Here is a 391,294-nt window from a genome sequence, read left to right as displayed (position 1 = left end):
CTTTCGCACCTCAGTGTCAGTATCAGTCCAGGTGGTCGCCTTCGCCACTGGTGTTCCTTCCTATATCTACGCATTTCACCGCTACACAGGAAATTCCACCACCCTCTACCATACTCTAGCTCGCCAGTTTTGGATGCAGTTCCCAGGTTGAGCCCGGGGCTTTCACATCCAACTTAACGAACCACCTACGCGCGCTTTACGCCCAGTAATTCCGATTAACGCTTGCACCCTCTGTATTACCGCGGCTGCTGGCACAGAGTTAGCCGGTGCTTATTCTGTCGGTAACGTCAAAACAGCAAGGTATTAACTTACTGCCCTTCCTCCCAACTTAAAGTGCTTTACAATCCGAAGACCTTCTTCACACACGCGGCATGGCTGGATCAGGCTTTCGCCCATTGTCCAATATTCCCCACTGCTGCCTCCCGTAGGAGTCTGGACCGTGTCTCAGTTCCAGTGTGACTGATCATCCTCTCAGACCAGTTACGGATCGTCGCCTTGGTGAGCCATTACCTCACCAACTAGCTAATCCGACCTAGGCTCATCTGATAGCGCAAGGCCCTAAGGTCCCCTGCTTTCTCCCGTAGGACGTATGCGGTATTAGCGTTCCTTTCGAAACGTTGTCCCCCACTACCAGGCAGATTCCTAGGCATTACTCACCCGTCCGCCGCTGAATCAAGGAGCAAGCTCCCGTCATCCGCTCGACTTGCATGTGTTAGGCCTGCCGCCAGCGTTCAATCTGAGCCATGATCAAACTCTTCAGTTCAATACTGCTTGGGTTTTTAAGAAACCCTAAACTTGGCTCAGCAATCTCAAATGACTATGTGATTTCTCGCATGGCCACTTGTGATGCTGATAATCTTGGCGACTATCAGTCCGTACTCACAAGCACCCACACGAATTGCTTGATTCGATTTGTTAAAGAGCGTTTGGTTAAGAGCCTTTCGTCTCAACCGAGGCGCGCATTCTACGCTTTCCTCATTTACTGTCAAGCGTTTATTTTGAAGTTTTTTCCGAGAAACTCGTTTAGCTTCAAACACTTGACTCGCTGCGATCTCTCGTAGCGGGAGGCGAATCATACAGCACTCAAAGATGCTGTCAACTGCCTTTTTCACCGCTGCCGATCAGGTGATCGAAGCCCTTCATGCCTCACCGAACTCGCTTAACTCCTTGATTAGCAAGGAGTTTTGCGTTCCGTTTGCTGCGGAAGTGGGGCGCATTATAAGGGGATCTGAGAGAGCGTCAACCTTTTATTTCAAGAATCTTTCAGATCGCTGAAAACACAGCGGGGAGGCCTGTCGGCCTCCCCGCTTCTATATATAGCTGCACCATCAGGTGATCACTCAGCCTTCAGCGTAACCCGCCCAAACGACTTCTTGCCCGCCTGGCACACATGGGTAGTACCCAGCGCAAACATGAAGCCCTTGTCGATGACTGCACCATCAACCTTGACCGCACCACTGCCTAGCAGATCCCGCGCCTGCGCCGAGTTCTTCACCAGGCCCGCACGATTGAGCACCGCCGCGATCGGCAGGGCCTCAGCCGCAACCACCTCGATCTCCGGAAGATCTTCCGGCAGCTCGCCATCCTTCATGCGGTTGCCGGCAGCGCGGTGAGCGTTCGCCGCAGCCTCTTCACCATGGAAACGCGCCACGATCTCTTCGGCCAGCTTGATCTTGATGTCACGAGGGTTCGCGCCCTTCTCGACATCGGCACGAAACTGATCGATTTCCTCCATCGAGCGGAAGCTCAGCAGCTCGAAGTAACGCCACATCAGCGTATCCGGAATCGACACCAACTTGCTGTACATCACGCCAGGCGCTTCCTGGATACCCACATAATTGCCCAGCGACTTGGACATCTTCTTCACGCCATCGAGCCCTTCCAGCAACGGCATGGTCACGATGTTCTGAGCTTCCTGACCATAGGCGCGCTGCAGCTCACGCCCCATCAACAGGTTGAACTTCTGGTCGGTACCACCCAGCTCGACATCAGCCTTGAGCGCAACCGAGTCGTAACCCTGCACCAGCGGATAGAGGAACTCATGGATGGCGATCGGCTGCTGGCTGGTGTAGCGCTTGTCGAAGTCGTCACGTTCGAGCATGCGCGCGACGGTGTACTGGGACGCCAGGCGAATGAAGTCGGCCGGGGTCAGCGTATCCATCCAGGTGGAGTTGAACGCCACCTCGGTCTTGGCCGGGTCGAGAATCTTGAACACTTGCTGTTTATAGGTTTCGGCGTTGTCCAGAACCTGCTCACGGGTCAGCGGCGGGCGCGTGGCACTTTTGCCGCTCGGGTCACCGATCATGCCGGTGAAGTCACCGATCAGGAAGATCACCTGATGCCCCAGCTCCTGGAACTGCCGCAGCTTGTTGATCAGTACGGTATGGCCCAGATGCAGATCAGGAGCCGTTGGGTCGAAGCCAGCCTTGATACGCAGCGGCTGGCCGCGCTTGAGCTTCTCCACCAGTTCCGACTCGACCAACACCTCTTCCGCACCGCGCTTGATAAGCGCCAGCTGCTCTTCAACCGACTTCATAGACAGACCCGCAAGGCTCAGATTCAAAGGGGACCAACCATACAAGATCGGCCGTCAAATACAAGTTTCGCAAAGGAATGTGACCCGAGAGGCGCCTTGCGGCGTCTACGCGCCCTTGCGCGAAAATGGATTTGGTTATATTTTATACAGTTATTTCATCTTCATCATGTCATTCATCTTTTTCAGCGTATTCAGTCACCTTTTTCATTCACTTTTTCAAAGTCACCTTATCTATGACCAACGACACGCCTAAAGCGCCCCCGCTTTATCCGAAAAGCCATCTGTTGGCCGCCAGCGGCATCGCCGCCCTGCTCAGCCTGGCCTTGCTGGTATTTCCCTCCAGCGACGTAGAAGCGAAGAAGACCACCCTCAGCCTCGAGCTCGAAACCCCGGCCGAGCAACTCAAGGACGAATCCAAGGCCGCACCGCTGGTGCAGTCCACCGAATCCACCGGCTCGCCCTTCGCCCAGATCGAAGGGGATGAACCCGCTACAGAACAGGCCGCCGAGCAACCGCAACCCGTCGCACAGGAAAAGGCGCAAGACAAGGCTCCCGGCCATCGCGAAGTCGTGGTCGCCCGTGGCGACACCCTCTCCACGCTGTTCGCCAAAGTGGGCCTGCCTGCCAACGTCGTGCATGACGTGCTGGCCAGCGACAAGCAAGCCAAACAGTTCAGCCAGCTTAAACACGGCCAGGTGCTGCAGTTCGAGCTGGACAAGGACGGCCAACTGGCCAGCTTGCACAGCCAGGTCAGCAACCTCGAAAGCATCCGCCTGAACAAGACCGACAAGGGTTACGCGTTCGAGCGCGAAATCACCAAGCCCCTGGTGCGAACCGCCTACGCCCATGGCGTCATCAAGAGTTCGCTCTCGGCCTCGGCCCAACGTGCCGGCCTTTCCCACAGCCTGACCATGGATATGGCCCGCGTGCTGGGCTACGACATCGACTTCGCCCAGGACATCCGCCCTGGCGACGAATTCGACGTGGTCTACGAACAGAAGGTCATGGATGGCAAGGTGATCGGCACCGGCAACATCCTCTCGGCGCGTTTCACCAACCGCGGCAAGACCTACACCGCCGTGCGCTACACCAACAAGCAGGGCAATACCAGCTACTACACCGCTGACGGCAACAGCCTGCGCAAGGCGTTCATCCGCACACCGGTAGACTTCGCCCGCATCAGCTCGCGCTTCTCCGCCGGACGCAAGCACCCGATCCTGAACAAGATTCGCGCCCACAAGGGTGTCGACTATGCAGCGCCCCGCGGCACGCCAATCAAGGCAGCCGGGGATGGCCGCATCGAGCTGGCTGGTCGCCGTGGCGGCTACGGCAACACCGTGATCATCGCCCACGGCAACACCTACAAGACCCTGTATGGCCACATGCAAGGCTTCGCCAAAGGCATCAAGACCGGCAGCAACGTCAAACAGGGCCAGATCATCGGCTATATCGGCACCACCGGTCTCTCCACTGGCCCACACCTGCACTACGAGTTCCAGGTCAACGGCGTCCATGTCGACCCGCTGAGCCAGAAGGTGCCGATGGCCGATCCGATCGCCAAGGCCGAGCGCCAGCGCTTCATGCAGCAAAGCCAACCCCTGATCGCTCGCATGGATCAGGAAAAGGCCACGCTGCTCGCCGCCAACAAGCGCTGATTCATGGCGTTCTACCTGGGGGTGATGTCCGGCACCAGCCTTGACGGCCTGGACATTGCCCTGATCGAACAAGGCGAGCAGCCCCGGTTGCTCGCCACCCGCTACCTGCCCATGCCCTCCGACCTTCGCCAGGACCTGCTGAGCCTCTGCGCCAGCGGCCCTGACGAGATCGCACGGGCAGCGCTGGCCGAGAACCGCTGGGCTGGCCTTGCTGCAGAAGGCACCCGGCAATTGCTGGCCGAGCAGAAACTCGAGCCCAGCGCCATCCGCGCCATCGGCAGCCACGGCCAGACCATCCGCCACGAACCGGCCCGAGGCTTCACCGTGCAGATCGGTAATCCGGCCTTGCTCGCCGAATTGACCGGCATCTGCGTGGTAGGTGATTTCCGTCGACGCGACGTGGCTGCAGGTGGCCAGGGCGCACCGCTGGTCCCGGCCTTCCACGAAGCCCTGTTCGGCCATCTGGGACAGCGCCTGGCCGTACTCAACGTCGGCGGCTTCAGCAACCTGAGCCTAATTGCCCAGGACACTCCGGTACATGGCTTCGACTGCGGTCCGGGCAATGTGCTGCTGGATGCATGGATCGAGCGCAAGCGCGGCCAGACCTTCGACGCCGATGGCGCATGGGCGGCGAGTGGCAAGGTGCAGGACCAATTGCTGGCGGCACTGCTGAGCGACCCGTTCTTTGCCGGCAACGGCCCCAAGAGCACCGGGCGCGAGGTATTCAACCTGCCCTGGCTCGATTCCCACCTGGCAACGTTGCCGCACTACCGCGACGAAGACGTTCAGGCCACGCTGCTGGAGCTGACTGCACGCAGCATCACCGATGCCTTGCGCAATGCCCAGCAGGATACCGAGGCCCTGATGGTCTGCGGCGGTGGCGCGCGCAATGGCACCCTGATGAACCGGCTGGCCGCCTTGCTGCCTGCCGCGAAAGTGACCAGCACCAGCGCCCAAGGTGTCGATCCGGACTGGGTCGAGGCAATGGCATTCGCATGGCTGGCTCATTGCTGCCTCGAAGGCATTCCGGCTAACCGCCCAAGTGTCACGGCTGCCAGAGGGCTACGAGTACTGGGTGCGATCTACCCAGCCTGAACGACAGAAACGAAAACGCCGCGCAATTGCGCGGCGTTTTCGTTCAAGCGCGACTCAGATCGAAAACGACGAACCGCACCCGCAGGTGGTAGCGGCGTTCGGGTTCTTGATCACGAAGCGCGAGCCTTCCAGGCCTTCCTGGTAGTCCACTTCGGCGCCCGCCAGATACTGGAAGCTCATCGGGTCAACGACCAGCGAAACGCCTTCGCGCTCGACAATGGTGTCATCCTCGGCAACGTCCTCATCGAAGGTGAAGCCGTACTGGAAACCCGAGCAGCCGCCGCCTGTGACGAACACACGCAGCTTGAGGCGATCATTGCCTTCTTCGGATACCAGGGTCTTCACCTTGTGCGCAGCCCCTTGGGTAAACTCCAAAGCGGTGGGGGTGAAGGTTTCAACGCTCATGTTGGTTCTCCCGGCGTAAGCCGCCATAAAACTCGATGACGCGCATTATCCGCTTCTCCGAGAAAATTGGTCAAGAATTGTGCGGCTTTGGTCGACACAAACGAAAAGGCCCGCACGAGGCGGGCCTATTCACCTGCTCTACGATTAAGGCAGCAGGCCAGCGTGGGACAGGCCCATGCGCTCATCCAGCCCGAACAGGATGTTCAGGTTCTGCACCGCCTGGCCGGACGCGCCCTTGACCAGGTTGTCGATCACCGACAGCACCACCACCAGATCACCACCCTGCGGGCGATGGACGGCGATACGGCAGACGTTGGCGCCACGCACGCTGCGGGTCTCAGGGTGGCTACCGGCCGGCATCACGTCGACGAACGGCTCGTTCGCATAGCGTTTCTCGAACAGCGCCTGCAGGTCGACCGAGGTGTCGACAACATTCGCGTAGAGGGTGGCATGAATACCGCGAATCATCGGAGTCAGGTGAGGCACGAAGGTCAGACCAATATCCTTGCCCGCTGCCAGGCGCAGGCCCTGGCTGATTTCCGGCAGGTGGCGGTGCCCTTTGACTGCATAGGCCTTCATGCTTTCGCCGGCCTCGCAGAACAGCGAGCCCACTGCAGCACCGCGGCCTGCGCCACTGACACCGGACTTGCAGTCGGCAATCAGGCGCGACGGATCGGCCAGACCCGCTTCGAGCAGTGGCAGGAAACCAAGCTGGGTCGCGGTCGGGTAGCAACCCGGCACGGCGATCAGGCGCGCCTGGCGGATCTTCTCGCGGTTCACTTCAGGCAGGCCGTAAACGGCATCCTTGAGCAGTTCCGGCGCGCCATGCGGCTGGCCGTACCACTTGCCCCACTCGACGGCGTCCTGCAGACGGAAGTCGGCAGACAGGTCGATGACTTTGGTCCCGGCAGCCAGCAACTCACCGGCCAGGGCATGGGCAACGCCATGCGGTGTGGCGAAGAACACCACGTCACAGGCGCCGAGCGTCTTGCTGTCCGGGACGCTGAACTGCAAACCGTCATAGTGGCCGCGCAGGTTCGGGTACATGTCGGCCACCGCGACACCCGCCTCGGAGCGCGATGTGATGACCGCTACCTCGGCCTGTGGGTGCTGTGCCAGTAGGCGCAACAGTTCGACACCGGTGTAACCCGTGCCGCCGACGATACCGACCTTGATCATAACGCTTGCCCCTCATCAACGAGACCACTGGAAAGCGCACGATAATAGGGTTACGTGACGCCTGTAACAACTCTTGGGTACCCCTTCGTAGCGCCGGACCACTACTATCTGACCACCGTGAAAACCTGAAGGAACTCCCCCATGCTCTATCTCTGGATCAAGGCGCTGCATATCGTCAGCGTGGTCTGCTGGTTCGCCGGTCTGTTCTACCTGCCGCGCCTGTTCGTCTACCACGCCCAGAGCCAGGACAGCGTCAGCCAGGAACGCTTCGTCATCATGGAGCGCAAGCTGTACCGCGGCATCATGAACCCGGCAATGATCGCCACCTACGTGTTCGGTATCTGGATGCTCTACCTCACGCCCGGCTGGCTGAGCCAGGGCTGGCTGCACGCCAAGCTGACCCTGGTGATCCTGCTGACCGGCTACCATCACGTATGCGGCGCACAGCGCAAACGCTTCGCCGCCGGGCAGAACACCCGCAGCCATGTGTACTACCGCTGGTTCAACGAAGTACCGGTATTGATCCTGCTGGCTGTCGTAATTCTGGTGGTGGTCAAACCGTTCTGAGCATACCCCCTGAGCAAAGGAGCCTTGCCATGTCCCTGCCCGCAACACTTGAACACCGTCTGCGACTGCCCGTGGTTGCCGCGCCGATGTTCCTGATTTCCAACCCGCAGCTGGTCCTGGCTTGCTGCGCCAACGGTGTGGTGGGCAGTTTTCCGGCGTTGAACCAGCGCGACAGTGCCGGCTTCAAGGCCTGGCTGGAGGAGATCGAGGCAGGGCTCGCGCAGTTGCATGCGCCCGCGCCTTATGCCGTCAACCTCATCGTGCACCCAAGCAACCCGCGCCTGCAGGCCGATCTCGCCCTGTGCGTGGAGCACCAGGTTCCCATCGTGATCACCAGCCTGGGCGCGGTGAAGGAGGTAGTGGACGCAGTGCACGGCTATGGCGGTCTGGTGTTCCACGATGTCACCACCCGTCGTCACGCCGAGAAAGCCGCCGAAGCCGGCGTTGATGGCCTGATCGCCGTGGCTGCGGGCGCCGGCGGTCATGCCGGGACCTGGAGCCCGTTCGCCCTGGTCGCGGAGATCCGTCAGTTCTTCGACAAGACCCTGCTGCTGGCCGGTTGCATCAACCACGGTCACGAAATCCTCGCAGCACGTCTTCTAGGCGCCGATCTGGCGTACATGGGCACACGCTTCATCGCCACCCGCGAGAGCCAAGCCCAGGACGCCTACAAAAAAATGCTGCTCGATGCCCATGCTGCCGACATCGTCCACACCCCGGCGGTGTCGGGTGTGCCGGCCAGCTTCCTGCGCCAGAGCCTGGAGCATGCCGGTTACGACATGGCCGCGCTCAAGCACAACCCGGGCGAGGTCAAGCTCAAACCGCTGGATGAAGAAGCCAAGGCTTGGAAAACCGTATGGTCGGCTGGCCAGGGCGCGGGCGGTATCCATGACCTACCCGATACGGCAGCGCTGATCGAGCGCCTGCGTGACGAATACCAGGCCGCGCAACTTCGCAGCGCTGAACTGGCACGCTGAAGCCCCTGCAAAAGACCACAACCGCCCCAGCCAAGCTGTACACTAGGCGCCCTCTTCCGCCCCCAGGAGCCTTGCATGACCCGTTACGCCATGATCACCGGAGCTTCCAGCGGCCTGGGCCTGGCCCTGGCGGAGGCCCTGGCGCGGCGCGGGCGCAACCTGATCCTGGTGGCACGCCACCGTGAAACCCTTGAGCCGATCGCGATCGAGCTGACCCAGCGCTTCGGTGTCGAGGTTCTGCTGCGCGCCTGCGATCTTAGCCAGCCTTTGCGCCTGTCGGGGTTCGTACTTGAGCTGGAGGAGGGCGAGCGACGCATCGACCTGCTGGTCAACTGTGCCGGCCAGCGCACCTATGGGCCCTTCCTGGCCCATGAGTGGGCCGACGAACAAGACCTGCTGGAGGTCAATATCCTCGCCCTGACCCGGCTGTGCCACGCGATCGGCAACCTGATGGCAGTGCACGGTGGCGGCCAGATCCTCAACGTGGCCTCACTGGCCAGCGCCGCGCCAGGCCCGTGGATGGCGTGCTACAGCGCCAGCAAGGCCTATGTATTGAGTTTCTCGGAAGCCCTGCGCGAAGAACTGCGTCGTACCGGGATCAAGGTGTCGGTGTTGTGCCCGGGCCCGATCCGCTCGGCAAAACGACACATCCCGCGACTGCAGGGCAGTTCGCGCTGCCTGAGCGCCGAAGAAGTGGCGCTCTACACAGTGCGTGCGCTGGACAAGAACCGCGCCCTGATCATGCCGGGCCGACGCAATCGCTGGCTGGCCTTCGCCCCGCGCCTTCTGCCGCGCTGGGTGAGCCGCAAGCTGGCGGGCGTGATCCATCGTCGCTACTGCCCGATCGGCGCCGAGTAACCTCTGTCCGAGCAGCGCTTCGCTGAGTACACTGCGCTTCGACCCTCACCAAGGAGCAAGTGACGTGGACGATCTATTCCTCAAGATCATCAACCGGGAAATCCCGGCGGATATCATCTACGAAGATGACCAGATCCTGGCCTTCAAGGATATCGCCCCTGCGGCGCCGGTACATTTTCTGGTCATCCCGAAAAAGCACATCCCGACCCTCAACCACCTGACCGAAGAGGACAAGGCACTGGCTGGCCACATCCTGTTCACCGCCCAGCGCCTGGCCGTCGAACAGGGCTGCGAGGAAGGTTTCCGCGTGGTCATGAATTGCAACCCCAAGGGTGGGCAGACGGTCTATCACATCCACATGCACGTGCTCGGCCAGCGTCAGATGAACTGGCCACCGGGCTGACCCAAGGCAATCCCATCCGGCATGATTGAGTTAAACTGTCGGGCATCACTTTAGTGGAGGTGCCCGATGGCTACCGAACGTCACTATTCACCGCTCGACCGCTTGTTGCTGCAGGCTGACACCGCCATGCGCACCTTGCTGCCCTTCAGCGGCCAACCTTCCCGTCCCTCGCCCGCGATCATCCAGCCGGATGCCGAGCTGGACGAGTCCCAGACCCGCCATATCGCCGGCCTGATGCGCATCAACCATACCGGTGAAGTCTGCGCCCAGGCGCTCTACCAAGGCCAGGCACTGACCGCCAAGCTACCGCAGGTACGCAAGGCCATGGAACATGCCGCCGAGGAAGAAATCGACCACTTGGCCTGGTGCGAGCAGCGTATCCGCCAGCTGGGCAGTCATCCGAGTGTGCTCAACCCGCTGTTCTATGGCATGTCGTTCGGCATCGGTGCCCTCGCCGGCCTGGTCAGCGACAAGGTCAGCCTGGGCTTCGTCGCCGCCACCGAGCATCAGGTCTGCAAGCACTTGGACGAGCACCTCGAACAGATCCCCGAGGAAGACGAAAAATCCCGCGCCATTCTCGAGCAGATGCGCGTCGATGAAGAGCAACACGCCGAATCCGCACTGGAAGCAGGCGGCTACCGCTTCCCTGCCCCGGTGCGTTTCGGCATGAGCCTGCTGGCCAAGGTGATGACCAAGAGCACCTACCGAATCTAGGACGAGCCGATGACCGAGCGCTTCGATGCCAAGGACCTGGCCAGCGCCGTAAGCGCCGGCATTCTCCAGCCAGGACAGGATCGGGCGCTGCTCGAGTTCCTGCGCCAGCAACCGCAACAACAGGGCCGGTTCCAGCTGGCCCATGTCGCTTTCTACTTCGGCGCCCTGCTGATCATGGCCGCCATGGGCTGGTTGCTCACCGAAGCCTGGATGCGCATTGGTGATACAGCACTGCTGACCGTCGCCCTCCTCTATATCGCCGCGCTTACCCTGTTCGCCCTGTCACTCCAGCGCCGTGGACAGGCCATTGCTGCTGGCGTTCTGGCTGCGGTGGCCGTGAGCATCGTGCCATTGGCAGTCTTCGCCATCGAGCGCCTGCTCGGCTGGTGGCCGCTGGATGATCTGCAGTTCGACTACCACCAGTACTACACCTACGTACAGGGCGGTTGGCTGCTGATGGAAGCGGCAACCGTCGTCGCCGGGCTGGCGATGCTGCGCCTGGTGCCTTTCCCCTTCATCGTGATGCCAATTGCCGTGGCCTTGTGGTTCATGTCCATGGACCTCAGCGAATGGTTCTACGGCGAAGTGTTCAGTTGGGAGCAGCGCCAGAAGGTCTCGGTGTGGTTCGGCCTGCTGTTGCTGGCCGTGTTCCTGGCTGTCGATGGTCGCACGCGCCGCGATTACGCCTACTGGGGCTATCTGGCAGGGCTTCTGGCATTCTGGGGCGGGTTGACTTCGATGAACAGCGACAGTGAGCTGGGCAAGGCGCTCTATTGTCTGATCAACCTTGGCCTGATGGGATGTGCAGTGCTGCTGCGCCGACCGATGTTCATGGTATTCGGCGCCATGGGCGTGGCGGCGTACCTGGGCTACCTGTCGTATGACGTGTTCGCCGAGTCGTTGCTGTTCCCGGTAGTGATCACACTGATCGGGCTTGGCGTGATCGGCCTTGGGTTGGCTTACCAGAAACGCCGCGAGCACCTGACCCAGTCGTTGCGGGCAAAGCTGCCGCAATGGTTGCTCGACGCGTTACCGGCCCTGCGCGACTGAAAAGGGGCCGCCAGGCGGCCCCACCACTTCAACCCAGCTCTACGATCTCGTAGCCATGGGTGATCTCCACACCCGCACGATCGAGCATGATCGATGCCGAGCAATACTTCTCGGCCGACAGCTCAACCGCTCGCTTGACCTGCGCCTCTTTGAGGCCACGGCCCTTGACCACGAAGTTCAGGTGGATTTTGGTGAATACCTTCGGATCTTCGCTGGCGCGCTCAGCCTCCAGAAAAGCTTCGCAGCTTTCCACCGCCTGTCGGGATTTCTTCAGGATGCTGACCACATCGAAACTGCTGCAGCCACCCAGGCCGAGCAGCAGCATCTCCATCGGGCGTACGCCCAGGTTACGACCGCCAGCCTCGGGAGGACCGTCCATGACCACGACATGCCCACTCCCCGACTCACCGAGGAACATGGCCTCACCGGCCCACTGGATGCGTGCCTTCATCTATCCGGACTCCTGATTTCGTAAAAGGTCGTCAGCTTAGACCTTGTAGCGCTGTCGGAAAAGCTCAAGACGTTGGGGTTTCATGCCGATAAAGCCGAAGTGTCTGATAAGCTGACGCCAAATCACTGGCGCCCGCCGTCAGAAACCTCCTACAAAAATGCCTCTGCGTCGCTCGAACAGGATTTTCGTGATGGTAGCCTCAGCACTCCCTGCCAAGATCAAGAATATCGACAAGCTGCTGGTGCACTGCCAACGCCGCCGCTATGCCGCCAAGAGCAACATCATCTGCGCCGGCGACCGGGCCGAGACGCTGTCGTTCATCGTCAAGGGATCGGTGACCATCCTGATCGAGGACGACGAAGGTCATGAGATGATCATCGCCTACCTCAACAATGGTGACTTCTTCGGTGAACTGGGGTTGTTCGAACCAGCGGGCCCCGAACAGCAGCGCAGCGCCTGGGTACGGGCCAAGACCGAGTGCGAAGTGGCCGAGATCAGCTACGACAAGTTCCGCGAGCTGGCCCGTCACGATCCGGACATTCTCTACGCCCTTGGCAGCCAGATGGCCCAGCGCCTGCGCAACACTACGCGCAAGGTCGGAGACCTGGCCTTCTTCGACGTCACCGGCCGCGTCGCCCGTTGTCTGCTCGACCTGTGCAAGCAGCCAGATGCCATGACCCACCCCGACGGCATGCAGATCAAGATCACCCGTCAGGAGATCGGGCGGATCGTCGGCTGTTCGCGCGAGATGGTCGGCCGGGTGCTCAAGGATCTTGAAGAACGTAGCCTGGTGCAGGTCAAGGGCAAGACCATGGTGGTCTACGGCACCCGTTAATCCTTGGGCAGCGCCGCGATCACCTCGGCGTAGGCTTGGGACAGCCGTTCGAACCAAGGGGCTGCGGGCACCACTTCATGCAAGGCAATATGGCTGTCGGCGCGGCAACGTTGCTCAAGCCCACAGCAGTCGTTGAAGCGGTTGACCGCCGCCACCATCGACTCGCGCTCGTTGTCCAGCAGCAGCGCGCCATGCACCAGCACCACCGGGCGCTTGCCGCCCAGCCCCTGGCGCCAGCGCTGGGCAGTGCCGACCAGCTTGCGGCCGTTGAGATTGACGTTGTAGCGCCCATCGCAGAACGCACCGTCGATCTCCCCGACCGACGCCACACCACCCCATTCGCGCAAGACATCGCACAGCGGCAGGCACAGGCGCTCGTAAGCGTTCTCGATACGCCCGTGGTCACCTTCGCTGCGCGGTGCGACGTAGACCAGCGCCACGTTCACCGTCGAATGGGACTGCGGCACCGGCTCTCCACCGGTTTCACGCAGCAACACCGGCCAGCCAGCGATCGCCAGCTCGGCACAGGCGGCTTCGAAGTTGTCGAGACGACTCATTCGTCGCGGCATGACCAGAGCATGATCGGTGGGGCGCCAGAACAGCACGCCGGACTCACGCTCGCCACGGCAGACGGCGGCGAGCAGCTCCTGTTCGGCATGCAGGCCCTGTTCGACGGTGAGGGCCAGGGGTTGATCGGTCATTGATCCACCTTGGAAATCTGGTTCACTGGCCCACGAAAGGGCCAGAACAGTCATACAAAAAAGCCGGCATCAAGCCGGCTTCGTTTTTTGATCAGTCCAGAGGCTGAACAGTCTTCTTCACCTGATCCGGGAAGAACAGCCTCTGCAGCTCCAACCCCGGCTGCTCGGCGCGCATGAAGGCTTCGCCCACCAGGAACGAATACACCTCGTTGATTTCCATCAGCTCCACGTCGGCGCGGTTGAGGATACCGCTCTCGGTGACCGCCAGGCGGTCACGCGGAATGCGCGGCAGCAAGTCGAGGGTGGTGTCCAGGCTGACCTCGAAGGTGTGCAGATTGCGGTTGTTGACCCCCACCAGCGGCGTGTCGAGGGTTTTCAGCGCACGCTCGAGCTCATCGCCATCGTGTACCTCCACCAGCACGTCGAGACCGACATCCTTGGCGGTGGCGGCCAGCTCGGCCATCTTCACATCGTCCAGTGCCGAGACGATCAGCAGCACGCAGTCGGCGCCCAGGGCGCGGGCTTCGACGATCTGGTAGGGATCGACCATGAAGTCCTTGCGGATCACCGGCAACGACACGGCAGCACGGGCCTGTTGCAGATACTCGTCAGCGCCCTGGAAGTAATCCACGTCGGTGAGTACCGACAGGCAGGTGGCGCCGCCCTTCTCGTAGCTCACCGCGATTTCGGCAGGCACGAAGTGCTCGCGGATCACGCCCTTGCTCGGCGAGGCCCTCTTGATCTCAGCGATGACCGCAGGCTGCTTGCGCTTGGCCTGTTCGATCAAGGCGTTGGCGAAGCCGCGGGGAGCATCGGCGCCCTTGGCCAGACGCTCCAGTTCGGCGAGGCTCACGCGCGCGCTGCGCTCGGCCACTTCCTGAAACTTGCGGGCGATGATCCTTTCCAGCACCGTCGGTACGCTCATGCTCCGTTCTCCTGCTTGAATACCGCGGTAAAGGCGCCCAGCTCCTGGAGTTTTTCCCAGGCAAGGCCGGTGTGCAGCACATCGTGGGCGAGTTCGACGCCCGACTTCAGGCTCATCGCATGGTCGGCGGCATACAGCGCGGCGCCAGCGTTGAGCACGATCATTTCGGCAGCTTTCTGGCCGTTTTCGGTCTTGCGTCGGCCCAGGGCGTCACGAATCAGCGCCAGCGAAGCCTGTGGGTCCTCGACCGCCAGGCCATGCAGGCTCTGGCTCTTCATGCCAAGGTCTTCCGGTTCGACCCAGTATTCGGTGATCTCACCGTTCTTCAATTCCGCGACGAAGGTCGGCGCGGCCAGGCTGAATTCGTCCAGGCCATCCTTGGAGTGCACCACCAGCACATGCTTGCTGCCCAGCCGCTGTAGCACTTCGGCGAGAGGGCGGCACAGGGCCTGGGTGAATACACCAACCACCTGGTGCTTCACACCGGCCGGATTCGTAAGCGGGCCGAGCATGTTGAAGAGCGTGCGCAAGCCCAGGTCGCGGCGCGGGCCAGCAGCATGCTTCATCGCACTGTGGTGAGTCTGGGCGAACATGAAACCGATCCCCAGGCTATCGATGCAGCGGGCCACCTGCACTGGCGTAAGGTTCAGGTAGATACCGGCCGCCTCCAGCAGGTCGGCGCTGCCGCTCTTGCCGGACACCGCGCGGTTGCCGTGCTTGGCCACCGGGCAACCGGCCGCGGCGAGCACGAAGGCCGAAGCCGTGGAAACGTTGAAGATGTTGGCCCCGTCGCCGCCAGTGCCGACGATGTCGACCACGCCGTCGAGGCTCTTGAGCTCGACCTTGTCGGCCAGCTCACGCATGACCGAAACGGCGCCGACGATCTCGTCGATGCTCTCGCTCTTCATGCGCATGCCCATCAGAAAGGCGCCGATCTGCGCCTCGGTGCATTGTCCGGTCATGATCTGACGCATGACATCGCGCATTTCGTTTGTGGACAGGTCCAGGTGGCCGACGATGCGGCTCAGCGCGCTCTTGATATCCATGATCGATCCTTAGCGGCGGCCGCCGGTCTGCTTGAGGAAGTTGGCGAACAGCTCGTGGCCCTGCTCGGTGAGGATGGACTCGGGGTGGAACTGCACCCCTTCGATGTTCAAGGTCTTGTGGCGCAGGCCCATGATCTCGTCGACCGAACCGTCTGCATGGGCAGTCCAGGCGGTGACTTCGAGGCAGTCCGGCAGGGTTTCGCGCTTGACCACCAGCGAATGGTAGCGGGTCACGGTCAACGGGTTGTTCAGGCCGGCGAACACACCCAGGTCGCGGTGGAACACTGGGCTGGTCTTGCCGTGCATTACCTGGCGGGCACGCACCACGTCACCGCCATACGCCTGGCCGATGGACTGGTGGCCCAGGCACACACCGAGGATCGGCAGCTTGCCGGCAAAGTGCAGGATGGCCTCGATGGAAACGCCTGCCTCGCTGGGCGTGCAAGGGCCGGGCGAGACGACGATGCGCTCCGGGTTGAGGGCTTCGATCTGGGCGATGGTCAGTTCGTCGTTGCGAATGACCTTGACCTCGGCACCCAACTCGCCGAGGTACTGGACGACGTTGTAGGTGAAGGAGTCGTAATTGTCGATCATCAGTAACATCTGGGCTCAACCTCTTGAATCTACTGACTGTGCTTTCGAACCTTCCTGCCTCGACATGGGCGCGGCTCTACCGCGACAGCGAAGATGGAACGACAGGAGGGCAAACGGGGGCGGGCCGGACAGGACCGGCAGAAGAAAGAGTCAGGCGCGCCAACGCCAACGGGCGTGAGCCTTGATAACGCGCATCAGGAGTTTGCTGACGATCAACACGGGGTAGTTCTCGCTCATACGTCCCGGCACAGTAGCCTACCGCGACGACAGGCGCAATACGCCGCAAATACTGGGGAACGAACGGACTGCGTGCTTTTTTGCTAAGGTCTTCGGGCTTGTCTCCATAAAAACAATGAAAAGGAACTTCCACATGCGACAGCCACCTTTCCTGCGCACGGCCCTGTGCCTGCTCACCCTCGCCTGCAGCCAGGCCATGGCGGCGCCCTCGCCGTACTCTTCGCTGATCGTATTCGGCGACAGCCTGAGCGATGCGGGGCAGTTCCCTGACCTCACCGGTGGCACACCGGGCATGCGTTTCACCAATCGCGATGCGAACGGCAACTATGCCCCGGTGTCACCCATGATCCTTGGCGGGAAGCTGGGCTTTTCCGACACGGAACTGGGCCCATCCACCTCGCTGGTCAATCTTGTGCAAGGTCGCCCCGACGGCAACAACTGGGCCGTCGGCGGCTACACGACACAGCAGATCCTCGACTCGATCACCGACACCTCCGAGGCGGTGATTCCACCCGGGCGCCCTGGCGCAGGTCTCGTCCTGCGTGAGCGCCCCGGCTACCTGGCCAACGGCTTGCGAGCCGACCCGAATGCCCTCTACTACATCACCGGTGGCGGTAATGACTTCCTGCAGGGGCAGGTCAACAGCCCCGCCGATGCCGCCGCCGCTGGCGCCCGGCTGGCCGCCAGTGCCCAGGCCCTGCAGCAGGGCGGAGCGCGCTACATCATGGTGTGGCTGCTGCCCGACCTGGGGCAGACCCCGAATTTCAGCGGTACGCCGCAGCAGGGTCCGCTGTCGCAGCTTTCGGGCGTATTCAACCAGTCGCTACTGAACCAATTGCGCCAGATCGACGCTGAAATCATCCCGCTGAACATCCCCACCCTGCTCGGCGAAGCGCTGCGCAGCCCGGCGGAGTTCGGCCTGGCCGCCGACCAGAACCTGGTCGGTACCTGCTACAGCGGCGACAGCTGCGTGCAAAACCCGGTCTATGGCGCCAACGGCACCAACCCCGACCCAACCCGGCTGCTGTTCAACGACTCGGTACACCCAACCATTGCTGGCCAGCAACTGATCGCCGACTACGCCTACTCCATCCTCGCCGCCCCTTGGGAACTGACGCTGCTTCCGGAAATGGCCCACGCCAGCCTGCGCGCCCATCAGGATGAGCTGCGCAACCAGTGGCAGACACCTTGGCAGGCAGTTGGTCAGTGGCAAGCCTTCGTCGCCACTGGCGCCCAGGATCTGGACTTCGGCAGCCAGCGCAGTTCGGCAAGTGGCGATGGCCGCGGTTACAACCTGACCCTCGGCGGCAGCTACCGGCTCGATGATGCGTGGCGCGTCGGCCTGGCAGCCGGCGTCTACAGACAGAAACTGGAGGCAGGCCAACAGGACTCGGACTACAAGCTCGACAGCTACCTGGCCAGTGCCTTCGCCCAGTTCCGCGAGAACCGCTGGTGGGCCGATGCGACGCTGACTGCCGGGCAGCTGGACTACAGCGATCTCAAACGCAGCTTCGCCCTGGGTGCCAGCGAGCGTACCGAAAAAGGCGATACCGATGGCGAGGCCTGGGCCATCAGCGGGCGACTGGGCTACAACCTGGCCGCCGACGCGAGCAGCTGGCAATTGGCGCCGTTCATCAGCGCTGACTATGCGCGAGTCAAGGTCGATGGCTATGACGAGAAGAGCGGACGCTCCACGGCCCTGGCTTTCGACGACCAGGACCGCAAATCCCGCCGCCTGGGTGCAGGACTGCTGGGCAGTGTGCAAGTGCTGCCGAGCACGCGGTTGTTCGCTGAGGTCGCGCGCGAGCACGAGTTCGAGGATGACCGCCAGGACCTGACCATGCACCTGACCACCCTGCCGGGCAACGACTTCACCCTCGCCGGCTACACGCCGCACAGCAACCTGACCCGCGCGAGCCTGGGCCTCAGCCATGAACTGGTGCCGGGGGTGAACCTGCGGGGCAATTACAACTGGCGCAAGAGTGATGAGCTGCGTCAGCAGGGAGTCAGTCTGGCGGTGAGCCTGGACTTTTGAGGGTTAACCCGTCGCGGTGCCAGCCCGCTCCTACAGAAATTGCAGTGAACCTGTAGGAGCGGGCTGGCCCCGCGATGGGCTGCGCAGCAGCCCACTCACACCACCAAAAAAACGGCGCTCATCAGAGCGCCGTTTTTTCATCCATCAGCCGCGCGGCGTCTGCTCGGCCAGCGCCACGGCACGGAACATCGCCCGACGCTTGTTGATGGTCTCTTCCCACTCCAGTGCCGGTACCGAGTCGGCCACGATGCCGCCACCGGCCTGCACGTGCAGTTCGCCGTCCTTGATCACCGCAGTACGGATGGCAATGGCGGTGTCCATGTTGCCGTTCCAGGCAAAGTAACCCACTGCACCACCATAGACACCCCGCTTGACCGGCTCCAGCTCGTCGATGATCTCCATCGCCCGGATCTTCGGCGCGCCCGACAAGGTGCCGGCCGGCAGGATCGCACGCAGTGCGTCCATCGCCGTCAGCCCCTCGGCCAACTCGCCGGTGACGTTCGAGACGATATGCATGACGTTCGAATAACGCTCGATCACCATTTTCTCGGTCAGGCGCACGCTGCCCGTGGACGACACACGCCCCACATCGTTGCGCCCCAGGTCGATCAGCATCAGGTGCTCGGCGATTTCCTTGTCGTCCGACAGCAGGTCATCTTCCAGCGCACGGTCGGCCTCTTCGTTGGCGCCGCGCGGGCGGGTGCCGGCGATCGGACGTACGGTGACCAGATTATCCTCGACCCGCACCAGCACTTCCGGCGAGCTGCCGACCACATGGAAGTCGCCGAAGTTGAAGAAGTACATGTAGGGGGTCGGGTTGAAGCAGCGCAGCGCCCGGTACAGGTCGATGGGCGCAGCCTTGAAGTCGATGGACATGCGCTGCGACGGCACGACCTGCATGCAGTCGCCAGCGAGGATGTATTCCTTGATCCGCCCGACCGCATTCTCGTAGTCGTCCCGGGTGTAGCTGGAGCGGAATTCAGGCTCAGCGGCCATCGGCCCGCTGAGGTCCAGCCCCCGACGCGGGGTGATTGGCTGGCGCAGCTTGTCGAGCAAGCCATCCAGACGCGCCTTGCCTTGCTCGAACGCCTGCTCCTCAGACGGGTCGACCAGCACGATCGCGTGCATCTTGCCGGCCAGGTTGTCGAACACCACCACGGCGTCGGAGACCATCAGCAGGATGTCCGGCACCCCCAGCGGATCCGGGTTCGGGCAGGCGCCCAGGCGCTTCTCGACATAGCGCACGCAGTCATAGCCGAAATAGCCGACCAGGCCACCATTGAAACGCGGCAGTCCAGGAATGTCGGCGACCTTGTAGCGGTCCTTGAACGACTCGACGAATGCCAGTGGATCCTCGACCTCGTGGCTCTCTACCTCGACGCCATCGTGCAGGATGCTCACCCGGTAGCCGTGCACGCGCATCACCGTGCGCGAAGGCAGGCCGATCATCGAATAGCGCCCCCACTTCTCCCCGCCCTGCACGGACTCGAGCAGATAAGAGTTGGCCTGGTCGGCAAGCTTCAGGTAGATCGACAGCGGCGTATCGAAGTCGGCCAGGGTTTCACAGGCCAGGGGAATGCGGTTGTAGCCGGCAGCGGCCAGGCGCAGGAATTCTTCGCGGGTCATGGGTAGCCTCGTGGCAAGCAGCAATGGGTTCGGGCAAGCGGACGGGCCGGCAGGCGCCGGCGAGCGGGGGTCAGGCGCGCCAGCGCCAACGGGCCAGGGCCTTGATGACTTTCATCCAGAATTTGCCGGTAACACCCACAGTGGAGTCTCTGTCTTGGGAGGCTTGAAGGTCCGCCCACGTTATCCCAGTGTCGGTGACTAAGCAACCGGGCAACAGCAGGCGCAGATCGTCGAGTACCAGGCTCGGCGACTCCTCGTCGATCGGCCGACCGTGGTTGTAGCCGTAGGTCAGGCCGACGCTCTTGACCCCCGCCGCCCTGGCCGCCTGCACGTCACTGCGCGAATCGCCGACGAACAGCGACTGCTCGGGCGCGATGCCGGCCATCTTCATGACGAACAGCAACGCCGCCGGGTCGGGTTTCTTCTGTGGCAGGGTGTCGCCACCGATGATCCAGCGGAAATAGCGACCGATCTTCATCTGGTCCAGCAACGGCCCGACAAAGCGTTCGGGCTTGTTGGTGATCAGCGCCATCTCCACGCCCTGCTTGCGCAACCAGCGCAAGGTGTCGCGCACGCCTGGGTAGACCACGGTCAGCTCATGGCTTTCGCCATAAGCTTCCATGAACAGTGCCAGCGCACGCTCAGCCAGTTGCGCATCGACGGCATCGTGCTCGATGCCGCCGGCCAGGGCGCGGCGCACCAGCACCTCGGCACCGTTGCCCACCCACTGGCGCACGGCATCCAGCCCTGCGGCCGGGCGCCCCAGTTCGAGCAGCATGCGGTCCACGGCGGCGGCCAGGTCCGGTACCGAATCGATCAACGTACCGTCCAGATCGAACATCACCAGCCTGGGCAGCGTCCCGGGGAACAGCTGCTCGAAGCCACTCATGGGCGGGCCTGGGCCAGTTCGGCGCGCATCTTGGCGATCACTTCCTGGTAGTCCGGGGCGTTGAAGATCGCCGAGCCGGCAACGAAGGTGTCGGCGCCGGCAGCGGCGATTTCACGGATGTTGCCGACGTTGACGCCGCCATCGATCTCCAGGCGGATATCGCGCCCGCTGGCATCGATCAGCGCGCGGGCCTCGCGCAGCTTGTCGAGGGTGCCTGGGATGAACTTCTGCCCGCCGAAGCCGGGGTTGACGCTCATCAGCAGGACCATGTCGACCTTGTCCATCACGTATTTCAGTGCGTCCAGGCTGGTGGCCGGGTTGAATACCAGGCCGGCCTTGCAGCCGCCGTCCTTGATCAGTTGCAGTGAACGGTCGATGTGTTGCGACGCTTCCGGGTGGAAGGTGATGTAGGTAGCGCCGGCCTCGATGAAGTCGCCGATGATGCGGTCGACCGGGCTGACCATCAGGTGCACATCGATCGGCGCGGTCACGCCGTACTTGCGCAGTGCCGTGCAGACCATCGGACCGATGGTCAGGTTGGGCACGTAGTGGTTGTCCATGACATCGAAGTGGACGATGTCGGCCCCGGCGGCCAGAACCTTGTCGACGTCCTCGCCCAGGCGGGCGAAATCGGCGGAAAGAATGGAGGGGGCAATAGCGTAGGGCTGCATGGCGCACCTATGTGGTGGAAATCACGGTGGCGCGCATTGTAACTCAGGGAAGTGGACGGGGGCTGATTGGTATCAATTGGTGTCGAACGGTGCACGGAACCGGGGTTGTCTGTACCGGCCTCATCGCGGGGCAAGCCCGCCCCTACCAGTACAGCGCTGCCCTCATGAACGGCGGGGCAACTGTGGGAGCGGGCTTGCCCCGCGATGAGGCCGGTGCAGCCGCCGCAGGATCAGGCCGGCTGCTGGGTCCGCAATTTCTCGCTGCGCCCGCGCAACCACTCCAGGGTCAGCAGCAGGATTACCGAAAACGCAATCAGCAACGTGGCCGCCGCCGCAATGGTCGGGCTCAGGTTCTCGCGAATGCCACTGAACATCTGCCGCGGCAAGGTGGCCTGCTCGGGGCCAGCGAGGAACAGCGTCACCACCACCTCATCGAAGGACGTGGCGAAGGCGAACAGCGCTCCGGAAATCACGCCCGGCGCAATCAGCGGCAAGGTCACCCGACGGAAGGTCAGCAAGGGCGAGGCGCCGAGGCTGGCCGCGGCGCGCACCAGGTTGTAGTTGAACCCCTGCAGGGTCGCCGACACGGTGATGATCACGAACGGCACGCCCAGCACCGCGTGCACCAGGATCAACGAAATGAAGCTGTTACCCATCCCCAGCGGCGCGAAGAACAAGTAGCTGGCCACACCGATGATCACCACCGGCACCACCATTGGCGAAATCACCAGCGCCATCACCAGCGACTTGCCGGGGAAGTCGCCGCGGGTCAGGCCGATCGCGGCCAGGGTGCCGAACACCATGGCCAGTACCGTGGCCGCCGGAGCGACGATGATGCTGTTCTTCAGCGCGCGCATCCACTCGGCAGAGGCGAAGAAGTCCTGGTACCACTGCAGCGAAAAGCCCTGCAGCGGGTACACCAGGAAGCTGCCGCTGTTGAACGACAGCGGAATGATCACCAGCACCGGCAAGACCAGGAACAACAGGATCAGGCCGCAGAGAATGCGCAGGCTGTAGAACCAGACCCGCTCCACGGGCGACATGTAAGGGCTCAGCATGACAAGGCTCCTCAGCTCAGGCGCAGGCGGCTGGCACCGACCAGCCAGCTATAGATCAGGTACAGCAGCACGGTTGCCAGCAACAGCAACCCGCCCAGGGCCGTGGCCATGCCCCAGTTGATGCTGGTGTTGGTATAGAAGGCGACGAAGTAACTGACCATCTGGTCGTTCGGGCTGCCCAGCAGGGCCGGGGTGATGTAGTAGCCGATGGCAAGGATGAACACCAATAGGCAGCCGGCGCCGACACCGGCGTAAGTCTGCGGGAAGTACACCCGCCAGAAGCTGGCAAACGGATGACAGCCCAGCGAGATCGCCGCACGCATGTAGCTGGGCGAAATACCCTTCATCACGCTGTACAACGGCAGGATCATGAACGGCAGCAGGATGTGCACCATGGAGATGTAGACCCCGGTGCGGTTGAACACCAGCTCCAACGGCTGATCAATGATGCCAATGGCCATCAGCGCGCTGTTGATCAGGCCGCCAGACTGCAACAGCACGATCCACGCCGCCACCCGCACCAGGATCGAAGTCCAGAACGGCAACAACACCAGGATCATCAACAGGTTGCTCTGCCGGGTCGGCAGGTTGGCCAGCAGGTAGGCGAGCGGATAGGCCAGCACCAGGCAGATCACGGTGATCACCACCCCCATCCACAGGGTGCGGGCAAAAATGTCCAGATAAATGGCCTGGTCAGGGGTGGTCTTGGCCAGTTCGCCCAGATCATCGATGCGGTGATCCAGCGAGGCCAGCAGATAGAAAGGTGTCACCTCGCTGGTGTTACGGCGAATTGCCTGCCAGTAGGCCGGGTCGCCCCAGCGCTCATCAAGGGTTTGCAGGGCGTCTTTATAGGAAGCCGGTTCGGTCTTGAACGGCAGTGCACGTGCTGTCTTGGACAGCAGGCTGCGGTAGCCGGCCAGCTCCATGTTCAGGCGCTTGGAAAGCTCGCCCAGGGTCTGGTTCTTGCGCGATTCGGCCAGGTCCTCGCTGAGGGCCTTGTACACCGCCTCGTCGGGCAGGCTCTTGCCGTCCCACTGCGACACGGCTTCGACGGTGCGCGGCAGGCCTGCGACCACCTCGGGGTTTTCGACGCTCTTGTACAACAGTGCGGCGATCGGCACGAGGAACACCAGCAGCAGGAACAGCGCCAGCGGCGCGATCAACGCCTGGGCCTTCCAGCGGTTGACCCGTTCGGCGCGCTTGAGGCGCTGTTTGAGACTTGGACCTGCGCCTTCATTCAGGGGCACTGCAATGGCCATGGCGAACTCCGAAAAACACAGAAAACGAGGGAGCGCCGGTCAAACCCCGGCGCTCCTTTGAGGCGCGTTACTTCTTCGCAGCCCAGGCGTTGAAGCGTTGCTCCAACTGCTCGCTGTTGTCGGCCCAGAAGGCCACGTCGATCTGCACCTGGTTGGCGATGTTCTCAGGCGTGGTCGGCATGTCCTTCTTCACATCGTCCGACAGCAGTTCGATGGCCTTGGAGTTGGCCGGGCCGTAGGCGATGTTCTCGGAGTAGATCTTCTGCTGTGCCGGTTGCACGGTATAGGCGATGAACTTCTTCGCCTCTTCCACGTTCTTCGCACCCTTCGGAATGGCCCAGGCGTCGAAGTCGTAGATCCCGCCGTTCCACACCACCTTCAGGTTGCTGTCCTTCTGTACCGCAGCGATCCGGCCGTTGTAGGCCGAGCTCATGACCACGTCACCCGAGGCCAGGTACTGCGGCGGCTGGGCGCCGGCTTCCCACCACTGGATGTTCGGCTTGAGCTCGTCGAGCTTCTTGAAGGCTCGGTCTACACCGGCTTTGGTCTGCAGCACCGAGTACACATCCTTGGGCGCTACGCCGTCGGCCATCAGGGCGAATTCCAAGGTGTACTTGGCACCCTTGCGCAGGCCGCGCTTGCCGGGGAATTTCTTGGTGTCCCAGAAATCGGCCCAACTGGTGGGCGCGGTCTGGAGCTTGTCAGCGTTGTAGGCCAGCACCGTGGACCACACGAAGAAGCCTACGCCGCAGCCCTGGATCGCACCGGGTACGTAGTCGGCCGCGTTGCCGAACGGCGCGGGGTCGAGTTCCTCGAACAGGCCTTCCTGGCAACCGCGCTCCAGCTCTGGCGACTCCACCTCGACCAGGTCCCACGACACGCTCTTGGTATCGACCATGGCTTTGACCTTGGCCATCTCGCCGTTGTACTCCCCGGCGACGATCTTGCCCTTGCCGGCCTTTTCCCACGGCTCGTAGAACGCCTTGACCTGGGCCGCCTTGTTGGCACCGCCGAACGACACCACGGTGAGGTCCGCGGCCAGGGCCTGCCCCGCGGTAAACAGCCCCAGGGCCAGGGCGGTCAGTTTCAACTGCTTGCGCATTATTATTCTCTCCACAGTACAGGGTTGGTGAAGCAATCGATCAGTGGGCTTCGGCAATCGGGTCGAGCGCACGGGCGTGCTCCACCTGCCAGCCAAGCGGTACCACATCGCCCACGGCCAGGGCCGGGTCGAGCTCGGCGATTGGCTGCTTCACGAAGAAGTCGGCCTTGCCGCAGACTTCCAGGCGCACCCGCACGTGGTCGCCCAGGTAGATGAACTCGGCCACGCGGCCGGAGAAACGGTTGACGCAGTGCTCGCTGTGGCCGTTGAGCCGCACGCGCTCCGGGCGGATCGACAGGGTCACCGGCTCGCCGGCCTGGCCGACGTTCACTGCCAGCGCCTCGACCTTCTCGCCACGTGCCAGTTGCACCTGGCAGCGCTCGCCGTTGCGCGCCAGCAGAGTGCCGTTGATGCGGTTGTTCTCGCCGATGAAGTTGGCGACGAAAGTGTTGGCGGGCTCTTCGTAGAGGGTGCGCGGGTCGGCGATCTGCTGGATCTCGCCCTGGTGGAACACCGCCACGCGGTCGGACATGGTCAGCGCCTCGCCCTGGTCGTGGGTGACATAGACCACGGTCACGCCCAGGCGCTGGTGGATATGCTTGATCTCCATCTGCATGTGTTCGCGCAACTGCTTGTCGAGCGCCCCGAGCGGCTCGTCCATCAACACCAGTTGCGGCTCGAACACCAGCGCTCGCGCCAGCGCCACACGCTGCTGCTGACCGCCGGAAAGCTGACCGGGGTAGCGCTTGGCGAAGCTGTCGAGCTGGACCATGTTGAGCACACGCTTGACCCGCTCGCTGATGTCGGTCTTGCTCAGGTTGCGCACACTCAGGGGGAAAGCCAGGTTCTCGGCCACGGTCATGTGCGGGAACAGCGCATAGTTCTGGAACACCATGCCGATGTCGCGCTTGTGCGGTGGCACGTTGTTGATCGAGCGCCCGGCCAGCTGGATCTCACCGGCGGTGGGGGTCTCGAAACCGGCCAGCATCATCAGGCTGGTGGTCTTGCCCGAACCGGAAGGGCCGAGCAGGGTGAGGAACTCGCCCTTGCGGATGTCGAGGTTGAGGTCCTTGACGATCAGCGATTCGCCGTCGTAGCTCTTCTGCACACCACGGAAGCTGACCAGCGTCTCGTTCGAATTCGCCTCGCTCATGCCCTGCACCTTCTTGTTGGAATGACTGCGTAGGCAAAAGACTAGAAGAACGGCAAAGCCCCGGAAATCGGGGGTGCTGAGAGAATGCCATCATCCAGATGGAAGATTGCGTGTAGGGATTTCCCTACACGAATGACGGAATTGGAATGCTCTCGCTCGCCCGCTCCCCCAACCTGTGGGAGCGGGTTTACCCGCGAATGCGTCGGCCCAGGCGCCGCGACCAGCAGGCTCGGCCTCTTCGCGGGTAAACCCCCTCCCACAGGTCAGGCTGTGTGTAGCATGCCGCAGCTGTCGCAACCAGAACGGTCACACCAGCTTGTGCTCCATGGCGTACTTCACCAGTTCGGCCAGCGAATTGACCTTGAGCTTCTGCATCAACCGCGCCTTGTGGGTGCTGATGGTCTTGCTCGACAGCGCCAGCTGCTGGGCGATGTCGTTGACGTTGGCACCCTGGGCCAGGCGTTCGAACACCGAGAACTCCCGCTCCGACAGCAGTGTGTGCAGCGGCCGGGTCTCGGTCAGGCCCACCTCGAAGACCATGCGGTCGGCCAGCACCGGGTCGATGTAGCGACCACCACCGGCGACGCGGCGGATCGCGGTCAGCAGCAGCGCCGGGTCGCTATCCTTGGTCGCATAGCCAGCCGCCCCCGCCTTGAGCGCGCGTGCTGCCATCTGTGCTTCATCGTGCATCGACAGCACCAGGATGGCTGGCGGACTGTTCAGCGCGCGGATCCGCGGAATCGCCTCCAGGCCGTTGACGCCCGGCATCGAGATATCCAGCAGCACCACCTCGCAGGGGGTATGGCGCAGCGTTTCGAGCAACTGCTCGCCATTGCCGGCCTCGCCCGCTACCAGCATGTCCTTGGCCAGGCCGATCAATTGCTTGATGCCCTCGCGGACGATGGTGTGGTCTTCAGCCACCAACACTCGAATCAAGGTGTTTCTCCTAATAAAGAGGGATGGCCACGCTCAGGCTGGTGCCCTCGCCCGGCTCGCTTTCCAGGATCACGCTGCCGCCCAGCATCAGCACCCGCTCACGCACGCCGACCAGGCCGAACGAGGTGGGCCGTGACTGAGCGGGGCTGAAGCCGGCACCGTCGTCGATCACCGTCATGCGTAGCCAGTCATTTTCATGCTTGAGCTCGATTTGCACCGTGTGCGCCCTGGCATGGCGCATGACATTGGTCAGCGCCTCCTGCAGGATGCGGAACAGTCCAGTGGCCTTGGCATCGCTCAATGCTGGCAGATTATCCGGCACCTGCACCAGGCAGGGAATCTGCGTGCGCGCCTCGAAGCGCCGGGCCTGCCATTCGATGGCCGAGGCGATCCCGGCATCGAGGATCGGCGGACGCAACGCCGTGGCCACATCGCGCACCAGCTGGAACAACTGGGCGATCAGGCGCTTCATGCTGGTAAGCCGCTCGTTGAGCCCCGGGTCGAGCTCGGCGAAAGCCAGCTCGCACATCGAAACTTCCAACTTGAGCACAGTGAGCATCTGCCCGAGCTCATCGTGCACTTCACGGGCGATCCGCGCCTTCTCCTCCTCACGCACACTCTCCAGGTGCGCCGACAACTCACGCAGTTGCTCCTGGGAGCGCGCCAGTTCCAGCTCGACCCGTTTGCTCTGGGTGATATCCCAGACAATGCCGTCCCACACCACCCGGCCATCGGCCTGACGCCGGGCGCTGGCCTTGATGTCGGCCCAGCGCTGCAGACCTTCGCGGGTGAGAATGCGGCCCTGCCAGGACCAGTCGCGGTCATTGGCCAGCGCCAGGTCCTGGACCCGGTGATAGTCGGCGCGGTCATCGGGGTGGACCAGATTGCGCAGCCCCATGTCCGCCTGCTGGATCTGGGCGGGGGCATAGCCGACCAGCGCCTCGCTGCCCTCACTGACATAGGGAAACTCCGGCTCGCCCTCGGCAGGATCACGCTCCAGGCGAAAGACCAGGCCCGGCACGTTGCCCGCGATACCCTTGAGCCGCGCCTCGCTCTCGCGCAGGGCCGCCAGGGCGCGGCGGCGCTCGGTGACATCGGTGATGAACACCACCAGGTATTCGGCATCACGAAAACGCAGAAAGCTCAGTGACAGCTCCACCGGCAGCAAGCTGCCATCGGCACGACGGCACAGGGTCTCGAACGCTTGTGCCCCACTGTCGCCCGTGCGCGCACGCTTCCACAACTCCAGCCAGCGGTCCATGTGCAGGCTCGGCTCGATATCGATCAGCGGTCGCTCGAGCAGTTCGCCCTCACCATGGCCGAGCATGCGCTCGGCAGCATGATTGGCGTAGCGCACGTGGCTGTCCCAATGCACCCAGAGGATGCCGACGGTGCTCTGGTCGATGGAAAACTGGCTCAGCCGCAGTGCCTCTTCACGTGCCTGGCGTTCGAGCAGGCTCTCGCGCACGCTCAGCAGGCTCCGCTCGAGTCGGCGCTGCTGGCGACGCTGCATCGCCAGGGTGGCCAGCGCGCAGAGCAGCAACAAGCCGAACAACAACGCAAGGTTCTGCCAGAACCCCGCCGAGTCGCTCAGGCGCGGGTACTTCGGTTGCAACCAACGCTGGTGCAACTGCTCCAGTTCCTTGGCAGGCATCGCCTGCAGACCGCGCTCCAGCACGTCGGCCAGCAGCGGCCAATCGCGGCGCGAGCCGATACGCAGCAACTGCGGCAGGCCAATATCGCCCACGACCACCAGGTCGCCGAATTCGCTCTCGCGCGAGAGGCGACTGAGCTGCGCCTCGTCGAGCACGGCGTAGCTGGCTTGCGCACCCAGCACCAACTGCAGCGCCTCGCGCTCATTGGGCACGCCCTGCAGGTTGAGATTGGCGAAGTTGCCACGCAGATAATCGGCCAGGCTGCCAGGCATGCGCACGGCCACCCGGTCGCTGGCGCCAAGCTGCTCCAAGTCGACCGCCAGCGCACCACTGCGCAGGCCGACCAGCAATTGCGGCACACGCATGTAGGGGTCGCTGAACAGCCACAGGCGCAGGCTTGCCGGGGTTTGAGCGAGGCCTGGGGCAAAATCGATCTCGCCAGCCTGCAACGCATGCTCCAAGGCAGTCTGGTCTGGGAAGTTTCGCCAGGTCAGGTCCAGATTCAGAGCCCGCCCCAGCCAGCTCACCAGCTCGACGTTGGCCCCGTACAACTGCTGCAGGCGCCGGTCGAACTGAGCATAGGGTGCTTGCAGCACCAGGCCCACGCGCAGGCTGCGATGGCTGTCGAGCCATTGCTGCTGCGCAGGCTCGAGCACCACCGACGGGGGTGCCGGGGCTTTGGCAAGGGCGATCAAGGGCAGGCACAACCAGCCGATAACCAACAGGCAACGCATTCGCTTCATCGATACGCTCGTCTTGGCAATGACGGCCATCTGCGTGGCCGTCGCGGGCAAATACTATTAGGCTGCCGGTATCATTCTGGCCTTGGGTTGATCCATGTTCATACTTTATCGCACGACGCTGGCCATGTTCTGCCTGGCCTCGGCCCTACCGCTCGCGGCCCATGCCGCCGACCCCGACAAACCTGCCGCGCCGGCCGAAACCACTGCCGTGCGCGCGCCCCTGGCCGAACGCAGCCAGGAAGACGCCCAGGCCCTGGAACGACTGGTGCCCAAGGCCGAGCAGAAGACCCTGCAGGCCGACGGCGAAAACTTTCTGGCGCTGTGGAAACCGGCAAACGACAGCGCCCCGAAAGGCGCCGTGATCATCGTGCCCGGTGCCGGCGAAACCGCCGACTGGCCCAATGCTGTCGGCCCGCTGCGCAACAAGTTCCCCGATGTCGGCTGGCACAGCCTGAGCCTCAGCCTGCCGGATCTGCTGGCCGACAGCCCGCAGGCACGCGCCACCGACACACCCGCCGCCCAGCCCGACAAGGTAGAAGGCAAGGGCACCAGTGCCCCGGCCAAGGATACGCCGGACGACGCCAACGCCAATGTCGCCCAGGCCACGGCGGCCGATGCCGATACCGCGCAGGGCACCGACGCCGTGCAGGCCGACGAGCAGAACGACTCGGCCGACGCCACCCGCATCTTCGCCCGCCTCGACGCTGCCGTGGCCTTCGCCCAGCAGCAGAATGCCCACAGCATCGTCTTGATCGGCCATGGCAGCGGGGCGTACTGGGCGGCGCGCTATGTGAGCGAGAAACAGCCACCACAGGTGCAGAAGCTGGCACTGATCTCGGCGCAGACACCGGCACGGGTCGAGCACGACCTGGAAAGCCTGGTACCGACGCTCAAGGTGCCCACCGCCGACATCTACGTCATGACCCGCACCCGTGACCAGAACGCCGCCAAGCTGCGCCTGCAAGCCAGCAAGCGCGAGAAGGACAGCCAGTATCGGCAGCTGTCGCTGATTGCCATGCCGGGTGCCAAGGCAGCGGAGCAAGAGCAGCTGTTCCGTCGGGTGCGGGGATGGTTGATGCCGCAGGAGGCGCAGTAAGGGGCTGGGTGCGTTGCCCCCTGTGGCAGCAGCGGCTCGCCGCTGCGACCTGCCCGCGACGAATTCACCACCGCACCCTGCCCCTCAAATCCCCCGCCGCTTGCGAATCAGGGCATAAGCCTGATGCAACTCACGCGTGCGCTCGGTCGCTTCACGCACCCGGGCCTCGCTCGCACCACTACCGACCAGCTTGTCCGGGTGATGCCGGCTGACCAGTCGGCGATAGGCCTGCTTGATCCGATCGCTGTCGGTATCGGCCTCGACGCCCAGCAGCCGCAGCGCCGCAGCATAGGTCATCACCCCGCCCTCGACCGCAGAACGGCTCGGCTCGTACTCCTGGGACAAGGCCTGCACCTGGTTACGGCTCATGCCCAATTGCTGGCCCCAGTCCAGCAACAGCTCACGCTCGTGCCGCCCCGCCTTGCCATCGGCCCAGACCATGCGCCAGCACGCCCGCAGCGTACCTTCGGCGCCGTGGGGCTGCTGGCCGATACGGCGCAGGTACTGCCCCAGGCGGTCCTTGCCCGACTTGCCGCGGTTGAATGCCGCGATCGCCCGCAAGCGGGCGGGCTCTGCAAGGTCCAGGCGGGTCATTTCCTGACGTGCCTGATAGATATGCCCCTCTGCGACTCGCCCATCACTCTTGGCCAGACGCCCCAACAGCACGAACAGCAACTCTTCGTCGCGCAAGGCCGGACGCCCACCCAGGCGCTCGCGCACATCATCCCATCCCTGCAAGCGCAGACGCCGGTCCATGGCCTGTCCCAGCAAGGCGCCCAGCAAGGCGCCAGGAATGCTGGCCACGGCAAAACCGGCTCCGGCACCAATCACTGTGCTCGGCCACCACATGTCAGGCACGCTCGCCGATCAGGCGCTCGACCTCGGCCAGGCGCTCGAGAGTGCCGACGTCAATCCACTGCCCAGGATAATGCTCACCTGTCACCTGCCCGGCCGCCATTGCCTGGCGCAGCAGCGGCGCGAGCTTGAAGGCGCCGGGCTGGCAGCCTTCGAACAGCTTCGGGTCGAGCACCGACAGGCCACTGAACGTCAGGGTGCCGGGAGCGTCGTCGCCATCGACGACGTGCGTGCCGTCGAGACGGAAGTCGCCACGCCCGTGATGCCCTGGATTGTCCACCAGCACCAGGTGCGCAAGGCCCTGAAGCGGTTGGCACAGGCGCTTGAAGTCGTAATCGGTCCAGACGTCACCGTTGACCAGCAGGAACGGTGCATCCCCCAGCAGCGGCAGCGCCTTGAAGATACCGCCGCCGGTCTCCAGCGGTTCGCCCTCGGGCGAATAGCTGATGCTCAGACCGAAGCGGCTGCCATCGCCCAGGTGATCCTCGATCTGCTGCCCGAGCCAGGCATGGTTGATCACCACATCGCTCACCCCCGCCCTGGCCAAGGCCTCGAGGTGGTACTCGATCAGCGGCTTGCCCGCCGCAGGCACCAGGGGCTTGGGGGTGTGCAAGGTCAGCGGGCGCATGCGCTCGCCCTTGCCTGCCGCCAGGATCATCGCTTTCATGGGTGCGCCCCGGTCTTGAGTTCGCCGATCAGTTGACCGAGCTCGGCCAGCTCAGGGCGACGGGCGATCACTTCATCTATATAGGCAAAGAAACGCGGCACGTCGGTGAGGTAGCGCGGTTTGCCATCGCGGTGACAGATGCGGGCGAAGATGCCGATCACCTTGAGATGGCGCTGTACGCCCATCAGGTCGCTGGCACGCTGGAACTCCTCGAACTCAGGCTGTACCGGAATCCCTGCGGCCTGCGCCTTGTCCCAGTAGCTACGCAACCAGCCATCGACACGTGCTTGCGGCCAACTGAGGAAGGCATCCTTGAACAGGCAAGTGATGTCGTAGGTCACCGGGCCATAGACGGCGTCCTGGAAGTCCAGCACGCCCGGGTTGGGGGCGCTGTGCATGAGGTTGCGCGGCATGTAGTCGCGGTGCACCAGGACCTTGGGCTGGGCCAGGGCGCTGTCGATCAGTTGCTGGCTGATGCGCTGCCAGCTGGCTTGCTGCGCTTCGGTGAAGGTCAGTTTAAGTTCACGCCCGACATACCACTCGGGAAACAGCTCAAGCTCACGGCGCAGCAAGGCGGCGTCGTAGCTCGGCAGCGGCCCTTGCATCGGCAGTTGTTGCTGGGCCAGCAGCGCGTCGATGGCATCGGCGAACAGCGCATCGGCATTGTCGTCGCCGATGATTTCCAGATATGTCTTGCGCCCCAGGTCGCTCAACAGCAGGAAGCCGCGCTCCAGGTCCTGGGCATGGATCACCGGCACGTTGATACCCGCGCTGGCCAGCAAGTGGTCGATGGCGACGAAAGGTGCGCAATTTTCCTGCGGAGGTGGCGCATCCATGATCACGAAACTGTGTCCGCCGCCCTCCCAGCGGAAGTAGCGGCGAAAGCTCGCGTCGCTGCTGGCGGCGGTCAGGCTGCCCGCAGGCACCTCGCCCCAGGCGTTTTCGCGGAAAAGATTCTGAAGCTGTTGTTCGAGCCACACAGTCAGCTGTTGCAGGCGTACATCATGATCAGGCATTACAAGGGTCTCCGACGGCCCCTAGCCGTCAAGCGGGTCATGCTTTATTATCCAGCATCTTTTTCAGACCATCGAGAGGCGTGCGGCCCCACACGCGGGCAGATGGCACGCAGGAAGCCCGGACTAATAAGATGGCATTGAAATCCCCCGCGTTTCGTAGAAAGTTTCCATTGCTGGTGACTGGCGGTCTGCTGGCCCTGCAACCTCTGGCCACATCGTACGTGGTGGCTGCCGAGCAGTTCGACTGCCAAGTGTCCGCCGCCGGTGGTTGGGACTGCAAGCCCAAGACCGCTGCCAGCACTCTGCCGCCGCGCCCTGTGCACGATGGCGCCGCGCTCAGTGGCGGCACCGAGGCCCAGACCGCCGAGGCGGCTGGCAGTGCCGAGCCCAAGCCGGTGCTGGTCACCGAGAGCAAGGGCCGCGCGCTGAAATCGCGCAGCGAAGACTACAGCCATCTGGACTGGGTGCCCCGCGAGAAGCTCACCGCTGCCCAACTGGCCGAGACCGGCCCGTATTGCGGCGGCGCGTACATCGAGCCGACCCGTCCGGGCATGAACGACTCCACGCCCAAGGACGAGTCGCCGACCTACCTCAACGCCAAGGTCTCCAAGTACCAGCAGGAGCAGCAGATCGCTACCCTGGCCGGTGACGTGGTCATGCGCCAGGGCAGCATGCAGGCCGAAGCCGACGAAGCCAACCTCTACCAGACCGAGAACCGCGGCGAGCTCAAGGGCAACGTCAAGATTCGCGATAACGGTACGCTGGTGGTGGGCGACCAGGCCGAAGTCCAGCTCGACACTGGCGAAGCCAAGGTCGACAACGCAGAATACGTGATGCACAAGTCGCACATCCGCGGCTCGGCCCTGTACGCCAAGCGTGCAGAAAACGCCATCATCCGCCTCAAGGACGGTACCTATACCACCTGTGAGCCGGGCAGCAACGCATGGCAGCTCAAGGGCAACAACATCACCCTGAACCCGGCCACCGGCTTCGGTACCGGCACCAACGTCACCCTTCGGGTCAAGGATATTCCGGTGTTCTACACACCGTACATCTACTTCCCGATCGACGACCGTCGCCAGTCCGGCTTCCTGCCGCCGTCATTCAGCACCAGCAGCGACACCGGCTTCATGCTGGTCACGCCGTACTACTTCAACCTGGCGCCGAACTACGACGCCACCCTGTATCCGCGCTACATGGCCAAGCGCGGCTTGTTGATGGAAGGCGAATTCCGCTACCTGACCAAGTCGAGCGAAGGTCAGTTCGGCGGCGCGTACCTCAACGACGAGGACGATGACCGCAAGCTGCAGACGGACTACAAGAAAGAACGCTGGATGGTCAACTGGCAGCACAAGGGCGGCCTGGACGACCGGATCATGACCGAGGTGGACTACACCGACATCAGCGACCCGTTCTATTTCCAGGACCTCGAGACCGACCAGATCGGCGTGCAGAAGCGCGACTTCATCAACCAGCAAGGCGCGATCAGCTACCGGGGTGACAGCTATACCGCCCGGTTGAACCTGCATGCCTACGAATTGGCGACCATCTCGCAGATTACGCCGTACGACCGTCTGCCGCAGATCACCCTGAACGGCATGCTGCCTTATCACCCGGCCGGCCTGAACTTCGATTACGAGACCGAAGCTGTCCGCTTCGAGCGTGACCTGAAGAATGACTTGGTATTCAACAAGGATGGTCAGCCTGATGGTTCGCTCGGCTACGTAAGGGACCCTGTTACAGATGCCATCCTTGGTGGACGCCGTATTGATGAAAGCGTCAGCGGTATCGCTCGCGCCAACGGTAACCGCCTGAATATTTCCCCGGCAATGAGCCTGCCGATGAAAGCCAGCTATGGCTACATCACACCGAAGCTCAAGTACGCCTATACCAGCTACGACCTTGACCTCGATAGCCAGGGTAAAGGCCAGGCCATTGCACAGGCGGCGGACCCGGCCTTCGGCACTTATCACAGCTCGATCAACCGCAGCATCCCGATCTTCAGCGTCGACAGTGGCCTGTACTTCGACCGCAACACTTCGATGTTCGGCAAGAACTACCGTCAGACGCTCGAACCACGGCTGTTCTACCTCTACGTCCCGAACGAAGATCAGAAGGACATCCCGCTGTTCGACACAGCTGAAACCCTGTTCAGCTACGACTCGCTGTTCCGCGACAACCGCTTCAGCGGTGTCGACCGCATCGGCGACGAGAACAAGCTTTCGCTGGGCGTGACCACTCGCTGGATCGAGGAAAACGGCTTCGAGCGCCAAAGCTTCAGTATTGGCCAGGCCTACTACTTCGAAGACCGCAAGGTGCAACTGCCAGGCATCAACTACCGCGATCGCAACGATGCCAGCTCCAACGTCTCGCCGTATGCGTTGGTATACCGCTACGCCTTCAACCGCGACTGGCGCTTCGATTCGGACTTCAACTGGGATCCGGACAGCCGCAGCACCCGTTCGGGCAGCGCGATGTTCCACTACCAGCCTGAAGACAACCCGAACAAGGTGGTCAACCTCGGTTATCGCTACCGCAACGACACCATTTCGTACGACTCGCTTACCGGCACCTGGAAGGTCGGCGGCGGTGACTACGGCACGCCGGGCGATCCGAACTACATCAAGGATTACTACAAGATCCAGCAGCACGACTTCTCGGTCATCTGGCCGATCGTGCCGCAATGGAGCGTCATTGCCCGCTGGCAGCACGACTACAACCGCAACCGCACCCTCGAAGCGATGGGCGGTTTCGAGTACGACAGCTGCTGCTGGAAGCTGCGCCTGATCAATCGTTACTGGCTCGACACCGACGACTTCAGCCAGGCCCTGCCGGCAAACGAGAAAGGCGACCACGGCGTATTCCTGCAGATCGTCCTCAAAGGCCTCGGCGGCGTCGTGGGCAACAAGGTCGAATCGTTCCTGGACCAAGGCATTCAAGGTTACCGTACCCGTGAAGAGCAAGCTTATTGATCGTCTGCGCCCGCTGATGCTGGGCGCCGTAATGCTGAGCGGTGCGGTGCATGCCGCGCCGCAACCCCTGGACCGTGTGGTGGCCATCGTCGATAACGACGTGGTCATGCAAAGCCAGCTGGACCAGCGCGTACACGAAGTGCAGCAGACCATCGCCAAGCGCGGCGGTGGTGTGCCGCCTGCCGGCGCCCTGGAACAGCAGGTGCTGGAACGCCTGATCGTCGAGAACCTGCAACTGCAGATCGGCGAGCGCTCGGGCATTCGTATCACCGACGAAGAACTCAACCAGGCCATCGGCACCATCGCGCAGCGCAACGGCATGTCGCTGGATCAGTTCCGTGCTGCCCTCGCTCACGATGGTCTGTCGTTCGAGGACGCCCGTGATCAGGTCAAGCGCGAGATGATCATCAGCCGCGTTCGCCAGCGTCGCGTGGCCGAGCGCATCCAGGTGTCCGAGCAGGAAGTGAAGAACTTCCTCAACTCCGACCTGGGCAAGATGCAGATGTCGGAAGAATACCGCCTGGCCAACATCCTGATCCCGACCCCGGAGAGCGCCAATTCGGACGCTATCCAGGCCGCGGCACGCCAGGCTGGCGAGGTCTACCAGCAACTGCGCCAGGGCGCCGACTTCGGTCAACTGGCCATCGCCCGCTCGGCCAGCGAAAACGCCCTGGAAGGCGGCGAAATGGGCTGGCGCAAGGCCGGCCAACTGCCACCTGACTTCGCCAAGATGCTCAGCAGCATGGCCATCGGTGACATCACCCAGCCGATTCGCATCCCCAACGGCTTCATCATCCTCAAGCTCGAGGAGAAGCGCGGCGGCAGCGAAAGCGTACTGCGCGACGAAGTCCACGTGCGTCACATCCTGATCAAGCCCAGCGAGATCCGCAGCGATGCGGCGACCGAGCAACTGGCTGAACGCCTGTACGATCGCATCAAGAATGGCGAAGACTTCGCCCAACTGGCGAAAAGCTTCTCGGAAGATCCAGGTTCCGCACTCAACGGCGGCGACCTGAACTGGGTCGACCCGAACAGCCTGGTACCGGAATTCCGCGAGCAGATGGCCAACGCCGAGCAAGGCGTCGTAACCAAGCCGTTCCGCACCCAGTACGGCTGGCATGTGCTGGAAGTACTCGGTCGTCGCGCTACCGACAGCACCGAACAGGCCCGCGAGCAGCAGGCGCTGAACGTACTGCGCAACCGTAAATACGACGAAGAGCTGCAGACCTGGCTGCGCCAGATCCGCGACGAAGCCTACGTTGAGATCAAGCTGCCTGGCGCCGACCAGGCGACCCAGTGAAGCCCCTGCGCTTCGCCGTCACCCCCGGCGAGCCGGCCGGCATAGGTCCGGACCTGTGCCTGCTGCTCGCCGCAGAACCTCAGCCGCACCCCCTGATCGCCATCACCAGCCGTGACCTGCTCGCCGAGCGGGCCGCGCAGCTGGGGCTGGCGGTTGCGCTGCTGTCGGTGTCGCCGGATGCCTGGCCAGACCAACCGGCACCCGCAGGCAGCCTCTACGTGTGGGACACGCCGCTGGCAACACCTGTAACTGCCGGCCAACTGGACTCACGCAACGCGGCTTTCGTCCTGCAGACCCTGACCCGCGCGGGCCAAGGCTGCCTGGACGGTGACTTCGCGGGGATGATCACCGCCCCGGTGCACAAGGGCGTGATCAACGAGAGCGGTATCGCCTTCTCCGGGCATACCGAGTTCCTCGCCGACCTCACCCAGACGGCCCAGGTGGTGATGATGCTCGCCACCCACGGGCTGCGTGTGGCGCTGGTCACCACGCACCTGCCGCTGCGCGATATCGCCGACGCCATCACCGCCGAACGCCTGGAGCGCGTCACCCGCATCCTGCATGCCGACCTGCGCGACAAGTTCGGCATCACCCAACCACGCATCCTGGTCTGCGGCCTCAATCCGCATGCCGGCGAAGGCGGCCATCTTGGCCGCGAAGAAATCGACATCATCGAGCCCGCGCTCGAGCGCCTGCGCGCCGAGGGCATGGACCTGCGCGGTCCGTTGCCGGCCGATACCCTGTTTACCCCCAAATATCTGGAGCACTGCGACGCAGTGCTGGCGATGTACCACGACCAAGGCCTGCCCGTACTCAAGTACAAGGGCTTCGGCGCCGCAGTCAACGTGACGCTGGGCCTGCCGATCATCCGTACCTCGGTCGATCATGGCACTGCCCTGGACCTGGCCGGTAGCGGCAAGGTCGACACCGGCAGCCTGCGCGTCGCCCTGGAAACCGCCTACCAGATGGCCGAGAACCGACCATGAACGAGCACTACCAACACCGGGCGCGCAAGCGCTTCGGCCAGAACTTCCTGCACGACGCCGGCATCATCGACCGCATCCTGCGGGCGATCAACGCCAAGGCCGGCGAGCACCTGCTGGAAATCGGCCCGGGCCAAGGCGCCCTGACCGAGGGCCTGCTGGGCAGCGGCGCACAACTCGACGTGGTCGAGCTGGACAAGGACCTGGTGCCCATCCTCCAGCACAAGTTCGCCGACCGCGACAATTTCCGCCTGCATCAAGGCGATGCGCTGAAGTTCGATTTCAACACCCTGAGCGTGCCGCCGCGCAGCCTGAAAGTCGTCGGCAACCTGCCCTACAACATCTCCACGCCACTGATCTTCCACCTGCTGGCTCACGCCGGACTGATCCGCGACATGCATTTCATGCTGCAGAAAGAAGTGGTCGAGCGCATGGCCGCAGGCCCAGGCGGCGGGGACTGGGGGCGCCTGTCGATCATGGTGCAATACCACTGCCGCGTGGAACACCTGTTCAACGTCGGCCCTGGTGCGTTCAATCCGCCACCGAAAGTGGATTCGGCCATCGTCCGCCTGGTGCCGCACGAAGTGCTGCCGCACCCGGCCAAAGACCCGGCACTGCTTGAGCGCGTGGTGCGCGAAGCGTTCAACCAGCGCCGCAAGACACTGCGCAACACACTCAAGGGGCTGCTCGACAGCCAGGCCATCGAGGCGGCTGGCGTCGATGGCAGCCTGCGCCCTGAACAGCTGGACCTGGCGGCCTTCGTGCGCCTGGCTGATCAACTGGCACTGCAGCAAGGCTGACTCGGCCCTTCGTGCCCCTTCGCGGGCAACCCGCACCTCTCATGGGGGCGGGTTTACCCGCGAAGTACCCCACACCGATGACAGCGCCCACCGCTGGCCCTTCCCCCTCTCAATGGCCTAGACTGCGACAATCGCGTTAATGCTCCCGTTCGCCCAAGGCCCTTGCATGTCCGACCCCCGCTACCAGATCGACGTCAGCGTCGTGACCCGCTTCCTCAAAGAGCAATCCGACCCCGAGAACAACCGTTTCGCCTTCGCCTACACCATCACGGTGTCGAACAACGGCACGCTCAAGGCCAAGCTGAGGGCGCGCCACTGGCTGATCACAAACGGTGACGGCGCCGTCGAAGAAGTGCGCGGCGATGGCGTCATTGGCCAACAACCGACCATCGACCCCGGGCAGAGCTATACCTACAGCAGTGGCGCAGTCATCAGCACTCGCGTCGGTACCATGCAAGGCAGCTATCAGATGTTCGCCGAAGACGGTACGCGCTTCGACGCCGAGATCGCGCCGTTCCGCCTGGCTGTGCCTGGAGCTCTGCACTGATGGCCACCTACGCCGTCGGCGACCTGCAAGGCTGCCTGCAACCGCTCAAGTGCTTGCTCGAACGCGTCAACTTCGATCCCAAGGTCGATCGCCTGTGGCTGGTGGGCGACCTGGTCAACCGTGGCCCGGAATCGCTCGAAACCCTGCGCTACCTGTATGCGATGCGCGAGTCGCTGGTCTGCGTGCTCGGCAACCATGACCTGCACCTGCTCGCAGCCTGGCATAACATCGAGCGCCTGAAGAAAAGTGACACCCTGCGCGAGATCATCGAGGCACCAGACGCCGATCAGTTGCTCGACTGGCTGCGCCGCCAGAAGCTGCTGCACTATGACGAGGCCCGGGGTATCGCCATGGCTCACGCTGGCATCCCGCCCCAGTGGACACTGGGCAAGGCCCTGGAGCTGGCAGCAGAGGTGGAGGAGGTGCTGCGCGACGACAACCGCCTCAAGCTCTACCTCGACGGCATGTATGGCAATGAACCGAACAAGTGGAGCAAGAACCTCAGCGGCGTCGAGCGCCTGCGTGTCATCACCAACTATTTCACCCGCATGCGTTTCTGCACCACCGACGGCAAGCTCGACCTCAAGAGCAAGGAAGGCCTGGACAGCGCCCCCAAGGGCTACAAGCCCTGGTACGCCCACAAGGACCGTCGCTCGCGCCACGTGAAGATCATTTTCGGCCATTGGGCCGCCCTCGAAGGCAACGTCGAAGAGCCGGGCGTCATCGCCCTGGATACCGGTTGCGTATGGGGCGGCGCCATGACCCTGTACAACCTGGACAGCGGCCAATACCACCGCTGCGACTGCACCGACGAAGGCACCGTACGTACGGCACCGGAACCCACTAGAATCAACGACCGAACCTGAAGGAAAACGTACCCATGAGCGAATTCAAGCGCATCCCTCCGGAACAGGCCCTGGCCTTGCGTGCACAAGGTGCGGTGGTGGTCGACATTCGCGATCCCCAGGCCTTCGCTGCCGGCCATATCACCGGCGCCCGCCATCTGGATAACCATTCGGTGGCCGACTTCATCCACAACGCCGACCTCGACGCGCCGACGCTGGTGGTCTGCTATCACGGTAACTCCAGCCAGAGTGCCGCCGCCTACCTGGTGGGCCAGGGCTTCTCCGAGGTCTACAGCGTCGACGGCGGCTTCGAGCTGTGGCGCGCTACCTATCCGGCCGAAACCGCCCAGGGCGACGCCGAATAATTTTTTTCATTTCCCCTCAAGCCCGCGCCACCTGCGGGCTTGCGCCTTACCTGACGAACGGTCGGAAGCAACTTCTCGACCCCTCGCCCTTGACCTTGCGTATTACCAACTATCCTTAAGCGCAGGCCATCCAAAAAAGGGGAGAGCCGGTACACCGGCGTGCGGGTCATCGGTAGCGTTCCAAGGTGTTCTGGGGGGTAAACAGCAATCGGTGAAAGCCGCTTGCATGCCAGCATCAGCTGACTGATCCGGCGTCGTCTCCACGTATCGAGCGAGGTGACGTCATGAGCATTTTTAGCCACTTCCAACAACGTTTCGAGTCAACGCGCCAGGAAGAACTCTCGCTGCAGGAGTACCTCGAGCTGTGCAAAGAGGATCGCAGTGCCTACGCATCGGCCGCTGAACGGCTATTGCTGGCCATCGGTGAGCCGGAACTGATCGACACCTCGAGCAACTCCAGACTGTCTCGGATCTTCTCCAACAAGGTGATCCGCCGGTATCCGGCCTTTGCCGACTTCCACGGCATGGAAGAGTGCATCGACCAGATCGTTTCATACTTCCGCCACGCCGCCCAAGGTCTGGAAGAGAAGAAGCAAATCCTCTATCTGCTGGGCCCGGTAGGGGGCGGCAAATCGTCCCTGGCCGAGAAACTCAAGCAGCTGATGGAGAAAGTGCCGTTCTACGCCATCAAGGATTCGCCCGTATTCGAGTCGCCACTGGGCCTGTTCAACGCCACCGAGGACGGCGCCATCCTCGAAGAGGAGTACGGTATCTCGCGGCGTTACTTGAACACCATCATGTCGCCCTGGGCGACCAAGCGTCTTCAGGAATATGGCGGCGATATCAGCAAGTTCCGGGTGGTCAAGCTGTACCCTTCGATCCTCAACCAGATCGCTATCGCCAAGACCGAACCCGGCGACGAGAACAACCAGGACATTTCTGCACTGGTCGGCAAGGTGGATATCCGCAAGCTCGAGGAATTCCCGCAGAACGACGCCGACGCCTACAGCTACTCGGGCGCTCTGTGCCGGGCCAACCAGGGCCTGATGGAGTTCGTGGAGATGTTCAAGGCGCCGATCAAGGTCCTGCACCCCTTGCTCACCGCCACCCAGGAAGGCAACTACAACAGCACCGAGGGCCTGGGGGCGATTCCCTATTCGGGCATCCTGCTGGCCCACTCCAACGAATCGGAGTGGCACACCTTCCGCAACAACAAGAACAACGAGGCGTTCATCGACCGGATCTATATCGTCAAGGTGCCCTACTGCTTGCGGGTCAGCGACGAAATCAAGATCTACGACAAGCTGTTGGTCAACAGCTCGCTGTCAAAGGCCCACTGCGCGCCCGACACCCTCAAGATGCTCGCCCAGTTCACCGTGCTCTCACGGCTGAAAGAGCCGGAAAACTCGAACATCTACTCGAAAATGCGGGTATATGACGGCGAAAACCTCAAGGATACCGATCCAAAGGCAAAGTCGATCCAGGAGTATCGTGATGCCGCTGGCGTCGACGAAGGCATGAACGGCCTGTCGACCCGCTTCGCCTTCAAGATCCTCTCCAAAGTGTTCAACTTCGACCCGCACGAAGTCGCGGCCAACCCGGTGCACCTGCTTTATGTGCTCGAGCAGCAGATCGAACAGGAGCAATTCCCGGCCGAGGTGCGCGAACGCTACCTGCGCTACCTCAAGGAATACCTGGCACCGCGCTACATCGAGTTCATCGGCAAGGAAATCCAGACCGCCTACCTGGAGTCCTACAGCGAATACGGCCAGAACATCTTCGACCGTTATGTGCTGTACGCAGACTTCTGGATTCAGGACCAGGAATACCGCGACCCGGAAACCGGCGAAATCCTCAACCGGATCGCCCTCAACGAAGAACTGGAGAAAATCGAGAAACCGGCCGGCATCAGCAATCCGAAGGACTTCCGCAACGAAATCGTCAACTTCGTGCTGCGTGCCCGCGCCAACAACAACGGCAAGAACCCAAGCTGGCTGAGCTACGAGAAGCTGCGGGTGGTGATCGAGAAGAAAATGTTCTCCAACACCGAAGACCTGCTGCCAGTCATCAGTTTCAACGCCAAGGCAAGCAAGGAAGACCAACAGAAACACAACGACTTCGTCACGCGGATGGTGGAACGTGGCTACACCGACAAACAGGTCCGCCTGCTGTCGGAATGGTACCTGCGGGTCAGGAAATCGCAATAAAGCGACAAGCTGTCAGCCACAGGCTGCAAGCTGTACGGCGCGACCGTCAGGTCTGCGCCTCGGCTTGCGGTGCTGGTGGCTGCTTTGTCTCGCAGCTTGACGCTTGCAGCTGCTCTTAGCGGAGGCCCCATGAGCTACGTAATCGACCGACGCCTGAACGGCAAGAACAAGAGCACGGTCAACCGCCAGCGCTTTCTGCGCCGGTACCGTGAGCACATCAAGAAGGCCGTCGAAGAGGCGGTGAGCCGCCGCTCCATCATGGACATGGAGCATGGTGAGCAGATCAGCATTCCCGGGCGCGATATCGACGAACCGGTGCTGCACCACGGCCGTGGCGGCAAGCAGACCATCGTTCATCCGGGCAACAAGGAATTCACCGCAGGCGAACATATCGCCCGTCCGCAAGGCGGTGGTGGCGGTGGCGGACGCGGCAAGGCCGGTAATTCCGGCGAGGGCATGGACGAATTCGTCTTCCAGATCACCCAGGAAGAATTCCTCGAATTCATGTTCGAGGACCTGGAGCTGCCCAACCTGGTCAAGCGTCACCTGACCGGTGCCGACACCTTCAAGACCGTACGCGCAGGTATCGCCAACGAGGGCAATCCGTCGCGCATCAACATCGTGCGTACACTGCGCTCGGCCCATGCCCGGCGCATCGCCCTGACCGGCAGCAGCCGCGGCCTGCTGCGCGCAGCGCAAAAGGAACTGGAGCGGCTGAAAGTCGAGGAACCCGACAACTTCACCGACATCCAGGAAGTCGAAGCCGAAATCGTACGCCTCAAGGCACGTATCAACCGCCTGCCCTTCCTCGACACCTTCGACCTGAAATACAACCTGCTGGTCAAGCAGCCCAACCCCAGTTCCAAGGCGGTGATGTTCTGCCTGATGGACGTCTCCGGCTCCATGACCCAGGCCACCAAGGATATCGCCAAGCGCTTCTTCATCCTGCTGTACCTGTTCCTCAAGCGGAACTACGAACGCATCGAGGTGGTGTTCATCCGCCATCACACCAGCGCCCGCGAAGTGGATGAAGAAGAGTTCTTCTACTCGCGCGAGACCGGCGGCACCATCGTCTCCAGCGCCCTGAAGATGATGCAGGAGATCATGGCCGAGCGTTATCCGGCCAGCGACTGGAACATCTATGCCGCCCAGGCGTCGGATGGCGACAACTGGAACGACGACTCCCCTATCTGCCGCGATATCCTGACCAAGCAGATCATGCCGCACGTGCAGTACTACACTTATGTCGAGATCACCCCCCGCGAGCATCAGGCACTGTGGTACGAGTACGAACGTATCGGCGAGGCGTTTCCCGACACCTTCGCCCAGCAACAGTTGGTCTCGGCCGGTGACATCTACCCGGTCTTCCGTGAACTCTTCCAGCGCAGGTTAGCCACATGACCGCCAGAGCACAGAGACGCCAACCCATTTCCACCGGCTCGGAATGGACCTTCGAGCTGATCCAGACCTACGACCGGGAAATCAGCCGCCTGGCCGCGCGCTATGCGCTGGATACCTACCCCAACCAGATCGAGGTGATCACTGCCGAGCAGATGATGGATGCCTACGCCTCGGTGGGCATGCCGCTGGGCTATCACCATTGGTCCTACGGCAAACAATTCCTCAGCACCGAGAAGTCCTACAGCCGCGGGCAGATGGGCCTGGCCTACGAGATCGTCATCAACTCCGACCCCTGCATCGCCTACCTGATGGAAGAAAACACCATCTGCATGCAGGCGCTGGTGATCGCCCACGCCTGCTACGGGCACAACAGCTTCTTCAAGGGCAACTACCTGTTCCGCACCTGGACCGACGCCAGCTCGATCATCGATTACCTGGTATTCGCCAAGCAGTACATCGCCCAGTGCGAGGAACGCCATGGCATCGACGCGGTGGAGGACCTCATCGACTCCTGCCATGCCCTGATGAACTACGGCGTCGACCGCTACAAGCGGCCCTACCCCATCTCCGCCGAGGAAGAGCGCCGGCGCCAGAAGGAGCGCGAGGAACACCTGCAGCGGCAGATCAACGACCTGTGGCGCACCATCCCGAAGGGCGCCGACAAGGGCAGCGACAAGGACGACGCGCGCTTCCCTGCCGAACCCCAGGAAAACATCCTGTACTTCATCGAAAAACACGCGCCGCTGCTCGAACCCTGGCAGCGTGAGGTGGTAAGGATAGTGCGCAAGATCGCGCAGTACTTCTATCCGCAACGCCAGACCCAGGTGATGAACGAAGGCTGGGCAACCTTCTGGCACTACACCCTGATGAACGACCTGTACGATGAAGGCCTGGTCACCGACGGCTTCATGATGGAGTTCCTGCAATCGCACACCAGCGTGGTGTTCCAGCCCGGCTTCGACAGCCCCTACTACAGCGGCATCAACCCCTATGCCCTGGGCTTCGCCATGTACACGGATATCCGCCGGATGTGCGAGCACCCAACGGAAGAGGATCGCCGCTGGTTCCCGGAAATCGCCGGCAGCGACTGGCTGTCGACCATCAAGTTCGCCATGAGCAGCTTCAAGGACGAGAGCTTCATCCTTCAGTACCTTTCCCCCAAGGTGATCCGCGACCTCAAACTGTTCAGCATCCTCGACGACGACCAACGCGACGACCTGCTGGTACCGGCCATCCACGACGAGGCGGGTTATCGCGTCATCCGCGAACAACTGGCGGCGCAGTACAACCTGGGCAACCGCGAGCCCAACGTACAGATCTGGAGCATCGACCGCCGTGGCGACCGTTCGCTCACCCTGCGCCACCAGCAGCACAACCGCAAACCGCTGGGCGACTCCACCGAGGAAGTGCTCAAGCACCTGCACCGCCTGTGGGGCTTCGACATCCGCCTGGAGACCGTACAGGGTGACCAGGTGGTGAAAACCCACCATATGCCGCCCCGTGGCGAGCATGGGGAACCAGGCGACTACGGCCGCATGGATCTCGCAGTCATCCACCACCTCTGAGACCTCGTGACTGCCGACAAGGTATGCTGTCGGCAGTCACGGAGGTTGTACATGCACATCTATAAAGTTGGCGGCGCGGTTCGCGACCGCCTGCTCGGGCGCCCGGTCAGCGATATCGACTGGTTGGTAGTCGGCGCCACGGTCGAAGAAATGCAGGCCTTGGGCTTTCGCCCGGTAGGCGCGGATTTCCCCGTCTTCATCCACCCGAAAACCGGCGAGGAATACGCCCTGGCGCGCACCGAGCGCAAGAGCGGTCGCGGCTATGGCGGATTCACCTTTCACGCCAGCCCCGAAGTCACTCTCGAGGAAGATCTGATACGCCGCGATCTGACCATCAATGCGATGGCCGAGGATGACCAAGGCAATCTGCATGATCCCTACCGTGGCAAAGTCGATCTGGATAAACGCATTCTTCGCCATGTTTCCCCGGCATTCGCCGAAGATCCTTTGCGTGTGCTGCGGGTTGCCCGCTTTGCCGCGCGCTATGCGCCGCTGGGCTTTCACGTCGCCGATGAAACCCTTGAACTCATGCGCCAGATCAGCACCAGCGGCGAACTGCAGGCACTGACTGCCGAACGGAGCTGGAAAGAGATCGAGCGTGCGCTGATGGAAGCGCAGCCACAGGTGTTCATCGAAGTGCTGCGCGACTGCGGCGCGCTGCAGCAACTGATGCCGGAGCTCGACCCAAGCCCGCAGGCACTCGCCCCGCTGCAACAGGCGGCAGAGCATCGGCAGCCACTGCACGTGCGCTGGGCCTGCCTGCTGCAAGGCGTTAGAGACACCTCACAACTGAAAGCTGTAAACCAGCGCTTCAAGGCGCCGCGTGAATGCCAGGAACTGGCGCTGCTGGTTGGTGAGTGCCTGCCTCTGGCGCATCGCGCAATGGAGCTGGAAGCGGCGGCATTGCTGGAGCTTCTGCAGAAGTTCGACGTGTATCGCAGGCCGCAGCGTTTCGAAGACTTCATCGCCGCCTGCGAGATGGAGGCACTTGCGCGGCATGCAGAGCGTTATCCACAGGCCGCCTACCTGCGCGGCGCGGCGTCGGCGGCACGAGACGTCGATGTGAAACCGTTGGTTGAACAGGGTTTGACCGGACAGGCATTGGGAGAGGCACTGAAGGCTGAGCGCTTGCAGGCGTTGACACGCTACAAAGGCTGACCTTGCGCAGCGAGCCCGATCCTTGTGGAGCAGCGGTGGATGGCACCGGCTTTGCCGGCGATCGCGGCGCAAGTCGCAGCGGCGAACCGCCACCACCTGGTGAGAAAAGGCCGCGACATTGAAACGGCCTCCAGATTCTGGACAACGCAGTCGTGGCTAAAATAGCTGCGTCAGTTGCAACCCACGCCACTCGAACGGCACTGGCGCCAGCTCCTGCTGGATATTCGCCTGCTGCCACAACTCGGCCATGGATTTACCTGCTCCAGGATGCACCAGATCGGGCGCGAGCAACGACAGCGGCCAGAGCACGAACGCGTTTTTCAGGATTTCGGCGCGCGGCAGTACAAGCCCGTCGAAAGTACCGTGCAGCTCATCGAACATCAGCACATCGATATCCAGCGGCAAACCCTTGCGATCCGGGGCATAGCGGCCGTTTTCCGCCTCGATGAACTTGAGCCGGCGATCCAGCTCCAGTAGCGGCAGCGCGGTCTGCCCGCTCACCACCAGGTTGAAGAAAGGCCCGCTCTTGATCCCTACCGCCTGGCTCTCGAACACCGCCGAACAGCGCATGTCCTGAAGGATGCCGGCCAGCGCATCAAGCCCGGCGCACAGGTGGCGCTCGCGGTCGATGTTGCTGCCCAGCCCCAGGTAAACCGTGCTCAGAGACATCCGCGCTCGATCTCCACGCCCACGCCACCCCGGGCCGCAGGAACGGCACCGGGCTTGGTCAGCTTCAACCGCATCCACACGATGCCGAACTCTTCCATCAAGGTCGCCGCCAGACGCTCGGCGAAGGTTTCCACCAGCTCGAAGCGCGACTGCTCGGCAAAGGCCTGGATACGGGCCGAGACACTGGCGTAGTCCAACGCCAGGTTGAGGTCGTCACCGGCCGCCGCCGGGCGGTTGTCCCAGGCGAAACTCAGGTCCAGGCGCAGGCACTGGCGAATATCCCGCTCCCAGTCATAGGCACCGATGACGGTATCGACTTCCAGTCCCTCGATGAACACTCTGTCCAAGCACTTCTCTCCACAGACGACAAGGGCGACTGGCGCCGTTAGAATCAGGGCGTCCCCGCCCGGAATAGTTAGCATGTTTTGGTTATTGGCGCTGCTCGCCTACCTGCTCGGCTCGCTGTCCTTCGCCATTGTCCTGAGCCGCCTCAGTGGCAACCCCGACCCTCGCTCCAGTGGTTCGGGCAACGCCGGCGCGACCAACATGCTGCGCCTGGCAGGCCGCAAGCTGGCCATCCTCACCCTGCTCGGCGACCTGTGCAAGGGTTTGCTGCCAGTGCTGCTGGCCGGACTTGCAGGCCTGAGCCTGCAGGCCCAGGCCTGGATAGGTCTGTGCGCGGTGATCGGCCACCTGTTTCCGCTGTACTTCCGTTTCCAGGGCGGCAAGGGCGTAGCCACTGCGGCGGGCATGCTCATGGGGCTGTACTTTCCCGCCGCGCTGCTGGCGATCGGCGCCTGGTTGCTCACCTTCTACCTCACCCGTACCAGCTCGCTGGCGGCCTTGATAGCCACGCCTCTGACCCTGCCGCTGCTGGCCTGGCGCGAGCCGGCCGCGCTGCTGCCAATGACGGTGCTGACAGTACTGATAGTCTGGCGACACCGCAGCAATCTGCGCGACCTGTTTGCCGGCCGCGAACGACATTTCTGAATCACTCGCGGGGAAAACGCCGCCTCACAGCGGCGGCAATTGCTCCATCGGCCAACGCGCCTGCACGCTGATCGCCAGATCCTGCTGCTGTCCGGCCAACAGGCGCTGGCAGCCGGCGTAGGCGATCATCGCGCCGTTGTCGGTGCAGAACTTCGGACGTGCGTAGTACACATTGCCCTTGATGCTCGCGAGCATGTCCTCGAGCGATGCCCGCAGCGCCTTGTTGGCGCTCACGCCTCCGGCGATGACCAGGCGCTTGAGACCGGTCTGCTTGAGGGCACGCTTGCACTTGATGGTCAGAGTCTCCACCACCGCCTGCTGGAATGCCAGCGACAGGTCGCAACGGGTTTGCTCGCTGTCGTCACCCGCATTGCGGCACTGCTGCCAGGTATTCAGGGCGAAGGTCTTGAGACCGCTGAAGCTGAACTCGAGCCCCGGACGGTCGGTCATCGGCCGCGGGAACACGAAGCGCCCGGGCGTACCCTGTTCGGCCAGACGCGCGATCTCGGGACCGCCGGGATAATTCAGACCAATCAGCTTGGCGGTCTTGTCGAAGGCCTCGCCCGCCGCGTCATCCAGGCTCTCGCCCAGAAGCGCGTACTGGCCGATGCCATCGACCTGCACCAATTGAGTGTGACCACCGGATACCAGCAAGGCGACGAACGGGAACTGCGGCGGCTGCTCCTCGAGCATCGGCGCCAGCAGGTGGCCTTCCATGTGGTGAACGCCGATCGCCGGAATATCCCACGCGAACGCCAGCGCCTGTGCACAGGAAGCGCCAACCAGCAGCGCCCCGACCAGACCAGGGCCGGCGGTATAGGCGATGGCATCGATGTCGGCAGCGACGCAGCCGGCTTCATCCAGCACTTCGCGGATTAACGGCAGCATGCGCTTGACGTGATCGCGCGAGGCGAGCTCGGGCACGACGCCGCCGTAGACGCGGTGCAGGTCGATCTGGCTGAACAGCGCATCGGCCAGCAGGCCGCGCTCACTGTCGTATAATGCGACGCCGGTTTCGTCGCAGGATGTTTCCAATCCCAGTACTAGCATGGGTCCGTGCCTTGTGGAGGCTGAATTCGAAGCCGCGCATTCTAGTCCCCGTACAGAGTGCCGACCAGCGGTTTTCGATCAGAGGCTTTGCATTCCTCCCCGCTAAGGGTTAACATCCGCAACCCTTGAAAACCGACGTTCTCCAGCACACCTTTGTTTTGCCAGGAGCACGTCTACCCCGGTAATGAATTAAGGTAGCCCTGGATGCCAGCCGTCAAAGTTAAAGAGAACGAACCCTTCGACGTAGCTCTGCGTCGTTTCAAGCGCTCCTGCGAAAAAGCCGGTGTACTGGCTGAAGTTCGTAGCCGCGAGTTTTACGAGAAGCCGACCGCTGAGCGTAAGCGCAAAGCTGCTGCCGCTGTTAAGCGTCACGCCAAGAAAGTTCAGCGCGAACAGCGCCGCGCCGTTCGTCTGTACTAATACAGACGTTCTACGCAAAGCTTCTGCCCAGCCCGGCCTCGTGCCGGGCTAATGGCAGTTGTCGCTTCAAACCCTCGGCCATGTGCCTTGGGGGCCCCGGCACTCGCCCATGGGCAGAATTCATACGCCTCACCAGAATGCCCGATGCGGCAGGTGATAGGCCGACACGCATCTCCCTTGTTGCTCTCTCCAGCGATTAGACTTGCCAGTAGCCAGATAACGAGACTGCCATGGCCGGGCTGATTCCCCAGAGTTTCATCGACGACCTCCTCAACCGCACCGACATTGTCGACGTGGTGAGTTCGCGCATCCAACTGAAGAAGACCGGCAAGAACCATTCGGCCTGCTGCCCGTTCCACAAGGAAAAGACGCCGTCCTTCACTGTCAGCCCCGACAAGCAGTTCTACTACTGCTTCGGCTGTGGCGCCGGGGGCAACGCCCTGGGCTTCATCATGGACCACGACAACCTGGATTTCCCCCAAGCAGTCGAGGAACTGGCCCGCGCCGCAGGCATGGAAGTGCCGCGCGAAGAGGGACGACGCGGACAAAAGCCGCGCCAGCCCACCGACTCTCCGCTGTACCCGCTGCTCGAAGCAGCTGCCGAGTTCTATCGCCAGGCGCTGCGCAACCATCCGACACGCAAGGCAGCGGTCGAATACCTGAAGGGCCGCGGCCTGTCCGGCGAAATTGCCCGTGATTTCGGCCTGGGTTTCGCCCCGCCGGGCTGGGACAACCTGTTCAAGCACCTGGGCGCCGACACCCTGCAACAGAAGGTGATGATCGACGCCGGCCTGCTGATCGAGAACGCCGAGACCGGCAAGCGCTACGATCGCTTCCGCGACCGGGTCATGTTCCCGATCCGCGACAGCCGTGGCCGGGTGATCGCCTTCGGCGGGCGCGTGCTGGGCGATGACAAGCCCAAGTACCTGAACTCCCCGGAAACCCCGGTATTCCACAAGGGCCAGGAGCTGTACGGGCTGTTCGAGGCACGCAAGCACAACCGCAACCTCGACGAAATCATCGTGGTCGAGGGCTACATGGATGTGATCGCCCTCGCCCAGCAAGGCCTGCGCAACGCCGTAGCCACACTTGGCACCGCGACCAGCGAAGAGCACCTCAAGCGCCTGTTCCGCGTGGTGCCCCATGTGCTGTTCTGCTTCGACGGCGACCAGGCCGGGCGCAAGGCGGCCTGGCGTGCACTGGAGGCCACGCTGCCGAACCTGCAGGATGGCAGGCGTGCGCGCTTCCTGTTCCTGCCCGAAGGGGAAGATCCGGATACGCTGGTCCGCGCCGAAGGCACCGACGCCTTCCAGGCCCGCATCCATCAGCACGCCCAACCGCTCGCCGACTATTTCTTCGAGCAACTGGGCAGCGAAGCCGACCCACGCTCGCTGGAAGGCAAGGCCCACATGGCGACCTTGGCTGCACCGTTGATCGAAAAGATTCCGGGCGCCAATCTGCGTCAGTTAATGCGCAATCGCTTGAAGGAAATTACTGGTCTTGATGTCCAACAAATGGAGCAGTTGGCACAGAAAGCGCCCGCGCCCAGCGTACCGGACTACGATCCAGGCTATGACTACGATGCCATGGCCAGCTACACGCCGGACTTCAGCGAACAGCACCACGACTACGCTCCCGTCCAGCAGGAGCAACGCCCCTGGACACCCAACAAAGGGGGGGGCAAGAAGCCCTGGGATGGCAATGGCAAGCCCTGGGACAAGAACCGCAAGGGCGGCAAGGGCTGGCAGCGCGACGAAGCGCCTCCACGCACGCCGGCACCGGTCGAACCCCCGGCGCTCGCGGCCTTGCGCACATTGCTGCACCATCCGCTGCTGGCCGGAAAGGTCGAGGACGCGAGCCATTTCGCCGACGAAGAACATCTTTACAGCCAGTTGCTGGTGGCCCTGATCGAAGCCGTGCAGAAGAATCCTGGGCTAAGCTCCATGCAGCTGATCGCACGCTGGCACGGCACCGAACAGGGGCGTCTGTTGCGGGCGCTGGCAGAGAAGGAATGGCTGATCGATGCCGATAACCTTGAACAACAGTTTTTCGACACTATAACTAGCTTGTCAGCCCGCCAGCGCGAGCGAAGCTTGGAACATCTGCTCAGGAAAGCACGTCAAAGTGAGTTGAGCACCGAGGAAAAATCCCAGTTGCTTGCCCTGCTCAGCAGGAATGTTCCCGCACAAACCCCGACCTCATCTGGCGCGTGAGGTCCATGCTCGGGTATAATCCTCGGCTTGTTTTTTGCCCGCCAAGACCTTCAGTGGATAGGGTGTTATGTCCGGAAAAGCGCAACAGCAATCTCGTATCAAAGAGTTGATCACCCGCGGTCGTGAGCAGGGCTACCTGACTTACGCGGAGGTCAACGACCACCTGCCTGAGGATATTTCAGATCCGGAACAGGTGGAAGACATCATCCGCATGATCAACGACATGGGGATCAACGTATTCGAGAGTGCTCCGGATGCGGATGCCCTGTTGTTGGCGGAAGCCGACACCGACGAAGCCGCAGCCGAAGAAGCCGCCGCAGCGTTGGCGGCCGTTGAAACCGATATCGGCCGCACGACCGACCCGGTACGCATGTACATGCGTGAAATGGGTACCGTCGAGCTCCTGACCCGCGAAGGCGAGATCGAAATCGCCAAGCGCATCGAGGAAGGTATCCGCGAAGTCATGGGCGCCATCGCTCACTTCCCGGGCACCGTCGATCACATTCTCGGCGAGTACGACCGTGTAACGACCGAAGGCGGCCGCCTGTCGGATGTCCTCAGCGGTTATATCGACCCTGACGACAACATCGCCGCGCCTACCGAAGAAGTACCGATCCCAGGCGCCAAGACTGCAGCGGCGAAGGAAGAGTCGGAAGACGAAGAAGAAGGTGACGAAAACAGCGACGACAGCGAGGAAGAGGGCGAAAGCGGCCCCGATCCAGAAGTTGCGCGTCAGCGTTTCGGTGCCGTCTCCGACCAGCTCCAGGCCACCAACAAGGTCCTGAAGAAACATGGTCGCAGTGGCAAGGAAAGCGTTGCGGCGCTCCAGGCCCTGGCCGATCTGTTCATGCCGATCAAGCTGGTGCCCAAGCAGTTCGACGTACTCGTCGAGCGTGTGCGCGGTGCCCTTGACCGCCTGCGTCAGCAGGAGCGTGCGATCATGCAACTGTGCGTACGTGATGCCCGCATGCCGCGTGCCGACTTCCTGCGCCTGTTCCCGAGCAACGAGACCGACCAGACCTGGAGCGGTGACCTCGCCAAGCGCAGCACCAAGTGGGCCGCTGCCCTGGGTGAGAAGGACGCCGCGATCGTCGCCTGCCAGCAGAAGCTGATCGACCTCGAGACCGAGACCGGCCTGACCGTCGCAGAAATCAAAGAGATCAACCGTCGCATGTCGATCGGCGAGGCGAAAGCCCGTCGCGCCAAGAAGGAAATGGTCGAGGCGAACTTGCGTCTGGTGATCTCCATCGCCAAGAAGTACACCAACCGCGGCCTGCAGTTCCTCGACCTGATCCAGGAAGGCAACATCGGCCTGATGAAGGCGGTGGACAAGTTCGAATACCGTCGTGGCTACAAGTTCTCGACCTACGCCACCTGGTGGATTCGCCAGGCGATCACCCGTTCGATCGCCGACCAGGCGCGCACCATCCGGATTCCGGTGCACATGATCGAGACGATCAACAAGCTCAACCGTATTTCCCGGCAGATGCTGCAGGAAATGGGCCGCGAACCGACCCCGGAAGAGCTGGGTGAGCGCATGGAAATGCCTGAGGACAAGATCCGCAAGGTATTGAAGATCGCCAAAGAGCCGATCTCCATGGAAACCCCGATCGGCGACGACGAAGATTCGCATCTGGGCGACTTCATCGAGGACTCCACCATGCAGTCCCCGATCGACGTGGCCACGGTCGAAAGCCTCAAGGAAGCCACCCGTGACGTGCTCTCGGGCCTGACCGCACGCGAAGCCAAGGTGCTGCGCATGCGTTTCGGTATCGACATGAACACCGACCACACACTTGAAGAAGTCGGCAAGCAGTTCGACGTGACCCGCGAGCGGATCCGTCAGATCGAAGCCAAGGCGTTGCGCAAGCTGCGCCACCCGACGCGAAGCGAGCATCTGCGCTCCTTCCTCGACGAGTGATGACGAACCCCGGCCCAGGCCGGGGTTTTTCATGGGCGACAAAAAGCTGCAGGCAATCTGCCGCATTCACCGGCACTCTTCACCCGCGTCCGTCTACACTCGAATCAGCCCCCTGATAGAGAGGTCGCCATGCCCCTGATGCCGGCACTTCTGTTGCTGCTCCTGATGATCTGGAACACAACGGCCGGCGCCCTGACCCTGACGGACGAAGAAAAAGCCTGGCTCAGCGCCCATCCGCAGCTGCGTCTGGGCGTGGATGCTTCATGGCCGCCATTCGAGTTCCGCGACCAGGAAGGTCGCTACCAGGGATTGGCCGCCGACTACATTGCCCTGATCCAGCAACGCCTGGGCGTTTCGCTGCAGCCAATCGAGCCGAGCAATTGGTCGCAGGTACTCGAGCAGGCGCGACAGAACCGCATCGACCTGCTTCCAGGCATCATGTCGACGCCCGAACGCCAATCCTACCTGGCCTTCACCCGCCCCTACCTCGATTTCCCCATCGTCATCCTCGCCCACGAGGGCGGCCCTCAGCCACGCACCCTCAAAGACCTGTACGGCCTGAAAATCGCGGTCGTGGAAAACTACGCTCCCCATGAGCTGCTGCGCACCCACCACCCGGATCTCAATCTGGTGGCCTTGCCCAATGTGAGTTCAGCCCTGCAGGCGTTGGCTACCGACGAAGTGGATGCGGTGGTTGGCGACCTTGCTTCGAGCATCTGGAGCCTGCGCCAGCTCAAACTCGATGGCCTGTACGTCAGTGGCGAGACGCCCTACCGCTATCAGCTGGCCATGGCCGCACCACGGGAACAGAAAATCCTCATCGGTATTCTCGACAAAGTCATGGCTGACCTGAGCAGCGCCGAAATCAGCGACATTCAGCAGCGCTGGGTCGGCAACGTCGTCGATCAACGGAGCCTATGGCGCGATCTGCTGGTCTATGGCCTGCCGACACTGGCCGTGGTGTTGCTGATCCTCGCCGCCATGCTGCGCATCAACCGGCGTCTCAGCTCGGAGATTTCGCGGCGGATCGCCCTGGAGCAAGAGCTGCGCAGCAGCGAATACCACTACCGCAGCCTGATCGAAAGCCTTTCGGCCATCGCCTGGGAAGCCGACGCCAACGATTTCACCTACAGCTACGTCTCCCCGCACGCCGAGGGCCTGCTCGGCTATCCGCTGAGGGAATGGCTCAGACCTGGTTTCTGGCGCGGTATCCTGCACCCCGAGGACGCCCTCTGGGCCCAGGCCTACTGCGACGCTGAAACCGCTGCCGGGCGCGACCACAGCCTCGACTATCGCGTAATACGTGCCGACGGGCACATCCTCTGGGTGCGCAATATCGTCAGCATGATCGAGCACGGCCACAAGCCGCTCATGCGCGGCCTGATGATCGACATCAGCGAAACCAAACGCACCGAGGATGCCCTGCGCCTTTCCGAACAGAAGTTCGCCTCAGTGTTCCAGCAATGCCCCGACATCCTGCTCATCGCCCGCCACAGCGATGGCTGCCTGCTGGAGGTCAACGAAGCGTTCGAGGAACAGATCGGCCTGAGCCCGGCCCAGGTCATTGGCCGCACCGCCACCGAACTGGGCCTGTGGGGTGTCGCGGGCACCGGCCCGACGATCCTCGAACGCGTGCAGCGTGGCGGCATCCGCAACCTGGAAATGAGCTTCCGGCGCAGCAACGGCGAGTTGTTCACAGGCCTCACCTCCGCTGAAAGCTTCGACCTGGATGGCACACCGGCGCTGGTGGTTGCCGTGCGCGACATCAGCCAGCTCAAGGAAACCCAGCAACAGTTGCAGACTTCCGAAGAGAAGTTCGCCAAGGCCTTCCACGCATCGCCCGACGGCTTGCTGCTGTCGCGCCAGAGCGATGGCCTGCTGCTGGAAGCCAACGAAGGTTTCTGCCGCCTGACCGGCTACGACATCAACCCAAGCCTTGGCCACAACAGCCTTGATCTGGGCATCTGGGTCGACCTCAACGAACGTGATCGGCTGATCGAACTGCTCAAGCGCGATGGTTTCGCGCGCGATTTCAGTTGCCATATCCGCCGTAGCGACGGCCAGATTCGCCTGTGCGAAATGTCCGCTCGGCCGCTGCCAATCGGCGGCATCGACTGCATGCTGACCATCACCCGTGACATCACCGAGCGCCACCTGATGCAGGAAAAACTGCAACTGGCCGCCACGGTCTTCGAGAACACCGCCGAGGGCGTGCTGATCACCGACACCGAGCAGCGCATCAGTGCGGTCAATCGCGCCTTCAGCGAGATCACCGGCTACAGCGAACTCGAAGCCCTCGGCCAGACCCCGCGCCTGCTCGCCTCCGGCCAACACGACAGCGCCTTCTACGTCGCCATGTGGCATCAGCTCACCGCCGAAGGCCATTGGCAGGGCGAGATCTGCAACCGACGCAAGAACGGCGAGTTCTACCCCAGTTGGCTGACCATCAGCGCCGTACGCAACAGCGAACACGAGACCACCCATTTCGTCGCCGTGTTCGCCGACATCTCCAGCCTCAAGCACGCCCAGGCCAAGCTCGACTACCAGGCCCACCACGACCCGCTCACCGGCCTGCCCAACCGCACCCTGTTCGAGAGCCGCCTGCAGGCTGCCCTCACCTGCGCCCAGGCCTCCAGCCGCCAAGGCGCCGTGCTGTTCCTCGACCTCGACCGCTTCAAGCACATCAACGACAGCCTCGGGCACCCGGTCGGCGATCTCTTGCTGAAAGGCATCGCCCAACGCCTGAAAGAGCAGGTGCGCGATGTCGACACCGTCGCCCGCCTGGGCGGCGACGAATTCATCATCCTCTTGCCTGGCCTGCATCGCCCAAGCGACGCCAGCGCCATCGCCAACAAGCTGCTGGCGTGTTTCCACGCCCCGGTTCAGGCCGGCGAGCACGAGTTCTTCACCAGTGCCAGCATCGGTATCAGCCTGTACCCGCAGGACGGCACCGACGTCGCCACATTGATCCGCAACGCCGACGCCGCGATGTACCGCTCCAAGGCCAAGGGCCGCAACCGCGTCGAAAGCTACACTCTCGACCTCACTGCCCAAGCCAGCGAACGTATTTTCCTCGAGCATGAGCTGCGCCGCGCCATCGAACGCAACGAACTGAGCCTGTACTACCAACCCAAGTTCAGCCTCAAGACCCAGGGGTTGGTCGGTGCGGAGGCGCTGATCCGCTGGAACCACCCGACCTTCGGCGAAGTACCACCGGAGCAGTTCATTCACCTGGCCGAAGAGAACGGCAGCATCCTCCAGCTCGGCGACTGGGTGCTGGAGCAGGCCTGCCGGCAGATGCACACCTGGAAGCGCACCTATCAAGCATTCGGCCCACTGTCGATCAACCTCGCGGGCGCTCAATTACGCCAGCCCAGCCTGACCCGACGTATCGAACACCTGCTCAAGACCTTCCACCTCAAGGCCGGCGACCTGCAGCTGGAAATCACCGAGAACTTCATCATGAGCCAGGCCGAGGAAGCCCTGGCCATATTGCATCAGCTCAAGCACCTGGGTGTGCAACTGGCGATCGACGATTTCGGCACCGGCTACTCCTCGCTGAGCTACCTGAAGCGCCTGCCGCTGGACATCCTCAAGATCGACCAGTCGTTCATCCGCGGCCTGCCCGACGATCCACACGACGCCGCCATCGCCCGCGCCATCATTGCCCTGGGCCGCAGCATGCAGTTGACCATCATCGCCGAAGGCGTGGAGAACCAGGCCCAGCAACGCTTCCTGGCCGCTGAGGGGTGCGAACAGATCCAGGGCTACATCGTCAGCCTGCCCCTGCCCGCCGACGAGTTCGCCGCCACCTTTCTTCGTATAGCACTATCGGATCTTTCAGATGGCACCCTTAGCAAACCCTCGTTATAATCCGGCCGACCTCTGGGGCCTATAGCTCAGTTGGTTAGAGCAGAGGACTCATAATCCTTTGGTCCACGGTTCGAGTCCGTGTGGGCCCACCAGATACGACAAAGCCGCGCATCAGCGCGGCTTTTTTGCGTTTGGTGGGACGGCCACGTCAGGCAAACAACCCTCAGCCGCCAATCCCCTCCAGCGTCACCTCCACCAACGCCTCCACATACGCCGCTTCCAGCGGCTCACCGGAAAACAGAATCCGGTACACCAGCGGTGCCATCAGTCTATCGACCACGCGATCATTGCTCGGAACCGGCTCACCGCGTGCCACTGCGCGTTCGAGAATCGCGCCAAACTGTGCCGTGGCAATCTCCAGGCAGCGTCCGGAGCAGCCGCCGCCTGCCGCCAGCAAGTCGAGCACCGCGGCGCGGCCGGGTACCGATGACGTCTCTTCCATGTACTGGATGCCCCAGGCGAGCAAATCTCCAGCCAGGCTGCCGGTGTCGGTCGGGCCGCTGTCCGGACGGATGCGCTGCAGCGCAACGTCACCCAGCAGTTCGTTGAGGTCGCCCCAGCGTCGATAGATGGTCGAAGGCGTTACTCCGGCGCGGGCAGCGATCAGCGGCACGGTCAGTTCGCCACGCTCGCGCTCCTCCAGCAGCTGATTGACCGCATTGTGGACCGAGGCCTGGACCCTCGCACTACGCCCGCCTGGACGCACGCCCTGATTGATCGCCATATGCACCTTAACGCAAAGAGTTTGCTTTTATCTCGAAACAGGTTCATCGTCTGCAAAAGCTAACTCTTAGCCTTTGCGAGAGCAACCATGAGCGATACCTTACCCAAAAGCATGCGCGACCGCCGCAACGGTCTGTCTCGCGCTGCCTCCCTGTGGTTATTGGGGGCGATACTGATCGCCTTCTCGGCTGCGGCCAGCGCGCCGACACCTCTCTACGCCCTCTACCGCGAAACCTGGGGCTTCTCGCCGGCCTTGCTGAGTGTGGTCTTCAGCATCTACGCGGGCGGTTTGCTGCTGACGTTGCTGGTGTGCGGCTCGCTGTCCGATCACATCGGCCGGCGCCCAGTGATAGCAGCCGCCTTGGCACTGGAGGTGTTGGCCATGGCGGTATTCCTGCGTGCAGAATCGGTCGAGGCGTTGATCGTCGCCCGCTTGCTGCAGGGCTGCGCCACAGGGCTTGCTACCAGCGTGCTGGGCGCGGCGTTGCTGGATTTCGACCGTGAGCGCGGGCCGCTGCTCAACAGCGTGACACCGATGCTGGGCCTGGCCCTTGGCGCTTTGGGCAGTAGTGCGTTGATGCAGTTTTCCGGCGAACCGCTGCACCGGGTGTTCCTGGTTCTGTTGGGGATCTTTGCGTTGTTCGCGTTGGTGCTGGCGCGCCTGCCGGAAAGCATCAGCCGTCAGCCCGGTGCATGGGCCTCGCTGCGGCCACGGGTGCGGATTCCGCCGCAGGCCCGGCGGGCCTTCTGGCGGATCGCACCGCTGAATGCGAGTCTCTGGGCATTGGGGGGCTTCTACCTGTCGCTGGGGCCGACGCTCGCGCGCCAGGTCACAGGGCTGCAGGCACCGTTGGTCGGCGGCACCCTGGTCTTTCTCCTCACCAGTTGCGGCGCGCTGGGCATCTTCGCCCTGCGCAACAGCGAGGCCCAGGTGATCCTGCGCCGCGGCAGCCTGGCATTGGTCACCGGCCTGCTGCTGACCCTGATCGGCGTGGACTGCGGCCTGGCCTGGCTGTTCTTCCTCGGCACCGCAGTCGCCGGCCTGGGCTTTGGTGGCGGATTTCTCGGCGCCTTGCGCTCGGTCGTGCCGCTGGCCCTCGCTCACGAACGCGGCGGGCTGATGGCCGGGTTCTATGTGCTGAGTTACCTGGCCTTCAGCCTGCCGGCAGTTGCCGCCGGCATCGCCACCCAGCATGTCGGGCTGGTCGTTACCACCAATGCCTATGCCTGTGTGTTGCTGCTGGCGGCAGTCATGGTGCTTTTGTCGGGCAGTCGCAGCAATCGTTCGCCTGCAGCTTCGGTCGGCTGAACCTCACGGCAACCGTCAGCGCTGCAGCAGCGTCGCCTGCCTTGGGTTGTAGAACGTCGTGTCGGCGGGAATGTCGCGGGTGACCAGTGACATCGCACCGATCACCACGTTGTCACCGATGCGCAGGCGGTCGGCGATGATGCAACTGTTGGCGCCCAGGCTGACGTTGTCGCCGATCTCCAGCGCGTAGTGCTCCAGCCCCAAGGTCTTGATACCGATCGTGCAGTTCTGGCGAATGAAGAAATTGCGCCCGATCCGTACATGCCGAGTGATGACAACGCCTGGCAGATGGGCGATGCGCAACCCAGGCGCAATCTGCGCGCCGATGTCGATGTCCAGCGCATACTTCAGATTGAGTCGCTGCTGCATGCCGCGGGCATGCCGGCGGGCAAGCCCCCCTTTGCCGTCCAGGTACTGAGCCAGACGGTAGGAAAACAGGAAGCGCAGCTTGTTATCCCTGCGCGACCGACGCAGGACGTTACTTAGCAAACTGACCAACCGTCCCGGCTTCTTTTTGTTGGAGACTTCCAGTCGCCAGCACTCCAGCAGATGTTCGAAGGTCAATGCCGGTTTCCCCTGCGTTATCAAAAGCCCCAGCGTAACAAGGTTTTCCAGAAATACTTCAGCGGCGAGCGCAGGTGGCGCCCCCAGTTCTGCTGCCACTGCGCATCCTCATGCCGGGCGACACGCGCATCCTGGGAGGCGGCAGTGCTGATGCGGCGGAACAGCATCGGGTAGGCGCAGTGCTGCTTGATCCGTCGCTTGAACAGGCTGTCCAGCGTTCTACCGTCGTAGGGCGCGGCAACCAGCACTCGACAGCCTTCCTGGGAAAGAATGTACGCATGCGGTGCACTGACCCGCCCACGGGCGATGAATGGAAACCAGGTCAGCCAGGTGCGGCCCATCGTATAGCCCAGGTGCAGGCTCTCGAACGGCCGGGTGGCGATGAAGCGGTTGATCCAGTTGATCGACGTGGCACGCCAGTCGTAGGGCTTGGCATCGTCCTCGAAAATCAGGATGCGCTGCCAGCCGTGCTCCAGGGCCATCAGCGCCAAGGCGCGATGGGACTCGTAGTGGCCCCGAATCGGGTTGATGTCCTTGTCCCTGAGGTGGAAGACCAGTGGATTGCCAATCCTGCTGCCCACTTCCCGCATGAAGCGCTCGCGGCTGTCCTGCCGATCGCGCAAGGAAACACAGAACGCCGCATCGACGTCGAACTTGAACAGGCTGGACACGTAGCACCTACAGCTAGGCAGAGGGGATTTCTGGCGTCAATTCTTTAGCGAGAATGATTATCAAATACCAAGTGCCGCATCATAATACGCACCCGCTCAAGGACAGAAGTGAAATCGATTTAATCATTTTGCCATCATCGTGCGAACGGCTCATCTTGCCGCCCGAGCCCAGGTCTGGCTAGGCTAGCGCACCCATTGCAGAGATTTGTCATGCCGGACTCCCGCGCCATCGCCCTCGACGAAATCGATCGTCAGCTCATTGCCCTGCTGCAGATCAACGCCCGCGAAAGCGTCGCTACCCTCGCACGCCAGCTGGGCATCGCCCGCACCACCGTCACGTCGCGCCTGGCGCGCCTGGAAAAGCACAAGGTGATCACCGGCTACGGCGTGCGCCTGGGCCAGCGCCTGGTCGGGGGTGGTCTGCAGGCCTATGTCGGCATCACGGTGCAACCACGATCAGGGCGCGAAGTGGTGCGCCGCCTGTCGGCGATGGGGCAGGTACAGCAGCTGTGCGCGGTGAGTGGCGAGTTCGACTACGTTGCCTGGCTGCTCAGTGACTCACCGGAACAGCTGGACCAGTTGCTCGACCAGATTGGCAGCCTGGAAGGGGTGGAAAAGACCACCACCTCGATCATCCTGAGCAGCAAGGTGGATCGCGGGCAGCCTGGATAGGCGTTTGTCATAATGCGAACCCTGATCGTCATATCGACATTTCAGCCTGCATATCGACGCCACTATTGCTCTTAATTACGAACGCCACGCTTCATAAAATGACCGCCACGCATTTCCTATACTCAGGCTCCGCCCTCAGCGCAGCCGCTCTGGCAAGGTCATCAGATGAACAAGAAAAACCGCCACCCCGTCGACGGCAAGCCGCCGGTCACCATCTTCGGCCCTGATTTTCCCTTCGCCTTCGATGACTGGCTCGAGCATCCCGCAGGCCTTGGCAGCATTCCCGCTGAAAGGCATGGCGAAGAAGTGGCGATCGTCGGTGCTGGCATCGCCGGGCTTGTGGCGGCCTACGAGCTGATGAAGCTGGGCCTCAAGCCGGTCGTCTACGAAGCCTCGAAGCTCGGCGGGCGCCTGCGCTCGCAGGCCTTCAACGGCACCGACGGTATCGTCGCCGAGCTGGGCGGCATGCGCTTCCCGGTATCGTCCACCGCGTTCTACCACTATGTCGACAAGCTCGGCCTGGAAACGAAACCCTTCCCCAACCCGCTGACCCCGGCGTCGGGCAGCACGGTGATCGACCTCGAAGGCCAGACCTACTACGCCGAGAAAGCCGCCGACCTGCCGGCCCTGTTCCACGAGGTGGCCGAAGCCTGGGCCGATGCGCTGGAGGACGGCGCACGCTTCGGCGAGATTCAGCAGGCCATCCGCGAGCGCGACGTACCGCGCCTGAAGGCCCTGTGGGATACCCTGGTGCCGCTGTGGGACGACCGCACCTTCTACGATTTCGTCGCCACCTCCAAAGCCTTCGCCAAGCTGAGCTTCCAACACCGGGAAGTGTTCGGCCAGGTCGGTTTCGGCACCGGCGGCTGGGATTCGGACTTCCCCAACTCGATGCTGGAAATCTTCCGCGTGGTCATGACCAACTGCGACGATCACCAGCACCTGGTGGTCGGAGGTGTGGAGCAAGTGCCGCAGGGCATCTGGCGGCATGTGCCGGACAGCACTGCGCACTGGCCGGCCGGCACCAGTCTTCGCTCGCTGCACGGCGGCGCGCCGCGGGCCGGGGTCAAGCGCATCGCCCGTGCCAGCGATGGCCGCCTGGCGGTTACCGACAACTATGGCGACACCCGCCACTACGCCGCCGTGCTCACCACCTGCCAGAGCTGGCTGCTGACCACCCAGATCGACTGCGAAGAGTCGCTGTTCTCGCAGAAGATGTGGATGGCCCTGGACCGCACCCGCTACATGCAGTCGTCGAAGACCTTCGTCATGGTCGATCGCCCGTTCTGGAAGGACAAGGATCCGCAGACCGGCCGCGACCTGCTGAGCATGACGCTCACCGATCGCCTGACCCGCGGCACCTACCTGTTCGACAACGGCGACGACAAGCCGGGAGTGATCTGCCTGTCGTACGCATGGATGAGCGATGCGCTGAAGATGCTGCCGCATCCGACCGAGAAACGCGTGCAGCTTGCCCTGGATGCGCTGAAGAAGATCTACCCGAAAACCGACATCGCGGGGCACATCATCGGCGACCCGATCACCATCTCCTGGGAAGCCGACCCCTACTTCCTCGGCGCCTTCAAAGGTGCGCTGCCAGGTCACTACCGCTACAACCAGCGCATGTACGCGCACTTCATGCAACAGGACCTGCCCCCCGAGCAGCGCGGCATCTTCATCGCTGGCGACGACGTGTCCTGGACCCCGGCCTGGGTCGAAGGCGCGGTGCAAACGTCGCTGAATGCGGTGTGGGGTATCATGAACCACTTCGGCGGCAAGACCCATGCGGACAATCCCGGGCCAGGCGACGTGTTCCACGAGATCGGCCCGATCGCCCTGCCTGACTGAGACGAGGAGGCGCCCATGCGCATCGCCCTGTTCCAGGGTGCGCCCAGGCCACTGGACGTGCCCGGCAATCTAGAACGCCTGCAGCACCAGGCACAACTGGCGGCAGCGCGGGGCGCGCAACTGCTGGTGTGCCCGGAGATGTACCTCAGCGGCTACAACATCGGCGCCGAAGCGGTGCAGCGCCTGGCCGAACCCGAAGACGGACCGTCGGCCATGGCGGTGGTGGAGATTGCCCAGGCGCAGCGCATCGCCATCGTCTATGGCTACCCGGAGCGGGCGGAGGACGGCTCGATTCACAACAGCGTGCAACTGATCGACGCCCACGGCCGCAGCCTGTGCAACTACCGCAAGACCCACCTGTACGGCGAGCTGGACCGCTCGATGTTCAGCCCGGGCGCCAACCACTTTCCGGTGGTCGAGCTCGATGGCTGGAAGCTGGGGCTGCTGATCTGCTACGACATCGAATTTCCCGAGAACGCCCGGCGCCTGGCGCTTGAGGGTGCCGAGCTGATCCTGGTGCCGACCGCGAACATGACGCCCTACGACTTCGTCTGCCAGGTGACCGTGCGCTCGCGGGCGCAGGAGAACCAGTGCTATCTGGTATACGCCAACTACTGCGGGGCTGAGGCTGATATCCAGTATTGCGGGCAGAGCAGCATCATCGGCCCGGACGGCAGCCTGCTGGCCATGGCCGGACGCGAGGAATGCCAATTGCTGGCCGACCTTGAGCACGAGCGGGTGGTGAAGGGGCGTGAGGCGTTTCCGTATCTTGCGGACCTGCGGCGGGATCTTCACCGCGGTCAGGATTGAAGCCGACGGCAAAGAAGCGGGTTCACCGACGAAATCGGCACCGTGGCAGATGGCACCGGCCCGGCCGCCGTAAATGCGCTAGCATCGCTCCATGACCGACGCTATCAACACACTCACCCTGCCCAACGGCCTGCGCCTGACCCTGCGCCACGCCCCGCGCCTCAAGCGCGCCGCCGCCGCCTTGAGGGTCCATGCCGGCAGTCATGACGCTCCGGCGAGGTGGCCGGGCCTAGCGCACTTTCTCGAGCACCTGCTGTTCCTCGGCACCGCGCGCTTCCCGCTGGAAGACGGCCTGATGCGGCATGTGCAGGCGTTCGGCGGCCAGGTCAATGCCAGTACCCGCGAACGCACCACCGATTTTTTCTTCGAAGTGCCCGTCTCGGCCCTGGGCTCAGCGCTGGAGCGCCTGTGCCAGATGCTCGCCGAACCGCACCTGAGCCTGGCACGCCAGCACCGCGAGCGTGAAGTGATCCATGCGGAGTTCATCGCCTGGTCGCGCAATGCCGAGGCGCAACGCCAGTTCAGGCTGTTGCAATGCGTATCGCCACATCATCCCTTGAGCGGGTTCCACGCAGGCAACCGGTACAGCCTGGCGTTGCAGGACCCGGCTTTCCAGCGCGCGCTGGGCGACTTCCATGCTCGCTTCTATCGCGGTGGGCAGATCCATCTGAGCCTGTGCGGGCCGCAATCGCTGATGCAGCTCGAAGCTCTGGGCCGGCAGTTTGCCAGCCTGTTCAGTGCGGGCGAAATGCAAGCGCAAACGCCTCCCGCACCCTTGCTCGATATTCCCTTGATCGAGCTCGAAGCCTCCAGAGGCGGCCTTGATTTGCTGTTCGCCCACGAGCACCTTCCGCCAGGTGCCGAGCAGGCCCTGGACCTGCTGCAGGCCTGCCTGAGCGACAGCCGCCCAGGCGGCTGGCTCGATGCCCTGCGCCAACGCGGCTGGCTCCAGGAGGTTCACAGCGATTCGCTGTATGCCTTTGCCGGCCAGTTGCTTTGGCACATCCGCCTGCAACTGCAGCCGGACGCCCCGCCAGCCGAGGTTCGCGCACTGCTGCACGGCTGGTTCGGCGCGTTGCGGCGCCTGGACGCCGCAGCGCTCAACAACGAGTTCGAGCGCCTTCAACTCAGTCGCAAGCAAGCAGCCAGCGCACTTGAACTCGCCCGTCGGGACAGTGCCCAGCGGCCGTTCGAAGCGCTGGATGCCCAGGCACTGAAAGCCTTCAAGGCATTGCTCGATGATCTGCCGAGCGGTGAGCAGGGCCAATGGCAGCAACCGCACGATGAGCCCCTGCTGATCGCCGACCTCCCGGTTGGATGCGCAGCGCTGCCGGATGATCTGACCGTCAGCGACATCCTGCCGGTCGAGCGAGGCCTCGCAACGCTGTATCTACGCTGGCGTATCGCCTCACCCCTGCGCGAGCGCTTTCACGCAGTGCTGTCACAAGCGCTGCAACCACTGCTCGAACGCGCCCGCCGCGCCTCGCTGCAACTGGACTTCTCTCTCATTGGCGAACACTGGCAACTGCGCTGTGCGGGCACGTCTGGCGCGGTAATCCGCACCCTCGACCTGGCCTTGGAACACCTGCGCCACCCTGCACCCCACTTGCTGAACACACCTGCGCCCGCCGAGCCAGCGCACATCCCGATCAGGGCACTGCTCAAGGCACTGCCAGATCACCTGCGCGAGGCAACCATACAGCCACAGCCAGCCTGCCTGCTGGACCTGACAATGCTTGGGCAGATCTGGGCCAGCGCGCCTCGACACGGCCTCGCCATCGGCTTCGATGGCGCAGCGCAAGCGGCCCTCGGCGCGGTATTGGCACATGCACCGGGGTTGCCGGAGGCGCCACCGCCGGCCTCCCGGTCGTTGCCGGCCCGACGCTGGCTGCATCCCCCCACGGGCGGCAGCGAGCATGCGCTGCTGCTGTTCTGCCCGGTTCCCGCACACGATGAAGGCGCAGGTCGGGTACTGGCGCAAGCGCTGCAAGGGCCGGTTTACCAGCGCCTGCGGGTCGAACTGCAACTGGGCTATGCCGTGTTCAGCGCCTTTCGTCAGATAGAAGGCCAAGGCGGCCTGCTGTTCGGTGTGCAATCGCCACAGGCAACGCCCGGCCAGATTCTCGAACACCTGCTCAGCCTGTTGGCCGACGGCGTCACGTTCGACCCCGCCGCCGTACGGGCCCTGGCCGCGCAGTTCGAGGAGCCGGCGATGGCCAATGCGGAAGTCGCCGAATGGGCCTGGCAGACATATCTGGCTACAGAGCCGACAGACCTTTCCCATCTGCGCAGGTCTATTCTCAGGACAGACCAGCCAATACTGGACGATCTGGTGAAACGCCTTCTGGACGCCGAGCACGGCTGGCTATGCCTGGCCACCAGCGAAGCACCGGATGCGCGCTTTGAGCAAATTCCCTCTGTCTGAGGCGGGGATTGTTACCTGTACTGCAAGGGCGCTTTTCGAAGAATTAACCTTTCGGTACAAATTTTTCTTGTAAGATAGCGCAATCTCAGCCAATGGAACCTCCTGACTCAGGCGGCACCAAAGTAGATAGCTGACATCCACCCACACCATCCGGAAGGAGTTCGACCATGACCACCTGGACCAAACCCGCTTACACCGACCTGCGCATCGGCTTCGAAGTCACCATGTACTTCGCCAGCCGCTAAGCAGCGCTGCAGTGCAACGCCTCGGCCCGCCGGGGCGTTTTCGTTTCATGGACCAGGGGCAAGACAGTAGCCATGTACATCCAGATTCTCGGTTCCGCCGCCGGTGGCGGTTTCCCCCAGTGGAACTGCAACTGCGTCAACTGCAAGGGCTTTCGCGATGGCAGCCTGCGCGCAACGGCACGCACCCAGTCGTCCATTGCCCTGTCCGACGACGGTGAGCACTGGATCCTGTGTAACGCCTCGCCCGACATCCGCGCCCAGCTCCAAGCCTTTGCACCGATGCAGCCGGCACGAGCCCTGCGCGACACCGGTATCGACGCGATCGTCCTGCTCGACAGCCAGATCGACCACACCACTGGCCTGCTCAGCCTGCGCGAAGGCTGCCCGCACCAGGTCTGGTGCACCGACATGGTCCACCAGGACCTGAGCACCGGCTTCCCGCTGTTCACCATGCTCAGCCACTGGAACGGTGGCCTGCAGTGGAATCGCATCGAGCTGCAAGGCAGCTTCGTCATCCCCGCCTGCCCTGATCTGCAATTCACGCCCTTCCCATTGCGCAGCGCGGCGCCACCCTACTCGCCGCACCGTTTCGACCCGCACCCAGGCGACAACCTTGGCCTGCTGGTCGAGGACCTGCGCACTGGCGGCAAGCTGTTCTACGCGCCGGGGCTGGGTCAGGTCGACGACAAGCTGCTGCAGATGATGCACGGCGCCGACTGCCTGCTGGTCGACGGCACCCTGTGGGAAGACGATGAAATGCAGCGCCGCGGCGTCGGCACCCGCACCGGCCGCGAAATGGGCCACCTGGCCCAGAACGGCCCCGGTGGCATGCTGGAGGTGCTCGATGCCTTCCCACGCCAGCGCAAGGTGCTTATCCACATCAACAACACCAACCCGATCCTCGACGAAGACTCCCCGGAGCGCGCCGAAGTCCAGCGCCGGGGCGTGGAAGTCGCCTACGATGGCATGAGCATCGAGTTGTAAGGAGGCCTGATGAGCGACGCACTGCCGATGTCCCCTGCCGAGTTCGAGCAGGCCCTGCGCGCCAAGGGCGCCTACTACCACATCCATCACCCCTACCACGTGGCGATGTACCAGGGCCGCGCCACGCGCGAGCAGATCCAGGGCTGGGTGGCCAACCGCTTCTACTACCAGGTGAACATCCCCATGAAGGATGCCGCGATCCTGGCCAATTGCCCGGACCGCGAAGTACGCCGCGAGTGGATCCAGCGCCTGCTCGACCACGACGGCGCCCCCGGCGAGGACGGCGGCATCGAGGCCTGGCTGCGCCTCGGCCAGGCGGTGGGCCTGGACCCGGAGCAACTGCGTTCGCAGGAGCTGGTGCTGCCCGGCGTGCGCTTCGCCGTCGACGCCTATGTCAACTTCGCCCGCCGCGCCTCCTGGCAAGAAGCGGCCAGCAGCTCGCTGACCGAGCTGTTCGCCCCGCAGATCCACCAGTCGCGCCTGGACAGCTGGCCGCAGCACTATCCCTGGATCGATCCGGCCGGCTACGAGTACTTCCGCACCCGCCTGGGCCAGGCCCGACGCGATGTAGAGCACGGCCTGGCGATCACCCTGCAGCACTACACCACGCGCGAAGGGCAGGAGCGTATGCTGGAAATCCTGCAGTTCAAGCTGGATATCCTCTGGAGCATGCTCGACGCCATGAGCATGGCCTATGAACTGAACCGCCCGCCCTATCACAGCGTCACAAGCGAACGGGTCTGGCACAAGGGGATCGCACTATGAGTCTCGACCGCACACTGGTGCCGAACTGGCGCACCGGCTACCGCTTCCAGTACGAACCCGCGCAAAAGGGCCACGTGCTGCTGTACCCCGAAGGCATGATCAAGCTCAACGACAGTGCTGGCCTGATAGGTGGGCTGGTCGATGGCCAGCGCGATGTCGCGGCGATCATCGCTGAGCTCGAACAGCAATTCCCCGGTATCCCGGAAGTGGCCGAGGACATCGAGCAGTTCATGGAGGTGGCCCGTGCCGAACACTGGATCACCCTCGCCTGAGGTGCCGGTCGGCCTGCCGTTGTGGCTGCTGGCCGAGCTGACCTACCGCTGCCCGCTGCAGTGCCCGTACTGCTCCAACCCGTTGGACTTCGCCGCCCAGGGCAAGGAGCTGAGTACCGAACAGTGGTTCGAGGTGATGGCACAGGCCCGTGAAATGGGTGCGGCGCAGATCGGTTTTTCCGGCGGCGAGCCACTGGTGCGCCAGGACCTCGCCGAGCTGATCGGTGAGGCCCGGCGCCTGGGCTACTACACCAACCTGATCACCTCCGGCATCGGCCTCACCGAGCAGAAGATCGCCGCGTTCAAGCAGGCCGGTCTGGACCATATCCAGATCAGCTTCCAGGCCAGCGACGAACAGGTGAACAACCTGCTGGCCGGCTCGAAGAAAGCCTTCGCGCAGAAGCTGGAAATGGCGCGTGCGGTGAAAGCCCACGGTTATCCGATGGTGCTGAACTTCGTCACCCACCGGCACAACATCGACCGGATCGACCGCATCATCGAGCTGTGCATCGCCCTCGAAGCCGACTTCGTCGAACTTGCCACCTGTCAGTTCTACGGCTGGGCGCACCTCAATCGCCTGGGCTTGCTGCCGACCAAAGAGCAGCTCGAACGCGCCGAGCGCATCACCAACCAGTACCGTGAACGGCTGAAAGCCGACGGCAACCCGTGCAAACTGATCTTCGTCACCCCCGACTACTATGAAGAACGCCCCAAGGCCTGCATGAACGGCTGGGGCAGCCTGTTCCTGACCATCACCCCCGACGGCACCGCCCTGCCCTGTCATGGCGCGCGTCAGTTGCCGGTGCAGTTTCCCAACGTGCGCGACCACGACCTGCGGCATATCTGGTACGACTCGTTCGGCTTCAACCGCTTTCGCGGTTACGACTGGATGCCCGAACCCTGCCGTTCGTGCGACGAAAAGGAAAAGGACTTTGGCGGTTGCCGCTGTCAGGCCTTCATGCTCACTGGCGATGCCAGCAAGGCCGATCCGGTGTGCGCCAAGTCGCCGGATCACGGCATCATTCTCAAGGCCCGCGAGGAGGCGCAGACCGCTCAGATGAACATCGAACAGATGACCTTCCGCAATGAGCGCAACTCCCGTGTCATCGCCCGCGGCTGAGTTCAGCGCCACCCAGGCGGTGGCCGCCGGCACCGACTTCGCCGAGCTCAAGGTCGGCGAGCAGGGGCTGTTCTGGAACGAATTCCGCCCCGCCGATGGCGCCTGCCGCATCTGGCACTGGCGCCAGCAGCAGGCCCACTGCCTGACACCGGACGGTTTCAGCGCGCGCAGCCGGGTCTATGAATACGGCGGCGGCAGTTTCTGCCTGGCCCCAGAAGCGGTGGTCTTCGTCAACGAGAAGGACCAGCAGGTCTACAGCCAGGCGCTGGACGGCTCGCACCCCCAAGCACTGACAGCAGCCTCAGAATGCCGCTATGGCGACCTCCAATGGCATGACGGCCAGGTGCTGGCGGTCGAGGAGCGGCATGGCGAATGCGTCGAGCACCGCCTGGTGACGCTGGCAGCAGGCACGCGCCAGGTACTGGTCGAAGGTGCCGACTTCTACGCCTCCCCTGTTCTGAGCCCCGACGGTCAGCGCCTGGCGTGGATCGAATGGGATCGCCCGGCGCAGCCTTGGACCCTTACCCGCCTGATGAGCTGTGCGCGCCAATCCGACGGACACTGGGGGCCAACGCACTGCGTGGCCGGCGAGGACGAATCCCTGCAACAGCCTCGCTTCGACACTGACGGCAGGCTGTATTGCCTATCCGACCGCAACGGCTTCTGGCAGCCCTGGGGCGAGTTCGACGGCGGCTGGCAGGCTATCCCTGCCGAAGCTGCCGACCACGCTGCTGCGCCTTGGCAACTGGGCGCCTGCACCTGGCTGCCCCTGGGCCCGCAAGGCTATCTCGCGACCTGGTTCGACAACGGCTTCGGCAAGCTGGCGATTCGCAGCGAAGACCAAGTCCTGCAAGTGTTCGCCGAGGACTACACGCGGTTTCGCAGCCTGGCGATGGACGCACAGCACCTCTATGCCATCGCTGCCTCACCCACGCGCCCACCGGCAATCCTCGCCATCGCACGCGACGGCCAGCGCAGCCGGATCCTGGCAGGTGGCGGCGAGGTACTGCCAGCCGAGCGCATCAGTTATCCACAGCCCATCAGCTACCCGAGTGGCGACGCCCTGGCCCATGGATTCTTCTACCCAGCCATGGACAGCCAGCACACCCCCCCGCTGGTGGTGTTCATCCACGGAGGCCCGACCTCGGCCTGCTACCCGGTACTCGACGCACGCATCCAGTACTGGACCCAGCGTGGTTTCGCCGTCGCCGACCTCAACTATCGCGGCAGCAGCGGCTATGGCCGCGCCTATCGCCAGGCATTGCACCTGCGCTGGGGCGAAATCGACGTGCAGGACGCCTGCGCCGCCGTTGCATTCCTCGCCGGGCAAGGCTTGATAGACCCGGACAAGGCGTTCATTCGCGGCGGCAGTGCCGGCGGCTACACCACCCTGTGCGCCCTGGCCTTCCACGACGTATTCCGCGCGGGCGCCAGCCTCTATGGCGTCAGCGACCCCATCGCGCTGGGCAAGGCGACTCACAAGTTCGAAGGCGATTACCTGGACTGGCTGATCGGCGACCCGCAGCAAGATGCCGAGCGCTACCGGGAACGCACACCGCTACTGCATGCTGAGCGGATCAAGGCGCCAGTGATCTTCTTCCAGGGTGAGCTGGATGCGGTGGTAGTGCCGGAACAGACCCGCAGCATGCTGGAGGCGCTGAAAGCCAATGGCATCGAAGCGGTTGGGCACTTCTACCCTGAGGAGCGTCATGGTTTTCGCAAGGCACAGAACCTTGCCCATGCGCTGGAAGAGGAATGGCGGTTTTATTGCCGGGTGCTGGCGGGTTGAGGGGGCCGCGCCCGGCCCCGTCATGCGCTAGCGCTTGGCGATGATGTACACCGCGTGCACGATCCCCGGAATGTAGCCCAACAGGGTCAGCAGGATGTTCAACCAGAACGCGCCGCCGAAGCCAACTTGCAGGAACACGCCCAAAGGCGGCAGAAGAATAGCGATGATGATACGAATGAAGTCCATGTGAAGCTCTCCTGGGATGGTTCTCAACACAGACTAGTGCGCTTCGCTGGAGGTTCCACACTGATATCACGCCTGAAAAAAAACGCCCCGGGCCAAATACAGCTGGCCAAGGGCGATGCGCAGGAACGCGAGACGGTTCGTTGAAATTCGGTGGTCAGGCCGTCGCTTCGCGGCGAACCTGTTGGTGGGAATGCAAGCGGGCGAAGGCACGGGATAACCGCTGCAGCATTTCGTCGATATTGCCCCGGCTAACGGTCAGCGCCGGCGAGAAGCGCACCACATCCGCTTGCGGGGCATTGAGCAGCAGGCCTTCGTGCAGAGCTGCCTCGACCAGTTCCTGGGCCAGCGCTTCACGCAACTGCAACGCCCATAACAACCCCTGGCCCCGCACCTCGCCCTGCCCGTAGCGCCCCGCCAGACGGCTAAGACCCTCGCGCAGGTGCCGGCCGCTGTCCTGCACCTTCTCGAGAAAACCCGGCGCCAGCACGGTATCCAGCACCGCCAGGCCCGCCGCGCTCATCAGGGCGTTGCCGTGGTGGCTGCCCTCCAGCTCGCCCGGCGCGGCGCAGCAGGCCGTACCGCGGGCCAGCAGGGCCGCCAGCGGCACCCCACCGCCCAGGCCCTTGCCCAAGGTGAGGATGTCAGCACGCACGCCATAGATCTGTTCGGCCAGCAGCGCGCCACAACGGCCGATACCGGTCTGTACTTCGTCGAGAATCAACAGGATGCCCAGCTCGCGGCAGAGCTTTTCGACCCCCTGCAGGTATTCACGTGTTGCCGGAATCACGCCGGCTTCGCCCTGGATCGGCTCGAGCATGATCGCCACGGTGCGCGAGTCGACCTCGGCATGCAGCGCGGCCAGGTCGTTGAACGGCACCTTGCTGAAGCCTGGCAATCCCGGTTCACAGCGGTTGCACGGCAGCGGGTCGGACGCCGACAGCGCGCCAAGGCTGCGGCCATGGCAGGCCTGGCTGGCCGTGATGATGTGATAGGCGCCGCCGCGATGCAGCTGGCCCCATTTGCGCGCAAGCTTGATTGCGCCCTCGCAAGCCTCGGCGCCACTATTGAGCAGGTACGCCTGGTCGCTGCCGGTGCTTTGGCACAAGCGCCCGGCCAACGCCAGCAGCGCCGAGCTGTGAAAGCCCGCGCCCGGATTGATCAGGGCCTGGGCCTGGCTGCCGAGGGCCCTGGCCAGCACTTCAGGGCTGTGCCCGAGGCTGTTGACCGCGCAGCCCTGGGTGAAGTCCAGGTACGCATGCCCCTGGTCATCCCACAACCACGAACCCTGGCCCCGCACGAACACCTGAGGTGCGCGCTCGCGGCCAGGCATCAGCCACTCGCGGGACATCTGCGAGGGCTGCGCCTCATGCGTCGGGCTCTGCACGGGCCCGGCAACGGCCGCAGCCGAACGACGCAGCTTGAACAGGTTCATGATGACTCCAGGGCAATCACGGGGACGGCAAGGCGCCCCGGTCTTCGCCTGAGGTCGGATATTTTGCCTTGCCTATCAAAAGTGTTTCTCATCCGGGGCAACAATGAACCGGGCGGATCGCTTCAGCCCTCCGGAATACGGCGATAGACTAGGCGTACCGGCGCTTCGCGGCCATTTCGTTTTTTCAGCTTTTTCGATAAGTATTTCTTATGGATTTTCGCCAACTGCGTTATTTCGTCGCGGTCTATGAAGAAGGCCATGTGGGGCGGGCTGCAGAGCGTCTGTCACTGTCGCAACCGGCACTGTCGCAACAGATCCGCCAGCTTGAGCACAGCCTTGACCTGAACCTGTTCGAGCGCAGCAACAAACGCCTGCTGCCAACCCTCGCCGCGCACACCCTCTACAACCATGCATTGCCCCTGCTCGACGGGCTGCAGCGCGCCCAGGAAGCCATGCAGGGGTTCAAGGGCCAGTCCTTGCGTACCTTGGCCATCGGTGTGCTGCAGACCGTACGCCCGAGCCTGGTGCCGCGGCTGCTGGAGAAACTGCGCAAGGCCCAGCCACACCTGGTCGTGCAGATCTACGAACTGTCAGGGCTGGAAATCGAGCGGCGGCTACTCAATGGCAGCCTGGATATCGGCATCAGCTACCTGCCGCCACGTCAGCCAGGGCTGCACGGGCTGTTGTTGTACGAAGATGAACTGCAGCTTGTCATCCCCAATACGCATCAGTTGAAAGACTTCAAGAAGGTCTCGATCAGACAAGCCGCCGAACTGCCGCTGCTGATGCTGGGGGAGGAATTTCAGATCCGGCAGATCTGGAAGGCCCAACTGGCCAACCTCGGGCGCAGGCCGCAGGTGCAGGCAGAGATGAACAACATGGGGGGGATTCTCGACAGCCTGGCCAATACCGCCCTGGCGACCATCCTTCCGGGGCGGGCCAAGGAAGCGGCCGAAGACGATCAGGCACTGCTGTGGAAACCCCTGAGCGAGCCGCGGGTCCCGCTCAAGGTGGGCCTGGTGTTTCGCGATGCCCAGCGCCAGCAGGCATCGGTGGAGTTGCTGCGCACCCTGCTTGAGGAGGAGAGCGATGCCCGCCAGGCTGGCGTGCAGACACTGGATGGGCGCGGCGCATAAAAACGCCAGACAAAGAAAACCCCGCCGAGGCGGGGCTCTCCAGACTGTTTCCCTGACATCCTTATCGTCCCACCATCCTGGCGGGAAATCCTACGTGTCCCTGTTCTGTCCTTTGCGCTTCCTGCGCTCCGTCCATGTAAGAAAGATTAACCGTGGATCCAATCTTAGGAAAGAGGAGAAAAGTCACCACGTAATGTAGGAAAAAGCTTACAAGGCCGAGGTTTTCAGAACGTCCTGTTTGCACTCGAAAACCCCGGCCCCTCGATCAGAATTGCGCGGCATCCAGCAGGTACAACGACTCGCTGCCCGCCTTCACCGATGCCACCAACGAATCCAGCCTTGGCAGCAGGCGGGCGAAGTAGAAGCGCGCCGTCCCAAGCTTCGCACCATAGAAGGCCTCGTCGCCCTCGCCAACCTGCGCAGCACGAGCCATCAGTGCCCACATGTAGCCATAGGCCACGTAACCGAACGCATGCAGGTACTCGACCGAGGCGGCACCAATTTCGTTGGGGTTGCCTTTCGCCTGCTCCAGCACCCACTCGGTCAAGCCGTCGAGCTGATCCAGCGCAGCGCCCAGCGGCCGCGTGAACTCGTCGTCGGCAGCGCCGAGGAACTGACGGATCTCGTCAGCGAACAGACGGTAGTACGCGCCGCCGCTGGCCACCACCTTGCGCCCCATCAGGTCCAGGGCCTGGATGCCATTGGTTCCCTCGTAGATCTGCGTGATGCGCACATCGCGCACCAACTGCTCCTGGCCCCATTCGCGAATGTAGCCGTGTCCACCGAACACCTGCTGGCCATGTACGGTGCACTCCAGGCCGAGGTCGGTGAGGAACGCCTTTGCCACCGGCGTCAGCAAGGCCACCAGTTCCTCGCTGCGTTTACGGGTAGCGGCGTCTTCGCTGAACTTGGCGCTGTCCAGTTGCATCGCGACATAGGTGGAAAACGCCCGACCGCCTTCGATCAGCGCTTTCATGGTGAGCAGCATGCGGCGCACGTCGGGGTGGACGATGATCGGGTCGGCGACCTTGTCCTTGGCTTGCGGGCCCGTCGGTGCACGGCTCTGCAAGCGGTCGCGGGCGTATTCGACGGCATTCTGGTAGGAGCGCTCGGCCGACGCCAGGCCCTGGATACCGACACCCAGGCGCTCGTAGTTCATCATGGTGAACATCGCCGCCAGGCCTTTGTTCGGCTCCCCGACGATATAGCCGATTGCCTCGTCGAAGTTCATCACGCAGGTGGCCGAAGCCTGGATGCCCATCTTGTGTTCGATCGAGCCACAGGTGGCCGGGTTGCGCGCCCCCAGGCTGCCATCGTCGTTGACCAGGAACTTGGGCACCAGGAACAGCGAGATGCCTTTCGGACCAGCCGGCGCGTCCGGCAGCTTGGCCAGCACCAGGTGGATGATGTTTTCGGTCAGGTCGTGCTCGCCACCGGTGATGAAGATCTTGGTGCCGCTGACCTTGTAGCTGCCGTCGGCCTGCGGCTCGGCCTTGGTGCGGATGATGCCCAGGTCGGTGCCGGCATGGGGCTCGGTCAGGCACATGGAGCCGGCCCAGACGCCGGCGTACATGTTCGGCAGATACTTTTCCTTCAACGCTTCGCTGGCGTGGGCGTTGATCGACAGGCAGGCACCTGCGGTGAGCATCGGATACAGCCCGAACGACAGGCTCGAAGCGTTGACCATTTCCTCGACCTGGGCCGAGATGGCCTTGGGCATGCCCATGCCACCAAACAGCGGATCCCCGCCGACACCGACCCAGCCGCCTTCGGCGTAGGTCTGGTAAGCCTCGATGAACCCGGCCGGGGTGCGGACCGCGCCATTGTCCCAGTGGCAGCCTTCTTCATCAGCGGCGCGGCTCAGGGGCGCAATGCTCTTGCTGGTGACCTTGCCTGCCTCTTCCAGCACGGCCAGGGCAGTTTCGGCGTCGACAACCTCAGCCAGCCCCGGCAACTGGGACCAGAGATCGGCAACCTTGAAGACTTCATTGAGTACGAAGCGCATATCGCGCAGGGGCGCTTTATAGTCGGCCATGACAACCTCTCGCTAGCAGAGTCGGGGGCGGCCGCCATGGGCCGCACACTGGGTTGGAAGCAGTGTAACCGAACAACTTTTACGAGACATAGGGTCATCACGCGACCATATAGTCAACTATAGTCACGCCATGCGAACTGCCCCGCGCCGTGCAGTTTGCCCCTGCTGCATGACGCAGTTACGACCCGCAGCCTTGGCGCTATAGAGCGCCTGGTCAGCGGATTTGAGCACTTCTTCCGGGTTGCGGTGCTCCGGTAGGCGCTCGGCGACGCCGATGCTGATAGTCACCGACACCGTGTTGCCCGCCGAACCTGCACGGCGCTGGCGCCCGGTGGAATCATCCTGTGGGCGGCTGTTCTGATCGCGCAACTGGATGGCATAGTTAGCGATCATCTCGCGCACCGCTTCCAGGTGCGGCAGGCATTCTTCGGCGGTCTGCCCGGCGAATACCAGGGCGAACTCCTCACCGCCATAGCGATAGGCGCGCCCGCCCCCGGTCACCTTCGACAGGCGGCTGGCGACCAGGCGCAACACTTGGTCGCCGACATCGTGGCCATGGGTATCGTTGAATTTCTTGAAGTGATCCACGTCGGTCATGGCGATCACATAACTGCGGCCCAGGCGCTGCATGCGTTCGTTCAGCGCGCGGCGGCCAGGAAGGCCGGTCAGTTCGTCGCGAAACGCCATCTGGTACGCCTCGTGGGAGACGGCTGCGGCGATCATCAGCATCACCTGGCTGCACATGATGTTCAGGGTGAAGGGCAGGATGAACGTCTGCGGCAGCATCCAGAAGATCCCCACCAGGCCGGTGATCTGCGCGGCGTGCAACGGCCGGGGCTCGCGCAGGTACTGCACCACCAGCAGGATGAATACGCCCAGGAACAACGGGTAGGCCAACTGGATCAGGCTCATCCACTGCCCATGCAGCGACGGCCAGCGGATCTCTGCCAGCCACGTCAGCAACGTCTGTGGGTAACTCTGCTCCAGCGCCAGGGTCACGCTGCCAACCGCGAACAGCACGGCGAAGCGGGCAAGCATGTCCTGGGCCAGGTGGGTGCGTTCCTGCCAGGCGCCGAACAGCCCGAACAGTGCTGGCAGCAGCAGGCACACGAGGTGGAACACCACTGCAGCGTCTTCGCGGACCTTGCCGTGATCGCGGTAGTAATCGGTCTGGGTATCGAGCAGGAAGTAGGCGATGTACACCGTGACCATCAGGAACAGTTCACGCTGGCGGCGGTACACCGCACAGTAGGCACCGCCGAGCAGCAGCACCAGGGTAGGTAATACGTTGAACAGGGACGTGAAAAACACGCTCAGGTCCCTGACATACGCCGCCGCAAGCCCCGACACCAGCAGCAGGATCGAAGGCAGAAAGTGGCTGGCGCGAACAGCGGATAGACGAAACAAGGGTAATCTCCGACCCGGCAGATCAATAATGGCATTGTGCCCTTACTTCATCGGCAGCGCACATGAATAGATGAATACAACGAAGGGTTTAACGGCAGGCGGGGGGCGAGTCTTGAGGTTTTCTCGTTACCGGATGCAACGAGAGCAGGCAAAAAAAACGCCTGCCGATAATGGCAGGCGTTTTTCCGTACAGCGTCGGGGGTCAGATCGACAGACCGAAGTCTTCTTCTTTCATCGCCATCAGGTTGTTGGCACCCGACAGGATGGCCGCCACGTGCGTGCGAGTACGCGGCAGGATGCGCTGGAAGTAGAAGCGCGCGGTCTGCAGCTTGGCAGTGTAGAACGCCTCTTCAGCGGTGCCGGCCGCCAGCTTCTCGGCAGCCAGGCGGGCGATGTCAGCCCAGAAGTAGGCCAGGCACGCGTAGCCGGAGTACATCAGGTAGTCCACGGACGCGGCACCGACTTCCTCACGGTCTTTCATGGCGGCCATGCCGATCTTCATGGTCAGCTCGCCCCACTCCTTGTTCAGCGCAGCCAGCGGCTCGACGAATTCCTTGGTGGCTTCGTTGCCTTCCTGACCTTGGCAGAACTTGTGGACGATCTTGGTGAAGCCCTTGAGCGCCTCGCCCTGGGTCATCAGCACCTTGCGGCCCAACAGGTCGAGAGCCTGGATGCCGGTGGTGCCTTCGTACAGCATCGAGATGCGGCTGTCGCGCACGTTCTGCTCCATGCCCCACTCGGCAATGAAACCGTGGCCACCGTAGATCTGCACGCCATGGTTGGCGGCCTCGAAACCGACTTCGGTCATGAATGCCTTGGCGATCGGGGTCAGGAAAGCCAGCAGTGCATCGGCCTTCTTGCGCTCCTCCTCGTCCTGGCTGTACTTGACGATGTCCACCTGCTTGGCAGTGAAGTAGACCATTGCGCGATTGCCTTCGGCGAAGGCTTTCATGGTCAGCAGCATGCGGCGAACGTCCGGGTGGACGATGATCGGGTCAGCGGCCTTGTCCGGTGCTTTCGGGCCGGTCAGGGAGCGCATCTGCAGACGATCGCGGGCATATTTCAGGCCACCCTGGAAGGCCACTTCGGCGTGAGCCAGGCCTTGCAGTGCTGTCCCCAGGCGCGCGGTGTTCATGAAGGTGAACATGCAGTTCAGGCCCTTGTTGGCCGGGCCGATCAGGTAGCCGGTGGCCGCGTCGAAGTTCATCACGCAGGTGGCGTTACCGTGGATGCCCATCTTGTGCTCGAGGGAACCGCAGCTCACGCCGTTGCGCTCGCCTACACCGCCTTCGGCGTTCGGCAGGAACTTGGGCACGATGAACAGCGAGATGCCCTTGGTGCCGGCTGGGGCATCGGGCAGGCGCGCCAGCACGATGTGGACGATGTTATCGGCCATGTCGTGTTCACCGGCCGAGATGAAGATCTTGGTGCCGGATACCTTGTAGCTGCCATCGGCCTGCGGCTCGGCCTTGGTGCGCAGCATGCCCAGGTCGGTGCCGCAGTGCGGCTCGGTCAGGCACATGGTGCCGGTCCATTCGCCGGACACCAGCTTGGTCAGGTAGGTTTCCTGTTGCTCGGGGGTCCCGTGCTCGGAGATGGTGTTCATCGCGCCGTGGGACAGGCCTGGGTACATGCCCCAGGACCAGTTCGACTCGCCGACCATCTCGCTCAGGGTCAGGCCCAGCGACTCTGGCAGGCCTTGGCCGCCGTGCTCGACGTCATGGGCCAGGCTCGGCCAGCCGCCTTCGACGAACTGCTTGTAGGCTTCCTTGAAGCCGGTCGGGGTCTTCACGCCCGACTCGCTCCAGGTGCAGCCTTCCAGGTCGCCGACACGGTTCAGCGGGGCCAGCACCTGCTCACAGAACTTGGCACCTTCCTCGAGGATCGCATCGACCATGTCCGGTGTAGCATCCTGGCAACCCGGCAGGCTCTGATAGTGCGCTTCATAGCCGAGCAGCTCGTCACGGACGAAGCGAATATCACGCAAGGGGGCTTTGTATTCAGGCATGGCGATGAACCTCTGGGCTGAGTTCGTTGGGGAGACCGCGGGTACCGACCAGCTCTTGGCGGCTTTCGGTCAAACAGTTGTTTGAAACTTACGTTTAGCTCAGGGCAATGTCAAGAAGGGACGATAGTGCCAATTCGGTCGCGAACGATGGCGTTTCTGCCAGCGCTCGATTCATCGGCCCCATGCGCCTGTGGGAGCGGGTTTACCCGCGAACAAACCAGGCACACTTGCGTGGCTTGGTTGATTCGCGGGTAAACCCGCTCCCACAGGGACTTGGCCGACGGTTATGCAGTCAGGCGTAGGTATCGATGAACCGACCGAGCATTTCGTCGGAGGCCTTGGCGACTTTCACGCCGAGTTCGACTTCGTGCTTGCCCAGGGCGAGCTGCACGGTACTGGTGGCCAAGTCTTGCTGTTGGCTGCGGTCTACACCACGCAGGCGCTCGGCCTGATAGCTGGTGGACTGGCTGGCGCCTGCGCGCTCGACGCCATTGCTGGCGATCTGGCTGGCGGCCTGGTCGACGCGGTTCTGCCCGTTCTGGATGGCGCCGAGGCCTGCGTAGAAAGCAGAGCTGCCGGTGATTTCCATATCAGGACTCCACAAGACTGGGTGAGGGAAGAGGGCTCAATTAAAACAGCCCGCAAGGAAAATTACCCGTTTAAATCCTTAATAGCCCAGTGCCAGCTAATAGAATCAGGGCATTTTTCGTAACCGGATGTCCACCAATCGGTCAGTCAAGCAAGTCCAGGTCCAGATAACCGGCAACCGCCTCGGCTCCGGCAGACTTCAGCCACGGCACCCGCCCCAGGCATGGTGCCGGCAGGCGCTCGGCGAGGCTTGCCAGGTTTTCTTCAAGCCGCGCAGTGCGTGGATCGACGACATTGGCCACCCAGCCCGCCAGTTGCAGGCCATCGCGGGCGATGGCCTCGGCACTGAGCAGCGCATGGTTGATGCAACCCAGGCGCACCCCCACCACCAGGATCACCGGAAGCTTCAAGGCAACCGCCAGGTCGGACAGGTTGGCATGATCGGACAACGGCACCCGCCAGCCACCCGCCCCCTCGATCAGGGTGAAGTCGGCGCCGTGCGCCAGTACTTGCTGCATGGCGTCACGCAGTGTCGGCACGCTCAGTGCCACGCCGGCTTCGCGCGCGGCCACATGCGGGGCGATGGCCGGTTCGAAGGCGAAGGGATTGACCTGCTCATAGGGCAGCTTGATCGAGCTTTCGTCGATCAGCGCCAGCGCATCACTGTTGCGCAGCCCCTTGGGGCTGACCGTGCATCCGGACGCCACAGGCTTGGCAGCCAGCGTGCTACGCCCAAGGTTATGTGCTGCACGCAACAGCCCGGCGGCGATGGTGGTCTTGCCGACATCGGTGTCGGTACCGGCGATGAAATAGGCCTGGCTCATGTCACTCCTCTTCGCCTCTACGCAACACCCCATAGACCACCTGATAGGTGGCAGGCAGACCTTGGTCGTCACGGAACTGCTCATAGGCCTGCAGCAGCCCCTGCATGCGTGCACGCCCGGTCAGGCCCGACGGGCGCCCGGGATTCAGGTTGTGCGCACCCAGCGCCTTGAGTTCGTGGGTCAGGCTGCGCACATCCGGGTAGTGCAGTACGTGGGGCAGGCGCTCCAGCCCGAGCAGGGTCAGGCCGCTGTCGGCGCACAGGCGCTGGTAATCCTCGAAACCCCGGAAACGATTGACATGCACCAGCCCATCCACTGCCTGCCAGCTGGCACGCAACTCCTCCAGCGTGCCGACACACAGGCTGCTGAACGCCAGCACTCCGCCCGGTCGCAACACGCGCCGGGCCTCGGCCAGCACGCTGGAGAACTGGTCGCACCATTGCACTGCCAGGCTGGAGAACACCAGGTCGAAGGCGCCATCGCGCAGCGGCAGGCGCTCGGCATCACCGGCCACATGATGATGCGCCCCACCCTGCTCGCGGGCATGGCTCAACATGCCTTCGGCGATATCCACCGCCACGCCATGGGCAGCCTCGAAGCGCGCAGCCAGGGCGCGACTGAAATGGCCAGTGCCGCTGCCCAGGTCGAGCCAGCGGGTCGGCGCCATCGACGCCGGCAAGCGCGCGAGCAAAGCGTCACCCACCGCGCGCTGCAGGGCAGCGACGCTGTCATAGCTGGCCGCCGCGCGAGAGAACGAGGCCGCCACCTGGCGCTTGTCCGGCAGGGCGCCGGGCAGGATCGGGCGGGAAAGATCAGTCATCACCACTCTCATGCAAGAAACTCTTGATACCCGCCGCCAGCTCCTGTGGGTACTCCAGCAGGAACGCGTGGGAACTCTCTTCGACCAGGCCGACTTCAACATCCGGCAGCAGCTCGCTGAGCGCCTTGGCCGCATCCGCCGGCACCAGTGCATCGCTGCCGGCGAACAGGTGCAACTGTGGGCCGCCGTACTGCTCGAGCGCCTGGCGGGTATCCAGCTTGGCCAACACTTGCAAGCCGGTGGCCAGGTACAAGGGATCGGTGTCCGGCACGCCCACGCCGAGCTGGCGCAGCAAGGTGCGGGGTTGCTGCGCACCCTCGCTGCACAGCGTGCGAAATCGCTTGAGGGTGACCTGCGTGTGGCTGCGACAACCATCAAGGAAGGTGCCGAAAGTGTGTTCGGCCATGCCGTGGGGCCAGTCGTGGCGGGCCACGAAACTCGGATTGCTGGCCAGCGTCAGCAGGCCACAGCAATGGTCGCCACGCTTGTGCGCCAAGGCGCTGGCAAGCATGCCGCCCAACGACCAGCCACCCAGCCAGACATCCGTCGGCAGCTTGCGGTCGAGGTGATCGACCCAGGCCTGGACGTCAGCATCAGGCAGCTCCGGCAACGCTGCCAGATCGACCTGCAGGCGTGGATCCTGCGCCCGCAGGCTGGCAGCCAGGGGTTCCAGTGAAGCGGTGCCCAGCCCCCAGCCGGGCAAGAGGATCAGTCGGTTACGCATCGGCGGACTCCAGCTGTGCATGACACTCGGCCAATGCATTCAACAATAGCTGGACCTGCGCCTCGCTGTGCGCGGCGCTCAAGGTTACGCGCAGGCGCGCACTGCCGACCGGTACGGTTGGTGGGCGGATCGCGGTGACCAGCAGACCCCGCGCGCGCAGCATCTTCGACAGCGTCAATGCCCGCGCCGCATCGCCGACCAGGATCGGCTGGATCGCGGTCGGGCTGTCCATCAACGCCAGGCCGATCTGCTGCGCGCCCTGGCGGAACTGGCGGATCAACGCGCCAAGGTGCTCGCGCCGCCAGCGTTCGTCACGCAGCAGTTGCAGGCTTTTCAGCGTTGCACAGGCCAGTGCCGGCGGCTGACTGGTGGTGTAGATATAAGGACGGGCGAACTGCACCAGCGCCTCGATCAGGTCATCGCTGCCCGCGACGAACGCGCCGGCAGTACCGCAGGCCTTGCCGAGCGTGCCGATCAGCACCGGCACCTGATCGATGCCCAACCCGAAGTGCTCGACGATACCGCCACCATTGGTGCCCAGCGTGCCGAAACCATGGGCATCGTCGACCATCAGCCAGGCGCCGTGTGGACGCACCACCGTCGCCAGGGCAGGCAGGTCGGCAAGATCACCGTCCATGCTGAACACGCCATCGGTGACTACCAGCGTGTCACCGACCGCTTTATCCAGGCGACTCGCCAGGCTGGCCGGATCGTTGTGCAGGTAGCGGCTGAAGCGGGCGCCGCTGAGCAGCCCGCCGTCGAGCAACGAGGCATGGTTGAGACGATCCTGCAACACCGTATCGCCCTGCCCCACCAGCGCGGTGATGGCGCCGAGGTTGGCCATGTAGCCGGTGGTGAACAGCAGCGCACGCGGGCGTCCGGTCAACTCGGCGATGGCCTCTTCGACCTCGTGGTGCGCAGTACTGTGGCCGACCACCAGGTGCGAGGCACCGCCACCGACACCCCAGCGCTCGGCACCGGCACGCCAGGCGGCGGTCACTTCCGGGTGATTGGCCAGCCCGAGATAATCGTTGCTGCAGAACGCCAGCAGACGCTGCCCATCGACCACCACCTCCGGGCCTTGCGGGCTCTGCAACAGGGGGCGGCGCCGATACAGGTCCGCGGCGCGCCGTTCGGCCAGGCGCGCCGCCAGATCGAAGGCCATGATCAGACCGAAGCGGCGTCGTAGAACATCTCGCTGCTGCGCTGCTCGACCAGCGCCTGCTCGATGGCCGCCTGGTGCACTTCGTCGGCGTGCTCCTCACGCTCTTCGGGCTTGATGCCCAGACGCGCGAACAGCTGCATGTCCTTGTCTGCCTGCGGGTTGGCGGTGGTCAGCAGTTTCTCGCCGTAGAAGATCGAGTTGGCGCCAGCCATGAAGGCCAGGGCCTGCATCTGCTCGTTCATCTGTTCACGACCAGCAGACAGGCGCACGTGCGACTTGGGCATGAGGATCCGCGCGACAGCGAGCATGCGGATGAAATCGAACGGATCGACGTCTTCTGCGTTGGCCAGCGGCGTACCGGCAACCTTCACCAGCATGTTGATCGGCACCGACTCCGGGTGCTCGGGCAGGTTGGCGAGCTGGATCAGCAGGCCTGCGCGGTCGTCCAGCGACTCGCCCATGCCGAGAATGCCGCCGGAGCAGATCTTCATCCCGGCATCACGTACGTAGGCAAGGGTCTGCAGGCGCTCGCTGTAGGTGCGGGTGGTGATGATGCTGGTGTAGAAGTCCGGCGAGGTATCGAGGTTGTGGTTGTAGTAGTCCAGACCCGCCTGGGCGAGTGCCTGGGTCTGGTCCTGATCGAGCTTGCCGAGGGTCATGCAGGTTTCCAGGCCCATGGCCTTGACCCCTTTGACCATCTCCAGCACGTAGGGCATATCCTTGGCGGAGGGATGCTTCCACGCGGCGCCCATGCAGAAGCGAGTCGAGCCGATGGCCTTGGCCCGGGCAGCCTCTTCCAGCACCTTCTGCACTTCCATCAACTTCTGTTTTTCCAGCCCGGTGTTGTAGTGGCCGGACTGCGGACAATATTTGCAATCTTCGGGGCAGGCACCGGTCTTGATCGACAGCAGCGTCGAGACCTGCACGCGGTTCGGGTCGAAGTGCGCGCGATGCACGGTCTGCGCCTGGAACAACAGGTCGTTGAATGGCTGCTCGAACAGCGCCCTGACCTCGGCCAGGGACCAGTCGTGACGTGTTGTTGCATTTGTGCTGGCGCTCATCGGCGTTTCCTTATCTAGGCTCTGACAGGCGCCGGGACAGGAAAGCCCGCAGCGCTTCACGGATAGCTCGCATAGTCAGGGAAGGCCCATGCACTGTCAACCAAACATAAAAACACTGGTTTACAACTGGCTAAATATTGAACAAATCTGTTTGCTTTGCGATGAGCCTGCGCAACAGGCATATCCCTTGTGTCCGGCCTGCGAGCATGAGTTGCCGTGGCTCGACGACCAGTGCACGCGCTGTGCGCTGCCCCTGGCGATGCGGGCGTTGACCTGTGGGCAGTGCAGCCGCAGGCCACCGCCGTTCGAACGGGTCATTGCGCCGTGGCATTACGGGTATCCGCTGGACGCTGTGATCAGCCGCTTCAAGCACCGCAGCCAGTGGCCGCTGGGGCGGTTGCTGGCAGATCTGCTGGCACAAGCCCTGCAGCACCGCTATGACGAAGGCCTGACAAAACCCGACCAACTGTTGCCCGTGCCACTGGCTGCACGTCGACTGCGCCAACGCGGCTTCAACCAGGCCGCCATGCTCGCACGCTGGCTATCGAGCCAGTTGCACATCCCCTGCGACGAGCGCGTGCTGCTGCGCCCACGTGACACCGCGGCGCAGCAGACTCTCGACGCCAAAGCGCGCTGGCGCAACTTGCGCCAGGCCTTCACCGTCGCACCGCACGCCACGCTCGACGGGCGCCATGTGGCCCTGGTCGACGACGTGCTGACCACCGGTGCCACTGCCCGCGCGCTGGCGAGCCTGCTGCGCAAGGCCGGGGCGCGCCGGGTCGATGTGTACTGCCTGGCACGCACGCCCAGGCCTGGGCAGGGTTGACTAGACTCGGTCTCGAAGGCACTTTCGCCGCATCACACCGCCGGTAACCTGCCCAATGTCCTTGCCCGCCCTGCTTGCCCAGCACATCTTCCGTCGTCCGCAGCGCATCGCCCTGCTGCAGCACATCGCTGAACAAGGCTCGATCACCCGCGCCGCCAAGGCGGCCGGGATCAGCTACAAGAGCGCCTGGGATGCCATCGACGAGCTCAACAACCTCGCAGCGCAGCCGTTGGTCGAGCGCAGTGCCGGCGGGCGTGGCGGTGGCGGTGCCAAGCTGTCGACGGAGGGCGCAAGGGTCTTGCGCCTGTATCAGCGCATCCAGGCGTTGCAGAGCGAAATCCTCGAATCCACCGAAGAACACAGCGACCTCGACCTGCTCGGCCGCCTGATGCTGCGCACCAGCGCTCGCAATCAGTTGCGCGGGCAGATCAGCGGGCTGCGCCGCGAGGGGCGTTACGACAGGGTCAGCCTGGCACTGGGCAGCGGGCTGGAAATCGATGCGCTGATCACACCGGACAGTACCGAACGGCTGGAGCTGGCCCTGGGAAGCACGGTGGTGGCCCTGCTCAAGGCCGGATGGGTGAAAGTGCTGGCTGACGGTGATCAGCCGGACGCCGAGAGCAATTGCCTGCACGCCCAGGTGGAAGAAGTACTGGCCAATGAAGGCGGCAGCAGTGAAATGCGGCTGGCGCTGGAGAACGGACAGACGCTGTGCGCCTTTGCCGAACCGCAATGGCTGCAGCACCAGGCAGTCGCGGCAGGCAGCAAGGTGCGAGCGCAGTTTCATCCTTCGTTCGTGCTGCTGGGGGTGCCGGTGTAGCGCGCAATGCGTTGGAGCGGGCTCGCACCGCGATCACCCGAAGCGGCTACCTGGCAGGCGACGTGATGGGCCTGAAGCATTGTAGTGGCTGGTTTACGGCCGCTTCGCGCCCGATCGCGGGACGAGCCCGCTCCCACACGAATGCTGGGAGCGTTGGCACCTGAAGCCGCCATGGAATGCGTTACCATGCCGCGCATGCATTCCCCTGCCGGAGCTCCCATGTCCCACCCCTTCGATACCCTCACCCCCGACCTGGTCCTGGACGCCGTCGAAAGCCTGGGCTTTCTCAGCGATGCCCGGGTGCTGGCGCTCAACAGTTATGAGAACCGCGTCTATCAGGTGGGCATCGAAGGTGAACAACCGCTGATCGCCAAGTTCTACCGCCCCGGGCGCTGGAGCGATACAGCCATCCTCGAGGAACACAGCTTCAGCTTCGAACTCGCCGAGCACGAGGTGCCGGTCGTCGCCCCGCTTCAGCATGAAGGTCGCAGCCTGTTCGAGCACCAGGGCTTTCGCTTCACCTTGTTCCCCCGCCGCGGCGGCCATGCGCCCGAACCTGGCAACCTCGATCAGTTGTATCGCCTCGGGCAATTGCTCGGACGCCTGCATGCCGTCGGCGCCACGCGCCCCTTTGAGCATCGCGAAACGCTGGCTGTGGACAACTTTGGCCATGCCTCGCTCAAGACCCTGCTCGACGGCGATTTCGTCCCGCGCGAGTTGCTGCCGGCGTTCGAATCCGTGGCCCGCGACCTGCTCAAGCGGGTCGAGGATATCTACCAACGCACGCCCTTCGAGGCGATCCGCCTGCATGGCGACTGTCACGCTGGCAACCTGATGCACCGCGACGACGTCTACCACGTCGTCGATCTCGACGACTGCCGCATGGGGCCGGCAGTGCAGGACCTGTGGATGATGCTGGCCGGCAGCCGCGAAGAGCGCCTGACGCAGTTGGCCGAACTGATCGACGGATACAACGAGTTCCACGATTTCGACCCGCGCCAACTGGCGCTGATCGAGCCGCTGCGCGCCCTGCGCCAGTTGCATCACAGCGCCTGGCTGGCACGGCGCTGGGACGACCCCGCGTTCCCGCGCAGCTTCCCCTGGTTCGGCCAGCCACGCTACTGGGGCGACCAGATCCTGGCCCTGCGCGAGCAGATGGCGGCGCTGGATGAAGCACCACTCAAATTGTTCTAGTTGCAAGGCGCCAGCTGTCTACAATAGGCGCCGCGATATCAGCTGCCAAAGCAAGGAATCTGCATGCACGCCGCAAACCCGCAGCGCGGGTACATCCTGGGCCTCAGCGCCTACATCATCTGGGGGCTGTTCCCCCTCTACTTCAAAGCCATCCAGAGCGTCCCGGCGGTGGAGATCATCGTCCACCGGGTACTGTGGTCGGCACTGTTCGGTTCGCTCCTGCTGCTGGTATGGAAACACCCAGGCTGGTGGCGCGAGCTGCGCGACAACCCGCGGCGCCTGGCGATACTGGCGCTGAGCGGCGCACTGATCGCAGGCAACTGGCTGACCTACGTGTGGGCCGTGAACAACGGGCGCATGCTCGAGGCCAGCCTGGGTTACTACATCAACCCATTGGTCAACGTGCTGCTGGGCATGCTCCTGCTGGGCGAACGCCTGCGCCGCCTGCAATGGCTGGCGGTCGGGTTGGCCGCAGCGGGGGTGGCGCAACAGGTGTGGCAGGTCGGTGGCCTGCCCTGGGTGTCGCTGGGGCTGGCGCTGTCGTTCGGTTTCTATGGCCTGATCCGCAAGCAGGCGCCGGTGGCGGCGCTGCCGGGATTGGTGGTGGAGACCTGGATGCTGGTGCCGTTGGCACTGGGCTGGCTGCTGCACCCGCAAGCCGACAGCGCCAACCTAGCATTCTTCAGCAGCAGCGAAGCGTTGTGGTTGATGGCTGCGGGACCGGTCACGCTGGTGCCGCTGGTGTGCTTCAACGCCGCCGCGCGCCACCTGCCCTACACCACCCTGGGCTTCCTGCAATACCTGGCGCCGACCCTGGTGCTGCTGCAGGCGGTGCTGCTGTTCGACGAGCACCTGTCCTCGAGTACCCTGATCGCCTTCATGTTCATCTGGGCGGGCCTGGCGATCTACAGCGTCGACGCCTGGCTGAGCCTGCGCAAACGCGCCTGATCAAAAAACGACCAAATCCATGCAGGCCACGGATCACGTGGCCTGCAGCAAGGTCTCCAGAGGTTATCCACACCCTGATCCCCGCGCTTTGTGCACAAGCCCCTGAAATATGGTCATTTTTTGCACAATCCGCTGCAGCCCGCGATCTATCGGGGCTGGCCTCGAGTACCCTCAGGTTATCCACAGGGGCTTCCCCGTTAAATCGGGATAACCCGCTATTCCTCCGGCCTTAGCTTCAACTCCACCATCAGGTCATCGGCGAGGCTTTCGAGCTTCTGCTGCAGGTCATCCAGCGACAAGGTCAGCGGCAATGCCAGCAAGGCATCGGCGTGGAACAGTGGCTCGCTGCTCATCGGTGCCGGGCGCACTTCGGTGCTCAAGCGCTCGAGGTTGACCCCCTGCTCCGCCAGCAACCGGGTGATATCGCGAACGATCCCGGGGCGGTCATTGCCCACCAGCTCCATCGCGATCGGTTTCCAGGTGCAGGACGGTTCGATGCCGCTCTCGGCAATCAGCACGCGGATCCCATGGTCGCCCAGCTTCTGCAGTGACTCGACCAGCTCGTCATAGTTTTCCGCCGGCACCGCCACCCGCAGGATACCGGCGAACTGCCCGGCCATGCGCGACATGCGGCTTTCCAGCCAGTTACCGCTGTGATCTGAGATGCACTGGGCGATGCGTTCGACCTGTCCGGCCTTGTCAGGGGCGATCACGGTGAGTACAAGATGATCCACGGGCCACTCCTCTACCTGCTCGTACAAGGGCATCGAATCAGTATAGGCAAGGCGCGGCAACCTGCCGCAGGGCAGACCGAGCAACAAATCGTGTACCGTTTAGAGATTTATCTGGAACAATCTACAGGTTTTTTGCGAACATACTGTCTCCCAGCGTGACCCCATGCGACCAATGGGTCGCACAACGACGCTTTTAGTCTGATGTTCACTCGCCTACTGCATCATGTAGTATGCGCCAGCGCGGACTACAAAACGTCGTTTGGATGTCTGCCAAGGCGCCTGTGAAAATACGCGAATCGCCCGCCAGCCTGTCTGGCAGGCCGCACCCAGCCGCGCTCGGGCTGCATGACGAGGGCATGTACTGGCCGCGTGTTTAGAGAAGCGCTACAGGCTTAATACAGAAGAGCGAAATAGCTGAGCAGAGTGAGGCAAGCAATGACTGGATACGTTCAAGTCGGTGGCCTTCAGGTCGCCAAGGTCCTGTACGACTTCGTCAACGACGAAGCCATTGCGGGGACCGGCATCGTCGCCGAGCAGTTCTGGGCCGGTGCAGAGAAGATCATCAACGACCTCGCTCCAAAGAACAAAGCCCTGCTCGCCAAGCGTGACGAGCTGCAAGCCAAGATCGATGCCTGGCACCAGGCACGCCAGGGTCAGGCCCACGACGCCGCGACCTACAAAGCATTCCTCCAGGAAATCGGCTACCTGCTGCCACAAGCCGACGATTTCCAGGCCACCACGCAAAACGTCGACGAAGAAATCGCCCACATGGCCGGCCCGCAGCTGGTGGTGCCGGTGATGAACGCACGCTTCGCCCTGAACGCCGCCAACGCCCGCTGGGGCTCGCTGTATGACGCACTGTATGGCACCGACGCTATCAGCGAAGAAGGCGGCGCCGAAAAAGGCCAGGGCTACAACAAGGTACGCGGCGACAAAGTCATCGCCTTCGCCCGCGCCTTCCTCGATGAGGCCGCGCCCCTCGCTGCCGGCTCCCACGTCGATTCCACCGGCTATCGCATCGACGCCGGCAAGCTGATCGTCGCCCTCAAGGGCGGCAGCAACAGCGGCCTGCGCGACGACGCCCAGCTGATCGGTTTCCATGGCGACGCCGCAGCGCCGACAGCCGTGCTGCTCAAGCACAACGGCCTGCACTTCGAGATCCAGGTCGACGCCAGCACCCCGGTCGGCAGCACCGACGCCGCCGGCGTGAAAGACATCCTGATGGAATCGGCACTGACCACCATCATGGACTGCGAAGACTCTGTCGCCGCCGTCGATGCCGACGACAAGGTCGTCGTCTACCGCAACTGGCTGGGCCTGATGAAGGGCGACCTGGCCGAAAGCGTGACCAAGGGTGGCAAGACCTTCACCCGCACCATGAACCCCGACCGCGAGTACGCAGCGCCCAATGGCGGCAGCGTTACCCTGCACGGTCGTTCGTTGCTGTTCGTGCGTAACGTCGGTCACCTGATGACCAACCCGGCGATCCTCGATGCCCAGAGCAATGAAATTCCCGAAGGTATCCAGGACGCCCTGTTCACCAACCTCATCGCGCTGCACAACCTCAACGGCAACACCAGCCGCAAGAACACCCGTAGCGGCAGCGTGTACATCGTCAAGCCGAAGATGCACGGCCCTGAGGAAGTGGCGTTCGCCGCCGAGATCTTCAGCCGCGTCGAAGACCTGCTGGGCATGCCACGCAACACCGTCAAAGTGGGCATCATGGACGAGGAGCGCCGCACCACGGTCAACCTCAAGGCCTGCATCAAGTCGGCAGCCGAGCGCGTAGTGTTCATCAACACCGGTTTCCTCGACCGCACTGGCGATGAGATTCACACCTCGATGGAAGCCGGCGCCATGGTGCGCAAGGGCGCCATGAAGAGCGAGAAATGGATCGGCGCGTACGAAAACAACAACGTCGACATCGGCCTGGCGACTGGTCTGCAAGGCCGTGCCCAGATCGGCAAGGGCATGTGGGCCATGCCTGACCTGATGGCGGCGATGCTCGAACAGAAGATCGCCCACCCGCTGTCCGGCGCCAACACCGCCTGGGTCCCTTCGCCGACCGCCGCGACCCTGCACGCACTGCACTACCACAAGGTCGACGTCCAGGCGCGCCAGCGCGAGCTGGCCTCGCGTACCCCGGCCTCGGTGGACGACATCCTGACCATTCCGCTGGCGGCCAACACCCACTGGTCTGCCGACGAGATCCGCAACGAGCTGGACAACAACGCCCAAGGCATCCTCGGCTACGTCATACGCTGGATCGACCACGGTGTGGGCTGCTCGAAGGTGCCGGACATCAATAACGTCGGGCTGATGGAAGACCGCGCCACCCTGCGCATTTCCGCCCAGTTGCTGGCCAACTGGCTGCGTCATGGCATCGTCACCCAGGAGCAGGTGCTGGAAAGCCTCAAGCGCATGGCAGCGGTGGTCGACAAGCAGAACGCTGGCGACGCCCAGTACCGCCCGATGGCGCCGAACTTCGATGACAACATCGCGTTCCAGGCCGCGGTCGAGCTGGTCGTCGAGGGTGCGAAGCAGCCGAACGGCTATACCGAGCCGGTACTGCATCGCCGCCGTCGCGAGTTCAAGGCGCGTAACGGGCTGTAAGTTAGATCTACGACGGGGGTCGCTTTGCGGCCCAATCGCGGCACAAGGCCGCTCCCACAGGTACAGTGCACGGTTCGAAGCTTGCGCCGTACCTGTGGGAGCGGCCTTGTGCCGCGATTGGGATGCGAAGCAGCCCTAGTCCTGCATTACTCGATCTTCAATTCTCTTTTCACCAGCCCCAGCAATTTCCCCAGATCCACCGGTTTAAGCAGAAAATCCACCACCCCCAGGTGCATCGCGCCCACCGCCTCCTTCACATCGGTGTCACCCGACACCACGATGATCGACAACGCCGCCCGCTCCGACTTGCGAATCTGCCGTATCAGCTCCAGGCCATCCTCGGGCTCCATGCGCAGATCGGTGATCATCAGCGCGATGCGCGGTTCGTAGTGCAGCTTGAATATCGCCTCCTGCGCACCATCGGCCACCATGCAGTCGATGCCACGGCTTTTCAGGTACAGGCTCAGGGCCTCGCTGTTCACCGGGTTGTCGTCCACCACCAGCACCACCGGCCTGGGCGCCACTGGCGCGCTCACCACGGCCAACGCCTCGCGCTCGGCGTCACTCAGTATTTCGTCATGCTCAGCCATGGTCATCTCGTCAAAAAAATCTCGTGCTAGGTTTAGGACCGCGAAAACCGGCGTAGCCTACCCACCTTTCGTCGGATCCTTGACAGCGACGCTCACCGATAGACTTACGTCCAATGGGCATCCACGGGCAGCCAGCCGACCATGGAGGCCGAAAACAACAAAGCCGATACCTATAGATAGATATATATAGTTCGGCGTAGCGATACGGTCAGCTTCATGAGCAAAAAGGACGCCTACACCCAGGCCGGCAGGACAGCGGTGCTGCAGAACATCCAAGGTACGCTGCAGTTTCTGCAGCGCTTCCCGCCGTTCAATCAGATGGAACAGGGCCACCTCGCCTATCTGGTCGAGCAGTGCCAACTGCGCTTCTATGCCAGCGGCGAAAGCATCATCAAGCCCGCCGACGGGCCCGTGGAACACTTCTACATCGTCAAGCATGGCCGGGTGGTGGGCGAACGCCAACATGTCACCGGCCCCGGTGTGGAAACCACCTTCGAGATCGCCAGCGGCGAATGCTTCCCCCTGGCCGCACTGCTTGGCGAACGGGCCACGCGCACCGAACACCTGGCCGGCGAAGACACCTTCTGCCTGCAACTGAACAAGGCGGCGTTCATCCGCGTGTTCTCGTTGTCCGGCGTATTTCGCGACTTCGCCCTGCGCGGCGTCAGCAGCCTGCTCGACCAGGTCAACCAGCAGGTGCGCCAGCGCGCCGTGGAAACCCTGGGCACGCAGTATTCGCTCAATACACCGCTGGGCGAGCTGGCCATGCGTCATCCGGTGGTGTGCACGCCCGACACGCCGCTGCGCGACGCCGTACGGTCGATGCACGAACAACAGGTGGGGAGCATTGCCATCGTCGATGAGCAGCGCTTCCCCATCGGTATCTTCACCCTGCGCGACCTGCGTCAGGTGGTCGCCGACGCCAGCGCCGAGCTCAGCGCACCGATCGACCGGCACATGACCGTCGCACCGTTCTACCTCAGCCCCCAGGCCAGCGCCTTCGATGCCGCCATGGCGATGACCGAACGGCATATCGCGCACGTCTGCCTGGTGGACAACGGTCGCCTGTGCGGGGTGGTGTCCGAGCGCGACCTGTTCTCCCTGCAGCGGGTCGACCTGGTGCATCTGGCGCGCACCATCCGTCACGCGCCGCGCCTGGAAGTGCTGGTGGCATTGCGCGGCGAGATCGGCCAACTGGTCGAGCGCATGCTCGCCCATGGTGCTTCCTCGACGCAGATCACCCAGATCATCACCCTGCTCAACGACCATACCGTCTGCCGGGTAATCGAGCTGGCGCTGGCCGAACGCGGCGACCCCGGCGTGGCGTTCAGTTGGCTGTGCTTCGGCAGCGAGGGACGCCGCGAGCAGACCCTGCACACCGACCAGGACAATGGCATTCTCTTCGAGGCACGCGACAGCGCCGAAGCCGACGCCATTCGCGCGCGCCTGCTGCCACTGGCGCAATACATCAACCACAACCTCGCCCAGTGTGGCTTCACCCTGTGCAAGGGCAATGTCATGGCCGGCAACCCCGAGCTATGCCTGTCGCGTGCCGAATGGGCGCGGCGCTTTGCCGGTTTCATCCGCGAAGCCAGCCCGGAAAACCTGCTGGGTTCGAGCATCTACTTCGACCTGCGCGTGGTCTGGGGCGATGAGCAAGGCTGCGAAGCGCTTCGCCAGGGCATCCTCGCCCAGGTCGCCGACAACCGCATCTTCCAGCGCATGATGGCTGACAACGCCCTGCGCCAGCGCCCGCCGGTCGGGCGTCTGCGCGAGTTCGTGCTGACCCGTCAGGGCAACGACAAGGCCGCCACCCTCGACCTCAAGGTCCAGGGCCTGACACCCTTCGTCGATGGCGCCCGCCTGCTCGCCCTGGCCAACGGCATCGGTGCCAACAACACACTGGAACGCTTGCGCCAGCTGGTGGCCAAGGGCGTCATCGATGCCCTCGATGGCGCCGCCTTCGAAGAGGCCTATCACTTCATCCAGCAGACCCGCATGCAACAGCACCAGCGCCAGAGTCGCGATAACCTGGCCTACTCCAACCGCGTCGACCCGGACAGCCTCAACCATCTGGACCGCCGCATCCTGCGTGAATCGCTGCGCCAGGCCCAGCGCCTGCAAAGCAGCCTGGCGCAGCGGTACCAGCTATGAAGCTGTTCGCCTGGCTACGCTCCAGCGCACCGGCGCTCGACGAAGAACTGCGCCAGCGCCTGGCCGCGCTGCCAGGGCCAGCAGCGTACGGCGTGCAGCCTCTGCGCGAGCAGCGCTGGGTTGTACTGGACCTCGAAACCAGTGGTCTGAACCTCAACCGTGACCAGGTGCTGTCGATCGGTGCCGTGGCCATCGAGGACGGCGGTATCGACCTGGGCCGCCAGTTCGAACGCACCTTGCACCGTCCCGAACAGAAGACCAACGCCAGCGTGCTTATTCACGGCCTGGGGCCCAGCGCACTGGCGGCAGGCAGCGACCCGGCCGAAGCGCTGGTGGACTTGCTGGAGTTCATCGGCGACAGCCCGGTACTGGCCTTTCACGCGCCGTTCGACCAGGGCATGCTCGGGCGCGCCTTGAAGGAAACCCTCGGCTATCGCCTGCAACATGTCTTCATCGATGTGGCGGAACTGGCACCGATGCTCAACCCCGACACCGTGCTACGTGAGGCAGGCCTGGACGACTGGGTGGCACGCTTCGGCCTTGAGGTACAGGCGCGCCATCATGCCAGTGCCGACGCCCAGGTCACCGCAGAGCTGGCCTTGATCCTGTTCAGCCAGGCACGACGCCAGCAACTGGACAGCCCGCTGCAACTGGAACAGCGGCTGAGGCAGTGGCGGCGGCGCGCCGTGCACAGCCATGGCCTGTAGGCAGGCGCTGGCCTTTTCGCGGATAAACCCGCGCCCACAGGCATTCTGACCAGCGTCAATTGCATCTCCCCGCCCTCCTCTGCCACAATCGCGAATCATTATCGTTATATAACGCATTCTTCCCCGGGGAACGCCCTTGTCCTCTGCGCACAGCCCACATGCCGAGCTGGTCGGCAGCCTGTACCGCGACCACCGCAGCTGGCTGCTGGCCTGGCTGCAGCGCAGCACGGCTTGCCGCCAGCGCGCCGAAGACCTCAGCCAGGACACCTTCGTGCGCCTGCTCGGCCGCGAACAGTTGATCGCGCCTCGCGAACCCCGCGCGTTTCTCGTCGCGGTGGCCAAGGGGCTGCTGTTCGACCATTTCCGCCGCGCCGCCCTGGAGCAGGCGTACCTTGCCGAGCTGTCGCTGCTGCCTGAAGCAGAGCAGCCTTCGCCAGAAACCCAGCACCTGATCCTCGAAGACCTCAAGGCCATCGACCGCCAGCTGGGCAAACTGTCGAGCAAGGCACGCACCGCGTTCCTGTACAACCGTCTGGACGGCATGGGCCATGCCGAGATCGCCGAACGCCTGGGTGTGTCGGTGTCGCGAGTGCGCCAGTACATTGCCCAAGGCATGCGCCAGTGCTACGTGGCGTTGTACGGGGAGCCGACGTGAGCAATACGCCGGTCTCGGCCAAGGTCCTGGAAGCCGCCATTGCGTGGAAACTTTGCCTGGAGGGCGGCGACGGCACCGCCGATGAGCGCAACGAATTCACGCGCTGGCACGCCGCCAGCGAGGAACATGCGCGCGCCTGGTTCCAGCTTGGCATGCTCGACCAACGTGTGGGCGCGGCTGCAGGTCCCGCCCGCCACGCCCTGCTGCAGTCTCGCGCCGGCCTGCGCCAGCGGGTTGGCAAGCTCGGTGGCGGGCTGGCCGGGATGCTCCTGCTCGGTGGCCTGCTGGCCTGGATCGGCGCCCCTTCGCTGGCACCCAGCTACTGGCTGGCTGATCAACGCACCGGGACCGGAGAGCTGCGTACCCTGCGCCTGGAGGACGGCACACTGCTGAGCCTGGCCACCCACACCGCAGTCGATATCGACTACGAGGGCGAACAACGAGTGATCGTGCTGCACCAGGGGGAGATCTCCGTGGAAACCGGCCACGACGACCCTCGCCCGTTGTGGGTGCGCACCGACGATGGGCGGCTGCGTCCGCTGGGCACGCGCTTCCTGGTCAAACGCGAAACTGCCGGCACACGCCTTGAAGTGCTGCAGGCCCAGGTAGCTGCGCAACCGAGCAACACGGGCAACGAAGAAGTGCTGAACGAGGGCCAGCAAGTCTTGATGCACAGCAACGGCCTCGGCCTGATCGGCCCGGTCAGCGCCGGTGCCGACGCCTGGACCCGGGGCATGCTGGTGGTGGACAACGTGCGCCTGGCGGACCTGGTGACCGAGCTCGGTCGTTATCGCAGCGGGCACCTGGGGGTGTCGGATGAAGTCGCCAACCTGCGCGTGACCGGCAGCTTCCCGCTAACGGATACCGACCTGGCGCTGGCTTCGCTGGTGCCGGCCTTGCCGGTGAAGATCGAACGGCGGACGCCCTGGTGGGTGACCGTCGGGCCGCGGTGAATCAGTACCGACCCTATCGTTCTTCACATCGGTGATAACCCCAGACAAAAAAATCTCCACCCCCCTGTCACTTTCCAAATCTCGCTCGGCAAGGAAGCAGTTAGCACTTATCCGTCTAGGAGCCACTGCATGTCCCGTGCTGTCGAGTCTTACCTGCGTCCCAGCCTGATGGCCCTGGCCATCGGCCTTGCCACCCCTCTGGTCAGCCCCATGCTGCTGGCTGCCGAGCAGTCCAGCGTGCGGGCCTACGACCTGCCCAGCGCCGCGTTGTCCACCACGCTGAACCAGATCGCCAGCCAGGGCGGAATCGCCCTGGCCCTGGACCCGGCGTTGGTCAACGGCCGCACTTCGGCCCCGGTCAGCGGCCAGTACGACGCTCTCGGCGCACTGCACGCCGCCCTGCGTGGCACCGGCCTGCAACTGCAGCAGAGCAGCGCCGGCAGCTACAGCCTGGTGGCCGCCCCGGAAGGCAGCGTGTCCCTGCCGGAAACCGCGATCAACGCCAACACTGAATACGAGAGTGCCTGGGGCGCGGTCAGCGGCTACATCGCCACCCGCACCGCCGCCGGCACCAAGACCGATACCCCCGTGGTCGAGACCCCGCGCTCGCTATCGGTGATCACCCGCCAGCAGCTCGACGACCGCCAAGTGCTCAACCTCAACGACGCCTTGCGCTACACCGCCGGTGTGCAGAGCAGCGGCTACGGCTCCGACTCGCGCGCCGACTGGCTGCGCGTGCGCGGCTTCGACCCAACCCAGTTCCTCGATGGCCTGCCGCTGCCCAAGGGATCGTTCGCCAACCCGAAGATCGAGCCCTGGAACTTGGAACGCATCACCGTGCTGCGCGGCCCGGCATCTTCGGTGTACGGCCAGACCCCGCCAGGCGGCATGCTCGACATGGTCAGCCGCCGCCCGCAAGCCGAGAGCGCGCACCAGGTCGAAGCCCAGGTCGGCAGCAACGAGCACAAGCAGATCAACTTCGACAGCACCGGCAAGATCGACAACGCGGGCCAGTTCCTCTACCGCGTCAGTGGCACCGTGCGTGACAGCAATGCCCCGGTCGACCACATTCCGGACAAACGCTATAACATCGCCCCAAGCCTGACCTGGAATATCAACGACGACACCAAGCTGACCTTCCTGTCGCAATACACCCGCGACGATACCGGCATTACCGGGCAGTTTCTGCCACTACAGGGCACCAAGCTGTCCTCGCCAGTAGGCAAGATTTCCCACCACAAGAACCTCGGCGAGCCGGACTGGGACTTCTACGACCGCACCTACTACGCTCTGGGCTACGCGTTCGAACACCGCTTCAACGACACATGGCAGTTCCGCCAGAACCTGCGCTACACCAAGAGCGACCTGTCGTTCCAGGCGGTCAACGTGAACACCTTCAACAGTGTCGACGCTAACGGCAACGTCAACCGCGAGTCGGGCATCGTCAACGAAGACATCAGCCAGTTCGCCGTGGACAACAACTTCCAGGCTAACTTCCAGACCGGTGCCATCGACCACACCCTGCTGCTGGGCCTGGACCACCAACGCTCGAACACCAACTACCAGTGGCTTTACGGCATGGGTGTGCCGCCGATCAACGTGGTGCGCCCGGTGTATGGCGCAGACATGTCGCAGGTCACCTACTTTGCCTTGCAGGACTTCGGTCAAAAGACCCGCCAGACCGGCCTCTACGTGCAGGACCAGATGGCCTTGGACAACTGGCGCCTGACACTCGGCGGGCGTGAGGATTGGGTTCACACCGGCACCGTGTTCCACAACAGCAACGACGCCACCAGCACCGAGCGCGACAAGGCCTTCAGCGGCAACATCGGCCTGAGCTACGTATTCGACAACGGCATCACCCCATACTTCTCCTACACCGAGTCGTTCCAGCCGGCCATCGGTGCCAACGTCAGTTCCACCACCTCGTTCAAGCCTACCGAAGGACGCCAGTACGAGGTCGGGGTGAAGTTCCAGCCGGTCGGGAGTCAAACCCTGCTTACTGCGGCGGTGTACGATCTGCGCCAGAAGAACGTGAACGTCACCGAAGGCAGCATCACCCGTCAGGTCGGTCAGTTGCAGGTGCGTGGCCTGGAGCTGGAGGCGACCAGCCAGCTGACCGAGAACCTCAAGACCATCGCCTCGTACACCTACACCGATACCGAGATTCTCAAAGGTAACGACAAGGGCAACCGCATGGCGCTGATACCCCGCAACCAGGCAACCCTGTGGGCCGACTACACCTGGCACCAGGGGTTGCTGGATGGCTTCGGCATCGGCGGTGGCGTACGTTACGTGGGCGACACCTACGGCAACACCGCCAACACCGACCTGGGGCACGTGGGCTCATACACCGTCTACGATGCGTCGGTGCACTACGACCTGGGGCGCCTGGACAACAGCATGAAAGGGCTGACCGTGGCGGTGGAAGCCAAGAACGTGTTCAACAAGGAATACCTGTCGAACTGTGATGGTTTCTGGTGCTACTACGGCGATGAGCGCAACGTAGTAGTCAGCGCCAACTACAAGTTCTGAGTGACGCATCGCGGGGCAAGCCCGCTCCTACAGGTACACGACGATCCTGTGGGAGCGGGCTTGCCCCGCGATTGCGTCCTGAAAAACAGCACAAGCTGCAAAGGCTGCAACCCTGATGAAAAGCCAAACCATCCGCCGCTGGTCGGCGATCCACACCTGGACCAGCCTGATCTGCACGCTGTTCCTGCTGCTGCTCGCCCTGACCGGCCTGCCGCTGATCTTCCACCACGAACTCGAACACCTGCTCGGTGACGCCCCGGAACTGCGCGAGATGCCTGCCGACACGCCGCATCTGGACCTGCAGCAACTGGTAATCAAGGCCGAGCAACACCGCCCCGGCGAGGTCATGCAGTATTTCGGTTTCGAGGATGACGAGCGCAACGGTGTGGTGGCGATCACCGCAGCCACCGCTGGCACCGAACCCAACGCCTCGCATACCTTCATGCTCGACGCCCGCACCGGCGAGGCGGTGGCCATGCCCGCCGCCAATGGCGGCTTGATGATGACCATCCTGCGCCTGCACGTGGACATGTTCGCCGGCCTTCCCGGCAAGCTCCTGCTGGCCGCCATGGGCGTGCTGTTCGTCGTCGCCATCGTCTCGGGCACGGTGCTCTACGCTCCGTTCATGCGCCGCCTGCAGTTCGCCACGGTCCGCACCGATAAATCGCGGCGCCTGCGCTGGCTCGACCTGCACAACCTGATCGGCGTTGTTACCCTGACCTGGGCGCTGGTGGTCGGTGTCACCGGGGTGATCAGCGCGCTGTCCGACCTGGTCATCGCGGCCTGGCGCAATGACAGCCTGGCGGCGATGGTTGCGCCCTATCGCGATGCCCCGCCACTCACCGAACGCGCGCCTGCCAAGCAGTTGCTGCAGATCGCCGAACAGACCGCACCCGGCATGCGTGCAGACTTCATCGCCTTTCCCGGCACACGCTTTTCCAGCGAACACCACTACGCGGTGTTCATGAAAGGCGCGACACACCTGACCTCCCACTTGCTGACGCCGGTACTGATCGATGCCCGTACCCTGGAAGTCACCGCCATTGGCGATCGCCCCTGGTACATGGACGCCATGGGCCTGTCACAGCCGCTGCACTTCGGCGACTATGGCGGACGGCCAATGCAGATCCTCTGGGCGGTACTGGATGTGCTGACCATCGTCGTCCTGCTCAGTGGCCTGTACCTGTGGTGGGGCAAGCAGCGCAAGCCCCGCGAGGTGCGGACATGAGCCACCGCTCGCAAAGCACTCGCCGGATCTTCGCCTGGCCAATCGCCATCGCCCTCCTGAGCGCTGCAGGGCTGTTCGCGGCTCTGCTCGGTGATGGTGCCTGGGATGTGCTGTCCTGGGCGGGGCTGGGGGTACCGGCGCTATTTGGAGTGCGCGGCCTGTCGAGACGATGAGGTAATCGGCTAACGCGCCCACCGAGGCCTGGCACGCCAAGCTGGCCGCTCCATCACTACGGAGCGCAGCTAATGAGCCTGCAACATTTCCAAGCCTTCGATCAACAGCTGAGCGACCTGCTTTCGTCGCCGCCCCGGCCTGACACCTCGCAGCCCTGGCTCAAGGCACGCCAGCGGTATTTCGCAGACCTCGCCGAGTATTGGCTCGACACCGGCGTCACCGGCGAAAGTCGTAAAGCACGACTGGTCAGCTTGCTACGCGCGCAACTGCTCGCACAGATCACCCTGCGCGTCGATGATCACACCCTCGGTTCGAACCACGCCGAACTGCTCAAAACCAGCATAGAAATGCCGCTGCCCGGGCAACGCCAGCACCTGCCTCCTGCCGAGCGCCCACAAATCTACCGCCCACTGCTGGACATCGGCAGCCCTCACTGGCGCGAGTACCTGCCCGGCGCCTTCGTGATTGTCGAAGGCGGACCCGAGGGCAGCATGCCCGACCCCGCTGAGTCCAGCGACTACGCCTTGCTGTGCAGTCTTTCCCATGGCATCGAGCCGTTCGACGACCTGGCAGAGCTGCACACCGAACTGTGCGAGCGCCTGGACGACCTGCAGCAGAGCAGGCCGCTACTGCGGTTGATGGCCGGTGATGAACAGCGAGAGCGTGCGCGCAACGCCGAGCGCCTGCGCTACGAATGGTTCAACGATGATCCGTTGCAACTGCAGGTACAGGCCCTGATAGATAGCCAACATGCAAGCCTGACGCAGGTCTGGGAAAACGCAGCCCAGACATCGCCAATCGATTGGCCTGCCCTGACCAGCCAACTGGACACAGCTGCCGACCTGCTGCCCCTGGCCGACAGCAGGGCGGCCCTGCAGACACGCTATGCCCTGCTGCTGGAGAGAAACAGCCCCGCCTGGCTCAAGAACGCGTCGGCACAAGGCCTGACCCATATCATGCAAACCATGCAGGAGCTGGTGATTGCCATCGACAAGGCTGCCGCGCCAGGCATTCTCAGTCACGATCAGTTCCTCGACCGTGAGGGTCTGCGCACCTGGACTTGCGAACAACTGCGTACAGCCATGCGCCAGCAGTATCAATTCGATGCCGACCCGCGTGAGATCCATGTCAGCGTGACAATGGCGCGCCAGAGAGGGCCTGTCCTCCATCCCGGACTCACTACCGGCTACATCCCCGCCGCCAGCCGCCCGCAGGTCGGCGACACCGTCGAGTTGGTATCGCAGAGCTATAGCCTCGATCAGTTGGCCATGCTCAACGTCGGCTGGCTTGACGTCGACTATTGGCTGACGGCACGAGTACACCGCGCGGACGACAGCCCTGTGACAGAGATCACCCCGGCGCAGATCAAGCAGATGGTTCGTGCCTTGGACGTTGGCGAAAGCTACAGCCGCTACCTGCGCACGCACCTGCTGGAGTCACCGACGGCCAAGTGGCGACGCGACAGTTACGCTGCAATCAGCAGAGCGCGCATGCGCGCCGAGGCGGCCAAGGCGCGATACGCCGGCCATTACCTGGAAGACCCCTTCGAACGCGGCTATCTGTGGACCAGCACCGTGCTCGACCATCCCGACAGCGAGCAGCGCAAGGCACTGAAGGTTACGCGCCTGAGCGTGCGACAACTGTTGATCGACGGCCACACCGTGCAAGGGGTCATACTCGTCACCCCGGAGAACGCCGGCATGCAGCGCTTTCTGGTCTATACACCGGATGCCCCGGATCGCCGCGCCTGGCGTGAGTATCGCAACGCTCGGCAAATGCTGCGCACGCTACGCGAAAAACCAGCTCTGCGTGACTATGTCAAAGACCGCATGCCGTTGGCCAACCCGGCCAATGTCGAACGCTGGCTGTCCAAGGGAGGATTGGGCTCACGGATAAGCCGTCCGGAAATCACCGGCGACTTTCAGCACGCACGCTATCGGGCCGAGGTCCACGCCGCACTCTCAGCGGTGGACGCGGCCACCAATACGAAACTGGAGCTGCTGGGCGATTTCAGCCTGCATGTGCTGTGGGTCATCCTCGACCTGCTCAGCTTGGTTCTGCCCCTTCGTGCCCTGGCAGTGCTGTCGTTCGCCCGTGCCGCGATCTCGATAATCGATACCCACAAGGCGTACGTCGAAGGTGACCGCATCGGCATGCTGCGCTCGCTGGTCGATGCCTTCAGCTATGCCAGCGACGGCATCAACAGCGTCTCCGGTTCAACGGTGCTTCGCCGGGCAATTCGAGCCATGCCACCGACGCCGCCACTGTCACTCCCCCCGGCCATGGTCAGCGCGGTCAATACCAGCAAGCTTCGCTACCGAGTCGACGGCATTCACAAGGAGGGCATCTATGAACAGCCCTCACCCTATCCAGGATTGACCTTCTACTTCATCAAGGACAGCGCCGGTCAGAGTTATCAGGTCGCGTTCGACGGTTACCGCTGGCGAGTGGTCGATCCGCGCAAGCCGGACGCTTACACCAAGGTCCCGGTCAAGCGTCGCGAGGACGGCGAATGGGTCGTCGACTCCCCCGTGCTGTGGTACGACGGACTGCCAGACCTGAAGGCACTGTTCGACACCTGTCGGCTCGCCGAAGTGCCTGCGGGGGAAAAACACGAAGATGCCGACGGGTTGTACCAAAGCGACCAAGGGCTTTACCTGCTTGCCGGTGGCCATGCCCTGCCGCTGCGCGCGCATCTGCTCAAGAACCACTACCGGCTGCTGCTTGCCGGGCAAAACCGCGAAAGCCCCGCCTCGGCCATCTTGCGTTGGCAAGACAGACAATGGAGCCTTCGCGTGCGCCAGGCCGGTCGCAGCAGCGACTGGCTGACGCTGCCGCAGGCTTATTCGGTGAGCCGAGGCAGCAACTGATCGAGGCGCCTGTGCAAGGCACTGCTGCTTGGCCAGTTGCGCAGCAAGCGCGCACGGTCACGTGCGTAGGCAGGAGCGAAGCTGAGCTGAGTGGCGTGCTGGGTCATGGCATCGAGGTCGATCAGCGACCACTGCCCGTTCTGCCAGAACAGGTTGTGGCCCTTGAAGTCACCATGGCTGATGCGTTCGGCAATCAGCCTCTGCATCAGTTTGACCAACGCCTGAACCTGTTCTTCAGGCACTTCGCCATTCTCGACGTAGGGCGCAAAACATGCCGTGAGATCAGGACCGTCCGCGTATTCGGTCACCAGGTAGGCGGTGCTGCGCAACCCCATCACCCGTTGCTCGAGCATCGCTAGCGGACGCGGCGTGGCGATGTCGAGAAACTCGAGGCGATGGCCTTCGATCCAGGAATGCCAGGCACGACTCGGGCGCCAGAACCGCTTGAACCAGTGGGCGGTGCTCTTGATGTTGTAGCGCTTGAGCACCAGCGTGCGATCACCGGCCTCGATACGTGCCACGCTGGCGGCACCGCCGGTCTTGTACAGGTGGCCCTGCTCGATCAGCGTATCGGCCTGCTCCAGTACCGGCACCAGGGCAGACACCTCCTCGCGCCGGATCGCACGCAGGCCCGAGAGGCTGCGCTCGACGCTGAACAGCGTGCAGTCGCGCCCGGCCTTGTCCAGGTAGTCTTTCAAGCGCCAACTGCGCACCTTGTCGACCTGCTTCTGCAGGGCTTCGAGCGGCAGCGCATGCTCGCCATTGGCCAGCAGGTAATGCACCAGCGCCTCTTCGATGAAGGGTTCCAGGCGCTTGGGCAACTGGGCGAACAATACCCCGAGGTTTTCCAGCACGCGCTGGCGCGACAGTTGCTGGCCCGGCGTTTCAGCCTTGATGCCGGCACCATCGATCAGGTAGAGGTGGCCCTCGTGGCGCAGCAGGTTGTCCAAGTGCAGGTCTTCCTGCCACAGCCCTTTGGCGTGCATCTGCGCCACTGCGGTCAGCGCCTCGCCGAGCACCCCATGCTGCTCGTCCGCCAGCATCGGCAGATGCTCAACCTTGGCCCAGGCGTCGCCCAGGTTTTCAGCGTTTTCAAGAAACTCGAACAGCAGCCAGCCACCCTCGCCATCCTTCAGGCCATCGGCCAGCAGTCGGGGCGTGGTCAACCCCTGCGCAGCCATCAAGCGCGCGCCCTCCAGCTCACGCTGGAAATGGCGGGCGGCGCTGCTGCCGACCAGCAGTTTGGCCAGCACCGGGGTGCCGCGCCAGATACCGGCACCGACATAGCGCTGCCCTGGCAGTACGCGCAGCAGGCTGAGCAACTGCAGCTCGGCACTGCCGGCAGCATCTTCGAGCGTCACGCTCAAGGGCAGGCTCGGGCTGCGCCCGGCATCCTTCAGTTCAGACAAGCGCATCAGCGGGCCTCTTTTTCACGACGGCGTTGCGTCAGGCGTTGCAGCCAGGTGCCGACCCGCGCGCTGTCGGCCGGCTGCGCCAGGTAGGCGGCGAGCAGGCGGCGCACGTCCGCCTCGCTCCAGGCACGGGCACGACGCAGCAAGGGCTCGAGGTCCTTGAGGCGGTCACGCATACCGAACAGCAGTGGCCGGGTCTTTTCCAGGTCGATCAGTTGGGCCTGCCAGCCTTCGCGGCGTTCGCGCAGGAAAATATGCTTGGGATAGAAACAACCATGCACCTGGCCGGCGCCGTGCAGGGTACGCGCGAGCTCGCCACAGGCCGCGAGAATACCCTGGCGTCGAGGCTCGGGCAGTTGCGGCCATTGGCCGAGGAAACTCTCCAGGTCGTTCCACTCGTCGAGCGCGCGGGTCATCAGGATCGCCCGATGCTGGCCGCCCTGCTTGCGCTCGCCATAGAACACTGCCTGCAGTGCTGGGATGTTGAGCTTTTCGTAGCGGCTGATATTGCGGAATTCGCGGGCGAAGGTGGGCTCGCCGAACGGCCGGTGCAGGGTACGCGTGAGGTAGTCGCTCTGGCGCTTGAGGTAGTAGCCCTTGCCCTCGAGTTCCAGGCGGAACACGCTGCTCCAGCCGCCGCGCCCGGTGTTGGGTTCGTCGACGGCATCCAGTTGCAGCGCCCACAGCGCCTCGAAGTCGTTCAGGCCATGGCGTTGCAGCAGCGCATGGTCGGCGCTGGCCAGGTAATCGGTCATTCCCTTCCCTCGAAGAAGCTCACCACCTGGCGAATCCGTCGCTTGTCACGGGCATTGAGCCGCGCGTGCCCGCGATATTGCAGGTAGAAGCGCAGGCGCTGGGTGGCCGAGAGGTGATATTTGGCGACCTTGTCCAGGCACGCCAGATCCTTGATAAGCCGGTGGCGGAGCATGAAGCCACGCCAGAAATCGCCCGTCGGGCAATCGATGAAGAACAGCGTCGCCTGATCATCCACCAGCAGGTTGCGCCACTTCAGGTCGTTGTGGGCGAAGTGATGATCGTGCATGACCCGGGTATGGCGAGCCAGTTGACGACTGACATGCTCGACCCATGTGCGATCAGCCAGGCGCGGATCGTTGCGCTCGGCCAGCGCCGAAAGGTCTTCGGTGCGCGGCAGCTCGCGGGTGATCATCGCCCCGCGGCCGAACGACAGCCCCTTGCGCTCCAGCCCCCAGGCCACCACTTCGGCGGTAGGAATGCCCCACTTGGCGAACTGCTTGAGGTTCTGCCATTCAGCCTTGATCCGTGGCCGTCCGAGGAAGCGACGCATGTGCTTGCCGGCACCGGTGTAGCGTTTGACGTAGTAGTTGACCCCATCGCGCTCGATGCGGATGACCTCGCTGAGCGGGTCACGGGTCAGGCGCTCGCCGTCGAGGGCGAACACCGCGTCGATACTGCCGAAGTCCGCCGCCAGGTGTTCGTAGCCCGGCGCCAGTGTCCAACCCGCCATCAGAGCGCATCCCCATAGCGTTGCTTGCGATCGTAGAGTTTCTGCGCCTTGCGTTCGAGCCAGGCGAGCAGTGCGGCTTCCTCGGCGAGCACCTGGCGCAGCGGGCGCTGGAAATAGCCCTTGAGGAAGCGCAGCTTGTCGCGACGCGTCAGGCCGATGTCCAGGGCCGAGAAATACAAGGCGGCCAGGTCCTTGTCGCGCCAGCGACGGGTGATTTTCGTACGGGTCTGTGCGCGGTGCAGGTCGATCACCGACAGTTTGAAGTCTTCAGGCGTCACGGGCCGGTCGGTGTGCAGCAGGAAATGGCAGATGTAGCAATCACGGTGGTTGACGCCTGCACGGTGCATGCCGCCGACCATCTTCGCCACCTCATCGATCAGCGCACGCTTGAGACGCGGCTCGGGGGGCTGCCTGAGCCAGTCGATGCTGAAGTCTTCCAGGCTGACGGTGGGGGCCAGCTCCTCGGTGACGATGAACGAATGCTGGGTGGCCGGGTTGCTGCCACGTTCGCCATAGGCGACGGCGGTCATGGTCGGCACGCCGACCTCCTGCAGGCGCTGGATCGCCAGCCATTCCTGGCCGGCACCGAGTACCGGCAGCTTGGCGCTGAACAGGTTCTTGAAAATCTCGCCCCAGCCGATGCCGCGGTGGATCTTGACGAAATAGCCCTCGCCCTCGACCTCGGTGCGCAAGGTTCGGCGTCCTTCGAGCTCGCGGTATACCTCGCCCTGCAGGGCTTCGACGGCATCGAAGGGGTCGCGCCCAGCCCAGAGGCGCTTGAAGGGTTCGGCCAGCATCAGCTTCATGCGTGCTCCTGGCCGAGAATCACATCGGCGGCGTGCTGCGGCATGCTGTAGAGATCGGCGCTGTCGGCAAAGGCCAAGCCGTTGCGCGCCCAATCGGCGCGGGCCTGGGGGTCTTCGAGCATGCGCTGCAGGTAGGCGTTGAGCTGCTCTTGCTCGAACGGCTCGTCGAGCACCAGGCCGCTGTCGGCCTCGGCGATGTAATGGGCATAGCCACAGACCTTGGATACCAGCACCGGCAAACCGGCGACCAGCGCTTCGAGCAGCACGGTGCCGGTATTTTCGTTGTAGGCCGGGTGGATCAGCAGGTCGGCGCCGAGCAGGAAGCGCGGGATGTCGCTGCGCCCCTTGAGGAACTGCACCTGGTCACCCAGGCCGAGCGTGGCGCTCTGCAACTGGAACACCTTCGGGTCGTCCTGGCCGATGACCATCAGCCGGGTGCGCTTGCGCAGGCTCGAAGGCAATGCGGCCAGGGCCTTGAGGCTGCGATCGACGCCCTTGGTCTTGAACCCCGAGCCGATCTGCACCAGCAACAGGTCGTCATCGTCCAGCGCGAACTCCTGGCGAAACGCTGCGCGGATCTCGGCCGCATTGGACGGCGCCCGGCGATCCTGGGAGATGCCCGGTGGCAACAGGTGGAAACGCTCCACAGGGGTGCCGTAGTGCTTGATGAACAGCGGCTGTTGCACTTCAGAGATCATCAGGATCTCGGTTGCAGCATCCTTGGCGAACACGGCACGCTCGTATTCGGCGAAATGCCGGTAGCGGCCCCAGCGACGATACAGGCCGCCGCGCAGGGTCTGGGCCTTGTCCTCGAAGCAGCCGTCGGCGGCATAGTAGACGTCCAGCCCCGGCATCTTGTTGAAGCCAATCAGACGGTCGACCGGGCGTTTGGCCAGGTCGGCGGCCATCCAGGCGCTGAGTTTTTCGTTGCGGCGGTGGTTGAACAGCGCCTTGACCGGCGCCACCAGCACTTCGAAGCCCGGGGGGATGTCACCTTCCCAGATGAGTGTATAGACGCGGATCTGATGCCCACGCTTCTGGCACTCCAGGGCGATGCGCATGAAATCGCGCTGCAATCCGCCGAAGGGGAAATATTTGTAAAGCACGAAAGCCAGTTGCATCAACGAACATCCTCAGCCAGCAGCAGCGCGCTCAAGCGGCCCGCCACATGCTCGGGATTCAGGCGAGTGAAGCACAGCGGCCACTCGCGTTTGAGATCGAACCGGCGCAGGTCCTCGGCGCTCGGTTTGTAGGTGCACTTCTTCTGCAGGCAAGGCGCACAGGGGAAGTTGCTGGCCTGGTGGATCTGGGCGCGTCCGTAGGCACCGGTCAGACCAGGATTGGTGGGGCCGAACAGCGAGATGGTCGGCACGTCCAGCGCTGCGGCCAGGTGGCCGAGGCCGGTGTCCACCGCCACGCAGGCCTTGGCCGCCGCGAGTATGCGCGCGACCCCTGCGAGGTTCAATCTGGGGAGTACCTGGCAGTTTTCCAAGCCTTGGGCGATGCGATCGGCACGAGCCTTCTCCGCAGGATTGCCCCAGGGCAGCACGACTTTCATCTTGCGCCGCCCCATGCGCTCGGCCAGCTCACGCCAGTAGGCTTCCGGCCAGTGCTTGGTGGCCCAGGTGGTGCCATGCAGGAACACCACGTAGGGGGCCGTCGGGGGCAGTTGCAGGCGGTTCAGGTCCAGGCCGTACTGGCCGATGCCTTCAGGCAGGTCGTAGGCCAGGGACAAGGCGAACAGCTGGCGTACCCGTTCCACCGCATGCTGGCCGACCGCGACCGACAGGCGTCGGTCGTAGAAGCGGCTGGCCCAGCCTTCGCGCGCCGAATAGCGGTCGAGCCCGGCCACCGGCGCCTTGACGTAACGGGTCAGCCAAGCCGACTTGACCAGCCCTTGGGCATCGATCACCAGGTCGTACTTGCGCTCGCGCAGGCGTTGCTTGAACGCCTTCCACTCGCCGCTCTTGAGCGTTTGCCAGAGATTCTTGCGCCAGCGCCGGATAGCCACCGGGATCACCTGGTCGACTGCCGGGTGCCAGCTCGGGATCTCGGCAAAGCCCTCCTCCACCACCCAGTCGAAACGAATGCCGGGGATGGCGTGGGCGGCATCGGTCAGCGCCGGCAGGGTGTGGATCACATCGCCCAGCGACGAGGTCTTGATGATCAGTACCCGCACTTAGTCGACCTCGGCCACGGTATCGATCAGGTTCGGACCACCCAGGCTGTGCAGGGCAGCAATGACTTTTTCGGGCTCGAGCAGGCGCAGGCAGTTGTAGTGGCCGAAACGGCAGGTGCGCTCGAAGCACGGGCTGCACTCGATACCGGTACGCACCACCTCGACCTGGTCGGCCAGTGGCGGGGTGAAGCCCGGCGAGGTCGAACCATAGACCGCCACCAGCGGGCGGTTGAGCGCCGCCGCCACATGCATCAGGCCGGAATCGTTGGACACCACCGCATCGGCGCAGGACATCAGGTCGATGGCTTCGGCAAGCGAGGTCTCGCCAGCCAGGTTGACGGACTCTTCACGCAAGCCCGGAATCAGGCGGTCGCGGATCTGCTCGCCGACCGGATGATCGTTCTTCGAGCCGAACAGCCACACTTGCCAACCCTGGCGAATCATCGCGTCGGCAACGGCGGCATAATGCTCCGCCGGCCAGCGCTTGGCCTCGCCGAACTCGGCACCTGGGCACAACGCAAGCACCGGGCGATCCAGCTCCAGGCCGAACTTGGCCAGGGCGGCCTCGCGGCTCTGGTCTTCGATGCGCAGGCTCGGGCGGGGATAGGGTTGTGGCAGCGGCGCGCCCGGCTCATAGGCCAGGGCCATGAAACGTTCGATCATCAACGGGTAGCGCGCCTTGTCGAGCTTGCGCACATCGTTGAGCAGCAGGTAGCGCATCTCGCCACGCCAGCCGGTGCGCTGGGGGATGCCGGCGGAATAAGGCACGAGTGCCGACTTGAGCGAGTTGGGTAAGAGGATCGCCTGGTCGTACTGGCCGGCCAGTGACTTGCCGATGCGCCGGCGCGTGGCCAGCTCCAGGGCACCGTGGCCGAGCGGGAAGCTCAAGGCCTGGCGCACCTCGGGCATGCGCTCGAGGATCGGCCGGCTCCACTCGGGGGCCAGCACGTCGATCACGCAGTCGGGGTGACGCTGTTTCAGGCACTGGAAGAGGGTCTGCGCCATCACCATGTCGCCGACCCAGCTGGGTCCAATGATCAGTATTCTCATGCTTTATCCAGAAACATTCGGGGAGGCTGCAGGCTGCTCTACAACCTGGCCTCCCCTCTTTATATTCAGGCTATGTGGCGGACAGTGTACCACTGACATGCCTCATTCGCGGGCAAGCCCGGTCCCACAGGTACCACACAGATCTTGAGTGCTGTGGTGTACCTGTGGGACCGGGCTTGCCCGCGAAGAAGCCAGCGCGGTAATCAGCTCAGACCCAGCCCACCCCAGATCCGCCGCACCTCGCGGCGCTCATCGACAAGCTGCCCGGCATCGATCACCCCGGCCTGTTTCTGCAGTGCCTGGCGGTGGGAGGCGGAGCGGAAGGTCTTGTACACCTCGCGCAACAAAATCGCGTCTTCGGCGGGCATCAACCCGGCCTGCTCCAACTCTTCGAGGATGCGAATGTTATCGGTCCAGCGCAGCAGATCCGGATGGTCGTGAGACCAGGCCAAAGCGGCGTATTGCACCATAAATTCGATATCCACGATACCACCGGCATCCTGCTTGATATCGAACGGCTGGCCGGGCTCGAAGGCGTTGTCGGCGGTACCGGCAACGGTGCTCTTGCTGCCCAGGCTGGCGCGCATCTTGGCGCGCATCTCGCTGACCTCCTGACGCAGCGCGTCGAGATCGCGGGCCTTGCCCAGCACGCCGGCACGTACCGCTTCGAAAGCACTGCCTACCTGCTTGCAGCCCACCAGCACACGCGCCCGCACCAGGGCCTGGTGTTCCCAGGTCCAGGCCTCGTTCTGCTGGTAGCGCTCGAAGGCCCCGAGCGAACTGACCAATAGCCCCGACGCACCGGAGGGGCGCAGGCGCATGTCCACATCATAAAGCTGGCCGGAGTTGGTCTGGGTAGTCAGCAGGTGAATGATGCGCTGGCCCAGGCGGGTGTAGAACTGCGCGCCGTCGATGGGCTTGGCGCCATCGGTCTCGGCGTTCGGGTCGCCGTCGTGGATGAATACGAGGTCCAGGTCCGAGCCATGCCCCAGTTCGATGCCGCCGACCTTGCCGTAGCCGACGATGATGAAACTTGGGTCGCACAGGGTGCCATCACTGCGCTTGGGCTGGCCATGACGGGCCACCGTCTGACGCCAGGCCAAGGCCAGCACCTGGTCGAGGATGGCCTCGGCCAGCCAGGTCAGGTAGTCGCTGACCTTCATCAAGGGCAGGTTGCCACTGATTTCAGATGCCGCCACCCGCAAGCTGTGGGCCAGCTTGAAGTGACGCAGGGCCTCCATCTGCTGCTCCAGGTCGTCCTCGGGAATGCGCGTCAATCTCTCGCGCAACTCCGACGCCAGCTCAGGCGCCAGCGGCGGGCTGAACAGGCGGCCTTCGTTGAGCAGTTCGTCGAGCAGCAGCGGGAAGCGCGTGATCTGCTCGGCGATCCAGGGGCTGGCGGCGCACAAGGTCAACAGACGGCGCAAGGCGCCTGGGTTTTCGGTCAGCAGCACCAGGTAAGCCGAACGCCGCGCCACCGCTTCCACCAAGGGGAGCACTCGCTCGAGCACCAGGTCAGGGTTCTGGTGCTCTACAGTCTGCGCCAGCAGGCGTGGAATGAAGGCGTCCAGACGCTCGCGGCCAATGCGCTGCATCGAACGCAGCGACGGGCTGGCACGCAAGGAGGCCAAACGACGCAGGGCCTCGCCCGACTGCTTGAACCCGGCCTCTTCCAGTTGGCGACCGGCGGCCTCCTCGTCCTGCGCCTGCTCCCACAGCGGCGACCACTCGCCGCCCACTACCAGCTCGCCCTCGGTTTCCTCTTCATCAGGATCGGCGATGACCTGGCGGAAGTGCCAGTCGACCCGGCCGCGCCACTGCATCAGTTGGTCGTGGAACGCCTGCCAGTCGGCAAAGCCAAGGATGTAGGCGACCCGTTCGCGGTCGAGCTCCGAGTCCGGCAGCATCTGGGTCTGGCGGTCGGCGATGGCTTGGATCGCGTGCTCGGTGTAACGCAGGAACTGGTACCCATCACGCAGTTCGCTTACCACTGCCGGTGGCAGGTAACCCTGCCCCTCGAGCGTTGCCAGGACCTTGAGCAGCGGCCGCTGCTGCAGGCTCAGATCGCGCCCGCCGTGGATCAGCTGGAAGGCCTGGGCGATGAACTCGACCTCACGGATGCCACCAGCACCGAGCTTGATGTTCTCTGCCATGCCCTTGCGCCGCACTTCCTGCTGGATCAGCTGCTTCATGGTGCGCAGCGCCTCGATGGCAGAAAAATCCAGGTAGCGCCGATAGACGAACGGTCGCAACATCTCCTGCAACTGCGCCCCGGCCACCTGGTCGCCCGCCACCACGCGGGCCTTGATCATGGCGTAGCGTTCCCAATCGCGCCCCTGATCCTGGTAGTACTGCTCCAGGGCATTGAACGAGAGCACCAACGCGCCGGCCGAGCCATAGGGGCGCAGGCGCATGTCGACGCGGAACACGAAACCGTCGACAGTGACCGGGTCAAGCGCCTTGATCAGGCGTTGCCCGAGGCGGGTGAAAAACTCCTGGTTATCCAGCGAGCGCTTGACCCCTTCGGTCTCGCCGCCTTCAGGGAAGGCGAAGATCAGGTCGATGTCCGACGACAGGTTGAGCTCCACCGCGCCCAGCTTGCCCATGCCCAGCACCACCATGTGCTGCGGCTGGCCAGTGCGGTTGCCGATCGGCGTGCCGAACTGCTGGCAATGACGCGGATACAGCCATTGATAGGCTTCGTCGATCGAGGCGTCGGCAAGCTCGGACAGGTCGCGGCAGGTCTCGCCCAGTTCGGCCTGGCGGGTGATGTCGCGCCAGATGATCCGCACCTGCTGGCGATTGCGCGCACGGCGCAAGTTGCGCGCCAGCTCGTCTTCGCTCTGGGCCGCGTCTGCGGCAGCTTTTATATGGGCACGCAACTGGCCGGGGCCATAGGGGCGATCCATTTCGCCGCTGGCGAGCAGCTCGAACAGCGTTGCCGGTTCGCGCTGCGCCTGCTCGAGGACGAAATCACTGGCTGCAGCCACCTGATCGAACTGCAGGCGATGCGCCGCGCTCCAACTGTCTGGATCAAGATCCGGATGCGCCGCCAGCGCCTCCTGCAGGAATTGTCGGTTACGGGCGACCAGCGGTTGCAGGGCGCCAGGCAGATGGAGCGGCAAAGGCAGGCGCATGGTCTATCCTTGATCGGCGTGAATGAGAGGGGTGAGTGCAGGCGAAAGAGGGACGGACCGCGGTTGGACTGTCATACAAAAGTTGTAAATAGCTGAAAAACTCAAATCATTGGTACGAAACATCAAGAAACCTCTTGTGCCATTGCGATACCAACCAACAGGAACGTTTTTCTCCACAACCCGAAAGGCGGCCACAAGCCGTTTTTCTGTAGTATTACTACTCCCCCGACTGCTCAAAAGCATGAAATGCCGAAGCATTTGTAGTAAAACTACACGGCGCCGGATGACTGTCCGGCAAATCCAAGAATTCACGACGTCTGCCCAAAAGGCCAGTCGCAAACTCAGGCTTCCGATTCTGGTTGCCTTTCCGCCCTGGAGCAAGCCATGCAAGACCTCGATCCTATCGAAACCCAGGAATGGCTGGATGCCCTGGAGTCGGTCCTCGACAAAGAAGGCGAAGACCGCGCTCATTACCTGATGACCCGCATGGGCGAGCTGGCCACCCGCAGTGGTTCCCAGCTGCCTTACGCGATCACCACGCCATACCGCAACACCATCCCTGTCACCCACGAAGCACGCATGCCTGGCGACCTGTTCATGGAACGCCGCATTCGCTCGATGGTGCGTTGGAACGCCTTGGCCATGGTCATGCGCACCAACCTGAAGGACTCGGACCTGGGCGGACACATCTCGAGCTTCGCCTCCAGCGCCACCCTCTACGACATCGGCTTCAACTACTTCTTCCAGGCCCCGACCGAAGAACACGGCGGCGACCTGATCTTCTTCCAGGGCCACGCTTCGCCAGGCGTCTACGCCCGCGCCTTCATGGAAGGCCGCATCAGCGAAGAGCAGATGAACAACTTCCGCCAGGAAGTGGACGGCAACGGCCTGTCTTCGTACCCGCACCCATGGCTGATGCCTGACTTCTGGCAGTTCCCGACCGTTTCGATGGGTCTGGGTCCGATCCAGGCGATCTACCAGGCACGCTTCATGAAGTACCTGGAAGCCCGCGGCTTCATCCCGGCCGGCAAGCAGAAGGTCTGGTGCTTCATGGGCGACGGCGAGTGCGACGAGCCGGAATCCCTGGGCGCGATCGCCCTGGCCGGCCGCGAGAAGCTGGACAACCTGATCTTCGTCATCAACTGCAACCTGCAGCGCCTCGACGGCCCGGTTCGCGGCAACGGCAAGATCATCCAGGAACTCGAAGGCGTCTTCCGTGGCGGTGGCTGGAACGTCAACAAGGTCGTCTGGGGCCGCTTCTGGGACCCACTGCTGGCCAAGGACACCAACGGTGCCCTGCAGCGCCGCATGGACGAAGTCATCGACGGCGAGTACCAGAACTACAAGGCCAAGGACGGCGCGTACGTCCGTGAGAACTTCTTCAACACCCCAGAGCTCAAGGCCATGGTCGAAGACCTGTCCGACGACGAGATCTGGAAGCTCAACCGTGGCGGCCACGACCCGTACAAGGTCTACGCGGCGTACCACCAGGCTGTGAACCACAAAGAGCAGCCGACCGTCATCCTGGCCAAGACCATCAAGGGTTACGGTACCGGTGCTGGCGAAGCCAAGAACACCGCGCACAACACCAAGAAAGTCGACGTCGACAGCCTCCGTCACTTCCGCGACCGCTTCGACATTCCGGTCAAGGACGCCGACCTCGAGAACCTGCCGTTCTTCAAGCCTGAAGAAGGTTCTGCCGAAGCCAAGTACCTGGCCGAGCGTCGCGCCGCACTGGGTGGCTTCGTGCCACAACGCCGCGCCAAGAGCTTCAGCGTTCCGACCCCGCCACTGGAGACGCTCAAAGCGATCCTCGACGGCTCGGGTGACCGCGAAATCTCCACCACCATGGCCTTCGTGCGCATCCTGGCGCAACTGGTCAAGGACAAGGAAATCGGCCAGCGCATCGTCCCGATCATCCCGGACGAAGCCCGTACCTTCGGTATGGAAGGCATGTTCCGCCAGCTGGGCATCTACTCGTCGGTCGGCCAGCTCTACGAGCCAGTCGATAAAGACCAGGTGATGTTCTACCGCGAGGACAAGAAGGGCCAGATCCTCGAAGAAGGCATCAACGAAGCCGGCGCCATGTCGTCCTTCATCGCTGCCGGTACTTCGTACAGCTGCCACAACCAGCCGATGCTGCCGTTCTACATCTTCTACTCGATGTTCGGCTTCCAGCGTATCGGCGACCTCGCCTGGGCCGCTGGCGACAGCCGCACCCGTGGCTTCCTGATCGGCGGTACCGCCGGCCGTACCACGCTGAACGGCGAAGGCCTGCAGCACGAAGACGGTCACAGCCACATGATGGCGGGCACCATCCCGAACTGCCGCACCTACGATCCGACCTACGGCTACGAGCTGGCGGTGATCATCCAGGACGGCATGAAGAAGATGACCGAAGAGCAACAGGACATCTTCTACTACATCACCGTGATGAACGAATCCTACCAGCAGCCTGCCATCCCGGCCGGTGCCGAGGAAGGCATCATCAAGGGCATGTACCTGCTGGAAGAAGACACCCGCGAAGCGGCGCACCACGTTCAGCTGATGGGCTCCGGCACCATCCTGCGTGAAGTCCGCGAAGCGGCGAAGATCCTGCGTGAAGAGTTCAACATCGGTGCCGATGTGTGGAGCGTCACCAGCTTCAACGAACTGCGTCGCGACGGCCTGGCCGTGGAACGCGCCAACCGCCTCAAGCCTGGCCAGAAGCCACAGCAGACCTACGTCGAGCAGTGCCTGAGCGGTCGCAAGGGTCCGGTCATCGCCTCCACCGACTACATGAAGCTGTTCGCCGAGCAGATTCGCCAGTGGGTACCAAGCAAAGAGTTCAAGGTCCTGGGTACCGATGGCTACGGTCGCAGCGACAGCCGCAAGAAGCTGCGTCACTTCTTCGAAGTCGACCGTCACTTCGTGGTGCTGGCTGCCCTGGAAGCCCTGGCTGACCGTGGCGAGATCGAACCGAAGGTTGTCGCTGACGCCATCGTCAAGTTCGGCATCGACCCGGACAAGCGCAACCCACTGGACTGCTGAGGAGTAACTTAAGTGAGCGAACTCATTCGCGTACCTGACATCGGCAGCGGTGAAGGTGAAATCATCGAACTGTTCGTCAAGGTCGGCGACCGCATCGAGGCGGACCAGAGCCTGCTGACCCTGGAGTCGGACAAGGCCTCCATGGAGATCCCGGCCCCCAAGGCCGGCGTCATCAAGGAGCTGAAGGTCAAGCTGGGCGATCGCCTGAAAGAAGGCGACGAACTGCTGGTCCTGGAAGCCGAGGGCGCCGCTGCGGCGCCTGAGGCTCCGGCCGCCGCCCCGGCTGCTGCTGCCCCTGCGGCCGCAGCACCCGCCGCTGAAGCCGCCCCTGCTCCTGCGCCTGCCGCAGCACCGGCCGCCGCCAGCGTGCAGGATATCCACGTGCCGGATATCGGTTCGTCGGGCAAGGCCAAGATCATCGAAGTGCTGGTCAAGGTCGGCGACACCGTCGAAGCCGACCAGTCGCTGATCACCCTGGAATCCGACAAGGCTTCCATGGAAATCCCATCGCCTGCCGCTGGCGTGGTCGAGGAAGTCCTGTGCAAGCTGGAAGATGAAGTCGGCACTGGCGACCTGATCTTCAAGCTGAAAGTCGCGGGCGCAGCTCCGGCTGCCGCGCCGGCACCTGCTGCTGCCCCCGAAGCCGCCAAGGCCGAAGCTGCTCCGGCCGCCGCACCCGCTGCTGCCGCCCCAGCTGCTGCCCCTGCACCGGTTGCCACCGCACCGGCTGCTGGCAGCAACGCCAAGGTTCACGCAGGCCCTGCCGTTCGTCAGCTGGCGCGTGAATTCGGTGTCGACCTGGGCGCTGTTGCCGCCACTGGCCCGCACGGCCGCATCCTGAAAGAAGACGTGCAGGTCTACGTCAAGGCGATGATGCAGAAGGCCAAGGAAGCACCGGCAGCCGCCGGCGCGACCGGTGGTGCCGGCATCCCGCCGATCCCGGCCGTGGACTTCAGCAAGTTCGGTGAAGTCGAGGAAGTCGCCCTGACCCGCCTGATGCAGGTCGGTGCTGCCAACCTGCACCGCAGCTGGCTGAACGTGCCGCACGTGACCCAGTTCGATTCCGCCGACATCACCGAGCTGGAAGCCTTCCGCGTTGCGCAGAAGGCCGTGGCGGAGAAGGCCGGCGTCAAGCTGACCGTTCTGCCGCTGCTGCTCAAGGCCTGTGCCCACCTGCTCAAGGAGCTGCCGGACTTCAACAGTTCGCTGGCGCCGAGCGGCAAGGCCATCATCCGCAAGAAGTACGTCAACGTCGGCTTCGCCGTGGACACCCCGGATGGCCTGCTGGTCCCTGTGATCAAGAACGTCGACCAGAAGAGCCTGCTGCAACTGGCTGGCGAAGCAGCTGCGCTGGCTGAAAAAGCCCGCACCAAGAAGCTGTCGGCCGACGACATGCAGGGTGCCTGCTTCACCATCTCCAGCCTCGGTCACATTGGCGGCACCGGCTTCACGCCGATCGTCAACGCGCCGGAAGTGGCAATCCTCGGTGTTTCCAAGGCGACCATCCAGCCAGTCTGGGACGGCAAGGCCTTCCAGCCGAAGCTGATGCTGCCGCTGTCGCTGTCCTACGATCACCGTGTGATCAACGGCGCTGCCGCTGCGCGCTTCACCAAGCGCCTGGGCGACCTGCTGACGGACATCCGCACGCTGCTGCTGTAATGCTGCACCCCGCCTCCCCCAACCGGGGAGGCGGTACCGATTTCGAGCTGCCACGCTCGTACCTCAACCCCGCCCCTGGCGGGGCTTTTTTTGCCTGGAAACACCCTCCCCATGAAGGGGCCGCGAGGCGCACAAGCTTCAGATTTCCCACGCCCAGCCGACAACCTGTATACGCTGCCCCATATGGCCGCTTGCCAGCCCACGGGACATGATGCACCCTTGCTCAACGCGCCGCCGCTTACCTGCGGCATACCGCGCCAAACGCCTTGTTCAAGCGAGTCTTCGATGAAAAGCCAACCCGATGCCGCCAGCCGTGTGGCGGCCGAGGTCGTGACGCAGTTACCCGTGCCCTCGCGGCTCGGGATGCTGCGTTTCGAGCGGCTGAACGAAGCCAGTTGGGCGATGCTCTACCTCGACCCTGGCTGCGATCGCCAGTTCGGCCTGCCCGCGGCCGAGCTCTGCGCCCTGATCGGCTCGCCCTATGCCAGCCTCATGGAGCCTGAAGCGCGCTACAAGCTGCATGACGAGATCCAACTGCAACTGTCGCGGCGCAACCACTACCGCGTGCGCTATACCCTGCACGCGGGTTCCGGGCCACTGCGCTTGCTGGAAGTCGGCGAGGCCTACAAGCAGCACAATCGCCAGCTGCTGCGCGGCTACCTCACGGTGCTGGACGACCAGGCCGAAGAGACCCCGGGCCAGGACGCAAACGATCTTGAGTCACGCAACAGCCGCCTGCAGCTGGCCCTGCAACTCAACCAGCGCGCCCAGCAAGAGCAACTCGAACACCTGGAGCGGGTGCGTGCCCAGCAGGACCTGATCCTGCGCCTGGCACGCCAGCGCTACAGCGCCAGCAACTCCTTGCTCGAAGCGGCTGAACTGATCACCCGTAGCGCCTGCGAAATCTACAAGCTCGACTGCGCCAGCATCTGGTACCTCAACGAGCAACGCCTGGAGCCGATCACCGCCTGGTTCCAGCATGAGCAGGCCCACCGCCTGCCGCAGCCGATCGACGCCAGCCACTACCCGGATTACCTCGACGCCCTGCACGCCAGCCGCGCCATCGACGCCCATAACGCCAGCCATGACCCACGCACCCGGGACATGGTCCAGGGCCTGCTCAACACCGCTGACAATGCCATGCTCGATGCCAGTATCCGCGTCGACGGCCAGGTAGTCGGCGTGCTCTGTCTGGAGCAGACCGGCCAGCCGCGGGCCTGGCAATCCGACGAAATCGCCTTTGCCGGTGAGCTGGCCGACCAGTTCGCCCAGGTCATCACCAATCACAACCGCCGCACCGCCACCAGCGCCCTGCACCTGTTCCAACGTGCGGTAGAGCAGAGCGCCAGCGCCTTCCTGCTGGTCAACCGCGACGGGGTGGTGGAGTACGTCAACCCAAGCTTCACCGCCATTACCCAGTACAGCACCGAAGAAGTTCAGGGCCACCACCTGGCCGAGCTGCCGGCACTGGAAAACCTCAGCCAGATCCTGTTCGACTCACCGTCGAGCCTGGCCATGGGCAACAGCTGGCAAGGTGAATTCAAGAGCCGGCGCAAGAGCCTGGAGCCCTACTGGGGCCAGTTGTCGATTTCCAAGGTGTATGGCGACAACCGCGAGCTGACCCACTACATCGGCATCTACGAAGACGTCACTCAAAGCAAGCTTGCCCAGCAACGCATCGAGCGCCTGGCCTACACCGACAACCTCACCAGCCTGGGCAACCGCCCGGCGTTCATCCGCAGCCTCGACGAACGCTTCGCTCGCGACGGCGACAGCCCGATCTGCCTGCTGCTGGTCGACATCGATAACTTCAAGCGGATCAACGACAGCCTCGGCCACCAGACCGGCGACAAGCTGCTGATCAGCCTGGCCCGCCGTCTGCGCAATAGCCTCAGCAGCGGTGGCAGCCTGGCGCGCTTTGCCAGCAACGAGTTCGCCGTGCTGCTGGACGACACCAGCCTCGAAGACGGCCAGAACATCGCCCAGCAGTTGCTGCGCACCCTCGACAAACCCATGTTCGTCGACAACCAGTTGATCAACGTCACCGCCTCCGTGGGCCTGGCCTGCGCGCCCCTGCACGGCGCCGACCCGCAGACCCTGATGAAGAACGCAGGCCTGGCCCTGCACAAGGCCAAGGCCAACGGCAAGCATCAGGTCCAGGTGTTCACCGAAGTGCTCAACGCCGAGGCCAGCTACAAGCTGTTCGTCGAGAACAACCTGCGCCGGGCCCTGACCCAGAACGAGCTGGAGGTCTTCTACCAGCCCAAGCTGTGCCTGCGCAGTGGTCGCCTGCTGGGCCTGGAGGCGCTGCTGCGCTGGAACCACCCCGAGCGCGGCATGATCCGCCCCGACCAGTTCATCAGCGTGGCCGAGGAGACCGGCCTGATCATCCCCATAGGCAAATGGGTGGTGCGCCAGTCGTGCCGCATGAGCCAGGAATTGCGCGAGGCCGGCATGGGCAACCTGCACGTGGCGATCAACCTGTCGCCCAAGCAGTTTTCCGACCCAGAGCTGGTCAGCTCGATTGGCGCCATTCTCAAGGAAGAAGCGCTACCCCCGCACCTGCTGGAGCTGGAGCTGACCGAGGGCCTGCTGCTTGAAGCCACCGAAGACACCCGGCGCCAGCTCGACGAGCTCAAGCAGCTGGGTCTGACCCTGGCCATGGATGACTTCGGTACCGGCTATTCATCGCTGAGCTACCTGAAGAAGTTTCCCATCGACATCATCAAGATCGATCGCAGCTTCATCAGTGAGATTCCCGCCAACCAGGACGACATGGAGATCACCTCGGCGGTGGTGGCCATGGCCCACAACCTCAAGCTCAAGGTGGTCGCCGAAGGCATCGAGACCTCCGAACAGCTGGCATTCCTGCGTCGCCACCGCTGCGACGTCGGCCAGGGCTACCTGTTCGACCGGCCAATCCCGGGGCGCGAGCTGGTCGACAAGCTCAGGCGCTACCCGCGCGGGCCGGTGGCCTGACAGGCGCGCAAACCTCGGGCACTATAGGGGCCATGCGGGCCTCTTCGCGGGCAAGCCCGCTCCTACAATGGCAGGCTGCAATGCAACCCTGCAGGAGCGGGCTTGCCCGCGAACAAGCCACAAACGCTCCCACTGTCAGACAGAGGAACAATCATGGTCCTGCGCTCGGAAATCCTCGTGAACAAAAACGTCATGCCCACTGCCGAACAGGCCCTGCCCGGCCGCGAAACTCCCATGCCCCTGCCCGAATTCCACTACGTGTTCGAAGGCACCCCGCTGCTCGGCCCATTCTTCGAGGGCAGCATCGACTTCGCCATCTTCGGCCTGGGCTGCTTCTGGGGCGCCGAACGACGCTTCTGGCAGCGTGAAGGCGTGGTCAGCACCGTGGTCGGCTACGCCGGCGGCTTCACCCCGAACCCGACCTACGAAGAGGTCTGCTCGGGGCTGACCGGCCACACCGAGGTGGTACTGGTGGTGTTCGACAAGGACAAGGTCAGCTACCGCGAACTGCTGGCGATGTTCTGGGAACTGCACAATCCGACCCAGGGCATGCGCCAGGGTAACGACATCGGCACCCAGTACCGCTCGGCCATCTATTGCACCTCGCCCGAGCAATTGGAGCTGGCCAAGGCCAGCCGCGATGCATTCCAGGCCGAGCTGAACAAAGCCGGTTTCGGTGAGATCACCACCGAGATCGACCAGGCGCCGACCGTGTACTTCGCCGAGGCCTACCACCAGCAGTACCTGGCCAAGAACCCCGAAGGCTATTGCGGCATCGGTGGCACTGGCGTGTGCCTGCCGCCCAGCCTGCAGGGTAATTGACATGGGTATGGTGCTGTTCCATGCGCCGCTGTCGCCTTTCGTGCGCAAGGTCTTGCTGGTGCTGCACGAGACCGGTCAGCTCGACCGCGTACGCCTGCAAACCGTCAACATCAGCCCGGTGAGCGGTGACGAGCAGCTCAACCAGGACAATCCGATCGGCAAGATCCCGGCCCTGCGCCTGGAAGACGGTAGCGTGCTGCACGACAGCCGGGTGATCTGCGAGTACCTCGACAGCCAGCACGTCGGCAACCCGCTGATCCCCCACGAGGGCTCAGCGCGCTGGCGGCGCCTGACCCTGGCCTCCCAGGCCGATGCGATCATGGATGCGGCGGTGTCGAGCCGCTATGAAAGCTTCCTGCGTCCTGAGGACAAGCGCTGGGATGGCTGGCTGCAGGCGCAGTCACAGAAAATCCGCCGAGGCCTGGCGGATCTCGAGCAGCATCACCTGGCAGAGATCGCCTCCGGCTTCGATATCGCCGCGATCGGCGTGGCCTGCGCGCTGGGCTACCTGGACCTGCGCCAGCCGGAGTTCGGCTGGCGTGAACAACAGCCTGGGCTGGCTGAATGGTATGCCCAAGTGAGCCAGCGCGCGTCGATGCTGGCTACCGTGCCGGTCGCCTGAAACCCCTTCGCGGGCAAGCCCCTCCCACAGACATATCCCCTCTGTAGGAGCCAGCCTGTCCGCGAATGCTTCACCCCGGCCTGGCAGGAAACAACGCCCCCACCCGAACCGCCAGCCAGCGCCCGATTGCCTTGTCCTCTCTCATGCCGCCCTCCCCACCCGCGACCAGTCCAGCCGCCGGGTCAGCACCATGAACACGCCAAGCAAGCCAAAGCACAGCAGCGAGCCCATCAACAGCGCATAGTCCTCGGCGCTCAGCAGCCCGTACAGCAGCCCATACAGCGCCGCCAACCCCGCAGCAAAACCCGCCCCGCGTACCGGGCTGTGCAGCACATGGCTCAAGTAAAAGCCGATCAGCAGCACGCAGGCCCCTGCCGACAAGCCATACGCCAGGCCAAAACCCAGGTGTTCCGACAGTGACAACAGCAACAGGTAGAACAGCGCCAGCGCCGCCCCCACCAGCACGTATTGCATCGGGTGCACGCTGAGGTTCTTCAACACCTCGAACAGGAAGAAGCCTGCAAAGGTCAGTGCGATGAACAGCAGCGCATACTTGATCGCACGCTCGCTCCTGAGGTACTGGTCCACCGGATCGACGAAGCTCACACCGAAGGTGCGCCCACTGAAATCCGCGCACTTGTCCGCACCGGCGCATTGGCGCAGCGCGTCTTCCAGGTTGGTGGCAAAGAACGAGGTCTGCCAGCGCGCGGTGAAACCCTGGGCATCGATCTCACGGCTGGCCGGCAAGTAGCTGCCGATGAAGCTCGGATGGGGCCAGTTGGCGTGCATCTCGACCCGGCTGCTGCGCCCCACTGGCAGCACATGGAGTTGTCCGGTGCCCTGCAACGCCAGGTCGAAGGCATAGCCGAACTCGCGGGCAGCCTGGCCATCCAGCCCCGGCAGGGTGACGTGCACTCCACCGGCCATCCAGTCCAGGCCGGTGCCTGCTTCGAACGGCAGGCGCTGATCGTCGAGGCTCAGTTCCAGGGCATTCTCGATGCCTCGGATATCGCTGATGCCCACCACCATGAACGGCTTGTCGAACCGGTAGTCTTCGTAGTCCTTGTCGACGCCCCAGCGCTCAGGCAGCTTGAAGCGGCCACTGACACGGTTCCTGGCATGGAACAACCGCGCCTGGTAAATGCCGCGGGCGCGCAGTTCGGTATCGACCTGGCTGTCGACCTCGAAGGTTTCCGGCAGGAAGTACAGGTGGCCGCTGACGGTGCTGGTTTCCTGCACACTCTTGCCGTCCTTGTCGATCCAGCGGCGCTGGTACTTGCGATACGGCACCACCAGCAGCGGTCCGCTGATCTGCTGGTCGAAGCTCGAACTCTGGGCGATGTCCTGCAGCACACCATCGCGCACGGCCTGACGTTCATCGATCAGGCCACTGATCATCAACAGAGGGATCAATAACAGCAGCATCAGCAGGACGATCATGCCGAGCTTGAAACTCAGGGGCTTGTTCATGGGGCTTTGGCTCCAGTTGTGATGGGCGCAGCTTGCGCCGCGCACATGGAGCCGATAGGGAGGGTTTGTGCAGATTGTGTGGAGATGACGAGGCGGACAGCAGGAATCAGCTCATGCGCCGCGCAGGCAGCCACAGCCTGACCCGCACCCCGCCCTCGACGTTATCCACCGCCAGCGCTCCGCCATGCAGTTGCATCACTTCCTCGACAAAGTTGAGCCCAAGCCCGGTGCTCTTGCGTCCGGTGCCTGGCCGCGGCAGGGAATAGAAGCGCTCGCTGACCCGCTCGATGGCGTAATCCGGAATCGCCTCCCCCTGGTTGAACAGGCTCAACGCGACCCGATCGCCGTCGTGCACCAGCTCGAACGACAAGGTGCCGCCTGCCGGCGTGAAGTCGAGTGCGTTGTCCACCAGGTTTGCCAGCGCCTGACGCAGCAGGAAGGGGTCGCACAGCAACAACACCCCGCCCGTCACCTGTTGCCTGATCTGCAATCCGGCACTGTCGATCCGCGCCGCATACCCGTGCAGCAACTCGTCGACCAGCGCAGCGAGCGGCACCTGCTGCTCGTCTTCCAGCGCCTGCATCTGCTCGACCCGCGCCAGGTTGAGCAAGCGCTCGATCATCTGCTGCAAACGCTCGCTCTCGCGCTCGATATTGCCGGCAAAACGCGCCCGCTGCTCATCCGGCATCGGCCCCTGCAACAGCTCGGAAGCCCCACGAATCGCCGCCAGCGGGCTTTTCAGCTCATGGGTGAGGGTATGCACATAGCGCTCGACATACGCCTTGCCCTCCAACTGGGTGCGCATGCGCTCCACCGCCGTGGCCAGTTGCAGCAGTTCACCGCCCTTGTAGTGCGGCAGCGCCGCGCGCTCGCCCTCACTCACCGCCTGGGCGTACCGGGTGAGACGGCGCAACGACCGCGCCAGCCACCAGGACAGCGCAGCGCCCACCAACAGCCCAAGCACGATCAACCCCAGGCCGAGCGTCAGCAAACGTTGCTCGGAGCGGTCGATATAGGGCTGTAGCGAACTGTTGGGCTTGGCCACCGTCACCACACCGATGACCTGGCCGTTGTCCATGATCGGTGCCGCCACATGCATCACCGAGGTGCTTTCGTCGTCCGGGTCGCTGCGGGTCGAACGCGCGCCATATTGGCCGCGCAGGGTCAGGTAGACGTCGTTCCAGCGCGAGTAATCCTTGCCCAGGGCCTGCCCACTGGAGTCGAGCAGGACGATGCCCTTGGCGTCGGTGACATAGATACGGTGGCTGACCTGGTTTTTCGCCAGCCCCCAGATATCCGCACCTGGGCGGCGCTGCCCGTAGGACTCGAGCACTTGAGGCAGACGACTTTGCCCAAGCGTGCCGGCCATGACGTCATCGTGAAGGATTTCTGCCAACAGGTTGGCGGTGTCCACCAGGGTTTCTTCGGAAGACTGGCGGACCACCGGGCGAATCTGTTCGCGCACGGTATTGAGCAGGAAGTAACCCGACAACCCGACGAACAGGAAGTACACCAGAAAGATCCGGATCCCCAGGCGCATCAGGCGTGATCCGGGCTGTAGCTATAGCCCAGGCCGCGATGGGTCTGGATCGGTTCGGCATCGCCAGACACCAGGCGCAACTTGGCGCGCAGGCTCTTGATGTGGCTGTCGATGGTTCGCTCGTAACCGGCATCTGAAGCCACGCCCAGCCCGTCGAGCAATTGCTCGCGGCTGAACACCCGACGTGGTTGCTCGAGCAGGCATTGCAGCAAGCGGAATTCATGGCGAGTAAGCGTCAGCGCCTGGCCACGATAGAGGATGCGCATCCCCAGCGTATCGACCTCGAACAGCTTCGCATCGACTGCCGTCTCGGCTCTGGGCGCCATGCGCTTGAGGATCGCCCGCACCCGCGCAGCCACCTCGCGCGGGCTGAACGGCTTGACCACATAGTCGTCGGCACCGATTTCCAAGCCTACGACCCGGTCGATCTCACCATCGCGGGCACTGAGGAACATCACCGGCACCTCGCTGAAGCGGCGCAGCTGGCGGCAGGTTTCGAAACCACTGATATCTGGCAGGCCGATGTCGAGGATGACCAGGTCGGCCGGGCGCTGGCGCATCTGTTCGAGCGCGGCGCTGCCCAGGGTCACCCAGGCGGTGCTATGGCCGTCGGCCTGGAGGGCATAGACCAGGGTGTCGGCGATGGCGGACTCGTCTTCGACGATGAGGATGTGGGGCATGGGTGAGGCTCTGAGGGGCTGGTCGTCGATTGTCTGACCGAGCCCCTTCGCGGGACAAGCCCACTCGCACAATTGCAGGCTGACGCTGCAGCTGCGGGGATCGGGCTTGCCTGCGAGAGGCCAGGCCGGACGATCAGCAGTCCGGCTTGTCCGCCGTATACCGCCGTGCCGGGTTCACCGCCGCCTTGAACTCACGCAACGCCTTGGCGCCGATCAGCAGCGGGTAGTTGAAGTTGCTGCGGTCGGTCAGGTTGACCTCCACCGTACGCTTGACGTCACCCAGGCACAGCTCCAGGTCCACCACCGGGCGGCGGGCAGCCTCGGCCGGTTCGTCCTCGTCTTCCTCATCGCCTGAGCGGGCCTTGATCTTGCTGATGCGCGCCACCTTGTGTTCATAGACCTTGCCGTCGGCATCCTTGGTCGCCAGGCGGAAACGCACCCAGTCCTCGCCGTCGCGGGTGAAGGTCTCGATATCCTTGGCCGACAGCGATGCGGTCAGCGCGCCAGTATCCATCTTGGCCTTGAGGGTCTGGCCGATCTCGGGGAGCTTGATGTACTCGTAGCGGCCATAGAGTGTCGGCTCGGCGGCCATCACCGGCAACGCCAGCAGCGACAGGAGGGCAAGCAGTGGTTTCACGGGAAGCATTCCTTGAGATGAGACAGTGCTTAGACTACGCGGGGAGGATAGGTTCGTTGTCACAGCCTATCCAACATAATGTGAAACATTTGTACCTTCCATTGGGCACTGGACGTTTGGCGTAGGACGTTACCCTGCTTATCATTGCCAACCGCAAATCTCACACAACACTTTCATACAACAAGAGTCTCCTTATGCGTCGCCTGCTGACCGGCATCCTTACAACTGTCCTGCTGCTGCTCAACACCCTCGTGTTGATCTGCCCGCTGATGGTCTTCGCCCTGCTCAAGCTGGTGCTGCCCGGCCGTGGTCGCGACTATGCCTCCTGGGCGGTGATGTGGATCGCCGAGACCTGGTCGGAAATCGACAAGGCCATCTTCGCCCTGTGCATCCCCACGCAATGGGACATCCGCGGCATCGAGACGCTGAACGCGAACACCTCCTACCTGTGCGTCAGCAACCATCAGAGCTGGGTCGACATTCCCGCACTGATCGAAAGCCTCAACCGCCGTGTGCCGTTCTTCAAGTTCTTCCTCAAGAAGGAGCTGATCTGGGTACCGCTGCTGGGCCTGGCCTGGTGGGCGCTGGACTACCCCTTCATGAAGCGCTACAGCAAGGCCTTCCTCGACAAGCACCCCGAGCTCAAGGGCAAGGACCTGGAAATCACCAAGGCCGCCTGCGAGCTGTTCAAGCGCCAGCCGGTGACGGTGGTCAACTACCTCGAAGGCACGCGCTTCACCGAAGCCAAACGCGAACAGCAGCAATCGCCGTACCGCCACCTGCTCAAGCCCAAGGCCGGCGGCGTCGCCTTCGTGCTCGCCGCACTGGGCGAGCAACTCGACGCCCTGCTCGATGTGACCATCGTCTACCCCGGCAACAAGGCCCCAGGGTTCTGGGACCTGCTCAACGGCAGCATCAGCCGGGTCATCATCGACATCCGCGTGCGCGAGCTGGACCCGGCATTATGCGAAGGCGACTACGAGAGCGATCCGGCGTTTCGCCAGACCGTGCAGGCCTGGGTCAACCAGCTGTGGGAAGACAAGGATCAACGCATCGAGCAACTGCGCGCAGAGTTGCGCTGAGCCTGGCGTTGCGCGAAACCCGCAGCAGCGTCAGACCGACGGCACCGCTGTCGCCGGGCTGCCCCACAGGCTGCCCAGGTTCTGCAGCAACGAGCCGGCAATGCCCTGTTGCCCCAGATATTGCAGGATCAACGGCGCGAACTGGCCAATCATGCCGGTATCCATGCCCAGCGCCTTGAAGGCGTTATCCAGGTCGTTGCGATTCTCGACATTGCCCAGAGCATTGCTCAGCGCCGACGAGTGCTGGCTGTTCTGCCCCAGCAACTCGCCCAGCCCGTTGAGCCCGCCCAAGGCGTTGGCACCGGACAACAAGTCAAGACCGGGCACCGCCTTGGTCAACTGGCCATAGTCGTCATTGCTCAGGTTGTTGCGCGCAAGGCCCAGCATGGCGCCAGCGCCGCCGACAGCCTGTTCGGGGGTGATCTTCAGTTCGCTGCCCAAGGTATTGAGCAGATTGGCCTGGGCGGCCGGCGCCTGGACCTGGCCTTTCGGGGTCTGCATGGCCGAGACGGCGTTGGCGGCATCGTTGAGGTTGAAGGCGAACACCGGGCTTGCGGCCAGGGTCATCAGGGTTGCCAGGGTGAATGCTTTCATCGGAGGACCTCGTAGGCCGGGATGGCCTGGGAAACGAGGCGTTGGACTGGGGGGCTGGAGCTTTGTTCCGGGCCGGATGTCGGTAAGGGACGAACCCGCCCCCACAGGCAGTCACCCCACCTGTGGGAGCGGGCTCGTCCCGCGATTGGCCCGCAAAGCGACGCCAAAGGCCTCAGGCAGCGCTGAAGGTCCTGTGCGGATCGATCACGAATTTCTTCGGCACGCCCGCATCGAACTCGCCGTACCCTTCCGGCGCCTGGTCCAGGCTGATCACCTGAACACCGACCACTTCGGCAATATTGATCCGATCCCACATGATCGCCTGCATCAGCTGGCGGTTGTACTTCATGGTCGGGGTCTGGCCGGTGTGGAAGCTGTGCGACTTGGCCCAGCCCAGGCCGAAGCGGATGCTCAGCGCACCGATCTTCGCCGCCGCGTCCACCGCACCCGGATCTTCGGTCACGTACAGGCCCGGAATACCGATCTTGCCGGCCACACGGGTGACCTGCATCAGCGAGTTGAGCACGGTCGCCGGAGCCTCGTGCTTGGCGCCTTCATGGCCGTGGCCGCGGGCTTCGAAGCCTACTGCATCGACGGCGCAGTCCACTTCAGGCTCGCCGAGGATGTCGATGATCTGCTCGTGCAGCGGCGTGTCCTTGGACAGATCGACCACCTCGAAGCCCTGGGACTTGGCGTGGGCCAGGCGCAGCGGATTGAGGTCACCCACGATCACGCACGCGGCGCCCAGCAGGCGTGCCGAAGCGGCAGCGGCCAGGCCGACCGGGCCGGCGCCAGCCACGTAGACGGTGCTGCCCGGGCCGACGCCCGCGGTGACAGCGCCGTGGTAGCCGGTGGGCAGGATGTCGGACAGGCAGGTCAGGTCACGGATCTTCTCCATGGCCTTGTCGCGGTCGGGCAATTTCAGCAGGTTGAAGTCGGCGTACGGTACCAGCACGTATTCAGCCTGGCCGCCGGTCCAGTCACCCATGTCGACATAGCCGTAGGCACCGCCGGCACGGGCCGGGTTGACGGTCAGGCAGACGCCGGTATGCATCTCCTTGCAGGAACGGCAGCGCCCGCAAGCAACGTTGAACGGCACCGACACCAGGTCGCCGATCTTCAGGCGCTCGACATCACGGCCCAACTCGACGATTTCACCGGTGATTTCATGGCCGAGCACCAGGCCGACCTGAGCGGTGGTGCGGCCACGGACCATGTGCTGGTCGGAGCCGCAGATATTGGTGGAAACCACCTTGAGGATCACGCCGTGCTCGATCTTCTTGCCGCGCGGATCCTGCATCTTGGGGTAGTCGATCTTCTGCACCTCGACCTTGCCTGCGCCGAGATACACCACTCCACGATTACCAGACATGCTCTTACCTCGCTTGATTTGTATTTATGCAGCGGTGGTTGAAGCGCCGCCATCCTTGGGCGGCCTGTGTTACTGGAATGAGGGGAATTGTGGGCTTGATGGGGGATGTCGCAGTGACTGGATGCGACAGGGGGTTGTCTGTTTACGGCAGGTCGAAAGCGGTGATGCCATTCGCGGGCAAGCCCGCTCCTACAGGCACAGTGCCGTTCTCAGACACGCGATCCCCCGTAGGAGCGGGCTTGCCCGCGAAGAGGCCAGGGCAGGCGTCAGAGAACCACAGTCCGGTTGGCATTGAGGAACACCCGCCGCTCGATGTGATACCCCACCGCCCGCGCCAGGGTCAGGCATTCGATATCGCGCCCCTTGGCGATCAGATCTTCAGGATAGTGACTGTGGTCGACCACCTCGACGCCCTGGGCAATGATCGGCCCTTCGTCGAGGTCGTTGTTGATGTAGTGCGCGGTCGCGCCGACCATCTTCACACCCTTGTTGTATGCCTGGTGATAGGGCTTGGCACCCTTGAACCCCGGCAGCAGCGAGTGGTGGATGTTGATCGCCCAGCCATCCAGGCGCCGACACAGCTCTGGCGACAGCACCTGCATGTAGCGGGCGAGAATCACCAGTTCCGCGCCGGTTTCCTCGATCACCTTGAGCACCTTGCGCTCCTGGCCCGGCTTGTCGTTCGGGTCGAGCGCGAAGTGGTAGTAGGGGATTTTGTGCCAGTGCGCCAGCGGCTCCAGGTCGGGGTGGTTGGAGATCACTGCGACCACCTCCATGCCCAGTTGGCCGATGCGCTGGCGATACAGCAGGTCGTTCAGGCAATGGTCGGCCTTGGACACCATGATCACCACCTTGGGGCGGTGATTGGGTGCAGTCAGCTCGAAGGCCATGCCAAACGCTTCGCTGCGCTCGGCGAATCCGGCACGGAAGGCATCTTCATCGAAACCCTCGGGTGCGCGGAATTCGACACGGATGAAGAAGCGCCCCGACAGTCGGTCATCGAAGGAGTGATGCTCGGTGACGTAGCAGCGCTGCTCGAAGAGATGACGCGTGACCACATCGACCGTGCCGAGCATGCTCGGGCAGTCGGCGGTGAGAATCCAGGTGTCCGGTGCCCGACTCATGATCTGCGCTCCTTATGCCTCTATGGCCAGGCCGTACTCGGCCGATGCGTCCTGCAGCCACAGCCACCAGTAGTCGGAGAAGCTGCGGCGGATCACCAGCTCCCAGGTGTCTTCGGCAGTGCGACGGATCACCAGTTGCGACTTGGCGAACACGGTACCCACGGCCTTGCCGACCGGGAAGTTGTTCGGGTGTACATCATAGCTGGTTGATTTCATCAGCACGTCGCGCACGTTCGGGCCGCGCAGCTCGAGCAGGGTCTGCCCGCCACTGACATTGACCACCTGGACGTGCTGGCCTTCGAGGGCATCGCGCAGCTTCTGCTCGACGCTGAACTCCTGGCCGCCCGGGACGATCAGCAGCCATTCGTCGGGGCCCACCCACTGCAACGACATTTCACTGTTGGCGACCACCGTCAGCGCCACCGGCAGCTCCAGGCCCAGGGCCTTGTGCACGGCACCGGCGAACTGCGGGTCATGGCCGTCGCCACGAAGGGTCAGGTGACCGAGGAATTTCTTCTCGCGCAGGGTCACGCCTGCGTTGTTGCGGCCCTTTCCGACCAGGCTGGCCAGGTCTGCATGGTGCAGCGGCGATTGGGCCTTGGCATCACTGCCGGGGTTCTGCTGGAAGACGTTGATAGCGCTCATTTCTTACCTGCCTTGAATTCTTGTGCGACGCGACCCGAGACCCTGTGGGAGCGGGCTTGCCCGCGAAGAGTGCGGTGAATGCACCATCGCATTCGCGGGCGAGCCCGCTCCCACAGGGACCTCATTCCAACCAGGAGTACTGGCTGGGCCTCAAACGTTCTGCCGCTCACCCTTCGGATCGAAGAACACCGAAGACACGATCTCTGCCTCGATCACGCTGCCATCGGCCTGTGGCGAATAGACCCGCTCGCCGAGGCGCTTGAGGCCACCCTTGACCACGCCCATGGCAAACGAATAGCCCAGGGAGTTGGCCTTGTAGCTGGAGGTGACGTGACCGACCATGTCCATCGGGATTGGCTGCTTGGGATCGAATACCAGCTGGGCGCCTTCAGGCAGCCACACGTTCGGGTCGACAGGCTTGAGGCCAACCAGTTGCTTGCGGTTCTCGCGGGTGGTGTCCTCGCGGTTCATGCCGCGCAGGCCAATCCACGAGTACGGCTTGTTGCGGCCCACGCACCAGCTCATGTTGAGGTCGTCCGGGGTCATCGAGCCGTCGGTGTCCTGGCCGACGATGATGAAACCCTTCTCGGCGCGCAGCACGTGCATGGTCTCGGTGCCGTATGGCGTGAGGTTGTACTGCTTGCCCGCCTCGATGATCTTTTCCAGCACGCCCATGGCGTAGTTGGCCTGGACGTTGACCTCGTACGACAGCTCGCCGGTGAACGAGATACGGAACACCCGCGCCGGTACACCACCGACGTTGCCTTCCTTCCAACTCATGAACGGGAAGGCGTCCTTGTCCAGGTCGATGTCGCTGATCTGCTCCAGCAGCTTGCGGCTGTTGGGGCCGGACAGGGTCATGGTCGCCCAGTGGTCGGTCACCGAGGTGAAATACACCTTCAGCTCCGGCCATTCGGTCTGGTGGTACAGCTCCAGCCACTGCAGCACACGGGCGGCACCGCCAGTGGTGGTGGTCATGATGAAGTGGTTGTCGCCGACGCAGGCGGTCACGCCGTCGTCGAAGACCATGCCGTCTTCCTTGCACATCAGGCCGTAACGGGCCTTGCCCACATCGAGCTTGGTCCAGGCGTTGGTGTAAACGCGGTTGAGGAACTCGCGCGCATCCGGGCCCTGGATATCGATCTTGCCGAGCGTGGAGGCATCGAGCAGGCCCACGCTGTCACGCACTGCCTTGCACTCACGAGCCACGGCGGCGTGAATGTCTTCGCCAGGCTTGGGGAAGTACCACGGGCGCTTCCACTGGCCGACATCCTCGAACTCGGCGTTGTTCTTCACGTGCCAGGCGTGCAGCGCGGTGAAGCGCACCGGCTCGAACAGGTGGCCACAATGACGGCCCGCCACCGCGCCGAACGTGACCGGCGTGTAGTTGGGGCGGAACATGGTGGTGCCCATTTCCGGAATGGTGATACCCAGCGAGCGGGCGGCGATGGCCAGGCCGTTGATGTTGCCCAGCTTGCCTTGGTCGGTACCGAAGCCCAGCGCGGTGTAGCGCTTGACGTGCTCGACCGACTCGAAGCCTTCGCGGGTGGCCAACTCGATGGCGGCCGCAGTGACGTCGTTCTGCTGGTCGACGAACTGTTTCGGCGCGCGCGCAGTGCCCTTGTCGTGCGGCACCTGGAACAGCGCCACAGTGGCCTCTTCCTTGCGTTGCAGGGCCTTGGGCAGGCTGCCGACGCTGGCCTTGAAGCCGGCCTCGGTGGCGGCGCGAGCCCCCCCTTCGAAGCCATCGGCGAGGGTGTCGCCCAGCGCATAGACGCCGTTCACGCCACCGACGCACACGCGCTTCTGCGGCGCGTCGCCCGGCACGAAGCCGAGGATATCGTCACGCCAGACCGGGCGTCCGCCCAGGTGCGAAGCCAGGTGCACCACCGGGCTGTAGCCCCCGGACGTGGCCACCAGGTCGCATTCGAGCCATTCGCCAGGGCTGGTGACCTTGTGCGCAGGCACATCGATGGCCGCCACACGGGCACCGGTGACGTGCTTGCCGCCACGGGCTTCGATCACTGCACTGGAGGTGAGGATGCGGATGCCCTTGGCACGCGCCTCCTCGACCAACGAACCGCGTGGGTTGTGGCGCGCATCGGCGATGGCGATCACCTGCAGGCCGGCATCGTGCCAGTCCAGGGCGGTGCGGTAGGCATGGTCGTTGTTGGTCGACAGCACCAGCTTGCGGCCCGGCGCCACGCCATAACGGCGCACATAGGTGGAAACCGCTCCGGCCAGCATGTTGCCCGGCAGGTCGTTGTTGCCGTACACCAGCGGACGCTCGTGGGCGCCGGTGGCCAGCACCACACGCTTGGCCCGCACACGGTGCACGCGCTGGCGTACCTGGCCGATCGGCGCGCGATCGCCGAGGTGGTCGGTGAGGCGCTCGTGGATGGTCAGGAAGTTATGGTCGTGATAACCGTTGACCGTGCTACGCGGCAGCAGGGTGACTTCCGCCAGCCCCTGCAGCTCGGCAAGAGTCGCAGCCACCCAGTCGGCGGCCGGCTTGCCGTCGAGGGTCTCGCGGCTGTCGAGCAGGCTGCCGCCGAACTCTTCCTGTTCGTCGGCCAGGATCACCCGCGCACCGCTACGGCCAGCCGCCAGTGCGGCGGCCAGGCCTGCCGGGCCCGCGCCGACGATCAGCACGTCGCAGTGCTGGTTCATGTAGTCGTAGCTGTCCGGGTCGTTCTGCAGCGGTGCACGGCCCAGGCCCGCCGCCTTGCGGATGTACTTCTCGTAGGTCATCCAGAACGACTTGGGATACATGAAGGTCTTGTAGTAGAACCCCGGCGGCATCATGTTGCCGCCGACCTTGCCAATGATGCCCATGACGTCGTTGTTGACGTTCGGCCAGCCGTTGGTGCTGCTGGCCACCAGGCCCGAATACAACGCCTGCTGGGTGGCACGCACGTTGGGGATCTGGGTGGCTTCGCTGGAGCCGATCTGCAGGATGGCGTTCGGCTCTTCAGTACCGGCGGCGATGATCCCGCGTGGGCGCGAATACTTGAAGCTGCGCCCGACGATCTCGACACCGTTGGCCAGCAGCGCGGCGGCCAGGGTATCGCCGGCATAACCCTGGTAGGTCTTGCCGTTGAAGGTAAAGTTCAGCACCTTGCTGCGGTCGATGCGACCGCCGCTGGCGAGGCGATAGACCTGGCTCATACTTTTTCTCCCTGGCCCTTGGCGGTCGCCGGTGCGGCGCTTTGTCTGGATGCGGCGGTCACCTGAGGTTTCTCACCGATCTTGTAGGTTTCGAGAATCTCGTAGGTCACCGTGTCGCGGGTCACGTTGAAGTACTGGCGGCAACCTGCGACGTGGTCCCACAGCTCATGGTGGATACCGCGCGGGTTGTCGCGGAAGAACATGTAGGTACCCCACTCTTCGTCGGAGCAGGCGTTCGGGTCCAGAGGGCGGGCGATGTGCGCCTGGCCTGAAGCGTGGAATTCTTCTTCGGAGCGCAGCTCGCCGCAGTGGGGACAGAAGATTTGCAACATGACGATTGTCTCCGGGTCAGTGGGCGACGGCAGCAGCGCCGTGTTCGTCGATCAGCGCGCCGTTGTAGAAACGGTCGATGGAGAAAGGCGCGGCCAGCGGGTGCATCTCGCCCTTGGCCAGGCTCGCCGCAAAGACGTTGCCCGAACCTGGCGTGGCCTTGAAGCCGCCCGTGCCCCAACCGCAGTTGAAGAACATGTTCTTGACCGGAGTCTTGGAGATGATCGGGCAGGCATCCGGGGTGGTGTCGACGATGCCGCCCCACTGACGGTTCATGCGCACGCGCGACAGGATCGGGAACATCTCGACGATCGCCTGCAGGGTGTGTTCGATGATCGGGTACGAGCCACGCTGGCCATAACCGACCCAGCCGTCGATGCCGGCACCGATCACCAGGTCGCCTTTGTCGGACTGGCTGATGTAGCCGTGCACGGCGTTGGACATGATCACCGAGTCGATGATCGGCTTGATCGGCTCCGATACCAGTGCCTGCAAGGGGTGCGACTCCAGCGGCAGGCGGAAGCCAGCCAGCTTGGCCATGTGCCCGGAGTTACCGGCGGTGACCACGCCGACGCGCTTGGCACCGATGAAACCCTTGTTGGTTTCCACGCCGATCACTGCACCGTTCTCCTTGCGGAAACCAATGACTTCGGTCTGCTGTATCAGGTCCACACCCAGGGCATCGGCAGCCCGGGCGAAACCCCAGGCGACCGCATCGTGACGGGCTACGCCGCCGCGACGCTGCACGGTGGCGCCCAGAATGGGGTAACGGGTGTTCTTCGAGCAGTCCAGGTACGGGATCTCGGCTGCGACCTGGTCGGTGAGGATCAGCTCGCCATCGACCCCATTGAGACGGTTGGCGTTGACCCGGCGCTCGGAATCACGGATGTCCTGCAGGGTATGGCACAGGTTGTAGACGCCGCGCTGGGAGAACATCACGTTGTAGTTGATGTCCTGCGACAGGCCCTCCCACAGCTTCATGGCATGCTCGTAGAGGTGCGCGGACTCATCCCACAGGTAGTTGGAACGCACGATGGTGGTGTTGCGCGCGGTGTTGCCACCACCCAGGTAACCCTTCTCGACCACCGCGACGTTGGTAATGCCATGTTCCTTGGCCAGGTAGTAGGCCGTGGCCAGGCCATGACCACCGCCGCCAACGATGACCACGTCGTAGACCTTCTTGGGAGTTGGCGTGCGCCACATGCGCTGCCAGTTCTCGTGGTGGCTGAGGGAGTGCTTGAGGAGGCCGAAGCCCGAATAGCGTTGCATGGTGTTCTACTCCACTCAGCGGTAGACCGGGAAGTCGGCGCACAGGGCGGCGACGTTCTTGGCGACATCGGCTTCGACGTCAGCGTCGCCCAGGTTGTCCAGCACATCGCAGATCCAGCCAGCCAGCGCCACGCACTGGGCAACCTTGAAGCCGCGGGTGGTGACGGCCGGGGTGCCGATGCGCAGGCCCGAGGTGACGAACGGCGACTGCGGGTCGTTGGGCACAGCGTTCTTGTTGACGGTGATGTGGGCGCGGCCGAGGGCGGCGTCAGCATCCTTGCCGGTCAGGCCCTGGCGAATCAGGCTGACCAGGAACAGGTGGTTGTCGGTGCCGCCGGAGACCACGTCGTAGCCACGCTCGATGAACACCTGGGCCATGGCCTGGGCATTCTCGATGACCTGCTTCTGGTAGCTCTTGAACTCGGGCTCCAGCGCCTCCTTGAAGCACACCGCCTTGGCGGCGATCACGTGCATCAGCGGGCCGCCCTGGGCGCCGGGGAACACGGCGGCGTTGAGCTTCTTCTCGATCTCTTCGTTGGACTTGGCCAGGATCAGGCCGCCACGCGGGCCGCGCAGGGTCTTGTGGGTGGTGGTGGTAACCACGTCGGCGAAAGGAATCGGATTCGGGTACAGGCCCGCAGCGACCAGGCCGGCAACGTGGGCCATGTCGACGAACAGCAGCGCACCGACTTTATCGGCGATCTGGCGGAAGCGTGGGAAATCGAGGGTTTTCGAGTAGGCCGAGAAACCTGCGACGATCATCTTCGGCTTGTGCTCGACGGCGAGGCGCTCGACTTCGTCGTAGTCGATCAGGCCGGTATTGGTGTCGATTCCGTATTGAACGGCGTTGTAAAGCTTACCCGAGGACGACACCTTGGCGCCGTGGGTGAGGTGGCCGCCGTGGGCCAGGCTCATGCCCAGGATGGTGTCACCGGCCTGCAGCAGGGCGAGGTAGACCGCACTGTTGGCCGAGGAGCCGGAGTGCGGCTGGACGTTGGCGTAATCAGCGCCGAACAGCTGCTTGGCGCGCTCGATGGCCAGTGCCTCGACCTTGTCGACGTGCTCGCAACCACCGTAGTAGCGCTTGCCCGGATAGCCTTCGGCGTACTTGTTGGTCAGGCCGCTGCCCTGGGCCTGCATCACGCGCTTGCTGGTGTAGTTCTCCGAGGCGATCAGCTCGATGTGATCTTCCTGGCGCTGTTCCTCGGCATTCATCGCCGCCAGCAGTGCATCGTCGTAACCCTGGATCTGGTCTTGCTTGCTGAACATCGTGTTTCTCCCGGCAGCGATCGCTTCTTGTCTGATGAGGGTCTTCTCACCCTTTGCAGCGATGGTATGACTGGGCCGGAGGGCACAGATGCCTGCGCGCGCCTTGCAATGGCGCGTTTACGACATTGTGGTGCAGGTGCCGTGGCGCCCCTGCAGGAGCGGGCTTGTCCGCGAAGAGGCCGGCACGGACACCCCACACCCGGCTTGTATAGGCAACTGCTGAATCGATGGTTTAGAGTGCTGCCTTGCGTCGTAAAAAGGACAGGCGTCATGACCGATAACAACCAACAATTCGCCAGCGACAACTATTCCGGCATCTGCCCCGAAGCCTGGGCGGCGATGGAAAAGGCCAACCAGGGCCATGAGCGCGCCTACGGCGACGATCAGTGGACCGAACGCGCCTCGGAATACTTCCGCAAGCTGTTCGAGACCGACTGCGAGGTGTTCTTCGCCTTCAACGGCACGGCCGCCAACTCCCTGGCCCTGGCCTCGCTGTGCCAGAGCTACCACAGCGTGATCTGCTCCGAGACCGCCCACGTCGAAACCGACGAATGCGGCGCGCCTGAGTTCTTTTCCAACGGCTCCAAGCTGCTGACCGCACGCAGCGTCAACGGCAAGCTGACCCCGGACTCGATCCGCGAGGTCGCGCTCAAACGCCAGGACATCCACTATCCGAAGCCGCGCGTGGTCACCATCACCCAGGCCACCGAAGTCGGCAGCGTGTATCGCCCCGACGAGCTCAAGGCGATCAGCGCCACCTGCAAGGAACTGGGCCTGAACCTGCACATGGACGGCGCACGCTTCTCCAACGCCAGTGCGTTCCTCGGCTGTTCGCCGGCGGAGCTGACCTGGAAGGCGGGCGTCGATGTACTGTGCTTCGGGGGCACCAAGAACGGCATGGCGGTGGGCGAGGCGATCCTGTTCTTCAACCGCGAACTGGCCGAAGACTTCGACTATCGCTGCAAGCAGGCCGGGCAACTGGCCTCGAAGATGCGCTTTTTGTCGGCGCCCTGGGTCGGGCTGCTGGAAGACGGCGCCTGGTTGCGTCACGCACAACATGCCAACCATTGCGCGCAATTACTGGCTTCGCTGGTCCGTGATCTGCCGGGTGTCGAACTGATGTTCCCGGTGGAAGCCAACGGGGTGTTCCTGCAACTGCCGGAGTTCGCCATCGAGGCCCTGCGTAACAAGGGCTGGCGCTTCTATACCTTCATTGGCAGCGGCGGCGCACGCTTCATGTGCTCATGGGATACCCAGGAAGCACGCGTGCGAGAGCTGGCGGCGGATATCCGCGCGATCATCGGCGGCTGAGCAAGAGGGCTCGCGGCGGGAGCGGGCTTTTCCGCTCCCACGCAGAACGCGTCAGCTCAAGATCATCAGCAGGACAGTCGTCCTGCCTAGAGCCTGGTTCAGGCCTCGCCAATGGTCCGGGCGATAGCGTCCACCGCAGCATCCACCTTCGCCTGGGTGCGCTCCAGCGTCTGCGCGTGCTCGCGCTGCAGTTCGATCTGCTTGGAGCACAGGTTCAAAGCTGCCAGCACCAGCAACTTGTCGCCGATCAATGTGGGGTAGTTGCGCTTGGTCTCGGCCAGAGCGACGTTGAGCATGCGCACGGCCTGCGAGAGCGTCTCTTCCTGGCCCTCGGGCGCCTTCAGCGAGTAGTCGGTGCCGAGAATGTTCACCACATTGATCGGCTGCGCTTGCAGTCTCATGCGCCTACGACACCTGCACTGGCACGCTCGACCAGCGCCTGGATACGTGCGGCGGTAGCGCCGTGCTTCTCTTCCTGCTCCATCAGCGACAGCTGCAGGGTCTCGTTCTCTTCCTTGGCCTGGGCCAGTTCCTGGTCGAGCTTCTGGTTCTGCTCGGTCAGTTGCGCGTTCTTGTGCATCAGGTCGCCGACCAGTTGCTCCAGTTGATTCAGGGATGCTTCCAACATGCGTCTATCTCGGTTGTTGCAAAGGGCGCACACGATAAAGAAAAGCTCGCGCCCCCGCCATTAAAAATCAGGTAAGGAAGGGTGTGTTCCGGCAGATTGACAGGCTTGCGGGCACCTTGTTCCGGCCTGGGTCAACCGCCTGTCAGGAAGAGCGAGTGTAAATCCTCGTTTAGCCCCCCGTTGCCTAAAGACTCGTGCGTCCCGACCGATAGGCAGGTAGGTCAAATTCCTTCGCATGGACGCGAGCCTTCCCTCCGGATCTCGACGTCATGTCCCTACGCAATCTGAATATCGCCCCACGCGCCCTGCTCGGCTTTTCCCTGATCGGTGTGCTGATGCTTAGCCTGGGTATTTTTTCACTCATCCAGATGGGCAACATCCGGCAGGCGGGCATCATCATCGAGCAGGTCAATGTCCCGAGTATCAAGCTGCTGGACGAAATGACCGCGCTCAACCTGCGTCTGCGCACCCTGTCCTATCGCCTGCTGGTCAACCGGGAATCCCAGGCCGATACCATTCGCCTGATGGACGAACGCAACGCCCAGATCGACAAGGCCCGCAGCGCCTACGCGCCACTGATCGCCGAGCCTGAGGAACAGGCCGCATTCGACCAGTTCGGCCAGTTGCTGACACAGTACCGCCAGCTCGAAGCGCGCATGCGCAGCCTGAGCCAGGCCGGCCAGCTCGACCCTATGCGCGAGATGCTCAACCGCGACCTGCTGGCCAACTCGGACCAGATCAACAAGGCCATGGAACACCTGCTGCAGATCAACACCGCGCAGACGCGCAAGACCAACGAGGAAGCCGCACGCCAGTACGACAGTGCCTTCATGCTGGTGATCGGCTTGCTGGTCGCTGCCACGGTGCTCACACTGCTGTTCGCCCTGATCCTGACTCGCAGTATCGTGCGTCCGATCGACGACGCCCTGCGCGCCGCCGAGCAGATCGCCGAAGGCGACCTCACCCAACACGTCACCACCGACGGCACCGACGAAGCCGCTCGTCTGCTGCAGGCCATGGCCAAGATGCAGACCAAGCTGCGCGACACCCTGCAACTGATCGCAGGCTCTGCCACCCAGCTCGCCTCGGCCGCCGAGGAGCTCAACAGCGTCACCGACGAAAGCGCGCGCGGCCTTGCCCAGCAGAACAACGAGATCCAGCAGGCAGCGACTGCGGTTACCGAGATGACCAGCGCTGTCGAAGAGGTCGCACGCAATGCCGTCAGCACCTCGGAGGCCTCGGGTGAAGCCAGCCGCTCCGCTGGCGATGGCCGCGACCTGGTGATCGAGACGGTCGGCGCCATCGAGCGCATGAGCAGCGACGTGCAGACCACCGCCAGGCTGATCGAGGACCTGGCCGGGCAGTCCCGCGATATCGGCAAGGTGCTGGACGTGATCCGCGGCCTGGCCGACCAGACCAACCTGCTGGCACTCAACGCCGCCATCGAAGCGGCACGTGCCGGTGAAGCTGGACGGGGCTTCGCGGTGGTAGCCGACGAGGTGCGGGCATTGGCCCACCGCACCCAGCAGTCGACCAGCGAGATCGAGCGGATGATCGGCAGCATCCAGGGCGGCACCGAGCATGCGGTGGAATCGATGCGCACCAGTACCGATCGAGCCGAATCGACCCTGAACATCGCTCGCGGCGCTGGCCTTGCATTGGACACCATCACCAGCGCCGTGGCGCAGATCAACGAGCGCAACCTGGTGATCGCCAGCGCCGCCGAGGAGCAGGCCCAGGTGGCCCGCGAGGTGGACCGCAACCTGGTGAACATCAATGACCTGTCGGTGCAGAGCGCGACCGGCGCACATCAGACCAGCATGGCCAGCGCCGAGCTGTCACGTCTGGCGGTGGATCTGAACGGGTTGGTGGCGCGGTTCAGGACCTGAACACGCAAATCCTGCAGCAGCAACTGTCTTGTTCAAAACCTGAAGGCCAGCCCAATCCCCTGTGGGAGCGGCGGTTCGGCGCCCCGACTTGTCCCGCGAACACGGGCGTAGCCCGTGCCAGGCAGCAGCGGTTCGCCGCACCGACAGGTACGGTGCAACGGATCAATACTCGATCCTCACATCACCCTTGGGCACGCTGCAGCATGACAGGATGTACCCTTCGGCTTCGTCTTCCTCGGTGATCCCGCCGTTGTGGTCCATCTCCACCTCACCGCCGAGCTTGAGCACCTTGCAGGTGCCGCAGATGCCCATGCCGCAAGCCTTGGGGATCATCAGCCCGACCTTCGCCGCCGCCGCGTGCACCGTCTCGCCCGGGGCGATGCGGATGCTCTTCTCGCTGCCGACGAACTCCACCAGGTTGAGGTCGGCCACATCCACTTCCGGCGCCTCGGCGGCCGCTTCGGCGTGCTCGACCGCATCGGCCTTGGCCTCGGCCGGCGTCGCACCGAACGATTCCTCGTGGTAGTTCTTCATGTCGAAGCCGACCGCTTCGAGCATGCGCTTGACCGCGTTCATGTAGGGCGTCGGGCCACAGCAGAAGATCACCCGCTCGAGATAGTCCGGCGCGATAAGCTCCATCAGCCGTTGGTTCAGGTAACCGCGATAGCCCGCCCAGGGCTCGCCCAGGCCGTGCTTCTCGCAAATGATGTGCAGGCTGAAGTTGGGAATGCGCGAGGCCATGTGTTCCAGCTCGCGGTGATAGATGATGTCCTTGGGTGAGCGGGCGCTGTGCACGAACACCATGTCGACGTTGGCGTTGGTGTCGTAGAACCAGCGCGCCATGGACATCACCGGGGTGATGCCGACGCCGCCGGAAAGGTACAGCGCCTTCGCGGCCGGGAAGTCGATGGCGTTGAACAAACCGACCGGGCCGTGTACGGGAAGCTCTGCGCCCTCGTGCATGGTGTCGTGGAGGAAGTTCGACACCAGCCCGCCAGGCACGCGCTTGACCGTGATCGAGAAGCTGTAGGGGACTGAAGGCGAGCTGGAGATGGTGTAGGAACGCATCACCGGCTTGCCTTCGATCTCCAGCTCCAGCGTCACGAACTGGCCCGGCTTGAAGAAGAACATGATTGGCTGGTCGGCCATGAAGCAGAAGGTGCGCACGTCCCAGGTCTCCTGGATGACCTTGACGCAGCGCACGATGTGGCGGCCGTTGGCCCAGGTCTGGGTGGTGACCGGATTGAGGAAGGTTTCGGACATGTTCTTCTCCAGCAGCCGACTATCGGCCTTCTTATGGCTGCGATAATGCGCAACGCCGAGACGTCGCACATTCCCATCCGCGACATCGGCGTGCTTATCGCGACCAGCCCCGAGGTACAAGGGCTGGCGCGTCGGAATTCGATTCGGCCATGTCGCCCATGGATATGGTTCGCGAACGGCGCGAACGCACACTCCTCGGCAAATAGAACCGCTGTTCTTTCGCTGACAGCCTTGCGCCAACCACAACAACGATTAGCCACCTTTCGCCGGCCGACAACGGCCTTGAGGATATAACGATGGACGTCACCGCAACCCTGAGCCTGGGCGATCCACTGGAACCTGCACGCAAGGCCACCGCCGAGATGCTGCAGACCCGCGAGCGGACCTACTCGCTGCCGCAGCCGTTCTACTGCGACGAGCGCCTGTTCCAGATCGACATGCAGGAGATCTTCCACAAGGAGTGGCTGATCGCGGGAATGACCTGCGAGATTCCGGCGAAAGGCAACTACCTGACCCTGCAGATCGGCAAGAACCCGGTGATCGTGATTCGCGGCACCGAAGGCAAGGTCCACGCCTTCCACAACGTCTGCCGCCACCGCGGTTCGCGCCTGTGCGTCAGCGACAAGGGCAAGGTGGCCAAGCTGGTCTGCCCATACCACCAGTGGACCTACGAGCTCGACGGCCGCCTGCTGTTCGCCGGCACCGAGATGGGCGCCGACTTCGACATGAATCAGTACGGCCTCAAGCCGATCAACGTGAAGACCGCTGGCGGCTACATCTTCATCAGCCTGGCGGAAAATCCGCCGGCCATCGACGAGTTCCTCGCCACGCTCGACCACTACATGGAACCGTACGACATGGAGAACGCCAAGGTGGCCGTGCAGACCACCTTGATGGAAAAGGCCAACTGGAAGCTGGTCCTGGAAAACAACCGCGAGTGCTACCACTGCAACGGTTCGCACCCCGAATTGCTCAAGACCCTGCTGGAGTGGGACGACACCAACGATCCGCGCGCCGACCAGGCGTTCAAGGACCACGTCGCCGCGTCCGCCGCTGCCTGGGAAGCCGAGAAGATTCCATACCTGCACAAAAGCCATGGCCTGCGTAACCGCATCGTGCGCATGCCGCTGCTCAAGGGCACCGTATCGATGACCATGGACGGCAAGCAGGCGTGCAAGAAGCTCATGGGCCGCATCAAGAACCCCGACCTGGGTTCGATGCGCATCCTGCACCTGCCGCACTCCTGGAACCACTGCATGGGCGACCACATGATCGTCTTCACGGTGTGGCCGATCAGCGCCCAGGAAACCATGGTCACCACCAAGTGGCTGGTGCACAAGGATGCCGTCGAGGGCGTCGATTACGATCCCGAGCAGATGCGCAAGGTGTGGGATGCCACCAACGACCAGGATCGCCGCCTGGCCGAAGAGAACCAGCGCGGGATCAACTCCACCGCCTACCAGCCGGGCCCGTACTCCAAGACCTACGAGTTCGGTGTGGTCAACTTCATCGACTGGTACAGCAACCGCGTCCTGGCCAACCTGGGTGCAGAGCCCGCGCCATACCTGAAGGAAGTCAAGGTTCAGTAAGCCTTCACGGAGGGTGATAAACGCCACGGCCGAGTGATCGGCCGTGGCGTTTTACATTGCAATCCAGAGGAACTGAACATGTTATCCACAGATTTGTTCAGATGTTTTGTGGACAGGTCTCGAGCACCTGCAGAAAGCCGATTGATCATTAATTGATCAAATCTTTACAAGCCTTAGATTCAAAGGCCTGCAGGCAATATCGAACACCTTGTCCACAGATACGCCAACAGATTTTGTGGGCACATGCGGATCTGTTGGAAAAGTGCTGTGGATAATGGCTTAGGAGCCTTATCAATCATGATCTTGAGAGCGATCATCGAGGTTTTGATCAATTATTGATCATTACCTTGCAGGCCAATGAAATCAGGGCATCTAGCGGTTGCCCAACATATTATCCACAGAGCCGCCAACAGTGATTGTGGGAAACATCATGGGAATGACCCGTGATTGCCACGGGCGATTCACGAAGCGCGCTGTATGTTTTTTGATCAACCATCTACAGGCATTGATATCAAAGGGCTGTAGAGAAGCGCGAACACTTTATTCACAGGGTCGCGAACAGATTTGGTGGGCAACTCTCGTCTTGGTGAAGACCGGGCGTTCGGCGGGTGCGGTACCTCTAGGGGCAATGTCTTGTTCAAAGTCTAAAGACCAGCCCAATCCCTGTGGGAGCGGCGGTTCGCCGCTGCGACTTGTCCCGCGAACGGGCGTAGCCCGTGCCAGGCAGTGCGGTGTTCTTTTCGCGGGCAAGCCCGCTCCTACAAGCCCCAACCAGTCAGCGCAACACGCCTTCCTCCACCAACAACTTGAGGATCGCCTCGGCGCCCTCCTGTGGAGAAACATCCTTGAGCACCTTGCCGCCGCCACCGCTGGCCTTGGCCGTGGCCGCCTTCATCCGGTCGGCACCGCTCTTGGCCTTGATCACCTTGAGCCGCTTGGGCCGCGGGCGGGCAGGCTGCAAGGCGTCGCCTTCGAGCAACTGATCCTCCACCACCGCCACGTTACGCGCTGCCAGCACACCCCGCCGTGCAGGGCCAAAGGCGCTCTGGCGCGGCTTGGGCGCCGCGTTATCCACAGTCGCCAGCAACGGCAGGCGCACCTTCAACCGGCGTCGTTGACCGCGCGGCAAGGCTTGCAGGACCTGGGCGGTGCCATTCTCGATCGACTCCACCTCGGCCAGGCCCACCACCAACGGCCAGCCCAGCCGCTCGGCCAGCAGAAATGGCAACATGCCCGAGCCTTCACCCGTCTCGGCCTGGCTGCCGGTGAGCACCAACTGGGCACCGGCATCGCGCAGGTAATCCCCCAGTACCCCCAGCACATCGGCCCCCGCAGGCTGCTCGAGGACATCCAGATGCTCCAGGCCCATACCCAGATAGGCGCGCAGGGCCTCTTCGCGCGGGTCGCCGGCATGCACCACCTGCAAGTTATCCCCAGCCAGTTGCAAGCCCAATTCGACAGCGCGTGCATCCTGCTCGGCGCGGCGGGCGCGGCCAGAGCTGGGGTGGGCACCGATGGAAACCAGGCTGATGACTTTCGTACTCATGCTCGTGCCCTTATGCCGCGTCGCGCTGAGCGCCGCTGCGGTAGTTGTCCACAGCCTCGATCAGCGCCTGGAGAATCGCCGCGCTGTCGCCAATCACCGACAGGTCGGCCCGTTTGATCATGTCGCAGCCGGGGTCCATGTTGATCGCCACCACCTTGTCGCAGGCACCGATCCCCTGCAGGTGCTGGATCGCCCCGGAGATACCCACAGCCACGTAGACCCGCGCCGTGACCCAGGTGCCGGTGGCCCCGACCTGGCGGTTGCGCGGCATGAAGCCGTCGTCCACCGCCACCCGCGAAGCGCCTTCGGTAGCGCCAAGCGCCACGGTCGCCCTGTGGAAAAGCTCCCAGTCCTTCACGCCGTTACCACCGGAGACGATGAATTCCGACTCGGCCATGGCGATCGAGGCAGGATCCACCGCGACTGGCCCCAGGTCTTCGATACGCGACAGGCTGCGCGCCACGCCTGTGGACAACTCCACCGGCAACGCTTCGTGACGGGTTTCGCTGACCGGCTCGGCGCATTCGGCGGCGGCCAGGATCAGGCGCGGCAGACCTCTCTGCAGGTCCTGCTGACCGGCACCGGCGCGGCCGATGCACTGGCCGTCCTTGATCTGCCAGACCCGCGTGGCCGGGCGCTCGCCCAAGGCGGCGCCCAGACGCCGACCCAGTTCGCCGCCACCGGTGCGGCTGTCGGGTAATAGCCAGTGTCGTGGCGCGAACTGGTTATCCACAGCCCGCAAGCCCTGGACAAGCTGCTCGGGCACGTAACCTTCGAACGCTTCGCCTTCAATGACCAGCAGGCGGTCGACGCCGGCTGTGGAAAAGTTGCTTTCCTTGTGTTCACCAAACACCACCGCCAGCACCGCACCGTCACTGCCGGCAAGGCTGCGGGCAAGGCCGAGCAGGTCGCGGTCGTGGCTGCCGAGGCGGCCACCGACCATGTCAGGCACCACGGAGATGTAGAACGCCGGATCCGCCACTTGATGCAAGGGCAATTGCACCTCGGCGGCTGCCGTGCGCCGACCACCGATCGCCGTGCCCTGCTGGGCGCCGCTGCGGTCGATACGCTTGAGGCCACTGGGGCCGATGAAACCAGCGGCGATGGCGTGAGGATTCTTGCGGATGAGCCCATGGGGGCCCATCCAGCGGGTCTGTTGCGTCTGCATCGCCGCGTGCAGCGGATGCAGGCGGTTACGGGCAATCCACTCGGCGCGAGGATCGCGGCGGATGATGTCGCTCATCAGTGCACCTCCGCAGGTTCACGTTTTACCTGGTTCGATTTGCTCGCGGCGGCGGGGGCGTCGTCCTCGATCAGCACATCGGCGACCAACTCGGCCAGGTCCTTGATCTGTGGCCGCGGTTCGACCACACCTTCAAGCATTGCCGTGCACTGTGGACAACCCACCGCCACCAGTTCGGCCTCGGTCTCGCGGATATCATCCATGCGCATGTCGGGAATGCGCTGCTTGCCTGGGATGTCGGTGATCGGCGCACCGCCGCCACCGCCACAGCAACGCGAACGGAAGCCCGAGCGCTGCATCTCGCGCACCTCGATGCCCAAGGCCTTGAGCACGTCGCGCGGGGCTTGGTACTCGCCGTTGTAGCGCCCCAGGTAGCACGGGTCGTGGTAGGTCACGCTACCGCCCTTGTGCTGGCCGAGGTTGAGCTTGTTGGCGGCGATCAATTCGGCGATGTAGGTACTGTGGTGCTGCACCTGGTACTCGCCGCCCAGGGCGCCGTATTCGTTCTTCAGTACATGGAAACTGTGCGGATCGCAGGTGACGATGCGCTGGAAGCGGTATTGACCCAGGGTCTGGATGTTGCGCTTGGCCAGTTGCTGGAAGGTCGCTTCATCACCCAGGCGGCGGGCTACGTCTCCGCTGTCGCGCTCCTCCAGGCCCAGCACGGCGAAGTCCACACCCGAGGCCTTGAGCACCTTGACGAAGGCGCGCAGGGTGCGCTGGTTGCGCATGTCGAAGGCGCCGTCACCGACCCAGAACAACACCTCGGTGGTCTTCACGTCCGACAGCAGTTTCAGGTTCAGGTCGGCGGCCCAGTTCATCCGCCCACCGGGGTTGAAGCCGCCGGGGTTGTCGGTGGCGATCAGATTGTCCAGCACCTCGGCACCTTTGTTCGGCGTCGCGCCCTTTTCCAGCGTGAGGTGACGGCGCATGTCGACGATGGCATCGACGTGCTCGATCATCATCGGGCACTCCTCGACGCAGGCGCGGCAGGTGGTGCACGACCACAGCGTCTCGGCATCGACCAGGCCGCTGACGATCGGCTGGTGTGGATGACCGCCGTGCTCACCCACCGGTTTACCGGGGTACGGGCTACCGGCAAAGGTCGCATCGGTGCCACCGGCCAGGCCGATGACCATGTCCTGGATGAGTTTTTTCGGGTTCAGCGGCTGGCCGGCGGCGAATGCCGGGCACATCGCCTCGCACTTGCCGCACTGCACGCAGGCGTCGAAGCCCAATAGCTGGTTCCAGGTGAAATCGACCGGTTTCTCCACACCCAACGGTGCGTTCGGGTCTTCCAGGTCGAGCGGCTTGAGACCAGTGGAGCGGCCGCCACCGAAACGCTCGGCACGGCGGTGCCAGGCCAGGTGCAGGGCACCGGCGAAGGCGTGCTTCATCGGCCCGCCCCAGGTCATGCCGAAGAACAGCTCCGACACACCCCACAGCACGCCAAGGCCGAGAATGCCGACCATCACCCAGCCGCCGGTATTGGCCGGCAGGATGCCCGCGACCGGCAAGGTGGCGATGAAAAAGCTCGCGGCGAACACCAGCAGGCTTTTCGGCAGGCGCATCCACGGGCCCTTGGACAGGCGCGCGGGCGGATTCAGACGACGCTTGAAGACGAAGATCGCGCCGCTGAACATGATCACCGTGGCCACCAGCAGTGCGTAGCCAAGGATCTTGCTCTGCAGACCGAAGCCGTGCACCAGGATCGCCAGCAGCGCCGACAGCACGAAGCCGCCTGCAGTGGCGACGTGGGTCTTGGACATGTACTTGTCGCGCTCGACCACATGGTGCAGATCGACCAGGTAACGCCGCGGCATGGCCAGCAGGCCACCGAGCAGGTCGACCTTGCTTGGCCGCCCGCGCCGCCACATGCGCACGCGGCGCAGGGCGCCGAGCACCGCCAGGGCGAGCGCGGCGAACAGCAGGATGGGTAGAAGGGTGTTCAACATGGGAGGCTCCCACAACAGCTGGATTCTTGCGCCGCTCTCAAGCGCGGCGCGGACCCTGTGGGAGCGGGTTCACCCGCGAATGCGTCCGTTCAGGCAACGGTGATGTCAGTACTGACGCATTCGCGGGTAAACCCGCTCCCACAGGGGGCCAATCCCGCCCTCGGCGGCGGTGTTCATGCCTGTGCGATCAGAAATCCTTGCACAGCCGCAAGGCGTCATAGATCGCCGCATGCACGTTGCGCTGGGCCACGCAGTCACCGATGCGGTACAGCAGGTAGCCCTCGCCAGGCTGGCTGAGGATCGGCTGCGGCTGGATCGCGAACAGGGCATCGATGTCGATCTGGCCCTTGTTGCGCGAACCCTCCTTGAGCCCGTAATACAGCTCCTCGTCCGGACGCACGCCGTTCTCGATCACCACCTGGTCGACCACACGCTCTTCCTTGGCCCCGGTGTATTCGTTCTCCAGCACCGCCACCAGCTTGTCGCCCTCGCGGTAGACCTTCTCCAGCATCATGTCCCCGGTCATGATCACTTCCTTGGGGTAGATGCTGCGGTAGTAGGTCGGGAAGGTCGTGCCGCCCATGGCTACGCCCGGCTTGATGTCGTCGGTGACGATCTCGACCTGGCTGCCCTTGTCGGCGATGAAGTCGGCGGTGGACATGCCGGTGAATTCGCAGATGGTGTCGTACACCAGCACGTTCTTGCCCGGCGCAACCTTGCCGTCGAGCACGTCCCAGCTACTGACCACCAGCCCTTCGGCGGCACCCCAGTGCTCGTTCTGCTCGATGAACGGATGACCGCCCACTGCCAGCACGATGATGTCCGGGCGCAGGTCCTGGATGGTCGCGATGTCTGCCGCCGTGCCCAGGCGCAGGTCGACCTTCAGGCGCGCGAACTCCAGCTGGTACCAGCGGGTGATGCCGGCGATCTGGTCGCGCTGCGGTGCCTTGGCGGCGATGGTGATCTGCCCGCCGATCTGCTCCTTCTTCTCGAACACGGTGACGTCATGGCCACGCTCGGCGGCCACCCGTGCGGCCTCCATGCCGGCAGGGCCGGCGCCGACCACCACCACCTTGCGTTTCGGCCCGGTGGACTTCTCGATGATGTGCGGCACGCCCATGTATTCACGGGACGTCGCGGCGTTCTGGATGCACAGCACGTCCAGGCCCTGGTACTGACGGTCGATGCAGTAGTTGGCACCGACGCACTGCTTGATCTGGTCGATCTGGCCCATCTTGATCTTGGCGATCAGGTGCGGGTCGGCCATGTGCGCACGGGTCATGCCGACCATGTCGACGTAGCCGCCTTCGAGAATACGCGTGGCCTGGTTCGGGTCCTTGATGTTCTGCGCGTGCAGCACCGGGACCTTGACCACTTCCTTGATGCCGGCCGCCAGGTGCAGGAATGGCTCCGGCGGGTAGCTCATGTTGGGGATGACGTTGGCCAGGGTGTTGTGGGTGTCGCAACCCGAACCGACCACGCCGATGAAGTCGATCATGCCGGTGGCGTCGTAGTACGCGGCGATCTGCTTCATGTCCTCGTGGCTCAGGCCATCGGGGTGGAACTCGTCACCGCAGATACGCATACCCACGCAGAAATCGTCACCGACCTCGGCGCGTACCGCCTTGAGCACTTCCAGGCCGAACTTCATGCGGCCTTCGAAGCTGCCGCCCCACTCGTCGGTACGCTTGTTGACCCGCGGGCTCCAGAACTGGTCGATCATGTGCTGGTGCACCGCCGACAGCTCCACGCCGTCCAGTCCGCCTTCCTTCGCCCGGCGCGCGGCCTGGGCGTAGTTGCCAATCACCCGCCAGATCTCTTCCACCTCGATGGTCTTGCAGGTGGCGCGGTGCACCGGCTCGCGGATGCCGGACGGCGACATCAGCGTGGGCCAGTGGAAACCGTCCCAGCGTGAGCGACGGCCCATGTGGGTAATCTGGATCATGATCTTGGCGCCATGCTTGTGCATGGCGTCGGCGAGGTTCTGGAAGTGCGGAATGATGCGGTCGGTGGAAAGGTTCACCGAGGCCCACCATTGCTGCGGACTGTCGATGGCCACCACCGACGAGCCGCCACAGATGGCCAGGCCGATGCCGCCCTTGGCCTTCTCTTCGTAGTACTTCACGTAGCGCTCGGTGGTCATGCCGCCGTCGGTGGCGTAGACCTCGGCGTGCGCGGTGCTGAGCACCCGGTTGCGGATGGTCAGCTTGCCGATCTGGATCGGCTGGAACATTGCTTCGAATGCCATGACGCTCTCTCCGGCTTACAACGGCTTTGTAACGAACAGGCCATCTTCGTGACCTTCTTCAGAACCGCCATAGACCTGCTCCGCCACAGTGCGGATCGAGCTGCCACGGGCAGCGAGGATCTGGTCCATGGCACCGGCGAACCAGCCGGTGAACATGTAGTCGACCTTGCGGCCGCATTTGCCATACACGTAGACGAACGCCGAGTGCTTGAGCTTGACGCTGCATGTGCCTTTGTCGAGGTCGATGTCCTGGATCTCGAACAGGCCCCAGCCACGCTGGCTCAGGCGCTTCATGTAGTGCTCGAACACCGCCACGCCTTCCAGGCCATGGCACTCGGCCTCTTTTTCGCACCAGTGCCAGGCGGATTTGTAGCCGGCCTTGTAGAGAATCTCGGCATAGGCGTCGGCGCCCAGCACCTCCTCGATACCGATGTGGTTGTTGACGAAGAAATGCCGCGGTACGTACAGCATCGGCAGGGCATCGGACGTCCAGACACCGGTCTCGCTGTCGACTTCGATTGGCAATTGCGGGGCGATCTTGGCCATGGAAACTCAACTCCATAAAATTTTTGGATTCGGTCAAAAGCCGCTTTGGCTTTTGCTTTTATAAACAGCCGCAGTGAGTGCTGTTGGGGCCGTAGCGAGCGCGCCGAGCGCAAGGAAGGGCCGAAGCGAAAAGCGAGACAGTGCCGAGGCACGGCGAGCTTTTCGTGAGGGCCTGACGCAGCGATCGGTGCGCGCAGTAGGCCCCAGCAGTACTCACTCGCCCCAGACGTCTTTTAGTACGTTCACCCAGTTCTCGCCCATGATCTTGCGTACCACGCGCTCGGAATGGCCGCGCTTGAGCAGGGTTTCGGTGAGGTTGGGGAATTCGCCCACAGTGCGGATGCCCAGCGGGTTGATGATCTTGCCGAAGTTGGTCAGGCGACGGGCGTAGCCCTTGTCGTGGGTCAGGTACTCGAAGAAGTCCTGGCCATGGCCCTGGGTGAAGTCGGTGCCGATACCGATGGCGTCTTCACCGACAATGTTCATGGTGTACTCGATGGCCTCGGCGTAGTCGTCGATGGTCGAGTCGATGCCCTTGGCCAGGAACGGCGCAAACATGGTCACGCCGACGAAGCCGCCATGGTCGGCGATGAACTTCAGCTCTTCATCGGACTTGTTGCGCGGGTGCTCTTTAAGGCCCGACGGCAGGCAGTGGGAGTAGCAGACCGGCTTTTTCGATTCGAGGATGACTTCCTCGGAAGTCTTGGAGCCCACATGCGAGAGGTCGCACATGATGCCGACACGGTTCATCTCGGCGACGATCTCGCGGCCGAAGCCCGACAGACCGCCATCACGCTCGTAGCAACCGGTGCCGACCAGGTTCTGGGTGTTGTAGCACATCTGCACGATGCCCACGCCCAGCTGCTTGAACACGTCGACGTAGGCAATCTGGTCTTCGAACGCATGGGCGTTCTGGAAGCCGAAGAGGATGCCGGTCTTGCCCAGCTCCTTGGCCTTGCGGATGTCGGCAGTGGTGCGCACCGGCATCACCAGGTCGCTGTTTTCGCGGATCAGCTTCTGGCTGGCGGCGATCTGGTCGACCGTGGCCTTGAAACCTTCCCAGACCGACACGGTGCAGTTGGCTGCGGTCAGCCCGCCTTTACGCATGTCTTCGAACAGCTCGCGGTTCCACTTGGCGATGATCAGGCCATCGATGACGATGCTGTCGGCGTGTAATTCGGCTGGGCTCATCAGGCTGTCCCCTTTTGTCGAGTTGGGCGACGCCGAATCGTGTGCCGGCGCTTTGGGGCCAGCATATGCCTGCGGCCCTTGTCGCCCCGATGCAAAAACGACAGGGGGTTTGCCGAAAGCGTCAATGAGCGACATGGCATGCTCTGGCACGCCGCTTGGCAATGAGAGCAAGTCTCGACAAGAACCGTTCATGAACATTTTCCTTGCCCTCTACCACCCGGCTCTAGGCTGAGCGAGAATCTCGACGATTCGTCAGCCTGTTCAGGAGAAAACGGATGAAATCAAAGGCATGGCTGGTACTGCTGTTCGTGGCGCTGGGCGCCCAGGCCGCCGAAGAAGAAAGCACGCCCTGCGACAATGTCGAGACCGACCAGCAGACCTATGCGTGCGCGGCGTACAACAAGCAGACCGCCGAACGCGAACTGAAGGCCGCCTACGACGACCTGATCCAGCGCATCCGTGACCAGTATGCGGATGAAAACGACAAGGCCGTTGCGCTCAGCGGACGCATGGAGGCGGCCGAGAAGCTCTGGACCCAGTTGCGCGATGCCGACTGCAAGGTCGAGACCTATGCCGAGAAACCTGGCAGCAAGGCCTTTGAAGCGGCGTGGAATACCTGCGTGGCGCAGCGTAGCGACGAGCGCTCGGAGTATCTGCAGTCGGTGGGGCAACAGTGATTCTCTAATGGCCCTTTCGCGGGCAAACCCGCGAAAGAGCCAGCACTGACCCCATCAAACCGCCCTGGCCAACCTGTCCTCCCGCGGGCAGCGCTCGAACCGCGCCCGATAACAGCGGGTGAAATACGACGCCGACTCGAACCCGCACGCTACCCCCACTTCAAGCACGCTCATATCGGTCTGGCGCAGCAGTTGCCGAGCCTTGTCCAGCCTCAGTCGCAGGTAGAAACCACTGGGCGTGTCGTCCAGGTGCAGGCGAAACAGGCGCTCCAACTGGCGACGGGTCACCTGCACGGCATCGGCCAGTATCTGGGTGTTGAGCGGCTGCTCGGTGTTGCGCTCCATTTCGCCGATCACCTTCACCAGCTTCTTGTTGCGAATGCCGTAGCGGGTGGCGATCTCCATGCGCTGGTGATCCTGGCGCGGCCGGATGCGGCTGACCACGAACTGCTCCGACACCTGGATCGCCAGTTCGCTGCCGTGGGCCTGGGCGATCAGGTCGAGCATCAGGTCGATGGAGGCGGTCCCCCCGGCGCAGGTGATCCGTCGACGGTCGATCTCGAACAGCTCCTGGGTCGCCTGCAGGCGCGGATAACGCTCCTTGAACGCCTCCAACGCCTCCCAGTGCAAGGTTGCGCGATAGCCGTCGAGCAGGCCCGCCTCGGCCAGCACCAGCGCACCGGTATCGATACCGCCGAGCGTGCCGCCATCATGCTCTACCCGCCGCAGCGCCTGTTGCAGCACCGGGCCGTAGCAGGCCAGCGGCTCGAAGCCGGCGACAACCAGCAGCATCCCTCCCCGCTCTCTGTCAGACAGCGCCTGGTCGGCATTGACCGACATGCCGTTGCTGGCCTGCACCGGGCCGCCGTCCAGGCTCAGCACCTGCCAGCGATACAGCGCTCCCCGAAAGCGATTGGCCACCCGCAAGGGCTCCACCGCACTGATGAAGCCCAACGCAGAAAACCCCGGCAAGAGAAGAAACTGGATCGTTTCCGGCATCGCTTACTCCTGGGAAGTGGGTGGTCGCTGCAGTGCAACTCTTGGTCGCCAGCGTGCGATTGCCCACTGTGCCATGGGCGTAACTTTTTTCCCACGGCCCGCAGAGGCCGGATCCCATAACAATACGCACTGCCGATGGAGAGCCACCATGCATCGCTTTATCCGCCGCAGCCTGTTGTCCCTCGCTCTCAGCACCACCGTGGTCACCCCGCTGTTCGCCGCCGAGCCCGCCGCCTGCAAGAACGTGCGCCTCGGTGTGGTCAACTGGACCGACGTCATCGCCACCAGCGCCATGGCCCAGGTCCTGCTCGACGGCCTGGGCTACCAGACCAAACAGACCAGCGCCTCGCAACAGATCATCTTCGCGGGCATCCGCGACAAGCGCCTGGACATGTTCCTCGGGTACTGGAACCCGATCATGACCCAGACCATCACCCCGTTCATCGATGCCAAGCAGGTCAAGGTCCTCGACCAGCCCAGCCTGGAAGACGCCCGCGCCACGCTCGCAGTACCCAAGTACCTGGCCGACAAGGGCCTGAAGAGCTTTGCCGACATCCACAAGTTCGAGAAGGAACTGGGCGGCAAGATCTACGGCATCGAGCCAGGCTCGGGCGCCAACACCCAGATCAAGGCGATGATCGCCAGCAACAAGTTCGACCTGGGCAAGTTCCAGCTGGTCGAGTCGAGCGAAGCCGGCATGCTTGCCGCCGTCGATCGTGCCGTGCGCCGCAATGAAGCCGTGGTGTTCTTTGGCTGGGCGCCGCACCCGATGAACGTGAACATCGACATGGTCTACCTGGGCGACAGCCAGGACGCCCTGGGGCCGGACGAAGGCCGTGCCACGGTGTGGACCGTCACCGCGCCCGACTACGCCGAACGCTGCCCCAACGCCAACCGCCTGCTGGCCAACCTGAAATTCAGCGCCGAGGACGAGAGCCGCATGATGCAGCCGCTGCTCGATCACAAGGACCCGCTGGAGTCGGCACGCCAGTGGCTCAAGGACCACCCGCAAGACAAGGCCCGCTGGCTTGAAGGCGTGACCACCTTCGACGGCAAGCCGGCGGCTGACAACCTCAAGCTCACCGCCAACTGACCCGGCCTCTTCGCGGGCAATCCCGCTCCTGCAGGTTATGCGCATGCCATGAGCATGTAGGAGCGGGCTGCCCGCGAAAAGCCCAACACCGAACTCACAGAACAGACAAGCCTGAAGGATTTACCCCATGAACCACGACGTCATCATCACCTGTGCCCTGACCGGAGCCGGCGACACCGTTGCCAAGAGCCACCTGGTCCCGGTCACCCCCAAGCAGATCGCCGAAGCCGCCGTCGAGGCCGCCAAGGCCGGCGCTACCGTGGTCCACTGCCACGTCCGTGACCCACAGACTGGTCGCTTCAGCCGCGACGTCGCGCTGTACCGCGAAGTGATGGAGCGTATCCGCGAGTCTGACGTGGACGTGATCGTCAACCTGACTGCCGGCATGGGCGGCGACCTGGAGATCGGCCCGGGCGAAGCACCGATGGACTTCGGCGCCGGCACCGACCTGATCGGCCCGCTGGAGCGCCTGGCCCACGTCGAGGCGCTGCTGCCGGAAATCTGCACCCTGGACTGCGGCACGCTCAACTTTGGCGACGGCAACTCGATCTATGTTTCCACCCCGGCGCAACTGCGCGCGGGTGCCAAGCGCATCACCGAGCTTGGCGTGAAGGCGGAGCTGGAAATCTTCGATACCGGCCACCTGTGGTTCGCCAAGCAGATGATCAAGGAAGGCCTGCTCGAAGATCCGCTGTTCCAGCTGTGCCTGGGCATCCCATGGGGTGCGCCTGCCGATACCACCACCATGAAGGCCATGGTCGACAACCTGCCGGCCAACGTCACCTGGGCAGGCTTCGGCATCGGCCGCATGCAGATGCCGATGGCCGCACAGGCGGTGTTGCTGGGCGGCAACGTGCGCGTGGGCCTGGAAGACAACCTCTACCTCGACCGTGGCGTGCTGGCCAGCAACGGTCAACTGGTCGAACGCGCGGTGGAGATCATCTCGCGCCTCGGTGGCCGCGTGCTGACCCCGGCCGAAGGGCGCGAAAAAATGAATCTCAAGCGTCGCGGATAAAACAGCCCCGCCGCAATCCCTGTGGGAGCGGGCTTGCCCGCGAAGCAGGCGACGCGGTGGATGGCACCGGCTGCGCCGGTGTTCGCGGGTGAACCCGCTCCTACAGGGCCCGCGCCAACCTCAAGCACATAGAGAGACCAACATGTCCTTCATCACCGACATCAAAACCTTCGCCGCCCTCGGTAGCGGCGTCATCGGCAGCGGCTGGGTCGCCCGCGCCCTGGCCCATGGCCTGGACGTGATCGCCTGGGACCCTGCACCCGGCGCCGAGCAGGCCCTGCGCAAACGTATCGCCAACGCCTGGCCGGCCCTGGAAAAACAAGGTCTGGCACCGGGCGCCGCACAAGAGCGGCTGAAGTTCGTCGCCACCATCGAGGAATGCGTACGCGACGCCGATTTCATCCAGGAAAGCGCCCCCGAGCGCCTGGATCTCAAGCTCGACCTGCATGCCAAGATCAGCGCCGCGGCCAAGCCCGATGCGATCATCGGCTCCAGCACCTCGGGCCTGTTGCCCAGCGAGTTCTATGAGTCGGCCACCCACCCCGAGCGCTGCGTGGTCGGCCACCCGTTCAACCCGGTGTACCTGTTGCCGCTGGTGGAGATCGTCGGCGGCAAGCACACCGCGCCTGAAGCCATCGAGGCTGCGAAGAGCATCTACACCGCGCTGGGCATGCGCCCGCTGCATGTGCGCAAGGAGGTCCCGGGCTTCATCGCCGACCGTCTGCTCGAAGCGCTGTGGCGCGAGGCTCTGCACCTGGTCAACGACGGGGTGGCCAGCACTGGCGAGATCGACGATGCGATTCGCTTTGGTGCGGGTCTGCGCTGGTCGTTCATGGGCACCTTCCTCACCTACACGCTGGCCGGTGGCGATGCGGGCATGCGCCACTTCATGTCGCAGTTCGGCCCGGCGCTGAAGCTGCCCTGGACCTACCTGCCAGCGCCAGAGCTGACCGACAAGCTGATCGACGACGTGGTCGACGGCACCTCCGAACAACTGGGCGAACGCAGCATCGCGGCGCTGGAGCGCTATCGTGACGATACCCTGCTGGCGGTGCTGGACGCGGTGAAGAACAGCAAGGCCAAGCACGGCATGGCCTTTGGCGACTGAGGAGACTGCGATGCCCGCACTGATCACCTACCGCACCCCGGTTCAGCAAGACTGGGTCGATTACAACGGGCACCTGCGCGATGCCTTCTACCTGCTGATCTTCAGCTACGCCACCGATGCGCTGATGGAGCGCATCGGTCTGGACGCCGACAGCCGCGGTCAGAGCGGCAACTCGCTGTTCACCCTGGAGGCGCACATCAACTATCTGCACGAGGTGAAGCTCGGCACCGAGGTCTGGGTGCAGACGCAGATCATCGGCTTCGACAAGAAGCGCTTGCACCTGTACCACACGCTGCACCGCGCAGGCTTCGACGAAGCCCTGTCGGCCAGCGAGCAGATGCTGCTGCACGTGGACCTGGCGGGGCCGAAGTCGGCGCCGTTCAGCGAGCGTAGTGCCGCGTTGCTGCAAGGGCTGGTGGATGAGCAGCGTGACCAGGCACCTGCCGAGTTCGTGGGCCGGGTGATCGGTTTGCCTGCACGAACCTGAAGCCTCTCCCGAGGCCGCCCGCGCCCCCCGGCCCGGCCGGGGCAAGACAGCGCGCTGTCTTCTTCGCGGGCGAGCCCGCTCCCACAGACAGCCAAAAAAAAGCCCCGGAAGCCGTGAGCGTCCGGGGTCGAGAGCGAGCAACATCCACTGTGCGTGAAGTGAGGGTGACCAAACCCTCGGTGCCGTGAATGACTCCAGTGTGCTCACTTCCCTTCTGCCTGATTTAGCCGGGAACGACCTGTTCTTAGCCAAAGCGGCCATCGCGACGTTATGCCCTTGCGAGGTTGTCGTACTGGTCACAGAATCAGTCGTAAATCACGGCACCAGACAAGGACTACAACCATGATGCATGCGGATTTGATCGACCAGGACGACCTGCTGGGCCACCTGCGCGCACGCGGGTTCGACATTCCGGCCGGTGCCAGCGCCGAGCAGGCGTGCGAAGTGGTGGTGCGCGGGCTGACCGAGCCCAATGCCCGGGCGTTGAAGGGAATGGTGGAGCAGATGTACACCGGCAGCGCGACCATCCTGCCGGCGGTACGTCAGGCGATCGACAAGCAGCTGCTGCCGGCGTTGGCGCAGTTCAACAAGCGGGGCTGAACCTTTAGACCGAGTCGCCTGCTTCGCGGGTAAACCCGCTCCCACAGGGATTGGTCTGGCCTTCAGATTTTGAGCAAGACAGTTGCTACCACAGGGGTCACGCGCTCCCTGTGGGAGCGGGTTTACCCGCGAAGAAAGCGCCGCCGTCTCCCACAGGGATTGGGCTGGCCTTCAGATTTTGAGCAAGACAGTTGCTCGCACAGGGTCACGCAATCCCTGTGGGAGCGGGTTTACCCGCGAAGAAAGCGCCGCCGTCTCCCACAGGGATTGGGCTGGCCTTCAGATTTTGAGCAAGACAGTTGCTACACAGGGTCACGCGCCCCCTGTGGGAGCGGGTTCACCCGCGAAGAAGGCGCCGCCGTCTCCCACAAGGATTGGGCTGGCCTTCAGATTTTGAGCAAGACAGTTGCTACACAGGGTCACGCGCCCCCTGTGGGAGCGGGTTCACCCGCGAAGAAGGCGCCGCCGTCTCCCACAAGGATTGGGCTGGCCTTCAGATTTTGAGCAAGACAGTTGCTACACAGGGTCACGCGCCCCCTGTGGGAGCGGGTTCACCCGCGAAGAAGGCGCCGCCGTCTCCCACAAGGATTGGGCTGGCCTTCAGATTTTGAGCAAGACAGTTGCTCGCACAGGGTCACGCGATCCCTGTGGGAGCGGCGGTTCGGCGCTCCGATTTACCCGCGAAGAAGGCGACCCCGTCTCAGAGCCTCACACTGGCAAAGGTCGACTCGTTACGCGCCTGGCTCAGGGCCGCCATCGGCCCGCTGTGCGGCGACAGCGCCATGGCCTGCGGAATCGGCATCATCGCCACCTGCTGCGCGGTATTGGAACCTACACGCTCGTCACGCGGCGGAATGCCGAAGTATTCGCGGTAGCACTTGGAGAAGTGCGGCGTGGAGACGAACCCGCACACCGACGCCACCTCGATGATCGACATCGGCGTCTGCTTGAGCAACTGCCGTGCACGGATCAGCCGCAGCTTGAGGTAGTAACGCGACGGCGAGCAGTGCAGGTACTTCTGGAACAGGCGCTCGAGCTGACGCCGCGACACGTTGACGTACACCGCCAGCTCGTCCAGGTCGATGGGCTCTTCGAGGTTGGCCTCCATCAGCGCGACGATTTCCTGAAGCTTCGGCTGGTTGGTGCCGAGCATGTGCTTGAGCGGTACGCGCTGGTGGTCCTGCTCGTTGCGGATGCGCTCGTAGACGAACATCTCGGAGATGGCCGCCGACAGCTCACGGCCATGATCACGGCTGATCAGGTGCAGCATCATGTCCAGCGGCGCAGTGCCGCCGGAGCTGGTGAAGCGGTTGCGGTCGAGGGTGAACAGGCGCGTGCTCATGTTGACCCGTGGGAAGGCCTCCTGCATCGCCGCCAGACACTCCCAGTGCACGCTGCAGTCGAAGCCGTCGAGCAGGCCGGCACAAGCCAATGCCCAGCTGCCAGTGCACACCGCGCCAAGCCTGCGCGACTGGCGCGCCTGGGCCTGCAGCCAGGTGACGTGTTCGCGGGTCACGGTGCGCTGGATACCGACGCCACCGCAGACGATCACGGTGTCCACCGGCGGTGCGCTGTGCATCGCGGCGTCCGGAGTGATCTGCAAGCCATCACTGGCCCAGACCTGGCCGCCATCGACGGTCAGCGTATGCCAGCGGTACAGCTCGCGCCCCGACAGCTGGTTGGCCATGCGCAGCGGCTCTACGGCCGAGGCGAGCGAGATCAGGGTGAAGTTGTCCAGCAGGAGAAAGCCGATGGACTGGGGGGCTGTGCGGTTCTGGGTTGGGTTCCCGGAGGTGTACGACGTCATCGCGGTTTCTCCTCACACAATGCAGGGTGTGCCTCAGGCGGGCACCGTTTCTTGTCATGGCCCCGATTCGTATGCAGGGGCTTTGCCAATCTCAACGCAATCGCCGTGCCTGAAATTGAACGGCTATCCAAAAAAACCCAAAAACGACGTTGCCGTGCGAGTTGTAGGGCCTTTCAAGGGGCGTTGGGTGAACACCGCAAACAGGCGTGCCAGCGCCTCTGCGTGTAACGACTGAGCAGTTCGGTAGCACTTGTGGGAAGGCTGCCCAGAAGCGACATTCATAAGTGTCACCGACAATGACACCACTGGTCGCGACAGCCGACAGCCGGTCGGCACCGGCTGTTGCACAATAAAGCAGCACAACCGCCGCAAGAGGGCCAGATCAGCGCATCAGCATTCGATGACGCTGACTGCCAACCCGCCGCGGGAGGTCTCCTTGTACTTGTCGTGCATATCGGCACCGGTGTCGCGCATGGTGCGGATCACCTGGTCGAGGGAGATGAAGTGTTCGCCGTCGCCACGCAGGGCCATCTGCACGGCGTTGATCGCCTTTACGGCAGCGATGGCGTTACGTTCGATGCAAGGCACCTGGACCAGCCCACCGACCGGGTCGCAGGTCAGCCCGAGGTTGTGCTCCAGGGCGATTTCAGCAGCGTTCTCCAGTTGTGCCGGGGTAGCCCCCAGCACTTCGGCCAGACCCGCTGCAGCCATGGCGCAGGCCGAACCGACCTCGCCCTGGCAGCCCACTTCGGCCCCGGAGATCGAAGCGTTCTTCTTGCACAGGATGCCTACCGCCGCTGCACCCAGGAAGAACTCCACCACGTTGGACTCATCCACCGCGTCGGAGAAGCGCATGTAGTAGTGCAACACCGCCGGGATGATGCCGGCCGCGCCGTTGGTAGGCGCAGTGACCATGCGCCCACCCGCGGCGTTTTCTTCGTTGACGGCCAGGGCGAAAAGGTTCACCCACTCCATGGCACTCATGGTCGAGCCGATCACGTTGGGCTTGCCGATCTCCTGCAGGCTGCGGTGCAGCTTGGCTGCGCGGCGCCGCACATTGAGCCCGCCGGGCAAGATGCCTTCGTGCTTGAGACCGTTGTTCACGCATTCCTGCATGGCGCCCCAGAGCTTGAGCAGACCGGCGCGAATCTCGGCTTCGCTGCGCCAGACCTTCTCGTTCTCCATCATCAATTGCGACACGCGCATGTCGTTTTGCTTGCACAGGCGCAGCAGTTCGGCGGCGCTGTTGAAATCGTAGGGCAACACCGTCTGGTCGGCGTCCAGTACTCCGCTCGCGGCCTGCGCCGCATCGACCACGAAGCCGCCACCCACCGAGTAGTAAGTGTCGCGATGCAGCTCGCCCTCGGCACCTTCGGCCACCAGGGTCATGGCATTGGGGTGGTAGGGCAGGTTCTCGTCGAGCAGCAGCATGTCGCGGGCCCAGATGAATTCGATGGGCAGGCGGCTGTCGAGCTGCAAGGTGTTGGTTTCACGCAAGTCGGCGATACGCGGGGTGATCTGCGTGGGGTCGATTGCGTCGGGCCACTCGCCCATCAGCCCCATGATCGTGGCGTTGTCAGTGCCGTGACCGATGCCGGTGGCCGACAACGAGCCGTACAACCGTACCTCGATGCGCCGAACCCGCTCCAGATCGCCGCGTTCGCGCAGGCCCTGGACGAACAGCGCTGCGGCGCGCATGGGGCCGACGGTATGCGAGCTGGAAGGCCCGACGCCGATCTTGAACAGGTCGAACACGCTGATGGCCATTGTCGAATCACCTCTTGATGGGCTTGTCTCTGCGCGCCATGTGGCGGCGCAGCCAGCTGCTAGGCTGATAGCGGCGAGTTGCCGCGAATGCACGCATCATCGGGCTTTTACCCCTCCCCTCGCCGTCTGCAACCGACGTACTTTTGTCCGGCAGCGCCCTGTTGCGAAAGCCATCATTGCGCCGCTTTCAGGCGAACGGGTGACGCAAAGACACGGGCCGGGGCGGGGAAAAATCCGTAAGCGACATTGCCCGTACTGGATGCGACCTGTCCTGCACTGGTTACGACTCCACCAGTAGGCGATTGCCGAACGCTGGGGGATTATCGAAAGCGACTCGTATTGCACGGCCACGCAACCTGCCCTCTGCAGGCCAGATCGATCGACGCCCCAGAAAGCGACGACGATTACGCGAACCCGAAGAAAAAATCACAGGAGTCCACCCATGAAAGGTTCACCCTCGCTGTTGTTGGTTGCGTTGCTCGCAGCACCCGTGTTCGCCCAAGCCGCCGAACCGGAACAGTGTCAGACGGTCCGCTTCTCCGATGTCGGCTGGACCGACATCACCGTGACCACGGCAACCACCAGCGTTGTCCTCGAAGCGCTGGGCTACAAGACCCACACCACCATGATCTCGGTGCCGGTGACCTACAAGTCGCTGGCCACCGGCAAGGACCTCGACGTGTTTCTCGGCAACTGGATGCCGACCATGGAAAACGACATCAAGCAGTACCGCGACGCCGGCACTGTCGAGACGGTCCGCGCCAACCTGGAAAACGCCAAGTACACCCTGGCAGTGCCCCAGGCTCTGTATGACAAGGGTCTGAAGGATTTCAGCGACATTCCCAAGTTCAAGAAGGAACTTGACGGCAAGATCTATGGCATCGAACCGGGCAACGATGGCAACCGCACCATCCAGAGCATGATCGACAAGAACGCCTTCGGCCTGAAGGACGCCGGCTTCAAGATCGTGCAGTCGAGCGAGGCCGGCATGCTGTCGCAGGTCGATCGGGCCCAGAAGCGCGGCGAGGCCGTGGTGTTCCTGGGCTGGGAGCCTCACCCGATGAATACCCGCTTCAAGATGCAGTACCTGACCGGGGGTGATGAGTTCTTCGGTCCCGAATTCGGCAAGGCCACTGTACTGACCAACACCCGCAAGGGTTATGCGCAGGAATGCAGCAACGTCGGCCAGCTGCTGAAGAACCTGGTGTTCGAGCTCAAGGATGAAAGCACCATGATGGGCTATGTCCTGGACGACAAGATGAAGCCCGAGGCGGCCGCCAAGAAGTGGCTCAAGGACAACCCTGGCAAGCTGGATACCTGGCTGGCCGGCGTCACCACCGTGGATGGCAAACCCGGCCTGGAGGCAGCCAAGGCCAAGCTGACGCAGTAGCTGTCGGCTCTGTATGAAAAGTCTTGAGACGAAGGTCAGGCAAGGCGAAAACAGCCGAGGAAGCGGAGTTTACAAGTTGTAAATGAGCATTCCGAGGCTGTTTTCAACGCAGCATCACCGAGTATCAAGGCTTTTCGTACAGAGCCCAGGCACTACCTCGGGGTGGGACCGTGCTCACCCCGGACTGATTCCAATCATTGCAGGTGGAAGCTCGCTATCATGCTTATCGATCAGAAAATACCTCTGGGGCAGTACATCGCCTCATTTGTCGAATGGTTGACCCAGAACGGCGCCAACTACTTCGACGCTATCGCCCAAGGCCTGGAGTTCATGATCCATGGCGTCACCAGCGCCCTGACCTGGTTCAACCCCTTCGTCCTCATCGCCCTGTTCGCCGCCCTCGCGCACCTGATCCAGCGCAAGTGGGCGCTGACCGTCTTCGTCGCCCTGTCGTTCCTGTTGATCCTCAACCTCGGTTACTGGCAGGAAACCATGGAAACCCTGGCGCAAGTGAGCTTCGCCACAGTGGTCTGCGTAGCCATCGGCGTGCCGCTGGGCATCATTGCCGCGCACAAGCCGATGTTCTATACCGCCATGCGTCCGGTACTCGACCTGATGCAGACCGTACCCACCTTCGTCTACCTGATCCCGACCCTCACGCTGTTCGGCCTGGGAGTGGTACCTGGGCTGATTTCCACCGTGGTGTTCGCCATCGCGGCACCTATCCGCCTCACCTACCTGGGCATCTGCGATGTGCCCCAGGAGCTGATGGACGCCGGCAAGGCCTTCGGCTGCTCGCGTCGCCAACTGCTGACCCGTATCGAACTGCCGCACGCCATGCCGAGCATCGCTGCCGGCGTGACCCAGTGCATCATGCTGTCGCTGTCGATGGTGGTGATCGCCGCCCTGGTCGGCGCCGATGGCCTGGGCAAGCCGGTGGTCAACGCTCTCAACACCGCCGACATCTCGCTCGGCTTCGAAGCGGGCCTTGCGATCGTGCTGCTGGCGATCATGCTCGACCGTATCTGCAAGCAACCGGAACTGCCGGCAAGGAGTGAAGCATGAGCATCATTCGCTTCGAAGATGTCGATGTCATCTTCTCCAGCAAGCCGCGCGAAGCGCTGTCGCTGCTCGACGAGGGCAAGACCCGCGAGCAGATCCTCAAGCAGACCGGGCTGGTGGTCGGCGTCGAAAAGGCCAACCTGGATATCGAGAAAGGCGAAATCTGCGTGCTGATGGGCCTCTCGGGCTCGGGCAAATCGAGCCTGCTGCGCTGCATCAACGGCCTGAACACCGTCAGCCGCGGCAAGCTGTTCGTCGAGCACGAAGGCAAGCACATCGACATCGCCCACTGCACCCCGGCGGAGCTGAAGATGATGCGCACCAAGCGCATTGCCATGGTGTTCCAGAAATTCGCCCTGATGCCCTGGCTGACCGTACGCGAGAACATCAGCTTCGGCCTGGAAATGCAGGGTCGCCCCGAGAAAGAGCGGCGCAAGCTGGTCGATGAAAAACTCGAGCTGGTGGGCCTGACCCAGTGGCGCAACAAGAAACCGGACGAACTGTCCGGGGGCATGCAGCAGCGAGTGGGCCTGGCCCGTGCGCTGGCGATGGACGCCGACATCCTGCTGATGGACGAGCCCTTCTCTGCACTCGACCCGCTGATCCGCCAGGGCCTGCAGGACGAGCTGCTGGAACTGCAGCGCAAGCTGAGCAAGACCATCGTCTTCGTCAGCCACGACCTGGACGAGGCGCTGAAGCTGGGTAGCCGCATCGCGATCATGAAGGACGGCCGGATCATCCAGTACAGCAAGCCGGAAGAAATCGTGCTGAATCCGGCCGATGAATACGTGCGTACCTTCGTCGCACACACCAACCCGCTCAATGTCCTGTGCGGGCGCAGCCTGATGCGCAGCCTGGACAACTGCAAGCGGATCAACGGTTCGGTGTGCCTGGACCCGGGTGGTGATTCATGGCTGGACCTGGGCGAGGGCGGCTCGATCAAGCGCGCGCGCCAGGGGCAGAACGGATTGGACCTGCAGAATTGGGTGCCGGGGCAGGATGTGGAAAGCCTGGGTCGCCTGCCAACGCTGGTGCACGCCGACATCGGCATGCGCGAGGCACTGCAGATTCGTTATCAGACGGGCAACAAGCTGGTGCTGCAGGAGAACGACAAGGTGGTCGGGATTCTGGGCGACAGCGAGCTGTATCACGCATTGCTCGGCAAGAATCACGGTTGAAGCAATTGGGGCCGCGTCGCGGCCCTTCGCGGGCAAGCCCGCGAAGGCTGCAAAGCAGCCCCAATCACTGATTCAGCGTACGACGATCCCGCGCGAAGCCATGTAGGCCTTGGCCTCGGGCACCGTGTACTCCCCGAAGTGGAAGATGCTCGCCGCCAGCACCGCGCTGGCATGCCCTTCCAGAATCCCATCGGCCAGATGCTGCAGGTTGCCCACACCACCGGAGGCGATCACCGGAATCCCCAGCGCATCGCTGATGGCACGGGTCACGCCAAGGTCGAAGCCGTTCTTCATGCCGTCCTGGTCCATGCTGGTCAGCAGGATCTCACCGGCGCCCAGCCCTTCCATCTTCTTCGCCCACTCCACCGCATCCAGACCGGTGGGCTTGCGCCCGCCATGGGTGAAGATCTCCCAGCGCGGCGTTTCGCCTGGGCCAGAAACCTTCTTGGCATCGATGGCCACGACAATGCACTGCGAACCGAAACGGTCGGCAGCTTCGCCAACGAACTCAGGGTTGAACACTGCGGCGGTGTTGATCGAAACCTTGTCGGCACCAGCGTTGAGCAGGTTGCGGATGTCCTGCACGGTACGCACGCCACCCCCGACGGTCAGCGGGATGAACACCTGGCTGGCCATGCGCTCGACGGTATGCAAGGTGGTATCACGGCCATCGACACTGGCGGTGATGTCCAGGAAGGTGATCTCGTCGGCGCCCTGCTCGTTGTAGCGACGGGCGATTTCCACCGGATCACCCGCATCACGGATGTTCTCGAACTTGACGCCCTTGACCACCCGGCCGTTGTCCACGTCCAGGCAAGGGATGATGCGCTTGGCCAGTGCCATGGTTCAGTCCTCAGCCTTGGTAGTTGTCGCAGAAGGCCTGGGCCTCGGCGACATCGAGGGTGCCTTCGTAGATGGCACGCCCGGTAATGGCGCCGATGATGCCTGGGGCCTTGGCGTCCAGCAGGGCCTTGATGTCACCCAGGTTGTGAATGCCGCCCGAGGCGATCACCGGGATCGAGGTCGCTTCGGCCAGGGCCTTGGTGAAGGGCACGTTGCAGCCCTGCATCATGCCGTCCTTGGCGATGTCGGTGTAGACGATCGCCGACACGCCATCGGCCTCGAATCGCTTGGCCAGGTCGATGACCTGCACCGAGCTCACTTCCGCCCAGCCGTCGGTGGCGACGAAACCGTCCTTCGCGTCCAGGCCGACGATGACCTTGCCCGGGAACGCCTTGCACGCCTCGGCGACGAACTCAGGCTGCTTGACCGCCTTGGTGCCGATGATCACGTAGCTGACGCCAGCCTTGACGTAGTGCTCGATGGTTTCCAGCGAACGGATGCCGCCGCCGATCTGGATCGGCAGTGTCGGGTAGCGCTTGGCGATGGCAGTGACCACTTCGCCGTTGACCGGCTGGCCCTCGAAGGCGCCGTTGAGGTCGACCAGGTGCAGGCGGCGGCAGCCACCCTCGACCCACTTGGCGGCCATGCTCACCGGGTCGTCGGAGAATACCGTCGAGTCTTCCATGCGGCCCTGGCGCAGGCGCACGCAGGCACCGTCCTTCAGATCGATAGCGGGGATAATCAGCATCTTGGAAACCTGTTCTAATCGGTGGAGTTCAGGGCTTCTCGAGCGCCCACAAGTCGCTTTCGATGCTCTCGAACCGCTCCTTGAGGTGCAGTTGAACATCGGCAATCGCCCTGTTGTAGTAATGGGGTGCAATTTCCTTGCTGAACAATTCGAGGACCTCGGCCACCTCGAACGAGCCGAGGGTCAGCTCGAAGCGGTCTTCAAGGAAGCGCTTGAGCACATCGAGTGCCTCGCGCTCCTGCTCGGGGGCCAGAGTGATGACCGGGGCCTTGGTCTTCGACCTGCTCATTTACCAGCGCCCGTCCCAGGCGACGAAGTTCTGCAGCAGCTGCAGACCGTGCGTGTGGCTCTTTTCCGGGTGGAACTGCACGGCAAAGCGCGAGCCGTCGGCCAGCGCAGCGGCGAAGTCGACGCCATAGTGGCCGCGACCGACCACCTGGCCCGGCTTGCCGGCATTGATGTAGTAGCTGTGCACGAAATAGAAACGCGCGCGGTCCGGGATGTCGTGCCACAGCGGGTGGTCGATGCACTGGCTGACTTCGTTCCAGCCCATGTGCGGCACCTTCAGGTGCTCGCCGTCTTCCTCCAGGCCCTTGCCGAAGAAGCGCACCTGGCCGGGGAACAGGCCGATGCAGTCGACGCCTTCGTTTTCCTCGCTGTGCTCGAGCAGCGCCTGCATGCCGACGCAGATGCCGAGGAAGGGGCGGTCCTGGCTGACTTCACGCACCAGGCTGTCGAAGCCCAGGCGACGGATTTCAGCCATGCAGTCGCGGATCGCGCCGACGCCTGGGAACACCACGCGATCGGCCTCGCGGATCACCGCCGCGTCGCTGGTGACCAGCACCTTGCCGGCGCCCACGTGCTCGAGAGCCTTGGCCACCGAGTGCAGGTTGCCCATGCCATAGTCGATGACGGCGACAGTCTGCATTACAGGCATCCCTTGGTCGACGGCATCTGGCCAGCCATGCGCTCATCGAGCGTCACGGCCATGCGCAGGGCGCGGCCGAAGGCCTTGAACACGGTTTCGATCTGGTGGTGGGTGTTGTGGCCACGAATCGTGTCGATGTGCAGGGTCACCAGGGCGTGGTTGACGAAGCCCTGGAAGAACTCCTGGAACAGGTCGACGTCGAAGCCGCCGACCGAGGCGCGGGTGAACGGCACATGCATCTGCAGGCCGGGACGGCCGGAGAAGTCGATGACCACGCGCGACAGCGCTTCGTCCAACGGCACGTAGGCGTGGCCGTAGCGGAAGATGCCCTTCTTGTCGCCAATGGCCTTGGCGAAAGCCTGGCCGAGGGTGATACCGACGTCTTCGACGGTATGGTGATCGTCGATATGCAGGTCGCCCTTGCATTCGATGTCCAGATCGATCAGCCCGTGCCGGGCGATCTGGTCGAGCATGTGTTCAAGGAAAGGCACACCGATATCGAATCGGGCCTTGCCGGTGCCATCCAGGTTGATCGAGGCCTTGACCTGGGTTTCCAGGGTATTGCGCTCGACGGAAGCCTTACGTTCGACCATCACCAGCTCCGCAAAATCATTGGGCGAAAAGGGCTCCATTATAGGCCCAGAATGCGACGGCTTGAAACGCGGATGACGTGTGGCAGCACAAAGCATTCGCGGGCGAGCCCACTCCCACAAGGGCAACATCGCCTTGCAGGAGCGGGCTCGCCCGCGAAAGGGCCCTTTCAGGCCCGGCAAATCAGTGCATCAGTGGAACAGCACCGCCGTCTTCTGCAGGGTGATCCACACGCCCCAGGCCAGCGGAATCACCACCACGGCCCAGGCCAGCAGCACCAGCGGCAGGCTGCCAGGCGCTGCATGCCACTCCAGCGACTGCGCGCCATCGGCGCCCTTGTCGTGGCTCAGCGCGCGCTCGGCAGCGAGCTCGGCGTCGGTCATGAAGTACTTGTCGGCTACCGGACGCACCAGCAGGTTGCAGATGAAGCCCAGTACCAGCAGGCCGGCGAGGATGTACAGGGTCATGTCGTAGGCTGCCGCGCGCGGTACACCGGCCGCCAGCTGCGACTCGCGCAGGTAGGTGATCAACACCGGCCCCAACACGCCGGCCGCAGCCCAGGCGGTCAGCAGGCGACCATGGATGGCGCCGACCATCTGCGTGCCGAACAGGTCGGCCAGGTAGGCCGGAACGGTGGCGAAACCACCACCGTACATCGACAGGATGATGCAGAACGCCGCCACGAACAGCGCGACGTTGCCGATGTGGCCCATGTTCGGCACCAGGGTGTACAGGCCCACGCCGATGGCGAAGAAGGCGAAGTAGGTGTTCTTGCGCCCGATGTAGTCGGAGAACGACGCCCAGAAGAAGCGCCCGCCGATGTTGAACAGGCTCAGCAGGCCGGTGAAGCCGGCAGCGATGGCAGCGATCTGCGCCAGCTGCGCGGCATTCAGCTCGCTGAAGCTCAGGTCGTTGCCCAGCAGCTTGCCGCCGAACACTTCCTGCAGCAGTGGCGAGGCCATGCCCAGGATGCCGATACCGGCCGAGACGTTCAGGCACAGCACCAGCCACACCAGCGCGAACTGTGGGGTCTTCCAGGCCACGCTGACGTGCACGTGACGGTCGGTGACCATGGCGTTGGCCTTCTTCACCGGCGGCGTCCAGCCTTCAGGCTTCCAGCCGGTCGGCGGCACGCGGTACGCCAGGGCGCCAGCAGTCATGAACACGAAGTAGATCGCCGCCATGGCGATGAAGCTCTGCCATACGCCGACTTCCTGGCCGTTGGCGAAATGCCCCATCAGTGCAGTGGCCAGTGGCGCCCCCACCATCGCGCCGCCGCCAAAGCCCATGATCGCCATGCCGGTCGCCATGCCGCGCTTGTCCGGGAACCACTTGATCAGCGTCGAAACCGGCGAGATATAGCCCAACCCCAGGCCGATACCGCCGATGACGCCCGAGCCCAGCCACATCAGCCAGAGCTGATGGGTCTTGATGCCGATTGCCGAGATGACCAGGCCGCCGCACCAGCACAGCGCCGATACCAGGCCAGCCTTGCGCGGGCCGGCGTGTTCCAGCCAACCGCCCAGCACGGCGGCCGAGCAGCCGAGGAAGACGAAGAACAGGGTGTAGATCCAGCTGAGCATCGAGATCTGCCAGTCGCAGTCGGCGCTGAACAGACGGGCGATGAAGCCCATGTCAGGCGAGCAGGCGACCGGTGCGGTGATGCCGATAGCCTGGGACAGGGGCAGCCAGAACACCGAGAAGCCATAGGCCATGCCGATGCACAGGTGGATGGCCAGGGCGGCTGGTGGAACCAGCCAACGGTTGAACCCTGGCCGGGCGATGATGCGCTCCTTCGACAGGAAGCCCGGCGCGCTCGTCGCCGCTCCTGCCGTAATACTGCTATTCATGGATTCGATCCTTTTATGTATGGTTGCGCTTTCGGATCGTTTCCCTGGCTGTTTCGCGGCACACAAGGCGAAATTGGCACCGTTTTCGGCGTCGTTGCCCCGCGACAATAGGTCGCGGTCACTCCGGAAGCTGCGCAAGGTTACCAGCATAAGATGACGGCGAGATCAATCTGACATCATTATTTTTCATAAAACTGAACCGGTACAGGTCGGACGCGCAACCGTTTGCGATGTGCAGCGACCTCTTCGCGGGCTAGCCCGCTCCCACAACGGCGGTACCACGCGGCTTTCGTGGGAGCAGGCTTGCCCGCGAACGAGACCGACGCCGACTCGAACGTGGAACTGCCCAAGCCAGAACTGTCGAATCCGATTCGCAGGAAACGCCCTGTATCTCTTGTCAGATACTCAGAAGCGATGGTCGCGGCGCTATACTCTGCCGCTCGAATTCACCTATCGGACTACAAGGACTCGCCCATGAAAGCGTTCGGCAAATTCCTGGGGCTGGGACTTCTCGGGTTGTTGCTGATCATCGTGGCGCTGGGCTTCGCCCTGACCCACCTCTTCGATCCCAACGACTACAAAGACGAAATCCGCCAGCTGGCCCGCAACAAGGCCCACGTCGAGCTCACCCTCAACGGTGACATCGGCTGGAGCCTGTTCCCCTGGCTGGGCCTGGAACTGCACGAGGCGAGCATCGCCACGCTGAACAACCCCAAGCAGCCGTTCGCCGACCTGCAGATGCTCGGCCTGTCGGTGCGCGTGCTGCCGCTGCTGCGCCGTGAGGTGCAGATGAGCGACGTGCGCATCGAGGGCTTGAACCTTACGTTGCTGCGCGACGAACACGGCCATGGCAACTGGGAGGATATCGGCAAGCCGCTCCCCGACCCGAATGCCACGGCCAGCAACCAGCCTGCCCCTGCCGAAGGCGCGCCCGCGCAGCCATCGGCGCAGGCGCAGGCCAGCAGCGAACGCGCGGTGAAGCTGGACATCGACAGCCTGACCGTCAACAACGCGCGAGTGCAGTTCACCGATGAGCAGAGCGGCAAAAGCTATGGCGCCGAAAGCATCCAGTTGAGCAGCGGGCCCATTCACGATGGGGTCAACACCCCAATCAAGGCCAGCGCCTTCCTCAGCGCCAGCGAGCCGAACATCAAAGCCCGCACCGAACTGGTCGGCGACCTGCGCTTCGACCGCAAGCTCAAGCGCTACAGCCTCGAAGACATGCGCCTGTCCGGCGAAACCTCGGGCGAGCCGACCGCTGGCAAGACCGTGACCTTCGCCGCCCAGGGCCAGGTGCTGGTCGACCTGGGCGCCAACGTCGCGTCCTGGAGCGGCCTGAAGGTCTCGGCCAACCAGTTGCGCGCCCTCGGCGAGCTGAGCCTGCGCGACCTGGACAAGGCGCCGCAAATCAGCGGCGGGCTGTCCATCGCCCAGTTCGACCTGCGTACCTTCCTCGACGGCATCGGTCATCCGCTGCCAGCAACTGCCGACCCGGCGGCCCTCGCCAAGCTGGAACTGGTCGGTCGCCTGCAAGGCACCCAGAACTCGATCGCCATGGAAGACTTGGCGGTGAAACTCGACCAGAGCACCTTCACTGGCCGTGTCGCCGTCGAAGACTTCGCCAAGCAGGCCCTTCGCGTGCAGCTCAAGGGCGACACCTTCGATGCCGACCGCTACCTGCCTGCCAAGAGCGATGAGGCCAAGGGCGCCAAGGCCGCGCGCCAGGCCGAGGTCAAGCAACAGGAAGCCAGCGCGGTCGCCGGTGCCGGCACCACGCCGCTGCCCAACGCCCCCACTCAAGTAGCCTGGAGCAACGACAAGCTGTTGCCGGTCGATCGCCTGCGCGCCCTCGACCTGCAGGCCGATCTCTCGTTCGGCGCGCTGACCCTCGACAAGCTGCCGATCACCAACGCCCAGCTCAAGGCCAATGGCCAGGGCGGCCTGGTCACCCTGGAGACCCTCCGCGGTGGCCTGTACAACGGCACCTTCGAAGCCAAGGGCACCGTCGACGTACGCCCTGCCGTGCCGCAACTCGGGGTGAATACCAGGATCAACCGGGTACCGGTCGAGCACTTCATCAAGCGCGAAAGCCCGGATCAGGCACCGCCGGTCAAGGGTCTGCTGACCTTGTCGAGCGACCTGACAGCCACCGGCAACAGCCAGAAAGCGCTGATCGATACGCTCAACGGCAACGCCAGCTTCACCATCAACGACGGTGTGCTGGTCAACGCCAACCTCGAGCAGCAGCTGTGCCAGGCCATCGCCACCCTCAACCGCAAGCAGCTCAGCGGCGAGCCTCGGGCCAAGGACACGCCGTTCCAGGAACTGCGCGGCACGCTGGTGGTACGCAATGGCGTGGCCAGCAACCCAGACCTCAAGGTGCGCATCCCGGGCTTGACCGTGAACGGCCAGGGCGACCTGGACCTGCGCGTACTGGGCATGGACTACGGCGTCGGCGTGGTGGTCGAGGGTGACCAGCGCGCCATGCCGGACCCGGCGTGCCAGGTCAATGAGCGCTATGTCGGCGTCGAAGTGCCACTGCGCTGCCGCGGCCCGCTCGAACTGGGGGCCAAGGCCTGCCGCCTGGACCAGGACGGCCTGGGCAAAGTTGCCGCGAAGCTTGCCGGCAACCGCCTGAAAGACAAGATCGACGAAAAACTCGATGAAAAACTCGGCGACAAGGTGAGCCCTGAATTGAAAGATGCGCTCAAGGGGCTGTTCAAACGATGAGCCCCCAGCAGTTCTCCAGCGCCGTGCTGGCGTGGTTCGACCAGCACGGCCGCCACGATCTGCCCTGGCAACAGGGCATCACCCCCTACCGGGTGTGGGTGTCGGAAATCATGTTGCAGCAGACCCAGGTCAGCACCGTGCTCAACTACTTCGACCGCTTCATGCAAGCCCTGCCCACCGTACAGGCCCTGGCCGAGGCGCCGGAGGACGAGGTCCTGCACCTGTGGACGGGCCTGGGCTACTACACCCGCGCGCGCAACCTGCAGAAGGCCGCGAAGATCGTCGTCGCCCAGCATGGCGGCGAATTCCCGCGCAGCGTCGAGGCGCTGACCGAACTGCCCGGTATCGGTCGCTCCACCGCAGGCGCCATCGCCAGTATCAGCATGGGCATTCGCGCACCGATCCTCGACGGCAACGTCAAGCGCGTCCTGGCGCGCTTCACCGCCCAGGCCGGTTACCCCGGCGAGCCGAAGGTGGCCAATGCGCTGTGGGCCGCAGCCGAGCGTTTCACCCCCATGACCCGGGTCAACCACTACACCCAGGCGATGATGGACCTGGGCGCCACGCTGTGTACACGCAGCAAGCCCAGTTGCCTGATCTGCCCGCTGCAGCAGGGTTGCGAGGCGCACCTGCTCGGTGACGAGAAACGCTACCCCGAACCCAAGCCGCGCAAGGCCCTGCCCCAGCGCAAGACGCTGATGCCGCTGCTGACCAACAACGAAGGCGCCATCCTGCTCTACCGCCGCCCCTCCAGCGGCCTGTGGGGCGGCCTGTGGAGCCTGCCAGAGCTCGACAGCCTGGCGCAGCTCGACGACCTCGCCTACCAGCACGGCCTGCGTATGACCGAAAGCCAGGCACTGCAAGGCCTGACCCACACCTTCAGCCACTTTCAGCTGGCGATCGAGCCGTGGCTGGTGCGTGTCGACCCGGTCGGATCGCACGTGGCCGAGCCTGACTGGCTCTGGTATAACCTCGCCACCCCGCCGCGCCTGGGCCTGGCAGCCCCGGTCAAGAAGCTGCTCGCACGCGTGGCCGACGAATTGATTGCAGGAGAAGCCCGATGACCCGCACCGTGAAGTGCCGCAAGTACAACGAAGAACTGCCAGGCCTGCCACGCCCGCCCTACCCTGGCGCCAAGGGCCAGGACATCTACGAGCACATCTCGCAGAAGGCCTGGGACGAGTGGCAGAAGCACCAGACCATGCTGATCAACGAGAAGCGCCTGAACATGATGAATGGCGAGGATCGTAAATTCCTCCAGGCGGAAATGGACAAGTTCTTCGCCGGCGAGGACTACGCCCAGGCCGAAGGCTACGTTCCACCCAGCGAATGACCAGCAAAACCGTAAGCAACGGAATTAATTTAAAAAATTTTCAAAAAGTCGTTGACGCAAACCTGAAAAAGCCTTTTAATGCGCCCCGTTGCCCAGATAGCTCAGTCGGTAGAGCAGAGGATTGAAAATCCTCGTGTCGGCGGTTCGACTCCGTCTCTGGGCACCAAAACACTAAAACCCTGAATCGAAAGATTCAGGGTTTTTTTATGCCTGCCACTTTTTATTCCAGCGACCTCACTAGTCCTGCGGATACAGAGAGCCGAACTCCTCCTCGCTCATGCACCCCAGGTAAGACACCGCCACCAGCTCCAGACCTTCGATAGACTCCAGCATCGGCCGGATAGCCGTACCCGGCAGTTTCTGTTCATCCTGGACAAAGACGTGACCCCGAAAGAACTGTACGCCGTCGTCGCCATAGCCGGTGCAGGTTGCGTAAAAGTAATGCTTCATCTCAACACTCCATATACCCCCGCGTTGTGCGAGGACTGCCACCAAGCTACGCATCAGCCAACCAAAGCATCAGTTGGAAAGCTGACGCTTCGTGTTCACACGATCAGCTCTGCGTTGATCAGCATCAAGGGGCCGACGGGCAAGTATCCATACACTGCTTGATGGATACCCGATCCCCGAAAGGACCTCCATGAGCGACGATTCCCCCCTCCCCCTGCCCAACCCCGTCGAAGCTGCTCCGGCTACGCCACTGCGTACACCGCGCCCTCGCAAGCGCAAACCGCAAGCGTCCATCACCCGGATCAGCCAGCAGCCTACCGCCCTGGAAGTCGCTACCGCCCCTAAAGGCAGTAACGAAGACAGCACCAGCGCGCGCCTGCCGGCCAGCTACCCCTACCGCACGCGCATGCGCCGCCAGGAGTACGAAAAGGCCAAGCACGCGCTGCAGATCGAGCTGCTGAAGGTGCAGAGCTGGGCGAAAGATACCGGCCAGCGCATCGTGGTGCTGTTCGAGGGGCGCGATGCAGCGGGCAAGGGCGGAACCATCAAGCGCTTCATGGAGCACCTGAATCCGCGAGGGGCTCGCATCGTAGCGCTGGAGAAGCCGTCCGAGCAGGAAAAGGGCCAGTGGTACTTCCAGCGCTACATCCAGCACCTGCCTACGGCGGGCGAAATGGTGTTCTTCGACCGCTCCTGGTACAACCGCGCCGGGGTCGAGCGGGTCATGGACTTCTGCTCACCGCTGCAGTACCTGGAGTTCATGCGCCAGGCACCTGACCTTGAGCGGATGCTGTGCAACAGCGGCATCCTGCTGTTCAAGTACTGGTTCTCGGTGAATCGCGAAGAACAGCTGCGCCGCTTCATCTCCCGGCGGGACGACCCACTCAAGCACTGGAAGCTGTCGCCAATCGACATCAAGTCACTGGACAAGTGGGACGACTACACCGCCGCCAAGGAGGCGATGTTTTTCCACACCGACACCGCCGATGCGCCTTGGACAGTGATCAAGTCCGACGACAAGAAGCGCGCCCGGCTCAACTGCATCCGCCACTTCCTCCACTCGCTGGATTACCCGGGCAAGGATCACAGCGTCGCCCACGCGCCAGATCCACTGCTGGTGGGTCGTGCCGCTCGCGGGTTCGAGGAAGAGGACGCTGCCGAGCTGGCCAGCTGAAACAAAAACGCCACCGTCGATACGGTGGCGTTTTCGTTATGCGATGCCTTGCCTTCAGTGCCAGACAGCAACCAGAGCCTCGAGCTCCGCTTCACTGAGCAGGCCTTGAGGATAACGACCATCCAGAAGGCGGCGCGTATCGGTCTTCCTGACCCGGATGTTTCCATGGTGCTTCAACCATTGCGCCAGCACCTTGAGCGATTCGTGATTGATCGCCATTGGAGACAAAGCCGACTCACTTGTTGCATTCATTCGACACGTACTCCCTGGGGCCGTGAGCGGCTAAATTACTGTGGGATTGTTACAGAACAGCGTGGACCGCCGCCCCGAAACACCCCAGGGAAATGCAATACAAGAGCTGTGCCAGCGCGTGGATAAATCGTTTGCGCGAAGCAAAAGGGCCTGTCATTCGACAGGCCCTTTGAGTGTTCGGCGATCAGCGCTTGACCGGTGCCGGTTGCTGCTGGGTGAGGCAGTGGATGTTGCCGCCCCCCAGCAACAGCTCGCGACCCGGGATCATCACCACTTCATGGTCCGGGAAGACCTTGGCCAGAATCGCTCTAGCCTGGGCATCTGCCGGGTCGTCGAAGCTCGGCGCGATGATGCCGCCGTTGACGATCAGGAAGTTCACGTAGGAGCCGGCCAGGCGCACCGACGGGTCACGCTCCTGGCTGCCAGCGACCTGGTCGACGCCGGCGCATTCTTCCTCGGTGGCGAACAGCGGCCCGGGAATGGGCATCTTGTGCACCACGAACTCGCGTCCCTTGGCATCGCGGGTGTTTTTCAGCACCTCGTAGGCAGCGTGGCAGCGCGCATAGTTGGGGTCGTTGGAATCATCGGTCCAGGCCAGTAACACTTCGCCCGGGCTGACGTAACAGCAGAAGTTGTCGACGTGGCCGTCGGTTTCATCGTTGTACAGGCCTTCGGGCAGCCAGACGATGGTCTCGACTGCCAGATGTTCGCGCAGCACGTCTTCGATCTGCTCACGCGTGAGGTGCGGGTTGCGGTTGCGATTGAGCAGGCACTCTTCGGTGGTGATCAGGGTGCCTTCGCCGTCCACGTGGATCGAACCGCCCTCGAGCACGAAGCCTTCAGTGTGGTAGCGCTGGCAGCGCTCCATCTCCATGACCTTGGCGGCCAGTTCCTCGTCACGGTTCCAAGGCGCATACAGGCCGCCATCGAAACCGCCCCAGGCATTGAAGCCCCAGTCCACGCCACGCACTTCGCCATGATCGTTGATCACGAAGGTCGGGCCAGTGTCGCGGACCCAGGCGTCGTCGTTGCTGATCTCGACCACGCGAATATTGGGCAGGTCGAGCTGGCGGCGGGCATTTTCGTACTGGCCCGCAGATACCGCCACGGTGACCGGCTCGAAGCGGGCAATGGCCTTGGCCAGGGTGACGTGCGCCGCCTGCGCGGGCTTGCCGCCCAGACGCCAGTTGTCCGGGCGCTCCGGCCAGACCATCCATACCTGGGTTTGCGGGGCCCACTCGGCGGGCATGTGGAAACCGTCGGCGCGGGGAGTCGAGTTCAGGGTCTTCATGAGTAGCCTCTGGATGGCCCGGCAGGCTGGTGCCAGGGTTGATTGTGCGGGTGTCTGTCAGGGCCTCTTCGCGGGCAAGCCCGCTCCCACAGCGGCAGCATCAATTACCTGTGGGAGCGGGCTTGCCCGCGAAGGGCCAGCGAATACGACCAATCTAACCGATAGATATCGACTTTTAAAGCTTGAAATAAAATCAAAATAGATATTTCAAGAAATTTAATCGATATAAATCGATTTAGATCAACTCAGTTCCGCCAACACACGGTCCACGCAATCGACGAAGTAGTCCACGCTCTGCCGCGTGGTGCACATCGGTGGCTTAATCTTGAGGATGTTCAGGTAGTCTCCCGTGGGCTGCATGAAGATCCCCAGGTCGCGCAGGCGATCGCACAGGACCATGGTCTCCTCGGTGGCCGGTTCCAATGTCTGGCGGTCACGCACCAGTTCCAGCCCCAGGTAGAAGCCCGAGCCGTGGGCAGCACCAGCAAGCGGATGTTTATCGACCAACGCTTGCAAGCGCGCCTTGAAGTGGCGGCCAACATCGCGGGCGTTATCCCACAGCCCTTCGTCGCGCATCACATCCAGCACCGCCATGCCGATGCGGCAGCTCACCGGGCTGCCCCCGGCCGAGGAGAAGAAATAACCCTCGGCCTCGAGCGCTTCGGCGATGTCGCGCCGGGTGATCACCGCCCCCAGCGGCTGGCCATTACCCATGCCCTTGGCCATGGTGATGATGTCCGGCACCACGCCCTGCTCCTCGAAGCCCCAGAAGTACTCGCCCAGGCGGCCGTAACCAACCTGCACCTCATCAGCGATGCACACGCCGCCGCGTGCCCGCACCTTGGCGTAGGCCTCGCGCAGGTAGCCCTGGGGCAGCGAGATACCGCCAGCATTGCCGTACACCGGCTCGCAGATCATCCCTGCCAGCTGGCGGCCACGGGCATCCAGGTCGGCGAGCTTGGCGTCGACATCGCGCAGGTAATCACTGGCACTGTCAGCGCCGCGGTAACGGCCGCGGAACGTATTGGGCGCCTCTACCGGATGCACCCAGTCCGGTCGGGTTTCCAGAGCCTGGGGATTGTCGGCGATCGAGGTGGAGATAGCATCGGTGGCCACCGACCAGCCGTGATAGGCCTCCAGCACGCTGAGCAGGTCACGCCCGCCGCTGTAGGCCCAGGCCAGACGGATCGCCAGATCGTTGGCCTCGGTACCGCTGTTGACCAGGAACACCCGGTCGAAGCCTTCCGGCGCTAATTCGAGCAGACGCTCGGAGAACTCGGCGACGGCCGCGTAGTGGAAGCGCGAGTTGGTATTGACCAGCGACCACTGCCGCGCCGATTCGGCGACCATGCGCGGATGCCCATGCCCGAGCACCGCCACGTTGTTGAGCATGTCCAGGTAGGAACGCCCCTGCATGTCGATCAGGTAGTTGCGCCAGCCGCGCTCGATATGGGGCGGCTGGGCATAGTAGTGCTTCTGCGAGCGGGCGAAGCTGGCATCGCGCCGCGCCAGCAGGGCCTGGGCATCGACCAGCGGCTCGGCATCGCAGTCGAAGCCCAGCAGTGCCGCCGGCGACGGGCAAAGCGCCAGCCAGGCCTGTGCCTGGGACGGTTTGGCAAAGAACGGCGGCGCAATGTTCGGATCCAGGCACAGCTGTACGCTCAGGAAGCCACAGGTCGAACCGAGCATCTGGCCCTTGCGCACCGATTCGCCATCCTCCGGCGCCTGCTCCAGGCCGCTCAGCCACAGCCCCCAACCGGCGGAGCTCAGGCACCCGCGGCCATCCCCCGTGCTCAGCCAGATACCGGTTTGCGGCGCGTGCAACACCGTGCCGCCCGGCAGGTTCAGTTCCACGCCCAAGGCACAGGTGGCAGGCTCGTCAGGGCGGTCAAAATGGGTTTGCGACAGACGGTACTGCCCATGCAGCGTGGTGGCGGGAGCCGGGGTGGCAAGCAACAGGTGCTGGTCGAATCCAGGCTGCTGCCAGTTTCCAGCCTCGCAGTGCGGGCTCAGCACCCCCAGATCGAGCCGACGCACGGTCTGGCCGGCCAGGCTCGGCAGCAGTGCTGCACAGTCGCCGAGGTCCAGGGTGTCCGGGGCAAGGCCCGCGGCCTGCAGGATCGCCGCTTCCATCAGGGCGGCAGGCACCGCAGTGGCGGTATCGAAGATTTCCCACTCATGGGCGATGTTGTCGCGGGTGTACTGGTTGTCCGGATCGACGGTGAGTTGCTGCTCGCTGCTGAGCACCAGCACCGCGGAACGGTTGAGCACCAGCGGCCACAAGGCGCGCAATTCGGCTTCGCTCAGCGGATTGACCGCCTGGTAGGCCGCAACCACCGGCAAGATCCGTAGCGGATCGCCTTCGGCATGATGCAGCAAGGCCGCGCAGGTGACCGAGAGGTCGGCGATACGCCAGGTGTGTGACAGGTCGCCGAAGTCGATAACGCCTTGCGCCTGCCACTGACGATGCTCGTCAAGCGCCCAGACCACGTTGTCATCGGTGATGTCCAGATGCACCGCCTGCGTCGGAAGCTGTCCGACCAGCGGCTGCAGACGCGCCCGCGCCTGACTGGCCACACCCTCGACGCGCTCGCGCCGGGCCTCATCCTTGATGACCGGCAGCAGGTGCTCGATCAACTCCTCGGCATGGCGTGGGTCCCACTGCAGCGTGCGCTCCAGCCCCGGGTGCTCGAAACCGGCCAGGGCCTTGCCAAGTTGCGCACACAGCGCCCCCAGCTCGGCCATCAGCCTATCCGGCATGTGCTTGAGGCGGGTCAGCGGCTGGCCTTCAATGTACTCGAGCAACCGGCCACGCAGGGCCTGCCCGCCGATTTCCAGCGCCAGCAGCCCCTCACCATTGAGCGCCGGGCGCACCGCAGGCACCGGTAAACCCTGCCCGCGCAGGTAGGCCAGTGCAGCATGCTGCGCTTCGAGCTCAACCTGGGCATAGCTGCCATGGCACAGCTTGAAGACGAAGCGCCCCTGCTCGCTGTCCAGCCGGAAGTTCACGTCCTGCTGGCTACCGAGGGGCACCAGCGCGCCGTGCAGGCCGTAATAGGCCTGCAGGGCATGGCTGGCCTGCACCTCGGAAACCTCGGGACGTGGAAGGCTGGAGCGGTGGATCAGGGTGTGCAACGGCATGGTGCGAACCTCGGCCTCTTTTTTGCTTATATCGCCATTACCACTGCCCGGAAGCAAGGGGGTGAAGCGCAGACTGTCGTTGCCAATCTGCAACGATCATTGCCAAAGCCGCGCCCCAGAAGGCCTGGCCTCGCCCGCTGTCCACCAGGAGCTCGATGTCGATGCACGCTGCACCACTGTTGTTGTCGCCTCTCCCGCACCGGCTCCTTGACGCCGTGGCATCGTCGCGCCAACTGCCTGCGTCAGAAGTCCGTCATCCAGACACAGGGGCAGGGTCATGAAGAAAGTCGCCATCCTGCAATCGAACTACATCCCCTGGAAGGGCTACTTCGACCTGATCGCCGCCGTGGACGAGTTCATCCTCTACGACGACATGCAGTACACCAAGAACGACTGGCGCAACCGCAACCAGATCAAGACGCCCAAAGGCGTGGAATGGCTGACCGTCCCTGTCGGCCAGGGCATCGACCGGCGCATCCGCGACGTCGAGCTGCACGACCAGCGCTGGCAGGTCAAACACTGGAAGACCTTGGAAGCCAACTACGCCAAGGCCCCGCATTTCAAGGCTATCGCCGAATGGCTCAAGCCGCTGTACATGGAACAGGCCCACCGCCATCTCAGCACCCTGAACCACAGGCTGTTGCAGGCCATCTGTGGGTATCTGGGCATCGGCACACGCATCAGCCACTCCTGGGACTATCGCCTGGGTGAAGGCAAGAGCGAACGCCTGGTCGACTTGTGCCTGCAAGCCGGTGCCAGCGAATACCTTTCCGGCCCCGCCGCGCGCGACTACCTGGATGAAAGCCTGTTCGCCGCACAGGGCATCACCGTCAGTTGGTTCGACTACAGCGGCTACCCCCAATACCCGCAGCAGTGGGGTGATTTCACCCATGGCGTGACCATCCTCGACCTGCTGTTCAACTGTGGCCCGGACGCACCGCGCTTCATGAAGCATGTGCGACCACCGGCTCCTGAATCCACCGCGCCGACGGGCGCAGCACCCGACATGCGAGTCTCCCCATGAGCAATGCACTAGACAGCTACATCGGCGCCTACAGTGATCGTTTCGGCTTCGCTTTCGACAACGACATCATGCTCAACTGGTATCCCCAGCGGATCATGAAGCTATGCCAGGAACATCACTCGATTCTGGAATTGGGCGTCGGCCACGGTTTCTCGACCAACCGCTTCTCGCGCTTCTTCGCCTCGCATACGGTGATCGACGGCTCACCCTCGGTCATCGCCCAGTTCCGCGAAAACTACCCCGACAGCCCGGTCGAGATCGTCGAAAGCTATTTCGAGCACTTCGACACCGAGCGGACCTTCGACCTGATCGTGATGGGCTTCATCCTCGAACACGTCGACAACCCGCAGCAGGTCCTGGAGCACTTCCGTCGCTTCCTCGCGCCTGGCGGCCGACTGTTCGCCCTGGTGCCCAATGGCGAGTCGCTGCACCGGCGTATCGGCCACGCGGCAGGCAAGCTCGACGACATGATGAAGCTGGGCCAGGGTGACCTGGAACTGGGCCACCAGCGCACCTACTCGGTCAGCCGCCTGACCGATGAGCTGGAGCAGGCCGGCTATCGCATCGTGCGCAAGGAGGGGGTATTCCTCAAGCCGCTGATGACCTCGCAACTGCAGCCGCTGGGGCTGTCCAACGAGATCATCGAAGGGATGTGCACGGTCGGCATCGACTATCCCGAGCTCTGCTGCGCCCTGATGTTCGAGGCCCAGGACGAGCCGACATGAGAAGCCTGTTGATCGGCAGCACCTCGGTCATCGGCCAGGCCATCGCCGCCCGGCTTGCCATGCTGGGTGAAGTCAGGACCGCCGGGCGTCGCGAAGCGGACTTCCCGTTCGACCTGGAGCGGTCAGACAACCCGCCCTTCGATGGCGGGCATTTCGATACCGTGGTGCTGGTGGCCGCCGCCTTCGGCGGAACCTCCAGCGAAGCGCTGATCAAGGCCGAACAGGTCAACGCGGTCGGTACCCTGCGCGCTTGCGAGCTTGCTGCGCAAAGCGGCGCCCGACACCTGATCCTGGTGTCTTCGATGTTCGCAGGCTTTAACGCCGACGACCCTCACTACAACATCTATTCGCTGTCGAAGCGCCATTCCGAGGAGCTTGCACAGCTGTTCTGCAAGCAACGCGAAATCGCCCTGACCATCCTGCGTCCCAGCCAGGTCTACGATGCAGCCGGTGCCTGCCGCAAACACCAGGGACTGCTGTACCTCATCGCCGAAACGGCGCGCGCAGGCAAGACGGTGCAGCTGTATGGCAACAACGACGCGCAGCGCAACTACCTGTTTCTGGACGACCTGGCCGAGATCGTGAAACGCGTGGCGCAGCGCACGGTGGTCGGTCGCTTCGACTGCGTGCACCCGCACAGCCCCAGGCTGTCGGAGATCGCCGAAGCGGCCTTTGCCGCCTGCGCCCGCAGCGCCGACATCCACTTCCTGCGCGACAAGCCGGACATCGCCGACATGCCGGCCATGCAGGCCGATGCGCAACTGCACCAGGCCATCGACTATTGGCCAGCCACCGACATTCGTACCGGCCTGCAACTGATGCAGGCTCATCAGGAGGCCCAGCAATGACCACGGCAATGGTCACCGGCGTCGGCGCGATAATGGGCTACGGCCTGCTGAAATCGCTGCGCGCCGCCGACCCGACGATCAGGCTGCTGGGCACCGACATCTACGACGATGCGGTAGGCCAGGCCTGGTGTGACCACTTCGAACAGGCCCCGTTGACCGCCGACCCCAGGTATCAGGACTGGCTGCTGCGGATGATCGAGCAGTACCGGGTCGATCTGCTGATTCCCGGTATCGAACAGGATGTGCACTGGCTCGACGAACACCGTGACGCACTGGCTGCCACCGGCTGCCGGATTGTGCTCAACGATGCCCGGCTGATCAGCCTGTCGCGCGACAAATACGCCATGGACCAGGCCCTGCTGGCACATGAAGACGACGCCCGTATCCCCAGCCATCTGACCGGCGACTTTGCCTCGCTTTCGCAGCAGCTGGGCCTGCCGTTCCTGCTCAAGCCACGGCGCAGCTACGCTTCCAAGGGCCTGGTGTGGGTCCGCGAAGAGCGTGATTTCACACCCTGGGCACCCCTTCTCGGGGAGGTGCTGATGGCCCAGCCGATCATCGGCAGCGCCAGCCAGGAGTACACCGTGGCGGTGTTCGGTGACGGCCAGGGCGGCATCTGCGCCGCGATCACCTTCCAGCGCAGCCTGGCCTCTGACGGCTCCACAGCCAAGGCCAAAGTGCGCCACGACGCCAGCCTGGATGCTGTGGTGACGCGCCTGTGCCAGCACTTCAAACCGGTCGGGCCCACCAACCTGCAGTTCCGCCGGGCAGACGACGGCACCTGGAAGCTGCTGGAGATCAATCCCCGGATCTCTTCCACCAGTTCCATCCGCACCGCTTTCGGCTACAACGAGGCCGCCATGTGCCTGGCCTGGTATCTCAAGGGCGAAAGGCCCCGGCAACCAGCGCTGCGCGCAGGTTTTGCTGTGCGCTACATCGAGGACTACGTGGTTCATGATCGGGATCATTTCTGACATCCACGGCAATTTCGCCGCACTGTCCACCGTGCTCGCCGAGCTCGATCGGATGGGTGTGGACGAGATCATCTGCCTGGGCGACACCGCCGGTTACTACAGCCAGGTCAACGAGTGCTGCGATACCTTGCGCGCTCGCGGGATCTTCTCGCTGATGGGCAACCACGATGCCTACATCGCGCTCAACCAGCCCTGCCCACGCTCCAACAGCGCCAATGCTTGCCTGGACTATCAGCGCGAGGTACTCAGCGCCGACAACCGCCGCTGGCTCGAAAGCCTGCCGGAGCGTGCCAGCCTGCACGGCCTGGAGTTGATCCACGGTGGCTGGAACGACCCACTCGACGAATATCTCGAGCCCAGCGAAGCCTATTTCGCTGAACACCCGGGGCGCTTCTTCGTCTCCGGCCACAGCCATGTGCAGTTCCTCTGGCAGGGCCGCGACAAGACCTGGTGCAACCCCGGCTCGGTCGGCCAGCCCCGCGACGGCGACCCTCGAGCGGCCTTCGCCACATGGGACGGCCAACGCTTCGCGCTCTACCGCATCGCCTATGACATCGAGGCCGCGCAACGTGCCATGGCACACGCAGGCTTCACCGACTATTTCTATGAGAACCTTGCCAAGGGCACGCAGATCGGCGGGCGCGTCAGCGCGATCCGCAGCGACCTTCCGCCCGCGAACTCTGCAGGAAACCGCCCATGAGCCTGGAAAAGATCCCCTTCAACCGCCCCTACATGACCGGCAAGGAGTTCCACCACATTGCCGAGGCCAACCTGGGCCAGATGCTTGCCGGTGACGGACCGTTCACCAAGCGCTGCCATGCCTGGCTCGAGGAGCGTACCGGCAGCAGCAAGGCGCTGCTGACCCATTCCTGCACCGCAGCGCTGGAGATGTGCGCGCTGCTGCTCGACCTCCAGCCCGGCGATGAAGTGATCATGCCGTCCTACACCTTCGTCTCCACCGCCAATGCTTTCGTCCTGCGCGGCGCGGTGCCGGTGTTCGTCGATATCCGCGAAGACACGCTCAACCTCGACGAACGCCTGATCGAAGCTGCCATCACCCCACGCACCAAGGCCATCGCCGTGGTCCACTACGCTGGCGTCGCCTGCGAGATGGACAGCATCCTGGCCATCGCCCACAGGCACGGCCTGAAGGTGGTGGAGGATGCCGCGCAAGGCGTCATGTCCAGCTACAAGGGGCGTGCGCTGGGCAGCATTGGTGATCTGGGAGCGTTCAGCTTCCATGAAACCAAGAACGTCATCAGCGGCGAGGGCGGAGCCCTGCTGGCCAACGATCCAGAGCTGGTGATGCGCGCGGAAATCATCCGCGAGAAGGGTACCGATCGCAGTCGCTTCTTCCGCGGCCAGGTCGACAAGTACACCTGGCAGGAGGTCGGATCGTCGTTCCTGCCCGGCGAGCTGACCGCCGCCTTCCTCTGGGCACAGTTGCAGGAAGCCGAAGCGATCACCAACAGCCGCCTGGCTACCTGGGCGCGCTATCACCACGCCCTCGTTGGCCTCGAGGCGGACGGGCTGCTGCGCAGGCCGATCATCCCGCAGGACTGCCAGCACAACGCCCATATGTACTATGTGCTGCTCGCCCCGGGCATTGACCGTCAGGCCGTGTTGCAGAGGATGCGAGACGAAGAGGTGTATCCCGTGTTCCACTATGTGCCACTGCATTCCTCGCCCGCCGGCGAGCGCTACGGACGTGCACATGGCTCGATGCAGCTCACCGACGAACTGTCAGACCGCCTGGTACGCCTGCCGCTGTGGTGCGGCCTGGGCGATGAACGTCAGGACAGGGTGATTTCAGCCTTGAGTACCGCGCTCGCGCGCCGTTGAAACAACGGCTGTTGCGCGCCTGCAGCACAATGCCACTACCACCAGCAGGATAGTCACACCCCATGCGTATTCTCATTACCGGCGGTGCCGGCTTCATCGGTTCGGCGCTGATCCGCTACTTGATCGGCCATACCGACAACGAAGTGCTGAACCTCGACAAATTGACCTACGCCGGCAACCTCGAGTCGCTGCGCGGTATCGCCGATAACAGCCGCTATGAGTTCGTACAGGCCGATATCGTGGATCAGGAGACCGTCAGCGCTGTCCTCGAACGTTTTCAGCCTGATGCGATCATGCACCTGGCCGCCGAGTCGCACGTCGATCGCTCCATCGACGGGCCGGCAGCATTCATCCAGACCAACATCATCGGCACCTATACCTTGCTGGAGGCCACTCGCGCGTGGTGGAGTCGCCAGCCGGAAGAGGCACGCGCCGCGTTCCGCTTTCACCACATCTCCACCGACGAGGTGTACGGCGATCTGCACGGTGCGGACGACCTGTTCCGCGAAACCACGCCCTATGCCCCAAGCTCGCCCTACTCGGCCAGCAAGGCGGCATCCGACCATCTTGTCCGCGCCTGGCATCGTACCTACGGCCTGCCGGTGCTGATCACCAACTGCTCGAACAATTACGGCCCATATCACTTCCCCGAGAAACTCATCCCGTTGATGATCCTCAACGCCCTCGCCGGCAAGCCACTACCGGTGTACGGCAACGGCCAGCAAGTGCGTGACTGGCTGTTCGTCGAGGACCATGCCCGCGCGCTGCTCAGGGTGGTGACCGCAGGCAAGGTCGGCGAGACCTACAACATCGGCGGGCACAACGAACAGAAGAACCTCGATGTAGTACACGCGCTCTGCAATCTGCTCGAAGAACTCGCGCCCCAGCGGCCCGCCAACATCGTCCACTTCAGTGACCTCATCACCTTCGTCCAGGACCGCCCCGGCCACGACCTGCGCTACGCCATCGACGCGGGCAAGATCGAGCGCGAGCTGGGCTGGGTGCCGGAGGAGACCTTCGAGTCCGGTCTGCGCAAGACCGTGCAGTGGTACCTCGACAACCTGGAATGGTGCCGCCACGTCCAGGATGGCAGCTATCAGGGTGAGCGCCTGGGCAATTCCGACTTCAAGGACCTGATCGCATGACCAAGGGCATCGTCCTCGCCGGAGGCTCCGGTACACGCCTGCACCCCATCACCCTCGGCGTGTCGAAACAGCTGCTGCCGATCTACGACAAACCGATGATCTACTACCCGATCTCGGTGTTGATGCTTGCCGGCATCCGCGACATCCTGCTCATCTCCACACCTCAGGACTTGCCGCAGTACCGCCAGCTGTTCGGCGACGGCAGCCAGTTCGGCATCAACCTCAGCTACGCCGAGCAGCCCTCGCCTGATGGCCTGGCCCAGGCCTTCCTGATTGGCGAAGACTTCATCGGCGACGATTCGGTGTGCCTGATCCTCGGCGACAACATCTTCCATGGCCAAGGCTTCAGCGAACAGTTGCTGCGTGCGGTCAACCGCCCCTCCGGTGCGACGGTATTCGGCTACCTGGTCAAGGATCCGGAGCGCTTCGGCGTGGTCGAGTTCGACGCGCAGGGCAATGCCCTGTCCATCGAGGAAAAGCCGGTCGCGCCGCGCTCCAGCTACGCGGTGACCGGCCTGTATTTCTACGACAACGATGTGGTCGAGATCGCCAAGGGTGTACGCCCTTCGCCTCGGGGCGAACTGGAAATCACCGACATCACCAACGCCTATCTCAAGCGCGGCGACTTGAGGGTCGAACGCTTCGGTCGCGGATTCGCCTGGCTCGATACCGGCACCCACGACAGCCTGCTGGAGGCTTCCCAGTACGTGCAGACCATCGAGCACCGCCAGGGTTTGAAAGTGGCATGCCTGGAAGAAATCGCCTATCAGAAGGGCTGGATCTGCCGGGAAAGGCTGCTGGCCAAGGCCAACGAACTTAAAAAAACCGGCTACGGCCAATACCTGAGCAAACTGGCTGAAGAAACGCCATGAACGTCATCAATACCGCAATCCCCGAAGTCCTCATCATCGAGCCCAAGGTATTCGGTGACAGTCGTGGTTTCTTCTTCGAAAGCTTCAATGCCCGCACCTTCGCCGAACGCACCGGCGTCCATGCCGAGTTCGTTCAGGACAATCATTCGCGCTCCCAGCAAGGCGTACTGCGCGGTCTGCATTACCAGTTGCAGAACCCGCAAGGCAAGCTGGTCCGCGTGACCCTGGGCGAGGTGCTGGACGTGGCCGTGGACATCCGCCGCGGCTCACCGACCTTCGGGCGCTGGGTCAGCGCACGCCTGTCCGCCGAGAACCACCGCCAGATGTGGATCCCTGCGGGCTTCGCCCACGGTTTCGTGGTACTCAGCGAGTCGGCCGATTTCCTGTACAAGACCACCGACTATTACAACCCCGCTGCCGAACGCTGCATTCGCTGGGACGATCCGCAGTTGGCCATCGACTGGCAACTGACGTCGGCACCGCTGCTGTCAGCCAAGGACCAGGCCGGGGTGCTGCTTCAGGACGCGGAGCTGTTCCCATGAAGATCCTCGTCTGCGGCCGCAACGGCCAGGTCGCCCAGGCCCTTCAGCAGGCACTGGCCGGGCTTGGCGAGCTGCACCTGCTCGGCCGCGACCAGCTCGACCTGGCTCACCCCGAAGCCGTGCGTGAGCCTCTGCGCCAGCTCGCCCCGGACCTGATCATCAACGCCGCGGCGCACACTGCGGTAGACCAGGCCGAAAGCGAAGCGTCGCTGGCTCACGCGATCAATGCCGAAGGTCCGAGGGTGTTGGCCGAGGAAGCCGCACGCCTGGGTGCGCCGCTGATCCACTACTCCACCGACTACGTATTCGACGGCAACAAGACAACGCCTTATGTCGAGGATGACCCGGTGCATCCGCTGGGCGTCTACGGCCAGAGCAAACTCGCAGGCGAGCAGGCGATTGCTGCGGTCGGCGCCGAGCACCTGATTCTGCGTACCAGCTGGGTGTATTCGCTGCATGGGCGCAACTTCCTGCTGACCATGCAACGCCTGCTGCAGGAGCGCCCGCAATTGAAGGTGGTCGACGACCAGATCGGCGCACCGACCTGGGCCGGGACGATCGCCGCGAGTACCCGCGCCTTGATCGAGCGCTGGCAGGCCGGCCAGGCGGGTGCGTGGGGCACTTATCACCTGACGGCCCAGGGCGAAACCTCCTGGTTCGGCTTCGCCCAGGCCATCGCCGAGCAGTTGAAGGCCCGCGACCTGCCCTGCGCCGAACTGCTGCCGATTCCCAGCAGCGAATATCCGACCCCGGCCCGCCGCCCGCTCAACTCTCGCCTGGACTGCTCACGCCTGGCACGTGAATGGCAGGTCAGCCAGCCGCATTGGCAGCAAGCGCTGATCGACTGCCTGAAGTAGCGCATAATTGCGCCAGTTCATTCTGGCGCACTTGGCGATGACCTCGACTTCAATCACTTCGCAACGACCCCGCTGGCGCAGCCTGGCCCTGCTGGCCCTGTGCCTGGCTCCGCTGCTGTGGCCGCTGCATCATCTTGCCGAGCGCTACTACCAGGACCAACTGGCCTCGCAGAACCGCCAGACCCTCGACCTCTATGTCGCCAACCTGCTCGGCACCCTGCACCGCTACGAGACCCTGCCGCAGATCCTCGGTGACCTGCCGGCCCTGCGTGGCGTGCTGGCCGACCCGTTCAGGCTGGAGGCGGTGACCAACGCCAATCGCCTGTTGCGCGAGATCACCCAGCAGACCGGCGCCGAAGTGATGTACCTGATGGACGTCAGCGGCAACACCCTGGCGGCCTCCAACTGGGACAAGCGCGACAGCTTCGTCGGCCGCAACTTCGCCTTCCGCCCGTACTTCATCGAAGCGATGGAAGGGCGCCTGGGCCGCTTCTTCGGCCAGGGCACCACCTCGGCCAAGCGCGGCTACTTCTTCGCAGCCGCGGTGCGTGACGGTGAACGAGTGATCGGCGTGCTGGTGGTCAAGGTCGACCTCGACCACACCGAAACCCTCTGGGGACGCACCCCGGAACAATTGCTGCTGACCGACCAGTACGGCGTGGTGGTGCTCACCTCGCGCCCGGAGTGGCGTTTCCGCGCCACCCGTGTACTGAGCGAAGCAGAACGCAAGGCGATGATCGCAATCCAGCCTTACCCAACCCAGGCCCCGCAACCACTGCGCCTGGAGCCCGAGGCCTGGCTGACCCAGACCCGCGATATCAAGGAGACCGGCTGGCAGGTGAGCATCCTTGCGCCGCGTATCCTGGTCGATCGCTCGGTGCAGACCGTCATGGCCATCGGCGCCGGCGCGTTGCTGGTGACCATGCTCCTGGCCGGGCTGGTGATGCAGCGCCGCCGCCACTACATGGACCGCATCGAACTGGAGGCCCGTGGCCGCCAGGAACTGGAAAACCGCGTGGTGGCGCGCACCGCCGACCTCGAATGGCTGAACAACCGCCTGAAGAACGAAGTGCTGGAGCGCGAGCAGGCACAGCAGGAACTGGTACGCGCCCAGGACGAGCTGGTCCAGGCCGGCAAGCTGTCGGTGCTTGGCACCATGTCGGCGAGCATCAGCCACGAACTCAACCAACCGCTGGCGGCGATCCGCAGCTACGCCGAGAACGCCGAGATCCTGCTCGATCACCAGCGCACCGAGGATGCCCGTGGCAACCTCAAGCTGATCGGCGAACTGACCGGACGCATGGCCTCGATCATCGCCCACCTGCGCGCCTTTGCCCGCCGCGACCGGCATGCCCCGGAAAGCGTGGCCCTGCAACCGGCGCTGGACGATGCCCTGGCCTTGCTGGCCAAGCGTCGTCGGGCGATGGCGGTGGAACTGATCCGCGATCTGCCGGACGCCACCCTGTGGGTCCAGGCCGGTGAAACCCGCCTGCGCCAAGTGCTCGGCAACCTGCTGGCCAACGCCCTTGACGCCCTCACCGAAAAAGCCAACCCACGCCGCCTCTGGCTGAGTGCCGAGACGCGCGACGACTGCGTCTACCTGTACATTCGCGACAACGGCCCGGGCTTTACCCGGCAAGCGCTGGAGCATGCCAAGGAACCCTTCTTCACCACCAAGACCCGTACCCAGGGTCTTGGCCTGGGCCTGGCGATCTGCGAAAGCCTGATGCGTGCGCTCGGTGGCGAGTTGCTGATGGGCAACCACCCGGAAGGGGGCGCCCTGCTCACCCTGCAACTGCGCATCGCAGCCCCCGGCGCCAACCTGAAACCTTCGGAGGATTCCTCGGCATGACCGAGACACTGATCGACAGTCAAACCCAGGTCATCCTGGTCGATGACGATCCGCACCTGCGCCAGGCCCTGAGCCAGACCCTGGACCTGGCAGGCCTCAAGGTTGCCGCCCTGGCCGACGCCCAGGGCCTGGCCGAGCGCATCGAGCCCGACTGGCCTGGCGTGGTGGTCAGCGATATCCGCATGCCCGGTATCGACGGCCTGCAACTGCTGGAGCAATTGCACACACGCGACAGCGAACTGCCTGTGTTGCTGATCACCGGCCACGGCGATGTGCCGCTGGCAGTCCAGGCGATGCGTGCCGGGGCCTATGACTTCCTGGAGAAACCCTTCGCCAGCGATGCCCTGCTCGACAGCGTGCGTCGGGCCTTGGCGCTGCGGCGCCTGGTGCTGGACAACCGCAGCCTGCGCCTGGCCCTGAGCGATCGCCAGCAGTTGTCGACACGGTTGGTCGGCCATTCACCCTTGATGCAGCGCCTGCGCGAACAGATCGGCGCCTTGGCAGGCACCCGTGCCGACGTGCTGATCCTCGGCGAAACCGGCGCTGGCAAGGAGGTGGTCGCGCGTGCCCTGCACGACCTGTCGAGCCGCCGCGACGGCCCGTTCGTGGCCATCAACGCCGGCGCCCTGGCCGAGTCAGTGGTCGAGAGCGAGCTGTTCGGCCACGAACCCGGCGCCTTCACCGGCGCGCAGAAGCGCCGTATCGGCAAGTTCGAGTTCGCCAACGGTGGCACGCTGTTCCTCGACGAAATCGAGAGCATGAGCCTGGACGTGCAGGTCAAGCTGCTGCGCCTGCTGCAGGAGCGCGTGGTCGAGCGCCTGGGCGGCAACCAACTGATACCGCTGGACATCCGCGTGATCGCCGCGACCAAGGAAGACCTGCGTCAGTCGGCCGATCAAGGGCGTTTCCGCGCCGACCTCTACTACCGCCTGAACGTCGCACCGCTGCGCATCCCGGCGCTGCGCGAACGCGGTGACGACATCCTGGTGCTGTTCCAGCACTTCGCCGATGCCGCCAGCCAACGTCACGGCCTGGCACCGCATACCCTGCAACCGGCGCAGCGGGCGATGCTGTTGCGTCACGAATGGCCAGGCAACGTACGCGAACTGCAGAACGCGGCAGAGCGCTTCGCCCTTGGCCTGGAGCTGGCCCTGGACGGCCAGGCGCCCTCTGCCACCGACAGCGCCGAACCGGCACGTGTCGGCAACCTCAGCGAGCAGGTCGAGCAGTTCGAACGTTCGCTGATCGCCGCCGAGCTGAACCAGCCGCACAGCTCCATGCGCAGCCTGGCCGAGGCCCTCGGCATCCCGCGTAAAACGTTGCACGACAAACTGCGCAAGCACGGTCTGAGCTTCGCCGACGGCATCAGCCATGACGATCACGAGGAGCCGCGGCCATGACCACCGACAGCCAGTACCTGCAGGCAGTCCTGCACAGCGATATACCGCTGACACGAGAAATGGGCATGCAAGTCATCGACTGGCACGAGCAGTGCCTGCGTCTGCAATTGCCGCTGGCGCCCAACGTCAACCACAAGAGCACCATGTTCGGCGGCAGCCTCTACTGCGCCGCCGTACTGGTCGGCTGGGGCTGGCTGCACCTGCGTCTGCGCGAGCTGGGGATCGATGACGGGCATATCGTCATTCAGGAGGGGCAGATCAGCTACCCGTTGCCGGTGACCGGTGTAGCGGTAGCACGCTGCCCGGCACCGGACGAAAAGGCCTGGGAGCGCTTCCTGACGATGTACCAGCGCCGCGGCCGGGCGCGCCTGACCCTGGAGACGGTGGTGAGCAATGCGGGGAGTGAAGAGGCTGCAGTGAGATTCAGCGGGCAGTATGTGCTGCACCGCTGATAAGGCGAGGAGCGAGGCGGCTTCGGTAATTACTGCCCGATAGCCGCTGCAATGACTTTTTGCCGCCATGGCGCCTTGGCCGGCAGCGCCAGGAAGAACGGATTGAGCAGCGACTCCCGCGCCGGGTAGCGGAACGCCTGGCCATCCAGCCCGATCACCTCGCCCCCTGCGCCTTCGACTACCCCTTGCGCCGCCGCGGTATCCCACTGCGAGGTCGGCGCCAGGCGCGGGTAGAAATCGGCAGCGCCCTCGGCCAGCAAGCAGAACTTCAGCGAGCTGCCGATATTGGCCAGTTCCAACGCGCCAACCTCGGCACCGAGCCCAGCCAGCAAGGCTTCCTGCTCGGGGCTGGTATGGCGGCGGCTGGCAACCACGGTGAAACGGCCATCGGCAGGTGGCGCGTTGCGCACGTGAATCGGCTGGGGCTCTGCCTGTGGCTCTGCACGCCATGCTCCCAGATCACGACCACCGAAGTAACAGCGACCATTGGTCGGCATCGACACCACGCCAAACACCACCTCGCCGCGCTCGATCAGGGCAATGTTGACGGTGAATTCCTCGCTGCCGGCGATGAACTCCTTGGTGCCATCAAGCGGATCGACCAGCCACCAACGCGACCAACCCTCGCGGGTGGCCAGCGGAATGTTGCAGTCTTCCTCGGACAACACCGGAATCTGCGGTGCCAGCACCTGCAGGCCGTCGGCGATGATCCGGTGGGCGGCCAGGTCGGCGGCGGTCACCGGCGAGTCATCGGCCTTGTTGGTGACTGCGACGCCAGAGCGCCAGAACGGCAGGATCGCCTCGCCCGCCAGTTGCGCCAGCTTCACGACTTCGTGCATCAGTTGCAGGTCGTTCATGCGCTCAGCAGCCCCCGCTGGATCAGCAGGTCACGGGCCAGGTACAACGCTGCCAGCGCTCGCCCTTCGCTGAACTGCGGGTGCATGGCCAGGGCCGAGAGCTCACGCAGGTTGACCTTGTCGACGCGCATCGGCTCGGGCTCGTCGCCTTCCAGGCGCTCTTCGTAAAGGTCAGTGGCCAACACCACCTGGATCTTCTGGCTCATGTAGCCGGGCGACAGTGACAGTTCGGTGAGGTGCTCCAGTTGCCGGGCACCGAAACCGGCTTCTTCCTTGAGCTCACGGTCAGCGGCAGCCAGCACGTCCTCGCCCGGCTCGATCAGGCCCTTGGGCAGCGACAGCTCGTATTCGTCGGTGCCGCCGCAGTACTCCTCGACCAGCACCGCATGCTCGGCGTCGAGCATGGCCACGATCATCACCGCCCCATAACCGTTGCCTCGACCGACCAGGCGCTCGTAGGTGCGCTCGTTGCCATTGGAGAAGCGCAACTGCACCGCTTCGACCCGGAACAGGCGGCTGCTGGCGACGATCTCGCGACTGAGGACAGTGGGTTTCTGGCGCATGGGTGCGGCTCCTTGGCGTGAACGGGTTACTATACCGTGGCTTGCCGACCGATCGAGAATTTCCAATGCCTGTTCTGCCCTGGTCCACCATCGATACCGTCCTGCTGGACATGGACGGCACCCTGCTCGACCTGCACTACGACAACCGCTTCTGGCTCGAACACCTGCCCCAGCGCTACGCCGAGCTGCATGGCGTAAGCCGCGCGATGGCCGAGCTGGAGTTGCGACCGCTGTTCGAGCGCCATGCCGGCACCCTGAACTGGTATTGCCTGGACTTCTGGAGCCGCGAACTGCGCCTGCCGATCCGCGAACTCAAGCGCGAGATCGCCGACCTGATTGCCCTGCGCCCAGACGCCGACACCTTTCTTGCCGCCATCGGCAAGGCTGGCAAGCGCGTGGTGATGATTACCAACGCCCACCGCGACTCACTGTCGCTGAAGCTCGAGAAGGTGCAGCTTGCGCCGTATTTCGAACGGCTGATCAGCTCGCACGACTACGGCTACCCGAAAGAGAGCCCGCAGTTCTGGGATGCCCTGCGCGCCGATATCGGCTTCGAGCCCGCGCGCAGCCTGTTCATCGACGACACCCTGGCGATCCTGCGCAGTGCGCAGCGGTTCGGGGTGAGGCATCTGCTGGCAGTGCGCCAGCCCGATAGCCGGGCGGATGTGCGCGATACGCAGGAATTTGCGGCGGTCGAGGATTACCGGGAGTTGTTGCTGGGGCTTTGAGGGCCTCATCGCGGGACAAGCCCGCGATGAGCGCAACGCAGATCCTCAGTCTGGAATGCGCAGCACCTGCCCCGGATAGATCTTGTCCGGATGTGACAACAACGGCTTGTTGGCCTCGAAGATCTTCTGGTATTTGCTGGCATCGCCATACTCGGCCTTGGCGATCGCACTCAAGGTGTCGCCCTTCTTCACCGTGACGAACCGGGCCGCCTGCGCCACCGGCCCGGTGACGGTGATCTGGTCATCCACCGAAGCCACCCCGGCGATGTTGCCTGCCGCCAGGATGATCTTCTCCTTCTCCTCCTGACTCGCCACCTCGCCCTTGAGGATGACCTTGTCACCCTCTACGGTGGCCGAAATGTTCGGATTGCCCAGGCCCACGCTCTCCACGTGCTTCTTCAACTGTTCCTCGGCATTGGCATTGCCGGGGGTCAGCAGATCGATCAACTTCTCGCCGGCTTCCTTCACGAAACTGAACAGGCTCATGACGCGCTCCTTGTTGATGATTCCTCGGAACCTGAGAGTCTAGGCCAGGAATCCTTACCCCGCTCCACTGCGACCAATCGACGCGGTCTATCAGGGCATCGACCCTAGCGATTAGACGCGGCGCGCCCACAAGCCTAGGCTTGTGCAAGTAAAAAGCCGCCGGTGATCCGCCCCGATGAACAGCAAGCCTCCGGTCTGTGCGGCATCAACGCCTCTGTCACTGCCTGCCGCCAGCAACATCTACGACTACGTGCAACTCTCCGACCAGGCGAGCGACAGTACGCCCCTGGCCGAAGAAGTCGCCCTGGCGATCGTCTACAACGGCCTCAACCAGGCGGTGATGCTGGTCAGCCCGACCGATCTGGAAGATTTCGCCGTTGGCTTCAGCATTGGCAGCGGCATCGTCTCCAGCACTGAAGACATCTACGACCTGAAGCTCTCCGGCAGCGGTTCGGCGCTGTATGCCGACCTCGAGATCTCCAGCCGTGCGTTCTGGAACCTCAAGGACCAGCGCCGCCAGTTGGCCGGTACCAGCGGCTGCGGCCTGTGTGGCGTCGAGGCCCTGGAGCAGGCGTTGCCCGAACTCGAGGCTCTGCCCGGCGCGCCCCTGCCGCCGGTGGAATGGCTCAAGGACCTGCGCCAACGCATCGACGCCTTCCAGCCCCTGGGCCAGCACTGCGGCGCTGTTCATGCGGCGCTGTTCATGGACCGCCACGGCGAACTGCTGCTGGGCCGCGAAGACATCGGCCGGCACAACGCCCTCGACAAGCTGATCGGTGCCCTGCTGCGCCAGCGCATCGACACCCACGGCGGCCTGGCCATCGTCACCAGCCGCTGCAGCCTGGAGCTGATCCAGAAAGTCCTGCGTGCCGGCATCCAGACCCTGGTCAGCCTGTCGGCACCGACCGGCCTTGCCCTGCAATGGGCACGCAAGCACAACCTCAACCTCATCCATCTGCCCAAACACAGCGCACCGCGGGTATTCAGCCCAGCGGCGGAGTCGTAAAAGCCGTGACCTCCTTCGAGAAACTTCCAGACAACGCCCCCGCTTCCACCCCACGCTACAAGCCCTACCACGGCCCAGCCGGCGGCTGGGGCGCACTGCGCAGCGTGGCCAAGGCCTGGGTCGGCAGCGACAACGCGCTGAAGAACCTGCGTGCACTTCTCAAGACCAACCAGAACGGCGGCTTCGACTGCCCTGGCTGCGCCTGGGGCGACTCGCCCGAGAGCGGCATGGTCAAGTTCTGCGAGAACGGCGCCAAGGCCGTCAACTGGGAGGCCACCAAGCGTCGCGTCGACGCCGCCTTCTTCGCCCGCTACAGCGTCAGTGCGTTGCTTGAGCAGAGCGATTACTGGCTCGAGTACCAGGGCCGCCTGACCGAGCCGATGGTCTATGACCCGGCCAGCGACCGTTACCAGCCGATTGCCTGGGATGCAGCCTTCGAGCTGATCGCCAGCCACCTCAAGGCGCTGGAGTCACCAGACCAGGCCGAGTTCTATACCTCCGGGCGGGCCAGCAACGAGGCGGCGTACCTGTACCAACTGTTCGTGCGCGCCTTCGGCACCAACAACTTCCCTGACTGCTCGAACATGTGCCACGAGGCCAGCGGCGTGGCCCTGGGGCAGAGCGTCGGCGTCGGCAAGGGCACCGTCACCTACGACGACTTCGAACATGCCGACGCGATCTTCGTCCTGGGCCAGAACCCCGGCACCAACCATCCACGCATGCTCGACCCGCTGCGCGATGCAGTGAAGCGCGGCGCCCAGGTGGTTTGCGTCAATCCGCTCAAGGAGCGCGGCCTGGAGCGCTTCCAGCACCCACAACATCCACTGGAGATGTTGCTCAACAGCGACCGGCCGACCAATACCGCGTTCTTCCGCCCGGCACTGGGTGGCGACATGGCGCTGCTGCGCGGCATGGCCAAGTTCCTGCTGCAGTGGGAGCGTGAGGCTCAAGCCAATGGCGAACCTGCGATCTTCGATCACGTGTTCATCGCCGAGCACGGCCAGGGCGTGAACGAGTACCTGGCGGTGGTCGATGCCACGCCGTGGGAGCAGATCGTCGAACAGTCAGGCCTGACCCTTGACGATATCGAGTTGTCGGCACGCATGTACTGCAAAGGCAAACGCGTGATCATGTGCTGGGCGATGGGGATCACCCAGCACCGCCACTCGGTGCCGACCATCCAGGAAATCGTCAACCTGATGCTGCTGCGCGGCAATATCGGTGTGCCTGGCGCCGGCCTGTGCCCGGTACGCGGCCACAGCAACGTACAGGGCGACCGCACCATGGGCATCAACGAGCGCCCGCCGGTAGCCCTGCTCGATGCCATCGAGAAGCGCTTCGGCTTCCCGGTGCCACGCAGCAACGGTCACAACACGGTCGAGGCGATCCACGCCATGCTCGAAGGCCGGGCCAAGGTGTTCATCGGGCTGGGCGGCAACTTCGCCCAGGCCACCCCGGATACCGAGCGCACCGCCCAGGCCCTGCGCAACTGTGCGCTGACCGTGCACATCAGCACCAAGCTCAACCGCAGCCACCTGATCCATGGCCAGCAGGCATTGATCCTGCCGTGCCTGGGCCGCACCGATATCGACCTGCAGGCCGAAGGCCCGCAGGCGGTCACGGTGGAAGACTCGTTCAGCATGGTCCACGCCTCCAACGGCCAGTTGCGCGCGCTGTCCAAGCAGATGCGCTCGGAACCTGCGGTAGTCGCAGGCATCGCCGCCGCCACCCTGGGCAACCATCCTGTGGACTGGAACTGGGTAGTGGCCGACTATGATCGGATCCGCGACCTGATCGCCGATACCATCCCCGGTTTTGCCGACTTCAACCAGCGCCTGAACCTGCCGGGTGGTTTCTACCTGGGCAACAGCGCAGGCAGCCGCCAGTGGAAGACCGCGAGCGGCCGCGCCAACTTCAAGCCCAACCTGCTGCCCGACACCCTGCTCGACGAACGCGTGCGCGCCAGCGGCCAGGTGCCTGACCTGATCATGCAGTCGATGCGTTCGCACGATCAGTACAACACCACCATCTATGGCCTGGACGACCGCTACCGCGGCGTGCGCGGCCAGCGCGAAGTGCTGTTCGCCAACGAGGCCGACATCATTCGCCTGGGCTTCCAGCCAGGGCAGAAGGTCGACATCGTGTCGTTGTGGGGCGATGAGCACGTGCGTCGCGTGGAAGGTTTCACCCTGCTGGCTTTCGACATTCCGGCGGGGCAGGCAGCCGCCTACTACCCCGAGGTGAATCCGCTGGTTCCACTGGAGAGCATCGGCGACGGCAGCCACACGCCAACCTCGAAGTTCATCGCTATCAAGCTCGAGGCTGCGCGCGGGAACGGTCGCATCATCTGAAAGGCGCGGGCCGTCCCGCGCTGACGGCCGACCAGAAAACAAAAAGCCCCGGCGTAGTAACCGGGGCTTTTTGTTGTCTCAAGTAACCTGAGACCGACAAAAACGAATAAAGTTTCATAGCCAAATCAGCAAGTTAGGAAATTGTGTACAACTCGTGCTACTCGTCGGATTTCCATTGCCAGCCGCTTCGCCGAGCCTCAAATTTCGCCTCGTCATCCCTCTGAGGCTCTCTTGATGAAGAAGTACTCCTCGATTCTGTTGTTGTCTTTTGGTCTGCTCAGCGGCGTTGCCATGGCAGGCGGCACCACCGAGGCCGGCATTGGCGGCGCATTGGGTGGGGTACTGGGCTCGGTGGTCGGCCAGTCCATCGGCGGCAACACCGGCTCGGCCATTGGCGCGGGCCTGGGTGGTGCGGCGGGCAGTGCCGTCGGTGCCGACAAGCGCCAGCGTGGTGAAGCCGCCATTGGTGGTGCCCTGGGCGCGGCGGGCGGTAACGTCGTCGGCCGCCAGGTTGGCGGCAGCACCGGTAGCCTGATCGGCGCAGCCGCAGGTGGCGGTGCCGGCGGTGCGCTCGGCAACTACATGGGCAACAAGGCCGACGAAGACGACCGCCACGACCGCGATCGTGACCGGCGCTACCGCCGTGGCGACGACCGTCGCCATTGGGACAACGGCCATCACTACGGCCATCGCAAGCACAAGCGCCACTGGCGTGACTGATCGGCGTCCATTCACCTACGCCTGATGCCTAAGGCCCCGCCCTCACCCGGCGGGGCCTTTGCATTCCGGCAGGTCGAGGGCTTAAGGGACACCCCGATATGGAGGCAACTAGCCACTAGCTATCATTTCCCACCGCCATCACAACAGGGGACGCAGGGAATGCGCACGAGCCTCGTCAATCCAATACGCCAGCCCGACGCCGGGGAAGCAGAAGGATGACGGACGATACGCGCCCGCCGCACCTCGACCACGCCTGCTTCCAGCGCATCCGACAGCGGGTTTCCCAGGCCACCGGCCTGCAACTGGCTGACGATCGCCAGAACGTGGTCGCCCATCGGCTGCATGCACGCTTGCGGTTACACCGGCTGGCGAGCTTTGAGGCCTACCTCGACCTGATCGATGCACACCCCAGTGAACAGACGCACCTGCTGCACCTGCTCATCGCCCGGGACACCTACTTCTTTCGCGAGCACCGCCACTTCGAACAGTTGCTGCGCTGGCTTCCCACACTCGCTCATCCTGCGCGCCTGTGGAGTGCGGCCTGTGCCAGTGGCGAAGAGGCCTGGAGCCTGGCCATGGTCGCGCAACAAAGCACATCCGCCGGCTGGCAGGTGCTGGCCAGCGACTACGACAGCGCACTGCTGCGACAGGCTGAGGCCGGTGTCTACGACATCGCCCAGGCCCGCTACTTTCCCCATGGCTGGCTGGACCGCCATTGCCTGTGTGGCGCCGACGAAGCAGCCGGTCGTCTACGTATCGCACCGGGCCTGCGCGAACGGGTACGCTTCGAGACAATCAACCTGATCAAGCCATTGCCGACCGATCTGGGCGAGTTCGATGTGATCCTGCTACGCAACCTGCTCGCGGGCTTCGACGCGCGATGCAAGGCCGATGTCCTGCTGCGCCTGATGCCTCACCTGCGTCCGGGCGGACTGCTGATGATCGGCCACAGCGAAAGCATCCACGGCCTGGATCTGCCCCTGCGGCCACTACTGCCGTCGGTGTTCGAACGCCTATGATGAATAGCACTGCCGCATCGAACGGCAGACAAGGACTGGTCGCGCCCCCGCGCGGCAGTGCGCTTGTGGATCGAGCAGGCCTGCCGCCCCCCATCCCTTGCGAAACAGGCCTTGACCCATGCCCTGCCGAATCCTGCTTGCCGACGACTCGCCACTTTTCCGCGCCGGCCTGCGCGCCCTGCTCGAACAGAAGAAGGAATATGCCGTGGTCGGAGACACCAACGACGGCATGAGCGCCGTGGCGCTGGCGGAGAAGCTGCGGCCGGAGATCGTCGTGCTCGACATGAACAGCGATGCGCTGGATTGTCAGCAGGTGTTGCAGGAGCTGTTCATCCGGGTTCCGGCCACACGCGTGCTGATGCTCTCGACCCGCTCGGAACTGGAGCATGTGATGAGTTGCCTGCAACTCGGCGCCCAGGGCTTCCTGCTCAAGAGCGCCACCGTCGCAGAATTCGAGCAGGCCTTGCAGACCTTGCGCAGCGGCGGACAGTACCTCTCCTCGACAGTGCTGCCAATGGTCATCGGGCAGGCCCTCAAGCACAGTCGCAAACGTCCGCCCAGCCCCGCACAAGCGCCGCTGACCACGCGTCAGCTGGAAGTCCTGCGCCTGATCGCTCGCGGCGAGAGCACCCGCTCCATCGCCGATGGGCTGGGGCTGAGCATCAAGACCATCGAGGCCCATCGCTCGCAGATCATGCACCGCCTGCAGATCCACGATGTGCCAGGGTTGGTGCTGTTTGCCGTGCGCGAGGGGATCATCCGCCTCAACGATTGAGCGACAGCCCCGCCAGGATCAGTTGCAGGGTTTCCGGCAGCACTGCCGGTTGCCCCGTGCTGCGTTCGATGAACACCTGCACCACGGTGCCCGCCGCACAGGGCTCGACCTCGCCCGGCCGGTACAACGCCAGGCGAAACTCCACTGTGCTGCCAGCAAGCCGCGTTACTCCCAGGCCAACCTCCAGCACATCGGGAAACCCGGGCAAGGCATAGAAATCCGCGGCAGAACTGACCACGAACCCGGCCAGCTCACCGTCGCGCAGGTCCAGCTCGGCCTGCTCGACGAGAAATGCCTGGATGGCCGTCTCGAAGAAGGCATGCACCGTGGAACCGCCAAGGTGGCCGTTGTGGTCGTTGTCCTGTGGACGCGTGAGGATGGGGTGGAAATGAGAAAAGGCGCTGCGTTGGATGGTCTCGGTCATGGGGTATCCAAGGCGGGTGGCAGGAAAGGGGAGCTTCCCACATCTGGTCTGGAAAACCATAGCCGCAAACACAGTGCTCGCTCGCCAGACATGAAAAAGCCGCCCCGAAGGGCGGCTTTTCACTGCGGGCAGTACAGCTTACAGCTGCGGGCCAGCGGCCTTGATGGCGTCGGAAACTTCGAACTTCTTGAAGTTTTCGATGAACAGCTTGGCCAGGCCTTTGGCGGCCTCGTCGTAAGCGGCCTTGTCAGCCCAGGTGGCGCGCGGGTTGAGCAGCTCGGTATCGACGCCTGGAACGGACTTCGGTACGTCCAGGTTGATGATGTCCAGGTGCTCGGTTTCAGCACCGACCAGAGCACCGCTCTGGATCGCGGCGATCACGCCACGGGTGGTCGGGATGCTGAAGCGCTTGCCAACACCGTAGCCACCGCCGGTCCAGCCGGTGTTGACCAGGTAAACCTTGGAGTTGAAGCCGTTGATACGCTTGATCAGCAGCTCGGCGTACTCGCCTGCAGGACGGGCGAAGAACGGCGCGCCGAAGCAGGTGGAGAAGGTCGACTTGATGCCGCCGCCCGAACCCATTTCGGTGGAACCGACCAGCGCGGTATAGCCCGACAGGAAGTGGTAGGCCGCCTGCTCGTTGTTCAGGATCGACACCGGAGGCAGAACGCCGGTCAGGTCGCAGGTCAGGAAGATGACCGCGTTAGGCTCGCCACCCAGGTTGGCTTCGGCGCGCTTGGCGACGTGCTCCAGTGGGTAGGCGGCACGGCTGTTCTGGGTCAGGCTGACATTGGTGTAGTCGGCGTGGCAGGCTTCGTCGATGACGACGTTTTCCAGCACCGCGCCATGCTTGATGGCTTTCCAGATGACCGGCTCGTTCTTCTCGGACAGGTCGATGCACTTGGCGTAGCAACCACCTTCCATGTTGAAGACGACGCCCTCGCCCCAACCGTGCTCGTCGTCACCGATCAGGTAACGGCTTTCGTCGGCGGAGAGGGTGGTCTTGCCGGTGCCGGACAGGCCGAAGAACAGGGTCACATCGCCGTCTTCGCCGATGTTGGCCGCGCAGTGCATCGGCAGCACGTCGACTTCCGGCAGCAGGAAGTTCTGTACCGAGAACATGGCCTTCTTCATTTCGCCGGCGTAGCGCATGCCTGCGATCAGCACTTTCTTCTGGGCGAAGTTGAGGATCACGCAACCATCGGAGTTGGTGCCGTCACGCTCTGGAACGCACTCGAAGTTGGCGACGTTGAGGATCTGCCACTGGTCGCGGCCGGCCGGGTTGAACTGGCCTTTTTCCGGATTGATGAACAGGCAACGGCCGAACAGGTTCTGCCAGGCGGTCTGGGTGGTCATCTTGACCGGCAGGTAGTGCTCGGCTGCGGCACCGACATGAACGTAGGAGACGAAGTGTTCCTGGGCGTTGTTGAACGCCTCGACGCGGTCCCACAGGGCATCGAACTTGTCGGCCGGGAACTTGCGGTTGATCGGGCCCCAGGCGATGGCGGCAGAGGTGCTCGGTTCATCGACGATGAAACGGTCAGCGGGCGAACGGCCAGTACGGTGACCGGTTTCCACGACCAGTGCGCCAGTATCGGCCAGCACGCCTTCACCGCGTTGCAGCGCATGTTTTACCAGCTCGTCGACGGTCAGGTCGGTGTACACGGTGTTGTTGGCTTGCGTCATGAGATACCCCATCCGGCCCGAGGCCGAGTGCTCCAAACGTTTTGTAGTGGCCTGTTTCAAACTACTACAGCGAAAAAAGTGGCCGGATTATGCCAGAAACGCCCAAAAAAAGTAGGCCCCTCCTGTCGTAACTGCGCTTTTACGCAATTAGACAGGAGAATCTCCTGTAGTGAAGCGTTTCAGTGGCGAGTTTCTGACGCCTCGTCCGTGCCACCACCCGCAAACAATTGCGCTACATCGCTGGCATCGAAGAAATACCGCTCGTTGCAGAACTGGCAATCGATCTCGACCTGGCCACCGCATTCCTCCACCAGCGCCTTGGCATCCGCCTCGCCGAGGCTGACCAGGGCGTTGCCGGAACGCTCACGCGAGCAGCTGCAGTGAAAGCGCAGTGGCTCGATGTCGAAGAGGCGTACGGCGTCCTCGTGATAGAGGCGGTGCAGGAGGGTTTCGTTGCCTTCGGCCCACTCTTCGGGCTTCAGCGTGCTGGCCATGGCCACGACGTGTTGCCAGCTGTCTTCGCGCTCTTCTTCATCACGCTGGCGGTCGACCGGCAACTGCTGCAGCAGCAGGCCACGGGCCTTGCCCGTCGAGGTGTCGAGCCAGAAGCGCGTGTTGAGCTGCTGGGATTGCACGAAGTAGTTGGTGAAGCATTCGGACAGGTTGGCGCCATCGAGCTCGACGGTGCCTTGGTAGCGCTGGCCCTTGACCGGATCGATGGTCAGCGTGAGGTGGCCACCGGGCATCAGGTCCGCCAGGGTCGCGTCAGTTGCGATCTGCTCGGCCTCGTAACGCGCCATGCCGCGGATGTCGCGCTCGCCCGAGCACTCCACCATCAGCAGCGGGATTGGCCCTTGCGAGCGCGCCTGCAGGATCAGCAGGCCATCGAACTTGAGTGCGCCGACCAGTAGCGAGGTGGCAGCCATCAGCTCACCCAGCAGAGCGGCAACCGGCTGCGGGTAAGGGTGACGGGCAAGCACTTCGCTGTAGCTCTTGTCGAGCTCGACCCATTCGCCGCGCACATCGCGCTCTTCGAACAGGAAGCGTTGGGTGAAATCGGTATCCGGTAAATCGCTCATGGTTTTGGCTATCTGAAAATTCTGAAAAGAGTGACAAAATGATTACAGGAGCCTACAAAGGCCCGTGGTAAAGCGCATCCGACGCGCGGAAATTCAGCTGGTAATTGAGGTATTTTATGGATAATCGACCACTGTTCCAAGAAAAGTGGTCCTGGGGACCTCTGGCAGCCTGCACGTTACTGCCCATCGCTCTACTGTGTTTCTGGTTGTGGCCGTTTGGCCAGATCCTGTTCCTGACTTTCGACGAGTGGCTATTCCGTGCACTCAACGGCCCACTGGCAGACAGCACCACCTGGCGCTACATCTGGACCCTGGGCAGCCTGCGCCCCTTCGACATCGTCGTCGGTCTGATCCTGCTCCTGCTGCTGATCAAGGGCGACTGGGTGTTCAAGGCCGTGCAGGTACGGCAGGCATTCTTCGGCTTTTTCGTCAGCCTGCTCCTCTTAGTGGTGGTTCGCGCGCTGTTTTCCAAGTGGGTGGATGCATCCGGATGGCAGCATGACAGCCCGTCGATCGTATTCGACGACGCCGTGCGCCTGAGCCACTACTACCCGAACCTTGAAGCCCACTGGGAACTGAAGGACCGTTCCAGCAAGAGCTTCCCGGGCGATCACGCCTCGGTACTGCTCCTCTGGGCGCTGTTCATGAGTCTGTTCAGTCGCCGGCTGGTGCAGAGCCTGGTGATCTGGGGGCTGGCCGTGCTGTTCATGCTGCCGCGTCTGGTTGCTGGTGCGCACTGGGGGCAGGATGACTACATCGGTGGTCTGGGGATGGCATTACTGGCTCTGGGCTGGACCGTGCATACACCTCTGGCGGCCAAGGCCAGCGCGGCACTGGTGCGCTGGACCTCACCGCTGTTCAGGGTACTCGGCAAGCTGCCGCTGATCGGGCGCATGAGCGTGATGCGTACAGCCTTCTAAGCGCAACTGACGGCGCAGGTCTACTCGAAACTGCCATGCAGTTGGTGGATCTGCCGCCGTTGCTTCTTGTTGGGCCGGCCGTCGGTGGCCACACCCATCGCCCCGGCCTTGCGCAGTTCGGCGGCCTGCTCGCGGCGCTTCACGCTGTCGGCAGTTTCCTCGTAGAGGGTCTGCGCCTCGGGCGCCCCACGACGCACCACCGACAGCGCCTTGACCATCACGGTCTTCTCGTCGAAACCGGTGCGCAGCACGAACTCGTCACCTACCCGCGGTTCCTTGCCCGGTTTGCAGCGCTCACCACGGCAATGCACCTTGCCACTCTCGATCGCCGCCTTGGCCAGCGCACGCGTCTTGTAGAAGCGCGCCGCCCACAGCCATTTGTCCAGGCGGACCTTGTCGTCGTCTTCCGCTTTCTGTGCCATCCCTCTACCTCGAATTCTGTCTTTAACGGAACTGTACTACCGTAACTGTCGGATGCAAAAAGTCCGCGCCATGCTTACAGTTCACCACCTCATTCGCAGGGTGTGCTTCGTGAAAACATTTGACCATCTGACAGTGATCGGCCTGCGCGAGTGGATCGCCCTGCCCGACCTCGGTCTCGCCGGGCTTCGGGCCAAGATCGACACTGGCGCCAGCACCTCCAGCCTGCACGCCACCGACATCGAACCCTTCGAGCGAGACGGCCAGTCCTGGGTACGTTTCACCGCGCACCTGGGTTCTGTAGTGCAACTGCGTCATCGCCGCTGCGAAGCGCCTCTGGTGACCATGAAGACCATCAAGAGCTCCAACGGCCATGCCCAGACCCGCTATGTGATCCGAACGCCACTGGCATTGGGCGACCGGGTCTGGGAAGTGGAATTCACCCTGGCTTGCCGCAAGAGCATGCGCTATCGGTTGTTACTTGGATCGAAAGCCTTGGTCCACGGTCAACTGGTCGTCAACCCCGGCCTCAAGTACGTTCAGGACAAACCGGCCTTCCCGGCCACTCTCTCCCCTGTCACAGGTGCTGCATGAAGATCGCCGTGCTTTCGCGCAACCCGCGTCTGTATTCCACCCGCCGCCTGGTCGAAGCCGGCACCCAGCGCGGCCATGAAATGGTCGTGATCGACACCCTGCGCGCCTACATGAACATCGCCAGCCACAAGCCGCAGATCCACTATCGCGGCAAACCGCTGGAAGGTTTCGATGCAGTGATCCCACGTATCGGCGCCTCGGTGACCTTCTATGGCTGCGCAGTGCTGCGCCAGTTCGAGATGATGGGCGTCTACCCACTCAATGAATCGGTGGCCATCGCCCGCTCGCGCGACAAGCTGCGCTCTTTGCAATTGCTGTCACGCCGCGGCATCGGTCTGCCGATCACAGGTTTCGCTCACTCGCCGGATGACATTCCCGACCTGATCCAGATGGTCAATGGTGCACCGCTGGTGATCAAGGTGCTCGAAGGCACCCAGGGCATCGGCGTGGTGCTGTGCGAAACGACCAAGGCTGCCGAGTCGGTCATCGAAGCGTTCATGGGCCTGAAGCAGAACATCATGGTCCAGGAATACATCAAGGAGGCTGGCGGCGCCGACATCCGCTGCTTCGTGGTCGGCGACAAGGTCATCGCCTCGATGAAGCGCCAGGCCAAGCCCGGAGAGTTCCGCTCCAACCTGCACCGCGGTGGAGTGGCCAGCCTGATCAAGATCACCCCCGAGGAACGCATGACGGCCATTCGCGCGGCCAAGGTCATGGGCCTCAGCGTGGCCGGCGTGGATATCCTGCGCTCCAATCATGGTCCGCTGGTGATGGAGGTGAATTCGTCGCCGGGGCTGGAGGGCATCGAAGTCACCACCGGCAAGAACGTTGCCGGGATGATCATCGAACACCTGGAGAAGAACGGCGGACCGAACCAGACCCGGACCAAAGGCAAGGGTTGATTCGAAATCGTGGCGGTCTCGTCGCGGCTTTAGCCACAAAGAGACCACAGAACCTCACACGGCATCGCGCGGCAGCAACAGCCCCAAGGGCAAACGTACCCGCGCCTCGATCCCGCCACCGGAGCGGTTGCGCAACTCGACATTGCCGCCATGCTGGGCGGCGATCCGCTTGACGATCGCCAGGCCCAGCCCGGTGCCCTTGCCCCCACGCGCACGGTCGCCGCGAATGAACGGATTGAAGATGGTCTCCAGTTCCGATTCGTCGATCCCCGTACCCCGGTCAAGCACGCTGAGTACCACGTACGGCGCCCCCTGCTCACCTGACACATAAGCCGCCACCTCGACGCCCTTGCCCGCATGGTGCAGGGCATTGCCGATCAGGTTGCCCAGCATGCGCTTGAGCGATACGCGCCGTAGCGGGAAAGGTGGAATAGGCTCCAGGCACAGGCGCACGCGCTCTTCGGGCTGGTTATAGGGCGCCACCACCTCGCGAATCAGATCACCCAGGTCGACTTCTTCCACCGGCTCGTCGCGGCCATCGCGAATGAAGGCCAGGAACTGGTCGAGAATGGCGTCCATGTCTTCGATGTCGCGCACCATGTCGTCGCTGAGCTCACTTTCGTTCCCCATCAGCGACAGCGACAGCCGTAGCCGGGTCAATGGCGTACGCAGGTCGTGGGAGACCCCCGCCAGCATGAGCTCGCGCTCGCGCCCGGCCTGCTCGACATCCTCGGCCATCTGGTTGAACGCACGGTACACCTCGGTCATCTCGCTGGGTGTATCGCTGATGGGCAGGCGCACGCTGCGCCCCTGCCCAAGCTGACGGGCAGCGAACACCAGGCGTTTGAGCGGCTGGTTGAGCTGGCGCACGAAGATCCAGGCCGACGCGGTGGACAGCAGGCCGATGGCCAGGAACCAACCGAGCACGTTCCAGATTTTCTGCCCGCGCAACGGGTGCGGATACAACGGCACCTTCAGCCAACCCGGCCCCAGGCTCGGCGCATTGACCCACAGTGCCGGCGGCGCATGGATGCGCAGGCGTACCTCGGTATCCTCGCCCAGCTCAGCCTGCATCTGGCGCTGGTAGATCTCGCTGTACGGCCAGTGCTGCTCACCCTCCGGCACACCCGAGCCGGTCACGCGGATCAGACCGGCCGCCTCGGCGATCTGGTCCCGGTTCTCTTCATCGGCCGCCCAATAGGCACGCAAGGTCAGCGCCACACCGTGGCTGTACTGGCGGTCGACCAGAACGTCCTCGTTCATCAGCAGGTACACCAGCGTCAGCGCCTTGGAAAACAGGACGACGATCAGTACCAGCCACAGGGTGCGGGCGAAGAAGCTTTGCGGAAACCAGAGAGGCGTTTTCATTGGCGACGATTACTGCACGGCGGGAACAAGCAAGGCGGGGACCACAGACGAAAACAGGGCGACCCTTGCGGGCCGCCCTGCCGTGTCATGGCAGCGGTTCATTTACCGGCATTTCCGTCCGGCACGAAGACATAACCCACACCCCAGACCGTCTGGATGTAGCGAGGCTTCGATGGATCGGGCTCGATCATGCGGCGCAGACGCGAGATCTGCACATCGATGGAGCGCTCCAGGGCATCCCACTCACGGCCGCGGGCCAGGTTCATCAGTTTGTCGCGGGTCAGCGGTTCGCGAGCATGCATGACCAGAGCCTTGAGCACGGCGAATTCACCGGTGGTGAGCATGTGCACTTCATCGCCGCGCTTGAGTTCGCGGGTCGCCAGCGACAGCTCGTAGTCGCCGAACGTGACGGTTTCTTCCTCGCTGCCCGGGGCGCCAGGAACGCTCGGAGCCTGGCGCCGCAGCACGGCCTTGACCCGCGCGACCAGCTCGTCGGGGTTGAACGGCTTGGCGAGATAATCGTCAGCGCCCAGCTCAAGGCCCTTGATCCGGCTAAGCTCGTCGCCCTTGGCGGTGAGCATGATGATCGGGATCTGGTTGTTCGCCGCGCGCAGGCGGCGGCAGGCGGAGAGGCCGTCTTCACCCGGCAGCATGAGATCGAGCACCACCAGGTTGAACACTTCACGGGCCAGCAGGCGGTCCATCTGCTCGACGTTCGGCACGGCGCGGGCACGGAAGCCCTTGCTGGTGAAGAAACGCTCCAGCAGGCTGCTCAGCCCCGGATCGTCGTCAACGATGAGAATCTTTTCGCCTTCAGCAATGTTTGCGGTGCTGGTCATCAATAACTCCTCTGATATCGCCGCGCATTATGGCGTAGCCATTGCGACGCGTGCCGTGTGCATTGTTAGCAGATTTTTCCCCGGGTGCCACTTCTCGCTCGACACACATGGCTCAGCGCCATCACCGCAAGCCGGACTCGATGGGTATAATGCGCGGCTTTCATCCAGTGCCGCCGGGCCTGAACCCCCACTGCGGCCTTAGTATTCACTATTTGTCAGGTGGTTCTCATGGACAGCATCAACAGCCGTATCGCCGAGGAACTGGGCGTGCGCCCACAACAGGTCGAGGCGGCCGTGGGCCTGTTGGACGAAGGCTCGACGGTGCCCTTCATCGCCCGTTACCGCAAGGAAGTGACCGGCAGCCTGGACGATACGCAACTGCGCCACCTGGAAGAGCGCCTGCGTTACCTGCGTGAACTCGACGAGCGCCGCGCCAGCATCCTGGCCAGCATCGAGGAGCAGGGCAAGCTGACCACGGAACTGGCCCGGGAGATCAAGCTCGCCGACACCAAGACCCGCCTCGAAGACCTTTACCTGCCTTACAAGCAAAAGCGCCGCACCAAGGGCCAGATCGCCCTGGAAGCCGGCCTGGGCGAACTGGCTGACGGCCTGTTCGACGACCCGCAGCGCGACCCTGAAAGCGAAGCCGCGCGCTTCGTCGACGCCGACAAAGGCGTCGCCGACGTCAAGGCCGCCCTCGAAGGCGCCAAGTACATCCTCATGGAGCGCTTCGCCGAAGACGCCGCCCTGCTCGACAAACTGCGCGGTTTCCTCAAGCAGGAGGCGGTGCTCACTGCGCGCGTGGTGCCGGGCAAGGAAGAGGAAGGTGCCAAGTTCCGCGACTACTTCGCCCACGACGAACTGCTGCGCAACGCCCCGTCGCACCGCGCCCTGGCGATCTTCCGCGGTCGCAACGAAGGCGTGCTGAGCGCCTCGCTCAAGGTCGGCGAGGAACTACCGGGCACCCTGCACCCGTGCGAGCTGATGATCGCCAGCCACGTTGGTATCGAAAACCGCGGCCGCCCGGCCGACAAATGGCTGGGCGAGGTGGTGCGCTGGACCTGGAAGGTCAAGCTCTACACCCACCTGGAAACCGACCTGTTCGGCGAGCTGCGCGACAACGCCGAAAGCGAGGCGATCAACGTCTTCGCCCATAACCTGCACGACCTGCTGTTGGCCGCCCCCGCCGGCCCGCGTGCGACCCTGGGCTTCGACCCGGGCCTGCGCACTGGCTGCAAGGTCGCGGTAGTCGATGCCACCGGCAAGCTGCTGGACTACACCACCGTCTACCCGCATGCACCGAAGAACGACTGGGACCGCACCCTCGCCGTACTGGCGGCCCTGTGCGCCAAGCATTCGGTGGAGCTGATCGCCATCGGCAACGGCACCGCCAGCCGCGAAAGCGACAAACTGATCGCTGACCTGGTGAAAAAATACCCGGCACTGCAGATCACCAAGATCATGGTCTCCGAGGCGGGCGCCTCGGTGTATTCAGCGTCCGAACTGGCTGCCCGCGAATTCCCCGATCTCGACGTCTCGATCCGCGGCGCGGTGTCGATTGCCCGTCGCCTGCAGGACCCGCTGGCCGAACTGGTGAAGATCGATCCGAAGTCCATCGGGGTAGGCCAGTACCAGCACGATGTGTCGCAGGTGAAATTGGCGCGCGGCCTGGACGCTGTGGTCGAGGACTGCGTGAACGCCGTGGGCGTGGACGTCAACACCGCCTCGGTGGCCTTGCTGACCCGCATCTCCGGCCTCAATGCGACGCTGGCACAGAACATCGTCGCCCACCGCGACGCCAACGGCCCGTTCGCCACCCGGGCGGCACTGAAGAAAGTCAGCCGCCTCGGCGAGAAGACCTTCGAGCAGGCCGCAGGCTTCCTGCGCGTGATGAACGGTGACAACCCGCTGGACGCCTCTGCCGTGCACCCCGAAGCCTATCCGCTGGTACAGCGCATCGCCGCCGACACCGGCCGCGATATCCGCTCGCTGATCGGCGACAGCAGCTTCCTCAAGCGCCTCGACCCGAAGAAATTCACCGACGAATCCTTCGGCCTGCCGACCGTCACCGACATCCTCCAGGAGCTGGACAAGCCCGGCCGCGACCCGCGCCCTGAGTTCAAGACCGCGACCTTCCAGGATGGCGTCGAGGACCTCAAGGACCTGGAGCCCGGCATGATCCTCGAAGGCGTGGTGACCAACGTCACCAACTTCGGCGCCTTCGTCGACATCGGCGTGCACCAGGATGGCCTGGTGCACATCTCGGCGCTGTCGGAGAAGTTCGTCAAGGATCCGCGCGAAGCGGTCAAGGCCGGCGACGTGGTCAAGGTCAAGGTCATGGAAGTGGATATCCCGCGCAAGCGTGTCGGCCTGTCCATGCGCATGAGCGATACCCCAGGCGAGAAGGTCGAAGGCAACCGTGGCGGCCCACGCGGCAACGGCGGCAACCGTTCGCAACAGGCACCACGCCCGCGCGAAACCGCCACCGCCGCGCCGGCCAACAACGCCATGGCCGCGCTGTTCGCCAACGCCAAGCAGTTGAAGAAGAAGTGATGGACGTCCCTAAGGAATACGTCGAAAGCGCCTTCAGCCAGCTCCTGGGCTGCCGCCTGCAGCGCCTGGACACAGGCGTTGCCGAGGTGGCACTGGCGCTGGAACCACACCTGCGCAACCGTGGCCAGAAACTGCACGGCGGGGCGATCTTCAGCCTGGTGGACATCGCCATGGGCCTGGCCTGCTCGGCCAGCCATGGCTTCGACCAGCAAAGCGTGACCATCGAATGCAAGATCAACTACATGCGCGCTGTCAGCGACGGCGAAGTGCTGTGCACCGCCCGGGTGATACACGCAGGGCGGCGCACGCTGGTGGTCGACGCCGACGTGCTCCAGGGCGACAAGCTGGTGGCCAAGGCACAGGGAACCTTCGCGGTTCTCTAGCTGCCCGAGTGATAACTGCGGTATTTTTGCCGGTATTGGTCGGGCGCTGTCACTGACCCTATCGCGGGACAAGCCCGCTCACACAGGTGCCTCGGTGCTTTTGTGGGAGCGGGCTTGTCACGCGATGGGTTCGGCAAGGCCCCGAAGTATCTGCGCTACCAGCACCGGAACCGCGTAAACCAGGCGACAACGCCAGTTCCTTTGTCCCTACCCTTGTAGACCGTCATTTCTACCCCCATATTGGGGCGACTGACGCGTGAAGGAATCCATCTTGAGCGACCTCCTCAATCGCCGCCTGAGCTTGCTCGGCGCCAATCTCTCCCTGCTCAAGCAGTGCCTGCACGGCATTGAGCGCGAATGCCTGCGAGTGACCGACGAAGGTCGGCTGGCCCAGACCCCACACCCCGAAGCCCTGGGTTCGGCACTGACCAACGAGCAGATCACCACCGATTACTCCGAATCGCTGCTGGAGTTCATCACCCCGGCCCTGCCTGATCCGGCCAAGGTGCTCGAGAACCTCGAGGAGATCCACCGCTTCGTCTACACCAAGCTCGGCGACGAATACCTGTGGAGCCCGTCGATGCCGTGCGCGCTGCCCGCCGAGGAAGACATTCCGATCGCCGAGTACGGCAGCTCCAACATCGGCAAGCTCAAGCACGTGTACCGCAAGGGCCTGGCCCTGCGCTACGGCCGCACCATGCAGTGCATCGCCGGCATCCACTACAACTTCTCGTTGCCCGAGGCCCTCTGGCCCCTGCTGCGTGAAGCCGAAGGCAGCGAACAGGACGACCGTGACTATCAGTCGTCGGCCTACATCGCGCTGATCCGCAACTTCCGCCGCTACAGCTGGCTGCTGATGTACCTGTTCGGCGCCTCGCCAGCGCTGGACAAAGGCTTCCTGCGCGGCCGCCCGCACCAGCTCGAAGAGCTGGACGCCGACACCCTCTACCTGCCCTACGCCACCAGCCTGCGCATGAGCGACCTGGGATACCAGAGCAACGCCCAGGCAGGCCTGACGCCGTGCTACAACAATCTGTCCAGCTACACCGACAGCCTGCGCAAGGCCGTTGGCACGCCTTACCCACCCTATGTCGAAGTGGGTACGCACAAGGACGGCGAATGGGTGCAGTTGAACACCAACATCCTGCAGATCGAGAACGAGTACTACTCGAACATTCGCCCCAAGCGCGTGACCTACACCGGCGAACGCCCGATCCAGGCCTTGATCTCGCGCGGCGTGCAGTATGTCGAGGTGCGTTGCCTGGACATCAACCCGTTCCTGCCGGTGGGCATCGACCTCACCGAGGCGCGCTTCCTCGACGCCTTCCTGCTGTTCTGCGCGCTTGATGAGAGCCCGTCGCTGGACAACGGCGAATGCGGCCAGTGCACCAGCAACTTCCTCACCGTGGTCAAGGAGGGGCGCCGCCCAGGCCTGGAGCTGCAGCGCGATGGCCAGCCGGTCACACTGCGCGAATGGGCCAGCGAGCTGATCGCCCGCATCGGCCAGCTGGCCGGACTGCTTGACCAGGCCCAAGGTGGCAACGACCACGCCAAGGCCCTGGAGGCGCAGCAAGCCAAGGTCGACGACCCTGAGCTGACACCTTCTGCACAGGTCCTGGCGCGCATGACCGAGCACGACGAAAGCTTCGTCGCATTCTCGCTGCGCCAGAGCAAGCTGCACGCCGAAACCTTCCGCGAGCAAGCACTGCCTGGCGAGCGCCAGCAAGCCTTCGAAACCCTCGCCCGCGACTCTCTGGCCGAACAGTCGCGCCTGGAGCAGCAGGAAGTCGGCGACTTCGACCTGTTCGTCGGTGCCTACCAGGCCAGCATCCTGGCGATCAGCAACTGATGAGCCGCACCCCCTCGCCGCGCAAGCCCCGCGCCAGTAGCCAGGCCAGGATCGAAGCGATCCTGGCGGCCGCTCGCGAGCTGCTGGCAGGCGAAGGCGTGGCGGGGCTGTCGATCTACAGCGTGGCCGAACGGGCGCAGATCCCTCCGTCCTCGGTCTATCACTTCTTCGCCAGCGTTCCGGCGTTGCTCGAAGCTCTGACTGCAGATGTGCACCGCGCTTTTCGCGAGGCGCTGAGCGCGCCGATCGACGCCCACGCCTTCAGCACCTGGCAGGGCTTGTCACGCCTGGTCGAGCAGCGCACGCTGGAGATCTACCGCCAGGACACCGCCGCCCGGCAGTTGATCCTTGCCCAGCATGGGCTAAGTGAAGTGGCGCAAGCCGACCGCCAGCACGATCTGGAACTCGGCAAGCTGATGCACAGCTTGTTCGACCGGCATTTCCAGTTGCCCAGCATGCCCACCGACGTGGATGTGTTTGCCCTGGCGATGGAACTGAGCGACCGGGTCTATGCCCGGTCGATGCAGTTGCACGAACAGATCACGCCGCGCATGGCGGAGGAAGGGATGCGGGTGTTCGAGGCTTATCTGGGGCTTTACCTGCCACCTTTCCTGGCCAGACGTCCAAGCTGAAACCGCCTTCGCGGGCAAGCCCGCTCCTACGGGGAACCGTGGGAGCGGGCTTGCCCGCGAAGGCCTCCACAAGGGCCTGGGAGTCGAACGCCATCACAGCTTGGCGATAGACACCTCGGTCGATTTCACGAAGGCAATCACTTCACTGCCAACCTGCAGTTCCAGCTCGCGCACGGAACGGGTGGTGATCACCGAAGTGACGATGCCGGAGGCGGTCTGCACGTCGATTTCCGACAATACCGGGCCTTCGAGGATTTCTTTGACGGTGCCTTTGAACTGGTTGCGGACGTTGATCGCTTTGATGGTCATGGCTTGATTCCTTTGGTTGGCTTCGCAGATTCAGTGGGCCCAACGCAGTTGCGTGGGCAAAGGGGCTACAGGCTCCGGCTCGGGCGGGGTGCCAGGGACGGACAGGACACGGTTGAGCACTTCGCTTTCCAGCGCAGCCAGGCGGTGCGAACCACGCGCCCGCGGCCTTGCCAGGTCGACGGTAAGATCCAGGCCGACCTCGCCGTCCTCGATCAGGATCACCCGGTCGGCCACGGCGACGGCTTCGTTGACGTCGTGGGTGACCAGCAGAACGGTGAAGCCGTGTTCGCGCCACAGGCGCTCGATCAGTTGCTGCATTTCGATCCGGGTCAGGGCATCCAGCGCACCCAGCGGCTCGTCGAGCAGCAGCAGGCGCGGCTGGTGGATCAGCGCTCGGGCCAGGGCCACGCGCTGCTTTTGTCCACCGGACAGCGCAGCAGGCCATTCGTTGGCTCGATCGGCCAGGCCCACCTCCTCCAGCGCTTGCACCGCGCGCGGCCGCCAGTCACCGGACAAGCCCAGGCCGACGTTGTCGATAACCTTCTTCCAGGGCAGCAGACGGGCGTCCTGGAACATCAGGCGGGTTTCCTCGCGCGCATCGACCAGCGGCGCAGCACCGGCCAGCAGATCACCGGCACTGGGTTGGTCCAGACCGGCCAGCAAGCGCAGCAAGGTGCTCTTGCCGCAGCCGGAGCGGCCGACGATGGCGACGAACTGACCGGCCGGGATGTGCAGGTCGATACCGCGCAGCACTTCACGCTTGCCGAACGTCTTGCGCAGGCCGTTGGCGGCCAGCGGGATGCCACGCAGCAGGCGCGGCGGTTGTTCCTTGAGCACGGTCATGCGCCCTCCTTCTTCGCCACCTGGTAGGCGGGGTGCCAGCGCAGCCAGACACGCTCCAGGCCACGGGCGGCGAGGTCGGCAAGCTTGCCGAGCACGGCGTACATGACGATGGCCAGCACCACCACGTCGGTTTGCAGGAATTCACGGGCGTTCATCGCCAGGTAACCGATGCCGGCATTGGCCGAGATGGTCTCGGCAACGATCAGGGTCAGCCACATGAAGCCCAGGGCGAAGCGCACACCGACCAGGATCGACGGCAACGCACCGGGCAGGATCACCTGGCGGAACAGCGAGAAACCGGACAGGCCATAGCTGCGTGCCATTTCCACCAGCGCCGGGTCGACATTACGGATGCCGTGGTAGGTGTTCAGGTAGATCGGGAACAGCGTGCCCAGCGCGACCAGGAAAATCTTCGCCGACTCGTCGATGCCGAACCACAGGATCACCAGCGGGATCAGCGCCAGGTGCGGCACGTTGCGGATCATCTGTACCGAGCTGTCGAGCAGGCGTTCGCCCCAGTTCGAAAGGCCGGTGATGAACCCCAGCAACAGGCCGATGCTGCCGCCAATCAGAAAGCCCACACCGGCGCGCCAGCCGCTGATCGCCAGGTGCGTCCAGATCTCGCCGCTGCGCACCAGCTCGACACCGGCGCTGACCACCGCGCTCGGTGCCGGCAGGATGCGCGTGGACAACCATCCAGCGCTGACCGCCAGCTGCCACACCGCCAGCAGCAGCACGGGCAAGGCCCATGGCGCCAGGCGCTGTGTCAGGGTGGAAGAAGTTGCACGACTCATGGCCTGACCCTCAGCTCTGCGACACGGACTTGGGCAGGATGTCGTTGGCGACCATTTCACCGAACGGGCTCACATAGCCCCCGGTCTTGGCCTGCTCCGGGCGCTGCACGTCCAGGTGCGGGAACAGCAGCTCGGCGACGCGATAGGACTCTTCCAGATGTGGGTAACCGGAGAAGATGAAGGTATCGATGCCCAGGTCGGCGTATTCCTTGACGCGTGCCGCGACCGTCGGGCCATCGCCCACCAGTGCGGTACCGGCGCCGCCTCGCACCAGGCCGACGCCCGCCCACAGGTTGGGGCTGACTTCGAGCTTGTCGCGGTTGCCGTTGTGCAGGGCGGCCATACGTTGCTGGCCAACCGAATCGAAGCGCGCCAGCGAAGCCTGGGCGCGTGCGATGGTGTCGTCGTCCAGGTGCGAAATCAGGCGATCGGCGGCAGCCCAGGCTTCTTCGTTGGTTTCCCGCACGATCACGTGCAAGCGGATACCGAAGCGCACCTCGCGGCCTTGCGCAGCGGCTTTCTCGCGCACTGCGGCGATCTTCTCCGCAACGGCAGCCGGTGGTTCACCCCAGGTCAGGTACAGCTCGACCTGCTCGGCGGCCAGATCCTGTGCGGCCTCGGACGAACCGCCGAAATACAGCGGCGGACGCGGCTGCTGGATCGGCGGATAGAGCAGCTTGGCGCCCTTCACCTGGATGTGCTTGCCGTCATAGTCGACCACTTCGCCTTCCAGCACCTTGCGCCAGATGCGGGTGAACTCGACCGAAGCTTCGTAGCGCTCCTGGTGGTTCAGGTGCAGACCATCACCGGCCAGCTCGTCCGGATCGCCACCGGTCACCAGGTTGAACAGCGCACGGCCATTGGACAGGCGATCCAGGGTCGCTGCCTGGCGAGCGGCCACGGTCGGCGAAATGATGCCCGGGCGCAGCGCAACCAGGAACTTCAGGTTCTGGGTCACCGGAATCAGTGACGCCGCGACCAGCCAGGAGTCCTCGCAGGAGCGACCGGTAGGGATCAGCACACCACCGAAACCCAGGCGGTCGGCCGCCTGGGCGACCTGGGTCAGGTAGCCGTGATCGACGGCGCGTGCGCCTTCGGTGGTACCCAGGTACTTGCCGTCACCGTGGGTGGGGAGGAACCAGAAAATGTTAAGGCTCATTGGAGTTGTCTCCTCAAGGGTGGCTCAAGCCGCAGCGATGCTGCGGCGCAGGCGAATCGTTCAAGGTGCGCTGGCGACCTTGGCCGGTGGGGTCCAGATCACGTCCTTGATGCTCAAGGGCTTGGGAATCAGCTTCAGAGCCTGGAAGGTGTCGGCGATCTTCTGTTGCGCGGCGATCACTTCGGGCGTCAGCGGCGCAGCGCCGTAGCCCTGGCGCTTGACCGAGGTCAGGGTGATGTCGGCCGGCAGGCCGAGCAGCGGCGCGACCTGGTCGGTCACTTGCTGCGGGTTGGCCTGGGACCACTCACCCACGGCGCGCACCTCGTCGATCAGGGCGCTGATCACCGCCGGGTGCTGGGTCGCGTAGCTGCGGGTGGCCAGGTAGAACTGGTGGTTGTCGACCAGGTCCTTGCCATCACGCAGGGTACGGGCCTGCAACTGCTGTTCGGCGGCAGCCTGGTACGGGTCCCAGATCACCCAGGCATCGACGCTGCCACGCTCGAAGGCGGCGCGGGCATCGGCAGGCGGCAGGTACACGGGCTGGATGTCGCTGTATTTCAGGCCGGCGTCCTCAAGGGCGCGGACCAGCAGGTAGTGCACGTTGGAGCCTTTGTTCAGCGCGACTTTCTTGCCTTTGAGCTCCTTCACCGACTGGATCGTCGAGCCCTTGGGCACGAGGATCGCCTCGCTGTGCGGCGCAGGCGGCTCATAGGCCACGTAGAGCAGGTCGGCACCGGCGGCCTGGGCGAAGACGGGTGGCGTTTCGCCGGTGACACCGAAATCGATCGAGCCGACGTTCAGCCCTTCGAGCAGCTGCGGGCCACCGGGGAACTCGGTCCACTGCACGTCGATGCCCTGTTCCTTGAGGCGCTTTTCCAGCGAGCCCTTGGCCTTGAGCAGCACCAGGGTGCCGTATTTCTGGTAACCGATGCGCAGGCTCTCGGCCTGGGCTTGGGTGATGGCGCCGAAGGACACAGCCGCCGCAAACAGGGCGACCAGACCACGACGCAAGAAGACTGTGCGCATGGCGCTCTCCTGTGCGAATGAGGTTCGGGTTGCACCTGCTTGCCTCGTTGTCGGGCGAGTAAGGTGGAAAAACGGTGACGCATGTGCGGGGTCGTTCAGATGCTCCAGCGAGCACTGATCAGGCGTTCGTTGAGTACACCTGGAGCGACCGGCTTGGGCCGACGCGCCAGGGCACTGTGGAAGGTTTCCAGCGAGTCCAGCAGGCGGGCCTCCAGGGCCTCGGCCAACTGTGCCGGGCGATTGCCTTCGGCGTAAGCGACCTGGCTGTCGTCGGCGAAGATCCCTTGAAGGGTCTCCTGCGCCTTGAGTGCCGACAGCACAGGCTTCAATGCGTAATCCACCGCCAGCATGTGGGCGATGCTGCCGCCGGTCGCGATCGGCAGGACCACCTTGTGTTCCAGCGCGCGCTCGGGCAGCAGGTCGAGCAACGTCTTCAGGGCCCCGGCGAACGATGCCTTGTACACCGGGGTCGACACCACCAGCCCATCAGCCTGGGCTACCAGTTGCTGGAAGTGCTGCACCTGCGGGCTGTCGAAACGTGCGTGGAGCAGGTCCTCTGCCGTAAACTCGCGCACCTGGAAGGTCACCACCTCCACACCACGATCCTGCAACCACTGGCGCGAACGCTCGAGCAGCACGCCGGAGCGTGAACGGGTACTGGGGCTACCACCTATCGAAACAACCAGCATTGCAGCGCTTCCTTCAATTCGGTTCCGGGGTGTGGCCCCTGTGAATGACTCCGACATTAGCAGCTCGCCACATATATCTAGAAATCATATTTTTTCATTTGTTTATTCGTTATGGAGATATAGCTTTTCACCCTGAAGCGCGCCCTCTCATTCGCTTCACGGGCAAGCCTGCCCGCACGAAGAGCAGGCATAAAAAAGGGCCGTCGAAACGGCCCGAAATCCCTGCTATGGCTAAGAACAATGCAACGAGGATTCAACGATTGGGTTGCGGGGTGAGGCGCAGATAGGGTTTGACTGCCCGATAACCTTTCGGGAAGCGCTGCTTGATCTCGTCCTCATCCTTCAGCGAAGGCACGATCACTACCTCGTCGCCGTCCTGCCAGTTACCCGGGGTGGCGACCTTGTAGTTGTCGGTCAGCTGCAACGAATCGATCACCCGCAGGATCTCGTTGAAGTTGCGCCCGGTGCTGGCTGGATAGGTGATGGTCAGGCGTACCTTCTTGTTCGGGTCGATCACGAACAGCGAGCGTACGGTGAGCGTGTCGTTGGCGTTGGGGTGGATCAGGTCGTACAGGTCGGACACCTTGCGATCGGCATCGGCGATGATCGGGAAGTTGACCACGGTGTTCTGGGTCTCGTTGATGTCATCGATCCACTTGTGGTGCGAGTCGACCGGGTCCACCGACAGTGCGATAGCCTTGACGCCGCGCTTGGCGAACTCATCCTTGAGCTTGGCGGTCAGGCCCAGTTCGGTGGTGCACACCGGGGTAAAGTCGGCCGGGTGGGAGAACAGCACGCCCCAGCTGTTGCCCAGCCACTCATGGAAACGGATCTTGCCGGCGCTGGAATCCTGTTCGAAGTCGGGGGCGATGTCGCCGAGTTTGAGGCTCATGGAAGCGGCTCCTGTGCTGTGTCTGGCCTTGTGGGATTCAATGTGCCTGCTTCCGATTAAAAACAAAAAGAATAAATACTGATTTATTTATAACCGGAAAGAATACGGATTCGCAGGCACAAAAAAGCCTCGCACCAGGCGAGGCTCTTTCGTTGCAGCTACGACTTACATGAAGTTGTAAGTGTAGTTGAAGATCAGACGAGTCTGATCGGCATCGTTGATGCTCTCGCCGCCACCACGGTAGGTGCCGTGACGCAGGCTGACGCCCAGGCCCTTGAGGGTGCCTTCCTGCAGTACGTAGTCGATACGCGCGTCGCGTTCCCACTCGCTGTAGGTGCCGCTGGTGCGGGCGTTCTTGATGTCATCACCGCGCAGGTAGGCCACGGATGCCTTCAGGCCCGGTACGCCCAGACGTGCGAAGTCATAGGAGTACTGACCGAAAGTGGTGTTCTCGCCAGCACGGGCGAACTGGTTGATCATGCTGTCGGTGAACAGGTAGAAGCTCGAGCCACCGTTGCCTTCCAGCGGCGAGGTGCTGCCGTCCTTGCGCACGTTACCCTGGTTCAGCCAGACGAAACCGCCGTCGTCGCCAACCTGTTGGTGACCCAGCATGATTGCGTGGCCGCCGATGGTGTAGGTGAACATCGCGGACCAGGTCTTGTTGTCGACCTCGCCTGCGTTCTTGGCGTAGCCACCGTTGTTGTTGAAGGTGTAGCCGGCTTCGCCGTTCTTGCCGTCGCTGCTGCTCTTGAACCAGCGCAGGTCGGTCTTGAACGACTGATCGTTGGCGATCTGGTAGACGTGGGTCAGACCCAGGAAGTGCTGCTTGTAGAAGTCTTCCAGGTTCGAGTAGTAGTACTGCAGGGTCAGGTCTTTGGTGACCTTCCAGTCGCCGCCGGCGAACTGGAACTTGTTGCTGTCGCGGTAAGCGCCGCCAACGGACAGGCCGGTGCGGTTGCTCGAGGCACGACCCATGGCGTGGGTCAGCTGACCCGCGTTGAGGGTAACGTTGTCGATTTCCTTCGACTGGACGGTACCGCCCTCGAAGGTTTGCGGCAGCAGACGACCGTCGTTGGAGACCAGGATCGGCAGGTTTGGCGCCAGGGCGCTGCCGTAGTGGACTTCGGTCTTGGAGAAGCGAGCCTTGGCGTTACCACCGATGCGAGCCCACTGGCTCACGGCAGAGCCGTCGCTGTCGCTTGGGAAGAAGGTGTTGTTATCCGGGTGACGGCCACGGCCGCCATCGAGGTGGATACCCCAGAGAGCTTGAACGTCGACACCGAAACCAACGGTGCCTTGGGTGAAGCCGGACAGGTAGTCGAGCTTGAAACCTTGGGCGGTTTCGCGCTGGTCACCGTTACGACCCTGAGCGTTCGTGCGAACTTCATGGTCGTCGTTGTTGAAGTACATGGTGCGCGAGCTGATGGATACCTTGCTGTCTTCGATGAAGCCAGCGGCGCCCGCTTGTTGGGCGAGAACCCCCAGTGCCACGGCCAGAGCCAGGCTAGACTTGTACATGCTTTGCTCCTCTACATTCTAATTTTTGTATTCTCAAGGCGGGGGGATCTGCTGCCCCCCTCGCCACGGGTAAGCGATTTAGCACCAAAGTGTGACTGGTAAGTCAATCGTTACCAGAGATTTCACGACTTTGGTCTAATGCACCTGCGCTACAGGATAATGACAATCCTATAAATCCAAAATGACCGTTTTATGAAATCGTCAGATTTTTCCGGAATAACTACGGAACCTTAAGCGTCATTTGGTGTATGCACGTCCTTCGCTCATAGCTTCCGGTTATCTGCACCCCTTTGCCAGAGGGCGCTCCGTGAAAAGTTGTGAAAGCGTAGTCTTTCACAAAAATTTCACAACCCTTCTTCTGGCGGCGCCCGTTACTAAGCGTTTTGTCTCCTAAGCTAATTCTGAAAAGTTATTTATTTTGTAATTCTTAGATCATTTAGTCTTCGCGTCATTCATCACCCGATGCCTGACGAGAGGTTCGATCATGATCCCCCACGCCCCCCTGCGCCTGTTCGCCGCGCTGACCCTGGCCAGCGCCAGCTGGTTCGCCCAGGCCGCCGACCTGACCGTGGCCTACCAGACCACCGTGGACCCGGCCAAGGTGGCCCAGGCCGATGGCAGCTACGAAAAAGCCAGCCACGCCAGCATCGACTGGCGCAAATTCGACAACGGTGCCGACATCATCGCCGCCGTCGCCTCCGGCGACGTGCAGATCGGCTACCTGGGCTCCAGCCCGCTGGCTGCCGCGACCACCCGCAAGGTGCCGGTGGAAACCTTCCTCATCGCCACCCAGATCGGTGCCGGTGAAGCACTGGTCGCCCGCGACAGCATCAAGAGTCCACAGGACCTGATCGGCAAGAAAGTCGCCGTGCCCTTCGTCTCCACCGGGCATTACAGCCTGCTGGCGGCACTCAAGAGCTGGAACATCGACCCGGCCAAGGTGCAGATCCTCAACCTCGCGCCACCGGCGATCATCGCCGCCTGGAAACGCGGCGACATCGACGCCACCTACGTCTGGGACCCAGCGCTGGGCGTGGCCAAGGAAAACGGCAAGGTGCTGATCACTTCTGGCGAACTGGCAAAGAAAGGCGCCCCGACTTTCGATGCCTGGATCGTGCGCAAGGACTTCGCCGAGAAGCACCCGGAGATCGTCAAGTCGTTCGCCAAGGTCACCCTTGACGCCTACGCCGACTACCGCAAGGACCCGAAAGCCTGGTTGGCCAATCCAGACAACGTGAGCAAGCTCGCCAAGCTGTCCGGCGCCAAGACCGGCGATATCCCGGGCCTGCTGGAGGGCAACGTCTACCCGTTGGCCGCCGACCAGACCGCGGCACTGGGCGCGCCTACCACCCAGGCACTGACCGACACCGCGACCTTCCTCAAGGAGCAGGGCAAGGTCGAGGCAGTGCTGCCGGATTACTCGCCGTACGTAACGGCCAAGTTCCTGCCCAACTGAAGCACCTGCCCAACCGATCGAACCCAGGGGCGCCCTGCGCCCCGAACCGGAGCCCATCATGGCCTTGCTCGAGCTGGAGCGCATCAGCGCACAGTACCCCGGCGCCACCACCCCGGTGCTGGATGACATCAACCTGACGCTGGGGCCACGCCAACTGCTGGTCGCCCTCGGGCCCTCCGGCAGCGGCAAGACCTCGCTGCTCAATCTCATCGCCGGCTTCGTCGCCCCCAGCGGCGGGCGCATCACCCTTGACGGTGCGCCCGTGCAAGGCCCAGGCGCCGACCGCGGCGTGGTGTTTCAGGATGACGCCCTGCTGCCCTGGCAGGACGTGCTCGGCAATGTCGCTTTCGGCCTGGAGCTGGCCGGCGTACCTCGCGCACAGCGTGAAGCCAAGGCGCGTGAGATGCTGGCACTGGTCGATCTGGCCGGGTTCGGCGACCGGCGCATCTGGCAGCTTTCAGGCGGACAGAAACAACGCGTGGGCCTGGCCCGCGCCCTGGCTGCCGACCCACGCGTACTGTTGATGGACGAACCCTTCGGCGCCCTCGATGCCTTCACCCGCGAGCAGATGCAAGAGTTGCTGCTGCAGGTCTGGCAGCGCACCGCAAAGCCGGTGTTCCTGATCACCCACGACATCGAGGAAGCCGTGTTCCTGGCCAGCGAACTGGTGTTGCTGGCACCGAATCCGGGCCGCGTGGTCGAGCGCCTGCAACTGGACTTCGGCCAGCGTTATGCCGCGGGCGAACCGGCGCGGGCGATCAAGTCCGATCCACGTTTCATCGAAACCCGCGAGCATGTGCTGTCGCGAGTCTTTTCCCAACGTGCCGCCCGCCGCGAGGAGTCCGCATGAGCAGCCTGGACCTGCCGGTCGCCGGCAAAACCGACACCCGCACCGCATCGGCGATCAAGGCCCGCCGCCCGCTGCCGACCCGTTGGATCAGCGCCCTGACCCTGGGTAGCCTGCTGCTGATCTGGTGGCTGGTGACCGCTGTCGGCTGGGTCGAGCCACTGTTCCTGCCCGCCCCCGGCGACATCCTGGCCAAGGCTTGGGTGCTGCTGACCCAAGGCTATATGGACGCCAGCCTCTGGCAGCACCTGGGCGCGAGCCTGGGCCGTATTGGCGTGGCGTTGCTGGCGGCAACCCTGACCGCGATTCCGGTCGGCATCGCCATCGGCTACAACCGCGTGGCCCGCGGCATCCTCGATCCACTGATCGAGTTCTACCGGCCGATCCCGCCACTGGCGTACCTGCCGCTGATCGTGATCTGGTGCGGGATCGGCGAGTTGTCGAAGGTGCTGCTGATCTACCTGGCGATCTTCGCCCCGATCGCCATCGCCACCGCCACCGGCGTGCGCACCGTCGACCCGGCCAAGCTGCGCGCCGCGCAGTCGCTGGGAGCGAGCAAGGTACAACTGATTCGCCATGTGATCCTGCCCAGCGCCTTGCCCGACATCCTCACCGGCATTCGCATCGGCCTCGGGGTCGGCTGGTCGACCCTGGTCGCCGCCGAACTGATCGCCGCTACCAGCGGCCTGGGCTTCATGGTCCAGTCAGCCGCGCAGTTCCTGGTCACCGATGTGGTGGTGCTGGGCATCTTGCTGATCGCGCTGATCGCCTTTGCCCTGGAGATGGGCCTGCGCGTCCTGCAGCGCCGCCTCGTGCCTTGGCATGGACAAAGTCACTGACCTTTCCGGCCTCATCACGGGGCAAGCCCGCTCCTACAAGTTCACAGAGCTACCTGCAGGAGCGGGCTTGCCCCGCGATAAGGCCCGCAACGACACCGCCAACCGCCCCCATTCGAGACCGACATGAGCCTGACCATCACCCCCCTCAGCCCGGCCCTCGGCGCGCAGATCAGCGGCGTCGACCTGTCCCGCGACATCACCGATGCACAGCGCGACGCCATCGAGCAGGCGCTGCTCGAGCACCAGGTGCTGTTCTTCCGCGAACAATCGATCGACCCCGCCCAGCAGGCTCGCTTCGCTGCGCGCTTCGGCGACCTGCACATCCATCCGATCTATCCCAACGTGCCGGAAACCCCGCAGGTGCTGATTCTCGACACCGCAGTCACCGACGTGCGCGACAACGCGGTCTGGCACACCGACGTTACCTTCCTGCCGACCCCGGCACTGGGCGCGGTGCTCAGCGCCAAGCAACTGCCCGCCTACGGCGGTGACACCTTGTGGGCCAGCGGCATCGCTGCGTTCGAAGCCTTGTCGGCGCCCCTGCGCACCCTGCTCGACGGCCTCACGGCCACCCACGACTTCACCAAGTCGTTCCCGCTCGAGCGCTTCGGTACCACTGCGCAGGACCTGGAGCGCTGGGAAGCCACCCGCCGCAACAACCCACCGCTGTCGCACCCGGTGGTGCGCACCCATCCGGTGAGCGGGCGCAAGGCGTTGTTCGTCAACGAAGGGTTCACCACGCGGATCAACGAGCTTGCCGACCACGAGAGCGAGGCGCTGCTCAAGCTGCTGTTCGCCCATGCCACACGGCCGGAATTCAGCATTCGCTGGCGTTGGCAGGAGAATGACGTGGCGTTCTGGGACAACCGCGTGACCCAGCATTACGCGGTGGACGACTACCGGCCGCAGCGGCGGGTGATGCACCGGGCGACGATTCTCGGCGACGCACCGTTCTGAAACCATTCGCGGGCAAGTCGGAGCGCCGAACCGCCGCTCCCACAGGTGCACCACAGTCGTCAGCAACTGTGTTGCACCTGTGGGAGCGGCGGTTCGGCGCTCCGACTTGCCCGCGAATGGAAGCGCCGCGCGTTACCTGACCAGGTGCAGGAACTGCATGTGCCGCTCGTACTGGTCGAGGATGTCGTTGATGATCTGCTCCTTGCTGTAGCCGACCAGATCATAGTTCTGGCTGCCTTCGGCCAGGTGCACCTCGGCGCGGTAGTAGCGGCGGTTCTTCAGCTCCTGCGTACCCAGCCCACCCAACGCGAACGACGGCGTGAAGTAGCCACGCATCTGCACCTGGTAGATGAACGGCTGCTCCTCGCCGTGGCCGATCTTCAGGCTGACGTTGTCATGGCTCGGGTCGTCCTGGGTGATCAGCGCCAGGCCCTTCTGCTCGAAGACCTCGGTCACGTCGGCAATCGCCGGGCGCACCACGTCATCCATGAAGCGATACACCTCGTCGCGTGATGGGAAGTGCACGGCCTGACTCAAGCGCTGGCGCCAGCCACCGCGTCCGCGGCGGGACTGGGCGAACGGTGCCAGCGAGTGCATCTGCGCGATCTGCCGCTGGCTCTCCAGGTAGAACGCCTTGTGCAAGCCCCACATCATGCACAGCAAGATCAGCGAGAATGGCAGCGACGTCAGCACCACCGCCGACTTCAGCGAATCAATGCTGCCAGCGAACAGCAAGCCGCTGGTGACCAGCGCAGTCATCGCGCCCCAGAAGATCCGCAGCCAGTTCGGCCCGTCCTCGTCAGCGTCGCCGCCTTTGGCAGAAAGCGTCGACAGCACCACGGTGCCGGAGTCGGCGGATGTGACGAAGAACACGAAGCTGATGAACACGGTGACGGCAATCACCGTCTTGCTCCATGGATAGGTCTCCAGCAGCAGGTACAGGCTCATCGACGGGTTGTCCAACGCCGACTGACCCAGCGCGGTCATGCCGTGGTTGATCACCTGGTCCAGCGCACTGTTGCCGAAGATCGACATCCACGCGAGGGTGAAGCCCAGCGGGATCAGCAGCACGCCGAAGACGAATTCGCGAATGGTGCGGCCACGCGAGATGCGCGCGATGAACAGCCCGACGAAGGGCGCCCAGGCGATCCACCAGGCCCAGTAGAACACCGTCCAGCCGCCCAGCCACTCGCGATTCTCGCCATAGGCATACACGTCGAAACTCTTGCGCGGCAGGGCGCCGAGGTAGTCGCCAAGGTTCTGGATCAGGGTGTTGAACAGGTGCTGCGTGGGGCCGGCGAAGAGCACGAACAACAGCAGCGCGCAGGCCAGGAACAGGTTGATGTCGCTCATCACCCGCACGCCCTTCTCCACCCCGGCAACTGCAACGGCCACCGCTGCCCCCATCATCAGGGCGATCAGCAGCACCTGCACCCACTGGCTGTGGTCGATGCCGAACAGGTAGTCGAGGCCGGCGTTGAGGTGCAGCACGCCAAAGCCCATGTCCGCACCCAGGCCGAACACCGTGGCGATGATGCCGAAGCCGTCCACTGCGTAGCCGATCGGCCCGTTGATGCGTTTGCCGATCAGCGGGTACAGCGCCGAGCGCAATGCCAATGGCAGGTTGTGGCGGTAGGCGAAATACGCCAGGGCCATGCCGACGAAGGCGAACACGCCCCAACCATGCAGCCCCCAGTGCAGGAACAGGATCTGCATCGCCTGGCGCCCGGCCTCGGCCGTGCCCGCCTCGCCCTGGGGCGGCTGGAGCATGTGGGTCAGGGGCTCGGAGACGCAGAAGAAGAACAACGTGATGCTGATGCCGGCAGCGAACAGCATGCCGGCCCAGGACAGGTAGCTGAACTCGGGCTCGTCATGGTCGGCGCCGAGCTTGATCTTGCCGTAGCCGGACACCGCAGTGACTACCACGAACACCAGGTACAGGGTCATGGCCAGCATGTAGTACCAGCCGACCGTGTTGGCCGCCCAGTTCTGTGCAGCCAGCAACCAGTCGCCCGCCGCTTGCGGGTTGGCGATGACCACCAGGCCGAAAATGAGGATGAAACTTGCCGCGAAGTAGAACACCGGGGGGTTCATGCGGATCTTGCCATTGGCAAGGGAAGGCGTCGGTGCACTCATGAAACGGGCACCTCTACAGCAGTGAAAAGGCTCGTATTGAACGGGTTCAGCAAAGGGAATCCTCCTGTTGAACACCGGCAGCGGACCAGCGTTTTAATTTGAACAAGCGTTCAAGTTAAACATGGATCGGATTTCAATGCGACCTGTGGTCGCTGGCGGGCGACCAATTGACCTTTGCTCTTTGCCAGCAGTTCCGGCCCTATCGCGGGACAAGCCCGCTCCACTCTGTGGGAGCGGACTTGTCCCGCGATAGGGCCCGCCGGGCCTACCTCACTGTTTGTTCTGGCAATCGAGTTGCAGGTTCGCCTGGGTGATGTTGCTCTCGGCCGGCACGCTGCGAGTCAGCCAAACATTGCCGCCAATGGTCGAACCCTTGCCGATGGTGATGCGCCCCAGAATGGTCGCACCGGCATAGATGACCACGTCATCCTCGACGATCGGGTGGCGCGCCAGGCCCTTGTGCAAGGTGCCCGACTCGTCCGATGGGAAGCGCTTGGCACCAAGGGTCACGGCCTGGTAGATACGCACGCGCTCGCCGATGATCGCTGTCTCGCCGATGACCACGCCCGTGCCGTGGTCGATGAAGAAGCTCTGGCCGATCTGTGCGCCGGGGTGAATGTCGATGCCGGTGGCCGAATGCGCCAGCTCCGAGCTGATTCGCGCCAGCAGCGGCAGCCCGGCCTGGTATAGGTGATGCGCCAGGCGATGGTGGATGATCGCCAGGATGCCGGGATAGCACAGCAACACCTCGTCGACGCTGCGCGCTGCGGGGTCGCCGTGGTAGGCCGCCAGCACGTCGGTGTCGAGCAATACACGCAACCCCGGCAGCGCTTTGGCAAAGCCTTGGATCAGACCCAGTGCGTGGGCATCGACGTCCTTGGGCTCGACCTCGGTATTGCCGTGCCGCGCGGCGTAGCGCAGTTCCAGGCGCGCCTGGTCGAGCAGTGCGGTCAGCGCCGCATCCAGGGTGTGGCCGACATAGAAATCCTCGCCCTCCTCACGCAGGTCCACAGGCCCCAGGCGCATGGGAAACAACGCTCCACATAATTGCTCGAGGATCTCGCGCATCGCCTCGCGCGAGGGCAGTTCGCGCCCGCCCTGCTTGTTGCTGCAACGGCCATTGCGACTGCGCCACTGGTCACGTGCCTGGCGCAGTTCGCTGACGATGCCCGGCAATTGCCAATGGCCGGTCGATGGATGTTCGCTCACGGTGTTCTCCTGGCTTGCGACGGTGTCGGTAGGTAGAGCCGCCACTTGTAGGAATTACTCTACGGCAAATTCTTCCCTTGGAAAAAACAACGCTTTATTCCATCCTGCACTAAGTCGGGCATAAGCAGCGATGACGGGGACCCGGTTCACGGCTACCCTCAAAACTGCCCTTCAGGGACGAAATAACAGAAAGGAATAATAGATAATTTTTTATTATTTCCTGAGCTATACAGCCCACCCTATAGTCGCCACCCACTACTTAAAACAAAGCGCGGGGACAGCCATGACCAAATTCACCAAACCACTTCTCAATGCCAGCCTGGCCATCCTGCTGGGCACCGGCCTGTTCAGTCACGCCTTTGCGGGTGAGCAGCTCAAGACCATCCAGGAAAAAGGCGTGATCAACGTCGGCCTGGAAGGCACCTACCCACCCTTCAGCTTCGTCGACGAAAACGGCAAGCTGACCGGTTTCGAAGTGGAACTCTCCGAACTGCTGGCCAAGGAGCTGGGCGTCAAGGCCAAGGTCCAGCCAACCAAGTGGGACGGCATCCTCGCCGCGCTGGAATCCAAGCGCCTGGACGTGGTGATCAACCAGGTCACCATCTCCGAAGAGCGCAAGAAGAAGTATGACTTTTCCGAGCCCTACACCATCTCCGGCATCCAGGCGCTGATCCTGAAGAAGAAGGCCGAGCAGCTGAACATCAAGACCGCGCAGGACCTGGCGGGCAAGAAGGTCGGCGTGGGCCTGGGCACCAACTACGAGCAATGGGTCAAGCAGGACGTACCCAAGGCGGACGTGCGTACCTATGAAGACGATCCGAGCAAGTTCGCCGACCTGCGCAACGGCCGTATCGACGCCATCCTGATCGACCGCCTGGCCGCCCTGGAATACGCACAGAAGGCCAAGGACACTCAACTTGCCGGCGAAGCCTTCTCGCGCCTGGAAAGCGGCGTTGCCCTGCGCAAGGGCGAACCTGAGCTGCTCGCAGCAGTGAACAAGGCGCTGGACAAGCTCAAGGCTGACGGCACCCTGGCCAAGCTGTCCGAGAAATACTTCGGTGCCGACGTCACCAAATGATCTCTGAAAGCCTGCAACTCGTTATCGACTCTACGCCCTTCCTGCTCAAGGGCGCGGGTTACACGGTACTGCTCAGTGTCGGCGGCATGTTCTTCGGCCTGGTGCTGGGCTTTGCCCTGGCACTGATGCGCCTGTCGAAGATCCTGCCGCTGGACTGGCTGGCGCGGATCTACGTGTCGTTCTTCCGCGGCACGCCGCTGCTGGTGCAACTGTTCGTGATCTACTTCGGCATGCCACAGATCGGCATCGAACTCGATCCGATCCCCGCCTCGCTGATCGGCCTGTCGCTGAACATGGCGGCGTACATCTGCGAAATCCTGCGCGCGGCGATCTCCTCGATCGACCGCGGCCAGTGGGAAGCCGCAGCCAGCATCGGCATGACCCGTACCCAGGCCATGCGCCGGGCGATCCTGCCCCAGGCCATGCGCACCGCCTTGCCGCCGCTGGGCAACAGCTTCATCTCGCTGGTCAAGGATACCGCCCTGGCGGCGACCATCCAGGTGCCAGAGCTGTTCCGCCAGGCGCAGTTGATCACCGCACGGACCTTCGAAGTCTTCACCATGTACCTGGCCGTGGCCGTCATCTACTGGATTCTCTGCAGTATCCTGGCGCACTTCCAGAACCGCATGGAAGCGCGGGTCAACCAGCATGACCAGGAGCACTGAAGATGATCGTAGTAGAAGGCCTGACCAAGCAGTTCAAGGGCCAGACCGTGCTCAAGAGCATCGACCTGACAGTCGAGGCCGGTGAAGTCGTCGCCATCATCGGCCCCAGCGGCTCGGGCAAGACCACCTTCCTGCGCTGTCTGAACCTGCTGGAAACACCCGATGCCGGGAAAATCCGCATCGGCGATATCGACATCGACGCCGACCGCCCGCTCGGCGGCCAGCAGAGCGCGATCCGCCGTCTGCGCCAGCAGGCCGGGTTCGTGTTCCAGAACTTCAACCTGTTCCCGCACCGCACCGCCCTGGAGAACGTCATCGAAGGGCCGGTGATCGTCAAGAAGACCCCGCGCGACCAGGCCCTGGAACTGGGCCGCAAGCTGCTCGCCAAGGTCGGCCTGGCCGGCAAGGAAGACGCCTATCCACGGCGCCTTTCCGGCGGCCAGCAGCAGCGCGTGGCCATCGCCCGTGCCCTGGCGATGGAGCCTGAAGTGATCCTCTTCGACGAACCGACCTCCGCGCTCGACCCCGAGCTGGTCGGCGAAGTGCTAGCGACCATCCGCGGCCTGGCCGAAGAGAAACGCACCATGATCATCGTCACCCACGAGATGAGCTTTGCACGTGATGTGGCGAACCGGGTGATCTTCTTCGACAAGGGCGTGATCGTCGAGCAGGGCGAGGCCAAGGCGCTGTTCGCCAATCCGAAGGAAGAACGCACCCGGCAGTTCCTGCGCAAGTTCCTCGGGACCACTGCTTCGCAAGACTGAAAAGCTCGGCTGGATCTTCGCGGGCAAGTCCCGCTTCCACAGGAGCCGCACCGGCGATGAAGCCTGTGCGGTTCTCTGTGGGTGTGGGCCTTGCCCGCGAAGAGTCCGGCACCTCAGACAAATGCCTCTCTTCTATTCATATTCCAAAGAGTTAGTTCATAAACTTTTTATAAGCACATAAGGTATATAGACCGGACCACCGGACCCGCACACATCCGTCGCGACCAGCTGTAGCGACGCATCTACTTCGTGAGGTTCAGGAATGGTCAGGAACACAATCACCCCAGTGCGTAACGCCAGGGCATTGAGTGCAGCCAAGGAGCGGCACTGATGTCCAGCCAACCCAATACCCAATTCCACAGCGATATCGACAGCTCGCCCCTGCTGCTGCCGGCCAAGGTGTTGCGCAATGACGCCGAGGCCCTGCAAGCGGCCCGCGAACTGGCCGAAGTCGCGCGCCAGCAGGCCTCGCGCCGCGACCAGCAACGCAAGCTGCCGTGGGCCGAGATCGAGCTGTTCACCCGCTCGGGGCTTGGCAGCATCAGCGTGCCCAAGGCCCATGGCGGCCCGGATGTGTCGTTCGCGACCATCGCCGAAGTCTTTCGCCTGATCAGCGCCGCCGACCCGGCGTTGGGGCAGATCCCGCAGAATCAGTTCGGCCTGTTGCAACTGCTGCGCCTGACCGCCAGCGAGGCGCAGCAGGCGCTGATCTTCCGCTCGGTGCTGGACGGCTGGCGCATCGGCAATGCCGGCCCCGAACGCAGCACCAAAGACACCTTGACCCTCAAGGCCCGCATCACCCGCGACGGCGACACCTACCGCATCAGCGGCGAGAAGTTCTACTCCACCGGCGCCCTGTTCGCCCACTGGGTGGCGGTCAAGGCCCTGGACGACGAAGGTCGCCAGCGCCTGGCCTTCGTACGCCGTGGCAGCCCTGGGCTGCGCATCGTCGACGACTGGTCCGGCTTCGGCCAGCGCACCACCGCCAGCGGCACGGTGCTGCTCGACCAGGTGCCGGTGGACGCGGACCTGGTGATCGACAACTGGCGCCAGGCCGACCAGCCCAATATCCAGGGCGCGGTCTCGCAACTGATTCAGGCTGCCATCGACGCCGGGATCGCCGAAGCGGCCATCGACGACGCCATCGCCTTTGTGCGTGACAAGTCGCGGCCGTGGATCGATGCCAAGGTCGAGCGTGCCAGTGACGACCTCTATGTGATCGCCGACATCGGCCGCCTCAAGCTCGAGTTGCATGCCGCCGAAGCCCTGCTACGCAAGGCCGCGCAGGTGCTGGATGAAGTCAATGCAACGCCTATCGATGCCGCTGCTGCGGCGCGCGCCTCGATTGCCGTTGCCGAGGCCAAGGTGCTCACCACCGAGATTTCGCTGCAGGCCAGCGAGAAGCTGCTCGAGCTCGCCGGCAGCCGCGCCACCCTCGCCGAATTCAACCTCGACCGCCACTGGCGCAACGCCCGGGTGCACACGCTGCACGATCCGGTGCGCTGGAAGTACCACGCGGTCGGCGCCTACTACCTCAACGGCACGCTGCCTGCGCGGCATTCCTGGATTTGACTTGAGGGCCTTTCGCGGGCAAGCCCGCTCCTACAGGTGATCGCGATCCTCTGTAGGAGCGGGCTTGCCCGCGAAACGCCCCGGAGAACAACATGACCACATCCGTGATCACCAGCGACGCCCAAGCCCTGGCCGTCGCTGAAGACATCGCCCGGCAACTGCACCGCGACAGCGCCCTGCGCGACCGTGAGCGCCGTCTGCCGCACGCCGAACTGGAACTGTTCACCCGCTCCGGCCTGTGGGCGATCAGCGTACCCAAGGCCTTCGGCGGCGCCGAAGTATCGAACGTCACCCTGGCCAAGGTCATCGCCCGCATCGCCCAGGCCGACGCCTCGCTCGGGCAGATTCCGCAGAACCACTTCTACGCCCTCGAAGTGCTGCGCGTGAACGGCAACCTCGAACAGCAACAGCGTCTCTACGCCGAGGTGCTGGCCGGCAAGCGCTTCGGTAACGCCCTGGCCGAACTCGGCACCAGGACCTCCAGCGACCGTACTACCCGCCTGACCCGCGACGGCGGCGGCTACCGCATCAACGGCCGCAAGTTCTACGCCACCGGCGCGATCTACGCCCAGCGCATCCCCACCTCGGTGGTCGATGACGAGGGCGTGCAGCAACTGGCGTTCGTACCCGCCGACAGCCCCGGTGTGCAGGTGATCGACGACTGGAGCGGCTTCGGCCAGCGCACCACCGGCAGCGGTTCGGTGCTGTTCGACAATGTCCGTGTCGAGGCTACCGACCTGGTGCCCTTCCAGGCCGCGTTCGAACGCCCGACCACAGTCGGCCCATTGGCCCAGATTCTCCACGCCGCCATCGACACCGGCATCGCTCGCGCCGCCGTCGAAGACGCCCTGCACTTCGTGCGCAACCACAGCCGCCCATGGATCGACGCAGGTGTCGACCAGGCCTCGGCCGATCCACTGACACTCAACAGCTTCGGTCGCCTGAGCATCCGCCTGCATGCCGCCGAAGCACTGCTTGAGCGGGCCGGCGAAATCCTCGACCAGGCCCAGCGCGACAGCAACGCCAGCAGCGTGGCCGCCGCCTCCATCGCCGTCGCCGAGGCCCGCGCGATCAGCACCGAGATTTCCCTGGCCGCCGGCAGCACTCTGTTCGAGCTGGCCGGCAGCCGCGCCACCCTGGCCGAACACAACCTCGACCGCCACTGGCGCAACGCCCGGGTCCACACCCTGCACGACCCGGTGCGCTGGAAGTACCACGCCATCGGCAACTACTACCTCAACGGCGAAAACCCACCGCTGCGAGGGACCATCTGATGAGCAAGCAGATCCTGCTCAACGCTTTCAACATGAACTGCATTGGCCATATCAACCACGGCCTGTGGACCCATCCGCGCGACACCTCGACCCGCTACAAGGATATCGAGTACTGGACCGACCTCGCGCGCCTGCTGGAGCGCGGGCTGTTCGACGGGCTGTTCATCGCCGACATCGTCGGCACCTACGACATCTACGGCGACTCGGTCGACGTCACGCTCAAGGAGTCGATCCAGCTGCCGGTCAACGACCCGCTGCTGCTGGTCTCGGCCATGGCCGCGGTGACCCGCAACCTGGGGTTCGGCCTGACCGCCAACCTCACCTACGAGCCGCCGTATCTGTTCGCCCGCAGGCTCTCGACCCTCGACCACCTGAGCAAGGGCAGGGTCGGCTGGAACATCGTCACCGGCTACCTCGACAGCGCGGCCCGTGCCATGGGCCTGGAACAACAGCCCGAGCACGACCGGCGCTACGACCAGGCCGACGAATACCTGCAGGTGCTGTACAAGCTGCTCGAAGGCAGTTGGGCGGACGATGCCGTGGTCGAAGACCGCAAGCAGCGCGTCTATGCCCGGCCCGACAAAGTGCGCAAGGTCGAGCACCGAGGCGAGTTCTACAAGGTCGAGGGCTATCACCTGTGCGAACCCTCGCCGCAGCGCACACCGGTGCTGTTCCAGGCGGGCAGCTCGGCACGCGGCCTGGCATTTGCCGGCAGCCACGCCGAGTGCGTGTTCATCGGCGGCCAGACCCACTCAGGCACCCGTGCCCAGGTCGACAAGGTGCGCGCAGCCGCCCTCGCCGCCGGCCGCGACCCTCAGGCGATCAAGGTGTTCATGGGCATCACCGTGATCGTCGCACCGACCGAGGAGCAGGCCCGCGCCAAGCACGCCGAGTATTTGCGCCACGCCAGCGCCGAAGCCGGTGTGGCGCACTTTGCCGCCTCCACCGGCATCGACTTCGCCGCCTTCGACCTCGACGAGCCGATCAACGCAGGCCAGGGCAATGCGATCCAGTCCGCCACCAAGCTCTTGCAGGACAACGCCTGGACCCGCCGCCGCCTGCTGGAACAACACGCCCTGGGCGGACGCTACGTGACCCTGGTCGGTGCGCCTGACCAGGTCGCCGAGCAACTGATCGGCTGGATCGACGAGACCGGCCTGGACGGCTTCAACCTGGCACGCACCGTCACCCCGGAAAGCTACGAAGACTTCATCGACCTGGTGGTCCCCGAACTGCAACGCCGAGGCCGCTACAAGACCGCCTACGCCGAGGGCAGCCTGCGCCAGAAGCTGTTCGCCAGCCCCAGCGCACATCTGCCCGCCGACCATCCCGGCAGCACCTACCGCACCCCGACCAACGCCCCCACCGGAGCCGCGCATCATGCTTGAGAAACTCTATCGGCCCGTCGCGGCCGCCCTGCTGTCCCTGGGCCTTGCCGGCGCCGCGCTGGCAGCCGAACCCCTGAAGATCGGTACCACGGCCGCCTTCGCCATTCCGCTCGAAGCGGCCGTGGCAGAAGCGCACAAGCAAGGCCTGGAGGTGAAGCTGATCGAGTTCAGCGACTGGATCGCCCCCAACGTCAGCCTCAACAGCGGCGACATCGACGTGAACTACTTCCAGCACATTCCTTTCCTGGAAAACGCCAAGGCCGCAGCAGGCTTCAACCTGGTGCCCTATGCACCGGGGATCATCAATAACGTCGGCCTGTATTCGAAGAAGTACAAGAGCTTCGCCGAACTGCCCGAAGGCGCCAGCGTGGCCATCGCCAACGACCCGATCAACAGCGGGCGCGGCCTGCAGTTGCTGGCCAAGGCCGGGCTGATCACGCTCAAGCCTGGCGTGGGTTACAAGGCCACCGAAGATGACATCGTCGCCAACCCGAAGAAGCTCAAGATTCTTCAGGTCGAGGCCGTGCAACTGGTGCGGGCCTACGACGATGCCGACCTGGTGCAGGGCTACCCGGCCTACATTCGCCTGGCCAACAGCTTCGATGCCACCTCGGCGTTGCTGTTCGACGGCCTGGAGAACAAGGAGTACGTGATCCAGTTCGTGATCCGCCCGCAAAGCAAGGACGACCCGCGCCTGGCCAAGTTCGTCGATATCTACCAGCATTCGCCGGCCGTGCGTGAAGCCCTGAACAAGGCCCACGGCAGCCTGTACCAGGCCGGCTGGGAGGGCTGAGATGAGTAGCGCCAGCGCCCTCAGGGCGCCCGTCCCCCACGCCACGCCGGCCCCGGCGCGCGAGCAGGTATTGCGCCCGGAGGTGAACGAGGCCCATGTACGCTTCATCGGGTTGGGCAAGACCTACCCCGGGCAAGCTCACCCTGCCCTGCACGGCATCGACCTGAACATCCGCCGCGGCGAGATCTTCGGCATCATCGGCCGCAGCGGCGCCGGCAAGTCGTCACTGCTGCGCACCATCAACCGCCTGGAGCAACCCAGCGAAGGGCGCGTGCTGATCGACCAGGTCGACATCGCTCCGTTCGACGAGGATCGCCTGGTGTCGCTGCGCCGACGCATCGGCATGATCTTCCAGCACTTCAACCTGATGTCGGCCAAGACCGTGTGGCAGAACGTCGAGCTCCCCTTGAAGGTCGCCGGCGTGGCCAAGGCCGAGCGTCAGCGTAAAGTGCGCGAGTTGCTGGAGCTGGTAGGCCTGGAACAGAAACACCATGTCTATCCGGCGCAGTTGTCCGGCGGTCAGAAGCAGCGTGTCGGCATCGCCCGCGCGCTGGTGCACGATCCGCAGATCCTGTTGTGCGACGAAGCGACCTCGGCACTGGACCCTGAAACCACCGCCTCGATCCTCGACCTGCTGCGCGATATCAACCAGCGCCTTGGCCTGACCATCGTACTGATCACTCACGAGATGGCGGTGATCCGCGACATCTGCCAGCGCGTGGTGGTGCTCGAACGTGGCGAAGTAGTCGAGCAGGGCGAGGTCTGGCAGGTATTCGGCGCGCCGCGCCACGAAGTGACCCGCACCTTGCTCGCCCCCTTGCAGACCAAGCTGCCCGCAGCCTTGCAGGCCAGTTTGCGAGCTCAACCGGTCAGCCAGGACGCTGCCGTGGTGTTGCGCCTGCAACTGGTTGGCGAGCCGGAGTTGTCGGCATTGTTCACTGATCTCGGTGGCCGTGTGCGCCTGCTCCAGGGGGGTGTCGAGACCATTGGCGAGCACGCCTTGGGCCAACTGGTCCTGGCCGTGCGCGGCTCGGCGCTCGGCGCTCATCAACTGCTCGAACGCGCCCGGCGCTGGGCTGCTGATGTGGAGGTACTGGGTTATGTGGACTGAACGCCTGCTGCAAGGCCTGATCGATACCCTGCTGATGGTGGGGGTGTCTTCGTTGATCGCGCTGCTGGTGGGGATTCCGATGGCGGTGCTGCTGGTCACCAGCGGCAAGGGCGGCATCTACGAAGCGCCGCTGCTCAACCGCGTGCTCGGCGCCTTCGTCAACCTGTTCCGCTCGATCCCCTTCCTGATCCTGATGGTGGCACTGATCCCGTTTACCCGGCTGATCGTCGGTACCACCTATGGCGTCTGGGCGGCGGTGGTGCCGTTGACCATCGCTGCCACGCCATTCTTCGCCCGAATCGCCGAAGTCAGCCTGCGCGAGGTCGACCAAGGCCTGATCGAAGCGGCGCAGGCCATGGGCTGCCGACGCTGGCACATCATCTGGCATGTGCTGCTGCCCGAAGCGCTGCCAGGGATCGTCGGCGGCTTCACCATCACCCTGGTGACCATGATCAACTCCTCGGCCATGGCCGGCGCGATCGGTGCCGGCGGTCTGGGCGATATCGCCTACCGCTATGGGTACCAACGCTTCGACAGCCAGATCATGCTGACGGTGATCGTCATGCTGGTGGCCTTGGTGGCGGTGATCCAGTTGGGCGGAGATCGGTTGGCCAAAGGCTTGAACAAGCGCTGAGCTGAAATCGAGTTCCTACGACCAGCGCAGGTTCTCGGCCGCCACGGGCCGTCCGAACCAGTAGCCCTGCCCCAGGTCGCACTGCTGCTCCAGCAGCAGTCGCGCCTGCTCGGCCTGCTCGATCCCCTCGGCATGCACCTGCATACCCATGCTCCGCGCCAGGGCGATGATCACCCGCACGATGGCGATGTCGTCTTCGTCATTGGGCAATCCGGCGACGAAGCCCTGGTCGATCTTCAGCTTCTGCACCGGCAGGCGCTTGAGCCGCAACAGTGACGAATAGCCGGTGCCGAAATCGTCGATCGCCAGGCGCAAGCCCAGTTCGCGCAGACGGTGCAACTGCTCCAGCGCCACCTCCGGGTCCTCCATCACCGCACTCTCGGTCACTTCCAGCTCCAGCAGCGCCGGGTCCAGGCCGGTCTCGTCCAGCACCTCGGCCACTTGCCGATACAGGCCACGCTGGCCGAACAGGCGACTCGACAGGTTCACCGCGACGAAGTCCAGCACTCGCCCCTCGGCTTGCCACTGCACCATCTGCCGACAGGCCTGGCGCAGCACCCAGGCATCGATATCGACGATCAGCCCGGTGCGCTCGGCGATCGGGATGAACTCGCCCGGCGGCACCAGGCCGCGCTCGGGATGCTGCCAGCGCACCAGCGCCTCGACCCCGACCATGCTCCCGGTGAACAGGTCGTGCACCGGCTGGTAGAACACGCGCAGCTCTTCCTGGGCCAGGGCCCGGCGCAGTTCACCGGCGGTCTCGACGCGATGCTGGGCGTGGGCGGTAAGTTCTTCGGTGTACAGCGCATAGCAGGCGCGACCATTGCTCTTGGCCTTGAACAGCGCCGAGTCGGCATTGCGCAACAGTTGCTCGGCGCTCAGCGCGTCGCTGGGGAACAGGCTGATACCGATGCTCGCACCGATGAACAGCTGCTGCCCTTCGAACGCGAACGGCTGGCGAAGGCGTTCGAGGATGCCCTGTGCAGTGGTCGCCGCCTGGGCGACCTGCTGGCACCCCTCGAGCAGTACCGCGAACTCGTCGCCGCCCAGGCGCGCCAGGGTCACGCCGCTACCCAGCTGCTCCTGCAAACGCTCGCCCACCAGCTTGAGCAACTGGTCGCCAATGGTGTGCCCCAGGCTGTCGTTGATGCTCTGGAAGTGGTCGAGGTCGAGCAGCAGCAAGGCGCAGCCACGCTTGTTCGCCTGCGCCGCCGCCAACGCCTGCTCGGCACGGTCGCTGAACAGCAGGCGGTTGGGCAGGCCGGTCAAGGGGTCGTGATGGGCGAGGTAGGCCAGCTCTTGCTCGGAATGCTTGATCGCACTGATGTCGCTGAACACCGCAACGTAGTGGCTCAGCTCACCGCTGTCGTCGCGAATCGCGCAGATCGTCTGCCATTGCGGATAGATCTCGCCACTCTTGCGGCGATTCCAGATTTCCCCGCTCCACTCGCCTTTTTCGGCCAAGGTCGCGTAGATCTGCTGGTAGAAAGGCGCCCCATGGCGTCCCGACTTGAACTTGCTCGGGCGCTGGCCCAGCACTTCGTCCTGGTGATAACCGGTGATGCGCATGAAGGCGCGGTTCACATGCACGATCAGGCCGTTGCGATCGGTCACCAGTACACCTTCCAAGGTGCTGTCGAAGACCGCTGCCGCCATGCGCAGGCGTTCGCGATCCTCGCTGCGCAGACGCGCACCCACGCCGATGAAGTTGAGCAGCCGGGCCCGTGACACGAAGATCAGCAAGGCGCTGAGCAGCACCCAGACCACCACGTTGATCTGCCGCCCGACGGTCAGCGCCAGGTCGTTGTCGGTCATGCCACGCAGCACCCACTCCGACAGCACCAGCCAGAGGAACGACAACACAACGTAGAGCGCAGCCATGCGCAAGGCGTCGCGAACAGAAACAGACATGTCGGGTGCATCAGTCCATGGAAAATAATGGCGCAGTATAAAGGTTGAAACATGCCGTGACTTTAAATCCCGGCTCATAAATAAGTCGCGGTTCCCGCCGCCCTGGCCCGTCCAGCCTGCCTTGGCGACCCCCTCGCCGACGGCAAGGTGACCGGCGGTGACGATCCCGGCGAAAGCACGACTGGTTTTATTTCCCCGTCAAGGGATAATGCGCCCGTTGTTTCCCCTGTTTTCCCGAGGGTCTTTCCAACTATGTGGTACAACGGTCTGCTCGACCTGTCGGCCTGGCAACTGGTCGCGGTCACCCTGCTGATGACCCACGTGACCATCGTCAGCGTCACGATCTACCTGCATCGCTACTCGGCGCACCGCTCCCTGGAGCTCAATGCCGGGCTCAAGCATTTCTTCCGCTTCTGGCTGTGGCTGACCACGGCGCAGAACACGCGTGAATGGACAGCGGTCCATCGCAAGCACCACGCCAAGTGCGAAACCCCCGACGACCCGCACAGCCCGGTGTACAAGGGCCTGGGCACGGTCCTGCGCAAAGGCGCGGAGCTGTACCGGGAAGAGGCGCGCAACGAGGAAACCCTGCGCATCTACGGCAAGAACTGCCCGGATGACTGGATCGAACGCAACCTCTACTCGCGCTACAAAATGGGCGGCATCGCCCTGATGGCCGTGCTCGACCTGCTGCTGTTCGGCACCATCGGCATCACCATCTGGGCGATCCAGATGATGTGGATTCCATTCTGGGCAGCCGGTGTGGTCAACGGTCTGGGCCATGCAGTCGGCTATCGCAACTTCGAGTGCCGCGACGCGGCCACCAACCTGGTGCCCTGGGGCATCATCATCGGCGGCGAAGAGCTGCACAACAACCACCACACCTACCCCAATTCGGCCAAGCTGTCGGTGCGCCGCTGGGAGTTCGACATGGGCTGGATGTGGATTCGGCTGCTGTGCCTGCTGCGCCTGGCCAAGGTGCAGCGCGTGGCGCCAATCGCCCACCGGGTGGAAGGCAAGGCCTCGCTGGACATGGACACCGCCATGGCGATCCTCAACAACCGCTTCCAGATCATGGCCCAGTACCGCAAGCTGGTGATCGGCCCGCTGGTCAAGCAGGAGCTGGAAAAGGTCGACACCTCGGTGCGCCACCACTTCCGCCGTGCCAAGCGCCTGCTGTCACGCGAGACCAGCCTGCTGCAGGATCGCCACCACGTACGTATCGAATCGATGCTGACGCACAGTCAGACGCTCAAGACCATCTACGAGAAGCGTCTGGCGCTGCAACAGATCTGGGCACGCACCAGCGCCAACGGCCACGACATGCTGGCGGCCATGAAAGACTGGGTACACGAGGCCGAAGCCAGCGGTATCCAGTCGCTGCGCGACTTCGCCGCACAGCTCAAGACCTACTCCCTACGCCCTACCGGCGCCTGACTGCCGTTGATCGGCATGCCCCGCCCGAGGGCATGCCGACCGGAACTTCCCCCCCCTGCTCGACTCAAAATCGGCATATCGCCCGCGTGGCGGGCCGGGTCGTGGCCGCACGCACATTCGTCGAGATCCGATCCGTGCACATGGCCAAAGAACGTCACCCCTCGATCCAGACCGGTCCGCCCCGCCCCGAAGCTGCCCAGACCCTGCTCGCCCTGCTGCATGCCCAGGGTGAAGTGGCGCGCCTGAGCGAGCGCGAGCAGCTCTACAGCTCGCTGCTCGACAGCGTCAACGCCGTGCTCTGGGCCTTCGACTGGGAAACCCGCCAGGTGCTGTACGTCAGCCCCGCCTACGAACGTATTTTTGGCCGCCCGGCCAGCCTGGTGATGGCCGACTACAACGAATGGCGCGATGCAATCCACCCCGACGACCTCGACTACGCCGAGCGCAGCCTGGCCCAGGTACTGCTCCAGGGCACCGTCGAGGACCGCGAATACCGCATCATCAACGGCGCAGGCGAAGTGCGCTGGCTCAGCGACAAGTGCTACATCAACCAACAGCGCGAAGGCGAGCGGGTGATCATCGTCGGCATTGCCGAGGACATCACCGAGAAGAAACAGCTCGAAGGCGAATTGCAGCGCCTTGCCACCACCGACGTCCTGACCCAGAGCAGCAATCGTCGGCACTTCTTCGAATGCGCCCAGCAAGCGTTCGACCGCGCCCGAGAAGACGGCACGCCAATGGCATTCCTGCTCCTGGACATCGACGACTTCAAGCACATCAACGACAGCTACGGGCATCCGGAAGGCGACCAGGTGCTACAGCGCATCGCCGACAGCGGCAAGGCAGTGCTGCGCCGGGGCGATCTGTTCGGCCGTATTGGCGGCGAGGAATTCGCGGCGGTATTCCCAGGCTGCACGGCACAGGTCGCCGAGCAGATCGCCGAGCGCTTGCAGCGAGAAATCCAGCGCCTGAGCTTCACCTACGGCCAGCAGACCTACGGCGTGACCGTGAGCCAGGGGCTGACCGAGCTGAGCGATCAGGATACCGACCTGGACAACCTGTTCGGTCGCGCCGACGCGGCGATGTACCAGGCCAAGCGCCAGGGCAAGAACCAGATCGTGCGCGGATGAGCGGTAGCGCTCACGGTTTTTCCGTGGCGCTGTCTTCGTCGGTGTCCTGGGCCTGAGGCACCTCTTCCACAACCTCAGCTTCAACGTTCGCGGCTTCGACCTCAGGCGTTGTGATCACCGCCGGCGGCGCGGGTGGCTCGCGCAGGCGGTTGAGCTCAGGCAGGCCGAGCTTGAGCAAGCGTGCAGTCTTGCTGCTGGCGATCTTCTCGTTGCCCTGGGTCGGTAGTGCCCGCGACAACTGGCCGGCCAGGTTCATCGCCAGAATCTCTCGCGAATACACGCCACCACCCAGCTGATAGATCGCAGCGATCAGCTCGCGCAGGTTCAGCGGCAGGCGCCAGCGGGTGCGCAGGGCCGAACCGAATGGCGCGCCAAACTCATTGAGCGACAACTGCACCTGGTCTTCGTCCAGCTCGCCACCGGCCAGACGCCACTCCTGCAGGGTACGCAACACGGCCAGGTCACCCAGGCAATGCAGCAGGCCCGCGCAGTAGCAGCGCTCCTGGTCCAGCTCGAGCATGCGTGCCAAGGTACGCGCGAATTCGGCGGTATGCAGCGAGATGTTCCAGAAGCGCGCGGCATGCTGCGCCAGCAGCGGATCGCTCAAGCGTGCGCTGCGCTTCAGCGTGAGGCCCAGGATCAGGTTCATGCTCTGGGTGCTGCCCAGCTTGTTCAGCGCCTGCAGCAGGGTCTGCACCGGCGCATCGCTATGCATGGCGGCACTGTTGGCCGCGGCGATGAGCACGCCGGTGATCTGCGGGTCATTGCGCACCTCCTCTTCCAGCACACGCAGGTTCAGCCCCTGCGGGTTGAGGGCGCGCTTGATCGCCACCTGTACATCGGCAAACAGCGGGCCGCCATCGGCAGTAGCGCGGCGCTGCTCGAGGTAGGCCGGCAAGCTGGCACCCGGCTGAAGGGGCGGCACGGGGCAGGCGATCTGCTCGCCGACTTCGAGCAACAGGTTTTCCAGGCGTTTGCGCAGGTTGTCCAGGTTCAGCGGTTTGCTCAGGTAGGCGGTGGGATGCAGCGGCAGCGCTTCTTTCACACTGGCGCTGTCAGTGCGTTCGCTCATGAGGATGAACGGCAGCCCAGGCTTGTCGCTCTTGGCGCGCACCTTGCGCAACAGGTCGAGGCCATCGACACCGGACAGCTCTCGGGCGGCGATGATCAGGTCGGGCTTGCTCGACAGCGCCGTCAGGGCCTGGGAGCCATCGGCACAAACCTCCAGCCGGGCATCGCAGCGCACGCTGAGCAGCATCTCGCGAAGCATGTCGCGCACCCAGGGATCGCTCTCGGCGATCAGCACGCGGGGTGGGAGGGGGTCTGCAGCGCTCATGGGCAACTCCTGAATAATCCTGACACGCAGTCCATCGCGGCTTCCAAACACGTCCATCGGTTAACCATAGCGCCACCTGCCGCGAATTGGCATAAAAAAACCCGCGATGGCATGCAGTTCACAGTTTGTTCATCTTCGTCGCAGCATCCGTGCATGCATTAACTACCACCTCGCCCAGCGCCCGCCTGGCTCTAGTGATGCCCCCATCACAAAGCCGTACAACACGCACGGCCAGCGAGGAGCTCATGACGCTCAACCTTTCATCCATCACCCAACACGCCCTTTCGACCCTGCGCACCCGCATCGACCAACGCCTTGAAGAGCACCCCTCGCTTGAGCGCATGGGGCTGGTCAATCTGGACCAGGCTCTGACAGACGCAGAAGCTACGAGCATCGAGCTGACGATCAGGAGCACCCTGCACGACTACTGGGAGTCGCTCGAAAAGCCCGCCATGACGAGGCGCCAGTGTCACATCGAAGATATCGAGGCCACGCTGCGCCAATTGCTCGATGTCCAGATCGCCGCCGGCAGGATCCATCCGATCTATGCCACCTGCCTGCCCGCTTCGCTCGATCAGAATGACCTGAGCATCAGCACCCTGAGCCTCAAGCTCGAGGCAAGCCGCACAGCCACACTGCATGGCTGCCTCATGTTCAGCCTGGACAGCGGCCCGACCCTCGTGTGGCTCGCAGGCCGGCAATGGGCCGCTTTCGCCACGCGCGACCTGGCAATCGCAGCGCTGACCGCGCTGGTGAACCAGCCGGTGGCCAGGGCCAGCATCACCGATACCCTGCCCCGCACGCAGCGCCTCGCGATGACCCAGCCATCGGCAGTGCAAACCTACGAACAGCGCCACTGGGTGATCAGGCCCGCACCGCGCAAGGCCTTTGCCGAGCTGCATCGACAACTGCGCAGCCTGCAACTGCACGATATCAAGCACGCCTTGCAGGCCGGGCTGGCGCCTGGTGAATCCCGTTCCGGGCGCGTCGAGGATGCCCTGCGCCTGCCGCTTGCCCTCGGGCCAGGCAGCGCGCTCGACGCCACCCTCGACGAAGCGCTCAAGACACCGCCCAAAGCACCCGATTGGCTGCGATACGCGCCTGAGGACCAGGCCAGTCAATGCCTGAAGGCACTCCAGGAATACGACCACGCGCGTGCCGCCATGCTCAGTGCGCTGGGCGCCTGCGACAGTATCGAAAGCTTCGCCGCGACCCATCTGCGCAGCAGTATCGCCAACGACCTGGGCCTGGACCTGGACCCCGAGCAGATCATGCTGGTGACCAAGCGTACGCTGCCCGAAACCGCCGCCCCCTACGAGATCCGGCGCAGCCTTGTGCACCTGGCGTTGCAGGGCCTGCACGACGGCGACGACCAACCGGCCTCGGAATTCATCACCGCCACGCGCTTCGAGCAACAAGACCGGCCACTGCCTGAGGCGTACGCCACACTCACGCCCGCTTATGTCTGCAAGCTGATCGAAACACTGGCGCTGCACGGCAAGTTCGCCCCCGCACAGAGAGCCGCACACAAGCAGGACAGCAGCCGGTCGCTGATGAACGCCGCCCTCTTGCAGCAGATCGCGGCCCAAGCCTGGTGCGCACGCCTGCAAGGCCAGATCACGCCCGATGACCAGCAGACGCTGGCAACCTTCGCCGCCGGAAGCGGCACGGGCTACGACAGGTTGTCCAGTGCCAACCTGCTCCTGGCGGACCAGTACCTGCTCAGCGATGCCCTGCTGGTGCGCCAGGAAGACGCCGAGGGAGGCCTGCAGCGTCTGTTGCTCTGCTGCCCGCAACATCCGCACAAGCCGGTGCTGGGTTTCGACAGCGAACGGCAGTTGCTCGTCGAGGTGGTGGGCTGGTTCGCAGAAGCGGACACCCAGGCCTACCTGCTGCAGAACGTGATAGCCCAGCAGCGCACCTCGTTCGCCGCCCTGATCAGTCAGATCGCCAACAAGCCATTCCCGCAGACACAGCAACAGCCCGCCAGCACCGAGATGCAGGTCTGGGACACCTGGTACCTGGATATCCGCAGGCAGCGTCAGCAGATCCCTACCCCGGAAAAGCTCTACGAGCAGTTCATGACACTGGTGCGCTTCACGGGCCAGGAAGGGGTCAAAGCCCTGACCCAAAACCGCATCGAGGTTGCCGAGGCCAACACAGCTGCGCGCACGCCAGCCTGGTTGCAGGCGGCCAGTGCCTCCCAGCGTGGCCAGCTGACGCGCCTGGAAGACCAGATCCAGGCTGCAGAGCAGCAGTATGCCGAGGCCAAGCATGCGCAACTGCCGGATTTCGAGGCGTATGTCCACGCCCAGGCCCGTGACAAGCTCAAGCAGTTGCTCGGCAACCGTGACGACAGCATCGATCCGGACAGCGTGATCATCAAGTCACCCAGGGAGACCCTTACCTACACCCAATTGCTGCGCAACGGCTATGACGACAGCCTGGGCTTGTTCACGGCCACAGCGGATACCACGGCAACCCTCGAAGGCCCCGACGGGGTTGATCTTTCGGCGTTGACGCCGCAGTCGGTCACAGGCTCCGTACGCGGTCAGTGGGTATCCGACCGCTACGTCAGCCTGATCGAGGAGACCCTGCTCTCACCCATACACACCGGCTACGCCTGGCGTCGTCGGCAGAGCGTGTTGATCGTACAACTGCAGATGCAACTGGCGGCGCTGCGCAGCCTCCTGCAAGGGCATCTGGATGCCGACCAGTACACCTGGGTGCTGGCGAGCATCCAGAGCATGCACCGGACTGCCGACACGGAGCGTGAGCGTCATGCGTTCTACCGATTGGTGGTGCGTATCGACAACGAGTTCCTGGCCGACGAGCCGGCAATCGGCAAGTTGTTCAACGCGCTGTACCGGATCATGGGCAAGACCCCGCCCTACCGCGAAGAAGTCATCCTCGGTTGCTACCTGCTCAAGTCGCCGGAAGGACACCCCTCGCAGACGTTGCTCTACACTCCCGCGGCTGCAGACGGCATCGACTTTCGGCCCTTCAGCAGCTTCGTCCAGTCGCTCGCCACCCCAGGCATGATCGACTACTACAAGGACCGCAGTCGCAGGCAAGCCGGGCAACTGCTGGCCTTCCTGTTCAAGGACCTGCGCGAGGGCGGAGCGAGCCCGGTGCCAAGCGTGCCCGAAGCCCCCACGGACGACCTGCGCATCCTGTGCTACGACGATGGGCTGCGCCAGCGCATCGTCGATGTGCGCGATGTCACCAAGGGTCGCGCCGACATGATCGCGAGCATCGTCTGGAACACGCTGGAAACGGTGGTCCAGATCGTGACGCTGCCCTTCCCGCCTGCCGCCTTCACAGTGGGCGCCGCACTTGCCCTGCGCGACTATGTCGGCGCACTGAGCGCATTCATCAATCGCGATGCCGGCACCGCGAGCCTGTACCTGTTGTCTTCGCTGCTCAACGGCGCAGGCGCCTATGGTGACCTGGCGCACGGCATGAAAGGTTTTGGCAGCCTGCTACGCAATGCCGAGCGGCTGCCCAGCCAACCACGGCGCTGGGCAGACACGAAAACGGCAGTGCTCGGTCTCACCGAGCGTGAGCTCAAGCCCGTCGAGCTGAAGGGCCAGTCGGTGCTGCTCGGCCCCCCTTCCGCACAGGGATTGGCGCGGATAGCCAGGCGTAACGCAAGCGGTGAACTGATCGACACCGGACGTTACGCCCGGCAGGACAAGCTGGGTGACTGGACCCCGGTGGAGCACGCGGAAAACACTATCGGCCAGCCAGTCCCCGACAAGCACGCCGTCGCCATCTCGCTGGAAGGTGGCACACCGGCAACTGGCACACATGCGCAAGGTGTCACCCTGGTCAATGGCCGCCACTACGTGCAGATCGATGACCAGGTGTTCCAGGTGCAATTCGATGCGCAAACCGCGCAATGGTCGATCATCGATCCGGACAATCCCTTCGCCTTCTTCGGACGCCAGCCATTGGCGCGCCAGGCGGACGGTACCTGGAAGCGCGTCGACAGTGGCGGGTTGCGGGGTGGGAACCCTGGCGATAACAACCTGGTACCCCCGCCTGAAACCGTAACCCCACCTGTGGCGGGTGGCGACAACGTCGTGAGCCTGCCCAGCGACCGCTCGAGCTTCTGGGATATCCACATGAAAGAGGACGCGGCGCAAAGCGAACTGCTCTCGAACCAGGCCCAGGCCCGTCATCGCGCGCTGTTGGACGACACCGACATCGCCCGCCTGGAGGATGGCGAAGATGCGCACATGGACGAACATGATTTCGAGTGCCTGCAAACCGACGAAGGCATCACCTACACCTACAAGGAAGACGAAGACTACGTAAACCGCCTCATCGGCAACTACACGGATGAAAACTCGCAAATCAACAGCTACCTGCGCCGCGGGGTGCATGAGTTCCCGTTCTGCGATTCGGACACTTTCGTCGACAAGCTGGTGGACTCGCTGGAAACCCTGCCCAAGAGCAACACGGTCGCTCTCTACCGCGGAGGCAACGGAACGAGAAGCACATCGGGCGCGCACTTTCGCAGCGGAAAACTCAAGAAGGGCGATGTGTTGGTCAACTCGGACCTGACGTCCTTTACCGAGAATCCCTACGTGATACGCGCCTTCGCCAGCGATGAGCTGTCCTCGCCGGACATCGTGAAGGGCACGTTCGACGACACATCGGTGGTTTTCGAGATACCCGCGGGCCAATACCAGAGCGGGGTGCCCATAGCACCCCTGTCATGGACAAAAACAGAGGCGGAAACCCTGTTCCCGCCAGGGTGCCGTTTCGAGATCGAAGACATCGGCGAGGTCGTGGGTGACGACTTCCGCTTCGTCAATGTGAAGCTCAAGGAGATCCCGAGCACAGCGCCCGTGGTGCACCCGGTATACGATCTGCGCACTGGCAACCCGTTCAAGCGCGACGAGTACGCCGCCATGCTCAAGAACGACGACCTGGTCGAACGCTTCTTCCCTGCTGCCGACTGGACACCTCCCAGCCCTTCGAGCACCTGATCCTCAGGTTGAAAAAAAACGCCCAGGCAATGCCTGGGCGTTTTTTATCGGCTACGCGGATCGGCAATCAAGCCAATTCAGCGAAGCACTCTTCGATGATGGCCAGGCCTTTGTCCAGCAGGGCGTCTTCGGCGGTCAGCGGAACCAGGATCCGCAGAACGTTGCCGTAGGTGCCGCAGGACAGCAGGATCAGACCCTTGTCACGGGCCTTGGCGACCACTTGGGCCACGGCGGCAGCGTTCGGGGTGTGGGTGCCCTTCTCGAACACTTCCACGGCGATCATCGAACCCAGACCACGGACGTCACCGATGATCGAGTGCTTCTTCTGGATTTCACGCAGGCCGGCGGTCAGGCGCTCGCCAACGGCCTTGCTGCGGTCCAGCAGTTTCTCTTCTTCGAACACCTGGATGACGGCCAGGGCCGCGGCGCAGGCGATCGGCGAACCGGCGTAGGTGCCGCCCAGGCCACCTGGGGCGATGGCGTCCATGTATTCGGCCTTGCCGCACACACCGGCCAGCGGGAAGCCGCCAGCGATGGACTTGGCGAAGGTGGTCAGGTCAGGCGCGACGCCCATCTGCTCCATGGCGAAGAAGGTGCCGGTACGGCCAGCGCCGGTCTGCACTTCGTCGGCGATCAGCAGGATGCCGTGCTGGTCGCACAGGGCGCGCAGGCGCTGCATCAGCTCTTTCGGCGCTGGCAGGAAACCACCTTCGCCTTGTACTGGCTCGAGGATGATCGCAGCGATGTCGCGTGGCTCGGCGTCGTTCTTGAAGATGCGCTCGACCGACGCGATGGCGTCATCGACGCTCACGCCGTGCAGCTCGCTCGGGAACAGGGCACGGAACACGCCGCCTGGCATCAGGCCCATGCCTGCGGAGTACGGCACGACCTTGCCGGTCAGGCCCAGGGTCATCATGGTACGACCGTGGTAGCCACCGGTGAAGGCGATCACACCGGCACGGCCAGTGGCGGCACGGGCGATCTTCACGGCGTTTTCAACGGCTTCGGAGCCGGTGGAAACCAGCAGGGTCTTCTTGTCGAAGTTACCCGGAACCAGCTTGTTGATCTTTTCGCACAGCTCGACATAAGGCTCGTAGGCCAGCACCTGGAAGCAGGTGTGGCTGACCTTGGTCAGCTGCTCTTGAACGGCAGCGACCACTTTCGGGTGCAGGTGGCCGGTGTTCAGTACTGCGATGCCGCCGGCGAAGTCGATCAGTTCGCGGCCTTCAACGTCGATCACCGTGGAGTTCTTCGCCGACTCGACGAAGATCGGGTGGATCTGGCCGACGCCACGTGGGACGGCGGCGACACGGCGTTGCATCAAGGATTCGTTGGTCTTGCTCATAATGCCCTCATTCGCGCCGACTCTGACGGCGCTGTTATTCGGGGGTGGCTGGGTGTGCCTGCGAACAGTATTCGTTGATCGACTGTCACCGGCGCCCTGGCCACCAGGTACTGCATGTCAAAAAAACCAGCGAGACGTCGCTCTCGCGCCCCGCTGGCAGAGGTAAAGCCCTTAGCGCATCAGACGCTGATGCACAGGTATTTGATTTCGAGGTAGTCCTCGATGCCGTACTTGGAACCTTCGCGGCCCAGGCCCGAGGCCTTGATACCGCCGAACGGCGCGACTTCGTTGGAGATCAGGCCGGTGTTGATGCCGACCATGCCGTATTCCAGGGCCTCGGCGACGCGGAACACGCGGCTCATGTCGCGAGCATAGAAGTACGAGGCCAGGCCGAACTCGGTGTCGTTGGACATGGCGATGACTTCGGCCTCGTCCTTGAAGCGGAACAGCGGCGCGAGCGGGCCGAAGGTCTCTTCCTTGGCGACGGCGGCAGTCTTCGGTACGTCGACCAGGATGGTCGGCTCGAAGAAGTTGCCTTCGATCAGCTTGCCGCCGGACAGCACCTTGGCGCCCTTGGAGACGGCGTCCTCGATGTGCTCCTGGACCTTGGCGACCGCCTTGTTGTCGATCAGCGGGCCAGTGGTGGTGCCTTCTTCCAGGCCGTTACCGATCTTCAGCTTGCCAACGGCAGCCTTGAGCTTCTCGGCGAACGCGTCGTAGACGCCGTCCTGCACGTAGATACGGTTGGCGCAGACGCAGGTCTGGCCGTTGTTGCGATACTTGGAGATGATCGCGCCCTCGACCGCCTTGTCCAGGTCGGCGTCGTCGAACACGATGAACGGAGCGTTGCCGCCCAGCTCCAGGGAAACCTTCTTGATGTCCTTGGCGCATTCTTCCATCAGCTGGCGACCGATTTCGGTCGAGCCGGTGAAGGACAGTTTGCGTACCAGGGAGTTGCCAGTCAGCTCGCCGCCGACTTCGCCGGCGCTGCCGGTAACAACGCTCAGCACGCCAGCCGGGATACCGGCGCGGGTGGCCAGCTCGACCAGGGCCAGGGCGGAGTATGGGGTCTGCGAAGCAGGCTTGAGCACCATGGTGCAGCCAGCGGCCAGGGCCGGGCCGGCTTTACGGGTGATCATCGCCGCCGGGAAGTTCCACGGGGTGATGGCCGCGGTGACACCGATCGGCTGCTTGATGACGATCAGGCGCTTGTCTGGCTGGTGACCCGGGATGGTGTCGCCGTAGACGCGCTTGGCTTCCTCGGCGAACCACTCGATGAACGAGGCGGCATAGGCGATTTCGCCCTTGGCTTCGGCCAGCGGCTTGCCCTGCTCGGTGGTCATCAGGCGAGCCAGGTCGTCCTGGTTCTCGATCATCAGCTCGAACCAGCGGCGCAGCTTGTTCGAACGCTCCTTGGCGGTCAGGGCACGCCAGGCCGGCAGGGCCTTGTCGGCGGCTTCGATGGCGCGGCGGGTTTCCGCAGCCCCCATCTTCGGCACGGTACCGATGACTTCGCCGGTGGCCGGGTTGGTCACCTTGATGGTCTGACCGCTGTCCGCATCCAGCCATTCACCGTTGATGAAGGCTTGCTGGCGGAACAACTGAGCGTCTTTGAGCTGCATGTCGGCTTCCCTTGACCGCGCCGCGCTGGCACGGAACGTCTTGTTGATTGTTGAAAGGCGCCCCTGGTGGGGCTGCCGTCAGGAATTCTGGCACCCAAACGAGCCAAGTGTTCAATATTGGGCATCGAGCGTTTGAAATCTCAAACGAATGCTAAGCGGGTGCTGGGGTGTTGGACAATAGGCTGTTCGAAAAAAAGAACGAATGGTCTTTAGACAGCGCTGGCCCTATCGCGGGACAAGCCCGCTCCCACAGGTTGTGGGAGCGGGCTTGTCCCGCGATAGGGCCAGCAAAGATTAGACGATCGAGCTGACGAAAATGTGATGCCGCTCTATCAGAAGGCCTTGTCCAACTCGATCACCAGAGCCCGATACCCCACACTCCCCGGCTGACGGCTGTGCACCTTCAACTCCACCAACACCTCCTGGGTCCCCCGGCGCACCTCATTGAGCACCGTAGTGGTGAGCTTCTCCGGCGTCAGGTAGCCCACCGAGGCGGAATAGATGAACTGGGTATCGGTCTCCGGACGGTAGGCCACCACCGAAGTGATCGGGCTATACCACTCGTCGCCTCGCTCTTTGCCGTATTCCCACACCTGCTCGACCGTACCCTTGGCCTCATCGATGCGGTACTCCACCGCGCGGCTGTAGTTGCCGCTGAGCTTGGTCGGGGCGAAATCGCGGCCCCAGCCGTTGTCGAACACGGTCAGCGTACCCTTGCCGGTGAGCCAGGCGGTGTGCTGCGTCCACGACCAGTCGAAGCCATCGCCGCCAACTGGCGTCAGCACCTTGGCCTTCAGCCGCGCGGGCCAGCCCTGGGGCGAGGCGAGGATCCACTTCACCTGCTTGTCACGCCCGATCTTCACCACCCCTTGATGGCGCGCTGAAACGATGATGCTGTCGTCATCGGCGTCGTAGTCGATGGCATTGACATGCGCCCAGTTGCGCCCGGTGCCGACGCCGGGAGTGTCGCCGAACGGCAGATCGCCTTCGGCCAGCTCGTTGGCCAGGCGCTTGTCCTGCTTGTGCACGCCCGCCGGCAACTGGATCGCCGCCTTGCCGAGGGTTTCCAGCAGGTCGCCGCGGTAGGGGTCGAGGATCTGGTTGAGGTCCCAGAAGTCCAGGACATCCCCCGCCTCGTCAACCTCGATGATGTGGTCGCGGATCGAGCGCACGCGCTTGCCGTCCGGTCGCCGGTAGTCGCTGGTGCCCACCCGCAGCAGGTAGGTGCCCTGTGCCGTTTCGCGGATCTCGTGGGAGAAGTCGGCGAACTTGTCCGGCAGGTTGCGCTGCCAGACACGCCGCCCCAGCAGGTCGAACTTGGAGTAGGTCTGGCCCTGGCCCCAGATCAGCTTGCCGTCGCGGGTCTGCTGGAAGCCCATGGTCCCCCCCAGGCCATCGCGGCGGTTGGAGTCGTGGATCTGCTCGATATCCAGGTACCAGCGCACATCGCCATTGCTGTCGGCGATCCAGTTGTTGCCGACCTGATCCCACTCGGCAGCACCGCCCAGGCCGTTCCACCTGAAGGCACGGCCACCGGGGATCTCGCCCAGCAGGTGGTTGAACAGGTAGAGACGTTTCTCGAAGCCCGGCGCCACCTTGATCGGTTCGACCAGCGGCAGCGCCGCCGTCTGTTTTGCCACTACCGGCAGGCGCACGGCCGGGGCGTAGATTTCATAACGCTCGCGCACGCGCTCACCGTCGAGCTTGTAGCTGACCTCGACCTGGTTGACGTGGTCCGGGTAGAGCCCGAACACCGGGATGCCGCCGTAAGTCCACAGCGAGCGGTTCGAGACGTCGTAGGCAATGTCCACACCCCGCTCGCCACGGCCCAGCACACGCACATGGGCGTTACCGATGGTGCGCCCGCCGTCGCGGATGATCGCGGTCAGCGGCGCCAGGCGGTAAGGGTTGACGACGATGTCCCCGAGCAGCGCCTGGTCGTCAGTGGGCACTTTGGCGGTGATGCAGGCGCCCTCGGGCAGGGCGGGGGTTTCGGTCTTGGCGTTCATGACAAAGCTCCTTGTCCTCAGAAGTCGTAGCGGGCGGTGGCGCCCACGGTGCGCGGCGTGCCGAGCACGCCGGCATAGCCGCCGTTGGCGGAATTCCACAGGCTGGTGAAATAGGTCTTGTCGCCGGCGTTCTTCACCCACAGCGACAGGTCGAGCACGCCGTCGCCCTGGTCCAGGCGCACGCCGGTGGAGAGGTTGACGATGGCGTAGCTGGGGATCTGGCCGTAGTCCGAGTCGTCGATGGTGCCCACTGCGCGAGAGCGGAAGGCGTAGCTGGCGGTGACATAGGGCTCGATGCGCTCGGCCAGTTGCCACTTGTACTGGGCGTTGAGGTTGGCGATGTACTTGGAGGCACCGACCACCTGGTGGCCGGACAAGTCGCAAGTCGCGGCGGCGTTGACCAGGCTGACCTCCGGCGGGCACGGGGCGTCCTTGTACTCGGTGTAGCGCACGTCGTTCCACGAACCGTTGAAGTTCAAGGTCAGGCCGCGCAATGGCACGGCCGTGGCCTCGAATTCGAAACCACGCGAGCGCACGCTGCCGGCGTTGGCCAGGTACTGCACGCGATTGACCTGGTCGTAGACGTTGGCCTGGTAGCCATGTACTTGCGCCCAGAACAGGTTGGCATTGAGTTGCAGGCGGTTGTCGAGCAGCGTGCTCTTGACCCCGAGCTCGGCGTTGTTGACCCGCTCGGTGCCGACCTGCAGCGAGTCGGTGCCCAGGCGCGGGGCGGCGCCGACGGTCAGGTTCACGCCACCCGACTTTTCGCCGTGCGAAAGGCTGGCGTAGCCAAGCACCTCGTCGTTGAAGCGGTAACTCAGGCTCAGCAGCCCCGACGGCGCGAAACTGTACTGGCTGAGGTCGCCCGAATCGTAGGCCCCCACGCGGCCCTGGCGTGCTGTCGCGGCTGCACCGGTGACCGCGGCACCGCCAAAGGGATCGTCGCGGGTCACCCAGGCATTCTTCTCTTCATAGGTGCCGCGCACGCCTGCGGTGAAGTCCAGGCGCTCGGTCAGGTGCCAGGTGCCCTGGGCGAACAACGCGTAGCTGTCGGTATCGATATGGCCGTTGCCGAGGGTAGTGACGTTGGCCAAGGCACCGGCCGGGGTGGCGTTCCAGATGTCGGCCTGGGGGCCGTAATAGGTGAACGACTTGTTGTCCAGGTCCTGCTTGAAGTAGTAGGCCCCCAGCACGTAGTCGAAGAAGCCGCCGGTGGGCGAGGCCAGACGCAGTTCCTGCGAGTACTGCTTGTCGCGCACCGACACGCCCGCGTTGTAGGCGGCGGGCACGTTGAGGCCGTCGTCGTTGCGTGGCGTGAAATCCCACCAGCGGTAGGCGGTGATCGAGGTCAGGGTGAAGTCGTTGGGCAGCGTCCAGTTGGCCTCAACCGAAGTGCCGCCCTGGAACACCTTGACCATCTGGTCGGCATCGAAGTTGACCTTGCGCTTCTTGCCCGACACCAAGGTAGCGCCAGCCTGGCTGGCCAGGCTTTCGTAGCGGTTGACGCCGTTGATGGTCGGGCCGGTGCTGTAGAGGCTGAGGATGCCGTTGTTGGAGTCCTCTTCGTTGTACTCGCCGATCCAGCGCAGGTTGAAGGTATCGCTGGGCTTGAACAGCAACTGGGTGCGAAAACCCTGGCGCTTGCCACCGTTGAGATCGTCGCCGTTGTAGAGGTTTTTCACATAGCCGTCGTCCTCGGTGCGGTAAGCGCTGATGCGCCCGGCGAGGGTGTCGGTGATCGGGCCGGAGAAACTGCCTTGCGTTTGCCAGTAGCCGTCCTCGCCCAGCGACGATTGCACGCTGCCCTCGCGCTGGAAGGTTGGCTTGCGTGTGGTGATGTTGAGTACCCCGGCCGTGGTGTTCTTGCCGAACAGCGTGCCCTGCGGGCCACGCAGCACTTCGAGCTGCTCGACGTCGAGCAGGTCGAACACGGCCATGCCGGGGCGCCCCAGATAGACGTTGTCCAGATACACCCCGACGCTGCCTTCGAGGCCATCGCTGGCCGGGTTGTTGCCCAGGCCGCGGATCGAGATGCTCGACTGGCGCGCATGGACGTAGGCGACATTGGTGCTGGGCACCAGTTGCTGCAGGTCCTGCACTCGGTAGATACGCTGGGTTTCCAGGGTTTCGCTGCCCAGCACGCTGATGGGCGTGGGCACGCTCTGCGAGGTTTCCTCGCGGCGCCGGGCATTGACTGTGACGGTGCCAAGCTTGGCGTCCTGTTCGACGGTGGGCGCAGCGTCGGCAGGCGCCGGCTCGGCGAGGACATGACCGGCGGTCGCCAACAGCACACCAGCGGCCAGGGGTTGCAGGGTGAACAGCGACGCACGCGTCGGCCAACGGAAAACTCGCGACATGCAGATGCTCCTTGAGGCATGGGCCCTGGCGAGCATTTCCGTTGACGGAACCGAATCGCAGTCAGAGGGGCTTATATTCTTTTAAGAGATATAAATATTTGCATTTCATATTTTGTGGAATAAGTAACTGCATTTATAAGGTTCACAACCCTTGTCAGCAATTGCATTTCACCGAAAGTTTTCATGTAGAAAATGCATATCGATCTCCGTCAGCTTCGCCACTTCATCGCCCTGGTCGAGCACCGCAGCTTCGTCGCCGCCGCCGCGGCCGTGAACTTGTCGCAATCGGCCTTCAGCCGCAGCATCCAGACGCTGGAGCACAACATCGGCTGTCGCCTGGTCGACCGCGCCAGCAAGGAGCTGGCACCGACCCGCCAGGGCCAGTTGGTACTGGAGCATTCGCGGCGCCTGGTGCATGGCGCGCACAACCTGGTCAACGAGATCAACCAGTTCAATGGCGCGACGACCGGCATGGTGCGCTTCGGTTCGGGGCCGGCGCCTGCCGGTGGGCTGGTGCCGCGCGCGGTGGCGCGCTTCGTGACCGAGTTTCCGGCGGCGCGCACCTGCTTCCAGGTGGATAACTGGCAGGCGTTGAACCGCAGGCTGATGGCCGAGGAGATCGAGTTCTTCGTCGCCGACACCCGTCAGTTCGAAGCCGACCCGGACTACCGGGTGCACAAACTCACGCCGCAACGCTGGTACTTCTGTTGCCGCGCCGGGCATCCGCTGACCGAGCGCAACGAGGTGCGCGCGCGTGACCTGTTCGACTACCCGATGGCCACCACCTTGCGCCCGCCGAACATCCGCAAGGTGCTCAGCGAGATGAGCGGCCGCCAGGACTTCCTGCCCAACGTGGAGTGCGAGCATGGCTATGCGCTGCTCAACGTGGTGATGCAGTCAGACACCATCGGCATCGCCTGCCGGGGCAACTTGCGGCCTTATCAGGATGAAGAGCGGCTGGTGGCGCTGGAGCTGGTGGACCTGACGGCGGAACAGGAAGAGGCTTGCCATACCCGCTACGGCATCGTCAGCCGGGTGGGCTATGGGTTGTCCCCATTGGCGCAGGGGTTGGTGCGGCAGTTGATTGCTTGTGATGGGGAAGGTTAGGGATCGGTCGTGGACTTTTCGCGGGCAAGCGCGCTCCCACAGGGAGCGGACTTGCCCGCGAAGAAGCCGACACACCCGCTACAGGATCACCCCTTGCGTGTGGTCCGACTCAACTGCCCATCCACCCCCACCGGCACCTCACCGGCCAGGGTCACCCGCCGCACGATCCGCGGCTGGGTACCGTAATCGTCCACCGCATAGTGCTGCGTCGCGCGGTTATCCCAGATCGCCACGTCCCCCGCCTGCCAGCGCCAGCGCACGGTGTTCTCCAGACGCGTCACATGCCCCTGCAGCAAGTTGAACAGGTGGTTCGAATCCGCCTGTGAATACCCCTTGATGCGCTTGACGAAGTGCCCAAGCTGCAACACCCGTTCACCGCTGATCGGGTGCACGCGCACCAGCGGATGCTCGGTCTCGTACACGGTCGAGGTGAACACCTTGCGGTAGCGCTCCAGCCGCTCGGGGTCCACATCCGGCTTGGCGCCGGCATAGTCGTACTCGTTGCTGTGCACGGCCCAGAGCTTGTCGGCCAGCTCGCGCAGCGGTTCAGGCAGCTCTTGATAGGCGCTCGCGGTGTTGGCCCAGACCGTGTCGCCACCGGAGGCTGGCGCCACCACGCTGCGCAGGATCGACGCCTTGGGGTAGGCGTCGACGAAGGTCACGTCGGTGTGCCAGGAGTTGGCGCGCTGGCCCTCGGCACCGTCGAGCTGCAACAGGTAGCGGGTGCCATCGACCACCGGCACGGTGGGGTGGGCGATTGGCTCGCCGAGCCGCTTGGCGAAAGCTTCCTGGCCCTGGTCGTCGAGGTGGGTCTGGTTACGGAAGAAGATCACCTTGTACCGCACCAGCGCCGCCTGGAGGGCGTCGACGGTGGCAGTGTCCAGGTCAGCGGACAGCTTCAGGTTGCGGATCTCGGCACCGATGCGGCCGGCGACCGGATGGATATCGAGTTCCAGGGCTTGTGGCGCGGCGGCCAATGCGGCGTTGCTCATGTCGTGCTCCTTACGATGGATTCAGCGGGCGGCCTGGACGGCCTGTTCCTGTTGCAGGGCGGTATCGATGAAACGAGGGTCGATCCAGTCGGATACCTGGAAGCTGCGGCGAATCAGGCGCTCCTTGGCGGCCAGGTCGACGCCCTGCTGCAGCAGGCCGACGAATTCGCCGTCCAGGCGCGGATCGAAGTAGTGGGCGAGGTTTTCCTGGGCCAGGTCATCGCTGAGCACGCTGCGCGGCCAGTTGGCGGTGCTCGACACCAGATCCAGGTACGCCTCGCGGTTGCGCTCGTCACGCAGCCAGTTCACCGCCTGCTGCTGGGTGCTGACCAGGCGCTGGACCAGGTCCGGGTGCTTGCGGATGAACTCGCCCGTGCCTACGAGTACCGACTGGGTACTGCCAGCGCCTTTGAGGTCGCGCGAGTTGACCGGCAGCTCGACCAGCCCGCGGTCACGCAGCGACAGCAGGTTCGACAGGCCCCAGGTGGCGTCGATCTGCTTGGCGGCGAGCGCCGCGTTGGACGCGTTGAAGTCCAGGTTGATGACTTTCAGGTCGCGCTCCGAGAGGCCCTGGCTGGCCAGGGCGCTGGCAAACGACAGCTGGTTGGCGGTGCCACGGAACACCGCCACGCGCTTGCCCTTCAGATCCGCCAGGCTGTGGATGCCGGAGCCCGGCACCACCCCCAGGTAGCTCTTCACCCCACGCACCCCGGCCGCCAGCACATGAGTGTCCAGGCCGCTGGACTTGCCGATGATCGCGGCCAGGTCGCCCAGGTAGGCGAAGTCTGCCTGGCCGTTGGCCAGAGCTTCGTTGACTGCAGGCCCGGCACCCTTGAAGAAGCGCCAGTCGATGCGGATGCCATCCTGGGCGAAGGCTTTTTCCAACAGTTGCTGATCACGCAGCACATCGACCACGCCCCCGGCGCTGGGTTTGCTGCCAGCGCTCAGGTCAGGCACGGCGATACGGATGACCTCGGGCTTGGCGCTGTCAGCGGCCTGAGCGGCCTGAGCGGCCAGCGGCAGGACGCTGCACAGCGCGGCGAGCAATAGGTGGCGGAACGGGGTTTTCATGGCATGGCTCCTTGGCAGGCTGCCGCCGGCGATGACCGGCGCGTTGGCCAAACGCTAGGCCGCCCCGCTTAGAACCGGCAAAGACCGAAAACTCATGCTCAAGTAACCGAAAGCTATAAATGAGCAAAGACGCGGCTCTGCGCCCGGCTTGCGCAGGACGCATCGCAAATATGAGCAAAACGCAATGTCCGGGGGCTTCCCGATGCACAGGATGCATGCTCTTATTTCTTTGATATTGGCATTGAATATTTTTTATTCCTTTAGCGCATAAGCTTGAAACGCTTCAAGAGAGGGATCGATGAGCGAGAGCACGACAGCGTTGAGCCAGGGCGGTTGGCGGGTATCCTTCGCGAGGCGCGGCTGGGCAGACAAGGCGATCCCTTGGGTGATCCCGGTCGCCGTGGCGCTTTTGTGGTGGGTGGCCAGCCAGCGGCACTGGATGAGCGAGCAGATCCTGCCGGCTCCGTCATTGGTCTGGCAGACGGCTCTGGAGTACGGCTCGGGCGAGCTCTGGGGCCACCTGTGGATAAGCCTGCAGCGCCTGCTCTGGGGTCTGCTCGCCGGGATCGTCAGCGGCCTGTTGCTCGGCACCTGGCTGGGCAGCTCTCGCCGCGCCCAAACCCTGGTGCTACCAACCTTCATCGCCCTCGCGCAGATCCCGACACTGGCCTGGATCCCGCTGTTCATGCTGTTCTTCGGCATCGGCGAATGGCTCAAGCTGGTGGTGCTGGTCAAGGCCGTGGTGGTACCGGTCACCCTGCACACACTGATCGGTATACGCGACGCCCAGCCCCGGCTGCGCGAGGCCGCCGCCGTGCTGCGCCTGCCGCCACACCTGTTGTTCCTGCGCCTGCTGCTGCCCGCCGCCCTGCCCGCGTTCCTGGCCGGCGTGCGCCTGGGCCTGGCAACCGGCTGGACCTCTTTGCTGGCAGTGGAACTGCTGGCCTCCAGCGAAGGCATCGGATACCTGATGGTCTGGGGCCGGCAGTTGTTCATGCTCGACCTGGTGTTTCTCTGCATCCTGCTGATCGGTGTGGTCGGGGCCGGCATGGAACACGGCTTCTCGCGCCTGGAGCGCCGGCTGCTGTACTGGCCGCAGTCGGCGACCGGCGAACAACGCCAGCGTGATACCTCGCGCGCCTGGCAGGGATGGCTGCTGCCGCTGGCGTTGCTGGCGTTGTGGCAGGCCAGCAACAGTTTCGGTTGGGTCGACGGCAATATCCTCACCTCACCGCTCGAGGTGCTGCGCAGCCTGATTGGCGGCCTGTTCGATGGCTCGCTCCCCGACGCCATGGCGCGCAGCCTGCAGCGCACCCTGCTCGGCCTGCTGCTCGGCGGTGGCGCAGGCTTTGCCGTGGGCCTGGTGCTGGGATTGTCGCGCACCGGCGAGCGCCTGTTCGGGCCAAGCCTGTCGGCGCTGCGCCAGGTCGCGCTGTTCGCCTGGGTGCCGCTGCTGACCGCCTGGTTCGGCCTGGGTGAAGGGTCGAAGCTGGTGTTCGTCGGGCTGGCAGCGTTCTTCCCGTTGCTGATCGCCACCCAGCGTGGCATCGCCAGCCTGTCGCCGCAGCTTGGGGAAGCGGCACGCACACTGCGGCTGGACCTGCCCCATCGCCTGCGCCTGCTGGTGTTGCCCGGCGCCGCCCCGGCTATTTTCGCCGGCCTGCGCCTGTCGTTGATCTACGCCTGGCTGGGCACCATCGGCGCGGAATACTTCATGCCTTCGGACGGCGGTATCGCCAGCCTGATGCTGGGCGCTCAACAGCTGTTTCGCATGGACCAGGTGATGGCCGCGATGGTGCTGATCGGCCTGGTCGGTGCCCTGCTCGGCAACCTCGGACAACGCCTCGAATCGCGCGCCACGCGCTGGAGAACCGCATGAACGCCTTCAACACCTCGGCCCTGCACGCCGCCAATCAACCCGACGCCACCCCGCCGCTGGTCAGCTTCGAAAACGTCGGTAAGACCTTCAGCGTCGACGGCCAACCGTTCGAGGCCATTCGCGGCTTCGACCTGTCGATCAACGAAGGTGAATTCATCGCCATCGTGGGCGCCTCGGGCTGCGGCAAGTCCACCCTGTTGCGCCTGCTGGTGGGGCTGGACAACGACTTCAACGGCAGCATCCGTATCGACGGCCAGCCGGTGACCGGCATCGGTGGTGAACGCGGCATCGTGTTCCAGGAGCATCGCCTGTTCCCTTGGCTGACGGTCGAGCAGAACATCGCCCTGGGCCTGGTCAACGACCCGCTCACCCAGGGCGAGCGAGCGCGCAAGGTGCATGAGTTCGTGCAACTGGTGGGGCTGACGGGGTTCGAGTCAGCCTATCCGCACCAGCTTTCCGGGGGCATGGCACAGCGCGTGGCGATCGCCCGCGGGCTGGTGGCAAGCCCGCGCATCCTGCTGCTGGACGAGCCCTTCGGCGCACTGGATGCCTTGACCCGGCAGCAGTTGCAGGACGAATTGCTGGCGATTCGCGAACGGTCGGGGGTGACCATCTTGCTGGTCACCCATGATGCCGAAGAAGCCACGTATCTGGCCGACCGAGTGGTGGTGCTGGAGCCACGGCCAGGGCGGATCAAGGCGGTGGTCGAGATCGAGCTGCCGCATCCGCGCTTGCGCACGGGCGTGGCCTTGCACGGCCTGCGCGAAAAGGTGCTGCAGCAGATCACCGGGGCGGGTGACCACCTGAGGCCTGCGCCGAGCCGGGTGGAAGGATTGCGGCCGGAACTGATTGCGCTGTGAGTGCTTCGCGGGTAAGCCTGCTCTTGGAGGCTTGGGTTCGCATGCAACTTCTGTGGGAGCGGGCTTGCCCGCGACGCAGCCTGCCAGGTCACTGCAGCTCGCGCAAATACGCCCAGGGATAGATCCCTCGATCATGCCCATCGCTGAACATCAGTTGCAGGCCATATCCCTGCAGCTCGATGCGCTCTATCCGCACATCTTCCGCCACCAGGCTGATCCCGCCACGCAACCTGGCCGCACGGCACTGCGAGCAAGGGCAAGCACCGCGCAGGCGAGCATGGCTGATCACCTGGCGCACCTCGCCCCACTGCAGCGCCAGCTCGCCCTCGCTGCGCTGGTTCGACACGCCACTGGGCACATCCATCACGCCACACCCTGCAACTGCGCCAGGGCGATACGTATTGCCTTGCGCACTTCGGGGTCGCTGTCGTCTTCGGCCCCCCGCAGCACCGCCAAAGCCCGCGCATCGCCCAGCTCGCCCAGGGCCAGGGCAGCCTCCTTGCGCAGGTTGGCGATGCCATGGCCGAGCAGCACGGCCAAGCCGTCCAGCGCTGGGCGGTGGCGCAGGCGGCCAAGCGCCCGGGCGGCCCGCAGACGCACTTGCCAATAGCTGTCATTCAACGCGGCAATCAGTGCATTGCCCGCCTCCGCCTCGCCCACCTTGCCCAAGGTCGTGGCGGCTTCTTCGCGCACCTGCCAGGCGGGGTCGCCCAGCGCGGCAATCAACGCCGGCAATACACTGCCGTCGCGGGCCAGGCCCAGTGCGCCAATGGCCGCGCGGCGCACGTCGGTATCCACCTCTTCACCGGCCAGACGCGCCAACGCGGGCAATGCCGGCTCATGCTTGAGCCAGCCAAGAATCCCCACCGCCTCACGGCGCACCGCTGCCTCGCCATCGCCCAGCGCCAGCAGCGCAGGTGCGGCGGCTTCTTCCAGGCGCAACTCGCGCAGGGCGCGCAGGGCACTGGCACGCACGAAAGGCTCGGCGTGGTTGACCCACGGCAAGATCAACAGCCCTGCCTCCAAGCTCTTAAGCTCACTCAGGCTCTGCGCCGCCGCCAGGCGCACGGGTTCGGCGGCATCGGCCAACGCCGCACACAGGGCCTGCACCACTTCGGGGTCCTCCCAGGCCTCCAGCAGGCGCGCGGCCTCGGCGCGCACTTCGGCGTGGGTGTCGACCAGCAGCGCATCGGTCAGCCAAGGCAGGCTTTCGGGGTCTTCGAGATCGGCCAGCTCGATCAGCGCGATGCGCCGTACGCCAGCGTCGCCATCGCCCAAGCGTGGCAGCAGGTCGAGGATATCGGGGTTGTCGGTGATTCGATCAGTCATAGGGCGATCCGTAGCGCAGGAGGGTCGGTGTCGGGCAGGCCCAACGGTGTCAGGCGCGGCAGTTCGCGGCCTTCTTCATGGCGCAGCAGCGCCAGGCAGTGACGCTTGAGGTGGGTGAACGCCGGGCTGGTCAGCAGGCTCGCGCGACGCGGGCGGGCGAAGTCCAGCCGCAGGTCTTCGATGAATCGCCCGGGGCGCGGGCTCATCACCAGGATGCGGTCGGCCAGGAACAGCGCTTCGTCGATATCGTGGGTGACGAACACCACGGTGGTGCGGATGCGCGTCCAGATATCCAGCAGCAACTCCTGCATGCGCGAGCGGGTCTGTGCGTCGAGGGCACCGAAGGGTTCGTCCATCAACAGCAGGCGCGGATGGTTGATCAGCACCCGGGCGATCTCGGCCCGTTGCTGCATGCCGCCAGACAACTGGCTGGGCCAACGCTCGGCGAAGTCGGCAAGCCCCACGAGTTGAAGCATTTCATGGGCGCGGCGCTGGCGTTCGGGCTTGGCCACCCCCTGCATCTTCAGGCCGAAAGCGACGTTGTCGAGCACGCTGCGCCAGGGCAGCAGGGTATGGTGCTGGAACACCATGCCGCGCTCGGGCGACGGGCCGTCGATGGGCTGGCCATCGACGTGCAACTGGCCGCCGGCCGGCATCAGGTGGCCGGCCAGGGCACCGAGCAGGGTGGACTTGCCACACCCGGAGGGGCCAAGGATGCACACGAATTCGCCCGGGGCGATGGCAAAGTCCAGCGCCTGCACGGCCTCGAACGCCTCGCGGCCCTGCCCCAGACGTATCGACACGCCCTGCGCCTCGATACGCCCCGGCGTTGGCGCCTGCTGATAACGGCCCATCACGAACTCCTCCGCGCGCGGTACCAGGGCGTGGCCAGCGCACCGAGGCGCTTGACCAGGGCACTACTGCCCATGCCCAACAGGCCGATCAGCAACATCCCGACGATGATGTCCGGGTAGTTCTGCAAGGTGTAGGACTCCCAGGTGTAGTAGCCAATGCCGAACTGCCCGGAGATCATCTCGGCGGTCACCAGGCAGAACCACGAGGTGCCCATGCCGATGGCCAGGCCCGTGACGATGCTTGGCAATGCACCAGGCAGCACCACTTCCCGCAGGATCGCCCAGCGCCCTGCCCCCAGGCTGCGCGCCGAGGCGACCAGCCGTGGGTCGACCGCCTCGACGCCATGCACGGTGTTGAGCAGGATCGGGAACAACGCGCCGGTGAAGGTGATGAACACCATCGACAGCTCCGAGGACGGAAACATCAGGATCGCCAGGGGAATCCACGCCACCGCCGGGATCGGCCGCAGCACTTCCAGCGGCGGTAGCAGGGTGTCTTCGGCCCATTTCGAGCGACCGATCAACAGCCCCAACACCACCCCCAGCACTGCTGCAGCCAGATAGCCGGCGAATACCCGCGACAGGCTGCTGCCCAGGTGCGCCAGCAGCGCATTGGAGGCCAGCAGCTGCCAGGCCGCATCGAGCACCGCGCCGGGCGTCGGCACATAGGTGAAGGTGAACAGGCCGAAGTTCAGCTTGTGGCTGGCCGCCACCTGCCAGAACAGCAGGCAGGCCAGCAACGAAGCCAGGCGCAACGGCCAGCGCGCGAGGGAACGGCTCATGTGGATTCTCCCGGCTCCATTCACTCAGCGCTGAGCGATGAGCTTGCGGTTGGCGTCGCCGAAGTCCAGCGCTTCGCCGCCGTGGGCCTTGGCGTACTGCTCAGCCTGGTCCTTGAGCAGGAAGGCTGACAGCTCGCCCTTGGCGTTGCGCACGAACCACGCCTGGTTGGCCAGCAGCTTGATGCCGCTGTCGGCGGCCTGGGCGTAGATCGCGCGGATATCCTTGCCCTCCTGCTCGAGCTGGGCGAGGGCGCTAAGGGCGGCTTCCGGCGAGGCGTAATGACGGACCTTGTCTTCGCCGCGCACCCAGATCTGCGCCAGGCGGCTGAAGTCGGTGATCGGCTTGCCGGTCAAGGCGTCATTGGCATTCAGCGGCGATGGGGCGTAGTTCTTGAGTGCCTTGTCGTAGTCCAGGCCAGCCTGCTTGAAGGCTGCGCGGATGTACTGGTCGTCGATGAAGCGGTCGGTGTCCAGGCCGCGATCGGTCTTTTTCAGCAGCTTGAGGGTGTCGATCGAGGTGTTGACGGCCTGGCGATACTCGGGCTTCCAGGTCAGATCGCGGGTCTGCAGGCCGAGGGGGCCGTGGAACAGGTAATTGACCTCGGCCTCGATGCCGGTGACCTTCTCGATCAGCTCGCTGTACTTTTCAGGTTCGGCCGCGATCAGGCGATCGGCTTCAAGGCTGGCGCGCAGGTAGGCGGTGACCACCTCCGGGTATTTCTTCGCATAGTCCGCATCGACCAGTGCGCCGTGGAAGGTCGGCGCGTTGGCCTGGGAGCCGTCGTAGATCTTGCGAGCGAAGCCACGGTTGGGGAACAGCTCGGCGAAGGGCACGAAATCGGCGTGGGCCTCGATGCGGTTGCTGCGCAGGGCAGAACCTGCAATTTCCGGGGCCTGGGCGATGATCCGCACATCCTTCTGCGGGTCCCAACCCTGGGCGGCGATGGCGCGCAGCAGCATGCCGTGGGCGGTGGAGGCGAATGGCACGGAGATGGTCTGGCCCTTGAGTTCGGCCAGCGACTGCACGCTGGAGGCGGCGGGCACCACGATGCCGTTGCCGCTGCCATGCACGCTGCCCGACAGCACGCTGATGAACAGGCTGCGCTTGCCGGCATCGAGGTGGGCGACACCGTTGAACGAGCCGGGGAAGTCGGCCATGGCGCCGAAGTCGAGCTTGCCGGCGACCATTTCGTTGGTCAGCGGCGCGCCGCTGGTGAAGTTCTTCCACTCCACCTGGTAGGACGCGTCCTTGTACTTGCCGTCGTGGGGCAGGTACTTCTCCAACAGGCCCAGCTCACGGATCAGCAGGCCGCCAGTGGCGCAGTTGATGGTGGTGTCCTGGGTGCCGATGGCCACACGGATGGTTTCGGCGCTGGCGTTCAGGCCAGTGATCGCCAGCGCGAGGCCGGCCACGGTTGCTGCAAGGCGCATGGGTGTTTCCCCTCGAATCGTCTAGGTATTGGAATCGTCTCCGCCACCAGGCTTGGGTGGTGGGAAACGAGGGGCTTGCGGTGTGGGCGTCCGGTGGTTCGCCGGATGGCGGGGGTGTTTTCAGCGCAGCAGGTAGGGGATATCCACCTTCACGGCGCCGGTCGGGCAGTCTTTCTCGCAGGGCATGCAGTACCAGCACTCGTCGAAGGCCATGTAGGCCTTCTGCGTGGCTGGGTTGATGGCCAAGAGGTCCATCGGGCACACCTCGACGCAGACGGTGCAGCCTTTTTCGGCGATGCACTTGTCTTCGTCGATGGTGACCGGGGCGCTGCTGCGAAAGAAGATTTCCTGGGGTTGGTAGGCCATTTCACGGGGTCCTCGGGGCCTTTGGCCCTCGTTTCTATAAGGGTGCGCGCGCCCCTGTGGGAGCGGGTTTACCCGCGAACCAGGGCAAAGCCCTGGCCATGCACCGCGGTGTTGTCTTCGCGGGTAAACCCGCTCCCACAGAGTGAATGTGGTTCCAACAGGTCGCGGCGCTGCTCAGGCCGCGTCGGCCTTCACCCGCAGTCGGTCGTAGGCACTCTGCTCCTCGGCATCCAGGGCAATCAGGTACGGCTCCACCGGCTTCTTGAAGCTGGTCATCTCGCCGTCCTCACCCTTCTTCAGATGGCAGTGGCAGAACCACTCGGCATCGTTGCGCTCGGGGAAATCGACCCGGTGGTGGTACAGCCCCCAGCGGCTCTCCTGGCGGAACAACGAGGCCCGCGCCGCCATCTCGGCGCAGTCGCGGATCACGCTCACTTCCATGGCTCGCATCAGTTCATGGGGGTTGCTGGCCTTCATCTGCTCGAGGTCGCGCTCGATCTCGGCGAAACGGGTCAGGCCGATCTCCATTTTCTTGGTCACTTTCGGCGGCTGCAGGTAGTCGTTGACCATGCGCCGCAGCTTGTACTCGACCTGCGCCGGCGGCAGGCCGTGCTCGCGCTGCAGCGGCGCGAACACCCGCGCCTGCTCGCGCTCGACCTGGGCCACATCGACCTCGGCCAGCTCGCGCCCGGCGACGTAACGCGCGGCATTGATCCCGGCGAACCAGCCGTAGGTGAAGGCACCGAGCATGTAGTTGTGCGGCACCGCTGCCATGTCACCGGCGGCATACAGGCCCTTGACGCTGGTCTCGGCCTTCTCGTTGACCCACACCCCCGAGGCCGAATGCCCGGAGCAGAAACCGATTTCGGAGATGTGCATCTCCACCATGTGCTGGCGATAGTCGGTGCCGCGCCCGGCGTGGAACTGGCCACGGCTGGGGCGCTCGTTGCTGTGCAGGATCTCTTCGATGTTCTGGATGGTTTCCTCGGCCAGGTGATCGAGCTTGAGGAACACCGGGCCGTTACCACCTTCGAGCTCCTGGTGGAACTCCCACATCATCTGCCCGCTCCAGTAGTCGCACTCGATGAAGCGCTCGCCCTTGCTGTTGGCGGTGTAGCCGCCCAGGGGGCCGGTGACGTAGGCGCAGGCAGGGCCGTTGTAGTCCTTGATCAGCGGGTTGATCTGGAAGCACTCGAGATTCGCCAGCTCTGCACCCGCGTGATAGGCCATGGCATAGCCGTCGCCGGCGTTGGTCGGGTTCTCGTAGGTGCCCATCAGGTAGCCCGACGAGGGCAGCCCGAGGCGCCCGGCCGCGCCGCAGGCGAGGATCACCGCCTTGGCACGGACCACGCGGAATTCACCGCTGCGGCAATCGAAGCCCAGCACCCCGGCGGCAGCGCCTTCAGCGTCAAGCAGCACGCGGGTGCAGACCATGCGGTTGCTGATCTCCACGCGGGCGCGCTTGAGCTGGCGGTACAGCACCTTCTTGATGTCGTGGCCCTCGGGCATCGGCAGCACGTAGGCGCCCATGTGATGGACCTTCTTCACCGCGTAGTCGCCGGTCTCGTCCTTCTCGAACTTCACGCCCCAGCGGTCGAGCTGCTCGATGGTCTCGAAGCTCTTGGTGGCGTAGGCGTGCACCGTGGCCTGGTTGACGATGCCATCGTTGGCGACGGTGATTTCCTTGGTGTACTGCTCAGGGGTGGCGTGTCCGGGGATGATCGCGTTGTTCAGGCCATCCATGCCCATGCTGATGGCGCCACTGCGCTTGACGTTGGCCTTGTCGAGCAACAGCACGCGCAAGCGCTTGTCGTGCTCTTTGGCCTTGATCGCCGCCATCGGCCCGGCGGTGCCGCCGCCGATGACGATGATGTCGTAGTCCTGGGTCTGGATGCTCATGCCTTGCCCCCTTTCTGGCGGTCGATGCGCAGGCGGTACTGGAAGGCATCGCCGCGGTAATAGAGGTGTTCGAAGTCCAGCGGCGTGCCATCGGCGGCGTGGGTCAGGCGCTCGATGCGCATGATCGGCGAGCCCTCTTCCACTTCCAGCGCCTGGGTCAGGTCGCTGTCGGCGAGTACCGCGTCGATGGCAAGGTCGGCATGGCCCAGGGCGATTCCACAGTCGTTTTCCAGCAGCAGGAAGATGTCGCGGGTGACCAGGTCGGCCTTTTCCAGCTTCTCGCCGACATGCTTGGGCAACCAGGTCAGCTCCAGCGAGACCGGCTCGCGGTTGATCAGCCGCACCCGGCGAATCTCGGTCACCAGGCTGCCCTCCTCGACCTGCAAGCGCGCCGCCACCAGCGCAGTGGCCGGCACATGGCGAAAGCTGCGCAGGCGGTTGAGCACTTCGTAGCCCATCTGCGTCATCGACTCGGCCAGGCCCTGCAGGGTGCTGACGTTCTGGAACGCCTTGGGCTTGGCGACGAAGGTGCCCTTGCCATGGATCTTGAAGATAAGCCCCTCTTTCTGCAGATCACCCAGCGCCTGGCGCACGGTGATACGACTGACCCCGAACGCCTTGCCCAGCTCGCTTTCCGACGGCATGCGGCTGTGCGGCGGGTAGGTGCCATCGAGGATGCGCTCGCGCAGCAGTTCCTTGAGCTGGGTGTAGAGCGGTACCGGGGACAGGGGGAGCAGTTCGGCCATGGGTCTCTTCGCTAGTCGGCTGACTTGTTATAACAAGTTGTGACCAGAGGATAGGGGTATAAGCGGGGTTGGGGAAATATCGATATGGCATATGGATAGTTTGGATCGTGATGTGCTGGAAAGACTCACGCAAATTTCCACCCCAGAAACGAAAAAACCGGCTCGAGGCCGGTTTTTTCACCTCAACGGCCAGCGAACTTAATCGCTGCGTACGAGGCTGAGTAGTACTGCGATAATCGGTCATCCGAGAAGGAATTTCGAGCTTTCTTTTGCATTTTTCGACAATGAAGCCTGGCCCTGGGCAAGTCCTACATCAGATTTTCCCCATTGCGCGTAGTCCATTTCCCAAAGACACTTTTGCCGCACTCAAGCCATTGCGAGAGGCGTGCGGCGCCCTCTAGGCTCGCCCGGTCGTTGCCAAATCAACGATCGGGTTTAGCCACTCGGATCAAAGACGGTCGCACCTCGCCTGCACATTCCAGAGCGTTGCTCGGGTGCTTCATGGCGGCTGTGCGTGGGGCACCCTTGGGTGCGCCGGGTGCCGTCTTCCCGGTTGGCTAACCCGCGTACAGCTGCCACCTATTCGTTTAGCCACGGGTCTGCGGCAGCTCTAACAAGACGGAGCTGTAGCCATGAAAAAACGCGTTCCCGACCCACCCCGCCTCACCCTCATCACCAATCCCGCCTTCTCCATCCAAACCGACATGATCGCCCCCGACGCCCTGGTCCACGCCAGCGCACTGCTGCTCGGCGTTGCCGAAACCATCGACGAGCATTGCCGCGCCTGCGCCGGAGCGCCCGGCCTGAACATGCTGGCCAACGCTGCCCAAAGCGCCGAAACCGCGCGGGCACTGGCTGAACATGCCTTGAACCGGATCTGAGGGAATGTCCATGGACGATCAATCGAATCACTACACCACTGCCGGCATCGCCACATTCCTGGACATGTTCAGGGTGCAGCCCGGCGTACCGCTGGAGCGGGTGCTGGAGGAAGTCTCGGTCGTGCTCGGCTGCATCCGTGACCTGAGCGACCAGGAAGACGCGCGCCCTGCCGCAGTAACGGCACTGCACTACCTCAGCGCCCTGGCCAAGGGGTTGATGAATGATCTGGAGATTGCGCGCAACAGCGTGCATTGAGCCATCCAGTACTCTGGTGACCTCTTCGCGCACAAGTCGCAGCGGCGAAGAGGTCACTACAGGCCCAAATCCCAGGGAAAAACAGCCACAGATCAAGGCGATGGACGCCACCGGCGCAGATGGGTATCATTGCGCCGCGTTGCACTCGTAGCTCAGCTGGATAGAGTACTGCCCTCCGAAGGCAGGGGTCGTGGGTTCGAATCCCGCCGAGTGCGCCATCTCCGAAAGCCCTGGGAAATCTCCCGGGGCTTTTTCGTTTGTGCGCCAGGTGGCGTCCCGCCTCTCCCCCGACACCGCCCATTGGTGTTAGCGTGGGAATGTTTCCTACAAATGGACATCCCCTTTAAACCCTTCGCGAAGGAATGCGTGTACCCATGCCCTTGCCCAAGCTTTCTGCCGTCTCCCTGATGCTCGCCAGCCTTGCGCTGTTCGCCGTTCCAGCCCACGCCAATCTCAGCCCGCAACAGTCCGCCGCCATCCTCAAGGCCTACGACGGCAGCGACCCGGCCGACTTCAAGCAATTCATCGGCAAGCTGGCCAACAGCGACCTGGCCAAGGCCGACAAGCTCGACGAAACCCTCAAGGCCTATCTGGCAGGCAAACCGCTCGGCGCCGAGCAGCAGAACGAAATCAACCGCCTGCTGGGCCTGTACACCCGCATCAAGTACGGCAAGGCCGCCACCGAGACCCTGCGCGAGCTGGTAGAGATCCCGACCTTCCAGGTCGAGGGCCTGCCACAGCACGAGAACCCTGAATTCCACAAGATCGCCGACAAGATCAAGGCACTGGCCGAAAGCTTCGGCCTTGAGTTCCGCAACATCGACAACCGCGTCTACGAGATCACCCTCGGCGAAGGCAAGGAAGTGATTGGCATCCATGCTCACGCCGACGTGGTGCCGGTCAATCCGGACAACTGGAAGCTGGAAGACGGCACGCGCCTCGATCCGTTCAAGGTCACCCTGGTGGGTGATCGCATGTACGGCCGTGGCACCGAGGATGACAAGAACGGCATCGTCGTCGCGCTCTACGCACTGAAGGTCGCCAAGGACGAGAAGCTGCCACTGGCGCGTCAGTTCAAGCTGTTGGTGGATACTACCGAAGAAACCTCCGGCGACGCCATTCCCTACTACTTCGCCCGCAACGCCACACCGGACTACAACCTGGCGCTGGATGGCGGCTACCCGGTGGTGATCGCCGAGAAGGGCTATGGCACCGTCATGGCCAGCTTCAGCAAGCGCGCGGGTGAAGGCAAGGGCGCCGAGGTGATCAACCTCACTGGCGGCCTGGCCACCAACCAGATCCCCACCACCTCGGTGGCGACGCTGATCGGTGACCATCCGGCCGATCTGGCCCGGCGTCTGAAAAAGGCTGGCAACGAGTACCGCAAGGCCAACGGCAAGGACTTCAAGATCGACACCGTGGTCTCCGGCAAGCAGGTGATCCTGACCGTGACCGGCGTCTCCGCGCACTCCTCCTCGCCACAGTCAGGGGTCAACCCGGTGGCACGCATGCTCGACTTCCTCAACGGCCTGGGCGATCGCGTGCCGCTCAAGCACAACCACATCACCGATGCCGCACGCTACGCCGCCGACAACTGGGGGCTGGACTACCTGGGCACCAAACTGGGGGTCGGCTTCAAGGACGATTTCATGGGGCCGCTGACCGCCTCGCTGACCTACGTCGGCCTGGACCAGAAAGCCCTGAAGCTGGCGGTGAACCTGCGCATCCCCAAAGGCAAGCCGATCGACACGATCAAGGACGAGTTGGCTGACAAGCTCGGTGATTGGGCGCGTACCAGCCACACCTCGGTGGCCTTCGAGTACACCCTGGACGAGCCGATGTACCGCAACCCCGAAGGCGAGTGGGTCAAGGCGCTGCTGGATGTGGCCACCGAGAACCTCGGCCTGCCCCATGAGTTCGGCACCTCTGCTGGCGCCACCTCGGTGCACGACTTGCCCAACGGCGTACAGTTCGGCCTGTCGATGCCCGGCGTGAAGTACACCGGCCACAACGACAACGAGTTCAAGACCGTGGAGCAGTTCATGCTCGACCTGCAGGTGATCAGCGAAATGGTCGCGCGGATCGGGCAGATGCCCAAGCTCTGAGCGAATCCCGGCGAGGGCCGCCCGTCGGCCCTCGTGCGCTGCGACCAATGACGTTTTTCAATCGCCTCGATGCCGTTTCCTGCATTGCCGTGCAGAGCGCGGTCCCGGATGCTTTTATTAATCCAGGACAGCGCTTTTTCCACCCACGAGGCCCCCATGAAGAACGTCGAACAGATTCTCAAGACCAAGTCCCAGCACCAGACCGTCTACACCATAGGGCCTGACGACTCGGTGCTCGAGGCGCTGAAGCTGCTGGCAGAAAAGAACATCGGCGCGCTGCCCGTGGTGGAGAACAAACAAGTGGTGGGCATCGTCAGCGAACGCGACTATGCGCGCAAGCTGGTGCTCAAGGGCCGCTCGTCGGCAGCCACGCCCGTACGCGAGATCATGAGTTCGCCGGTGGTCACCGTCGATCCCAAGCAGAACCTCGAGTACTGCATGAACCTGATGACCAACCGTCACCTGCGCCACCTGCCGGTGGTCGACAATGGCCAACTGCTGGGCCTGCTGTCGATCGGCGACCTGGTCAAGGAAACCATTGCCGAACAGGCCAACCTGATCCTGCAACTGGAACAGTACATCCGCGGCGAATGAGCCGCCGGTTCAGTGGTAGGCGCGCTCCAGCTCGTCCAGCTGATGGTCGAAGCTGCGCAGACGCGCCGACCAGGTGTACACCAACACCTCCAGGTCACGATTGAGCACCGCGGTATTACCACCGTCACGCCCCTGCGGGTCGCACAGGTCGAGCTGATACCGCTCGCGCGCCATGGCCGTGGCCACACTCGACAGGTCACGGGCATTGGCCAGCCAGTGGTGATGGTGATCGTGCACCTCCCGGTCCAGCGCTCGACATTGGCGCTTGAGCGCATCAAGGCACTGATCCAGCGGCGTGCCCTTGAGCTCGCCCATGACCTCCTCGAAGGTGCGTCCGGAATGCCAGTAGCTGCCCCAGAAATAGCGGTCGAACACCGTTTCGACCCGACGCAGGGCGACCTTGGTGTTCCAGATGGCCACCAGCGTTCGGCCCTGGGCCACTTCACGCTTGTTCAGGTGCAACTGCTGCCAGGCGATCCACGCCAGGCCGCAGAGGGCCACCGCCGCGGTGACCGCAGCGGCGGCATACAGAAACTGCACCGCCTGGTTCATCTGATGGGTGTGCCGGATACCGTAGAAGTAGCCAGCCGTCAGGGTGCCCAGGATCATCACGGTGCACCAGAAGCCTGGTGCGTAGGGATCTTTCATCGCGCTATCCCCTTTTTGTTTTCCTGAGCATAGCAACGCTGAAATCAACCATCAGGTGCCGCTCGGCGCTTTATTGCTTGCGTGGGTGCAGCGCCTCGTTCAGTTGATCGATCATGACTATCCAATCGGAATCGGCGATGTAGTTTTCCTTGAGGAACGCGCGCTGGGAATCGTTCCAGAACGGCGCATCCACCAGTTTCACGCCATCGTCCAGCGGCGAGTGGGTAGTGATGAAACGGTCGATCTCGACCGGGTCGTCATCAAGGCCCAGTTGCTTGAAGATTTCAGAGAACGGATGAATCGGTGCGTCCATGGTGCATGCCTCCGGCTTGGCCTGGTTTGAATTGCCTACCACTAGACAGCGTAGACCCCACCCTGACTCGATCGAATGCGCTGCACCATGAAAAAAGGGGCCGCTGTGGGCCCCTTCATGGCATGACCGGACGATCAGATCGGCGCGCGACGCAAGGTGGCGAGGAAGGTCGCCGCACCGATGAACAGCCCCGCGAAGGTACGGTTCAGGCGCTTCTGCTGTTTCGGCGTGCGCAACAGGCGCAGCACCCGCGAGGCCAAGCCGGTGTAACCTGCCATCACCAGCATGTCGACGCTGATCATGGTCGCGGTGATCGCCAGGTATTGCGCCAGCAGTGGCTGGTGCGGGTCGATGAACTGCGGCAACACCGCGAGCATGAACACCAGCGCCTTGGGGTTGCTGACGTTGACCAGAAAGCCCCGGAACACCAGGCTCAATGGCTTGCCGATAGGGCGCACGGCAGACTCTTCGCTCATGTCCATCGGCAGCGCACGCCATTGCCGGTACGCCAGGTACACGAGGTAGGCGACACCGAACCACTTGATGATCTGGAAGGCAGTAGCCGATGCGGCGAGGATCGCGCCGACACCGGCGGCGATGATGGCGATCTGCACGATCAGGCCCAGTTGCAGGCCCAGGGCGTTCCAGTAGCCACGCCAGAAACCGTATTGCAGGCCGCTGGACATCGAGGCGATGGCCCCGGCCCCTGGCGACAGGCTGATGACCCAGCACGCGGCAAAGAAGGCCAACCAGGTTTCCATCGACATCACACACCTCGCTCGAACGAATGTTGCAAAACGTTAAGCTAAGGTTTTGGTGAAAAAATAACCAGTGGAATTTGTGGCGAGGCCTTGGTTTTTTCTGTGCCTTGGCCGGCCCCGCGACAGGGTCGGCAGAGGTTCAATCAGTCTCGGCCGATGTACCGTTGTTGGCGCCCTGCACCTCAGTCCCCCGCCAGCGCCGCACCGACTTCTGGAAGAACTGACTGTTGGGCACCTGCACCAGCGCCCCACCCGCCTCCGGCGTTTCCATCAGCGTGGTGTACAGCAGGTTGATGGCGATCACCCGTCCCTTCACCCCCGGCTTGTCGAGGGTATCGACCAGCTCGACCACGTCGCCAATGCGAAACGGCCCGACGGTGAAGATCAGCACCGCGCACAGCAGGTTCGACAGCACGCTCCAGATCGCGAAGAACGCCACCGCCGCCACCGCGACGAAGCCCGACAGCGCCGTCCACAACACCGTGGCCGACACCCCCATGCGCTCCAGCACGAACAGCAGCGCACTGCCCATGATCAGCCAGCGTAAACCGCCGCGCACCGGCACCAGCAGCTCCGGCGGCAGCGGGTAGCGCTGGCCAAGACGGCTCAAGGTGCGGGCGACAACGCGCTGCAGCACGAAGGCCAGCGCCAGGATCAGCAGGATCTGCAAGCCCAGCCAGAACGCATCCATCCATTGCCCCGGCAACAGCGAGCGCAGCTCCTCCATCAGGACAGCGCCTCCAGCTCGGCCTGCATGCTTTCCAGCGTTTCCAGCGCCTCCATCCAGGCCTCTTCAAGCTCGCCTTCGCGCTGCTTGAGCTTGGTCTGGCGGGCCAACAGGTCGCGCAGCTCATCCTTGCGGGCGGCGTCGTAAAGGCCGCTGTCGCCCAGCGCGGTCTCGATCTCGGCCAGTTGCGCGTGCACCTGGCCCAGTTCGTTCTCCAGCTTGTCGGCGGCCTTCTTGTGCGGTGCCAGTTGCTGACGCAGGGCGGCGGCGGCCTGGCGCTGGGCCTTCTTGTCGGTCTTGTCCGGGTTGACCGGCGTGTTGCTGACCGGGGCGGTGCGCTGGCGGTAGTCGATCAGCCAGCGGCTGTAGTCGTCCAGGTCGCCATCGAAGGTGTCGACCTTGCCATCGGCCACCAGCAGGAAGTCGTTGGTGGTGCTCTTGAGCAGGTGACGGTCGTGGGACACGACCACCACGGCACCGGCGAACTCCTGCAACGCCATGGTCAGGGCCAGGCGCATCTCCAGATCGAGGTGGTTGGTCGGTTCGTCGAGCAGCAGCAGGTTCGGCCGCTCCCAGGCGATCAGTGCCAGGGCCAGGCGGGCCTTCTCGCCACCGGAGAAGTTGACCACCGGCTCGTCGATGCGATCGCCACGGAAGTCGAAGCCGCCGAGGAAGTCGCGCAGGGTCTGCTCGCGCTCTGCCGGGGCGAGGCGCTGCAGATGCAGCAGCGGGCTGGCCTTGTCGTCCAGCGAGTCGAGCTGATGCTGGGCGAAGTAGCCGACAGCGAGGTTCTCGCCACGCGCCAGGCGCCCGGACAGCGGTTCGAGTTCGCCGGCCAGGTTCTTGATCAAGGTGGACTTGCCGGCACCGTTCGGGCCGAGCAGGCCGATGCGCGCACCGGGGGTGAGTTGCAGCTTGACCTTCTCGAGAATGGTCTTGTCGCCATAACCCAGGCGTCCCTCGGCGAGGTCGAGCAGGGGACTGGAGATCTTGTGAGCTTCGCGGAAGACGAAGTCGAACGGCGAATCGACGTGCGCCGCCGACAGCTCCTCCATGCGCTCCAGGGCCTTGATCCGGCTCTGCGCCTGGCGGGCCTTGGTGGCCTGGGCCTTGAAGCGGGCGATGTACTTTTCCATGTGCGCGCGCTGCGCCTGCTGCTTCTCGTAAGCCTGTTGCTGCTGCGCCAGACGCTCGGCGCGGGTGCGCTCGAAGGCGCTGTAGCCGCCCTTGTAGAGATTGAGCTTGCGCTGTTCGACATGCAGCACATGGTCGACCACGGCATCGAGGAAGTCGCGGTCGTGGGAGATCAGCAGCAGCGTGCCCGGATAACCCTTGAGCCAGTCTTCGAGCCAGAGGATCGCGTCGAGGTCCAAGTGGTTGGTGGGCTCGTCGAGCAACAGCAGGTCGGACGGGCACATCAGCGCCTGGGCCAGGTTCAGGCGCATCCGCCAGCCACCGGAGAAGTCGCCGACGCGGCGGTCCATCTGCTCGGCGGTGAAGCCCAGCCCGGCCAGCAGCTTGCGGGCGCGGGCGTCGGCGGTGTAGCCATCGGCACTGTCCAGCTCACTGTGCAGGCGCGCCAGCGCCGTGCCGTCATGGGCCTGCTCGGCAGCGGCCAGGTCAGCCTGAACCTTGCGCAGGCGCAGGTCGCCGTCGAGCACATAGTCCACCGCGAGGCGATCGAGGGTGTCGACCTCCTGGCGCATGTGAGCGATGCGCCAATCGGCGGGGATCTGGCAATCGCCGGCGTCGGGCGACAACTCACCGCGCAGCAGGGCGAACAGGCTGGATTTGCCGGCGCCGTTGGCGCCGATGAGGCCGGCCTTGTGACCGGTGTGCAGGGTCATCTCGGCGCCTTCTAGCAAGCGCTGAGGACCACGCTGTAAAGTGAGGTTGGATAGTCTGATCATGATGGTCGCGGAGTCTATCAGCTTCCGGGTGGCCCACACAGGCCACTCGATCATTGGCGCGAGTCGAATCATGCACAGCGAATTGTGGAACCACGCCCTGGCCCTCTACGGCCGTCCAGGGGTCGAGAATGCCTGCCTGACCTTGCAGGCCTTGGGCGGCGATGTCTGCCTGCTGCTGTGCGGCACCTGGCTGCAGGCACGGCGGGTAGCCCCCGATGCGCGGCGAGTGGAAGCACTACGGCAAGTAGCCGGCCCCTGGCAGCAAGAGGTGGTTACACCCTTGCGCACGCTGCGTCAGGCGTGGCGTGCACAGGCACAAGGCGATCCGCACCTGGCGGCATTACGGGAGCAGGTGAAAGGGTTGGAACTAGAGGCGGAGCGAGCCTTGCTGGCGCGGTTGCAGACGTGCGCCGCAAAGTGGTCGGCGAGCCCGGACGGACACGCCGACGATTGGCTGGAGCGGCTAGCGCCGGACCAGGCCCGTGACCACGACGCGCTGCATCAGCTGCGCGCCGCGGCCAGAGCGCTTCAGGACGCCGAAGACGGCGACTGAGCCGGGGTGCTGGCCGGAGCCGATGGCGCTGGAGAAGCCGGAGTGCTGCTGGCAGCAGGAGCTGCGGGCTTGGCTTCGACAGGCTTGGCAGGAGCCTTGGTGGCAGCTGGCTTGGCGGCAGGTTTCGCAGCGGGTTTGGCTGCTGGTTTCGCAGCCGGTTTTGCCGCTGCTGGCTTCACGGCAGGTTTGGCTGCCGCTGGCTTGGCTGCTGGTTTAGCTGCTGGTTTGGCAGCCGCTGCAGGCTTGGCTGCAACCGGCTTGGCGGCGGCTTTGGCTGGAGCTTTGGCAGCAGCGGGCTTGGCAGCAGGTTTAGCGGCTGCCGGTTTGGCTGCCGGTTTGGCGGCAACCGGCTTGGCAGCAGCTGGCTTGGTCGCAGGTTTGGCCGCAGCTGCTTTGGCTGCTGGCTTGGCCGGGGCCTTGGCAGCAGCAGGTTTGGCAGCAGATTTGGTAGCAGCAGGTTTGGCCGCAGCGGTTTTCGCAGCAGGCTTGGCGGCTACCGCTTTGGCCGGAGCCTTGGCAGCGGCCGGTTTGGCGGCGACTTTAGCAGCAGGCTTGGCAGCGGCGGTTTTCACGGGTGCCTTGGCGGCGGGCTTGGCAGCAGTAGCCTTGGTGGCAGGCTTGGCGGCCGCGACCTTGGTGGCAGGTTTTGCAGCAGGTTTTGCAGCAGCCTTGGTCGCAGGCTTGGCTGCCGCACGCAGGCCGAGTGCCTTGCCAGCGGCTTCACGCACCTTGCCAACACCCTGGGCCAGTTTCAGGCTCTCCTGGGCATCACGCTTGAGTTGCTGAATATAGGTACGCGTCTGCGTCTGGCGATCTTTCAGCGAATCGAGAAGTGCTTCAAGTTCACCGACTGCCCCTTGGGCCTTGCTTTGTGCCTTGGCCTTGCCGGCCTTGGCAGAGTCCTGCAACTTCAGGCGGGCATTGTGCAGTTTCTCCTGCGCCTTGCCGCGTTGTTTTTCCAACTTGGCGAGCAGTTTCTCTGCATCCGCCAGCGCTTGCGAGCAAGCCTCTTCCAGATGTTCGAGCAGGCTACCGGAAAGTTGCTGGAGCAGATGCAACGGCGTACTGACGGGCTTCTTTTTGGCCGACATGGCTTACCTCCTGGCTGACGAGATTGCGGCTCATACTATGCTTCTGCTGCTACCGCCGCTAGGGCATGTTGACAGTATTGTTTGCGCCGCGTTGCATGCCTGGGCAAAGTTGTTATCTTGCAGCTCGGTGCAAGTGTAGTAGTCGATTAAATGATTGCTGACATTTACACATTGGCCGACAACAAAGGCTGGCATACTTCGCCTTCATCGCCGCAGGAGTTGCCCGTGCCTCGTTATCTGATTCTCGGCTTGAGCCTGTTGGCAGCCTCTGCCCTGGCCGCCCCTCGAACGCCCCCCGCCAATGACCAGGACCTGGCCTACAGCCTCGGCGCAAGCCTTGGCGAACGCCTGCGCCAGGAGATGCCCGACCTGCAGCTAGATGAGCTGGTCGAGGGTCTGCGCCAGGCCTACCAAGGCCAGCCGCCGCGCATCGACAAGACGCGCATGCAGGCGATCCTCCAACAGCATGACGAGCAAGCCAACGCTGCCGCACAGCAGGCGCAGGTCGACAAGCTGCTGGTCGCAGAAAAACGCTTCATGGCCAACGAGCGCGCCCGCAACGGCGTGCACGAACTGCCCGAGGGTGTGCTCTACAGCGAGCTGGCCAGCGGCAGCGGCGCGCAACCCAAGGCGGGTGGGAAAGTGCAGGTTCGGTATGTCGGCAAGCTGCCGGACGGCTCGGTGTTCGACCAGAGCCAGCAACCGCAGTGGTTCAGCCTGGGCTCGGTGATCGAAGGATGGCAGGTGGCATTGCCACACATGAAGACAGGCGCCAAGTGGCGACTGGTGATTCCGTCGGCGCAGGCTTATGGCGCCGATGGGGCGGGCGACCTGATCGCGCCCTATACCCCGCTGGTGTTCGAGATCGAACTGCTGGCAGTTGGCGACTGAGACAGGCCGTCAGGCCTGTACCGCATCCTCTTCCTTGTGCGCGTTGTGCAGCACTTCGATCAGGCAGTCTTCGAGCTCGAAGCGTTCATGCAACAGGCTGCCCAGCTTGCCGAGCTTATCGGCGAAACGCTCGGTATCCGTGCATTCGCCTTTCTCGCAATGGTCATTGAAAGCCAGAGCGATCTGGGTGATGTCATTGATCCGGGGGTTGATTTCCTCGGCCAGCTTGAGCGCCTGCTCGTCGCCGAAAGCCTTTGCTTCAGTGACCAATTGCTCGCTGACCTCGAAATGCCAGGCCGACACGTAGTCGACCAGGATCGCGCAGAAGTCGCGGTTCTTGTCCTTGTCGGCGAAGGCTGGCTTGGCATCGCGCAGTGCGCGGAAGGCCTGCACCAGTTCATGACGCTCCTCCAGCCAACGGTCGATCAGCTTGTGAACCCCACCCCATCGTTCCTGGGCGTTCTGGCAACTATCGAGCATGGCAGTCTCATCCCTAGCTGGGCAGATGCCGCTGCACCTCGCGTCACAACTGCGCGACACAAAGGTGACATCCGCAGAGCGGCATCGAACCGTATGTTTTCAATGTGCGTGCAGGGGAGATTATTCCCGCGCGTGCTGACCATCAAGGTACGCAGTGGACTAAGTTCATACAAGCGTTTGATGCCCATGCACGGGACCATTGGTCGCGCAATTGCGCTGGGTCAACTGCCGCCAGGGTTGCGGAAACGATACGCCAGCAGGTAGTACAAGGGCAGCGCCGTCAGCAGCAGGAAGGCCATCAGGCTCCATTCGGGGAGCGTGAGGTCGAGGAAGCTCCAGCTGATCGAAACACATTCGGAGCCGCCGATCAGCAGACGCTCCAACGCCTCTGGCCAGGAGCGCTGGAGTGTATGCGCGAAAGGTTCGGGGGTAACCGCAAGCCACTCACCTTGCAGCCACACCTGTCGTGACGCCAGCGCGACACCGGCACAGGAAAAACCACCTGCCAGCCACGCATAGACACGCATGCCGGCTGCACCCGGGGCATGCAGCATGGCGCACAGGCAGACCAGGGCGTAGAGCCCCAGCAACAGGCGCTGGGTCAGGCACAGGGGGCACGGAACCAGGCCGAGCCAGTTCTCAAGCAAACTCGCCCCGCTCAAGGTGGCGAGCGAGGCGAAGAAGGCTGCAAAGAACAAGGAGCGCGAGCGAGCCAGCGACATGAGTGATGGAAATCCCGGAAGAGCAGTAGGGGCTTGAAACGGTAGAGGAAAGAGGATCACTGTTTCAAGTTACTACAGCTGGGACAAGTCGCTGATTCAAAGGGAAAGTTTTCGGATCTTGGTAGGAGATATCCGAAGCTTGGCCACTGGGCAAACTCCGTCCTACCACTGCCACGGGAAATAGCCCATTGGATGTGCCCGATCGCAACACCAGGCAGCAGGTGCTGCCTGGTGTTGCGATCGGGCTACGCAGTGGCCAAGGCGAGCTCAGGAAGCGTGCACACCCTCAGGCAACGGCAAGGCCAGCAAGCGCTCGTCCAGTAGGCCAAGGCCCTCCTGGAACAGCTGGTTGCTGCGCTCGGTTTCGCCCAACCCAGCCAACAACCGCGCAAGCTCGGCGCAGGTTTCCGGGTTACGCTCCATGCGCAGGCTGCTTTCGAGGTAGTCGCGCGCCTTGCCCCATAGGCGGTTCTGCAGGCTCAGGCGACCCAGGGTAAGCAGCAAGCTAGGGTCTTGGGGATGATCCTTGAGCCAGCCTTCGGCGGTCTGCAATTGGCGCGCCGGGTCATCGCCGCGCACCAGGCCATAAAGGCGCGCCAGGTGGCTTTCGAACTGACGCTTCAGCGCGGTACGCAGCACCTGCTCGGCTTCACCCTGGGCGTCGACCTGGCGCAGTTGCTCGGCATAGGCCAGCACCAGTTGCGGCTCCTGGCGCTGGGCCGAGGTGAGCTGTTGCCAGGCGCGCTCCAGCGACTGGCGGGCGGCTTGAGAGTCCTCGCCCCGGGTTGCGGCCAGCGTCAGGTTCTGGCCCCAGGCACGCTGCTCCAGCTCGGCCAGCTCGTTGCCCGGCAGCACCTTGCCCTTGCGCAGGTCCGGCAGCAGGCGGATCAACGCCGGCCAGTCACCGCGCTCGCGGTGCAACCGCTGCAGCAAACGCAGCACCTGGGCGTTGTGCGGATGCCGTGCCTGCATCGCCAGCAGGGTTTCCAGGGCACCGCCACTGTCGCCGCGGTCCATCTGCAGCTGCGCATGGGTCAGGGCGATACCCAGCTCCGCCTGGGGCTGACGCTCCAAGGCGCGCTCGAGCAGGTTGTCGCTGTCTTCGGTGCGCCCCTGCTCGTTGGCCGCGCGGGCGGCGCCGAGATAGTACAGCAAGGGTTGACGCTCGGCTTCGGCGGCGCGGTGCAGGTGGCGCTGAGCGCTGGCCCAACGACCTTCGGCGAGGTCCAGTTGGCCCTGCTCGATGGCGATACGCACACGTCGGCTGCGATTGCGTCGCGACCAAGGGTTGACCACCCCGCTGGAGGCCAGCACCAGGCCGACCAGGTAACGCAGCAACAGCAGCGCCAGCACCAGCACCACCAGTGCCGCGAGCGCCGCCCACAGCCCAGACTGGTAACGGAAGCCGCCATAGGCGATCAGCACGTAGCCACTGTGCTTGGCGATGGCAACGCCCAAGGCCGCGGCGATGACGATCGCCACCACCGCCAGCAGGTAGACACGCTTCATGGCTTGCCCCCTTCGCCTTCGGCCGGCAGATGGCGCCGCTGGATATAGGCCTGCACGGCGGCGAGGCTTTCGCTCAGGTCAGGCACGACCACCGAGACGGGCTGCTCGGCCAGTGCGTTGAGGCTGTCGAGCATGGCCTTGCTTTGCGGGTTGTCCGGGTTGAAGTTGGCCAGCAGCACGCTGCGCGCATCGTCCAGCGCCTGGCTGTAGACCTTGGCCTGCCCATTGAGCGCCGCCCACTGGGCTTGCTCGATGGTAAGGCTCAGCGCGAGACGCAGCTGGTTGAGCGATTGCCCGGCCAGCAACGGGCGTACGTTCTGGTCGGCGTCGAAATCGATCTGGAAGTACTTGGAAATCTCTGCCCACCACCGGGACAGGCGGCTTGCACCATCGCCGTCGGCGGTCAGCGCACCAAGGGCATCGGCATCGCTGTTGAATTCAGGCGACTGGGCACTCAGTTGCTGTACCTGCTCGCGCTGGGCGGCGAGCTTGAGGAACAATCCGGTACGGTCGGGTTGCTGGGTGCTGTTGAGCGTCGCCAGGCTGCGCGCCAGTTGCTCGCGCGCCGCGAAGGCGCCCGGGTCGCTCTGCTCGCGCAGGATCTCGTCGGCACCTTCGACCAACGCCTTGGCACTGGCGATATCCTGCAGCGCCGACAGGCGCAGGGTGGCCAGGCGCAACAGATGCTCGGCCTCGGCCAGACGCCACTCCTTGCGGCTTTCGCCAAGCACGGTTTCCAGGCGCTGGCTGAGCCTTTGCTGGTCACTCTGCAACTGTGCCACCAGGCGGCGGCGGTCTTCGAGTTCGCTGGCTGCGGGCAAGGTCGCGAGTTGCGAGCCGAATTGCTGCTGGCGTTGTTGCAGCGCTTCGGCGCGCTGGTTCAGCGCCTCGATATGCTCGCCCTGCCCCTGCTCGCTGCCTTGCAGCTGGCGCACCTGCCATGCGCCCCAACCACCGACGGCCACACCGGCGGCGCCGATCAACAGCGCCAGCAGGGCCAGGCCATTGCCGGCGCGCTTGGCCGGTTGCTCGACGGGAGTCTGCGGCGCATCGATCGCCGAAGGTTGTTCGTTGTTGGACAAGACAGTCTCGCTCACGTATCCATCCTTTGCATGGGGGCGTCGTCGCAATCCGCTCGACGCCTTAGGAGGCAGGTGCAGCGCTGCGCTGCACGGCTGCCAGCAAGGCCGCGGCGCTCGCGCCACGGCAATCCACAACCTGTTGGGCGCCTGCCGCCCTGGCCTGTTCGGCCACGCGCGGGCTTGGCACGAACAGCGCAAGCCCCGCCAGACGCGGCCAATCCGCACCGGCCAGCTGGAGCAGGTGTTCGAAACCCTGCCCACTGCTGACCACCAGCCCGTTCAGGCGTTCCGCTTGGATCCGGCGCATCAGGCTGCCTGGGGGATAATCCGGCAGGCGACGTTCATACAGTTCCAGATAATCGACACTAGCACCTTGCTCACCAAGACGCTCGGCCAGCCATTCACGACCACCGACACCGCGGACAATCAGGACGCGTGCTGTAGGAACTGCGACAGCCTCTCGCAGGACAGATAGACCGAGCAAGGCCTCACTGTCATCACCCGCTGTAGGGAAAGTCACCTGCAGATCGGCAGCCTGGAGAATGCGTGCCGTCGCCTCCCCCACAGTGAACCAGCCCTGAAGCGGCGCCGCGATGCCCTCGTCGGCGAGCCGCTCGAGCAGCAGGCGCGCTGCGGGTTTGCTCACCACGATGATCGCCTGGTACTGGCCGATGTCGGCCAGTCGCGCCTGGGCCGTTTGATCCAGGGTCAGCGGGTCGATCGCCAGCAAGGGCAAGCGGCTGCTGGCGATTCCGACAGCAGCCAGGCTCTGCGCCAAAGCCGCGCACTCCTCTTCGGGGCGGGTCAGCAGCAGGCGCCAGCCGCTCACGGATGGCCGGCCTCGCCGTAGACTTCCTTGAGGATCGCCTCGGCGCCCTGCCCCAGCAGGTCTTCGGCCACCTGCACGCCCAGGGTTTCGGCGTCGGCACGCGGGGCGCGGGCATCTGCCATCAGTAACGTCCCGCCACTGGGCTGGCCGACCAGGCCACGCAGCCACAATTGATCGCCTTCAAGCACGGCATAGCAGGCGATCGGTACCTGGCAGCCACCGTTGAGGTGCTTGTTCATCGCCCGCTCGGCCTTCACGCGGTCAGCGGTATCGGGGTGGTTGAGCGGCGCCAGCAGGGCGTGGATCTCGCGGTCGGCGCTGCGACACTCGATACCGACAGCCCCCTGGCCACCGGCCGGCAGGCTGTCATCGACACTGATGCTGGAGGTGATGCGGTCTTCGAAGCCCAGGCGGATCAAGCCTGCGGCAGCCAGGATGATGGCGTCGTACTCACCGGCGTCGAGCTTGGCCAGGCGGGTATTGACGTTGCCGCGCAGAAAGCGGATTTCCAGATCAGGGCGGCGCGCCAGCAACTGGGCCTGGCGGCGCAGGCTGGAGGTGCCGACGACGCTGCCGGCCGGCAGCGCCTCAAGGCTGTCGAACGTGTTGGAAACGAAGGCGTCGCGCGGGTCTTCGCGCTCGCAGATGCAGTACAGGCCCAGGCCTTCGGGGAAGTCCATGGGCACATCCTTCATCGAATGCACGGCGATATCGGCTTCGTTGTCGAGCAGGGCGGTTTCCAGCTCCTTGACGAACAGGCCCTTGCCGCCGATTTTCGCCAGGGGCGAGTCGAGCAGCTTGTCGCCGCGGCTGACCATCGGCACCAGGGTCACGACCAGGCCCGGATGGGCCTGCTCAAGGCGAGCTTTGACATAGTCGGCCTGCCACAGGGCCAGGGCACTTTTACGGGTGGCAATGCGGATTTCGCGAGTGGACATGTAACGCCCCGAAGCAGAGAAATGCCGCCGATGATAACAGCTCCGCCAGCCTCGCTAGCAGATCCAGGTCATCACCTGGCCCGCCATCCCTGGCAGCGGCCGGCATTCACCTCGGTCAGAGCGTCTGCATCATCTTGCGCACACCGGCCACATGCCGGCGGCTGACAGTCAGGGCATCGCCGTCGAGGCCTTTGAGAAACAGCTGGAAATGCCCCAGCGGTGTGCGCTGCAGGCGCTCGATACGCTCGCGGGCCACCAGGGCGTTGCGATGGATACGCACGAAGCGCTCGCCGAATTCGTCTTCCAGCGATTTCAGCGGCTCGTCCAGCAGCACTTCGCCAGACTCGTGGCGCAGGGTCACGTACTTGTGGTCGGCAATGAAGTAGATCACCTGGGGCAGGGGAATCAGCTCGATACCCTTGCGCGTTCGCGCACTGATATGGCTACGCGGGCCGCCTCCGCTTTCGGTGGACGGGCGGGTCAGGGCGGCGAGCTGGGTGCGGTTGGGTTTTTCCGCCTTGCGCAGGGCATCGCGCAGGGCCTGGGGCTGGGTCGTGCGACCTACATGGCTGAGGGCGCTCTGGCTGAATGCCTCCTGCTCGTCGTCATCGAGGCAGAACACCAGCGCCGGTGGCGCCTCGCGTTCGCACAGACGCGCCGCCACCTGCAGGCCATCGAGGCCCGGCATGCGGGTGTCCAGCAGGACGACATCGGGTTTGAGGCTATCGATCAGCGCCAGGGCCTCCTCGCCATTGGTGGCACTGGGCTCAAGCACCGTATAGCCCTCGAGCTCACCAAGCAGTCGGCTCAGGCGCTCGCGGGCCTGGGGTTCATCATCAACGATCAGGACATTCATAATTGCGCTGGATTCCTGAGTGAGTCTCGCAGTGGGTACAAGCGTAGACAGGAGTCGGTGACCGTTGTAACGGTCACGCTACAGACCCATGCGAAGGCCAAAGATTCACTGGTCTGGCAGAATCGCTGCCAGTCCTCTGTCCAACTGTAGACGGTCCGTGGAACACTGCCGTTCAATCGTTGAATATCCTGTGGCGCCCGCCACCCGGCGTACACCGGCAATTTCTCGCGACCGGCGCCCTGCTTAGCGAAGCCCAACCCTGCTATGATCGGCGCCACTTTTTCATTCACGCCTTCTATGAGTGGATCCATGAGCACCGACAAGACCAACCAGTCCTGGGGCGGCCGCTTCAGTGAGCCCGTCGACGCCTTCGTCGCCCGTTTCACCGCCTCGGTCGATTTCGACAAGCGCCTGTACCGTCACGACATCATGGGTTCGATCGCCCACGCCACCATGCTGGCGCAGGTCGGCGTACTCTCCGACGCCGAGCGCGACACCATCATTGATGGCCTGCAAACCATCCAGGGTGAAATCGAAGCGGGTCAGTTCGACTGGCGTGTCGACCTCGAAGACGTGCACATGAACATCGAGGCGCGCCTGACCGACCGCATCGGTATCACTGGCAAGAAACTGCACACCGGCCGTAGCCGCAACGACCAGGTCGCCACCGACATCCGCCTGTGGCTGCGTGACGAGATCGACCTGATCCTGGACGAGATCACCCGCCTGCAACAGGGTCTGCTGGAGCAGGCCGAGCGCGAAGCCGAAACCGTCATGCCCGGCTTCACCCACCTGCAGACCGCCCAGCCGGTGACCTTCGGCCACCATCTGCTGGCCTGGTTCGAAATGCTCAGCCGCGACTACGAGCGCCTGGTCGACTGCCGCAAGCGCGCCAACCGCATGCCGCTGGGCAGCGCGGCGCTGGCCGGCACCACCTACCCGATCGACCGTGAACTGACCTGCAAGCTGCTGGGCTTCGAAGCCGTGGCCGGCAACTCGCTGGACGGCGTCTCGGACCGTGACTTCGCCATCGAATTCTGTGCGGCCGCCAGCGTGGCGATGATGCACCTGTCGCGCTTCTCCGAAGAGCTGGTGCTGTGGACCAGTGCGCAGTTCCAGTTCATCGACCTGCCTGATCGCTTCTGCACCGGTAGCTCGATCATGCCGCAGAAGAAGAACCCGGACGTCCCGGAGCTGGTGCGTGGCAAGACCGGCCGCGTGTTCGGCGCCCTGACCGGCCTGCTCACGCTGATGAAAGGCCAGCCGCTGGCCTATAACAAGGATAACCAGGAAGACAAGGAACCGCTGTTCGACGCCGCCGACACCCTGCGCGACTCGCTGCGTGCCTTTGCCGACATGATCCCGGCGATCAAGCCCAAGCACGCAATCATGCGTGAAGCGGCGCTGCGTGGTTTCTCCACCGCCACCGACCTTGCCGACTACCTGGTGCGCCGCGGCCTGCCATTCCGCGACTGCCACGAGATTGTCGGGCACGCCGTGAAGTACGGCGTCGACACCGGCAAGGACCTGGCCGAGATGAGCCTGGACGAGCTGCGTCAGTTCAGCGATCAGATCGAGCAGGACGTGTTTGCCGTACTCACCCTGGAAGGCTCGGTGAACGCGCGCAACCACATCGGCGGCACCGCGCCGGCACAAGTGCGTGCAGCGGTGGCGCGCGGCAAGGCGCTGCTGGCTTCCCGCTAAGCGCGTACCGAGGGCCTCGCCCTCGAGTCACCACACAAGGCCGCTGCCACAGGACACCTCGAACCCTGTGAAGCGGCCTTGTGCCGTGATGGGCCGCACAGCGGCCCTTCTTCCCATCACCGCTTGTTCTGCACCATCTCCATGAACCTTGGCATCGCCGCCTCCTTGTCCGCCACGATCCGCGCCATGTGCGGATGCTCGCGCAGCTTCCCCAACAGCGCCGCTGCCTGTGGGAAGTCCGCCAGGAAATCGATCCCCAGCACCTTCTTGCCTACCGCACACGCCAGGTCGACCGAGAAGCAGAACATCAGGTCAGCCAGGGTCAGCTTTTCGCCAGCGACATAAGGCGCGAACTTGCCGTTGCGCTTGAGCGTGGCGAAACCTGCCAGCAGCTCGCTGCGCGCCCGCTCCTTGATCAGCGGCTCCACCGCCGTACCGAAGAACGCTTCGGCGTAGCAGGTACGTGCTGGCAGCTCGATGTACAGCTCGATCTCCTTGAGCAGCTCACGCACCTTGGCCTGCCCGAATGCATCACTGGGCAGCAGCGGATGCTCGGGGTGGGTCTGCTCGATGTAGTCGAGGATCACGTTTGTCTCACTGAGAAAGCCGTGTTCGGTTCCCAGCACCGGAACCTTGCCACGCGGGCTGATGGCCAGCACCTCGGGCGTCTGCCCGGAAACGAACGGCACTTCCTCGAAGGGCACGCCTTTTTCGAGCAGGGCCAGCTTGACCATGTTGTAGTAGTTGCTGACCGCGAATCCGTAGAGCTTGAGCATGAACGACAGCCTCCAGGCCGTAAGGGGTTGGCCTGGCTGTTATAGCCGCCTGGCCACCCCCTGACCAGCATCATGGCGCGCGTCGATGACCGGGCATTGCCGACACAGGCATGGCACACTGTCGCTTTCATCACAGGAGTAGCGCCATGAGCGAACCCACCGACATCGAAAACGACGACGAAGAATTCGCCGAGGCGACGCTGACCCAGGCCATCGAGAACCAGATCGAGAGCGGCAATCCGCCTGCCGCCAAGGCCACCTTCAACAAGCTGACCCTGGTCGGCTACGAACGCGAAGACATCCTCAACCTCATGGCCCACGTGCTGGCCATCGAGATCGACGCGCTGCTCACCGAGGACCGCGCATTCGATACCGAGTGGTACGAAAATGCCCTGCGTGCCCTGCCCGAATTGCCACCTGAGGCAAATCAAGGCGACGACGACGAAGCCTGACTACACTCCTGACTTCCATCCTCGTCTGGAAGTCAGGAGTCGCCCATGTCCTTCACCCCCGAATTGATCGCCGAACTGGAAGTCCTTGCGCTGTTCAACCTCGACAGCAGCCAGGAAGGGATCAAGATTCACGCCAATGCCTCGCCAGCCCTGGTCGCTGCGGCCAAACGCCTGCATGACAAGCAACTGACCGATCAGCCAGACGGCGGTTACCTGACCAGCCTGGGACACGATGCGGTGGAGAGCGTGCAGTTGCTGCTGAATGTCCTGAAAAACCCACAGCCTGCATAACTGCGCCGGCCTCATCGCGGGACAAGCCCGCTCCCACAGGTGCAGCACCGTTTTCAAGGGTCTGGTTGGATCTGTGGGAGCGGGCTTGTCCCGCGATGAGGCCCATAAAGACATCGCACTTTCTCAGACGCTGGAAAAATGGCGTCAAAATGCCACTCACCCTCTTATCCGCCCTCGCCACTCAGGCTAAACTCGCCGGTGCTCCCCCGGCCTGTCTGAGTGCGTCATGAACCACCCCCATGAAATTCGCCCCGATCTGCACGACGGTATCGACCGCAAGGTGCTGTCGACCCTGCGCGGGCGTTTTCTCCAGCTGAACCAGGGGCGCCTCGAGCGGGCCATGGAAGGACTGTCCAGCCGCCAGCAGCAGGTACTGACGCTGCTGCCGCTGTTCTTCCACGTCAATCATCCGCTGCTGCCGGGCTATGTGTCGGGCAGCACGCCAGCGGGCGTCTCGGGCTTCGAGCCGGACGCCGATCTGTTGGCCGAGGCCCAGCGCCTGACCCGCTCCTTCACCTACAAGGCCCGCCACGGCAACCCGCCACGGCCGATTCACGGGCTGTTCCTCATGGGCAGTCTGGGCACCCTGGCCCAGGCCGAGCAAAGCGACATGGACCTGTGGGTCTGCCATGCGCCGGGGATTGGCGAGGGCGCCCTGGCCGAGCTGCGGCGCAAATGCCAGTTGCTCGAGGCCTGGGCCGCTACCCAAGGCGCCGAGGCGCATTTCTTCCTGATCGAGCCCCAGGGCTTTGTCCAGGGCGAACGCGACAGCCAGCTCAGCTCCGACGACTGCGGCACCACCCAGCATTACCTGCTGCTCGACGAGTTCTATCGCACGGCGATCTGGCTGGCCGGACGCACGCCGCTGTGGTGGCTGGTGCCGGTCTACGAAGAGCACAACTACCAGGCTTACACCCAGACGCTGCTGTCCAAGCGCTTCATTCGCGCCCAGGACGACCTCGACCTCGGCCACCTCGCGCACATCCCGCCGGGTGAGTTCGTCGGCGCCGGGCTGTGGCAACTGTTCAAGGGCATCGACTCGCCCTACAAATCGCTGCTCAAGCTGCTGCTGACCGAGGTCTACGCCAGCGAGCACCCCGAAGTGCGCTGCCTGAGCCTGGACTACAAACGTGCGGTGTTCGCCAACCGCCTGGACCTCGACGAGCTGGACCCTTATGTCATGGTCTACCGGCGGATCGAGCAGTACCTGCAGCGCCGCGGCGAGCACGCGCGCCTGGAGCTGGTGCGACGCAGCCTCTACCTGAAGGTCAACAAGAAGCTCAGCGCCCTGGCCCGCACACGCAGCACCGGCTGGCAGCGCCAGCTCCTGGAGCGCCTGACCGAGGAGTGGGGCTGGGACGAGCGCCAACTGGCCCTGCTCGACAGCCGCAGCCAGTGGAAGGTCCGCCAGGTGGCGGTCGAGCGTCGCGAGCTGGTGGCCGAGCTGAACTACAGCTACCGCTTCCTCAGCCAGTTCGCCCGCGACCAGAACGCCAGCAGCCGCGCCGATCAACGCGACCTCAACGTGCTGGGTCGACGCCTGTACGCAGCCTTCGAGCGCCGCGCCGGCAAGATCGAAGTCATCAACCCGGGCATCGCCCCGGACGTCGCCGAAGACACGCTCACCCTCGTCCAGTCGCCCAACCGCAAGGAGCCGGGCACCCACCACTGGGGCCTGTACAACGGCAACCTGGGCGTGCACGAGTGGGAACATTTCAGCCCGATCAAACGCTGCCGCGAACTGCTCGAACTGCTGACCTGGGCGCACCGCAACGGCGTCATCGACAGCAGCACCCGCCTGGCTCTGCACCCTGGTGTCAGCGACCTGAGCGAATTCGAGCTGTTCAACCTGCTCGGCAGCCTGCAGCAGACCATCGCGCTACCGCTGGATACCGTCAGCGAAATCCGCCTGCTGCAACCAAGCGTGGCCGACGAAATCCTGTTGCTGGTCAACGTTGGCATCGACCCGCTGCGTCATCACCGCGACCTGAACATCCTGATGACCACCGAGCGCACCGACTCGCTGAGCTATGCCGGGGTGCGCGAAAACCTGGTGCTGACCTTCGACCAGATCACTCTGAACAGCTGGAACGAAGTGCTGGTGCAGCGCTACGACGGCGAGCACGCGCTGATGCGCTGCTTGCGTGATTTTCTCAACAGCCAAGGCCCACGCACGCAGCGTCCGCGGTTACGGGTGCGCTGTTTCTGCCACAACCGCGCGCAAGCGATCGCCCAGCGCGTCGAGGACATCTTCGAGACCGTGCAGTCGCTGCTGGATCAGGGCCTGAACCACCGCTACCTGCTGCAGGTGGCGCAGCACACCCATGTGCTGGACCTGGTGCCCGGCCAGGTCAGCCTGACTACCCTGGACGACCAGGATGCCGTGCTCGCCCACCTCGGCGAGGAGCGCAGCCAGTACAGCCCGCTGTACCTCGATGCCAACGCCCTGCAGGACCACGACCTGCCGCTGGTGCTGGAGCAGGGCCAGCCGGGTTGCATCCAGGTGTTCTATCGCCTGCACGAAGGCTGGGCCGAACTCTACGTACTCGACGAGTACAACGCACTCTGGCAGCAGCGGCTGCCACTGCAGGACGAAAGCCACCTGCTGCTGCCCCTGCAACGCTTTCTGCAGTCGGTCGTGGTACGCCGCGATGCCCAACTGCCACTCGACAGCCTGCAACAGGCCGCGCTGGACATCCTCTACTACCAGCTACTGCCCAACGGCCCAGGCAAATGCCGTGCCCTGGAGCCTCGGCCCGCGCCACAGGTCGCGGGCGGCCAGCCGTACTACGAAGTGCAGGCGATTCTCCAGGCAGGCGCGGGGGATGACGTGCATGTCACGCTGTATTGCGACCAGCAGGAGTTTTCACAGCTCGATCACGGCGACCAGCTGTATGCCGTGGTCGCCCGGCAGATTCTGCGCCAGCGCCGCAGCGCCGGGAACTACCGCTGCTACATCACCGACCTGGATCTGTCCGAACTGCTTGAGGACGAACAGGGCTCGACGGTGCTGTTCCTGCGCTACAAGCGCGAACTGGAGCAGTCGCTCAATGATGGGCTGGAGCAGCTACAGGCTGGTTTGTAGGTGATGCCGTTCAGAGGTCGAAATCACCCGCCGCTTCAGGCTGGTATTCCACCTCGAGCAGCTTGAGCTTGAGCGTCTTGCCACCCGGCGCCGGCCAGTCGATCTGGTCGCCCACCGACAACCCCAGCAGCGCACAGCCGATCGGTGCCAGGATCGAGACTTTGCCTTCGGGCCCTGCATCCTTCGGGTAGACCAGGGTCAGGTGATAATCCTTGCCGGTGGCTTCCTCGCGGCAGTGCACGCGTGAGTTCATAGTCACCACGCCCGCCGGGACCTCCTCGTGGCCGACCACCTGTTCGGCGCGGTCCAGCTCGTCCTGCAGGGCGAGCACACCCGGCGTGCTTTCGTCGAGGCTGTCGAGCAGACGCTCAAGACGCTGCACGTCCAGTCGGGTGAGGATGAGGGAAGGCTTGGTGCTCATGGTCCAGTCAGACTCCTTTCAACGAAGTATTTCAAGCTGTAGATAAAGCAAAACCCCGCCCAAGGGCGGGGTTTGAGAATGCTTCTGGCGCGGCCAGTACCGGATTGACACTACCACAGCCGGGCAAATACTCAAGCCTGTGGCGTCGAAGCCCTCAACGCATCGGCCTCGCGGCAGATCTGCCGCCGCCGTTCGTCATCGGCCGAACGCCATTCACGGATATGCTCCACATGCCGCATGCATCCGGTGCAGACCCGACGCTCGTCGAGACGGCAGACGCTGATGCACGGCGAAGGCACGGCCGGGCTGACGTTGCTGTAGAGCGGCTTGGGCGGCCGCGGTTGCTCGCTCATCTCAGATCTCGTCGAAGTCCAGCTTCTCGCCGACTCGCTCCCAGACGATGCGCTCGAGCATCTCACCGAGCAGTTCTTCGCTCTTCTCGCAGACCCACTTGCCGCTCTCTTCGTCATAGTCGAAGTGGAAACCGCCCGAGCGGTCGGCCAGCCACAGCTGACGCAGCGGCTCCTGGCGGCTGAAGATCAGTTGGCTGCCGTTGTCGAACTTGATCGTCAGGACACCGGCGGAGTTTTCCATGTCCAGATCCAGGTCGGTCTCATCGAACAGATCCTCCAGGGCCTGTTGGGTCGCGTCGACCAGGTCGTGGAAACGCGCTTCGCTCAAACTCATTGCAGGAACCTCGAAAATGGCTGCACACACGCAAGCCGGGCACGATACGACCGCTGGGCGCTGATTGCAAAGACTAGCGACCGGCAGCACCGAGCCCAACCCTCACAGCCACCAAGCCTGGCCCGCCCGACGGACCGGCCCTTGCATAGGCAATCCGCTGGTCGCTCGGTATACTCGGGCGCAATACTGCTTATTTCAAAGGATTTCACCCATGAAGCGCCTGATTTCCTCCATTGCGGCGCTGGTCGCTGTAGCCTGCCTCGTTTCGGCCTGCGGTCAGAAAGGCCCCCTGTACCTGCCTGAAGACGGCAAGGACGGCAAGAGCGCACGCAAGTCGTCGCACCAGCACGCGCAGCCGGCCAAGGCCGCCCCGCAAGACGAAGAATCGCTGCCAGAGCAGTCGCCAGAGCAGTAAGGAAATCCAATGGACGCATTCAACTACCGCGACGGTGAACTGTTCGCGGAAGGCGTGGCCCTGTCGGCCATCGCCGAACGTTTCGGCACGCCCACCTACGTCTACTCGCGCGCCCACATCGAGGGCCAGTACCGTAGCTATACCGACGCCCTGCAAGGCGTCGAGCACCTGGTGTGCTTCGCGGTCAAGGCCAACTCCAACCTCGGCGTGCTGAACCTGCTTGCACGCCTTGGCGCGGGCTTCGACATCGTTTCCGGTGGCGAACTGGAGCGTGTGCTGGCAGCCGGCGGCCGGGCCGACCGCGTGGTGTTCTCCGGCGTCGGCAAGACCCGTGAAGACATGCGCCGCGCGCTGGAAGTCGGCGTGCACTGCTTCAACGTCGAATCCACCGACGAACTCGAGCGCCTGCAAGTGGTGGCCGCCGAGATGGGCAAGGTCGCCCCGGTCTCGCTGCGGGTCAACCCGGACGTCGATGCCGGCACCCATCCGTACATCTCCACCGGCCTCAAAGAGAACAAGTTCGGCGTCGCCATCGCCGATGCCGAAGCCATCTACGTGCGCGCCGCACAGTTGCCCAACCTGGACGTGGTCGGTGTCGACTGCCACATCGGCTCGCAGCTGACCACCGTCGACCCGTTCCTTGACGCCCTCGACCGCCTGCTCGACCTGGTCGACCGCCTTGCCGACTGCGGTATTCACCTGCGTCACCTCGACCTGGGCGGCGGTGTCGGCGTGCGCTATCGCGACGAACAACCCCCGCTGGTGGCCGACTACATCAAGGCCATCCGTGAGCGCGTCGGCGCTCGCGACCTGGCCCTGGTGTTCGAGCCGGGCCGCTACATCGTCGCCAACGGCGGCGTGCTGCTGACCCGCGTCGAATACCTCAAGCACACCGAGCACAAGGACTTCGCCATCATCGATGCGGCGATGAACGACCTGATCCGCCCGGCGCTGTACCAGGCCTGGATGGGCGTCAGCGCGGTCAAGCCACGTGAAGGCGAAGGCCGCGCCTACGACCTGGTCGGCCCGATCTGCGAAACCGGTGACTTCCTCGCCAAGGACCGCCAGCTGAACCTGGCCGAAGGCGATCTGCTGGCTGTGCAGTCGGCGGGCGCCTATGGTTTCGTCATGAGTTCGAACTACAACACCCGTGGCCGTTGCGCCGAAATCCTGGTCGATGGCGACCAGGCCTTCGAAGTCCGCCGCCGCGAGACCATTGCCGAACTGTTCGCCGGCGAAAGCCTGCTGCCGGAGTGAACCCATGCTGCTGCGTTTCACCAAGATGCACGGGCTGGGCAACGACTTCATGGTCCTGGACCTGGTCAGCCAGCACGCGCACATCCAGCCCAAGCATGCCAAGCAGTGGGGTGATCGCCACACCGGCATCGGCTTCGACCAGCTGTTGATCGTCGAGGCACCGAGCAATCCGGAAGTGGATTTCCGCTACCGGATCTTCAATGCCGATGGCTCCGAAGTCGAACAGTGCGGCAACGGCGCGCGCTGCTTTGCCCGTTTCGTGCTGGACAAGCGCCTGACCGCCAAGAAACGTATCCGCGTCGAAACCAAAGGCGGTGTCATCGAGCTTGATGTGCAGAACGACGGCCAGGTCTGTGTCGACATGGGCCCGCCGCGCTTCATCCCGGCCGATATCCCCTTCGTTGCCGACCAGCAGGCGCTGAGCTATCCACTGGAAGTCGATGGCCAGGTTCACTCGATCGCCGCCGTGTCCATGGGCAACCCGCATTCGGTGCTGCGCGTCGATGACGTGCGCAGTGCCCCCGTGCATGAGCTGGGCCCCAAGATCGAGCACCACCCGCGCTTCCCGCAGCGGGTCAACGCCGGCTTCATCCAGGTCGTCGACCGCCACCGTGCCAACCTGCGGGTCTGGGAGCGCGGTGCCGGCGAAACACAGGCCTGCGGTACCGGCGCCTGCGCCGCCGCCGTGGCAGCCATCGCCCAGGGCTGGATGGACTCTCCCGTGTCCATCGACCTGCCGGGCGGGCGCCTGAGCATCGAATGGGCTGGCCCCGGCAAACCGGTATTGATGACCGGCCCAGCCGTACGCGTCTACGAAGGACAGGTTCGTCTCTAAGCGAGTATCCGCCATGACCGATCAGCCACAGGTTGTACCCAAGCAAGCCGCCGACCTCGACGCCGAGGCGGTGGTCGCCTACCTGCGTGCCCACCCAACCTTCTTCTCCGAACATGACGAACTGCTCATCGAGCAGCGCATCCCCCACCAGCGCGGCGACAGCGTGTCGCTGGTGGAACGTCAGCTCAAGCTGCTGCGTGACCGCAACATCGAGATGCGCCATCGCCTGTCGCAATTGATGGATGTGGCCCGCGACAACGACCGACTATTCGACAAGACCCGCCGCCTCATCCTCGACCTGCTCGACGCCAGCAGCCTGGAGGAAGTGGTAATGGCGGTCGAAGACAGCTTGCGCCAGGAGTTCCAGGTGCCCTTCGTCAGCCTGATCCTGTTCGGTGAGAACGCCGCGCCGGTCGGCCGCTGGGTCAGCAGTGCCGAGGCGCAACAAGCCATCGGTGGCCTGCTGGGCAGTGGCAAGACGGTCAGCGGCAACCTGCGCGAGCATGAGCTGGCATTCCTGTTCGGCGAAGACCAGCGCAAGGACGTCGGCTCCAGTGCCGTCGCCTCGCTGGAGCATCAGGGCCTGCACGGCGTGCTGGCCATCGGCAGCCGCGACCCGCAGCACTACAAGAGCAGCGTCGGCACCCTGTTCCTCACCTACATCGCCGAAGTCCTCGGTCGCGTGGTTCCGCGCTTCACCCAGACGCTGCGCTCGGTACGCTGATGGAACGCCAGCTGGAAGCTTATTGCGCGCACCTGCGCAACGAGCGCCAGGTGTCCGAGCACACCCAGCTGGCCTACCGCCGCGACCTGGAAAAAGTGGTCGAATTCTGCAACACCCAGGGCATCGCCAACTGGCAGGCCCTGCAGATCCAGCAACTGCGCCAGTTGATCGCACGCCTGCACCACCACGGCCAGTCATCGCGCAGCCTGGCGCGCCTGCTCTCGGCGGTGCGCGGCCTGTATCGCTACCTCAACCGTGAGGGGCTGTGCCAGCACGATCCGGCCAACGGCCTGACCCCGCCCAAGGGTGAGCGTCGCCTGCCCAAGACCCTCGACACCGACCGCGCCCTGCAACTGCTCGACGGCGGCGTCGACGACGACTTCATCGCCCGTCGCGACCAGGCCATTCTCGAATTGTTCTACTCCTCGGGCCTGCGCCTGTCGGAACTGACCAACCTTGACCTCGAACAACTGGACCTGGCCGGCGGACTGGTCCAGGTGCAGGGCAAGGGTGGCAAGGCCCGCGTCCTGCCGGTCGGGCGCAAGGCGCGCGAAGCGCTGCAGGCGTGGCTGAAACTGCGCGGGATCAGCGCGCCACGCGACGGTGCGATGTTCGTCACCCGCCAAGGCAAGCGCCTGGGGCCACGGGCCATCCAGTTGCGGGTCAAGGTCGCCGGAGAACGCGAACTGGGCCAGCACCTGCACCCGCACATGCTCCGCCACTCCTTCGCCAGCCACCTGCTCGAATCGTCCCAGGACCTGCGCGCGGTACAGGAGATGCTCGGTCACGCCGACATCAGCACCACGCAGATCTACACCCACCTGGACTTCCAGCACCTGGCCGCCGTCTACGACAGCGCCCATCCCCGAGCCAAACGCAGCAAAGGCAGCGACTCATGAGTATCAAGCTGATCACCTTCGACCTGGACGACACCCTGTGGGACACCGCACCAGTGATCACCAGTGCCGAGACCGTCCTGCGCGACTGGCTTGCCGCCAATGCCCCAACCCTGGGCGGTGTGCCGGTCGAGCACCTGTATGCCATCCGCGAACGCTTGGTGCAGGCCGAACCGGGCCTCAAGCACCGCATCAGCGCCCTGCGCCGGCGTGTGCTGTTCCACGCACTGTCCGAGGTCGGCTACAGCGAGCAACACGCCCAGTCGCTCGCCAATGAGGCCTTCGAGGTGTTCCTGCATGCCCGGCATCAGGTCGAGGTGTTTCCCGAAGTGCAGCCGGTGCTGGAGATCCTGCGCCATCACTATGTGCTGGGCGTCGTGACCAACGGCAATGCCGATGTGCGGCGGCTTGGGATTTCGGACTACTTCCGCTTCGCCCTGTGCGCCGAGGACCTGGGGATCGGCAAGCCCGACCCTGCGCCCTTCCGCGAAGCCCTCAAGCGCGGTGAAGTGGAGGCCAGTGCCGCAGTGCATGTCGGCGATCATCCGGGTGACGACATCGCCGGGGCCCAACGCGCCGGCTTACGCGCAGTCTGGTTCAACCCCCAGGGCAAGGCCTGGGCCGGCGAGCAGGCGCCCGATGCCGAGATCCAGCGCCTGTCGCAGTTGCCCGACGTGCTGGCACGCTGGCGCTGACCGCCCTATCGCGGGGCAAGCCCGCACGAACACCCAAATTCCACCCACAAAAAAGCCCGCAGCGACCGCGGGCTTTTTTTGTATCCAGCCACTCAGATAGGGCGGCTGCCGTACTTGTTGTCCGGCTTCTTGGGCGGATCGGCGACCACGTTGGCCTCGACTTCCTGGACCTTGCCACCGCGTGCCAGGAACTCTTCCATGGCGCGCGCCAGCGCGTCGCGTTCCTTCTGCTTGGCTTCCATGCTCGGCATCTCGTCTACCGAGACTGCCGCCTTGGACTTGCCTTTGGCGGCAGGTGCAGGGCTGCTGTCGTCGTCGCCGGCGTCTTCCGCGCCGTCGTCGGATGCCGCTTCAAGGGCCTCATCACCCTCGTCTTCGTCGCCTACTTCGAGGTCATCATTTTCCAGATCGTCGTCGCTCATGTTCTACCTCATGACTTGCGAAAAGCAGGTTAGTTATAGACCAGTGATGCCGTAGACCGGCAGCCACCAGTGAAAATTCAACTGGCCGTGGGTTGGCCACTGCCTTGGATGTACGGCCCCTGGTGAGGGCGTTTCACCCAGCAGATCCCAGCTCCTGGCGGGATCTGACGAAATCCTTGAGCCGCCGCTGCTGGCCTTGCGCTATTGGCAAGCCTAGCAAAGCGTGGCGAAGTGTGTGGAAGGCACTGCAAACACCCTTCCGGCGCGCATTCTAGCGCGCCGGGAGAAAAAACAAAGCTCCATCAGTACCCGCTTTTCTGTAAGTTTTCTGCCTGCGTCACGAACGTGCCGGATAAACCGTTTGCCTACCGGCGAAACGGTAAAAATCAGGCAAAAAAATGCCCGGACAAGCCGGGCAAGTTTTTTACTGCAGGGCGGTTACAGGTTGTAGCCGCGCTCGTTGTGCTGAGCCAGGTCGAGGCCGACCGACTCTTCTTCTTCGTTGACCCGCAGGCCCATTACCACGTCCAGCACCTTGAGGATCACGTAGGTGACGATGGCGGTGTAGGCCACGGTGAAGATCACGCCCTTGGCCTGGACCCAGACCTGCGCACCGATATCGGTGACCGCGCCGAAGCCGCCCAGGGCCGGTGCTGCGAACACACCGGTGAGAATCGCGCCGACGATACCGCCGATACCATGCACACCGAAGGCATCCAGCGAGTCGTCGTAACCCAGCTTGCGCTTGAGGCTGGTGGCGCAGAAGTAGCAGATCACACCCGACGCCAGGCCGATTACCAGGGCGCCCATCGGGCCGACGGTGCCGGCAGCCGGAGTGATGGCGACCAGGCCGGCGACCACACCCGAAGCGATGCCCAGGGCGCTTGGTTTGCCGTGGCCGATCCACTCGGCGAACATCCAGCCCAGCGCGGCGGCGGCGGTGGCGATCTGGGTCACCAGCATGGCCATGCCGGCAGTGCCGTTGGCCGCTGCAGCGGAACCTGCGTTGAAGCCGAACCAGCCGATCCACAGCATGGCAGCGCCGACCAGAGTGTAGCCGAGGTTGTGCGGAGCCATCGGCGTGGTCGGGTAGCCTTTGCGCTTGCCCAGTACCAGGCACGCCACCAGGCCTGCGATACCGGCGTTGATGTGCACCACGGTGCCGCCCGCGAAGTCCAGTACGCCCCAGTCCCACATCAGTGCGCCGTCACCGCTCCAGACCATGTGCGCGATCGGCGCGTAGACCAGGGTGAACCACACGCCCATGAACACCAGCATGGCGGAGAACTTCATGCGTTCGGCAAAGGCACCGACGATCAGTGCCGGGGTGATGATGGCGAAGGTCATCTGGAAGGTGATGAACACCGCCTCAGGGAACAGCGCGGTGGCCGAGGTCAGGCCAGACGGCGTCACACCGGCGAGGAAGGCTTTGGAGAAGCCGCCGATGAACGAGTTGAAGTTGAGCACGCCCTTTTCCATACCGGTGGTATCGAAGGCGATGCTGTAGCCGTAGATGACCCACAGGATGCTGATCAGACCGGTGATGGCGAAGCACTGCATCATCACCGACAGCAGGTTCTTGGAGCGCACCATGCCACCGTAGAACAGGGCCAGGCCCGGGATGGTCATGAACAGTACCAGCGCCGTGGCCGTGAGCATCCAGGCGGTGTCGCCGGAGTTCAGTACCGGGGCGGCTGCTTCCTCTGCCAGGGCCAGGCCAGGCATTACGAGGGACAATAGGGCTCCTAGCCCTGCGATCTTGCGCAGAGTCATTTGTTTTCTCCTGGGGCGTTTGGGTTTGGTGAGGCTTGTTGTGTCGCTTAGATCGCGTCGGTATCGGTCTCGCCGGTACGGATGCGGATCGCCTGCTCCAGATTCACCACGAAGATCTTGCCGTCGCCGATCTTGCCGGTGTTGGCCGCCTTGGTGATGGCTTCGATCACCCGGTCCAGGTCCTTGTCATCGATGGCGACATCGATCTTGACCTTGGGCAGGAAATCGACCACGTATTCGGCGCCACGGTACAGCTCGGTGTGGCCTTTCTGCCGGCCGAAGCCCTTGACTTCGGTCACGGTGATGCCTTGCACGCCGATTTCCGACAGCGACTCGCGCACGTCGTCCAGCTTGAACGGCTTGATGATGGCAGTGACTAGCTTCATGAAACTCTTCTCCCGATTTGGTGGACTTGCCCCAGGAAAACAAACCCGTCTCAAGTCTAAGCGCAGCGCCTGGCTTTGTAACGCGTCGTCGGCTCCATTCCCCCACCGACACACGTTTTCGGCGAGTGAAGAGGGAGCCTTGCGGCTCCGCCTGCACACTGCCCGATCACAAGGGACTGCATCAGTGCATGGCGCACAGAGGCCTTTGCAGAAACCTTGCCAGATCCGGCAAAGGGCCGGAAAACAAGTAGTTGCGCACAATGCTCGGGATTAGCCCATGGCCAGTACGCTGAAAGCTGCACGATTCTGGTGCATCGAGCCGCCGGCAGCTGCTCAAAAAGTGTGCGTCCGACCGTCGAAATGCGCCGTGCTACACTGCCCACCTTTCACACGCCACGGAACAGCCTGACCCATGCTCGCGCCCAAAGCCCTTCTCGACGCCCTGAGCGACCAGGCCTCGCGCCTGTTCAGCGGCGACACCGCGCAGCCGCGCGCCGAACTCGAAAGCCAGTTCAAGATCCTGATGCAGAGCGCGTTCAGCAAACTGGACCTGGTCAGCCGGGAAGAATTCGACAGCCAGATGGTGGTCCTGGCGCGCACCCGCGCGCGCCTCGAAGCCCTGGAGAAGCAAGTGGCCGAGCTGGAAGCGCGCATGGCGCCACCAGCCCAGGACTAGCCACCCTGAGGGATATACGGCCGGCCTCCGCGCAGAGGCCGGCCGCAAACTTCAAACGCTTCCTACAAACACCAGGGAGCATTCAAACAAGATGAAACTTATTTAAAGTTCACCTCCCCGGTTGACTTCGATACTACCCTTGAATAAAGTTCGCTCGCCCTGAGAGAAGGGGCCTTTTTTCCATTCACTGAAGAATTCAATGGACACAGTATCTAGTCGCTGCCTGACCGCCGCCGCACGGCCCGGTCAGGCACTTGAACCGGAACACCGGTCCCGACACCCTGGTCGGGCAAGCCGCGCCAGAGCCTGATGCTCCGCCGTGACTTGCCACAGCCGGTGTCCGCCGGTTGGAGGCAAGCTCATGAACCTCACGTCATTCGTTTCACATCGCCTGCACGCCTGCCTGGCGCGTTTGCAGGCCCGCGCCTGGCCGCCCCGTGGCCCGTGCGCTCCAGCCCAGCCCTCGGCCGCCGTGCGCGGCCCGCAGTTGCGTGCCGTATGGCAGGCACACCCCTGCCACGGAAAACTCCAGTTGCGCCTGAACTGGCACCATGACGACAGCCAGGACCCTCCAGGTAGACGGGGGCCGCTGGCACGCGTTTGCGCTCGCCTGAGACCCCACACGCTCCACTGAACAACTGATATTGAACAGTAACTTTTGATCGAACTTTCAACATTGAAAGTTCGCCAGACCGTTATTGCCCATTATTTATCAACGAGGAATACAAACATGGACTGCGCGAGTAGAAAGTTCGCTGCCGAAACAACTTCCGACTCTCGGCAGCGGACAGACAACTGTCGGAAAAACCAAGCATTTTTCTGCGACCCGACATGCCTACGTTCACCCCCTGAGTGAAACGTCTGTGTGTCGTGCCGCCGCAGCGGCAGGAGCACAGCAACATGACCGTCAAACACCGCAACACCCCACCGGCCAAGGCCGAACGCGAAACCCGCCTGTCCACCCGCGCCGCCCGTGAAGCGCGCAATGGCCTGTCCGTCACCCTCGCCAACCTCGATGCCAGCGAGCATGGCCTGACCGAACACGAAGCCGCCAAGCGCCTGCAGCGCGACGGCGCCAACCAGGTCGCTCACGACCAGCAACCCCACGCCCTGGTGCAACTGCTCAAGGCTCTGCACAACCCGTTCATCTACGTCCTGCTGACCCTGGCCGGGATCAGTTTCGTCACCGACTACTGGATGCCGATCAGCGCAGGTGAAGCGGACGACGCCGACCTGACCAAGGTCATCATCATCATGACCATGGTCAGCCTCAGCAGCCTGCTGCGCTTCTGGCAGGAGTACCGCTCGAACAAGGCCGCCGACGCCCTCAAGGCGATGGTGCGCACCACCGCCACCGTGCTGCGCCGCGAACAGTTCGGCCAGCCGCCGCGCCTGCGCGAAGTGCCCATGGACGAACTGGTGGCCGGCGACATCGTGCAGCTTTCGGCGGGCGACATGATCCCCGCCGACATCCGCCTGCTCGAATCACGCGACCTGTTCATCAGCCAGGCGGTGCTCACCGGCGAGGCACTGCCGGTCGAGAAGTACGACACCCTGGGCAATGTCGCGCAGAAGTCCGCCACCGATGACAGCGGCAACCAGGACAACCTGCTCGAACTGCCGAACATCTGCTTCATGGGCACCAACGTGGTCAGCGGCCGCGCCCGCGCCGTGGTGGTCGCCACCGGCCGGCGCACCTACTTCGGCTCCCTGGCCAAGGCCATCTCCGGCTCGCGCAGCCAGACCGCCTTCGACCGCGGCGTGAACAGCGTCAGCAGCCTGCTGATCCGCTTCATGCTGGTGATGGTACCGGTGGTGTTCATGATCAACGGCCTGGTCAAGGGCGACTGGGGCGATGCCTTCCTCTTCGCCCTCGCCGTGGCCGTGGGCCTGACCCCGGAAATGCTGCCGATGATCGTCAGCGCCAACCTGGCCAAGGGCGCCGTGGCCATGGCCCGGCGCAAGGTGGTGGTCAAGCGCCTGAACGCCATCCAGAACCTCGGTTCGATGGATGTGCTGTGCACCGACAAGACCGGCACCCTCACCCAGGACCGGATCATCCTCGAGCACCATGTGCGCATCGACGGTGAGCGCGACAAACGCGTGCTGGAACTGGCCTGGCTCAACAGCCACCACCAGAGCGGCGTGCGCAACCTGATGGACCAGGCCGTGCTCCACTTCGCAGGTCAGGAGCGTGAATTCCAGGCGCCCTACGCCTACGCCAAGGTCGACGAGTTGCCGTTCGACTTCATTCGCCGTCGCCTGTCGGTCGTGGTGAAGAACGCCCTGGGCGATCACCTGATGGTGAGCAAGGGCGCCGTCGAGGAAATGCTCGCCATCGCCACCCATGTGCAGGAAGGCGACAGCGTCGTGGCCCTCGATGAGCGTCGGCGCCAGCGCCTGCTGGCCAGCGCCGATGCCTTCAACCGCGACGGCTTCCGCGTGCTGGTGGTCGCCACCCGCGACATTCCGGCAAGCGAAGGCAAGGCGCAGTACCACACCGACGACGAGCGCGACCTGGTGATCCAGGGCTTCCTGACCTTCCTCGACCCGCCCAAGGAAACCGCCGGCCCGGCCATTGCCGCCCTGCGTGAGATGGGTGTGCGGGTCAAGGTGCTGACCGGCGATAACCCGGTGGTCACCTGCAAGGTGTGCCGTGAAGTCGGTCTGGAGCCCGGCCTGCCGCTGCTCGGCCAGGACATCGAGCGCATGGACGACACCACCCTGAAGATTCAGGTCGAAGAACGCACCGTTTTCGCCAAGCTCACCCCGCTGCAAAAGTCCCGCGTGCTAAAGGCGCTGCAGGCCAACGGTCACACCGTGGGCTTCCTCGGCGACGGCATCAACGACGCCGCCGCCCTGCGCGACGCCGACGTCGGTATCTCGGTAGACAGCGGCACCGATATCGCCAAGGAATCGGCCGATATCATCCTGCTGGAAAAAAGCCTGATGGTGCTTGAGGAGGGTGTGCTCAAAGGCCGCGAAACCTTCGGCAACATCATGAAGTACCTGTGCATGACCGCCAGTTCCAACTTCGGCAACGTGTTCTCGGTGCTGGTGGCCAGTGCCTTCATTCCCTTCCTGCCGATGCTGGCGATCCACCTGCTGCTGCAGAACCTGATGTACGACTTCTCCCAGCTGTCGCTGCCGTGGGACCGCATGGACAAGGAATTCCTCAGCGAACCGCGCAAGTGGGATGCCCGCAACATCGGCCGCTTCATGCTGTGGATCGGCCCGACCTCGTCGATCTTCGACATCACCACCTTTGCCCTGATGTGGTACGTGTTCGCCGCCAACAGTGTCGAGATGCAGGCGCTGTTCCAGTCTGGCTGGTTCATCGAAGGCCTGCTGTCGCAAACCCTGGTGGTGCACATGCTGCGCACGCGCAAGGTGCCGTTCTTCCAGAGCACTGCAGCGCTGCCGGTGATCCTGGCCACGGGCCTGGTGATGGCGCTGGGCATCTACATCCCGTTCTCGCCGGTGGGCACTATGGTCGGTCTGGTGCCGCTGCCGTGGGAATACTTCCCTTGGCTGGTTGCCACCCTGCTGGGCTACTGCGTGGTCGCACAGACCATGAAGACCCTCTACATCCGCCGCTTCGGACAGTGGTTCTGAGCCTGCAGGGAGAGCAGACCATGCGCGTACTGATCTGTGCGGGACGCAACTACGCCGACACCCGGCGCTGCCGCCAGGCCCTGGACGATGTCCAGCGCCAGCGGCCGATCCGGGTGTTGATCCACGGCGGCAGCCAGTTCCTCGGCGGCGAGATCGAAAGCTGGGCACGCGAGCACGGCGCCGACCTCGTGCGCTACCCGCCCAACTGGCAGCTGCACGGCAAGCAGGCCGAACGCCTGCGCAACCTGTTCATGTTCACCGACAGCCGCCCCGAGCTGTTGCTCGCCCTGCCCGGGGGCGACGACACCGAGGAGCTGCTGGCCAGGGCTCGCGGCGCTGGTGTGCAGGTGATCTGCGGCAGGCAACCACGACAACCCGAGCGAGAGGAGCATTGCCATGACGCCTGAAAAGTCTGATGAGCGAGCCCGTTTCTCACTCACCCACGACCTGCCACCCGCCCAGGCCCGGGCGGCGCGGCGCAATGTGCTGTTTGTGATCGTGACCTTGGTGTTGAGTGGGGTGTTGGTGGTGTTGTTTGGGGTCGAGGCGCGGTTGTCTGGAGGTTGAGAAAGGCTGCACCTAACCGGCTAGCGTCCCGCATTTTTGCGCTTGCTCCGCCAACTGACTTAACATGGCACCCGACTACGGCGACAGCAGAAAATTTGTCGGCGGAGCTGCGTAGGCCTGGCATGCCAAGGTCATATGAAGGGAAATTGTAAGCATCTGGGTTGTTCTGCTTCGGTGCAGGAGACTCGCTTTCGAGGCCGTCCTTCCGCGTAGTCACTTGATATCCGAATCTTGGCCTCGGTCGCGTGATACGCGGTGACCGGGGCCAAGTACCTTCTGGCGCCTGCTTTCTCACTCACCGCTCAGCATCGCATTACCGGTGAATCTCATGCCTGTGCAACGCATGGCTTAATTTTGTGGCTGGCTTTGACCGTACGACAAGTCCGAACATGCTGCTAAAACCTTCGATTGCGCGCGACTAGGAAGTATCCTACGCGCTTTGCGGAAGCCTCTTAATTGTCGGGGAAATGCCTCAGGGATAACTTCGCTGGGTCGCCCACATTGGCGACTGGGTGTGAGAAGCCCACCTGACACGTTGGCTCCCAAGTCATGGCAGCCGTGCACGAGCAGACTTCGGTCTGGCCGTGTTTCTCCGTGTCCACGGTCTTCTCACCTCGTGCGCGGCTGCCACCCTCATATCTGTGAGAAGGATCGGGTGGCGGTCATCTAAACCGGCATGGAGTTTTCGTTATGAAAAAGCTCGTCCCCGACCCACCCCGCCTCAAGCTCATCAACAACCCCTACTTCTCCATCCACACCGACATGACCCCTCCCGACGCCCTGGCACACGCCAGCGAGCTGTTGCGCGGTGTCGCCGAAACCATCGACGAACACTGCCGCACCTATGCCGGTGTACCCGGCCTGCACATGCTGTCGAACGCCGCGCACTCCGCCGAAACGGCTCGCGCGCTGATCGAACATGCGCTGAACCGGATGTGACCCTGAGCCCGTCAAGGAGTGATGAACATGAGCGGTAACCAATCCGGCCGCACCACCGCAGGTGTTGCCACCTTTCTCGAGATGTTCCGCGTACAGCCCGGTGTCCCCTATGAGCGCGCCATCGAAGAAATCTCAGTGCTGGTGGGCTGTACACGTGATCTGAGCGATCAGTTCACAGGGGAGGCAAACCCTGCGGCGATTACCGCCCTGCACTACCTCAGCGCCCTGGCCAAGGCGTTGTTGAATGATCTTGAAGTCAGCCGCAACGCTGGCGACTGAGACCAGGCCAATCGCCTCGATGCCATCCGGCATCGAAGGCGCTAGTGAATGACCTCCCACTTCCATGAAAACCAACGCAAAAGTCCGGTCATTAAAGTATTCCTCCACCACGCCGTTAACTGCCTCAAATGGAGAAGTCGAGTTAACAAGGAGGTCAGCATGACCAGCATCAATGGCACAGGCATACCATCCGCACCCACCGCAAACGCTCAGGACAGTCGGGTAAAGTCGCTGGATGAGTCAGCCAAAGCCGGCGCCAAGTCGAACACAACTGCCGTACCGGCAGCGGTTAGCACCGACACCGCGAAGTTGTCTTCACTGGCGCAGATGCTCAGCGAAGCTGCAACACGTGCCGCCGAGCGCGACACCAGCAATGACCGCAAGAGCCTGGCGACCATCGCCGCGCGCGCGACCCAGCCGATTCACAGCCCCGTATTCGAACAGACCAAGACCGCTCGCGACGCCGAACTGCCGCAATCCAATGATCCGCAACGCTTGCAGCAAGCCCGGCAGGCGACTGCCTTTCTAGACGGCAAAGGCGCCAATCCTTTCAGCAGCCTGTCCCGCGAACAGTTGTCCCTGATCATCCATGATGAGAGCGGCGCCTTCACAGTCAATGAACGCAGGGCGGCCTTGACCGCTTCCGACGATCAGTATCAAGCCTGGGCGCGCGCCGTCTCTGCGCAATTGATGGACGACTACAACCGCAACGGCTATCTGTCACCAAAGACCCTCAAGGGCATCCTCGACTACTACAAAAGCCTGCCGCCGATCATGGAGGCTCAACTGCCAGACAGCTACGAACAAGACCTGAGCACATTGATTGCGCACGCCGAGAACTCGCAGTCACACAGTAAGGATCAACTGCAGTCATTGCTGGATCTGCTAATGGCACAGCGAATGTAGCGCTGTGAAGGATGGAGGGGGTGCAGTAAGCAGATAGAACAACCCACACCTCCAGGCGTATTTTTAAAGTCAACCCTTTCCACCAGAGCTTACTTCGACCGTGCATAACGTCTGGCCTGTTGTTTTTGCACTACCCCGCCTTCCCAGCCAGAATCTCCCGCTCCTTGGGCACCAACGCCGACTCGCTATAGAAATACAGCTTCCCATCCGGCGCCACAACACTCGCACCAAACGCCAAGGGGCCAAGCCACCACCTCTCGAAACCGAGCCTCAAGCCCTCGGCAAAACCCCGTCGTACTCTTTCCCCTGCATATCCGGCCACCGACACTATCCTTGCCCCTGCCGCAGGACGCGGCATCCCCAGTGACCAAGGAGTGTTCATGTCTCTCGCCCTCGTCCACAGCCGCGCCCAGGTCGGGGTGCTGGCGCCCGCTGTCAGCGTCGAAACCCACCTGGCCAACGGCCTGCCCAACCTCACCCTGGTCGGCCTGCCCGAGGCCACGGTCAAGGAAAGCAAGGACCGGGTACGCAGCGCCATCGTCAATTCCGGCCTCGAATACCCGGCCCGACGCATCACCCAGAGTCTCGCCCCCGCCGCCTGCCCAAGGATGGCGGGCGCTACGACCTGGCCATCGCCTTGGGCATCCTCGCCGCCAACGGCCAGGTGCCGGTGGCGACCTTGGTCGATTTCGAATGCCTGGGCGAGTTGGCGCTATCCGGGGCATTACGCCCGGTGCAGGGCGTGCTGCCAGCGGCGCTGGCGGCGCGGGAGGCCGGGCGGGCACTGGTGGTGCCGCGGGAGAATGCCGAGGAGGCGAGTTTGGCCAGCGGGCTGGTGGTGTATGCGGTCGGGCACCTGCAGGAGCTGGTAGCACACCTCAATGGCCAGGCACCGCTGCCAGCCTATGCCGCCAATGGCTTGATGCTACGCGCGCGCCCCTATCCGGACCTGAGCGAAGTACAGGGGCAGATCGCGGCCAAGCGCGCCCTGCTGGTCGCGGCGGCGGGGGCGCACAACCTGCTGTTCACCGGGCCACCCGGCACCGGCAAGACCTTGCTTGCCAGCCGCCTGCCGGGGTTGCTGCCACCGCTGGACGAGCACGAGGCGCTGGAGGTTGCGGCCATCCAGTCGGTCAGCGACAAGGCACCGATCGACTGCTGGCCACAGCGGCCGTTTCGCCATCCTCATCACAGCGCGTCGGGGCCGGCACTGGTTGGCGGCGGTAGTCGGCCGCAGCCGGGGGAAATCACCCTGGCCCATCATGGGGTGCTGTTTCTCGACGAACTGCCCGAGTTCGAACGGCGTGTGCTGGAGGTGCTGCGCGAACCGCTGGAGTCGGGCGAGATCGTGGTGTCACGAGCCAAGGACCGGGTGCGCTTTCCTGCGCGCTTTCAGCTGGTAGCGGCGATGAACCCCTGCCCCTGCGGCTACCTGGGCGACCCGGCAGCCCGCTGCCGGTGCAGCCCTGAGCAGATCCAGCGCTACCGCAACAAGCTCTCGGGCCCGCTGCTCGACCGCATCGACCTGCACCTGACCGTCGCACGCGAAAGCACCATCCTCAGCCACCAGCCCAGTGGCGAGACCAGCGCCAGCGTCGCCACCCAGGTCGCCCAGACCCGCGAGCGGCAACAGCGTCGCCAGGGTTGTGCCAACGCGTTTCTCGATATGCCAGGCCTGCGCAAACATTGCGACCTGAAAGCCGCCGACCAGTCATGGCTGGAGGGCGCGTGCGAGCGACTCAACCTTTCGTTGCGCGCCGCTCACCGTCTGCTCAAGGTTGCCCGCACCCTGGCCGACCTCGAACAAGCCGAGCGCATCGCCCGCCCCCATCTGGCTGAGGCCCTGCAATACCGCCCCGGCAGTTGACCCTACGTCCGCACAACCACCGATTACCCCTCTCAATCTTCTCTATAGTGGAAATATATTTTGCGCACTAAACATTTGCGCACAATATTCACCTCAAGCAGCAAGCAGTCGCTGACCCCTTACCGAACCCTTGGAGAACGATCATGACCACCCTTCGCAAAGCCTTCGCCATCGCCACCCTGACCCTCGGCACCACTGCAGGCGCCTTCGCCCAGTCCATCGAGGCCACGCCGTACCACTACGGCATGAACCTGGACATCGCCCAGGTCATCGCGGTCGATGCCCCGAACAGCACCCGCAGCCATGCCTCGGCCGCCACCCTCACCTACCGCGACAGCAGCGGCCAGGTGCAGAAGGTCAGCTACATCCACCCCACCACCGCCGCCAACCAGAACTGAACCCCACGGCCCGACACCAGAGGAGCTTGAACCATGAAACTGTCCCGCACCCTGACCACCGGCCTGCTGGCCCTCGCCGCCAACAGCGCCTTCGCCGCCGGTAGCCCCGGCGTCGAGCACACCACCCAGGGCTTCCTCGACGCCCTGGCCGCCGGTGGTGGCAAGCCGCTGGAAACCTTGGCGCCCAAAGACGCACGGGCCGTGCTCAGCGGTGCGCAGGCCAGCGTCAAGGTCGACCTCTCGGGTATCGAGGTCGAGCGTCGCAGCCTGCAGATCGACGGCAAGCCGCTGGACATCCGCGTGGTGCGCCCGCAAGGCGCGAAAGGTGAGCTGCCAGTGTTCATGTTCTTCCACGGCGGCGGCTGGGTGCTGGGCGACTACCCGACCCACGAGCGCCTGATCCATGATCTGGTGGTTGGCTCCGGCGCGGCGGCGGTCTATGTCGACTACACGCCATCGCCAGAAGCCAAGTTCCCCACCGCGATCAACCAGGCCTACGCCGCGACCCGCTGGGTAGCCGAGCACGGCAAGGAAATCGGTGTCGATGGCAGCCGACTGGCTGTGGCCGGCAACAGCGTCGGCGGCAACATGGCGGCGGTGGTGGCGATCAAGGCCAAGGAAGCGGGTACGCCCAAGCTGCGGTTCCAGGCGCTGTTGTGGCCGGTCACCGATGCCAACTTCAACAATGCGTCGTACAACCAGTTTGCCGAAGGGCACTTCTTGACCCGCAATATGATGCAGTGGTTCTGGGACAGCTACACCACCGACCCGCGCCAGCGTGGCGATATCCATGCTTCGCCGCTGCGGGCCAGCCTGGATCAACTCAAAGGCCTGCCACCAGCACTGGTGCAGACTGCCGAGATGGATGTGCTGCGTGACGAAGGCGAAGCCTACGCCCGCAAGCTCGATGCCGCCGGTGTGCCGGTGACTGCCGTGCGCTACAACGGCATGATCCATGACTTCGGATTGCTGAACGTGCTGGGGCAGGTGCCCGGAACTCGTAGCGCGATGAGTCAGGCGGCGCAGGCGCTGAAGGAACATCTGCAATAACGATAGTGGCCTCACGGGCCTCTTCGCGGGCAAGCCCGCTCCCACATTTGTAGGAGCGGGCTTGCCCGCGAAGAGGCGAGTAAGGGCTGCAAAGGCTCCAAATCCGGAACGCTGCTTCCCATCCCCCACGGTTGCCCCCTCCCCCCGCCGAGACGAAAATGCCTACCGTCCCCGGCGCCTGCTCACACAGCGCTTCATCCAAGCCTCCTGGAGTTCTACCCATGCCACATGAAGGCAGCATCCTGCAGACCGCAGTGATCTTCCTGCTTGCCGCCGTCGTCGCCGTGCCCCTTGCCAAGCGCCTGCAACTGGGTGCCGTCATCGGCTACCTGCTCGCCGGCGTGGCCATCGGACCACAAGCGTTGGGCCTGATCCGCGACACCGAGAGCGTGGCGCACATTTCTGAACTGGGCGTAGTCCTGCTGCTGTTCATCATCGGCCTCGAACTTTCCCCACGACGTCTGTGGCTGATGCGCAAGGCGGTGTTCGGCGTAGGCCTGGCACAAGTGGTGCTGACCGGCGCGATCATCGGTGCCATCGCCCTGTTCGGCTTTGCCCAATCCCTGCCAGCAGCCGTGGTGCTCGGCCTGGGCCTGGCGTTGTCATCCACCGCGCTGGGCCTGCAGAGCCTGGCCGAAGGCAAGCAACTGAACGCCCCCCATGGGCGCCTGGCCTTTGCCATCCTGTTGTTCCAGGACATCGCGGCAATCCCGCTGATCGCGCTGGTGCCCTTGCTGGCGGCCAGCGGCCCGGACACCAGCCACGGCGACAGCATCGAACATGGCCTGCGGGTGTTCGGCAGCATCGCCATCGTCATCGTCGGCGGGCGCTACCTGCTGCGCCCGCTGTTCCGCATCGTCGCCCGTACCGGCCTGCCGGAGGTGTCCACGGCCACCGCGCTGCTGGTGGTGATCGGCACCGCCTGGCTGATGGAGGAAGCCGGCATTTCCATGGCACTGGGCGCGTTCCTCGCGGGCCTGCTGCTGGCCGACTCGGAATACCGGCACGAGCTGGAGTCGCAGATCGAGCCATTCAAGGGCCTGCTGCTGGGGCTGTTCTTCATCAGCGTTGGCATGGGCGCCAACCTTGGCCTGCTGCTGGAGGCACCCGCGCTGTTGCTGGGCCTGACCTTGCTGCTGGTAGCGGTGAAGCTGCCGTTGCTGATGCTGGTCGGCCGTGCGGTGGGCGGCCTGAGCAACCTGAGCGCGCTGCGCCTGGGGCTGGTGCTGGCGGCGGGCGGTGAGTTCGCTTTCGTGGTGTTCAAGCTGGGCAAGGACCAGAACCTGTTCGACACCTACACCTACGATCTGCTGCTGATGACCATCACCCTGTCGATGGCCCTGACGCCGATGTTGCTGCTGGCCAGCTCGCGCCTGATCAAGCGCCCGGCGCCAGCCCGCGAAGTGCCAGAGCAATACCGCACGATCCAGGCCGACGCCCCGCGCGTGGTGATCATCGGCATGGGCCGCATGGGGCAGATCGTGGCGCGTATCCTGCGGGCCCAGAAAGTCTCCTTCATCGCCCTGGACACCTCGGTCGATGCCATCGAGATGACCCGCACCTTCGAACAGGCCCCGGTGTTCTACGGCGACCCGATGCGCCCCGAGGTGCTGCATGCGGCCAAGGTCGGCGAGGCCGAGTACTTCGTCATCACCACCGACGATCCGGAAGCGACCATCCGCATCGCCGAGCGGGTCAAGCATGAGTATCCGCACCTGAAGGTGATCGCCCGGGCGCGTAACCGCCAGCACGTGCACAAGTTGCTCGACGTCGGCGCCGAGCCGATTCGCGAGACCTTCTACTCGAGCCTGGAGATGACCCGCCTGACCCTGATCGGCCTTGGCCTGAGCGAGGCCCAGGCGGCAGACCGCATTCAGCGCTTCACCGAGCATGACCAGCAGGTGCTGGAAGCACAGGGGCGGGTTCGCGATGACCGGGCGAAGGTGATGCAGACGGCCAAGGAGGCCAGGGTGGAGCTGGAGCGGTTGTTCGAATCGGATAGCGACTGAGCTGTATGCCGCAGGGGCCTCCATGCCGCCCCTGCGGCGACACGGCACCTGCTCGACGCCGTGCCAGGAAGGGTCAAAATCAGCTTAGGCTCAAGCAAATCCCAGCCGCACGATAGGCGGGTGCTCACGATGAGCAGCCTGCCATAGATCATACGCCGCCTGCTCTGCCAGATATTGGCGGGCACTGCCCAGACCAGCCAATTCAAGCCGGTACGCAAGATCGGCGGAGATAGCTGCGCGCCCGTTCAACACAGTGGACAGTTGACCTCGGGAATAACCGAGATGACGAGCAAGCGCAGAGACACTCAGGCCAATCGCCGACAGGACATCCTCGCGCAACGCTTCACCCGGATGGGGGGGGTTATGCATGGGCATGACAGTGCCTCCTAGTGATAGTCCAGATAGTCCACAAGCTCTGCATCAGTGCCGACAAAGCGAAACACCAACCCCTCTACACAGACTGCACAATTCTGGAGGGAAGGCGTTCCGGAGGGGAGTTTCAGCTTTCCGCCTAAGGCGTGAGAGCCTTCCGATCCACTGGCGTGATCTGATACCTGCGAAAACCCACCACACAAACAGCAAAAAGGGCGACTGTCTCCAGTCGCCCTCAATCCCGCAGTTGCGCAGGCCCGGCCTCAGCCGGTCACTTCGCCAGAAACGCCAGCAAGTCGTCGTTCAATTGCTGCGCGTGGGTCACGGCAAAGCCGTGTGGTGCACCCTGATACACCTTCAACTGCGCCCCCTCGATCATCTCGGCGGCTTTCTTGCCGGTGGTCTCGAACGGCACGATCTGGTCGTCATCGCCGTGGATCACCAGTGTCGGTACATCGATCCTGGCCATGTCCGGGCGGAAATCCGTTTCGGAGAACGCCGTCACGCAGTCGATGGTGCCTTTGAGCGAGGCCAGCAGGGCAATGTTCAGGGTCTGGGCCTGCACGCCCAGAGAGACTTCCTGCCCATGGTTGATGCCATAGAACGGCGCGGCGAAGTCGGAAATGAACTGCGCACGGTCGGCACGCAGGCCGTCGCGAATACCGTCGAATACCGACTTGTCGACACCCTCGGGGTTGTCGGCGGTCTTGATGAACAGGGGCGTCACCGCACCCAGCAGCACCAGCCCGGCCACGCGCTCGCTACCCTGCTTGGCGATGTAGCGGGTGACATCGCCACCGCCCATGGAGAAGCCGACCAGGGTGACGTCACGCAGGTCCAGGTGCTCGATCAACTGGGCGATGTCATCAGCAAAGGTGTCGTAGTCGTAACCGTTCCACGGCTGGCTGGAACGCCCGAAGCCGCGGCGGTCGAAGGCGATAGTGCGATAGCCGCGGCTGGCCAGGAACTCCATCTGGCCATCCCACATGTCGGCGTCCAGCGGCCAGCCGTGGCTGAACAGCACGGGCTTGCCGCTGCCCCAGTCCTTGTAATAGATCGCGGTGCCATCGCGGGTAACTAGTGTGCTCATGTCGGAATCTCCTGAAAGTCGGGTAGGTCTGGATCTTGAGTGCGGGGCGCGAGGAACATTCCATCGCGCGGCTGGCCGGTCGGTCACGAGGCGTAACGACCGGCCTTTGGCTGGGTCACTTGCCTGCGGTGAGGGCGTTGTAGCTGGTGATCAGGTTGCGGTAGTCGGGGATGTGGTTGGAGCACAGCGCGGCCAGGCCTTCGACGTCGTTGCGCCAGTCACGGTGCAGCTCGCAGGCCACGCCGAACCAGGTCATCAGTTGCGCACCGGCAGCTTCCATCCGGCGCCAGGCGGCATCGCGGGTCATCTCGTTGAAGGTGCCGGAGGCATCGGCCACCACGAACACTTCGAAGTCCTCGGCCAGGGCCGACAGTGCCGGGAAGGCCACGCACACTTCAGTCACGACACCGGCGATGATCAGCTGCTTCTTGCCGGTGGCCTTCACCGCCTTGACGAAATCTTCGTTGTCCCAGGCATTGATCTGGCCAGGGCGGGCGATGTAGGGCGCGTCCGGGAACAGCGCCTTGAGCTCTGGCACCAGCGGGCCGTTGGGGCCTTGCTCGAAGCTGGTGGTGAGGATGGTCGGCAGGTTGAAGAACTTGGCCAGGTCGGCCAGCGCCAGCACGTTGTTCTTGAACTTGTCCGGCTCGATGTCGCGAACCAGCGACAGCAGGCCTGCCTGGTGGTCGACCAGCAGTACGGCGGCGTCGTCTTTGTTCAGGCGGTTGTAGGTGAATTGGCTCATGGTCTGTACTCCCAATGTGTCTTCGATGTGCGGTAAGTGGGGTGTTGCGCGTTGATGAGTACAGATTAAAAACATCACCTTTGATGCGGTAGACTGCAAAAATTGTCTGTAGCGTTCTGTTTGGAGAACGATCTTGGAAGACCTGAATTCCCTCTATTTCTTCACCCAGGTCGTCGAGCATGGCGGCTTTGCCCCGGCGGGCCGGGCGCTGGACATGCCCAAGTCGAAACTCAGTCGGCGCATCGCCGACCTGGAAGACCGTCTTGGCGTTCGCCTGCTGCACCGTACCAGCCGCCACTGTTCGCTGACCGAGATCGGCCAGGCCTACTACAACCGTTGCCTGGCCATGCGTGTGGAAGCCGAGGGCGCGGCAGAGATCATCGAGCGCAACCGCAGCGAACCACGTGGTCTGGTGCGAATCAGTTGCCCCACCACCCTGCTCAACTCCTGGGTCGGGCCGATGCTCACCCGCTACATGCTCAAGTACCCGCAGGTGGAGCTGTTCATCGAGAGCACCAACCGTCGCGTCGACCTGTTGCATGAAGGCTTCGATGTGGCGCTACGGGTGCGCTTCCCGCCGCTGGAGAACACCGACATGGTGATGAAGGTGCTGAGCAACAGCACCCAATGCCTGGTGGGCCATCCATCGTTTCTCGCCCAGCTGCCCGAAGGTTTCGAACCGCAGGTACTGAGCTCGCTGCCGAGCCTGCACTGGGGCGCGGCGCAGCAGAAGTATCAATGGGAGTTGTTCCAGGGGGAGGACATGGCGCGCAAGCTGGTGATCGCGCACACACCGCGCATGGTCACCGATGATCTGTTCGCGCTGCGGCACTTCGTGGTGGCGGGGGTGGGCATCGCGCACTTGCCGCGGGTGGCGGTGCGCGAGGACCTGGCCCAGGGGCGCTTGGTGGAGATGTTGCCGGCGTGGCAGCCGCGCTGCGGGATCGTCCATGCGATCTTTCCGTCGCGGCGCGGGCTGCTGCCTTCGGTACGCTCGCTGATCGACCATCTGGCCGAGGAGTTTGCGGTCAGTGATATGGCTTGAGCTTCAGAACGCGAAGCAGGAACAGCCCAGCGCTCCCCAGAAGCCCTGATAGTCGCTCACCGGCACGCTGGAATGGCGTGCCTTCTCATGGCTGTGCGCATGCACCCCGCACGGCCCGACGCACTGGTGTACAGCCGCCGCCAGCGGCGCACCGGCACGCCAGTGGCCCGGCACCTTGGCCACCGGCGACCACTCAGGCACCACCGGAATCTGCGCCGGGCCGAGCTTGTCGAACTCCGCCGCGCCGTACACCACCTTGCCATCCACCACCGTCAGCACCGACTCGATGCTCTTGATCGCCTCTTCCTCGACGCTGAAGAAGTCCAGCGACAGCGCCGCCAGGTCAGCCAACTGCCCGACCTTGATCTGCCCCTTCTTGCCCTGCTCGCTGGAGAACCAGGCGCTGCCATGGGTGAACAGCTCGAGCGCCGTGGCGCGACTCAGGCCTTCCGGATACAGCTCCAGGCCGCCAACGGTCTTGCCGCTGACCATCCAGTACAGCGACGTCCACGGGTTGTAGCTCGACACTCGGGTGGCATCGGTGCCGGCACCGACCGGCACACCCTCGGCGAGCATGCGCTGGATCGGCGGGGTCTTCTCGGCGGCCTTGGCGCCGTAGCGGTCGACGAAATACTCACCCTGGAAGGCCATGCGGTCCTGGATGGCAATCCCGCCATTCAACGCCCGCACCCGCTCGATGTTCTTCGGCGAGATGGTTTCGGCGTGGTCGAAGAACCACGGCAGGTTGTTGAACGGGATGTCGCGGTTGACCTTCTCGAACACATCGAGCATGCGCGAGATGGACTCGTCGTAGGTGGCATGCAGGCGGAACGGCCAGCGCTGCTCGACCAGGTGACGGATCACCGGCTCCAGCTCTTCTTCCATGGTCTGCGGCAGGTCCGGACGCGGCTCGAGGAAGTCCTCGAAGTCGGCAGCGGAGAACACCAGCATCTCGCCAGCGCCGTTGTGGCGCAGGAAGTCGGTGCCGCTGTGAACTTTCACGCTGGAGGTCCACTTCTTGAAGTCGTCCAGCTCTTCCTTGGGTTTCTGGGTGAACAGGTTGTAGGCGATGCGCACGGTCAGCTGGTCGTTGTCGGCCAGTTGCTGGATCACCGAATAGTCGTCCGGGAAGTTCTGGTAGCCGCCACCTGCGTCGATGGCGCTGGTCAGGCCGAGGCGGTTGAGCTCACGCATGAACTGACGGGTCGAGTTGACCTGGTACTCCAACGGCAACTTCGGCCCCTTGGCCAGGGTGGCGTAGAGGATGGTCGCGTTGGGACGGGCGATGAGCATGCCGGTCGGGTTGCCGAACTTGTCGCGCTGGATTTCGCCACCGGGCGGGTTGGGTGTGTCCTTGGTGTAGCCGACAGCACGCAACGCCGCGCGGTTGAGCAGCGCCCGATCGTACAGGTGAAGGATGAACACCGGCGTGTCAGGCGCAGCCTGGTTGATTTCTTCGAGGGTAGGCATGCGTTTTTCGGCGAACTGGAATTCGTTCCAGCCACCCACCACTCGCACCCATTGCGGCGTTGGTGTGCGCAGGGCCTGCTCCTTGAGCATGCGCAGGGCATCGGCCAGCGATGGCACGCCTTCCCAGCGCAGTTCAAGGTTGTAGTTAAGGCCGCCGCGGATCAGGTGCAGGTGCGAGTCGTTCAGACCCGGGATCACCGCGCGCTGCTTCAGGTCGATGATCTGCGTGCTGTTGCCCTTGTGGGCCATGGCCTCGGCATCGCTGCCCACGGCGACGAAGCGCCCGTCCTTGATGGCCACGGCAGTGGCGGTCGGTTTTTCACGGTCGACGGTGTGCAGCTTGCCGTTGAACAGAATGAGGTCGGCGGTCATGGGATCTCCTGAAATGTCGGCATGGGCGGAATCGGTGAAGGGCAGTGCGGACCAGAGCGCGCCGGCCGCACCGAGCAGGGTGCTGTTGGCGAGGAAACGGCGGCGGCTCTTGTCGGTGGGGTCCTGGTTCATGGTGCTCTCCGTCCGGTGGTGGTGATCGGGCGATTGAACGCTAGCAGTGGATCGTCAGGCGTGCGCTCAACGGCGCAGCCATCCGGCGCAGCGGCGCGTCACCCACGGCATGATGAAGAACACCACCGGGAGGATGACGCACAGGTTGACCAGCAAGTTGCTCGCCAACGGCCCGCCCAGCGGCGGCACCTTTGCGAACAGCGGCGCCAGCAACAGGGGCACCAGCAAGGTCATCGGGCAGATAACCAGATAAGTCAGCACCGCCTGCTTCCAGCGCGCAGGCTGTGTAGCTGCCGTGCTGGATGGGGTGAACCAGAACTCCGGGTCATCGTGGATACGGGTCTGGTCACCCTCCTCCAGCAGCGGCAGCACTTCGGCGACCAGGCGCTGGCGCTCCGGTGAATCGACCCAGGCACGCAGTTGTCCTGCATCGGCAAAACGCACCACGGTGGTGAACTGACCACCATTGTCGTCCGGGCGGATCACGTTCACGTCCAGATGACCCGGTTGGCGGCGGGCAACCCCGACGGTATGACGCAACCAGGTCTCGTAGTGCGCCAGGGCATCGGCCCGGACCTTGTGCTGGATCACCAGGGTGACCACGCTGCTGTTGTTCATTGCTGAATACCTGAGCAAAAGTTGACCAGGCGCCGCAGAGGGCGCCTGGCGGGGCGGCTCACTTGCCCGCGGTGAGGGCGTTGTAGCTGGTGATCAGGTTGCGGTAGTCGGGGATGTGGTTGGAGCACAGCGCGGCCAGGCCTTCGACGTCGTTGCGCCAGTCACGGTGCAGCTCGCAGGCCACGCCGAACCAGGTCATCAGTTGCGCACCGGCAGCTTCCATCCGGCGCCAGGCGGCATCGCGGGTCATCTCGTTGAAGGTGCCGGAGGCATCGGCCACCACGAACACTTCGAAGTCCTCGGCCAGGGCCGACAGTGCCGGGAAGGCCACGCACACTTCAGTCACGACACCGGCGATGATCAGCTGCTTCTTGCCGGTGGCCTTCACCGCCTTGACGAAATCTTCGTTGTCCCAGGCATTGATCTGGCCAGGGCGGGCGATGTAGGGCGCGTCCGGGAACAGCGCCTTGAGCTCTGGCACCAGCGGGCCGTTGGGGCCTTGCTCGAAGCTGGTGGTGAGGATGGTCGGCAGGTTGAAGAACTTGGCCAGGTCGGCCAGCGCCAGCACGTTGTTCTTGAACTTGTCCGGCTCGATGTCGCGAACCAGCGACAGCAGGCCTGCCTGGTGGTCGACCAGCAGTACGGCGGCGTCGTCTTTGTTCAGGCGGTTGTAGGTGAATTGGCTCATGGTCGTGCTCCTTCGGATGGGTTGGGTTGTTGTCTCGACTGCATGGGCACAGATTAAAAACATTGCATTTCTTGCGGTAGATAGTGAAAAACAGCCTTAGCGTTCCTTTTTTGGAACGATCAAATCGGTGCAGTCCTGTTCGCGGGCAAACCCTCTCCCACAGATGCCCCATTGCCTGGGCAACCAACCTGCTCTTTACTACCCCTCAGCCCTCCCCTAGCCCCCCGAGACCACCATGCTGGCCTTCATCCAGTCTTATCCCCTGCTGCTGGGTATCTGCCTGATCTTCCTCGACCTGCTGCTCTGGCAACTGATCCCGCTGGAGCGTCGCGCCTGGCGTATCGTCACGCGCCTGGGCATCTTCGTCATCTTCAGCGCGGTTCTGCTGGCTGCCGGCATGAGCCCGCTGCAACCGCCGCCATGGGCGGACGATGTCGCGCGCAACCTGATCGCCACGGTGCTGACCATCGGCTGGTGGCTGTTCGGCGCGCGCACGGTGACGGTGGTGTTCGGCCTGCTGATGATCGCCCGCGGCAGTCACGGCGGACGCCTGCTGCAGGATGTCGTGGGGGCGCTGATCTTTCTCGCCGCGGCCGTGGCAGCGGCAGCCTATGTCCTGCAACTGCCGGTCAAGGGGTTGCTGGCGACCTCCGGGGTGATGGCCATCGTCATCGGCCTGGCGCTGCAGAGCACCCTGGCCGACGTGTTCTCCGGCATCGTGCTCAACACCACGCGGCCCTACCAGATCGGTGACTCGATCTCGATCGACGGCACCGAGGGCAAGGTGGTGGATATCGACTGGCGCGCCACGCGGCTGATCACCGGCACCGGCAGCCTGGCGGTGATTCCCAACTCGGTGGCAGCCAAGGCGCGCCTGCTCAACCACAGCCGGCCTGCCGACCGCCACGGAGTTTCGATCAGTGTGGTGGTACCCGCCAGAATCCGCCCCAAGCGGGTGTTCGATGCGCTGGAAAAAGCCCTGCAAGGCACCAGCGCACTGCTCCCGTCACCCGCAGCGAAGGTGTCGGTGAAAGCCTCGACACTGGAATCGGTGGAATACGAGGCCAGCGGCTTTATCGCCGACGCGGCGCACAAGACCGAAGTACGCAACCAGCTGTTCGACCTCGCCCACCGCCATCTCGAGGCCAGCGGCGTGATGTGGAACCTCGACCTCGCCGTGACCCCACGCAGCCGACAGCGTGAGCTGCTCGACGAAGTGCGGGTGTTCCGTTCGCTGAGCAGCGAGGAGCGCGATGCCCTCAGCCAGCGCATGATGGCGGTGGAGTATCTGGCCGACCAGGTGATCCTGGATGTCGGCGAACAGTCCGATCACCTGCTGGTGATCGGCAGCGGCGTGGTCCAGGCATCGATCCGCAATGGCGACAAGCAGGTGGAGGCCGGGCGCATGGGGCCGGGGGAAGTGCTGGGGATCGAGGGCATCATGGACGAGGACAGCTCGTTCGCCGAGTTCCGCACCCTGACTGGCTGCCTGCTGTACCGGATCGACAAGGAGCAGGTGCGCAGTTGCCTGGCAGAGCGCGGCGAAGTGGTACAGGCGTTGAACAAACTGCAGCGCTTCAGGCTGCAGAGCCGGGAGTCACTGCTGCTGCAGAAACCGGCAGCGGTGAAGAAGGGTGGCTTCCTGAGCTGGCTGCACAAATAAGCGGGCCCTCTCGCGGACTTATCCGCGAAAGGGCCAGCGCAATCACAACACCACGCGCAAGCACTGCCCAGCGTGATACAGCGAGAAGCCCGACTCGTAGAAGGCCGTGCGCAACGAAGGCGCACTCACCGGTTTCATCGGCGAGAACGGGATCGGCAGGTGGTCGGGATCATCCTTGAGCAGAAACTCCGCAAGGGCCCGGCCAATCACCGTGCCCGTGGTATTGCCACGACCGTTGTAGCCCGTCACCGCCACCACCCCCGACGCCGGCTCGAACAGGCGCATCAGGTGGTCGGGGGTGAAGTCGATGCAACCGGTCCAGTGCACCTCCCACTCGACCTTGCCCAGCTCGGGGAAGTAATGGCTCTGGATTCGATCGGCCCAACTGCGCACGAACCACGCCGGCTTGTTGTCGACCCGGCCCAGGCTGCCGAGCAGCAGGCGACCTTGATCATCGCGGCGGATGCTGCTGAGTACGGTGCGGGTATCCCACGAGCCCTGGCCATGGGGCAGGATCCTGTCGGCCGCCGCCCCCTGCAGTGGCTTGGAGGCGACCTGGTAGTAGTAGCCGCGGAAGAAGTGCTTCTGCAAATGGCTCCAGTCGCCCTCGGTGTAGGCGCCCGTGGAAATCACCACCTTGTCCGCGCGCACGCTGCCACGGTCGGTGGCGACTCGCCAGCCGTCGCCATCACGTGTCAGGCCTTCGACCGGCGATTGCTGGAACAGCTTACCCCCCAGACGCTGCACCGCGGCGGCCAGACCCTGGGTGTAGCCCATGGGGTTGATGGTGCCAGCGCGGCGGTCGAGCAGCGCGGCGGAAATCTTGTCGGTACCGCAGTATTCCTGGCACTCGGCCCCCCGCAGCAGTTCCACGTCGGCACCACGGCGGCGCCATTGCTCGTGGCGTGCTTCGAGGTCGGCGAGGCCCGTGGCGTTGTGCGCCATGTGCAGGTTGCCTTTGTGCTGAGCCTGGCAGTCGATGCCCAGGCGTTCGATCATGGCGAAGACTTCACCGGGCGCCTCGCCAAGCACCTTGTTCAAGCGCCCGCCCTGCTCCAGCCCCAGGGTCGCCTCGACATCGTCGGGACGGATCCAGGTCCCGGCGTTGACCAGCCCGACATTGCGCCCGGAACCGCCATGCCCAACCTTCCACGCCTCCAGCAGGACGACCGACTTGCCTTGTTCGAGCAGGTGGATCGCCGCCGACAGACCGGTGATTCCTGCGCCGATCACGCAGACATCGGCCTTGTATTCACCGGCCAGGGCCTGTGAAGCAACGGTCGGTTGGGTGATCGATTCCCACAGACATTCTTGACGCAGTTCGGACATGGCCCGGCTCCAGCAATATTGTTCTTGTTGCAGTTGGGGCGGCATGCTGCCCAATCGCGGAACAAGCCCGCTCCTACAGGGATCCCCATCGCCTGCGCGATCCCTGTAGGAGCGGCGGTTCGGCGCCCCGACTTGTCCCGCGAACCGGGGGCCAAGGCCCCCGGCCATTACATCAGTCGAACACGATACCCTGCGCCAGCGGCAGCTCGCGCGAGTAGTTCACGGTATTGGTCTGACGGCGCATGTAGCCCTTCCACGCATCCGAACCGGACTCACGGCCACCACCCGTCTCTTTCTCACCACCGAAGGCGCCGCCGATTTCCGCGCCACTGGTGCCGATGTTGACGTTGGCGATACCGCAATCACTGCCCGAGGCGCTCTGGAAGCGCTCGGCCTCGCGGATGTCGGTGGTGAAGATGCACGACGACAGGCCCTGTGGCACTTCGTTGTTCAGGCGCAGCGCCTCTTCGAAATCATCGTAGGCCAGCACGTAGAGAATCGGCGCGAAGGTTTCGTGGCGCACCACCTCGCTCTGCGCCGGCATCTCGGCGATGGCAGGCGATACGTAATAGGCGTTGGGGTACTGGTCGGCCAATTGGCGCTCGCCACCGAAGACCTGCCCACCCTCGTCGCGTGCCTTGGCCAGCGCGCCCTGCATGGCGTCGAACGACAGCTTGTCGATCAGTGGACCGACCAGGTTGTCCTTGCGCGGGTCGCCGATGCGCACCTTGCCGTAGGCGGCTTTGACGCGGGCGACCACTTCGTCCTTGATCGAACGGTGGACGATCAGGCGTCGCAGCGTGGTGCAGCGTTGACCAGCAGTACCCACGGCCGAGAACAGGATGCCGCGCACGGCCAGGTCGAGGTCGGCGCTCGGGGCAAGGATCATGGCGTTGTTACCGCCCAGTTCGAGGATGCTGCGGCCGAAGCGCGCCGCAACCCGTGGGCCTACTTCACGGCCCATGCGGGTGCTGCCGGTGGCGCTGACCAGCGGTACACGCGGATCATCGACCAAGGCTTCACCGGCTTCACGCCCGCCGATCACCAGTTGGCTGAGGCCCTGCGGCGCCTCACCAAAGGCTTTCAGCGCCTTCTCGAACAGCGCCTGGCAGGCCAGTGCGGTCAGCGGGGTCTTTTCCGAAGGTTTCCACACCACCGAGTTGCCGGCTACCAGCGCCAGCGTGGTGTTCCATGCCCATACCGCAACCGGGAAGTTGAAGGCGCTGATCACCCCAACCACGCCCAGCGGGTGCCAGGATTCACGCATGTGGTGGCCCGGACGTTCGGAGGCGATGGTCAGGCCGTAGAGCTGACGCGACAGGCCGACGGCGAAGTCGCAGATGTCGATCATCTCCTGCACTTCGCCCAGGCCTTCCTGGGTGATCTTGCCGGCTTCGATGGACACCAGCTCGCCAAGGTCAGCCTTGTGCGCACGCAGCACTTCACCAAACAGACGTACCAGCTCGCCGCGACGCGGGGCCGGTACGTTGCGCCAGGCTTCGAAGGCTGTTTGCGCCTGGTCGATGCGGGCGATGGTCTCGGCCTTGCCGAGCAATTTCACCGAGGCGATCTGGCTGCCGTCGATCGGCGTGTGAACAGGGTAGTCGCCCTGGGTGTGATCCGCGGCGGCGACGCCGAGGCGCTCGAGCAATGCAGCAACCATTGTGCTTCTCCTACATCGGGTGAAGGGTTGAAAAGGTGATGGGGATCAGTATTAATCCGATTACATTGCTGCAACAAACGACCTTTATTCCTCTTATCATTCCCCTGCGGAATGGTATCGCTGCCGTAGAGAGTGCCATGTCCAAACGCCTGGTTCCGTCGATGACGGCCTTGCAGTGCTTCGAGGCTGCCGCCCGCCACCTGAACTTCACCCGCGCCGCCGAAGAGCTGCACCTGACCCAGAGCGCAGTCAGCAAGCAGGTGGCACAGCTCGAAGAGATGCTGCGTCACCACCTGTTCCTGCGCATCCGCCGGCGCCTGCAGCTCACGCCGGCGGGCTCGCTGTACCTGGCCGAGGTCAACAAGATCCTCACCCAGGTGGACATGTCCAGCCGCTATGTCCTCACCTATGGCGAACAGACCGAAGTATTGAAAGTAGCCACTCAACCGAGTTTTGGCGTGCGCTGGTTGATTCCTCGGCTCAAGGGCTTTGGCAAACGCCACCCGAACATCCACCTGGACATCCGCAACGAAATGGAGCCCTTCGCCCTGCTGCAGGGCTCGGCCGACGTGGTGTTCTTCTTCGGTCAGGGCACCTGGCCGGGTGCGACCTGCGTGGAACTGTTCGGCGAAGAAGTGGTGCCGGTATGCGCCCCGGAGCTACTGGCCGGACAAGTGCTGGACAGCCCCGGCGCGCTGGCCGGGCAGGTGCTGCTGCAAAGCACTTCGCGGCCGGAGGCCTGGCATGAATGGTTCCTGGAACAGGGGCTGCACACCGACAACAGCTACCATGGTCCGCGCTTCGATACCTTCTACATGGCCCTCAGTGCCGCGCAGTCCGGCTGCGGCGTGGCCCTGGTGCCGCGCTACCTGGCGGCCAAGGAGCTGGCCGAGGGCAGCCTGGTGGTGGCCTGGAACCATTCGATGCCGAGCAACGGCAAGCACTACCTGGCGTTCGCCGAACATGCCGCGGAGGTGCCCAAGGTGCGGGCGTTGGTGGAGTGGATTCGGGCGCAGTTGCCAGGGTGATGTGCTGGCGCGGCGGGCCCAATCGCGGGACAAGTCGCAGCGGCGAACCGCCGCTCCCACAGGCACCCCGCTGGTCTCAGAGTCGGCGGGGGCCTGTGGGAGCGGCGGTTCGCCGCTGCGACTTGCCCCGCGATTGGGCCGGCAAATTCAATAGCAAAAGGAATGACCCTCACACTTTTTTTCGCTTGTGGACAAAGTCCATTCCCCGCTTTCATGTAAGGGTATCTACTGACCTTCAGGAAGCTAGCGATGCCCGCCCACGATTTCGTCAGCCCCGACAGCATCCGCGCGCAGTTCTCTGCCGCCATGTCGCTCATGTACAAACAGGAAGTGCCGCTATACGGCACGCTGCTGGCGCTGGTGAGCGAAATCAACCAGCAGGTCATGGCCCAGCAGCCTGAAGTCGCCCAGGCCCTGCGCTGGACCGGTGAAGTCGAACGCCTGGATCAGGAGCGCCATGGCGCGATCCGCGTCGGCACCGCCGAAGAGCTGGCGACCATCGCCCGCCTGTTCGCCGTCATGGGCATGGAGCCGGTTGGCTACTACGACCTGAGCTCGGCCGGCGTCCCGGTGCACTCCACCGCCTTTCGCGCGGTGCACGAACAGGCGCTGCACATCAGCCCGTTCCGCGTGTTCACCTCGCTGTTGCGCCTGGAGCTGATCGATAACCCGCCCCTGCGCGCATTGGCCCAGGACATCCTGGCCAAACGCCAGATCTTCACCCCGCGCGTGCTCGAACTGATCGCCCAACGCGAACGCGACGGCGGCCTGAACGCAGCCGATGCCGAAACCTTCGTACAGGAGGCGTTGCACACTTTCCGCTGGCACCAGCAAGCCACGGTCACCGCCGAACAGTACCAGCAACTGCACGATCAGCACCGCCTGATCGCCGATGTGGTGGCCTTCAAGGGCCCGCATATCAATCACCTGACCCCGCGCACGCTGGACATCGATGCAATCCAGGTCGGCATGCCGGCCAAGGGCATCCCGCCCAAGGCCGTGGTCGAAGGCCCGCCCACTCGGCGTCACCCGATACTGCTGCGTCAGACCAGCTTCAAGGCGTTGCAGGAAATGGTCGCGTTCAGCGATGCCCAGGGCAGCCACACCGCGCGCTTCGGCGAGATCGAGCAACGCGGGGCGGCGCTGACGCCGAAAGGCCGGGCGCTCTACGACCGCCTGCTCGACGCGACCCGGGCCGCCCTCAACGGCGTACCGGCCGAAACCAATGCCGAGCACTACAAGACGCTGCTGGCGCAACACTTTGCCGAATTCCCGGATGATCTGACGCAGATGCGCGAGCAGGGGCTGGCGTACTTCCGTTACTTCGCCACCGAAAAAGGCCTGGCCGAACGAGGTCGCCAGGATCGACCGTCCACGCTGCAAGGCCTGATCGACGCTGGGCATGTGCATTTCGAGGCGCTGGTGTACGAGGATTTCCTGCCGGTCAGTGCCGCAGGGATCTTCCAGTCGAATCTGGGCGACGATGCCCAGGCCGACTATGGCAGCAATGCCAACCGCGACGCCTTCGAGGCAGCGCTGGGACTCAAGGTGCAGGACGAACTTGCGCTGTACGCCCAGAGCGAACGACGTTCGCTGCAAGCCTGTGCACAGGCCTTGGGCGTTACGCTGGAATAGGGCTGCCAGGCAGCCCCTGTGTGCGGCCTCGGCCGCACGCCATCACTCGCCGATGGCAGCCTTGTAGCCTGCCGCGTCCAGCAGTTTGTCCAGCTCGGCCTTGTCGCTTGGCTTGAGCTTGAAGATCCACGATTCGTAGGGCTCTTCATTGAGCAGCTCAGGGCTGTCGGCCAGCTCCTCGTTGACGGCGATGACTTCGCCGCCGACCGGGGCGTAGATGTCGGATGCGGCCTTGACCGACTCGACCACCCCCGCAGCGTCGCCCGCGGCGAACACCTTGCCGACTTCGGCCAGTTCGACGAACACCACATCACCCAGAGCTTCCTGGGCGTGATCGCTGATACCCACGGTCACGGTGCCGTCGGCTTCCAGGCGCGCCCATTCATGACTTTCAGCAAAACGCAGGTCGGCGGGGATATTGCTCATGTGTCGTATTCCTCGGTTGGCTCAGCGGTCTACCGCCGGTAATTGAGTGTTCAGATCAGGGTCTTGCCGTGGCGCACGAAGGTCGGTTTGACCACCCGCACCGGATACCACTTGCCACGAATCTCTACTTCGGCGCGGTCGCCAGTGGCGATGGGTACGCGCGCCAAGGCAATGGACTTGCTTAGCGTAGGGGAGAAACTACCACTGGTGATCTCTCCTTCGCCAATACCGGCAACACGAACTGTCTGGTGGGCACGCAGAACACCCCGCTCCTCCAGTACCAGGCCGACCAGTTTGTCCTGCACACCACGCTCGATTTCCGCCAGCAGGCCGCTGCGGCCGATGAAATCGCGTTCAGCAGGCTCCCAGGCAACGCTCCAACCCAGGTTGGAGGTCAGCGGTGTGTGGGCTTCGTCGATATCCTGGCCGTACAGGTTCATGCCGGCCTCCAGGCGCAGCGTGTCACGAGCACCGAGGCCGCTGGGGGCGATGCCGGCGCCGACCAGGTCGTAGAAGAAGCTTGCGGCCTGATCGCCCGGCAGGATGATTTCCAGCCCATCTTCGCCGGTGTAGCCGGTGCGGGCGACGAACCAGTCGCCTTCGGCGACGCCCTCGAACGGGCGCAGCTCGCGAATCAGCGCCGCACGCGCAACACTGAGCAACGCGGCGACCTTCTCACGGGCGTGGGGCCCCTGGATGGCGAGGATCGCAAGCTCGGGGCGAGCCTCGATGCCTACGGTAAAGCCTTCGCTCTGGGCCTCAAGCCAGGCCAGTACCTTGTCGCGGGTGGCAGCATTGGCCACCAGTCGATAGCCGTCTTCGGTGCGGTAGGCGATCAGGTCGTCGATGACCCTGCCCTGCTCATTGAGCAACGGGCTGTAGAGGGCTTTGCCGGGGCTTTGGAGGCGGGCCACGTCGTTGGCCAGCAGGCGCCGTAGCCAGGGGGTGGCGTCGGCACCGTCGATGTCGATGACTGTCATGTGGGAAACGTCGAAGACGCCGCAATCACTGCGGACCTGATGATGTTCTTCGACCTGAGAGCCGTAATGCAGGGGCATGTCCCAACCGCCGAAATCGACCGTCTTGGCGCCAAGCGCCAGATGCAGGTCGTACAGGGGCGTGCGCTGTCCCATGGGTTTCTCCTTCCGGGCGTGGCGAAGCAGAGGCGGTCGGTGCTGTTGAATCACCACCTGATCTTGTAGGACCCACCTCTACGAATGCCGCGCATTGTAGCCGCAAGGGCGGGGACTGGCACCCTCAGCGAGGATGCCCAGGACGAGAGGCAGAGCGGCGGATCAGGCCGATGACCGGCAAAAGCCCCACCAGCACCAGGGTCAGGGCCGGCAGCGAAGCGCGCGCCCATTCGCCCTCGCTGGTCATCTCGAACACCCGCACGGCCAGGGTGTCCCAGCCGAACGGCCGCATCAGAAGCGTGGCCGGCATCTCCTTCAGCACATCGACAAACACCAGTAGCGCGGCACTGAGCGCACCCGGCACCAGCAGCGGTAGATACACCTTGAAAAACAATCTCGGCCCCGCCACGCCGAGGCTGCGCGAAGCCTCCGGCAGCGACGGGCGGATCCGCTCCAGGCTGCTTTCCAGCGGCCCGTAGGCCACCGCGATGAAGCGCACCAGATAGGCCAGCAACAGCGCAGACACACTGCCCAGCAACAGCGGCTTGCCGGCGCCGCCCAGCCAGGTGGAAAGCGGAATCACCAGTTGATTGTCCAGATAGCTGAACGCCAGCATGATCGACACCGCGAGCACCGAGCCAGGCAAGGCGTAGCCCAGGTTGGCCAAGCCGACGCCGGCACGAATCGATGGCGCGGGCGCCTGACGCCGGGCAAAGGCCAGCAGCAGCGCCACGCTGACGGTGATCAACGCCGCCATCGCGCCCAGGTACAGGGTGTGCAGGATCAACGCGCCATAGCGCTCGTCCAGATCATGTCGGCCCCGCTGCCAGAACCACGCCAGCAACTGCAGCAGCGGGATGACGAAGGCGCAGGCGAACACCAGCAGGCACCAACCACTGGCCGCAAGCGCCTTGAGCCCGCGCAGATGATAGAGCGCCTGCCCGCGCGGACGCTCGTTGCCGCTACGGCTGGCGCCACGGGCGCGGCGTTCTCCATAAAGCACCAGCATCACGGCCAGCAGCAACAGGCTGGCCAGTTGCGCCGCACCGGACAGGCTGAAGAATCCGTACCAGGTCTTGTAGATGGCGGTGGTGAAGGTGTCGAAGTTGAACACCGAGACCGCACCGAAGTCCGCCAGCGTCTCCATCAACGCCAGGGCGATGCCCGCGCCAATGGCCGGCCGCGCCATCGGTAGCGCCACCCGCCAGAACGCCTGCAACGGCGACAACCCCAGCACCCTTGCGGCCTCCATCAGGCCCTTGCCCTGGGCCAGGAACGCCGTGCGCGCCAGCAGGTAGACATAGGGGTAGAACACCAGCACCAGCACGATGATGACCCCGCCGGTCGAACGTACCCGGGGCAGGCGCATCGGCCCGAACAGCTCGCGCAAGGCACTCTGCACCGGGCCGGAGAAATCCAGCAGCCCGACGAAGACGAAGGCCAGCACATAGGCGGGAATGGCAAAGGGCAGCATCAGCGCCCAGTCGAGCCAGCGCCGACCGGGGAACTCACAGAGGCTGGTAAGCCAGGCCAGGCTGACGCCCAGCACGGTGACGCCGACACCCACGCCCAGCACCAGGGTCAAGGTGTTGCCCAGCAGGCGGCTCATCTGGGTGTCGAGCAGGTGCGACCAGATCTGCGTGTCGATCGACTGCCACGACAGCACCAGTACGCTCAGGGGCAGGAGCACCAGAGCGGCGACAAGGCTGACCGGAAGGTACCAGCGGCGTTGAGGGGAGTGGGGCAAGGCAGGTATCTCGGTTGCAGGTTGCGACCGCTGTGCGGTCGTTCGCAGCTGAAGCCGCTTCCAACCTGTGGGAGCGGCTTCAGGCGAAGGGGCCCAGGAAGGCCCCGAGAGGATAAGCTGTGAAACTCAGTTCCAGCCAGCCCGATCCATCAGGCGAATGGCTTCGGCCTGGCGCTTGCCAGCCACTTCCACGGGCAGGCTGTCGGCCTTGAAGCTGCCCCAGGCCGCGACTTCATCCGATGGCTTGACCTTGGGGTTGGCCGGGAATTCCTGGTTGATGTCGGCGAACAGCTTCTGCGCTTCCTCGCCCGTCATCCACTCGACCAGCTTCTTCGCCGCTTCCGGGTGCGGGGCATGCTTGGTCAGGCCGATACCCGAGAGGTTGACGTGCACGCCACGGTCGCCCTGGTTGGGCCAGAAAATCTTCACCGGCAGCTTCGGGTCGGCCTTGTGCAGGCGCCCGTAGTAGTAGGTGTTGACCACGCCCACGTCACACTGGCCCGCGGCAACGGCCTGGATCACTGCGTTGTCGTCGGAGAACACGTCGGTGGACAGGTTGTTGACCCAGCCCTTGACCAGCTTCTCGGTCTCGGCCTCGCCATGGGTCTCGATCAAGGTGGCGGTCAGCGACTGGTTGTAGACCTTCTTCGCGGTGCGCAGGCACAGGCGGCCTTCCCACTGTTTGTCGGCCAGGGCTTCATAGGTGCTCAGTTCCGAGGGCTTGACCCGCTCGGTGGAGTAGATGATGGTCCGCGCACGCAGGCTCAGGCCGGTCCAGTCGTGGGAAGAAGCGCGGTACTGCGGCGGAATGTTCTTGTCGATGATGTCCGACTTGATCGGCTGCAGGATGCCCATCTGCTCGGCCTGCCAGAGGTTGCCGGCATCCACGGTGAGCAGCAGGTCGGCGACGCCGTTCTGGCCCTCGGCCTTGATGCGCTGCATCAGCGGCGCTTCCTTGTCGGTGATGAACTTGATCTTCACCCCGGTCTTGGCGGTGTAGGCATCGAATACCGGTTTGATCAGTTCGTCGATGCGCGAGGAGTACACCACCACTTCATCATCCGCCGCCTGGACGGAACCGGCGAACAGGGTCAGGGCCAGGGCGGCCAGTAGGGGCTTGCGGGGCGACATGGTGGATGCTCCTCGGGGTTAAAGAGATGCAAATGGTAGTGAATCCCATTTTCCCACTCACCCTGGAAGCAGTTACCGGATGTTGCAAAGCAATCGCGGGGCACGCCCGCGCCTACAGCACCACCCCGTTCTTCAAGCAGGTGGCGTACCTGTAGGAGCGGGCTTGCCCCGCGATAGGGCCCTCACGCCTTGGCCAGGTCTGGAAGGTCGCCGCTCAACCCCAAGGCCTGGCGCACGAACACTGCCTTGGCCTCGGGCATCCCTTCCACCAGTTTCAAGCCCGTGTTGCGCAGCCAGCGCAGCGGCAGAGGATTGGCCTGGAACAGGCGTTCGAAGCCCTCCATCGCCGCCATCAGGGCAAGGTTGTGCGGCATACGTCGACGCTCGTAGCGACTCAGCACCTTCACATCCGCCAGGCGCTCGCCACGCTCGCACGCGTGCATCAGCTCCTCGGCCAGCACTGCCGCATCGAGAAAGCCCAGGTTGACGCCCTGCCCCGCCAGGGGGTGGATGGTGTGGGCAGCATCGCCGATCAGCACCAGGCCTTCATCCACATAGCGCTTGGCATGGCGCTGGCGCAGCGGTACGCAGACACGGCGGTCGGCATGCAGCACCTGGCCCAGGCGGCCTTCGAAGGCGCGCTCCAGCGCCTGGCAGAACGCCGCGTCATCCAACGCCATGGCCTGCTCGGCCTGCTCCGGGGTAGTGGACCAGACGATCGAGCACCAGTGCTGCCCGTCATCCCGCGACAACGGCAGGAAAGCCAGCGGCCCTTCGTCGGTGAAGCGTTGCCAGGCCGTGGCGCGGTGCGCCTCGCTGCAGCGCACGCTGGTGACGATGGCGTGATGCAGGTAATCCCACTCGCGCGTCTCGCAGCCCGCCAGGCGCCGCACGGCCGAATTGGCGCCGTCGGCGGCGACCACCAGCGGCGCACGCAGGCGACGGCCATCGGACAGGGTCACCAGCCACTCATCGCCGGAGCGGCGCAACTGCTCCAGGCGAGCATTGGGCAGCAGCCCGACGTCACTGTCATGCAGACGGTCCAGCAGGCCGTCCTGCACCACACGATTCTCGACGATGTGGCCAAGCACCTGGGCATGCACACTGGCGGCCGAGAAATGAATCTGACCGGTACCGCTGCCGTCCCAGACCTGCATATCCGAATAGGGCGTCACGCGGCGCCCGGCAATGCCCTCCCAGGCGCCAAGACGCTCGAGAATGCGCTGGCTGGCCGCCGACAGGGCACTGACCCGCGGCTCGAAGGGCGCGGCGTCATCGAAAGGCTTGACCGACAGCGGCCCGCCATCGAGCAGCAGCACCTCCAGGCCACTGTGGCGCAACGCCAGGGCCAGGGCGCTGCCGACCATACCGGCACCGACAATCAACAGATCCGCGCGCATGTCCATGCCTTACGCCTGCCTCGCTTGCGGCTTGAGCCGCACGTATAGGGTTTTGTCGACCCGCGCCACCAGCTCGCCGGCGCCATCGCGGATATCGACCTGCAGACGCGGCAGGCACTTCTTGCCACCGGCCGTCTGCTGGCGGATGTCGTCCAGCAGTGCGTCATCGATGTGGAATTCGGCGAACACCGGGCCCTTGCCCGGTGCGATGAAGTCGATGCTGGCGGCCTTGTCCCAGACGATGTACTCGCGGCCCAGTTGCTCGATCAGCAACAGCATGTAGAACGGATCGACCATCGAGTAGAGGCTGCCACCGAACTGGGTGCCGACGTAGTTGCGGTTCCAGCGGGTCAGGTTCATGCGCACCTTGACGCTGCGCATGTCGGGGCTGATGTGCTGCACGCGGATACCCGCCCCCAGGTAGGGCGGGTAGAAATTCAGCAACCAGCGCAACATGCGGGCCCGACGGGCGAGCTTGCGGGCGTCCTTCATGCGCGGCCCCGCGGGTCGGGGCGGGTTCCCAGGCCCATGGCCTGGCGGGCGAACCAGCTCTTGGCCGGTGGCAGCAGGTCCAGGCCCAGCAGGCCGAGGTTGCGACCGGCGGCCAACAGCGGTTGGGCGCTGCCGAACAGGCGGGTGACCTGGTCGGAGAAGCCGATGGTCAGGCTCTGATCCAGACGTTGGCGCTGGCGATACCCCTGCAGTGTTGCCAGGTCGCCCGGCTGCTGCGGGCCTGCGAGCAGGGCCTCGGCCAGTGCCTGCACGTCGCGCAGCGACAGGTTGAACCCCTGACCTGCGATCGGGTGCAGGCTGTGTGCCGCGTTGCCCAGCACCACCAGGTGCGGGCGTACCTGCTCCTCGGCTTCGACCAGCGCCAGCGGGTAGAGATGCCGTGCGCCGACCTGGCGCAGAGCGCCGAGGCGGTAGCCGAACGCGTCCTGCAGTTCGCGCAGGAAGGCGCGCTCGTCGATATCGGCCAGACGCCGTGCGTCCATGCCCTGCCGCGTCCAGACCAGCGCGCAGCGGTTTTCCGGCAGTGGCAGCAAGGCCATCGGGCCTTGTTCGGTGAATCGTTCGAAGGCCTGGCCACGATGGGCCTCGCCTGGAGAGATGTTGGCGATCAGCGCGCTCTGGTCATAGGGCGTGCGGCGCACATGAATGCCCAACTGCTCGCGCAGGCCGGAGCGGCCACCGTCGGCGAGAATCGCCAGGTCGCATTCAAGGCTGGTGTCATCGTCGAGTTGCAGGCGATAACCGCCCTCGACAGGCTGCATGGCCCTGACTTCGGCCGGGCAGCGCCAGCTCACCACCTCGCTGTCCAGCCCCTGCCACAGGCACTGGCCGAGCCAGGCGTTCTCCACCACATAACCCAGCGCAGGCACACCTTCTTCCTGGGCATCCAGGCGGGTGGCGCCAAAGCGACCGCGGTCGGACACCTGGATCTGCCGAATCGGTTCGGCGCGGCGCTCGATGCCCTGCCACAGGCCAAGCTGGTCGTAGATCTGCCGAGTGCCGAAGGACAGCGCCGAGGAGCGTGCATCGTAGCTGGGCTGGAAGCTGTCGCCGGGGGCGAACGGCTCGATCAGCAGGATCTTCCAGCCGCGCGCCTTGGCCCCGGCCTGCAGCGCCAGCGCCAGGCTGGCACCGACCAGGCCGCCGCCGATGATCGCCAGGTTGACCCGGCTCATGCCACGTCCTTGCGCGCGTCGAGCATCAGTGCCTCGATTTCGTCGACTGTCTTCGGCACACCCGAAGTAAGAATTTCACAGCCCTTTCTGGTGACCACCACGTCGTCCTCGATCCGCACCCCGATGCCGCGCCACTTCTTCGCCACGCTCTGGTTGTCGGCTGCGATGTAGATACCTGGTTCGACAGTCAGCGCCATGCCCGGTTCGAGCACCCGCCACTGACCGCCGACCTTGTATTCACCTACATCGTGCACATCCATGCCGAGCCAGTGTCCGGCACGGTGCATGTAGAACGCGCGGTAGGCTTCGCTGTCGATCAGCGCCTGCACCTCACCCTTGAGCAGCCCCAGCTCGACCAGGCCCTGGGTGATCACCCGCACCGTCGCTTCATGGGCGTGATTCCAGTGTTTGCCCGGCGCAATCTCGGCAAAGGCGGCTTCCTGGGCCTTGAGCACCAGTTCGTAGATCGCCTTCTGCTCGGGCGAGAACCGCCCGCTGACCGGGAAGGTACGGGTGATGTCGCTGGCGTAGCAGTCGATCTCGCAACCGGCGTCGATCAGCACGAGGTCACCGTCCTTGAGCGGCGCATCGTTCTGCTGATAGTGCAGGATGCAGGCATTGCGCCCGGCGGCGACGATCGAGCCGTAGGCCGGCATCTTCGCGCCACCCTTGCGGAACTCGTAGTCCAGCTCGGCCTCCAGGCTGTATTCGTGCAGACCGGCGCGGCAGGCCTGCATGGCTCGTACATGGGCGCGCGCGGAAATCGCCGCGGCCTCACGCATCACCTTCACTTCCGCCGCCGATTTATACAGGCGCATGTCGTGCAGCAGATGATCCAGGGCAACGAACTCGTTCGGCGGCTGCGCGCCAAGGCGTGCCTTGGAACGGATCACATTGATCCAGTCCATCAGCCGGCGGTCGAACTCGGGGTTGCTGCCCATGGCGCTGTAGACCCGCTCGCGACCTTCGATCAGGCCGGGGAGGATCTCGTCGATATCGGTGATCGGGAAGGCATCGTCGGCGCCGAAGTCGCGTATCGCACCCTCCTGGCCGGCACGCAGGCCGTCCCAGAGCTCGCGCTCGGGGTTGCGCTCGCGGCAGAACAGCACGTACTCGCCGTGCTCGCGACCGGGGATCAGGGCGATCACCGCCTCGGGTTCCGGGAAACCGCTCAGGTACTGGAAGTCGCTGTCCTGGCGATAGACGTGCTCGACGTCGCGGTTACGGATCGCGACGGCCGCCGCCGGCAGGATGGCGATGCTGTCGGGGACCATCTGCGCCATCAGCGCCTTGCGCCGACGGGCGTACTCCGCCTTGGGTATGTGGCTCATGGGCAAACGACCCCCGGGTCGATCAATGAAGCGATGGTTTTGGTGCCGGCGCAACAGGCGCGGCCAGCTCCGTGTACAGCAGCAGCGGTGCGACGCGCAGGTACTCCATGACTTCCATGTAGTCGCTCTCGCCGTCCTCGGACTCTTCCAGCGCTTCTTGCACTTGCGAGATGGCGACCAGATCCTGGAGCACTTCCTTGGCATCGGTGGACAGGTCCTTGCCGCCCGCGTTCAGGCCAAAACCGGTAATGAAGCCCTGGCACCATTGGCCCAGTGCCGTGGCGCGATCGCTCAGGGCGGCATCATCGGTCGGCAGCAGCAGCACGATGGCGACGTCTTCGCCGGTCAGCTCGGCCTTGACCATCTCCTGCAGGCCGATCAGGGCGTTGCGGACGTTGTCACCGGGCTCGGTTTCAAGCAGTTGGGCGGCGTCGGCCAGCCAGGCGTCGGCATCGAAGCCGGCACCGGCGCAGCTGCGGCCGATCAGCAGGCCGTGCAGCTCGGCAGGGGTGGCGGGATGGCCATTGCTGGAGAGCAGCATGGCGAAGGCGGTGTAAGGCGATTGGGTATTGGGCATGGGCGGCTAGGCGCCAGACGGCGCATATGACTAGAATGAAGACCTTGTATCCTAGCACCGGCAGGCGCGCCAAGACCATCTGCGCTGGCCGTCGCGGCTCGGGCAGAGGCATGATCGCCGGGCGATCGACGAAGGAGCGGATCGAGTGCAACCCATGCAAGACAATGACCTGCAAGCGCTGATGAGCCGATTCGAGTTGCTGATCGAGCGCGTCGAGCAACTAAAACGGCAAAATGCACTCCTAGTAGCTCAGGAAAAATCCTGGCGCGAAGAGCGCGCCCACCTCATCGAAAAGAACGAGATCGCCCGGCACAAGATCGAGTCGATGATCTTGCGTCTGAAGGCCCTGGAGCAAGACTCATGAGTTCAAGCAATAGCGTCACCGTCCAGATTCTCGACAAGGAATACTCGATCATCTGCCCGCCGGAAGAACGCAACAACCTGGTCGGTGCCGCGCGCTACCTGGACGGCAAGATGCGCGAGATCCGCAGCAGCGGCAAGGTGATCGGTGCCGACCGCATCGCGGTAATGGCAGCACTGAACATCACCCATGAACTGCTGCACCGCCAGGAGCGCCCTGACGTCGCCAGCGGCGGCACCACCCGCGAGCAGGTGCGCGACCTGCTCGAGCGTGTCGACCAGGCACTGTCCGACGACGCGGTTAGCAAAAACGATTGAGATTGGTATACTGGCGCCACTCCCTGGGGGATGCGCCAGTCGGTTATGTCCCTGAGCCGATACGCACAACCACGGGGGTTGCACGTGGGGCAGGTGTGCATGTCCGCTCGACGGAAAGCCTTAACGCCTCCTGCAATCTCCACCTTGAACTTTCGGGTTCAAGGGCTACACCGATAGCGGTCTTGTCGGGGAGCCTGAATTCTCAATGCCCGCCTTTACCGGCGGGCATTTCGTTTGTGCCGCCGCCGTCGGCGGCCAGCATCCGGGATCGCCTGTGCCATGACCGACACCGTGCCGCTCACCCGCCCACAACTTCGCCGCGTGCTGCGCAACGCACGACGCGCGTTGACGCCCGCCCAGCAACGCCAGGCCGCCGTCGGACTGTACCGGCAACTGGCCCAGCACCCGCTGTTTCGCCGCGCGCGGCATATCGCCCTGTACCTGCCCAACGACGGCGAGATCGACCCAAGCCTGCTACTGCGCGAAGCCCAGCGGCGCGGCAAGCGCACCTACCTGCCAGTGCTGCATGCATGGCCGCGCACGCGCATGGTGTTCCAACGCTTCGAACAGGGCGAAAAACTGCGACGTAATCGCTTCCGTATTCCTGAACCGGTCATCGAGCGCAAGCGTCAGCGGCCGGTCTGGTCGCTCGACCTGATCCTGCTGCCACTGGTGGGTTTCGATGAAGTGGGCGGACGGCTGGGGATGGGCGGCGGCTTCTATGATCGCAGCCTGGCCTATCAGGGGCGGCGCAAGGCGTGGAAGAAACCGCTGCTGCTGGGGCTGGCACATGAATGCCAGAAGGTGGAACGACTGGCGCAGGCCAGTTGGGACGTACCCTTGCGCGGAACGGTCTCGGACCGTGACTGGTACCTGGCGCCGGCCTGAAAGTCAGGCCGCGCGCCGCAGAAATTCAGCGTTGCTGTTGGGCGGATACGGCCGGCGCCTGATAGGCGGCGTCCAGCTTTCGCTCCCACAGACCCTGCGCATAACCCGTGGTGACGACACCCAGACCGAAGATGAAGGCCAGGATCCACAGCAGGTCCGGTTTGCGTTTGTTCATCGTTGCCCCCCTAGGCAAACTGTTCAGGCTCGGCAGCCTTCTTGGTGCTACCGGAGCGTATAGCTTTAAAATCGGCGCATTTTCCGACAACGTGACGCGGCACGCAAACGTTGACGCCAACCGGCTGTCGGTTTGATGCAACATCTTATTTCAAACCTTGTCAGGAGCAGCACCTATGGCCTACTGGCTGATGAAATCCGAGCCCGACGAACTTTCCATCGAAGGCTTGGCCCGTCTCGGCCAGGCGCGCTGGGACGGGGTGCGCAACTACCAGGCACGCAATTTCCTGCGGAACATGAGCGTAGGCGACGAATTCTTCTTCTACCACTCCAGTTGCCCGCAACCGGGCATCGCCGGGATCGCCCGGATCAAGGCCGGCGCCTACCCCGACCCGACGGCGCTGGACCCGCAAAGCCACTACTTCGACGCCAAGGCCAGTGCCGAGAAGAACCCCTGGAGCGCAGTGGATGTCGAGCATGTGCGTACTTTCGGCCAGGTGCTTGGCCTCGGCTTGCTCAAGCAGCAGACGGCGCTGGAAGCGCTTGCACTGGTACAGAAGGGCAGCCGCTTGTCGGTAATGCCGGTGACCCCGGAGCAATGGCAGGCGATCTGCGCACTGGCGAGGTGATCCAGGCAGCCGATGTGTGGGCGCCCGTCAGGGACCTCACTGCACGATCAGGTTGTTGAACAGCAGGTCCTCGACGATAGGCTTGCCTTCTTCGGTTTCCATCACCTGCTGGACCTGCTTCAAGGCTTCCTGACGCAACGCTTCCTTGGCCTCGACATTGCTCATGTTGTCCACACCTTGCTGGGTGAACAGCGCCACCAGTTGGTTGCGGATCAGCGGCTCATGGTGCTTGACCGCCGCGGCAGCGGCATCGCCAGTCACGCGCAGGGCCACGTCGGCCTTGTAGACGCGCAGCTTGGGGCCGCCATCCAGGGCGTAGTTGCCGACCAGAGGCGGGCTCAGGTTGATGTAGGCAACCTTCGGTTGGCCTTCCTTGCTCTCTTCGGCCATGGCCGCCACGGGCAGCATCAGGGCCAGCACCATCAAGATCCACGCTTTCACGAAATCGCTCCTCAATACAATTGACGCCAGCTTACCCAGCGCATCGCTCAAACCCAAGCCCGGGCTTATGCCGACTCATCAGAGCAGGCCATGCTCGTTGACCCACCCCTTCGTCCTCCTACACTTATCGGCCATCACCCGCAAAGGAATAGCCCGATGAAAGCTGTGTTGTGCAAAACCCTGGGCCCGGCACGGGACCTGGTGCTGGAAGAGGTCGCAGGCCCCGTGCCGAAAAAGAACGAGATCCTCCTCGAGGTGCATGCCGCCGGGGTCAACTTCCCCGACACCCTGATCATCGAAGGCAAATACCAGTTTCAACCTCCTCTACCCTTTTCGCCCGGCGGTGAAGCGGCCGGCGTGGTGGCGGCGGTCGGCGAGAAGGCCGGGGCTTTCAAGGTCGGCGACCGGGTCATGGCCCTCACCGGCTGGGGCGCCTTCGCCGAGCAGGTCGCGGTGCCTTATTACAATGTGCTACCCATCCCGGCAGGCATGGATTTCACCACGGCGGCCGCCTTCGGCATGACCTACGGCACCTCGATGCACGCACTTACCCAGCGTGGCCAGCTCAAGGCAGGGGAAACCCTGCTGGTGCTCGGCGCGTCAGGGGGCGTGGGTCTGGCAGCGGTGGAGATCGGCAAGGCACTGGGTGCACGGGTCATCGCGGCGGCCAGCAGCGCGGAGAAGCTCGCCGTGGCCAAGGCAGCCGGGGCGGATGAGCTGATCGACTACAGCCAGGCCAGCCTCAAGGAAGAGATCAAGCGCCTGACCAACGGCCAGGGTGTGGATGTGATCTACGACCCGGTCGGCGGCGAGTTGTTCGACCAGGCCGTACGAGGCCTGGCCTGGAACGGCCGGCTGCTGGTGGTGGGATTCGCCAGCGGCACAATCCCGCAGATGGCGGCCAACCTGGTGCTGCTCAAGGGCGCGGCGGTGCTGGGGGTGTTCTGGGGCGCGTTCGCCCAGCGCCAACCCGAAGACAACGCTGCCAACTTCCGCCAGCTGTTTGCGTGGCACTCCGAGGGCAAGTTGAAACCGCTGGTGTCGCAGACCTACGCGCTGGGCGAGGCGGGTGCGGCTATCGAACGGCTGGGGCAACGTCAGGCAGTGGGCAAGCTGGTGGTGTTGGCCAGGTGATTCGGTAATGACTTCTTCGCGGGCAAGCCCGCTCCTACAAACTTTACCGTCTCTGCAGGAGCGGGCTTGCCCGCGAAGAGGCCGGCGCAGTCAAACCTCGCGCAGGTTGTGGCAGCGCTGAAACCGCGCTTCCAGCTCCCGATCAGGCATCTGGTGGCTGCGCAGGGCATTCAGCGTCTGCTCCACATACTCGCGCGTGGTGCCGTAACGCCCCTTGGCGCTTGCCAGAATCTGGCTGAACAGGGTGTCCGGCAGGTTGCCGGCATAGCACGGCAAGTGACGCTCCAGCACGAAACCCAAGGCCTGCACCTTGCTGCCGTCATCGAGTCGGCAGGTCAGCCAATGCGGACGATAGGCCGGATAAGGCATCTCCCGCTGCCACAGGGCCATCAGCGAGTCGTCCAGGCAGCTCTCGTCCAGGCGATAGGCAAAGCCGCTGCACGAACCACCACGATCCAGGCCGAACACCAGCCCTGGGCATTCTGGTGTACCGCGGTGCTCATGGGACCACAGGTAAAGCCCACGATGATAACCGTGCACCCGTGCACGCTGACGCTCTACCGAGTTGCACTCCGGACGCCAGATCAACGAACCGTAGGCGAACAACCACACAGGCCCACCGTCATGACGGGACATGGTCGTTGTCATGGAGTGCTGCAATTGCTCAGGGGTCAGTTGTTGACCGAAGTCGAGCGACGGAGGATAAGAAACCTGCCACGAAGAACTTTCAAGTGCCGACATAGGCTGCCGCCATTATTTCCTGTGTAACTACCGGAGTGCTGTATTGCGATCGACGCATTCACCTGCGAGCCCGCACCCAATGCTGCGGGGCCTGTACCGCAAGAGGTTGATGACGATGTGCCTACCGTAAGACATATGACGGCGAAACCTCAACCCCTTTTGGCAAAGTTTCACGCGCGATACCGACGACTGGAAAGTGTTGTTATAAGCATAGTAAAAGTTATTAACCCGGCGGGTAATAATTCACTGCTTATAATCGACGACGATAACTTTGGTTATTAATCACGGCGCGCCATTGCAGCGCGCCGTAGGCTCTCATGAAGACCTGGTTACTCAACCGCGTGGAGCGTAGGCAAACACGTCGGCGCGCATGCGGTGCGCATCCATGCCCGCCTCGACCAGCGCATCGAGCGTGCCATAGACCATGTTCGGTGAACCGCTGGCATAGACATGCACACTGTTCAGGTCGGCGATATCCTCGCACACGGCCTCGTGCAAAAGGCCGCAACGCCCCTCCCAGCCACACAGGTCGCTGACCACCTTGTGCAGGAACAGGTTGGGCAGACGCTCCCATTCGGCCCAGTGCTCGAGGGTGTAGAACTCCTCGGGCCGACGTACACCCCAATACAGGTGCACCGGATGCTTGAAGCCGTTGGCGCGGCAATGCTCGACCAGGCTGTGCATCTGGCCCATGCCGGTCCCGGCAGCGATCAGCACCAGCGGTCCGTCCGGCAGCTCGGCCAAGTGTGCGTCACCGAATGGCAGTTCGATGCGGGCCATGCCATTGCGTTGCAACTGCTCGATCAGCTTTACCGCGCTGCTTTCACGGGCCAGCACATGCAGCTCGAGATCGCGACCAGCATGCGGGGCAGACGCCAGCGAGAAGGCTGCCTTGTCGGCCCCCTCCCGCTCGATCATCAGGTATTGCCCAGCGTGGTAGCGCGGCGGCTTGCCGGCGGGCGCGCGCAGACGCACGCGCCAGACATCCCCGCCTACCTCGACGCACTCGCTCACGGTGCAGGCCAGCTTGCGCACGGGCAACTCGCCCAAGGCCAGCACGCCATCCCACAGCAGCACGCAATCTTCCAGCGGTTCGGCGATGCAGGTGAACAGTTCACCGTGATCGCGGACCTCACCGTCCTGCCGCACCCGCCCTTCCACCAGCAACGCCGCACACACATGGCAATTGCCGTTGCGACAGCTGCTCGGGCACTCGTAGCCCAGGCGCCGCGCTGCATCCAGAATCCTCTCGCCCGGTTCGATGGACAGCACCGCGCCGGACGGCTGCAAGGTCACCTGCATCAATCTATTCCCAACTGGTCCCACAGCTCATCGATACGGCGGGTAACGGCCTCGTCCTTGACGATGACCCGGCCCCATTCGCGTGTAGTCTCGCCCGGCCACTTGTGCGTGGCGTCCAGGCCCATCTTCGACCCCAGGCCCGATACCGGCGACGCGAAGTCGAGGTAGTCGATGGGCGTGTTGTCGATCATCACCGTATCACGCTTGGGATCCATGCGCGTGGTGATGGCCCAGATCACGTCGTTCCAGTCGCGGGCGTTGACGTCGTCGTCGGTGACGATAACGAACTTGGTGTACATGAACTGTCGCAGGAACGACCACACACCTAGCATCACGCGCTTGGCGTGCCCCGGATATTGCTTTTTCATCGTCACTACCGCCATGCGGTAGGAACAGCCTTCCGGTGGCAGGTAGAAGTCGACGATCTCGGGGAACTGCTTCTGCAGGATCGGCACGAATACTTCGTTCAGCGCAACACCGAGGATTGCCGGCTCATCGGGCGGCCGGCCGGTATAGGTGCTGTGGTAGATCGGCTTTTGCCGATGGGTGATGCGTTCGATGGTGAACACGGGGAAGCTGTCCACCTCGTTGTAGTAGCCGGTGTGGTCGCCGTAAGGGCCTTCCGGGGCCATTTCACCCGGATGGATCACACCTTCGAGGATGATTTCGGCGGTCGCCGGCACCTGCAGGTCGCTGCCGCGGCACTTGACCAGCTCGGTGCGGTTGCCGCGCAGCAGCCCTGCAAAAGCGTACTCGGAGAGGGTGTCGGGCACCGGCGTCACGGCGCCCAGGATGGTGGCCGGGTCTGCGCCCAGCGCGACGGCCACCGGGAACGGCTGGCCTGGGTGCTTCTCGCACCATTCGCGGTAATCCAGCGCGCCGCCACGATGGCTCAGCCAGCGCATGATGACCTTGTTGCGACCGATGACCTGCTGGCGGTAGATGCCGAGGTTCTGGCGGTCCTTGTTCGGCCCGCGAGTCACCGTCAGGCCCCAGGTGATCAGTGGCGCCACGTCACCCGGCCAGCAGTGCTGGATCGGCAACTGGGACAGGTCGACATCCTCACCCTCGACCACCACCTCCTGGCACACCGCGTCCTTGACCACCTTGGGCGCCATGGACACAACTTTCTTGAAGATCGGTAGCTTCGACCAGGCATCCTTCAGGCCCTTCGGCGGCTCGGGCTCCTTGAGGAAGGCCAGCAGCTTGCCGATTTCACGCAGCTCGCCGACTGACTCGGCGCCCATGCCCATGGCCACACGCTCGGGGGTACCGAACAGGTTGCCCAACACCGGGATGTCGAAGCCGGTGGGCTTCTCGAACAGCAGCGCCGGGCCCTTGGCCCGCAGGGTGCGGTCGCAGACTTCGGTCATTTCCAGGACGGGCGAGATCGGAACCTGGATGCGCTTGAGTTCGCCGCGCTGCTCCAGGCCACGGATAAAGTCGCGCAAATCGCGATACTGCATGCGTGAGCCTCGTGTTGGCTGTATCGGTCGGGGGTGCAGAGTGTAGCGCCGATCGGGCTTTGATAGCCAAATGGCAGAGTGCAATGCGCTCGTTCGTAGGGCGCATCAATGACTTGGGGCCGCTATGCGGCCCATCGCGGGACAAGCCCGCTCCTACAGGTCTGGCGTGATCCTTGTAGGAGCGGGCTTGTCCCGCGATGGGCTGCGCAGCAGCCCCAATTCGCTGTACCGACGGAAACGCTTACTTGCGCTTCATCGACAGGAAGAACTCATCGTTGGTCTTGGTCTGCTTGAGCTTGTCGATGAGGAACTCGATGGCCGCCACTTCATCCATCGGATGCAGCAGCTTGCGCAGGATCCACATGCGCTGCAGCTCGTCGTCGGCGGTCAGCAGCTCTTCGCGGCGGGTACCGGACTTGTTGATGTTGATGGCCGGGAATACGCGCTTTTCAGCGATGCGGCGGTCCAGCGGCAGCTCCATGTTGCCGGTACCCTTGAACTCTTCGTAGATGACCTCGTCCATCTTCGAGCCGGTCTCGACCAGCGCGGTGGCGATGATGGTCAGCGAGCCGCCTTCCTCGATGTTACGGGCAGCGCCGAAGAAACGCTTGGGCTTTTCCAGGGCGTGGGCGTCGACACCACCGGTCAGGACCTTGCCGGAGCTCGGGATCACGGTGTTGTAGGCACGCGCCAGACGGGTGATGGAGTCGAGCAGGATGACCACATCCTTCTTGTGCTCGACCAGGCGCTTGGCCTTCTCGATCACCATTTCGGCAACCTGCACGTGGCGGGTCGGTGGCTCGTCGAAGGTCGAGGCGACCACTTCGCCGCGCACGGTGCGCTGCATCTCGGTCACTTCTTCCGGGCGCTCGTCGATCAGCAGGACGATCAGGTGGCACTCGGGGTTGTTGCGAGTGATGTTGGCCGCGATGTTCTGCAGCATGATGGTCTTGCCCGCTTTCGGCGGAGCGACGATCAGGCCGCGCTGGCCCTTGCCGATAGGTGCGCACAGGTCGATGACGCGACCGGTGAGGTCTTCGGTGGAACCGTTACCGGCTTCCATCTTCAGGCGATGGTTCGGGAACAGCGGCGTCAGGTTTTCGAACAGGATCTTGTTCTTCGCGTTTTCCGGACGGTCGAAGTTGATGGTGTCGACCTTCAGCAGGGCGAAGTAACGCTCCCCTTCCTTCGGCGGGCGGATCTTGCCGACGATGGTGTCGCCGGTGCGCAGGTTGAAGCGGCGGATCTGGCTGGGCGAGACGTAGATATCGTCAGGGCCGGCCAGATACGAGGCATCTGCCGAACGCAGGAAACCGAATCCATCCTGGAGAATCTCCAGCACGCCGTCACCCGAGATCTCTTCGCCGCTCTTCGCGTGTTTTTTCAACAGGGCGAAAATCACGTCCTGCTTGCGCGAACGGGCCATGTTTTCGATGCCCATCTGTTCGGCCATTTCCAGCAGATCGGTAATCGGCTTTTGCTTGAGTTCTGTCAGGTTCATAAGGGGAGTGACGTAATCATGTATGAAGGGGGGAGAATTAAGCTTCTGGCTTAATGAGGCCGCGCCGCTAGATTGGCGACAGGATCGCGTACTGATTCGAATTGGGAGTGCGTCGGCGACGGCGTGCGAAGGGCACTGGAGAAGCAGTGCGAGGCCGAATGTAACACTTGCTTTTTTCGGCGTCTAGTGGTTTTGACAGGGGAAATCGCGCCTCGGGGGCAAAAAAAGCCCCGCATTTGCGGGGCTCTTTCACATCACAGGTGGGCGTCGAGGAACGCGGCCAGCTGGGACTTGGACAGCGCGCCGACCTTGGTCGCCTCGACGTTGCCGTTCTTGAACAGCATCAGCGTCGGGATACCACGCACGCCGTGCTTGGCCGGGGTTTCCTGGTTGTCGTCGATGTTCAGCTTGGCGATGGTCAGCTTGCCTTCGTAGGTTTGGGCGATATCGTCCAGGACCGGAGCGATCATCTTGCATGGACCGCACCATTCAGCCCAGTAGTCGACCAGCACCGGGCCTTGAGCCTGCAGCACTTCGGCATCGAAGGTGGCGTCGGTGACGTGTTTGATCAGATCGCTGCTCATGGAGTTCTCCAGGTCGTAAGCATAAAAAACGTTGCCCATCATAGCCGCACCCACGCCCTACAGGAAGCCACGGCCGATTGAGTGTAACTATAGTTGTGCAAGACGCCACGAATCGAAACTGTCATACAAGCGTCATAGGATTTGTCCGAGGCCTTTGTTGATCAGTCATCCAGACCACCCGCACATTGCCCTGCATCAATCCTCGCCATGTCGCGCGTTGGCGTATGCCCGCGATCATGGCAGGATTGCCGGGTTATCGACCGAGAACATCCAGATCATGCCGCAAACCACCGCGAAGAACCTGTCTCTGATCGCCGCCATCGACCTTGGCTCCAACAGTTTCCACATGGTCGTGGCCAAGGCCCACCATACCGAGATCCGCATTCTCGAACGGCAGGGGGAGAAGGTTCAGCTGGCTGCGGGCATCAGCGAAGATCGCCAGCTCAGCGAAGAAGCCATGCAGCGGGGCCTCGAATGCCTCAAGCGTTTCGCCCAGCTGATCAATGGCATGCCGGCCGGCGCTGTGCGCATCGTCGGCACCAACGCCCTGCGTGAAGCACGCAACCGCAATGACTTCATCCTGCGTGCCGAAGCCATTCTCGGCCATCCGGTCGAGGTCATTTCAGGTCGTGAAGAGGCGCGCCTCATCTACCTGGGCGTGTCGCACACCCTCGCCGACACCCCCGGCAAACGCCTGGTCGCCGACATCGGCGGCGGCAGTACCGAGTTCATCATCGGTCAACGTTTCGAGCCACTGCTGCGCGAAAGCCTGCAGATGGGCTGCGTAAGCTTCACCCAGCGCTATTTCCGCGACGGCAAGATCACGCCGGCACGCTACGCCCAGGCCTATACTGCCGCGCGCCTTGAGCTGATGAGCATCGAGAACGCTCTGCACCGCCTGACCTGGGACGAGGCCATCGGCTCGTCGGGCACCATCCGCGCCATCGGCGCCGCGATCAAGGCCAACGGCCATGGCAACGGCGAGGTCAATGCCGAAGGCCTGGCCGTGATCAAGCGCAAGCTGTTCAAGCTGGGCGAAGTCGACAAGATCGACTTCGACGGCGTCAAACCAGACCGGCGCACCATTTTCCCTGCGGGATTGGCGATTCTCGAGGCGATCTTCGACGCCCTCGAACTGCAGCGCATGGACCACTGTGACGGCGCCCTGCGTGAGGGCGTACTGTTCGACCTGCTCGGCCGCCATCATCACGAGGACGTGCGTGAGCGCACACTGAATTCGTTGATGGAGCGCTATCACGTCGACCAGGGCCAGGCCGCGCGCGTGGAGCGCAAGGCGTTGCACGCCTTCGACCAGGTGGCCAAGGCGTGGGATCTGGAAAACGGCAACTGGCGCGATCTGCTGGGCTGGGCGGCGAAGGTGCATGAAGTCGGGCTGGACATCGCCCACTATCACTACCACAAGCACGGCGCCTACTTGATCGAACACTCCGACTTGTCGGGCTTCTCCCGCGAGGACCAGCAGATGCTGGCCCTGCTGGTACGCGGCCATCGCCGCAACATCCCCAAGGACAAGTTCGCCGAGTTCGGCGACGAAGGCGTCAAGCTGATCCGCCTGTGCGTGCTGCTGCGCTTCGCCATCCTCTTCCACCACATCCGCGGCACCCAGCAAATGCCCAAGGTTGAGCTCAAGGCTGCCGACGACAGTCTGGAAGTGGTGTTCCCTGAGGGCTGGCTGGAGCAGCATCCGCTTACCCAGGCCGACTTCGCCAACGAGGCGGAGTGGCTGGCGCGGGTCGGGTTCGTGCTGAGCGTGCGTTGAGCCCCGACGCTGACCCTATGTAGGCGCGGCCTTGTGCCGCGCCTACAGCATGTCTAGCGTACGTTCAGCACCGGGTTGCTCAGGCGCTCCAGCAGGGTCGCCTGGGCGCTGCGCGGGTTCTGGTTGCCGGTCGGGGTACTGCGCACATAACGACCATCAGGCTGCAAGGTCCAGGCCTGGGTGTTGTCGGTCAGGTAGCCCTCAAGCTCCTTCTTCACCCGCAGCAGCAACTTCTTGCCCTCCACCGGGAAGCAGGTCTCGACGCGTTTGTCGAGGTTGCGCTCCATCCAGTCGGCGCTGGACAGGTAGATCTGCTCCTCACCGCCGTTGAGGAAGTAGAACACCCGCGTGTGCTCAAGGAAGCGGCCGATGATCGAGCGCACATTGATGTTGTGCGAAACCCCCGGGATGCCCGGACGCAGGCAGCACATGCCACGCACCACCAGGTCGATGCGCACGCCCGACTGGCTCGCCTTGTACAGGGCCTTGATGACCTTGGCATCGGTCAGCGAGTTGAACTTGGCGATGATGTGCGCCGGCTTGCCATCGAGCGCGAACTGCGTCTCGCGGGCGATCATGTCGAGCATGCCCTTCTTGAGGGTGAAGGGCGCATGCAGCAGCTTCTTCATGCGCAGGGTCTTGCCCATACCGATCAACTGGCTGAACAGCTTGCCGACGTCCTCGGTGAGCGCATCATCGGAGGTCAGCAGGCTGTAGTCGGTGTACAGGCGGGCGTTGCCGGCGTGGTAGTTGCCAGTACCCAGGTGCGCGTAGCGGACGATCTCGCCCTGCTCGCGGCGCAGGATCAGCATCATCTTGGCGTGGGTCTTGAAGCCGACCACGCCATAGATCACCACCGCACCGGCCGCCTGCAGGCGGCTGGCCATCTGCAGGTTGGACTCTTCGTCGAAACGCGCGCGCAGCTCGATCACCGCAGTGACCTCCTTGCCGTTACGCGCGGCATCGACCAACGCGTCGACGATCTCCGAGTTGGCCCCGGAGCGGTACAGGGTCTGGCGCACGGCGAGCACGTGCGGGTCCTTGGCGGCCTGGCGCAGCAGGTCGACCACCGGAGTGAAGGATTCGAACGGGTGCATCAGCAACACATCCTGCTTGCTGATGACGCTGAAAATGTTGTCGGCGTTCTGCAGGATCTTCGGGATCGCCGGGGTGAAAGGCGTGTACTGCAGCTCCGGGTGGCTGTCCAGGCTAGTGATGCTGAACAGACGAGTCAGGTTGACCGGGCCATTGACCTGGTAAAGCTCGCTCTCGCTCAGGCTGAACTGCTTGAGCAGGTAGTCGGAGAGGTGCTTAGGACAGGTGTCGGCAACCTCCAGGCGCACGGCGTCGCCGTAGCGGCGCGAGAACAGCTCGCCACGCAGGGCACGAGCAAGGTCGTCGACCTCTTCGGAGTCCAGCGCCAGGTCGGCGTTTCGGGTCAGGCGGAACTGGTAGCAGCCCTTGACCTTCATGCCCTGGAACAGGTCGTCGGCATGGGCGTGGATCATCGACGACAGGAAGACATAGTTGTCGCCGGGGCCGCCAACCTCTTCCGGCACACGGATCACCCGTGGCAGCAGGCGCGGCGCCGGGATGATCGCCAGGCCCGAGTCGCGACCGAAGGCATCGACGCCCTCGAGCTCGACGATGAAGTTCAGGCTCTTGTTCACCAGCAGCGGGAACGGGTGGGTCGGGTCGAGGCCGATCGGGGTGATGATCGGGGCGATCTCGTCGCGGAAGTAGCGACGCACCCAGGTCTTGAGCTTGGGCGTCCAGTAGCGGCGGCGGATGAAGCGAATCGCATGCTTCTCCAGCTCCGGTAGCAACACGTCGTTGAGGATCGCGTACTGGCGGTCCACCTCCATGTGCACCAGCTCGCTGATCCGCGCCAGCGCCTGATGCGGCTGCAGGCCGTCGGCGTCGGCCTGTTCCCGGGCGAAATTGATCTGCTTCTTCAGCCCCGCGACGCGGATCTCGAAGAACTCATCGAGGTTGCTGGAGAAGATCAGCAGGAACTTCAGACGCTCAAGCAGCGGGTAGGACTCATCCAGCGCCTGCTCCAGCACGCGGATGTTGAACTGCAGCTGCGAGAGCTCACGATGAATGTACAGGCTGCTGTCGTCCAGGCCCGGCACCGGAATCGCCGGGGCCGGCGCCGGGGCGGCGGCCTCGACGACAGGCGCAGGCTCCGGCTCAGGTGCCGCCGGCAGGTCCGGTGGGGTCTGGACCAGTTCCTCCGGGAGGGCCTTGGCTTCCTTGATCTCGACAGCAGTGAGCACTTCGTTATTCATCTGACGTTCCTGTGAGGGCGTTACTGCCCTCTCAACAATTGAGCGGCACGCACGGCGAAATAGGTGAGGATGCCATCGGCGCCGGCCCGTTTGAAAGCGGTGAGGGATTCGAGAATCACGGCTTCGCTCAGCCAGCCGTTCTGGATGGCCGCCATGTGCATGGCATATTCGCCGCTGACCTGATACACGAAGGTCGGCACGCGGAATTCGGTTTTGACGCGGTGAACGATGTCCAGGTACGGCATGCCCGGCTTGACCATGACCATGTCAGCGCCCTCGGCGAGGTCGGTGGCCACTTCATGCAGGGCCTCGTCACTGTTGGCCGGGTCCATCTGATAGGAGGCCTTGTTGGCCTTGCCCAGGTTCAGCGCCGAGCCGACCGCATCGCGGAACGGGCCGTAGTAGGCGCTGGCGTACTTGGCGGAGTAAGCCATGATGCGCACGTTCACGTGGCCGGCCAGCTCCAGGGCCTCGCGGATGGCCTGCAGACGACCGTCCATCATGTCGGACGGCGCCACCACCTGGGCACCGGCTTCGGCATGCGACAGCGCCTGACGCACCAGGGCGTCGACGGTGATGTCGTTCTGCACGTAGCCCTCTTCGTCGAGGATGCCGTCCTGGCCGTGAGTGGTGAAGGGATCGAGTGCGACGTCGGTGATCACTCCCAGTTCCGGGAAGCGCGTACGCAGGGCGCGGGTCGCACGCTGGGCGATACCGTCCGGGTTCCAGGCTTCGGCACCATCGAGGGATTTCTTCTCCACCGGGGTCACCGGGAACAGCGCCAGCGCCGGAATCCCCAGCTCGACCCAACCCTGTGCGGCTTCGAGCAGCAGGTCGATCGACAGGCGCTCGACGCCCGGCATCGACGGCACTTCCTCGCGACGATTTTCGCCGTCCAGCACGAATACCGGCAGGATCAGGTCATCGACGGTCAGGGTGTTCTCGCGAACCAGACGACGGGAGAATTCGTCCCGGCGGTTGCGACGCAGGCGGGTAGCAGGAAACAGGCGGTTGGCGGGGGTAAAGCTCACGGCAGACTCCTGAGCCCGCGCAGGCGGGCTAGCGCGACAGTTATAAGCGCCCATTATGACGCCTAGGTTACAGGGAAGGGCAACCCTGCGACTTGTGGCCGCAGGCATTGTCCTTGTAGGAATTGTTCACGTCGAGACACATTTGGACACTTTCCCCCAGGCGCGCGAAGGGGTAGGCTGCGCGTTCATTTCGCCAGCACCTCAGAAAATGCTTCAACAATTCCTGCAGGATTTCGGCTATTTCGCCCTCTTTCTAGGCACCTTCTTCGAAGGCGAGACCATCCTGGTACTTGCAGGATTTCTCGCGTTCCGTGGATACATGGACATCAGCCTGGTCGTGGTGGTGGCGTTCTTCGGCAGCTATGCCGGTGACCAACTCTGGTATTTCATGGGCCGTCGCCACGGGCGCAAGATCCTCGCGCGCAAACCGCGCTGGCAGGCGATGGGCGACCGCGCGCTGGAACATATCCGCCGCCACCCCGACATCTGGGTACTGAGCTTCCGTTTCGTCTATGGCCTGCGCACCGTGATGCCGGTGGCCATCGGCCTGTCGGGCTATCCCCCGCGGCGCTACCTGCTGCTCAACGGTATTGGCGCGGCGATCTGGGCCCTGGCCCTGGGCGCGGCGGCCTATCACTTCGGCGCCATCCTCGAAGGCCTGCTGGGCAACGTGAAGAAATACGAGCTATGGGTGCTCGGCGGCCTGCTGGTGCTGGGCGGGCTGCTCTGGCTGCGCCGACGTTTCCGCAACTTGCGTGCGGAGCGCAAGGCGGCGGCAGAAAGCCAGGCCGCACAGGCTGAACAGGCTGTAGAGCCCGAGCAGGAGCCAGGCCAAGGGCGTGACCGCCCCTAGGCCCAACACCCCACCCAGATAAAGCGCCGGCCCGTTGGACGCCAGCCGCAGCAGTTCAAGGCGCGCGGCCCAAGGCCGGTTCTCCAGCGCCACCCCAAGCACGAACAAGCCAAACGCCATCAGTGTCCAGCCCAGCACCAGCGCCGCTGGCGGCACGCGCTCGGCCACCTCCATCAGGTAACTCCCCAAACCTGCGTACACGGCGAACTGCAGCGCCACATACAACTGCTGGGCTCGCCCCAGCGGTATCTCGAACTTGCGAAACTGCGCCAGATCAACCTTGGCCTGTGGATAAACCGCCTCCACATCCGCCGGTCGCCATCCGGTGGGCATGAACCAGATCCGCAGCTTGTCCCACAGACAGCGAGTGCGCCGCGCATCGCGCCAGAGCTGGGCATAGAACTGCAGGTTGGCCCACAGCGGATTCCAGCTCGCCAGCGGCGTGGTCACGCCGAACACCACGGGCTCGCGCGGGTCCTCCTCCTGGAAAGTGCCGAACAGGCGGTCCCAGAGAATGAACACGCCGCCGTAGTTGCGATCCAAGTACAAAGGATTCTGCGCATGGTGGACGCGATGGTTGGACGGCGTGATCAGTACCCATTCGAGCCAGCCCAGCTTGGGCACGTGCCGGGTATGCACCCAGAACTGGTACAGCAGGTTCAGCGATGCCACGGTGACGAATACCAGCGGCGGCACGCCGACCAGGGCCAGCGGCAGATAGAAGATCCACGAGAAGAGAAAGCCGCTGCTGGTCTGGCGCAGGGCGGTGGTGAGGTTGTACTCCTCGCTCTGGTGATGCACCGAATGCGCCGCCCACAACACGTTGCGCTCATGGCCGAGGCGGTGCAGCCAGTAGTAGCAGAAGTCGTAGAGCACGAACGCCAGCAACCAGACCCAGACCGCACCGTCCGGCAGGCGCAGCAGGGCCAGGTGCTCCCAGGCCAGCGCGTAGCTCACAAGCCCGACGCCCTTGGTCAACAGTCCCGTGCTGGTCGACAGCGCCCCGGTGCTCAGGCTGTTTATCGAATCGGCCAGGCGATAGTTGCGCTGCCCGCGCAGCCGGTCGGCGACCAGCTCTACGGCAATCAGCACGAAGAAGAACGGCACGGCCAGCAGAATCAGGTCCATGGTGACGATCCCAAGCGTTATCCACAGAGATTAGGCCGCGTCGGGCACAACCCTTATGGCCACATCTGCCAAACTAGAGGACATTTAGCGCCTCGACACTGGAGTAATGAGCATGACGAAAAAGGTAGCGGTGATTCTTTCCGGCTGTGGCGTGTATGACGGCGCCGAAATCCACGAAAGCGTGATCACCCTGCTGCGCCTCGACCAGCGCGGCGCCCAGGTGCAGTGTTTCGCGCCGAACATCGCGCAGATGCACGTGATCAACCACCTGACCGGCGAAGAAATGTCCGAGTCGCGCAATGTACTGGTGGAGTCGGCGCGCATCGCCCGCGGTGAAGTGAAGGATATTCGCGAAGCCAAGGCCGAGGACTTCGACGCACTCATCGTCCCTGGCGGTTTCGGCGCGGCCAAGAACCTGTCGAATTTCGCCGTCGAAGGCACCAGTTGCAGCGTGAACCCCGAGGTACTGGCACTGGCCGAGGCCTTCGCCGCGGCGTGCAAGCCGGTCGGCCTGATCTGCATCTCGCCGGCGTTGGCCGCGAAGATCTACGGCCCAGGCGTGGTCTGCACCATCGGCAACGATGCCGACACCAGCGCAGCCGTGGTGAAGATGGGCGGCACCCATGAAGAATGCGATGTGCATGACATCGTCGAAGACACCCAGCGCAAGCTGGTGACCACCCCGGCCTACATGCTGGCCAAGTCGATCAGCGAAGCGGCGGGTGGGATCTACAAACTGGTGGACCGGGTGCTGGAGCTGACTCACGAGAAGGACTGAAGCGCATCAGGGCAGGCCTTTTCGCGGGCAAGTCGGAGCGCCGAACCGCCGCGAAAAGGTCAACGCGTCAACCGCGTGAGGATCCGATCCAGCGAATTGGCAAACGCCTGCTTCTCCCGCTCGCCATAGGGCGCCTGCCCGCCGCCGACCTGCCCCTGTTCACGCAACTCGGTGAACAGGTTGCGCACCGCCAGTCGATCCCCCATGTTGCGCTCGTCGAACTCGCGACCACGCGGGTCCAGCGCCGCCACACCCTTCTTGATCAGACGATCTGCCAGCGGTACGTCGCTGCAGATCACCAGCTCGCCGGGCTCTGCATGCTCCACCAGGTAGTCGTCGGCGGCATCCATGCCGCTGGGCACCACGATCAGCCGCACGATCGCGAAGGCCGGTTTGGCCACGGCCTGGCCGGCCACCATCACCACTTCCAGCTTGCGCTTGAGGGCGAATTTGACGATCAGGTCCTTGGCCGCCTTGGGGCAGGCGTCGGCGTCGATCCATATGCGCATGACGATGTTTCCGTAATTCGAAAAGAAATAGTGTGCCAGCCCCGGCCTCAGTTCGCTGCAGCCCTGCGTTTTTCGGCAATGCGTGAGCGTCCGTAAAGCACCACGATAGCCAGCAATGCCACCGCCTGCGCACTCAACGAATAAGCGTCGGCATGAATCCCCAGCCAATCGAACTCGAAGAACGGCACCGGTCGCGTGCCCAGTACCCCAGCCTCCTGCAGCGCCTTGACGCCGTGCCCGGCGAACACCACCGACAGCGCGCACAACAACGCAGCGTTGATGCTGAAGAACAGCGACAGTGGCAGCTTCGCCGATCCGCGCAGGATCACCCAGGCCAACCCCACCAGCAACACCAGCGCGGTAGCGCCACCGGCCAGCACCGCCTGGTGCCCGGCAGGCCCGGCCTGCAGCCACAGGGTTTCGTAGAACAGAATCACCTCGAACAGCTCGCGGTACACCGAGAAAAACGCCAGCATGGCAAAGCCGAAGCGCCCGCCGCCACTGAGCAGGCTGCTCTTGATGTAGTCCTGCCAAGCTGCGGCGTGACGCCGGTCATGCATCCAGACCCCCAGCCACAGCACCATGACCGCAGCAAACAGCGCCGTGCAGCCCTCGAGCAACTCCCGCTGGGCGCCGCCGACATCGATCACGTAGGCCGCCAGGGCCCAGGTGGCGAAACCTGCCACCAGTGCCAGGCCCCAGCCGATGTTGACGCTACGTACCGCCGACTGCTGCCCGGTATTGCGCAGGAAGGCGAGGATCGCGGCCAGCACCAGGATCGCCTCCAGGCCCTCGCGCAGCAGGATCAGCAGCCCGGAGATGTAGCTCAACGACCAACTCAGACCATCGCTGCCCAGCAGTTTCGCCGCCTGCTCCAGCTTGACCTTGGCCTCGGCCAGGCGCTGCGCAGCCTGCTCGGCGGGCAGGCCATCCTGCAGCGACTGCCGGTAGGCCATCAACGACTTCTCGGTATCCTTGCGCACCTGCGCGTCGATGTTGTCGAGCGAGCTCTCCACCAGCTCGAAACCTTCGAGATATGCGGCCACCGACAGGTCGTAGGCCTGGTCGTGATCGCCCTCGCGGTAGGCCGCCAGGCTCTTGTCCAGGGTGCTGGAGGTGTATTCGAGCAACTGTGCCGGGCCACGCTTGACCTGCGGTGGCTGGGCGCGCTGGGCACGGAATGCGGCAACGGCCTCGGCGCCTTCGTTGGCGGCGACTTCGGCCGGAGTCTGGCGGGCCAGGTCGGCGATGTTCCAGGTTTTGTCGCCCTTGGCCGCCTGCGGGTCGGCGGTGAAGCTGGCAATGTAGGCGGCCACATCCCAGCGCTGGCGTTCGTCGAGCTGGTCGGCGAACGACGGCATCTCGGTGCCCTCGATACCCAGGCCGAGGGTGTTGTACAGGTCGAACAGGCTCAACTGGTCAAGGCGCTGGGCGTCGCGCAGGTTGGCCGGCGCAGGCTCCAGGCCGACACCCGCAGGGCCGTCACCGGCACCGGTGTCACCGTGGCAGATCGAGCAGTTCTGCGCGTACAACGCAGCACCGCGTGCCGGATCCGGCGTGATCACCGGCGCCTGGCTGACCTCATAGGCCACCGCCAGCCGCGCGCCCAGCTGCCGAGCCTGGTGCGCCACGGCGCTGCCGTCCTGGCGTTGCTCGATGGCCTGGCGCAGCGCCTGCACACCCTGCTCGAGAGCGTCGCGTTCGGGGTTGGCCGGCAAGCCATTGACCAGCTCGGCCAGCACCCCGCTGAACTCCTGCTGTTCGCGGTATTCACCTTCATCCACCACCTTGCCGCCCTCTACGGTCGGCGGGTAGTCGGCACCGATATAGTCCAGCAGGTGCAACGCCTTGGTGGCGTCGGCAGGGGCTTCGGCCTGCGCCAGGGTGCTGCACAGCGCCAGCACCGGGCCGAGCAACAAGGCCGGCAACCACGCGAGCGGACGGGAACGGGGAATCATGGGGCGATCTCGGCGAGAATACGAAAGCGAACATTGTTCACTTCCACTTCGACTTGCTCAAGGTTCGCGGGCGGATTTCATGAAAAATCTTGCAACGAATACGTCCTGATCGGCCCACTCAAGACGCTCCCAGGATCTCCACCTCAGGCAAGTCCATCGCCGCCGCCTCCTCCTGCAAGAAGGCACTCAAACGCCGCAACCGCTCGCCGCCCGGGCGGGTGCGCGGCCATACGAGGTAATAGTCCAGGCCGCTGGCCACCGCCGTCGGCCATGGCAGGCTCAGTCGCCCCTGGGCGACGTCTTCGGCGACCATCAGCAGGTCACCCATCGACACCCCATAACCCCGAGCAGCGGCGATCATGCCCAGCTCCAGGGTATCGAACACCTGCCCGCCCTTGAGCGACACCGTTTCGCTCAGGCCCATGCGCGCCAGCCAACTGCGCCAGTCGCGACGATCGGGCGTCGGGTGCAACAGTTCGACACTGGCCAGCCTGCGCGCATCCCACGGCGCTTCGGCCTGCAGGTCCGGAGCGCCGACCGGGATCAGCAGCTCGGCGAACAGCCGACGCACCTCCCAGTCCACCGGAAAGTTGCCGTCGCTGAGCAGCACGGCGCAATCGAAAGGCTCTTGATTGAAATCCACATGGTCGACGTCCATCCAGGCGCTCGTCAGTTGCACCTCGTTGCCCGGCTGCAGGTGGCGAAAGCGGCTCAGGCGCGCCAGCAGCCAGCGCATGGTCAAGGTCGAGGGGGCTTTCATGCGCAGGATGTCGTCTTCGCCGCGCAAGGTATTGCAGGCCCGCTCCAGTGACGAGAAACCGTCGCGCACACCGGGCAACAGCATCCGCGCCGCCTCGGTGGGCTGCAGATTACGACCGTTGCGCACGAACAGGCGGCAGCCGAAGTGATCTTCAAGCGTGCGGATGTGGCGGCTGACCGCGCTCTGGGTGATGGACAGCTCTTCACCGGCGCGGGTGAAGGAGCTCAGCCGCGCGGCGGCTTCAAATGCGCGCAGGGCATACAGCGGTGGTAGCTGACGAGACATGAGACACCTGTCATACGGGCGCATGAGGCAATTCGGCAGAAGCATACATTCATGAGTTGAACTCATGCCAATGATCGCTTTTATCTTTTTGTGCAATGTTGACCGAAGCCTCAGAATCGTGAGCTCTTTCTGTAGGACCCACACCCAAGGACTTCGCCCCATGCATGTCGCGCCCACCACCGAACTCAAGGCTCTGCTGCGCCTGGCCGGCCCCCTGGTCGCCTCGCAATTGGCGCACATGCTGATGGTGCTCACCGACACCCTGATGATGGCGCGCATCAGCCCACAGGCGCTGGCAGGGGGCGGCCTGGGCGCGGCGAGCTACTCGTTCGTGTCGATCTTCTGCCTGGGCGTGATCGCCGCGGTCGGCACCCTGGTGGCCTTCCGCAAGGGCGCAGGTGACATCGCCGGTGCCACGCGCCTGGCGCAGAACGGCCTGTGGTTGGCCTGGGGCCTGGCGCTGGGCGCGGCCCTGGTGTTGTGGAACCTCAAACCTTTGTTGCTGCTGTTCGGCCAGCGTCCCGACAACGTCGACATGGCCATGCAGTTCCTCACCCTGCTACCCCTGGCGCTGCCCGGCTACCTGACCTTCATGGCCCTGCGCGGCTTCACCAGCGCACTGGGCCATTCGACCCCGGTGATGGTCATCAGCCTGGTGGGCACGGTACTCAACTACCTGTTCAACCACGCACTGATCGAAGGCATGTTCGGCCTGCCCAAGCTGGGCCTCATGGGCATCGGCCTGGTCACTGCCGTGGTGTCGCTGGGCATGGCCATCGCCCTGGCTCTATACATCCACTGGCACCGTGCATACGACGCCTATCCGCTGCGCAAGGGCCTGTCACATCCATCGCTCGATGCACTGCGCGAGTTGTGGCGGCTGGGCCTGCCGATCGGCGGTACCTACATCGTGGAAGTCGGCTTGTTCGCCTTCGCCGCGCTGTGCATGGGTGTACTGGGCGATACCGAGCTGGCCGCCCACCAGATCGCCCTGCCGATCATTTCGGCAGCGTTCATGGTGCCGACCGGGCTGTCCTATGCGGTGACCATGCGAGTCGGGCTGTACTACGGCGCAGGCAACCTGCTGGCCGCGCGCAGCGCCGGGCGCATCGGGATCGGCCTGGGCGCGGTGGTGATGTTCACCTTCGCGGTGCTGTTCTGGCTGTTCCCGGAGACCTTCGTGGGGCTGCTGGTCGATCGCAATGACCCAGCGTTCGCCGCCATCTTCGCGCTCGCCGTGCAACTGGTGATGGTGGCCGCCTGGTTCGAGCTGTTCGACGGCACGCAGACCATCGCCATGGGCTCGATTCGCGGCCTGAAGGACGCCAAGACCACGTTCGTGATCGGTCTGCTGTGCTACTGGCTGGTGGGCGCGCCCTGCGCCTGGGTGTTCGCCTTCACGCTCGGCGGGGGTGCGGTGGGTATCTGGTGGGGCTTGGCGCTGGGGCTGGCGTGTGCGGCGGTGGCGCTGACGCTGGCGTTCGAATGGCGGATGAAGCGCTTGCTTGGCAAGGCGGCCATGGCGGCGACGGTTTCGGCCTGAAATCAGTGGCGGCTGCGGGCCGCTCCCAAAGATACCCCGCTGGTTCTGGATTGAGTGGGGTATTTGTGGGAGCGGGCTTGCCCCGCGACAGGGCCGCTACCGGCTAAACACTCACCAACTGCGGCTTGGCCGCCTGGAACAGGTAGACGATCAGCTCATCGATCGGCAGCGGCCGGCTCACCAGGAACCCTTGCACCTGGTCGCAACCGAAATCACGCAGCAGACCCAGTTGCTCGTCGCTTTCCACCCCTTCGGCCACCACTTCCAGGTTGAGGTTGTGCGCCAGGTTGATCATCGCGTGCACCAGCTTGCGGTTTTCTTCGCGCTGCTCCATGCCGGCGACGAAGCTGCGATCGACCTTGAGCAAGGTGATGGGCAGGCTGTTCAGGTGCACGAACGACGAAAAGCCGGTGCCGAAGTCATCCAGCGAGAAACGCACACCCAGGCGCCCCAATGCATCCATGGTCTGGCGCACCACTTCATTGCGGCGCATCACCGCGGTCTCGGTCAGCTCGAACTCCAGCCAACGCGCATCGACGCCGTGTTCGACGATCAGCCGGCTCAGGGTCGCCAACAGCTGGCTGTCCTGGAACTGGCGGAAGCTCAGGTTCACCGCCATGTGCAGCGGCGCCAGGCCGTGCTCGCCCAGGGCCTGCATGTCACGCAGGGCGCGGGAGATCACCCAGTAGCCCAGCGGTACGATAAGCCCGCTCTGCTCGGCGAGCGGCACGAATTCGCTGGGCGGCAGCAGACCACGCTCGGCATGCCGCCAGCGCACCAGTGCCTCGAGGCCGACGATGGTGCCGTCCTTGAGGTTCAAGCGCGGCTGGTAGTGCAGCTCCAACTCGTCACGACGCAGGGCCCGACGCAGCTCGCTTTCCAGGTCGGCGAGGCTGCGGGCGTTGCTGTTTATTCGCTCGTTGAACACGTGATACGTGCAGCCTTGGCTGCCCTTGGCCTGGCGCATGGCGATGTGCGCATGCCACATCAACGGATCGGCGCCCGCTTGCGCACGGGCATGGGCCAGGCCCAGGCTGCAGCCAAGCAGCAGGCTTTCGCCATCGATCCAGTACGGCTCGGCCAGGGCTTCGACGATACGCTCGGCGGTGCGCTCGGCGCGGCTGGGGTCGCGGCGGGTGTCGATCAGCAGCGCGAACTCATCGCTGCCCAGGCGCGCCAACTGATCACCGGCCTCCAGCTGCTGCTTGAGTCGGTTGACCACCTGCAGGATCAGGCGATCACCGCCCTGGTGCCCCAGGGCGTCGTTGACGTGACGGAAGTTGTCCAGGTCCAGGTGACCGAGGGCCAGGCCGCGGCCTGCGTTCTCCGCCAGGCGTGCGCTGAGCAGTGCCTGGAAGCCCTGGCGATTGGCGATGCCGGTGAGCGGGTCCTGCTCGGCCAGGCGTTGCAAGGTGGCGACCAGCACACCGCGTTCACGCACATGACGCAACGAGCGGCGCAGCGCATCACTGCTCAGTTGCCCACGCACCAGCCAGTCACTCACGCCCACCGGAGGCGTTTCGGGCTCGTGCTCCAGCAGCAGGATGGTCGGCAGGTCGCAGCGCCCGGGTGTCGGCTGCAGGTCGGGCGTGGCCAGTACCACGGCCTGGCGATCGTGAACGAACAGGCTGTCCACCGCCTCCCAGTTCGGCGCAGTCAACAGTACCGCGCTGCCAGCCAGCGGCTGGACACATTCGCGCAGCAACGCAGCCCATTCCGGCTCATCGGCCAACAGCAGCAAGCGCAACGGTTCGACGGGCGTGGACAAGCGGGCTCCTTAGGGCTCGAACAGTGTGACCGAGGATGTGCCGTATCCTAACCGACAAGTGGAAATGATTCTCACTTTTATATGTGGCGTTCCCTGCCCCGCATCTCGACGGATTTTGCCGTGCATCCTGCGCGAAAGTCGCAACGCCCGCAAATCTGAATGGTGCGCTGCATCACACTGTCAGACGGTCGCGCCATAACCGACCCATGCCTGCTAGAATGCGCGGCTATTTTCTGGTTACTCCCGGTTTCTAGCATGTCCCGACTCAATCCCCGGCAACAGGAAGCCCGAGACTACGTCGGCGGCCCTCTATTGGTGCTCGCCGGTGCAGGCTCCGGCAAGACCAGCGTGATCACGCGCAAGATTGCCCACCTCATCCAGAACTGCGGCATCCGTGCCCAGTACATCGTCGCCATGACCTTCACCAACAAGGCCGCGCGCGAGATGAAGGAGCGGGTCGGCACCCTGCTGCGTCCAGGCGAAGGCCGGGGCCTGACGGTGTGCACCTTCCACAACCTGGGCCTGAACATCATCCGCCGGGAACACCAGCGCCTGGGCTACAAGCCGGGCTTCTCGATCTTCGACGAGTCCGACATCAAGGCGCTGCTGTCGGACATCATGCAGAAGGAATACTCCGGCGACGACGGGCTGGACGAGATCAAGAACATGATCGGCTCGTGGAAGAACGACCTGATCCTGCCCGCCGAAGCCCTGGAAAAAGCGCGCAACCCGCGCGAGCAGACCGCTGCCATCGTCTACACCCACTACCAGCGCACGCTCAAGGCCTACAACGCGGTGGACTTCGACGACCTGATCCTGCTGCCGGTCAAGCTGTTCCAGGAGCACACCGACGTGCTGGAACGCTGGCAGAACCGCGTGCGCTACCTGCTGGTCGACGAATACCAGGACACCAACGCCAGCCAGTACCTGCTGGTGAAGATGCTCATCGGCATGCGCAACCAGTTCACCGTGGTTGGCGACGATGACCAGTCGATCTACGCCTGGCGTGGCGCTCGCCCGGAAAACCTGATGCTGCTCAAGGAGGACTATCCCTCCCTGAAAGTGGTGATGCTCGAGCAGAACTACCGCTCCACCAGCCGCATCCTGCGCTGCGCCAACGTACTGATCGCCAACAACCCCCACGACTTCGAGAAGCAGTTGTGGAGCGAGATGGGCGTAGGCGACGAAATCCGCGTGATCCGCTGCAAGAACGAGGAAGCCGAGGCCGAGCGCGTGGCCATGGAAATCCTCACCTTGCACCTGCGCACCAATCGCCCGTACAGCGACTTCGCCATCCTCTACCGCGGCAACTACCAGGCCAAGCTGATCGAGCTGAAGCTGCAGCACCACCAGGTGCCCTATCGCCTGTCGGGCGGCAACAGCTTCTTCGGTCGCCAGGAGGTCAAGGACCTCATGGCCTACCTGCGCCTGCTGGTCAACCCGGACGACGACAACGCCTACCTGCGGGTGATCAACGTGCCGCGCCGCGAGATCGGCTCGACCACGCTCGAAAAGCTCGGCAACTACGCCACCGAGCGTGGCGTGTCGATGTATGCCGCCAGCGAGGAAATGGGCCTGGGCGAGCACCTCGATGCCCGCTATACCGAGCGCCTGCAGCGCTTCAAGCACTGGCTCGACGGCGTGCGTCACAAGGTTGCTCTGGAAGACCCGATCGCTGCGCTGCACGAGATGGTCAAGGACATCGACTACGAAAACTGGATCCGCCAGAACACCGCCAGCGACAAGGCGGCAGATTTTCGTATCAGCAACGTCTGGTTCCTGATCGACGCTCTGAAGAACACCCTCGAGAAGGACGAAGAGGGTGACATGACCATCGAGGACGCCATCGGCAAGCTGGTGCTGCGCGACATGCTCGAGCGCCAGCAGGAAGAGGAAGAAAACGCCGAAGGCGTGCAGATGATGACCCTGCACGCCTCCAAGGGCCTGGAGTTCCCCTACGTATTCATCATGGGCATGGAGGAGGAAATCCTCCCCCACCGCTCGAGCATCGAAGCCGACACCATCGAGGAAGAGCGCCGCCTGGCCTACGTGGGCATCACCCGCGCCCGCCAGACCCTGGCCTTCACCTTCGCCGCCAAGCGCAAGCAGTACGGCGAGATCATCGACTGCACGCCCAGCCGGTTCCTGGATGAACTGCCGCCGGACGACCTGGCCTGGGAAGGCCTGGACGATGCACCTGTGGAGGTGAAGGCCGCGCGGGGCAACAACGCGCTGGCCGACATCCGGGCCATGCTCAAACGCTGACCAACCATTACTCTTTAAACCTTTGCCGCTACCTTCTGGATGCGGCCACCTTTGCTACATCGAGGAATACACAGTGGAAGCACTGCAGCAGAAGATTCGCGAAGAAGGCATCGTGCTTTCCGATCAGGTTCTCAAAGTCGACGCGTTTCTCAACCACCAGATCGACCCTGCGCTGATGCAGTTGATCGGTGACGAGTTCGCCCGCCTGTTCGCAGACTCGGGCGTGACCAAGATCGTCACCATCGAAGCGTCGGGCATCGCCCCGGCGGTGATGACCGGCCTGAAGCTGGGCGTGCCGGTGATCTTCGCCCGCAAGCATCAGTCGCTGACCCTGACCGAGAACCTGCTGAGCGCTTCGGTGTATTCCTTCACCAAGCAGACCGAGAACACCGTGGCCATCTCGCCGCGTCACCTCAACAGCAGCGATCGCGTGCTGGTGATCGATGACTTCCTGGCCAACGGCAAGGCTTCGCAGGCACTGATTTCGATCATCAAGCAGGCCGGCGCCACTGTGGCGGGCCTGGGGATCGTCATCGAGAAATCGTTCCAGGGCGGTCGCGCCGAGCTGGACAGCCAAGGCTATCGCGTCGAATCGCTGGCTCGGGTGAAGTCGCTGGAAGGTGGGGTCGTGACCTTCATCGAATAAGGCCGCTACGTGAGCTCTGTGGGAGCGGGTTTACCCGCGAATGCGATTTGGGATGCGCCATCGCATTCGCGGGTAAACCCGCTCCCACAGGGGACAGTATGTCCGAGCGTTTATTTTGCAGCCTGCAACCCCGCCAGCAGCAACCGCTGGTACAGCTCCTCCTTCAGCCCCTGCGGTTCACTCAGCCCCATCCGCACCAGATGCGCCGGATAGGCCTGAGGTTCTGGCGCATCCAGCGCCGCCTTGCCCAGCTCCAGCACCTCGCTCAGCTTGAACTTGCTTTTGAGCCAGTTCAGCGCCCGCAGCAGGTCCTGCTCCTCAGGCGTGAAGTCGCTGCCCAGCGGATACTCTGGGAACAATCCCACATGCCGCGCCTTGATCGCTTCCAGGTGCTCCGGCGTATTGTCGGCGAAGCGTGCCGGCAGCTCGAAATCCCGTGCCAGCTTGCCGGCCTTCTTCGCCTGCTCCATCAAAGGCTTCTGAAAACGTGAGTCACTGATTGCCAGCAACCGCGCGATCACCTCGCTGTCGGTCTGCCCACGCAGATCGGCGATGCCGTATTCGGTGATCACGATGTCACGCAGGTGCCGGGGAATGGTGCAATGGCCGTACTGCCAGAACACATTCGACGTCACCTCGCCACCCGCCTCGCGCCAGCTACGCAGCAGCAGGATCGAGCGCCCGCCCTCCAGTGCATGGCCCTGGGCGACGAAGTTGTACTGCCCGCCCACACCGCTGAGCACCCGGCCATCTTCCAGCTGATCGGCCACCCCGGCACCGAGCAGGGTCATGCCGAACACCGTGTTGACGAAGCGTGCATCGCGGCGCTGGCGACGCTTGAGTGCTTCGTCGCCATACAGCTCGTTGATGAAGCTGATGGCGGTCATGGCGAAGCGTTTGCGCTGCTCAAGAGGCATCTGCCGCAAGCGCTGGTAGAAATCCGCGGTGCCGAGAAAGAACCCGCCATGCACCAGCACGCCTTGCTCGTCGGCCGGGCGTCGCATCACGCCTGCTTCGGCCAGGGCCAGCAGGCCGTTGACGAACATCTCGCTGCAGCCGTAGAGCCCCTGGGCAAAGGCATCCATACCACCTTCACGCTCGATCAGCGTTTTCCAGGGGTTCAGGTCCAGGTCTTCGAGCAGCGCGCGGTAGGCGTCGTTGTCGTCCTGGCGCGCGAGCAGCGCTGCGGCCACGGCATCGCCCATGGCGCCGATGCCGATCTGCAGGGTGCCGCCATCACGCACCAGGGTGCTGGCGTACAGGCCGATGCAGTGGTCCTGGAGGGTGACCGGCATGTTCGGGGTGCAGAACAGTCGACGCTGCTCGGGGGTATCGATCAGCAGGTCGAAATCCTGTGCAGGCAGTTCGGCGTCGCCCGGCATGTAGGGCAGTTCGGCATGCACCTGGCCGAGCATGAGGATGGTTTCACCGGCGGCACGGCGCTTGGCGATCATCGGCAGCAGATCGAGGGTAATGTCGGGATTGCAGGCCAGGCTCAGGTGATCCGGACGCTCGGGCGTAGCGGCAACGATCTGGGCGATGAGGTTCAAGCCCTTGGCGTTGATATCGCGCGCAGCGTGGCTGTAGTTGCTACTGACGTAGTCCTGCTGGGCGGTCTCGCTGTGCAGCAGCGAACCGGGCTGCATGAAGAACTGTTCGACACGGATGTTGGCCGGGAGGGTGTCGTTGCGCAGGTCGGCGAGGTAGTCGAGCTCTTCGTAATCGGCGAAGACGCGCTCGACGAAGGGTTCGAGGAAGCGCCGCTGCAGGCCGTCACCTAGCGGCGGTCGGCCCAGGCTGAGGGCGGTGTAGATTGTCAGGCGCCGCTCGGGCAGGCTGCGGATGCGGGCATAGAGTGCGTTGACGAAGGCATTGGGTTTGCCCAGGCCAAGGGGCAGGCCCATGTGGATATGCGCCGGGAGGCGGGCCAGGACCTGGTCGACGGCCTGGTCGATCGAGCAGCGGTGGGGCATCGGGGGCTCCTGTGGCTTTGTGGGGGGCTTACAGGTTGTGACCATTCCCCTGACTGGTTTGCTGACCGGGCCGGCCCTTTCGCGGGCAAGCCCGCTCCTACAGGTTGTGACCATTACCCTAGCTGATTTGCTGACCAGGCCTGCACATCCCGCACAAATGCAAAAGCCCGCCATCCGTGGCGGGCTTTACCCAAATCGGTCCGGCCTACAGCCCCGACATCTTCTTGATCGCACCCTTGAGCTCGTCATCCGAACAGTCGGCGCAGGTGCCCTTGGGCGGCATGGCGTTGATGCCGGTGATGGCCTTGGCCAGAATCCCGTCGAGACCGCCCTGGTGATCGGCGCGCTCTTTCCAGGCCGCCGTGTCGCCGATCTTCGGCGCATTCAGCAGGCCCGTGCCATGGCAGGCATTGCAGTGTTTGGCGATGATTTCGTCGGGTGTCTTGGCGCCACCGCCACCGGCCGATACGGCCACTTCCATGCCCTTGCACTCCTGGCCCTGGACGCACACCTGCCCCACCGGCTCCAGGCGCTTGGCGATGTTGTCGTTGGTCGCAGCGCTTGCATTGAGTGCCCAGAGGGCGAATACGGCTGCTGGTACGGCCAGCATTTTCTTGATTTGGTTCACGCGTACACCCTCATGGTGGCTAATCACGCCCGCCGCCACGGTTGGCGAGCGTTGAAAAGTATAGCGGCTACCCGGAAGGCGTGAAACGACCCCACACAGGAAAGGGGTATTGGCGAAACAATACGCTGCGCTGGATCAAAAGTTCGAAGGCGTGGCAGCACTGATCAGGCGGGCAGGTTCGTCGAAAGGGTTGCGGAAACGGTGCGGACGGGTGCTCTCGAAGTAGTAGCTGTCGCCCGCTTCGAGGATGAAGGTTTCGGCGCCGACCACCAGTTCGAGGCGGCCTTCGAGGAGGATTCCGGTCTCTTCGCCATCGTGTGTGAGCATCTCTTCACCCGTGTCGGCCCCCGGCGGATAAACCTCGTTGAGAAAGGCGATGGCACGGTTGGGGTGCGATTTGCCGACCAGCTTCATGGTCACCGCGCCGTCGGAAATGTCGATCAGCTCGTGGGCCTTGTAGACGATCTGGGTGGGGCTTTCCGGCGCAAGCTCGACGGAAAAGAACTCGACCATCGACATGGGTATGCCGCTCAGCACCTTGCGCAGGGAGCTGATCGACGGGCTCACGCTGTTCTTCTCGATCATCGAGATGGTGCTGTTGGTTACGCCCGCCCGTTTGGCGAGTTCGCGCTGGGACAGGCCCTTGAGCTTGCGGATGGCTTGCAGTCGTTCGCCGACGTCCAAAGCTTGCGCCTCCAGAAACGGTCGAGATGGGGTCAAATGTGAACGATATCATGGCAATGCCGTTCAGTATTTACAACACGCAAGACCCCAGCCTGTCCGCTTCAGCGCCTCATTCGCCGTAATAATCCAATGGCACGCGCCGCAGGTTGCAGAAGATCTGGTAGGGAATGGTGCCCGCCTGTTGCGCCACGTCACTGGCCAGGACCTGCTTGCCCCACAGCTCGACCGGGCTGCCGATACCCGCTTCGGGCACTTCGGTGAGGTCGACGCAGAGCATGTCCATCGAGACCCGACCAATCAGTTGAGTACGCTTGCCAGCGACCACCACCGGGGTGCCGGTGGGCGCGTGGCGTGGGTAGCCATCGGCGTAACCCATCGCGACCACGCCAACCCGAGTCGGGCGCGGGCTGGTGAACTTGGCACCGTATCCGACCGGCTCACCGGTTGGCAGTTCGCGCACGCTGATGATGCGCGATTGCAGGGTCATTACCGGTTGCAGGCGCGCAGCTGCGGCCTGCTCGACCTCGAACGGCGTGGCCCCGTACAGCATGATGCCCGGACGCACCCAATCACTCGGCACCTGCGGCCAGCCCAGCACACCGGGGGAGTTGCGCAGGCTGCACTCAGCAGCCAGCCCCTGGCGGGCGGCCTGGAACACGGCAACCTGCTGCTCGGTGGTCGAGGCATCGAGCTCGTCGGCACGGGCGAAGTGGGTCATCAGCACGATGCGCGCGACCTTGCCGCTGGCCAGCAGGCGCTGGTAGGCCTCGTGGTAGTCCTTGGGATGCAGGCCGACGCGGTGCATGCCGCTGTCGAGCTTGAGCCAGATGTTCAGCGGCTTGCGCACGGCGGTCTGCTCGATCGCTTCGAGCTGCCACAGCGAGTGCACCACGCACCACAGGTCGTGCTCGGCGATCAGCGCCAGCTCGCTGGCCTCGAAGAAGCCTTCGAGCAGCAGCACCGGAGCCTTGATCCCTGCGGCACGCAGCTCCAGGGCCTCTTCGATGCAGGCAACGGCGAAACCGTCAGCCTCGGTCTCCAGCGCCAGGGCGCAACGTACCGCACCGTGGCCGTAGGCATCGGCCTTGACCACGGCAAGGGCCTTGGCGCCGGACAATTCACGGGCCAGGCGGTAGTTGTGACGGAGGGCTTGGAGGTCGATCAGGGCACGGGCGGGGCGCATGGAGGGCAGCCTTCTGGTGGATCTGTTTATGACGGAGGAACGGTGCTGGCCTTTTCGCGGGCAAGCCCGCTCCCACAAGTCCTCATCCTGCCATGGGAGCGGGCTTTCCCGCGAAGAGGCCAGCGCTGCAATTACTGGTGAGCCGATACCGGGCTACCGTGGCCAGCACTCTCGCGGCTGTTGCCGTAGCGCGAGATATCCAGCCCTTCGGCACTGATCTGCGGTTTCTTGCGCGCGATCAGGTCGGCCAGCAGGCGACCGGAACCGCAAGCCATGGTCCAGCCAAGGGTGCCGTGACCTGTATTGAGGAACAGGTTGCGGAACGCGGTGCCACCGACAATCGGGGTGCCATCTGGAGTGGCCGGGCGCAGGCCGGTCCAGAAACTGGCCTGGCTCAGGTCGCCGCCGCGAGGATAAAGGTCGTTGACGATCATCTCCAGCGTTTCGCGTCGACGAGGGTTCAGCGACAGGTCAAAACCGGCGATTTCAGCCATGCCACCGACACGGATACGGTTGTCGAAACGGGTGATGGCGACTTTGTAGGTTTCATCGAGAATGGTCGAGGTCGGCGCCATGTCGGCATCGGTGATCGGCACGGTCAGCGAGTAGCCCTTGAGCGGATACACCGGTGCCTTGATCCCCAGCGGCTTGAGCAGTTGCGGCGAATAGCTGCCCAGGGCCAGCACGTAGCGATCGGCTGTCTCCAGCTTGCCGTCGATCCACACGCCATTGATACGGTCACCGGCATGGTCCAGGCGCTGGATGTTCTGGCCGAAGCGGAACTCGACGCCCAGCTTGATGGCCATGTCGGCCAGCTTGGTGGTGAACAGCTGGCAGTCGCCGGTCTGGTCGTTGGGCAGGCGCAGGGCGCCAGCAAGGATGTCCTTCACGCCCGCCAGCGCAGGCTCCACGCGGGCGATGCCGTCGCGGTCGAGCAATTCGTAAGGCACGCCAGACTGCTCGAGCACGGCGATATCCTTGGCTGCGGCATCGACCTGGGCCTGGGTGCGGAACAGTTGGGTGGTGCCCAGGGTGCGGCTCTCGTAGGCGATGCCGGTTTCGGCGCGCAGCTCGTCGAGGCAGTCGCGGCTGTACTCGGACAGGCGCACCATGCGCTCCTTGTTCACCGCATAGCGATTGGCTGTGCAGTTGCGCAGCATCTGCGCCATCCACAGGTACTGGTCGACGTCACCGGTCAGCTTGATGGCAAGCGGTGCATGGCGCTCGAGCAGCCACTTGATGGCTTTGAGCGGCACGCCTGGCGCGGCCCAGGGCGAGGCATAGCCGGGCGAGATCTGGCCAGCGTTGGCGAAGCTGGTTTCCATGGCCACCGCCGGCTGGCGATCGACCACCGTCACTTCGAAACCTTGCCGGGCCAGGTAGTAGGCACTGGCGGTTCCGATCACACCGCTACCAAGTACCAGAACTCGCATCGTTTATCCCTCGCACGCGGTACACCGCAGTCTTTTGTTGAAATGGCATGGATGCGCGCAGTATAAGAATCTCGGCCCAGTGCTTTTCACTATATAAAAACCTATATTTGGCGAGAATTCTCGGCAAAAACGCCTTTCACGGAGGGGCATCCCCTATGAGAACCCAACACCAGAGCAAACGTGAACTGGACAAGATCGACCGCAACATCCTGCGCATCCTGCAGAATGACGGGCGTATCTCCTTCACCGAGCTGGGCGAGAAAGTCGGGTTGTCCACCACCCCCTGCACCGAACGTGTCCGCCGCCTGGAACGTGAGGGCATCATCATGGGCTACAACGCCCGCCTCAATCCGCAACACCTCAAGGGCAGCCTGCTGGTGTTCGTCGAGATCAGCCTGGACTACAAGTCCGGCGACACCTTCGAAGAGTTCCGCCGCGCCGTCCTCAAGCTGCCGCATGTGCTGGAGTGCCACCTGGTGTCGGGAGACTTCGACTACCTGGTGAAGGCGCGCATTTCCGAGATGGCCTCGTACCGCAAGCTGTTGGGCGACATCCTGCTCAAGCTGCCGCATGTGCGCGAATCGAAAAGCTACATCGTGATGGAAGAGGTCAAGGAGAGCCTCTGCCTGCCAATTCCGGACTGAACCGTCAGACCAGCACCTGGCGGGTGCTGGCGATATAGCCATGGATCAGCCGCTCGGCCTCAGGTTCGATCGGCTGCTGCGGACCACGACCACGGGGGCAGGCCATGCGCGGCGTGGTGCCGAACAGGCGGCAGATCAGCGGGCGCTCTTCATAGACGGTGCAGCCTTGCGGGCCGAGGTGCACACAGTCCAGGCGCTCCAGCGCAGCATCCTGTTCGGCCTGGGTCTTGCGCGGCAGGCGAGCCATCTCTTCACTGGACGTGGTGACCGGGCCACAGCAGTCGTGGCAGCCCGGCTCGCATTCGAAGGACGGGATGAGTTCGCGCAGGAACTGGATCTTGTGGTTGCAGGGCATGGGCGGTGTGTCGTCGAGGTTTGTGAGGATTATAGGGCCATTCGCAGAGCAAGCCCTCGCCCGGTTGCCCAACCGCGAAACCCCGGCTTATCCTCGCCCCCTTCGCACCGACTCCAGGGCCTCCCCAGATGATCCACAGCGCGCAGCACGCCGCCTCCTACTATGCCGCCAGCAGCGCGCCGCAACCGGACTACCCCAGCCTCGAAGGCGAGCACAGCGCCGATGTGTGTATCGTCGGCGGCGGTTACTCGGGCCTGAATACCGCCATCGAGCTGGCCGAGCGCGGCTTCTCGGTGATCCTGCTCGAAGCCCGCAAGATCGGCTGGGGCGCCAGCGGTCGCAATGGCGGGCAGTTGATCCGTGGCGTTGGCCACGATGTCGAGCAGTTCTTGCCAGTGCTCGGCGAGGATGGCGTGCGCAGCCTCAAGCTGATGGGCCTGGAGGCCGTGGAGATCGCACGTCAGCGTATCGAGCGCCACGCCATCGCCTGCGATCTGACCTGGGGTTACTGCGACCTGGCATACAAGCCCGCCGAGCTGGACGGCTTCGCTGAAAATGCCGAAGAGCTGCGCAGCCTGGGCTACCGCCACGAGGTCCGCGTGGTGCCCGCGTCCGAGATCCGCAGCGTGGTCGGATCCGACAGCTTCGTCGGCGGCCTGGTCGACATGGGCTCGGGCCACCTGCACCCACTCAACCTGGCCCTGGGCGAAGCGGCCGCCGCCGAACGCCTGGGCGTGGAGCTGCACGAGGATTCGGCAGTAACCCGCATCGACTACGGCCCGCAAGTCCAGGTGCACACGGCGCGGGGCCGCGTGCGCGCCAGTACGCTGGTGCTGTGCACCAACGCCTACCACAACGACCTCAACCGCGAACTGGGCGGCAAGGTGCTGCCCGCCGGCAGCTACATCATCGCCACCGAACCCCTGGGCGAAGCACGTGCCCGCCAGTTGCTGCCACAGAACATGGCCGTGTGCGACCAGCGCGTGGCGCTGGATTACTTCCGCCTGTCCGCCGACCACCGCCTGCTGTTCGGCGGCGCCTGCCACTACTCCGGACGCGACCCGAAGGACATCGGCGCCTACATGGGCCCGAAGATGCTCAAGGTGTTCCCGCAGCTGGCCGGCGTGCGCATCGACTACCAGTGGGGCGGCATGATCGGCATCGGTGCCAATCGCCTGCCGCAGGTCGGGCGCCTGGCCAGCCATGCCAACGTCTATTACGCCCAGGCCTACTCCGGCCACGGCCTGAACGCCACGCACCTGGCCGGACGCCTGCTGGGCGAGGCCATCAGCGGCCAGCAGGCGGGGCGCTTCGACCTGTTCGCCAAGGTACCGCACGCGACCTTCCCTGGCGGCAAGCACCTGCGCTCGCCGCTGCTGGCGCTGGGGATGCTCTGGTACCGGCTCAAGGAGCTGCTCTGATCACGCTCGCCAGAATGGCTTGCACCCTTCCTCCCGGGCCTGCTGGCGGCTGATGCCGATATCCAGCAACTGGTGATCGCTCAACTCGCGCAACACCCTGCGCGAACGCCAGCGATGCACCATCAGCCCCAGGCGACCCAAGCCCACAGGGGCACTGGAAACCTTGGGCCACTGCCATGCGCGCAGTTCTTCCGCCAACAGTTGCAGCCGTACATCGCTCAAGCCGTTCATCGCCATGTCTCCTGATTGCCTCGAAAGCTGGAGAAAGCATGCGCTCGGCAGACATGCACGATACAGATTCAACACAGGGTTATTATTTCCATACAGAATTGGCACAGCGGCCGCTGAATGCAGTATTTTTGGCCAATCTGTATCGCTCACCTTGCCCCGCGTGTGCAGGAGTATGCCGTGACCCTCTACATGAACCTCGCCGAATTGCTCGGTGCCCGGATCGAACAAGGCCTGTATCGTCCCGGCGAACGGCTGCCGTCGGTGCGCTCATTGAGCCTGGAACACGGCGTCAGCCTGAGCACCGTACAGCAGGCCTATCGCCAGCTGGAGGACAACGGCCTGGTGGCTCCGCGCCCCAAGTCCGGCTACTTCGTCACGGAAAATCGCAGCCTGCCGGCCCTGCCCGCCATCAGCCGCCCCGCCCAACGCCCTGTGGATATTTCCCAGTGGGAACAAGTGCTCGAATTGGTGCGTGCCAGCCCTCACCCCGACGTGATCCAGCTCGGCCGCGGCATGCCCGACATCGAGAGCCCGACGCTCAAGCCCCTGCTGCGCAGCCTTGCCCAGCTCAGCCGGCGCCTGGACATGCCAGGGCTGTACTACGACAACATCCACGGCAACGAAGCCCTGCGTGAACAGATCGCCCGCCTGACGCTCGACTCAGGTTGCAACCTCGGGCCAGGCGACCTGGTGGTGACCACCGGTTGTCACGAAGCGCTGTCGACCAGCATCCGCGCAGTGTGCGAGCCGGGCGACATCGTCGCGGTAGATTCGCCCAGCTTCCACGGCGCCATGCAGACGCTCAAGGGCCTGGGCATGAAGGCGCTGGAGATCCCCACAGACCCGACCACCGGCATCAGCCTGGAGGCGCTGGAACTGGCGCTGGAGCAATGGCCGATCAAGCTCATCCAGATCACCCCCAGTTGCAACAACCCGCTGGGCTACATCATGCCCGAGGCGCGCAAGAAGGCCCTGCTGACCCTGGCCCAGCGCTACGACGTGGCGATTCTCGAAGACGATGTGTACGGCGACCTGGCCTACACCTACCCACGCCCACGCACCATCAAATCGTTCGACGAGGATGGCCGCGTACTGCTCTGCAGCTCGTTCTCCAAGACCCTGGCCCCAGGCCTGCGAGTCGGCTGGGTGGCGCCCGGGCGCTACCTGGAGCGGGTGCTGCACATGAAGTACATCAGCACCGGCAGCACGGCCTGCCAGCCCCAGTTGGCGATCGCCGACTTCATCGCCGAAGGCCACTATCAGCCGCACCTGCGCCGAGTCCGGGCGCAGTACCAACGCGCCCGCGACCAGATGAGCGACTGGGTGACCCGCTACTTCCCGCCCGGCACCCGCGCCAGCCGGCCCCAGGGTGGCTTCATGCTGTGGGTGGAACTGCCCGAGAGCTTCGACACCCTGCGGCTGAACCGTGCGCTACTGGAACAGGGCGTACAGATCGCCGTCGGCAGCATTTTTTCGGCGTCGGGCAAGTACCGGCACTGTCTGCGCATGAATTTCGCCACCCGCGCCACCCCGGAAATCGAGGCGGCGGTACGCAAGGTAGGTGAAACTGCCTATCGCCTACTGGCGCAGGACAGTGACGCCGGGTAACTTTGCAGCGCTTTGCACGGTCCAACCTTCCAGTGACCTGTCGTACAGGACGATTCGCCTTTGAGACTCCAGCGGGCTCTGCCCCTCCTGCTGGCGCTGCTGCTCGGCCTGAGCGGCTGCGCCAGCGTCGATGCACCTCGCGACGTGAGCCAGGCGCTGCCGGCCAACGACTCGGCGTTCGGCCGCTCAGTCCAGCGTCAGGCCGCGCCCTATGAGGGGCGCTCCGGCTTTCGCCTGCTACCGAACAGCAACGAAGCCTTCCGCGCCCGCGCCGAGCTCATCCGCAACGCCCAGACCAGCATCGACCTGCAGTACTACATCGTCCACGATGGCCTGAGCACCCGCGCCCTGGTGCACGAGCTGCTGCGCGCCGCCGACCGCGGCGTGCGGGTGCGCATCCTGCTCGACGACACCACCAGCGATGGCCTGGACAGCCTGATCGGCACCCTCGCCGCCCACCCTCATATCCAGATTCGCGTGTTCAACCCGCTGCACCTGGGCCGCAGCACTGGCCTGACGCGTGCCATGGGGCGGCTGTTCAACCTGTCGCTGCAGCACCGGCGCATGCACAACAAGCTGTTCCTGGTCGACAACAGTATGGCCATCGTCGGCGGCCGCAACCTGGGTGACGAGTACTTCGACGCCGAGCCCAACCTGAACTTCACCGACATCGACCTGCTGGGTGTAGGGCCTGTGGCCGAGCAACTCGGGCACAGCTTCGACCAGTACTGGAACAGCGCCCTGAGTCGGCCGATCGGCGACTTCCTGTGGAGCACGCCGGACGCCAGCGACCTGCGCGCTAGTCGCCAGCGCCTGGAAACCTGGCTGGCGCAGGCCAGGGTGCAGCGCAAGGCGCTGTACGACCGACTTATGGCCTATCAGACCGCGCCACGCCTGGACATCTGGCGCAACGAGCTGATCTGGGCACACAGCCAGGCGCTGTGGGATGCGCCGAGCAAGGTGCTGGCCCGCGGCGAGCCCGACCCCCAATTGCTGATGACCCAGCAACTGGCGCCGGACCTGAAGAACGTACACCGCGAGCTGATCCTGGTCTCGGCCTACTTCGTGCCGGGCGAGCCAGGCCTGCTGTACCTCACCAGCCGCGCCGACGCCGGCACCTCGGTCAAGCTGCTGACCAACTCGCTCGAAGCCACCGATGTGCCGGCCGTGCACGGCGGCTATGCGCCCTATCGCCGTGCCCTGCTCGAACATGGCGTGGAGCTGTTCGAGCTGCGTCGCCAGCCCGGCGACCCGAGCGCCGCGCGCGGCGTCCTCAGCTTCAAGGGCCAGTCCGACTCGAGCCTGCACAGCAAGGCAATGGTCTTCGACCGGCGCAAGACCTTCATTGGCTCCTTCAACTTCGATCCGCGCTCGGTGTTGTGGAACACCGAGGTCGGGGTGATGGTCGACAGCCCGGAGCTGGCCGAGTACACCCGCGCGCTGGCCGAACAGGGCATGGCGCCAGCCTTGAGCTATCAGCCGAAGCTGGTGGACGGGAAGATGGTCTGGGTGACCGAGGACAATGGCCAGGTGCATACCCTGACCTCGGAGCCCGGTGGAATGTGGCGCCGGTTCAATGCCTGGGTGGCCAAGGCGGTAGGGCTGGAGAAGATGCTCTAGCAGACGGGCCGCGCAAGTGCGGCCCGGCTATTTCAGGCAGAGGCGGGCTCGAACGCACCGGGACGCCGGGTCAGCAGCACCAGGCCTGCAGCACCAGCGGCCATCAGGAACAGCAACGCATGGCCACTGACCCACTGGCTGCTGGCACCGGCCAGCAAGGGCCCGAGCAGGCAACCGATACCCCAGAGCTGCGCCACGTGGGCATTGGCCCGCACCAGCGCATCGTCCCGATAACGCTCGCCGATCAGGATCAGCGACAGGGTGAACAAGCCCCCCGCGCTCGCACCGAACAGTACCCACAGCGGCCACACCGCCGGGGTGTGCAGCAGCAGCGGAATCGCCAGGCTCGAGCCCAGCAGACTCACCGCACAACCACTGAACAAGGTTTGCCGGGACATGCGATCGGCAAGGGCGCCAATCGGCAGCTGCAGCACGGCATCGCCGACCACGACGGTACTGACCATGAACAACGCCACTTCGGCGGTGAAGCCCTGCTGCAACACATACACCGGCAGGAGCGTCAGGATCATCGCCTCGAATGCCGCGAACAACGCAATGGCCCAGGCAATTACCGGCAAGCGCCGGCAGAAGGCGAACAAGTCGCTGAAGGTCACGCTACACGCCTCGGTCGACGGCGCACCACCGCGGCCAAGCAGGAGCAAGGGCGCGAGCAGCAGCAGGCCGCTGGCGGCCCAGAAACCGAAATCATCTTCCGAGCCGAGAAAGCCCAGCACCAGCGGCCCGGCCAGCTGGCTCAGGGCATAGCTGCTGCCATACAGCGCCACCAGCCGCCCACGCCACTGCTCGACCACCAACTGGTTGATCCAGCTTTCGCCGAGGATGAACACCACCGTCAGTGACATGCCGATCAGCAGGCGTAGCGCCAGCCACAGCGGATAGCTGGGCAACACTGCCACCAACACGATCGACAACGCACCGCCCCACAGGCACAGGCGCATCGCCGATGGCACGCCGACCCAACCCGCCAGGCGGCTGGCCAGGCTGGCGCCGAGCAGCACACCGATTGCCGGCATCGCCGCCATCACACCAATGGCGAACCCGCCGTAGCCCCAGCCTTCCAGGCGCAGGGACACCAGCGGCATGCTCACGCCGAGCGCAAGCCCGACACTGAGCACCGACGCCAGTACGGCAAAGTAGGTTCCCCAACGCATTGCAGACTCCCAGGTAAATTTGTTCAGGCCCATTCGCGGGCAAGCCCGCTCCCACATGTACGCCGCCGCTCTCAAGGACAGCGCCGGGCCTGTGGGAGCGGGCTTGCCCGCGAAGAAGACTACCGGTTTACAACTTGATCCAGGTCGCCTTCAGCTCGGTGTACTTCTCCAGTGCATGCAGCGACTTGTCACGGCCGTTGCCCGACTGCTTGAAGCCGCCGAACGGTGCGGTCATGTCACCGCCGTCGTACTGGTTGACCCACACGCTGCCGGCACGCACGGCGCGGGCAGTCTTGTGCGCCTTGGAGATATCGGCGGTCCAGATGCCGGCTGCCAGGCCATACGGGGTATCGTTGGCGATGGCGATGGCCTCTTCGGCGGTGTCGAAGGCGATCACCGACAGCACCGGGCCGAAGATTTCTTCCTGGGCGATCTTCATGGCGTTGGTCACACCGTCGAAGATGGTCGGCTCGACGTAGGTGCCGCCGGTCTCTTCGAGGATGCGCTTGCCACCGGCCAGCAGCTTGGCGCCGTCCTGATGACCGGCGTCGATGTACGACAGCACGGTGTTCATCTGCTGGGTATCGACCAGCGCACCGACCGTGGTGGCCGGATCCAATGGGTTGCCGGGCTTCCAGGCCTTGAGGGCCTCGACCACCAGCGGCAGGAACTTGTCCTTGATCGAGCGCTCGACCAGCAGACGCGAGCCAGCGGTGCAGACCTCGCCCTGGTTGAAGGCGATGGCGCTGGCAGCGGCTTCGGCGGCGGCCTGCAGGTCAGGGGCGTCGGCGAAGACGATGTTCGGGCTCTTGCCGCCAGCTTCCAGCCAGATGCGCTTCATGTTCGATTCGCCCGCGTACACCATCAGTTGCTTGGCGATCTTGGTAGAACCGGTGAACACCAGGGTATCGACATCCATGTGCAGGGCCAGGGCCTTGCCGACGGTGTGGCCATAGCCAGGCAGCACGTTCAGCACGCCTGCCGGGATGCCCGCCTCGATGGCCAGTTGGGCGATGCGGATGGCGGTCAGCGGGGATTTCTCGGAAGGCTTGAGCACCACCGAGTTGCCGGTGGCCAGCGCCGGGCCGAGTTTCCAGCAGGCCATCAACAGCGGGAAGTTCCATGGGACGATGGCACCCACGACGCCTACCGGCTCACGGGTCACCAGGCCCAGTTGGTCGTGCGGGGTCGGTGCGACCTCGTCGTAGACCTTGTCGATGGCTTCGGCAGTCCAGTGGATGGCCTGGGCAGCGCCCGGAATATCGATGGTGGAGGAGTCGCCGATCGGCTTGCCCATGTCCAGGGTTTCCAGCAGCGCCAGTTCCTCGACATGCTTGCGCAGCAGGTCCGCGAAGCGGATCAGCTTGGCCTTGCGCTTGGCAGGAGCCAGTTGCGACCAGACGCCAGAGTCGAAGGTGGCGCGAGCGTTTTCCACGGCGCGGTTGGCGTCGGCCAGGTCACAACTGGCAACCTTGGCCAGGAAACGTCCGTCGACTGGGCTCAGGCACTCGAAGGTTTCGCCGGAGGCGGCGTCGGTGTATTCGCCGTTGATGAAGGCGCGGCCTTCGATCTTCAGTTGCTGGGCACGCTGTTCCCAATCCGCACGAGTCAGGGTGGTCATACGAAACTCCTCCTCTTGTTAAGGTGCAGCCCCGTATTGAGGACTCACGGGCACTGTCAGAAATTCTGGCCGGGCGACAAGCGCACACGGGCATCCGACACCCTAAACCAGGCCGGTTAAACTATCAATATATTTGACACGAATGGCTTAAAAGCCTACTGATGTGCATTTTATTAAACAACAACAGGGTATCCAGCATGAGCATCGACAGCATCATCGACTTCGCCCAGGTCCTTACCGAAGCCGAGCGCTATCGCCCGGCGGCCGAGAAAATTCTCAAGGGCGAGCCGGACCAGGCGGTTTACAACCACTATTCGAGCCCCTGCGGGCAGTTTGCCGCGGGCGTCTGGGAGGGTGAGGTCGGCCAGTGGACGGTGAATTACACCGAGCACGAGTATTGCGAGATCGTCCAGGGCGTTTCGGTCCTGCGCGACCAGGACGGCGGCGCCAAAACCCTGCGGGCAGGCGACCGTTTCGTCATTCCGGCCGGCTTCAAGGGTACCTGGGAAGTGCTGGAGGCGTGCCGCAAGATCTATGTGATGTTCGAGCAGAAGTGATGGCGACACATATGTAAAGCCTGGCCTGGATGCACGCACCCAAAATGGGTGATGTCCACTTCGGACATTACCCAAGGAGCATCCCGCATGACCATCGACATCCTCTGCCCAGCACGCCACGTGATCGGTACTCGCTACGTTGAAAGCGTGAAGCCCTACATCCTGGAGCTGACCGGCCTGGCCGCGGCCGCAGGCCCGCAGGACATCACCACTCGCGAGATCAGGACCGACCGCGTGATGATCGGCGTCGACGTGCAGGGTTTCATCAATGGCTTGATCATTTCCTGATCCCAGCCATTTGAGTCAGGCATAAAAAAACCCGCCTTCTTGAGAAGGCGGGTTTTTTTGGTTGCCGGATCAATTACTTGATCTTGGCTTCCTTGTACACCACGTGCTTGCGGACGACCGGATCGTATTTCTTGATCTCGATCTTGTCCGGAGTGGTGCGCTTGTTCTTGTCGGTGGTGTAGAAGTGGCCGGTACCGGCACTCGAAACCAGACGGATCAATTCACGCATGATGTTCTCCCTTAAACCTTGGCGCCAGCTTTACGGATGTCGACCAGAACGGCATCGATGCCGCGCTTGTCGATGATACGCATGCCTTTGGCGGAAACGCGCAGACGCACGAAACGATTCTCGGATTCAACCCAGAAACGGTGGTGCTGCAGGTTCGGCAGGAAACGACGACGGGTTTTGTTGTTTGCGTGGGAAATGTTGTTCCCGGTTACCGGACCCTTACCGGTAACTTGACAGACTCTCGACATGCCTCAGCCCTCTAAAACCACATGCCCAACCCGGCATGGGTTGGCCGCTTAATCTCTCAGTCTATGGCGCCAAGGCGCCGTGTTTCCGGGGGTCTTATCGAACCGGCTCAGATGAGCGACAGACCGAGCCCCTAGAAAAGAGCGCTGCTTTATACCAGAAAGGGTCGGCCACAACAACAGAAGATGCACATTCCGATCGGGCCGATCGCGCCCGGCCAGCATAGCGACAAGGCCCGCGCACTGTCGACCGCTCGTCGCCGCGCAGCATAAAAATCAGGTGGTCATTTCCCGACTGGCGCACTAGGGTAGGACGTTTCCGCCTCCAGACTGCACTGGCAGATGGGCCCCTGACCAGCCGAGGATCCACCATGCGCGTCGCCGCCCTTTCCGTTCTATTCACTTCCCTGCTCGCCGCAGGCATCGCCCAGGCAGCTCCGCTGTCGGTGTGCACCGAGGCCAGCCCGGAAGGTTTCGACGTGGTTCAGTACAACTCGCTGACCACCACCAACGCCTCGGCCGATGTGCTGATGAACCGCCTGGTCGAGTTCGACGCGGCCCAGGGCAAGGTGGTGCCGAGCCTTGCACAAAGCTGGACGGTCTCCAAAGACGGCCTGGTCTATGACTTCACGTTGCGCGGCGGCGTGAAGTTCCACAGCACCGACTACTTCAAGCCGACCCGCGAACTGGACGCCGACGACGTGTTGTTCAGCTTCCAGCGCATGCTCTACCCCGCCCATGCCTGGCACAAGACTGCACCTGGCGGTTATCCGCATGCCCAGTCGCTGCAGCTGGGCAACCTGATCAAGTCGATCGACGCGCCCGATCCACAGAGCGTGCGCTTTACCCTCACCCATCCGGACGCGACCTTCCTGGCCACCCTGAGCATGGGCTTCGCCTCGATCTACTCGGCCGAGTATGCCGACAAGCTGCTCAAGGCCGGCACGCCCGAGAAGCTCAATAGCCAGCCCATCGGCACCGGCCCGTTCGTCTTCCAGCGCTTCCAGAAGGACGCCCTGGTGCGTTATCGCGCCAACCCCGACTACTTCGGCGGCAAGCCTGCGGTCGACCCGCTGGTGTTCGCCATCACCACCGACCCGAACGTGCGCCTGCAGAAGCTCAAGCGCAACGAATGCCAGGTAGCCCTGTCGCCCAAGCCACTGGACATCGCCGAAGCCGCGAAGAACGACAAGCTGAAGGTAGCCTCCACCCCGGCCTTCATGACCGCCTTCGTGGCCATCAACAGCGAGCACCCGCCGCTGGACAAACCCGAAGTGCGCCAGGCGATCAACCTCGCCTTCGACAAACCGGCCTACCTCAAGGCCGTGTTCGATGACACCGCCATCGCCGCCAACGGCCCCTACCCGCCCAATACCTGGAGTTACGCCAAGGACCTGCCCGGCTACGCGCTGGACCTGAAGAAGGCCAAGGCGTTGCTGACCAAGGCCGGCCTGGCCGACGGCTTCAGCACCACGATCTGGACCCGGCCGTCGGGCAGCCTGCTCAACCCCAACCCTAGCCTCGGCGCACAAATGCTCCAGGCCGACCTGGCGAAAATCGGCATCAAGGCCGAGATCCGAGTGATCGAGTGGGGCGAGCTGATCCGCCGCGCCAAGGCCGGTGAACATGACCTGCTGTTCATGGGCTGGGCGGGCGACAACGGCGACCCGGACAACTTCCTCAGCCCGCAATTCTCGTGCGCGGCGGTCAAGTCCGGGACCAACTTCGCGCGTTTCTGCGACAGCCGTCTCGACCAGTTGATCAACGCAGGACGCACCACCAACGACCAGAGCGTGCGCAGCCGTCTGTACCAGCAGGCGCAGACGCTGATCCAACAACAGGCGCTGTGGCTGCCGTTGGCCCACCCGACCGCCTCGACCCTGCTGAGCAAGGGCGTCGAGGGCTATCAGGTGAGCCCGTTCGGGCGGGTGGACTTCAGCAAGGTTTCGGTGGAGCGCTGACAGGCACTCGGTGTCGGCCTTTTCGCCGCTGCGATTTACCCGCGAAAAGGCCGGCACTGCCTCCACTACGCCCCGATCCAACCCTGTTCCACCATCGACAACGGCTCGCCATCGCCGACGATCACGTGATCGAGCACACGCACGTCGATCAGCGCCAGCGCCTGCTTCAACGTGCGAGTCAGGTGGACATCGTCCTGGCTCGGCGCGCTGTTGCCCGACGGGTGGTTGTGACAGATGATCAACGCCGCCGCGTTATGCAGCAGCGACCGGCGTACCACTTCACGCGGATAGATGCTGGCCCGGTCTATCGTGCCGCGAAACAGGATCTCGAACGCCACGGGCCGGTGCCGGGTGTCCAGGAACAGGCAGCCGAACACCTCGCAGCGCTCATGGCGCAGCATCGACTTCAGGTAGCGCCGCACCGCCGTAGGGCTTTCCAGCGCCGGCGCGCGTTCGATGGTTTCGTCCAGGTAGCGTCGTCCGATCTCCAGCAGTGCCTGCAATTGCGCGTACTTCACCGGCCCGATGCCCGGCTCGCGCAGCAGCGCGGCGCGGTCGGCCTCGAGAAACGCCCGCAACCCGCCAAAGCGCTTGAGCAGGCTGCGCGCCAGGTCGACCACGTTGCGCCCGGCAACGCCCGAGCCTAACAGCACTGCCAACAACTCCCCATCCGACAACACCTGCGCCCCACGCGCCAGCAACTTCTCCCTCGGCCGCTCGTCCAGCGGCCATTCCCTGATGTTCATACCCCTCCTTGCGTTGTACTGCGGCGCCTTCAAGCCCTGTGTTAATCTATTTCGCCTCGTTAAATGCGACGTTCTGCCGCAGGCAATTTCAAACGTCGCCGCCCGCTTTCACTGGAAAAAGGCAAGCCTATGCAGCGGCTGTATCGCAAGCGCATCGTTCTCGGCGTGGGTGGCGGCATTGCCGCCTACAAGAGCGCCGAGCTGATTCGCCGACTCCTGGAACACGGCGCGCAGGTGCGTGTCGTCATGACCCGCGGGGGCGCCGAGTTCATCACTCCGCTGACCCTGCAGGCGCTCTCCGGCCACCCGGTGCACATGGACCTGCTCGACCCTGCCGCCGAGGCTGCAATGGGTCATATCGAACTGGCCAAGTGGGCCGACCTGGTGCTGATCGCCCCGGCCACTGCCGACCTGATGGCGCGCATGGCCCAGGGCATGGCCGATGACCTGCTGACCACGCTGGTGCTGGCCACCGACGCCACCGTCGCCGTCGCCCCGGCCATGAACCAGGCCATGTGGCGCGACCCGGCCACCCAGGACAACCTCGAGCTGCTCAAGCGCCGTGGCATCCAGGTATTCGGCCCGGCCTCCGGCAGCCAGGCCTGTGGCGACGTCGGCCTGGGCCGCATGCTCGAAGCCACCGATCTTGCCTGGTGCGCCGCCGAGAGCTTCAAGCGCCAGGCCCTGACCGGCAAGCACGTGCTGATCACCGCCGGCCCGACCCAGGAAAACATCGATCCGGTGCGCTACATCACCAATCATAGTTCCGGGAAGATGGGCTTTGCCCTGGCCGAAGCGGCCGCCGAAGCCGGGGCCCGGGTGACCCTCGTCACCGGCCCCGTGCACCTGCAGACCCCCGACCGGGTCAACCGCATCGACGTGGTGAGCGCGCGGGACATGCTCGCGGCCTGTGAAGCAGCCATGCCGTGCGACCTGTTCATCGCCTCGGCAGCGGTCGCGGACTACCGTCCCGAGGTGGTCGCCCCGCAAAAGCTCAAGAAAGACCCTACGACCGGCGACGGCATGCTGCTGCAGATGGTGCGCAATCCGGATATCCTTGCCACCCTCGCTGGCCGTGCCGACCGCCCGTTCAGCGTCGGTTTCGCAGCCGAGACCGAGCACCTGCTCGATTACGCAACGCGCAAGCTCAAGGACAAGAACCTCGACCTGATCGTCGCCAATGATGTGGCCAACCCCAGCATCGGCTTCAACAGCGAGGAAAACGCCCTGACCGTAATCGACCGCCAGCAGCACCAGACCCTCTTCGCGCAGACCAGCAAGGGCAAGATCGCCCGGCAACTGGTCGCCTTCATCGCCGAACGGCTCAATCAGGTTCAATAAGTTCCATGCACGCTCTTCAAGCCAAGATCCTCGACCCACGCCTGGGTACCGAATTCCCCCTGCCGCAATACGCCACCCCCGGCTCCGCTGGCCTGGACCTGCGCGCCCTGCTCAAGGAAGACACCGTCCTCGAGCCGGGCCAGACCCTGCTGATCCCCACCGGCCTGTCGATCTACATCGGCGATCCAGGCCTGGCAGCGATGATCCTGCCGCGCTCGGGCCTTGGTCATAAGCACGGCGTAGTGTTGGGCAACCTGGTCGGCCTGATCGACTCGGACTACCAGGGCGAGCTCATGGTCTCGTGCTGGAACCGCGGCAACACGCCGTTCACCATCAGCATCGGCGAGCGCATCGCCCAGCTGATCCTGGTACCGGTGGTGCAGGCGCATTTCGACATCGTCGAAGCCTTCGACGAAACCCAGCGTGGCAGCGGCGGTTTCGGTCATTCCGGTACCCGCTGAGCCGACCGTCGGGGCCATGGACGGCGAACTCTCGGGGCTATCTACCGTCCAAGCGTTCAGTTTGCGCTTACCCAGAAGCCTTTGACCCCTTGGAGTCCCCAGAGATGAACGACATGGCCCAGCTGGTACCCGCATTGCCAGACAGCATCTTCCGTGCCTATGACATCCGCGGCATCGTCGGCAAGACGCTGCACGCCGAAACCGCCTACTGGATCGGCCGCGCCATCGGCGCCCAGACCCTGGCCCAGGGCGAGCCGAAAATTTCCGTGGGCCGCGACGGCCGCCTGTCCGGTCCGATGCTGGTCGAGCAACTGATCCAGGGCCTGGCCGATGCCGGTTGCCAGGTCAGCGACGTCGGCCTGGTGCCCACCCCCGCGCTGTACTACGCCGCCAATGTGCTGGCCGGTAAGTCAGGCGTGATGCTCACCGGCAGCCATAACCCGTCGGACTACAACGGCTTCAAGATCGTCATCGCCGGCGACACCCTCGCCAACGAGCAGATCCAGGCCCTGCTGACCCGCCTCAAGACCAACGACGTACCGCGCGGCGAAGGCCACGTGGAGAAGGTCGAGATCCTCGAGCGCTACTACCAGCAGATCACCGGCGACGTGAAGCTGTCGAAAAAGCTCAAGGTCGTGGTCGACTGCGGCAACGGCGCCGCCGGGGTGATCGCCCCGCAACTGATCGAGGCCCTCGGCTGCGAGGTGATCCCGCTGTTCTGCGAGGTCGACGGCAACTTCCCCAACCACCACCCGGACCCGGGCAAGCCGGAGAACCTCGAAGACCTGATCGCCAAGGTCAGGGAAACCGGCGCCGACATCGGCCTGGCCTTCGACGGCGACGGTGACCGCGTGGGCGTGGTCACCAACACCGGCAGCATCGTCTACCCCGATCGCCTGCTGATGCTCTTCGCCCAGGACGTGCTGTCGCGCAACCCCGGCGCCGAGATCATCTTCGACGTCAAATGCACCCGTCGCCTGACTCCACTGATCAAAGAGCACGGCGGCCGCGCCCTGATGTGGAAGACCGGTCATTCGTTGATCAAGAAGAAGATGAAACTGACCGGCTCGCTGCTGGCCGGTGAGATGAGCGGACACATCTTCATCAAGGAACGCTGGTACGGTTTCGACGACGGCATCTACAGTGCCGCGCGCCTGCTGGAAATCCTCAGCAAGGCCGACCAGGATGCCGAAAGCCTGTTCGCCGCGTTCCCGAACGATATTTCCACACCGGAAATCAACATCGATGTGACCGACGAGAGTAAATTCAGCATCATTGATGCACTGCAACGCGACGCCGACTGGGGCGAAGCCAACCTGACCACCATCGACGGTGTGCGGGTCGACTACCCACACGGCTGGGGCCTGGTCCGCGCCTCCAACACCACACCGGTGCTGGTGCTGCGCTTCGAGGCCGACAGCGAGGCAGAACTCGACCGTATCAAGGCTGTATTCCGCACGCAGTTGCTGCGGGTCGATCCCGGCCTGCAACTGCCGTTCTGACCGACTATCTGTTCCTCACTGGAGCCCTGCATGACCCTCGATCGCGATGCCGCTTCCCATGTAGCCGAGGTTTTGTCCGAAGCGCTGCCCTACATCCGCCGCTTTGTCGGCAAGACCCTGGTGATCAAGTACGGCGGCAACGCGATGGAGAGCGAAGAGCTCAAGACCGGCTTTGCTCGTGACATCGTGTTGATGAAGGCGGTAGGCATCAATCCGGTGGTCGTGCACGGCGGCGGCCCGCAGATCGGCGACCTGCTCAAGCGCCTGTCGATCGAGAGCCACTTCATCGACGGCATGCGCGTCACCGATTCGGCGACCATGGACGTGGTAGAGATGGTCCTGGGCGGCCAGGTCAACAAGGATATCGTCAACCTGATCAACCGCCACGGCGGCAGCGCCATCGGCCTGACCGGCAAGGATGCGGAGCTGATCCGCGCCAAGAAGCTCACCGTCAGCCGCCAGACCCCAGAGATGACCACCCCGGAAATCATCGACATCGGCCATGTCGGCGAAGTCGTGGGCGTGAACACCGAGCTGCTGAACATGCTGGTCAAGGGCGACTTCATCCCGGTAATCGCGCCGATCGGCGTGGGTGCCAACGGCGAGTCGTACAACATCAACGCTGACCTGGTCGCCGGCAAGGTCGCCGAAGCCCTGAAAGCCGAGAAGCTGATGCTGCTGACCAACATTGCCGGCCTGATGGACAAGCAGGGCCAGGTTCTCACCGGCCTGACCACCGAGCAGGTCAACGAGCTGATCGCCGACGGCACCATCTACGGTGGCATGCTGCCGAAGATCAAGTGCGCACTGGAAGCCGTGCAGGGTGGCGTGAACAGTTCGCACATCATCGATGGCCGCGTACCGAACGCGGTGCTGCTGGAGATCTTCACCGACAGCGGCGTGGGCACCCTGATCACCAATCGCAAGCGTCACTGATGCGTTGATCGCGGGCCCGCTCCTGCAAGACCCGTAGGAGCGGGCTTGCCCGCGAAAAGTACACCGCGGTAATGGCACCGGCCATGTGGGTGTCCGCTGATATTCTGCGCCCCGACAAGCTTGCTCTTCCAAGGATCGCGCAGGCTTGGCCGAACCAGAACAATGAAACATGGCGCAATGCCATTATTTTTCACTGTCCCGCCCTCAACTTTCTCTCTAGGCTGCCGACACAACGTGGCAGAATGCACGCCCGTTGCAAATAGTTGCTATTTACCTGGAGAACTCGCGTGAAATACGCATCACAAGGACTCGTGCTGGCAGCTGCCGTCGCGCTCGGGTCCATCGCCGGCTGCGCTACCGAAACTTCCACCGCTGTGGCCGTACAACAGGTCGAAAGCGTCAGCCGCCCGTACAGCGGCGTGCGTGCACCGATCGCCGTAGGCAAGTTCGACAACCGTTCGAGCTACATGCGCGGCATCTTCTCCGACGGCGTCGACCGCCTCGGCGGCCAGGCCAAGACCATCCTGATCA

350 protein-coding genes, 3 tRNA genes, 1 rRNA gene, 1 other RNA gene and 4 pseudogenes (2 of these 359 only partly in view) are annotated in these 391,294 nt (G+C 63.8%); 178 read left to right on the top strand and 181 right to left on the bottom strand.

The annotated features are described in order from the left end of the window. Nucleotides 1-763 (bottom strand): 16S ribosomal RNA (locus tag ACTYOL_RS02340) (it extends 774 nt beyond the left edge of the window). A gap of 573 nt (nucleotides 764-1,336) precedes the next feature. Continuing rightward, nucleotides 1,337-2,536, bottom strand: coding sequence for a tyrosine--tRNA ligase (tyrS, locus tag ACTYOL_RS02335; RefSeq protein ID WP_444757490.1), 1,200 nt, complete (start codon nucleotides 2,534-2,536; stop codon nucleotides 1,337-1,339). Nucleotides 2,537-2,769: 233 nt separating this feature from the next. Between tyrS and ACTYOL_RS02330 the strand changes: the two genes are divergently transcribed. Then, on the top strand, nucleotides 2,770-4,191 hold the full coding sequence (locus tag ACTYOL_RS02330; protein WP_063542466.1) for a peptidoglycan DD-metalloendopeptidase family protein: 1,422 nt from the start codon (nucleotides 2,770-2,772) through the stop codon (nucleotides 4,189-4,191). A 3-nt stretch (nucleotides 4,192-4,194) separates the two neighbouring features. Then, the gene (locus ACTYOL_RS02325; RefSeq protein ID WP_197889818.1) at nucleotides 4,195-5,286 is read left to right on the top strand and encodes an anhydro-N-acetylmuramic acid kinase; all 1,092 of its coding nucleotides are present in this window, start codon (nucleotides 4,195-4,197) and stop codon (nucleotides 5,284-5,286) included. A 54-nt stretch (nucleotides 5,287-5,340) separates the two neighbouring features. Here the strand turns inward: ACTYOL_RS02325 and erpA are convergent, their stop codons facing one another. Both erpA and argC read right to left on the bottom strand, forming a co-directional pair. After that, on the bottom strand, nucleotides 5,341-5,691 hold the full coding sequence (gene erpA / locus ACTYOL_RS02320) for an iron-sulfur cluster insertion protein ErpA (protein WP_029615063.1): 351 nt from the start codon (nucleotides 5,689-5,691) through the stop codon (nucleotides 5,341-5,343). Nucleotides 5,692-5,835: 144 nt separating this feature from the next. Next, complete coding sequence (argC, locus tag ACTYOL_RS02315) at nucleotides 5,836-6,870, bottom strand: N-acetyl-gamma-glutamyl-phosphate reductase (RefSeq protein ID WP_063542462.1); 1,035 nt, start codon at nucleotides 6,868-6,870, stop codon at nucleotides 5,836-5,838. A gap of 141 nt (nucleotides 6,871-7,011) precedes the next feature. Between argC and hemJ the strand changes: the two genes are divergently transcribed. The 6 genes from hemJ to ACTYOL_RS02285 all read left to right on the top strand — a co-directional run bounded on the left by hemJ (nucleotide 7,012) and on the right by ACTYOL_RS02285 (nucleotide 11,439). After that, nucleotides 7,012-7,437: a protoporphyrinogen oxidase HemJ gene (gene hemJ, locus ACTYOL_RS02310; protein ID WP_197889817.1), complete on the top strand. Its 426-nt coding sequence runs from the start codon at nucleotides 7,012-7,014 to the stop codon at nucleotides 7,435-7,437. Nucleotides 7,438-7,466: 29 nt separating this feature from the next. Continuing rightward, the gene (locus tag ACTYOL_RS02305; protein ID WP_444757489.1) at nucleotides 7,467-8,414 is read left to right on the top strand and encodes an NAD(P)H-dependent flavin oxidoreductase; all 948 of its coding nucleotides are present in this window, start codon (nucleotides 7,467-7,469) and stop codon (nucleotides 8,412-8,414) included. 75 nt (nucleotides 8,415-8,489) lie between these two features. Further along, a complete protein-coding gene (locus ACTYOL_RS02300; RefSeq protein WP_197889816.1) occupies nucleotides 8,490-9,272 on the top strand; it encodes an SDR family NAD(P)-dependent oxidoreductase in 783 nt (260 codons plus the stop codon). 64 nt (nucleotides 9,273-9,336) lie between these two features. Beyond that, entirely contained in the window at nucleotides 9,337-9,675 is a 339-nt protein-coding gene (locus ACTYOL_RS02295) for a histidine triad nucleotide-binding protein (protein ID WP_151925239.1), read from the top strand. Nucleotides 9,676-9,741: 66 nt separating this feature from the next. Then, nucleotides 9,742-10,389: a 2-polyprenyl-3-methyl-6-methoxy-1,4-benzoquinone monooxygenase gene (coq7, locus tag ACTYOL_RS02290; protein ID WP_112897195.1), complete on the top strand. Its 648-nt coding sequence runs from the start codon at nucleotides 9,742-9,744 to the stop codon at nucleotides 10,387-10,389. A 9-nt stretch (nucleotides 10,390-10,398) separates the two neighbouring features. After that, nucleotides 10,399-11,439 carry a DUF2157 domain-containing protein gene (locus ACTYOL_RS02285; protein WP_444757488.1) on the top strand — a complete coding sequence of 347 codons (1,041 nt, stop codon included), beginning with the start codon at nucleotides 10,399-10,401 and terminating at the stop codon, nucleotides 11,437-11,439. A 28-nt stretch (nucleotides 11,440-11,467) separates the two neighbouring features. Here the strand turns inward: ACTYOL_RS02285 and ACTYOL_RS02280 are convergent, their stop codons facing one another. Then, the gene (locus tag ACTYOL_RS02280; protein ID WP_028689009.1) at nucleotides 11,468-11,890 is read right to left on the bottom strand and encodes an OsmC family protein; all 423 of its coding nucleotides are present in this window, start codon (nucleotides 11,888-11,890) and stop codon (nucleotides 11,468-11,470) included. Between the two features lie 190 nt (nucleotides 11,891-12,080). Here ACTYOL_RS02280 and crp point away from each other — a divergent pair, with 190 nt between their 5' ends. Continuing rightward, the gene (gene crp / locus ACTYOL_RS02275) at nucleotides 12,081-12,725 is read left to right on the top strand and encodes a cAMP-activated global transcriptional regulator CRP (protein ID WP_054925379.1); all 645 of its coding nucleotides are present in this window, start codon (nucleotides 12,081-12,083) and stop codon (nucleotides 12,723-12,725) included. Here the strand turns inward: crp and ACTYOL_RS02270 are convergent. From ACTYOL_RS02270 to ACTYOL_RS02255, 4 genes are all read right to left on the bottom strand, one after another. After that, on the bottom strand, nucleotides 12,722-13,426 hold the full coding sequence (locus ACTYOL_RS02270; RefSeq protein ID WP_063542450.1) for a lipoate--protein ligase family protein: 705 nt from the start codon (nucleotides 13,424-13,426) through the stop codon (nucleotides 12,722-12,724). The genes crp and ACTYOL_RS02270 overlap by 4 nt on opposite strands. Before the next feature lie 91 nt (nucleotides 13,427-13,517). Then, nucleotides 13,518-14,351, bottom strand: coding sequence for an indole-3-glycerol phosphate synthase TrpC (gene trpC, locus ACTYOL_RS02265; RefSeq protein WP_153772380.1), 834 nt, complete (start codon nucleotides 14,349-14,351; stop codon nucleotides 13,518-13,520). After that, on the bottom strand, nucleotides 14,348-15,397 hold the full coding sequence (gene trpD, locus ACTYOL_RS02260; RefSeq protein ID WP_444757487.1) for an anthranilate phosphoribosyltransferase: 1,050 nt from the start codon (nucleotides 15,395-15,397) through the stop codon (nucleotides 14,348-14,350). The genes trpC and trpD overlap by 4 nt, the downstream gene beginning before the upstream one ends. Before the next feature lie 9 nt (nucleotides 15,398-15,406). Next, entirely contained in the window at nucleotides 15,407-16,000 is a 594-nt protein-coding gene (locus ACTYOL_RS02255) for an aminodeoxychorismate/anthranilate synthase component II (protein ID WP_054892238.1), read from the bottom strand. Between the two features lie 361 nt (nucleotides 16,001-16,361). On the opposite strand from ACTYOL_RS02255, the gene estP reads away from it, so the two are divergent. Then, the gene (gene estP, locus ACTYOL_RS02250) at nucleotides 16,362-18,263 is read left to right on the top strand and encodes an esterase EstP (protein WP_200602841.1); all 1,902 of its coding nucleotides are present in this window, start codon (nucleotides 16,362-16,364) and stop codon (nucleotides 18,261-18,263) included. Between the two features lie 144 nt (nucleotides 18,264-18,407). On the opposite strand, the gene trpE is transcribed toward estP, so the two are convergent. The 9 genes from trpE to ACTYOL_RS02205 form a co-directional block, all read right to left on the bottom strand. Beyond that, a complete protein-coding gene (gene trpE, locus ACTYOL_RS02245; RefSeq protein ID WP_063542442.1) occupies nucleotides 18,408-19,889 on the bottom strand; it encodes an anthranilate synthase component I in 1,482 nt (493 codons plus the stop codon). 70 nt (nucleotides 19,890-19,959) lie between these two features. Continuing rightward, nucleotides 19,960-20,778, bottom strand: a complete 819-nt coding sequence (locus ACTYOL_RS02240; protein WP_063542440.1) for a phosphoglycolate phosphatase — start codon at nucleotides 20,776-20,778, stop codon at nucleotides 19,960-19,962. Next, nucleotides 20,775-21,449 carry a ribulose-phosphate 3-epimerase gene (gene rpe, locus ACTYOL_RS02235; protein ID WP_054892234.1) on the bottom strand — a complete coding sequence of 225 codons (675 nt, stop codon included), beginning with the start codon at nucleotides 21,447-21,449 and terminating at the stop codon, nucleotides 20,775-20,777. The genes ACTYOL_RS02240 and rpe overlap by 4 nt, the downstream gene beginning before the upstream one ends. Nucleotides 21,450-21,679: 230 nt before the next feature. Next, nucleotides 21,680-22,507 (bottom strand): ABC transporter permease, encoded by an 828-nt coding sequence (locus tag ACTYOL_RS02230; RefSeq protein WP_054892233.1) that lies wholly within the window; start codon nucleotides 22,505-22,507, stop codon nucleotides 21,680-21,682. Between the two features lie 11 nt (nucleotides 22,508-22,518). Then, nucleotides 22,519-23,766 carry an ABC transporter permease gene (locus ACTYOL_RS02225; RefSeq protein WP_444757486.1) on the bottom strand — a complete coding sequence of 416 codons (1,248 nt, stop codon included), beginning with the start codon at nucleotides 23,764-23,766 and terminating at the stop codon, nucleotides 22,519-22,521. A gap of 67 nt (nucleotides 23,767-23,833) precedes the next feature. Next, on the bottom strand, nucleotides 23,834-24,868 hold the full coding sequence (locus tag ACTYOL_RS02220) for an ABC transporter substrate-binding protein (protein WP_054892231.1): 1,035 nt from the start codon (nucleotides 24,866-24,868) through the stop codon (nucleotides 23,834-23,836). Nucleotides 24,869-24,908: 40 nt separating this feature from the next. Continuing rightward, nucleotides 24,909-26,021 (bottom strand): ABC transporter ATP-binding protein, encoded by a 1,113-nt coding sequence (locus ACTYOL_RS02215; RefSeq protein ID WP_065864570.1) that lies wholly within the window; start codon nucleotides 26,019-26,021, stop codon nucleotides 24,909-24,911. A gap of 306 nt (nucleotides 26,022-26,327) precedes the next feature. Next, entirely contained in the window at nucleotides 26,328-26,957 is a 630-nt protein-coding gene (locus ACTYOL_RS02210) for a response regulator (protein WP_054892229.1), read from the bottom strand. A gap of 10 nt (nucleotides 26,958-26,967) precedes the next feature. Further along, the gene (locus tag ACTYOL_RS02205; protein WP_444757485.1) at nucleotides 26,968-29,355 is read right to left on the bottom strand and encodes a PAS domain-containing sensor histidine kinase; all 2,388 of its coding nucleotides are present in this window, start codon (nucleotides 29,353-29,355) and stop codon (nucleotides 26,968-26,970) included. Nucleotides 29,356-29,449: 94 nt separating this feature from the next. Between ACTYOL_RS02205 and ACTYOL_RS02200 the strand changes: the two genes are divergently transcribed. Next, entirely contained in the window at nucleotides 29,450-30,451 is a 1,002-nt protein-coding gene (locus ACTYOL_RS02200) for an alpha/beta hydrolase family protein (RefSeq protein ID WP_444757484.1), read from the top strand. 84 nt (nucleotides 30,452-30,535) lie between these two features. On the opposite strand, the gene ACTYOL_RS02195 is transcribed toward ACTYOL_RS02200, so the two are convergent. Genes ACTYOL_RS02195 through ACTYOL_RS02185 form a run of 3 tightly spaced genes read right to left on the bottom strand, consistent with a single transcriptional unit; the run spans nucleotide 30,536 to nucleotide 32,989 of the window. Beyond that, entirely contained in the window at nucleotides 30,536-31,300 is a 765-nt protein-coding gene (locus tag ACTYOL_RS02195) for a TerB family tellurite resistance protein (protein ID WP_444758126.1), read from the bottom strand. Nucleotide 31,301: 1 nt separating this feature from the next. Then, the gene (gene murU / locus ACTYOL_RS02190) at nucleotides 31,302-31,973 is read right to left on the bottom strand and encodes an N-acetylmuramate alpha-1-phosphate uridylyltransferase MurU (protein WP_125930921.1); all 672 of its coding nucleotides are present in this window, start codon (nucleotides 31,971-31,973) and stop codon (nucleotides 31,302-31,304) included. Next, nucleotides 31,970-32,989 (bottom strand): aminoglycoside phosphotransferase family protein, encoded by a 1,020-nt coding sequence (locus ACTYOL_RS02185; protein WP_444757483.1) that lies wholly within the window; start codon nucleotides 32,987-32,989, stop codon nucleotides 31,970-31,972. The genes murU and ACTYOL_RS02185 overlap by 4 nt, the downstream gene beginning before the upstream one ends. A 131-nt stretch (nucleotides 32,990-33,120) precedes the next feature. Here ACTYOL_RS02185 and ACTYOL_RS02180 point away from each other — a divergent pair, with 131 nt between their 5' ends. The 11 genes from ACTYOL_RS02180 (at nucleotide 33,121) to ACTYOL_RS02130 (ending at nucleotide 47,132) form a co-directional block, all read left to right on the top strand. Further along, on the top strand, nucleotides 33,121-35,961 hold the full coding sequence (locus tag ACTYOL_RS02180) for an LPS-assembly protein LptD (protein WP_444757482.1): 2,841 nt from the start codon (nucleotides 33,121-33,123) through the stop codon (nucleotides 35,959-35,961). Beyond that, nucleotides 35,942-37,261 carry a peptidylprolyl isomerase SurA gene (surA, locus tag ACTYOL_RS02175; protein ID WP_153772387.1) on the top strand — a complete coding sequence of 440 codons (1,320 nt, stop codon included), beginning with the start codon at nucleotides 35,942-35,944 and terminating at the stop codon, nucleotides 37,259-37,261. The genes ACTYOL_RS02180 and surA overlap by 20 nt, the downstream gene beginning before the upstream one ends. Continuing rightward, nucleotides 37,258-38,247, top strand: coding sequence for a 4-hydroxythreonine-4-phosphate dehydrogenase PdxA (pdxA, locus tag ACTYOL_RS02170; RefSeq protein WP_153772388.1), 990 nt, complete (start codon nucleotides 37,258-37,260; stop codon nucleotides 38,245-38,247). Before surA ends, pdxA begins: the two co-directional genes overlap by 4 nt. Continuing rightward, nucleotides 38,244-39,044, top strand: a complete 801-nt coding sequence (rsmA, locus tag ACTYOL_RS02165) for a 16S rRNA (adenine(1518)-N(6)/adenine(1519)-N(6))-dimethyltransferase RsmA (RefSeq protein ID WP_444757481.1) — start codon at nucleotides 38,244-38,246, stop codon at nucleotides 39,042-39,044. Before pdxA ends, rsmA begins: the two co-directional genes overlap by 4 nt. A 166-nt stretch (nucleotides 39,045-39,210) precedes the next feature. After that, the gene (gene apaG / locus ACTYOL_RS02160; RefSeq protein ID WP_054892220.1) at nucleotides 39,211-39,591 is read left to right on the top strand and encodes a Co2+/Mg2+ efflux protein ApaG; all 381 of its coding nucleotides are present in this window, start codon (nucleotides 39,211-39,213) and stop codon (nucleotides 39,589-39,591) included. Next, nucleotides 39,591-40,457, top strand: coding sequence for a symmetrical bis(5'-nucleosyl)-tetraphosphatase (locus tag ACTYOL_RS02155; protein ID WP_153772389.1), 867 nt, complete (start codon nucleotides 39,591-39,593; stop codon nucleotides 40,455-40,457). Before apaG ends, ACTYOL_RS02155 begins: the two co-directional genes overlap by 1 nt. Nucleotides 40,458-40,471: 14 nt before the next feature. Beyond that, nucleotides 40,472-40,801 carry a thiosulfate sulfurtransferase GlpE gene (gene glpE / locus ACTYOL_RS02150; protein ID WP_444757480.1) on the top strand — a complete coding sequence of 110 codons (330 nt, stop codon included), beginning with the start codon at nucleotides 40,472-40,474 and terminating at the stop codon, nucleotides 40,799-40,801. A 284-nt stretch (nucleotides 40,802-41,085) separates the two neighbouring features. Then, nucleotides 41,086-43,008, top strand: coding sequence for a PrkA family serine protein kinase (locus ACTYOL_RS02145; protein ID WP_054892217.1), 1,923 nt, complete (start codon nucleotides 41,086-41,088; stop codon nucleotides 43,006-43,008). Between the two features lie 129 nt (nucleotides 43,009-43,137). Beyond that, nucleotides 43,138-44,409 carry a YeaH/YhbH family protein gene (locus ACTYOL_RS02140; protein WP_054892216.1) on the top strand — a complete coding sequence of 424 codons (1,272 nt, stop codon included), beginning with the start codon at nucleotides 43,138-43,140 and terminating at the stop codon, nucleotides 44,407-44,409. Further along, complete coding sequence (locus tag ACTYOL_RS02135; protein WP_444757479.1) at nucleotides 44,406-45,974, top strand: SpoVR family protein; 1,569 nt, start codon at nucleotides 44,406-44,408, stop codon at nucleotides 45,972-45,974. Before ACTYOL_RS02140 ends, ACTYOL_RS02135 begins: the two co-directional genes overlap by 4 nt. 51 nt (nucleotides 45,975-46,025) lie before the next feature. After that, nucleotides 46,026-47,132, top strand: coding sequence for a multifunctional CCA addition/repair protein (locus ACTYOL_RS02130; protein WP_200602844.1), 1,107 nt, complete (start codon nucleotides 46,026-46,028; stop codon nucleotides 47,130-47,132). A gap of 156 nt (nucleotides 47,133-47,288) precedes the next feature. Here ACTYOL_RS02130 and folK read toward each other — a convergent pair whose 3' ends face one another. Together folK and folB are read right to left on the bottom strand one after the other, a co-directional pair. Then, nucleotides 47,289-47,801 (bottom strand): 2-amino-4-hydroxy-6-hydroxymethyldihydropteridine diphosphokinase, encoded by a 513-nt coding sequence (gene folK, locus ACTYOL_RS02125; RefSeq protein ID WP_197889806.1) that lies wholly within the window; start codon nucleotides 47,799-47,801, stop codon nucleotides 47,289-47,291. Further along, nucleotides 47,792-48,148, bottom strand: a complete 357-nt coding sequence (folB, locus tag ACTYOL_RS02120) for a dihydroneopterin aldolase (protein WP_054892212.1) — start codon at nucleotides 48,146-48,148, stop codon at nucleotides 47,792-47,794. Before folB ends, folK begins: the two co-directional genes overlap by 10 nt. A 73-nt stretch (nucleotides 48,149-48,221) precedes the next feature. Between folB and plsY the strand changes: the two genes are divergently transcribed. Beyond that, nucleotides 48,222-48,791 (top strand): glycerol-3-phosphate 1-O-acyltransferase PlsY, encoded by a 570-nt coding sequence (plsY, locus tag ACTYOL_RS02115; protein ID WP_054892211.1) that lies wholly within the window; start codon nucleotides 48,222-48,224, stop codon nucleotides 48,789-48,791. 24 nt (nucleotides 48,792-48,815) lie between these two features. Here the strand turns inward: plsY and tsaD are convergent, their stop codons facing one another. Further along, on the bottom strand, nucleotides 48,816-49,841 hold the full coding sequence (tsaD, locus tag ACTYOL_RS02110; RefSeq protein ID WP_054892210.1) for a tRNA (adenosine(37)-N6)-threonylcarbamoyltransferase complex transferase subunit TsaD: 1,026 nt from the start codon (nucleotides 49,839-49,841) through the stop codon (nucleotides 48,816-48,818). 204 nt (nucleotides 49,842-50,045) lie between these two features. Here tsaD and rpsU point away from each other — a divergent pair, with 204 nt between their 5' ends. The 5 genes from rpsU (at nucleotide 50,046) to ACTYOL_RS02085 (ending at nucleotide 58,360) form a co-directional block, all read left to right on the top strand. Beyond that, nucleotides 50,046-50,261 (top strand): 30S ribosomal protein S21, encoded by a 216-nt coding sequence (gene rpsU / locus ACTYOL_RS02105; protein ID WP_003255575.1) that lies wholly within the window; start codon nucleotides 50,046-50,048, stop codon nucleotides 50,259-50,261. A gap of 230 nt (nucleotides 50,262-50,491) precedes the next feature. Then, entirely contained in the window at nucleotides 50,492-52,474 is a 1,983-nt protein-coding gene (dnaG, locus tag ACTYOL_RS02100) for a DNA primase (RefSeq protein WP_153772392.1), read from the top strand. Nucleotides 52,475-52,541: 67 nt separating this feature from the next. Then, nucleotides 52,542-54,395, top strand: a complete 1,854-nt coding sequence (gene rpoD, locus ACTYOL_RS02095) for an RNA polymerase sigma factor RpoD (RefSeq protein WP_054892208.1) — start codon at nucleotides 52,542-52,544, stop codon at nucleotides 54,393-54,395. Between the two features lie 129 nt (nucleotides 54,396-54,524). Continuing rightward, nucleotides 54,525-58,268 carry a bifunctional diguanylate cyclase/phosphodiesterase gene (locus ACTYOL_RS02090; protein ID WP_153772393.1) on the top strand — a complete coding sequence of 1,248 codons (3,744 nt, stop codon included), beginning with the start codon at nucleotides 54,525-54,527 and terminating at the stop codon, nucleotides 58,266-58,268. Between the two features lie 15 nt (nucleotides 58,269-58,283). After that, nucleotides 58,284-58,360: transfer RNA gene (locus tag ACTYOL_RS02085), tRNA-Ile, on the top strand. Between the two features lie 71 nt (nucleotides 58,361-58,431). On the opposite strand, the gene ACTYOL_RS02080 is transcribed toward ACTYOL_RS02085, so the two are convergent. Next, nucleotides 58,432-58,992: a TetR/AcrR family transcriptional regulator gene (locus ACTYOL_RS02080; protein ID WP_444757478.1), complete on the bottom strand. Its 561-nt coding sequence runs from the start codon at nucleotides 58,990-58,992 to the stop codon at nucleotides 58,432-58,434. An 87-nt stretch (nucleotides 58,993-59,079) separates the two neighbouring features. Between ACTYOL_RS02080 and ACTYOL_RS02075 the strand changes: the two genes are divergently transcribed. Beyond that, nucleotides 59,080-60,300: an MFS transporter gene (locus tag ACTYOL_RS02075; protein WP_444757477.1), complete on the top strand. Its 1,221-nt coding sequence runs from the start codon at nucleotides 59,080-59,082 to the stop codon at nucleotides 60,298-60,300. A gap of 15 nt (nucleotides 60,301-60,315) precedes the next feature. Here the strand turns inward: ACTYOL_RS02075 and ACTYOL_RS02070 are convergent, their stop codons facing one another. After that, a complete protein-coding gene (locus ACTYOL_RS02070) occupies nucleotides 60,316-60,864 on the bottom strand; it encodes a serine acetyltransferase (RefSeq protein ID WP_197889804.1) in 549 nt (182 codons plus the stop codon). Nucleotides 60,865-60,884: 20 nt separating this feature from the next. Continuing rightward, a complete protein-coding gene (locus tag ACTYOL_RS02065) occupies nucleotides 60,885-61,535 on the bottom strand; it encodes a hypothetical protein (protein WP_226938331.1) in 651 nt (216 codons plus the stop codon). 210 nt (nucleotides 61,536-61,745) lie between these two features. Here ACTYOL_RS02065 and ACTYOL_RS02060 point away from each other — a divergent pair, with 210 nt between their 5' ends. From ACTYOL_RS02060 to ACTYOL_RS02015, 10 genes are all read left to right on the top strand, one after another. Next, nucleotides 61,746-62,207: an Lrp/AsnC family transcriptional regulator gene (locus ACTYOL_RS02060; RefSeq protein WP_054892204.1), complete on the top strand. Its 462-nt coding sequence runs from the start codon at nucleotides 61,746-61,748 to the stop codon at nucleotides 62,205-62,207. Between the two features lie 165 nt (nucleotides 62,208-62,372). Continuing rightward, entirely contained in the window at nucleotides 62,373-64,055 is a 1,683-nt protein-coding gene (locus ACTYOL_RS02055; RefSeq protein WP_200602875.1) for a flavin monoamine oxidase family protein, read from the top strand. 15 nt (nucleotides 64,056-64,070) lie between these two features. Then, complete coding sequence (locus ACTYOL_RS02050) at nucleotides 64,071-64,865, top strand: carbon-nitrogen hydrolase family protein (protein ID WP_200602876.1); 795 nt, start codon at nucleotides 64,071-64,073, stop codon at nucleotides 64,863-64,865. Between the two features lie 91 nt (nucleotides 64,866-64,956). Further along, complete coding sequence (pqqF, locus tag ACTYOL_RS02045; protein ID WP_444757476.1) at nucleotides 64,957-67,290, top strand: pyrroloquinoline quinone biosynthesis protein PqqF; 2,334 nt, start codon at nucleotides 64,957-64,959, stop codon at nucleotides 67,288-67,290. A gap of 167 nt (nucleotides 67,291-67,457) precedes the next feature. After that, nucleotides 67,458-67,535: a pyrroloquinoline quinone precursor peptide PqqA gene (pqqA, locus tag ACTYOL_RS02040; RefSeq protein ID WP_081255326.1), complete on the top strand. Its 78-nt coding sequence runs from the start codon at nucleotides 67,458-67,460 to the stop codon at nucleotides 67,533-67,535. 72 nt (nucleotides 67,536-67,607) lie between these two features. Further along, complete coding sequence (gene pqqB / locus ACTYOL_RS02035; RefSeq protein WP_197889800.1) at nucleotides 67,608-68,519, top strand: pyrroloquinoline quinone biosynthesis protein PqqB; 912 nt, start codon at nucleotides 67,608-67,610, stop codon at nucleotides 68,517-68,519. A 9-nt stretch (nucleotides 68,520-68,528) separates the two neighbouring features. Continuing rightward, the gene (gene pqqC / locus ACTYOL_RS02030; protein ID WP_054892199.1) at nucleotides 68,529-69,284 is read left to right on the top strand and encodes a pyrroloquinoline-quinone synthase PqqC; all 756 of its coding nucleotides are present in this window, start codon (nucleotides 68,529-68,531) and stop codon (nucleotides 69,282-69,284) included. Further along, nucleotides 69,281-69,556, top strand: a complete 276-nt coding sequence (gene pqqD / locus ACTYOL_RS02025) for a pyrroloquinoline quinone biosynthesis peptide chaperone PqqD (RefSeq protein WP_054892198.1) — start codon at nucleotides 69,281-69,283, stop codon at nucleotides 69,554-69,556. The genes pqqC and pqqD overlap by 4 nt, the downstream gene beginning before the upstream one ends. After that, nucleotides 69,528-70,676 carry a pyrroloquinoline quinone biosynthesis protein PqqE gene (gene pqqE / locus ACTYOL_RS02020; RefSeq protein ID WP_054892197.1) on the top strand — a complete coding sequence of 383 codons (1,149 nt, stop codon included), beginning with the start codon at nucleotides 69,528-69,530 and terminating at the stop codon, nucleotides 70,674-70,676. The genes pqqD and pqqE overlap by 29 nt, the downstream gene beginning before the upstream one ends. Continuing rightward, nucleotides 70,642-72,465 (top strand): S9 family peptidase, encoded by a 1,824-nt coding sequence (locus ACTYOL_RS02015; protein WP_444757475.1) that lies wholly within the window; start codon nucleotides 70,642-70,644, stop codon nucleotides 72,463-72,465. Before pqqE ends, ACTYOL_RS02015 begins: the two co-directional genes overlap by 35 nt. 27 nt (nucleotides 72,466-72,492) lie before the next feature. On the opposite strand, the gene ACTYOL_RS02010 is transcribed toward ACTYOL_RS02015, so the two are convergent. Continuing rightward, complete coding sequence (locus ACTYOL_RS02010) at nucleotides 72,493-72,651, bottom strand: YqaE/Pmp3 family membrane protein (RefSeq protein ID WP_003177654.1); 159 nt, start codon at nucleotides 72,649-72,651, stop codon at nucleotides 72,493-72,495. 154 nt (nucleotides 72,652-72,805) lie between these two features. Beyond that, on the bottom strand, nucleotides 72,806-74,083 hold the full coding sequence (locus tag ACTYOL_RS02005) for an aminotransferase class III-fold pyridoxal phosphate-dependent enzyme (RefSeq protein WP_200602879.1): 1,278 nt from the start codon (nucleotides 74,081-74,083) through the stop codon (nucleotides 72,806-72,808). Nucleotides 74,084-74,292: 209 nt separating this feature from the next. Between ACTYOL_RS02005 and ACTYOL_RS02000 the strand changes: the two genes are divergently transcribed. Next, entirely contained in the window at nucleotides 74,293-75,219 is a 927-nt protein-coding gene (locus tag ACTYOL_RS02000; RefSeq protein WP_153772408.1) for a LysR family transcriptional regulator, read from the top strand. A 265-nt stretch (nucleotides 75,220-75,484) separates the two neighbouring features. On the opposite strand, the gene ACTYOL_RS01995 is transcribed toward ACTYOL_RS02000, so the two are convergent. From ACTYOL_RS01995 to bioB, 9 genes are all read right to left on the bottom strand, one after another. Continuing rightward, the gene (locus ACTYOL_RS01995) at nucleotides 75,485-77,254 is read right to left on the bottom strand and encodes an acyl-CoA dehydrogenase C-terminal domain-containing protein (RefSeq protein ID WP_063542352.1); all 1,770 of its coding nucleotides are present in this window, start codon (nucleotides 77,252-77,254) and stop codon (nucleotides 75,485-75,487) included. A 123-nt stretch (nucleotides 77,255-77,377) separates the two neighbouring features. Continuing rightward, complete coding sequence (locus ACTYOL_RS01990; RefSeq protein ID WP_153772409.1) at nucleotides 77,378-78,661, bottom strand: GGDEF domain-containing protein; 1,284 nt, start codon at nucleotides 78,659-78,661, stop codon at nucleotides 77,378-77,380. 202 nt (nucleotides 78,662-78,863) lie between these two features. After that, the gene (locus ACTYOL_RS01985) at nucleotides 78,864-80,669 is read right to left on the bottom strand and encodes a phenylacyl-CoA dehydrogenase (RefSeq protein ID WP_054892191.1); all 1,806 of its coding nucleotides are present in this window, start codon (nucleotides 80,667-80,669) and stop codon (nucleotides 78,864-78,866) included. Nucleotides 80,670-80,961: 292 nt separating this feature from the next. Beyond that, nucleotides 80,962-81,258 carry a hypothetical protein gene (locus ACTYOL_RS01980; protein ID WP_063542348.1) on the bottom strand — a complete coding sequence of 99 codons (297 nt, stop codon included), beginning with the start codon at nucleotides 81,256-81,258 and terminating at the stop codon, nucleotides 80,962-80,964. A 142-nt stretch (nucleotides 81,259-81,400) separates the two neighbouring features. After that, nucleotides 81,401-82,081: a dethiobiotin synthase gene (gene bioD, locus ACTYOL_RS01975; RefSeq protein ID WP_444757474.1), complete on the bottom strand. Its 681-nt coding sequence runs from the start codon at nucleotides 82,079-82,081 to the stop codon at nucleotides 81,401-81,403. Nucleotide 82,082: 1 nt separating this feature from the next. Next, nucleotides 82,083-82,901, bottom strand: coding sequence for a malonyl-ACP O-methyltransferase BioC (gene bioC / locus ACTYOL_RS01970; protein ID WP_323452637.1), 819 nt, complete (start codon nucleotides 82,899-82,901; stop codon nucleotides 82,083-82,085). After that, on the bottom strand, nucleotides 82,894-83,625 hold the full coding sequence (locus tag ACTYOL_RS01965; RefSeq protein WP_444757473.1) for an alpha/beta fold hydrolase: 732 nt from the start codon (nucleotides 83,623-83,625) through the stop codon (nucleotides 82,894-82,896). Before ACTYOL_RS01965 ends, bioC begins: the two co-directional genes overlap by 8 nt. After that, a complete protein-coding gene (gene bioF / locus ACTYOL_RS01960) occupies nucleotides 83,618-84,790 on the bottom strand; it encodes an 8-amino-7-oxononanoate synthase (RefSeq protein WP_444757472.1) in 1,173 nt (390 codons plus the stop codon). Before bioF ends, ACTYOL_RS01965 begins: the two co-directional genes overlap by 8 nt. Before the next feature lie 2 nt (nucleotides 84,791-84,792). Further along, nucleotides 84,793-85,851 (bottom strand): biotin synthase BioB, encoded by a 1,059-nt coding sequence (gene bioB, locus ACTYOL_RS01955; protein WP_153772414.1) that lies wholly within the window; start codon nucleotides 85,849-85,851, stop codon nucleotides 84,793-84,795. Nucleotides 85,852-85,939: 88 nt separating this feature from the next. Between bioB and ACTYOL_RS01950 the strand changes: the two genes are divergently transcribed. The 4 genes from ACTYOL_RS01950 (at nucleotide 85,940) to rarD (ending at nucleotide 89,639) form a co-directional block, all read left to right on the top strand. Beyond that, a complete protein-coding gene (locus ACTYOL_RS01950; protein ID WP_444757471.1) occupies nucleotides 85,940-86,677 on the top strand; it encodes a double zinc ribbon domain-containing protein in 738 nt (245 codons plus the stop codon). A 55-nt stretch (nucleotides 86,678-86,732) separates the two neighbouring features. Continuing rightward, complete coding sequence (locus tag ACTYOL_RS01945; protein ID WP_153772416.1) at nucleotides 86,733-87,497, top strand: TOBE domain-containing protein; 765 nt, start codon at nucleotides 86,733-86,735, stop codon at nucleotides 87,495-87,497. A gap of 219 nt (nucleotides 87,498-87,716) precedes the next feature. Continuing rightward, nucleotides 87,717-88,691 carry a serine/threonine protein kinase gene (locus tag ACTYOL_RS01940; RefSeq protein ID WP_444757470.1) on the top strand — a complete coding sequence of 325 codons (975 nt, stop codon included), beginning with the start codon at nucleotides 87,717-87,719 and terminating at the stop codon, nucleotides 88,689-88,691. 63 nt (nucleotides 88,692-88,754) lie between these two features. Next, the gene (rarD, locus tag ACTYOL_RS01935; protein ID WP_444757469.1) at nucleotides 88,755-89,639 is read left to right on the top strand and encodes an EamA family transporter RarD; all 885 of its coding nucleotides are present in this window, start codon (nucleotides 88,755-88,757) and stop codon (nucleotides 89,637-89,639) included. A gap of 215 nt (nucleotides 89,640-89,854) precedes the next feature. Here the strand turns inward: rarD and ACTYOL_RS01930 are convergent, their stop codons facing one another. Further along, entirely contained in the window at nucleotides 89,855-90,373 is a 519-nt protein-coding gene (locus tag ACTYOL_RS01930) for a glycine cleavage system protein R (protein WP_112897161.1), read from the bottom strand. A gap of 435 nt (nucleotides 90,374-90,808) precedes the next feature. Between ACTYOL_RS01930 and ACTYOL_RS01925 the strand changes: the two genes are divergently transcribed. After that, nucleotides 90,809-92,986 carry a malate synthase G gene (locus tag ACTYOL_RS01925; protein ID WP_444757468.1) on the top strand — a complete coding sequence of 726 codons (2,178 nt, stop codon included), beginning with the start codon at nucleotides 90,809-90,811 and terminating at the stop codon, nucleotides 92,984-92,986. Nucleotides 92,987-93,132: 146 nt separating this feature from the next. Here ACTYOL_RS01925 and ACTYOL_RS01920 read toward each other — a convergent pair whose 3' ends face one another. After that, on the bottom strand, nucleotides 93,133-93,576 hold the full coding sequence (locus ACTYOL_RS01920; RefSeq protein WP_444757467.1) for a response regulator: 444 nt from the start codon (nucleotides 93,574-93,576) through the stop codon (nucleotides 93,133-93,135). 216 nt (nucleotides 93,577-93,792) lie between these two features. Between ACTYOL_RS01920 and ACTYOL_RS01915 the strand changes: the two genes are divergently transcribed. The 8 genes from ACTYOL_RS01915 (at nucleotide 93,793) to ACTYOL_RS01880 (ending at nucleotide 104,852) form a co-directional block, all read left to right on the top strand. Continuing rightward, nucleotides 93,793-95,730 (top strand): putative nucleotidyltransferase substrate binding domain-containing protein, encoded by a 1,938-nt coding sequence (locus ACTYOL_RS01915; RefSeq protein ID WP_444757466.1) that lies wholly within the window; start codon nucleotides 93,793-93,795, stop codon nucleotides 95,728-95,730. After that, nucleotides 95,727-96,437: a 3'-5' exonuclease gene (locus tag ACTYOL_RS01910; RefSeq protein WP_153772419.1), complete on the top strand. Its 711-nt coding sequence runs from the start codon at nucleotides 95,727-95,729 to the stop codon at nucleotides 96,435-96,437. Before ACTYOL_RS01915 ends, ACTYOL_RS01910 begins: the two co-directional genes overlap by 4 nt. Nucleotides 96,438-96,573: 136 nt before the next feature. Next, complete coding sequence (locus ACTYOL_RS01905; protein ID WP_065864524.1) at nucleotides 96,574-97,092, top strand: RNA polymerase sigma factor; 519 nt, start codon at nucleotides 96,574-96,576, stop codon at nucleotides 97,090-97,092. Further along, nucleotides 97,089-98,045 (top strand): FecR domain-containing protein, encoded by a 957-nt coding sequence (locus tag ACTYOL_RS01900; RefSeq protein ID WP_153772421.1) that lies wholly within the window; start codon nucleotides 97,089-97,091, stop codon nucleotides 98,043-98,045. The genes ACTYOL_RS01905 and ACTYOL_RS01900 overlap by 4 nt, the downstream gene beginning before the upstream one ends. A 129-nt stretch (nucleotides 98,046-98,174) precedes the next feature. Further along, the gene (locus tag ACTYOL_RS01895) at nucleotides 98,175-100,580 is read left to right on the top strand and encodes a TonB-dependent siderophore receptor (protein WP_444757465.1); all 2,406 of its coding nucleotides are present in this window, start codon (nucleotides 98,175-98,177) and stop codon (nucleotides 100,578-100,580) included. A gap of 115 nt (nucleotides 100,581-100,695) precedes the next feature. Next, entirely contained in the window at nucleotides 100,696-101,808 is a 1,113-nt protein-coding gene (locus ACTYOL_RS01890; RefSeq protein ID WP_444757464.1) for a PepSY-associated TM helix domain-containing protein, read from the top strand. Continuing rightward, entirely contained in the window at nucleotides 101,805-101,981 is a 177-nt protein-coding gene (locus ACTYOL_RS01885) for a hypothetical protein (protein ID WP_444757463.1), read from the top strand. The genes ACTYOL_RS01890 and ACTYOL_RS01885 overlap by 4 nt, the downstream gene beginning before the upstream one ends. 72 nt (nucleotides 101,982-102,053) lie before the next feature. Next, nucleotides 102,054-104,852 (top strand): dermonecrotic toxin domain-containing protein, encoded by a 2,799-nt coding sequence (locus ACTYOL_RS01880; protein WP_444757462.1) that lies wholly within the window; start codon nucleotides 102,054-102,056, stop codon nucleotides 104,850-104,852. On the opposite strand, the gene ACTYOL_RS01875 is transcribed toward ACTYOL_RS01880, so the two are convergent. The 8 genes from ACTYOL_RS01875 to glnE form a co-directional block, all read right to left on the bottom strand. Next, nucleotides 104,825-106,267, bottom strand: coding sequence for a lipopolysaccharide kinase InaA family protein (locus ACTYOL_RS01875; protein ID WP_444757461.1), 1,443 nt, complete (start codon nucleotides 106,265-106,267; stop codon nucleotides 104,825-104,827). The two genes, ACTYOL_RS01880 and ACTYOL_RS01875, sit on opposite strands and share 28 nt — an antisense overlap. After that, complete coding sequence (locus ACTYOL_RS01870; RefSeq protein WP_197889782.1) at nucleotides 106,267-107,019, bottom strand: lipopolysaccharide kinase InaA family protein; 753 nt, start codon at nucleotides 107,017-107,019, stop codon at nucleotides 106,267-106,269. The genes ACTYOL_RS01875 and ACTYOL_RS01870 overlap by 1 nt, the downstream gene beginning before the upstream one ends. Then, nucleotides 107,016-107,750, bottom strand: a complete 735-nt coding sequence (locus ACTYOL_RS01865; protein ID WP_054892170.1) for a lipopolysaccharide kinase InaA family protein — start codon at nucleotides 107,748-107,750, stop codon at nucleotides 107,016-107,018. The genes ACTYOL_RS01870 and ACTYOL_RS01865 overlap by 4 nt, the downstream gene beginning before the upstream one ends. Continuing rightward, nucleotides 107,750-108,556, bottom strand: a complete 807-nt coding sequence (gene rfaP, locus ACTYOL_RS01860) for a lipopolysaccharide core heptose(I) kinase RfaP (RefSeq protein WP_054892169.1) — start codon at nucleotides 108,554-108,556, stop codon at nucleotides 107,750-107,752. Before rfaP ends, ACTYOL_RS01865 begins: the two co-directional genes overlap by 1 nt. Continuing rightward, entirely contained in the window at nucleotides 108,553-109,677 is a 1,125-nt protein-coding gene (locus ACTYOL_RS01855) for a glycosyltransferase family 4 protein (RefSeq protein ID WP_444757460.1), read from the bottom strand. The genes rfaP and ACTYOL_RS01855 overlap by 4 nt, the downstream gene beginning before the upstream one ends. Continuing rightward, on the bottom strand, nucleotides 109,677-110,735 hold the full coding sequence (waaC, locus tag ACTYOL_RS01850) for a lipopolysaccharide heptosyltransferase I (protein WP_153772427.1): 1,059 nt from the start codon (nucleotides 110,733-110,735) through the stop codon (nucleotides 109,677-109,679). The genes ACTYOL_RS01855 and waaC overlap by 1 nt, the downstream gene beginning before the upstream one ends. Further along, entirely contained in the window at nucleotides 110,736-111,785 is a 1,050-nt protein-coding gene (gene waaF / locus ACTYOL_RS01845) for a lipopolysaccharide heptosyltransferase II (protein WP_444757459.1), read from the bottom strand. Nucleotides 111,786-111,988: 203 nt separating this feature from the next. Next, entirely contained in the window at nucleotides 111,989-114,922 is a 2,934-nt protein-coding gene (gene glnE / locus ACTYOL_RS01840) for a bifunctional [glutamate--ammonia ligase]-adenylyl-L-tyrosine phosphorylase/[glutamate--ammonia-ligase] adenylyltransferase (RefSeq protein ID WP_444757458.1), read from the bottom strand. A 384-nt stretch (nucleotides 114,923-115,306) separates the two neighbouring features. Between glnE and aceE the strand changes: the two genes are divergently transcribed. From aceE to ACTYOL_RS01815, 5 genes are all read left to right on the top strand, one after another. After that, nucleotides 115,307-117,952, top strand: coding sequence for a pyruvate dehydrogenase (acetyl-transferring), homodimeric type (gene aceE / locus ACTYOL_RS01835; RefSeq protein WP_054892164.1), 2,646 nt, complete (start codon nucleotides 115,307-115,309; stop codon nucleotides 117,950-117,952). Between the two features lie 12 nt (nucleotides 117,953-117,964). Then, nucleotides 117,965-119,611, top strand: coding sequence for a dihydrolipoyllysine-residue acetyltransferase (aceF, locus tag ACTYOL_RS01830; RefSeq protein ID WP_153772430.1), 1,647 nt, complete (start codon nucleotides 117,965-117,967; stop codon nucleotides 119,609-119,611). Nucleotides 119,612-119,896: 285 nt separating this feature from the next. Beyond that, entirely contained in the window at nucleotides 119,897-122,590 is a 2,694-nt protein-coding gene (locus tag ACTYOL_RS01825) for a putative bifunctional diguanylate cyclase/phosphodiesterase (protein WP_153772431.1), read from the top strand. A 153-nt stretch (nucleotides 122,591-122,743) separates the two neighbouring features. After that, entirely contained in the window at nucleotides 122,744-123,412 is a 669-nt protein-coding gene (gene msrA / locus ACTYOL_RS01820) for a peptide-methionine (S)-S-oxide reductase MsrA (RefSeq protein WP_054892161.1), read from the top strand. A gap of 7 nt (nucleotides 123,413-123,419) precedes the next feature. Next, nucleotides 123,420-124,034 (top strand): glutathione S-transferase, encoded by a 615-nt coding sequence (locus ACTYOL_RS01815; protein ID WP_153772513.1) that lies wholly within the window; start codon nucleotides 123,420-123,422, stop codon nucleotides 124,032-124,034. A 141-nt stretch (nucleotides 124,035-124,175) separates the two neighbouring features. Here the strand turns inward: ACTYOL_RS01815 and creD are convergent, their stop codons facing one another. From creD to rloA2, 4 genes are all read right to left on the bottom strand, one after another. Beyond that, nucleotides 124,176-125,504: a cell envelope integrity protein CreD gene (gene creD, locus ACTYOL_RS01810; RefSeq protein ID WP_444757457.1), complete on the bottom strand. Its 1,329-nt coding sequence runs from the start codon at nucleotides 125,502-125,504 to the stop codon at nucleotides 124,176-124,178. 106 nt (nucleotides 125,505-125,610) lie between these two features. Beyond that, a complete protein-coding gene (creC, locus tag ACTYOL_RS01805) occupies nucleotides 125,611-127,044 on the bottom strand; it encodes a two-component system sensor histidine kinase CreC (protein ID WP_444757456.1) in 1,434 nt (477 codons plus the stop codon). Further along, nucleotides 127,044-127,724: a two-component system response regulator CreB gene (gene creB / locus ACTYOL_RS01800; protein WP_112897147.1), complete on the bottom strand. Its 681-nt coding sequence runs from the start codon at nucleotides 127,722-127,724 to the stop codon at nucleotides 127,044-127,046. Before creB ends, creC begins: the two co-directional genes overlap by 1 nt. 133 nt (nucleotides 127,725-127,857) lie before the next feature. Next, entirely contained in the window at nucleotides 127,858-128,361 is a 504-nt protein-coding gene (gene rloA2 / locus ACTYOL_RS01795; RefSeq protein ID WP_054892157.1) for a retropepsin-like aspartic peptidase RloA2, read from the bottom strand. A 194-nt stretch (nucleotides 128,362-128,555) separates the two neighbouring features. On the opposite strand from rloA2, the gene ACTYOL_RS01790 reads away from it, so the two are divergent. Next, nucleotides 128,556-129,443, top strand: coding sequence for an acyltransferase (locus tag ACTYOL_RS01790; protein WP_200602897.1), 888 nt, complete (start codon nucleotides 128,556-128,558; stop codon nucleotides 129,441-129,443). A gap of 30 nt (nucleotides 129,444-129,473) precedes the next feature. On the opposite strand, the gene ACTYOL_RS01785 is transcribed toward ACTYOL_RS01790, so the two are convergent. The 8 genes from ACTYOL_RS01785 to ACTYOL_RS01750 all read right to left on the bottom strand — a co-directional run bounded on the left by ACTYOL_RS01785 (nucleotide 129,474) and on the right by ACTYOL_RS01750 (nucleotide 139,214). Beyond that, entirely contained in the window at nucleotides 129,474-130,037 is a 564-nt protein-coding gene (locus ACTYOL_RS01785; RefSeq protein ID WP_197889774.1) for a DUF2780 domain-containing protein, read from the bottom strand. A 172-nt stretch (nucleotides 130,038-130,209) separates the two neighbouring features. Further along, complete coding sequence (gene fdhA / locus ACTYOL_RS01780; RefSeq protein ID WP_054892154.1) at nucleotides 130,210-131,409, bottom strand: formaldehyde dehydrogenase, glutathione-independent; 1,200 nt, start codon at nucleotides 131,407-131,409, stop codon at nucleotides 130,210-130,212. A 266-nt stretch (nucleotides 131,410-131,675) separates the two neighbouring features. Further along, nucleotides 131,676-132,533 (bottom strand): formyltetrahydrofolate deformylase, encoded by an 858-nt coding sequence (purU, locus tag ACTYOL_RS01775; protein WP_197889773.1) that lies wholly within the window; start codon nucleotides 132,531-132,533, stop codon nucleotides 131,676-131,678. Nucleotides 132,534-132,545: 12 nt separating this feature from the next. Next, nucleotides 132,546-133,178 carry a sarcosine oxidase subunit gamma gene (locus ACTYOL_RS01770; RefSeq protein WP_054892152.1) on the bottom strand — a complete coding sequence of 211 codons (633 nt, stop codon included), beginning with the start codon at nucleotides 133,176-133,178 and terminating at the stop codon, nucleotides 132,546-132,548. A gap of 150 nt (nucleotides 133,179-133,328) precedes the next feature. Then, on the bottom strand, nucleotides 133,329-136,346 hold the full coding sequence (locus tag ACTYOL_RS01765) for a sarcosine oxidase subunit alpha (protein WP_054892151.1): 3,018 nt from the start codon (nucleotides 136,344-136,346) through the stop codon (nucleotides 133,329-133,331). After that, nucleotides 136,343-136,678 carry a sarcosine oxidase subunit delta gene (locus ACTYOL_RS01760; RefSeq protein ID WP_054892150.1) on the bottom strand — a complete coding sequence of 112 codons (336 nt, stop codon included), beginning with the start codon at nucleotides 136,676-136,678 and terminating at the stop codon, nucleotides 136,343-136,345. The genes ACTYOL_RS01765 and ACTYOL_RS01760 overlap by 4 nt, the downstream gene beginning before the upstream one ends. A 16-nt stretch (nucleotides 136,679-136,694) precedes the next feature. After that, on the bottom strand, nucleotides 136,695-137,945 hold the full coding sequence (locus ACTYOL_RS01755; RefSeq protein WP_054892149.1) for a sarcosine oxidase subunit beta family protein: 1,251 nt from the start codon (nucleotides 137,943-137,945) through the stop codon (nucleotides 136,695-136,697). Nucleotides 137,946-137,960: 15 nt separating this feature from the next. Further along, nucleotides 137,961-139,214 (bottom strand): serine hydroxymethyltransferase, encoded by a 1,254-nt coding sequence (locus tag ACTYOL_RS01750; protein WP_054892148.1) that lies wholly within the window; start codon nucleotides 139,212-139,214, stop codon nucleotides 137,961-137,963. Between the two features lie 270 nt (nucleotides 139,215-139,484). On the opposite strand from ACTYOL_RS01750, the gene ACTYOL_RS01745 reads away from it, so the two are divergent. Further along, entirely contained in the window at nucleotides 139,485-140,525 is a 1,041-nt protein-coding gene (locus ACTYOL_RS01745) for a threonine aldolase family protein (RefSeq protein ID WP_444757455.1), read from the top strand. Between the two features lie 98 nt (nucleotides 140,526-140,623). On the opposite strand, the gene ACTYOL_RS01740 is transcribed toward ACTYOL_RS01745, so the two are convergent. Both ACTYOL_RS01740 and ACTYOL_RS01735 read right to left on the bottom strand, forming a co-directional pair. Then, nucleotides 140,624-140,926: a cell division protein ZapA gene (locus ACTYOL_RS01740; RefSeq protein ID WP_054892146.1), complete on the bottom strand. Its 303-nt coding sequence runs from the start codon at nucleotides 140,924-140,926 to the stop codon at nucleotides 140,624-140,626. Continuing rightward, nucleotides 140,923-141,153 (bottom strand): hypothetical protein, encoded by a 231-nt coding sequence (locus tag ACTYOL_RS01735; RefSeq protein WP_054892145.1) that lies wholly within the window; start codon nucleotides 141,151-141,153, stop codon nucleotides 140,923-140,925. The genes ACTYOL_RS01740 and ACTYOL_RS01735 overlap by 4 nt, the downstream gene beginning before the upstream one ends. A 269-nt stretch (nucleotides 141,154-141,422) precedes the next feature. On the opposite strand from ACTYOL_RS01735, the pseudogene ACTYOL_RS01730 reads away from it, so the two are divergent. Continuing rightward, nucleotides 141,423-142,187: pseudogene (locus ACTYOL_RS01730) on the top strand (MCP four helix bundle domain-containing protein); the annotation flags it as partial. Continuing rightward, on the top strand, nucleotides 142,170-143,042 hold the full coding sequence (locus ACTYOL_RS01725; protein WP_444758125.1) for a methyl-accepting chemotaxis protein: 873 nt from the start codon (nucleotides 142,170-142,172) through the stop codon (nucleotides 143,040-143,042). The pseudogene ACTYOL_RS01730 and the gene ACTYOL_RS01725, both read left to right, overlap by 18 nt. Nucleotides 143,043-143,204: 162 nt before the next feature. Here the strand turns inward: ACTYOL_RS01725 and gbcB are convergent, their stop codons facing one another. Beyond that, nucleotides 143,205-144,305, bottom strand: coding sequence for a glycine-betaine demethylase subunit GbcB (gbcB, locus tag ACTYOL_RS01720; protein WP_054892143.1), 1,101 nt, complete (start codon nucleotides 144,303-144,305; stop codon nucleotides 143,205-143,207). Nucleotides 144,306-144,601: 296 nt separating this feature from the next. Here gbcB and gbcA point away from each other — a divergent pair, with 296 nt between their 5' ends. Then, entirely contained in the window at nucleotides 144,602-145,894 is a 1,293-nt protein-coding gene (gbcA, locus tag ACTYOL_RS01715; RefSeq protein WP_054892142.1) for a glycine-betaine demethylase subunit GbcA, read from the top strand. 775 nt (nucleotides 145,895-146,669) lie between these two features. Here the strand turns inward: gbcA and etfB are convergent. The 6 genes from etfB to ACTYOL_RS01685 form a co-directional block, all read right to left on the bottom strand. Further along, nucleotides 146,670-147,440, bottom strand: coding sequence for an electron transfer flavoprotein subunit beta (gene etfB, locus ACTYOL_RS01710; RefSeq protein ID WP_054892141.1), 771 nt, complete (start codon nucleotides 147,438-147,440; stop codon nucleotides 146,670-146,672). A 10-nt stretch (nucleotides 147,441-147,450) separates the two neighbouring features. Continuing rightward, nucleotides 147,451-148,683, bottom strand: coding sequence for an electron transfer flavoprotein subunit alpha (gene etfA / locus ACTYOL_RS01705; protein ID WP_444757454.1), 1,233 nt, complete (start codon nucleotides 148,681-148,683; stop codon nucleotides 147,451-147,453). After that, nucleotides 148,683-150,638: a dimethylglycine demethylation protein DgcB gene (gene dgcB / locus ACTYOL_RS01700; RefSeq protein WP_444757453.1), complete on the bottom strand. Its 1,956-nt coding sequence runs from the start codon at nucleotides 150,636-150,638 to the stop codon at nucleotides 148,683-148,685. The genes etfA and dgcB overlap by 1 nt, the downstream gene beginning before the upstream one ends. A 187-nt stretch (nucleotides 150,639-150,825) precedes the next feature. After that, entirely contained in the window at nucleotides 150,826-152,886 is a 2,061-nt protein-coding gene (gene dgcA, locus ACTYOL_RS01695; RefSeq protein ID WP_054891725.1) for a dimethylglycine demethylation protein DgcA, read from the bottom strand. Between the two features lie 15 nt (nucleotides 152,887-152,901). Beyond that, nucleotides 152,902-153,432: a DUF5943 domain-containing protein gene (locus ACTYOL_RS01690; RefSeq protein ID WP_054891724.1), complete on the bottom strand. Its 531-nt coding sequence runs from the start codon at nucleotides 153,430-153,432 to the stop codon at nucleotides 152,902-152,904. Nucleotides 153,433-153,645: 213 nt separating this feature from the next. Further along, a complete protein-coding gene (locus ACTYOL_RS01685; RefSeq protein ID WP_009404077.1) occupies nucleotides 153,646-154,623 on the bottom strand; it encodes a dipeptidase in 978 nt (325 codons plus the stop codon). 275 nt (nucleotides 154,624-154,898) lie between these two features. Between ACTYOL_RS01685 and ACTYOL_RS01680 the strand changes: the two genes are divergently transcribed. Beyond that, entirely contained in the window at nucleotides 154,899-155,300 is a 402-nt protein-coding gene (locus ACTYOL_RS01680) for a lysozyme inhibitor LprI family protein (RefSeq protein WP_054891723.1), read from the top strand. A 54-nt stretch (nucleotides 155,301-155,354) separates the two neighbouring features. On the opposite strand, the gene ACTYOL_RS01675 is transcribed toward ACTYOL_RS01680, so the two are convergent. Further along, nucleotides 155,355-156,299 carry a GlxA family transcriptional regulator gene (locus ACTYOL_RS01675; protein ID WP_153772442.1) on the bottom strand — a complete coding sequence of 315 codons (945 nt, stop codon included), beginning with the start codon at nucleotides 156,297-156,299 and terminating at the stop codon, nucleotides 155,355-155,357. A gap of 148 nt (nucleotides 156,300-156,447) precedes the next feature. Here ACTYOL_RS01675 and choX point away from each other — a divergent pair, with 148 nt between their 5' ends. The 5 genes from choX to ACTYOL_RS01650 all read left to right on the top strand — a co-directional run bounded on the left by choX (nucleotide 156,448) and on the right by ACTYOL_RS01650 (nucleotide 160,602). After that, complete coding sequence (gene choX, locus ACTYOL_RS01670; RefSeq protein WP_444757452.1) at nucleotides 156,448-157,392, top strand: choline ABC transporter substrate-binding protein; 945 nt, start codon at nucleotides 156,448-156,450, stop codon at nucleotides 157,390-157,392. A 127-nt stretch (nucleotides 157,393-157,519) separates the two neighbouring features. Next, complete coding sequence (locus ACTYOL_RS01665; RefSeq protein WP_054891720.1) at nucleotides 157,520-158,407, top strand: 3-keto-5-aminohexanoate cleavage protein; 888 nt, start codon at nucleotides 157,520-157,522, stop codon at nucleotides 158,405-158,407. 142 nt (nucleotides 158,408-158,549) lie between these two features. After that, nucleotides 158,550-159,515, top strand: coding sequence for an L-carnitine dehydrogenase (locus ACTYOL_RS01660; protein ID WP_112897137.1), 966 nt, complete (start codon nucleotides 158,550-158,552; stop codon nucleotides 159,513-159,515). A gap of 10 nt (nucleotides 159,516-159,525) precedes the next feature. Beyond that, on the top strand, nucleotides 159,526-160,002 hold the full coding sequence (locus ACTYOL_RS01655; protein WP_125930970.1) for a thioesterase family protein: 477 nt from the start codon (nucleotides 159,526-159,528) through the stop codon (nucleotides 160,000-160,002). 342 nt (nucleotides 160,003-160,344) lie between these two features. Continuing rightward, a complete protein-coding gene (locus ACTYOL_RS01650; protein WP_153772445.1) occupies nucleotides 160,345-160,602 on the top strand; it encodes a hypothetical protein in 258 nt (85 codons plus the stop codon). A 700-nt stretch (nucleotides 160,603-161,302) separates the two neighbouring features. Here ACTYOL_RS01650 and ACTYOL_RS01645 read toward each other — a convergent pair. After that, nucleotides 161,303-162,409, bottom strand: coding sequence for a GlxA family transcriptional regulator (locus ACTYOL_RS01645; RefSeq protein WP_054891716.1), 1,107 nt, complete (start codon nucleotides 162,407-162,409; stop codon nucleotides 161,303-161,305). Nucleotides 162,410-162,799: 390 nt separating this feature from the next. Next, on the bottom strand, nucleotides 162,800-164,176 hold the full coding sequence (locus ACTYOL_RS01640) for an L-serine ammonia-lyase (RefSeq protein ID WP_063542272.1): 1,377 nt from the start codon (nucleotides 164,174-164,176) through the stop codon (nucleotides 162,800-162,802). A gap of 442 nt (nucleotides 164,177-164,618) precedes the next feature. Here ACTYOL_RS01640 and ACTYOL_RS01635 point away from each other — a divergent pair, with 442 nt between their 5' ends. The 3 genes from ACTYOL_RS01635 to choV all read left to right on the top strand — a co-directional run bounded on the left by ACTYOL_RS01635 (nucleotide 164,619) and on the right by choV (nucleotide 167,806). Beyond that, nucleotides 164,619-165,566, top strand: coding sequence for a choline ABC transporter substrate-binding protein (locus ACTYOL_RS01635; protein WP_153772446.1), 948 nt, complete (start codon nucleotides 164,619-164,621; stop codon nucleotides 165,564-165,566). Nucleotides 165,567-165,782: 216 nt separating this feature from the next. Beyond that, nucleotides 165,783-166,631, top strand: coding sequence for a choline ABC transporter permease subunit (gene choW / locus ACTYOL_RS01630; RefSeq protein ID WP_172964837.1), 849 nt, complete (start codon nucleotides 165,783-165,785; stop codon nucleotides 166,629-166,631). Further along, nucleotides 166,628-167,806 carry a choline ABC transporter ATP-binding protein gene (gene choV / locus ACTYOL_RS01625; protein WP_054891712.1) on the top strand — a complete coding sequence of 393 codons (1,179 nt, stop codon included), beginning with the start codon at nucleotides 166,628-166,630 and terminating at the stop codon, nucleotides 167,804-167,806. The genes choW and choV overlap by 4 nt, the downstream gene beginning before the upstream one ends. 72 nt (nucleotides 167,807-167,878) lie before the next feature. Here the strand turns inward: choV and hisF are convergent, their stop codons facing one another. From hisF to ACTYOL_RS01595, 6 genes are all read right to left on the bottom strand, one after another. After that, the gene (hisF, locus tag ACTYOL_RS01620; protein WP_008091498.1) at nucleotides 167,879-168,649 is read right to left on the bottom strand and encodes an imidazole glycerol phosphate synthase subunit HisF; all 771 of its coding nucleotides are present in this window, start codon (nucleotides 168,647-168,649) and stop codon (nucleotides 167,879-167,881) included. Between the two features lie 10 nt (nucleotides 168,650-168,659). Next, entirely contained in the window at nucleotides 168,660-169,397 is a 738-nt protein-coding gene (hisA, locus tag ACTYOL_RS01615) for a 1-(5-phosphoribosyl)-5-[(5-phosphoribosylamino)methylideneamino]imidazole-4-carboxamide isomerase (protein ID WP_003257484.1), read from the bottom strand. 28 nt (nucleotides 169,398-169,425) lie between these two features. Beyond that, on the bottom strand, nucleotides 169,426-169,686 hold the full coding sequence (locus ACTYOL_RS01610; RefSeq protein ID WP_054891710.1) for a DUF2164 domain-containing protein: 261 nt from the start codon (nucleotides 169,684-169,686) through the stop codon (nucleotides 169,426-169,428). After that, complete coding sequence (gene hisH, locus ACTYOL_RS01605) at nucleotides 169,687-170,325, bottom strand: imidazole glycerol phosphate synthase subunit HisH (RefSeq protein ID WP_054891709.1); 639 nt, start codon at nucleotides 170,323-170,325, stop codon at nucleotides 169,687-169,689. Beyond that, entirely contained in the window at nucleotides 170,325-170,918 is a 594-nt protein-coding gene (gene hisB, locus ACTYOL_RS01600; RefSeq protein ID WP_054891708.1) for an imidazoleglycerol-phosphate dehydratase HisB, read from the bottom strand. The genes hisH and hisB overlap by 1 nt, the downstream gene beginning before the upstream one ends. Nucleotides 170,919-171,107: 189 nt before the next feature. Then, nucleotides 171,108-172,766 carry an OFA family MFS transporter gene (locus tag ACTYOL_RS01595; protein WP_197889769.1) on the bottom strand — a complete coding sequence of 553 codons (1,659 nt, stop codon included), beginning with the start codon at nucleotides 172,764-172,766 and terminating at the stop codon, nucleotides 171,108-171,110. A gap of 474 nt (nucleotides 172,767-173,240) precedes the next feature. Between ACTYOL_RS01595 and ACTYOL_RS01590 the strand changes: the two genes are divergently transcribed. From ACTYOL_RS01590 to ACTYOL_RS01575, 4 genes are all read left to right on the top strand, one after another. Then, complete coding sequence (locus ACTYOL_RS01590) at nucleotides 173,241-175,496, top strand: AsmA family protein (RefSeq protein WP_444757451.1); 2,256 nt, start codon at nucleotides 173,241-173,243, stop codon at nucleotides 175,494-175,496. Continuing rightward, on the top strand, nucleotides 175,493-176,560 hold the full coding sequence (gene mutY / locus ACTYOL_RS01585; protein WP_153772450.1) for an A/G-specific adenine glycosylase: 1,068 nt from the start codon (nucleotides 175,493-175,495) through the stop codon (nucleotides 176,558-176,560). Before ACTYOL_RS01590 ends, mutY begins: the two co-directional genes overlap by 4 nt. Further along, nucleotides 176,557-176,829 carry an oxidative damage protection protein gene (locus tag ACTYOL_RS01580; RefSeq protein ID WP_054891704.1) on the top strand — a complete coding sequence of 91 codons (273 nt, stop codon included), beginning with the start codon at nucleotides 176,557-176,559 and terminating at the stop codon, nucleotides 176,827-176,829. Before mutY ends, ACTYOL_RS01580 begins: the two co-directional genes overlap by 4 nt. A gap of 90 nt (nucleotides 176,830-176,919) precedes the next feature. Beyond that, a tRNA-Phe gene (locus ACTYOL_RS01575) sits at nucleotides 176,920-176,995 on the top strand. A 71-nt stretch (nucleotides 176,996-177,066) separates the two neighbouring features. On the opposite strand, the gene ACTYOL_RS01570 is transcribed toward ACTYOL_RS01575, so the two are convergent. Then, nucleotides 177,067-177,279, bottom strand: coding sequence for a hypothetical protein (locus tag ACTYOL_RS01570; protein ID WP_151925521.1), 213 nt, complete (start codon nucleotides 177,277-177,279; stop codon nucleotides 177,067-177,069). Between the two features lie 190 nt (nucleotides 177,280-177,469). Between ACTYOL_RS01570 and ppk2 the strand changes: the two genes are divergently transcribed. Then, complete coding sequence (gene ppk2 / locus ACTYOL_RS01565) at nucleotides 177,470-178,453, top strand: polyphosphate kinase 2 (protein ID WP_234465118.1); 984 nt, start codon at nucleotides 177,470-177,472, stop codon at nucleotides 178,451-178,453. Nucleotides 178,454-178,507: 54 nt separating this feature from the next. On the opposite strand, the gene ACTYOL_RS01560 is transcribed toward ppk2, so the two are convergent. The 3 genes from ACTYOL_RS01560 to ACTYOL_RS01550 all read right to left on the bottom strand — a co-directional run bounded on the left by ACTYOL_RS01560 (nucleotide 178,508) and on the right by ACTYOL_RS01550 (nucleotide 183,137). Beyond that, entirely contained in the window at nucleotides 178,508-178,705 is a 198-nt protein-coding gene (locus ACTYOL_RS01560; RefSeq protein ID WP_054891701.1) for a hypothetical protein, read from the bottom strand. 184 nt (nucleotides 178,706-178,889) lie between these two features. Further along, nucleotides 178,890-179,996, bottom strand: a complete 1,107-nt coding sequence (gene aguA, locus ACTYOL_RS01555) for an agmatine deiminase (protein WP_054891700.1) — start codon at nucleotides 179,994-179,996, stop codon at nucleotides 178,890-178,892. A 240-nt stretch (nucleotides 179,997-180,236) separates the two neighbouring features. Then, nucleotides 180,237-183,137, bottom strand: coding sequence for an aminotransferase (locus ACTYOL_RS01550; protein WP_444757450.1), 2,901 nt, complete (start codon nucleotides 183,135-183,137; stop codon nucleotides 180,237-180,239). A gap of 277 nt (nucleotides 183,138-183,414) precedes the next feature. On the opposite strand from ACTYOL_RS01550, the gene ACTYOL_RS01545 reads away from it, so the two are divergent. The 13 genes from ACTYOL_RS01545 to ACTYOL_RS01485 all read left to right on the top strand — a co-directional run bounded on the left by ACTYOL_RS01545 (nucleotide 183,415) and on the right by ACTYOL_RS01485 (nucleotide 195,670). Beyond that, the gene (locus ACTYOL_RS01545; RefSeq protein ID WP_200603112.1) at nucleotides 183,415-184,161 is read left to right on the top strand and encodes a WbqC family protein; all 747 of its coding nucleotides are present in this window, start codon (nucleotides 183,415-183,417) and stop codon (nucleotides 184,159-184,161) included. Continuing rightward, entirely contained in the window at nucleotides 184,158-184,886 is a 729-nt protein-coding gene (locus ACTYOL_RS01540; RefSeq protein ID WP_444757449.1) for a class I SAM-dependent methyltransferase, read from the top strand. The genes ACTYOL_RS01545 and ACTYOL_RS01540 overlap by 4 nt, the downstream gene beginning before the upstream one ends. Continuing rightward, the gene (locus ACTYOL_RS01535) at nucleotides 184,883-185,734 is read left to right on the top strand and encodes an NAD-dependent epimerase/dehydratase family protein (protein WP_444757448.1); all 852 of its coding nucleotides are present in this window, start codon (nucleotides 184,883-184,885) and stop codon (nucleotides 185,732-185,734) included. Before ACTYOL_RS01540 ends, ACTYOL_RS01535 begins: the two co-directional genes overlap by 4 nt. Further along, nucleotides 185,731-186,708 carry an ATP-grasp domain-containing protein gene (locus ACTYOL_RS01530; protein WP_197889764.1) on the top strand — a complete coding sequence of 326 codons (978 nt, stop codon included), beginning with the start codon at nucleotides 185,731-185,733 and terminating at the stop codon, nucleotides 186,706-186,708. Before ACTYOL_RS01535 ends, ACTYOL_RS01530 begins: the two co-directional genes overlap by 4 nt. Beyond that, nucleotides 186,689-187,408 (top strand): metallophosphoesterase family protein, encoded by a 720-nt coding sequence (locus ACTYOL_RS01525; protein ID WP_153772457.1) that lies wholly within the window; start codon nucleotides 186,689-186,691, stop codon nucleotides 187,406-187,408. The genes ACTYOL_RS01530 and ACTYOL_RS01525 overlap by 20 nt, the downstream gene beginning before the upstream one ends. After that, nucleotides 187,405-188,550, top strand: coding sequence for a dTDP-4-amino-4,6-dideoxygalactose transaminase (gene rffA / locus ACTYOL_RS01520; RefSeq protein WP_153772458.1), 1,146 nt, complete (start codon nucleotides 187,405-187,407; stop codon nucleotides 188,548-188,550). Before ACTYOL_RS01525 ends, rffA begins: the two co-directional genes overlap by 4 nt. A gap of 62 nt (nucleotides 188,551-188,612) precedes the next feature. After that, nucleotides 188,613-189,695, top strand: a complete 1,083-nt coding sequence (gene rfbB / locus ACTYOL_RS01515) for a dTDP-glucose 4,6-dehydratase (RefSeq protein WP_444757447.1) — start codon at nucleotides 188,613-188,615, stop codon at nucleotides 189,693-189,695. After that, nucleotides 189,692-190,567: a glucose-1-phosphate thymidylyltransferase RfbA gene (rfbA, locus tag ACTYOL_RS01510; protein ID WP_125930980.1), complete on the top strand. Its 876-nt coding sequence runs from the start codon at nucleotides 189,692-189,694 to the stop codon at nucleotides 190,565-190,567. Before rfbB ends, rfbA begins: the two co-directional genes overlap by 4 nt. After that, a complete protein-coding gene (rfbC, locus tag ACTYOL_RS01505; RefSeq protein ID WP_444757446.1) occupies nucleotides 190,564-191,109 on the top strand; it encodes a dTDP-4-dehydrorhamnose 3,5-epimerase in 546 nt (181 codons plus the stop codon). The genes rfbA and rfbC overlap by 4 nt, the downstream gene beginning before the upstream one ends. Then, nucleotides 191,106-191,966 carry a dTDP-4-dehydrorhamnose reductase gene (gene rfbD, locus ACTYOL_RS01500; protein ID WP_200603114.1) on the top strand — a complete coding sequence of 287 codons (861 nt, stop codon included), beginning with the start codon at nucleotides 191,106-191,108 and terminating at the stop codon, nucleotides 191,964-191,966. The genes rfbC and rfbD overlap by 4 nt, the downstream gene beginning before the upstream one ends. A gap of 37 nt (nucleotides 191,967-192,003) precedes the next feature. Next, complete coding sequence (locus ACTYOL_RS01495; protein ID WP_054891730.1) at nucleotides 192,004-193,818, top strand: sensor histidine kinase; 1,815 nt, start codon at nucleotides 192,004-192,006, stop codon at nucleotides 193,816-193,818. Beyond that, nucleotides 193,815-195,218, top strand: coding sequence for a sigma-54-dependent transcriptional regulator (locus tag ACTYOL_RS01490; protein ID WP_197889760.1), 1,404 nt, complete (start codon nucleotides 193,815-193,817; stop codon nucleotides 195,216-195,218). The genes ACTYOL_RS01495 and ACTYOL_RS01490 overlap by 4 nt, the downstream gene beginning before the upstream one ends. Next, the gene (locus tag ACTYOL_RS01485) at nucleotides 195,215-195,670 is read left to right on the top strand and encodes a thioesterase domain-containing protein (RefSeq protein WP_197889759.1); all 456 of its coding nucleotides are present in this window, start codon (nucleotides 195,215-195,217) and stop codon (nucleotides 195,668-195,670) included. Before ACTYOL_RS01490 ends, ACTYOL_RS01485 begins: the two co-directional genes overlap by 4 nt. Before the next feature lie 29 nt (nucleotides 195,671-195,699). Here the strand turns inward: ACTYOL_RS01485 and cysQ are convergent, their stop codons facing one another. Beyond that, nucleotides 195,700-196,527 (bottom strand): 3'(2'),5'-bisphosphate nucleotidase CysQ, encoded by an 828-nt coding sequence (gene cysQ, locus ACTYOL_RS01480; RefSeq protein ID WP_444757445.1) that lies wholly within the window; start codon nucleotides 196,525-196,527, stop codon nucleotides 195,700-195,702. Then, the gene (gene nudE / locus ACTYOL_RS01475; RefSeq protein ID WP_153772464.1) at nucleotides 196,524-197,090 is read right to left on the bottom strand and encodes an ADP compounds hydrolase NudE; all 567 of its coding nucleotides are present in this window, start codon (nucleotides 197,088-197,090) and stop codon (nucleotides 196,524-196,526) included. The genes cysQ and nudE overlap by 4 nt, the downstream gene beginning before the upstream one ends. A gap of 65 nt (nucleotides 197,091-197,155) precedes the next feature. Between nudE and yrfG the strand changes: the two genes are divergently transcribed. Continuing rightward, nucleotides 197,156-197,818, top strand: a complete 663-nt coding sequence (yrfG, locus tag ACTYOL_RS01470; RefSeq protein ID WP_065864469.1) for a GMP/IMP nucleotidase — start codon at nucleotides 197,156-197,158, stop codon at nucleotides 197,816-197,818. 45 nt (nucleotides 197,819-197,863) lie between these two features. On the opposite strand, the gene lysM is transcribed toward yrfG, so the two are convergent. After that, a complete protein-coding gene (gene lysM / locus ACTYOL_RS01465; RefSeq protein WP_054891686.1) occupies nucleotides 197,864-198,304 on the bottom strand; it encodes a peptidoglycan-binding protein LysM in 441 nt (146 codons plus the stop codon). A 175-nt stretch (nucleotides 198,305-198,479) separates the two neighbouring features. Between lysM and fdhD the strand changes: the two genes are divergently transcribed. From fdhD to ACTYOL_RS01440, 5 genes are all read left to right on the top strand, one after another. Next, the gene (gene fdhD / locus ACTYOL_RS01460; protein WP_153772466.1) at nucleotides 198,480-199,310 is read left to right on the top strand and encodes a formate dehydrogenase accessory sulfurtransferase FdhD; all 831 of its coding nucleotides are present in this window, start codon (nucleotides 198,480-198,482) and stop codon (nucleotides 199,308-199,310) included. Nucleotides 199,311-199,315: 5 nt separating this feature from the next. Next, nucleotides 199,316-201,661 carry an FdhF/YdeP family oxidoreductase gene (locus ACTYOL_RS01455; protein ID WP_063542234.1) on the top strand — a complete coding sequence of 782 codons (2,346 nt, stop codon included), beginning with the start codon at nucleotides 199,316-199,318 and terminating at the stop codon, nucleotides 201,659-201,661. 234 nt (nucleotides 201,662-201,895) lie between these two features. Continuing rightward, nucleotides 201,896-202,381: a YMGG-like glycine zipper-containing protein gene (locus tag ACTYOL_RS01450; protein ID WP_054891683.1), complete on the top strand. Its 486-nt coding sequence runs from the start codon at nucleotides 201,896-201,898 to the stop codon at nucleotides 202,379-202,381. Nucleotides 202,382-202,596: 215 nt separating this feature from the next. Next, nucleotides 202,597-203,400, top strand: a complete 804-nt coding sequence (locus ACTYOL_RS01445) for a CheR family methyltransferase (protein WP_153772468.1) — start codon at nucleotides 202,597-202,599, stop codon at nucleotides 203,398-203,400. Between the two features lie 118 nt (nucleotides 203,401-203,518). Then, nucleotides 203,519-204,175 carry a response regulator gene (locus tag ACTYOL_RS01440; protein WP_063542230.1) on the top strand — a complete coding sequence of 219 codons (657 nt, stop codon included), beginning with the start codon at nucleotides 203,519-203,521 and terminating at the stop codon, nucleotides 204,173-204,175. Here the strand turns inward: ACTYOL_RS01440 and ACTYOL_RS01435 are convergent. The 3 genes from ACTYOL_RS01435 to hslO all read right to left on the bottom strand — a co-directional run bounded on the left by ACTYOL_RS01435 (nucleotide 204,165) and on the right by hslO (nucleotide 207,364). Continuing rightward, complete coding sequence (locus ACTYOL_RS01435) at nucleotides 204,165-204,599, bottom strand: acyl-CoA thioesterase (protein WP_063542228.1); 435 nt, start codon at nucleotides 204,597-204,599, stop codon at nucleotides 204,165-204,167. The two genes, ACTYOL_RS01440 and ACTYOL_RS01435, sit on opposite strands and share 11 nt — an antisense overlap. Before the next feature lie 138 nt (nucleotides 204,600-204,737). Further along, nucleotides 204,738-206,285 (bottom strand): phosphoenolpyruvate carboxykinase, encoded by a 1,548-nt coding sequence (locus ACTYOL_RS01430; RefSeq protein ID WP_444757444.1) that lies wholly within the window; start codon nucleotides 206,283-206,285, stop codon nucleotides 204,738-204,740. Nucleotides 206,286-206,464: 179 nt separating this feature from the next. Beyond that, complete coding sequence (gene hslO, locus ACTYOL_RS01425) at nucleotides 206,465-207,364, bottom strand: Hsp33 family molecular chaperone HslO (protein ID WP_063542226.1); 900 nt, start codon at nucleotides 207,362-207,364, stop codon at nucleotides 206,465-206,467. 116 nt (nucleotides 207,365-207,480) lie between these two features. On the opposite strand from hslO, the gene ACTYOL_RS01420 reads away from it, so the two are divergent. Next, nucleotides 207,481-208,284, top strand: a complete 804-nt coding sequence (locus tag ACTYOL_RS01420; RefSeq protein ID WP_063542224.1) for a phosphatase PAP2 family protein — start codon at nucleotides 207,481-207,483, stop codon at nucleotides 208,282-208,284. Nucleotides 208,285-208,304: 20 nt separating this feature from the next. Here ACTYOL_RS01420 and ACTYOL_RS01415 read toward each other — a convergent pair whose 3' ends face one another. Next, a complete protein-coding gene (locus ACTYOL_RS01415) occupies nucleotides 208,305-208,706 on the bottom strand; it encodes an RNA-binding S4 domain-containing protein (protein WP_444757443.1) in 402 nt (133 codons plus the stop codon). Nucleotides 208,707-208,815: 109 nt separating this feature from the next. Between ACTYOL_RS01415 and rimB the strand changes: the two genes are divergently transcribed. Then, on the top strand, nucleotides 208,816-209,298 hold the full coding sequence (rimB, locus tag ACTYOL_RS01410; RefSeq protein ID WP_063542222.1) for a retropepsin-like aspartic endopeptidase RimB: 483 nt from the start codon (nucleotides 208,816-208,818) through the stop codon (nucleotides 209,296-209,298). Then, complete coding sequence (gene rimK / locus ACTYOL_RS01405) at nucleotides 209,295-210,200, top strand: 30S ribosomal protein S6--L-glutamate ligase (protein WP_015268602.1); 906 nt, start codon at nucleotides 209,295-209,297, stop codon at nucleotides 210,198-210,200. Before rimB ends, rimK begins: the two co-directional genes overlap by 4 nt. 54 nt (nucleotides 210,201-210,254) lie before the next feature. On the opposite strand, the gene ACTYOL_RS01400 is transcribed toward rimK, so the two are convergent. Both ACTYOL_RS01400 and ompR read right to left on the bottom strand, forming a co-directional pair. Beyond that, on the bottom strand, nucleotides 210,255-211,568 hold the full coding sequence (locus ACTYOL_RS01400) for an ATP-binding protein (protein WP_063542220.1): 1,314 nt from the start codon (nucleotides 211,566-211,568) through the stop codon (nucleotides 210,255-210,257). Nucleotides 211,569-211,666: 98 nt separating this feature from the next. Beyond that, entirely contained in the window at nucleotides 211,667-212,407 is a 741-nt protein-coding gene (gene ompR / locus ACTYOL_RS01395) for an osmolarity response regulator transcription factor OmpR (RefSeq protein ID WP_054891673.1), read from the bottom strand. 228 nt (nucleotides 212,408-212,635) lie between these two features. On the opposite strand from ompR, the gene ACTYOL_RS01390 reads away from it, so the two are divergent. From ACTYOL_RS01390 to ACTYOL_RS01375, 4 genes are all read left to right on the top strand, one after another. Continuing rightward, the gene (locus tag ACTYOL_RS01390) at nucleotides 212,636-214,960 is read left to right on the top strand and encodes a Tex family protein (protein WP_444757442.1); all 2,325 of its coding nucleotides are present in this window, start codon (nucleotides 212,636-212,638) and stop codon (nucleotides 214,958-214,960) included. Beyond that, complete coding sequence (locus tag ACTYOL_RS01385) at nucleotides 214,960-215,343, top strand: PaaI family thioesterase (RefSeq protein WP_054891671.1); 384 nt, start codon at nucleotides 214,960-214,962, stop codon at nucleotides 215,341-215,343. Before ACTYOL_RS01390 ends, ACTYOL_RS01385 begins: the two co-directional genes overlap by 1 nt. A 271-nt stretch (nucleotides 215,344-215,614) precedes the next feature. After that, nucleotides 215,615-217,192, top strand: coding sequence for a glutamate--cysteine ligase (gene gshA / locus ACTYOL_RS01380; RefSeq protein ID WP_444757441.1), 1,578 nt, complete (start codon nucleotides 215,615-215,617; stop codon nucleotides 217,190-217,192). Continuing rightward, a complete protein-coding gene (locus tag ACTYOL_RS01375; RefSeq protein WP_151925505.1) occupies nucleotides 217,192-217,824 on the top strand; it encodes a TetR/AcrR family transcriptional regulator in 633 nt (210 codons plus the stop codon). Before gshA ends, ACTYOL_RS01375 begins: the two co-directional genes overlap by 1 nt. Nucleotides 217,825-217,917: 93 nt before the next feature. Here the strand turns inward: ACTYOL_RS01375 and ACTYOL_RS01370 are convergent, their stop codons facing one another. The 8 genes from ACTYOL_RS01370 to ACTYOL_RS01335 all read right to left on the bottom strand — a co-directional run bounded on the left by ACTYOL_RS01370 (nucleotide 217,918) and on the right by ACTYOL_RS01335 (nucleotide 225,054). After that, nucleotides 217,918-218,133, bottom strand: a complete 216-nt coding sequence (locus tag ACTYOL_RS01370) for a TOBE domain-containing protein (protein WP_003255829.1) — start codon at nucleotides 218,131-218,133, stop codon at nucleotides 217,918-217,920. Nucleotides 218,134-218,163: 30 nt separating this feature from the next. Continuing rightward, nucleotides 218,164-218,976 (bottom strand): aliphatic sulfonates ABC transporter ATP-binding protein, encoded by an 813-nt coding sequence (ssuB, locus tag ACTYOL_RS01365; RefSeq protein WP_153772473.1) that lies wholly within the window; start codon nucleotides 218,974-218,976, stop codon nucleotides 218,164-218,166. After that, nucleotides 218,973-219,770 (bottom strand): aliphatic sulfonate ABC transporter permease SsuC, encoded by a 798-nt coding sequence (ssuC, locus tag ACTYOL_RS01360; protein ID WP_054891667.1) that lies wholly within the window; start codon nucleotides 219,768-219,770, stop codon nucleotides 218,973-218,975. Before ssuC ends, ssuB begins: the two co-directional genes overlap by 4 nt. 10 nt (nucleotides 219,771-219,780) lie before the next feature. Next, nucleotides 219,781-220,929 carry an FMNH2-dependent alkanesulfonate monooxygenase gene (gene ssuD / locus ACTYOL_RS01355; protein ID WP_112897126.1) on the bottom strand — a complete coding sequence of 383 codons (1,149 nt, stop codon included), beginning with the start codon at nucleotides 220,927-220,929 and terminating at the stop codon, nucleotides 219,781-219,783. A 60-nt stretch (nucleotides 220,930-220,989) separates the two neighbouring features. Then, entirely contained in the window at nucleotides 220,990-221,955 is a 966-nt protein-coding gene (locus ACTYOL_RS01350) for a sulfonate ABC transporter substrate-binding protein (RefSeq protein WP_414154621.1), read from the bottom strand. Nucleotides 221,956-222,050: 95 nt separating this feature from the next. Then, nucleotides 222,051-222,644 (bottom strand): NADPH-dependent FMN reductase, encoded by a 594-nt coding sequence (gene ssuE, locus ACTYOL_RS01345; protein WP_444757440.1) that lies wholly within the window; start codon nucleotides 222,642-222,644, stop codon nucleotides 222,051-222,053. Nucleotides 222,645-222,897: 253 nt separating this feature from the next. After that, nucleotides 222,898-223,536: a peroxiredoxin gene (locus ACTYOL_RS01340; protein WP_054891663.1), complete on the bottom strand. Its 639-nt coding sequence runs from the start codon at nucleotides 223,534-223,536 to the stop codon at nucleotides 222,898-222,900. 165 nt (nucleotides 223,537-223,701) lie between these two features. Beyond that, nucleotides 223,702-225,054: an OprD family porin gene (locus ACTYOL_RS01335; RefSeq protein ID WP_054891662.1), complete on the bottom strand. Its 1,353-nt coding sequence runs from the start codon at nucleotides 225,052-225,054 to the stop codon at nucleotides 223,702-223,704. 484 nt (nucleotides 225,055-225,538) lie between these two features. On the opposite strand from ACTYOL_RS01335, the gene tauA reads away from it, so the two are divergent. From tauA to tauD, 4 genes are all read left to right on the top strand, one after another. Then, a complete protein-coding gene (gene tauA / locus ACTYOL_RS01330) occupies nucleotides 225,539-226,510 on the top strand; it encodes a taurine ABC transporter substrate-binding protein (protein ID WP_153772475.1) in 972 nt (323 codons plus the stop codon). 58 nt (nucleotides 226,511-226,568) lie between these two features. Further along, nucleotides 226,569-227,360 carry a taurine ABC transporter ATP-binding subunit gene (gene tauB, locus ACTYOL_RS01325; protein WP_054891660.1) on the top strand — a complete coding sequence of 264 codons (792 nt, stop codon included), beginning with the start codon at nucleotides 226,569-226,571 and terminating at the stop codon, nucleotides 227,358-227,360. Next, complete coding sequence (gene tauC, locus ACTYOL_RS01320) at nucleotides 227,357-228,196, top strand: taurine ABC transporter permease TauC (protein WP_153772476.1); 840 nt, start codon at nucleotides 227,357-227,359, stop codon at nucleotides 228,194-228,196. Before tauB ends, tauC begins: the two co-directional genes overlap by 4 nt. A gap of 123 nt (nucleotides 228,197-228,319) precedes the next feature. Then, a complete protein-coding gene (gene tauD / locus ACTYOL_RS01315; RefSeq protein ID WP_153772477.1) occupies nucleotides 228,320-229,153 on the top strand; it encodes a taurine dioxygenase in 834 nt (277 codons plus the stop codon). A gap of 132 nt (nucleotides 229,154-229,285) precedes the next feature. On the opposite strand, the gene betT is transcribed toward tauD, so the two are convergent. Further along, entirely contained in the window at nucleotides 229,286-231,247 is a 1,962-nt protein-coding gene (gene betT / locus ACTYOL_RS01310; protein ID WP_197889820.1) for a choline BCCT transporter BetT, read from the bottom strand. Nucleotides 231,248-231,559: 312 nt separating this feature from the next. Beyond that, the gene (gene epsC / locus ACTYOL_RS01305) at nucleotides 231,560-232,498 is read right to left on the bottom strand and encodes a serine O-acetyltransferase EpsC (RefSeq protein WP_444757439.1); all 939 of its coding nucleotides are present in this window, start codon (nucleotides 232,496-232,498) and stop codon (nucleotides 231,560-231,562) included. Between the two features lie 283 nt (nucleotides 232,499-232,781). On the opposite strand from epsC, the gene tcyJ reads away from it, so the two are divergent. The 9 genes from tcyJ to ACTYOL_RS01260 all read left to right on the top strand — a co-directional run bounded on the left by tcyJ (nucleotide 232,782) and on the right by ACTYOL_RS01260 (nucleotide 241,777). Beyond that, nucleotides 232,782-233,576 (top strand): cystine ABC transporter substrate-binding protein, encoded by a 795-nt coding sequence (tcyJ, locus tag ACTYOL_RS01300; RefSeq protein WP_054891655.1) that lies wholly within the window; start codon nucleotides 232,782-232,784, stop codon nucleotides 233,574-233,576. Next, a complete protein-coding gene (gene tcyL / locus ACTYOL_RS01295) occupies nucleotides 233,573-234,241 on the top strand; it encodes a cystine ABC transporter permease (protein WP_054891654.1) in 669 nt (222 codons plus the stop codon). Before tcyJ ends, tcyL begins: the two co-directional genes overlap by 4 nt. Nucleotides 234,242-234,243: 2 nt before the next feature. Beyond that, entirely contained in the window at nucleotides 234,244-235,005 is a 762-nt protein-coding gene (gene tcyN / locus ACTYOL_RS01290; RefSeq protein ID WP_444757438.1) for an L-cystine ABC transporter ATP-binding protein TcyN, read from the top strand. Between the two features lie 330 nt (nucleotides 235,006-235,335). Next, on the top strand, nucleotides 235,336-236,577 hold the full coding sequence (locus ACTYOL_RS01285; RefSeq protein ID WP_153772479.1) for an SfnB family sulfur acquisition oxidoreductase: 1,242 nt from the start codon (nucleotides 235,336-235,338) through the stop codon (nucleotides 236,575-236,577). A gap of 92 nt (nucleotides 236,578-236,669) precedes the next feature. Continuing rightward, a complete protein-coding gene (locus ACTYOL_RS01280; RefSeq protein ID WP_444757437.1) occupies nucleotides 236,670-237,851 on the top strand; it encodes an SfnB family sulfur acquisition oxidoreductase in 1,182 nt (393 codons plus the stop codon). After that, the gene (locus ACTYOL_RS01275; RefSeq protein ID WP_444757436.1) at nucleotides 237,851-239,239 is read left to right on the top strand and encodes an LLM class flavin-dependent oxidoreductase; all 1,389 of its coding nucleotides are present in this window, start codon (nucleotides 237,851-237,853) and stop codon (nucleotides 239,237-239,239) included. Before ACTYOL_RS01280 ends, ACTYOL_RS01275 begins: the two co-directional genes overlap by 1 nt. Continuing rightward, nucleotides 239,232-240,032 (top strand): MetQ/NlpA family ABC transporter substrate-binding protein, encoded by an 801-nt coding sequence (locus ACTYOL_RS01270; protein WP_065864446.1) that lies wholly within the window; start codon nucleotides 239,232-239,234, stop codon nucleotides 240,030-240,032. The genes ACTYOL_RS01275 and ACTYOL_RS01270 overlap by 8 nt, the downstream gene beginning before the upstream one ends. A 1-nt stretch (nucleotide 240,033) precedes the next feature. Continuing rightward, nucleotides 240,034-241,143, top strand: a complete 1,110-nt coding sequence (locus tag ACTYOL_RS01265; protein WP_444757435.1) for a methionine ABC transporter ATP-binding protein — start codon at nucleotides 240,034-240,036, stop codon at nucleotides 241,141-241,143. After that, nucleotides 241,133-241,777: a methionine ABC transporter permease gene (locus ACTYOL_RS01260; RefSeq protein ID WP_153772482.1), complete on the top strand. Its 645-nt coding sequence runs from the start codon at nucleotides 241,133-241,135 to the stop codon at nucleotides 241,775-241,777. The genes ACTYOL_RS01265 and ACTYOL_RS01260 overlap by 11 nt, the downstream gene beginning before the upstream one ends. Before the next feature lie 15 nt (nucleotides 241,778-241,792). Here the strand turns inward: ACTYOL_RS01260 and dibA are convergent, their stop codons facing one another. Beyond that, nucleotides 241,793-243,688 carry a phosphodiesterase DibA gene (gene dibA, locus ACTYOL_RS01255; protein ID WP_063542190.1) on the bottom strand — a complete coding sequence of 632 codons (1,896 nt, stop codon included), beginning with the start codon at nucleotides 243,686-243,688 and terminating at the stop codon, nucleotides 241,793-241,795. A 252-nt stretch (nucleotides 243,689-243,940) separates the two neighbouring features. Here dibA and desA point away from each other — a divergent pair, with 252 nt between their 5' ends. After that, nucleotides 243,941-245,125: a delta-9 fatty acid desaturase DesA gene (gene desA / locus ACTYOL_RS01250; protein ID WP_063542188.1), complete on the top strand. Its 1,185-nt coding sequence runs from the start codon at nucleotides 243,941-243,943 to the stop codon at nucleotides 245,123-245,125. 140 nt (nucleotides 245,126-245,265) lie between these two features. Then, nucleotides 245,266-246,255: a GGDEF domain-containing protein gene (locus ACTYOL_RS01245; protein ID WP_151925496.1), complete on the top strand. Its 990-nt coding sequence runs from the start codon at nucleotides 245,266-245,268 to the stop codon at nucleotides 246,253-246,255. 10 nt (nucleotides 246,256-246,265) lie between these two features. Here the strand turns inward: ACTYOL_RS01245 and ACTYOL_RS01240 are convergent, their stop codons facing one another. After that, entirely contained in the window at nucleotides 246,266-247,591 is a 1,326-nt protein-coding gene (locus ACTYOL_RS01240; protein ID WP_125930998.1) for a response regulator, read from the bottom strand. Nucleotides 247,592-247,836: 245 nt separating this feature from the next. Between ACTYOL_RS01240 and ACTYOL_RS01235 the strand changes: the two genes are divergently transcribed. Continuing rightward, on the top strand, nucleotides 247,837-252,588 hold the full coding sequence (locus ACTYOL_RS01235; protein ID WP_444757434.1) for a dermonecrotic toxin domain-containing protein: 4,752 nt from the start codon (nucleotides 247,837-247,839) through the stop codon (nucleotides 252,586-252,588). 67 nt (nucleotides 252,589-252,655) lie between these two features. Here the strand turns inward: ACTYOL_RS01235 and gabT are convergent, their stop codons facing one another. The 4 genes from gabT to ACTYOL_RS01215 form a co-directional block, all read right to left on the bottom strand. Next, the gene (gene gabT, locus ACTYOL_RS01230) at nucleotides 252,656-253,933 is read right to left on the bottom strand and encodes a 4-aminobutyrate--2-oxoglutarate transaminase (RefSeq protein WP_063542182.1); all 1,278 of its coding nucleotides are present in this window, start codon (nucleotides 253,931-253,933) and stop codon (nucleotides 252,656-252,658) included. A gap of 179 nt (nucleotides 253,934-254,112) precedes the next feature. Then, a complete protein-coding gene (gene gabD / locus ACTYOL_RS01225) occupies nucleotides 254,113-255,555 on the bottom strand; it encodes an NADP-dependent succinate-semialdehyde dehydrogenase (protein WP_054891643.1) in 1,443 nt (480 codons plus the stop codon). Between the two features lie 332 nt (nucleotides 255,556-255,887). Then, nucleotides 255,888-257,564: an aryl-sulfate sulfotransferase gene (locus ACTYOL_RS01220; protein WP_444757433.1), complete on the bottom strand. Its 1,677-nt coding sequence runs from the start codon at nucleotides 257,562-257,564 to the stop codon at nucleotides 255,888-255,890. 17 nt (nucleotides 257,565-257,581) lie between these two features. Beyond that, the gene (locus ACTYOL_RS01215) at nucleotides 257,582-259,921 is read right to left on the bottom strand and encodes a TonB-dependent receptor (protein ID WP_063542178.1); all 2,340 of its coding nucleotides are present in this window, start codon (nucleotides 259,919-259,921) and stop codon (nucleotides 257,582-257,584) included. 192 nt (nucleotides 259,922-260,113) lie between these two features. Between ACTYOL_RS01215 and ACTYOL_RS01210 the strand changes: the two genes are divergently transcribed. Beyond that, entirely contained in the window at nucleotides 260,114-261,028 is a 915-nt protein-coding gene (locus tag ACTYOL_RS01210; protein WP_444757432.1) for a LysR family transcriptional regulator, read from the top strand. A gap of 86 nt (nucleotides 261,029-261,114) precedes the next feature. On the opposite strand, the gene ACTYOL_RS01205 is transcribed toward ACTYOL_RS01210, so the two are convergent. Both ACTYOL_RS01205 and ACTYOL_RS01200 read right to left on the bottom strand, forming a co-directional pair. Then, nucleotides 261,115-262,020 (bottom strand): TauD/TfdA dioxygenase family protein, encoded by a 906-nt coding sequence (locus ACTYOL_RS01205; RefSeq protein WP_054891639.1) that lies wholly within the window; start codon nucleotides 262,018-262,020, stop codon nucleotides 261,115-261,117. Nucleotides 262,021-262,041: 21 nt separating this feature from the next. Then, entirely contained in the window at nucleotides 262,042-263,091 is a 1,050-nt protein-coding gene (locus tag ACTYOL_RS01200) for an ABC transporter substrate-binding protein (protein ID WP_197889745.1), read from the bottom strand. Between the two features lie 298 nt (nucleotides 263,092-263,389). Between ACTYOL_RS01200 and ACTYOL_RS01195 the strand changes: the two genes are divergently transcribed. Both ACTYOL_RS01195 and ACTYOL_RS01190 read left to right on the top strand, forming a co-directional pair. Further along, complete coding sequence (locus tag ACTYOL_RS01195; RefSeq protein WP_444757431.1) at nucleotides 263,390-264,970, top strand: ABC transporter permease; 1,581 nt, start codon at nucleotides 263,390-263,392, stop codon at nucleotides 264,968-264,970. Next, entirely contained in the window at nucleotides 264,967-265,830 is an 864-nt protein-coding gene (locus tag ACTYOL_RS01190) for an ABC transporter ATP-binding protein (protein ID WP_200603132.1), read from the top strand. The genes ACTYOL_RS01195 and ACTYOL_RS01190 overlap by 4 nt, the downstream gene beginning before the upstream one ends. A gap of 88 nt (nucleotides 265,831-265,918) precedes the next feature. Here ACTYOL_RS01190 and ACTYOL_RS01185 read toward each other — a convergent pair whose 3' ends face one another. The 8 genes from ACTYOL_RS01185 to ACTYOL_RS01150 all read right to left on the bottom strand — a co-directional run bounded on the left by ACTYOL_RS01185 (nucleotide 265,919) and on the right by ACTYOL_RS01150 (nucleotide 273,237). Continuing rightward, entirely contained in the window at nucleotides 265,919-266,194 is a 276-nt protein-coding gene (locus tag ACTYOL_RS01185) for a DUF971 domain-containing protein (protein ID WP_153772489.1), read from the bottom strand. Next, nucleotides 266,194-267,159: a HEAT repeat domain-containing protein gene (locus ACTYOL_RS01180; protein ID WP_444757430.1), complete on the bottom strand. Its 966-nt coding sequence runs from the start codon at nucleotides 267,157-267,159 to the stop codon at nucleotides 266,194-266,196. Before ACTYOL_RS01180 ends, ACTYOL_RS01185 begins: the two co-directional genes overlap by 1 nt. Continuing rightward, nucleotides 267,156-268,013, bottom strand: coding sequence for an ABC transporter ATP-binding protein (locus tag ACTYOL_RS01175; RefSeq protein WP_063542168.1), 858 nt, complete (start codon nucleotides 268,011-268,013; stop codon nucleotides 267,156-267,158). Before ACTYOL_RS01175 ends, ACTYOL_RS01180 begins: the two co-directional genes overlap by 4 nt. Beyond that, nucleotides 268,013-268,795 (bottom strand): ABC transporter permease, encoded by a 783-nt coding sequence (locus ACTYOL_RS01170; protein WP_065861707.1) that lies wholly within the window; start codon nucleotides 268,793-268,795, stop codon nucleotides 268,013-268,015. The genes ACTYOL_RS01175 and ACTYOL_RS01170 overlap by 1 nt, the downstream gene beginning before the upstream one ends. A 24-nt stretch (nucleotides 268,796-268,819) precedes the next feature. Further along, a complete protein-coding gene (locus tag ACTYOL_RS01165; RefSeq protein WP_200603135.1) occupies nucleotides 268,820-270,226 on the bottom strand; it encodes an ABC transporter substrate-binding protein in 1,407 nt (468 codons plus the stop codon). Nucleotides 270,227-270,346: 120 nt separating this feature from the next. After that, complete coding sequence (locus tag ACTYOL_RS01160; protein WP_008096634.1) at nucleotides 270,347-270,592, bottom strand: 4Fe-4S dicluster domain-containing protein; 246 nt, start codon at nucleotides 270,590-270,592, stop codon at nucleotides 270,347-270,349. A gap of 174 nt (nucleotides 270,593-270,766) precedes the next feature. Beyond that, nucleotides 270,767-272,491, bottom strand: a complete 1,725-nt coding sequence (locus ACTYOL_RS01155) for a fumarate reductase/succinate dehydrogenase flavoprotein subunit (RefSeq protein ID WP_063542162.1) — start codon at nucleotides 272,489-272,491, stop codon at nucleotides 270,767-270,769. Then, nucleotides 272,488-273,237, bottom strand: coding sequence for a GntR family transcriptional regulator (locus ACTYOL_RS01150; RefSeq protein WP_402759532.1), 750 nt, complete (start codon nucleotides 273,235-273,237; stop codon nucleotides 272,488-272,490). The genes ACTYOL_RS01155 and ACTYOL_RS01150 overlap by 4 nt, the downstream gene beginning before the upstream one ends. 632 nt (nucleotides 273,238-273,869) lie before the next feature. On the opposite strand from ACTYOL_RS01150, the gene ACTYOL_RS01145 reads away from it, so the two are divergent. The 5 genes from ACTYOL_RS01145 (at nucleotide 273,870) to ACTYOL_RS01125 (ending at nucleotide 277,073) form a co-directional block, all read left to right on the top strand. Next, on the top strand, nucleotides 273,870-274,118 hold the full coding sequence (locus ACTYOL_RS01145) for a hypothetical protein (RefSeq protein WP_444757429.1): 249 nt from the start codon (nucleotides 273,870-273,872) through the stop codon (nucleotides 274,116-274,118). A 10-nt stretch (nucleotides 274,119-274,128) separates the two neighbouring features. Next, nucleotides 274,129-274,374 carry a DUF3077 domain-containing protein gene (locus ACTYOL_RS01140; protein WP_153772492.1) on the top strand — a complete coding sequence of 82 codons (246 nt, stop codon included), beginning with the start codon at nucleotides 274,129-274,131 and terminating at the stop codon, nucleotides 274,372-274,374. Between the two features lie 141 nt (nucleotides 274,375-274,515). Continuing rightward, nucleotides 274,516-274,592, top strand: a tRNA-Arg gene (locus ACTYOL_RS01135). A gap of 156 nt (nucleotides 274,593-274,748) precedes the next feature. After that, nucleotides 274,749-276,479 carry a dipeptidase gene (locus tag ACTYOL_RS01130; RefSeq protein ID WP_444757428.1) on the top strand — a complete coding sequence of 577 codons (1,731 nt, stop codon included), beginning with the start codon at nucleotides 274,749-274,751 and terminating at the stop codon, nucleotides 276,477-276,479. A 156-nt stretch (nucleotides 276,480-276,635) separates the two neighbouring features. Then, nucleotides 276,636-277,073, top strand: coding sequence for a CBS domain-containing protein (locus tag ACTYOL_RS01125; protein ID WP_063542152.1), 438 nt, complete (start codon nucleotides 276,636-276,638; stop codon nucleotides 277,071-277,073). A 9-nt stretch (nucleotides 277,074-277,082) separates the two neighbouring features. Here ACTYOL_RS01125 and ACTYOL_RS01120 read toward each other — a convergent pair whose 3' ends face one another. The 5 genes from ACTYOL_RS01120 to ACTYOL_RS01100 form a co-directional block, all read right to left on the bottom strand. Beyond that, complete coding sequence (locus ACTYOL_RS01120) at nucleotides 277,083-277,721, bottom strand: hypothetical protein (protein WP_054891625.1); 639 nt, start codon at nucleotides 277,719-277,721, stop codon at nucleotides 277,083-277,085. A gap of 70 nt (nucleotides 277,722-277,791) precedes the next feature. Further along, nucleotides 277,792-278,034 carry a DUF2789 domain-containing protein gene (locus ACTYOL_RS01115; RefSeq protein WP_054891624.1) on the bottom strand — a complete coding sequence of 81 codons (243 nt, stop codon included), beginning with the start codon at nucleotides 278,032-278,034 and terminating at the stop codon, nucleotides 277,792-277,794. Nucleotides 278,035-278,168: 134 nt separating this feature from the next. Beyond that, the gene (locus ACTYOL_RS01110; protein ID WP_054891623.1) at nucleotides 278,169-278,801 is read right to left on the bottom strand and encodes a LysE family transporter; all 633 of its coding nucleotides are present in this window, start codon (nucleotides 278,799-278,801) and stop codon (nucleotides 278,169-278,171) included. A gap of 133 nt (nucleotides 278,802-278,934) precedes the next feature. Continuing rightward, nucleotides 278,935-279,522, bottom strand: coding sequence for a mechanosensitive ion channel domain-containing protein (locus ACTYOL_RS01105; protein WP_054891622.1), 588 nt, complete (start codon nucleotides 279,520-279,522; stop codon nucleotides 278,935-278,937). Beyond that, nucleotides 279,522-281,432 (bottom strand): ATP-binding cassette domain-containing protein, encoded by a 1,911-nt coding sequence (locus ACTYOL_RS01100; RefSeq protein WP_200603138.1) that lies wholly within the window; start codon nucleotides 281,430-281,432, stop codon nucleotides 279,522-279,524. Before ACTYOL_RS01100 ends, ACTYOL_RS01105 begins: the two co-directional genes overlap by 1 nt. A gap of 70 nt (nucleotides 281,433-281,502) precedes the next feature. Between ACTYOL_RS01100 and ACTYOL_RS01095 the strand changes: the two genes are divergently transcribed. Beyond that, complete coding sequence (locus ACTYOL_RS01095; protein WP_197889739.1) at nucleotides 281,503-281,985, top strand: TIGR02444 family protein; 483 nt, start codon at nucleotides 281,503-281,505, stop codon at nucleotides 281,983-281,985. Here ACTYOL_RS01095 and ACTYOL_RS01090 read toward each other — a convergent pair. Continuing rightward, on the bottom strand, nucleotides 281,961-283,076 hold the full coding sequence (locus ACTYOL_RS01090; protein ID WP_444757427.1) for an AlgP family protein: 1,116 nt from the start codon (nucleotides 283,074-283,076) through the stop codon (nucleotides 281,961-281,963). The two genes, ACTYOL_RS01095 and ACTYOL_RS01090, sit on opposite strands and share 25 nt — an antisense overlap. Nucleotides 283,077-283,301: 225 nt before the next feature. On the opposite strand from ACTYOL_RS01090, the gene ACTYOL_RS01085 reads away from it, so the two are divergent. After that, nucleotides 283,302-283,967 carry an FKBP-type peptidyl-prolyl cis-trans isomerase gene (locus ACTYOL_RS01085; RefSeq protein WP_200603140.1) on the top strand — a complete coding sequence of 222 codons (666 nt, stop codon included), beginning with the start codon at nucleotides 283,302-283,304 and terminating at the stop codon, nucleotides 283,965-283,967. A 9-nt stretch (nucleotides 283,968-283,976) separates the two neighbouring features. Here the strand turns inward: ACTYOL_RS01085 and rsd are convergent, their stop codons facing one another. From rsd to ACTYOL_RS01050, 7 genes are all read right to left on the bottom strand, one after another. Beyond that, nucleotides 283,977-284,447, bottom strand: a complete 471-nt coding sequence (gene rsd / locus ACTYOL_RS01080) for a sigma D regulator (protein WP_153772497.1) — start codon at nucleotides 284,445-284,447, stop codon at nucleotides 283,977-283,979. A 221-nt stretch (nucleotides 284,448-284,668) separates the two neighbouring features. Beyond that, complete coding sequence (locus ACTYOL_RS01075; protein WP_153772498.1) at nucleotides 284,669-285,169, bottom strand: disulfide bond formation protein B; 501 nt, start codon at nucleotides 285,167-285,169, stop codon at nucleotides 284,669-284,671. Nucleotides 285,170-285,436: 267 nt separating this feature from the next. Continuing rightward, complete coding sequence (locus ACTYOL_RS01070) at nucleotides 285,437-286,678, bottom strand: heme biosynthesis HemY N-terminal domain-containing protein (protein WP_153772499.1); 1,242 nt, start codon at nucleotides 286,676-286,678, stop codon at nucleotides 285,437-285,439. After that, entirely contained in the window at nucleotides 286,675-287,775 is a 1,101-nt protein-coding gene (locus ACTYOL_RS01065; RefSeq protein ID WP_054891616.1) for a uroporphyrinogen-III C-methyltransferase, read from the bottom strand. The genes ACTYOL_RS01070 and ACTYOL_RS01065 overlap by 4 nt, the downstream gene beginning before the upstream one ends. Before the next feature lie 46 nt (nucleotides 287,776-287,821). Next, a complete protein-coding gene (locus ACTYOL_RS01060) occupies nucleotides 287,822-288,589 on the bottom strand; it encodes a uroporphyrinogen-III synthase (protein ID WP_063542134.1) in 768 nt (255 codons plus the stop codon). Then, nucleotides 288,586-289,527: a hydroxymethylbilane synthase gene (gene hemC / locus ACTYOL_RS01055; protein WP_153772500.1), complete on the bottom strand. Its 942-nt coding sequence runs from the start codon at nucleotides 289,525-289,527 to the stop codon at nucleotides 288,586-288,588. The genes ACTYOL_RS01060 and hemC overlap by 4 nt, the downstream gene beginning before the upstream one ends. A gap of 115 nt (nucleotides 289,528-289,642) precedes the next feature. Continuing rightward, a complete protein-coding gene (locus ACTYOL_RS01050) occupies nucleotides 289,643-290,383 on the bottom strand; it encodes a LytR/AlgR family response regulator transcription factor (RefSeq protein WP_054891613.1) in 741 nt (246 codons plus the stop codon). Between the two features lie 309 nt (nucleotides 290,384-290,692). Here ACTYOL_RS01050 and argH point away from each other — a divergent pair, with 309 nt between their 5' ends. Next, complete coding sequence (gene argH, locus ACTYOL_RS01045; RefSeq protein WP_063542128.1) at nucleotides 290,693-292,087, top strand: argininosuccinate lyase; 1,395 nt, start codon at nucleotides 290,693-290,695, stop codon at nucleotides 292,085-292,087. Between the two features lie 116 nt (nucleotides 292,088-292,203). On the opposite strand, the gene ACTYOL_RS01040 is transcribed toward argH, so the two are convergent. Beyond that, nucleotides 292,204-292,863: a glutathione S-transferase gene (locus ACTYOL_RS01040; RefSeq protein ID WP_054891611.1), complete on the bottom strand. Its 660-nt coding sequence runs from the start codon at nucleotides 292,861-292,863 to the stop codon at nucleotides 292,204-292,206. A gap of 146 nt (nucleotides 292,864-293,009) precedes the next feature. Between ACTYOL_RS01040 and ACTYOL_RS01035 the strand changes: the two genes are divergently transcribed. The 3 genes from ACTYOL_RS01035 (at nucleotide 293,010) to ACTYOL_RS01025 (ending at nucleotide 296,691) form a co-directional block, all read left to right on the top strand. Then, a complete protein-coding gene (locus tag ACTYOL_RS01035) occupies nucleotides 293,010-293,315 on the top strand; it encodes a hypothetical protein (RefSeq protein WP_054891610.1) in 306 nt (101 codons plus the stop codon). A 45-nt stretch (nucleotides 293,316-293,360) separates the two neighbouring features. Further along, complete coding sequence (locus ACTYOL_RS01030; protein WP_197889736.1) at nucleotides 293,361-293,606, top strand: TIGR02647 family protein; 246 nt, start codon at nucleotides 293,361-293,363, stop codon at nucleotides 293,604-293,606. 226 nt (nucleotides 293,607-293,832) lie between these two features. Then, the gene (locus ACTYOL_RS01025; RefSeq protein ID WP_197889735.1) at nucleotides 293,833-296,691 is read left to right on the top strand and encodes a class I adenylate cyclase; all 2,859 of its coding nucleotides are present in this window, start codon (nucleotides 293,833-293,835) and stop codon (nucleotides 296,689-296,691) included. A 10-nt stretch (nucleotides 296,692-296,701) separates the two neighbouring features. On the opposite strand, the gene rnk is transcribed toward ACTYOL_RS01025, so the two are convergent. The 3 genes from rnk to cyaY all read right to left on the bottom strand — a co-directional run bounded on the left by rnk (nucleotide 296,702) and on the right by cyaY (nucleotide 297,799). Then, complete coding sequence (rnk, locus tag ACTYOL_RS01020) at nucleotides 296,702-297,112, bottom strand: nucleoside diphosphate kinase regulator (RefSeq protein WP_323452144.1); 411 nt, start codon at nucleotides 297,110-297,112, stop codon at nucleotides 296,702-296,704. 131 nt (nucleotides 297,113-297,243) lie between these two features. Further along, nucleotides 297,244-297,465, bottom strand: a complete 222-nt coding sequence (locus ACTYOL_RS01015) for a DUF1289 domain-containing protein (RefSeq protein ID WP_054891606.1) — start codon at nucleotides 297,463-297,465, stop codon at nucleotides 297,244-297,246. Nucleotide 297,466: 1 nt separating this feature from the next. Further along, nucleotides 297,467-297,799, bottom strand: a complete 333-nt coding sequence (gene cyaY, locus ACTYOL_RS01010) for an iron donor protein CyaY (protein WP_054891605.1) — start codon at nucleotides 297,797-297,799, stop codon at nucleotides 297,467-297,469. A gap of 211 nt (nucleotides 297,800-298,010) precedes the next feature. Here cyaY and lptM point away from each other — a divergent pair, with 211 nt between their 5' ends. From lptM to ACTYOL_RS00980, 6 genes are read left to right on the top strand one after another with little or no spacing between them, the layout of a single operon-like run. Then, nucleotides 298,011-298,214: an LPS translocon maturation chaperone LptM gene (lptM, locus tag ACTYOL_RS01005; protein WP_054891604.1), complete on the top strand. Its 204-nt coding sequence runs from the start codon at nucleotides 298,011-298,013 to the stop codon at nucleotides 298,212-298,214. Nucleotides 298,215-298,223: 9 nt separating this feature from the next. Further along, on the top strand, nucleotides 298,224-299,471 hold the full coding sequence (gene lysA, locus ACTYOL_RS01000; protein WP_372821729.1) for a diaminopimelate decarboxylase: 1,248 nt from the start codon (nucleotides 298,224-298,226) through the stop codon (nucleotides 299,469-299,471). Nucleotides 299,472-299,475: 4 nt separating this feature from the next. Beyond that, a complete protein-coding gene (gene dapF / locus ACTYOL_RS00995) occupies nucleotides 299,476-300,306 on the top strand; it encodes a diaminopimelate epimerase (RefSeq protein ID WP_112897096.1) in 831 nt (276 codons plus the stop codon). Nucleotides 300,307-300,319: 13 nt separating this feature from the next. Beyond that, on the top strand, nucleotides 300,320-301,030 hold the full coding sequence (locus ACTYOL_RS00990) for a DUF484 family protein (RefSeq protein ID WP_054891601.1): 711 nt from the start codon (nucleotides 300,320-300,322) through the stop codon (nucleotides 301,028-301,030). Beyond that, nucleotides 301,030-301,929 carry a tyrosine recombinase XerC gene (gene xerC / locus ACTYOL_RS00985; RefSeq protein WP_444757426.1) on the top strand — a complete coding sequence of 300 codons (900 nt, stop codon included), beginning with the start codon at nucleotides 301,030-301,032 and terminating at the stop codon, nucleotides 301,927-301,929. The genes ACTYOL_RS00990 and xerC overlap by 1 nt, the downstream gene beginning before the upstream one ends. Then, nucleotides 301,926-302,621 (top strand): HAD family hydrolase, encoded by a 696-nt coding sequence (locus ACTYOL_RS00980; protein WP_197889732.1) that lies wholly within the window; start codon nucleotides 301,926-301,928, stop codon nucleotides 302,619-302,621. The genes xerC and ACTYOL_RS00980 overlap by 4 nt, the downstream gene beginning before the upstream one ends. A 92-nt stretch (nucleotides 302,622-302,713) precedes the next feature. On the opposite strand, the gene sutA is transcribed toward ACTYOL_RS00980, so the two are convergent. The 3 genes from sutA to glnK form a co-directional block, all read right to left on the bottom strand. Beyond that, entirely contained in the window at nucleotides 302,714-303,043 is a 330-nt protein-coding gene (sutA, locus tag ACTYOL_RS00975) for a transcriptional regulator SutA (RefSeq protein ID WP_054891598.1), read from the bottom strand. 438 nt (nucleotides 303,044-303,481) lie between these two features. Continuing rightward, nucleotides 303,482-304,816 (bottom strand): ammonium transporter, encoded by a 1,335-nt coding sequence (locus tag ACTYOL_RS00970; protein WP_054891597.1) that lies wholly within the window; start codon nucleotides 304,814-304,816, stop codon nucleotides 303,482-303,484. A 47-nt stretch (nucleotides 304,817-304,863) separates the two neighbouring features. Next, on the bottom strand, nucleotides 304,864-305,202 hold the full coding sequence (glnK, locus tag ACTYOL_RS00965) for a P-II family nitrogen regulator (RefSeq protein ID WP_002555808.1): 339 nt from the start codon (nucleotides 305,200-305,202) through the stop codon (nucleotides 304,864-304,866). A 412-nt stretch (nucleotides 305,203-305,614) separates the two neighbouring features. On the opposite strand from glnK, the gene ACTYOL_RS00960 reads away from it, so the two are divergent. Then, a complete protein-coding gene (locus ACTYOL_RS00960) occupies nucleotides 305,615-305,878 on the top strand; it encodes an accessory factor UbiK family protein (protein WP_065861730.1) in 264 nt (87 codons plus the stop codon). A 382-nt stretch (nucleotides 305,879-306,260) separates the two neighbouring features. Here the strand turns inward: ACTYOL_RS00960 and ACTYOL_RS00955 are convergent, their stop codons facing one another. After that, complete coding sequence (locus ACTYOL_RS00955; protein ID WP_155738181.1) at nucleotides 306,261-306,431, bottom strand: hypothetical protein; 171 nt, start codon at nucleotides 306,429-306,431, stop codon at nucleotides 306,261-306,263. A 347-nt stretch (nucleotides 306,432-306,778) separates the two neighbouring features. Here ACTYOL_RS00955 and mgtA point away from each other — a divergent pair, with 347 nt between their 5' ends. The 10 genes and pseudogenes from mgtA (at nucleotide 306,779) to ACTYOL_RS00905 (ending at nucleotide 317,508) form a co-directional block, all read left to right on the top strand. Next, on the top strand, nucleotides 306,779-309,493 hold the full coding sequence (gene mgtA / locus ACTYOL_RS00950; protein ID WP_444757425.1) for a magnesium-translocating P-type ATPase: 2,715 nt from the start codon (nucleotides 306,779-306,781) through the stop codon (nucleotides 309,491-309,493). Between the two features lie 20 nt (nucleotides 309,494-309,513). After that, nucleotides 309,514-309,900, top strand: coding sequence for a DUF2493 domain-containing protein (locus tag ACTYOL_RS00945; protein ID WP_063542109.1), 387 nt, complete (start codon nucleotides 309,514-309,516; stop codon nucleotides 309,898-309,900). Then, the gene (locus tag ACTYOL_RS00940) at nucleotides 309,890-310,060 is read left to right on the top strand and encodes a hypothetical protein (RefSeq protein WP_444757424.1); all 171 of its coding nucleotides are present in this window, start codon (nucleotides 309,890-309,892) and stop codon (nucleotides 310,058-310,060) included. The genes ACTYOL_RS00945 and ACTYOL_RS00940 overlap by 11 nt, the downstream gene beginning before the upstream one ends. Before the next feature lie 690 nt (nucleotides 310,061-310,750). Then, nucleotides 310,751-310,999 carry a hypothetical protein gene (locus ACTYOL_RS00935; RefSeq protein WP_054893665.1) on the top strand — a complete coding sequence of 83 codons (249 nt, stop codon included), beginning with the start codon at nucleotides 310,751-310,753 and terminating at the stop codon, nucleotides 310,997-310,999. A 27-nt stretch (nucleotides 311,000-311,026) separates the two neighbouring features. Next, on the top strand, nucleotides 311,027-311,278 hold the full coding sequence (locus ACTYOL_RS00930; protein WP_153772506.1) for a DUF3077 domain-containing protein: 252 nt from the start codon (nucleotides 311,027-311,029) through the stop codon (nucleotides 311,276-311,278). 48 nt (nucleotides 311,279-311,326) lie between these two features. Then, a complete protein-coding gene (locus tag ACTYOL_RS00925) occupies nucleotides 311,327-312,184 on the top strand; it encodes a hypothetical protein (RefSeq protein WP_444757423.1) in 858 nt (285 codons plus the stop codon). Nucleotides 312,185-312,564: 380 nt separating this feature from the next. Beyond that, nucleotides 312,565-314,051 (top strand): annotated as a pseudogene (locus ACTYOL_RS00920) (YifB family Mg chelatase-like AAA ATPase). A 143-nt stretch (nucleotides 314,052-314,194) separates the two neighbouring features. Then, entirely contained in the window at nucleotides 314,195-314,449 is a 255-nt protein-coding gene (locus ACTYOL_RS00915) for a DUF2790 domain-containing protein (RefSeq protein ID WP_065861739.1), read from the top strand. Nucleotides 314,450-314,482: 33 nt separating this feature from the next. Next, the gene (locus ACTYOL_RS00910) at nucleotides 314,483-315,499 is read left to right on the top strand and encodes an alpha/beta hydrolase (protein WP_444757422.1); all 1,017 of its coding nucleotides are present in this window, start codon (nucleotides 314,483-314,485) and stop codon (nucleotides 315,497-315,499) included. A 221-nt stretch (nucleotides 315,500-315,720) separates the two neighbouring features. After that, nucleotides 315,721-317,508 (top strand): monovalent cation:proton antiporter-2 (CPA2) family protein, encoded by a 1,788-nt coding sequence (locus tag ACTYOL_RS00905; protein ID WP_444757421.1) that lies wholly within the window; start codon nucleotides 315,721-315,723, stop codon nucleotides 317,506-317,508. A 90-nt stretch (nucleotides 317,509-317,598) separates the two neighbouring features. Here the strand turns inward: ACTYOL_RS00905 and ACTYOL_RS00900 are convergent, their stop codons facing one another. The 3 genes from ACTYOL_RS00900 to ycaC (ACTYOL_RS00890) form a co-directional block, all read right to left on the bottom strand. After that, nucleotides 317,599-317,883, bottom strand: coding sequence for a HigA family addiction module antitoxin (locus ACTYOL_RS00900; protein WP_444757420.1), 285 nt, complete (start codon nucleotides 317,881-317,883; stop codon nucleotides 317,599-317,601). A gap of 268 nt (nucleotides 317,884-318,151) precedes the next feature. Further along, entirely contained in the window at nucleotides 318,152-318,970 is an 819-nt protein-coding gene (locus tag ACTYOL_RS00895; protein ID WP_444757419.1) for an alpha/beta fold hydrolase, read from the bottom strand. Nucleotides 318,971-319,085: 115 nt separating this feature from the next. Next, nucleotides 319,086-319,715 carry an isochorismate family cysteine hydrolase YcaC gene (gene ycaC, locus ACTYOL_RS00890; RefSeq protein ID WP_054893711.1) on the bottom strand — a complete coding sequence of 210 codons (630 nt, stop codon included), beginning with the start codon at nucleotides 319,713-319,715 and terminating at the stop codon, nucleotides 319,086-319,088. Nucleotides 319,716-319,848: 133 nt separating this feature from the next. Here ycaC (ACTYOL_RS00890) and ACTYOL_RS00885 point away from each other — a divergent pair, with 133 nt between their 5' ends. Next, complete coding sequence (locus ACTYOL_RS00885) at nucleotides 319,849-320,760, top strand: LysR substrate-binding domain-containing protein (protein ID WP_444757418.1); 912 nt, start codon at nucleotides 319,849-319,851, stop codon at nucleotides 320,758-320,760. 3 nt (nucleotides 320,761-320,763) lie between these two features. On the opposite strand, the gene ACTYOL_RS00880 is transcribed toward ACTYOL_RS00885, so the two are convergent. The 3 genes from ACTYOL_RS00880 to ycaC (ACTYOL_RS00870) all read right to left on the bottom strand — a co-directional run bounded on the left by ACTYOL_RS00880 (nucleotide 320,764) and on the right by ycaC (ACTYOL_RS00870) (nucleotide 324,040). Then, the gene (locus ACTYOL_RS00880) at nucleotides 320,764-322,602 is read right to left on the bottom strand and encodes an amidohydrolase (RefSeq protein ID WP_444758124.1); all 1,839 of its coding nucleotides are present in this window, start codon (nucleotides 322,600-322,602) and stop codon (nucleotides 320,764-320,766) included. A gap of 198 nt (nucleotides 322,603-322,800) precedes the next feature. Further along, nucleotides 322,801-323,352: an antibiotic biosynthesis monooxygenase gene (locus tag ACTYOL_RS00875; protein ID WP_054925746.1), complete on the bottom strand. Its 552-nt coding sequence runs from the start codon at nucleotides 323,350-323,352 to the stop codon at nucleotides 322,801-322,803. Nucleotides 323,353-323,410: 58 nt separating this feature from the next. After that, entirely contained in the window at nucleotides 323,411-324,040 is a 630-nt protein-coding gene (ycaC, locus tag ACTYOL_RS00870) for an isochorismate family cysteine hydrolase YcaC (RefSeq protein ID WP_054893711.1), read from the bottom strand. A gap of 235 nt (nucleotides 324,041-324,275) precedes the next feature. Here ycaC (ACTYOL_RS00870) and ACTYOL_RS00865 point away from each other — a divergent pair, with 235 nt between their 5' ends. Further along, nucleotides 324,276-325,703, top strand: coding sequence for a mechanosensitive ion channel domain-containing protein (locus tag ACTYOL_RS00865; protein WP_444757417.1), 1,428 nt, complete (start codon nucleotides 324,276-324,278; stop codon nucleotides 325,701-325,703). Nucleotides 325,704-325,745: 42 nt separating this feature from the next. Here ACTYOL_RS00865 and amaA read toward each other — a convergent pair whose 3' ends face one another. Continuing rightward, nucleotides 325,746-327,032 carry an L-pipecolate oxidase gene (gene amaA / locus ACTYOL_RS00860; RefSeq protein ID WP_444757416.1) on the bottom strand — a complete coding sequence of 429 codons (1,287 nt, stop codon included), beginning with the start codon at nucleotides 327,030-327,032 and terminating at the stop codon, nucleotides 325,746-325,748. Between the two features lie 172 nt (nucleotides 327,033-327,204). After that, entirely contained in the window at nucleotides 327,205-328,695 is a 1,491-nt protein-coding gene (gene amaB / locus ACTYOL_RS00855; protein ID WP_054893714.1) for an L-piperidine-6-carboxylate dehydrogenase, read from the bottom strand. 137 nt (nucleotides 328,696-328,832) lie between these two features. Here amaB and ACTYOL_RS00850 point away from each other — a divergent pair, with 137 nt between their 5' ends. Together ACTYOL_RS00850 and hglS are read left to right on the top strand one after the other, a co-directional pair. After that, the gene (locus ACTYOL_RS00850) at nucleotides 328,833-329,723 is read left to right on the top strand and encodes a LysR substrate-binding domain-containing protein (protein ID WP_153775023.1); all 891 of its coding nucleotides are present in this window, start codon (nucleotides 328,833-328,835) and stop codon (nucleotides 329,721-329,723) included. Between the two features lie 249 nt (nucleotides 329,724-329,972). Then, a complete protein-coding gene (hglS, locus tag ACTYOL_RS00845; protein WP_444757415.1) occupies nucleotides 329,973-331,358 on the top strand; it encodes a 2-oxoadipate dioxygenase/decarboxylase HglS in 1,386 nt (461 codons plus the stop codon). A gap of 42 nt (nucleotides 331,359-331,400) precedes the next feature. Here the strand turns inward: hglS and gcvH are convergent, their stop codons facing one another. The 9 genes from gcvH to ACTYOL_RS00800 form a co-directional block, all read right to left on the bottom strand. Further along, on the bottom strand, nucleotides 331,401-331,784 hold the full coding sequence (gene gcvH, locus ACTYOL_RS00840) for a glycine cleavage system protein GcvH (RefSeq protein ID WP_054894075.1): 384 nt from the start codon (nucleotides 331,782-331,784) through the stop codon (nucleotides 331,401-331,403). 50 nt (nucleotides 331,785-331,834) lie between these two features. Next, nucleotides 331,835-332,917, bottom strand: coding sequence for a glycine cleavage system aminomethyltransferase GcvT (gcvT, locus tag ACTYOL_RS00835; protein WP_200603866.1), 1,083 nt, complete (start codon nucleotides 332,915-332,917; stop codon nucleotides 331,835-331,837). Nucleotides 332,918-333,041: 124 nt separating this feature from the next. Next, nucleotides 333,042-334,664, bottom strand: a complete 1,623-nt coding sequence (locus ACTYOL_RS00830) for an ABC transporter permease (protein WP_444757414.1) — start codon at nucleotides 334,662-334,664, stop codon at nucleotides 333,042-333,044. A gap of 126 nt (nucleotides 334,665-334,790) precedes the next feature. Continuing rightward, complete coding sequence (locus tag ACTYOL_RS00825) at nucleotides 334,791-335,795, bottom strand: extracellular solute-binding protein (RefSeq protein ID WP_112897078.1); 1,005 nt, start codon at nucleotides 335,793-335,795, stop codon at nucleotides 334,791-334,793. Nucleotides 335,796-335,977: 182 nt separating this feature from the next. Continuing rightward, the gene (locus ACTYOL_RS00820) at nucleotides 335,978-337,195 is read right to left on the bottom strand and encodes a 2-octaprenyl-3-methyl-6-methoxy-1,4-benzoquinol hydroxylase (RefSeq protein WP_178117524.1); all 1,218 of its coding nucleotides are present in this window, start codon (nucleotides 337,193-337,195) and stop codon (nucleotides 335,978-335,980) included. A gap of 9 nt (nucleotides 337,196-337,204) precedes the next feature. Further along, entirely contained in the window at nucleotides 337,205-337,687 is a 483-nt protein-coding gene (locus tag ACTYOL_RS00815; RefSeq protein ID WP_054894080.1) for a DUF4442 domain-containing protein, read from the bottom strand. Further along, nucleotides 337,684-338,883, bottom strand: a complete 1,200-nt coding sequence (gene ubiH / locus ACTYOL_RS00810; RefSeq protein ID WP_063542059.1) for a 2-octaprenyl-6-methoxyphenyl hydroxylase — start codon at nucleotides 338,881-338,883, stop codon at nucleotides 337,684-337,686. The genes ACTYOL_RS00815 and ubiH overlap by 4 nt, the downstream gene beginning before the upstream one ends. Beyond that, a complete protein-coding gene (gene pepP / locus ACTYOL_RS00805) occupies nucleotides 338,880-340,214 on the bottom strand; it encodes a Xaa-Pro aminopeptidase (protein ID WP_054894082.1) in 1,335 nt (444 codons plus the stop codon). Before pepP ends, ubiH begins: the two co-directional genes overlap by 4 nt. A gap of 22 nt (nucleotides 340,215-340,236) precedes the next feature. Next, complete coding sequence (locus ACTYOL_RS00800) at nucleotides 340,237-340,791, bottom strand: YecA/YgfB family protein (RefSeq protein WP_112897075.1); 555 nt, start codon at nucleotides 340,789-340,791, stop codon at nucleotides 340,237-340,239. 154 nt (nucleotides 340,792-340,945) lie between these two features. Between ACTYOL_RS00800 and ACTYOL_RS00795 the strand changes: the two genes are divergently transcribed. The 4 genes from ACTYOL_RS00795 (at nucleotide 340,946) to ACTYOL_RS00780 (ending at nucleotide 342,357) form a co-directional block, all read left to right on the top strand. Then, nucleotides 340,946-341,155: a TIGR02449 family protein gene (locus ACTYOL_RS00795; RefSeq protein ID WP_054894084.1), complete on the top strand. Its 210-nt coding sequence runs from the start codon at nucleotides 340,946-340,948 to the stop codon at nucleotides 341,153-341,155. Then, the gene (locus tag ACTYOL_RS00790) at nucleotides 341,152-341,469 is read left to right on the top strand and encodes a cell division protein ZapA (protein WP_054894085.1); all 318 of its coding nucleotides are present in this window, start codon (nucleotides 341,152-341,154) and stop codon (nucleotides 341,467-341,469) included. The genes ACTYOL_RS00795 and ACTYOL_RS00790 overlap by 4 nt, the downstream gene beginning before the upstream one ends. A 17-nt stretch (nucleotides 341,470-341,486) precedes the next feature. Continuing rightward, a non-coding RNA gene (gene ssrS / locus ACTYOL_RS00785) (6S RNA) lies at nucleotides 341,487-341,665 on the top strand. Nucleotides 341,666-341,748: 83 nt separating this feature from the next. After that, nucleotides 341,749-342,357 carry a 5-formyltetrahydrofolate cyclo-ligase gene (locus ACTYOL_RS00780; RefSeq protein ID WP_444757413.1) on the top strand — a complete coding sequence of 203 codons (609 nt, stop codon included), beginning with the start codon at nucleotides 341,749-341,751 and terminating at the stop codon, nucleotides 342,355-342,357. Nucleotides 342,358-342,382: 25 nt separating this feature from the next. On the opposite strand, the gene ACTYOL_RS00775 is transcribed toward ACTYOL_RS00780, so the two are convergent. Next, nucleotides 342,383-342,532 carry a hypothetical protein gene (locus tag ACTYOL_RS00775; protein WP_172964797.1) on the bottom strand — a complete coding sequence of 50 codons (150 nt, stop codon included), beginning with the start codon at nucleotides 342,530-342,532 and terminating at the stop codon, nucleotides 342,383-342,385. Nucleotides 342,533-342,707: 175 nt separating this feature from the next. Here ACTYOL_RS00775 and ACTYOL_RS00770 point away from each other — a divergent pair, with 175 nt between their 5' ends. Continuing rightward, on the top strand, nucleotides 342,708-343,160 hold the full coding sequence (locus ACTYOL_RS00770; protein WP_125931031.1) for an EVE domain-containing protein: 453 nt from the start codon (nucleotides 342,708-342,710) through the stop codon (nucleotides 343,158-343,160). Nucleotides 343,161-343,196: 36 nt separating this feature from the next. On the opposite strand, the gene ACTYOL_RS00765 is transcribed toward ACTYOL_RS00770, so the two are convergent. Beyond that, complete coding sequence (locus ACTYOL_RS00765) at nucleotides 343,197-343,601, bottom strand: flagellar basal body-associated protein FliL (RefSeq protein ID WP_063542054.1); 405 nt, start codon at nucleotides 343,599-343,601, stop codon at nucleotides 343,197-343,199. 156 nt (nucleotides 343,602-343,757) lie between these two features. Between ACTYOL_RS00765 and ACTYOL_RS00760 the strand changes: the two genes are divergently transcribed. Further along, entirely contained in the window at nucleotides 343,758-344,735 is a 978-nt protein-coding gene (locus tag ACTYOL_RS00760) for an NADPH:quinone oxidoreductase family protein (RefSeq protein ID WP_125931032.1), read from the top strand. Nucleotides 344,736-344,825: 90 nt separating this feature from the next. Here ACTYOL_RS00760 and ACTYOL_RS00755 read toward each other — a convergent pair whose 3' ends face one another. From ACTYOL_RS00755 to trxA, 5 genes are all read right to left on the bottom strand, one after another. After that, nucleotides 344,826-345,476 (bottom strand): gamma-glutamylcyclotransferase, encoded by a 651-nt coding sequence (locus ACTYOL_RS00755; protein WP_054894090.1) that lies wholly within the window; start codon nucleotides 345,474-345,476, stop codon nucleotides 344,826-344,828. A 333-nt stretch (nucleotides 345,477-345,809) separates the two neighbouring features. Beyond that, a complete protein-coding gene (locus ACTYOL_RS00750) occupies nucleotides 345,810-346,778 on the bottom strand; it encodes a CDP-6-deoxy-delta-3,4-glucoseen reductase (protein ID WP_054894091.1) in 969 nt (322 codons plus the stop codon). Continuing rightward, complete coding sequence (gene ubiD, locus ACTYOL_RS00745; RefSeq protein ID WP_054894092.1) at nucleotides 346,778-348,244, bottom strand: 4-hydroxy-3-polyprenylbenzoate decarboxylase; 1,467 nt, start codon at nucleotides 348,242-348,244, stop codon at nucleotides 346,778-346,780. The genes ACTYOL_RS00750 and ubiD overlap by 1 nt, the downstream gene beginning before the upstream one ends. 241 nt (nucleotides 348,245-348,485) lie before the next feature. After that, entirely contained in the window at nucleotides 348,486-349,745 is a 1,260-nt protein-coding gene (rho, locus tag ACTYOL_RS00740; RefSeq protein ID WP_039581904.1) for a transcription termination factor Rho, read from the bottom strand. A gap of 254 nt (nucleotides 349,746-349,999) precedes the next feature. Continuing rightward, nucleotides 350,000-350,329 carry a thioredoxin TrxA gene (trxA, locus tag ACTYOL_RS00735; RefSeq protein ID WP_125931034.1) on the bottom strand — a complete coding sequence of 110 codons (330 nt, stop codon included), beginning with the start codon at nucleotides 350,327-350,329 and terminating at the stop codon, nucleotides 350,000-350,002. A gap of 277 nt (nucleotides 350,330-350,606) precedes the next feature. Here trxA and ppx point away from each other — a divergent pair, with 277 nt between their 5' ends. Continuing rightward, on the top strand, nucleotides 350,607-352,109 hold the full coding sequence (ppx, locus tag ACTYOL_RS00730; RefSeq protein ID WP_112897073.1) for an exopolyphosphatase: 1,503 nt from the start codon (nucleotides 350,607-350,609) through the stop codon (nucleotides 352,107-352,109). Nucleotides 352,110-352,162: 53 nt separating this feature from the next. Here the strand turns inward: ppx and ppk1 are convergent, their stop codons facing one another. Both ppk1 and hemB read right to left on the bottom strand, forming a co-directional pair. Continuing rightward, entirely contained in the window at nucleotides 352,163-354,400 is a 2,238-nt protein-coding gene (ppk1, locus tag ACTYOL_RS00725) for a polyphosphate kinase 1 (protein WP_444757412.1), read from the bottom strand. 20 nt (nucleotides 354,401-354,420) lie between these two features. Continuing rightward, nucleotides 354,421-355,431 (bottom strand): porphobilinogen synthase, encoded by a 1,011-nt coding sequence (gene hemB / locus ACTYOL_RS00720; protein ID WP_197893415.1) that lies wholly within the window; start codon nucleotides 355,429-355,431, stop codon nucleotides 354,421-354,423. Between the two features lie 208 nt (nucleotides 355,432-355,639). Here hemB and ACTYOL_RS00715 point away from each other — a divergent pair, with 208 nt between their 5' ends. Continuing rightward, entirely contained in the window at nucleotides 355,640-356,284 is a 645-nt protein-coding gene (locus ACTYOL_RS00715; RefSeq protein ID WP_172964798.1) for a DedA family protein, read from the top strand. 549 nt (nucleotides 356,285-356,833) lie between these two features. On the opposite strand, the pseudogene ACTYOL_RS00710 reads toward ACTYOL_RS00715, so the two are convergent. Continuing rightward, nucleotides 356,834-357,412: pseudogene (locus ACTYOL_RS00710) on the bottom strand (sterol desaturase family protein); the annotation flags it as partial. Nucleotides 357,413-357,524: 112 nt separating this feature from the next. Here ACTYOL_RS00710 and elbB point away from each other — a divergent pair. Further along, the gene (gene elbB, locus ACTYOL_RS00705) at nucleotides 357,525-358,190 is read left to right on the top strand and encodes an isoprenoid biosynthesis glyoxalase ElbB (RefSeq protein WP_200603870.1); all 666 of its coding nucleotides are present in this window, start codon (nucleotides 357,525-357,527) and stop codon (nucleotides 358,188-358,190) included. A 59-nt stretch (nucleotides 358,191-358,249) separates the two neighbouring features. Here elbB and ACTYOL_RS00700 read toward each other — a convergent pair whose 3' ends face one another. The 3 genes from ACTYOL_RS00700 to ACTYOL_RS00690 all read right to left on the bottom strand — a co-directional run bounded on the left by ACTYOL_RS00700 (nucleotide 358,250) and on the right by ACTYOL_RS00690 (nucleotide 361,702). Next, on the bottom strand, nucleotides 358,250-358,699 hold the full coding sequence (locus ACTYOL_RS00700; RefSeq protein WP_054894100.1) for a YaiI/YqxD family protein: 450 nt from the start codon (nucleotides 358,697-358,699) through the stop codon (nucleotides 358,250-358,252). Nucleotides 358,700-358,746: 47 nt separating this feature from the next. Further along, complete coding sequence (locus ACTYOL_RS00695; protein WP_153772885.1) at nucleotides 358,747-360,657, bottom strand: cytochrome c/FTR1 family iron permease; 1,911 nt, start codon at nucleotides 360,655-360,657, stop codon at nucleotides 358,747-358,749. A 118-nt stretch (nucleotides 360,658-360,775) separates the two neighbouring features. After that, on the bottom strand, nucleotides 360,776-361,702 hold the full coding sequence (locus tag ACTYOL_RS00690) for a LysR substrate-binding domain-containing protein (protein WP_054894102.1): 927 nt from the start codon (nucleotides 361,700-361,702) through the stop codon (nucleotides 360,776-360,778). Between the two features lie 160 nt (nucleotides 361,703-361,862). Between ACTYOL_RS00690 and ACTYOL_RS00685 the strand changes: the two genes are divergently transcribed. Further along, on the top strand, nucleotides 361,863-363,245 hold the full coding sequence (locus ACTYOL_RS00685) for a NorM family multidrug efflux MATE transporter (protein ID WP_444757411.1): 1,383 nt from the start codon (nucleotides 361,863-361,865) through the stop codon (nucleotides 363,243-363,245). 103 nt (nucleotides 363,246-363,348) lie between these two features. On the opposite strand, the gene ACTYOL_RS00680 is transcribed toward ACTYOL_RS00685, so the two are convergent. Next, nucleotides 363,349-365,013 carry a putative bifunctional diguanylate cyclase/phosphodiesterase gene (locus ACTYOL_RS00680; protein WP_054894104.1) on the bottom strand — a complete coding sequence of 555 codons (1,665 nt, stop codon included), beginning with the start codon at nucleotides 365,011-365,013 and terminating at the stop codon, nucleotides 363,349-363,351. A 255-nt stretch (nucleotides 365,014-365,268) separates the two neighbouring features. On the opposite strand from ACTYOL_RS00680, the gene rep reads away from it, so the two are divergent. Together rep and ACTYOL_RS00670 are read left to right on the top strand one after the other, a co-directional pair. After that, the gene (gene rep, locus ACTYOL_RS00675; RefSeq protein WP_444757410.1) at nucleotides 365,269-367,278 is read left to right on the top strand and encodes a DNA helicase Rep; all 2,010 of its coding nucleotides are present in this window, start codon (nucleotides 365,269-365,271) and stop codon (nucleotides 367,276-367,278) included. A 73-nt stretch (nucleotides 367,279-367,351) separates the two neighbouring features. After that, nucleotides 367,352-367,924, top strand: coding sequence for a xanthine phosphoribosyltransferase (locus tag ACTYOL_RS00670; protein ID WP_444757409.1), 573 nt, complete (start codon nucleotides 367,352-367,354; stop codon nucleotides 367,922-367,924). A 110-nt stretch (nucleotides 367,925-368,034) separates the two neighbouring features. On the opposite strand, the gene ACTYOL_RS00665 is transcribed toward ACTYOL_RS00670, so the two are convergent. The 5 genes from ACTYOL_RS00665 to dadA all read right to left on the bottom strand — a co-directional run bounded on the left by ACTYOL_RS00665 (nucleotide 368,035) and on the right by dadA (nucleotide 373,825). Beyond that, nucleotides 368,035-369,897, bottom strand: a complete 1,863-nt coding sequence (locus ACTYOL_RS00665) for an acetyl-CoA hydrolase/transferase C-terminal domain-containing protein (RefSeq protein WP_444757408.1) — start codon at nucleotides 369,895-369,897, stop codon at nucleotides 368,035-368,037. A gap of 205 nt (nucleotides 369,898-370,102) precedes the next feature. Further along, nucleotides 370,103-370,525, bottom strand: a complete 423-nt coding sequence (locus ACTYOL_RS00660; RefSeq protein ID WP_444757407.1) for a c-type cytochrome — start codon at nucleotides 370,523-370,525, stop codon at nucleotides 370,103-370,105. 135 nt (nucleotides 370,526-370,660) lie between these two features. Then, entirely contained in the window at nucleotides 370,661-371,209 is a 549-nt protein-coding gene (locus ACTYOL_RS00655) for a cupin domain-containing protein (protein WP_054894107.1), read from the bottom strand. Between the two features lie 109 nt (nucleotides 371,210-371,318). Next, a complete protein-coding gene (alr, locus tag ACTYOL_RS00650) occupies nucleotides 371,319-372,392 on the bottom strand; it encodes an alanine racemase (protein WP_054894108.1) in 1,074 nt (357 codons plus the stop codon). 131 nt (nucleotides 372,393-372,523) lie between these two features. Beyond that, a complete protein-coding gene (gene dadA / locus ACTYOL_RS00645; RefSeq protein WP_065864728.1) occupies nucleotides 372,524-373,825 on the bottom strand; it encodes a D-amino acid dehydrogenase in 1,302 nt (433 codons plus the stop codon). 155 nt (nucleotides 373,826-373,980) lie between these two features. Here dadA and dadR point away from each other — a divergent pair, with 155 nt between their 5' ends. After that, nucleotides 373,981-374,469 (top strand): transcriptional regulator DadR, encoded by a 489-nt coding sequence (dadR, locus tag ACTYOL_RS00640; protein WP_003258963.1) that lies wholly within the window; start codon nucleotides 373,981-373,983, stop codon nucleotides 374,467-374,469. Nucleotides 374,470-374,473: 4 nt separating this feature from the next. On the opposite strand, the gene ACTYOL_RS00635 is transcribed toward dadR, so the two are convergent. Continuing rightward, on the bottom strand, nucleotides 374,474-374,824 hold the full coding sequence (locus ACTYOL_RS00635) for a YkgJ family cysteine cluster protein (protein ID WP_054894110.1): 351 nt from the start codon (nucleotides 374,822-374,824) through the stop codon (nucleotides 374,474-374,476). A 128-nt stretch (nucleotides 374,825-374,952) separates the two neighbouring features. Here ACTYOL_RS00635 and ACTYOL_RS00630 point away from each other — a divergent pair, with 128 nt between their 5' ends. Continuing rightward, on the top strand, nucleotides 374,953-376,245 hold the full coding sequence (locus tag ACTYOL_RS00630) for an NAD(P)/FAD-dependent oxidoreductase (RefSeq protein ID WP_444757406.1): 1,293 nt from the start codon (nucleotides 374,953-374,955) through the stop codon (nucleotides 376,243-376,245). On the opposite strand, the gene ACTYOL_RS00625 is transcribed toward ACTYOL_RS00630, so the two are convergent. Continuing rightward, nucleotides 376,246-376,476: a DUF1127 domain-containing protein gene (locus ACTYOL_RS00625; RefSeq protein WP_444757405.1), complete on the bottom strand. Its 231-nt coding sequence runs from the start codon at nucleotides 376,474-376,476 to the stop codon at nucleotides 376,246-376,248. 177 nt (nucleotides 376,477-376,653) lie between these two features. On the opposite strand from ACTYOL_RS00625, the gene ACTYOL_RS00620 reads away from it, so the two are divergent. Together ACTYOL_RS00620 and ACTYOL_RS00615 are read left to right on the top strand one after the other, a co-directional pair. Next, entirely contained in the window at nucleotides 376,654-378,084 is a 1,431-nt protein-coding gene (locus ACTYOL_RS00620) for an aminotransferase-like domain-containing protein (protein WP_172964799.1), read from the top strand. 60 nt (nucleotides 378,085-378,144) lie between these two features. Next, nucleotides 378,145-379,704, top strand: coding sequence for a phospholipase D family protein (locus ACTYOL_RS00615; protein ID WP_444757404.1), 1,560 nt, complete (start codon nucleotides 378,145-378,147; stop codon nucleotides 379,702-379,704). A 32-nt stretch (nucleotides 379,705-379,736) separates the two neighbouring features. Here ACTYOL_RS00615 and ACTYOL_RS00610 read toward each other — a convergent pair whose 3' ends face one another. Both ACTYOL_RS00610 and ACTYOL_RS00605 read right to left on the bottom strand, forming a co-directional pair. Then, on the bottom strand, nucleotides 379,737-380,876 hold the full coding sequence (locus ACTYOL_RS00610; protein WP_444757403.1) for an MFS transporter: 1,140 nt from the start codon (nucleotides 380,874-380,876) through the stop codon (nucleotides 379,737-379,739). Nucleotides 380,877-381,003: 127 nt separating this feature from the next. Next, the gene (locus ACTYOL_RS00605) at nucleotides 381,004-382,497 is read right to left on the bottom strand and encodes an aldehyde dehydrogenase (RefSeq protein WP_054894116.1); all 1,494 of its coding nucleotides are present in this window, start codon (nucleotides 382,495-382,497) and stop codon (nucleotides 381,004-381,006) included. A gap of 197 nt (nucleotides 382,498-382,694) precedes the next feature. Between ACTYOL_RS00605 and ACTYOL_RS00600 the strand changes: the two genes are divergently transcribed. Beyond that, entirely contained in the window at nucleotides 382,695-383,054 is a 360-nt protein-coding gene (locus tag ACTYOL_RS00600; protein ID WP_054894117.1) for a cupin domain-containing protein, read from the top strand. An 87-nt stretch (nucleotides 383,055-383,141) separates the two neighbouring features. Next, the gene (locus ACTYOL_RS00595) at nucleotides 383,142-383,342 is read left to right on the top strand and encodes a hypothetical protein (RefSeq protein ID WP_054894118.1); all 201 of its coding nucleotides are present in this window, start codon (nucleotides 383,142-383,144) and stop codon (nucleotides 383,340-383,342) included. Nucleotides 383,343-383,415: 73 nt separating this feature from the next. On the opposite strand, the gene rpmG is transcribed toward ACTYOL_RS00595, so the two are convergent. Together rpmG and rpmB are read right to left on the bottom strand one after the other, a co-directional pair. Next, nucleotides 383,416-383,571 (bottom strand): 50S ribosomal protein L33, encoded by a 156-nt coding sequence (gene rpmG, locus ACTYOL_RS00590; protein WP_003253507.1) that lies wholly within the window; start codon nucleotides 383,569-383,571, stop codon nucleotides 383,416-383,418. A gap of 11 nt (nucleotides 383,572-383,582) precedes the next feature. Then, the gene (gene rpmB / locus ACTYOL_RS00585; protein WP_054894119.1) at nucleotides 383,583-383,819 is read right to left on the bottom strand and encodes a 50S ribosomal protein L28; all 237 of its coding nucleotides are present in this window, start codon (nucleotides 383,817-383,819) and stop codon (nucleotides 383,583-383,585) included. A 368-nt stretch (nucleotides 383,820-384,187) separates the two neighbouring features. Between rpmB and ACTYOL_RS00580 the strand changes: the two genes are divergently transcribed. Further along, a complete protein-coding gene (locus ACTYOL_RS00580) occupies nucleotides 384,188-385,777 on the top strand; it encodes an ABC transporter substrate-binding protein (RefSeq protein WP_153772892.1) in 1,590 nt (529 codons plus the stop codon). A gap of 65 nt (nucleotides 385,778-385,842) precedes the next feature. Here ACTYOL_RS00580 and radC read toward each other — a convergent pair whose 3' ends face one another. Continuing rightward, complete coding sequence (radC, locus tag ACTYOL_RS00575) at nucleotides 385,843-386,523, bottom strand: RadC family protein (protein ID WP_153772893.1); 681 nt, start codon at nucleotides 386,521-386,523, stop codon at nucleotides 385,843-385,845. Nucleotides 386,524-386,652: 129 nt separating this feature from the next. On the opposite strand from radC, the gene coaBC reads away from it, so the two are divergent. The 5 genes and pseudogenes from coaBC to ACTYOL_RS00550 all read left to right on the top strand — a co-directional run. Then, nucleotides 386,653-387,864, top strand: coding sequence for a bifunctional phosphopantothenoylcysteine decarboxylase/phosphopantothenate--cysteine ligase CoaBC (gene coaBC / locus ACTYOL_RS00570; protein WP_054894122.1), 1,212 nt, complete (start codon nucleotides 386,653-386,655; stop codon nucleotides 387,862-387,864). A 5-nt stretch (nucleotides 387,865-387,869) separates the two neighbouring features. Continuing rightward, nucleotides 387,870-388,325, top strand: coding sequence for a dUTP diphosphatase (dut, locus tag ACTYOL_RS00565; protein WP_063542034.1), 456 nt, complete (start codon nucleotides 387,870-387,872; stop codon nucleotides 388,323-388,325). A 128-nt stretch (nucleotides 388,326-388,453) separates the two neighbouring features. Then, nucleotides 388,454-389,827: pseudogene (locus ACTYOL_RS00560) on the top strand (phosphomannomutase/phosphoglucomutase); the annotation flags it as partial. Nucleotides 389,828-389,857: 30 nt separating this feature from the next. Then, nucleotides 389,858-390,763: an acetylglutamate kinase gene (argB, locus tag ACTYOL_RS00555; RefSeq protein ID WP_063542032.1), complete on the top strand. Its 906-nt coding sequence runs from the start codon at nucleotides 389,858-389,860 to the stop codon at nucleotides 390,761-390,763. Nucleotides 390,764-391,050: 287 nt separating this feature from the next. Continuing rightward, nucleotides 391,051-391,294, top strand: partial view of a CsgG/HfaB family protein gene (locus ACTYOL_RS00550; protein ID WP_054926178.1) — the start only. Its footprint extends 437 nt past the window's final position; 244 of the gene's 681 nt are visible here — the first part of the coding sequence; the start codon lies at nucleotides 391,051-391,053; its stop codon lies beyond the right edge, outside the window.

It is taken from the genome of Pseudomonas sp. A014 (assembly GCF_052378495.1).
In the GTDB taxonomy this organism is placed as follows: domain Bacteria; phylum Pseudomonadota; class Gammaproteobacteria; order Pseudomonadales; family Pseudomonadaceae; genus Aquipseudomonas; species Aquipseudomonas machongensis.
This window is presented reverse-complemented; position numbering and strand designations above follow the sequence as displayed.

What these genes read in the sequence shown, in the direction of transcription:
- tyrS (WP_444757490.1), bottom strand. Translation starts at nt 2,536, where the DNA reads ATGAAGTCGGTTGAAGAGCAGCTGGCGCTTATCAAGCGCGGTGCGGAA.
- ACTYOL_RS02330 (WP_063542466.1), top strand. Translation starts at nt 2,770, where the DNA reads ATGACCAACGACACGCCTAAAGCGCCCCCGCTTTATCCGAAAAGCCAT.
- ACTYOL_RS02325 (WP_197889818.1), top strand. Translation starts at nt 4,195, where the DNA reads ATGGCGTTCTACCTGGGGGTGATGTCCGGCACCAGCCTTGACGGCCTG.
- erpA (WP_029615063.1), bottom strand. Translation starts at nt 5,691, where the DNA reads ATGAGCGTTGAAACCTTCACCCCCACCGCTTTGGAGTTTACCCAAGGG.
- argC (WP_063542462.1), bottom strand. Translation starts at nt 6,870, where the DNA reads ATGATCAAGGTCGGTATCGTCGGCGGCACGGGTTACACCGGTGTCGAA.
- hemJ (WP_197889817.1), top strand. Translation starts at nt 7,012, where the DNA reads ATGCTCTATCTCTGGATCAAGGCGCTGCATATCGTCAGCGTGGTCTGC.
- ACTYOL_RS02305 (WP_444757489.1), top strand. Translation starts at nt 7,467, where the DNA reads ATGTCCCTGCCCGCAACACTTGAACACCGTCTGCGACTGCCCGTGGTT.
- ACTYOL_RS02300 (WP_197889816.1), top strand. Translation starts at nt 8,490, where the DNA reads ATGACCCGTTACGCCATGATCACCGGAGCTTCCAGCGGCCTGGGCCTG.
- coq7 (WP_112897195.1), top strand. Translation starts at nt 9,742, where the DNA reads ATGGCTACCGAACGTCACTATTCACCGCTCGACCGCTTGTTGCTGCAG.
- ACTYOL_RS02285 (WP_444757488.1), top strand. Translation starts at nt 10,399, where the DNA reads ATGACCGAGCGCTTCGATGCCAAGGACCTGGCCAGCGCCGTAAGCGCC.
- ACTYOL_RS02280 (WP_028689009.1), bottom strand. Translation starts at nt 11,890, where the DNA reads ATGAAGGCACGCATCCAGTGGGCCGGTGAGGCCATGTTCCTCGGTGAG.
- crp (WP_054925379.1), top strand. Translation starts at nt 12,081, where the DNA reads ATGGTAGCCTCAGCACTCCCTGCCAAGATCAAGAATATCGACAAGCTG.
- ACTYOL_RS02270 (WP_063542450.1), bottom strand. Translation starts at nt 13,426, where the DNA reads ATGACCGATCAACCCCTGGCCCTCACCGTCGAACAGGGCCTGCATGCC.
- trpC (WP_153772380.1), bottom strand. Translation starts at nt 14,351, where the DNA reads ATGAGCGTACCGACGGTGCTGGAAAGGATCATCGCCCGCAAGTTTCAG.
- trpD (WP_444757487.1), bottom strand. Translation starts at nt 15,397, where the DNA reads ATGGATATCAAGAGCGCGCTGAGCCGCATCGTCGGCCACCTGGACCTG.
- ACTYOL_RS02255 (WP_054892238.1), bottom strand. Translation starts at nt 16,000, where the DNA reads ATGTTACTGATGATCGACAATTACGACTCCTTCACCTACAACGTCGTC.
- estP (WP_200602841.1), top strand. Translation starts at nt 16,362, where the DNA reads ATGCGACAGCCACCTTTCCTGCGCACGGCCCTGTGCCTGCTCACCCTC.
- trpE (WP_063542442.1), bottom strand. Translation starts at nt 19,889, where the DNA reads ATGACCCGCGAAGAATTCCTGCGCCTGGCCGCTGCCGGCTACAACCGC.
- ACTYOL_RS02240 (WP_063542440.1), bottom strand. Translation starts at nt 20,778, where the DNA reads ATGAGTGGCTTCGAGCAGCTGTTCCCCGGGACGCTGCCCAGGCTGGTG.
- rpe (WP_054892234.1), bottom strand. Translation starts at nt 21,449, where the DNA reads ATGCAGCCCTACGCTATTGCCCCCTCCATTCTTTCCGCCGATTTCGCC.
- ACTYOL_RS02230 (WP_054892233.1), bottom strand. Translation starts at nt 22,507, where the DNA reads ATGCTGAGCCCTTACATGTCGCCCGTGGAGCGGGTCTGGTTCTACAGC.
- ACTYOL_RS02225 (WP_444757486.1), bottom strand. Translation starts at nt 23,766, where the DNA reads ATGGCCATTGCAGTGCCCCTGAATGAAGGCGCAGGTCCAAGTCTCAAA.
- ACTYOL_RS02220 (WP_054892231.1), bottom strand. Translation starts at nt 24,868, where the DNA reads ATGCGCAAGCAGTTGAAACTGACCGCCCTGGCCCTGGGGCTGTTTACC.
- ACTYOL_RS02215 (WP_065864570.1), bottom strand. Translation starts at nt 26,021, where the DNA reads ATGAGCGAGGCGAATTCGAACGAGACGCTGGTCAGCTTCCGTGGTGTG.
- ACTYOL_RS02205 (WP_444757485.1), bottom strand. Translation starts at nt 29,355, where the DNA reads ATGAAGCGAATGCGTTGCCTGTTGGTTATCGGCTGGTTGTGCCTGCCC.
- ACTYOL_RS02200 (WP_444757484.1), top strand. Translation starts at nt 29,450, where the DNA reads ATGTTCATACTTTATCGCACGACGCTGGCCATGTTCTGCCTGGCCTCG.
- ACTYOL_RS02195 (WP_444758126.1), bottom strand. Translation starts at nt 31,300, where the DNA reads ATGTGGTGGCCGAGCACAGTGATTGGTGCCGGAGCCGGTTTTGCCGTG.
- murU (WP_125930921.1), bottom strand. Translation starts at nt 31,973, where the DNA reads ATGAAAGCGATGATCCTGGCGGCAGGCAAGGGCGAGCGCATGCGCCCG.
- ACTYOL_RS02185 (WP_444757483.1), bottom strand. Translation starts at nt 32,989, where the DNA reads ATGCCTGATCATGATGTACGCCTGCAACAGCTGACTGTGTGGCTCGAA.
- ACTYOL_RS02180 (WP_444757482.1), top strand. Translation starts at nt 33,121, where the DNA reads ATGGCATTGAAATCCCCCGCGTTTCGTAGAAAGTTTCCATTGCTGGTG.
- rsmA (WP_444757481.1), top strand. Translation starts at nt 38,244, where the DNA reads ATGAACGAGCACTACCAACACCGGGCGCGCAAGCGCTTCGGCCAGAAC.
- apaG (WP_054892220.1), top strand. Translation starts at nt 39,211, where the DNA reads ATGTCCGACCCCCGCTACCAGATCGACGTCAGCGTCGTGACCCGCTTC.
- ACTYOL_RS02155 (WP_153772389.1), top strand. Translation starts at nt 39,591, where the DNA reads ATGGCCACCTACGCCGTCGGCGACCTGCAAGGCTGCCTGCAACCGCTC.
- glpE (WP_444757480.1), top strand. Translation starts at nt 40,472, where the DNA reads ATGAGCGAATTCAAGCGCATCCCTCCGGAACAGGCCCTGGCCTTGCGT.
- ACTYOL_RS02145 (WP_054892217.1), top strand. Translation starts at nt 41,086, where the DNA reads ATGAGCATTTTTAGCCACTTCCAACAACGTTTCGAGTCAACGCGCCAG.
- ACTYOL_RS02140 (WP_054892216.1), top strand. Translation starts at nt 43,138, where the DNA reads ATGAGCTACGTAATCGACCGACGCCTGAACGGCAAGAACAAGAGCACG.
- ACTYOL_RS02135 (WP_444757479.1), top strand. Translation starts at nt 44,406, where the DNA reads ATGACCGCCAGAGCACAGAGACGCCAACCCATTTCCACCGGCTCGGAA.
- ACTYOL_RS02130 (WP_200602844.1), top strand. Translation starts at nt 46,026, where the DNA reads ATGCACATCTATAAAGTTGGCGGCGCGGTTCGCGACCGCCTGCTCGGG.
- folK (WP_197889806.1), bottom strand. Translation starts at nt 47,801, where the DNA reads ATGTCTCTGAGCACGGTTTACCTGGGGCTGGGCAGCAACATCGACCGC.
- plsY (WP_054892211.1), top strand. Translation starts at nt 48,222, where the DNA reads ATGTTTTGGTTATTGGCGCTGCTCGCCTACCTGCTCGGCTCGCTGTCC.
- tsaD (WP_054892210.1), bottom strand. Translation starts at nt 49,841, where the DNA reads ATGCTAGTACTGGGATTGGAAACATCCTGCGACGAAACCGGCGTCGCA.
- rpsU (WP_003255575.1), top strand. Translation starts at nt 50,046, where the DNA reads ATGCCAGCCGTCAAAGTTAAAGAGAACGAACCCTTCGACGTAGCTCTG.
- dnaG (WP_153772392.1), top strand. Translation starts at nt 50,492, where the DNA reads ATGGCCGGGCTGATTCCCCAGAGTTTCATCGACGACCTCCTCAACCGC.
- rpoD (WP_054892208.1), top strand. Translation starts at nt 52,542, where the DNA reads ATGTCCGGAAAAGCGCAACAGCAATCTCGTATCAAAGAGTTGATCACC.
- ACTYOL_RS02090 (WP_153772393.1), top strand. Translation starts at nt 54,525, where the DNA reads ATGCCCCTGATGCCGGCACTTCTGTTGCTGCTCCTGATGATCTGGAAC.
- ACTYOL_RS02080 (WP_444757478.1), bottom strand. Translation starts at nt 58,992, where the DNA reads ATGGCGATCAATCAGGGCGTGCGTCCAGGCGGGCGTAGTGCGAGGGTC.
- ACTYOL_RS02075 (WP_444757477.1), top strand. Translation starts at nt 59,080, where the DNA reads ATGAGCGATACCTTACCCAAAAGCATGCGCGACCGCCGCAACGGTCTG.
- ACTYOL_RS02060 (WP_054892204.1), top strand. Translation starts at nt 61,746, where the DNA reads ATGCCGGACTCCCGCGCCATCGCCCTCGACGAAATCGATCGTCAGCTC.
- ACTYOL_RS02055 (WP_200602875.1), top strand. Translation starts at nt 62,373, where the DNA reads ATGAACAAGAAAAACCGCCACCCCGTCGACGGCAAGCCGCCGGTCACC.
- ACTYOL_RS02050 (WP_200602876.1), top strand. Translation starts at nt 64,071, where the DNA reads ATGCGCATCGCCCTGTTCCAGGGTGCGCCCAGGCCACTGGACGTGCCC.
- pqqF (WP_444757476.1), top strand. Translation starts at nt 64,957, where the DNA reads ATGACCGACGCTATCAACACACTCACCCTGCCCAACGGCCTGCGCCTG.
- pqqA (WP_081255326.1), top strand. Translation starts at nt 67,458, where the DNA reads ATGACCACCTGGACCAAACCCGCTTACACCGACCTGCGCATCGGCTTC.
- pqqB (WP_197889800.1), top strand. Translation starts at nt 67,608, where the DNA reads ATGTACATCCAGATTCTCGGTTCCGCCGCCGGTGGCGGTTTCCCCCAG.
- pqqC (WP_054892199.1), top strand. Translation starts at nt 68,529, where the DNA reads ATGAGCGACGCACTGCCGATGTCCCCTGCCGAGTTCGAGCAGGCCCTG.
- pqqD (WP_054892198.1), top strand. Translation starts at nt 69,281, where the DNA reads ATGAGTCTCGACCGCACACTGGTGCCGAACTGGCGCACCGGCTACCGC.
- ACTYOL_RS02015 (WP_444757475.1), top strand. Translation starts at nt 70,642, where the DNA reads ATGAGCGCAACTCCCGTGTCATCGCCCGCGGCTGAGTTCAGCGCCACC.
- ACTYOL_RS02010 (WP_003177654.1), bottom strand. Translation starts at nt 72,651, where the DNA reads ATGGACTTCATTCGTATCATCATCGCTATTCTTCTGCCGCCTTTGGGC.
- ACTYOL_RS02005 (WP_200602879.1), bottom strand. Translation starts at nt 74,083, where the DNA reads ATGAACCTGTTCAAGCTGCGTCGTTCGGCTGCGGCCGTTGCCGGGCCC.
- ACTYOL_RS02000 (WP_153772408.1), top strand. Translation starts at nt 74,293, where the DNA reads ATGGATTTTCGCCAACTGCGTTATTTCGTCGCGGTCTATGAAGAAGGC.
- ACTYOL_RS01995 (WP_063542352.1), bottom strand. Translation starts at nt 77,254, where the DNA reads ATGGCCGACTATAAAGCGCCCCTGCGCGATATGCGCTTCGTACTCAAT.
- ACTYOL_RS01985 (WP_054892191.1), bottom strand. Translation starts at nt 80,669, where the DNA reads ATGCCTGAATACAAAGCCCCCTTGCGTGATATTCGCTTCGTCCGTGAC.
- ACTYOL_RS01980 (WP_063542348.1), bottom strand. Translation starts at nt 81,258, where the DNA reads ATGGAAATCACCGGCAGCTCTGCTTTCTACGCAGGCCTCGGCGCCATC.
- bioD (WP_444757474.1), bottom strand. Translation starts at nt 82,081, where the DNA reads ATGAGCCAGGCCTATTTCATCGCCGGTACCGACACCGATGTCGGCAAG.
- bioC (WP_323452637.1), bottom strand. Translation starts at nt 82,901, where the DNA reads ATGACTGATCTTTCCCGCCCGATCCTGCCCGGCGCCCTGCCGGACAAG.
- ACTYOL_RS01965 (WP_444757473.1), bottom strand. Translation starts at nt 83,625, where the DNA reads ATGCGTAACCGACTGATCCTCTTGCCCGGCTGGGGGCTGGGCACCGCT.
- bioF (WP_444757472.1), bottom strand. Translation starts at nt 84,790, where the DNA reads ATGGCCTTCGATCTGGCGGCGCGCCTGGCCGAACGGCGCGCCGCGGAC.
- bioB (WP_153772414.1), bottom strand. Translation starts at nt 85,851, where the DNA reads ATGAGCGCCAGCACAAATGCAACAACACGTCACGACTGGTCCCTGGCC.
- ACTYOL_RS01950 (WP_444757471.1), top strand. Translation starts at nt 85,940, where the DNA reads ATGCACTGTCAACCAAACATAAAAACACTGGTTTACAACTGGCTAAAT.
- ACTYOL_RS01945 (WP_153772416.1), top strand. Translation starts at nt 86,733, where the DNA reads ATGTCCTTGCCCGCCCTGCTTGCCCAGCACATCTTCCGTCGTCCGCAG.
- ACTYOL_RS01940 (WP_444757470.1), top strand. Translation starts at nt 87,717, where the DNA reads ATGTCCCACCCCTTCGATACCCTCACCCCCGACCTGGTCCTGGACGCC.
- rarD (WP_444757469.1), top strand. Translation starts at nt 88,755, where the DNA reads ATGCACGCCGCAAACCCGCAGCGCGGGTACATCCTGGGCCTCAGCGCC.
- ACTYOL_RS01925 (WP_444757468.1), top strand. Translation starts at nt 90,809, where the DNA reads ATGACTGGATACGTTCAAGTCGGTGGCCTTCAGGTCGCCAAGGTCCTG.
- ACTYOL_RS01920 (WP_444757467.1), bottom strand. Translation starts at nt 93,576, where the DNA reads ATGGCTGAGCATGACGAAATACTGAGTGACGCCGAGCGCGAGGCGTTG.
- ACTYOL_RS01915 (WP_444757466.1), top strand. Translation starts at nt 93,793, where the DNA reads ATGAGCAAAAAGGACGCCTACACCCAGGCCGGCAGGACAGCGGTGCTG.
- ACTYOL_RS01910 (WP_153772419.1), top strand. Translation starts at nt 95,727, where the DNA reads ATGAAGCTGTTCGCCTGGCTACGCTCCAGCGCACCGGCGCTCGACGAA.
- ACTYOL_RS01895 (WP_444757465.1), top strand. Translation starts at nt 98,175, where the DNA reads ATGTCCCGTGCTGTCGAGTCTTACCTGCGTCCCAGCCTGATGGCCCTG.
- ACTYOL_RS01890 (WP_444757464.1), top strand. Translation starts at nt 100,696, where the DNA reads ATGAAAAGCCAAACCATCCGCCGCTGGTCGGCGATCCACACCTGGACC.
- ACTYOL_RS01885 (WP_444757463.1), top strand. Translation starts at nt 101,805, where the DNA reads ATGAGCCACCGCTCGCAAAGCACTCGCCGGATCTTCGCCTGGCCAATC.
- ACTYOL_RS01880 (WP_444757462.1), top strand. Translation starts at nt 102,054, where the DNA reads ATGAGCCTGCAACATTTCCAAGCCTTCGATCAACAGCTGAGCGACCTG.
- ACTYOL_RS01875 (WP_444757461.1), bottom strand. Translation starts at nt 106,267, where the DNA reads ATGCGCTTGTCTGAACTGAAGGATGCCGGGCGCAGCCCGAGCCTGCCC.
- ACTYOL_RS01870 (WP_197889782.1), bottom strand. Translation starts at nt 107,019, where the DNA reads ATGACCGATTACCTGGCCAGCGCCGACCATGCGCTGCTGCAACGCCAT.
- ACTYOL_RS01865 (WP_054892170.1), bottom strand. Translation starts at nt 107,750, where the DNA reads ATGGCGGGTTGGACACTGGCGCCGGGCTACGAACACCTGGCGGCGGAC.
- rfaP (WP_054892169.1), bottom strand. Translation starts at nt 108,556, where the DNA reads ATGAAGCTGATGCTGGCCGAACCCTTCAAGCGCCTCTGGGCTGGGCGC.
- ACTYOL_RS01855 (WP_444757460.1), bottom strand. Translation starts at nt 109,677, where the DNA reads ATGCAACTGGCTTTCGTGCTTTACAAATATTTCCCCTTCGGCGGATTG.
- waaF (WP_444757459.1), bottom strand. Translation starts at nt 111,785, where the DNA reads ATGAGAATACTGATCATTGGACCCAGCTGGGTCGGCGACATGGTGATG.
- glnE (WP_444757458.1), bottom strand. Translation starts at nt 114,922, where the DNA reads ATGCGCCTGCCTTTGCCGCTCCATCTGCCTGGCGCCCTGCAACCGCTG.
- aceE (WP_054892164.1), top strand. Translation starts at nt 115,307, where the DNA reads ATGCAAGACCTCGATCCTATCGAAACCCAGGAATGGCTGGATGCCCTG.
- ACTYOL_RS01825 (WP_153772431.1), top strand. Translation starts at nt 119,897, where the DNA reads ATGAAAAGCCAACCCGATGCCGCCAGCCGTGTGGCGGCCGAGGTCGTG.
- msrA (WP_054892161.1), top strand. Translation starts at nt 122,744, where the DNA reads ATGGTCCTGCGCTCGGAAATCCTCGTGAACAAAAACGTCATGCCCACT.
- ACTYOL_RS01815 (WP_153772513.1), top strand. Translation starts at nt 123,420, where the DNA reads ATGGTGCTGTTCCATGCGCCGCTGTCGCCTTTCGTGCGCAAGGTCTTG.
- creD (WP_444757457.1), bottom strand. Translation starts at nt 125,504, where the DNA reads ATGAACAAGCCCCTGAGTTTCAAGCTCGGCATGATCGTCCTGCTGATG.
- creC (WP_444757456.1), bottom strand. Translation starts at nt 127,044, where the DNA reads ATGCGCCTGGGGATCCGGATCTTTCTGGTGTACTTCCTGTTCGTCGGG.
- creB (WP_112897147.1), bottom strand. Translation starts at nt 127,724, where the DNA reads ATGCCCCACATCCTCATCGTCGAAGACGAGTCCGCCATCGCCGACACC.
- ACTYOL_RS01790 (WP_200602897.1), top strand. Translation starts at nt 128,556, where the DNA reads ATGCGTCGCCTGCTGACCGGCATCCTTACAACTGTCCTGCTGCTGCTC.
- ACTYOL_RS01785 (WP_197889774.1), bottom strand. Translation starts at nt 130,037, where the DNA reads ATGAAAGCATTCACCCTGGCAACCCTGATGACCCTGGCCGCAAGCCCG.
- fdhA (WP_054892154.1), bottom strand. Translation starts at nt 131,409, where the DNA reads ATGTCTGGTAATCGTGGAGTGGTGTATCTCGGCGCAGGCAAGGTCGAG.
- purU (WP_197889773.1), bottom strand. Translation starts at nt 132,533, where the DNA reads ATGAGTCGGGCACCGGACACCTGGATTCTCACCGCCGACTGCCCGAGC.
- ACTYOL_RS01770 (WP_054892152.1), bottom strand. Translation starts at nt 133,178, where the DNA reads ATGAGCGCTATCAACGTCTTCCAGCAGAACCCCGGCAGTGATGCCAAG.
- ACTYOL_RS01765 (WP_054892151.1), bottom strand. Translation starts at nt 136,346, where the DNA reads ATGAGCCAGGTCTATCGCCTCGCCAGCGGCGGTCGCATCGACCGCAGC.
- ACTYOL_RS01760 (WP_054892150.1), bottom strand. Translation starts at nt 136,678, where the DNA reads ATGTTGCAAATCTTCTGTCCCCACTGCGGCGAGCTGCGCTCCGAAGAA.
- ACTYOL_RS01755 (WP_054892149.1), bottom strand. Translation starts at nt 137,945, where the DNA reads ATGCAACGCTATTCGGGCTTCGGCCTCCTCAAGCACTCCCTCAGCCAC.
- ACTYOL_RS01750 (WP_054892148.1), bottom strand. Translation starts at nt 139,214, where the DNA reads ATGTTCAGCAAGCAAGACCAGATCCAGGGTTACGACGATGCACTGCTG.
- ACTYOL_RS01745 (WP_444757455.1), top strand. Translation starts at nt 139,485, where the DNA reads ATGACCGATAACAACCAACAATTCGCCAGCGACAACTATTCCGGCATC.
- ACTYOL_RS01740 (WP_054892146.1), bottom strand. Translation starts at nt 140,926, where the DNA reads ATGAGACTGCAAGCGCAGCCGATCAATGTGGTGAACATTCTCGGCACC.
- ACTYOL_RS01735 (WP_054892145.1), bottom strand. Translation starts at nt 141,153, where the DNA reads ATGTTGGAAGCATCCCTGAATCAACTGGAGCAACTGGTCGGCGACCTG.
- ACTYOL_RS01725 (WP_444758125.1), top strand. Translation starts at nt 142,170, where the DNA reads ATGGCCAAGATGCAGACCAAGCTGCGCGACACCCTGCAACTGATCGCA.
- gbcB (WP_054892143.1), bottom strand. Translation starts at nt 144,305, where the DNA reads ATGTCCGAAACCTTCCTCAATCCGGTCACCACCCAGACCTGGGCCAAC.
- gbcA (WP_054892142.1), top strand. Translation starts at nt 144,602, where the DNA reads ATGGACGTCACCGCAACCCTGAGCCTGGGCGATCCACTGGAACCTGCA.
- etfB (WP_054892141.1), bottom strand. Translation starts at nt 147,440, where the DNA reads ATGAGTACGAAAGTCATCAGCCTGGTTTCCATCGGTGCCCACCCCAGC.
- etfA (WP_444757454.1), bottom strand. Translation starts at nt 148,683, where the DNA reads ATGAGCGACATCATCCGCCGCGATCCTCGCGCCGAGTGGATTGCCCGT.
- dgcB (WP_444757453.1), bottom strand. Translation starts at nt 150,638, where the DNA reads ATGTTGAACACCCTTCTACCCATCCTGCTGTTCGCCGCGCTCGCCCTG.
- dgcA (WP_054891725.1), bottom strand. Translation starts at nt 152,886, where the DNA reads ATGGCATTCGAAGCAATGTTCCAGCCGATCCAGATCGGCAAGCTGACC.
- ACTYOL_RS01690 (WP_054891724.1), bottom strand. Translation starts at nt 153,432, where the DNA reads ATGGCCAAGATCGCCCCGCAATTGCCAATCGAAGTCGACAGCGAGACC.
- ACTYOL_RS01685 (WP_009404077.1), bottom strand. Translation starts at nt 154,623, where the DNA reads ATGAGCCCAGCCGAATTACACGCCGACAGCATCGTCATCGATGGCCTG.
- ACTYOL_RS01680 (WP_054891723.1), top strand. Translation starts at nt 154,899, where the DNA reads ATGAAATCAAAGGCATGGCTGGTACTGCTGTTCGTGGCGCTGGGCGCC.
- ACTYOL_RS01675 (WP_153772442.1), bottom strand. Translation starts at nt 156,299, where the DNA reads ATGCCGGAAACGATCCAGTTTCTTCTCTTGCCGGGGTTTTCTGCGTTG.
- choX (WP_444757452.1), top strand. Translation starts at nt 156,448, where the DNA reads ATGCATCGCTTTATCCGCCGCAGCCTGTTGTCCCTCGCTCTCAGCACC.
- ACTYOL_RS01665 (WP_054891720.1), top strand. Translation starts at nt 157,520, where the DNA reads ATGAACCACGACGTCATCATCACCTGTGCCCTGACCGGAGCCGGCGAC.
- ACTYOL_RS01660 (WP_112897137.1), top strand. Translation starts at nt 158,550, where the DNA reads ATGTCCTTCATCACCGACATCAAAACCTTCGCCGCCCTCGGTAGCGGC.
- ACTYOL_RS01655 (WP_125930970.1), top strand. Translation starts at nt 159,526, where the DNA reads ATGCCCGCACTGATCACCTACCGCACCCCGGTTCAGCAAGACTGGGTC.
- ACTYOL_RS01650 (WP_153772445.1), top strand. Translation starts at nt 160,345, where the DNA reads ATGATGCATGCGGATTTGATCGACCAGGACGACCTGCTGGGCCACCTG.
- ACTYOL_RS01645 (WP_054891716.1), bottom strand. Translation starts at nt 162,409, where the DNA reads ATGACGTCGTACACCTCCGGGAACCCAACCCAGAACCGCACAGCCCCC.
- ACTYOL_RS01640 (WP_063542272.1), bottom strand. Translation starts at nt 164,176, where the DNA reads ATGGCCATCAGCGTGTTCGACCTGTTCAAGATCGGCGTCGGGCCTTCC.
- ACTYOL_RS01635 (WP_153772446.1), top strand. Translation starts at nt 164,619, where the DNA reads ATGAAAGGTTCACCCTCGCTGTTGTTGGTTGCGTTGCTCGCAGCACCC.
- choV (WP_054891712.1), top strand. Translation starts at nt 166,628, where the DNA reads ATGAGCATCATTCGCTTCGAAGATGTCGATGTCATCTTCTCCAGCAAG.
- hisF (WP_008091498.1), bottom strand. Translation starts at nt 168,649, where the DNA reads ATGGCACTGGCCAAGCGCATCATCCCTTGCCTGGACGTGGACAACGGC.
- hisA (WP_003257484.1), bottom strand. Translation starts at nt 169,397, where the DNA reads ATGCTGATTATCCCCGCTATCGATCTGAAGGACGGTGCCTGCGTGCGC.
- ACTYOL_RS01610 (WP_054891710.1), bottom strand. Translation starts at nt 169,686, where the DNA reads ATGAGCAGGTCGAAGACCAAGGCCCCGGTCATCACTCTGGCCCCCGAG.
- hisH (WP_054891709.1), bottom strand. Translation starts at nt 170,325, where the DNA reads ATGCAGACTGTCGCCGTCATCGACTATGGCATGGGCAACCTGCACTCG.
- hisB (WP_054891708.1), bottom strand. Translation starts at nt 170,918, where the DNA reads ATGGTCGAACGTAAGGCTTCCGTCGAGCGCAATACCCTGGAAACCCAG.
- ACTYOL_RS01595 (WP_197889769.1), bottom strand. Translation starts at nt 172,766, where the DNA reads ATGAATAGCAGTATTACGGCAGGAGCGGCGACGAGCGCGCCGGGCTTC.
- ACTYOL_RS01590 (WP_444757451.1), top strand. Translation starts at nt 173,241, where the DNA reads ATGAAAGCGTTCGGCAAATTCCTGGGGCTGGGACTTCTCGGGTTGTTG.
- mutY (WP_153772450.1), top strand. Translation starts at nt 175,493, where the DNA reads ATGAGCCCCCAGCAGTTCTCCAGCGCCGTGCTGGCGTGGTTCGACCAG.
- ACTYOL_RS01580 (WP_054891704.1), top strand. Translation starts at nt 176,557, where the DNA reads ATGACCCGCACCGTGAAGTGCCGCAAGTACAACGAAGAACTGCCAGGC.
- ACTYOL_RS01570 (WP_151925521.1), bottom strand. Translation starts at nt 177,279, where the DNA reads ATGAAGCATTACTTTTACGCAACCTGCACCGGCTATGGCGACGACGGC.
- ppk2 (WP_234465118.1), top strand. Translation starts at nt 177,470, where the DNA reads ATGAGCGACGATTCCCCCCTCCCCCTGCCCAACCCCGTCGAAGCTGCT.
- ACTYOL_RS01560 (WP_054891701.1), bottom strand. Translation starts at nt 178,705, where the DNA reads ATGAATGCAACAAGTGAGTCGGCTTTGTCTCCAATGGCGATCAATCAC.
- aguA (WP_054891700.1), bottom strand. Translation starts at nt 179,996, where the DNA reads ATGAAGACCCTGAACTCGACTCCCCGCGCCGACGGTTTCCACATGCCC.
- ACTYOL_RS01550 (WP_444757450.1), bottom strand. Translation starts at nt 183,137, where the DNA reads ATGCCGTTGCACACCCTGATCCACCGCTCCAGCCTTCCACGTCCCGAG.
- ACTYOL_RS01545 (WP_200603112.1), top strand. Translation starts at nt 183,415, where the DNA reads ATGAAGAAAGTCGCCATCCTGCAATCGAACTACATCCCCTGGAAGGGC.
- ACTYOL_RS01540 (WP_444757449.1), top strand. Translation starts at nt 184,158, where the DNA reads ATGAGCAATGCACTAGACAGCTACATCGGCGCCTACAGTGATCGTTTC.
- ACTYOL_RS01535 (WP_444757448.1), top strand. Translation starts at nt 184,883, where the DNA reads ATGAGAAGCCTGTTGATCGGCAGCACCTCGGTCATCGGCCAGGCCATC.
- ACTYOL_RS01530 (WP_197889764.1), top strand. Translation starts at nt 185,731, where the DNA reads ATGACCACGGCAATGGTCACCGGCGTCGGCGCGATAATGGGCTACGGC.
- ACTYOL_RS01525 (WP_153772457.1), top strand. Translation starts at nt 186,689, where the DNA reads ATGATCGGGATCATTTCTGACATCCACGGCAATTTCGCCGCACTGTCC.
- rffA (WP_153772458.1), top strand. Translation starts at nt 187,405, where the DNA reads ATGAGCCTGGAAAAGATCCCCTTCAACCGCCCCTACATGACCGGCAAG.
- rfbB (WP_444757447.1), top strand. Translation starts at nt 188,613, where the DNA reads ATGCGTATTCTCATTACCGGCGGTGCCGGCTTCATCGGTTCGGCGCTG.
- rfbA (WP_125930980.1), top strand. Translation starts at nt 189,692, where the DNA reads ATGACCAAGGGCATCGTCCTCGCCGGAGGCTCCGGTACACGCCTGCAC.
- rfbC (WP_444757446.1), top strand. Translation starts at nt 190,564, where the DNA reads ATGAACGTCATCAATACCGCAATCCCCGAAGTCCTCATCATCGAGCCC.
- rfbD (WP_200603114.1), top strand. Translation starts at nt 191,106, where the DNA reads ATGAAGATCCTCGTCTGCGGCCGCAACGGCCAGGTCGCCCAGGCCCTT.
- ACTYOL_RS01495 (WP_054891730.1), top strand. Translation starts at nt 192,004, where the DNA reads ATGACCTCGACTTCAATCACTTCGCAACGACCCCGCTGGCGCAGCCTG.
- ACTYOL_RS01490 (WP_197889760.1), top strand. Translation starts at nt 193,815, where the DNA reads ATGACCGAGACACTGATCGACAGTCAAACCCAGGTCATCCTGGTCGAT.
- ACTYOL_RS01485 (WP_197889759.1), top strand. Translation starts at nt 195,215, where the DNA reads ATGACCACCGACAGCCAGTACCTGCAGGCAGTCCTGCACAGCGATATA.
- cysQ (WP_444757445.1), bottom strand. Translation starts at nt 196,527, where the DNA reads ATGAACGACCTGCAACTGATGCACGAAGTCGTGAAGCTGGCGCAACTG.
- nudE (WP_153772464.1), bottom strand. Translation starts at nt 197,090, where the DNA reads ATGCGCCAGAAACCCACTGTCCTCAGTCGCGAGATCGTCGCCAGCAGC.
- yrfG (WP_065864469.1), top strand. Translation starts at nt 197,156, where the DNA reads ATGCCTGTTCTGCCCTGGTCCACCATCGATACCGTCCTGCTGGACATG.
- lysM (WP_054891686.1), bottom strand. Translation starts at nt 198,304, where the DNA reads ATGAGCCTGTTCAGTTTCGTGAAGGAAGCCGGCGAGAAGTTGATCGAT.
- fdhD (WP_153772466.1), top strand. Translation starts at nt 198,480, where the DNA reads ATGAACAGCAAGCCTCCGGTCTGTGCGGCATCAACGCCTCTGTCACTG.
- ACTYOL_RS01450 (WP_054891683.1), top strand. Translation starts at nt 201,896, where the DNA reads ATGAAGAAGTACTCCTCGATTCTGTTGTTGTCTTTTGGTCTGCTCAGC.
- ACTYOL_RS01445 (WP_153772468.1), top strand. Translation starts at nt 202,597, where the DNA reads ATGACGGACGATACGCGCCCGCCGCACCTCGACCACGCCTGCTTCCAG.
- ACTYOL_RS01440 (WP_063542230.1), top strand. Translation starts at nt 203,519, where the DNA reads ATGCCCTGCCGAATCCTGCTTGCCGACGACTCGCCACTTTTCCGCGCC.
- ACTYOL_RS01435 (WP_063542228.1), bottom strand. Translation starts at nt 204,599, where the DNA reads ATGACCGAGACCATCCAACGCAGCGCCTTTTCTCATTTCCACCCCATC.
- ACTYOL_RS01430 (WP_444757444.1), bottom strand. Translation starts at nt 206,285, where the DNA reads ATGACGCAAGCCAACAACACCGTGTACACCGACCTGACCGTCGACGAG.
- hslO (WP_063542226.1), bottom strand. Translation starts at nt 207,364, where the DNA reads ATGAGCGATTTACCGGATACCGATTTCACCCAACGCTTCCTGTTCGAA.
- ACTYOL_RS01420 (WP_063542224.1), top strand. Translation starts at nt 207,481, where the DNA reads ATGGATAATCGACCACTGTTCCAAGAAAAGTGGTCCTGGGGACCTCTG.
- ACTYOL_RS01415 (WP_444757443.1), bottom strand. Translation starts at nt 208,706, where the DNA reads ATGGCACAGAAAGCGGAAGACGACGACAAGGTCCGCCTGGACAAATGG.
- rimK (WP_015268602.1), top strand. Translation starts at nt 209,295, where the DNA reads ATGAAGATCGCCGTGCTTTCGCGCAACCCGCGTCTGTATTCCACCCGC.
- ACTYOL_RS01400 (WP_063542220.1), bottom strand. Translation starts at nt 211,568, where the DNA reads ATGAAAACGCCTCTCTGGTTTCCGCAAAGCTTCTTCGCCCGCACCCTG.
- ompR (WP_054891673.1), bottom strand. Translation starts at nt 212,407, where the DNA reads ATGACCAGCACCGCAAACATTGCTGAAGGCGAAAAGATTCTCATCGTT.
- ACTYOL_RS01390 (WP_444757442.1), top strand. Translation starts at nt 212,636, where the DNA reads ATGGACAGCATCAACAGCCGTATCGCCGAGGAACTGGGCGTGCGCCCA.
- ACTYOL_RS01385 (WP_054891671.1), top strand. Translation starts at nt 214,960, where the DNA reads ATGGACGTCCCTAAGGAATACGTCGAAAGCGCCTTCAGCCAGCTCCTG.
- ACTYOL_RS01375 (WP_151925505.1), top strand. Translation starts at nt 217,192, where the DNA reads ATGAGCCGCACCCCCTCGCCGCGCAAGCCCCGCGCCAGTAGCCAGGCC.
- ACTYOL_RS01370 (WP_003255829.1), bottom strand. Translation starts at nt 218,133, where the DNA reads ATGACCATCAAAGCGATCAACGTCCGCAACCAGTTCAAAGGCACCGTC.
- ssuB (WP_153772473.1), bottom strand. Translation starts at nt 218,976, where the DNA reads ATGACCGTGCTCAAGGAACAACCGCCGCGCCTGCTGCGTGGCATCCCG.
- ssuC (WP_054891667.1), bottom strand. Translation starts at nt 219,770, where the DNA reads ATGAGTCGTGCAACTTCTTCCACCCTGACACAGCGCCTGGCGCCATGG.
- ssuD (WP_112897126.1), bottom strand. Translation starts at nt 220,929, where the DNA reads ATGAGCCTTAACATTTTCTGGTTCCTCCCCACCCACGGTGACGGCAAG.
- ACTYOL_RS01350 (WP_414154621.1), bottom strand. Translation starts at nt 221,955, where the DNA reads ATGCGCACAGTCTTCTTGCGTCGTGGTCTGGTCGCCCTGTTTGCGGCG.
- ssuE (WP_444757440.1), bottom strand. Translation starts at nt 222,644, where the DNA reads ATGCTGGTTGTTTCGATAGGTGGTAGCCCCAGTACCCGTTCACGCTCC.
- ACTYOL_RS01340 (WP_054891663.1), bottom strand. Translation starts at nt 223,536, where the DNA reads ATGAGCCTCAAACTCGGCGACATCGCCCCCGACTTCGAACAGGATTCC.
- ACTYOL_RS01335 (WP_054891662.1), bottom strand. Translation starts at nt 225,054, where the DNA reads ATGTACAAGTCTAGCCTGGCTCTGGCCGTGGCACTGGGGGTTCTCGCC.
- tauA (WP_153772475.1), top strand. Translation starts at nt 225,539, where the DNA reads ATGATCCCCCACGCCCCCCTGCGCCTGTTCGCCGCGCTGACCCTGGCC.
- tauB (WP_054891660.1), top strand. Translation starts at nt 226,569, where the DNA reads ATGGCCTTGCTCGAGCTGGAGCGCATCAGCGCACAGTACCCCGGCGCC.
- tauC (WP_153772476.1), top strand. Translation starts at nt 227,357, where the DNA reads ATGAGCAGCCTGGACCTGCCGGTCGCCGGCAAAACCGACACCCGCACC.
- tauD (WP_153772477.1), top strand. Translation starts at nt 228,320, where the DNA reads ATGAGCCTGACCATCACCCCCCTCAGCCCGGCCCTCGGCGCGCAGATC.
- betT (WP_197889820.1), bottom strand. Translation starts at nt 231,247, where the DNA reads ATGAACCCCCCGGTGTTCTACTTCGCGGCAAGTTTCATCCTCATTTTC.
- tcyJ (WP_054891655.1), top strand. Translation starts at nt 232,782, where the DNA reads ATGACCAAATTCACCAAACCACTTCTCAATGCCAGCCTGGCCATCCTG.
- tcyL (WP_054891654.1), top strand. Translation starts at nt 233,573, where the DNA reads ATGATCTCTGAAAGCCTGCAACTCGTTATCGACTCTACGCCCTTCCTG.
- tcyN (WP_444757438.1), top strand. Translation starts at nt 234,244, where the DNA reads ATGATCGTAGTAGAAGGCCTGACCAAGCAGTTCAAGGGCCAGACCGTG.
- ACTYOL_RS01285 (WP_153772479.1), top strand. Translation starts at nt 235,336, where the DNA reads ATGTCCAGCCAACCCAATACCCAATTCCACAGCGATATCGACAGCTCG.
- ACTYOL_RS01280 (WP_444757437.1), top strand. Translation starts at nt 236,670, where the DNA reads ATGACCACATCCGTGATCACCAGCGACGCCCAAGCCCTGGCCGTCGCT.
- ACTYOL_RS01275 (WP_444757436.1), top strand. Translation starts at nt 237,851, where the DNA reads ATGAGCAAGCAGATCCTGCTCAACGCTTTCAACATGAACTGCATTGGC.
- ACTYOL_RS01270 (WP_065864446.1), top strand. Translation starts at nt 239,232, where the DNA reads ATGCTTGAGAAACTCTATCGGCCCGTCGCGGCCGCCCTGCTGTCCCTG.
- ACTYOL_RS01265 (WP_444757435.1), top strand. Translation starts at nt 240,034, where the DNA reads ATGAGTAGCGCCAGCGCCCTCAGGGCGCCCGTCCCCCACGCCACGCCG.
- ACTYOL_RS01260 (WP_153772482.1), top strand. Translation starts at nt 241,133, where the DNA reads ATGTGGACTGAACGCCTGCTGCAAGGCCTGATCGATACCCTGCTGATG.
- dibA (WP_063542190.1), bottom strand. Translation starts at nt 243,688, where the DNA reads ATGTCTGTTTCTGTTCGCGACGCCTTGCGCATGGCTGCGCTCTACGTT.
- desA (WP_063542188.1), top strand. Translation starts at nt 243,941, where the DNA reads ATGTGGTACAACGGTCTGCTCGACCTGTCGGCCTGGCAACTGGTCGCG.
- ACTYOL_RS01245 (WP_151925496.1), top strand. Translation starts at nt 245,266, where the DNA reads ATGGCCAAAGAACGTCACCCCTCGATCCAGACCGGTCCGCCCCGCCCC.
- ACTYOL_RS01240 (WP_125930998.1), bottom strand. Translation starts at nt 247,591, where the DNA reads ATGAGCGCTGCAGACCCCCTCCCACCCCGCGTGCTGATCGCCGAGAGC.
- ACTYOL_RS01235 (WP_444757434.1), top strand. Translation starts at nt 247,837, where the DNA reads ATGACGCTCAACCTTTCATCCATCACCCAACACGCCCTTTCGACCCTG.
- gabT (WP_063542182.1), bottom strand. Translation starts at nt 253,933, where the DNA reads ATGAGCAAGACCAACGAATCCTTGATGCAACGCCGTGTCGCCGCCGTC.
- gabD (WP_054891643.1), bottom strand. Translation starts at nt 255,555, where the DNA reads ATGCAGCTCAAAGACGCTCAGTTGTTCCGCCAGCAAGCCTTCATCAAC.
- ACTYOL_RS01220 (WP_444757433.1), bottom strand. Translation starts at nt 257,564, where the DNA reads ATGAACGCCAAGACCGAAACCCCCGCCCTGCCCGAGGGCGCCTGCATC.
- ACTYOL_RS01215 (WP_063542178.1), bottom strand. Translation starts at nt 259,921, where the DNA reads ATGTCGCGAGTTTTCCGTTGGCCGACGCGTGCGTCGCTGTTCACCCTG.
- ACTYOL_RS01210 (WP_444757432.1), top strand. Translation starts at nt 260,114, where the DNA reads ATGCATATCGATCTCCGTCAGCTTCGCCACTTCATCGCCCTGGTCGAG.
- ACTYOL_RS01205 (WP_054891639.1), bottom strand. Translation starts at nt 262,020, where the DNA reads ATGAGCAACGCCGCATTGGCCGCCGCGCCACAAGCCCTGGAACTCGAT.
- ACTYOL_RS01200 (WP_197889745.1), bottom strand. Translation starts at nt 263,091, where the DNA reads ATGAAAACCCCGTTCCGCCACCTATTGCTCGCCGCGCTGTGCAGCGTC.
- ACTYOL_RS01195 (WP_444757431.1), top strand. Translation starts at nt 263,390, where the DNA reads ATGAGCGAGAGCACGACAGCGTTGAGCCAGGGCGGTTGGCGGGTATCC.
- ACTYOL_RS01190 (WP_200603132.1), top strand. Translation starts at nt 264,967, where the DNA reads ATGAACGCCTTCAACACCTCGGCCCTGCACGCCGCCAATCAACCCGAC.
- ACTYOL_RS01185 (WP_153772489.1), bottom strand. Translation starts at nt 266,194, where the DNA reads ATGGATGTGCCCAGTGGCGTGTCGAACCAGCGCAGCGAGGGCGAGCTG.
- ACTYOL_RS01180 (WP_444757430.1), bottom strand. Translation starts at nt 267,159, where the DNA reads ATGACTGATCGAATCACCGACAACCCCGATATCCTCGACCTGCTGCCA.
- ACTYOL_RS01175 (WP_063542168.1), bottom strand. Translation starts at nt 268,013, where the DNA reads ATGGGCCGTTATCAGCAGGCGCCAACGCCGGGGCGTATCGAGGCGCAG.
- ACTYOL_RS01170 (WP_065861707.1), bottom strand. Translation starts at nt 268,795, where the DNA reads ATGAGCCGTTCCCTCGCGCGCTGGCCGTTGCGCCTGGCTTCGTTGCTG.
- ACTYOL_RS01165 (WP_200603135.1), bottom strand. Translation starts at nt 270,226, where the DNA reads ATGCGCCTTGCAGCAACCGTGGCCGGCCTCGCGCTGGCGATCACTGGC.
- ACTYOL_RS01160 (WP_008096634.1), bottom strand. Translation starts at nt 270,592, where the DNA reads ATGGCCTACCAACCCCAGGAAATCTTCTTTCGCAGCAGCGCCCCGGTC.
- ACTYOL_RS01155 (WP_063542162.1), bottom strand. Translation starts at nt 272,491, where the DNA reads ATGAGCATCCAGACCCAGGACTACGACATCATCGTCATCGGCGGCGGC.
- ACTYOL_RS01150 (WP_402759532.1), bottom strand. Translation starts at nt 273,237, where the DNA reads ATGGCCGAACTGCTCCCCCTGTCCCCGGTACCGCTCTACACCCAGCTC.
- ACTYOL_RS01145 (WP_444757429.1), top strand. Translation starts at nt 273,870, where the DNA reads ATGAAAAAACGCGTTCCCGACCCACCCCGCCTCACCCTCATCACCAAT.
- ACTYOL_RS01140 (WP_153772492.1), top strand. Translation starts at nt 274,129, where the DNA reads ATGGACGATCAATCGAATCACTACACCACTGCCGGCATCGCCACATTC.
- ACTYOL_RS01130 (WP_444757428.1), top strand. Translation starts at nt 274,749, where the DNA reads ATGCCCTTGCCCAAGCTTTCTGCCGTCTCCCTGATGCTCGCCAGCCTT.
- ACTYOL_RS01125 (WP_063542152.1), top strand. Translation starts at nt 276,636, where the DNA reads ATGAAGAACGTCGAACAGATTCTCAAGACCAAGTCCCAGCACCAGACC.
- ACTYOL_RS01120 (WP_054891625.1), bottom strand. Translation starts at nt 277,721, where the DNA reads ATGAAAGATCCCTACGCACCAGGCTTCTGGTGCACCGTGATGATCCTG.
- ACTYOL_RS01115 (WP_054891624.1), bottom strand. Translation starts at nt 278,034, where the DNA reads ATGGACGCACCGATTCATCCGTTCTCTGAAATCTTCAAGCAACTGGGC.
- ACTYOL_RS01110 (WP_054891623.1), bottom strand. Translation starts at nt 278,801, where the DNA reads ATGTCGATGGAAACCTGGTTGGCCTTCTTTGCCGCGTGCTGGGTCATC.
- ACTYOL_RS01105 (WP_054891622.1), bottom strand. Translation starts at nt 279,522, where the DNA reads ATGGAGGAGCTGCGCTCGCTGTTGCCGGGGCAATGGATGGATGCGTTC.
- ACTYOL_RS01100 (WP_200603138.1), bottom strand. Translation starts at nt 281,432, where the DNA reads ATGATCAGACTATCCAACCTCACTTTACAGCGTGGTCCTCAGCGCTTG.
- ACTYOL_RS01095 (WP_197889739.1), top strand. Translation starts at nt 281,503, where the DNA reads ATGCACAGCGAATTGTGGAACCACGCCCTGGCCCTCTACGGCCGTCCA.
- ACTYOL_RS01090 (WP_444757427.1), bottom strand. Translation starts at nt 283,076, where the DNA reads ATGTCGGCCAAAAAGAAGCCCGTCAGTACGCCGTTGCATCTGCTCCAG.
- rsd (WP_153772497.1), bottom strand. Translation starts at nt 284,447, where the DNA reads ATGCTCGATAGTTGCCAGAACGCCCAGGAACGATGGGGTGGGGTTCAC.
- ACTYOL_RS01075 (WP_153772498.1), bottom strand. Translation starts at nt 285,169, where the DNA reads ATGTCGCTGGCTCGCTCGCGCTCCTTGTTCTTTGCAGCCTTCTTCGCC.
- ACTYOL_RS01070 (WP_153772499.1), bottom strand. Translation starts at nt 286,678, where the DNA reads ATGAAGCGTGTCTACCTGCTGGCGGTGGTGGCGATCGTCATCGCCGCG.
- hemC (WP_153772500.1), bottom strand. Translation starts at nt 289,527, where the DNA reads ATGTCCACTCGCGAAATCCGCATTGCCACCCGTAAAAGTGCCCTGGCC.
- ACTYOL_RS01050 (WP_054891613.1), bottom strand. Translation starts at nt 290,383, where the DNA reads ATGAATGTCCTGATCGTTGATGATGAACCCCAGGCCCGCGAGCGCCTG.
- argH (WP_063542128.1), top strand. Translation starts at nt 290,693, where the DNA reads ATGAGCACCGACAAGACCAACCAGTCCTGGGGCGGCCGCTTCAGTGAG.
- ACTYOL_RS01040 (WP_054891611.1), bottom strand. Translation starts at nt 292,863, where the DNA reads ATGCTCAAGCTCTACGGATTCGCGGTCAGCAACTACTACAACATGGTC.
- ACTYOL_RS01035 (WP_054891610.1), top strand. Translation starts at nt 293,010, where the DNA reads ATGAGCGAACCCACCGACATCGAAAACGACGACGAAGAATTCGCCGAG.
- ACTYOL_RS01030 (WP_197889736.1), top strand. Translation starts at nt 293,361, where the DNA reads ATGTCCTTCACCCCCGAATTGATCGCCGAACTGGAAGTCCTTGCGCTG.
- ACTYOL_RS01025 (WP_197889735.1), top strand. Translation starts at nt 293,833, where the DNA reads ATGAACCACCCCCATGAAATTCGCCCCGATCTGCACGACGGTATCGAC.
- rnk (WP_323452144.1), bottom strand. Translation starts at nt 297,112, where the DNA reads ATGAGCACCAAGCCTTCCCTCATCCTCACCCGACTGGACGTGCAGCGT.
- ACTYOL_RS01015 (WP_054891606.1), bottom strand. Translation starts at nt 297,465, where the DNA reads ATGAGCGAGCAACCGCGGCCGCCCAAGCCGCTCTACAGCAACGTCAGC.
- cyaY (WP_054891605.1), bottom strand. Translation starts at nt 297,799, where the DNA reads ATGAGTTTGAGCGAAGCGCGTTTCCACGACCTGGTCGACGCGACCCAA.
- lptM (WP_054891604.1), top strand. Translation starts at nt 298,011, where the DNA reads ATGAAGCGCCTGATTTCCTCCATTGCGGCGCTGGTCGCTGTAGCCTGC.
- lysA (WP_372821729.1), top strand. Translation starts at nt 298,224, where the DNA reads ATGGACGCATTCAACTACCGCGACGGTGAACTGTTCGCGGAAGGCGTG.
- dapF (WP_112897096.1), top strand. Translation starts at nt 299,476, where the DNA reads ATGCTGCTGCGTTTCACCAAGATGCACGGGCTGGGCAACGACTTCATG.
- ACTYOL_RS00990 (WP_054891601.1), top strand. Translation starts at nt 300,320, where the DNA reads ATGACCGATCAGCCACAGGTTGTACCCAAGCAAGCCGCCGACCTCGAC.
- xerC (WP_444757426.1), top strand. Translation starts at nt 301,030, where the DNA reads ATGGAACGCCAGCTGGAAGCTTATTGCGCGCACCTGCGCAACGAGCGC.
- ACTYOL_RS00980 (WP_197889732.1), top strand. Translation starts at nt 301,926, where the DNA reads ATGAGTATCAAGCTGATCACCTTCGACCTGGACGACACCCTGTGGGAC.
- sutA (WP_054891598.1), bottom strand. Translation starts at nt 303,043, where the DNA reads ATGAGCGACGACGATCTGGAAAATGATGACCTCGAAGTAGGCGACGAA.
- ACTYOL_RS00970 (WP_054891597.1), bottom strand. Translation starts at nt 304,816, where the DNA reads ATGACTCTGCGCAAGATCGCAGGGCTAGGAGCCCTATTGTCCCTCGTA.
- glnK (WP_002555808.1), bottom strand. Translation starts at nt 305,202, where the DNA reads ATGAAGCTAGTCACTGCCATCATCAAGCCGTTCAAGCTGGACGACGTG.
- ACTYOL_RS00960 (WP_065861730.1), top strand. Translation starts at nt 305,615, where the DNA reads ATGCTCGCGCCCAAAGCCCTTCTCGACGCCCTGAGCGACCAGGCCTCG.
- ACTYOL_RS00955 (WP_155738181.1), bottom strand. Translation starts at nt 306,431, where the DNA reads ATGGTGCCAGTTCAGGCGCAACTGGAGTTTTCCGTGGCAGGGGTGTGC.
- mgtA (WP_444757425.1), top strand. Translation starts at nt 306,779, where the DNA reads ATGACCGTCAAACACCGCAACACCCCACCGGCCAAGGCCGAACGCGAA.
- ACTYOL_RS00945 (WP_063542109.1), top strand. Translation starts at nt 309,514, where the DNA reads ATGCGCGTACTGATCTGTGCGGGACGCAACTACGCCGACACCCGGCGC.
- ACTYOL_RS00940 (WP_444757424.1), top strand. Translation starts at nt 309,890, where the DNA reads ATGACGCCTGAAAAGTCTGATGAGCGAGCCCGTTTCTCACTCACCCAC.
- ACTYOL_RS00935 (WP_054893665.1), top strand. Translation starts at nt 310,751, where the DNA reads ATGAAAAAGCTCGTCCCCGACCCACCCCGCCTCAAGCTCATCAACAAC.
- ACTYOL_RS00930 (WP_153772506.1), top strand. Translation starts at nt 311,027, where the DNA reads ATGAGCGGTAACCAATCCGGCCGCACCACCGCAGGTGTTGCCACCTTT.
- ACTYOL_RS00925 (WP_444757423.1), top strand. Translation starts at nt 311,327, where the DNA reads ATGACCTCCCACTTCCATGAAAACCAACGCAAAAGTCCGGTCATTAAA.
- ACTYOL_RS00915 (WP_065861739.1), top strand. Translation starts at nt 314,195, where the DNA reads ATGACCACCCTTCGCAAAGCCTTCGCCATCGCCACCCTGACCCTCGGC.
- ACTYOL_RS00910 (WP_444757422.1), top strand. Translation starts at nt 314,483, where the DNA reads ATGAAACTGTCCCGCACCCTGACCACCGGCCTGCTGGCCCTCGCCGCC.
- ACTYOL_RS00905 (WP_444757421.1), top strand. Translation starts at nt 315,721, where the DNA reads ATGCCACATGAAGGCAGCATCCTGCAGACCGCAGTGATCTTCCTGCTT.
- ACTYOL_RS00900 (WP_444757420.1), bottom strand. Translation starts at nt 317,883, where the DNA reads ATGCCCATGCATAACCCCCCCCATCCGGGTGAAGCGTTGCGCGAGGAT.
- ACTYOL_RS00895 (WP_444757419.1), bottom strand. Translation starts at nt 318,970, where the DNA reads ATGAGCACACTAGTTACCCGCGATGGCACCGCGATCTATTACAAGGAC.
- ycaC (WP_054893711.1), bottom strand. Translation starts at nt 319,715, where the DNA reads ATGAGCCAATTCACCTACAACCGCCTGAACAAAGACGACGCCGCCGTA.
- ACTYOL_RS00880 (WP_444758124.1), bottom strand. Translation starts at nt 322,602, where the DNA reads ATGACCGCCGACCTCATTCTGTTCAACGGCAAGCTGCACACCGTCGAC.
- ACTYOL_RS00875 (WP_054925746.1), bottom strand. Translation starts at nt 323,352, where the DNA reads ATGAACAACAGCAGCGTGGTCACCCTGGTGATCCAGCACAAGGTCCGG.
- ycaC (WP_054893711.1), bottom strand. Translation starts at nt 324,040, where the DNA reads ATGAGCCAATTCACCTACAACCGCCTGAACAAAGACGACGCCGCCGTA.
- ACTYOL_RS00865 (WP_444757417.1), top strand. Translation starts at nt 324,276, where the DNA reads ATGCTGGCCTTCATCCAGTCTTATCCCCTGCTGCTGGGTATCTGCCTG.
- amaA (WP_444757416.1), bottom strand. Translation starts at nt 327,032, where the DNA reads ATGTCCGAACTGCGTCAAGAATGTCTGTGGGAATCGATCACCCAACCG.
- amaB (WP_054893714.1), bottom strand. Translation starts at nt 328,695, where the DNA reads ATGGTTGCTGCATTGCTCGAGCGCCTCGGCGTCGCCGCCGCGGATCAC.
- ACTYOL_RS00850 (WP_153775023.1), top strand. Translation starts at nt 328,833, where the DNA reads ATGTCCAAACGCCTGGTTCCGTCGATGACGGCCTTGCAGTGCTTCGAG.
- hglS (WP_444757415.1), top strand. Translation starts at nt 329,973, where the DNA reads ATGCCCGCCCACGATTTCGTCAGCCCCGACAGCATCCGCGCGCAGTTC.
- gcvH (WP_054894075.1), bottom strand. Translation starts at nt 331,784, where the DNA reads ATGAGCAATATCCCCGCCGACCTGCGTTTTGCTGAAAGTCATGAATGG.
- gcvT (WP_200603866.1), bottom strand. Translation starts at nt 332,917, where the DNA reads ATGGGACAGCGCACGCCCCTGTACGACCTGCATCTGGCGCTTGGCGCC.
- ACTYOL_RS00825 (WP_112897078.1), bottom strand. Translation starts at nt 335,795, where the DNA reads ATGTCGCCCCGCAAGCCCCTACTGGCCGCCCTGGCCCTGACCCTGTTC.
- ACTYOL_RS00820 (WP_178117524.1), bottom strand. Translation starts at nt 337,195, where the DNA reads ATGCGCGCGGATCTGTTGATTGTCGGTGCCGGTATGGTCGGCAGCGCC.
- ACTYOL_RS00815 (WP_054894080.1), bottom strand. Translation starts at nt 337,687, where the DNA reads ATGAAGGACGCCCGCAAGCTCGCCCGTCGGGCCCGCATGTTGCGCTGG.
- ubiH (WP_063542059.1), bottom strand. Translation starts at nt 338,883, where the DNA reads ATGAGCCGGGTCAACCTGGCGATCATCGGCGGCGGCCTGGTCGGTGCC.
- pepP (WP_054894082.1), bottom strand. Translation starts at nt 340,214, where the DNA reads ATGAGCCACATACCCAAGGCGGAGTACGCCCGTCGGCGCAAGGCGCTG.
- ACTYOL_RS00800 (WP_112897075.1), bottom strand. Translation starts at nt 340,791, where the DNA reads ATGCCCAATACCCAATCGCCTTACACCGCCTTCGCCATGCTGCTCTCC.
- ACTYOL_RS00795 (WP_054894084.1), top strand. Translation starts at nt 340,946, where the DNA reads ATGCAAGACAATGACCTGCAAGCGCTGATGAGCCGATTCGAGTTGCTG.
- ACTYOL_RS00790 (WP_054894085.1), top strand. Translation starts at nt 341,152, where the DNA reads ATGAGTTCAAGCAATAGCGTCACCGTCCAGATTCTCGACAAGGAATAC.
- ACTYOL_RS00780 (WP_444757413.1), top strand. Translation starts at nt 341,749, where the DNA reads ATGACCGACACCGTGCCGCTCACCCGCCCACAACTTCGCCGCGTGCTG.
- ACTYOL_RS00775 (WP_172964797.1), bottom strand. Translation starts at nt 342,532, where the DNA reads ATGAACAAACGCAAACCGGACCTGCTGTGGATCCTGGCCTTCATCTTC.
- ACTYOL_RS00770 (WP_125931031.1), top strand. Translation starts at nt 342,708, where the DNA reads ATGGCCTACTGGCTGATGAAATCCGAGCCCGACGAACTTTCCATCGAA.
- ACTYOL_RS00760 (WP_125931032.1), top strand. Translation starts at nt 343,758, where the DNA reads ATGAAAGCTGTGTTGTGCAAAACCCTGGGCCCGGCACGGGACCTGGTG.
- ACTYOL_RS00755 (WP_054894090.1), bottom strand. Translation starts at nt 345,476, where the DNA reads ATGTCGGCACTTGAAAGTTCTTCGTGGCAGGTTTCTTATCCTCCGTCG.
- ACTYOL_RS00750 (WP_054894091.1), bottom strand. Translation starts at nt 346,778, where the DNA reads ATGCAGGTGACCTTGCAGCCGTCCGGCGCGGTGCTGTCCATCGAACCG.
- ubiD (WP_054894092.1), bottom strand. Translation starts at nt 348,244, where the DNA reads ATGCAGTATCGCGATTTGCGCGACTTTATCCGTGGCCTGGAGCAGCGC.
- rho (WP_039581904.1), bottom strand. Translation starts at nt 349,745, where the DNA reads ATGAACCTGACAGAACTCAAGCAAAAGCCGATTACCGATCTGCTGGAA.
- trxA (WP_125931034.1), bottom strand. Translation starts at nt 350,329, where the DNA reads ATGAGCAGCGATCTGATCAAACACGTCACCGACGCCACCTTCGATGCC.
- ppx (WP_112897073.1), top strand. Translation starts at nt 350,607, where the DNA reads ATGCCGCAAACCACCGCGAAGAACCTGTCTCTGATCGCCGCCATCGAC.
- ppk1 (WP_444757412.1), bottom strand. Translation starts at nt 354,400, where the DNA reads ATGAATAACGAAGTGCTCACTGCTGTCGAGATCAAGGAAGCCAAGGCC.
- ACTYOL_RS00715 (WP_172964798.1), top strand. Translation starts at nt 355,640, where the DNA reads ATGCTTCAACAATTCCTGCAGGATTTCGGCTATTTCGCCCTCTTTCTA.
- elbB (WP_200603870.1), top strand. Translation starts at nt 357,525, where the DNA reads ATGACGAAAAAGGTAGCGGTGATTCTTTCCGGCTGTGGCGTGTATGAC.
- ACTYOL_RS00700 (WP_054894100.1), bottom strand. Translation starts at nt 358,699, where the DNA reads ATGCGCATATGGATCGACGCCGACGCCTGCCCCAAGGCGGCCAAGGAC.
- ACTYOL_RS00695 (WP_153772885.1), bottom strand. Translation starts at nt 360,657, where the DNA reads ATGATTCCCCGTTCCCGTCCGCTCGCGTGGTTGCCGGCCTTGTTGCTC.
- ACTYOL_RS00690 (WP_054894102.1), bottom strand. Translation starts at nt 361,702, where the DNA reads ATGTCTCGTCAGCTACCACCGCTGTATGCCCTGCGCGCATTTGAAGCC.
- ACTYOL_RS00685 (WP_444757411.1), top strand. Translation starts at nt 361,863, where the DNA reads ATGCATGTCGCGCCCACCACCGAACTCAAGGCTCTGCTGCGCCTGGCC.
- rep (WP_444757410.1), top strand. Translation starts at nt 365,269, where the DNA reads ATGTCCCGACTCAATCCCCGGCAACAGGAAGCCCGAGACTACGTCGGC.
- ACTYOL_RS00665 (WP_444757408.1), bottom strand. Translation starts at nt 369,897, where the DNA reads ATGCCCCACCGCTGCTCGATCGACCAGGCCGTCGACCAGGTCCTGGCC.
- alr (WP_054894108.1), bottom strand. Translation starts at nt 372,392, where the DNA reads ATGCGCCCCGCCCGTGCCCTGATCGACCTCCAAGCCCTCCGTCACAAC.
- dadA (WP_065864728.1), bottom strand. Translation starts at nt 373,825, where the DNA reads ATGCGAGTTCTGGTACTTGGTAGCGGTGTGATCGGAACCGCCAGTGCC.
- dadR (WP_003258963.1), top strand. Translation starts at nt 373,981, where the DNA reads ATGAGAACCCAACACCAGAGCAAACGTGAACTGGACAAGATCGACCGC.
- ACTYOL_RS00635 (WP_054894110.1), bottom strand. Translation starts at nt 374,824, where the DNA reads ATGCCCTGCAACCACAAGATCCAGTTCCTGCGCGAACTCATCCCGTCC.
- ACTYOL_RS00630 (WP_444757406.1), top strand. Translation starts at nt 374,953, where the DNA reads ATGATCCACAGCGCGCAGCACGCCGCCTCCTACTATGCCGCCAGCAGC.
- ACTYOL_RS00625 (WP_444757405.1), bottom strand. Translation starts at nt 376,476, where the DNA reads ATGAACGGCTTGAGCGATGTACGGCTGCAACTGTTGGCGGAAGAACTG.
- ACTYOL_RS00610 (WP_444757403.1), bottom strand. Translation starts at nt 380,876, where the DNA reads ATGCGTTGGGGAACCTACTTTGCCGTACTGGCGTCGGTGCTCAGTGTC.
- ACTYOL_RS00605 (WP_054894116.1), bottom strand. Translation starts at nt 382,497, where the DNA reads ATGACCACCCTGACTCGTGCGGATTGGGAACAGCGTGCCCAGCAACTG.
- ACTYOL_RS00600 (WP_054894117.1), top strand. Translation starts at nt 382,695, where the DNA reads ATGAGCATCGACAGCATCATCGACTTCGCCCAGGTCCTTACCGAAGCC.
- ACTYOL_RS00595 (WP_054894118.1), top strand. Translation starts at nt 383,142, where the DNA reads ATGACCATCGACATCCTCTGCCCAGCACGCCACGTGATCGGTACTCGC.
- rpmG (WP_003253507.1), bottom strand. Translation starts at nt 383,571, where the DNA reads ATGCGTGAATTGATCCGTCTGGTTTCGAGTGCCGGTACCGGCCACTTC.
- rpmB (WP_054894119.1), bottom strand. Translation starts at nt 383,819, where the DNA reads ATGTCGAGAGTCTGTCAAGTTACCGGTAAGGGTCCGGTAACCGGGAAC.
- ACTYOL_RS00580 (WP_153772892.1), top strand. Translation starts at nt 384,188, where the DNA reads ATGCGCGTCGCCGCCCTTTCCGTTCTATTCACTTCCCTGCTCGCCGCA.
- radC (WP_153772893.1), bottom strand. Translation starts at nt 386,523, where the DNA reads ATGAACATCAGGGAATGGCCGCTGGACGAGCGGCCGAGGGAGAAGTTG.
- coaBC (WP_054894122.1), top strand. Translation starts at nt 386,653, where the DNA reads ATGCAGCGGCTGTATCGCAAGCGCATCGTTCTCGGCGTGGGTGGCGGC.
- dut (WP_063542034.1), top strand. Translation starts at nt 387,870, where the DNA reads ATGCACGCTCTTCAAGCCAAGATCCTCGACCCACGCCTGGGTACCGAA.
- argB (WP_063542032.1), top strand. Translation starts at nt 389,858, where the DNA reads ATGACCCTCGATCGCGATGCCGCTTCCCATGTAGCCGAGGTTTTGTCC.